423 protein-coding genes, 6 tRNA genes, 3 rRNA genes and 3 pseudogenes (2 of these 435 only partly in view) are annotated in these 458,183 nt (G+C 71.1%); 299 read left to right on the plus strand and 136 right to left on the minus strand.

Features of this window, described 5'->3' with window-relative positions; translation table 11 throughout:
- Both OIB37_RS20070 and OIB37_RS20075 read right to left on the minus strand, forming a co-directional pair.
- Positions 1-550, minus strand: the 5' portion of a protein-coding gene (locus OIB37_RS20070; RefSeq protein ID WP_330461904.1) for an ABC transporter permease. 992 nt of this gene lie to the left of the window's left edge; the window shows 550 of its 1,542 coding nt (coding positions 1-550); the start codon lies at positions 548-550; its stop codon lies beyond the left edge, outside the window.
- 167 nt (positions 551-717) lie between these two features.
- A pseudogene (locus OIB37_RS20075) lies at positions 718-1,685 on the minus strand (ABC transporter ATP-binding protein).
- Between the two features lie 74 nt (positions 1,686-1,759).
- Here OIB37_RS20075 and OIB37_RS20080 point away from each other — a divergent pair.
- On the plus strand, positions 1,760-2,278 hold the full coding sequence (locus OIB37_RS20080) for a GbsR/MarR family transcriptional regulator (protein WP_330458985.1): 519 nt from the start codon (positions 1,760-1,762) through the stop codon (positions 2,276-2,278).
- 101 nt (positions 2,279-2,379) lie between these two features.
- Here OIB37_RS20080 and OIB37_RS20085 read toward each other — a convergent pair whose 3' ends face one another.
- On the minus strand, positions 2,380-3,243 hold the full coding sequence (locus tag OIB37_RS20085; protein ID WP_330458986.1) for a diacylglycerol kinase: 864 nt from the start codon (positions 3,241-3,243) through the stop codon (positions 2,380-2,382).
- Positions 3,244-3,439: 196 nt separating this feature from the next.
- Here OIB37_RS20085 and OIB37_RS20090 point away from each other — a divergent pair, with 196 nt between their 5' ends.
- The 3 genes from OIB37_RS20090 (at position 3,440) to OIB37_RS20100 (ending at position 7,148) form a co-directional block, all read left to right on the plus strand.
- Positions 3,440-4,723 carry an adenylosuccinate synthase gene (locus tag OIB37_RS20090; protein WP_330458987.1) on the plus strand — a complete coding sequence of 428 codons (1,284 nt, stop codon included), beginning with the start codon at positions 3,440-3,442 and terminating at the stop codon, positions 4,721-4,723.
- Positions 4,724-4,929: 206 nt separating this feature from the next.
- Positions 4,930-5,142 (plus strand): hypothetical protein, encoded by a 213-nt coding sequence (locus tag OIB37_RS20095; protein WP_330458988.1) that lies wholly within the window; start codon positions 4,930-4,932, stop codon positions 5,140-5,142.
- A 188-nt stretch (positions 5,143-5,330) separates the two neighbouring features.
- Positions 5,331-7,148 (plus strand): bifunctional metallophosphatase/5'-nucleotidase, encoded by a 1,818-nt coding sequence (locus tag OIB37_RS20100; protein WP_330458989.1) that lies wholly within the window; start codon positions 5,331-5,333, stop codon positions 7,146-7,148.
- A 52-nt stretch (positions 7,149-7,200) separates the two neighbouring features.
- On the opposite strand, the gene OIB37_RS20105 is transcribed toward OIB37_RS20100, so the two are convergent.
- The 3 genes from OIB37_RS20105 to OIB37_RS20115 form a co-directional block, all read right to left on the minus strand.
- Positions 7,201-7,851, minus strand: coding sequence for a hypothetical protein (locus OIB37_RS20105; RefSeq protein ID WP_330458990.1), 651 nt, complete (start codon positions 7,849-7,851; stop codon positions 7,201-7,203).
- Positions 7,852-8,092: 241 nt separating this feature from the next.
- Positions 8,093-8,785 carry a GntR family transcriptional regulator gene (locus tag OIB37_RS20110; protein WP_330458991.1) on the minus strand — a complete coding sequence of 231 codons (693 nt, stop codon included), beginning with the start codon at positions 8,783-8,785 and terminating at the stop codon, positions 8,093-8,095.
- 112 nt (positions 8,786-8,897) lie between these two features.
- Entirely contained in the window at positions 8,898-10,253 is a 1,356-nt protein-coding gene (locus OIB37_RS20115) for an aspartate aminotransferase family protein (RefSeq protein ID WP_330458992.1), read from the minus strand.
- Between the two features lie 301 nt (positions 10,254-10,554).
- On the opposite strand from OIB37_RS20115, the gene OIB37_RS20120 reads away from it, so the two are divergent.
- Positions 10,555-12,582 carry a serine/threonine-protein kinase gene (locus tag OIB37_RS20120; RefSeq protein ID WP_330458993.1) on the plus strand — a complete coding sequence of 676 codons (2,028 nt, stop codon included), beginning with the start codon at positions 10,555-10,557 and terminating at the stop codon, positions 12,580-12,582.
- Between the two features lie 36 nt (positions 12,583-12,618).
- Here the strand turns inward: OIB37_RS20120 and OIB37_RS20125 are convergent, their stop codons facing one another.
- Positions 12,619-13,368 (minus strand): SLATT domain-containing protein, encoded by a 750-nt coding sequence (locus OIB37_RS20125; protein ID WP_330458994.1) that lies wholly within the window; start codon positions 13,366-13,368, stop codon positions 12,619-12,621.
- Positions 13,369-13,760: 392 nt separating this feature from the next.
- Here OIB37_RS20125 and OIB37_RS20130 point away from each other — a divergent pair, with 392 nt between their 5' ends.
- The 8 genes from OIB37_RS20130 to OIB37_RS20165 all read left to right on the plus strand — a co-directional run bounded on the left by OIB37_RS20130 (position 13,761) and on the right by OIB37_RS20165 (position 20,961).
- Entirely contained in the window at positions 13,761-14,102 is a 342-nt protein-coding gene (locus OIB37_RS20130; protein ID WP_330458995.1) for a YbaB/EbfC family nucleoid-associated protein, read from the plus strand.
- A gap of 102 nt (positions 14,103-14,204) precedes the next feature.
- Complete coding sequence (gene recR, locus OIB37_RS20135; RefSeq protein WP_330458996.1) at positions 14,205-14,804, plus strand: recombination mediator RecR; 600 nt, start codon at positions 14,205-14,207, stop codon at positions 14,802-14,804.
- Positions 14,797-15,459: a DUF5063 domain-containing protein gene (locus OIB37_RS20140; protein WP_330458997.1), complete on the plus strand. Its 663-nt coding sequence runs from the start codon at positions 14,797-14,799 to the stop codon at positions 15,457-15,459. The genes recR and OIB37_RS20140 overlap by 8 nt, the downstream gene beginning before the upstream one ends.
- A 135-nt stretch (positions 15,460-15,594) precedes the next feature.
- Positions 15,595-16,041: an SsgA family sporulation/cell division regulator gene (locus OIB37_RS20145; RefSeq protein ID WP_330458998.1), complete on the plus strand. Its 447-nt coding sequence runs from the start codon at positions 15,595-15,597 to the stop codon at positions 16,039-16,041.
- Between the two features lie 181 nt (positions 16,042-16,222).
- Positions 16,223-17,500: an aspartate kinase gene (locus OIB37_RS20150; RefSeq protein WP_330458999.1), complete on the plus strand. Its 1,278-nt coding sequence runs from the start codon at positions 16,223-16,225 to the stop codon at positions 17,498-17,500.
- A complete protein-coding gene (locus OIB37_RS20155; RefSeq protein ID WP_330459000.1) occupies positions 17,500-18,579 on the plus strand; it encodes an aspartate-semialdehyde dehydrogenase in 1,080 nt (359 codons plus the stop codon). The genes OIB37_RS20150 and OIB37_RS20155 overlap by 1 nt, the downstream gene beginning before the upstream one ends.
- A 430-nt stretch (positions 18,580-19,009) precedes the next feature.
- Positions 19,010-19,615, plus strand: coding sequence for a SigE family RNA polymerase sigma factor (locus OIB37_RS20160; RefSeq protein ID WP_330461905.1), 606 nt, complete (start codon positions 19,010-19,012; stop codon positions 19,613-19,615).
- A gap of 128 nt (positions 19,616-19,743) precedes the next feature.
- A complete protein-coding gene (locus OIB37_RS20165) occupies positions 19,744-20,961 on the plus strand; it encodes a hypothetical protein (RefSeq protein WP_330459001.1) in 1,218 nt (405 codons plus the stop codon).
- A 56-nt stretch (positions 20,962-21,017) separates the two neighbouring features.
- Here the strand turns inward: OIB37_RS20165 and OIB37_RS20170 are convergent, their stop codons facing one another.
- Positions 21,018-21,821 carry an SURF1 family protein gene (locus OIB37_RS20170; protein ID WP_330459002.1) on the minus strand — a complete coding sequence of 268 codons (804 nt, stop codon included), beginning with the start codon at positions 21,819-21,821 and terminating at the stop codon, positions 21,018-21,020.
- 226 nt (positions 21,822-22,047) lie between these two features.
- On the opposite strand from OIB37_RS20170, the gene OIB37_RS20175 reads away from it, so the two are divergent.
- Positions 22,048-23,907 carry a S9 family peptidase gene (locus OIB37_RS20175; RefSeq protein WP_330459003.1) on the plus strand — a complete coding sequence of 620 codons (1,860 nt, stop codon included), beginning with the start codon at positions 22,048-22,050 and terminating at the stop codon, positions 23,905-23,907.
- A 196-nt stretch (positions 23,908-24,103) separates the two neighbouring features.
- Here the strand turns inward: OIB37_RS20175 and OIB37_RS20180 are convergent, their stop codons facing one another.
- Complete coding sequence (locus OIB37_RS20180; RefSeq protein WP_330461906.1) at positions 24,104-25,954, minus strand: NAD-binding protein; 1,851 nt, start codon at positions 25,952-25,954, stop codon at positions 24,104-24,106.
- Between the two features lie 157 nt (positions 25,955-26,111).
- Between OIB37_RS20180 and OIB37_RS20185 the strand changes: the two genes are divergently transcribed.
- Both OIB37_RS20185 and OIB37_RS20190 read left to right on the plus strand, forming a co-directional pair.
- Positions 26,112-27,155, plus strand: a complete 1,044-nt coding sequence (locus OIB37_RS20185; protein WP_330459004.1) for a permease — start codon at positions 26,112-26,114, stop codon at positions 27,153-27,155.
- A complete protein-coding gene (locus tag OIB37_RS20190; RefSeq protein WP_330459005.1) occupies positions 27,152-27,895 on the plus strand; it encodes a TIGR03943 family putative permease subunit in 744 nt (247 codons plus the stop codon). Before OIB37_RS20185 ends, OIB37_RS20190 begins: the two co-directional genes overlap by 4 nt.
- A 68-nt stretch (positions 27,896-27,963) precedes the next feature.
- On the opposite strand, the gene OIB37_RS20195 is transcribed toward OIB37_RS20190, so the two are convergent.
- Positions 27,964-28,941: an SCO2400 family protein gene (locus OIB37_RS20195; RefSeq protein WP_443058178.1), complete on the minus strand. Its 978-nt coding sequence runs from the start codon at positions 28,939-28,941 to the stop codon at positions 27,964-27,966.
- Between the two features lie 272 nt (positions 28,942-29,213).
- Between OIB37_RS20195 and OIB37_RS20200 the strand changes: the two genes are divergently transcribed.
- From OIB37_RS20200 to OIB37_RS20210, 3 genes are all read left to right on the plus strand, one after another.
- Positions 29,214-29,687: a carboxymuconolactone decarboxylase family protein gene (locus OIB37_RS20200; RefSeq protein WP_330459007.1), complete on the plus strand. Its 474-nt coding sequence runs from the start codon at positions 29,214-29,216 to the stop codon at positions 29,685-29,687.
- Positions 29,688-29,819: 132 nt separating this feature from the next.
- A complete protein-coding gene (locus OIB37_RS20205) occupies positions 29,820-30,851 on the plus strand; it encodes a permease (RefSeq protein WP_330459008.1) in 1,032 nt (343 codons plus the stop codon).
- Positions 30,848-31,684, plus strand: a complete 837-nt coding sequence (locus tag OIB37_RS20210; RefSeq protein ID WP_330459009.1) for a TIGR03943 family putative permease subunit — start codon at positions 30,848-30,850, stop codon at positions 31,682-31,684. Before OIB37_RS20205 ends, OIB37_RS20210 begins: the two co-directional genes overlap by 4 nt.
- Before the next feature lie 99 nt (positions 31,685-31,783).
- Here OIB37_RS20210 and OIB37_RS20215 read toward each other — a convergent pair whose 3' ends face one another.
- Positions 31,784-33,136: a serine/threonine-protein kinase gene (locus OIB37_RS20215; protein WP_330459010.1), complete on the minus strand. Its 1,353-nt coding sequence runs from the start codon at positions 33,134-33,136 to the stop codon at positions 31,784-31,786.
- 541 nt (positions 33,137-33,677) lie between these two features.
- On the opposite strand from OIB37_RS20215, the gene OIB37_RS20220 reads away from it, so the two are divergent.
- Both OIB37_RS20220 and OIB37_RS20225 read left to right on the plus strand, forming a co-directional pair.
- Positions 33,678-34,238, plus strand: a complete 561-nt coding sequence (locus OIB37_RS20220; protein ID WP_330459011.1) for a DoxX family protein — start codon at positions 33,678-33,680, stop codon at positions 34,236-34,238.
- Between the two features lie 163 nt (positions 34,239-34,401).
- Complete coding sequence (locus OIB37_RS20225) at positions 34,402-36,054, plus strand: penicillin-binding transpeptidase domain-containing protein (protein ID WP_330459012.1); 1,653 nt, start codon at positions 34,402-34,404, stop codon at positions 36,052-36,054.
- A 164-nt stretch (positions 36,055-36,218) separates the two neighbouring features.
- Here the strand turns inward: OIB37_RS20225 and OIB37_RS20230 are convergent, their stop codons facing one another.
- On the minus strand, positions 36,219-37,301 hold the full coding sequence (locus OIB37_RS20230; protein WP_330459013.1) for an LAETG motif-containing sortase-dependent surface protein: 1,083 nt from the start codon (positions 37,299-37,301) through the stop codon (positions 36,219-36,221).
- Between the two features lie 327 nt (positions 37,302-37,628).
- On the opposite strand from OIB37_RS20230, the gene OIB37_RS20235 reads away from it, so the two are divergent.
- From OIB37_RS20235 to OIB37_RS20260, 6 genes are all read left to right on the plus strand, one after another.
- The gene (locus OIB37_RS20235) at positions 37,629-38,156 is read left to right on the plus strand and encodes an SMI1/KNR4 family protein (RefSeq protein WP_330459014.1); all 528 of its coding nucleotides are present in this window, start codon (positions 37,629-37,631) and stop codon (positions 38,154-38,156) included.
- 238 nt (positions 38,157-38,394) lie between these two features.
- Positions 38,395-39,126, plus strand: coding sequence for an SDR family oxidoreductase (locus OIB37_RS20240; RefSeq protein ID WP_330459015.1), 732 nt, complete (start codon positions 38,395-38,397; stop codon positions 39,124-39,126).
- 41 nt (positions 39,127-39,167) lie between these two features.
- The gene (locus tag OIB37_RS20245) at positions 39,168-39,614 is read left to right on the plus strand and encodes a cupin domain-containing protein (RefSeq protein WP_330459016.1); all 447 of its coding nucleotides are present in this window, start codon (positions 39,168-39,170) and stop codon (positions 39,612-39,614) included.
- 203 nt (positions 39,615-39,817) lie between these two features.
- Positions 39,818-40,654 carry a hypothetical protein gene (locus tag OIB37_RS20250; RefSeq protein ID WP_330459017.1) on the plus strand — a complete coding sequence of 279 codons (837 nt, stop codon included), beginning with the start codon at positions 39,818-39,820 and terminating at the stop codon, positions 40,652-40,654.
- Positions 40,654-41,013, plus strand: a complete 360-nt coding sequence (locus tag OIB37_RS20255) for a winged helix-turn-helix domain-containing protein (protein ID WP_330459018.1) — start codon at positions 40,654-40,656, stop codon at positions 41,011-41,013. Before OIB37_RS20250 ends, OIB37_RS20255 begins: the two co-directional genes overlap by 1 nt.
- A gap of 67 nt (positions 41,014-41,080) precedes the next feature.
- Positions 41,081-41,326 carry a hypothetical protein gene (locus tag OIB37_RS20260; protein WP_330459019.1) on the plus strand — a complete coding sequence of 82 codons (246 nt, stop codon included), beginning with the start codon at positions 41,081-41,083 and terminating at the stop codon, positions 41,324-41,326.
- A gap of 452 nt (positions 41,327-41,778) precedes the next feature.
- Here the strand turns inward: OIB37_RS20260 and OIB37_RS20265 are convergent, their stop codons facing one another.
- The 4 genes from OIB37_RS20265 to OIB37_RS20280 all read right to left on the minus strand — a co-directional run bounded on the left by OIB37_RS20265 (position 41,779) and on the right by OIB37_RS20280 (position 44,060).
- Positions 41,779-42,000, minus strand: coding sequence for a hypothetical protein (locus OIB37_RS20265; protein WP_330459020.1), 222 nt, complete (start codon positions 41,998-42,000; stop codon positions 41,779-41,781).
- A gap of 625 nt (positions 42,001-42,625) precedes the next feature.
- Positions 42,626-42,898 carry a hypothetical protein gene (locus OIB37_RS20270; protein WP_330459021.1) on the minus strand — a complete coding sequence of 91 codons (273 nt, stop codon included), beginning with the start codon at positions 42,896-42,898 and terminating at the stop codon, positions 42,626-42,628.
- Positions 42,899-42,979: 81 nt separating this feature from the next.
- Entirely contained in the window at positions 42,980-43,261 is a 282-nt protein-coding gene (locus OIB37_RS20275; RefSeq protein WP_330461907.1) for a hypothetical protein, read from the minus strand.
- Positions 43,262-43,499: 238 nt separating this feature from the next.
- Complete coding sequence (locus OIB37_RS20280; protein ID WP_330459022.1) at positions 43,500-44,060, minus strand: DUF5994 family protein; 561 nt, start codon at positions 44,058-44,060, stop codon at positions 43,500-43,502.
- A gap of 276 nt (positions 44,061-44,336) precedes the next feature.
- On the opposite strand from OIB37_RS20280, the gene OIB37_RS20285 reads away from it, so the two are divergent.
- Both OIB37_RS20285 and OIB37_RS20290 read left to right on the plus strand, forming a co-directional pair.
- Positions 44,337-44,867: a DUF5994 family protein gene (locus tag OIB37_RS20285; protein WP_330459023.1), complete on the plus strand. Its 531-nt coding sequence runs from the start codon at positions 44,337-44,339 to the stop codon at positions 44,865-44,867.
- Positions 44,868-45,009: 142 nt separating this feature from the next.
- Positions 45,010-45,984: a magnesium transporter CorA family protein gene (locus OIB37_RS20290; protein WP_330459024.1), complete on the plus strand. Its 975-nt coding sequence runs from the start codon at positions 45,010-45,012 to the stop codon at positions 45,982-45,984.
- A gap of 189 nt (positions 45,985-46,173) precedes the next feature.
- On the opposite strand, the gene OIB37_RS20295 is transcribed toward OIB37_RS20290, so the two are convergent.
- The 3 genes from OIB37_RS20295 to OIB37_RS20305 all read right to left on the minus strand — a co-directional run bounded on the left by OIB37_RS20295 (position 46,174) and on the right by OIB37_RS20305 (position 48,183).
- Positions 46,174-46,247 (minus strand) — tRNA-Pro (locus OIB37_RS20295).
- Between the two features lie 66 nt (positions 46,248-46,313).
- Positions 46,314-47,072, minus strand: coding sequence for a Pr6Pr family membrane protein (locus OIB37_RS20300; protein ID WP_330459025.1), 759 nt, complete (start codon positions 47,070-47,072; stop codon positions 46,314-46,316).
- A 184-nt stretch (positions 47,073-47,256) separates the two neighbouring features.
- Complete coding sequence (locus tag OIB37_RS20305; RefSeq protein WP_330459026.1) at positions 47,257-48,183, minus strand: metallophosphoesterase; 927 nt, start codon at positions 48,181-48,183, stop codon at positions 47,257-47,259.
- 94 nt (positions 48,184-48,277) lie between these two features.
- On the opposite strand from OIB37_RS20305, the gene OIB37_RS20310 reads away from it, so the two are divergent.
- Positions 48,278-48,745 (plus strand): GatB/YqeY domain-containing protein, encoded by a 468-nt coding sequence (locus tag OIB37_RS20310; protein ID WP_330459027.1) that lies wholly within the window; start codon positions 48,278-48,280, stop codon positions 48,743-48,745.
- Positions 48,746-48,847: 102 nt separating this feature from the next.
- Here OIB37_RS20310 and OIB37_RS20315 read toward each other — a convergent pair whose 3' ends face one another.
- Positions 48,848-51,199, minus strand: coding sequence for a transglycosylase domain-containing protein (locus tag OIB37_RS20315; RefSeq protein WP_330459028.1), 2,352 nt, complete (start codon positions 51,197-51,199; stop codon positions 48,848-48,850).
- Between the two features lie 606 nt (positions 51,200-51,805).
- Between OIB37_RS20315 and wblA the strand changes: the two genes are divergently transcribed.
- Entirely contained in the window at positions 51,806-52,144 is a 339-nt protein-coding gene (gene wblA, locus OIB37_RS20320) for a transcriptional regulator WblA (protein ID WP_018547931.1), read from the plus strand.
- A gap of 296 nt (positions 52,145-52,440) precedes the next feature.
- Here wblA and OIB37_RS20325 read toward each other — a convergent pair whose 3' ends face one another.
- Together OIB37_RS20325 and OIB37_RS20330 are read right to left on the minus strand one after the other, a co-directional pair.
- Positions 52,441-53,757 carry an ArsA family ATPase gene (locus tag OIB37_RS20325; RefSeq protein WP_330459029.1) on the minus strand — a complete coding sequence of 439 codons (1,317 nt, stop codon included), beginning with the start codon at positions 53,755-53,757 and terminating at the stop codon, positions 52,441-52,443.
- A complete protein-coding gene (locus tag OIB37_RS20330) occupies positions 53,754-54,731 on the minus strand; it encodes an ArsA family ATPase (protein ID WP_330459030.1) in 978 nt (325 codons plus the stop codon). The genes OIB37_RS20325 and OIB37_RS20330 overlap by 4 nt, the downstream gene beginning before the upstream one ends.
- A gap of 106 nt (positions 54,732-54,837) precedes the next feature.
- On the opposite strand from OIB37_RS20330, the gene OIB37_RS20335 reads away from it, so the two are divergent.
- The 4 genes from OIB37_RS20335 to OIB37_RS20350 all read left to right on the plus strand — a co-directional run bounded on the left by OIB37_RS20335 (position 54,838) and on the right by OIB37_RS20350 (position 57,400).
- Positions 54,838-54,999, plus strand: coding sequence for a DUF4177 domain-containing protein (locus tag OIB37_RS20335; protein WP_003975360.1), 162 nt, complete (start codon positions 54,838-54,840; stop codon positions 54,997-54,999).
- The gene (locus OIB37_RS20340) at positions 54,996-55,460 is read left to right on the plus strand and encodes a RidA family protein (RefSeq protein WP_330459031.1); all 465 of its coding nucleotides are present in this window, start codon (positions 54,996-54,998) and stop codon (positions 55,458-55,460) included. The genes OIB37_RS20335 and OIB37_RS20340 overlap by 4 nt, the downstream gene beginning before the upstream one ends.
- 207 nt (positions 55,461-55,667) lie before the next feature.
- Positions 55,668-56,573, plus strand: coding sequence for an NUDIX hydrolase (locus OIB37_RS20345; protein WP_330459032.1), 906 nt, complete (start codon positions 55,668-55,670; stop codon positions 56,571-56,573).
- Positions 56,570-57,400 (plus strand): MBL fold metallo-hydrolase, encoded by an 831-nt coding sequence (locus OIB37_RS20350; protein WP_330459033.1) that lies wholly within the window; start codon positions 56,570-56,572, stop codon positions 57,398-57,400. Before OIB37_RS20345 ends, OIB37_RS20350 begins: the two co-directional genes overlap by 4 nt.
- A gap of 46 nt (positions 57,401-57,446) precedes the next feature.
- Here the strand turns inward: OIB37_RS20350 and OIB37_RS20355 are convergent, their stop codons facing one another.
- Both OIB37_RS20355 and OIB37_RS20360 read right to left on the minus strand, forming a co-directional pair.
- Positions 57,447-58,202 (minus strand): nucleotidyltransferase domain-containing protein, encoded by a 756-nt coding sequence (locus OIB37_RS20355; protein ID WP_330461908.1) that lies wholly within the window; start codon positions 58,200-58,202, stop codon positions 57,447-57,449.
- A 341-nt stretch (positions 58,203-58,543) separates the two neighbouring features.
- The gene (locus OIB37_RS20360) at positions 58,544-59,218 is read right to left on the minus strand and encodes a Crp/Fnr family transcriptional regulator (RefSeq protein WP_030734182.1); all 675 of its coding nucleotides are present in this window, start codon (positions 59,216-59,218) and stop codon (positions 58,544-58,546) included.
- 359 nt (positions 59,219-59,577) lie between these two features.
- On the opposite strand from OIB37_RS20360, the gene nth reads away from it, so the two are divergent.
- The 3 genes from nth (at position 59,578) to OIB37_RS20375 (ending at position 62,626) form a co-directional block, all read left to right on the plus strand.
- Positions 59,578-60,561 (plus strand): endonuclease III, encoded by a 984-nt coding sequence (nth, locus tag OIB37_RS20365; RefSeq protein WP_330459034.1) that lies wholly within the window; start codon positions 59,578-59,580, stop codon positions 60,559-60,561.
- Between the two features lie 52 nt (positions 60,562-60,613).
- On the plus strand, positions 60,614-61,309 hold the full coding sequence (locus OIB37_RS20370; protein ID WP_330459035.1) for an NUDIX hydrolase: 696 nt from the start codon (positions 60,614-60,616) through the stop codon (positions 61,307-61,309).
- A 117-nt stretch (positions 61,310-61,426) separates the two neighbouring features.
- Entirely contained in the window at positions 61,427-62,626 is a 1,200-nt protein-coding gene (locus tag OIB37_RS20375) for a MarP family serine protease (protein WP_330459036.1), read from the plus strand.
- Positions 62,627-62,731: 105 nt separating this feature from the next.
- On the opposite strand, the gene OIB37_RS20380 is transcribed toward OIB37_RS20375, so the two are convergent.
- From OIB37_RS20380 to OIB37_RS20405, 6 genes are all read right to left on the minus strand, one after another.
- Positions 62,732-62,911 carry a hypothetical protein gene (locus OIB37_RS20380; protein ID WP_330459037.1) on the minus strand — a complete coding sequence of 60 codons (180 nt, stop codon included), beginning with the start codon at positions 62,909-62,911 and terminating at the stop codon, positions 62,732-62,734.
- 129 nt (positions 62,912-63,040) lie between these two features.
- Complete coding sequence (locus OIB37_RS20385) at positions 63,041-63,976, minus strand: alpha/beta fold hydrolase (protein WP_330459038.1); 936 nt, start codon at positions 63,974-63,976, stop codon at positions 63,041-63,043.
- Positions 63,973-64,455 carry a phage holin family protein gene (locus OIB37_RS20390; protein WP_330459039.1) on the minus strand — a complete coding sequence of 161 codons (483 nt, stop codon included), beginning with the start codon at positions 64,453-64,455 and terminating at the stop codon, positions 63,973-63,975. The genes OIB37_RS20385 and OIB37_RS20390 overlap by 4 nt, the downstream gene beginning before the upstream one ends.
- A 53-nt stretch (positions 64,456-64,508) precedes the next feature.
- Positions 64,509-65,951 carry a Na+/H+ antiporter NhaA gene (nhaA, locus tag OIB37_RS20395; RefSeq protein ID WP_330459040.1) on the minus strand — a complete coding sequence of 481 codons (1,443 nt, stop codon included), beginning with the start codon at positions 65,949-65,951 and terminating at the stop codon, positions 64,509-64,511.
- Between the two features lie 242 nt (positions 65,952-66,193).
- A complete protein-coding gene (acs, locus tag OIB37_RS20400) occupies positions 66,194-68,149 on the minus strand; it encodes an acetate--CoA ligase (RefSeq protein ID WP_330459041.1) in 1,956 nt (651 codons plus the stop codon).
- A 131-nt stretch (positions 68,150-68,280) separates the two neighbouring features.
- The gene (locus OIB37_RS20405; protein WP_330459042.1) at positions 68,281-70,917 is read right to left on the minus strand and encodes a SulP family inorganic anion transporter; all 2,637 of its coding nucleotides are present in this window, start codon (positions 70,915-70,917) and stop codon (positions 68,281-68,283) included.
- A gap of 352 nt (positions 70,918-71,269) precedes the next feature.
- Between OIB37_RS20405 and OIB37_RS20410 the strand changes: the two genes are divergently transcribed.
- Complete coding sequence (locus OIB37_RS20410; protein ID WP_330459043.1) at positions 71,270-72,535, plus strand: hypothetical protein; 1,266 nt, start codon at positions 71,270-71,272, stop codon at positions 72,533-72,535.
- A gap of 3 nt (positions 72,536-72,538) precedes the next feature.
- On the opposite strand, the gene OIB37_RS20415 is transcribed toward OIB37_RS20410, so the two are convergent.
- Positions 72,539-73,519, minus strand: a complete 981-nt coding sequence (locus tag OIB37_RS20415; RefSeq protein ID WP_330459044.1) for an ATP-binding protein — start codon at positions 73,517-73,519, stop codon at positions 72,539-72,541.
- A 100-nt stretch (positions 73,520-73,619) separates the two neighbouring features.
- On the opposite strand from OIB37_RS20415, the gene OIB37_RS20420 reads away from it, so the two are divergent.
- Positions 73,620-74,444 carry an oxidoreductase gene (locus tag OIB37_RS20420; RefSeq protein WP_330459045.1) on the plus strand — a complete coding sequence of 275 codons (825 nt, stop codon included), beginning with the start codon at positions 73,620-73,622 and terminating at the stop codon, positions 74,442-74,444.
- Positions 74,445-74,834: 390 nt separating this feature from the next.
- On the opposite strand, the gene OIB37_RS20425 is transcribed toward OIB37_RS20420, so the two are convergent.
- Entirely contained in the window at positions 74,835-75,668 is an 834-nt protein-coding gene (locus OIB37_RS20425; protein WP_330459046.1) for an HAD family hydrolase, read from the minus strand.
- A 579-nt stretch (positions 75,669-76,247) separates the two neighbouring features.
- Between OIB37_RS20425 and ssd the strand changes: the two genes are divergently transcribed.
- From ssd to OIB37_RS20460, 7 genes and pseudogenes are all read left to right on the plus strand, one after another.
- On the plus strand, positions 76,248-77,354 hold the full coding sequence (gene ssd, locus OIB37_RS20430) for a septum site-determining protein Ssd (RefSeq protein WP_330459047.1): 1,107 nt from the start codon (positions 76,248-76,250) through the stop codon (positions 77,352-77,354).
- On the plus strand, positions 77,351-78,580 hold the full coding sequence (locus tag OIB37_RS20435) for a TadA family conjugal transfer-associated ATPase (RefSeq protein ID WP_330459048.1): 1,230 nt from the start codon (positions 77,351-77,353) through the stop codon (positions 78,578-78,580). Before ssd ends, OIB37_RS20435 begins: the two co-directional genes overlap by 4 nt.
- A gap of 62 nt (positions 78,581-78,642) precedes the next feature.
- A complete protein-coding gene (locus OIB37_RS20440) occupies positions 78,643-79,458 on the plus strand; it encodes a type II secretion system F family protein (protein ID WP_330459049.1) in 816 nt (271 codons plus the stop codon).
- Positions 79,455-80,240 carry a type II secretion system F family protein gene (locus tag OIB37_RS20445; RefSeq protein ID WP_330459050.1) on the plus strand — a complete coding sequence of 262 codons (786 nt, stop codon included), beginning with the start codon at positions 79,455-79,457 and terminating at the stop codon, positions 80,238-80,240. Before OIB37_RS20440 ends, OIB37_RS20445 begins: the two co-directional genes overlap by 4 nt.
- 77 nt (positions 80,241-80,317) lie before the next feature.
- The gene (locus OIB37_RS20450; RefSeq protein WP_330459051.1) at positions 80,318-80,518 is read left to right on the plus strand and encodes a DUF4244 domain-containing protein; all 201 of its coding nucleotides are present in this window, start codon (positions 80,318-80,320) and stop codon (positions 80,516-80,518) included.
- A gap of 22 nt (positions 80,519-80,540) precedes the next feature.
- Entirely contained in the window at positions 80,541-80,900 is a 360-nt protein-coding gene (locus OIB37_RS20455; protein WP_330459052.1) for a TadE family type IV pilus minor pilin, read from the plus strand.
- Positions 80,897-81,307: pseudogene (locus OIB37_RS20460) on the plus strand (Rv3654c family TadE-like protein); the annotation flags it as partial. The gene OIB37_RS20455 and the pseudogene OIB37_RS20460, both read left to right, overlap by 4 nt.
- A 166-nt stretch (positions 81,308-81,473) precedes the next feature.
- Here OIB37_RS20460 and OIB37_RS20465 read toward each other — a convergent pair.
- Positions 81,474-84,056 (minus strand): DEAD/DEAH box helicase, encoded by a 2,583-nt coding sequence (locus OIB37_RS20465; RefSeq protein WP_330459053.1) that lies wholly within the window; start codon positions 84,054-84,056, stop codon positions 81,474-81,476.
- Between the two features lie 82 nt (positions 84,057-84,138).
- Here OIB37_RS20465 and bldG point away from each other — a divergent pair, with 82 nt between their 5' ends.
- The 13 genes from bldG (at position 84,139) to OIB37_RS20530 (ending at position 103,499) form a co-directional block, all read left to right on the plus strand.
- Entirely contained in the window at positions 84,139-84,480 is a 342-nt protein-coding gene (gene bldG / locus OIB37_RS20470; protein ID WP_010986038.1) for an anti-sigma factor antagonist BldG, read from the plus strand.
- A 157-nt stretch (positions 84,481-84,637) separates the two neighbouring features.
- Positions 84,638-85,075 carry an ATP-binding protein gene (locus OIB37_RS20475; RefSeq protein ID WP_330459054.1) on the plus strand — a complete coding sequence of 146 codons (438 nt, stop codon included), beginning with the start codon at positions 84,638-84,640 and terminating at the stop codon, positions 85,073-85,075.
- A 318-nt stretch (positions 85,076-85,393) separates the two neighbouring features.
- Complete coding sequence (locus OIB37_RS20480) at positions 85,394-87,799, plus strand: sodium-translocating pyrophosphatase (protein ID WP_330459055.1); 2,406 nt, start codon at positions 85,394-85,396, stop codon at positions 87,797-87,799.
- A gap of 214 nt (positions 87,800-88,013) precedes the next feature.
- On the plus strand, positions 88,014-88,622 hold the full coding sequence (locus OIB37_RS20485) for a small secreted protein (RefSeq protein ID WP_330459056.1): 609 nt from the start codon (positions 88,014-88,016) through the stop codon (positions 88,620-88,622).
- Between the two features lie 296 nt (positions 88,623-88,918).
- Positions 88,919-90,439, plus strand: coding sequence for a DUF7059 domain-containing protein (locus tag OIB37_RS20490; RefSeq protein ID WP_330459057.1), 1,521 nt, complete (start codon positions 88,919-88,921; stop codon positions 90,437-90,439).
- Between the two features lie 524 nt (positions 90,440-90,963).
- Positions 90,964-91,161 (plus strand): hypothetical protein, encoded by a 198-nt coding sequence (locus OIB37_RS20495; RefSeq protein ID WP_330459058.1) that lies wholly within the window; start codon positions 90,964-90,966, stop codon positions 91,159-91,161.
- A 268-nt stretch (positions 91,162-91,429) separates the two neighbouring features.
- Positions 91,430-94,255: a type I DNA topoisomerase gene (gene topA, locus OIB37_RS20500; protein ID WP_330459059.1), complete on the plus strand. Its 2,826-nt coding sequence runs from the start codon at positions 91,430-91,432 to the stop codon at positions 94,253-94,255.
- Between the two features lie 416 nt (positions 94,256-94,671).
- Positions 94,672-97,959 (plus strand): dTMP kinase, encoded by a 3,288-nt coding sequence (gene tmk, locus OIB37_RS20505; RefSeq protein ID WP_330459060.1) that lies wholly within the window; start codon positions 94,672-94,674, stop codon positions 97,957-97,959.
- A 236-nt stretch (positions 97,960-98,195) separates the two neighbouring features.
- Positions 98,196-99,401 (plus strand): DNA polymerase III subunit delta', encoded by a 1,206-nt coding sequence (locus OIB37_RS20510; protein ID WP_330459061.1) that lies wholly within the window; start codon positions 98,196-98,198, stop codon positions 99,399-99,401.
- Positions 99,402-99,498: 97 nt separating this feature from the next.
- The gene (locus OIB37_RS20515; protein WP_330459062.1) at positions 99,499-101,154 is read left to right on the plus strand and encodes an alpha/beta hydrolase; all 1,656 of its coding nucleotides are present in this window, start codon (positions 99,499-99,501) and stop codon (positions 101,152-101,154) included.
- Positions 101,155-101,261: 107 nt separating this feature from the next.
- A tRNA-Thr gene (locus OIB37_RS20520) sits at positions 101,262-101,335 on the plus strand.
- A gap of 284 nt (positions 101,336-101,619) precedes the next feature.
- Positions 101,620-102,972: a hypothetical protein gene (locus OIB37_RS20525; protein ID WP_330459063.1), complete on the plus strand. Its 1,353-nt coding sequence runs from the start codon at positions 101,620-101,622 to the stop codon at positions 102,970-102,972.
- Positions 102,969-103,499: a RipA family octameric membrane protein gene (locus tag OIB37_RS20530; RefSeq protein WP_330459064.1), complete on the plus strand. Its 531-nt coding sequence runs from the start codon at positions 102,969-102,971 to the stop codon at positions 103,497-103,499. The genes OIB37_RS20525 and OIB37_RS20530 overlap by 4 nt, the downstream gene beginning before the upstream one ends.
- Positions 103,500-103,564: 65 nt before the next feature.
- Here the strand turns inward: OIB37_RS20530 and OIB37_RS20535 are convergent, their stop codons facing one another.
- A complete protein-coding gene (locus OIB37_RS20535; RefSeq protein ID WP_330459065.1) occupies positions 103,565-104,041 on the minus strand; it encodes a hypothetical protein in 477 nt (158 codons plus the stop codon).
- A 556-nt stretch (positions 104,042-104,597) separates the two neighbouring features.
- Here OIB37_RS20535 and OIB37_RS20540 point away from each other — a divergent pair.
- Positions 104,598-108,239 carry an AfsR/SARP family transcriptional regulator gene (locus OIB37_RS20540; RefSeq protein ID WP_330459066.1) on the plus strand — a complete coding sequence of 1,214 codons (3,642 nt, stop codon included), beginning with the start codon at positions 104,598-104,600 and terminating at the stop codon, positions 108,237-108,239.
- An 18-nt stretch (positions 108,240-108,257) separates the two neighbouring features.
- On the opposite strand, the gene OIB37_RS20545 is transcribed toward OIB37_RS20540, so the two are convergent.
- Together OIB37_RS20545 and OIB37_RS20550 are read right to left on the minus strand one after the other, a co-directional pair.
- Entirely contained in the window at positions 108,258-109,955 is a 1,698-nt protein-coding gene (locus tag OIB37_RS20545; RefSeq protein WP_330459067.1) for a bifunctional 3'-5' exonuclease/DNA polymerase, read from the minus strand.
- Between the two features lie 75 nt (positions 109,956-110,030).
- A complete protein-coding gene (locus OIB37_RS20550; RefSeq protein WP_330459068.1) occupies positions 110,031-110,813 on the minus strand; it encodes a Clp protease N-terminal domain-containing protein in 783 nt (260 codons plus the stop codon).
- Positions 110,814-111,027: 214 nt separating this feature from the next.
- On the opposite strand from OIB37_RS20550, the gene OIB37_RS20555 reads away from it, so the two are divergent.
- Positions 111,028-112,185: a DUF2786 domain-containing protein gene (locus tag OIB37_RS20555; protein WP_330459069.1), complete on the plus strand. Its 1,158-nt coding sequence runs from the start codon at positions 111,028-111,030 to the stop codon at positions 112,183-112,185.
- Between the two features lie 78 nt (positions 112,186-112,263).
- Here the strand turns inward: OIB37_RS20555 and OIB37_RS20560 are convergent, their stop codons facing one another.
- Positions 112,264-112,785, minus strand: coding sequence for a DUF4232 domain-containing protein (locus tag OIB37_RS20560; RefSeq protein WP_330459070.1), 522 nt, complete (start codon positions 112,783-112,785; stop codon positions 112,264-112,266).
- A gap of 83 nt (positions 112,786-112,868) precedes the next feature.
- On the minus strand, positions 112,869-113,327 hold the full coding sequence (locus tag OIB37_RS20565) for a hypothetical protein (RefSeq protein WP_330461909.1): 459 nt from the start codon (positions 113,325-113,327) through the stop codon (positions 112,869-112,871).
- Positions 113,328-113,679: 352 nt separating this feature from the next.
- Here OIB37_RS20565 and OIB37_RS20570 point away from each other — a divergent pair, with 352 nt between their 5' ends.
- Entirely contained in the window at positions 113,680-113,886 is a 207-nt protein-coding gene (locus OIB37_RS20570) for a hypothetical protein (RefSeq protein ID WP_330459071.1), read from the plus strand.
- A 100-nt stretch (positions 113,887-113,986) separates the two neighbouring features.
- Complete coding sequence (locus OIB37_RS20575) at positions 113,987-114,205, plus strand: DUF397 domain-containing protein (protein WP_330459072.1); 219 nt, start codon at positions 113,987-113,989, stop codon at positions 114,203-114,205.
- A 104-nt stretch (positions 114,206-114,309) separates the two neighbouring features.
- On the opposite strand, the gene OIB37_RS20580 is transcribed toward OIB37_RS20575, so the two are convergent.
- Positions 114,310-114,786 (minus strand): ATP-binding protein, encoded by a 477-nt coding sequence (locus OIB37_RS20580; RefSeq protein ID WP_330459073.1) that lies wholly within the window; start codon positions 114,784-114,786, stop codon positions 114,310-114,312.
- A gap of 355 nt (positions 114,787-115,141) precedes the next feature.
- On the opposite strand from OIB37_RS20580, the gene OIB37_RS20585 reads away from it, so the two are divergent.
- The 3 genes from OIB37_RS20585 (at position 115,142) to OIB37_RS20595 (ending at position 118,215) form a co-directional block, all read left to right on the plus strand.
- Entirely contained in the window at positions 115,142-115,966 is an 825-nt protein-coding gene (locus OIB37_RS20585; RefSeq protein WP_330461910.1) for a helix-turn-helix domain-containing protein, read from the plus strand.
- Positions 115,967-116,036: 70 nt separating this feature from the next.
- Positions 116,037-117,497: an aldehyde dehydrogenase family protein gene (locus tag OIB37_RS20590; protein WP_330459074.1), complete on the plus strand. Its 1,461-nt coding sequence runs from the start codon at positions 116,037-116,039 to the stop codon at positions 117,495-117,497.
- A gap of 175 nt (positions 117,498-117,672) precedes the next feature.
- A complete protein-coding gene (locus OIB37_RS20595) occupies positions 117,673-118,215 on the plus strand; it encodes a DinB family protein (protein WP_330459075.1) in 543 nt (180 codons plus the stop codon).
- A gap of 120 nt (positions 118,216-118,335) precedes the next feature.
- Here the strand turns inward: OIB37_RS20595 and OIB37_RS20600 are convergent, their stop codons facing one another.
- Positions 118,336-119,742 carry a glutamate decarboxylase gene (locus OIB37_RS20600; protein ID WP_330459076.1) on the minus strand — a complete coding sequence of 469 codons (1,407 nt, stop codon included), beginning with the start codon at positions 119,740-119,742 and terminating at the stop codon, positions 118,336-118,338.
- Between the two features lie 38 nt (positions 119,743-119,780).
- Positions 119,781-121,067, minus strand: coding sequence for an ion channel protein (locus OIB37_RS20605; protein WP_330459077.1), 1,287 nt, complete (start codon positions 121,065-121,067; stop codon positions 119,781-119,783).
- 132 nt (positions 121,068-121,199) lie between these two features.
- Between OIB37_RS20605 and OIB37_RS20610 the strand changes: the two genes are divergently transcribed.
- Positions 121,200-121,964, plus strand: coding sequence for a MerR family transcriptional regulator (locus OIB37_RS20610; protein WP_330459078.1), 765 nt, complete (start codon positions 121,200-121,202; stop codon positions 121,962-121,964).
- A gap of 155 nt (positions 121,965-122,119) precedes the next feature.
- The gene (locus OIB37_RS20615) at positions 122,120-123,190 is read left to right on the plus strand and encodes a DedA family protein (protein WP_443058180.1); all 1,071 of its coding nucleotides are present in this window, start codon (positions 122,120-122,122) and stop codon (positions 123,188-123,190) included.
- A 72-nt stretch (positions 123,191-123,262) separates the two neighbouring features.
- Here OIB37_RS20615 and OIB37_RS20620 read toward each other — a convergent pair whose 3' ends face one another.
- Both OIB37_RS20620 and OIB37_RS20625 read right to left on the minus strand, forming a co-directional pair.
- Positions 123,263-124,927, minus strand: coding sequence for a threonine/serine ThrE exporter family protein (locus tag OIB37_RS20620; protein WP_330459080.1), 1,665 nt, complete (start codon positions 124,925-124,927; stop codon positions 123,263-123,265).
- Between the two features lie 129 nt (positions 124,928-125,056).
- On the minus strand, positions 125,057-125,548 hold the full coding sequence (locus OIB37_RS20625; RefSeq protein WP_184594751.1) for an inorganic diphosphatase: 492 nt from the start codon (positions 125,546-125,548) through the stop codon (positions 125,057-125,059).
- 124 nt (positions 125,549-125,672) lie between these two features.
- Between OIB37_RS20625 and dacB the strand changes: the two genes are divergently transcribed.
- The 6 genes from dacB (at position 125,673) to folE (ending at position 133,527) form a co-directional block, all read left to right on the plus strand.
- Positions 125,673-127,214: a D-alanyl-D-alanine carboxypeptidase/D-alanyl-D-alanine endopeptidase gene (gene dacB / locus OIB37_RS20630; protein ID WP_330459081.1), complete on the plus strand. Its 1,542-nt coding sequence runs from the start codon at positions 125,673-125,675 to the stop codon at positions 127,212-127,214.
- A gap of 256 nt (positions 127,215-127,470) precedes the next feature.
- Entirely contained in the window at positions 127,471-128,616 is a 1,146-nt protein-coding gene (locus tag OIB37_RS20635) for a zinc-dependent metalloprotease (RefSeq protein WP_330459082.1), read from the plus strand.
- A gap of 192 nt (positions 128,617-128,808) precedes the next feature.
- Positions 128,809-129,879, plus strand: a complete 1,071-nt coding sequence (tilS, locus tag OIB37_RS20640) for a tRNA lysidine(34) synthetase TilS (RefSeq protein WP_330459083.1) — start codon at positions 128,809-128,811, stop codon at positions 129,877-129,879.
- 80 nt (positions 129,880-129,959) lie between these two features.
- Entirely contained in the window at positions 129,960-130,520 is a 561-nt protein-coding gene (hpt, locus tag OIB37_RS20645) for a hypoxanthine phosphoribosyltransferase (RefSeq protein ID WP_330459084.1), read from the plus strand.
- A 230-nt stretch (positions 130,521-130,750) separates the two neighbouring features.
- Positions 130,751-132,790 carry an ATP-dependent zinc metalloprotease FtsH gene (gene ftsH, locus OIB37_RS20650; RefSeq protein ID WP_330459085.1) on the plus strand — a complete coding sequence of 680 codons (2,040 nt, stop codon included), beginning with the start codon at positions 130,751-130,753 and terminating at the stop codon, positions 132,788-132,790.
- A gap of 131 nt (positions 132,791-132,921) precedes the next feature.
- On the plus strand, positions 132,922-133,527 hold the full coding sequence (gene folE, locus OIB37_RS20655) for a GTP cyclohydrolase I FolE (RefSeq protein ID WP_330459086.1): 606 nt from the start codon (positions 132,922-132,924) through the stop codon (positions 133,525-133,527).
- 22 nt (positions 133,528-133,549) lie between these two features.
- On the opposite strand, the gene OIB37_RS20660 is transcribed toward folE, so the two are convergent.
- The 6 genes from OIB37_RS20660 to OIB37_RS20685 form a co-directional block, all read right to left on the minus strand.
- On the minus strand, positions 133,550-134,038 hold the full coding sequence (locus OIB37_RS20660) for a DUF3180 domain-containing protein (protein WP_330459087.1): 489 nt from the start codon (positions 134,036-134,038) through the stop codon (positions 133,550-133,552).
- 58 nt (positions 134,039-134,096) lie between these two features.
- The gene (gene folK / locus OIB37_RS20665) at positions 134,097-134,708 is read right to left on the minus strand and encodes a 2-amino-4-hydroxy-6-hydroxymethyldihydropteridine diphosphokinase (RefSeq protein WP_330459088.1); all 612 of its coding nucleotides are present in this window, start codon (positions 134,706-134,708) and stop codon (positions 134,097-134,099) included.
- Positions 134,705-135,064 (minus strand): dihydroneopterin aldolase, encoded by a 360-nt coding sequence (folB, locus tag OIB37_RS20670; RefSeq protein ID WP_330459089.1) that lies wholly within the window; start codon positions 135,062-135,064, stop codon positions 134,705-134,707. Before folB ends, folK begins: the two co-directional genes overlap by 4 nt.
- Before the next feature lie 268 nt (positions 135,065-135,332).
- Entirely contained in the window at positions 135,333-135,875 is a 543-nt protein-coding gene (locus tag OIB37_RS20675; RefSeq protein WP_330459090.1) for a nuclear transport factor 2 family protein, read from the minus strand.
- Entirely contained in the window at positions 135,872-136,762 is an 891-nt protein-coding gene (folP, locus tag OIB37_RS20680) for a dihydropteroate synthase (protein WP_330459091.1), read from the minus strand. Before folP ends, OIB37_RS20675 begins: the two co-directional genes overlap by 4 nt.
- Positions 136,763-136,935: 173 nt before the next feature.
- Complete coding sequence (locus tag OIB37_RS20685; RefSeq protein ID WP_330459092.1) at positions 136,936-138,750, minus strand: phosphatidylglycerol lysyltransferase domain-containing protein; 1,815 nt, start codon at positions 138,748-138,750, stop codon at positions 136,936-136,938.
- A 228-nt stretch (positions 138,751-138,978) separates the two neighbouring features.
- Here OIB37_RS20685 and OIB37_RS20690 point away from each other — a divergent pair, with 228 nt between their 5' ends.
- The gene (locus OIB37_RS20690) at positions 138,979-140,106 is read left to right on the plus strand and encodes an alpha/beta hydrolase (RefSeq protein WP_330459093.1); all 1,128 of its coding nucleotides are present in this window, start codon (positions 138,979-138,981) and stop codon (positions 140,104-140,106) included.
- A gap of 97 nt (positions 140,107-140,203) precedes the next feature.
- Positions 140,204-141,604 carry a hypothetical protein gene (locus OIB37_RS20695; protein ID WP_330459094.1) on the plus strand — a complete coding sequence of 467 codons (1,401 nt, stop codon included), beginning with the start codon at positions 140,204-140,206 and terminating at the stop codon, positions 141,602-141,604.
- A gap of 80 nt (positions 141,605-141,684) precedes the next feature.
- On the opposite strand, the gene OIB37_RS20700 is transcribed toward OIB37_RS20695, so the two are convergent.
- Together OIB37_RS20700 and OIB37_RS20705 are read right to left on the minus strand one after the other, a co-directional pair.
- Entirely contained in the window at positions 141,685-142,968 is a 1,284-nt protein-coding gene (locus tag OIB37_RS20700) for a PH domain-containing protein (RefSeq protein WP_330461911.1), read from the minus strand.
- A gap of 167 nt (positions 142,969-143,135) precedes the next feature.
- Positions 143,136-143,639, minus strand: coding sequence for a PH domain-containing protein (locus OIB37_RS20705; RefSeq protein WP_330459095.1), 504 nt, complete (start codon positions 143,637-143,639; stop codon positions 143,136-143,138).
- Between the two features lie 31 nt (positions 143,640-143,670).
- On the opposite strand from OIB37_RS20705, the gene OIB37_RS20710 reads away from it, so the two are divergent.
- Positions 143,671-144,819 (plus strand): NADH-quinone oxidoreductase subunit D, encoded by a 1,149-nt coding sequence (locus OIB37_RS20710; protein WP_330459096.1) that lies wholly within the window; start codon positions 143,671-143,673, stop codon positions 144,817-144,819.
- Between the two features lie 58 nt (positions 144,820-144,877).
- On the opposite strand, the gene OIB37_RS20715 is transcribed toward OIB37_RS20710, so the two are convergent.
- Positions 144,878-145,873, minus strand: coding sequence for an SAM-dependent methyltransferase (locus tag OIB37_RS20715; protein ID WP_330461912.1), 996 nt, complete (start codon positions 145,871-145,873; stop codon positions 144,878-144,880).
- Positions 145,874-146,210: 337 nt separating this feature from the next.
- Between OIB37_RS20715 and OIB37_RS20720 the strand changes: the two genes are divergently transcribed.
- The 3 genes from OIB37_RS20720 (at position 146,211) to OIB37_RS20730 (ending at position 148,870) form a co-directional block, all read left to right on the plus strand.
- Positions 146,211-147,416 carry a sensor histidine kinase gene (locus tag OIB37_RS20720; protein ID WP_330459097.1) on the plus strand — a complete coding sequence of 402 codons (1,206 nt, stop codon included), beginning with the start codon at positions 146,211-146,213 and terminating at the stop codon, positions 147,414-147,416.
- A 118-nt stretch (positions 147,417-147,534) separates the two neighbouring features.
- The gene (locus OIB37_RS20725) at positions 147,535-148,206 is read left to right on the plus strand and encodes a response regulator transcription factor (protein WP_330459098.1); all 672 of its coding nucleotides are present in this window, start codon (positions 147,535-147,537) and stop codon (positions 148,204-148,206) included.
- Between the two features lie 31 nt (positions 148,207-148,237).
- Positions 148,238-148,870, plus strand: a complete 633-nt coding sequence (locus OIB37_RS20730) for an AAA family ATPase (RefSeq protein WP_330459099.1) — start codon at positions 148,238-148,240, stop codon at positions 148,868-148,870.
- A 37-nt stretch (positions 148,871-148,907) separates the two neighbouring features.
- On the opposite strand, the gene OIB37_RS20735 is transcribed toward OIB37_RS20730, so the two are convergent.
- Positions 148,908-150,011: a DUF5937 family protein gene (locus OIB37_RS20735; protein ID WP_330459100.1), complete on the minus strand. Its 1,104-nt coding sequence runs from the start codon at positions 150,009-150,011 to the stop codon at positions 148,908-148,910.
- Positions 150,012-150,173: 162 nt separating this feature from the next.
- Here OIB37_RS20735 and OIB37_RS20740 point away from each other — a divergent pair, with 162 nt between their 5' ends.
- Complete coding sequence (locus OIB37_RS20740; protein WP_330459101.1) at positions 150,174-150,380, plus strand: hypothetical protein; 207 nt, start codon at positions 150,174-150,176, stop codon at positions 150,378-150,380.
- 11 nt (positions 150,381-150,391) lie between these two features.
- Here OIB37_RS20740 and OIB37_RS20745 read toward each other — a convergent pair whose 3' ends face one another.
- Complete coding sequence (locus OIB37_RS20745; RefSeq protein ID WP_443058181.1) at positions 150,392-151,651, minus strand: threonine aldolase family protein; 1,260 nt, start codon at positions 151,649-151,651, stop codon at positions 150,392-150,394.
- Between the two features lie 197 nt (positions 151,652-151,848).
- On the opposite strand from OIB37_RS20745, the gene OIB37_RS20750 reads away from it, so the two are divergent.
- The 10 genes from OIB37_RS20750 (at position 151,849) to OIB37_RS20795 (ending at position 160,280) form a co-directional block, all read left to right on the plus strand.
- Positions 151,849-152,796: a Rossmann-like and DUF2520 domain-containing protein gene (locus OIB37_RS20750; RefSeq protein ID WP_330459103.1), complete on the plus strand. Its 948-nt coding sequence runs from the start codon at positions 151,849-151,851 to the stop codon at positions 152,794-152,796.
- On the plus strand, positions 152,793-153,815 hold the full coding sequence (gene panC / locus OIB37_RS20755) for a pantoate--beta-alanine ligase (protein ID WP_330459104.1): 1,023 nt from the start codon (positions 152,793-152,795) through the stop codon (positions 153,813-153,815). Before OIB37_RS20750 ends, panC begins: the two co-directional genes overlap by 4 nt.
- The gene (locus tag OIB37_RS20760; protein WP_330459105.1) at positions 153,812-155,578 is read left to right on the plus strand and encodes an L-aspartate oxidase; all 1,767 of its coding nucleotides are present in this window, start codon (positions 153,812-153,814) and stop codon (positions 155,576-155,578) included. The genes panC and OIB37_RS20760 overlap by 4 nt, the downstream gene beginning before the upstream one ends.
- Positions 155,575-156,552 (plus strand): carboxylating nicotinate-nucleotide diphosphorylase, encoded by a 978-nt coding sequence (nadC, locus tag OIB37_RS20765; RefSeq protein ID WP_330459106.1) that lies wholly within the window; start codon positions 155,575-155,577, stop codon positions 156,550-156,552. The genes OIB37_RS20760 and nadC overlap by 4 nt, the downstream gene beginning before the upstream one ends.
- Before the next feature lie 6 nt (positions 156,553-156,558).
- Complete coding sequence (locus tag OIB37_RS20770; RefSeq protein ID WP_330459107.1) at positions 156,559-157,356, plus strand: type III pantothenate kinase; 798 nt, start codon at positions 156,559-156,561, stop codon at positions 157,354-157,356.
- 378 nt (positions 157,357-157,734) lie between these two features.
- Entirely contained in the window at positions 157,735-158,397 is a 663-nt protein-coding gene (locus tag OIB37_RS20775) for a hypothetical protein (RefSeq protein WP_330461913.1), read from the plus strand.
- Positions 158,398-158,455: 58 nt separating this feature from the next.
- The gene (locus OIB37_RS20780; protein WP_330459108.1) at positions 158,456-158,626 is read left to right on the plus strand and encodes a hypothetical protein; all 171 of its coding nucleotides are present in this window, start codon (positions 158,456-158,458) and stop codon (positions 158,624-158,626) included.
- Positions 158,627-158,803: 177 nt separating this feature from the next.
- A complete protein-coding gene (locus OIB37_RS20785; protein ID WP_443058182.1) occupies positions 158,804-159,199 on the plus strand; it encodes a BlaI/MecI/CopY family transcriptional regulator in 396 nt (131 codons plus the stop codon).
- 9 nt (positions 159,200-159,208) lie between these two features.
- On the plus strand, positions 159,209-159,742 hold the full coding sequence (locus OIB37_RS20790) for an amino-acid N-acetyltransferase (RefSeq protein WP_330459110.1): 534 nt from the start codon (positions 159,209-159,211) through the stop codon (positions 159,740-159,742).
- A gap of 202 nt (positions 159,743-159,944) precedes the next feature.
- The gene (locus OIB37_RS20795) at positions 159,945-160,280 is read left to right on the plus strand and encodes a histone-like nucleoid-structuring protein Lsr2 (protein WP_330459111.1); all 336 of its coding nucleotides are present in this window, start codon (positions 159,945-159,947) and stop codon (positions 160,278-160,280) included.
- Here the strand turns inward: OIB37_RS20795 and OIB37_RS20800 are convergent.
- Complete coding sequence (locus OIB37_RS20800; RefSeq protein WP_330459112.1) at positions 160,259-160,978, minus strand: SCO3374 family protein; 720 nt, start codon at positions 160,976-160,978, stop codon at positions 160,259-160,261. The two genes, OIB37_RS20795 and OIB37_RS20800, sit on opposite strands and share 22 nt — an antisense overlap.
- A 430-nt stretch (positions 160,979-161,408) precedes the next feature.
- Here OIB37_RS20800 and OIB37_RS20805 point away from each other — a divergent pair, with 430 nt between their 5' ends.
- Positions 161,409-163,934, plus strand: a complete 2,526-nt coding sequence (locus OIB37_RS20805) for an ATP-dependent Clp protease ATP-binding subunit (protein WP_330459113.1) — start codon at positions 161,409-161,411, stop codon at positions 163,932-163,934.
- Between the two features lie 77 nt (positions 163,935-164,011).
- On the opposite strand, the gene OIB37_RS20810 is transcribed toward OIB37_RS20805, so the two are convergent.
- Positions 164,012-164,635: an HAD family acid phosphatase gene (locus tag OIB37_RS20810; protein ID WP_330459114.1), complete on the minus strand. Its 624-nt coding sequence runs from the start codon at positions 164,633-164,635 to the stop codon at positions 164,012-164,014.
- Positions 164,636-165,097: 462 nt separating this feature from the next.
- Between OIB37_RS20810 and OIB37_RS20815 the strand changes: the two genes are divergently transcribed.
- Positions 165,098-165,649 (plus strand): M23 family metallopeptidase, encoded by a 552-nt coding sequence (locus OIB37_RS20815; protein WP_330459115.1) that lies wholly within the window; start codon positions 165,098-165,100, stop codon positions 165,647-165,649.
- A 1-nt stretch (position 165,650) separates the two neighbouring features.
- Here the strand turns inward: OIB37_RS20815 and OIB37_RS20820 are convergent, their stop codons facing one another.
- Positions 165,651-166,250: a TetR/AcrR family transcriptional regulator gene (locus tag OIB37_RS20820; protein ID WP_330459116.1), complete on the minus strand. Its 600-nt coding sequence runs from the start codon at positions 166,248-166,250 to the stop codon at positions 165,651-165,653.
- 124 nt (positions 166,251-166,374) lie between these two features.
- Here OIB37_RS20820 and OIB37_RS20825 point away from each other — a divergent pair, with 124 nt between their 5' ends.
- The 3 genes from OIB37_RS20825 (at position 166,375) to OIB37_RS20835 (ending at position 169,114) form a co-directional block, all read left to right on the plus strand.
- Positions 166,375-167,979 carry an MDR family MFS transporter gene (locus OIB37_RS20825; protein ID WP_330459117.1) on the plus strand — a complete coding sequence of 535 codons (1,605 nt, stop codon included), beginning with the start codon at positions 166,375-166,377 and terminating at the stop codon, positions 167,977-167,979.
- A 190-nt stretch (positions 167,980-168,169) separates the two neighbouring features.
- On the plus strand, positions 168,170-168,634 hold the full coding sequence (locus OIB37_RS20830; RefSeq protein ID WP_330459118.1) for a helix-turn-helix transcriptional regulator: 465 nt from the start codon (positions 168,170-168,172) through the stop codon (positions 168,632-168,634).
- 36 nt (positions 168,635-168,670) lie between these two features.
- Positions 168,671-169,114, plus strand: coding sequence for a VOC family protein (locus OIB37_RS20835; protein WP_330459119.1), 444 nt, complete (start codon positions 168,671-168,673; stop codon positions 169,112-169,114).
- A gap of 19 nt (positions 169,115-169,133) precedes the next feature.
- Here the strand turns inward: OIB37_RS20835 and cseC are convergent, their stop codons facing one another.
- From cseC to OIB37_RS20860, 5 genes are all read right to left on the minus strand, one after another.
- Positions 169,134-170,480 carry a two-component system sensor histidine kinase CseC gene (cseC, locus tag OIB37_RS20840; protein WP_330459120.1) on the minus strand — a complete coding sequence of 449 codons (1,347 nt, stop codon included), beginning with the start codon at positions 170,478-170,480 and terminating at the stop codon, positions 169,134-169,136.
- 10 nt (positions 170,481-170,490) lie between these two features.
- On the minus strand, positions 170,491-171,195 hold the full coding sequence (gene cseB, locus OIB37_RS20845) for a two-component system response regulator CseB (RefSeq protein WP_330459121.1): 705 nt from the start codon (positions 171,193-171,195) through the stop codon (positions 170,491-170,493).
- Between the two features lie 38 nt (positions 171,196-171,233).
- The gene (locus OIB37_RS20850; RefSeq protein ID WP_443058183.1) at positions 171,234-171,884 is read right to left on the minus strand and encodes a hypothetical protein; all 651 of its coding nucleotides are present in this window, start codon (positions 171,882-171,884) and stop codon (positions 171,234-171,236) included.
- Entirely contained in the window at positions 171,872-172,411 is a 540-nt protein-coding gene (locus OIB37_RS20855) for a SigE family RNA polymerase sigma factor (protein WP_330459122.1), read from the minus strand. Before OIB37_RS20855 ends, OIB37_RS20850 begins: the two co-directional genes overlap by 13 nt.
- 272 nt (positions 172,412-172,683) lie before the next feature.
- Entirely contained in the window at positions 172,684-173,559 is an 876-nt protein-coding gene (locus OIB37_RS20860) for an A/G-specific adenine glycosylase (protein WP_330459123.1), read from the minus strand.
- A gap of 183 nt (positions 173,560-173,742) precedes the next feature.
- Between OIB37_RS20860 and OIB37_RS20865 the strand changes: the two genes are divergently transcribed.
- Entirely contained in the window at positions 173,743-174,549 is an 807-nt protein-coding gene (locus tag OIB37_RS20865) for a hypothetical protein (RefSeq protein ID WP_330459124.1), read from the plus strand.
- 134 nt (positions 174,550-174,683) lie between these two features.
- Here the strand turns inward: OIB37_RS20865 and disA are convergent, their stop codons facing one another.
- Both disA and radA read right to left on the minus strand, forming a co-directional pair.
- Positions 174,684-175,808 (minus strand): DNA integrity scanning diadenylate cyclase DisA, encoded by a 1,125-nt coding sequence (gene disA / locus OIB37_RS20870; protein ID WP_330459125.1) that lies wholly within the window; start codon positions 175,806-175,808, stop codon positions 174,684-174,686.
- Positions 175,809-175,887: 79 nt separating this feature from the next.
- Positions 175,888-177,297 carry a DNA repair protein RadA gene (gene radA / locus OIB37_RS20875; RefSeq protein WP_330459126.1) on the minus strand — a complete coding sequence of 470 codons (1,410 nt, stop codon included), beginning with the start codon at positions 177,295-177,297 and terminating at the stop codon, positions 175,888-175,890.
- 263 nt (positions 177,298-177,560) lie between these two features.
- Here radA and OIB37_RS20880 point away from each other — a divergent pair, with 263 nt between their 5' ends.
- Entirely contained in the window at positions 177,561-179,405 is a 1,845-nt protein-coding gene (locus OIB37_RS20880) for a BACON domain-containing protein (RefSeq protein ID WP_330459127.1), read from the plus strand.
- 188 nt (positions 179,406-179,593) lie between these two features.
- Here OIB37_RS20880 and OIB37_RS20885 read toward each other — a convergent pair whose 3' ends face one another.
- A complete protein-coding gene (locus tag OIB37_RS20885; protein ID WP_443058280.1) occupies positions 179,594-180,385 on the minus strand; it encodes a hypothetical protein in 792 nt (263 codons plus the stop codon).
- A 161-nt stretch (positions 180,386-180,546) separates the two neighbouring features.
- Between OIB37_RS20885 and OIB37_RS20890 the strand changes: the two genes are divergently transcribed.
- The 4 genes from OIB37_RS20890 to ilvD all read left to right on the plus strand — a co-directional run bounded on the left by OIB37_RS20890 (position 180,547) and on the right by ilvD (position 185,147).
- Positions 180,547-181,479, plus strand: coding sequence for a Ppx/GppA phosphatase family protein (locus OIB37_RS20890; protein ID WP_330459129.1), 933 nt, complete (start codon positions 180,547-180,549; stop codon positions 181,477-181,479).
- A gap of 139 nt (positions 181,480-181,618) precedes the next feature.
- Positions 181,619-182,440, plus strand: coding sequence for a sugar phosphate isomerase/epimerase family protein (locus OIB37_RS20895; protein WP_330459130.1), 822 nt, complete (start codon positions 181,619-181,621; stop codon positions 182,438-182,440).
- Positions 182,437-183,042 (plus strand): TetR/AcrR family transcriptional regulator, encoded by a 606-nt coding sequence (locus tag OIB37_RS20900; protein ID WP_330459131.1) that lies wholly within the window; start codon positions 182,437-182,439, stop codon positions 183,040-183,042. Before OIB37_RS20895 ends, OIB37_RS20900 begins: the two co-directional genes overlap by 4 nt.
- Positions 183,043-183,293: 251 nt before the next feature.
- Positions 183,294-185,147 (plus strand): dihydroxy-acid dehydratase, encoded by a 1,854-nt coding sequence (gene ilvD, locus OIB37_RS20905; RefSeq protein ID WP_330459132.1) that lies wholly within the window; start codon positions 183,294-183,296, stop codon positions 185,145-185,147.
- A gap of 50 nt (positions 185,148-185,197) precedes the next feature.
- Here the strand turns inward: ilvD and OIB37_RS20910 are convergent, their stop codons facing one another.
- Positions 185,198-187,312 (minus strand): serine/threonine-protein kinase, encoded by a 2,115-nt coding sequence (locus OIB37_RS20910; protein WP_330459133.1) that lies wholly within the window; start codon positions 187,310-187,312, stop codon positions 185,198-185,200.
- Between the two features lie 179 nt (positions 187,313-187,491).
- Between OIB37_RS20910 and OIB37_RS20915 the strand changes: the two genes are divergently transcribed.
- The 7 genes from OIB37_RS20915 (at position 187,492) to proC (ending at position 192,426) form a co-directional block, all read left to right on the plus strand.
- Complete coding sequence (locus tag OIB37_RS20915) at positions 187,492-187,812, plus strand: SH3 domain-containing protein (RefSeq protein ID WP_330459134.1); 321 nt, start codon at positions 187,492-187,494, stop codon at positions 187,810-187,812.
- A 21-nt stretch (positions 187,813-187,833) separates the two neighbouring features.
- The gene (locus OIB37_RS20920) at positions 187,834-188,208 is read left to right on the plus strand and encodes a hypothetical protein (RefSeq protein ID WP_443058184.1); all 375 of its coding nucleotides are present in this window, start codon (positions 187,834-187,836) and stop codon (positions 188,206-188,208) included.
- A gap of 42 nt (positions 188,209-188,250) precedes the next feature.
- The gene (locus OIB37_RS20925) at positions 188,251-188,784 is read left to right on the plus strand and encodes an EamA/RhaT family transporter (protein ID WP_330459135.1); all 534 of its coding nucleotides are present in this window, start codon (positions 188,251-188,253) and stop codon (positions 188,782-188,784) included.
- A 133-nt stretch (positions 188,785-188,917) separates the two neighbouring features.
- Positions 188,918-189,709, plus strand: a complete 792-nt coding sequence (locus OIB37_RS20930) for a class I SAM-dependent methyltransferase (protein WP_330459136.1) — start codon at positions 188,918-188,920, stop codon at positions 189,707-189,709.
- Between the two features lie 158 nt (positions 189,710-189,867).
- Positions 189,868-190,698 carry an ABC transporter ATP-binding protein gene (locus OIB37_RS20935; RefSeq protein ID WP_330459137.1) on the plus strand — a complete coding sequence of 277 codons (831 nt, stop codon included), beginning with the start codon at positions 189,868-189,870 and terminating at the stop codon, positions 190,696-190,698.
- On the plus strand, positions 190,695-191,477 hold the full coding sequence (locus OIB37_RS20940; RefSeq protein WP_330459138.1) for an ABC transporter permease: 783 nt from the start codon (positions 190,695-190,697) through the stop codon (positions 191,475-191,477). Before OIB37_RS20935 ends, OIB37_RS20940 begins: the two co-directional genes overlap by 4 nt.
- Positions 191,478-191,613: 136 nt before the next feature.
- The gene (proC, locus tag OIB37_RS20945; protein WP_330459139.1) at positions 191,614-192,426 is read left to right on the plus strand and encodes a pyrroline-5-carboxylate reductase; all 813 of its coding nucleotides are present in this window, start codon (positions 191,614-191,616) and stop codon (positions 192,424-192,426) included.
- A 97-nt stretch (positions 192,427-192,523) separates the two neighbouring features.
- On the opposite strand, the gene trpS is transcribed toward proC, so the two are convergent.
- Both trpS and OIB37_RS20955 read right to left on the minus strand, forming a co-directional pair.
- Positions 192,524-193,552 (minus strand): tryptophan--tRNA ligase, encoded by a 1,029-nt coding sequence (gene trpS / locus OIB37_RS20950; protein WP_330459140.1) that lies wholly within the window; start codon positions 193,550-193,552, stop codon positions 192,524-192,526.
- Entirely contained in the window at positions 193,549-193,764 is a 216-nt protein-coding gene (locus OIB37_RS20955) for a hypothetical protein (protein ID WP_330459141.1), read from the minus strand. The genes trpS and OIB37_RS20955 overlap by 4 nt, the downstream gene beginning before the upstream one ends.
- Before the next feature lie 615 nt (positions 193,765-194,379).
- On the opposite strand from OIB37_RS20955, the gene OIB37_RS20960 reads away from it, so the two are divergent.
- The 12 genes from OIB37_RS20960 to OIB37_RS21015 all read left to right on the plus strand — a co-directional run bounded on the left by OIB37_RS20960 (position 194,380) and on the right by OIB37_RS21015 (position 207,518).
- Positions 194,380-195,905, plus strand: a 16S ribosomal RNA gene (locus tag OIB37_RS20960).
- A gap of 309 nt (positions 195,906-196,214) precedes the next feature.
- Positions 196,215-199,355, plus strand: a 23S ribosomal RNA gene (locus OIB37_RS20965).
- Positions 199,356-199,442: 87 nt separating this feature from the next.
- Positions 199,443-199,559 (plus strand): 5S ribosomal RNA (gene rrf / locus OIB37_RS20970).
- Together the 16S, 23S and 5S rRNA genes form the textbook arrangement of a ribosomal RNA operon.
- Before the next feature lie 71 nt (positions 199,560-199,630).
- Complete coding sequence (locus OIB37_RS20975) at positions 199,631-200,275, plus strand: HAD family hydrolase (RefSeq protein ID WP_330459142.1); 645 nt, start codon at positions 199,631-199,633, stop codon at positions 200,273-200,275.
- A gap of 93 nt (positions 200,276-200,368) precedes the next feature.
- Complete coding sequence (locus OIB37_RS20980; RefSeq protein ID WP_330459143.1) at positions 200,369-201,118, plus strand: VC0807 family protein; 750 nt, start codon at positions 200,369-200,371, stop codon at positions 201,116-201,118.
- A 93-nt stretch (positions 201,119-201,211) separates the two neighbouring features.
- Entirely contained in the window at positions 201,212-202,429 is a 1,218-nt protein-coding gene (locus tag OIB37_RS20985) for an MFS transporter (protein WP_330459144.1), read from the plus strand.
- A complete protein-coding gene (locus OIB37_RS20990; protein WP_330459145.1) occupies positions 202,380-203,552 on the plus strand; it encodes an acetoin utilization protein AcuC in 1,173 nt (390 codons plus the stop codon). Before OIB37_RS20985 ends, OIB37_RS20990 begins: the two co-directional genes overlap by 50 nt.
- A 162-nt stretch (positions 203,553-203,714) precedes the next feature.
- Complete coding sequence (locus tag OIB37_RS20995) at positions 203,715-204,530, plus strand: phosphatase (RefSeq protein ID WP_330459146.1); 816 nt, start codon at positions 203,715-203,717, stop codon at positions 204,528-204,530.
- Positions 204,531-204,659: 129 nt separating this feature from the next.
- On the plus strand, positions 204,660-204,872 hold the full coding sequence (locus OIB37_RS21000; RefSeq protein ID WP_004984898.1) for a helix-turn-helix domain-containing protein: 213 nt from the start codon (positions 204,660-204,662) through the stop codon (positions 204,870-204,872).
- Positions 204,873-205,004: 132 nt separating this feature from the next.
- Positions 205,005-205,103 (plus strand): 30S ribosomal protein bS22, encoded by a 99-nt coding sequence (locus OIB37_RS21005; RefSeq protein ID WP_003948845.1) that lies wholly within the window; start codon positions 205,005-205,007, stop codon positions 205,101-205,103.
- A 283-nt stretch (positions 205,104-205,386) separates the two neighbouring features.
- Entirely contained in the window at positions 205,387-206,448 is a 1,062-nt protein-coding gene (locus tag OIB37_RS21010; RefSeq protein ID WP_330459147.1) for an NAD-dependent epimerase/dehydratase family protein, read from the plus strand.
- 14 nt (positions 206,449-206,462) lie between these two features.
- Positions 206,463-207,518 carry a lysophospholipid acyltransferase family protein gene (locus OIB37_RS21015; protein ID WP_330459148.1) on the plus strand — a complete coding sequence of 352 codons (1,056 nt, stop codon included), beginning with the start codon at positions 206,463-206,465 and terminating at the stop codon, positions 207,516-207,518.
- A gap of 142 nt (positions 207,519-207,660) precedes the next feature.
- On the opposite strand, the gene OIB37_RS21020 is transcribed toward OIB37_RS21015, so the two are convergent.
- The 3 genes from OIB37_RS21020 to OIB37_RS21030 form a co-directional block, all read right to left on the minus strand.
- The gene (locus OIB37_RS21020; RefSeq protein ID WP_330459149.1) at positions 207,661-208,884 is read right to left on the minus strand and encodes a DUF5667 domain-containing protein; all 1,224 of its coding nucleotides are present in this window, start codon (positions 208,882-208,884) and stop codon (positions 207,661-207,663) included.
- A 235-nt stretch (positions 208,885-209,119) separates the two neighbouring features.
- Positions 209,120-209,923, minus strand: a complete 804-nt coding sequence (locus OIB37_RS21025) for an ECF subfamily RNA polymerase sigma factor, BldN family (protein ID WP_330459150.1) — start codon at positions 209,921-209,923, stop codon at positions 209,120-209,122.
- 525 nt (positions 209,924-210,448) lie between these two features.
- Positions 210,449-211,372: an HAD family hydrolase gene (locus OIB37_RS21030; RefSeq protein ID WP_330459151.1), complete on the minus strand. Its 924-nt coding sequence runs from the start codon at positions 211,370-211,372 to the stop codon at positions 210,449-210,451.
- A 94-nt stretch (positions 211,373-211,466) separates the two neighbouring features.
- Between OIB37_RS21030 and OIB37_RS21035 the strand changes: the two genes are divergently transcribed.
- From OIB37_RS21035 to OIB37_RS21065, 7 genes and pseudogenes are all read left to right on the plus strand, one after another.
- A complete protein-coding gene (locus OIB37_RS21035) occupies positions 211,467-211,748 on the plus strand; it encodes a glutaredoxin family protein (protein WP_330459152.1) in 282 nt (93 codons plus the stop codon).
- 248 nt (positions 211,749-211,996) lie between these two features.
- On the plus strand, positions 211,997-212,806 hold the full coding sequence (locus OIB37_RS21040; protein ID WP_330459153.1) for a redox-sensing transcriptional repressor Rex: 810 nt from the start codon (positions 211,997-211,999) through the stop codon (positions 212,804-212,806).
- Complete coding sequence (locus OIB37_RS21045; RefSeq protein WP_330459154.1) at positions 212,803-214,512, plus strand: glutamyl-tRNA reductase; 1,710 nt, start codon at positions 212,803-212,805, stop codon at positions 214,510-214,512. Before OIB37_RS21040 ends, OIB37_RS21045 begins: the two co-directional genes overlap by 4 nt.
- Positions 214,509-215,468, plus strand: a complete 960-nt coding sequence (gene hemC, locus OIB37_RS21050) for a hydroxymethylbilane synthase (protein WP_330459155.1) — start codon at positions 214,509-214,511, stop codon at positions 215,466-215,468. Before OIB37_RS21045 ends, hemC begins: the two co-directional genes overlap by 4 nt.
- Positions 215,465-217,174 carry a bifunctional uroporphyrinogen-III C-methyltransferase/uroporphyrinogen-III synthase gene (locus OIB37_RS21055; RefSeq protein ID WP_330459156.1) on the plus strand — a complete coding sequence of 570 codons (1,710 nt, stop codon included), beginning with the start codon at positions 215,465-215,467 and terminating at the stop codon, positions 217,172-217,174. Before hemC ends, OIB37_RS21055 begins: the two co-directional genes overlap by 4 nt.
- 186 nt (positions 217,175-217,360) lie before the next feature.
- A complete protein-coding gene (locus tag OIB37_RS21060; protein WP_330459157.1) occupies positions 217,361-218,017 on the plus strand; it encodes a hypothetical protein in 657 nt (218 codons plus the stop codon).
- Between the two features lie 107 nt (positions 218,018-218,124).
- Positions 218,125-219,196, plus strand: a pseudogene (locus OIB37_RS21065) (HsdM family class I SAM-dependent methyltransferase).
- A 60-nt stretch (positions 219,197-219,256) separates the two neighbouring features.
- Here the strand turns inward: OIB37_RS21065 and OIB37_RS21070 are convergent.
- Positions 219,257-219,460, minus strand: coding sequence for a DUF397 domain-containing protein (locus OIB37_RS21070; RefSeq protein ID WP_330459158.1), 204 nt, complete (start codon positions 219,458-219,460; stop codon positions 219,257-219,259).
- Positions 219,457-220,296: a helix-turn-helix domain-containing protein gene (locus OIB37_RS21075; RefSeq protein ID WP_330459159.1), complete on the minus strand. Its 840-nt coding sequence runs from the start codon at positions 220,294-220,296 to the stop codon at positions 219,457-219,459. Before OIB37_RS21075 ends, OIB37_RS21070 begins: the two co-directional genes overlap by 4 nt.
- A gap of 157 nt (positions 220,297-220,453) precedes the next feature.
- Here OIB37_RS21075 and OIB37_RS21080 point away from each other — a divergent pair, with 157 nt between their 5' ends.
- The 3 genes from OIB37_RS21080 (at position 220,454) to hemB (ending at position 223,432) form a co-directional block, all read left to right on the plus strand.
- On the plus strand, positions 220,454-220,912 hold the full coding sequence (locus tag OIB37_RS21080) for an ATP-binding protein (protein ID WP_443058185.1): 459 nt from the start codon (positions 220,454-220,456) through the stop codon (positions 220,910-220,912).
- A gap of 289 nt (positions 220,913-221,201) precedes the next feature.
- Positions 221,202-222,443: a helix-turn-helix domain-containing protein gene (locus OIB37_RS36320; RefSeq protein WP_443058186.1), complete on the plus strand. Its 1,242-nt coding sequence runs from the start codon at positions 221,202-221,204 to the stop codon at positions 222,441-222,443.
- The gene (hemB, locus tag OIB37_RS21090) at positions 222,440-223,432 is read left to right on the plus strand and encodes a porphobilinogen synthase (RefSeq protein WP_330459160.1); all 993 of its coding nucleotides are present in this window, start codon (positions 222,440-222,442) and stop codon (positions 223,430-223,432) included. The genes OIB37_RS36320 and hemB overlap by 4 nt, the downstream gene beginning before the upstream one ends.
- A gap of 36 nt (positions 223,433-223,468) precedes the next feature.
- Here the strand turns inward: hemB and OIB37_RS21095 are convergent, their stop codons facing one another.
- The 4 genes from OIB37_RS21095 to OIB37_RS21110 form a co-directional block, all read right to left on the minus strand.
- Positions 223,469-224,311 (minus strand): hypothetical protein, encoded by an 843-nt coding sequence (locus OIB37_RS21095; protein WP_330459161.1) that lies wholly within the window; start codon positions 224,309-224,311, stop codon positions 223,469-223,471.
- A gap of 3 nt (positions 224,312-224,314) precedes the next feature.
- Positions 224,315-224,704: a hypothetical protein gene (locus tag OIB37_RS21100; protein WP_330459162.1), complete on the minus strand. Its 390-nt coding sequence runs from the start codon at positions 224,702-224,704 to the stop codon at positions 224,315-224,317.
- 127 nt (positions 224,705-224,831) lie between these two features.
- Positions 224,832-225,641, minus strand: a complete 810-nt coding sequence (locus OIB37_RS21105; protein WP_330459163.1) for a DUF4253 domain-containing protein — start codon at positions 225,639-225,641, stop codon at positions 224,832-224,834.
- Between the two features lie 39 nt (positions 225,642-225,680).
- A complete protein-coding gene (locus OIB37_RS21110) occupies positions 225,681-226,067 on the minus strand; it encodes a VOC family protein (RefSeq protein WP_330459164.1) in 387 nt (128 codons plus the stop codon).
- Between the two features lie 72 nt (positions 226,068-226,139).
- Here OIB37_RS21110 and OIB37_RS21115 point away from each other — a divergent pair, with 72 nt between their 5' ends.
- Positions 226,140-227,090, plus strand: coding sequence for a helix-turn-helix transcriptional regulator (locus OIB37_RS21115; RefSeq protein ID WP_330459165.1), 951 nt, complete (start codon positions 226,140-226,142; stop codon positions 227,088-227,090).
- A 61-nt stretch (positions 227,091-227,151) separates the two neighbouring features.
- Here OIB37_RS21115 and OIB37_RS21120 read toward each other — a convergent pair whose 3' ends face one another.
- The 5 genes from OIB37_RS21120 to argS form a co-directional block, all read right to left on the minus strand.
- Positions 227,152-227,709 carry an SUKH-4 family immunity protein gene (locus tag OIB37_RS21120; RefSeq protein WP_330459166.1) on the minus strand — a complete coding sequence of 186 codons (558 nt, stop codon included), beginning with the start codon at positions 227,707-227,709 and terminating at the stop codon, positions 227,152-227,154.
- 38 nt (positions 227,710-227,747) lie between these two features.
- The gene (locus OIB37_RS21125) at positions 227,748-229,394 is read right to left on the minus strand and encodes a WXG100-like domain-containing protein (protein ID WP_330459167.1); all 1,647 of its coding nucleotides are present in this window, start codon (positions 229,392-229,394) and stop codon (positions 227,748-227,750) included.
- Positions 229,395-229,537: 143 nt separating this feature from the next.
- Positions 229,538-231,232, minus strand: coding sequence for a hypothetical protein (locus OIB37_RS21130; protein WP_330459168.1), 1,695 nt, complete (start codon positions 231,230-231,232; stop codon positions 229,538-229,540).
- A gap of 21 nt (positions 231,233-231,253) precedes the next feature.
- Positions 231,254-232,129: an SUKH-4 family immunity protein gene (locus OIB37_RS21135; RefSeq protein WP_330459169.1), complete on the minus strand. Its 876-nt coding sequence runs from the start codon at positions 232,127-232,129 to the stop codon at positions 231,254-231,256.
- Between the two features lie 60 nt (positions 232,130-232,189).
- On the minus strand, positions 232,190-233,968 hold the full coding sequence (argS, locus tag OIB37_RS21140; protein WP_330459170.1) for an arginine--tRNA ligase: 1,779 nt from the start codon (positions 233,966-233,968) through the stop codon (positions 232,190-232,192).
- A 153-nt stretch (positions 233,969-234,121) separates the two neighbouring features.
- On the opposite strand from argS, the gene lysS reads away from it, so the two are divergent.
- Positions 234,122-235,864, plus strand: coding sequence for a lysine--tRNA ligase (gene lysS, locus OIB37_RS21145; RefSeq protein ID WP_330459171.1), 1,743 nt, complete (start codon positions 234,122-234,124; stop codon positions 235,862-235,864).
- Positions 235,865-235,988: 124 nt separating this feature from the next.
- On the opposite strand, the gene OIB37_RS21150 is transcribed toward lysS, so the two are convergent.
- The 3 genes from OIB37_RS21150 to OIB37_RS21160 all read right to left on the minus strand — a co-directional run bounded on the left by OIB37_RS21150 (position 235,989) and on the right by OIB37_RS21160 (position 239,384).
- Positions 235,989-237,326: a DUF2637 domain-containing protein gene (locus tag OIB37_RS21150; RefSeq protein ID WP_330461917.1), complete on the minus strand. Its 1,338-nt coding sequence runs from the start codon at positions 237,324-237,326 to the stop codon at positions 235,989-235,991.
- Between the two features lie 96 nt (positions 237,327-237,422).
- Positions 237,423-238,346, minus strand: a complete 924-nt coding sequence (locus tag OIB37_RS21155; protein ID WP_330459172.1) for a DUF3558 domain-containing protein — start codon at positions 238,344-238,346, stop codon at positions 237,423-237,425.
- Between the two features lie 174 nt (positions 238,347-238,520).
- Complete coding sequence (locus OIB37_RS21160; RefSeq protein WP_330459173.1) at positions 238,521-239,384, minus strand: DUF3558 domain-containing protein; 864 nt, start codon at positions 239,382-239,384, stop codon at positions 238,521-238,523.
- Between the two features lie 243 nt (positions 239,385-239,627).
- On the opposite strand from OIB37_RS21160, the gene OIB37_RS21165 reads away from it, so the two are divergent.
- Positions 239,628-240,821 (plus strand): RtcB family protein, encoded by a 1,194-nt coding sequence (locus OIB37_RS21165; RefSeq protein WP_330459174.1) that lies wholly within the window; start codon positions 239,628-239,630, stop codon positions 240,819-240,821.
- 73 nt (positions 240,822-240,894) lie between these two features.
- On the opposite strand, the gene OIB37_RS21170 is transcribed toward OIB37_RS21165, so the two are convergent.
- The 3 genes from OIB37_RS21170 to OIB37_RS21180 all read right to left on the minus strand — a co-directional run bounded on the left by OIB37_RS21170 (position 240,895) and on the right by OIB37_RS21180 (position 242,228).
- A complete protein-coding gene (locus OIB37_RS21170; protein WP_330459175.1) occupies positions 240,895-241,044 on the minus strand; it encodes a hypothetical protein in 150 nt (49 codons plus the stop codon).
- Positions 241,044-241,820, minus strand: coding sequence for an SDR family NAD(P)-dependent oxidoreductase (locus OIB37_RS21175; protein WP_330459176.1), 777 nt, complete (start codon positions 241,818-241,820; stop codon positions 241,044-241,046). Before OIB37_RS21175 ends, OIB37_RS21170 begins: the two co-directional genes overlap by 1 nt.
- 66 nt (positions 241,821-241,886) lie before the next feature.
- On the minus strand, positions 241,887-242,228 hold the full coding sequence (locus tag OIB37_RS21180; RefSeq protein WP_330459177.1) for a YnfA family protein: 342 nt from the start codon (positions 242,226-242,228) through the stop codon (positions 241,887-241,889).
- Positions 242,229-242,391: 163 nt separating this feature from the next.
- On the opposite strand from OIB37_RS21180, the gene OIB37_RS21185 reads away from it, so the two are divergent.
- The 4 genes from OIB37_RS21185 (at position 242,392) to OIB37_RS21200 (ending at position 246,542) form a co-directional block, all read left to right on the plus strand.
- Positions 242,392-242,898, plus strand: coding sequence for a hypothetical protein (locus tag OIB37_RS21185; RefSeq protein ID WP_330459178.1), 507 nt, complete (start codon positions 242,392-242,394; stop codon positions 242,896-242,898).
- A 163-nt stretch (positions 242,899-243,061) separates the two neighbouring features.
- Complete coding sequence (locus OIB37_RS21190) at positions 243,062-244,147, plus strand: LLM class flavin-dependent oxidoreductase (RefSeq protein ID WP_330459179.1); 1,086 nt, start codon at positions 243,062-243,064, stop codon at positions 244,145-244,147.
- Between the two features lie 241 nt (positions 244,148-244,388).
- Entirely contained in the window at positions 244,389-245,120 is a 732-nt protein-coding gene (locus OIB37_RS21195; RefSeq protein WP_330459180.1) for a response regulator transcription factor, read from the plus strand.
- The gene (locus OIB37_RS21200) at positions 245,121-246,542 is read left to right on the plus strand and encodes a sensor histidine kinase (protein ID WP_330459181.1); all 1,422 of its coding nucleotides are present in this window, start codon (positions 245,121-245,123) and stop codon (positions 246,540-246,542) included.
- Positions 246,543-246,625: 83 nt separating this feature from the next.
- Here the strand turns inward: OIB37_RS21200 and OIB37_RS21205 are convergent, their stop codons facing one another.
- From OIB37_RS21205 to OIB37_RS21215, 3 genes are all read right to left on the minus strand, one after another.
- Positions 246,626-246,844, minus strand: coding sequence for a hypothetical protein (locus tag OIB37_RS21205; protein WP_330459182.1), 219 nt, complete (start codon positions 246,842-246,844; stop codon positions 246,626-246,628).
- Positions 246,841-248,688, minus strand: a complete 1,848-nt coding sequence (locus OIB37_RS21210) for a phosphatidylglycerol lysyltransferase domain-containing protein (protein ID WP_330459183.1) — start codon at positions 248,686-248,688, stop codon at positions 246,841-246,843. The genes OIB37_RS21205 and OIB37_RS21210 overlap by 4 nt, the downstream gene beginning before the upstream one ends.
- A 294-nt stretch (positions 248,689-248,982) precedes the next feature.
- Positions 248,983-249,255 (minus strand): hypothetical protein, encoded by a 273-nt coding sequence (locus OIB37_RS21215; RefSeq protein ID WP_330459184.1) that lies wholly within the window; start codon positions 249,253-249,255, stop codon positions 248,983-248,985.
- Between the two features lie 126 nt (positions 249,256-249,381).
- Here OIB37_RS21215 and OIB37_RS21220 point away from each other — a divergent pair, with 126 nt between their 5' ends.
- Complete coding sequence (locus tag OIB37_RS21220) at positions 249,382-250,212, plus strand: M55 family metallopeptidase (RefSeq protein WP_330459185.1); 831 nt, start codon at positions 249,382-249,384, stop codon at positions 250,210-250,212.
- A 34-nt stretch (positions 250,213-250,246) separates the two neighbouring features.
- On the opposite strand, the gene OIB37_RS21225 is transcribed toward OIB37_RS21220, so the two are convergent.
- Positions 250,247-250,756: a hypothetical protein gene (locus OIB37_RS21225; RefSeq protein WP_330459186.1), complete on the minus strand. Its 510-nt coding sequence runs from the start codon at positions 250,754-250,756 to the stop codon at positions 250,247-250,249.
- Positions 250,757-250,969: 213 nt separating this feature from the next.
- Between OIB37_RS21225 and OIB37_RS21230 the strand changes: the two genes are divergently transcribed.
- Complete coding sequence (locus tag OIB37_RS21230) at positions 250,970-252,343, plus strand: hypothetical protein (protein ID WP_330459187.1); 1,374 nt, start codon at positions 250,970-250,972, stop codon at positions 252,341-252,343.
- Positions 252,344-252,617: 274 nt separating this feature from the next.
- Here OIB37_RS21230 and OIB37_RS21235 read toward each other — a convergent pair whose 3' ends face one another.
- The gene (locus OIB37_RS21235; RefSeq protein WP_330459188.1) at positions 252,618-253,319 is read right to left on the minus strand and encodes a hypothetical protein; all 702 of its coding nucleotides are present in this window, start codon (positions 253,317-253,319) and stop codon (positions 252,618-252,620) included.
- Positions 253,320-253,852: 533 nt separating this feature from the next.
- Between OIB37_RS21235 and hemL the strand changes: the two genes are divergently transcribed.
- The 9 genes from hemL to OIB37_RS21280 all read left to right on the plus strand — a co-directional run bounded on the left by hemL (position 253,853) and on the right by OIB37_RS21280 (position 262,460).
- Positions 253,853-255,169, plus strand: a complete 1,317-nt coding sequence (hemL, locus tag OIB37_RS21240) for a glutamate-1-semialdehyde 2,1-aminomutase (RefSeq protein ID WP_330461918.1) — start codon at positions 253,853-253,855, stop codon at positions 255,167-255,169.
- 68 nt (positions 255,170-255,237) lie between these two features.
- Positions 255,238-255,885: a histidine phosphatase family protein gene (locus OIB37_RS21245; protein WP_330461919.1), complete on the plus strand. Its 648-nt coding sequence runs from the start codon at positions 255,238-255,240 to the stop codon at positions 255,883-255,885.
- 79 nt (positions 255,886-255,964) lie between these two features.
- Positions 255,965-257,311: a hypothetical protein gene (locus tag OIB37_RS21250; RefSeq protein ID WP_330459189.1), complete on the plus strand. Its 1,347-nt coding sequence runs from the start codon at positions 255,965-255,967 to the stop codon at positions 257,309-257,311.
- A 103-nt stretch (positions 257,312-257,414) separates the two neighbouring features.
- On the plus strand, positions 257,415-258,005 hold the full coding sequence (locus OIB37_RS21255; RefSeq protein WP_330459190.1) for a TlpA family protein disulfide reductase: 591 nt from the start codon (positions 257,415-257,417) through the stop codon (positions 258,003-258,005).
- Between the two features lies 1 nt (position 258,006).
- Entirely contained in the window at positions 258,007-258,771 is a 765-nt protein-coding gene (locus OIB37_RS21260) for a cytochrome c biogenesis CcdA family protein (protein ID WP_330459191.1), read from the plus strand.
- A 3-nt stretch (positions 258,772-258,774) separates the two neighbouring features.
- On the plus strand, positions 258,775-260,499 hold the full coding sequence (gene resB / locus OIB37_RS21265; RefSeq protein ID WP_330459192.1) for a cytochrome c biogenesis protein ResB: 1,725 nt from the start codon (positions 258,775-258,777) through the stop codon (positions 260,497-260,499).
- Positions 260,496-261,575, plus strand: a complete 1,080-nt coding sequence (gene ccsB / locus OIB37_RS21270) for a c-type cytochrome biogenesis protein CcsB (RefSeq protein ID WP_330459193.1) — start codon at positions 260,496-260,498, stop codon at positions 261,573-261,575. The genes resB and ccsB overlap by 4 nt, the downstream gene beginning before the upstream one ends.
- Positions 261,576-261,811: 236 nt before the next feature.
- A complete protein-coding gene (locus OIB37_RS21275) occupies positions 261,812-261,961 on the plus strand; it encodes a hypothetical protein (protein WP_330459194.1) in 150 nt (49 codons plus the stop codon).
- A gap of 91 nt (positions 261,962-262,052) precedes the next feature.
- Entirely contained in the window at positions 262,053-262,460 is a 408-nt protein-coding gene (locus OIB37_RS21280; protein WP_330459195.1) for a hypothetical protein, read from the plus strand.
- On the opposite strand, the gene OIB37_RS21285 is transcribed toward OIB37_RS21280, so the two are convergent.
- From OIB37_RS21285 to OIB37_RS21300, 4 genes are all read right to left on the minus strand, one after another.
- The gene (locus tag OIB37_RS21285) at positions 262,457-263,857 is read right to left on the minus strand and encodes a condensation domain-containing protein (RefSeq protein WP_330459196.1); all 1,401 of its coding nucleotides are present in this window, start codon (positions 263,855-263,857) and stop codon (positions 262,457-262,459) included. The genes OIB37_RS21280 and OIB37_RS21285 overlap by 4 nt on opposite strands.
- Before the next feature lie 153 nt (positions 263,858-264,010).
- Complete coding sequence (locus OIB37_RS21290; protein ID WP_330459197.1) at positions 264,011-264,976, minus strand: isopenicillin N synthase family dioxygenase; 966 nt, start codon at positions 264,974-264,976, stop codon at positions 264,011-264,013.
- Positions 264,969-265,418, minus strand: a complete 450-nt coding sequence (locus OIB37_RS21295; RefSeq protein ID WP_330459198.1) for a nucleoside deaminase — start codon at positions 265,416-265,418, stop codon at positions 264,969-264,971. Before OIB37_RS21295 ends, OIB37_RS21290 begins: the two co-directional genes overlap by 8 nt.
- Positions 265,419-265,493: 75 nt before the next feature.
- Positions 265,494-266,468 (minus strand): quinone oxidoreductase family protein, encoded by a 975-nt coding sequence (locus tag OIB37_RS21300; RefSeq protein WP_330459199.1) that lies wholly within the window; start codon positions 266,466-266,468, stop codon positions 265,494-265,496.
- Positions 266,469-266,627: 159 nt separating this feature from the next.
- On the opposite strand from OIB37_RS21300, the gene OIB37_RS21305 reads away from it, so the two are divergent.
- The 9 genes from OIB37_RS21305 to OIB37_RS21345 all read left to right on the plus strand — a co-directional run bounded on the left by OIB37_RS21305 (position 266,628) and on the right by OIB37_RS21345 (position 275,733).
- Positions 266,628-268,085, plus strand: coding sequence for a menaquinone biosynthesis decarboxylase (locus tag OIB37_RS21305; RefSeq protein WP_330459200.1), 1,458 nt, complete (start codon positions 266,628-266,630; stop codon positions 268,083-268,085).
- A complete protein-coding gene (gene mqnP, locus OIB37_RS21310; RefSeq protein ID WP_330459201.1) occupies positions 268,082-268,984 on the plus strand; it encodes a menaquinone biosynthesis prenyltransferase MqnP in 903 nt (300 codons plus the stop codon). Before OIB37_RS21305 ends, mqnP begins: the two co-directional genes overlap by 4 nt.
- A 239-nt stretch (positions 268,985-269,223) precedes the next feature.
- Complete coding sequence (locus OIB37_RS21315) at positions 269,224-269,898, plus strand: UbiX family flavin prenyltransferase (RefSeq protein ID WP_330459202.1); 675 nt, start codon at positions 269,224-269,226, stop codon at positions 269,896-269,898.
- Between the two features lie 59 nt (positions 269,899-269,957).
- Entirely contained in the window at positions 269,958-270,413 is a 456-nt protein-coding gene (locus OIB37_RS21320) for an Lrp/AsnC family transcriptional regulator (RefSeq protein WP_330461920.1), read from the plus strand.
- 82 nt (positions 270,414-270,495) lie between these two features.
- Positions 270,496-271,659: an aminofutalosine synthase MqnE gene (mqnE, locus tag OIB37_RS21325; protein ID WP_330459203.1), complete on the plus strand. Its 1,164-nt coding sequence runs from the start codon at positions 270,496-270,498 to the stop codon at positions 271,657-271,659.
- Between the two features lie 255 nt (positions 271,660-271,914).
- Complete coding sequence (locus tag OIB37_RS21330; RefSeq protein WP_330459204.1) at positions 271,915-272,439, plus strand: GNAT family N-acetyltransferase; 525 nt, start codon at positions 271,915-271,917, stop codon at positions 272,437-272,439.
- Between the two features lie 75 nt (positions 272,440-272,514).
- The gene (locus OIB37_RS21335; RefSeq protein ID WP_330459205.1) at positions 272,515-272,814 is read left to right on the plus strand and encodes a DUF4229 domain-containing protein; all 300 of its coding nucleotides are present in this window, start codon (positions 272,515-272,517) and stop codon (positions 272,812-272,814) included.
- 68 nt (positions 272,815-272,882) lie between these two features.
- A complete protein-coding gene (locus OIB37_RS21340) occupies positions 272,883-273,530 on the plus strand; it encodes a TetR/AcrR family transcriptional regulator (RefSeq protein WP_330459206.1) in 648 nt (215 codons plus the stop codon).
- Between the two features lie 250 nt (positions 273,531-273,780).
- Positions 273,781-275,733, plus strand: a complete 1,953-nt coding sequence (locus OIB37_RS21345) for an AMP-dependent synthetase/ligase (RefSeq protein WP_330459207.1) — start codon at positions 273,781-273,783, stop codon at positions 275,731-275,733.
- A gap of 98 nt (positions 275,734-275,831) precedes the next feature.
- Here OIB37_RS21345 and OIB37_RS21350 read toward each other — a convergent pair whose 3' ends face one another.
- Positions 275,832-276,485, minus strand: coding sequence for a class I SAM-dependent DNA methyltransferase (locus OIB37_RS21350; protein WP_330459208.1), 654 nt, complete (start codon positions 276,483-276,485; stop codon positions 275,832-275,834).
- A gap of 458 nt (positions 276,486-276,943) precedes the next feature.
- Positions 276,944-277,147, minus strand: coding sequence for a cold-shock protein (locus tag OIB37_RS21355; RefSeq protein ID WP_003998944.1), 204 nt, complete (start codon positions 277,145-277,147; stop codon positions 276,944-276,946).
- A 288-nt stretch (positions 277,148-277,435) separates the two neighbouring features.
- On the opposite strand from OIB37_RS21355, the gene OIB37_RS21360 reads away from it, so the two are divergent.
- From OIB37_RS21360 to OIB37_RS21380, 5 genes are all read left to right on the plus strand, one after another.
- Positions 277,436-278,284 (plus strand): menaquinone biosynthetic enzyme MqnA/MqnD family protein, encoded by an 849-nt coding sequence (locus OIB37_RS21360; protein WP_330459209.1) that lies wholly within the window; start codon positions 277,436-277,438, stop codon positions 278,282-278,284.
- A 309-nt stretch (positions 278,285-278,593) separates the two neighbouring features.
- A complete protein-coding gene (locus tag OIB37_RS21365; protein ID WP_330459210.1) occupies positions 278,594-280,465 on the plus strand; it encodes a serine/threonine-protein kinase in 1,872 nt (623 codons plus the stop codon).
- Between the two features lie 4 nt (positions 280,466-280,469).
- Positions 280,470-281,285: a prepilin peptidase gene (locus OIB37_RS21370; protein ID WP_330459211.1), complete on the plus strand. Its 816-nt coding sequence runs from the start codon at positions 280,470-280,472 to the stop codon at positions 281,283-281,285.
- A gap of 70 nt (positions 281,286-281,355) precedes the next feature.
- Complete coding sequence (mqnC, locus tag OIB37_RS21375; RefSeq protein ID WP_330459212.1) at positions 281,356-282,570, plus strand: cyclic dehypoxanthinyl futalosine synthase; 1,215 nt, start codon at positions 281,356-281,358, stop codon at positions 282,568-282,570.
- Between the two features lie 22 nt (positions 282,571-282,592).
- On the plus strand, positions 282,593-283,246 hold the full coding sequence (locus OIB37_RS21380) for an imidazolonepropionase-like domain-containing protein (RefSeq protein ID WP_330459213.1): 654 nt from the start codon (positions 282,593-282,595) through the stop codon (positions 283,244-283,246).
- Between the two features lie 243 nt (positions 283,247-283,489).
- Here OIB37_RS21380 and OIB37_RS21385 read toward each other — a convergent pair whose 3' ends face one another.
- Positions 283,490-283,870, minus strand: coding sequence for a peptidase inhibitor family I36 protein (locus tag OIB37_RS21385; protein WP_330459214.1), 381 nt, complete (start codon positions 283,868-283,870; stop codon positions 283,490-283,492).
- Between the two features lie 194 nt (positions 283,871-284,064).
- Between OIB37_RS21385 and OIB37_RS21390 the strand changes: the two genes are divergently transcribed.
- On the plus strand, positions 284,065-284,760 hold the full coding sequence (locus OIB37_RS21390; protein ID WP_330459215.1) for a demethylmenaquinone methyltransferase: 696 nt from the start codon (positions 284,065-284,067) through the stop codon (positions 284,758-284,760).
- A gap of 15 nt (positions 284,761-284,775) precedes the next feature.
- Here OIB37_RS21390 and OIB37_RS21395 read toward each other — a convergent pair whose 3' ends face one another.
- Together OIB37_RS21395 and OIB37_RS21400 are read right to left on the minus strand one after the other, a co-directional pair.
- Positions 284,776-285,111, minus strand: coding sequence for a PASTA domain-containing protein (locus OIB37_RS21395; protein ID WP_330459216.1), 336 nt, complete (start codon positions 285,109-285,111; stop codon positions 284,776-284,778).
- 92 nt (positions 285,112-285,203) lie between these two features.
- Positions 285,204-285,710 (minus strand): GNAT family N-acetyltransferase, encoded by a 507-nt coding sequence (locus OIB37_RS21400; RefSeq protein WP_330459217.1) that lies wholly within the window; start codon positions 285,708-285,710, stop codon positions 285,204-285,206.
- Between the two features lie 47 nt (positions 285,711-285,757).
- Here OIB37_RS21400 and OIB37_RS21405 point away from each other — a divergent pair, with 47 nt between their 5' ends.
- On the plus strand, positions 285,758-287,092 hold the full coding sequence (locus OIB37_RS21405) for a geranylgeranyl reductase family protein (protein WP_330459218.1): 1,335 nt from the start codon (positions 285,758-285,760) through the stop codon (positions 287,090-287,092).
- 47 nt (positions 287,093-287,139) lie between these two features.
- Here OIB37_RS21405 and def read toward each other — a convergent pair whose 3' ends face one another.
- Both def and OIB37_RS21415 read right to left on the minus strand, forming a co-directional pair.
- Positions 287,140-287,766, minus strand: a complete 627-nt coding sequence (def, locus tag OIB37_RS21410; protein ID WP_330459219.1) for a peptide deformylase — start codon at positions 287,764-287,766, stop codon at positions 287,140-287,142.
- 206 nt (positions 287,767-287,972) lie between these two features.
- Complete coding sequence (locus OIB37_RS21415; RefSeq protein ID WP_330459220.1) at positions 287,973-288,794, minus strand: C40 family peptidase; 822 nt, start codon at positions 288,792-288,794, stop codon at positions 287,973-287,975.
- 741 nt (positions 288,795-289,535) lie between these two features.
- On the opposite strand from OIB37_RS21415, the gene OIB37_RS21420 reads away from it, so the two are divergent.
- Genes OIB37_RS21420 through nuoN form a run of 14 tightly spaced genes read left to right on the plus strand, consistent with a single transcriptional unit; the run spans position 289,536 to position 305,438 of the window.
- Positions 289,536-289,895, plus strand: a complete 360-nt coding sequence (locus OIB37_RS21420) for an NADH-quinone oxidoreductase subunit A (protein ID WP_053654533.1) — start codon at positions 289,536-289,538, stop codon at positions 289,893-289,895.
- Between the two features lie 15 nt (positions 289,896-289,910).
- Positions 289,911-290,465, plus strand: a complete 555-nt coding sequence (locus tag OIB37_RS21425) for a NuoB/complex I 20 kDa subunit family protein (RefSeq protein WP_330459221.1) — start codon at positions 289,911-289,913, stop codon at positions 290,463-290,465.
- Entirely contained in the window at positions 290,462-291,205 is a 744-nt protein-coding gene (locus OIB37_RS21430; protein ID WP_330459222.1) for an NADH-quinone oxidoreductase subunit C, read from the plus strand. Before OIB37_RS21425 ends, OIB37_RS21430 begins: the two co-directional genes overlap by 4 nt.
- Entirely contained in the window at positions 291,202-292,524 is a 1,323-nt protein-coding gene (locus OIB37_RS21435) for an NADH-quinone oxidoreductase subunit D (RefSeq protein WP_330459223.1), read from the plus strand. Before OIB37_RS21430 ends, OIB37_RS21435 begins: the two co-directional genes overlap by 4 nt.
- Complete coding sequence (nuoE, locus tag OIB37_RS21440) at positions 292,521-293,303, plus strand: NADH-quinone oxidoreductase subunit NuoE (protein WP_330459224.1); 783 nt, start codon at positions 292,521-292,523, stop codon at positions 293,301-293,303. The genes OIB37_RS21435 and nuoE overlap by 4 nt, the downstream gene beginning before the upstream one ends.
- Positions 293,300-294,649, plus strand: coding sequence for an NADH-quinone oxidoreductase subunit NuoF (nuoF, locus tag OIB37_RS21445; RefSeq protein ID WP_330459225.1), 1,350 nt, complete (start codon positions 293,300-293,302; stop codon positions 294,647-294,649). The genes nuoE and nuoF overlap by 4 nt, the downstream gene beginning before the upstream one ends.
- Positions 294,646-297,150 carry an NADH-quinone oxidoreductase subunit G gene (locus tag OIB37_RS21450; protein WP_330459226.1) on the plus strand — a complete coding sequence of 835 codons (2,505 nt, stop codon included), beginning with the start codon at positions 294,646-294,648 and terminating at the stop codon, positions 297,148-297,150. Before nuoF ends, OIB37_RS21450 begins: the two co-directional genes overlap by 4 nt.
- The gene (gene nuoH / locus OIB37_RS21455) at positions 297,147-298,511 is read left to right on the plus strand and encodes an NADH-quinone oxidoreductase subunit NuoH (RefSeq protein WP_330459227.1); all 1,365 of its coding nucleotides are present in this window, start codon (positions 297,147-297,149) and stop codon (positions 298,509-298,511) included. Before OIB37_RS21450 ends, nuoH begins: the two co-directional genes overlap by 4 nt.
- Entirely contained in the window at positions 298,504-299,115 is a 612-nt protein-coding gene (nuoI, locus tag OIB37_RS21460; protein ID WP_330459228.1) for an NADH-quinone oxidoreductase subunit NuoI, read from the plus strand. The genes nuoH and nuoI overlap by 8 nt, the downstream gene beginning before the upstream one ends.
- The gene (locus OIB37_RS21465; RefSeq protein WP_330459229.1) at positions 299,112-299,969 is read left to right on the plus strand and encodes an NADH-quinone oxidoreductase subunit J; all 858 of its coding nucleotides are present in this window, start codon (positions 299,112-299,114) and stop codon (positions 299,967-299,969) included. The genes nuoI and OIB37_RS21465 overlap by 4 nt, the downstream gene beginning before the upstream one ends.
- Entirely contained in the window at positions 299,966-300,265 is a 300-nt protein-coding gene (nuoK, locus tag OIB37_RS21470) for an NADH-quinone oxidoreductase subunit NuoK (protein WP_073901863.1), read from the plus strand. The genes OIB37_RS21465 and nuoK (OIB37_RS21470) overlap by 4 nt, the downstream gene beginning before the upstream one ends.
- A gap of 15 nt (positions 300,266-300,280) precedes the next feature.
- Complete coding sequence (gene nuoL / locus OIB37_RS21475) at positions 300,281-302,176, plus strand: NADH-quinone oxidoreductase subunit L (protein ID WP_330459230.1); 1,896 nt, start codon at positions 300,281-300,283, stop codon at positions 302,174-302,176.
- A 5-nt stretch (positions 302,177-302,181) separates the two neighbouring features.
- Positions 302,182-303,792 carry an NADH-quinone oxidoreductase subunit M gene (locus OIB37_RS21480; RefSeq protein ID WP_330459231.1) on the plus strand — a complete coding sequence of 537 codons (1,611 nt, stop codon included), beginning with the start codon at positions 302,182-302,184 and terminating at the stop codon, positions 303,790-303,792.
- Positions 303,789-305,438, plus strand: coding sequence for an NADH-quinone oxidoreductase subunit NuoN (gene nuoN, locus OIB37_RS21485; RefSeq protein WP_330459232.1), 1,650 nt, complete (start codon positions 303,789-303,791; stop codon positions 305,436-305,438). Before OIB37_RS21480 ends, nuoN begins: the two co-directional genes overlap by 4 nt.
- Positions 305,439-305,506: 68 nt before the next feature.
- Here the strand turns inward: nuoN and OIB37_RS21490 are convergent, their stop codons facing one another.
- Positions 305,507-306,109, minus strand: coding sequence for a Uma2 family endonuclease (locus OIB37_RS21490; protein WP_330459233.1), 603 nt, complete (start codon positions 306,107-306,109; stop codon positions 305,507-305,509).
- Between the two features lie 201 nt (positions 306,110-306,310).
- Between OIB37_RS21490 and recQ the strand changes: the two genes are divergently transcribed.
- Entirely contained in the window at positions 306,311-308,308 is a 1,998-nt protein-coding gene (gene recQ / locus OIB37_RS21495) for a DNA helicase RecQ (RefSeq protein ID WP_330459234.1), read from the plus strand.
- A gap of 357 nt (positions 308,309-308,665) precedes the next feature.
- On the opposite strand, the gene OIB37_RS21500 is transcribed toward recQ, so the two are convergent.
- Entirely contained in the window at positions 308,666-309,604 is a 939-nt protein-coding gene (locus OIB37_RS21500) for a M56 family metallopeptidase (RefSeq protein WP_330459235.1), read from the minus strand.
- A 278-nt stretch (positions 309,605-309,882) separates the two neighbouring features.
- The gene (gene fahA, locus OIB37_RS21505; RefSeq protein ID WP_330459236.1) at positions 309,883-311,100 is read right to left on the minus strand and encodes a fumarylacetoacetase; all 1,218 of its coding nucleotides are present in this window, start codon (positions 311,098-311,100) and stop codon (positions 309,883-309,885) included.
- A 322-nt stretch (positions 311,101-311,422) separates the two neighbouring features.
- Between fahA and OIB37_RS21510 the strand changes: the two genes are divergently transcribed.
- The 3 genes from OIB37_RS21510 to OIB37_RS21520 all read left to right on the plus strand — a co-directional run bounded on the left by OIB37_RS21510 (position 311,423) and on the right by OIB37_RS21520 (position 314,931).
- Entirely contained in the window at positions 311,423-312,673 is a 1,251-nt protein-coding gene (locus tag OIB37_RS21510; RefSeq protein WP_330459237.1) for a carboxylate--amine ligase, read from the plus strand.
- A 45-nt stretch (positions 312,674-312,718) separates the two neighbouring features.
- On the plus strand, positions 312,719-313,921 hold the full coding sequence (locus tag OIB37_RS21515; RefSeq protein WP_330459238.1) for an FAD-dependent oxidoreductase: 1,203 nt from the start codon (positions 312,719-312,721) through the stop codon (positions 313,919-313,921).
- Positions 313,922-314,106: 185 nt separating this feature from the next.
- Positions 314,107-314,931 carry an HAD family hydrolase gene (locus OIB37_RS21520; protein ID WP_330459239.1) on the plus strand — a complete coding sequence of 275 codons (825 nt, stop codon included), beginning with the start codon at positions 314,107-314,109 and terminating at the stop codon, positions 314,929-314,931.
- A gap of 434 nt (positions 314,932-315,365) precedes the next feature.
- On the opposite strand, the gene OIB37_RS21525 is transcribed toward OIB37_RS21520, so the two are convergent.
- The gene (locus OIB37_RS21525; protein ID WP_330459240.1) at positions 315,366-315,857 is read right to left on the minus strand and encodes a transglycosylase SLT domain-containing protein; all 492 of its coding nucleotides are present in this window, start codon (positions 315,855-315,857) and stop codon (positions 315,366-315,368) included.
- A gap of 795 nt (positions 315,858-316,652) precedes the next feature.
- Between OIB37_RS21525 and OIB37_RS21530 the strand changes: the two genes are divergently transcribed.
- From OIB37_RS21530 to OIB37_RS21545, 4 genes are all read left to right on the plus strand, one after another.
- Positions 316,653-317,663 carry a polyprenyl synthetase family protein gene (locus OIB37_RS21530; RefSeq protein WP_330459241.1) on the plus strand — a complete coding sequence of 337 codons (1,011 nt, stop codon included), beginning with the start codon at positions 316,653-316,655 and terminating at the stop codon, positions 317,661-317,663.
- Between the two features lie 249 nt (positions 317,664-317,912).
- Positions 317,913-319,157, plus strand: coding sequence for a LolA family protein (locus tag OIB37_RS21535; RefSeq protein ID WP_330459242.1), 1,245 nt, complete (start codon positions 317,913-317,915; stop codon positions 319,155-319,157).
- A gap of 68 nt (positions 319,158-319,225) precedes the next feature.
- Positions 319,226-320,227 (plus strand): ABC transporter ATP-binding protein, encoded by a 1,002-nt coding sequence (locus tag OIB37_RS21540; RefSeq protein ID WP_330459243.1) that lies wholly within the window; start codon positions 319,226-319,228, stop codon positions 320,225-320,227.
- Positions 320,214-321,197 (plus strand): ABC transporter permease, encoded by a 984-nt coding sequence (locus OIB37_RS21545; protein ID WP_330459244.1) that lies wholly within the window; start codon positions 320,214-320,216, stop codon positions 321,195-321,197. Before OIB37_RS21540 ends, OIB37_RS21545 begins: the two co-directional genes overlap by 14 nt.
- A 109-nt stretch (positions 321,198-321,306) precedes the next feature.
- Here the strand turns inward: OIB37_RS21545 and OIB37_RS21550 are convergent, their stop codons facing one another.
- Entirely contained in the window at positions 321,307-321,894 is a 588-nt protein-coding gene (locus tag OIB37_RS21550) for a flavodoxin family protein (protein ID WP_330459245.1), read from the minus strand.
- A gap of 196 nt (positions 321,895-322,090) precedes the next feature.
- On the opposite strand from OIB37_RS21550, the gene OIB37_RS21555 reads away from it, so the two are divergent.
- On the plus strand, positions 322,091-323,191 hold the full coding sequence (locus OIB37_RS21555; RefSeq protein ID WP_330459246.1) for a tetratricopeptide repeat protein: 1,101 nt from the start codon (positions 322,091-322,093) through the stop codon (positions 323,189-323,191).
- Positions 323,192-323,231: 40 nt separating this feature from the next.
- Here OIB37_RS21555 and rarD read toward each other — a convergent pair whose 3' ends face one another.
- From rarD to OIB37_RS21585, 6 genes are all read right to left on the minus strand, one after another.
- Positions 323,232-324,278, minus strand: coding sequence for an EamA family transporter RarD (gene rarD / locus OIB37_RS21560; RefSeq protein ID WP_330459247.1), 1,047 nt, complete (start codon positions 324,276-324,278; stop codon positions 323,232-323,234).
- Positions 324,279-324,529: 251 nt separating this feature from the next.
- Positions 324,530-325,591, minus strand: coding sequence for a thiamine pyrophosphate-dependent enzyme (locus tag OIB37_RS21565; protein WP_330459248.1), 1,062 nt, complete (start codon positions 325,589-325,591; stop codon positions 324,530-324,532).
- Entirely contained in the window at positions 325,584-327,512 is a 1,929-nt protein-coding gene (locus OIB37_RS21570; protein WP_330459249.1) for a 2-oxoacid:acceptor oxidoreductase subunit alpha, read from the minus strand. Before OIB37_RS21570 ends, OIB37_RS21565 begins: the two co-directional genes overlap by 8 nt.
- A gap of 229 nt (positions 327,513-327,741) precedes the next feature.
- Complete coding sequence (locus tag OIB37_RS21575) at positions 327,742-328,452, minus strand: response regulator transcription factor (protein ID WP_330461921.1); 711 nt, start codon at positions 328,450-328,452, stop codon at positions 327,742-327,744.
- A 219-nt stretch (positions 328,453-328,671) separates the two neighbouring features.
- Complete coding sequence (locus tag OIB37_RS21580; protein ID WP_330459250.1) at positions 328,672-330,030, minus strand: sensor histidine kinase; 1,359 nt, start codon at positions 330,028-330,030, stop codon at positions 328,672-328,674.
- Between the two features lie 211 nt (positions 330,031-330,241).
- Positions 330,242-331,429: a sensor histidine kinase gene (locus tag OIB37_RS21585; RefSeq protein ID WP_330459251.1), complete on the minus strand. Its 1,188-nt coding sequence runs from the start codon at positions 331,427-331,429 to the stop codon at positions 330,242-330,244.
- A gap of 282 nt (positions 331,430-331,711) precedes the next feature.
- On the opposite strand from OIB37_RS21585, the gene OIB37_RS21590 reads away from it, so the two are divergent.
- The 11 genes from OIB37_RS21590 to htpX all read left to right on the plus strand — a co-directional run bounded on the left by OIB37_RS21590 (position 331,712) and on the right by htpX (position 343,224).
- Positions 331,712-332,128, plus strand: coding sequence for an NADH-quinone oxidoreductase subunit A (locus OIB37_RS21590; protein ID WP_330459252.1), 417 nt, complete (start codon positions 331,712-331,714; stop codon positions 332,126-332,128).
- Complete coding sequence (locus OIB37_RS21595) at positions 332,119-332,826, plus strand: NADH-quinone oxidoreductase subunit B (RefSeq protein ID WP_330459253.1); 708 nt, start codon at positions 332,119-332,121, stop codon at positions 332,824-332,826. The genes OIB37_RS21590 and OIB37_RS21595 overlap by 10 nt, the downstream gene beginning before the upstream one ends.
- Entirely contained in the window at positions 332,823-334,301 is a 1,479-nt protein-coding gene (locus OIB37_RS21600; RefSeq protein WP_330459254.1) for an NADH-quinone oxidoreductase subunit C, read from the plus strand. The genes OIB37_RS21595 and OIB37_RS21600 overlap by 4 nt, the downstream gene beginning before the upstream one ends.
- Positions 334,298-335,266 carry a complex I subunit 1/NuoH family protein gene (locus tag OIB37_RS21605; RefSeq protein ID WP_330459255.1) on the plus strand — a complete coding sequence of 323 codons (969 nt, stop codon included), beginning with the start codon at positions 334,298-334,300 and terminating at the stop codon, positions 335,264-335,266. Before OIB37_RS21600 ends, OIB37_RS21605 begins: the two co-directional genes overlap by 4 nt.
- 2 nt (positions 335,267-335,268) lie before the next feature.
- Complete coding sequence (locus OIB37_RS21610; protein WP_330459256.1) at positions 335,269-335,892, plus strand: NuoI/complex I 23 kDa subunit family protein; 624 nt, start codon at positions 335,269-335,271, stop codon at positions 335,890-335,892.
- On the plus strand, positions 335,889-336,536 hold the full coding sequence (locus tag OIB37_RS21615; RefSeq protein ID WP_330459257.1) for an NADH-quinone oxidoreductase subunit J family protein: 648 nt from the start codon (positions 335,889-335,891) through the stop codon (positions 336,534-336,536). Before OIB37_RS21610 ends, OIB37_RS21615 begins: the two co-directional genes overlap by 4 nt.
- A complete protein-coding gene (gene nuoK, locus OIB37_RS21620) occupies positions 336,536-336,913 on the plus strand; it encodes an NADH-quinone oxidoreductase subunit NuoK (protein ID WP_330459258.1) in 378 nt (125 codons plus the stop codon). Before OIB37_RS21615 ends, nuoK (OIB37_RS21620) begins: the two co-directional genes overlap by 1 nt.
- Complete coding sequence (locus OIB37_RS21625) at positions 336,910-338,931, plus strand: NADH-quinone oxidoreductase subunit 5 family protein (protein ID WP_330459259.1); 2,022 nt, start codon at positions 336,910-336,912, stop codon at positions 338,929-338,931. The genes nuoK (OIB37_RS21620) and OIB37_RS21625 overlap by 4 nt, the downstream gene beginning before the upstream one ends.
- 6 nt (positions 338,932-338,937) lie before the next feature.
- Positions 338,938-340,512 (plus strand): complex I subunit 4 family protein, encoded by a 1,575-nt coding sequence (locus OIB37_RS21630; protein ID WP_330459260.1) that lies wholly within the window; start codon positions 338,938-338,940, stop codon positions 340,510-340,512.
- An 80-nt stretch (positions 340,513-340,592) separates the two neighbouring features.
- On the plus strand, positions 340,593-342,128 hold the full coding sequence (locus OIB37_RS21635; RefSeq protein ID WP_330461922.1) for an NADH-quinone oxidoreductase subunit N: 1,536 nt from the start codon (positions 340,593-340,595) through the stop codon (positions 342,126-342,128).
- Between the two features lie 232 nt (positions 342,129-342,360).
- Positions 342,361-343,224, plus strand: a complete 864-nt coding sequence (gene htpX / locus OIB37_RS21640) for a zinc metalloprotease HtpX (protein WP_330459261.1) — start codon at positions 342,361-342,363, stop codon at positions 343,222-343,224.
- A 92-nt stretch (positions 343,225-343,316) separates the two neighbouring features.
- On the opposite strand, the gene OIB37_RS21645 is transcribed toward htpX, so the two are convergent.
- Entirely contained in the window at positions 343,317-343,718 is a 402-nt protein-coding gene (locus tag OIB37_RS21645) for a YccF domain-containing protein (protein WP_330459262.1), read from the minus strand.
- A 299-nt stretch (positions 343,719-344,017) separates the two neighbouring features.
- Here OIB37_RS21645 and OIB37_RS21650 point away from each other — a divergent pair, with 299 nt between their 5' ends.
- Positions 344,018-344,284, plus strand: a complete 267-nt coding sequence (locus tag OIB37_RS21650; protein ID WP_330459263.1) for a GlsB/YeaQ/YmgE family stress response membrane protein — start codon at positions 344,018-344,020, stop codon at positions 344,282-344,284.
- A gap of 114 nt (positions 344,285-344,398) precedes the next feature.
- Here OIB37_RS21650 and OIB37_RS21655 read toward each other — a convergent pair whose 3' ends face one another.
- Positions 344,399-344,887, minus strand: a complete 489-nt coding sequence (locus OIB37_RS21655; protein WP_330459264.1) for a YajQ family cyclic di-GMP-binding protein — start codon at positions 344,885-344,887, stop codon at positions 344,399-344,401.
- Positions 344,888-345,112: 225 nt separating this feature from the next.
- On the opposite strand from OIB37_RS21655, the gene OIB37_RS21660 reads away from it, so the two are divergent.
- Positions 345,113-345,194: transfer RNA gene (locus OIB37_RS21660), tRNA-Tyr, on the plus strand.
- Positions 345,195-345,665: 471 nt separating this feature from the next.
- Here OIB37_RS21660 and OIB37_RS21665 read toward each other — a convergent pair.
- Positions 345,666-346,160, minus strand: coding sequence for a lamin tail domain-containing protein (locus OIB37_RS21665; protein ID WP_330459265.1), 495 nt, complete (start codon positions 346,158-346,160; stop codon positions 345,666-345,668).
- A 303-nt stretch (positions 346,161-346,463) separates the two neighbouring features.
- On the opposite strand from OIB37_RS21665, the gene OIB37_RS21670 reads away from it, so the two are divergent.
- Positions 346,464-346,679, plus strand: a complete 216-nt coding sequence (locus OIB37_RS21670; protein ID WP_330459266.1) for a hypothetical protein — start codon at positions 346,464-346,466, stop codon at positions 346,677-346,679.
- A 122-nt stretch (positions 346,680-346,801) separates the two neighbouring features.
- Here the strand turns inward: OIB37_RS21670 and OIB37_RS21675 are convergent, their stop codons facing one another.
- Both OIB37_RS21675 and OIB37_RS21680 read right to left on the minus strand, forming a co-directional pair.
- The gene (locus tag OIB37_RS21675) at positions 346,802-347,458 is read right to left on the minus strand and encodes an NAD(P)H-binding protein (RefSeq protein ID WP_330459267.1); all 657 of its coding nucleotides are present in this window, start codon (positions 347,456-347,458) and stop codon (positions 346,802-346,804) included.
- 100 nt (positions 347,459-347,558) lie between these two features.
- On the minus strand, positions 347,559-348,827 hold the full coding sequence (locus OIB37_RS21680; protein ID WP_330459268.1) for a hydrolase: 1,269 nt from the start codon (positions 348,825-348,827) through the stop codon (positions 347,559-347,561).
- A 573-nt stretch (positions 348,828-349,400) separates the two neighbouring features.
- Here OIB37_RS21680 and OIB37_RS21685 point away from each other — a divergent pair.
- The 7 genes from OIB37_RS21685 to OIB37_RS21715 all read left to right on the plus strand — a co-directional run bounded on the left by OIB37_RS21685 (position 349,401) and on the right by OIB37_RS21715 (position 352,963).
- A tRNA-Thr gene (locus OIB37_RS21685) sits at positions 349,401-349,473 on the plus strand.
- A gap of 46 nt (positions 349,474-349,519) precedes the next feature.
- Positions 349,520-349,592: transfer RNA gene (locus tag OIB37_RS21690), tRNA-Met, on the plus strand.
- 86 nt (positions 349,593-349,678) lie between these two features.
- Complete coding sequence (gene rpmG, locus OIB37_RS21695; protein ID WP_003948671.1) at positions 349,679-349,843, plus strand: 50S ribosomal protein L33; 165 nt, start codon at positions 349,679-349,681, stop codon at positions 349,841-349,843.
- A 123-nt stretch (positions 349,844-349,966) separates the two neighbouring features.
- Positions 349,967-350,419 carry a MaoC family dehydratase N-terminal domain-containing protein gene (locus OIB37_RS21700; protein ID WP_330459269.1) on the plus strand — a complete coding sequence of 151 codons (453 nt, stop codon included), beginning with the start codon at positions 349,967-349,969 and terminating at the stop codon, positions 350,417-350,419.
- 5 nt (positions 350,420-350,424) lie between these two features.
- Positions 350,425-350,853: a MaoC family dehydratase gene (locus OIB37_RS21705; protein ID WP_330459270.1), complete on the plus strand. Its 429-nt coding sequence runs from the start codon at positions 350,425-350,427 to the stop codon at positions 350,851-350,853.
- A gap of 172 nt (positions 350,854-351,025) precedes the next feature.
- On the plus strand, positions 351,026-352,081 hold the full coding sequence (locus tag OIB37_RS21710) for a UDP-N-acetylmuramate dehydrogenase (protein ID WP_330459271.1): 1,056 nt from the start codon (positions 351,026-351,028) through the stop codon (positions 352,079-352,081).
- A 171-nt stretch (positions 352,082-352,252) separates the two neighbouring features.
- Positions 352,253-352,963: a hypothetical protein gene (locus OIB37_RS21715; protein WP_330461923.1), complete on the plus strand. Its 711-nt coding sequence runs from the start codon at positions 352,253-352,255 to the stop codon at positions 352,961-352,963.
- On the opposite strand, the gene OIB37_RS21720 is transcribed toward OIB37_RS21715, so the two are convergent.
- Positions 352,905-353,945: an adenosine deaminase gene (locus tag OIB37_RS21720; protein WP_330459272.1), complete on the minus strand. Its 1,041-nt coding sequence runs from the start codon at positions 353,943-353,945 to the stop codon at positions 352,905-352,907. The genes OIB37_RS21715 and OIB37_RS21720 overlap by 59 nt on opposite strands.
- A gap of 123 nt (positions 353,946-354,068) precedes the next feature.
- Complete coding sequence (locus OIB37_RS21725; protein WP_330459273.1) at positions 354,069-355,295, minus strand: pyridoxal phosphate-dependent aminotransferase; 1,227 nt, start codon at positions 355,293-355,295, stop codon at positions 354,069-354,071.
- A 260-nt stretch (positions 355,296-355,555) separates the two neighbouring features.
- Here OIB37_RS21725 and OIB37_RS21730 point away from each other — a divergent pair.
- The 18 genes from OIB37_RS21730 to OIB37_RS21815 all read left to right on the plus strand — a co-directional run bounded on the left by OIB37_RS21730 (position 355,556) and on the right by OIB37_RS21815 (position 378,624).
- Positions 355,556-355,628: transfer RNA gene (locus OIB37_RS21730), tRNA-Trp, on the plus strand.
- A 105-nt stretch (positions 355,629-355,733) separates the two neighbouring features.
- Positions 355,734-356,021 carry a preprotein translocase subunit SecE gene (gene secE / locus OIB37_RS21735; RefSeq protein ID WP_330459274.1) on the plus strand — a complete coding sequence of 96 codons (288 nt, stop codon included), beginning with the start codon at positions 355,734-355,736 and terminating at the stop codon, positions 356,019-356,021.
- Positions 356,022-356,101: 80 nt separating this feature from the next.
- Positions 356,102-356,968 carry a transcription termination/antitermination protein NusG gene (gene nusG / locus OIB37_RS21740; protein WP_330459275.1) on the plus strand — a complete coding sequence of 289 codons (867 nt, stop codon included), beginning with the start codon at positions 356,102-356,104 and terminating at the stop codon, positions 356,966-356,968.
- 202 nt (positions 356,969-357,170) lie between these two features.
- Positions 357,171-357,605 (plus strand): 50S ribosomal protein L11, encoded by a 435-nt coding sequence (rplK, locus tag OIB37_RS21745; protein ID WP_018543896.1) that lies wholly within the window; start codon positions 357,171-357,173, stop codon positions 357,603-357,605.
- Positions 357,606-357,701: 96 nt separating this feature from the next.
- Positions 357,702-358,427: a 50S ribosomal protein L1 gene (gene rplA, locus OIB37_RS21750; RefSeq protein WP_330459276.1), complete on the plus strand. Its 726-nt coding sequence runs from the start codon at positions 357,702-357,704 to the stop codon at positions 358,425-358,427.
- A gap of 165 nt (positions 358,428-358,592) precedes the next feature.
- The gene (locus OIB37_RS21755) at positions 358,593-359,519 is read left to right on the plus strand and encodes a hypothetical protein (protein ID WP_330459277.1); all 927 of its coding nucleotides are present in this window, start codon (positions 358,593-358,595) and stop codon (positions 359,517-359,519) included.
- Positions 359,520-360,086: 567 nt separating this feature from the next.
- Positions 360,087-360,617: a 50S ribosomal protein L10 gene (gene rplJ, locus OIB37_RS21760; RefSeq protein ID WP_330459278.1), complete on the plus strand. Its 531-nt coding sequence runs from the start codon at positions 360,087-360,089 to the stop codon at positions 360,615-360,617.
- 116 nt (positions 360,618-360,733) lie between these two features.
- Positions 360,734-361,120, plus strand: a complete 387-nt coding sequence (rplL, locus tag OIB37_RS21765; RefSeq protein WP_330459279.1) for a 50S ribosomal protein L7/L12 — start codon at positions 360,734-360,736, stop codon at positions 361,118-361,120.
- Between the two features lie 568 nt (positions 361,121-361,688).
- Positions 361,689-365,174, plus strand: a complete 3,486-nt coding sequence (rpoB, locus tag OIB37_RS21770; protein ID WP_330459280.1) for a DNA-directed RNA polymerase subunit beta — start codon at positions 361,689-361,691, stop codon at positions 365,172-365,174.
- 110 nt (positions 365,175-365,284) lie between these two features.
- Positions 365,285-369,184, plus strand: a complete 3,900-nt coding sequence (locus OIB37_RS21775; protein WP_330459281.1) for a DNA-directed RNA polymerase subunit beta' — start codon at positions 365,285-365,287, stop codon at positions 369,182-369,184.
- Positions 369,185-369,739: 555 nt separating this feature from the next.
- Complete coding sequence (locus OIB37_RS36325) at positions 369,740-370,762, plus strand: DUF1707 and DUF4190 domain-containing protein (RefSeq protein WP_443058187.1); 1,023 nt, start codon at positions 369,740-369,742, stop codon at positions 370,760-370,762.
- A 346-nt stretch (positions 370,763-371,108) separates the two neighbouring features.
- Complete coding sequence (gene rpsL / locus OIB37_RS21785; RefSeq protein WP_003948652.1) at positions 371,109-371,480, plus strand: 30S ribosomal protein S12; 372 nt, start codon at positions 371,109-371,111, stop codon at positions 371,478-371,480.
- 2 nt (positions 371,481-371,482) lie between these two features.
- Positions 371,483-371,953: a 30S ribosomal protein S7 gene (rpsG, locus tag OIB37_RS21790; protein WP_005481264.1), complete on the plus strand. Its 471-nt coding sequence runs from the start codon at positions 371,483-371,485 to the stop codon at positions 371,951-371,953.
- Positions 371,954-371,992: 39 nt separating this feature from the next.
- Positions 371,993-374,119: an elongation factor G gene (gene fusA / locus OIB37_RS21795; protein ID WP_330459282.1), complete on the plus strand. Its 2,127-nt coding sequence runs from the start codon at positions 371,993-371,995 to the stop codon at positions 374,117-374,119.
- A gap of 154 nt (positions 374,120-374,273) precedes the next feature.
- On the plus strand, positions 374,274-375,467 hold the full coding sequence (gene tuf, locus OIB37_RS21800) for an elongation factor Tu (protein ID WP_330459283.1): 1,194 nt from the start codon (positions 374,274-374,276) through the stop codon (positions 375,465-375,467).
- Between the two features lie 116 nt (positions 375,468-375,583).
- A complete protein-coding gene (locus tag OIB37_RS21805) occupies positions 375,584-376,018 on the plus strand; it encodes a hypothetical protein (RefSeq protein WP_330459284.1) in 435 nt (144 codons plus the stop codon).
- Between the two features lie 15 nt (positions 376,019-376,033).
- A complete protein-coding gene (locus OIB37_RS21810; protein WP_330459285.1) occupies positions 376,034-378,103 on the plus strand; it encodes a hypothetical protein in 2,070 nt (689 codons plus the stop codon).
- Between the two features lie 266 nt (positions 378,104-378,369).
- Entirely contained in the window at positions 378,370-378,624 is a 255-nt protein-coding gene (locus tag OIB37_RS21815; protein ID WP_330459286.1) for a hypothetical protein, read from the plus strand.
- A 9-nt stretch (positions 378,625-378,633) separates the two neighbouring features.
- On the opposite strand, the gene OIB37_RS21820 is transcribed toward OIB37_RS21815, so the two are convergent.
- From OIB37_RS21820 to OIB37_RS21835, 4 genes are read right to left on the minus strand one after another with little or no spacing between them, the layout of a single operon-like run.
- Positions 378,634-379,131 carry a hypothetical protein gene (locus OIB37_RS21820; RefSeq protein ID WP_330459287.1) on the minus strand — a complete coding sequence of 166 codons (498 nt, stop codon included), beginning with the start codon at positions 379,129-379,131 and terminating at the stop codon, positions 378,634-378,636.
- Positions 379,128-380,561, minus strand: coding sequence for a putative T7SS-secreted protein (locus OIB37_RS21825; RefSeq protein ID WP_330459288.1), 1,434 nt, complete (start codon positions 380,559-380,561; stop codon positions 379,128-379,130). The genes OIB37_RS21820 and OIB37_RS21825 overlap by 4 nt, the downstream gene beginning before the upstream one ends.
- A gap of 20 nt (positions 380,562-380,581) precedes the next feature.
- Positions 380,582-381,361 (minus strand): hypothetical protein, encoded by a 780-nt coding sequence (locus OIB37_RS21830; protein ID WP_330459289.1) that lies wholly within the window; start codon positions 381,359-381,361, stop codon positions 380,582-380,584.
- On the minus strand, positions 381,358-381,663 hold the full coding sequence (locus tag OIB37_RS21835; RefSeq protein WP_330459290.1) for a hypothetical protein: 306 nt from the start codon (positions 381,661-381,663) through the stop codon (positions 381,358-381,360). The genes OIB37_RS21830 and OIB37_RS21835 overlap by 4 nt, the downstream gene beginning before the upstream one ends.
- Positions 381,664-382,225: 562 nt before the next feature.
- Here OIB37_RS21835 and rpsJ point away from each other — a divergent pair.
- From rpsJ to OIB37_RS22020, 37 genes are all read left to right on the plus strand, one after another.
- Positions 382,226-382,534: a 30S ribosomal protein S10 gene (gene rpsJ, locus OIB37_RS21840; protein ID WP_003948644.1), complete on the plus strand. Its 309-nt coding sequence runs from the start codon at positions 382,226-382,228 to the stop codon at positions 382,532-382,534.
- A 17-nt stretch (positions 382,535-382,551) separates the two neighbouring features.
- Positions 382,552-383,196 carry a 50S ribosomal protein L3 gene (gene rplC, locus OIB37_RS21845; RefSeq protein ID WP_018543906.1) on the plus strand — a complete coding sequence of 215 codons (645 nt, stop codon included), beginning with the start codon at positions 382,552-382,554 and terminating at the stop codon, positions 383,194-383,196.
- A gap of 5 nt (positions 383,197-383,201) precedes the next feature.
- Positions 383,202-383,858 carry a 50S ribosomal protein L4 gene (rplD, locus tag OIB37_RS21850; RefSeq protein ID WP_330459291.1) on the plus strand — a complete coding sequence of 219 codons (657 nt, stop codon included), beginning with the start codon at positions 383,202-383,204 and terminating at the stop codon, positions 383,856-383,858.
- On the plus strand, positions 383,858-384,277 hold the full coding sequence (gene rplW, locus OIB37_RS21855) for a 50S ribosomal protein L23 (protein WP_330459292.1): 420 nt from the start codon (positions 383,858-383,860) through the stop codon (positions 384,275-384,277). The genes rplD and rplW overlap by 1 nt, the downstream gene beginning before the upstream one ends.
- 38 nt (positions 384,278-384,315) lie before the next feature.
- Positions 384,316-385,152 (plus strand): 50S ribosomal protein L2, encoded by an 837-nt coding sequence (gene rplB, locus OIB37_RS21860; RefSeq protein ID WP_330459293.1) that lies wholly within the window; start codon positions 384,316-384,318, stop codon positions 385,150-385,152.
- Positions 385,153-385,164: 12 nt separating this feature from the next.
- On the plus strand, positions 385,165-385,446 hold the full coding sequence (gene rpsS / locus OIB37_RS21865) for a 30S ribosomal protein S19 (protein ID WP_330459294.1): 282 nt from the start codon (positions 385,165-385,167) through the stop codon (positions 385,444-385,446).
- A gap of 43 nt (positions 385,447-385,489) precedes the next feature.
- Positions 385,490-385,837 (plus strand): 50S ribosomal protein L22, encoded by a 348-nt coding sequence (rplV, locus tag OIB37_RS21870; RefSeq protein ID WP_026252021.1) that lies wholly within the window; start codon positions 385,490-385,492, stop codon positions 385,835-385,837.
- Positions 385,837-386,667, plus strand: a complete 831-nt coding sequence (gene rpsC / locus OIB37_RS21875) for a 30S ribosomal protein S3 (protein WP_330459295.1) — start codon at positions 385,837-385,839, stop codon at positions 386,665-386,667. The genes rplV and rpsC overlap by 1 nt, the downstream gene beginning before the upstream one ends.
- A 5-nt stretch (positions 386,668-386,672) precedes the next feature.
- Positions 386,673-387,092, plus strand: a complete 420-nt coding sequence (gene rplP, locus OIB37_RS21880) for a 50S ribosomal protein L16 (RefSeq protein WP_330459296.1) — start codon at positions 386,673-386,675, stop codon at positions 387,090-387,092.
- Complete coding sequence (rpmC, locus tag OIB37_RS21885) at positions 387,092-387,316, plus strand: 50S ribosomal protein L29 (RefSeq protein WP_007494763.1); 225 nt, start codon at positions 387,092-387,094, stop codon at positions 387,314-387,316. Before rplP ends, rpmC begins: the two co-directional genes overlap by 1 nt.
- Entirely contained in the window at positions 387,316-387,600 is a 285-nt protein-coding gene (gene rpsQ, locus OIB37_RS21890; RefSeq protein WP_018543912.1) for a 30S ribosomal protein S17, read from the plus strand. The genes rpmC and rpsQ overlap by 1 nt, the downstream gene beginning before the upstream one ends.
- A 130-nt stretch (positions 387,601-387,730) precedes the next feature.
- On the plus strand, positions 387,731-388,099 hold the full coding sequence (rplN, locus tag OIB37_RS21895) for a 50S ribosomal protein L14 (protein WP_003992364.1): 369 nt from the start codon (positions 387,731-387,733) through the stop codon (positions 388,097-388,099).
- Positions 388,100-388,101: 2 nt separating this feature from the next.
- On the plus strand, positions 388,102-388,425 hold the full coding sequence (rplX, locus tag OIB37_RS21900; RefSeq protein ID WP_330459297.1) for a 50S ribosomal protein L24: 324 nt from the start codon (positions 388,102-388,104) through the stop codon (positions 388,423-388,425).
- Complete coding sequence (gene rplE, locus OIB37_RS21905; RefSeq protein WP_026248231.1) at positions 388,422-388,979, plus strand: 50S ribosomal protein L5; 558 nt, start codon at positions 388,422-388,424, stop codon at positions 388,977-388,979. Before rplX ends, rplE begins: the two co-directional genes overlap by 4 nt.
- A 5-nt stretch (positions 388,980-388,984) precedes the next feature.
- Positions 388,985-389,170, plus strand: coding sequence for a type Z 30S ribosomal protein S14 (locus OIB37_RS21910; RefSeq protein WP_003948630.1), 186 nt, complete (start codon positions 388,985-388,987; stop codon positions 389,168-389,170).
- A 211-nt stretch (positions 389,171-389,381) separates the two neighbouring features.
- A complete protein-coding gene (gene rpsH, locus OIB37_RS21915; protein ID WP_026248232.1) occupies positions 389,382-389,780 on the plus strand; it encodes a 30S ribosomal protein S8 in 399 nt (132 codons plus the stop codon).
- A gap of 24 nt (positions 389,781-389,804) precedes the next feature.
- A complete protein-coding gene (gene rplF, locus OIB37_RS21920) occupies positions 389,805-390,344 on the plus strand; it encodes a 50S ribosomal protein L6 (protein ID WP_330459298.1) in 540 nt (179 codons plus the stop codon).
- Positions 390,345-390,347: 3 nt separating this feature from the next.
- Entirely contained in the window at positions 390,348-390,731 is a 384-nt protein-coding gene (gene rplR / locus OIB37_RS21925; protein WP_330459299.1) for a 50S ribosomal protein L18, read from the plus strand.
- Positions 390,732-390,772: 41 nt separating this feature from the next.
- Complete coding sequence (gene rpsE / locus OIB37_RS21930) at positions 390,773-391,378, plus strand: 30S ribosomal protein S5 (protein ID WP_330459300.1); 606 nt, start codon at positions 390,773-390,775, stop codon at positions 391,376-391,378.
- Positions 391,378-391,557 carry a 50S ribosomal protein L30 gene (gene rpmD / locus OIB37_RS21935; protein WP_330459301.1) on the plus strand — a complete coding sequence of 60 codons (180 nt, stop codon included), beginning with the start codon at positions 391,378-391,380 and terminating at the stop codon, positions 391,555-391,557. The genes rpsE and rpmD overlap by 1 nt, the downstream gene beginning before the upstream one ends.
- A 2-nt stretch (positions 391,558-391,559) precedes the next feature.
- The gene (rplO, locus tag OIB37_RS21940) at positions 391,560-392,015 is read left to right on the plus strand and encodes a 50S ribosomal protein L15 (protein ID WP_330459302.1); all 456 of its coding nucleotides are present in this window, start codon (positions 391,560-391,562) and stop codon (positions 392,013-392,015) included.
- Positions 392,016-392,523: 508 nt separating this feature from the next.
- A complete protein-coding gene (gene secY, locus OIB37_RS21945; protein ID WP_330459303.1) occupies positions 392,524-393,837 on the plus strand; it encodes a preprotein translocase subunit SecY in 1,314 nt (437 codons plus the stop codon).
- On the plus strand, positions 393,837-394,502 hold the full coding sequence (locus OIB37_RS21950; protein ID WP_330459304.1) for an adenylate kinase: 666 nt from the start codon (positions 393,837-393,839) through the stop codon (positions 394,500-394,502). Before secY ends, OIB37_RS21950 begins: the two co-directional genes overlap by 1 nt.
- A gap of 127 nt (positions 394,503-394,629) precedes the next feature.
- Complete coding sequence (gene map / locus OIB37_RS21955) at positions 394,630-395,466, plus strand: type I methionyl aminopeptidase (protein ID WP_330459305.1); 837 nt, start codon at positions 394,630-394,632, stop codon at positions 395,464-395,466.
- 285 nt (positions 395,467-395,751) lie between these two features.
- Complete coding sequence (gene infA / locus OIB37_RS21960; protein WP_004927214.1) at positions 395,752-395,973, plus strand: translation initiation factor IF-1; 222 nt, start codon at positions 395,752-395,754, stop codon at positions 395,971-395,973.
- Positions 395,974-396,031: 58 nt separating this feature from the next.
- The gene (rpmJ, locus tag OIB37_RS21965) at positions 396,032-396,145 is read left to right on the plus strand and encodes a 50S ribosomal protein L36 (RefSeq protein ID WP_003998809.1); all 114 of its coding nucleotides are present in this window, start codon (positions 396,032-396,034) and stop codon (positions 396,143-396,145) included.
- A gap of 186 nt (positions 396,146-396,331) precedes the next feature.
- The gene (gene rpsM / locus OIB37_RS21970; protein WP_330459306.1) at positions 396,332-396,712 is read left to right on the plus strand and encodes a 30S ribosomal protein S13; all 381 of its coding nucleotides are present in this window, start codon (positions 396,332-396,334) and stop codon (positions 396,710-396,712) included.
- A 64-nt stretch (positions 396,713-396,776) separates the two neighbouring features.
- Positions 396,777-397,181 carry a 30S ribosomal protein S11 gene (rpsK, locus tag OIB37_RS21975; protein ID WP_003956432.1) on the plus strand — a complete coding sequence of 135 codons (405 nt, stop codon included), beginning with the start codon at positions 396,777-396,779 and terminating at the stop codon, positions 397,179-397,181.
- 177 nt (positions 397,182-397,358) lie between these two features.
- Complete coding sequence (locus OIB37_RS21980) at positions 397,359-398,381, plus strand: DNA-directed RNA polymerase subunit alpha (RefSeq protein ID WP_003966937.1); 1,023 nt, start codon at positions 397,359-397,361, stop codon at positions 398,379-398,381.
- A 191-nt stretch (positions 398,382-398,572) separates the two neighbouring features.
- Entirely contained in the window at positions 398,573-399,055 is a 483-nt protein-coding gene (gene rplQ, locus OIB37_RS21985) for a 50S ribosomal protein L17 (protein ID WP_330459307.1), read from the plus strand.
- Between the two features lie 106 nt (positions 399,056-399,161).
- Positions 399,162-400,028 carry a tRNA pseudouridine(38-40) synthase TruA gene (gene truA / locus OIB37_RS21990; RefSeq protein ID WP_330459308.1) on the plus strand — a complete coding sequence of 289 codons (867 nt, stop codon included), beginning with the start codon at positions 399,162-399,164 and terminating at the stop codon, positions 400,026-400,028.
- A 272-nt stretch (positions 400,029-400,300) separates the two neighbouring features.
- On the plus strand, positions 400,301-401,833 hold the full coding sequence (locus OIB37_RS21995; protein ID WP_330459309.1) for a glycosyltransferase family 2 protein: 1,533 nt from the start codon (positions 400,301-400,303) through the stop codon (positions 401,831-401,833).
- Positions 401,830-402,825, plus strand: coding sequence for a glycoside hydrolase family 26 protein (locus tag OIB37_RS22000; protein WP_330459310.1), 996 nt, complete (start codon positions 401,830-401,832; stop codon positions 402,823-402,825). The genes OIB37_RS21995 and OIB37_RS22000 overlap by 4 nt, the downstream gene beginning before the upstream one ends.
- The gene (locus tag OIB37_RS22005) at positions 402,822-404,408 is read left to right on the plus strand and encodes a hypothetical protein (protein ID WP_330459311.1); all 1,587 of its coding nucleotides are present in this window, start codon (positions 402,822-402,824) and stop codon (positions 404,406-404,408) included. The genes OIB37_RS22000 and OIB37_RS22005 overlap by 4 nt, the downstream gene beginning before the upstream one ends.
- Positions 404,405-405,931 carry a glycosyltransferase family 39 protein gene (locus OIB37_RS22010; RefSeq protein ID WP_330459312.1) on the plus strand — a complete coding sequence of 509 codons (1,527 nt, stop codon included), beginning with the start codon at positions 404,405-404,407 and terminating at the stop codon, positions 405,929-405,931. The genes OIB37_RS22005 and OIB37_RS22010 overlap by 4 nt, the downstream gene beginning before the upstream one ends.
- A 39-nt stretch (positions 405,932-405,970) precedes the next feature.
- Positions 405,971-407,272, plus strand: a complete 1,302-nt coding sequence (locus OIB37_RS22015) for a UDP-glucose dehydrogenase family protein (RefSeq protein WP_330459313.1) — start codon at positions 405,971-405,973, stop codon at positions 407,270-407,272.
- A 2-nt stretch (positions 407,273-407,274) separates the two neighbouring features.
- Entirely contained in the window at positions 407,275-408,024 is a 750-nt protein-coding gene (locus tag OIB37_RS22020) for a polyprenol monophosphomannose synthase (protein WP_330459314.1), read from the plus strand.
- Positions 408,025-408,027: 3 nt separating this feature from the next.
- On the opposite strand, the gene OIB37_RS22025 is transcribed toward OIB37_RS22020, so the two are convergent.
- Positions 408,028-408,903: a hypothetical protein gene (locus tag OIB37_RS22025; RefSeq protein WP_330459315.1), complete on the minus strand. Its 876-nt coding sequence runs from the start codon at positions 408,901-408,903 to the stop codon at positions 408,028-408,030.
- A 288-nt stretch (positions 408,904-409,191) separates the two neighbouring features.
- Between OIB37_RS22025 and rplM the strand changes: the two genes are divergently transcribed.
- The 3 genes from rplM to glmM all read left to right on the plus strand — a co-directional run bounded on the left by rplM (position 409,192) and on the right by glmM (position 411,740).
- Complete coding sequence (gene rplM / locus OIB37_RS22030) at positions 409,192-409,635, plus strand: 50S ribosomal protein L13 (protein ID WP_330459316.1); 444 nt, start codon at positions 409,192-409,194, stop codon at positions 409,633-409,635.
- 42 nt (positions 409,636-409,677) lie between these two features.
- Positions 409,678-410,202: a 30S ribosomal protein S9 gene (gene rpsI / locus OIB37_RS22035; protein WP_330459317.1), complete on the plus strand. Its 525-nt coding sequence runs from the start codon at positions 409,678-409,680 to the stop codon at positions 410,200-410,202.
- 179 nt (positions 410,203-410,381) lie between these two features.
- Entirely contained in the window at positions 410,382-411,740 is a 1,359-nt protein-coding gene (gene glmM / locus OIB37_RS22040; RefSeq protein ID WP_330459318.1) for a phosphoglucosamine mutase, read from the plus strand.
- 39 nt (positions 411,741-411,779) lie between these two features.
- On the opposite strand, the gene OIB37_RS22045 is transcribed toward glmM, so the two are convergent.
- Together OIB37_RS22045 and coaA are read right to left on the minus strand one after the other, a co-directional pair.
- A complete protein-coding gene (locus tag OIB37_RS22045; protein WP_330459319.1) occupies positions 411,780-412,718 on the minus strand; it encodes a DUF389 domain-containing protein in 939 nt (312 codons plus the stop codon).
- A gap of 16 nt (positions 412,719-412,734) precedes the next feature.
- Positions 412,735-413,724 carry a type I pantothenate kinase gene (gene coaA / locus OIB37_RS22050; RefSeq protein WP_330459320.1) on the minus strand — a complete coding sequence of 330 codons (990 nt, stop codon included), beginning with the start codon at positions 413,722-413,724 and terminating at the stop codon, positions 412,735-412,737.
- Between the two features lie 224 nt (positions 413,725-413,948).
- Here coaA and glmS point away from each other — a divergent pair, with 224 nt between their 5' ends.
- From glmS to OIB37_RS22095, 9 genes are all read left to right on the plus strand, one after another.
- Positions 413,949-415,796, plus strand: coding sequence for a glutamine--fructose-6-phosphate transaminase (isomerizing) (glmS, locus tag OIB37_RS22055; RefSeq protein WP_330459321.1), 1,848 nt, complete (start codon positions 413,949-413,951; stop codon positions 415,794-415,796).
- Positions 415,797-415,910: 114 nt separating this feature from the next.
- A complete protein-coding gene (locus OIB37_RS22060; protein WP_330459322.1) occupies positions 415,911-416,960 on the plus strand; it encodes an aldo/keto reductase in 1,050 nt (349 codons plus the stop codon).
- Positions 416,961-417,223: 263 nt separating this feature from the next.
- Entirely contained in the window at positions 417,224-417,595 is a 372-nt protein-coding gene (locus OIB37_RS22065; RefSeq protein WP_330459323.1) for a holo-ACP synthase, read from the plus strand.
- A gap of 222 nt (positions 417,596-417,817) precedes the next feature.
- On the plus strand, positions 417,818-419,254 hold the full coding sequence (locus tag OIB37_RS22070; protein WP_330459324.1) for an NAD(P)H-hydrate dehydratase: 1,437 nt from the start codon (positions 417,818-417,820) through the stop codon (positions 419,252-419,254).
- Between the two features lie 190 nt (positions 419,255-419,444).
- A complete protein-coding gene (locus OIB37_RS22075) occupies positions 419,445-419,888 on the plus strand; it encodes a hypothetical protein (protein ID WP_330459325.1) in 444 nt (147 codons plus the stop codon).
- 442 nt (positions 419,889-420,330) lie between these two features.
- Complete coding sequence (gene alr, locus OIB37_RS22080; protein ID WP_330459326.1) at positions 420,331-421,497, plus strand: alanine racemase; 1,167 nt, start codon at positions 420,331-420,333, stop codon at positions 421,495-421,497.
- A gap of 120 nt (positions 421,498-421,617) precedes the next feature.
- Complete coding sequence (locus OIB37_RS22085) at positions 421,618-422,883, plus strand: alpha/beta fold hydrolase (protein ID WP_330459327.1); 1,266 nt, start codon at positions 421,618-421,620, stop codon at positions 422,881-422,883.
- A complete protein-coding gene (gene tsaE / locus OIB37_RS22090) occupies positions 422,849-423,361 on the plus strand; it encodes a tRNA (adenosine(37)-N6)-threonylcarbamoyltransferase complex ATPase subunit type 1 TsaE (RefSeq protein WP_330459328.1) in 513 nt (170 codons plus the stop codon). The genes OIB37_RS22085 and tsaE overlap by 35 nt, the downstream gene beginning before the upstream one ends.
- A gap of 382 nt (positions 423,362-423,743) precedes the next feature.
- Positions 423,744-423,941, plus strand: a complete 198-nt coding sequence (locus OIB37_RS22095; protein ID WP_330459329.1) for a hypothetical protein — start codon at positions 423,744-423,746, stop codon at positions 423,939-423,941.
- A gap of 91 nt (positions 423,942-424,032) precedes the next feature.
- Here OIB37_RS22095 and OIB37_RS22100 read toward each other — a convergent pair whose 3' ends face one another.
- Entirely contained in the window at positions 424,033-424,587 is a 555-nt protein-coding gene (locus tag OIB37_RS22100; protein WP_330459330.1) for a hypothetical protein, read from the minus strand.
- Positions 424,588-424,700: 113 nt separating this feature from the next.
- Between OIB37_RS22100 and tsaB the strand changes: the two genes are divergently transcribed.
- From tsaB to OIB37_RS22120, 4 genes are read left to right on the plus strand one after another with little or no spacing between them, the layout of a single operon-like run.
- Positions 424,701-425,357 (plus strand): tRNA (adenosine(37)-N6)-threonylcarbamoyltransferase complex dimerization subunit type 1 TsaB, encoded by a 657-nt coding sequence (gene tsaB, locus OIB37_RS22105; RefSeq protein ID WP_330459331.1) that lies wholly within the window; start codon positions 424,701-424,703, stop codon positions 425,355-425,357.
- A gap of 17 nt (positions 425,358-425,374) precedes the next feature.
- A complete protein-coding gene (gene rimI / locus OIB37_RS22110; RefSeq protein WP_330461925.1) occupies positions 425,375-425,872 on the plus strand; it encodes a ribosomal protein S18-alanine N-acetyltransferase in 498 nt (165 codons plus the stop codon).
- Positions 425,865-426,968 (plus strand): tRNA (adenosine(37)-N6)-threonylcarbamoyltransferase complex transferase subunit TsaD, encoded by a 1,104-nt coding sequence (gene tsaD, locus OIB37_RS22115; RefSeq protein WP_330459332.1) that lies wholly within the window; start codon positions 425,865-425,867, stop codon positions 426,966-426,968. The genes rimI and tsaD overlap by 8 nt, the downstream gene beginning before the upstream one ends.
- On the plus strand, positions 426,965-427,231 hold the full coding sequence (locus OIB37_RS22120) for a hypothetical protein (protein ID WP_330459333.1): 267 nt from the start codon (positions 426,965-426,967) through the stop codon (positions 427,229-427,231). The genes tsaD and OIB37_RS22120 overlap by 4 nt, the downstream gene beginning before the upstream one ends.
- Before the next feature lie 148 nt (positions 427,232-427,379).
- Here OIB37_RS22120 and OIB37_RS22125 read toward each other — a convergent pair whose 3' ends face one another.
- Positions 427,380-429,752, minus strand: coding sequence for a glycoside hydrolase family 3 N-terminal domain-containing protein (locus OIB37_RS22125; protein WP_330459334.1), 2,373 nt, complete (start codon positions 429,750-429,752; stop codon positions 427,380-427,382).
- 143 nt (positions 429,753-429,895) lie between these two features.
- Between OIB37_RS22125 and OIB37_RS22130 the strand changes: the two genes are divergently transcribed.
- From OIB37_RS22130 to OIB37_RS22140, 3 genes are all read left to right on the plus strand, one after another.
- Positions 429,896-430,921 carry a LacI family DNA-binding transcriptional regulator gene (locus OIB37_RS22130; protein ID WP_330459335.1) on the plus strand — a complete coding sequence of 342 codons (1,026 nt, stop codon included), beginning with the start codon at positions 429,896-429,898 and terminating at the stop codon, positions 430,919-430,921.
- Positions 430,922-431,076: 155 nt separating this feature from the next.
- The gene (locus tag OIB37_RS22135) at positions 431,077-431,433 is read left to right on the plus strand and encodes a YciI family protein (RefSeq protein WP_330459336.1); all 357 of its coding nucleotides are present in this window, start codon (positions 431,077-431,079) and stop codon (positions 431,431-431,433) included.
- Positions 431,434-431,477: 44 nt separating this feature from the next.
- The gene (locus OIB37_RS22140) at positions 431,478-432,818 is read left to right on the plus strand and encodes an RNA polymerase sigma factor (protein WP_330459337.1); all 1,341 of its coding nucleotides are present in this window, start codon (positions 431,478-431,480) and stop codon (positions 432,816-432,818) included.
- Between the two features lie 135 nt (positions 432,819-432,953).
- Here OIB37_RS22140 and OIB37_RS22145 read toward each other — a convergent pair whose 3' ends face one another.
- Positions 432,954-434,129 carry a class I SAM-dependent methyltransferase gene (locus OIB37_RS22145; RefSeq protein ID WP_330459338.1) on the minus strand — a complete coding sequence of 392 codons (1,176 nt, stop codon included), beginning with the start codon at positions 434,127-434,129 and terminating at the stop codon, positions 432,954-432,956.
- A 195-nt stretch (positions 434,130-434,324) separates the two neighbouring features.
- On the opposite strand from OIB37_RS22145, the gene OIB37_RS22150 reads away from it, so the two are divergent.
- From OIB37_RS22150 to OIB37_RS22175, 6 genes are all read left to right on the plus strand, one after another.
- Positions 434,325-435,242 (plus strand): polysaccharide deacetylase family protein, encoded by a 918-nt coding sequence (locus OIB37_RS22150; RefSeq protein ID WP_330459339.1) that lies wholly within the window; start codon positions 434,325-434,327, stop codon positions 435,240-435,242.
- Positions 435,239-436,090: a polysaccharide deacetylase family protein gene (locus tag OIB37_RS22155; RefSeq protein WP_443058188.1), complete on the plus strand. Its 852-nt coding sequence runs from the start codon at positions 435,239-435,241 to the stop codon at positions 436,088-436,090. The genes OIB37_RS22150 and OIB37_RS22155 overlap by 4 nt, the downstream gene beginning before the upstream one ends.
- 418 nt (positions 436,091-436,508) lie before the next feature.
- Positions 436,509-436,817, plus strand: a complete 309-nt coding sequence (gene groES / locus OIB37_RS22160) for a co-chaperone GroES (RefSeq protein WP_330459340.1) — start codon at positions 436,509-436,511, stop codon at positions 436,815-436,817.
- A gap of 118 nt (positions 436,818-436,935) precedes the next feature.
- Positions 436,936-438,558, plus strand: coding sequence for a chaperonin GroEL (groL, locus tag OIB37_RS22165; RefSeq protein ID WP_330459341.1), 1,623 nt, complete (start codon positions 436,936-436,938; stop codon positions 438,556-438,558).
- Positions 438,559-438,702: 144 nt separating this feature from the next.
- Positions 438,703-439,413 carry a hypothetical protein gene (locus OIB37_RS22170; RefSeq protein WP_330459342.1) on the plus strand — a complete coding sequence of 237 codons (711 nt, stop codon included), beginning with the start codon at positions 438,703-438,705 and terminating at the stop codon, positions 439,411-439,413.
- A gap of 189 nt (positions 439,414-439,602) precedes the next feature.
- On the plus strand, positions 439,603-440,085 hold the full coding sequence (locus OIB37_RS22175) for a hypothetical protein (protein WP_330459343.1): 483 nt from the start codon (positions 439,603-439,605) through the stop codon (positions 440,083-440,085).
- A 56-nt stretch (positions 440,086-440,141) separates the two neighbouring features.
- On the opposite strand, the gene OIB37_RS22180 is transcribed toward OIB37_RS22175, so the two are convergent.
- The gene (locus OIB37_RS22180) at positions 440,142-440,915 is read right to left on the minus strand and encodes an SDR family NAD(P)-dependent oxidoreductase (RefSeq protein ID WP_330459344.1); all 774 of its coding nucleotides are present in this window, start codon (positions 440,913-440,915) and stop codon (positions 440,142-440,144) included.
- A 53-nt stretch (positions 440,916-440,968) separates the two neighbouring features.
- A complete protein-coding gene (locus tag OIB37_RS22185; protein ID WP_330459345.1) occupies positions 440,969-441,637 on the minus strand; it encodes an MOSC domain-containing protein in 669 nt (222 codons plus the stop codon).
- Between the two features lie 80 nt (positions 441,638-441,717).
- Between OIB37_RS22185 and OIB37_RS22190 the strand changes: the two genes are divergently transcribed.
- Positions 441,718-442,617 carry a LysR family transcriptional regulator gene (locus tag OIB37_RS22190; protein WP_330459346.1) on the plus strand — a complete coding sequence of 300 codons (900 nt, stop codon included), beginning with the start codon at positions 441,718-441,720 and terminating at the stop codon, positions 442,615-442,617.
- A 202-nt stretch (positions 442,618-442,819) separates the two neighbouring features.
- On the opposite strand, the gene OIB37_RS22195 is transcribed toward OIB37_RS22190, so the two are convergent.
- Positions 442,820-443,152 carry a WhiB family transcriptional regulator gene (locus OIB37_RS22195; protein ID WP_330459347.1) on the minus strand — a complete coding sequence of 111 codons (333 nt, stop codon included), beginning with the start codon at positions 443,150-443,152 and terminating at the stop codon, positions 442,820-442,822.
- Between the two features lie 381 nt (positions 443,153-443,533).
- Between OIB37_RS22195 and OIB37_RS22200 the strand changes: the two genes are divergently transcribed.
- The 4 genes from OIB37_RS22200 (at position 443,534) to OIB37_RS22215 (ending at position 448,087) form a co-directional block, all read left to right on the plus strand.
- Positions 443,534-444,145, plus strand: a complete 612-nt coding sequence (locus OIB37_RS22200; RefSeq protein WP_003948568.1) for a response regulator transcription factor — start codon at positions 443,534-443,536, stop codon at positions 444,143-444,145.
- 349 nt (positions 444,146-444,494) lie between these two features.
- Positions 444,495-445,079 (plus strand): sigma-70 family RNA polymerase sigma factor, encoded by a 585-nt coding sequence (locus tag OIB37_RS22205; protein ID WP_330459348.1) that lies wholly within the window; start codon positions 444,495-444,497, stop codon positions 445,077-445,079.
- A gap of 239 nt (positions 445,080-445,318) precedes the next feature.
- Positions 445,319-446,824, plus strand: coding sequence for an IMP dehydrogenase (gene guaB, locus OIB37_RS22210; RefSeq protein ID WP_330459349.1), 1,506 nt, complete (start codon positions 445,319-445,321; stop codon positions 446,822-446,824).
- 138 nt (positions 446,825-446,962) lie between these two features.
- Complete coding sequence (locus OIB37_RS22215) at positions 446,963-448,087, plus strand: GuaB3 family IMP dehydrogenase-related protein (RefSeq protein WP_330459350.1); 1,125 nt, start codon at positions 446,963-446,965, stop codon at positions 448,085-448,087.
- A gap of 92 nt (positions 448,088-448,179) precedes the next feature.
- Here the strand turns inward: OIB37_RS22215 and OIB37_RS22220 are convergent, their stop codons facing one another.
- A complete protein-coding gene (locus OIB37_RS22220; protein ID WP_330459351.1) occupies positions 448,180-449,388 on the minus strand; it encodes a nucleotide sugar dehydrogenase in 1,209 nt (402 codons plus the stop codon).
- Between the two features lie 290 nt (positions 449,389-449,678).
- Here OIB37_RS22220 and OIB37_RS22225 point away from each other — a divergent pair, with 290 nt between their 5' ends.
- From OIB37_RS22225 to OIB37_RS22240, 4 genes are all read left to right on the plus strand, one after another.
- Positions 449,679-451,385, plus strand: coding sequence for a glycerol-3-phosphate dehydrogenase/oxidase (locus tag OIB37_RS22225; protein WP_330459352.1), 1,707 nt, complete (start codon positions 449,679-449,681; stop codon positions 451,383-451,385).
- A gap of 479 nt (positions 451,386-451,864) precedes the next feature.
- A complete protein-coding gene (locus tag OIB37_RS22230; protein WP_330459353.1) occupies positions 451,865-453,907 on the plus strand; it encodes a serine/threonine-protein kinase in 2,043 nt (680 codons plus the stop codon).
- Between the two features lie 163 nt (positions 453,908-454,070).
- Positions 454,071-456,770, plus strand: coding sequence for a protein kinase (locus OIB37_RS22235; RefSeq protein ID WP_330459354.1), 2,700 nt, complete (start codon positions 454,071-454,073; stop codon positions 456,768-456,770).
- A 163-nt stretch (positions 456,771-456,933) separates the two neighbouring features.
- Positions 456,934-458,183 carry the 5' portion of a serine/threonine-protein kinase gene (locus tag OIB37_RS22240; RefSeq protein ID WP_330459355.1) on the plus strand. Its footprint extends 463 nt past the window's final position, so only the first 1,250 of its 1,713 coding nucleotides appear in the window; the start codon lies at positions 456,934-456,936; the stop codon falls past the right edge of the window.

Raw genomic sequence — 458,183 nt, forward strand, 5'->3', positions numbered from 1 at the left:
TGGCCGTCAGGCCACGGGCCAGGCGGGCGCTCTCCGTGAGCTGGGCCGCGATCGCCGCCGTCATGGCGAAGACGAGGCCCACGCCCCCGACCCCGAGTCCGAAGGTCACCGCGCCCGCGCCGCCCCGGCCCGCCAGGCCCGCCGCGATCAGCAGCGCGAGGACGCCGTTCGCGACGGCCGCCGCCAGCAGCGCGGCCGTCAGCGGGGCGCGCCGGCCGACCATCCCCGACGACACCAGTTCCTGGCGTCCGCTCTCCTCCTCGTCCCGGGTGTGCCGGACGACGACGAGCAGGCTCATCACCCCGGCGAGCGCACCCGCGTACACGCCGACGCGCCAGGCGGTCAGGGCGCCGACGGAGTCGGCGAAGACGGGGCCGACCATGGCGCGCAGGGAGGTGTTCGCCGCCATCTGGCGCATCAGGTCCGCGCGGGCGGCGGGGGTGCCGTACAGGCTCTCCAGCGTGTTCGGCATGGAGAGGACCATGAGCGCGATCACGGCGATCCACACCGGGATCAGCACGCGGTCGCGGCGCAGCGCGAAGCGCAGCAGGGTGCCGGTGCCGGCGTAGGGGCGCGCGCCTCCGGACCGTACGGAGAAGACGGAGAGGGCGGAGGGAGAGGAAGGGGAGGAGGGAGCGGAAGGGGCGGAGGGGGAGGAGGGAGCGGAAGGGGCGGAGGGGGAGGAGGGGGAGGAGGGGGAGGAGGGGGAGGTCGTGGTCACCGTGTCACCTCGGCCAGGTCGTCCGAGGCCCCGCCGTCCGCGGCCCCGTCGTCCCCGTCGTCCCCGTCGTCCCCGTCGGCCCCATCGTCCTCGTAGTGCCGCAGAAAGAGCTCCTCCAGCGTCGGCGGAGTCGACGTCAGCGAGCGCACGCCCGCCTCGCCGAGCGTGCGCAGCACGCCGTCCAGCTTGGCGGTGTCGACCTGGAGGCGGACCCGGTGGCCGTGCACGTCCAGGTCGTGCACCCCGGGCAGGTCCGCCAACGCGCCTGGAGGTCCCACGAGTTCGGCGGTCACGCTCGTACGGGTCAGATGGCGCAGCTCGGCCAGCGAGCCGCTCTCGACCGTGCGGCCGCGGCGGATGATGCTGACCCGGTCGCAGAGCTGCTCCACCTCGCTGAGGATGTGGGAGGAGAGCAGGACGGTGCGGCCCCGGTCCCGCTCCTCCTCCACGCACCGCTGGAAGACCTCCTCCATCAGCGGGTCCAGGCCCGAGGTCGGCTCGTCCAGGATCAGCAGGTCCACGTCCGAGGCGAAGGCGGCGACCAGGGCGACCTTCTGCCGGTTGCCCTTGAGTAGGTGCGGCCCTTCTTGGTGGGGTCCAGCTCGAAGCGCTCGGTCAGCTCGGCGCGCCGCCGGGTGTCCAGGCCCCCGCGCAGGCGGCCGTAGAGGTCGATGACCTCGCCGCCGGAGAGGTTGCGCCACAGGGTCACGTCGCCGGGGACGTAGGCGATGCGGCGGTGGGCCTCCACCGCGTCCCGCCACGGGTCGCGGCCCAGGACCTGCGCGGCGCCCGCGTCGGCGCGCAGCAGGCCGAGCAGGACCCGGATGGTGGTGGACTTGCCGGCGCCGTTGGGGCCGAGGAAGCCGTGCACCTCGCCGGCCTCCACGTCCAGGTCGAGGCCGTCCAGGGCTTGGGTGCGGCCGAAGGACTTGCGCAGTCCCGAGACGGTGATTGCCTTCGTCATGGTTCCGAACGTACGCGTTCTTCAGAAATTTGTGAAGTTAAGGAAGCGTTTGAATCTCGGCTAGGCTGAACGGTATGAGCGAATCGACCGGAGCGGGGGCCGGTACCGGGACCGGACAGCGGGACGCGGAGGCCGTGTCGAAGTTCGTCGAGTCCTTCGCCGCGCAGCTCGTCGAGGCCGGGATGCAGCGGATGCCCGCCCGCATCTTCGCCGCGCTGCTCTCCGCCGACGAGGGCGCGCTCACCTCCGCCGAACTGGGCGAACAGCTCCAGGTCAGCCCCGCCGCCGTCTCCGGCGCGGTGCGCTACCTGGCGCAGCAGCACATGGTCTCGCGCGAGCGCGAGCCCGGCTCACGCCGGGAGCGCTACCGGGTGCACAGCAACCAGTGGTACGAGGCCCTGACCAACCGCGAGGCCGTCCTCAAGCGGTGGGAGACCGCCCTGCGCGACGGCGTCACCAGCCTCGGCGCGGCCACGCCCGCCGGGCGCCGCATGGCCGAGACGCTCGCCTTCTTCGAGTTCGTCGACGGCGAGATCGCGGCCATGATGGAGCGCTGGCGGGTGCACCGGGACAAGACCTTCGGTCAGGCCTGACCCCGGGCCCGACTCGCCGGGCGTGACCCCGGGCAGGGCTCATCGGGCCTGACTCACCGGGCCTGGGCCGGGCTCACCGGGCCTGACTCACCCGGCCCGACTCACCGGCCCGAGGAGGGCACCACCAGTCCCCACGCCCCCTCCACCACCCGCCACGTGCGCCGTCGCACCGGACCCGACACCATTGCGTCGGCGCGGTAGCGGAAGTCGGCCCCGGTCACGGTCACCGTCCGGCCGGAGGCCCGCAGCGGGGTCGCCTCCGCGCCCACCGACAGGGGCCGCACCTCCACCTCCGCCAGGCCGGACGCGCCCGGAGTCACGGAGACCGCGGCCACCGGCTGGTCCAGGTCCACGACGGTCTCGCCGTCCACCTCGATCCGCAGCCGGGCGGGGCCGGGGACCGGTACGGCGGGCAGGCGGGTGGGGCGGGCGGCCAGGGTGCGTACCAGGGAACGGTACGAGCGGTACGTCGTACGCAGCCAGGGCCGGCCGGAGCCGGCGGTCACCGGTTCGGCGGCCGCCGCCCGCACCGGAGTGGGCGGAATGCCCAGCGCCCCCAGGACCACGCCGTCGCTGTCGTCGACCAGCAGGTCCAGGCGCCGCTCCGCCCCGTCCAGCACCGCCCGGGCCGCCGCCACCGTCCCGGCCGGCACCCCGAGGGACCGGGCCAGGGCCGCTTCCCCGACCGGCACCACCGACAGCGCGCAGCCGGACAGCTCGCGGTGGCGGTGCAGCAGGGTCACCGCGCGGACCAGGGCCCGGTCGTCACCGATCACCACCGGGCGCCGGGAGCCCCGCCGGCCGAGCGCCCGGGCGAATTCCTCGGGCCCCTCCGGAAGACACACCTTGGCCGCCGCACCCGCGCTGAGCACGTCTTTCGCGATGCGGACGGACTCCCCGTCCGTCTGCCGTGCCGCCGGATCGATGATCACCAGCAGATGGTCGGACGTCGCGGAAGTCGCCACCTCGGTCCTGCCTCGCTTCCTCGGGTAGCATCTTTGTGCAAGAGCCCCTTGCGCTATTGCGCCAGGGGCTTCGTCTATTCCGGGGCATCCGGTCCGACGGTGTGCGACCAACGGCGGTCGCGGTGGTATGCGGCGCTGAACCATACGCCCACGCCCCTGACCTTGGACATGCCCCGCCCGGAAGGGGTGTACGCGCGTGCCCGCACTTGTGCTGCTCGGTGCTCAGTGGGGTGACGAAGGCAAGGGAAAGGCGACGGACCTACTCGGTGGCTCCGTCGACTATGTGGTGCGTTACCAGGGTGGTAACAACGCCGGCCACACGGTGGTCGTCGGAGACCAGAAGTACGCACTTCACCTACTCCCTTCCGGAATCCTGTCACCCGGCTGTACGCCGGTCATCGGAAACGGTGTCGTCGTCGACCCGTCGGTCCTGCTCTCCGAGCTGAGCGGTCTGAACGAGCGTGGCGTCGACACGTCCAAGCTCCTGATCAGCGGTAACGCGCATATCATCACGCCGTACAACGTGACCGTCGACAAGGTGACGGAACGCTTCCTCGGCAAGCGCAAGATCGGTACGACGGGGCGCGGCATCGGCCCGACCTACGCGGACAAGATCAACCGCACCGGCATCCGCGTGCAGGACCTCTACGACGAGTCGATCCTCACGCAGAAGGTCGAGGCGGCGCTGGAGCAGAAGAACCAGCTGCTGACCAAGGTCTTCAACCGCCGCGTGATCGAGTCCGGCCAGGTCGTCGAGCAGCTCCTGGAGCACGGCGAGGCCATCAGGCGTTACGTCGCCGACACCACGCTGATCCTCAACAACGCCCTGGACGACGACAAGGTCGTCCTGTTCGAGGGCGGCCAGGGCACGCTCCTGGACGTGGACCACGGCACGTACCCCTTCGTCACCTCCTCCAACCCGACCGCGGGCGGCGCCTGCACGGGTACCGGTGTGGGTCCGACGAAGATCAGCCGGGTCATCGGCATCCTCAAGGCGTACACGACCCGCGTCGGCGCCGGCCCGTTCCCGACCGAGCTGTTCGACGAGGACGGCGAGGCGCTGCGCCGCATCGGCGGCGAGCGGGGCGTGACGACCGGCCGTGACCGCCGCTGCGGCTGGTTCGACGCCGTGATCGCCCGCTACGCGACCCGTGTGAACGGCCTGACCGACTTCTTCCTCACCAAGCTGGACGTGCTGACCGGCTGGGAGGAGATCCCGGTGTGCGTGGCGTACGAGATCGACGGCAAGCGTGTCGAGGAACTCCCGTACTCCCAGACCGACTTCCACCACGCGAAGCCGATCTACGAGACGCTGCCGGGCTGGTCGGAGGACATCACGAAGGCGAAGACCTTCGAGGACCTCCCCAAGAACGCCCAGAACTACGTCAAGGCGCTCGAGGAGATGTCCGGCGCCCCGATCTCCGCGATCGGTGTGGGACCGGGCCGCGACGAGACGATCGAGATCAACTCGTTCATCTGAGCCGCTCACCACCGGGCCGGTACCCGGGGCGACCACGCCCCGGGTACCGGCCCGGCCGCGTGTCCGGCTTCCCCGCGCCCCCGCCCCCGCGCTTCCTCGCGCATCCCGCGCTTCCTCGCGCATCCCGCGCGGCCCGCGCCCACGGTGTCTCCCGGCCCCGACCTGCCCGGCGGGCGGTCCCGGCCCGTGCGCGGTGCAATCGGAGTATGGGCATCCACCGGAACGACCGATGCCGGGGGCCGTACGGCGGGGAGGGCGACGCGGCGCACGGCACCGACTGCGCCGATCTCGCCGTCTTCGAGGTCGGGCGGCACGGCAGGCCGCCGCTGCGGGTGTGCCCGGTGCATCTGGGGCCCTCGCTGCTGCTGGCGAGCGGGGTGCTGTGGCCGCCGGTGATCAGGCTGGTGGGGCGGCTGTGAGGGGGCCGGGGGCCCCGCGGACCGGGGGACCTCCCCCGCGGCCCGGAGGTGTCTCGTGACCCATCCTTGACCTGGACATGGTCAAATTCTGGTTCTCGCGGCCGATGGGCGCGAGCACGATCTACGCGGGTAGCCCCCGCACGATGGCGACCTCTGCCCGCGTCCACTCCAGTCTCCCGGGAGCCCGTATGCCCACCTCGCCCCTCGACCGCCGCGCGTTCCTGCAGAAGTCGGCCGTCACCACGGCCGCCGTCGCCGCCGCAGGACAGCTCGGTACCGCCACCGCCGAGGCCGCCGGCCGTACCCCCGAAAAGGCGCCGCGCACCTGGTCGTTCTCCATCCTGGGCACCACCGACCTGCACAGCCACGTCTTCGACTGGGACTACTACAAGGACGCCGCCTACACCGACAAGGCGGGCAACTCCGTGGGCGTCGCCCGGGTGGCCACCCTCGTCAAGCAGCAGCGCGCGGCCAAGGGCGAGGACCGCGTCCTGCTCGTCGACGCCGGCGACATCATCCAGGGCACCTCGCTCGCCTACTACTTCGCCCGCGTCGACCCGATCACCGGCACCGACGGCAAGCGCGGCCCGCGCCACCCCATGGCCGCCGCCATGAACCACATGCGCTACGACGCCGCCGCCCTCGGCAACCACGAGTTCAACTACGGCATCGAGGTGCTGCGCAAGTTCGAGGAGCAGTGCCGCTTCCCGCTGCTCGCCGCGAACGCCCTGGACGCGAAGACGCTCCGGCCGGCCTTCGAGCCGTACACCGTGAAGCGCATCCGCGTCCCCGGCGCGCCCGACATCAAGGTGGGCATCCTCGGCCTGACCAACCCCGGCATCGCCCTCTGGGACAAGGACAACGTCAACGGGAAGATGGTCTTCCCCGGCCTGGTCGAGCAGGCGAGGAAGTACGTGCCCCGGATGCGCGCGCTCGGCTGCGACGTCGTCTTCCTGACCGACCACTCCGGCCTGGACGGCTCCTCCTCCTACGGCGACGCGCTCCCCTACGTCGAGAACGCCTCCAACCTCGTCGCCGAACAGGTCCCCGGCATCGACGCCATCCTCGTGGGCCACACCCACGTGGAGGTCCCGTCGTACACGGTGAAGAACGCGGAGAGCGGCGAGGAGGTCCTCCTCTCCGAGCCGTACTGCTGGGGCTACCGCCTCAGCGTCTTCGACTTCGAGCTCGAACTGCGCCACGGCCGCTGGCACGTCACGGACAAGAAGGCGCAGACCCTCAACCCCGCTTCCGCGGAAGAGGACCCGGAGATCAGGAAGCTCCTGGAGGCCGACCACGAACTGGTCGTGAAGTACGTCAACACGGCGGTCGGCACCTGCACCCAGGACCTCTCCGCGGCGGAGTCCTGCTGGAAGGACGTGCCCATCATGGACTTCATCCACAAGGTCCAGGCGGACACCGTGAAGGCGGGCCTGTCCACGGCCGACGCGGCCCTGCCGCTCATCTCGGTCGCCGCGCCCTTCAGCCGCACGGCCGACATCCCGCAGGGCAGCGTGACCATCAAGGACATCGCCGGCCTCTACATCTACGACAACACCCTCTACGGCAAGAAGCTCACGGGCGCCCAGCTGCGCGACTACCTCGAATACGCGGCGAAGTACTACCACCAGGTCCCGGCCGGCACGCGGGTCGACACCGCGACGCTCACAGGCGCCAACAACTTCTGGGACTACATGTACGACACGGCGGCGGGCGTCTCCTACGACATCGACATCGCCCGGCCCGAGGGCTCCCGCATCACGAACCTCACCTACGAGGGCGCCCCGGTCGCCGACGACCAGGTCTTCGTCGTCGCCGTCAACAACTACCGCGCCAACGGCGGTTCGGGCTATCCGCACATGGCCTCGGCGGACATCGCCTACAGCTCGACCAACGAGATCCGCCAGCTGATGATCGACTACGTGACCGCGAAGAAGTCCCTCGACCCGGCGGACTTCGCCGTGACGGACTGGCGGCTCACGCAGGACGGCACCCCGGTGTTCTGACCGCGGGAAGGCGCGCCCGGACGCTCCCCGAGCGGCCGGGCGCGTCCCGTCGTCAGCTGAACACGATCATCGAGCCCTGCGCCAGCGAGCGCGTCGCCGCCGCGTGCAGACCGAGCCACACGTGCCGTTCCCGGGCGAAGGGGCTGGGGTCGTACGGCGCCGGTACGGCCGGCTCCTCCAGCTCGGTGGGCGCGGCCGGCGGCGCGGGCGCGGCCGGGGGGTTCGCCGCGTCGATGCCGATCGACGCGGCGACGTACTCCAGTTCGCGCAGCAGGGCGTGGGACGAGCCCAAGGGGCCCCCGCCCGCCAGGAGTTCGTCGTTGGAGAGGGGCGCCGGGAAGTCGACGGGGACGTACGCGCCCGCGTGGTCGTAGTGCCAGACCAGGTGCGACTGCTGGGCCGTGGACTCGAACATCTCCAGCAACTGCTCGTAGTCGCCGCCGAGTTCGTCCACCGGGGTGACGGGCAGCCCGCAGACCTGGAGCAGGTAGGCCCGGCGCAGGAAGTGCAGCGCGTCGTAGTCGAAACCGGCCACCGGGGCGACCTCGCCGGACAGGCCCGGCATGTACTGGTACACCGGCACCGGCGGGAGGCCGGCCGAGGCCAGCGCGTTGTTGTAGTGCGCGAGTTCCTCGGCGAACGGGTTGTCCGGGGTGTGGCACAACACGTCGACGAGCGGTACCAGCCACAGGTCGCAGGCCAAAGAGGGCTCCTCGCATCGGTATGCGTGCCGTGCCTTCACGCACAGCGGTGGTCAGAAAGCGTAGTCGGTACGGGACCGGGTCAGCTCCCCTTGTGCACACCTTGTGCGCTTTTCGTGCGCCCTTCGCCCGCCGGGATCCGCGAGGCGGGACCTAGGGTCTTTTTTTCCGGATCAGGCCGGCTCCGGTCTGCGGCGCCTTCTCTGGCCGACCGCGACCCCGGCAAGATCCGGAAGAGAGGCCCTAACCCGCGGCCAGCCGCTCGATCAGCTCCAGGGAGTGGGCGTTGGCGGCGGCGACGATCCCCCGGGCGGCCTCGTACTCGCGGTGGGCCAGCGCGTCGACCAGCGCGGTGTGTTCGGCCCACAGCCGGCCGCGCACGTCGGGCAGCCGGCGCAGGTGCTGGACCGCGCACACCCAGGACCGCAGGCGCAGCCGGTGCAGGAAGTCGGCGAGGTAGGGGTTGCCGAACAGACAGCTCAACTCGCGCCAGAAGCGCAGGTCGTAGCCGACGAGCACGCCGAGGTCACCGGCCGCGGCGGCCCGCTGGGCCTCCTCGCCGCGCCGGCGGACGGTGGCGAGCGCGGCGGCCGTCCGCGGGTCCGCGCTGTCGGCGAAGGCCGGGTGGCCGGCGGTGAGCGACTGGAACATGCCGTCGGTGACCAGGCTGCGGGCCGCGATCATGCCCCGGTAGTCCGCGGGGGAGTACTCGGGGACGCTGAAGCCGCGGTGCTGATCGGCCTCCAGGATGCCCTGCGCGGACAGGTCGACCAGCGCCTCGCGGACCGGGGTCGCGGAGACGCCGTACTGGTCGGCGATCTCCTTGACGGTGAACGCCCGGCCCGGCCTGAGCCGCCCCGCCAGCACCTCGTCCCGCAGCGCGTCCGCGATCTGCTGACGCAGGGTGCTGCGCGTCACGGCGCCGTTGCCGGGCATGGTCCGGGGTCTCCTCATGCGTGGGGGTGACGTACTCGTACGTACGCGCACATCTTTACGAGCACGTCACCTTACGCGTTCATGCCTACCCGGCGGCAGCCGTGGTGCCGGTTTACGCCGTGTGCTCGTCGGCGGCGCTCAGGGCCGCGTCCAGAGCCGCGAGACCCTCCTTCAGCTCGGCCTCCGTCGCGTTGCACGGCGGCACCACGTGGGTGCGGTTCATGTTCACGAAGGGCCAGACGCCGTGCTTCTTGGCGGCCGCCGCGAACGCGGCCATCGGGGCGTTCGCCTCGCCGGCCGCGTTGTAGGGGACCAGCGGCTCGCGGGTCTCCCGGTTCCTCACCAGCTCCAGCGCCCAGAACATGCCGACTCCGCGGACCTCGCCGACGCTGGGGTGCCGCTCGGCCAGCGCGGCGAGGCCCGGTCCGAGGACCGTCTCGCCGAGCAGCTTGGCGTTCTCCACCACGCCCTCCTCGGCCATCACGTCGATCGTGGCGACCGCGGCGGCGCAGGCCAGCGGGTGACCGGAGTAGGTCAGGCCGCCGGGGTACGGCCGCTTGCCGAAGGTCTCCGCGATCCGCTGCGAGATCGCGACACCGCCGAGCGGCACGTAACCGGAGTTCACGCCCTTGGCGAAGGTCATCAGGTCGGGGACGACACCGGACAGGTCGGCCGCGAACCACTCACCGGTGCGCCCGAAGCCCGCCATGACCTCGTCCAGGACGAAGACGATCCCGTACTTGTCGCAGATCTCCCGGACGCCGGCCAGGTAGCCGGGCGGCGGGATCATGATCCCGGCGGTGCCCGGGATGGTCTCCAGGATGATCGCCGCGACCGTGCCGGGCCCCTCGAAGGCGATCGTCGTCTCCAGGTGCTCCAGCGCCCGCGCGGTCTCCTGCTCCTCGGTCTCGGCGTAGAAGCGGGAGCGGTAGAGGAAGGGCGCCCAGAAGTGGACGACGCCGGCGCTGCCGCTGTCGGAGGGCCAGCGGCGCGGGTCGCCGGTGATGTTCACCGCCTGCTGCGTACCGCCGTGGTACGAGCGGTAGGCCGACAGCACCTTCGGGCGGCCCGTGTGCAGCCGCGCCATGCGCACGGCGTGCTCCACGGCGTCCGCGCCGCCGTTGGTGAAGAAGATCTTGTCCAGGTCACCGGGCGTCCGCTCGGCGATCAGCCGGGCCGCCTCCGAGCGTGCCTCGACGGCGAACGCCGGCGCGAACGTCGTCATCTTCGCGGCCTGCTCCTGGATCGCCGCGACGACCTTCGGGTGCTGGTAGCCGATGTTGGTGAAGACGAGCCCGCTGGTGAAGTCCAGATACCGCTTGCCGTCGTAGTCCCAGAAGTACGACCCCTCCGCGCCGGCGACGGCGAGCGGGTCGATGAGGTCCTGCGCGGACCAGGAGTGGAAGACGTGGGCGCGGTCCGCGGCCTTCACCGCGGCACCGGCTTCGGGGTTGGGCTGAGGGGTCATGCGGCCGAGCGTAGATGTCCGGGAGACGGGTGCGACATCGGCGTCCTGTTCCCTGGGCGGCGGGAATGCGCGACAGACTGTCGAGCGTGGGACCGCGTGGCGCCGGGTGCGGCGGGCGTGGTGCGCGCGGTACGGCGGCTTCGGGCGTGGTGTGCGCGGCACGGCGGCGCCGGGCGCCGTTACGGAACCGTCGATCAGGGCGCGGGCCACGGCCCTCACCGCCGCACTATTCTCGATTCCGGTGCGTGCACAGGGTTTTGCGCGTGCGGGGGTGCGCGCTTGGGGGGAAGGCGGGGCGGCCATGGAGAAGCTGGAACCGGGAGATCCGCAGCGTATCGGCGGGTACCGGCTGCTGGCGCGGCTGGGCTCGGGCGGCATGGGGAACGTGTATCTGGCCCGCTCGGACCGGGGCCGTACCGTCGCCGTGAAACTGGTGCGGCGGGAACTCGCGCAGCAGGAGGAGTTCCGGGCGCGGTTCCGGCGGGAGGTGGGGGCCGCGCGACGTGTCGGCGGGTACTGGACCGCGCCCGTGCTCGACGCGGACACCGAGGCGCCGGTGCCCTGGGTGGCCACCGGGTACGTGGCCGGGCCGAGCCTCCAGCAGGTCGTCGGGCACGATCACGGGGCGCTGCCCGAGCGGTCGGTACGGATTCTCGCGGCCGGGCTCGCGCACGCGCTGAAGGACGTCCACGCGGCGGGGATCGTGCACCGGGATCTGAAGCCGTCCAACGTGCTGGTGACCATCGACGGGCCGCGGGTGATCGACTTCGGGATCGCGCGGGCGCTGGAGACGGTGGCGGGGGAGGGGCTGACCGTCACCGGATCGCTGGTGGGGTCGCCCGGGTTCATGGCGCCGGAGCAGGTGCGCGGGGATCGCGTCACGCCGGCGTGCGACGTGTTCTGTCTGGGGTCCGTGCTGGCTTACGCGGCCACCGGTGTGCTGCCCTTCGGGGACGTGAGCAGCGGGGTGCACGCGTTGATGTTCCGGATCGCGCAGGAGGAGCCGGATCTGACGGGGGTGCCGGAGGGGATCGCCGACCTCGTGCGGGAGTGCCTGCGCAAGGACCCCGCCGCCCGGCCCTCGTTGGATGTCCTGCTGGAGCGGGTGGGGGCGGAGCAGACCGTCTCCGACGGGCGGGCCCGGGACCCCTGGCTGCCGGGGGCGCTGGTCGCGCAGCTGGGGCGGCACGCGGTGGGGCTGCTGGAGGTGGAGGACCCGGAGGGCGGGGACTCCGCGGGTGCGGGTGCGGGTGCTGGGGCGGGTTCGGGTTCGGTTGTGGGGGCGGATTCGGTTGCGGTGGTGGGGGAGGGTGCGGGTTCTGGGGTGAGCACCGTGCCTTCGGCCGGGTTCCCGCCCGCACCGCTCGCACCGCCCGTACCGCCCGCGCCATCCGCGGCGGTTTCGTCGTCGGGTGCGGGTCGTCCCGGGCCGGTGGACGTGCCGTCGTCGGGTGCGGGTCGTCCTGGGTGGGGGGACGCGGCCGGTGCCGGTTCGGCGGGGGCCGAGCATGCCGCTGTCGCCGACGGAGGGGCCGGGCCCGCCACGCCGGGGGCGGACGCGTACGTACCGACGTGGGGGACGGGGCAGGCCACGCCGCCCGGGGCGCCCCCGGGGTACGGGTATCCGCAGCACCATCCCCAGACCTACCCCCAGGCTCAGGCCCAGGCTCCGGCCGGGTACGGGTATCCGCCGCAGTCGTACGTCCCTCCGTCCTACGGGCCGCCGCCGGCGGGAACGGGGGAACGGGGGAACGGGCGGTCCACCGTGCTGCTCGTCGTGATCGCGCTGGTCGTGGCGCTGGGGGCCGGGGGTTCCGTCTACGCGCTGCTGAGCCACGGGGGCAAGGACACGGGCACGCGTGGCGGCGCCCCCGCGACCGGCGGCGGGGCGAGCGCGTCGACGGCCTCCGGGGCGTCCGCTCCGGCCACCCCCGACGCCTCCGCGTCGGGCTCCGCGTCCCCGCCCGCCGGCGGGGTGATCCCGGCCGCCTATCTCGGCACCTGGGAGACCAGCATCGACAACGACGGCGGGGCCAACACGCGGAAGCTGACCATCGCCCAGGGCAAGGCCGGGGACACGGTGCTCACGCTCGTCGCCGACGGGCCCACCGACGGCGGCGGGTCCTACCACTGCGTGTTCGAGGCGAAGCTCGCCGAAGCGCCGGCCGGGAACGGGCCGCTGGAGATGGGGCCGTCGACCGTGGTCTCCGGCGCGCCGGCCTCCTCCTGCTCCCCGGGCGAGGCCACCGAGGTGACACTGCAGCCGGACGGCAGGCTCAAGCGGGCGAAGCGGAGCGGCGCGGAGAGCCTGACGTACAGCAGGCGGTGAGGCCCCGGACCGGGCCGCCGGCGCCGTCGGTACCGCCTACCGGGGCTCCGGTGGCCGTTGCCTGGGCATGTTCGGACGGGTGCCGTTCGCCGGGGGCAGCGGAAGGCGGCCCGCGGGACCGGAGGACTCCGCCCGCACCCCGGACGACACCGCCGCCTGGATCCCCAGCGGCGCGCACCCCGTGCGGAACTCCACCATCCAGTCGGCCGTCTCCATCCGCACCAGCTCGGTGACGTCCTCGGAGAAGCGCCGCAGCACCCCGAGGCACCGCTCGGTCGCCTCGCTCGCGGTGCCCTCGGCCGGCCCCAGCACCTCCCGCACGCACTCCGACGCCCAGTCGAACTGCAACGCCTGCAGCCGCCGCTGCACGGCCTGCGCGGTGGCCACGTCCCTTATCCAGCCGGAGGTGACGCCGAAGAAGCGGTCGACGCCCACGCACGCCACCGCGAGCATCAGGGCCAGATAGCCCCAGGGCGCGACCCCGCCGACGACCCCGGTGAGGTCCAGCAGCGGCAGCGAGGCCCCGCAGACCGCGCCGGCCGCCGCACCGGCCCGCAGCGCCCGCGCTCCGCGCCGCTTCCACACCCGGTCCGTCAGGTACCAGGCCGCCGTCCGCAGCGCCCCGTCCTCCACCCACCGGTACAGCTCGTCCAGCCGTTCGGCCGGCTCGCCCCAGTCGCCGAGCGGGAAGGCCCGCCCGGTCAGATCGCCCGGCCGCAGCCCGGCCGCGCCCTCGCCCCACCCGTCCTGAGGCGGACCCTCGGGCTGCATCTCCGGCTGACCCACCCGGCACTCCCTTGTGAACACGACACCGAACACATGAACACGACGCCGAACTCGACGCCGATCACGACACTGGACGGACACGGCACGGGACACGGCGCTGGACGCGAACCGGTCACCACGAGACGGTCACATAGCGTGACATTCCATGCCGACGTGCGGCACCCTTCCTACCGCCCAATGGGTGGCGAAGAGGTAGCTTTCCCGACTTTTCCGCCCGGAAGTAGGCCTTGATCAGGTATAGGGCTGCTGACGTTCTCACTCGAAAGAGTGGCGGGGCGATGGCCGCGCAGACCACGTAGGCTCATGCACAGCGGAGAAGCGACACCGGAGCGCCCGAGGGCGACCCGGCGCGATCCGGAGCGACAGAGCACACGAAGAACCAGGAGCTGATCGTGATTCCCGGTGGTGGCCAGCCCAACATGCAGCAGTTGCTCCAGCAGGCCCAGAAGATGCAGCAGGACCTTCAGCGGGCGCAGGAGGAACTGGCGAACACGGAGGTCGACGGTCAGGCGGGCGGCGGCCTGGTGCAGGCCACCGTGACCGGCGCCGGCGAGCTGCGCGCGCTGAAGATCGACCCGAAGGCGGTGGACCCCGAGGACACCGAGACCCTCGCCGACCTGATCGTCGCGGCCGTGCACGCGGCCAACGAGAACGCGCAGGCGCTCCAGCAGCAGAAGCTCGGCCCGCTGGCGCAGGGCCTGGGCGGCGGCGGCATCCCCGGCCTGCCGTTCTGACGTTCTGACGTTCGTCACCGGCGCGATCCCCGCACCGCCTTCCTAGGAAAGGCGGCAGCCGACTACCGTACGTACCGAAAGGTCTCCAGGAAGGGCAGTCCGTTGTACGAAGGCGTGGTCCAGGACCTCATCGACGAGCTGGGGCGGCTTCCCGGCGTCGGTCCCAAGAGCGCGCAGCGGATCGCCTTCCACATCCTGCAGGCGGAGCCGACGGACGTGAAGCGGCTCGCGCAGGCCCTCCTGGAGGTGAAGGCGAAGGTCCGCTTCTGCGCGACCTGCGGCAACGTGGCACAGGAAGAGCTGTGCACGATCTGCCGCGACCCGCGCCGCGACCCGACGGTCATCTGTGTGGTCGAGGAGCCGAAGGACGTCGTGGCGGTCGAGCGCACCCGGGAGTTCCGGGGGCGCTACCACGTGCTGGGCGGCGCGATCAGCCCGATCGAGGGTGTGGGCCCGGACGACCTGCGGATAAGGGAGCTGCTGGCCCGGCTGGCCGACGGCACGGTCACCGAGCTGATCCTGGCCACGGACCCCAATCTCGAGGGCGAGGCGACGGCGACGTACCTCGCTCGCATGATCAAGCCCATGGGCCTGAAGGTCACCCGCCTGGCCAGCGGCCTCCCGGTGGGTGGCGACCTGGAATACGCGGACGAGGTCACCCTCGGCCGCGCCTTCGAGGGGAGACGACTCCTAGATGTCTGACGCCACGCTGCACGCCACGACGCAGAACCCGGACGACTTCGCGGTCCAGATCGCGGACCAGATCGAGAGCTTCCTGGTGGCCGTCACGGAGGTGGCGAAGGGGGACGAGCCCGGCTCGACCGTTCCCTTCCTCCTCCTGGAGGTCTCCCAGCTGCTGCTGGCCGGCGGGCGTCTGGGCGCGCACGAGGACATCGTCCCCGACGAGCGCTACGAGCCCGATCCGGGGCCCGAGCCGGACGTCGACGAGCTGCGCGAGAACCTGGTCCGCCTGCTGGAGCCGGTCGACGTCTACTTCGAGGTCTTCGACCCCTACGCGCCCCGCACGGCGCCGGTGCCGGCCCGGATCTCCGACGACCTCGCGGACGTCAGCACCGACCTGCGTCACGGCATGGTCCACTACCGCGCGGGCCGCACCACGGAGGCCCTGTGGTGGTGGCAGTTCTCCTACTTCTCCAACTGGGGCCCCACCGCCTCCGCGGTCCTGCGTGCCCTGCAGTCGGTGCTCATCCACGTCCGCCTCAACCAGCCCCTGGAGGAGCTGGACGGCCTCGACACCGACCAGGCGGCGGGTGACGAGACCCTGGAGGTCGAGGCGGGCCGGGTCATGGCGGAGGAGATCTGCGGACCGCTGGGCATGCGCCCGGCGAAGCAGTAGCACCCCCGGCGAACAGGGTGACTCAGATCACATAAGCGAAGAGCGGGAACGGCGTAATGAGTGGGCAGGACCGCCCTCTCAACTGCTTGACGGCCACAGCCCCGGCCGGCGCCTCTCCTGATTCGGAGCTCGATCATGTTCGTCCCCAGCCTCCCCCACGTCACCCTGGAGCAGCCCGCCGGCGCCCGCCTGGTCACCGCCTCCGGACGGGGGCGGTCCATCCCCCTGACCCTGCGCTACGCGGCCGGCGACCCGCTCGCCGTGCACATCGACTTCCCGGCCCATGTCACGGCCGACGGCGAGGTCACGTCGTGGACGTTCGCCCGGGGGCTGCTCGCGGAGGGGCTGGTGGCGCCGGCCGGTCCCGGGGCCGTCCGGGTGCGGCCGTACGGCACGGACGGTACGGACGGCACGCTCGTCGAGCTGCGCACCGCGCACGGCACGGCCGCCCTCCGCTTCGACACGGCCGTCCTGCACCGCTTCCTGCTGCGCACGTACTCGGTGGTCGCCCCGGAGGAGGAGACGGTGGACGCGGTCCTCGACGACGGTGTGGCGGAGCTGTACGGCCGCCGGGCGAGCTGACCGGCCGGCGTTGTGAGCTGACGGGTCGGCGTTGTGAGCCAGGGCACTTTCCGCGTGGTGGGCGGTGCGCTGGGCAGGTTCGGGGGCGAGCGTCCGATGTCTCACCATGCGGGAGCAGGGCGGCGGATTTCGGACGCTCGATAGACTGAGCCGACATAAACGAACCGAGCGAGGAGCGCACGTGGGCCTTGTCGTGCAGAAGTACGGAGGCTCCTCCGTAGCCGATGCCGAGGGCATCAAGCGCGTCGCCAAGCGGATCGTGGAAGCCAAGAAGAACGGCAACCAGGTGGTTGTCGTGGTCTCCGCGATGGGCGACACGACGGACGAGCTGATCGATCTCGCCGAGCAGGTATCCCCGATGCCTGCGGGCCGGGAGTTCGACATGCTGCTGACCGCGGGAGAGCGTATCTCCATGGCCCTGCTGGCCATGGCGATCAAAAACCTGGGCCACGAGGCCCAGTCGTTCACCGGTAGCCAGGCAGGCGTCATCACCGACTCGGTCCACAACAAAGCCCGGATCATCGACGTCACGCCCGGCCGTATCCGGACCGCCCTCGACGAGGGCAACATCGCGATCGTCGCTGGCTTCCAGGGCGTCAGCGCCGACAAGAAGGACATCACCACGCTGGGGCGCGGCGGGTCCGACACCACGGCCGTGGCCCTCGCCGCCGCCCTCGACGCCGAGGTCTGCGAGATCTACACCGACGTCGACGGCGTGTTCACCGCCGACCCGCGCGTGGTGAAGAAGGCGAAGAAGATCGACTGGATCTCCTTCGAGGACATGCTGGAACTCGCGGCCTCCGGCTCCAAGGTGCTGCTCCACCGCTGTGTGGAGTACGCCCGGCGGTACAACATCCCGATCCACGTCCGCTCCTCCTTCAGCGGGCTGCAGGGCACGTGGGTCAGCAGCGAGCCCATTCAGCGAAGGGACAAGCAGGTGGAGCAGGCCATCATCTCCGGTGTCGCGCACGACACCTCCGAGGCCAAGATCACGGTCGTCGGCGTGCCGGACAAGCCGGGCGAGGCCGCCGCGATCTTCCGCGCCATCGCCGACGCCCAGATCAACATCGACATGGTCGTGCAGAACGTGTCGGCCGCGTCCACGGGCCTGACCGACATCTCCTTCACGCTGCCGAAGACCGAGGGCCGCAAGGCCATCGACGCGCTGGAGCGGAACCGGGGCGGCATCGGCTTCGACTCGCTGCGCTACGACGACCAGATCGGCAAGATCTCGCTGGTCGGCGCCGGCATGAAGACCAACCCCGGTGTCACCGCGGCCTTCTTCGAGGCGCTCAGCAACGCCGGTGTGAACATCGAGCTGATCTCGACCTCCGAGATCCGCATCTCGGTCGTCACCCGCGCCGACGACGTCCCCGAGGCCGTGCGCGCCGTGCACACCGCCTTCGGGCTCGACTCGGACACCGACGAGGCCGTGGTCTACGGAGGCACTGGCCGCTGATGGCACCGACCCGCAGGCCGACGCTCGCGGTCGTGGGAGCGACCGGAGCCGTCGGCGCGGTCATGCTCCAGATCCTGTCCCAACGGGCGGACGTCTGGGGCGAGATCCGTCTGATCGCCTCCCCGCGCTCGGCCGGCCGCAAGCTGGCCGTGCGCGGGGAGGAGGTCGAGGTGGTGGCGCTGACCGCGGAGGCCTTCGACGGCGTCGACGTCGCGATGTTCGACGTGCCCGACGAGGTCGCCGCGCAGTGGGCGCCGGTCGCCGTCTCCCGTGGCGCGGTCGTGGTCGACAACTCGGCCGCCTTCCGCATGGAAGCGGACGTCCCGCTCGTCGTCCCGGAGGTCAACGCGCATGCGGTGCGCGCCCGTCCGCGCGGGATCGTCGCCAACCCCAACTGCACGACCCTGTCGATGATCGTCGCCCTGGGCGCGCTGCACGCCGAGTTCGGGCTGCGCGAGCTGGTGGTGTCGTCGTACCAGGCCGTCAGCGGGGCCGGGCGGGCCGGCGTGGAGACGCTGCGCGCCCAGCTGTCCCTGGTGGCCGGCACCGAACTGGGGACCAGTCCCGGTGACGTACGGCGGGCCGTGGGGGAGAACACCGGGCCCTTCCCGGATCCGGTCGCGCTGAACGTCGTCCCCTGGGCCGGATCGCTGCGGGAGGACGGCTGGTCGTCGGAGGAGATGAAGGTGCGGGACGAGTCCCGCAAGATCCTCGGACTGCCGGCGCTGCCGATCGCCGTGACCTGCGTGCGGGTCCCGGTGGTCACCACGCACTCGCTGACCGTCCACGCGCGCTTCCAGGGCGAGGTCACCGTCGACGGTGCCCGCGAGATCCTCGCCACCGCGCCCGGGGTGGTCCTGTGCGACGACCCGGCGGCCGGTGAATTCCCCACCCCCGCCGATGTGGTGGGCACCGATCCGACCTGGGTCGGCCGGGTGCGCCGGGCGCTGGACGACCCGACCGCGCTCGAACTCTTCGTGTGCGGCGACAACCTGCGCAAGGGCGCGGCCCTCAACACCGCCCAGATCGCCGAGTTGGTCGCGACGGAGATCACAGCCGGTCAAACCCCCTCTGTGTAGGAAGTTTGTAGGATTCTTTTAAGAACCGTGGCCGGAAGCATGATCAAAAACACTTGTACCCGGCTCCACGGCAGCAGAGGATTTTCCTCCCCGCTCTCCGCAACCGCGTGCAGGGCGGGGAGCGTCTTTGCGGACACCCTGACGGGGTCCGGGGCGTGAGGTCCTGCCGCGAGACGCCGTGGCCGGGGGCGTGGGGGCGCCCGTTCACTTAGGGACATAGGGGAAGAGCGGGGCCCATGACGGCATTTGAGACATCGTCGGTTGTCGCATGTGTGATGCCCGGCACGTACAACCTTCACGGGGTCAGACGTGTCAAACAGGCGTGGCAGAGGTACTTGAGCTCTCCCCCAAGCTCTTCGAGCAGGGGATATCCCCAGCGCACCACGGCATGGTGGGCCTGCGGCCGCCCCGTGGCACGCGCCGGTCGCGCATGTCCGGGACGCCCGGCGGCATGCCGGTGATCGCGCCCGTGCCCGCAGCGCGGCCCGCCCGCATACCCAGTCAGCGCGACGGAGCCGAGGACACGGCGACCGCCGCGGTCGCCGGCACCACCGTCGACCATCTCACCGAGACCTACCGTGCGCACTACCGTTCGCTGCTCGGTCTCGCCGCCCTGCTCCTTGACGACACCGCCTCCTGCGAGGACGTCGTCCAGGAGGCCTTCATCCGCGTCCACTCGGCGCGCAAACGGGTCCGTGACCCGGAGAAGACCCTCGCCTACCTCCGGCAGACGGTGGTCAACCTCTCCCGCTCCGCCCTGCGTCGGCGCATCATCGGCCTGAAGCTGCTCTCCAAGCCGATGCCCGACATGGCGAGCGCGGAGGAGGGCGCGTACGACCAGCTGGAGCGCGACGCCCTCATCAAGGCGATGAAGGGACTGCAGCGCCGCCAGCGCGAGGTCCTCGTGCTGCGCTACTTCGCGGACATGACGGAGGCGCAGGTCGCCGAGACGCTCGGCATCTCGCTGGGCTCGGTGAAGGCGTACGGCTCGCGAGGCGTCGCCGCCCTGCGCGTGGCCATGGGGGCGCGCACATGAGCGACCACTCGGAAGGGGGCGATTCGCATGAACGCCTGTCCCACGAACGCCACGAGCCCTATGCCTGGCACGAGCCGACGAAGTCGCACGAGCAAGAGCACAAGCCACCGCACGCTGGGAACGGAACTGTGAACCACGGCCCCGACGAGAAGGGCCCCGAGGGGCTCGGCCCGGACCGCGACGGGCTCGACTCCGACCGCGAGATGTCCGACTCCGATCGTGACGTGCCCCGCTCCGACCGCGGCGAACCCGGGTCGGACCGCGACGGGCTTCCCTCGGATCCGGGCGGACTCTCCTTCGATCTCGGCGCGTTCGGCTCGGATCTCGGCGGGCTCGGCTCGGACGAGCCGGACCTGCGCCGGCTGCTGCACTCGGCGGTCGGCGACATCGAACCGCGCAACGGCACGCTGGACCATCTGCGCCGGGCGGTGCCCGCACGACGGGCGCGCAAGCGCCAGGCCCTGGTCGGCATGGCGGCGGCGGCCCTGTTCATCGGCACCGCGATCCCCGCGCTCATCCACGTCTCGAACTCCGGCGCCCTGGACCCCAACACCGCCATGGCCGGCCAGTCCTCCGAGGCCCACAACGGCACCGGCAAGGGCAAGAGCCATGGCGGCGACTCCGACACCGTCACCGGCTCCCACGGCAGGACCCCGTCGCACGGCAAGGGCGGCCACAAGGGTGACGAGCCGGGCAGGACCGGCGGCGGCGGTACCGGCTCGGCCAGTACCGCCGACCCGTCCGCCACCGCGTCGGTGAACGCCCCGCTGTGCACGTCGGCCCAGCTGTCCGTCACCGGCGGCACCGGCCCGAGCGCGGGGAACCAGTTCTACGGCAGCTTCCGCGTCTCCAACATCTCCGGCACCGCCTGCACGGTCGGCGGCACCGTCACGGTGACCCCCACCGCCCAGGGCGCGGCCGACCCGGGCAAACTCGTCGCGGTCCGGCATGTGGCCGGTGACGCGGCGACAGCCCTGCCCGACCCGTCGCTGGATGCCGCCACGCTGGTCCTGCAGCCCGGCGGCGCCTACCAGGAGCAGGTCGCCTTCGTGCCCTCCGAGACCTGCCCCACCACCAGTGGCGGCAGCACCGGCGGTTCGGACACCGGCGTCCCCTCGCCCGACCCGTCCACCAGCCAGGACGCGAGCGCGACCGGCACCACGGACACCAGCGGAGCGGCGGGCACGACCACCCAGCTCGTCGAGGCCGACGGGGTGGCCGACGGCAGCGTCCTGCTCACCTTCACCGGCGAGACGGGCTCACCGACGGCGTCGCTGACGGTGCCGAACGCGTGCGCGGGGACCGTGTACTACACGGGGATCGCGGCTTCGGGGGCCGGGGCGTAGAGCCCCGGCGGCGCTGTCCGGGGCGTGGACCCCGGGCAGCGCATGGCGCTCGGACCTCAGACGGCGGTCGGGGCGGAGGCGTCCTCCTGCTCCCGCTCCTCCTCCGGCAGCAGGCCGAGCTCCGCGTCCCGGGCGAACTCCACCTCGCGGCGCAGCAGCCGGAACCACATGAACACCGTGAAGCCCGCGAAGACGAACCACTCACCGGTGTAGCCGAGGTTCTGGAACGCCTTCAGGTCCAGACCGGTGCCGTCCGGCGCGGCCGCGGGCACCGCCTTCATGCCCGCGTCGGCGTGGTCGAGGGTGACCCAGGCGGCGTACAGCTTGTCGGGCACCAGGTTGACCAGCGAGGCCGTGCTGATCGCCGCCGTCTGCCCGGCGGGCAGACCGCCCTGGGCGCTGACCCCGTTGTCGCCCGGGGTCTCGGGCGCCTGGAGCGCGCCGGTGACGGTGACCTCGCCGCGCGGCGCGGCGGGCGCCTTCGCCGGGTCCGCGGTGCCCGGCAGCCAGCCGCGGACCACGGGCAGGGAACTGCCGGACGAGGTGCGCAGCAGCGTCAGCACGTAGAAGCCGCGCTTGTCGTCCAGCTGCCGGTCGGGCACCAGGAGCTGCTTGTCGTACCGGCCGGTGGCGGTGACCCGCCGTCCCGAGGTGAGTTTGTCGACGGGCAGCATCCGCGCCAGGGGCCGGGCGGTCTCGTGCCTGCCGGAGGCGGCCTGCTCGGTCGCGGCGTGCTGGTCGTGCACCCGCCCCTCGAACCGGCTCAGCTGCCACGACCCCATGAACACGCAGAACGGGATGGCCAGCAGCACGAAGACGTTGATGCCCCACCAGCGGGGTGTCAGCAGAAACCGGTACACGCCCTCAACGGTACGGCGCCCGCGCCACCGGCCGGGCCCGGGGGTGAGGTCGGCCGGCGGCGGACCGGACCGCGTCCGCCGCGGCCGCCGGTGATCCGGCCGCTCGCGGCGGACGCGGGAGGCGGGGTGGACGTGTGTGCGGAGAAGGTGTCCGGAGCCGGGAAGTTATCCACAGGCTGGGTATACCGGTCGGCGGATTGTGGGCGGGGCCAGGCACTATGGGCTCATGACTGGGGCCAAGAGTGAGAGCAGGACGCCGGGTACGCCGGGTACGCCGGGTACGGAGGGTAAGTCGGACACGCCGGATACGCCGGACTGGGAGAAGCGCTTCCGGGCGCCGCGGGTCTCCCTGCCCGACTGGGCGGAGGACGCGCCGGACCGTTCCCTGTTCGTGTCGAACGCGACGGGCACGTACGAGCTGTACGCCTGGGACCGCGCGAGCGGCGAGCAGCGGCAGGCGACGGACCGGGCCAACGGCACGACCGACGGCATGCTCGCCCCGGACGGGGCGTGGATCTGGTGGTTCGACGACAAGGACGGCGACGAGTTCGGCGTCTGGCGCCGCCAGCCCTTCGGCGGCGGGGCGGACGAGACGGCCGTGCCCGGCCTGGAGCCGTCCTACCCGGCCGGCGTGGCCCTCGGGCGGGACGGCCGCACGGCGGTGGTCGGCCGCTCCACGGACGAGGACGGTACGACGATCCACCTGGCGCGCGCCGGCGAGGACCCTGCGGAGATCTACCGGCACCGCGAGTCGGCGGGCGTCGGCGACCTCTCCCACGACGGTTCGCTGATCGCGATCGAGCACACCGAGCACGGCGACGCCATGCACGCGGCCCTGCGCGTACTGCGCCCGGACGGCACGACGGTCGTCGAGCTGGACGACACCAAGGGCGGCACCGAGGAGCTGGGCCTGGAGGTCCTGGGCTTCGCCCCCGTCGACGGCGACACCCGCCTGCTCATCGGCCACCAGCGCCGGGGCCGCTGGGAGCCGCTGGTGTGGGACGTGGCGACGGGCGAGGAGACCGACCTGGCCCTCGACCTGCCCGGCGACATCAGCGCCGAGTGGTTCCCGGACGCCGGCGCCCTGCTCATCGCCCACAGCCACGAGGCCCGCAGCGAGCTGTTCCGCTACGACCTCGCCGCCGCCGCGCTGACCCGTATCCCCACGCCGCCCGGCACGGTCTCCGGGGCGACCGCCCGCCCCGACGGCAGCGTCGAGTACCTGTGGTCGTCGGCCGCCGAGCCGCCGGTGGTCCGCTCGACCTCCGGCGCGGTCGTGCTGGACCCGCCCGGTATGAAGTGCCCGCCGTCGGTGGTCGTGGAGGACGTGTGGGTCGAGGGTCCCGGCGGCCGCATCCACGCCCTCGTCCAGAAGCCGGCCGGCGCCACCGGCCCCCTCCCCACCGTCTTCGACCTGCACGGCGGCCCGACCTGGCACGACAGTGACTCCTTCGCCGCGGGCCCGGCCGCCTGGGTGGACCACGGCTACGCGGTCGTGCGCGTCAACTACCGCGGCTCCACGGGGTACGGCCGCGCCTGGACCGACGCCCTGAAGCACCGGGTGGGCCTGATCGAGCTGGAGGACGTCGCCGCGGTGCGCGAGTGGGCGGTCTCCTCCGGTCTCGCCGACCCCGACCGGCTGGTCCTCACCGGCGGCTCCTGGGGCGGCTACCTCACCCTCCTCGGCGTCGGCACCCAGCCCGACGCGTGGGCCGTCGGCATCGCGGTCGTCCCCGTCGCGGACTACGTCACGGCGTACCACGACGAGATGGAGGCCCTGAAGGCCATGGACCGCACCCTCCTCGGCGGTACCCCCGAGGAGGTCCCCGAGCGCTTCGAGGCGTCCTCCCCGCTGACCTACGTCGACCAGGTCAAGGCCCCCGTCTACATCTCGGCGGGCGTCAACGACCCCCGCTGCCCCATCCGCCAGATCGACAACTACATCAAGCGCCTGGAGTCGCGCGGCGCGACCCACGAGGTGTACCGCTATGACGCGGGGCACGGCTCACTGGTGGTGGACGAGCGGATCAAGCAGGTGGGTCTGGAGATCGACTTCGCGCAGCGGCACCTGGGGGGCGGGGAGTAGCGCACTCACGGCGGTGCGGGCCCGGGTGACGGCTGGTCCAGGGCCGGCCCGGCTCGCGTCGCCCGCGTCGCCCGCATTGCTCGTACCGTCCGTACCGCTCGGCCCGTCTTCCCGCCCCCGGGCGGCGGGACGGTCCGGCTCGGCCCGCCTTCGGCCGGCGGGTCGGCCCGGCTCGGCGAGCCCTCGGCCGGGCGGGTCAGCCCAGCTCGGCCAGTCCTCGGCGGGTCGCGGCGAGGACGACCCGGTCCCCGCCGCGCAGCACGTGGTCGCCGGACACGTCGGCGCGCCCTTCCAGCGCCAGCACCCGGAACGCCCCCGCGCGGAACGCCTCGGCCACGGTCCGCCCCTCCAGCTCCGGGTGCCCGGCCACCTCGACCGAGGCGAACAGCAGCACCCGCCGCTCCACGGGGAAAGCCCCCAGGATCCGCCGCCCCAGCATCGCCCCGGCGAACGCGGGCGCGGACAGGTACGACACGCTCCGGCTGCGGGTGACGGCCCGCGGATGAGCGGCCCGCAGGGTCCGGTACACCGCGGTGGCGAAGTCGTCGTCGTACAGCCGCAGTACCACCCGCAGATCCGGCCGCACGGAACGGGCGTACAGCACGGTCTCGAGGTTCGTCGTGTCCGAGCTGGTCACGGCCAGCAGCGCGTGCGCCCGGTGGATCTTCGCGGCCTCCAGCACCCCCTCCTGCGTGACGTCCCCGAGCACCACCGGAACCCGCAGCCGCCGGGCGGTCGCCAGCCCGCGCGCCTCCGGGTCGGACTCCACGCACACCACCGGGATGTGCAGCTCCCGCAGCCGGGTCAGCACCCGCGTGCCGATCTTCCCCAGCCCCAGCAGCACCACGTGCCCGCCCAGCCCGCGCGGCGGCTTGCGCAGCGCGGAGGTGGTCCGGAACGTGCCCAGCGCTTCGAGCACCGCGGCCAGCAGCACGGGCAGCAGCAGCAACCCGACGAGCCCGGAGAGCAGTTGCAGGATCTGCCGCCCGAGGGGCTTGCCGAGCGCGGGGTCGTCGATCGCGAACATGTCCAGCAGCGTCAGATAGAAGGCCCCCAGCGGATGGATGCCGGTCACCAGGTACAGGGCGACGGCGAGCGCGCACACGCACCCCACGAGCCCGGCCAGCGACCACCGCAGCCGGCGCGAGAACAGCGAGGCGAGCGGCGGCACGCTGCCCACCCCGCGTCCGGCCGCGGCCGCCGACGTCCCCTCGACGGCGGACACCTGCTCCAGGACCACGCTGGCCCGCCCGCCGGCCCGCCGTACCTCCTCGTCGTCCGGCAGCAGCCGCGGCCCCTGCTCCCCGTTGCCCTCGGCCGGGGAGAGCAGGGCCAGCGTGCACAGTCCGGGATCGACGGGCGAGCCGTCCGGAGGCGGAATCCGCTCCACGGCCCGCAGCAGCAGTCCGTCGGTCTGTACGACCTTGCTGGTGCCGGTTACGGCCGTGGCGGCCAGCGCGGGCGCGGCGGTGTCGGCGTCGGACAGCACGGTCGTGGACGCGTCCGAGCCGCCGCCCTCGCCGTCCCCGGCCGCCAACGCCGCTGCCTGATCGAGGAGTTCCTCGATGTGCTGCCCCAACCTCCGGTTGTAGAGCCGCAGAACGAGCCGGAGGCGGGGGTTGAGGCGGCGGGCGGTCAGCGCGGCCCGGATGTTGGTCTCGTCGTCGTCGTACACGAGCGCCAGCGCGGCGGCCCGCTCCACCCCGGCCTCGGCGAGCACGGCCTCGGTGGCGGAAGCGGCCTCCAACACCACTTCCACCTCGCCGCGTTGCCCGCCGCCGACGGCGCTCGCGGCAGTGCCGCCGGGCCCGTTACCGCCGCTCCCGGCCGGGCCGGCGTGCGCGTTCCCGCTGCCCGCGCCCCGCCCGACGGCGGCGCTGACCACCCGGTCGAACAGCGTCGCCGAGGCGGACCGGGACCGCCCGACCACCGGAGGCCGGACCGTGCCCGCCTCCGGCGGCACCACGAGGACGACCCGCTCGCGGTAGACACTGCGCAACTCGGCCGCGAGCCGGTGCGCGAGACCGTCGTCCCCGCACACCACCATGTGCGCCGACGTGTCACCGGGGCCGCCTTGATACGGAACGCTCACCACGAGGGGAAAGACTGCCCCAAAGAGACGGCCGGTTCCAGCGGTTGGTTGAACGACCGGGCCCGGCGCCGCGTACGGGAGGGGAGGAGCACACAGCCGGAGGTACCCACCCGTGGCCATCACCGAAGACGCCCCGCCGGGCGCCCCGCCCGGCGGCACACCCCGGGAACCGGCACCGCCGTCCGGCGCGCGGGGAGGCCGTACGGGCCGGCGGCTCAGCTCCCCGCTCGTGCTGACGTCGACTCTGGTGCTCGCGGTCCTCGCCCAGTCGCCGATCCGCGGGGCGCTCGGGACGCCCGTGATGCAGAGCTGGATGACGGTGTTCGTGGCCGTGACGGTCCAGGCGCTGCCCTTCCTCGTCCTGGGCGTCCTGCTCTCGGCGGCGATCGCGGTGTTCGTGCCCCCGTCCTTCTTCGCCCGCGCCCTCCCGCGCCGCCCCGCCCTCGCCGTACCGGTGGCCGGGCTGGCGGGCGCGGTGCTGCCGGGCTGCGAGTGCGCGTCGGTCCCGGTGGCGGGCGCGCTGGTGCGCAGGGGGGTGACCCCGGCCGCCGCCCTGGCGTTCCTGCTGTCCGCGCCCGCGATCAACCCGGTCGTCCTGACCGCGACCGCTGTCGCCTTCCCGCGGAACCCGGAGATGGTCCTGGCCCGGTTCCTCGCGAGCCTCCTCGTGGCCTGCGCGATGGGCTGGCTCTGGCAGCGCCTGGGCCGCACCGACTGGCTGCGCCCGCCGGCGCACGGCGCGCACGAGGGCACCACCAAGGGCGAGTCGTTCTGGAACTCGGTCCGGCACGACACCATGCACGCGGGCGGCTTCCTGGTGCTGGGCGCGATGGCGGCGGCCACGCTGAAGGCGGTGGCCCCGGCGACCTGGCTGCGCACGGCGGCCGACAACCCCCTGCTCTCCGTCCTCGCCCTCGCCGTGCTGGCCGTCCTGCTGTCCATCTGCTCGGAGGCGGACGCGTTCGTCGCCGCGTCCCTGACGCAGTTCTCCCTGACGGCCAAGCTGGTGTTCCTGGTGGTGGGCCCGATGATCGACCTCAAGCTCTTCGCGATGCAGGCGGGTACCTTCGGCCGTACCTTCGCGCTCCGGTTCGCCCCCGCCACCTTCGCCCTGGCCGTCGCGGGCGCGGTCCTGACCGGGACGGTGCTGCTGTGAACCGGCAGGCCCAGGCGGCGGTCATGTTCCTGCTCGGCGCGGCCCTGCTGCACGCGGGCGTCACCGACCTCTACCTGCGCTACGTCAAAGCGGGCCTACGTCCCCTGCTGCTGGCCTCGGGTGCCGTCCTGATCGCGGCGTCCCTGGCGACGGCCTGGTATGAGCGCAGGCGAGCCAAATCCTCCGCCGGCACCAGCACCGGCGCCGACACCGACGCCCACGCTCACGCCCACCGCGAGCCCCGCATCGCGTGGCTTCTGCTGCTCCCGCTGCTCGCCCTCATCCTCATCGCCCCGCCGGCCCTCGGCTCCTACAGCGCCCTGCGCACGGGCACGGCGCTGCAACAGCCCTACGGCTACGGCACCTTGCCCGCGGGTGACCCGGTCCCGCTCAGCGTGGTCGACTACGCCTCGCGCGCGGCGTACGGCCACGGCCGCTCCCTGCACGGCCGCCCCGTCCGTGTCACCGGCTTCCTCGCCCTGGACCACGGCGGTGCGCCCTACCTGGTCCGCATGGCCCTCAACTGCTGTGCGGCGGACGCCCAGCCGGTCAAGATCGCCCTGACCGGCACGCTGCCCCCGGTCCTGCGGCCGGACGCCTGGCTGGAGGTCACGGGCAGCTACACCCCGCGACTGACCCACGACCCGGTCAACAACGGCCCGATCCCGTACCTGAAGGTCACCTCGGTGAGGCCGGTACCGACCCCCCGCGACCCCTACGACGAGACCTGGAACAACTGACAGCCAGCCGCTGCCAGTTGGCAACTGACAACTGGCAGCGGACGGAGGGCGGCCGCAGCCCTCCCCGGTCAGCTGAGGCAGACCAGGCCGAGCAGGCAGAGGTGGGCCGGTGAGGTCGCCGCCGGGGTGGAGGGCACCTGCGGGGTCGCCGAGTCCGTGGCACCGGGGCTCGACGCGGCCGGGGTGGACGCCGGCTGCTGGGACGCCGTACCGGAGGAGGAGGCGGAAGCGGAGGCGGAACCGGTGCCACTGGTGGCCGTGCCGCCGGAGGTGGCGGCCGCGGCGGGGGCGGACGTGTGCGGCACAGTGGCCGGAGTCCGTACGGGCAGAGTGGGGGCCGCGGAGTCCGTGTGCGCGTTCGACGGGTCGGTGCCTGCCGCCGTGGTCGCGGCCTGCGGAGCCTGCGCGGTGTGCGTGGCCCGCGCGGACTGCCCGTGCGAGGGACCGGCTCCCCGCGACGGGGCGTGAGCCGGGTTCGAGGTGTGCGGGGCTCCCTGCGTGCCGGGCGGGGTCGTCACCGGAAGGTCGTCGGCGGTGGTCTCCGCGCCCACGCCGCCCATGCCGCGGTTGTCCGGGGCCGCGGCCGCCTGGGTGCGGTCGGTGGACTGGCGCTCCATCGAGGCCAGGGTGAGTCCGCCGCCGACCAGCGCCACGGCGGTCGCCACGGCGGCCCGGCGCTTGTTCTTCTTCCAGCGGACCAGCTGCCGGCGCCGGGCGGCCCGGCCCTGTGCCGCGGCGGGCGCGTCCTTCACGTCACCGGACGGGTGGAACCGCGGGGCGCCGTCCAGCGCGCCGCCCGCGACCGGGCCGCCGACGGGATCGCCGTCGAGAGGGGCGCTGCCGCGGGGAGCGCCGTCGACGGGAGTGCCGTCGGAGGAAGCCGGCGTGCCGAAGAGGTCGAAGTCGCGCATCGCCGACTCGGGCGTGGCCGCCGTGTAGCCGCGGCTCGTGGTCACGACGGGAGCGATGTCCGGAGCGTAGGCGCCGCACCCGGGACACACGAGAGCGCCGTTCAGATGGCGACGGCACGAGGAGCAGTAGTCCATTTGCGGTCTTCCTGAGTCGACTGCGCCTGCGGCCTCGGCCGCGGCCTGGCCGCGTTCGCACGCGGGATCGAACGGCCGCCAACGCTAACGATCGTTTAGGAAGACCATGTGCGCCCCCTGTGGCACTCCTGCGCACATTCTCAGCGGATTCACGGGCGCAGTGGGTGTCGGCGTGCGCGGCTGCGGCGCGGGTCACATCCGGCGCTGTCACATTCCGGCGCGCGGCTCCGTCGTAACCGTGCAGGCCGACAGCAACGGTGAAGGAGCACATCATGGAAGCCCGTCTGAACCTTTTCGGCAGCGAGTCCGCGGCCAAGCTCATGCGGCACTTCAACGCGTCGGGCAGGGTGATCTCGGAGTCGACACTGCCCGCCGCGACGCAGGAACTCGTGAAGATCCGCGCCAGCCAGATCAACGGCTGCGGTTTCTGCACCGACATGCACACCAAGGAGGCCACCGCCGCGGGGGAGAGCGCGGTCCGCCTCCACCTGGTCGCGGCCTGGCGCGAGGCCAAGGTCTTCACCGACGCCGAGCGCGCCGCCCTGGAGCTGGCCGAGCAGGGCACCCGGATCGCCGACGCGTCCGGCGGCGTCACCGACGAGGCCTGGGCCGCCGCCGCCAAGCACTACGACGAGGAGCAGCTCACCGCGCTGGTCTCCCTCATCGCCCTCATCAACGCCTACAACCGGCTGAACGTCATCGTGCGGCAGCCGGCCGGCGACTACGAGCCCGGCATGTTCGGCTAGGGCCTGCCTTCCGGATCGCGGGCCAGTACGGGACCGCGCACGGCCGCGTCATCCATTCGCGACGGCGTGTGCGCACGGCCGCGACTGCCTCCCTCGCGTATCGTCGCCCAAACGCCAACATCCGGAGTGAAAATGGGAAAAACGGATGAAATGGTGGGAGTGGTCGAGAGGGTCGCGGTCGTGTCCACCGGCCTGCCGGTACGCCGCACCCCCGTACGGCCGCTGGTCGCCGTGTCCGCGGCGGCGGTCGTCGGGGTGGCGGTGCTGCTCCTCGCCGGTACCCGGTGGCTCGACCACCCCGCCGTCCAGGCCTGGCGCACCGTCTGCCTGGCCATCACCGTCCAGGCGCTGCCCTTCCTCCTGCTGGGCACCGTCCTGTCCGGCGCCATCAACGCCTTCGTCCCGGCCGATCTGTTCACCCGGGTGCTGCCGAAGCGCGCCGCCCTCGCCGTACCGGTGGCGGGGGTGGCGGGCGCGGTGCTGCCCGGCTGCGAGTGCGCCTCCGTGCCCGTCGCGAACAGCCTCATCCGCCGGGGTGTGACACCGGCCGCCGCCTTCGCCTTCCTCCTCTCCGCCCCCGCGATCAACCCGATCGTGCTCACCGCCACGGCGGTCGCCTTCCCCGGCAACCCGGCCATGGTCGCCGCCCGACTGCTCGCCTCCCTCGCCACCGCCGCGCTGATGGGCTGGCTGTGGCTCTGGCTCGGGAAGGAGGAGTGGCTGCGGCCGGCGGTCCGGCACACCGGCCACCACTCCGGACACAACCGTTGGACGGAGTTCCGCCACGGCTTCCAGCACGACTTCCTGCACGCCGGCGGCTTCCTGGTGCTCGGCGCCATGGCCGCCGCCACCTTCAACGTGGCCGTGCCGCGTTCCGTCCTCGACACCTTCTCCGGATCGCCCTGGCTGTCGGTGCTCTTCCTGGCCGGTCTCGCCGTTCTCCTGGCGGTGTGCTCGGAGGCCGACGCGTTCGTCGCGGCCTCCCTCACCGGTTTCTCCCCGACCGCGCGGCTCGCGTTCATGGTGGTCGGCCCCATGGTCGACCTGAAGCTGATCGCCCTTCAGGCGGGTACCTTCGGCCGCGCGTTCGCCGTCCGCTTCTCCACCGCGACCACGGTCGTGGCGGTCATCGCGAGCGTCCTGATCGGAGGGGCACTGCTGTGAGACGCCTCGCGCAGACGACCCTGCTGACCCTCACCGGCTTCGGCCTCCTGCACACGGCCCTCTTCACCGACCTCTATCTGCGCTACGTCAAGGAGGGGCTGCGGCCCCTGCTGATCGCGTCGGGGGCCGTCATGGTGCTGCTGGGCGTGGCGAACATCCTCCTGGACAGACGCCGAACACCGGACGGAACCCCCGCCCCCGACCGGCCCGACCACCTCGGACACCTCGGCTACCAGGGCGGGCACGACCACGGCCACGACCACGCTCATGACCACGGCCATGACGACGCTCACGCTCACGGCCACGGGCACGACCACTCCGCCGCCCCCCGCGTCGCCTGGCTGCTGGTCCTGCCCGCGCTCAGTCTCCTCCTCTACGCCCCGCCGGCCCTGGGCGCCTACACGGCGGCGCACTCGAACGACAAGGCGGTCGTGAAGCAGAGCAGGTTCGACCCGCTGCCCGCGACCTCCACGCTGCCCATGACCCTCACGGCCTTCACCACGCGCGTGCAGCAGGACCCCACCCGCGCGATCAGGGGCCGCACGGTTCAGCTGACCGGCTTCGTCACCCCGATCGCCCACGACGGCGGCTGGTACCTGACCCGGATCATCTTCACCTGCTGCGCGGCCGACTCGCAGTCCGTCAAGGTCCGCGTGTACGGCACCCCCGCCCCGCCCGCCGACACCTGGCTCGCGGTCTCCGGCACCTGGCACCCCAAGGGCGCCCTGGGGAGCAGAACGGCGGAAGCGGCTCTCGACGTCCGCGAGACCCACGGCATCCCCCAGCCGGTCAACGCCTTCACGGACGACCTGCCGTTGACCCCGTCCTCGTAGCCCTGGTAGCCCTGGTAGCCCTCGTAGTTCTCGTAGTTCTCGTAGTTCTCGTAGTTCTCGTAGTCCTTGTATTCACCGAGCCCGGCGCGCGCCGGCTCCTCAGTGCCGTCCGGCCTTCTCGTGGCCCCCGTGCTTGCTCCTGGACTTCTCCACGCCGTCCTCGTGCCGCTCGGGGGCGTGCTCCTGCGCCGCCGGCGGGGCGGGCGGCGTGGTCGGCGGCTGCGTGCTGTTCACGGGCATGCCGTTCGCGGGGGTTCCGCTCACGGACGCGGACCCGGCGGGGGAGGGGGAAGCGGGGGTTTCGTCCGAGGAGTTCAGTGAGGCGCCGAAGGCGGCGGCCGCCGCGAACAGCAGCAGGCCCGCACCGCCGAGGACGGCCTTCGTGGCGTTGCCGGTGCGCTTGCGGACACGGGGCGCGGCCCGCCTGCCGCTACCGGTGTCCCCACCGGTGCGGGTGGTGCTGCCGGTGCTGCCAGTGCCGCCGGAGCGGGTGGTGCTGACGGCACGGGTGCCCGTGCGGGTCCCGGCGCCGGCGCGAGTGCCGGCGCGGGTGCCGCTACGGCTGCCGGCGCGGCTGCCGGTGCGGGACGGAGTCGCCGGGGCGGGCTGGGCGGGCTGTGCCTGCGCAGTGGCCGGGGGCTGCTGCTCGTACCGGGGCGTCGCCAGCCACGCGGCCGCCTGTTCCGCGGTGGGGCGCTGGGCGGGGTCCTTGGCCAGCATGCCGAGGACGTAGTCGGCCAGCGGGCCCGGTATCCCGGGGCGCACGTGGGTGAGCGCGACCGGCGGGGCGTCCACGTGCTGCTGCACCACTGCCAGGCTGTTCGAGCCGCGGAACGGCGGCTGCCCGGTGAGCAGTTCGTAGAGCACGCAGCCGAGGGAGTAGATGTCGGAGGACGGCTGCGCGGAGCGCCCGAGGGCCCGCTCGGGGGCCAGGTAGTCGGCGGTGCCGAGGACCTTCCCGGTGGCGGTGAGCGTGGCCGCGGAGTCGTCGGCGAAGCGCGCGATACCGAAGTCCGTGATCTTCACGGTGCGGTCCGTCGCCAGCATCACGTTGGCCGGCTTGATGTCCCGGTGGACCACGCCCTGGGCGTGTGCGGCGGACAGCCCAAGAGCCATCTGCGCCCCGACGGTCGCCGCCTCGGCCGGGGACAGCGTGCCGCGCAGGGAGCGCTCCTGGGCCAGGGTCCAGCCGTCGATCAGCTCCATCACCAGATAGAACTGGCCATGGTGGGAACCGAAGTCGTACACGCCGACCACGTGGGGGTGGTTGAGGCGCCCCGCGGTCTGGGCCTCCAGCCGGAAGCGCTCGGTGTCCGTCGCCTCCTCGGTGTGCAGGAGCTTCACCGCCACCGGCCGGTCGAGGATCTGGTCCGTGGCCCGCCACACCTCGCCCATGGCGCCCCGCCCCAGCGGCTCGTCCAAGTGGTAGCGATCCGCTAGAAGCAAGCCCACCAGTGTTCCTTCGCTCTCGACGACAGCCTTTCGCCGCTCGTCCTCAAGTCCCCATGATTCGCACGCAATTATGAAGAGGAAATCGCAGCTTACCGAAGGGGGAGCGACGGTCCGTGGACTGGCCCGGGGCACGGTGACACCTCCGTCGCCACCGAGCGGCCGCGCGGTCCGGCACGGGTGCGCGTCCGCGGCCCGCAGACCCGCGAGTGGACCGCCGAGGCGGTCTCCCGCGCCGGTACGTCCGGGCAGGGGGCAGGGGTACGTCCACGTCCGGTCCGCGTCTACGTCCCCCACTCCACCGGAGCCCCTCGGACTCGCCTCCGCTCCCGCTTCCTCCCCCTCCCCGCAGGTGGCCCGCACGTACCGGAGGCCCTTCCGGTGGCGTCCGCCGGTGCCCGGATGCGCGATCACGACCGCCGCGAAAGGATGGGCGTGGGTGGCCTGCGCTCCGCGAGGCTGCGCGGGGCTTGCCGCCGACCGTGCCTCGGCGTCCGGCCGAGCTGGGGGTGACGCGTATTTCGGCGTTCTTCCGGAGCTTCACATGGGTGACAAGCGCATCTCGTACCGTCGTACCGCGAGTCCGAGGGAACCAGTGGCGCACGGCACCGGAGTGTCCCGGGCATCCGCCGCCGACTGCGGCCTTCTGCTGATCAGACTGACGATCGGGCTGCTGATGGCGGCGCACGGGGCTCAGAAACTGTTCGGGCTCTTCGGGGGCCCCGGCCTGACCGCGACCGGCAAAGGCTTCGAGGCCCTCGGTTTCCGGCCCGGGAAGGTCTTCGCGGTGATCGGTGGAGGCTCCGAGTTCCTGGGCGGCCTCGGCCTGGCCCTGGGCCTGCTCACGCCGCTGGCCGCCGCCGCCCTGATCGGCGTGATGATCAACGCCATGGCCACGGTCACCGGTGCCCACGGTCTGTGGGACCAGGACGGCGGTGTGGAGTACAGCGTCTGCATCACCGTGGTCGCCCTGGCCATCGCCGCCATCGGGCCGGGCCGGCTCGCCCTGGACCGGTTCTTCCCCTGGGGCCGGGGCGGCTGGCCCGAGGCCGTCTTCGCTCTCGGGCTGGGAGGCATCGGCGCCGCGATCACGCTGAGTCTTTGAGTCTCTGCGCCTCTCGGTACCCGACTTCCCGGGGCTCCGAGCGGCTGATCCGCCGCGCCCCCGAGGCACCGGCGGGCGGCCCTTCACCGCATCTTTGACGGTCCGGTAACGATCCACAGATTGTCGGCACGTGTGTCCATGGGACGTACATACGATCCGGCGCATGAACAGAGCTGTGAAGATCGGCCTCGCCGGTACGTGCACCGCGCTGCTCGTCCTCGGGGGGATCGGTACCTACAACATCGTGCACGGTCTGACATCCACCGGTGACGGCTCTTCGGACGCAGCCCGGACGTTCGGTGCCGCGGGTGTGTCGAGTACGCCGCCCTCGGACGCCGAAGCGCTCAGGATGACCCGCGCCTTCCTGGGCAGCTGGTCCCGGCGGCACCTCGACGGCGCGGCGAGCGACACCGACGTGCCCGACACCGCCGGGCCGGCGCTGCGGGCCTACGCGGGTGGCCTGAAGCTGAAGAAGGTGTCCTTCTCGAACGTCCTTCCCGCAGGGCACTCGACCGTGACGCAGGGCGCCACGAAGGTCACCTTCGATGTCACCGCCGAGGTCGCGGGGGGCACGTGGACGTACTCGAGCGCGGTCGCCGTGCTGAAGAGCGCGAACGGCACGCTCGCGGTCCACTGGAACAACTCCGTGCTCTACCCCGGCCTGGGCGACGACCAGTCGCTGAAGGCGGGGAGTATGCCGGCCGGCTCGACCCCGGCCAAGGTGGTCGCGAGCGACGGGAAGACGGACCTCTCCACCTTCCCCTCCCTGCGGGAGATCGCGACGACGATCGGCGAGCACGGGGAGCCCACGGGAGGCAGCACCGGCACGGGTGTCGCCGTACTCGACTTCGACGGCACGGCCGCCAAGACGCTGCAGGTCTTCTCCAAGGGGCGCCCGCCGGTCGTCAGGACGACCATCGACGCGCACCTCCAGAAGGTCGCCGAGAGCGCGGTGAAGGACCCCCGTCTCCAGGAGAAGCCCGCCGGGACCGTGGCGCTCGACTGGCGCAGCGGTCACATCCTGGCGATCGCGCACACGGGTGAGGACGGGGACATCGCCATCAACGGCATCAAGTCGCCGGGCTCGACGATGAAGATCATCACCTCTGCGGCCCTGTTCGACCGGGCGGGCCTGACCCCGAACAGCCCGGCGCCGTGCGACGACTCGGTGATGGCCAACACCCAGTCGTTCCACAACGACCCGGGAGTGCGGGCCGACCACGGCTCCACCCTCGCCCAGGCGTTCACCGTCTCGTGCAACACCTCCTTCATCAAGGACGGGTTCAACTCCCTGGTGCACGGCGGAAACGCCTCCGCCCTGCACGACGAGGCGGTCAACGTCTTCGGCATGGGCAGCTGGTCCATCGGCGGCGGGGTCGCCACCAGCGACCCGAGCATCCCGCCGGACGTCCAAGGCGGCGACCAGGCCGCGCAGTTCATCGGCCAGGGCAAGGTCACGGCCACCCCGCTGTTCATGGCGTCCGTCGCGGCGACCGTCCGCAACGCCGGCTTCAGGCAGCCGGTCATCCTCCCCGGACAGCACCAGGACGCCGCCCCCCGGGCCATCTCCGCCCGCACGGCCGGCTATCTCCAGTCGATGATGCGCAACGTGGCCACCAGCGGTACGGCGGCTCCGCGGCTGGGCGGCCTGGCCGGCGTCGGCGCCAAGACGGGCACCGCGGAGGAGGGGGACCACACCAACGGCTGGCTCACCGCCTACGACTCCCGCATCGCCGTCGCGGCCCTCGTCGAGGGTGGCAGCTCAGGAGTGGACTCCGCAGGTCACGTCGTACGAGGGCTGCTGACGGGCGACTGACCCCGGCGCCACATGCACGCGAGGTCCGCGCGACCGCTCGCCGGCGGTGGCGCGGACCTCGCGTCGAAGGAGGACCTCGCGCTCAAGGGCGTACCTTGCGTTCGCGCGGGTGCCTTGCGTCCGTGCGTGCCCTCTCGCGGTCGAGGGCGGGCGGGCAGGGGCCGTCAGACGGTGGCACCCGGGCCGGCGGTCTTGCGGCGGCGCACCACGAACACGGCGCCGGCGCCCACGGCCACGGCGGCACCGCCGGTGAGGGCGATCGTGGGCAGCGCGGAGCTGGAACCGGTCTGGGCGAGGTGGCCCTGGGGCTCGATCTGCGTGTTGCCGGACGGCTGCTTCGGCATCGGCATCGGCTTCTTGCCACCCTGCGGCTTGGCGTCACCCGGGGTGCCGGGGGTGGAGCCGTCCTTCAGGATGTCGAACTGGTAGTAGCTGTCGTCGCCGGAGAAGACGCAGTTGCCCTTGTCGTCGGCGTACATGCCGATGCTGATGGCGTAACCGAGGCCGGCCGGGGCGGACTTGTCCACGGCCACGCGCATGTCGATGGAGAAGGACTCGTGCGCCTTGACGTCGGTGTACCCCAGGTAGCCGGCGCCCTCGTCGTCCTCGTCCAGGGAGATGTCGACCCACTGGCCGGAGGACGGGTCCTGGTACTGCAGGCTGAGGTGGCTGGTGTCGACGAAGTAGTCGTCCTCGTCCGTCTGGGCCGCGAACACGCCGAGGTCGACCCGCTTGTAGGCGTGGTCGCCGGAGTTGTTCACGTTCAGCTTGAAGCTGTGGAAGCCGCTGCCCGCCACGATCTTCGAGGGCAGACCGGAGAGGCCGGTGTGCAGGTCCTTGTCGATCGAGGGGTCGTCGCTGTCGCACTCGAAGGGGCCGGCCGGGTCGGACGAGGACGGCGAGGGAGTGGCGGACACCGAGGCCGACGCGGACGCGTCGGTGGAGGCGGAGGTGGAAGCGGAGGCGGAGGACTGGCTGGTGGCGGTGCTGCCCGCCTCGGCCGCCGCCGTGGTGTCGTCGGCCGCGGGGGTCGTCGCGTCGGCACCCGGAGTCGTCTCGTCGGCCGCCGGGGTGGTGTCCTCGGCCGCGGACGTGGACTGCTCGCCGTTGGGAGCCGCCTCACCGGCGGTCGCCGTGGCGGTGGCGGTGGTGTCGTCCGACGCGGAGGCGGCCGGCGCCGTCAGCAGGACGGCCGGAGCTATGGCGGCCGTCGCGGCGGCGAGAGCCAGAGAGCGGCGAAGCTTCATGCGAACCTCAAGACAGGAGTGGCCGATGACGTACGCGAAGATGACCCACGAGGGCCGGAAAGGGTTGTCCGATATCGCTCTGTGTGACTTGAGTCACATGCCCGTGGCGTTTGGTGCGACCCGGGAGCGAGACGCCCGGCTGCCGGCTCGGAGGTCCGCTCGCGAGCGGCGGAGGTCCTGTCGGTGAGGGGCGGCGGAAGACCTGTCGGTGAGGGCGGCGGAGCACCCGTTCACGAGCGCCGGAGGTTCCTGTGGGCAGCCGTCGGCCGGTGAGACCGGCGGCATCCAGCGACACCCGGTGAGACTGGCGATCATTATCCTGGCCGAGTGACCGCTACCGATGAACAGCAGTTCCCGCCCGCCCTGGCCGCCGCGCTGGCGGTTCCGCTCGACTACCGCGACGGCGACGGGGTCGACTTCGAGCCCTTTTCCGCCTTTCTCTCCGCCGAGGACACCACGGACTGGTTCCAGGCCTGGACCGGCAACGCGGAGCTGAGCGGCGACGACTTCCGGGTGTTCGGACAGGACGGCGCCGGTGGCTACGCGGCGTTCTGGACGACCCGCCCGGACCGCCCGCTCACCGAACAGCCCGTGGTCTTCCTCGGTTCGGAGGGGGAGACGGGCGTCATAGCCCGTGACCTCGGCGCCTTCCTGTGGCTGCTGGCCGCCGGCTTCGGCCCCCGGGAAGCGGCCACCCCGGACGCGCCCGGCTGGACCCCGCGCCCCGACCACGGCCTGACGGCCGTCGCGGAACGCTTCGCGGCCGACCACCGGCAGCCGGCGGCCGACATCATCGGACAGGCCACCCGCGAGTTCCCCGACTTCGACGACATCATCATGGAGCTCTGCGCCTGACCTTCGCGGCGCACGGCGACGCGCACGACTCATCGCGCACGCGCACGAGCACCCGCACCCGAGCGCCCGCGCCCGCGTCCCCCGCGCACGCCGTCACCCCGGCGGCGGCGGGAGGCGGCCGGGTTCCGCCGCCGGGGTGACCGGGGCGGGCGGGGGCGTGGGCCCACATGCGCCGCGGACCGCACCGTCGCAGTCTGGACGCATGATCTGTCCAGCGGCACGCGACGAGGGGTGACCCATGAAGTTCGCAGTCATCGGCGGTACCGGCCTGATCGGGTCCCAGGTCGTGGAGAAGCTCAAGGCGGCGGGGCACGAGGTCCAGTCGTACTCGCTGTCCACAGGTGTGGACGTGATCACCGGCGAGGGCCTGGAGGAGGCGCTGGCCGGAGCCGACGTCGTCGTCAACCTGACGAACTCCCCGACTTTCGACGACGCCTCCCCGGAGTTCTTCCGGACCTCGATGGACAACATCCTGGCCGCCGGCCGCAAGGGCGGGGTCGGGCACGTCGTCATCCTGTCGATCGTCGGTGTGGACGAGGTGCCCGACCTGGTCTACTACCGGGCGAAGACCCTGCAGGAGGACATCCTCAAGGCCGGCCCGATCCCCTACTCGATCGTCCGCGCCACCCAGTTCATGGAGTTCATGGACGCGGTGATGTCCTGGACCGCCGAGGGCGACACCGTCCGCCTGCCCGCGACGCCGCTCCGGCCGATCGCCGCGCAGGACGTCTCCGACGCCGTCGTCGACGTCGCCACCGGCCCCCCGCTGGACGGCGTCCTCGAGATCGCGGGGCCCGACGTCATCCCCCTCGACGAGATCGGCCGGATCACCCTGAGAGCCCGGTCCGACGGCCGCACGGTCGTCACCGACGACACCGCCGGCATGTTCGCCGCCGTCCCCGGTGACGTCCTCGTCCCCAAGGGAGAGGCCCGCATCGCTCCCACCCACTACAGCGACTGGCTCTCCTGAGCTCCTCCCGCCACCCAGCCCACCACACCGGAGGCCTCACCATGTCGAACGACGACCCGGCAGCAGGCGGTACCGGAAGCGCACCGCGGTCGGACGCGTGGAAGACGGCGCTCACCGTGCTGCAGTCGGTGACACCGCCCTCCGTCCCCGAGGGGGCGGAGGCGATGACCGTCGTCGTCGAGTTCCCGCCCGGCGACCCCGGCACCCCTCCGCACCGGCACTCGGGACCCGCGTTCGGCTACGTGCTGGAGGGGGAGATGCTCTTCGAGCTGGAAGGCGAGCCCGAACGGGTGATCAAGGCCGGTGAGACGTTCTGGGAGCCGGGCGGCGACGTCATCCACTACCAGGACGGAAACAACCGGACGGACTCCCGGAGCCGCTTCCTCGTCACCATGCTGTGCGCGCCGGGCCGGCCCATGCTGACCCTGGTCGACGACGAGGAACTGGCCCGGCGCGCACACCTGCGAGCTCCTCGCCCGGGCGCCTGACCCCGCACCCAGGCGCGCTCGTGCCGGTGGGCGCCCCTCGCCCACCGGCGCCTCACCCTTCGCCCCTCACCCGTCCCCTCGCTCTCCCGGGCCATTCACTCTTGACCGCAGTGCACTTTGCATTACAAAGTAGATCGCGTGGCGTGCGGTCGACCGACGGCCCGCTGACAGCGCTGCCGAAGCGCGATCGCAGGGGAGGCATCATGGGGGGCGTCATGGGGGCACCGTCGGCGAGCGGCGCGGGCTCCGGACCGGAGGCGCGGGCGGCCGGCCTGCTGTCGGCGACGGACAGTCTGCGGGCCAGGACCCGCGCGCAGATGAACGGCTCCTGGATCCCCCTCCTCGTTTTCGGCCTGCTCGCGCTGCTGGCCGCCCCGATCGCCAGGTACGCCTTCAATTTCGGTGCCCACGGCCGCTCCATCGGGTCCTATCCGGCCTTCGCCTACGCCGAGTTGACCGGGCTGTGTGTCGTCCACGAACCGGGAACCCCTTGCCTGAAGGGTGAGTTCGACGGGGCCGTACTGCGCTTCGCGGCCTGGGGCGTGTGGTTCGCGCTCATCCCCCTGGCCTGGTTCGCCCTCGCCCGCTGGTACCGCCTGCGCGGCGAGGCCCGGGGCATCGTCCCGCGCCGCGTCATGTGGGTCACCGCGACCGCCCTGGCCGCCGCGGCGATCACGGCAGCGCTGATGGTCCTGCTGTTCGGCAGGAACCAGTCGTGGGAGGCCATGCTGCTGGAGAACAGCTACGCCTCCCCGTGGTACGCGGTCGGCATCGGGCTCGTCGTCCTCGGGGTGACCGAACGCCGCTGGACCGCCGCGGCCGCCGGCACCGCTCATGCCCTGCTGCTCACCGGCTACCTCGGCGCCTCCTGGGGCACCGGATGGCTCCCGTGGCAGCACCCCGCCCACCCCGGCTGGACCGACGGGCCGCAGACCAAGGCGCTGCTGCTCGCCGCGGTCCTGCTCCTCGCCGGCCTGGCCGAGTGGGCGGTGGCCCGGCACCGGGCGGCCCCCGGTGCCGCCGCCAGTACGGTTGCGTGATGAGCGCCGAGGATCCGCCCGCTGCCGGGGACGAACAGGAAGGGCCCCATCCGACCCAGTCGCTGGACGACACCGTCCACCAGCGCGTACGGCTCGGCATCCTCACCATCGCCCGGGAGGCCGACCGGGTCGAGTTCGGCTTCCTGAAGAAGCAGTTGGCCGTCACCGACGGAAACCTCTCCCGGCACCTGAAGGTGCTGGAGGACTCGGGCCTGATCGCCCTGGAGAAGGGCTACGCCGGCCGGCGCCCCCGCACCTGGATCTCCCTCACCCGCGAAGGCGCGCAGGCCCTGGACGCCGAACTGCGCGCTCTGCGCGCTCTCGTCCTCCGCCTCGAAACACCCCGCCCCACCCTCTGACGGGCGGACCGCCGAGCCGACCGGCCCCCCGGCCCCCGGTTTCCGGCCCCGTCCAAGGCATACAGAGATGGCTCCGAGAATTGCCGCAGCACGCCGGGCCGGTCCGGGAAAGCCCGCCGATTCCGCCGGACCCGGACAAAGCGCGGTCCAACAAGGACCCCTTCGAATCCAGGAATTCACCCCGCCGACCGGCCTGATCGCGTCGATTCCGGACAGCGGCACCGAATTCCCGGCGACGTACATCCACCACTGCCACATCCTCGAACACGAGGACGACGACCTGATGCGCCCCTGGACGATCGTGCAGGACTGAAGGCGACTGGCGGCGACTGGCGGCGACTGACGGCCGCCCCCCTCCGGGCAAGGGGCCCGGGAAACGAGTCAGGGGCCCGATCCGCTCTCACGGATCAGGCCCCTGGCCGGGTACTGCGCTGTCGGGGTGGCGGGACTCGCGCCTACGGCTGACGCTGGGCGGGGCCGGTTTCCGGCCGCCGGAACCACCGTCACCGGTGAGAGCTAAGCCGCCTCGGCTCGCGACGCACGAAGGTCCGAGCCGGGCTCCTCCGTGTCCTCGAACAGGAAGGCCTCGTCTTCCCCGAAGTCCGGGGTCTGGAAGGGATTGGTCGTCGGAGGCGGCGATGCCGCGGCGGACCGACGGGGTTGCCCTTCCAGGGCGGAGAACAGCGACGTCAGATCGATGAGAGGTCTCCCTTTCCTTGCAGGCCCCCGAAGGGGCCTGGTGCGCCCTGGGCGGGCACAGCGGTCCTACAGCTTGGTCATCTTGGAGTACGGGCTCAAGATCCGCATTTGCGCCGAGCCGAAATCCACGAGTGCCGCGATTCCGTCCTCGATGCCGATGACCCGGCCGAGGCCGTACATGTCGTGTGTGACCTGGTCGCCCACGGCGAAGTGCTTGGGCGCAGGTGTGACCGGAGCCTTGAAAGGGCTGGTGGGCAGATGACGCTTCGGTGCAGCAGGCTTTGTCATTGTCCTCAGTATGCGCCTATCTGCGCCCCGTTCGCTGTGTCCGTCGGCACAGATCCGTACGGCAACAACCACTCGGGGGCCGAGAAGCGCTGAGCACCGCCCTGACCTGCCCTCCGTCCACACGGGCGGACGAAGCGGCAGCCACCCGCCGACCACCGCCGTTCCGGGTGAATCCCGCCGGACCGGGCACCGGTGTGACAGGGGTGTGACACAGTGTGACACGGATGGGCGCGGAGAACGCACCACGCCATCCTCGAGCCGATGTCGACCGGCCATGTCGTCCACCGCCACGCGGCGCGGCTGCGCAAGATCCGCCGCGCAGAACTGCCGGCCGAACCCCGCGAGTACGTGTCCGACTTGGACGCGTGCGTCCGCCTGGCCGAGCTGCCGCGCCTGCGTGGCCCCCGATGCCCGATCGTTCGCTCCATCCGCCGAGGACGCCGTGGCGTGTGCCGATGACGCAACGGCCCCGGCGTATACACACCGGGGCCGCCCTTCCGGGTCGTTGCACGTGAGAGTGCACCGGCCCACTCACCAGGGTATGCCCGGGATGTCATTCAGGTCATATGGGGAGGAAGCGACTTCCGTGTGACCGGCTGGAGCTCTGAGGGCGACCTGCACCGTGTCAGTCACTGTCCTTCTCCTCGGTCTCCATGAACTGGATCCCCTTGTGCGTCAGTGTGACCATCGCGGGTGTGTTTCCGCGTGCCCAGTCGACCTGGATCAGTCCCTCGGCCGCCAGGTACGTGCAGGCGGCGGCCAGGTCCTCCTCGGGCACGGCGGGATCCTCGCGCAGCTGCGCCCCGGTGAGGCCGAGAAGGCGGTTGCCCTCGATGGCCTCGTACAGGGTCCTCATGACCGCCTCGCGGTAGTGCTTCCGCTCGTGCAGTGTCGCCATGGTCGCCTGCCTCTCGTGCCGGCACTGACGGAAACCCGTACGGCCGGGGCGGTGGCCTTCCTCGCTGAGGGCGCCGTCTCCTCAGATCTCGTCCGGCTGTGTGCGGTTGTCCCGGGAGGACTGGCTGGTCAGAAGCCAGGAGCGCACCGGCTCCGCCATGCGCGTGGTGTCCACGGTGAAGTGGAGGCGCGTTCCGCCGTCGGTGCCCGCGGGGTAGCTGCGCGCCTCGGTGGCGGCGAAACAACGGCGGAGAATCTCCGCGACACGGCGCGCCGCCTCCGGGTCGGCGGAGACGATACGAACCTCCGCGTGCGCGGCCGACGGCAGCTCCGGTGACCTCCCGGTGTCCCCTTGTTCGTTCAGGACGACGTGCGGCAACGGCTCCCCGCTCGATGCTCCTGGCGCGCTGTCGGCGGGTGGACCCTTCGGCGAGGTCGCATGTGGGCTCTTACGGGTCCGCCGGCCGATTCCCAGCAGGGCATCGCTGTAGCGGAACGCCCCGATCCTCTCGGCATGCTGCGCGTTGAGCCGGTGGATCAGGAACATTCCCGCGAGGATCGCGAAGGCGATCACGATGACGGTGACGGCTGCCTCCATGTCGTCACCCCATCGGGGTGGAACCCGGGATCCCGATCGAGGTTCCGGCGGCCGAAGCGGCTCCGCCGTCGGTCTCCCATTCCTCGTCCCGATTCCGGGCCTCTGTCGCGTCGTGGCTCATGGCCTCGTCGGCCATCAGACCACTGGCGGTGCGGATACCTCCCGGAACGGCTGCTGCTGCCATCAGCCGGGCGGCAGCGGCCGGCTCCGTCTCCGGAGGGATCACCAGAAGGTCCAGGCGCCCCACCGTGTAGGAGAGGAGCATCACCTTGTTCGAGTCCTGCTCTTCGGCGAACCAGCCGACATGCACCGTGTGCCCGGTGACGGGGACCTTGTGCGGGATGACGGGCCAGTGGGTGGGGTTCACGGTGACGTGGGTGATCCGGCCCCAGCACGCGTCCAGCGCGTCCGTCAGAGTGGGGATCTCCCGGAGGAGATCACGGGAGCGGGGCCACCAGGCACCGTCCAGAAGACCTGTGTCCGAGCCGGTCGGGGCCAGGGACAGCCGGGCCGGCGCCGAAGTCAGGCGCTCTTTGATGATCGTAGGTTCGATGGTCGCGGTCATGGCGCGGACCTGTCCCCGAGCCTCCTTCCGGAGGCCGGTGTTGCTGCTCGCCGGAAACGGCACCGGCATGGGGGCCGATGTGCGAAGTACTCCCGGTCCTTTCACTCTACGCCGTTCCCAGGCTCCGGAACGTGCACGCGAGCAGGCATTCTCCGGCCGGCATCGAGTCCGGAACCACCGGCGCGACAGCCTGTGCGCCGCGCGCGATTTACGGTGAAGAGGACGAGATCCCGCGTCCGGCGGCGACTCCGAATCCCGCAGACAGGCGGACACACCATGACCGAACCCGACGTCCCTCGCGCCTCCGGGCTTCTGCCGGACGCGATCCACCGGGCCGCGAAACCCGGGACCGTTCTCCTGCGGCTGGAGACGACACATTCCCGGGAAGGCAACCTCGACGGTGCGTGGTGGCCGCGTTCCCGCGACATCGGCGCCGAGCTGCCCGACCTCATCCACGTGCTGACCAGTCACCTCGGCCCCATCACGCGCGTCGGCCTGGACGCCACCGCATGGGACGGACTTCCCACGCGCCTGGTCGTCGACGACCAGGTCGTCCGTATCGACTCCTTCCCGGTCGGTGACGACACCGTCCTGATCACTCGGGGCGACCGGGACCACTTCTCCCTTCTCGTGGTCCCGCCGCACGCGACAGCCGACGCCGCCCGTGCCGCGATGGCCAGGGCCGTCCGGGCCGACAACGTCACCCATGCCGCACAGATCCTCATCGACACCAGCACCCGTCAGGCACACCCGATCCCCGCGGCGAGCCCTCAGGCCGACGAGGAACGCCACGAGCCCGAGGAGTGACGTCCGAAGGCCCGGGTGCCATCGGGTCCGTCTCCGCCGGACGGCGCCGGCTTCAAGGCGATCGAGGCGGTGCCGCCCGTCGGGGTGGATGTCCGGTAGTGGCGTCCGCTGATGTTCCGCCGACGCCGTTAGGGTGCGCGACATGGCCCGTACTCGGCTGTACCGCGACGGCTCCCTGGTCGAGGAGGACTTCCCGGTCCGGGACATCTCCCGTCATCTGGCGGACCGGTCCTCGACCGTCTGGCTGGACCTGTTCCGCCCGGACCGCGCCGAGTTCACGGCGGTCGGCGAGGAACTCGGCCTCCACGAGCTGGCTCTCGAGGGCGCGCTGCACGAGGGACAGCGGGCGAAACTCGACAACTACCGCACCCATCACTTCCTCAGTGTCTACGCGGTGGCCGTCGACCCGGACGGCGCGGGACTGACGATGAGCGAGCTCGCGGTCATCCTCACGCCGCAGGCGCTGATCACCGTCCGCAAGGACCCCGCGTTCGCCCTCGACGAGCTCGTCGCCCGCTGGGACCGTACCCCGGCTCTGGCGGCACACGGGGTCGCCTTTCTGCTCCACGGCCTGCTCGACTACGTCGTCGACGGGCACTTCGCCGCGGTGCGGCAACTCGACGAACGCATCGAGGAACTGGACGCTCTGCTCTTCACCGAAGGCGGCCGGCAGATCCAGACCGTACAGCGCCAGTCCTACGCCCTGCGGAAATCACTGGTCCGGCTCCGTCGCGTGGTCCTGCCCATACGGGAGGTCGTCAACGCCCTCATGCGCCCCGACCTCGGCGTCGTCGACGACTCCTTGCTGCCGTACTACCGCGATGTGTACGACCACGTGCTGCGGGCCGGCGAGTGGACGGAGTCGCTGCGCGACCTGGTGGCCTCGGTGATGGAGACCAACCTGTCGGTGCAGGCGAACCGGATGAACCTGATCATGAAGAAGGTGACGAGCTGGGCCGCGATCATCGCCGTGCCCACGGCGATCACCGGCTTCTACGGACAGAACCTTCCCTACCCCGGCTTCGGACACCAGTCGGGATTCATCGTTTCCAGCGCCACCATCGCCGTTGCCTCTCTGGCGCTGTACTTCGCCTTCAGGCACGGGGACTGGCTCTGACCGCGTTGGTCACCTCTATATGCATTCGATGAGCCGCGACGCGGTTCACCCGTGGTGATGGTCCGTGGACGTCCGCGCTTGTCCGCCGCTGTGCGCCTGTGGTGTCACGCAGTCAGACATGGACACGCAGGCAGAAACAGGTGAGGCACCTAGGAACGTTCCTAGGTGCCTCACCTGGTGTTTCGGCTGTCGGGGTGGCGGGATTTGAACCCACGACCTCTTCGTCCCGAACGAAGCGCGCTGCCAAGCTGCGCTACACCCCGATGTCGTTCGCTCTCGCGGCGACGTCGTTTACTTTAGCCCACTGGTGGCTGGAGACGAAATCCGATTCAGACACGACGGCGGGTCGGGGACGGACGGGTGTGGTCCAGGGCTGTCAGGAGGACCGCCAGGCCGTATATCGCGAGGCCCAGGAGGAGGGCGTTCGCGAGGGTGCTGCGGTAGCCGTGGGCGTCCGCGTCGAGGAAGGGATAGAGGTAGCGGGCCGGCGCGGAGGCGGGGAGGAAGGCCGCCCGGGCGAGGTAGAAGACCAGGTAGGCCAGGGGGTAGAGCAGCCAGGCCGCGGCCTGGCGCAGGCGCAGGCGGCCCGCGGGGGTCAGGAGGAGCCAGTCCAGGACGACCGCCGTGGGGATCAGCACGTGGAGAACCTGGAGTGCCGCCCACTGGGCGTGCCAGCGTGCCGGGGGCTCCGTCGCGCCCGTCATGGAGAACGGGGGCGTCGTGCCGGCCAGGAGCAGGTGGTAGACCAGCGCCGCGGTCACGGCGTAGAGGAGTGTGGCCCCTGTCACGGAGCCGGGCAGCGGGCGGCGGGTCCGCCAGGCTCTGGACGCCGAGAGGAGCATGACGACGGCCACGATGATGTTGGCCTGGACGCCGAAGTAGCTCAGGGTGCGTGCGGGTGTGCCCAGGAGGAGTTCCAGGGCGACGCCGGCCGCCGCCGCGGCGGCGATCAGGAGGCGGAACACCGCTGCCTGCGGGCGGCGGACGGGTCCCACCACCGCCGTCGCCGGGACGGGTGAGGGCTGCAGCACGGGCGGGCCCGGGATCGCGGGCAGGTCCGGGATGTCCCTGGGTATCGGGGCGGTCATGCCCTCACGCTAAGCAGGAGGGGCGAAAGGGGCCATGCGGGGCACTCCGGGCGGGTTAATGCCCCCAGGAGAGTGCCGGCGCGGCAGCGCGTCAGCGTGTGGTGGGGGTGGTGGTGGCGGGCGGCGCCCCGGCGTGTGCGTGCCGGGGCTGCCTGCGGGCCCGTCTCCGAATCCCCGCTCCCCTTTACTCCTGTCCCACCAGTGTCAGCAGCGTCGCCTCCGGCGGGCAGGCGAAGCGGACCGGGGTGTAGCGGTTGGTGCCGCAGCCCGCCGAGACGTGGAGGTAGGAGGTGCGGCCCTCCGAGGTGTGGGTGGAGAGGCCCTTCACGCGGTCCGTGTCGAGGTCGCAGTTGGTGACCAGGGCGCCGTAGAAGGGGATGCAGAGCTGGCCGCCGTGGGTGTGGCCGGCCAGGATCAGGGGATAGTCGTCCGCGGTGAAGGAGTCCAGGACGCGCAGGTAGGGCGCGTGGACGACGCCCATCGAGAAGTCGTACGTGCCGGACGGGCCGCCTGCCACGCGCGCGTAGCGGTCGCGCTTGATGTGGGGGTCGTCCAGGCCGGTCAGCTCGATCGACATGCCCTCCAGCTTCAGAACGCCCCGGGTGTTCGTCAGGTTCAGCCAGCCCGCGGTGTCGAAGCCGTCGCGCAGGTCTTCCCAGGGGTTGTGGATCGCCCCGGTCGCCGGCTTGTTGCCGTTCAGACCGTGGCGGCCGTTGGCCTTCTCCATCAAGTAGCGGGCGGGGTTGCGGAGTTTGGGGCCGTAGTAGTCGTTCGAGCCGAAGACGTACGCGCCCGGGAACTCCATCAGCGGGCCGAGGGCGTCCAGAACCTCCGGGACGCCTTCCGGGTCGGACAGGTTGTCGCCGGTGTTGATCACGAAGTCGGGGCGCAGGCCCGCCAGCGACTGCAGCCAGCGCCGCTTCTTGCTCTGCCCGCTCACCATGTGGATGTCGGAGACCTGGAGCACGCGCAGCGGGCGCATGCCCGGCGGGAGGACCGGGACCGTCACCCGTCGGAGGCGGAAGGAGCGGGCTTCGAACCCCGCCGCGTACGCCAGTCCGGCGGCGCCTGCCGCCATGATTCCCAGGGGTACTCCATATCGCGCGCGCATACGACCATCGTGTCAGACGCGCCCGGGGCCCTGATACCGGCCGCCCGGTAAATCAACGGGCGTTCGGACGCGCGTACCTGCGACAATCGGTCTCATGACCACCACGCTCAAGTCGAAGCTGCACGACGACCTCAACGCCGCGATCAAGGCGCGCGACGAGCTGCGCTCCTCGACGCTCCGGCTGACGCTCACCGCGATCACCAAGGAGGAGGTCTCGGGCAAGGAGAAGCGGGAGCTGTCCGACGACGAGGTCCTCAAGGTGATCACCAAGGAGGCCAAGAAGCGCCGTGAGGCGGCCGAGGCCTTCGCGCAGGGTGGCCGTACCGAGTCGGCCGAGCGGGAGAAGGCGGAGGGCGAGCTCCTCGCCGAGTACCTGCCCAAGCAGCTCTCCGACGACGAGCTGAACGCGATCGTCTCCCAGGCCGTCGAGGAGGCGAAGGCGGCCGGCGCCGAGGGGCCGCGGGCCATGGGCGCCGTGATGAAGATCGTGAACCCGAAGGTGGCCGGCCTGGCCGAGGGCGGCCGTGTCGCCGCCGTCGTGAAGAAGCTCCTCCAGGGCTGAGCCCGGGCCTCGGCGGCAGAGGTTCGCCGGCGGACTTCCGTACGACGACGGGGCCGCACCCCGATGAAGGGTGCGGCCCCGTCGTCGTACCTCGGGAGCGGATCAGCGGCGCGTGCCGCCGTTCCGGCCGCCGTTGCCCTGGCCCTGGGTGAGGTTCCCGGGCAAGGTGAACGTCGGTGCCGGGACGGTGCCACCGGTGGGGGTACCCGCAGTTCCGCCGGTCGTTCCGCCGAGCGTTCCACCGGGCGCTCCGCCGGTCGTCCCGCCGTCCGTCAGACCGCCGAACAGCCCGCCGATCAGACCGCCCGTACGGCCCCGGTTCCGCCCGTCGTTGCCGCCGTTGCCGTCGTCGCCCCGGCCGTGGTCGTCCCCGTTGCCCTCGTCGGGGATGTCGATCAGGTTGAAGTCCGGGGCGGCCTTGCCGGAGAGGGCGCCGGTCATGGCGTCCTTCCAGATCGGGCCCGGGACGTCGGCGCCGTAGACGACCGGGTGGTAGACCCCGCCGATGCTGATGCTGGTCATCTGCACGTCCTGGCGGGCGCTGCCGACCCAGACCGCGCCGGACATGTTGGGCGTGTAGCCGACGAACCAGGCGTTCTTGCGCTCGTCGGTGGTACCCGTCTTGCCCGCGTTGTCCCGGTCGCTCAGGCCGGCCTCCTGGCCGGTGCCGGAGTCGATCACGCCGCGCAGCAGGGTGTTGACCGTGTCGGCCGTCTTCTCGCTCATCGCGCGCGAGCAGGTGGACCTGGGCACCGGGAGCGACCGCTCCTCGTCGTCGATCTTCTGGGTGATCGACTCGATGGCGACCGGCGTGCAGTACATGCCCCGGGAGGCGAAGGTGGCGTACGCCTCGGCCATCGTCAGCGGGGACAGGCCGATCGCGCCGAGGGCGATGGAGGGGGTCTCGGGGAGCTTGGAGCCGTCGCCCTGCACCACGTGCATCGCGTCGGTCATCTTCACCACCGGGCACAGGCCGATGTCGGAGATCAGCTGCACGAAGTAGGTGTTGATGGACTTCGCCATCGCCTCCTTCATGCGGTACGGGCCCTTCTCGGACTCGTTCTCGTTCTCCACCGTCTCCGGCTTGGTCCTGCTGTTGCGATACGGGAGGCTGCCGCACCGCTGCACCGGGCTCGGGTACTGCATCTTGTACGGCGCCGAGTACTCCTGCGTCGCCGGCTTGCCGCCCTCGATCGCGGCCGCGGCCACGAACGGCTTGAAGGTCGAACCCGTCGGGAAGCCGTAGTTGGAGCCGCCCCAGGCGCGGTCGACCGAGAAGTTGTACTCGGTCTCGTTCTTGCCGTAGCCGAACGGCTTGGACTGGCCCATCGCCAGGACCTTGCCGGTGCCGGGCTCGACCAGGGTGGAGGCCGCGGCGACCGAGTCGGACTTGTTGACGTGCTCCTTCAGGGAGGCCTGTACGGAGTCCTGGGCCTGCGGGTCCAGGGTCGTACGGATGGTCAGGCCACCCTTGTTCCAGACCTTGGCGCGCTCCTCGGCGGTCTTGCCGAAGACCGGGTCGTTGAGGAAGACGTGCTCGACGTACTTGCAGAAGAACGCGGCGCCCCGGGAGGCGGTGATGCAGCCGTTCTTCGGCCGGCTGACGTGCAGCCCGAGCGGCGCCTCCTTGGCCCGGTCGGCCTCCGCCGGGGAGATGTCGCCGACCTCGGCCATGCGCTGGAGCACGATGTTGCGCCGCTTGGTGGCCTCGGCCTCGTCGTTGACGGGGTCGTAGCGGCTCGGGGACTGGACGATGCCGGCCAGCAGCGCCGATTCCTGGAGGTTCAGGTCCTTGGCGTGCTTGGAGAAGTACCGCTGGGAGGCCGCCTCGACGCCGTACGCCTGCTCGCCGAAGAAGGTGATGTTCAGGTAGTTCTCGAGGATCTTCTTCTTGCCGAGCTTCTCCTCGATCTGGATCGCGTACTTCAGCTCGCGCACCTTGCGGCCCAGCGTCTGCTGGGTGGCCTGGGCGACCTTCGTCGGGTCGTCGCCGGCCTCCTCGATGAAGTAGTTCTTCACCAGCTGCTGGGTGAGCGTGGAGGCTCCCTCGGCGACCCCGCCGCTCTGCGCGTTCTTGTTCACCGCGCGCAGGACGCCCTTGAGGTCGATGGCGCCGTGTTTGTAGAAGCGCGAGTCCTCGATCGCGACGATCGACTTCTGCATGTACGGCGAGATGTCCTTGAGGTCCACCACCGTGCGGTCGCGGGAGTAGACGGTCGCGATCTGGTTGCCCTGGCTGTCCAGTATGGTCGTGCGCTGGCTGAGCTGGGGGCTCTTGAGGTTGGCCGGGATCTCGTCGAAGCCCTTGACCGAGCCCTTGGCCGCGAGGCCCAGCGCCCCGGCCGCGGGCAGTGCGATGCCCGCCATCACGGCTCCCGCGAGCACACTGACACCGAGGAACTTGGCGGCCTGCTGCGTTGCCGAGAGGCCACCGCCCGAGCTCTTCTTTGGCATGGAGGCAGCCTAATCCGTAGGTGTCGGCGTTCCGATGGACCGGCCGCCCCTCGGGATGTTCAGGTGCGGGATCGTGACGTGCGCGGGGTTCGGGGCGGCCGGGCCAGCTTGGCTTCCTGGTGGTGAACGGCGCGTCGGCACAGGTCGCTCACAGGCCCCGCGCACGTCGCTCAAGGCCCCCGCATCACGGCGCGGCAAAGCGGGGCGCGCACCTTCTCATTCGCCGGACACGCGCGCAGGCCTTGGCCTAAGCTGCTCTCAACTGTCACGGCAGTGCGGCCACGTATCAATACGTCCGGCGACCCCGAATCGTTCCGGAAGTACCCCGACTTTCTGGTGGGGGCGTGTCCGAATTCGCCTTGTGTGTCACCTGACGCCCGCTGTGGCGCAGCACAGCTGTCCCGCTTTGCCGGGATGATCACGCATGTCGCCAGCTCACTCCCGCGGGTGATCTGCCGCTTACCCATAGTCCGTTCGGGCCATTCAAGATTGGGCCCGAAGGGGGTGTTGCGCTGCCCCCACCTTCCGTAACGTCCTCAACTGGCGGCGGTGAATATGCCGCTGCCGCCGTGGGGGAGCCTCGATTCGGGAGAGGACGGCGCCGGTATGGGCTGGGTAACCGACTGGAGTGCGCAGGCTGCCTGCCGCACTACCGATCCGGATGAACTGTTCGTTCAGGGAGCAGCGCAGAACAGGGCCAAGGCGGTGTGCACCGGGTGCCCGGTACGCACCGAGTGCCTGGCCGACGCGCTGGACAACCGCGTCGAATTCGGCGTGTGGGGAGGCATGACGGAGCGGGAGCGTCGCGCGCTGCTGCGCCGCCGGCCCACCGTGACCTCCTGGCGCAGACTGCTGGAGACCGCCCGCTCGGAGTACGAGCGCGGCGCCGGAATCGTGCCCCTCGACAACGACGAGGTGTACGAGAACTACGCGGCGGTGAGCTGAGGGCAACGCCCTCCGGCATAGGCCGAGGGCCGTACCGACCGGGCATGAACCGCGGGAACATCGGCCGGGCAGGTGCGCGCCGGCGGCGAGCCGCCCGTACGCGGGCCCTCGCCGGACGGCCGCGCGGCACGGCCAGTGCGACCGTTGTGACGTGACCGGGCGACTGTTGCGGCATGGCCGGCGCGACTGCTGTGGCGTGACCGGCGCGACTGTTGTGGCGCGGTCGGCAGGACCGTTGTGGCGTGACCGGTTCGCCCGTTGTGGCGTGGCTGTACGACCGCTGCCCCGGTTCGCCGTTACGACAGCTCGCTCTGCCCCGCCGCCAGCCGGCCGCCGATGTCGCGCAGGCCCGTGAGGTCGTGGACGTCACCGGGGAGCGCGGGTACTTCGACGACCGCCACCTCGGGGTGGCGGGAGACGAAACGGTCCCGCGTGCGCTGTTCGCGCGAGAGCAGCTGCATGCGCTCGGCGTGCAGCCTCAGCAGGCCTGCGGTGAACTGGTCGACGGACCGCTCCGTGTCCGTGGCGGGGGAGCCTTCGTCAGGAGCCGGTGTCCCGGAAGCGGGAGATTCTGAACTTCCGTACGTGTCGGGAGAGTTACGAAGTCCAGCTTTCCCGCCCCCCTGATCCACAATGCGGGCCTCCTCAAGATTTTCCGCGGCGGTGAGCGCCCGCTCGGCCGACAGCCGCTCGGCACCGCTGCCGTGGACACGGTTGAGGACCAGACCCACCAGCGGCATCTTCTCCGCGGCCAGCCGCTCCACGAAGTACGCGGCCTCGCGCAGCGCGTCCCGCTCGGGGGCCGCCACCACGAGGAACGCCGTACCGGGCGCCTGGAGCAGCTTGTACGTGGCGTCCGCGCGGGTGCGGAAACCGCCGAAGGTGGTGTCCATCGCGGACACGAACGTCTGGACGTCCTTCAGCAGCTGGCCGCCCAGCAGCTTGCCCAGGGTGCCGGTCATCATCGACATGCCCACGTTGAGGAAGGCCATCCCCGCGCGGCCGCCCAGCTTGGCGGGGGCGGTCAGCAGCCGGATCAGCCGGCCGTCCAGGAAGGAACCGAGCCGCTTGGGCGCGTCCAGGAAGTCCAGCGCCGAACGGGACGGCGGGGTGTCGACGACGATCAGGTCCCACTCGTCCCGGGCCCGCAGCTGCCCCAGCTTCTCCATCGCCATGTACTCCTGCGTGCCCGCGAAGCCCGCCGAGAGCGACTGGTAGAAGGGGTTGGCCAGGATCACGGCCGCCCGCTCGGGGTCCGCGTGCGCCTCCACGACCTCGTCGAAGGTGCGCTTCATGTCCAGCATCATGGCGTGCAGTTCGCCGTCGCCGTCGGTGCCCTTCACCCGGCGCGGCACGTTGTCGAGCGAGTCGATGCCCATCGACTGGGCCAGCCGCCTGGCCGGGTCGATGGTGAGCACGACCACCTTGCGGCCGCGCTCGGCCGCCCGCAGCCCGAGGGCCGCCGCGGTCGTCGTCTTGCCGACCCCGCCGGAGCCGCAGCACACCACGATCCGGGTCCCCGGATCGTCCAGCAGCGCGTCGACGTCGAGCACACGCGCGGGGGAGAGGTAAGGGCGGGCGGCGTCCTGCGCCTCGGCCTGGTCCGGACTCATGACAACCCCTGACTGCGCAGCTCGGTGGCGAGTTCGTACAGACCCGCCAGGTCCATTCCCTCGGCGAGCAGCGGAAGTTCGTGCAGCGGCAGGCCCAGCTCCTCCAGGGCCGCGCGCTGCTCCTGCTCCAGCGTGTGCCGCTCGGCGTACTCCGCGGCCTGCTCCAGCAGCGGGCCGACCAGCCGCTCGGCGTTCCCGCCCCGGCGCGCGCCGCCGAGTCCCGCGGCGGACAGTGCCTGCGCGACCGAGGAGCGGGCGACGGTCGGCACGAGTTCCAGGTCGGCCGCGTCGAGCACCGCCGGACGCACCATGTTCACGATGACCCGGCCCACGGGCAGCCCCGCCGCGCGCAGTTCGGCGATGCCGTCGGCGGTCTCCTGGACGGGCATCTCCTCCAGCAGCGTCACCAGGTGCACCGCCGTCTCCGGAGACTTCAGCACCCGCATCACGGCCTGCGCCTGATTGTGTATCGGGCCGATCTTCGCCAGGCCCGCCATCTCGTCGTTGACGTTCAGGAAGCGGGTGATGCGGCCCGTCGGCGGGGCGTCCATGACCACGTAGTCGTAGAGGAACGCGCCGCTCTTGTCCTTGCGGCGCACCGCCTCGCACGCCTTGCCGGTGAGGAGGACGTCCCTCAGTCCCGGCGCGACGGTGGTGGCGAAGTCTATGGCGCCGAGTTTCTTCAGGGCGCGGCCCGCGCCGCCGAGTTTGTAGAACATCTGGAGATAGTCCAGAAGGGCCAGTTCGGGATCGATGGCGAGGGAGTACACCTCTCCGCCCCCGGGAGCGACCGCGATCTTTCGCTCCTCGTAGGGCAGCGCCTCTGTCTCGAAGAGCTGTGCGATGCCCTGCCGACCCTCGACCTCCACGAGAAGCGTCCGCTTCCCCTCGGTCGCGAGGGCCAGCGCGAGTGCGGCGGCGACCGTCGTCTTGCCGGTCCCGCCCTTGCCGCTGACGACCTGGAGCCTGCTCACACCATCGAGACTAACCAGTCCGGCCGACACTCACGCGGGAGGCTGTGGATAACGACGCCCGCGGGCGTCCGCCGGTCCCCCCGGTCACAGCGGATACAGTCGGCCCATGACCAAGTGGGAATACGCAACCGTGCCGCTGCTCGTCCACGCCACGAAGCAGATCCTGGACACCTGGGGCGAGGACGGCTGGGAGCTCGTCCAGGTCGTGCCCGGGCCCAACAACCCCGAACAGCTCGTGGCCTACCTGAAGCGGGAGAAGCAGGCGTGAGCACCGTCGAGGCCAAGCTGGCCGAACTGGGCCTGACCCTGCCGGCGGTCGTACCGCCGCTGGCCTCGTACCAGCCGGCCGTCCGGTCCGGCATGTACGTCTACACCTCCGGCCAGCTGCCGATGGTGGAGGGGCAGCTGCCCGTCACCGGCAAGGTCGGCGCCGAGGTCACCGCGGAGGAGGCCAAGGACCTGGCCCGCACCTGTGCGCTGAACGCCCTGGCCGCCGTGAAGTCCGTCACCGGCGACCTGGACCGCATCGCGCGCGTGGTGAAGGTCGTCGGCTTCGTCGCCTCCGCGGCCGACTTCACCGGCCAGCCCGGTGTCATCAACGGCGCCAGCGAGCTGCTCGGCGAGGTCCTCGGTGAGCGCGGTGTGCACGCCCGCAGCGCCGTGGGCGTCGCGGTGCTCCCGCTGGACGCGCCGGTGGAGGTCGAGATCCAGGTCGAGCTGCTTCCGTAGCTCTGCCGCGGTGCTCAGCCGGCGTGGTCGCGCCGACGTGGTTCCGCTGGTGTGGTTCCAGTGACGCGGCCGTACCGCCGTGGTTCGACTGCCGTGGTTCGACCGACGCGGGCGCGCCTGAGCGGTTCCGCCGGAGCGGTCGCGTCGAAACCCCTCCGGCCTCGGGCACCTCTCGAACATTCGCCCTATACGGGATAGCCTCCGGCCATGGCGAACGGTCAGTGGTACCCCGCGGAATGGCCGGACCGCATCCGTGCCCTCGCGGACGGTTCTCTCACCCCGGTGTCCCCCAAGCGCGCGGCCACCGTGCTGCTCCTGAAGGACACTCCGGCCGGTCCGGTCGTCCACATGCTGCGCAGACGCGCCTCCATGGCCTTCGCCGGAGGCGCGTACGCGTATCCCGGCGGCGGGGTCGACCCGCGCGACGACGACCGCCAGGTCCGCTGGGCGGGCCCCACGCGCGCGTGGTGGGCGCGGCGGCTCGGCGTCGACGAGGCGGGCGCCCAGGCGATCGTCTGCGCGGCCGTCCGGGAGACGTACGAGGAGGCGGGCGTCCTGCTCGCGGGCCCCGGCCCCGACTCGGTCGTCGGCGACACCACCGGGGACGACTGGGAGGCGGACCGCGCCGCCCTGGTCGCGCGTGAACTGTCCTTCGCCGAGTTCCTGGACCGCCGCGGCCTGGTCCTGCGCTCCGACCTGCTCGGTGCGTGGACGCGCTGGATCACGCCCGAGTTCGAGGCCCGCCGCTACGACACCTGGTTCTTCGTGGCCGTCCTCCCCGAAGGCCAGCGCACCCGGAACGCCTCCACGGAGGCCGACCGCACGGTGTGGATCCGCCCGGAGGAGGCCGCCGCCGGGTACGACAAGGGCGAGCTGCTGATGATGCCGCCCACCATCAGCACCCTGCGCCGGCTGCTGCCCTACGCCACCGCCGCGGAGGCCCTCGCCGCGGCTCCCGCGGGCGACATGACCCCGGTACTGGCGAGCGCGCGCCTGGAGGACGGGGAGATCGTGCTGTCCTGGCCGGGACACGACGAGTTCACCAAGCACATCCCGGCATCGGGGACGGCAGCCGCGCCGGCCGCCCGGACGACCGCCGGAGGCCCCGCATGACCGACGCGGCAACTCTGCCCGGCCAGCCCCGGGGCGGTGTCCTCTCGGGTCCCGCGACCGAACGGGCCGTCAACGTACTTGCGCCCAACGCCTCCGTGATGACCCTGGACGGCACCAACACCTGGATCGTCGCCGAACCGGACTCCGAGCTGGCCGTGGTGATCGACCCGGGCCCGCTGGACGACGGCCACCTGCAAAACGTCGTCGACACCGCCGAGCGGGCCGGCAAGCGCGTCGCCCTCACCCTGCTCACCCACGGCCATCCCGACCACGCCGAGGGCGCCGGCCGCTTCGCCGAACTGACGGGCACGCGCGTGCGTGCCCTGGACCCGGCGCTGCGGCTGGGCGACGAGGGCCTGGCCGCCGGGGACGTGATCGCGCTCGGCGGCCTGGAGCTGAGGGTCGTACCGACCCCCGGGCACACCGCGGACTCCCTGAGCTTCCATCTTCCGGCCGACCGCGCCGTGCTGACCGGGGACACCGTCCTCGGACGCGGTACGACCGTCGTGGCCCATCCCGACGGCCGCCTGGGGGACTACCTGGACTCCCTGCGCCGCCTGCGGTCCCTGACCGTGGACGACGGCGTGCACACCGTCCTGCCGGGCCACGGGCCGGTCCTGGAGGACGCCCAGGGCGCCGTGGAGTTCTACCTCGCCCACCGCGCCCACCGCCTCGCCCAGGTCGAGTCGGCCGTGGAGAACGGCTACCTCAGCCCCGGCGAGGTCGTCGCCCACGTGTACGCCGACGTGGACCGCTCCCTGTGGCCCGCGGCCGAGCTGTCGGTGCGGGCGCAGATGGACTACCTCACCGACCACGGGCTGATCTGACCTGATCTGACCGGCGCCGGCTGTGTGTCTCGGTCCCCCGCCCCGGCTACCCGTCTTCCGGGCGCGGGGCCTTCACGCCGTGCACGCGCGCGTACTCCTCGGCGAGCCAGGGGCCCAGGTCGTCGGTGTACGTCCGCAGGGCGGCCGGGTCGCCGACGGGCTCGTAGCCGTACTTGGCGGCCATACGCATCGCCGCCGCCCGCCGTGGGTAGTACGCGCCGAACACCGCGGCCATCTCGCGCAGGTCGCTCGTCCAGCCCTTCCAGCGGGGCATGACGAGGGTGAAGCCGGTGCGGACCAGGTGCCGGGACATGAAGCGCACCAAGGGGCGTCGGGCCTCCTCGGTGTCCGCCGCGTCCGCGACGCGCTCGCGCCAGCGCGGGAGCCACAGCGCCAGGTCGCCGTTGGTCTCGCGGGCGAGCAGCGAGTCGGGGCGGTACCGGGGCAGGTGCGCGGCCAGGTCGTCCCCGAGCAGCGGGGTGCACAGGCAGGCCACGAACCAGGCCAGGTCGTGGCGCTCCAGGTCGCTCAGCAGCCGCGCCCGGCCGTACAGCAGCGTGCCCACGCCGTCGATCTGCGGGAACTCCCGGTCGAGCGCCTCGCCCAGGGCCCGTACGGCCTCCCGGGCGGCGTCGTCCGGCTCCTCGCGGAGGGCCACCAGCAGGTCCAGATCGCTGCGGCCCACGCGCGCGGTGCCGCGCGGGACGGAACCGTAGAGGTAGGCGCTGTGCAGCCGCGTCCCGAACGTCTCCGCCAGCCGGTCCCGCGCGGCCGCCACGACCGGGCGGAACGCGTCCGGCACGCGCGCGAGGGAGCCTTCACGGGCGATGAAGCCGTGAGCGTCGAGGCCATGGGGGAGGGGTCCGTGGGCGTCGACGTCGTGAGGGGCGGGTCCGTGGGCGTCGTGGTCGCGCGGGACGGGGCCGTGGACGTCGGGGCTCTGCGGGACCGGGCCGTGCGGGACCAGAGGGTTGGGCATGCGCTCACTGTGGCCCGAGCGGTCCTGTGGCGCGACGTGTTTTCGGCGCCGGCCGGCGGCAGCGGGCCCGGGCGGGGCGTGAGCCCCGGGAGGGCCGATCACGACAGCGGGGCCCGGCCTTGTGACAGGCGGGCCCCGACGTCGTGTCGTACAACCAGGAACGGTCAGCGCGAGCGCTTGGCCAGCCGCTCCACGTCCAGCAGGATGACCGCCCGCGCCTCCAGGCGGAGCCACCCGCGCTGGGCGAAATCGGCGAGCGCCTTGTTCACGGTCTCGCGGGAGGCGCCGACCAGCTGGGCCAGCTCTTCCTGGGTGAGGTCGTGAACGACGTGGATGCCCTCCTCGGACTGCACGCCGAAGCGGCGCGAGAGGTCCAGCAGGGCGCGCGCCACGCGACCCGGGACATCCGAGAAGACCAGGTCGGACATGGCGTCGTTGGTCTTGCGCAGCCGGCGGGCGACGGCGCGCAGCAGGGCGCCGGCCACCTCGGGGCGCACGTTCAGCCAGGGCTGGAGGTCGCCGTGGCCGAGACCCAGCAGCTTCACCTCGGTCAGCGCGGTGGCGGTGGCAGTGCGCGGGCCCGGGTCGAACAGCGACAGTTCGCCGATCAGTTCGCCGGGGCCGACGACAGCGAGCATGTTCTCGCGGCCGTCGGGCGAGGTGCGGTGAAGCTTCACCTTGCCCTCGGTGACGACGTACAGCCGGTCCCCGGGGTCGCCCTCGTGGAACAGCGAGTCGCCACGGGCGAGGGTCACCTCACTCATGGAGGCGCGAAGCTCCGCGGCCTGCTCGTCGTCGAGAGCCGCGAAGAGCGGGTTGCGCCGCAGAACGTCGTCCACGAGTTCTCTCCTTGTCGACCTGCTCAGGGGGATCTTGCTCCCCCGTGTGACAGGGGTCCGTGTTCCCCATTTTGCCGGACGGTCCAAACAGTGTGATCTGTCACAAGGATGCCGCACAGGTGTCCCAACGTATGCGGCAGGGGTCCAATCGGGGGCTGATCTTCCGGGTCCGGGGCGGATGTCGGTGCCGGGCTTTAGGCTGGCCGGGTGTCCAAATCGCGGTGAGAGCACAGGCCAAGGGGGCTGGGCGAGTGGTTGTACGTCGCGATTCCGCCGTGGGCGAACAGGATCCCGATGGAAGCAGGGAAAAGGTGAAACCGGCCGAAAAGGTACCGGCTGAAAAGGTACCCGCCGGGAACGTGCCGGCCGAGAACGCACCGGTCAGGAAGGTCGCTGCCGGAAAGGACGCGGCCGGAAAAGATGCTGCCGGAAAAGGCACGGCCGCGAAGAGGAAACCCGCCGCGAAGGCGCCTGCCTCGAAAGCCGCCGGCATGAAGGGCACCGCCGTGAAGGACGACTCCGCCGCGAAGGCGCCGGCCGCGGGGGCGGCGGCCAGGCGGGTTGCCGCCGGTGAGTCCCGTACCGCCCTCGTCCGCCGTGCCCGCCGCATCAACCGCGAACTCGCCGAGGTCTACCCCTACGCCCACCCCGAGCTGGACTTCGAGAACCCCTTCCAGCTCGTGGTCGCCACGGTGCTCTCCGCCCAGACCACCGACCTGCGCGTCAACCAGACGACCCCCGCGCTCTTCGCCAAGTACCCCACGCCCGAGGACCTCGCCGCCGCCGATCCGGAGGAGGTCGAGGAGATCCTGCGCCCCTGCGGCTTCTTCCGGGCCAAGACCCGGTCGGTCATAGGGCTCTCCAAGGCCCTCGTCGAGGACTTCGGCGGAGAGGTCCCCGGCCGGCTGGAGGACCTGGTGAAGCTCCCCGGCGTCGGCCGCAAGACCGCCTTCGTCGTCCTCGGCAACGCCTTCGGCCGCCCCGGCATCACCGTGGACACCCACTTCCAGCGCCTGGTGCGCCGCTGGAAGTGGACCGAGGAGACCGATCCCGGCAAGATCGAGACGGCCGTCGGCGAGCTGTTCCCGCAGAAGGACTGGACCGACCTGTCCCACCACGTGATCTGGCACGGCCGCCGCATCTGCCACGCCCGCAGGCCCGCCTGCGGCGCCTGCCCCATCGCCCCGCTCTGTCCGGCCTACGGCGAGGGCGAGACCGACCCGGAGAAGGCCCGAGGGCTCCTGAAGTACGAGAAGGGCGGCTTCCCCGGCCAGCGCCTGAACCCCCCGCAGTCCTATCTCGACGCGGGCGGCAAGGCGGCCCCGCCGCTGGGGGCCGGATGACGGAACGATCCGGGCGCCCCGGAGCGTGGGACACGGTAGGACGGGGGTGGCGATGACGTACACGCACGGCACGCACGAGGAGCCGGTGGCGCTGAGCAAGGAGGGGCTGCCGGGCTGGCTGGAGCCGGTGGCGCACGCGGCGGAGACGGTCGAGCCGACCCAGCTCAGCCGCTTCCTGCCGCCGGAGAACGGCTCGGGGCGCAAGTCGGCGGTGCTGATCCTCTTCGGCGAGGGCGAGCGCGGCCCCGAGCTGCTGCTCATGGAGCGCGCCGGTTCCCTGCGCTCGCACGCCGGCCAGCCCTCCTTCCCGGGCGGCGCCCTCGACCCCGTGGACGGCGACCCGCACGGCGACGGCCCGCTCAGGGCGGCGCTGCGCGAGGCGGAGGAGGAGACCGGCCTGGACCCGGCCGGCGTCCAGCTCTTCGGCGTGCTGCCCGCCCTCTACATCCCGGTCAGCGAGTTCGTCGTCACGCCCGTGCTCGGCTGGTGGCGCAAGCCCAGCCCGGTCGGTGTCGTCGACCCGAACGAGACCGCCCGCGTCTTCACCGTCCCCGTGGCGGATCTCACGGACCCCGCCCACCGGGCCACCACCGTCCACCCCAGCGGCCACCGAGGACCGGCATTCCTGGTCGAATCGGCCCTGGTCTGGGGCTTCACGGCCGGAGTGATCGACCGGTTGCTGCACTACGCGGGCTGGGAACGCCCCTGGAACAGAGACAAGCAGGTCCCGCTCGACTGGCGGTCGTGACAAGGTGTCGTCCGTGCTGTGTTCTCCCGGGGGCAGCGACATCGGCGGCTTCGCCGCCCGCCCCCGGACCCGGGGCCTGGCCGCTGGGACCGGAGTGGATAGGCGAGGCCTGAAGCGTTGAACGTGCTGGACATCCTGTTGCTGGTCGCGGCTGTGTGGTTCGCGGTCGTCGGCTACCGCCAGGGTTTCGTCGTCGGCATCCTGTCGGTGCTGGGATTCCTCGGCGGCGGTCTCGTGGCCGTGTACGCGCTTCCCGTCGTCTGGGACGCCGTGACCGGCAACGCGCAGGTCGGCACCGTCGCGGCCGTCGTCGCCGTGGTCGTCGTCATCGTCTGTGCCTCCGTCGGCCAGGCCCTGACCACCCACCTCGGCAACAAGCTGCGCCGCCACATCGTCTGGTCCCCCGCCCGCGCCCTCGACGCCACCGGCGGCGCCCTGGTCAACGTCGTCGCGATGCTCCTGGTCGCGTGGCTGATCGGCTCCGCCCTCGCGCAGACCACGCTGCCGACGCTGGGCAAGGAGGTCCGCAGCTCCAAGGTGCTGCTGGGCGTCTCCCAGACGCTGCCGCGGGAGGCCGACACCTGGTTCAAGGACTTCACCTCGGTCCTCGCGCAGAACGGCTTCCCGCAGGTCTTCAGCCCGTTCTCCAACGAGCCGATCAAGGAGGTCCAGCCGCCCGACCCGGCCCTCGCCCGCAGCCCGGTCGCCGCCCGCGCCCAGCGCTCCATCGTGAAGGTCACCGGTACGGCGCAGAGCTGCGGCAAGGTCCTGGAGGGCACCGGCTTCGTCTTCGGCGACGGCCGCGTGATGACCAACGCGCACGTCGTGGGCGGCGTGGACGCGCCCACCGTCCAGATAGGCGGCGTGGGCCGCAAGTACCCGGCCCGGGTCGTCCTCTACGACTGGCGGCGCGACATCGCCGTACTCGCCGTGCCCGACCTGGTCGCGCCCCCGCTGCGCTTCTCGTCGGGGGACGCGGTCAGCGGGGACGACGCGATCGTCGCCGGCTTCCCGGAGAACGGTTCGTACGACATCCGCGCCGCGCGCGTGCGCGGGCGCATCACGGCCCACGGCCCGGACATCTACCACCGCGGCACGGTCGGCCGCGACGTCTACTCGCTGTACGCGACCGTCCGTCAGGGCAACTCCGGCGGACCGCTGCTGACGCCCGGCGGCCGGGTCTACGGCGTGGTGTTCGCCAAGTCCCTCGACGACGCCGACACCGGCTACGCCCTCACCGCCGACGAGATCCAGCGCGACATCGACCAGGGGCGTACGGCCAACGAGCAGGTGGGCACGGACAGCTGTGCCCTGTGATGACCTGTGGTGCCCTGCGATTCCCCTGGTGCCCCCGGTGTGGCCCCGGCGTGATCCCGGCTGATTCCGGTGTGATCCCCGAAGTGCCCCCGGCGCGCCGCGGGTTCAGCCGCGCGTGTGACGCAGACGTATCGAGACCCAGCGGGCCCGGCGGCGCAGAATGTACGAAATTCCCACCTGCGGATCCGTCTCCGTCAACTGCGGCGATCCGCGCCGGGCAGAGCCCGGGGAGGCGGTCGAGCGGCGGTTGCGGGGTGCGTCACTGTAGTCGTGCGTCCAGCCCATACCCCGACGTGTGCCCCTGGCCCAAGGTCGATAACCGCCTCGGCTCCCCCCAATTGGCCTATGCGGCAGGCATGTGGCCGTTCGAGGGACAAGTGTTCAGGAACCGGATCACTCCACGCATCCGCGCGGTCACCGGTCCGGCTCGGGGTCCTTCAGCCAGTTGATCAGCTCGGTCGAGAAGGCCACCGGGTCCTCCTCGTGCGGGTAGTGGCCGAGGCCGTCGAAGAGGCGCCAGCGGTAGGGCGCCTCGACGTACTCGCCCGAACCGGCCGCGCTGCGCGTGCGGGTGACCGGGTCCAGGGAGCCGTGCAGGTGCAGCGTGGGCACCCGTACCGGCCGCTTCATCCTGCGGTTGAACTGGATGCCGTCCGGGCGGGCCAGCGAGCGCACCAGCCAGCGGTACGGCTCGATCGAACAATGCGCGGTGGACGGGATGCACATGGCCCGCCGGTACGCCTCCACGGCATCGTCCTCCGGCAGCCGCGGCCCGGACCACTCCCGGATCAGCCGGCCCACCAGCGCGCCGTCGTCGGCGGTCAGTTGCCGCTCGGGGATCCACGGCCGCTGGAAGCCCCAGATGTAGGAGTTCGCGGCCGTCTGCCGGGCGTCCCGCAGCATCGCCGCACGCCAGCGCCGCGGATGCGGCATCGACACCACCGCGAGCCGACGTACGAGCTTGGGCCGCATCGCCGCAGCCGTCCACGCCAGGTAGCCGCCCAGGTCGTGGCCGACCAGCGCCGCGTCCGGCTCGCCGAGCGAGCGGATCACGCCGGTGACGTCCAGGGCGAGGTTGGCGGGGTCGTAGCCGCGCGGGGTGCGGTCGCTGCCGCCGACGCCGCGCAGGTCCATGGCCACCGCCCGGTAGCCCGCGCCGGCGAGCGCGGACAACTGGTGCCGCCACGTCCACCAGAACTGCGGGAAGCCGTGGAGCAACAGCACCAGGGGGCCGTCGCCGAGTTCGGCGATGTGGAAGCGCGCGCCGTTGGCGGCGACGTCGCGGTGCGTCACCTTCTCCCCGGAGGGGAGGTCGATCCGTACGGCCGATGCCGCCGCGGGTTCTGTCATGACGACGAGCGTGCCACGGCCTTGCGCGCCCGGTCCTGCGGCAGCGCGGGACGGCGCGGGTGCGGCTTGGCGTTCTGCAGGACGCCCGCCGACTGCTTCACCGACGCGGCGACCTTCCGCGGGCCCTGGCTCTTCTTGGCCTTCTTCGCGAACACCAGACCGATGAGTCCGAGCAGGCCGGCGATCAGCACGTTGGCCGCGAAGGACAGCACGAAACAGATGGCCAGGTTCCAGTGGCTCCAGGTCCGGATGCCGTACGCCAGCGCGAAGTTGAGCATGGGCAGGGAGAACAGCAGTACCGCGCCCGCGACCGAGAACGCGCCGCCGCTGACCGCGCCGCGCTTCACGTCCTGCTTGAGCTGGGCCTTTGCCAGCGCGATCTCGTCGTGCACCAGCGCCGACAACTCGGTCGTCGCCGATGCGACCAGCTGGCCGACGCTGCGTTCGGCGCCGACCGGGCTGCCGTCGCGTGCGCTCATCGCGTTCTCCCTCAGAGGTTTGGTGCCGTCTTGTTTTGTACCGTCTCGTCAGATCATGCCGGACGACCGTCCTCATCGCCTGCCCCGCCCGGTACTTCCGCAAGCCCGTGGCGCGCCGCCGCGGCCTTCTCGACGGCGAGGCGCCGGTGCTCGGCGGCCTTGTGCTCGTGGATCCGGGCCATGCGCAGGTGGTACTCCGGGTCGTCCTGCTCGTAGATGTCGGGGATACCGTCCAGGTCCTCGTCGCGCTCCTCGTCCTCGCACAGACCGCGGTACTTGGCGTTGCGTACCTTCAGCAGCACGGTCGCACATACCGCCGCGATCAGCGATCCGGCGAGTACGGCCGCCTTCACCTCGTCGGTCAGTACGGCGTCGCCGGCGAAGGCCAGCTCCCCGATGAGCAGCGAGACGGTGAAGCCGATGCCGGCCAGGGACGCCACCGCGAACACGTCGGCCCAGGCGAGGTCGTCGCTGAGCGAGGCACGGGTGAAGCGGACGGCCAGCCGGGCACCCCCGAAGATGCCGATCGTCTTGCCGACGACCAGCCCGAGTACGACCCCGAGCGTCTCCGGCTTCGTGAACACGTCATGGAGCGCCCCGCCGGATACCGACACCCCGGCGCTGAACAGGGCGAACAGTGGCACGGCGAGCCCGGCCGACAGCGGGCGCACCAGGTGCTCGACGCGCTCGCCCGGCGCGTGCTCCTCACCCTCGCGGGTGGTGCAGCGCAGCATCAGGCCCATCGCCACGCCCGCGATGGTGGCGTGCACGCCACTGTTGTACATCAGCGCCCAGATCACGACCGCGAGCGGCACGTACACGTACCAGCCGCGCACGCCCCGGCGCAGCAGCAGCCAGAAGACCACCAGCCCCACCACGGCTCCGCCGAGGGTGGCGAAATTGATCCGTTCGGTGAAGAAGACGGCGATCACGAGGATCGCGAAGAGGTCGTCGACGACCGCCAGGGTCAGCAGGAAGGCGCGCAGGGAGCTGGGCAGCGAGGTGCCGATGACCGCGAGGACGGCGAGCGCGAAGGCGATGTCCGTGGCCATGGGCACCGCCCAGCCCCGCGCGGACCCGCCTCCGGCGAGCGCGGTGACCGTGCAGACCAGCGCGGGTACGACCATCCCGCACAGGGCGGCCACCACGGGCAGCGCCGCCGCCCTGGGGTCGCGCAGGTCCCCGGCGACCAGCTCGCGCTTGAGTTCGATGCCGGCGACGAAGAAGAAGACGGCGAGGAGGCCGTCGGCGGCCCAGTGGGCGACGGAGAGGTTCAGGCCGAGCACCTCGGGGCCGAAGTGGAAGTCGCTGACGGCCACGTAGCTGTGGTGCAGGGTGGGGATGTTGGCCCAGATCAGCGCGGCGACGGCGGCGAGGAGGAGCAGGACGCCGCCGACGGTCTCGGTGCGCAGCGCGTCCGTGATGACCGTCCGCTCGGGCAGGGACAGGCGTCCCAGGGCCTTGCGGGTGGCGGTCGGGGTACGGGGCGCTGACACGGTGGGGACCTCCGGTGGTGGGCAGGGGCGAGCGTCTGCCGACCAGACTTCCCGGCGCACCTTTTCGGACCTTGTCATGTTCTGCGGCTTGCTGTTTTCGCCCAGTCGAGGGCTTTGTTTAGTTTACCTAAGGTTGGAGCCGGGCGCATGTGTGGCGGCGTACGCGTGGAGAGCACGCGAGAGGGGCGCCCGGCGTTCGCACGCCGGGCGCCCCTCTGACGGCCGTACGGCCCCGCCCCGTCCTAGTCCTCGCTGGACGCGGCCGGGAGCTTGGTCTGGATGAGGTCCATGACCGTGGAGTCCGTGAGGGTCGTCACGTCTCCGAGCTGGCGGTTCTCGGCCACGTCCCGCAGCAGACGCCGCATGATCTTGCCCGAGCGGGTCTTCGGCAGCTCCGCCACCGGCAGGATCCGCTTCGGCTTGGCGATCGGGCCGAGCGTGGCGCCGACGTGGTCGCGCAGCTCGCCGACCAGCTTCTCGTCCTCCGACGCCGTACCGCGGAGGATGACGAAGGCGACGATGGCCTGGCCGGTCGTCTCGTCGGCGGCGCCGACCACCGCCGCCTCGGCGACCGCCGGGTGCGAGACGAGCGCCGACTCCACCTCGGTGGTGGAGATGTTGTGCCCGGACACGAGCATCACGTCGTCCACGCGCCCGAGGAGCCAGATGTCCCCGTCGTCGTCCCGCTTCGCGCCGTCACCCGCGAAGTACTTGCCTTCGAAGCGCGACCAGTAGGTGTCGAGGAACCGCTGGTCGTCGCCCCAGATCGTGCGCAGCATCGACGGCCACGGCTCGGTGAGGACGAGGTAGCCGCCACCGCCGTCGGGCACCTCGTTCGCCTCGTCGTCGACGACCGTCGCGCTGATGCCGGGCAGCGCACGCTGCGCGGAACCGGGCTTGGCCTCGGTGACGCCCGGCAGCGGCGAGATCATCATCGCGCCGGTCTCGGTCTGCCACCAGGTGTCCACGATCGGCGTCCGGTCGGCCCCGATGTGCTTGCGGTACCAGATCCACGCCTCGGGGTTGATGGGCTCGCCCACCGAGCCGAGCAGCCGCAGCGAGGTCAGGTCGAACTGCGCGGGGATGTCGTCGCCCCACTTCATGAACGTCCGGATCGCCGTCGGGGCCGTGTAGAGGATCGAGACCCGGTACTTCTCCACGATCTCCCAGAACCGGCCCTGGTGCGGGCTGTCCGGGGTGCCCTCGTACATCACCTGCGTCGCGCCGTTGGCCAGCGGCCCGTACACGATGTAGGAGTGTCCGGTGACCCAGCCGACGTCGGCCGTGCACCAGAACACGTCCGTCTCCGGCTTGAGGTCGAACACCGCCCAGTGCGTGTAGGCCACCTGGGTGAGGTAGCCGCCCGAGGTGTGCAGGATGCCCTTCGGCTTCCCCGTCGTCCCCGAGGTGTAGAGGATGAACAGCGGGTGCTCCGCCTCGAACGCCTCCGGGGTGTGCTCGGCGGACTGGCGGTCCACCAGCTCGTGCCACCAGACGTCCCGCTCGGCGTCGAAGGCCACGTCCTGTCCGGTACGGCGCACCACCAGCACGTGCTCCACGTTGCCGGCCTTCCGCACCGCCTCGTCCACGGCGGGCTTGAGGGCGGACGCCTTGCCGCGCCGGTAGCCGCCGTCGGAGGTGATGACGACCTTGGCGTCCGCGTCCTTGATGCGGGTGGCGAGCGCGTCGGCCGAGAAACCGCCGAAGACGACCGAGTGCGCGGCACCGATCCGGGCCGAGGCCAGCATCGCGATCGCCGTCTCCGGGATCATCGGCATGTAGATGGCGACCCGGTCGCCCTTGCGGACGCCCAGCTCCAGCAGGGCGTTCGCGGCCTTGGAGACCTCGTCCTTCAGTTCGGCGTAGGTGATCGAGCGGCTGTCACCGGGTTCGCCCTCGAAGTGGATGGCGACCCGGTCGCCGTGACCGGCCTCGACATGCCGGTCCACGCAGTTGTACGCGACGTTCAGCTCGCCGTCCTTGAACCACTTCGCGAACGGAGGGTTCGACCAGTCCAGCGTCTCCGTCGGTTCCTTGGCCCAGCTCAGGCGGCGGGCCTGCTCGGCCCAGAAGCCGAGCCGGTCAGCCTTGGCCTGCTCGTACGCCTCTGCCGTGACGTTGGCGTTCGCGGCCAGGTCGGCCGGTGGCGCGAATCGGCGATCCTCCCGCAAGAGGTTGGCCAGGCTTTCGTTGCTCACGACATCTCCCTTTCCCAGGGTGTCCGTTGTGTCCCGGGCCACACCTCATCAGACCCGGGGGTCCGGTGACAAGGGTCAGTCCCAAAATTGGTATAGACCTATGCGTGATGAGGCGGCCCTGAGCTGCACGGTCACACCGGACTGTGCACCTCCTCCCCCTCTCGCACGTCGTCGAACCTCACGTCCACGAACACGGCCTCGTCGCCGTTTTGATGGTTCCCCTCCGTGCCGCCGAGCAGATAGGCCTGCGCCTCGCCCACGTGGAAGTACATGCCGTGCAGCTCCAACGTGCCGGATGCCAGCGCCCGCGCGACCGAGTCGTGCGCCCGCAGATGCTCCAGCTGCTGGACCACGTTGGTCAGGCACAGCTGTTCCACCGCGTCGGCCGGTGCCCGCCCGGCCGGCCGGGGCCGGGCCCGGCGGTCGTCGGCCATCCGCTCCAGGCTGGGCAGCCCGTGCCGCAGCCACCGTCTCAGCGGGGTCATCGCACCCCCGGGCTCGGCGGTCAGCAGCGCCTGCATCGCTCCGCACCCGGAGTGCCCGCACACCGTGACGGACCGCACCCCGAGCACGTCCACCGCGTACTCGATGGCGGCCGCCACCGAGTCGTCGCCGTGCTCTTCGCCCGGCGGCGGCACCAGGTTGCCGACGTTGCGGACGACGAACAGGTCACCCGGACCACTGGAAGTGATCATCGACGTGACGAGGCGAGAGTCCGCACAGGTGAGGAAGAGCTGCGAGGGCTGCTGCCCCTCCCGTGCCAGCCGCGCCAGCTCGTCCCGTACCAGCGGGGCGGTGTTCCGCTGGAACGAGCTGATGCCACGGGCGAGTTCGTGAGGGACGGGGCGCGTGTGGCGGCTGGTGCTGATGGTGGGGGAGGTGGTGTTGGTGTTGGTGTTGGTGGTGGTGTTGATGGGGGCGGTCGGGTCGGTGTCGGTGCCGGAGCCGTGGCCCGTGTCGGCTCCGGTATTCGTGCCGGTGCCTTCGGCCGCGCCGGAGCCGGAGCCGGCCGGGGGTCCCGTCTCGCCGGCACCCGGACCTCGGCCCTTCCCGGCGCTGCCCGCACCCGCGAGCGCACCCGTACTCGTACCTGTACTCGTGCCCGTACTCGTACCTGTACTTGCACTCGTGCTCGCACCCGTACCGACCGCCGGACCGCCGGACGTCAACGCGCACTGGTGGTTCCGCCACGGTGTCCAGGGCAGGCACCGGCACACCGCCGACGGTGTCGGGGCGGTGGTGGTCCGGACTCCGCCGCGCCGGCCCGTCAGCCGGGCGGTGCCGCCTCGCGCGGTGTGCGCGCTCTGCCAGTCCTGCAGGGACTCGTACGCCGCGTGGTCCATGAACGACCCATCCAACTCCACGACGGCATGGGCTCCTTGGGGTACGAGATGCAGGGCTCTGCTGAGCCGGGGCACCGCGAGGAACGTCAGCTGGCCTCGTGCGTGTACGTGATGGACTCCTTCCTTCTCCTTGTGCGTGATGCGGGTGCGGGTGAGGCGGTGCAGGGCGACGGCGACGGCCATGGCGACCCCGAGGAACACGCCCTCCAGGATGCCGAGGAACACCACGCCGAGTGTGGTGGCGACATACGCCAGTACTTCGCGGTGGCGGGTCACCGTGCGGATGTGGTGCAGGGACACCATCTGGATGCCGACGGCCATCACCAGGGCGGCGAGCGAGGCGAGCGGGATCTGCTCCAGGAGCGGGACCATCAGCAGCGCGGCGACTACTACGAAAACGCCGTGCAGCATCGTGGAGTTCCGGCTCACGGCACCGGAATTCACATTCGCCGAACTTCGCACGGCCACGCCCGCGACCGGCAGTCCGCCGAGCGCTCCGGAGACGATGTTGGCCGTGCCCTGGCCGAGCAGTTCGCGGTCGAGGCGGGAGCGGGCGACATGTGCCTGGGGGCCGGGGCGCGAGGCGAGCAGCTTGTCCACGGCGACCGCGCCGAGCAGTGACTGCACGCTGCACACCAGCGTGGTGGTGAGTACGGCGGCGGCGATGCCGAGCACCGGCCCCTCGGGCAGTCCGGCCAGGGCGTGGCTGCGCCAGGACGGCAGGTCGACCCGGGGCAGGCTCAGTCCGGTGAGTGCCGCGGTGACGGTGGCCCCGGTGACCGCGACGAGGGCGGCCGGGACCTTGCGCAACAGGGCTCCCGGGCGCCCGGGGACGCGAGGCCAGGCCAGCAGGAGGGTGAGGGTCAGCGCGCTCATCGACACGGCGGCCGGATCCAGCCGGGCCAACTGGGCGGGCAGGGCGTGCAGGTTGGCGAGGACGGAGCTGTCGGGGCTGCCGCCGAGGACGATGTGCAGCTGTGCCACGGCGATGGTGACGCCGATGCCGGCGAGCATGCCGTGCACCACGGCCGGGCTGACGGCGAGCGCTCCCCGCGCCACCCGCAGGCAGCCGAGGCCGAGTTGGGCGAGACCGGCGAGGACGGTGATGCCGCAGGTCGCCTGCCAGCCGTAGCGGTGGATCAGGTCGGCGGTGACCACGGTCAGTCCGGCCGCGGGCCCGCTGACCTGCAGCGGGCAACCGCCGAGCCGTCCGGCGACGAGTCCGCCGACGGCGGCGGCGACCAGCCCGGCCTGGAGCGGGGCGCCGGTGGCGAGGGCGATGCCGAGGGAGAGCGGCAGGGCGATGAGGAAGACCGCGACGGACGCGGACAGGTCGGCGCCCTCGACGGGGAGGCGGCGGCGCCGGGTCGGTGGGGTGGTGTGCGGCGGGTGGGGCTGGGTGCGGGCAGGTGCGCAGGCTGGCATGTCCCGTCTCCTCCGGGGCGGCGCGGTCGCGGACTGGTGGGTTCCCGCTCGGGGCGGGGGTCGGTCGCGGCCGTGGGTCACGGCGTGCAGCGGCGGGATGGATCAACGCTCGGTAAACGAACAGTAATGCAGAGTAAAGGCTGGGCATAACTTTTCGGGGCAAATGGATCAGCGGATCACCTCCTCAGGTGAAGCAGTCATTTCATCGGCTTGTCGTACTAATTCCTTCTCGGCCTCGTGCGACCTTGGCGGCGCTGCCGGTGCAACCCCGGCAGATCGCCAGAAAACACCCTCGTCAGCGTCCGCCTGAGAGTCGGCGTTCGCCTGAGAGAAGGAAGAAGGTGGGCGGAACATGACCGCCACCCAGAGGATCGCCGTCGGTGTCGTGGTCGCCGTGGCCTGTGCCGCGCCGCTCGCCGGCTGCGCGACCGGCTCCAACGGTTCGAAGGAGGGGCAGTCCGGCCCGCAGAACGGGGCGCCGGCCCCGCAGAGCGTGGTCCGTCTGATCGGCGACGGGTCCACCGCGTACACCGGTGCGCAGCCGCACCTGCCCAGGGCCGAGAAGCTCGAGCCGGGTCAGAAGCCCCCGCAGTTCGTCGTGTTCTCCTGGGACGGCTCGGGCGAGGACAGTCAGAAGCTGTTCTCGCACTTCCGCAAGGTCGCCAAGGAGAACAAGGCGAACATGACCTTCTTCCTCAGCGGCGTGTACATGCTGCCCGAGGAGAAGCGTGACCTCTACAGACCCCCGCAGCACTCGCCGGGCCGGTCCGACATCGGCTTCAACGACCCGCAGGGCATCGCCGACACCGTGAAGCAGGTGCGGATGGCCTGGCTGGAGGGCAACGAGATCGGCACGCACTTCAACGGCCACTTCTGCGGTCCCGACGGCGGTGTCGGCGAGTGGTCGGTGGACGAGTGGAAGAGCGAGATCGACCAGGCCAAGCAGTTCGTGAAGAGCTGGAAGACCACCACCGGCATGACCAAGTCGGCGCCGCTGCCCTTCGACTACGACAAGGAACTCATCGGCGCCCGCACCCCCTGCCTGGAAGGGCAGAAGAACTTCATGAAGGCGGCGAGCCAGATGGGCTTCCGCTACGACTCCAGCGGCGTCAACGACCAGGTCTGGCCCAAGAAGAAGCAGGGCCTGTGGGACCTGTCGATGCAGTTGGTCCCCTTCCCCGGGCACACCTACGAGCAGCTGACCATGGACTACAACTTCATGGTCAACCAGTCCGGCACCCAGACCCAGGGCGACCCGGACATGTACGCCTCCTGGGGCGACCAGATGCGCGACGGCCTGGTCAAGGGCTTCTACCGGGCCTACGACGGCAACCGCGCGCCCCTGATCATCGGCAACCACTTCGAGTCCTGGAACGGCGGCACGTACATGCGCGCCCTCGACGAGGTGGTCAAGGAGGTGTGCAACAAGCCCGAGGTGCGCTGTGTCTCCTTCCATCAGCTCGCCGACTGGCTCGACGCGCAGGACCCGCAGACGCTGAAGAAGCTGCGCACCCTCGAGGTGGGTGAGGCGCCCCGGAAGGGCTGGGCGTCCCTCCTGTCCGGCCGCCCGGCACCGGCGCCGAAGGGTGTGCCCGGGGCGCCGGCGGCCAAGCAGTAGGCGTCAGACGGGGGTTGCCACACCCTCGCCGAGCACGAAGCCGGGGTCGACCTGCGCCGCCAGGTCGGCCCCTGTGCGCTCGTTTCCCCACGACTGGGCGTTCTTCAGATGGAAGTGCACCATCTGGCGCGTGTAGCGCTCCCAGTCGCGCAGCTCGTAGGTCGCGTCCGCGGCAGCCCGAAGGGCTTGCAGGGCGCGGACGTTGGGCTCCTCCAGGAGGTCGAACCGCGGCGGGTGACCCCTCTCCATGGCACGCACCCAGTCCGAGTGCCCGACCGTCACGAGCAGGTCGTCCCCGGCCTCCGCGCGCAGGAAGTCGATGTCCTCCTGCCCCTGGACCTTGTTGCCGACGACCTTCAGGGCGACGCCGAAGTCGCGGGCGTACTCCTTGTACTGGCGGTAGACGGAGACCCCCTTCCGGGTCGGCTCGGCGACGAGGAACGTCATGTCGAAACGGGTGAACATGCCGGAGGCGAAGGAGTCCGAACCGGCCGTCATGTCGACCACCACGTACTCGTCGGGGCCGTCGACGAGGTGGTTCAGGAACAGCTCCACCGCTCCCGTCTTGGAGTGGTAGCAGGCGACCCCCAGGTCGGCGTCCGTGAAGGGCCCGGTGACCATCAGACGGACGGCACCGCCGTCGAGTTCCACCGGCCGGGCGCAGGCGTCGTACACCGCGTTGGGCTCCCGCACCCGGACCAGCCGGGAGCCCTCGCCGGGCGGGGTCGTCTTGATCATCGTGGCGGAGGAGGCGATGCGCGGGTTGGAGCCCCGCAGGTGGTCCTTGATCAGGGGCAGCCGGTCGCCCATCGCGGGGAGTGCGGCGGCCTCCTTCTCGTCGAGACCGAGGGCCGGGCCGAGGTGCTGGTTGATGTCCGCGTCGATGGCCACCACGGGGGCGCCCGCGGCGGCGAGGTGACGGATGAAGAGGGAGGAGAGCGTGGTCTTGCCGCTGCCGCCCTTTCCGACGAAAGCAATTTTCATGTTCACCAAGCGTAGTCGCGCGATAGCTGTAAGTGGCTGGAAGGGTGAAGAAGACCACTCCTTCGTGGGGCGCGGCGGCGGGGTGCGTACTGTCGTACTCATGAGTACGACAGGCGCGAACGCCGATCCGCTCGCGGCCCTGGGCACGCTGCCCGGTGTGGCCGAGTCCGTGGAGTCCGTGCGCAAGGCCGTGGACCGGGTCTACGGGCACCGGGTCATGCGCCGCCGCAGCAACGCGATCACCTCCGAGGCCGCGCTGCGCGGCGCCCGCGGTTCGGCGGCGCTGTCCGGTGCAGACTGGGCCCTGGAGGAGGTGCGGCGGCGCACCGACTTCAGTGGCGACGCCGAGGCGCGTGTCGTGGGCGCTTCCCTCAGGCTGACCGCCGAGGCGGGCCAGCTGCTGTCCATCTGGCGGCAGTCGCCCCTCAGGGTGCTCGCCCGGCTGCACCTCGTCGCGGCCGCGAGCGACGCCGACGAGGTCGGCAGGCCCCGGCACGCGGGCGAGCGGGCCGAGGAGCCGCTGATCGAACTGCCGCTGCCGGACGCCGCGGAGATGTCCGGCCGGCTGGACGGGCTGGCGGACCTGATCATCGCGGGCACGTCCGCGCCGGCGCTGGTGACGGCCGCCGTCGTGCACGGCGAACTGCTCGCGCTGCGCCCCTTCACCTCGCACAACGGCTTGGTCGCGCGCGCGGCCGAGCGGCTCGTCCTGATCGGCAGCGGCCTGGACCCGAAGGCGGTCTGCCCGGCCGAGGTGGGTCACGCCGAACTCGGCCGCGCCTCCTACCTCGCCGCGCTGGACGGGTACGTCTCCGGTACTCCCGCGGGCATGGCGGCCTGGATCGCCCACTGCGGCAGGGCGGTCGAGCTGGGTGTGCGCGAGTCGACGGCGGTGTGCGAGGCGCTGCAGCGCGGAGCGGCCTGAACGGCCTCTGAGCGGCCTGAGTGGGTCCCGGGAAGCGGGCCCGAAGTCATGGAAAAGGCCCCGGAAGGGGCCTGAACAGGGTTGCGGCGGTACGAGTGCTCGTACCGCCGCTGGCATGCCACTCGGGTTACCAAGCGTCCTCGAGATATCGCCCATCAGGTCGGGTGCTTTGCCCGTCACCTGGTGCGGCAGGCCCGTAATCGACGGTCCGACGTCGCGTGGGTGCCCTGTGGTTCATGCTGGGTCCGTGGGGCCAAGTGCGTAGTGTCAGGGGATCCTCTCGGATGTCCTTTGGTCTCGCGGGCCTGATTCCTTTGTACTGCAAGCACGGAACAAGCGGAACCCCTGCCTACAGTTCTTTACTTTTGCCTTCAATCAGGGGCGAACCGGTCAGGCGGTCGCACCGCGGCGCCGGCTGGCGTACCAGACGAGCCCGGCCGTCGCGGCGGCCGCTCCTATGGCCGCGGCCGCGACGAGCGCGGGCCGGGGCGGCACCGAGAGCGCGGGCAGCCGCTGCTTGAGCCGGACCGGCCGGCGGAACTCCAGAACCGGCCACCCGCGTGCGACGGCCTCGCGGCGCAGCGCGCGGTCGGGGTTCACGGCGTGCGGGTGCCCGACGGTCTGGAGCATCGGCAGGTCGGTCGCCGAATCGCTGTAGGCGTAGCTGCGGTCGAGGTCGTAGCCCTCGGACGCGGCCAGCTCCCTGATCGCCTCGGCCTTGGTCGGCCCGTAGGCGTAGTACTCCACCTCCCCGGTGAAGCAGCCGTCCTCGCCGACGACCATGCGCGTGGCCACCACCCGGTCCGCGCCGAGCAGCTCGCCGACCGGCTCGACCACCTCGGCGCCCGAGGTGGACACGATCACCACGTCGCGGCCGGCGGCGTGGTGCTCCTCGATGAGGGAGGCGGCCTCGTCGTAGATGATCGGGTCGATCAGTTCGTGCAGGGTCTCGGCGACGATCTCCTTCACCTGCTGCACGTTCCACCCACGGCACATGGCGGACAGGTACTCGCGCATGCGCTCCATCTGGTCGTGGTCCATGCCGCCGACCAGGAACACGAACTGGGCGTATGCGGTACGCAGTGCGGCCCTGCGGTTGATCAGTCCGCCTTGGTAGAAGGACTTGCTGAAGGTGAGTGTGCTCGACTTCGCAATGACCGTCTTGTCCAGGTCGAAGAAGGCTGCTGCGCGGGGCAAGGAGTGGTTTTCCACGTCCCCGAGCATAGGCGCCCACCATTCGGCGTAAGGTGGGGCGCGTGGGTTTGCCTGAGAAGGCTCTCGGGTACACCATGGAAGTCACGGATCGTTCGCGACCGTGCTAACCCGGCCCGACTCCTCCCCCCCCGAGTCGGCCGTGGGGACGACCCCCGCTCTCCCCCCCGGCGGGGGTCGTCGCATGTCCAAATGGGTTTTCTTCCTCCTTCAACCGGTTCGAGACCGGCATCGGGCGGCCTGAGCCGCCCTTTCGTCATGCCCATGATTCGTAACCGAGGGTAATCGACGGACTGCTCTGTGGAAGTCGTACACCGACTGGACAGAGGTCACCGGTATGGGTGACGGAGATATTCACAACGGCTGAGTCGTCCACAGTTTTTGACCAAGATCCACACGATTTCCGGGATCGCTGCACCGTGATTCCAGCGCGCTCCGACCGCGGCGAGTTCATGGCCGGTTGCGATTGCCGGGCGCGCATGGCCGGTTCCCGCCGGCCGTTCATATGGAGGCCGGTTCCCGGTTCTCCGCATCTTTGGGAATCGCGTGGCACCGGGGGCTGCGCGGAAGAGGCAGCGAAGGGGAACACACGTGACCGGAACCGTCACCCATGACCCGTCACCAGCCGCCGGAGGGCGGCCCGGACGGCCGCTCATCGTCACCGAGGACGCCGCACTCCTCGACGATCTCCTGCGCCTGTGCGCGGCCGCGGGCGCCACACCCGAGGTCCATCACGGCCTACCGGAACGCGGCGGTGGCTGGGACACGGCCCCGCTCGTCCTGGTCGGCGACGACGCGGCCCGCCGGGTGCGCGGGGCCGCGCGCCGGCGCGGAGTGGTGCTCGTCGGCCGCGACCAGGACGACTCCGGGGTGTGGAAACGGGCCGTCCAGATCGGCGCCGACCACGTCCTGATGCTGCCGGACGGCGAGCAGTGGCTGGTCGACCGCATCGCCGACGTCGCCGAGGGCGTCGGCCGCCCGGCCCTCACCGTCGGGGTCATCGGCGGCCGGGGCGGGGCCGGCGCGTCCACGCTCGCCTGCGCGCTCGCCGTCACCTCCGCGCGTGAGGGACTGCGCACCCTGCTCGTGGACGCCGATCCGCTGGGCGGCGGACTCGATGTGCTGCTCGGCGGCGAGAGCGCCGAGGGACTGCGCTGGCCCGCCTTCGCCGCCTCGCGCGGCCGCGTCGGCGGCGGCGCGCTGGAGGAATCACTGCCCGAACTGCACGCGCTGCGGGTGCTCAGCTGGGACCGCGGTGACTGCGTCGCCATCCCACCGCAGGCCGTCCGCGCGGTGCTCGCCGCAGGCCGGCGTCGTGGCGGCACGGTCGTAGTCGACCTCCCGCGCCGCCTGGACGACGGAGTCGCCGAGGCCCTCGCCCAGCTCGACCTGGCCCTGCTCGTCGTGCCCGCCGAACTGCGCGCGGTGGCGGCGGCCGGCCGGGTGGCCTCCGCCGTCGGCATGGTCGTACGGGACCTGCGCGTGGCCGTACGGGGGCCGTACGCGCCGGGCTTCGACGAGCGTGAGGTGGCCCGGCTGCTCGCCCTGCCCCTGGCCGGCGAGGTACCCGTCGAACCCGCGCTGCTGCGGCCGCGCGGCACCGCGAAACCGCCCGGCGCGAGCGGACGCGGCCCCCTGGCCCGGTTCTGCGCCACTTTCTGGGAACAGGCGCTGGTCGAGGCGGGAGGTGTGCGATGACGCTCCCCGGATTCGACCCGGCGGACGGCGCGGCCCTGCTCGACGGCGTCCGCCGCCGGCTGGCCGAGAGCGGCGCCGAACCCACGCCCGCGCGCGTGGCGCAGGCGCTGCGCGAACAGGGCCGCGTGCTGGGCGACGCCGAAGTGCTCGGCGCGGCCGAGCGGCTGCGCTCCGAACTCGTCGGCACCGGCCCCCTGGAGCCGCTGATGGCCGACCCGGACGTCACCGACGTCCTGGTATCCGCCCCGGACCGGGTGTGGGTGGACCGCGGCGGCGGCCTGGAGCTGACACCGGTGACCTTCCCCGACGCCGCGGCCGTACGGCGCCTCGCGCAGCGCCTGGCCGCCGTGGCCGGACGCCGCCTGGACGACGCGCGGCCCTGGGCGGACGCCCGCCTGCCCGACGGGACCCGGCTGCACGCGGTGCTGCCCCCGGTGGCCGTCGGCTGCACGTGCCTGTCCCTGCGGGTGGTGCGGCCCCGGGCGTTCACCCTCTCCGAACTGGTCGAGGCGGGCACCGTGCCACCCGGCGGCGAGCGGATCCTGCGGGCGCTGGTGACCGCCCGGCTGTCCTTCCTCGTCAGCGGCGGCACCGGCAGCGGCAAGACGACCTTGCTGAGCGCCCTGCTCGGTCTGACCGGGCCCGGCGAACGGATCGTGCTCGCCGAGGACTCTGCGGAGCTGAGACCGGAACACCCGCACGTCGTACGGCTGGAGACCCGGCCCGCGAACCAGGAGGGCGCCGGCCTGGTCACCCTGGAGGACCTCGTCCGCCAGGCCCTGCGGATGCGGCCGGACCGGCTGGTCGTCGGGGAGGTGCGGGGCCCGGAGGTGGTGCATCTGCTGGCCGCGCTCAACACGGGCCATGAGGGCGGCTGCGGCACCGTGCACGCCAACACGGCCGCCCGCGTCCCGGCCCGCCTGGAGGCACTGGGGACGGCGGCCGGGCTCGACCGGGCCGCGCTGCACAGCCAGGTGGCGGCCGCGCTGTCGGTGGTGCTCCACCTCGTACGGGACCGGTCCGGGCGGCGGCGGATCGCCGAGGTGCACGTGCTGGAGCGGGACGGCTCGGGGCTGGTTCGAACGGTGCCGGCGCTGCGGTGGGGCGAGCGGGCCTTCACCCGCGAGCACGGCTGGGAGCTGCTGCGGGACCTGCTGGGCGGCGAGTTCAGGAGCGGCGCGAGCGACGAGAACGGCGAGAACGACGAGAGGGGGCGGGTGGGGTGAGGGGAGTGACCTACGGGGCGGGTGAGTTGGCGTGTTTCTGTGCCGCGGCGTGCCTCGGGGCCGTGATCTGGACGAGTGGCGGTCGGCACAGCGGAGTGCGCCGGGCGAGGCTGCTGCTCGCGGGCGCAGGCGTGGTGGCGGCCGGCCCGCCGTCCTGGGAGTGGGTTCTCGGTGAACTGCGCGGGCTGCGCGGGCGGTGGGGAGCCGAATGGTGGCTTCCTGTGGCCGGGCTGCTGATCGGGTTGCTGGGCGCCTCGGTGATTCCGGTCGTCGCGGGAGCGGCCGGGGTGCCGGTGCTGCGCCGGATCAGACTGGCCCGGCAGGCCAGGGACGCCAGGGAACGCAGGGTGGACGCGGTGATCGCCCTGTGCGGGGCGCTCGCCGGGGAGGTGCGCGCGGGACGGCAGCCCGGTGAGGCACTGCTGCGGGCCGCACGCGACTCCGACGGGCTGGGCGAGGTGCGGGCGGCCGTGGTCGCCGCGGCCCGGTTCGGCGGTGACGTGCCCGGAGCGCTCGCCGCCGCCGCTCGCCGGCCAGGGGCCGAGGGGCTGCTGGGGCTCGCCGCGTGCTGGCGGGTGGCCGTGGACCAGGGGGCCGGACTGGCCGCCGGCCTCGACCGGCTGGACGGCGCCCTGCGCGCGGAGCGGGACCAGCGCGCCGACCTGCGCGCCCAGTTGTCCGGAGCCCGGGCCACGGCACTGATGCTCGCCGCGCTACCGGTCCTCGGGCTGCTCCTCGGCGCGGCCATGGGCGCCGACCCGCTGCGGGTGCTGCTGCACACCGGTGCCGGACTGGGCTGCCTGGCGGCCGGAGCGGTGTTCGAGGGCGCCGGGGTGTGGTGGGCGGCACGGATCGTGCGCGGGGCGGAGGCGGCATGAACGGCGAGGTCGGCCACAGGCTGGGGATGGCCCTGGTCGCACTGTCGGCCGTGGGCTGGACGGCCTGGCGGCTGGCGGCGGCCCGGCGGCGGCGCCATACACGGCGCCGGGCGGCCGAGTTGTCGGCCCTGCGGGAGATCAAGTCCCGGCCGTCCTTCGAGGTCGCGGGCGCGGCCCGGCGATGGCTGCCGCCGGCCGGGGTGGTGTGCGGGGCGTGGGTGCTGATCGGCGGAGTCGCCGGTGTGCTGGTGGGGCTCGGTGCCGCCGCGGGGCTGTGGCGGTGGCGGCGCCGCCAGGCGGCGGCGAGCCCGGCCGAGGAGATCGACACCGCGGTCGCCTCCCGTCAACTCCCGCTCGCCGCCGAGCTGCTGGCCGCCTGCATCGCGGCCGGAGCCGGACCGGTCGTCGCCGCACAGGCCGTGGGGGAGGCGCTCGGCGGGCCCGTCGGGGACGCGCTGGCATGGGGCGCGGCAGAGGTACGGCTCGGCGGCGAACCGGCCGACGCCTGGCGGCGGTTGACCTTGCTGCCCGGCGCGTCCGCTCTGGCACGGCTGCTGGAACGGGCGGACCGGTCCGGGCTTCCCGCCGCCGGACCGGTCGCCCGGCTCGCCTCGGACGCGCGCGCGGAGCGCGCCCGGGCCGCCACGGTCCGGGCGCGCCGGGCGGCCGTGATGGTCTCCGCGCCGGTGGGCCTGTGCTTCCTGCCCGCGTTCATCGCGCTCGGCGTGCTGCCCGTGGTGATCGGGCTCGCGGGAGGCGTGGTCGGAGGGGGTGGGGGCTGACGGGGTCGAAGCGGGATGAAGAGATCTGAAGTTGTCCGAAGTGGGCTGAAGTGAGCCGAAGAAGAAGGGAACTTGAGATGCGTGAGGCGACGGTCAAGGCATGGGTGGCCCTACGGGAGCGATGCCGCAGGGACGCGGGGATGGTGACCTCCGAGTACGCGATGGGGATCATCGCGGCGGTCGGGTTCGCGTTGCTGCTCTACGAGGTCGTCACCAGCGGCCAGGTCAAGGCGGAGCTGCAGTCCATCGTGAAGCGGGCCCTCAGTGCGCGGATGTGAACGAGGGACGGACCGCGGGTTCGTGACCGCGGAGGCGGCCGTGGTGCTGTCCGTGCTAGTGGCGTTCACGATGGCGCTGGTCTGGGGGCTGCTCGCGATGGCGGCGCGGATCCAGTGCGTGGACGCCGCCCGCGTGGGCGCCCGGGCCGCCGCCCGGCAGGACCCGGCGGAGGCGGTCGTACAGGTGACCCGGGAGGCGGCGCCGCGTGGGGCACGGGTGACCGTCGGCCGTGACGGGGACCAGGTCCGGGTGACGGTGGTGGCCGAGCCACCGGGACTGACGGGGCTGCCGTTCGAGGTGAGGGAGGAGGCGGTTGCCGCGGCGGAGGAGGCCGTGGGGGCAGGAGAGGAGGACATGAGGTCGAGGGGGACGGGGCCATGAGGCACTGGTCCGGGACCGGTTGGCCGGTCCTCCGGCCGCTCGGCCGGCAGGTCCCCCGGTCACCGTCGCTCGGCCGGCACCACTCCGACAGGGGTTCCGCCACCGTCTGGAGTCTCGGGGCGATCGCGGTGCTCTGCGTGGTCTTCGGTGCCGTGCTGGCCCTCGGGCAGGCCGTCGCCGTACGGCACCGGGCGGCCGGCGCGGCGGATCTCGCGGCGCTCGCGGCGGCGGACCACTGGGCCGAGGGCGGCGCGGGGGCCTGCGGCCGGGCGGAGCGGGTGGCGGCCGCCCAGGGGGCACGGCTGGCGCGGTGCGCGATCGTAGGGGAGACCTCGGACGTGACCGCGGGGGCGGGACGGGGACTGTTCGCGGCGGAGGTCAGGGCCAGAGCGGGGCCGGCCGGGCCGGTGCGGCCCGTGCCACCGGTGCCGGTACCGGTCTCGCCCGCGTCGGCCGGGGGTCCGATCTCCGTCCCGAGCCCCGCCGACTGCTGCCGCGCCCCCGCCGGCTCCTGGCTCGGCTCCCGTCGGCACCAACTGCGGATGCGGTCGGCCCCGGGCACGGAAGTCGGTTTCAGACCCCCTCGTCCTCCGACTCGTCCTCCGACCCGTCCGCCGGCTCGTGCTCCTGCCCGTGCACCTGCCCGTCCTCCGGCCCGGCCTTCAGCCCGTTCCCCGGCTGCTCTTCCGGCTGTTCTTCCGGCTTCTCCTCCGGCGCCTCGCGCAACAGCACCGTGAGGAGCCGTACCGCCCCCCTCTTGTGCAGCGGGTCGTTGCCGTTGCCGCACTTGGGGGACTGGATGCAGGACGGGCAGCCGGCCTCGCACTCGCAGGACGCGATGGCCTCGCGGGTGGCGGCGAGCCAGGCGCGGGCGGTGTGGAAGGCGCGCTCGGCGAATCCCGCGCCGCCGGGGTGACCGTCGTAGACGAAGACCGTCGGCAACAGCGTGTCCGGGTGCAGCGGGACGGAGACGCCGCCGATGTCCCAGCGGTCGCAGGTCGCGAAGAGCGGCAGCATGCCGATCGAGGCGTGCTCGGCGGCGTGCAGGGAGCCGCCGAGGATCTCCGGACTGATCCGGGCCTCGTCGAGCTGGTCCTCGGTGACCGTCCACCACACCGCGCGCGTACGGAGCGTGCGAGGAGGGAGGTCGAGCTTCGTCTCGCCCAGCACTTCACCCGTGATCAGACGTCTGCGCAGGAAGGAGACCACCTGGTTGGTGACCTCGACCGAGCCGTAGCAGAGCCGGCCGGTGCCCCACGGGATCTCGACGTCCGTCTCCAGGACGGAGATCGACGTGGTGTCGCGGGCGTCCGTCGAGTACGGCGGATCGGCCTGTTCGACCAGCGCCACCGAGTCCTCCAGGTCGAGGGAGCGCACCAGATAGGTGCGGCCTTGGTGCAGGTGGACGGCGCCCTCGTGGACGGCGGAGTGCGCGGCGGCCTCGTCGACCGTGCCGAGCAGACGCCCGGTGGCCTTCTCCACGACCTGCACCGGACGCCCGCCCGCGCCGCGGATGTCGGTCAGGTCGGCGGCCCGCTCCCGGCGCGTCCAGTGCCAGGCCTTGGTGCGGCGGCGCAGCAGCTTCGCGGCCTCCAGCTGCGGCAGCAGCTCCGCGCTCGCGGGGCCGAAGAGGTCCAGGTCCTCCTCGGTCAGCGGGATCTCTGCGGCGGCGGCGCACAGGTGCGGGGCGAGGACGTAGGGGTTGTCGGGATCGAGGACGGTGGATTCCACCGGCTGGTCGAACAGGGCTTCGGGGTGGTGGACGAGGAAGGTGTCCAGCGGGTCGTCGCGGGCCACCAGCACCGCCAGGGCCCCCTGTCCGGCACGGCCGGCGCGGCCCGCCTGCTGCCACAGGGAGGCCCTGGTGCCCGGGTATCCGGCGATCACCACCGCGTCCAGGCCCGAGACGTCCACGCCCAGCTCCAGGGCCGTCGTGGCGGCGAGTCCGAGCAGTTCGCCGGAGTGCAGGGCGCGTTCCAGGGCGCGGCGCTCCTCGGGGAGGTAGCCGCCGCGGTAGGCCGCGACACGCCGGGCGAGGGAGCGGTCGACCTCGGCCAGCCGCTCCTGGGCGATGACCGAGATCAGCTCGGCGCCACGCCGGGAGCGGACGAAGGCGACCGAGCGGACGCCCTGCACGGTGAGGTCGGTGAGCAGGTCGGCCGTCTCGGCGGTGGCGGTACGCCGTACGGGTGCGCCCTTCTCGCCGTGCAGTTCGGTGAGCGGGGGCTCCCACAGGGCGAAGACGAGCTCCCCGCGCGGGGAGGCGTCGTCGGCGACCTCGACCACCGGCAGGCCGGTCAGCCGGCGGGCGGCGACGGCGGGCTCGGCGGCCGTCGCGGAGGCCAGCAGGAACACGGGCGACGCGCCGTAGCGGGCGCACAGGCGGCGCAGCCGGCGCAGCACCTGGGCGACGTGCGAGCCGAAGACGCCCCGGTAGGTGTGGCACTCGTCGATGACGACGTATTTGAGCGACTTCAGGAAGGAGGACCAGCGGGGGTGGGAGGGCAGTATGCCGCGGTGCAGCATGTCCGGGTTGGTCAGCACGTAGTTCGCGTACTGGCGTACCCACTCGCGTCCCTCGACCGGGGTGTCGCCGTCGTACACCGCGGGGCGTACGGCCCTGCCCAGCGGTTGTGAAAGTTCCTTCACCGCCCGGTACTGGTCCGCCGCCAGAGCCTTGGTGGGAGACAGGTACAGGGCGGTGGCCCCGCGGCCGTTCGGGGCCTCGGAGCCGTCCAGGAGGGCGGACAGGACCGGTACGAGGTAGGCGAGGGACTTGCCGGAGGCGGTGCCGGTGGCGACGACCACCGAGTCGCCGTCCAGGGCGTGCTCGGCCGCCAGTGCCTGGTGTTCCCACGGATGCTCGATGCCGCGGGCCTGTACGGCCGCGATCACCTCGGATCGAATCCGGTCGGGCCAGACGGCATGGCGGCCCGCGCGCGGGGGCAAGTGCTCCGTATGAGTGATGCGCGCGGACCGGCTCGGCCCGGAGGCGAGCCGGTCCAGGATCGTGCCCGGAGAGGGGCGCGATGCCGGGTCCGCCGGGGGTCGATCGGATCGGAGATTCTTGGCCATCGGTACCGAGTGTGTCACCGGAGTGACGGACAATGGAGCCAAGGCGTCGTGCACGCACGCCGGTAAGTGATTGAATGCCATCGCGGCTGGCGTTGCGTCCGTAGGGTTGCAAGCCGAGGTGTCCTGAGGGGCGACCGCTCGATAGCAAGGTGCTGGAGGATCCGTGGACCTGTCCCTGTCGACCCGTACCGTCGGCGATCGTACGGTCGTCGAAGTCGGTGGCGAAATCGATGTATACACCGCGCCCAAGCTGCGGGAGCAGCTGGTCGAGCTTGTGAACGACGGAAATTTCCACCTCGTCGTCGACATGGAGGGCGTGGACTTCCTCGACTCCACCGGGCTCGGCGTGCTGGTCGGCGGCCTGAAGCGGGTGCGCGCCCACGAGGGCTCGCTCCGCCTGGTCTGCAACCAGGAGCGCATTCTGAAGATCTTCCGTATCACCGGCCTCACCAAGGTGTTCCCGATCCACACCTCGGTCGAGGAAGCGGTGGCGGCCACCGACTGACCCCGGGTCGTGCGCGGGGTCCGGGCCGCATGTCGGTCCGGGCGCCGCTCGGCCCCGCCCCGGGCCGGTGGGCCCGGGGCACAGAAGTTCATCAGGGGTGCGGGCTATCGGTGGCCCCGCCTCCGGAACCGCACGCCCGTAGTCGCGAGGGGGATGCATGGCCACCGTCGAACTCCGCTTCAGCGCGCTGCCCGAGCACGTCCGGACCGCCCGCCTCGTGGCGGCCGCGGTGGCGCGCAGGGCCGGAGTGGACGAGGCCGTGCTGGACGAGGTCCGGCTCGCCGTGGGTGAGGCCTGCTCCCGCGCTGTCGGACTGCACCAGATCAACGACATCACGGCACCCGTGAAGGTGGCGCTGATCGAGGACGAGAAGCTGTTCTCCATCGAGGTCGGCGACGAGGCCCCGCATGCCGTCCCCGCCGCGCGGGTGGCCGGCGGCGCGGCCGCGGACGCGGATGTGGAGGCCGAGGAGGACGAGATGGGCCTCGCGGTCATCAGTGGTCTCGTGGACGACGTGGAGGTCACGACCGGCGAGAACGGCGGCCTGATCCGCATGTCCTGGCCGACCGCCCCGCCGGTGACCGAACTCGTCTGAAGCTCCGCCGCGGGCGTACGGCCCGCCGTGCACCCCACAGCGAAGGGCCCTGCTGAGCAGGGCCCTTCGTCGTGTTTCCGGCACCCTCCGGAATTCGTGAAGGAATTCACGATCAATACCCCGATAATTTGATCAAGCATCAATGTGGCCGTCAATGCCCCTGAGGCATTACCTCTTTCGGGTTCTCCGGCGTGACCTCGATCATTCGCTGAAGAGGACGTGAAGGGGAATTCCGTTTACCGCGGCCTGTTTAGATCACGATCGGGTACCTAGAATCCGTCCACATCTTGAGCTCAGCCCAAGCGTCAAGGAGGACGAATGGCGGGGCTTTCTACCCCTCATCAGTTTGGCCATCCCACAACCCTCGCGGCCGCGGTACTGACGGACGACAACCGGATCATGGTGGCGGTGATCGCGGCTGTCGCCGTGGCCGCGCTCTTGGTCGCGGGCGTCCTGGTGCGTCAGGTGCTCGCGGCCGGCGAGGGCACCGAGAGCATGAAACGGATCGCCGAGGCGGTCCAGGAAGGCGCCAAGGCCTATCTCGCACGGCAGTTGCGCACGCTCGGCGTATTCGCCGTCGTCGTCTTCTTCCTGCTCCTGCTGCTGCCCGCGGACGACTGGAATCAGCGCATCGGGCGATCCGTGTTCTTCCTGATCGGCGCGGTGTTCTCGGGTGCCACCGGCTATTTCGGCATGTGGCTCGCCGTGCGCAGCAATGTGCGGGTCGCCGCGGCGGCCCGCGAAGCCACTCCGGCCGAAGGTGAACCGGAAAAAGATCTCACCACCGTCTCGCACGCCGCGATGAAGATCGCATTTCGTACGGGCGGCGTCGTCGGCATGATCACGGTGGGGCTCGGCCTGCTGGGCGCCTCCTGCGTGGTGCTGGTGTACGCGGCCGACGCGCCGAAGGTGCTGGAGGGCTTCGGCCTCGGCGCCGCCCTGATCGCCATGTTCATGCGTGTGGGTGGCGGCATCTTCACCAAGGCCGCCGACGTCGGCGCCGACCTGGTCGGCAAGGTCGAACAGGGCATTCCGGAGGACGATCCGCGCAATGCCGCGACCATCGCCGACAACGTGGGCGACAACGTCGGCGACTGCGCGGGCATGGCGGCCGACCTGTTCGAGTCCTACGCCGTCACCCTGGTGGCCGCGCTGATCCTCGGCAAGGCCGCCTTCGGCGACTCCGGGCTCGCCTTCCCGCTGCTGGTGCCGGCCATCGGCGTCGTCACCGCCATGATCGGCATCTTCGCGGTCGCGCCCCGGCGCACCGACCGCAGCGGGATGACCGCGATCAACCGCGGCTTCTTCATCTCCGCGGTGATCTCGCTCGTCCTGGTCGCCGTCGCCGTCTACACCTACCTGCCGGCGAAGTACTCGGACCTCGCCGGGGTCTCCGACGCGGCCATCCGGGCCAAGAGCGGCGACCCGCGCATCCTGGCCCTGGTCGCGGTGGCCATCGGCATCCTGCTGGCCGCCGTCATCCAGCAGCTGACCGGCTACTTCACCGAGACCACCCGCCGTCCGGTCCGGGACATCGGCAAGACCTCCCTCACGGGCCCGGCCACGGTCGTCCTGGCTGGTATCTCGCTGGGCCTCGAATCGGCCGTCTACACCGCGCTGCTCATCGCTCTCAGCGTGTACGGCGCGTTCCTGCTCGGCGGTACGTCGATCATGCTGGCGCTGTTCGCGGTCGCCCTGGCCGGTACCGGTCTGCTCACCACGGTCGGCGTGATCGTCGCCATGGACACCTTCGGGCCGGTCTCCGACAACGCGCAGGGCATCGCCGAGATGTCCGGCGACGTCGAGGGCGCGGGCGCCCAGGTGCTCACCAACCTGGACGCGGTCGGCAACACCACCAAGGCCATCACGAAGGGCATCGCCATCGCCACGGCGGTCCTCGCGGCCGCGGCGCTCTTCGGGTCGTACCGGGACGCGATCACCACCAACGTGCAGGACGTCGGGGTGAAACTCACCGGGCCGGGCGCGCCGCTGAGCCTGTCGCTGGACATCTCGCAGCCCAACAACCTCGTCGGGCTCATCGCGGGCGCGGCGGTCGTCTTCCTCTTCTCCGGGCTCGCCATCAACGCCGTGTCGCGTTCGGCCGGTTCGGTGGTGTTCGAGGTGCGGCGGCAGTTCCGCGAGCACCCCGGGATCATGGACTACACCGAGAAGCCCGAGTACGGGCGTGTCGTCGACATCTGCACCAAGGACGCCCTGCGGGAGCTGGCCACACCGGGTCTGCTCGCCGTGATGGCGCCGATCTTCATCGGGTTCACGCTCGGCGTCGGCGCGCTCGGCTCCTACCTCGCGGGCGCGATCGGAGCGGGCACGCTGATGGCGGTGTTCCTCGCCAACTCCGGCGGCGCCTGGGACAACGCCAAGAAGCTGGTGGAGGACGGTCACCACGGCGGCAAGGGCAGCGACGCCCACGCGGCCACGGTGATCGGCGACACCATCGGTGACCCCTTCAAGGACACCGCGGGGCCGGCGATCAACCCGCTGCTGAAGGTCATGAACCTGGTCTCGCTGCTCATCGCGCCCGCGGTGATCAAGTTCTCCTACGGCAGTGACAAGAGCATCGGCGTACGGATCCTGATCTCCGTACTCGCGCTCCTGGTGATCGTCGTCGCGGTGTACGTGTCCAAGCGGCGCGGCATCGCCGTCGGCGACGACGAGAACGCCGAGCGGGTCGCCAACTCGACCGATCCCGCGGTGGTTTCGTAGACCGGATCGAGGAAGTCCGCACAACGGGCGGGCGGGTGGCGCGTACTGACGCGCCGCCCGCCCGTCCCGCGTGTGTGGGCTCGCCCACGCCGTGAGCCTTCTCTCCCGTGGCACAAAGAGTCGTAAAAGCCCATTAATAGGGCGTTCGGTGGCGGAGGGCGTCGGTGCGCCGTGTAGATTCCGTGGGCCGAAAGCCAGGGAAGGGACCGATCCGGTGAACAAGAAGCTCGCGGCCGCACTGTCCGGCGGTGCGGTCATGGTGGTGGCGCTTTCGGGCTGCACCAGCGCCACCAAGGAAAGCGGACCCGACCCCAAGCTGGTGGCCTGGGCCAAGTCGGTGTGCGACGCGGTCCCCGCGCAGGACGCGAAGATCAAGGCGGCCAACGCGCAGATCGCCAAGACGGCCACCGACGGCAACCTGCCGCCCAAGACCGTCCGGGACACCTACGCGCAGGCCTTCCAGGACATGTCCGACGGCTACAAGGCCATCGCCGCCGCCATCGGCGGTGCCGGGGCGCCTCCCGGCGTGGACGACGGTGCCAAGCGGCAGCAGGACGCCGTCAAGAACCTCAACGGCCTTTCGGCGTCCTACGCCGGCCTGAAGAAGCAGGTCGACGGGCTCGACACCAAGAACCAGGGCAAGTTCGCCAAGGGCCTGCACGACGTCGCCGACCAGACGAAGCAGATCGGCGAGCAGAACAACAGCGGCACCGAGGCGCTGAAGCGGCTGGAGCAGGGCGAGGTCCAGCAGGCGATCGCCCAGCAGGCCAGCTGCAAGGTCTCGGCGTCGGCGCCGCCGTCGGCACCCGCGACGGCCGGCTGACAACGGCACCGGCTGACTGACACCTCCGCGACGGCAGGGGGCGCGGCGATGCCTCGCCCCCCCGCCGCCGGTACACGGCCCGTGCCCCGCTGAAGCCGCCGTTCGGCCGTGCACTTGCCGACGCCGATGCTCGGCCGCACACTCGCCGAGCGCCGAGCGCCGAGCGCCGAGCGCCGAGCGCCGAGCGCCGAGCGCCGAGCGCCGAGCGCCGCCGCTCGGCCGCGCGCTCCGCCGACGTCGCTGCACCGCCCGTGCTGAGGCGCCCTCCGGGCCTCGCCACGGGCCACAATGGAGACGTGACAGACTCCGGCCTCGCCCCCCTGCCCGCCCCCGACCGGCCCGACGTCGCCGCCCGCCTGCGCGACGCCCTGCTCTCCGCCTCCTTCACCGCGGACGGCCTGCTCGACCTGCTCGGCGCCCCCGCGTACGCGGCGCTGGCGCGCAGCGAGACCGTGCCCGCACTCCGGGCGACCCGTGGCGACACGCCGCTGGAGACGCTCGTACGACTGTTCCTGCTCCAGCAACCGGTGCCCCACGCGCGCGTGGCGGCGATCCTGCCGGTCGAAGAGGCCCTGGACGCCGGATGGCTCACGCGCGTGGGCGGCGACGAGGTGGCCGCCACCGTGGACGTACGGCCCTACGGCGGCCCGGACGGCGAGGACTGGTTCATCGTGTCCGACCTCGGCTGCGCGGTCGGCGGCGCCGGCGGCATCGGACAGCACGCCGAGGAAGTCGTCCTGGGCGTCGGCGGTGCCTCCACGACGCTCGCCGGCATCACCGTGCGCACTCCCGTCGCCGCCGCGCTCGACCTCGGCACCGGCTCCGGCATCCAGGCACTGCACGCCGCCCAGCACGCCACGCGCGTGACGGCCACCGACCTCAACCCGCGCGCGCTGCACATCACCGCGCTCACCCTGGCGCTCTCGGGGGCGCCCGCCGCCGATCTGCGCGAGGGCTCGCTGTTCGAACCGGTCCGGGACGACGAGACGTTCGACCTGATCGTGTCCAACCCGCCCTTCGTGATCTCCCCGGGCGCCCGGCTGACGTACCGGGACGGCGGCATGAGCGGGGACGATCTCTGCCGCTCGCTCGTTCAGGAATCGGGGGAGCGGCTGAACGAGGGCGGGTTCGCGCAGTTCCTCGCCAACTGGCAGCACGTAGCGGGGGAGGACTGGCAGGACAGGCTCAGGTCGTGGGTGCCGCGCGGGTGCGATGCCTGGATCGTGCAGCGCGAGGTGCAGGACACCACGCAGTACGCCGAGCTGTGGCTCAGGGACGCCGGTGACCATCGCGGGGACCCGGCGGAGTACCAGGCGCGGTACGACGCGTGGCTGGACGAGTTCGAGGCGCGCAAGGTCAAGGGCATCGGCTTCGGCTGGATCACCCTGCGCAGGACCGGGGCGGCCGAGCCCTCGATCACGGTGGAGGAGTGGCCGCACCCGGTCGAACAGCCCCTCGGGGAGACGATCCGGGCGCACTTCGCCCGCCTCGACTACCTCCGGCGACACGACGACGCGGCCCTGCTCGAAGGCCACTACAGGCTGGCCGACGAGGTGGTCCAGGAGCAGGTCGGTCTGCCCGGCGCCGAGGACCCGGAGCACGTGGTGCTGCGTCAGCACCGCGGGATGCGCCGCGCCACGAAGGTGGACACGATCGGCGCGGGCTTCGCGGGCGTGTGCGACGGCACGCTGAGTGCCGGCCGCATCCTGGACGCCATCGCCCAACTTGTCGGCGAGGACCCGGTGTTGCTGCGTGACCGTTCGCCCGCGCAGATCCGGCTGCTGGTGGAACAGGGATTCCTGGAGCCGGTGGTCTGAGCCGGAGCCGGTGGTCCGGCGTGGGGTGCGCGCGGCCGCTCCGGCGGCCGGCACGCAGGTCGGGAGGCCGCGCAGGTCCGGGTGTTGCCCCGGACCGGGTGTCGTGTCGTCGTGCCGGTCCGGGTGTCGTGCCGGTCCGGGTGTCGTTCCGGACCTGATGTCGGGCGGCTGCCGTCCGTGCTGGTCCGGGTGTCGTATCCGGGGTACCCGAGCCGTCGTAGCGGCGCCGGGATCATCGTCGTATGCCGGTGGCACGGGCCGGAGCGTGCCGGTGCGGGTGGCCGGAGTGCGGCGGGGCGGGAACCGGGGCGGGCCGGTGCGGGGAAAACGGCCGGAAAAATACGGGCACCGGGGCCGGATGGCCCCGTCGGACTCGATCACCTGTTCGGTATCTTCGGCGTCATCGGCACTTCCGGGGTCCTGGCGGCCTTCCGTTCACGTGGATGTCGCCCGCTCGTCTCCCTCGCCTGCGAACCTTCCCGCACAGGGTCGGGCGGACGGCACGCGGAAGGGGTGGGCGGGACGTGGAGAACGTGTCGGCGATCTTCGCGGGAGCGGTGTTCGCCCTGTTCGGGAGCGCCCTGCTGGTGTGGACCGTCACCCGGGTCCGCCGCGCCGAACCCGTCGCCCGTGGTGTGAACCAGGTCGCATCCGCCACCCTCGCCGGCGCCGCCGGAACCGTCGCGCTGGCTCTCGGCGCGTACTGCCTCGCCCGCCTCTGACATCGGCGGCGAGAGGCCGCCGCGCGAAGCGCCCGGGTAAAGGGAGCGTCATGCTCCGGACAGGGGCGAGGAGTCGTCGGACACTCCGGGCGGCAGGAATGGCGGTAGTCGGGTTACCGTTCGAGTGGCCGTTGTGGGCTTTTCCCGTTTGACACGGGGGCGGGATGTAGCGTCACACTCCGCAGCGTCACATGAGCCAACAGCACGCCGCGACCCCCGGGACCAAGGCCTGGGGAGGCCACAGCGTCGACCGGAGAGAAGAGCGAAGTTGTCCCCGACCAGCGACACCGCACACGGCGGCCGCCGACTCGTCATCGTCGAGTCGCCTGCCAAGGCGAAGACGATCAAGGGCTACCTCGGCCCCGGCTACGTCGTCGAAGCGAGCGTCGGGCACATCCGCGACCTCCCCAACGGTGCCGCGGAGGTGCCGGAGAAGTACACCGGTGAGGTGCGCCGCCTCGGTGTGGACGTCGAACACGACTTCCAGCCGATCTATGTGGTCAACGCGGACAAGAAGGCGCAGGTCAAGAAGCTCAAGGACCTGCTGAAGGACTCCGACGAGCTCTTCCTCGCCACCGATGAGGACCGGGAGGGCGAGGCGATCGCCTGGCACCTCCAGGAGGTCCTCAAGCCGAAGATCCCCGTCAAGCGGATGGTCTTCCACGAGATCACCAAGGACGCGATCCGCGAGGCCGTCGCCAACCCGCGCGAGCTGAACAAGAAGCTCGTCGACGCCCAGGAGACCCGCCGCATCCTCGACCGTCTCTACGGCTACGAGGTCTCGCCGGTCCTGTGGAAGAAGGTCATGCCGCGCCTGTCGGCCGGCCGCGTCCAGTCCGTCGCCACCCGCCTGATCGTCGAGCGCGAGCGCGAGCGCATCGCCTTCCGCTCCGCCGAGTACTGGGACCTGACGGGCACCTTCGCGACCGGTCGCGCGGGAGACTCCTCGGACCCGTCCTCGCTGGTCGCCCGCCTGCAGAGCGTCGACGGCAGGCGCATCGCGCAGGGCCGCGACTTCGACTCCCTCGGCCGGCTCAAGAGCCAGAGCATCCACCAGCTCGACGAGGCGAACGCCCGCGCCCTCGCCGTCGCCCTGGAGAACACCCGCTTCTCCGTGCGCTCCGTCGAGTCCAAGCCGTACCGCCGCTCGCCGTACGCCCCGTTCCGTACGACGACGCTCCAGCAGGAGGCCAGCCGCAAGCTCGGCTTCGGTGCGAAGGCGACCATGCAGGTCGCCCAGAAGCTGTACGAGAACGGCTACATCACGTACATGCGTACGGACTCCACGACGCTGAGCGACACCGCGATCGCGGCCGCCCGCGCCCAGGTCACGCATCTGTACGGCGCCGAGTACCTGCCCTCCGCCCCGCGCACCTACGCCGCCAAGGTGAAGAACGCGCAGGAGGCCCACGAGGCGATCCGCCCCTCGGGCGACCGTTTCCGCACGCCCGCCGAGACCGGTCTGACCGGTGACCAGTTCAGGCTCTACGAGCTGATCTGGAAGCGGACCGTCGCCTCCCAGATGAAGGACGCGACCGGCAACAGCGTGACCGTGAAGATCGGTGGCGCCGCCGCCGACGGCCGGGACGTCGAGTTCAGCGCCTCCGGCAAGACGATCACCTTCCACGGCTTCATGAAGGCCTACGTCGAGGGCGCCGACGACCCGAACGCCGAGCTGGACGACCGCGAGCGCCGGCTGCCGCAGGTCGCCGAGGGCGACGCGCTGTCCGCCGAGGAGATCACGGCCGACGGCCACGCCACCAAGGCGCCGGCCCGCTACACCGAGGCATCCCTGGTCAAGGAGCTCGAAGAGCGCGAGATCGGGCGCCCGTCGACGTACGCGTCGATCATCGGCACGATCCTCGACCGCGGCTACGTGTTCAAGAAGGGCACGGCCCTGGTGCCGTCCTTCCTGTCCTTCGCCGTGGTCAACCTCCTGGAGAAGCACTTCGGGCGGCTCGTCGACTACGACTTCACCGCCAAGATGGAGGACGACCTCGACCGCATCGCGCGTGGCGAGGCCCAGTCCGTGCCGTGGCTGAAGCGCTTCTACTTCGGCGAGGGCACCGTGACCGGCGCCGCCGCCGCCGACGCCGGCAACGGCGACGGGGACCACCTCGGTGGCCTCAAGGAGCTGGTGACCGACCTGGGCGCGATCGACGCGCGCGAGGTGTCGTCGTTCCCGGTGGGCTCCGGCATCGTGCTGCGGGTGGGCCGCTACGGCCCCTACATCGAGCGCGGCGAGAAGGACACCGAGGAGCACCAGCGTGCCGACGTCTCGGCCGACCTGGCGCCGGACGAGCTGACCGTCGAGCTGGCCGAGCAGCTGCTGGCCGAGCCGAGCGGCGACTACGAGCTGGGCACCGACCCGAAGTCGGGCCACGAGATCGTCGCCAAGCGCGGCCGCTACGGCCCCTACGTCACGGAGATCCTCCCCGAGGGCACCCCGAAGACCGGGAAGAACGCCGTCAAGCCGCGTACCGCCTCGCTCTTCAAGACCATGTCGCCCGACACGGTGACCCTCGCGGAAGCGCTCCAGCTGATGTCGCTGCCGCGTGTGGTCGGCACCGACGCCGACGGCGTGGAGATCACCGCGCAGAACGGCCGCTACGGCCCGTACCTGAAGAAGGGCACGGACTCGCGCTCGCTGACGGCCGAGGACCAGCTGTTCACGATCACGCTGGAGGAGGCGCAGGCGATCTACGCCCAGCCCAAGCAGCGTGGCCGTGCGGCCGCCAAGCCGCCGCTGGCGGAGCTGGGCCAGGACCCGGTCTCCGGCAAGCCGGTCGTGGTCAAGGACGGCCGCTTCGGCCCGTACGTCACCGACGGCGAGACCAACGCGACCCTGCGCTCCGGCGACAGCGTCGAGACGATCACCCCCGAGCGCGGCTTCGAGCTGCTCGCGGAGAAGCGCGCGAAGGCTCCCGCCAAGAAGACCGCGAAGAAGGCTCCGGCCAAGAAGGCCGCCCCGGCGAAGAAGACCGCCGCCAAGAAGACGGCGGCCAAGAAGACGACGACGGCGGCGAAGAAGACCACGGCCAAGAAGACCACCGCGGCCGCGAAGAAGACGGCTGCCTCCCGCGCGGAGGACTGAGGTCCCGCCGCCGGCCCGCGGTCACCGACCACGGGCCGGCGGCGTCTGACCGCGCGCGGGCGTCCCCGACCGTGAGTCGAGGGGGGGGCTTCGGCTCGGCTTCGGCTTGTGCCGACGCCACGGCTTCCGGTTTCTGCTCGTGCGAAGGCATCGGGATCCGGCCGTCAGACCTGCCGGTGCCACGTCCGGCGGTACGGCCCGTCCGTGATTCGCGCCTCTTGTGTACGCCGGTTCCGGCACGGTGACCGCTCCGGACGCCGAGTCCCGTCCGGCGCGAGAGGCGTACGCCACCCGCTTCCCCGGCGGCCCGTCGCACCGTTTCACCGAGCGAACGCCCCGGCATCACTTTGATGTCGGGGCGTGCCCGCGTCCGGCGAGCGGGGCTCGCTGTCGGCGGCTGCCGATAGGCTGAACGCATGACGCGAGCCGAGCAGCCAACGGCGCCCCCCACACCACCGGACGACGCCCTGGTCGCGGATTCCCGCGAGCGCGCCGTCCGCTCACTGCTGCGCCGACCGGAGATGAGGCGCTTGTGGAGCGCCCATCTCGTGAGCGGCGTCGGCGACGCCCTGGCGCTGCTGGTGCTGGTGGTCCTCGTCCTCCAGGCAGCCATCGCCGAGGGCGCCTTCGGCGGCGGCTACCGAGGCGTGGCGTTCGCAGTGGCGACGGTTTTCGCCGCGCGGATCGTGGCCACCCTGCTCTTCGGTGCCGTCCTTCTCGGCCCGCTGACCTCCCTCACCTCGCAGGACGGTCCGCTCGACCGCCGCTGGACCATGGTCGGCGCCGACGGCCTCCGCGCCGCACTGATGATGATCGCGCCGCTGTGGATCGACTGGACCCCGGACAACGCGCTCGCGGTCCTGCTGGTCACCGCCTTCGTCATCGGCGTCGCCGAGCGGCTGTGGACGGTGTGCCGGGAGAGCGCGGCCCCCGCACTGCTGCCCGCGCCGCCGCCGGAGGGGGCGACGGTACGGCCGCTTCCGGACCACATGGACGCCCTGCGCCGGCTCGCCCTGCGCACCAGCTTCCTGGCCATCCCGCTGGCGGCCGCCACCCTGGTCGTCGCCTCCCTGTTCAACAATCTGCTCGGCACCGGCGTCGCCTGGTTCGACCAGCACCAGGCGGCCCTCGGGTCGTACGTGGCGGCCGGTCTGTTCGCCGCGTCCCTGTCCGTGCTGACCGCCCTGCGGCTGCCCGGCGCGCGTACCCCGCGCGCGCGGTCCCCGCTGGAGGGGCTGCGCCGTCCGCGCACCGGTGAGGGCATCGACAAGGGCCGTACAGGCGTCGTTCCGCTGCTCGTCACCGCCTGCGCGGCCGTCGCCGGCGCCATCGCCGCCGCCGTCGCGGTGTGCGTGCTGCACGCCACCGACCTGGGCGGCGGACCCGTCCTGTACGGCCTCCTGGTGCTCGGCCTCACCGGCGGTGTCGCCGTCGGCATCCGCACGGCGCCCGCGCTGCTGCCCTCGCTCTCGCGCCGCCGGCTCCTCGCCATCGCGATCGCGTTCACCGGCATCGCCCTGCTGGCCGCCGGCCTCGTCCCCGACGTCACCACCGTGCTGCTGATCGTCACGCTGGCCGGTGTCGCCGCGGGCGTGGCCGCCAACACCGGGCACGCGCTGCTCGACCAGGAGACCGAGGAGTACCGCAGGCCGCGCGTCACGGAGCACCTGCAGGCCGTGGTCCGTGTCTTCATAGCGCTCGGCGCGCTGATCGCCCCCGTGGTCGCCGGGCTCATCGGCCGGCACCGGCTGGAGAACGGCAGGTTCGTCTTCGCGCACGGCGGTGCCTCCTTCACGCTGATGCTCGTCGGCGCGCTGCTGCTCCCGGTGGCCGTCCTGGTGCTCGCCAAGGTCGACGACCGCTCCGGCATCCCGCTGCGCCAGGACCTCAAGGACGCGCTGCTCGGCGGCGACGACCCGGTCACCGCAACGGCGGCCAGCGGTTTCTTCATCGCCCTGGAGGGCGGCGACGGCGCCGGCAAGTCCACCCAGGCCGAGGCCCTCGCGGAGTGGATCCGCGCCAAGGGCCACGAGGTCGTGCTCACCCGCGAGCCCGGCGCCACCCCCGTGGGCAAGCGGCTGCGCTCGATCCTGCTGGACGTGTCCTCGGCGGGCCTGTCGCACCGCGCGGAGGCCCTGCTCTACGCGGCCGACCGGGCCGAGCACGTCGACACCGTCGTACGGCCCGCCCTGGAGCGCGGCGCGGTCGTCATCTCCGACCGCTACATCGACTCGTCCGTCGCCTACCAGGGCGCCGGCCGCGATCTCTCCCCGACCGAGATCGCCCGCATCAACCGCTGGGCGACCGACGGGCTCGTCCCGCACCTCACCGTCCTGCTGGACGTCGCCCCGGAGGCCGCGCGCGAGCGGTTCACGGAGGCACCGGACCGGCTGGAGTCCGAGCCGGCCGAGTTCCACGCGCGCGTGCGGGCCGGATTCCTCACCCTGGCCGCCTCCGACCCCGGCCGCTACCTGGTCGTGGACGCCGGGCAGGAGCCCGAGGCCGTCACCACCGTGATCCGGCACCGGCTCGACACCGTCCTGCCGCTGTCCGAGGCCGAGGTCAAGGCCCAGGAAGAGGCCCGGAAGAAGGCCGAGGAGGAAGCGCGTCGCAAGGCCGAGGAAGAGGCCGCGCGCAAGGCCGAGGAGGAGCGCCTGGAGCGTGAGCGCCAGGAGCAGCTGGCCCGGCTGCGCGCCGAGGAGGAGGAGCGCAAGCAGCGCGAGCTGGAGGAGGCCCAGCGTCGCGAGGCCGAACGCCAGGCCGAGGAGGCCCGCCGCCGCGCCGAGGAGGCGCACCGGCGTGCCGAGGAGGAGCGCGCGCGTCTCCTCGCGGAGGAGAAGGTCCGCGCCGAGGAGGAGGCCCGCCGCAAGGCCGACGAGGAGCGCCGGCGCAAGCAGGCCGAGGAGGAGGCCCGGCTGCGCGCCGAGGCCGAGACCCGGCGCCTGGAGAAGCAGCGCAAGGCCGAGGAGGCCCTGCTGCGCGCGGAGGAGGCCCGCCGCCAGGCGGCCGATGCCGCGGCGGCGGCGGACGCCGCGGCCCGCCGGAACGGCGCACCGCGACCCGCGGTACCGGGCGAGACCCCGGACGAGGTGACCGTGGCGACCCCCGTGGTGTCGCCGGACGCGGACCGGACGGCTCGGCGGCCGGAGGCCGCACGGGGCGTCGACGAGACGGTTCCGACGCCGGTCGTGTCCCCGCAGGCGTCTCCCCAGGCGTCTCCCCACAGGTCTCCCTACGGGACGGCCGGTGCCGGCAACGACTCCGAGGTGACGGCAGAGCTGCCGGTCGCCCCGGGTACGGCGGACGAGACGACGGTCCTGCCGCCGGTTCCTCAGGCTCCTCCGGCTCCGCCGCGTGCAGCCGACGAGACCGCCGTACTGCCGAAGGTGACCTTCGGGGCCGCCGACGAGACGGCCGTACTGCCTCCCGTACGGGGCGACGGCTCGGCGGACCGCGTACCGCCCGGCTTCTTCCGGGACGAGCGGCCCGCCGACGGTCCCGACAGCGCCGACGACCGCACCCGCGAGATGCCCAGGCTCGACGCCGGCGGCAAGCCCCGCCGGCGCCCGCGGCCCGACTGGGCCGAGGAGACCCCGCTGGACGACCTGCCGTCGCTGGCGGACGAGCTGCTGGGTTCGTACGACGAACGGGAGTACGGCGGCGACGAGGACCAGGGCCGCCGGGGCCGCGGCCGGCGCGACTGAGCCGGACCGGAGCTGCGGGCGGCGCCCGCCGGAGCATCTCGGTGCTCCGGCGGGCGCCGTTTCTCGTGGTCCGCTCTTGTGGTCCGCCGGGCCGGTGACCCTCGCCCGCCTGGGCCCCGGAGGCCCGGTCGGGGCCCCGATCCGAGGGCCCTGGACCCGTGAGTGGCCCAAGTTGTCAGTGCCCACCCGCACAATGGATCCAGAAAGCGGAGTGTGACGGAAGGGCGGCGTGACCCATGAGCGTGTGGGACGACCTCGTCGGGCAGGAGAAGGTGAGCGCGGCGCTGGAAGGCGCCGCGCGGGACGCCGACGCCCTCGTCACGGCCGCCGCGGCGGCCGAGCCGCCTCCTGAGGCGTCGCAGATGACCCACGCCTGGCTGTTCACCGGCCCGCCAGGAGCCGGCCGGAACCAGGCGGCGCGGGCCTTCGCGGCGGCCCTCCAGTGCGTGAGCCCGGACCGGGCCCTGGGCGGAACCCCGGGCTGCGGCTTCTGCGACGGCTGCCACACCGCACTGCTCGGCACGCACGCGGACGTCAGCACCGTCGCCGCCGTGGGCGCCGAGATCCTGGTGAAGGACATGCGGGACACGGTCCGCAAGTCGTACACCTCCCCGGCGACCGGCCGCTGGCAGATCATCCTGGTCGAGGACGCCGAGCGGCTGAACGAGAAGTCGGCCAACGCTGTCCTCAAGGCCGTGGAGGAGCCCGCACCGCGCACGGTCTGGCTGCTGTGCGCCCCCTCCATCGAGGACGTCCTGCCGACCATCCGCTCCCGCTGCCGCCACCTGAACCTGCGCACGCCCCCCGTCGAAGCCGTCGCCGACATGCTCGTACGCCGCGACGGCATCGATCCCGCCGTGGCAGCCGCCGCGGCCCGCGCCACCCAGGGGCATGTCGACAGGGCCCGCCGCCTCGCCACCGACCCGGCGGCCCGTGAGCGCCGCGCCGCCGTGCTGAAGCTGCCGCTGCGCCTCAGCGAGGTCGGCGCCTGTCTCAAGGCGGCCCAGGAGCTGGTCGACGCGGCCGCCGAGGACGCCAAGCAGCTCGCCGAGGAGACGGACGGCAAGGAGACCGAGGAGCTGAAGGCGGCGCTGGGCGCGGCCCAGGGCGGCCGGCTTCCGCGCGGCACGGCGGGCGTGATGAAGGACCTGGAGGACATGCAGAAGCGCCGCAGGACCCGTACGCAGCGCGACAGCCTCGACGTCGCCCTCGGTGACCTCACCGGCTTCTACCGGGACGTCCTCGCCCTCCAGCTCGGTTCACGGATAGCGATCGCGAACGAGGACGCCGAGGACGCCCTGAGCCGGATCGCCCGCGGCAGCACCCCGGAGTCCACCCTGCGCCGCATCGAGGCGATCGCCGCCTGCCACGGGGCCCTGGACCGCAATGTGGCCCCGCTGCTGGCGGTGGAGGCGATGACGATGGCCCTGCGGGCGGGGTGAGCCGGGCGTACGGTGGTTGACGGACGGCGTCCCTCGTACGAGGCCACCCGCCCTCACGCTCGGCATCCATTTCCTCGCGCAGGGTTACGCTCACCTGATGTACACCAGGTCATCCCCTCGCCGGACCTTCCGGGCGTCCTGGCTCTCCGGGACGTTCCGCCCGTCGACGCCCTGTCGGAGCCGGACCGGCACCCGTGCCGGGGCCCGCGCCACCACGACCCTGCTCGCGGCGGCGGCACTGCTGGTGTCCGCCTGCTCCGCCGGGAGTTCCTCCACCTCGGCCGGCGGCGTGGCGCAGGCGGCGCTGGCCGCGCTGCCGCGGGCGACGCCGGCGGCGCTGTCGCCGTACTACTCGCAGCCGCTGCATTGGCGCAGCTGCGGCGCCCCGGGCTTCCAGTGCGCGACGATGAAGGCGCCACTCGACTACGCCAGGCCCGGCGCGGGTGACATCAAGCTCGCCGTCTCCCTCAAGAAGGCCACCGGCAACGGCAAGCCGCTCGGCTCGCTGCTGGTGAACCCCGGCGGCCCGGGCGGCTCCGCGGTCGCCTACCTCCAGCAGTACGCGGGCGTCGGCTACCCGGCCGAGATCCGTGCCCACTACAACATCGTCGCGATGGACCCGCGGGGCGTCGCCCGCAGTGAGCCGGTCGAATGCATCGACGGCCGCCAGATGGACACGTACACCCAGACGGACCTCACCCCCGACGACCAGAAGGAGACGAACGCGCTGGTCGGCGCGGACAGGAAGTTCGCGGAGAGCTGCGGGGCCCACTCGGCGCGACTGCTGCGGCACGTCTCCACCGTCGAGGCGGCGCGGGACATGGACATGCTGCGCGCGCTGCTGGGTGACCAGAAGCTGAACTATGTCGGCGCCTCGTACGGCACCTTCCTCGGGGCGACGTACGCCGGTCTGTTCCCGAAGCGGGTGGGCCGCATGGTGCTGGACGGCGCGATGGACCCCTCGCTCGACGCCCGCCGGCTGAACCTGGGCCAGACCGCGGGCTTCGAGACGGCCTTCCAGGCGTTCGCGAAGGACTGTGTACGGCACCCCGACTGCCCGCTCGGCGGCAGGGGCACGACACCGGCACAGGTCGGCGACCACCTGAAGGCGTTCTTCGACAAGCTGGACGCCCACCCCGTCCCGGCGGGTGACGCGGACGGGCGCAAGGTCGGCGAGGCGCTGGCGACCATCGGGGTGATCGCGGCGATGTACGACCAGGGCAGCTGGGAGCAGTTGCGCGAGGCGCTGACGTCGGCGATGAAGGAGAACGACGGCGCCGGCCTGCTCACCCTCGCGGACAGCTACTACGAGCGGGACGCGAGCGGCCACTACAGCAACCTGATGATGGCCAACGCCGCCGTGAACTGCCTGGACCTGCCGCCCGCCTACACGGGCCCCGAGTCGGTACGGAAGGCGCTCCCCGCTTTCCGCAAGGCGTCCCCGGTGTTCGGCGACAGCCTGGCCTGGGCCACCCTGAACTGCACCTACTGGCCCGTGAAGGCCACCGGCGAACCCCACCGCATCGAGGCGAAGGGCGCGGCCCCCATCGTGGTGGTCGGCACCACCCGTGACCCGGCGACCCCCTACCCCTGGGCCCAGTCCCTGGCCCGCCAGCTCTCCTCCGGCCGCCTGCTCACCTACGTCGGCGACGGCCACACCGCCTACGGCCGCGGCAGCGCCTGCATCGACACCGCGATCAACGGCTACCTGCTCCACGGCACCCCGCCGGCCCCCGGAAAGCGCTGCTCCTAGCCCACCCCGCCGGCCCCGGATCTTGCGGCTCCGGGGCTGGTACGAAGCACTATCGGAAACTGTGTAGACTTACCGACGTTGCTGATCGCACCATGGTGCGACAGCGCGCCGCTTTAGCTCAGATGGCCAGAGCAACGCACTCGTAATGCGTAGGTCTCGGGTTCGAATCCCGAAAGCGGCTCAGGGCAAGGCCAGGTCACGTGCATCGTGACCTGGCCTTTTTCGTTCCCGGGATCGCCGTGAGAGCCGAGCCGGGTCGGGCCAAGCCGGGGCGGGTCGGGGTTCGGGGCGAAGGGGCCGGGTCCGGGCGGGGGAGTCCGGTCGGCTCGACTCATCTCGACCGGGTGGGCGGTCGGTCGGGGTGTGACCGTCGGATGCGCGGGTGGTGTCGGGCGCCGTCGTCGACGCTTCGTCGGGGCCGTGCGGAAGGCGCCATGAGAAATGGTGAAACATGACCCTCCGCCGATGACGGAGCGTTATTTTGGGAGGCCGCGCACTGCCAACAGGGGGGTACTCGCGTTCATGTCAGCTGTGCTGCGACCTACGCGCTCTTCTGAGCCGGTCGATGAATCCATGATCTTCTTTGCCATGCCGTACGGGTTGAAGGCGCTGCGCCGCGGCGAACCCAATGTGCTGCACAACTTCAATGATCTCTACGAGTACCAGATCAAGCGCCCCCTGGTGAAGGCGGGTTTGCGGCCCCATCGCGCGGACGAGACGCCGGGCGCGGAACTGGTGTCGACGGTCGCCTGGGAGGGGATCGACCGGGCCGGGATCGTCGTGGTCGACTTCTCCGCCGTGTCGGAGTCCGTCGCCCTCGAAGCCGGCTGGGCGATGTGCCTGCACAAGCGGATGATCGTCCTCGCGCAGGGCGAGCAGGACATCCCCACCAATCTCCGGGGGCTGCGGCCCATCGTGTACGACTTCAGCCCCAAGGGGACCGGAGAACTCGTCGAGAACCTGATGGCGGAGATCGAGCGGCTCCGGAAGCAGCCGCTGCGGGAAATGGATCTCAGGCCGCGCAATCCGCTGGTAGCCACCGTGGCGCAGGTGGAGGAGGTGTACGACGACCGCGTACGCGTCCGGGACATGAGCAAGCCGGACCGATCGGCCGAGCTTTTCCGGCCCGACGTGAGCTACACGGAAGTGCTGCCTCCGCAGGGCATGCCCAAGGGCAAGAGATTCCAGAAGCACGGACAGCTGAGAGGCGCTTTCCTGCTCCGGGACGACGTCTACGTCTTCTCTCAGAAAGAGATCGAGGACGACCCCTGGGATGCCTGGGAGCAGGCCTATCCGTTGCACAGCACCGTGTCGGCGCGCGTCCACAACGTGATGGGCAGTGACGCGTTCATCGACCTTCCGGGAGGCGGGAAGTCCCGGTTCTCCCTCCTGCAGGGCGAAGCGGTCCAACGGGACGACGAGGTCGACGTCGTGATCACGCGGGTGGACCGGACCCTGCACCGGATCGATGTGCGGCGGGTCGAGTCCCCCACGGCACTTCCCGACCCGAACGCCTACCCCGCGGAGCAGGAACGCCTGTACGCCACCGTGCGAGACGTCCGGCCCGACAAGGGGTTCCTGCTGGTGGACCTCGGCGACTATCCGCACATGCCGCGCCCGGCGATGCTGCACATCCGGAAGATGAGCCAGGACCTGAAAGAGCGGTTCGACTCCGGCCGGGTGTTCGCTGGTGACCAGTTGACGGTGCAAGTCGTCAGCGTGTCCTCGGACTTCAGGCGCCCCGGGCAGATGAAGGTGGATGTCCGCGACCTGCCGCCCGAGGAGTCCGCGGAGCCGGACGAGGAGCCCGCGGCGTGAGCGAGCCGCCGGCGGCGCTCCCGCAGCGGCTCTGGAACGCGGCGGTGACGTCGCACGACTACGCGACGCCGGGGGGTGAGAAGTACCAGGCGGCCGTCCTGGAGCAGTACAAGCTCTACGTCGAGATGGCCGACCGGGTCAGCGCGCGGCGGAACCTGACGAACACGTTCTTTCTGACGGTGAACACCGCGTTCCTCGCGGGGGCCGGGACCATCGGCCGTGACGTGTTGGCGGAGGTTCCCGACTGGGGGCTTTGCGTCGCCGTCCTGGCGGCGCTCTTCCAGTGCCTCGTCTGGCAGCTGATCATCCGCTCCTACAAGCAGCTCAACGCCGCGAAGTACCAGGTGATCGGAGAGCTGGAGCGGCGGCTGCCGGCCCTTCCCTACGGCGAGGCGGAGTGGCAGGAGCTGGGCGACGGCGGATCGTGGGGCAAGTACGTGCGGCTGACGAACGTCGAGCTCGCCGTTCCCGTGGTCTTCGCCGCGCTCTACCTGGTCGCTGTGAGCGTCGCTGTCGCCATGAGGTGACCACGATCGCCGTGAGGTGACCGTCATCGCGATGGGGTGACCGTCATCGCCATGGGGCGGGACGCCTACGTCCGGGCGGCGCCCTCGGGCCAGATGACACGCACGGGTACGCCGACGCGCCGCGCGTATGCCACGACGTCGGCGGTGCCGCCGTAGGCCCGGGAAGGCAGGCCGTCCCACACGGCGATCACCTCGTCGGCGAGATCCACCACGATCTCGCCGGCCGCCTGGTGCGCGTGCGACGTCGGCTCCCGCATTCCGGTGTGGTGGACGTCGGCTGCGCGGGCCACCAACTCGTCGTAGACCGGGTGGTGCCACGTGGGCAGCGCGTCGCGGTACCCGGCGGCGGGGATGACGGCCTCCAGGCGTCCGCCGTGCGCGAGGACGGCCTGGGCGAACCAGGCGTCGGGTCCGTCCGCGATGCAGCTGACGGCCACCAGGTCCGCGGGGTCACAGGCTTCGACGGCCTCGGCGAGGTCCGTGCGGACCCGGGCCCCGACCTCCGGTGGCAGACCTCGGTGTCCCGTGATGCCCAGACGCATGCGGGCTCTCCCCTGCGGGTGAATGGCGTGGAGTGGCATGGAGTGGCGCGGAGTGTCGAACGCGCGCACGATACCGGGCGGTTCAGGCGAGGGACAGGCACGGCGGCCGGCGTGGGCGTGTCCGGTGCCGCGCTCGGACCGGGGCCGGGGGCGGAGTCCGGCACTGGAGCGGCGGGACGGGGCCCCGGTCGTTCACCTCCGCCGACCGGGGCCACGCGCGTCCCCGGATCCGGTCGGCGGCGACACTCCCCCGAGCTGCGCGGAATTCGCGCGCGCCGTCGGATCGGATCCGATGGAGTGATCAGATCAGGGCGCGCCAACGGATCGCTAACATGTGGCCAACGGATCGTCACCCGGTGGCGGACCGTGTGGCCGGAACTCGCCCGGTGGCAACGGCGGTGGGCGGGAATCCCGACGGATTCCGTTCCCCGGCCGGCAGTCGGAACGTGGCGTGAATCCGTTGGAGAGGGGCGGAATTCCGCCAGAACAGCGGCGGGCACCCGTCCGCCGCGGGACACGGGCGGACAGAACCGCGCGGGGAGGCTGGAGCGGCGTGATGCGGCGGTACGAGCTGCGGTTCGGACTGCTGGGACCGCCCGCGCTGTACGACCGACAGCCGTACGAGATTTCGTACGACACCCCTGCCGGCATCTCTGCCGACATCCCTGTCGGCGCTCCCGAGGACGCCTCCGTCCGCCTCGTTCATTCCATCGGCAGCCCCAAGACGCGCGCGCTGCTCGCCGCCCTGCTGCTGGAGGCCGGCCGCGTGGTGTCGGTCGAGTCGCTGAAGGACGCCCTGTGGGGCGGGGCGCCGCCCGCCTCCGCGCGGGCCTCGCTGCACAATCACGTCGCCCGGCTGCGCCGCCTCCTCGACGACCCCGAGCGGCTGAGGGCCGTACCGCCCGGCTATCTCCTGCGCGTCGAGGACGGCGAGCTGGACGTACACGTGTTCGACACGTGGGCCGCCGAGGCGCGTGCCGCGCACGCCCGCCGGGACTGGACCGGGGTCGTACGCGCCGCCGACGCCGCGCTCGCCCTCTGGCGCGGCACCCCGCTCGGCGGACTGCCCGGGGACTTCGGCGGCTACGCCCTCGTGCAGCGGCTCGAGGAGGCGCGACTACTCGTGCTGGAGTGGCGCTACGACGCCGAACTGGCCGTAGGTGGACCCCGGTTGGCCGGTCTCGTGCCCGAGTTGGCGGCGCTCGTCGCCGCGCACCCGCTGCGCGAGGCCTGTCACCGCCAGCTGATGCTGGCCCTGCACCGCACCGGCCGTCAGGCGGAGGCCCTCGCCGTCCATCGCGACCTGCGCACCCACCTGATCGAGGAACTCGGCATCGAACCGGGCCCGGCGGTCCGCGAGGCCCACGTGGAGGTGCTGCGCGGCTTCGCGGTGGCGGGGGACGAGCACACGCCTGGCGGCGGAGACGAGCGCCCGCCGTCACCGTCACTGACTCCGGCTTCGGTTTCGGCTCCGGTTCCAGTTCCGGCTTCGGCATCCGCCGCGGTCGAGCGGAGCCGTCCCGGAGACCCCGAACCGGTTACCGCTCCTGGGCCGCCCCCTGCGCCCGACGCCTCTGCCGACGCCACCGTCACTCCCACGGTCACTCCCGCAGCACACGTGCCCGCATCCGCACTCGCCGACGGCGCCCGCGCCCCACGGGAGCCGCTCGCACCCGACGCCCGTACGACCGCGGGTGTTGTCGGCGGCCATCCGCCCGAACCGGCCGAAGACCCGGCCCCCGTCCACGCGGCCCACACGCCCGCACCCTCCCCTTCACCCGCACCCATCCCCTCACTCCCGCCCACCCAGCTCCCCCCACCCGCGCAACTCCCGCCACCCCCTGCCAACTTCACTGGCAGGACACCCGAACTCCGCGCCCTGCGGCAGACCCTCGCCGCCCGTAAGGGTCCCGTCGCCGTGATCAGCGGCATGGCCGGCGTCGGCAAGAGCGCCCTGGCCCTGCACGTCGCCCACGAACTGAGGCACCGCTTCCCCGACGGCCAGCTGTACGTCAAACTGCACGGCGCCACCCCGGGGATGACCCCGCTCACCCCGGCCCAGGCCCTGTCCGCCCTGCTCCGAGATCTCGGCGCGCAGCCCCGTACCGTCTCTGAACAGCCGGATGCCGCAGCCGCGTTGCTCCGTTCCCTGCTCGCTCCGGCCCGTGTCCTGCTGGTGCTGGACGACGCGGCGAGCGCGGCCCAGGTGCGGCCCCTGCTCCCGGCCGGACCCGGTTGCGCGGTGATCGTCACCAGCCGCTCCCCGCTGACCGCCCTGGACGGCGCCCGACGCTTCCCGCTGGGGCCCTTGACCGGGGAGGACAGCGCGGCACTCCTGCGCGCGGTGAGCGGACGCGAGGGGCTGGACGCCGACCACGCCCTGGTCGAGCTGACCGGTCGGCTCCCGCTCGCCCTGCGCGTCGTCGCCGCCCGGCTGGCCGCTCGCCGGGCCCTCACCCCCGACGTGCTGGCAGGCCAACTCGCCGCCACGGCGGGCCGATTGCGGCAACTGGAGTACGACGACCTGAGCGTCCGGCGATCCCTTGCCGTCGCCCACGACGCCCTCGCCGCCGCCGAGCACGAGGCCGACCGGGACGCGGCCCTCGCCCTGAGCCGCCTCGGCGCCCTCGACCTGCCGACCTATGGCGCCCCACTGGTCGCCCGCCTCACCGGTATCGACGAGCGCCGTGCCGAGGCCGCCCTGGACCGTCTGGTCGACGTGGCCCTCCTGGAGGAAACGGCGTACGGCCGCTACGCCCCCCACGACCTGGTCCGCGACTTCGCCCGCGAACTGGCCGGCCCCCTTCCGGACGCGCCCTCCGACGACGAGGGCTCCGGCATGCCCCCCGACGCGGGCTGCGGCGCGACCCCGCGCGCGGGTTCCGACGCGGGCTCCGGCGCGACGCCTGGCGCGGGCCCCGGCGCGGCCCCTGGTGCCGGCCCCGCGTCACCCCCGTACGCCGCCCCTGCCACGCCCCCCGTCCCTGTCCCCGCCGTCCCCGTCCCCGTCCCCGTCCCCGTCCCCGTCCCCGTCCCCGTCCCCGTCCCCGTCCCCGTCCCGGACCCGGACCCGGAACTCGCCGCCTTCCGCTGGTTCGCCGCGGTCGCCGAGCGTGCCCTCGTCGCCGTCGTGGAGCCCGGACTCGATCGGGACGACCGCCTGCTGCCCACCGCGGCTCAGCCGCCCGAGCACGCCGCGAGCGCGGCTCTTCTGCCGTACTTCGAGTCCGCGGAGGAGGCCTTCGCCTGGGGGGATGTGGAGCTGGAGAACATCGTCGCGCTGGTGGAGCGGAACGCGGACACGGACGACCCGCGACGGGCCGCACACCTTTCCGCGCTGGTTCGGCTGTTCTTCCCCTACGCGCGGCGCAGCGGCCGCATCGCGGAGATGGAGGTGCTGGGGCGGGCCGGGCTCGAAGCGGCGCGGCGGCTCGGGGACGTGGCGGCCGAGGCGTACGCGCTGGGCGATCTCGCCGGCCTGCGCTTCCTGACCGGCCGGCAGAACGACGCCCTCACCCTCACCGACCAGGCCCTGGAGATCTGGCGCCGGCTGGGCCACCTCTCCTGGATCCGGCGCGGCCTGAACAACCGGGGGCTGCTGCTGGAGGGGCTCGGACGCTTCGCGGAGTCCGAGGACGCGCTGCGGCAGAGCCTGGCGTACTCCCGGCAGCTGGACGACCCCTACGGCGAAGCCGTCACCCACAGCCATCTCGGCAACCTCTACGAGCACACCGACCCCAGGGCCGCCATCGAGCAGCACCGGCGCTCGCTGGCTATCGGGGACGAGATCGGCGCCGTCATCGTGCGGCACTCGGCGCACTGCAACATCGGCTACGCCCACCTCACCCTCGGCGAACCGGCAGCCGCCGCACGGCACTTCGGGGAGAGTCTGCGCATCCTCGGCGGCCATGGCGACTGGCACGGCGAGTCCCAGACCCGGCTCGGCCTGGTCCGCGCGCTGCGGCAGCTCGGCGACTTCGAACGGGCCGCCCGTGAGTGTGCCGAGCTGCTGTGCGGGGCCGACGCCCGCGCCGACCGCTACACGGGCGGTCTCGCCCGGCACCAGCACGGTCTTCTGCTGCGCGAGCAGGGCCGGACGACGGAGGCCTGCGACGCCTGGCGCGCGGCTCTCGTGGCGCTGGACGGCACGGACGAGCAGGCGCTGCTGGAGGAGCTGCGGGCCCTCCTGGACGGCTGAACTCCGCGCGCCAAGGTCCTACTTGGCGTCGGCATAGCACTCCACCACGGCCGTCGTGAACGGGAACCGCACCGGCGTCTCACCGAAGGTCAGCCGGCCGGCGAGGTCGGCGGCCTCCTGGATGGCCCGTACGACCGTGTCGGCCTCCTCGGCGGGGCAGTGCACGATCACCTCGTCGTGCTGGAAGAAGACCAGCTCGGCCGCGAGGCCCGCACAGGCCTGCCGCAGCGCGGCGAGCAGCAGCAGGGCCCAGTCCGCGGCGCTGCCCTGGACGACGAAGTTCCGGGCGAAGCGCCCCCGCGCACGGGAGTTGGTGGAGGCGTAGCCGGGGACCCAGCCCTGCCCGTCGCCCCGCCCGTCGGAGCCGTCGTCGCCGACGGGGATGCCCGCCTCCTCGGTCGCGGCGTCGCCCGTCCCCGCGGCCGGCGGGCAGGTCCGGCCGAGCCAGGTGCGCACCAGCCGGCCCTCCTCGCCGGCGCGGGCGGCCTCGTCGACGTAGGCCACCGCCCTGGGGAAGCGGCGGCGCAGTGCGGCGAGGTTCTTCAGGCCGTCGCCGGAGGTCTGGCCGTAGACCGCGCCGAGCACGGCGAGTTTGGCCTGGTCGCGGTCGCCGGAGAAGGCGCGGTCGGAGACGGACTGGTAGAGGTCGCTCGCGCGGCCGGCCACTTCCATCAGCCCGGGATCGCGGGAGATCGCCGCCAGCACGCGCGGTTCCATCTGGTCGGCGTCGGCCACGACCAGCCGCCAGCCGGGGTCGGCGACCACGGCCCGCCGTATCACCTTGGGGATCTGCAGTGCGCCCCCGCCGTTGGTCACCCACCGCCCGGTGACCGTGCCACCGGCGTGGAACTCGGGGCGGAAACGGCCGTCCCGCACCCAGTCCTGCAACCAGGACCAGCCGTGTGCCACCCAGATGCGGTACAGCTTCTTGTACTCCAGCAGGGGTTCGACCGCCGGATGCGTGAGGGACTGGATCTCCCAGCGGCGGGTGGACGTCACCTTGATCCCGGCCTGCGCGAAGGCCTTGATCACGTCGGCGGGCAGGTCGGGCCGCACGCGCCGCCCGAAGGCCGACGAGACCTCGTCCGCCAGTTCGGCGAGGCGGCGCGGCTCGCCACCGCCCGCGTACCGCTCGCCGAGCAGGTCGCGCAGGAGAGCGCGGTGGACCTCGGTGCTCCAGGGCAGGCCGGAGCGGTTCATCTCGGCGGCCACCAGCATCCCCGCCGACTCGGCGGCGGTCAGCAGCCGCATGCGGTCGGGGTGGGCGGTCTTCTCGTGCCGCCGCAGCTGGTCGGCGTAGACCGCGAGGAGGTCGTCGAGGGGGAGATGGACGCCGGCCGGTTCGAACAGCGGGGACTGCGCGCCCGGTTCGGCCTGGCGCTGCGGCGGGTCGGGCGGCACGGGGCCGCCCCGGAGGCGGGCCAGGGCGGCGGCGGCCGAGCGTGGCTCGCCGTACCGCCCCTCGTGGCCCAGCAGCAGTGTCTCGGCGTCCTCGATGTCGTAGCACCGCTCGACTCGCACCCCCGTGGCGAGCAGTCGCGGGTAGACCTCGGCGGTCGACCTCCACACCCAGCGCGTCACCTCCGGGCGGCTCCGCACCGCCCCGGCGAGATCGCTCTCGCGCCGCACCGGCCCGGCGGGCAGCCCGTCCGGACCGAGGGGGGCGACGTCCACGCCACCGTCCTCGGCCGGAGCGAGTGCCCACCGGTCGGCCATGAGTGTGAGTCTCGCAGGTGGCTCTGACAACGGGGGTCACCTGCGGTTTCGCCGGGCGGAGCGGCGCGGGCCGCCTCAGCCCTGTGTGGCGTCCGGCGTGGCCTCCTCCGCCGCGGAGGCCGCTGCCGAGGCCGCCTTCTTCTGGTCCAGCAGCATCGCCAGCACCCGGTCGACGTAGGCCTCGGTCGCGGCCTTGGTGATGCCGAGGCCGCTGAGGACGCCTTCGCCGTTCTCGTGTTCCAGGAGGGCGAGCAGGATGTGCTCGGTGCCGATGTAGTTGTGGCCGAGCCGGAGCGCCTCGCGGAAGGTGAGTTCGAGGACCTTCTTGGCCTCCGGGCCGTAGGGGACGAGGTCGGGGGCGTTCTCGGCGGCCGGCGGGAGGGCGTCGGACGCGGCCTGGCGCAGCGAGTCGAGCAGGACGCCCTGGGTGGTGATCGCCTTCGCGGCCAGGCCCTCCGGCTCCGCCAGCAGGCCGAGGACCAGGTGCTCGGGGCGGCCCTCGGCGTTGTGGGCCGCCACGGCCTCGTTGTGCGCGGACATGACCACGTTCCGCGCGCGCGGGGTGTAGCGGCTGAAGCCCTGGCTGAGGTCGAGGTCGGTCGACTCCTTCGTGACGAACCGCTTCTGTGCCGCCTGCCGGGTCACGCCCATGCTCTTGCCGATCTCGGTCCAGGACGCGCCCGAGCGGCGGGCCTGGTCGACGAAGTGGCCGATCAGGTGGTCGGCGACGTCACCGAGGTGATCGGCGGCGATCACCGCGTCCTGGAGCTGGTCCAGGGGTTCGGGGTGGACCTTCTTGATGGCATCGATGAGGTCGTCCAGGCGGACGGATGCCGGGATGTTCGAGTTGGTTGCCATGTGTCAACCGTAAGTTGACACCCGAGGCCTGTCAACCGATGGTTGACAGTCGATTTCGGTCGTTCGCCGCGCCCCTTCTCGAGGTGCCTCGTTGGGCAACCCGGTCGCCTCCTCCCGGAGTTGCGCGTCGCCGGGCAGCCGACCGCGAAATGTTGTCCACAGGCTGTGGACAGCCGAAGTCGGACTGTCGGTGCCGCATGGCACGATCGACAGCGTGACCAGCACTGCCAGTACCGTCGAGCGGGCTTTCCGGGCCGCCCTCTACGACGACACCGACGCCGGACTCGACACCGGCGCGTCCCTGCTCGCCGCCGACCCCGCTGTGGACCCCGAACTCGCCCTGCGAGGGGAGGAGTTCGTGGCGACCGCCTGGCAGCGCGGCTGGCAGCCGGCCGATGTCGTACGGCTGGTGCGGCGCGAACTGGACGAGACGCACGTGCGTCTCGCCGCGGGCCTGATCCGCGCGCAGGCGGGCCGGGACCGTCCGCGAGGGCACCGCTGGGCCGCGCAGCTCGACGCCCTGACCGAGCAGACGACGGACCCCGCGCGCGGAAGCGACCGGTTCTCGCACGCCACCGTCGTCCTGGAGCTGTACCGCCTGCTGCTGCGCCTGCCCGCCCTGGAGCCCCTGGAGGATTCCCCGCGCTCCCGGCCGCGCCCGGGCGGGGAGGTGTCCCCCGGCCGCGACGCCGGTTCCGGCGCCTCCCGCATGCTCACCCGCATCCGCGCGCTGCTCGCCAAGGCCGAGGCCACCGGCTACCCGGAGGAGGCGGAGGCCCTGACCGCCAAGGCGCAGGAGCTGATGGCACGGCACAGCGTGGACGAGGCGCTGCTCGCCGCGGCGGCGTCCGCGCCCGACGTGCCCGGGGCCTGCCGTGTCGGCGTCGAGCCGCCGTACGAGCAGGCCAAGGCCGTGCTGCTGGACGCGGTCGCCCGCGCCAACCACTGCCGCGCGGTGTGGAACGAACCGCTCGCCTTCTCCACGGTCGTCGGCTTCGAGGCGGACCTGGAGGCGGTCGAACTGCTCCACACCTCGCTGCTGGTGCAGGCCACGCACGCGATGGCCAGGGCCGAGGCCGCGCAGCGGGCCGGCGGCCGCAAGCGCACCAAGACCTTCCGGCAGTCGTTCCTCGCGGCGTACGCGCACCGCGTCGGCGACCGGCTGGCGGCCGCCGCCGCCGAGACCCAGGTCACCCAGGATCTGCTGCCGGTGCTGGCCACGCGCGCGGCAGCCGTCACCGACCGCACGGAGCGCATGTTCCCGGACACCACCACGAGCCGGCTGCGCGGGGTGAACGACGCGGCGGGCTGGACGGAGGGTGCCAGGGCCGCGGACGAGGCACAGGTCAGGGCCCGCCCCAGGCTGCCGTGACCGCCGGCGCCCGGTGCCCGGGTGCCCGTCCCGGCCGGTCCGGGCGGCGACCCGCGCCGGACCCGGACCGCCGTACCGTCAGTCCCCGGCCTGCTGGAACGCGCTGACCGAGGCGTCCACGTCGCTCCGGCCGCCCTTGCCGGCGACCGGGCCGTACTTCCAGGGGAAGCTCTGGGACGCGCCGCCGCCCGGCAGGGTGATGCTCATGGAGGTCGCGTTCAGCGCCTTGGCGTCGCCGTCCTTGCCCCGCACGTAGGCGACGGTGAAGCCGGCCGAGTCGCCCTTGGCGAGCTTCAGCTTCTGGGCCTGCGCGCCCTGCTGGACGGCCAGTTTGGCGGTACGGCCCTCCTGGCCGAGGGTGACCGAGGGGAAGTGGTCCAGGGTGCAGGGCGCACTCTGGTTGGTGATGCTGACGGGCACCTCGCCGCTGTCTCCGGCGGCGGGGGCCACGCTCGCCGAGCCGACCTCGACGGAGACCGAGCCGATCGCGCAGGCGGAGCCTGCCTTCGGCTTGCTGCTCCCGCTGCTTCCCCCGTCGTCGCAGGCGGTCAGGGCGAGGGCGGCGGCGAGAACGGTGACGGTGAGCGGAATGGCGCGCATGAACTGGTCCTCATCGAGGTCGTGGCGGGTCTCCCCGCATCATGGCGCCTGCGCCCGGGGCGCGTGCACGCGCCCCTCCCGATTCACCGGTTCAGGTCTGTCGGCAGCCCCGAGGGCAGCTTGCCGCCCTCGGCCTTGGTGTACGTCTCCTGGCCGAGCTTGCCCGACCAGGTCACCTTCAGGCCGTCCCCGCTCACCGAGTCGACCATTCCGGCGCCCCGGTCCTTGCTGCCGTCCGTACAGGTCAGGCGGATCATCTCCATGCCCCCCTCCTCGCCCGCGGTGCCGCTGCACACGGACCCGCCGGTGGCGAAGAGCCCGGCCTGCTTCCCGGTGATCACCAGGGCGACGACCTTGCCCCCGCTGGTGGTGATCCAGCTGCCCTGGAGCTTGCCGGAGGTGCCCGTCCCGGCACCGGTCGCGCCGCCCGAGCCGGCGGTGGACGTGGGGGTCGCGCTCGCGCCGGTCGAGCCGCCGTCCTCGGAGCCGCCGCCCCCGCCGCACGCGGTCAGCGTGAGCGTGCCCACCAGTACCGCGCCCATCAGCCCCGCGGCCGCTGCAGCGGTCCGCACCCTCGCAGTCGCCGTCGTCACGTCAAGCTCCCAAGCTGTAGCCGGTCGCCCGGCCCCGGGGCGGTCCGCCCGTTCCGGGGGACACCCCTGACCGGAGGGTCCGCAGCAAGTTACCAGCCGTTACAGGGAGACTTCCGGACACCGGCCGGGAACCGCCGTGCGAGCCGTCGCGGGTCCCGCCGTGCGAGCCCCCGCGGGGCCGCCGTGCGAGCCGCCGTGGGACCCGCCGCGCGGGGTCTGGAACAGGAACGGCGCGGAACGCGTCTCTATCTGGTGCACGAAAAAGTTCGACCCGGACGATCCGGCGCGGAGAATGGCGCGGATGATCATGGACGGGGCCGGAGCGGGCGCGTACCGCACGCTTCGGGGGGCAGACGCTGGAACGGCTTCGGTGAAGTGGCTTGCGGCAGCGGCCGGTACGACGGTCGGCAAAGCGGTCGTCAAAGCTGTAATCGCGGCAACACCCCCCGTGCACGTGCATCTGCTCATGCATCTGCACATGAACAAGGTTATGATCCGGGTCAGTTGACCACAGCATCCATGGCCACATCAGCCAGTGCACCATCGGGGAGCGACCTGTGGACCGCGACGTCGACAACGCTTACGGGGGGTATGACGTGTACAACGGCATGGCTGCGACGCAGCTTGACGGAGTGGCCTGGCAGAAGAGCCGGCACAGCAATTCGCAGGGTTCGTGCGTGGAGTTCGCGCGGCTGCCCGGCGGCGAGGTGGCCGTACGCAACTCGCGGTTCCCGGACGGGCCCGCGCTCGTCTACACGCGCGCGGAGATCGAGGCGATGCTCCTCGGCGTCAAGGACGGCGAGTTCGACCATCTCGTGGTCGGCTGACCCCCGTTCACCTGCCGGTACGGGCGATGGCAACGATGTCGAGGCGTGGCGCGAGCGGTCGTGTACGCGCGTAGACGCTGCGCGCCGGTCGGTGTCGCAAGCCGTCAGCCGGGCGGATGGAGCCGGAACAGCGCCCAGACCACCTTGCCGCTGAGGGTGCCCGCGAGCGGGTGCCATCCCCAGCTGTCGGCGAAGGAGTCGACCAGGAACAGGCCGCGCCCCGACTCGGCGGAGAAGTCGTCAGAGTCGCTCGGCACCGGGGTCTCGTGGCTGGGGTCGCGCACCGCGCACACCAGCCGGTCGGTCCAGCGCATCAGGTGCAGCCTGACGGACGGCGGCCGTTCGGTCCCGCCCGCCGTGCCGTCCGGAAGCGCGTGCCGCAGGGCGTTGGTGGCGAGTTCCGAGACGACCAGGCATATGTCGTCGAAGCGGTCGCCGACGTCCCACTGGTCGAGGGTGCCCCGGGTGAAGTGCCGGGCCTCGCGCACCGCTTCGTAGCGAGCGGGCAGGGCGCAGGAGGCGGCGCTGGCCACGGCCGAGGGGTCGAGTGGCGGAAGGCCCTGCCGTAACGGCTTGAGCATGGTCGATCCATTCGTTCCCATGCGAGGCACTCCCGGGAATTCGCGGTCGTTGCGATGCAGCGGTGGCGCGGGACCATGGTTTCGGATGGGGAGAGCAGATGCAAGGGCAGATGCACGTGCACGCGACCGAATTGAGCCTGCCCGTACCGCTTCTTGGCCATTTTTTCCGCCATCTTCGCCGTCGGATCGCGTCAGAGGTCCGGACCTCTCCCCCTGGAAACGGCCGAGGGCTTTCCGTTTCTGTAATCGTGCGAGTACTGCTCGAAGTGTTTTAGTGGCAGACTTCGGGCCCTGAAGACGGTTGGGGAGGCTGGCGAACGTGAGCGCGGGAGAGCCCGGATCGGTGGTGCGGCGTATGCTGCTCGGCTCGCAACTGAGGCGACTGCGTGAGGCGCGGGGGATCACGCGTGAGGCGGCGGGGTACGCGATCCGCGCGTCCGAGTCGAAGATCAGCCGGATGGAACTGGGCCGGGTGAGCTTCAAGACCAGAGACGTGGAAGACCTGCTGACGCTGTACGGCATCACCGACGGGGCGGAGCGCGAGTCGCTCCTCTCCCTGGCCCGTGAGGCCAACGTGGCGGGCTGGTGGCACAGTTACAACGACGTGCTCCCCAGCTGGTTCCCCACCTACGTCGGCCTGGAGGGCGCGGCGTCTTTGATCCGGGTCTACGAGGTGCAGTTCGTTCACGGCCTGCTGCAGACCGAGCAGTACGCGCGCGCGGTCGTCCGGCGCGGCATGAAGGGCGCGAGCGCGGCCGACGTCGAACGCCGCGTGGCGCTGCGCCTGGAGCGGCAGAAGCACCTGCTCGGCGACGGCGCCCCCGAGTTCCACATCGTCCTGGACGAGGCCGCCCTGCGCCGGCCGTACGGCGACCGCGAGGTGATGCGCGGCCAGCTCCAGCATCTGATCGACATCTCCGAACGCCCCAACGTGCGGCTGCAGATCATGCCGTTCGGGTTCGGCGGGCACTCCGGGGAGAGCGGCGCCTTCACCATCCTCAGCTTCCCCGAGTCGGACCTGTCCGACGTGGTCTACCTGGAGCAGCTGACCAGCGCGCTCTACCTGGACAAGCGCGAGGACGTCACCCAGTACGAGCAGGCGCTGAAGGAGCTCCAGCAGGACAGTCCGGGCCCGGACGAGAGCCGCGATCTTCTGCGCGGACTCCTCCAACTCTCTTGAAACACAAGTACGATGACGCGCGATCAGATCATGGCGTGGACCTGGCTTCCACTGGCGATTGAGGGATCACATGTCGTCCTACTTCAGCGACCTGGCCCAGCAGTACATCGGCGGTGAATGGCGTCCGGGCACCGGTTCCTGGGACGTCATCGACTTCAACCCCTACGACGACGAGAAGCTGGCCTCGATCACGGTGGCGACGGTCGAGGAGGTCGACGAGGCCTACCGGAGCGCCGCGCGCGCCCAGAAGCAGTGGGCCGCGGCCAACCCGTACGCCCGGCGCGGGGTGTTCGAGCGGGCGCTGCGCATCCTGGAGGAGCGCGAGGCGGAGATCTCCGACCTGATCGTCGCCGAAGTGGGCGGCACGCGCGTGAAGGCGGGCTTCGAGCTGCACCTCGCCAAGGAGTTCCTGCGCGAGTCGATCCACCTGGCGCTGCGCCCCGAGGGCAAGATCGTGCCCTCCCCGATCGACGGCAAGGAGAACCGCGTCTACCGCGTGCCGGTCGGCGTCGTGGGCGTGATCAGCCCCTTCAACTTCCCGTTCCTGCTGTCGATCAAGTCGGTGGCTCCGGCGCTCGCCCTCGGCAACGGCGTGGTCCTCAAGCCGCACCAGAACACCCCGATCGCCGGCGGCACCCTGGTCGCGAAGATCTTCGAGGACGCGGGCCTGCCCGCCGGCCTGTTCAACGTCGTCGTCACCGACATAGCCGAGATCGGCGACGCCTTCATCGAGCACCCCATCCCCAAGGTCATTTCCTTCACCGGCTCCGACAGGGTCGGCCGGCACGTCGCCACCGTCTGCGCCAAGCACTTCAAGCGCACGGTGCTCGAACTGGGCGGCAACAGCGCGCTGGTGGTGCTGGACGACGCCGACCTCGACTACGCCGTGGACGCGGCGGTCTTCAGCCGGTTCGTGCACCAGGGCCAGGCCTGCATGGCCGCCAACCGGGTGCTCGTGGACCGCTCGATAGCCGACGAGTTCACCGAGAAGTTCGTCGCCAAGGTCAGGACCCTCAAGGTCGGCGACCCGCGCGACCCGCAGACCGTCATCGGCCCGGTCATCAACACGACGCAGGCCAACGCTCTTTCGGGCACGGTCGAGCAGGCGCTCGCCGAGGGTGCCACGGCCCTGGTGCGCGGCACCGTCAGCGGCAACATGGTCGAGCCCAGCGTGCTCGCCGACGTGCCCGCCGACTCCGACCTGCTCCGCCAGGAGACCTTCGGCCCGGTCGTCTTCCTCATCCCGTTCGACGGCGAAGAGGAGGCGGTCGGGATCGTCAACGACTCTCCTTACGGCCTCAGCGGCGCCGTCCACACGGCCGACATCGAGCGCGGTGTGTCCTTCGCCCAGCAGATCGACACCGGCATGTTCCACGTCAACGACGGCACCGTGCACGACGAGCCGCTCGTCCCCTTCGGCGGTGAGAAGCACTCCGGCATCGGCCGCCTCAACGGCGAGACGACCCTGGAGGCGTTCACCACGATCAAGTGGATCTCGGTGCAGCACGGCCGGAGCGGCTTCCCGTTCTAGGCCCCGCGCCGGCCGCCCTCGCGCGGGTCTCTCCCACGCCGGATTCCGCGCGGCAGGATTTTTCCGTCCGCTGCCGGGCCCTTGAGGACAGGATCTGTCCTCAAGGGCCCGTAGCGTCGCCGGTGTCGAGTCAGGGAATGCCGGGGAGACCCGGCCCGATGAAAGGCGGCCGGTCATGGTCACTCACGTAGGCGCGGAGGACCGGGGCGACGAGCGTGGTGCGCTGCTGTCGTTCCTGGAGGCGGAGCGCGGCGGCATCCGCAGGGCGCTGCTGGGGCTGACGGAGGAGCAGGCCCGCTCCCGCCCCAGCGCGAGCGAGCTGTCCCTGGGCGGCCTGCTCAAGCATGTCGCCGAGGTGGAACAGAGCTGGCTGGCCCGGGCCAGGCAGGAGCCGCCGGCGGTCCACCGCGACCGGTCGAGCTGGCACGAGAGCTTCGAGCTGACCGGTGACGAGACGGTCGCCACGCAGCTCGCGTACTGGGCGGAGGTCGCCGCCGAGACGGAGAAGTACATCCGTTCCGCGCCCAGCCTGGACGACACCTTCCCGCTGCCGGACCAGCCCTGGTTCCCGCCGGAGGGCCGCGTCTCCCTGCGCTGGCTGTGCCTGCACCTGATCCGCGAGACCGCCCGGCACGCCGGTCACGCCGACATCGTCCGGGAGTCCCTGGACGGGAAGACCGCCTTCGAACTGGTGGCCCTGGAACAGGCCGGCAGTTAGCGGCGCGACCGTCGGCCGGGGCACCCTGCCGGCCAGGGCCTTTCTTCCGGATCAGGCCGGCTCCGGTCTGCGGTGCCTTCTGGCGACCCCGCGACCCCGGCAAGATCCGGAAGAGAGGCCCTAGTGATGGAAGCCGGTCGCGGCGCCCTTGTCCCGGGTGTGCGGATGGGTCTGCTCGCGCAGCTCCGGCAGCAGGCGGGCCAGTTCGTCGACGAAGAGGTCGGCCAGGTCGTGCGAGAAGCCGTTGCGGCAGACCACGCGCAGCACCGACAGGTCCTCCCGGTCCGCCGGGAAGGTGTACGCCGGCACCAGCCAGCCCGTCTCCCGCATCCGCCGGGAGACGTCGAAGACGTCGTACGACGTGACGTGGTCGGCGGTGGTGAAGGCGAACACGGGCAGCTGGTCGCCCCGGGTGAGCAGCCGGAAGTCGCCGAGCTCCTCGACCCGCGCGGCGAGTGACGTCGCCACGTTCCGGGTCGACTGCTGCACCGCCCGGTAGCCCTCGCGGCCCAGCCGCAGGAACGTGTAGTACTGGGCGGCCACCTGGGCGCCGGGCCGGGAGAAGTTCAGGGCGAAGGTCGGCATGTCGCCGCCCAGGTAGTTGACCCGGAAGACCAGTTCCTCGGGGAGCGCCTCCTTGTCCCGCCACAGCGCCCAGCCGACGCCCGGGTAGACCAGGCCGTACTTGTGCCCCGAGGTGTTGATCGACGCGACCCTCGGGAGCCGGAAGTCCCAGACCAGGTCAGCGTCCAGGAAGGGGGCCACCATCGCCCCGGAGGCGCCGTCGACGTGCACCGGGATGTCGAGGCCGGTGCGCTCTTGGAGGGCGTCCAGGGCCGCGCACAGGTCGGCGATGGGCTCGTAGGAGCCGTCGAAGGTGGAGCCGAGGACGCCGACGACGCCGATGGTGTTCTCGTCGCACAGCTCGACGGCCGTCTGCGGGTCGAGGTGGAACCGGTCGCCCTCCATGGGCACCAGCCGGGCCTCCACCTCCCAGAAGTTGCAGAACTTCTCCCAGCAGACCTGGACGTTGATGCCCATGACCAGGTTCGGGCGCGCTCCGGGATAGCGGTCGGCGTTGCGCCGGGACCAGCGGCGCTTCAGCGCCATGCCGGCGAGCATGCACGCCTCGCTGGACCCGGTCGTGGAGCAGCCGACGGCGGCCGACGGGTCGGGGGCGTTCCACAGGTCGGCGAGCATCGCCACACAGCGCCGCTCCAGTTCGGCGGTGCGCGGGTACTCGTCCTTGTCGATCATGTTCTTGTCCGCGCACTCCGACATCAGCACCCCGGCCTGCGGCTCCATCCAGGTGGTGACGAAGGTGGCCAGGTTCAGCCGGGCGTTGCCGTCCAGCATCAGCTCGTCGTGCACCAGCTGGTACGCCGTGTTCGGCGCCAGCGGGGTGTCGGGCAGCCGGTGCGTGGGCGGGGCCTCGGTCATCCCGGCGACCGGGTTCGCCTCCCCGAAGAAGGGGTTGACCGACATCTGCCGCTCTTCGTGTTTCTCCGGGCCTTTGTGCAGGGCCATCGACGTTCCTCCAGAGGGGGATTCGGCTGGGGGGGGGATCAGCGGACCGGGGTTCCGTCCGCGCGCAGTTGCATCTGCGGCCGCCCGGTCACCAGCAGCCAGGCCGGCAACGAGGCGACGCACAACAGGGCGAGGACGCCCGGCGAGGAGACCAGGACGGCGGCGGTGAACAGGCTCACCCAGCCCTGCCGGGTGACCGCCAGGAGCATGCCCAGGACGCCCGAGGCGACGCCCACGCCGGGCTGCACGCCCGGGACCAGCGCGTGCGCGCACAGCCCCAGCGCGGCGCCGATGAAGACGGCGGGGAAGATACGGCCGCCCCGGAAGCCGCACGAGGCGGCGACCAGCAGCGCGGCCAGCTTCACCACCGCCATCACGGCGAACTGGCCCGCCGACCAGCCGTCGGGGTCGCGCGCCAGCTCCCCGACCTCGGCCAGCCCCTTGAACAGCGTCAGATGGCCGCCCACGGCCGCCAGCGCCCCCAGGACGGCCCCGCCCGCCGGCAGCATCAGCATCGGGTGCCGCAGGCGCCGGAAGGCCGCGTGGACGTACGGGAAGGCGTAGACGGCGCACATGCCGAGCAGCGCGGCCGCCGGCGCGATCACGAGGGCCGCCAGCAGGTCGCCGCCCCTGGGGCGGCCGAAGGGCGGCAGCCCCAGGTCGAACGTCGGATGCGAGACCAGGGTGGTCGTCAGCGCACCGCACGCGGCGGCGGTCAGCGGGGCGAAGAGGTTGTCCCACAGCAGCCCCTTCAGCGGCCGTCCGGCCAGCGCCTCGGAGACGATCAGCGCCGCTGCCACCGGGGTGCCGAACAGCGCCCCGATCGTGGCCGCCTCGGCGAGCGCCGGCCACACGCTGCCGGGTGTCCGGGGCCGCAGCCGCCCGCCCAGCCAGGCCGCGAGACCGATGTTCACGGCGATGATCGGGTTCTCCGGGCCCAGGCTCGGCCCGCCGGCCAGCATCAGAGCGGTCGCCAGCACCAGTCCCGGCAGGACGACGGGCGGCAGGACCGGCGCGTCGAGTCCCATGGTGGCCGGGTCGGGACCGGCGTGCCCCGGGACCTTCCAGACCACCAGCCCGACGGCGACGCCGGTCGCGACCAGCATCACGAACATCCAGAGCACGGAGTACCGGCCGATTCCCAGCGCGTCCGGCAGGGGGCCCCACAGCACGTGCTGGAGCCTCTCCGCCGCCGCGCTCACCCCGATGAAGATCAGACTGGCCGCCACCCCGACGACGACAGCGGGCAGGATCAGCGGCAGCAGGGCCCGTGCGGGGGCCGTCGGAGCGGTCGGGATCGGCTGCCGCGCGGTGTCCTGGGCCACTGGCTCACCATAAGCGGACAAAAGGCGTGCAACATCCCGAACGGAATCCGGCTTGCACCTCACGTGGCGTGAGGCCTCAGTGTGAAGGCCGTTCCGACGACAGGGACGACGAAGACGACCAGGAGGGGAAAGTTGAGCTACTCCGTGGGACAGGTCGCGGGGTTCGCCGGCATCACGGTGCGTGCCCTGCACCACTACGACGAGATCGGCCTGCTCGCGCCGGGTGAGCGCACCCACGCGGGCCACCGGCGCTACACCGACGCCGATCTCGACCGGCTCCAGCGGATCCTGTTCTACCGGGAGCTCGGCTTTCCGCTCGACGAGGTCGCGGTCCTGCTCGACGACCCGGAGGCGGACCCGCGCGCGCACCTGCGCCGCCGGCACGAAGTGCTGACCGCCCGGATCGAGAAGCTGCAGGAGATGGCCGCGGCCGTGGAGCTCGCCATGGAGGCACGCAAGATGGGCATCGATCTGACCCCCGAGGAACGCTTCGAGGTCTTCGGGGACAAGGACCCCGGGCAGTACGCCGAGGAGGCGGAGCAGCGCTGGGGCGGTACCGAGTCGTACGCGGAGTCGCAGCGCCGCGCCGCCCGCTACACCAAGGAGGACTGGAAGCGTCTCCAGGCCGAGGTGGACGCCTGGACCGAGCGCTACGTCGCCCTGATGGCCGGGGGTGAGCCGGCGGTGGGCGAGGCGGCGATGGACATGGCCGAGGAGCACCGGCTGCACATCAGCAGGTGGTTCTACGCGTGCCCGCACGCCATGCACCGCTGCCTGGGTGACATGTACGTATCCGACGAGCGCTTCAAGGCGTTCTACGACTCCATGCGGCCCGGGCTCGCCGAGCACCTGCGCGAGGCGATCACCGCGAACGCCGACCGGCACGCCGCGTCCTGAGGGCGCATCCTGGAGTCACTGTGGGACATCGTGGGCCGCCGGTGGGCCGCCGGTGGAACCCGGGGCGGTCACCTCACGTTGATAGCTTTGTGCGGCAGCCCGTCGACATCCGCCCGCCGTAGCCGCCCTCATCCCCTCAGGAGCCCGGACCCGTGATGACACTCGCCCTCGGACCGAGCTGGCTGGATCCCAACTATCTACTCGGAACATACGGGATATGGGGTCTGCTGCTCGTCGTCTTCGCCGAGTCCGGCCTGCTCATCGGCTTCTTCCTGCCGGGTGACTCGCTGCTGTTCACGTGCGGTCTGCTGATCACCTCGGGCCAGCTCGACTTCCCCCTGTGGGGCGCGGTCGCGCTGATCTGCCTGGCCGCCGTCCTCGGCGACCAGGCGGGCTACATGTTCGGCAAGAAGGTCGGGCCGTCCCTCTTCAACCGCCCGGACTCGCGCCTGTTCAAGCAGGAGAACGTCACCAAGGCGCACGAGTTCTTCGAGAAGTACGGCCCCAAGTCCCTGATCCTGGCCCGCTTCGTGCCCGTCGTGCGCACGTTCACGCCGATCATCGCGGGCGTCAGCGGCATGAAGTACCGCTCGTTCCTGATCTTCAACGTGATCGGCGGCTGCCTGTGGGGCGCCGGCGTCACCCTGCTCGGGTCCTGGCTCGGCAACATCGCCTTCGTCAACAAGAACATCGAGGCGATCCTGATCCTGATCGTCCTCGTGTCGGTGGTCCCGATCGCGATCGAGTTCCTCAGGGCCCGCGGCAAGGAGAAGAAGGCCGCCCAGCAGCGGCAGGAGGCGGACCCGCAGCCGCCTCAGCAGCCCCTCCACCGGCAGGCCCCGTCCATGGACGACGCCACGACCCGCCTGCGCCGCGTCGAGCCGGAGCACCAGCAGTACGAGCAGCCGTACCAGCAGCAGCCGCAGTCGTACCAGCAGCCGCAGCAGCCGCAGACGCAGTCGTACCAGCAGCAGTCGTACCAGCCGCAGCAGTACGCGCAGCCGCAGCAGCCGTTCCAGCAGCAGCCGCAGCAGGACCAGCAGCACTGGAACCAGGGCCAGGGCTACGACGACCAGTACTACGGCGGGCAGCAGCAATCCCAGCAGCAGCACCCGCAGCACCCGCAGCAGCAGCACGCGCAGCAGCAGTACGAGCAGAACCAGTACGACCAGCAGCAGTACGACCAGAACCAGAACCAGTACCCCTACGACTACCGCGCCAACTGACGCCCCAAGGGGCGGCGCGGGGAACCGCGTGAACAGCCACGCCGCCCCGCGCCCGCCGGAACCCTCGCGCCGCTAGAACCCCCGCGTCCGCTTGGCGGCCTTCCGCTTGCTGGCGGAGCCGACCCGCAGGAACAGCCGGGAGATCTCCGATCCCAGGTTGACCCCGATGGCGATCGCCATGGCCAGGGAGACCGCCTTGGCCAGCGACACCAGCCCGCGGTCCACCTGGCTCTGGGCCATCGCCAGCAGTCCGAAGTACGTGGCGGAACCGGGCAGCAGCGGCCCGATCGCGGCCGTCGTGTACGGCAGGGCCGAGGCGAACTGGTACCGCGACAGCAGCTGCCCGAACAGGCCCACCAGCCCGGCCGCCACGGCCGTGGAGGCCACCGGCGAGATGCCGCCGACGTAGTGCATCGCGCCGTACACCGACCACGCGACACCTCCGTTGAGGGTCACCCACAGCACGGTGGACCGTTCCTGCTGGAGCAGGACGGCGAAGGTCAGCGACACCAGCATGGCGGCCGCGATCTGGATCAGAGGCCGCTCGGAGATGCTCAGCGCGGTGTCCGGATTCGCCTTGCCGCCGATCTTCACGCCGAAGTACAGGACGATCAGCACGCCGATGACGATGCCGACGAAGAAGTACATGACCTCCAGCAGCCGGGCCGCCGCGGTGATGTAGAACCCCGTCAGCCCGTCCTGCACGCCCGCCACCAGCGCCCGTCCGGGCAGCAGCGCGAACAGCCCACCGGTGATCACGGCGGCCGCCTTCACGTCGACGTGCGCCAGCGTGAGCGCCACACCGATCGCGGCGGGCGGCATCGCGGCGATCGTGAACTGGTAGAACTCCGGGAACCCTCGCCCGGCGCACAGCCAGGCCAGCCGGTCGCCGAGCATCGCGCCCACCGCCGCCGCGATGAACACGACCAGGTCACCGCCGACGAGGACGGACGCCGCGCCCGCCAGCAGCCCGGTCGCCGTGGTCAGGGCCCAGCCGGGGTACGGGTGCCGGTTGCGGCGTATCTCGGCGAGGCGGCCGTAGGCCTCCTCCAGCGAGACGTGCGTCTCCGGGTCGGTCAGGTCGTCCACCAGCTGGAAGACGGCCGCCAGCCGCGTGTAGTCGGTGCCCCGCCGCCGTACCGTCCGGGACGCCGTCACCGGGTCCTCCACCAGGGACGGCTGGTAGGAGATCGACAGCAGCGTGAAGGTGACGGTCGGCTCGCAGCGGTCCAGGCCGTAGGAGCGGCACACCGCGAACATCGCGGCCTCCACGTCCTCCGCGCCCTCGCCGCCCGCCAGCAGCAGCTCCCCGATACGCAGCGTCAGGTCGAGCACGCGCGGCACCGGGATGCCGCCCTCCTCCGGGCGCTGCACGAGCTCCAGCGCCGGCCGCTCGGCCACCGGCATGCGCAGCATCGTGCGCATCCGGTCCTGCCAGGGCGCGTCCTTGATCAGGCTGACCGTCGGCATGCCCGTTGCAGGGGTGAACGCCACCAGGGCGTCCTTGACGCTGTACGTGCGTGGCCGGCTGAACGCCGAGCCCTCCGGTTCACCGGACGGCGGCTGAGGCGTCTCCAGCCCTACCGGCACCGCGAACTCGGAGGTCGTCTCCGACGTCTCGCTCCCGCTCCTGGAGACCGCCAGGCCCTCCGGGATGGCGAACTCGGACGTGATCTCCGGGTCGTACGTGACCCGCGCCTCGTCCGACCTGGGCTTGCGATCCTCCGCGTCCGTCACCTATCACCGCTCCCTGAATGACGCATTCCGAATTCCCTCGGCAGTCCTCAGTATGCGCACCAGCACACAAACGGGCCGCGCCACCCCCAGGCAGGGATGGCGCGGCCCGCGTGAAAAACTGACGGCGGATCAGTGACCGCCCTGCTCCTTGAAGCGCTTGTACGACCGCTCGATCTCCACCTCGGCGTCCGTGCGGCCCACCCAGTCGGCGCCCTCGACCGACTTGCCCGGCTCCAGGTCCTTGTAGACCTCGAAGAAGTGCTGGATCTCCAGGCGGTCGAACTCGGACACGTGGTGGATGTCGCGCAGGTGCTCCACACGCGGGTCCGTGGCCGGAACGCAGAGCAGCTTGTCGTCGCCGCCCGCCTCGTCCGTCATACGGAACATGCCGATCGCGCGGCACTTGATCAGGCAGCCCGGGAAGGTCGGCTCGTCCAGGATGACGAGCGCGTCCAGCGGGTCGCCGTCTTCGCCGAGAGTGTTCTCGACGAAGCCGTAGTCGGTCGGGTATGCGGTCGAGGTGAAGAGGCGACGGTCCAAGCGGATCCGACCGGTCTCGTGGTCCACCTCGTACTTGTTCCGCGAACCCTTCGGGATCTCGATCGTGACGTCGAACTCCACCGGTGGCTCCTCCATGATCAGCACATAGTTCTGGTGGTTAAGTGTCCCTCACGCAGGTGGGTGATCGCGAAAGGGGCTGGTGGTAGTGCCAGAGCTGAGGCCGTGGCGAGTCGCGGGACCGCATGTGAAGCGGATCGCGAACGCCGTACGACCGCGTCTGGCGAGCGCCGCGACGGCCGCCGGACCGCGGGTCGCGCGGCTGGTGCGGGCGGTGCGCCTCCCCCGTCCGCGGACCGCCAGGACCTGGCAGTACACGGCGGGCGCCGCCACCGCCGGGCTGGCGCTGGCCGCCGGGGTGGTGACCGTCGCCGGTCCCTGGGACGCCGACGGCCAGCGTACGGCCGAGCGGGACCGGGCGGCCGCCCTGGAGCGGCCGGGTGGCGCAGATCACGGCGGCTCCGGCACGATCGCCGGGGCGTCCAGGCCCGCCCCGAGCGCCGCGCCCGTCCTGACCGGCCTGGGCGGCGCCGCGGGCACGGTGACCACCAGGAAGGCCCCGCCCGCCGGAAAGGCCCTCGAAGACGTCCTGGAGCCCCTCCTGAGCGCCCCCGCGCTCGCCCACGGCCACTCGGCGGCCGTCGTCGACATCGGCACCGGCAAGCTCCTCTACGGCGCCGACGGCGGCGAGGCCCTCACACCCGCCTCCACCACCAAGATCGCCACCGCCGTGGCCGCCCTGTCCGCCCTCGGCCCCGACCACCGCCTCACCACCCGCACCGCACTCGAACCGGACACCGGCGAACTGGTCCTCGTCGGCGGCGGCGACCCCACCCTCACCGCGCACCCGGAGTCCGGAGGCTGGGCGAGCCTGCGCGTCCTGGCCACCGCCACGGCCACCGCGCTCAAGAAGCGCGGCATCCACAAGATCACGCTCTCGTACGACACCACGCTCTACTCGGGTCCCGCCGTGCACCCCATCGGCGTCAACGAGAACCTCGCCCCCGTCAGCCCGCTCACCGCCGACGAGGGCCGTACCGACGGCTCCGACCACGGCCCGATCGCGCGGGTGGCCGACCCGGCGGCGACCACGGCCCGCACGTTCGCCGGCCTCCTCAAGGCCGCCGGCGTCACGACCACGTCCCCCGGCCCCTCCAAGGCCACCAGCCGCGCCCGGACCCTCGCCGCCGTCTCCTCGCCCCCGCTGTCCGCCCTGGTCGAACGCATGCTCACCAACAGCGACAACGACATCGCCGAGGCCCTCGCCCGCCAGACCGCCCTCGCGAGCGGCCGGCCGGCGAGCTTCGACGGGGGCGCCAAGGCCGTCGCCGCACAGCTCGGGAAGCTCGGCCTGCCCATGACCGGCGCCTCCTTCCACGACGGCAGCGGCCTCAACCACGACGACAGGCTGACCGCGAACCTGCTCACCGCTCTCCTCGTCAAGGCGGCCGACCCCGCCCGGCCCGGCCTGCGCCCCGTCCTCACCGGCCTCCCCGTCGCCGGCTTCACCGGCACCCTGGCCGCGCGCTACGCGGACGGCGCGGCAGGCGTCGTACGGGCGAAGACCGGCACCCTGACGGGCGTCAACACGCTGGCCGGCACCGTCGTCGACCGGGACGGCCGACTCGTCGCCTTCGCCTTCCTCGCCTCCGGCACCACCGACGCCCCAGCGGCCCAGGCCGCCCTGGACAGGACGGCGACGGCACTGGCGGGCTGCGGCTGCGGATGACGGCGGCCGCGCGGGGGAGCGGGCCGTAACCCCGGTCTCTCGCCCCCAGCTTCCCGGGCCCCCGGGCCCCCGCCCTCCCGACTTCCGTCGGTGCGGCGCCACTTCCCTCGGCGCGGCGCCTCCTGCCCCTCACCGGCACCCCGCGTCACACCTGTCCCCGGCAACCCCGTACCGCCTCCGTCCCCCTGCGGCAAACCCGGGCCCCGCACGGCCTCATGGCCTGCCCCCGGCGGGGACGAGCACGTACGGTTGACACATGACGAGCTTCGGTGGCACCGCATCTCCCGGGATGGTCGACTGGAACCTCGCGGTGGCGACCGCGACACGGCTCGTACGACCGGGCCCCGAGGTCAGCCGTGACGAGGCCCGGGCCGTCGTCGCGGAACTGCGCCGGCACGCCAAGGCCTCGGAGGAACACGTCCGGGGATTCACCCGTATGGGCGCAGGGGAGACGCACGACACCCCCGTCCTCATCGTCGACCGCCCCGGCTGGGTCCGCGCCAACGTCGCCGGATTCCGCGAGATCCTCAAACCCCTCCTGGAGAAGATGCGGGAACGCCGCGGCGACAGCCCCGGCAGCGCCGTCCTCGGCGCCGTCGGCGGCAAGGTCACCGGCGTCGAACTGGGCATGCTGCTGTCGTTCCTGTCCTCCCGGGTCCTCGGCCAGTACGAGACCTTCGCCCCCGCCTCCGACGGCCTCCAGGCCGGCGGCTCCGCCGACGCGCCGCGCGGCGGGCGCCTGCTGCTCGTCGCGCCCAACATCGTCCACGTGGAGCGCGAACTCGACGTCCAGCCCCACGACTTCCGCATGTGGGTGTGCCTGCACGAGGAGACCCACCGCACCCAGTTCACCGCGGTCCCCTGGCTCCGCGACCACCTGGAGGGCGAAATCCAGTCGTTCCTGGCGGAGACCGACGTCGACCCGATGACCTTCCTGGAACGCGCCAGGGAAGCGGCCCAGTCCCTCGCGGGCGGCCGCCCCGAGGGCGAGGAGGACGACGGCGGGCGTTCCTTCGTGGAGCTCGTGCAGACCCCCGCCCAGCGCGAGATCCTCGGCCGCCTCACCGCGGTCATGTCCCTGCTGGAGGGCCACGCCGACTACGTCATGGACGGCGTCGGCCCCGAGGTCGTGCCGACCGTCGCCGAGATCCGCGAGAAGTTCCAGCAGCGCCGCGCCAAGGGCGCCTCCCGCCTGGACCTCGCCCTGCGCAAGCTGCTCGGCCTGGACGCCAAACTCAAGCAGTACCGTGACGGTGAACGCTTCGTGCGCGCCGTCGTCGACCAGGTCGGCATGGACGGCTTCAACCGCGTGTGGACCTCGCCCAACACCCTGCCCACCAAGGCGGAGATCGCCAAACCGGCGGACTGGGTCGCGCGGGTGCACCGCAAGGCCGAGTCGTGAACGGCGGAGCGAAGTCGTGAAACGAATCCGGCCGACGGCAGGCGAACGCCCCTCCAATCACCCGTCCGAGGGACCGTGTGCCATGGGTAGGCGTGCAATGCTCGGGGAACGGCCCGCTTCTGTCACCATCTACACACTCTGAGTGACCGATCCCGGGCTCACCCCCCGAAAACTTCATGAAGGGAACCGGACATGGGTCCCCATCCTGCGGTCGCGGCGATACGCCTGGCGGTCCGCCGCGCCCTCCACGACATCATCACGCACCCCAGTCGCAGCCCCGAGACAGCCGCGACGGCCGTCGCGGCGTCCCACGGGACGATCCACGCGCAGAGCCGGAACACGCTCCCGCCGTCCCCGCTCGTGCTCGTCGCCTGCTCCGGCGGCGCCGACTCCATGGCGCTCGCCTCGGCCCTCGCCTTCGAGGCCCCCAAACTAGGCGTCCGCGCCGGCGGCATCACCGTCGACCACGGCCTCCAGCCCGGCTCCGACCTCCGCGCCGACGAGGTCGTCCTCAGGCTGCGCGGCCTCGGCCTCGACCCGGTCGAGTCCATCGCCGTCACCGTCGGCCGCGACGGCGGCCCCGAGGCGGCGGCCCGCGACGCGCGCTACGCCGCCCTCGACGACGCCGCCGAACGCCACGGCGCCACCGCGATCCTGCTCGGGCACACCCGCGACGACCAGGCGGAGACCGTCCTGCTCGGCCTCGCCCGCGGCTCCGGCATCCGCTCCCTGTCCGGCATGGCCGCGGTCTCGGGGGCCGACGGCCGTTACCGGCGCCCGTTCCTGCAGCTGGACCGGCAGACCGCCCGCAAGGCCTGCATGGCCCAGTCCCTGCCCGTCTGGGACGACCCGCACAACACCGATCCGGCCTACACCCGCTCCCGGCTGCGCCACGAGGGCCTGCCCGCCCTCGAGAAGGCCCTCGGCAAAGGCGTCGTGGAGGCCCTCGCCCGTACCGCCCAGCTCTCCCGCGACGACGCCGACGCCCTCGACTCCTGGGCCAGTCAGGCCGAGGCCTCCGTACGCGACGCCACGGGCCTGCTGGAGTGCGCCAAGCTCTACGCCCTGCCGCCCGCCGTCCGCCGCCGCATCCTGCGCCGCGCCGCCATCGACGCGGGCGCGCCGGCCGGTTCTCTCTTCGCCCGGCACATCGAGGAAGTCGACCGGTTGATCACCGGCTGGCGGGGCCAGGGGGCCATCAATCTCCCGGGCAAGGTCGTCGCCCAGCGACAGGGTGGCAGACTGGTGATTCGGCAAGGCTGAATCCCGACCCTCCCGGAGGGACTCCTCCGGCGGTGTGGGCAGTTCAGCGGGTGGCCGTAAGTGCGGGACGACCGAAAGTGATGCGGGTGGACGCGAAAGACATGGGTGCCGACCTGAAGTCGGTGCTCATCACCAAGGAAGAGATCGACGCGAAGCTGGCCGAGCTGGCCGCGAAGATCGACGCGGAATACGCGGGCAAGGACCTGCTCATCGTGGGTGTCCTCAAGGGCGCCGTGATGGTCATGGCGGACCTCGCCCGGGCGCTGTCCACCCCCGTCACCATGGACTGGATGGCGGTGTCCTCCTACGGCGCCGGCACCCAGTCCTCCGGCGTGGTGCGGATCCTCAAGGACCTCGACACCGACATCAAGGGCAGGCACGTCCTGATCGTCGAGGACATCATCGACTCCGGCCTGACCCTGTCCTGGCTGATCAACAACCTCGGCTCGCGCGAGCCCGCCTCGCTGAAGGTGTGCACGCTGCTGCGCAAGCCGGACGCCGCCAAGGTCGCCATCGACGTGGAGTGGGTCGGCTTCGACATCCCGAACGAGTTCGTCGTCGGCTACGGCCTCGACTACGCCGAGAAGTACCGCAACCTGCCGTTCGTCGGTACGCTCGCGCCCCACGTCTACGGCGGCTGAACCAGCGCTCGACCAGCGGCTCGACCAGCGGCTGAGCCATTGGGGCGAGCCTTCGTGGAACCGTCGGGAACCCCAGCGGGTCTCGCGCCGTTGGAGCAAGCAGAGACGGGAACGCCGGCCGTCCGGGCCGCTCCGTGCGGCTCCGGACAACAATGCTGGGGTACCGTCGGAAGAACTGTCTTATCAAACTCACTGTGGCAGGAGGGACGGAGCGACACCGCTCCGTATGGATGGACGTGAAGCGATACTTCCGTGGGCCGGTCATGTGGATCGTGCTGGCCGTCCTTGCCGTGGTCGTGTTGATGCAGGTCGTCGGCTCGGGCGGCGGCTACAAGACGGTGGACACCGGCCAGGTTCTGGCAGCGATCAGTGACAACAAGGTCGAGTCGGCCAAACTCACCACCGGTGACGAGCAGACCATCAAGGCCACGCTGAAGGACGGCGTGAAGGTCGAGGGCAGCTCGAAGATCCAGGCGAGCTACATCGGCGACCAGGGCGTCGGCATCGCCCAGACGCTGCAGACCAAGTACCAGGACAAGCAGATCAAGGGCGGCTACACAGTCTCGCCGTCCAAGCAGAACCCGTTCCTCGGCGTCCTGCTCTCCCTGCTGCCCTTCGTTCTGATCGTGGTCGTCTTCCTGTTCCTGATGAATCAGATGCAGGGCGGCGGCTCCCGGGTCATGAACTTCGGGAAGTCCAAGGCCAAGCTCATCACCAAGGACACGCCGAAGACCACCTTCGCCGACGTCGCCGGCTGCGACGAGGCCGTCGAGGAACTCCACGAGATCAAGGAGTTCCTCCAGGAGCCGGCCAAGTTCCAGGCCGTCGGCGCCAAGATCCCCAAGGGCGTGCTGCTGTACGGCCGCCCGGGTACCGGCAAGACCCTCCTCGCGCGCGCCGTCGCCGGCGAGGCCGGGGTGCCCTTCTACTCGATCTCCGGTTCCGACTTCGTCGAGATGTTCGTCGGTGTCGGTGCCTCCCGGGTCCGTGACCTGTTCGAGCAGGCCAAGGCGAACGCTCCGGCGATCGTCTTCGTCGACGAGATCGACGCGGTCGGCCGCCACCGCGGCGCCGGCCTCGGCGGTGGTCACGACGAGCGCGAGCAGACCCTGAACCAGCTGCTCGTCGAGATGGACGGCTTCGACGTGAAGGGCGGCGTCATCCTGATCGCCGCCACGAACCGGCCCGACATCCTCGACCCGGCCCTCCTGCGCCCCGGCCGCTTCGACCGGCAGATCGCCGTCGACCCGCCGGACCTGCAGGGCCGTCTGGAGATCCTCAAGGTCCACCAGAAGGGCAAGCCGGTCGCGCCCGACGTCGACCTGGCCGCCGTCGCCCGCCGTACCCCGGGCATGACCGGTGCCGACCTCGCCAACGTGCTGAACGAGGCCGCGCTGCTCACCGCTCGCAGCGACCAGAAGCTGGTCGACAACAAGGCGCTGGACGAGGCGATCGACCGTGTGGTCGCGGGCCCGCAGAAGCGGACCCGGATCATGTCGGACCGCGAGAAGAAGATCACCGCGTACCACGAGGGCGGTCACGCCCTGGTCGCGGCGGCCTCGCCGAACTCCGACCCCGTCCACAAGATCACCATCCTGTCCCGCGGCCGTGCCCTGGGCTACACGATGGTGCTGCCGGACGAGGACAAGTACTCGACCACGCGCAACGAGATGCTCGACCAGCTCGCCTACATGCTGGGCGGCCGGGCGGCCGAGGAACTGGTCTTCCACGACCCGACCACCGGCGCGGCCAACGACATCGAGAAGGCCACCAACGTGGCCCGGGCGATGGTGACCCAGTACGGCATGACCGAGCGGCTCGGCGCCATCAAGTTCGGCGGCGACAACAGCGAGCCCTTCCTCGGCCGCGAGATGGCTCACCAGCGCGACTACTCGGAAGAGGTCGCCGCTCTGGTGGACGAGGAGGTCAAGAAGCTCATCGAGACGGCGCACAACGAGGCCTGGGAGATCCTGGTCGAGAACCGCGACGTGCTCGACAACCTCGTCCTGGCCCTCCTGGAGAAGGAGACCCTGGGCAAGGAGGAGATCGCCGAGATCTTCACGACGATCCACAAGCGCCCGCCGCGGCCCGCGTGGACCGGCTCCTCCCGCCGTACCCCCTCCACCCGTCCGCCGGTGCTCTCTCCCAAGGAGCTGGCACTGACCAACGGCGCGAACGGCACGGCGGCCGCGATCAACACGATCAAGTCCGCGGCGACGGAGTCCGCCCCGATCACGGAGCAGACCCCCGAGGACCGTTCCGAGAGCTGACACCTTTCGGCCAACAGGGCTGGAATGAATGCCGCGCCCCCCAGGTTCTAGCCTGGGGGGCGCGGCAGTTCCATGTCCGCACCCGAATGGCGCGGCCGCCGCCACATGAAGGCACAGGAGCGAGGAACCACATGACCGACCCGGTGACGCTGGACGGCGAGGGAACCATCGGCGAGTTCGACGAGAAGCGCGCCGAGAACGCCGTACGCGAGCTCCTGATCGCTGTCGGGGAGGACCCGGACCGCGAGGGGCTCAGGGAGACGCCGGCGCGGGTGGCGCGGGCCTACAAGGAGATCTTCTCGGGGCTGTGGCAGACGCCCGAGGACGTCCTGACGACGACGTTCGACCTGGGTCACGACGAGATGGTCCTCGTGAAGGACATCGAGGTCTACAGCACCTGTGAGCACCACCTCGTGCCGTTCAGGGGTGTCGCGCACGTGGGCTACATCCCGTCCGTCTCCGGCAAGATCACCGGCCTGTCCAAGCTCGCTCGCCTGGTGGACGTCTTCGCGCGCCGCCCGCAGGTGCAGGAACGTCTCACCACGCAGATCGCGGACTCCCTGATGGAGATACTCGAACCGCGGGGCGTGATCGTGGTCGTCGAGTGCGAGCACATGTGCATGTCGATGCGAGGCATCCGTAAGCCGGGCGCCAAGACGATCACCTCGGCGGTGCGGGGTCAGCTGCGGGACGCGGCGACGCGGAACGAGGCGATGAGCCTCATCATGGCCCGCTGAACCACCCCTTCGGGGCCGGCGGTCAGGCCGCCGGCTCCGCGCCCGGGGGGTTGTTCTCGTCGTCCTCCGGGAGGCGGCAGACGCGTTCCAGGAACAGGGCGGCCGCTATGACGGCGATTCCGGCGACGGCCGAGAGGCCGGCGTAGATGGCCTGGTCGCGGCGGGCGGGGATGTCGAGGATCTCCAGGAGGAAGACGCCGACGCCGCCGTAGATGCCGGAGACGAGGGCGGCGACCAGGGCGCTGGCGTGGCCGAAGACGACCGCGCGGGCGGCCATGAGCGGGTCGACGCCCTTAGCGCCGGGACGGCGCTCGCGCTGGGCCTTGAAGCGGGCGCGCAGGGAGAGGGCCGTGGCGAGCAGGACCACGGCGATCAGGGCGAGGACGATGGGGGCGGCGAGCGGGACGCTGGGGAGCGTCCCGACGGAGTTCCAGAGGCGGGCGCCCGCCCAGGACAGGACTCCGGCCACGACGAACACGCCGGCCAGCACCCTGATGCGCAGCTGTTTCACGGTGTCCCTTCAGCTCCCCCGGACCGGTCCCGGAGTGTGGTCGTCCTGACCTTAACGACTACTCGGGCAGTCGGAGTTCCAGGTCCGCGCGAGCGGTGACGCCGTCGCGGGTCACGGCCGCCAGCAGATCGGCCACGGCGCCCCGTCCGGGCAACTGGGCTTCGGGGTCCACGTCGTACCAGGGGGCGAGCACGAAGGCGCGTTCGTGGGCGCGCGGGTGGGGGAGCGTCAGCTGCGGGTCGTCGGAGGTGACACCGGCGTAGGCGACGATGTCGACGTCCAGCGTGCGCGGGCCCCAGCGCTCGTCGCGGACCCGGTGGAAGGCCTCCTCGACCGCGTGCGCCCGCTCCAGCAGGGAGGACGGGGGCAGCGTCGTCTTCAGCAGCACGACCGCGTTGAAGTACGACGGCTGGCTGCCGGGATCGACGCCCCACGGCTCGGTCTCGTAGACCGGGGAGACGGCCTTGACGCGTACACCCGGGGTGTCCTCGAAGGCGTCGACGGCCCCCTGGAGGGTCTCCAGGCGGTTGCCGAGGTTCGAGCCGAGGGAGAGCACGGCCCACTGGGGGTTGTGCAGGGTGGTGTCGGCGTCGTCGACCTTCTGGACGACGGAGGCCGGCACCGGCTGCACGGTCGGGTCGGCCTGGCCCGGGTCGAACGGCCGGGTCATACCCGCCTCCGCGTGATGGTGACGGTCACGTCGTCGAAGGGGACGGTGATCGGCGCGTCCGGCTTGTGGACGCAGACCTCGACCTCCTCGACCTCCTCGTGTTTCAGGCAGGTCTGGGCGATCCGGTCGGCGAGCGTCTCGATGAGGTTCACCGGCTCGCCCCCGACCACGGCGACGACCTCTTCGGCCACGATGCCGTAGTGCACCGTCCGCGCCAGGTCGTCGTCGGCCGCGGCCGGCCGGGTGTCCAGGCCCAGGACGAGGTCGACGATGAAGGTCTGGCCCTCCTCGCGTTCCTTGGGGAACACACCGTGGTGCCCGCGGGCCTTCAGGCCGCGCAGCGCGACACGATCCACGCGAATCACTCCTGCAATCGTCGGGAACGGCCGGTCGGTGCCGCACATGTGCGGCACACCGGCCTCAGACGAATCTACCTGCGGGCACCGACACAGCCGGGCCACGGGGGCGTGGTCCGGTGCCGGGCCGGGTGACCGCACCGTCTGTTCCGCCTGGTGAATCCGGGCGCGCCATGCGCTGGTAGCCGTACCTACCCGGGGTTCGTGATTCCAACCACTTCTCACGCTCCCCGGTCCGCGCGACCCCCGGCGGGTGCGGAGGACGTCTCTAGTCGGGGTCCGTGCCGTCCACGCCGGGCCGCCCGGCCGTGCCGTCCCCGTCGGTCTCGACGGTCCCGTCCGTCTCGGCGATGACGGGGGAGGCGTGGTGGGACCAGAGCTTCCAGCCGGAGGGGGTGCGCCGGAACACGTTCGTGGCGACGACGACCTGTCCGACCAGGGGGCCGAGTTCCGCGCCCTCCGCAGGGGCGGGGCCGCCGCTGAGGATGTTCTCGGTGCAGGTCACGATGGCCGTGTCGCCGGTGACGGAGACATGGACGTCGGTGAGGAAGAACTGGATGTAGTCGGTGTTCGCCATGATCAGGGCGTACGACCTGAGGACCTCGCCGCGGCCGGTGAGTACCGGCCAGCCGGGGTGGACGCAGGAGATCACACCGGTGTCCGCCGGGTCGTGGTACTCCTCGTCGACGCCCAGGTCGGAGGGCGTGAGCCAGAGTGCGGCCAGTTCCTCGAAGTCGCCGCGTTCCATCGCCTCGTAGAAGGCGGTGTTCGCGGCCTCAACCTGCTCGACGTCGGTGTGGGGGGCGCTCACCGGGCTCCTTCCGCGCCGGTTCCCGCCGTACGCGCCTCTTCCACGGCCTGCGCGACCCGTACCGCGTCCGCCGTGGCCCGTACCTCGTGCACGCGTACGGCCCAGGCGCCGGCGTGTGCCGCGAGCGCGGAGACGGCGGCCGTGGCGGCGTCGCGCTCGCGGGCCGGCGGGGGCGCGCCCTCGGGGCCGGCCAGGACGTGGCCGAGGAACCGCTTGCGGGAGGCGGCGACGAGCACGGGGTGGCCGAGGGCGCGCAGGCGGTCGAGGTGGGCGAGCAGGGTGAGGTCGTGCCCGGCCTCCTTGGAGAAGCCGAGGCCGGGGTCGATCACGATGCGGTCGGCGGCGATGCCGCCCGCCAGAACGGCCTCCACGCGCGCGTGCAGTTCGTCGACGACTTCGGCGACGACGTCCTCGTAGACGCCCCTGACGTTGCCTCCTTCGAGGAAGCCGCGCCAGTGCATGACGACGAAGGGGGCGCCCGCGGCGGCGACCACGGGGATCATCGCGGGGTCGGCGAGGCCGCCGCTGACGTCGTTGACGAGGGCGGCACCGGCCGCGAGGGACTGCTCGGCGACGGAGGCGCGCATGGTGTCGACGGAGACGACCACGCCCTCGGCGGCGAGGCCGCGGACGACCGGGACGACCCGCCGCAGCTCCTCGGCCTCGTCGACGCGGGCGGCGCCCGGGCGGGTGGACTCGCCGCCGACGTCGACCAGGTCCGCGCCCTCGGCGACCAGGTCCAGGCCGTGCTTGACGGCGGCGGTCGTGTCGAACCAGCGGCCGCCGTCGGAGAAGGAATCGGGGGTCACGTTGACGACGCCCATGACCGCGCACCGGTCCCATGCCGGAAGTCCGGCCACCCGGCCGCGCCCGCTGAGGTTGTTCATACGTTCAGCGTAGGCCCCGGACGAAAGCCCCGAACGCGCGGCGGCCCGGGCGGACCGGACGAGCGTGCACGGGAGCGGGCGGGCGGCTTGTCCGGCCGCGCTCGGTCGGGGCCTTCCCGGCGCGGGGGCGGCGCGGGGGCGGCGCGGGCGCGGTGCGGGTGCGGCGTGGGCGTTCAGGCCGCTCTGACGTCGCGTTCCGCGACGGCGTGGGCGCAGGGGCGCTCGGGGGCCTTCCCGCGCCGGCGCAGGAATCGGGGCAGCGGGAGGGCGAGGTCGACGAAGCCCTCCGCCTGCATGGCGGCGAAGCCGATGCGGGGCAGGTCGGCCGAGGCGCGGTAGACGACGAAGCGCGGTTCCCAGCGGGGCTGGAACTTGGCGTTGAACTTGTACAGCGACTCGATCTGGAACCAGCGGGAGAGGAACACCAGCAGTCCGCGCCAGGCGCGCAGCACCGGACCCGCGCCGATCTTCTCCCCGCGCGCGAGGGCGGAACGGAACATCGCGAAGTTGAGCGAGACCCGGGTGACGCCGAACTTCGGGGCGGCCTGCAGGGCGGCGACGATGAGCAGTTCGTTCATGCCGGGGTCGGCGGCGCGGTCGCGGCGCATGAGGTCCAGCGAGACGCCGTCCTCGCCCCAGGGCACGAAGTGCAGCACCGCCTTCAGGTCGCCGTACTCGCCGGGCCGGTCGTCCCGCTTGTGGGCGGTGGCGATGAGGCAGTCGCCGTCGGTGGGGTCGCCGATGCGGCCGAGCGCCATCGAGAAGCCGCGCTCGGTGTCGGTGCCGCGCCAGTCCTCGGCGGCCCGGCGGACGCGCTCCAGTTCGGCCTCGCCCAGGTCACGGATGCGCCGCACCCGGGTTTCGTAGCCGGCCCGCTCGATGCGCTTGACCATCTGTCGTACGTTGCGCATCGCGCGTCCGGCGAGCGAGAAATCCGCCACGTCGACCACCGCCTCGTCGCCCAGTTCCAGCGCGTCCAGGCCGGTCTCGCGGGTCCAGACCTCGCCGCCCGTCTCCGAGCAGCCCATGACCGCCGGGGTCCAGGAGTGGGCCTTGGCCTCGTCCATGAAGCGCTCGATGGCGCCCGGCCACGCCTCGACGTCGCCGATGGGGTCGCCGCTGGCGAGCATGACGCCGCTGACCACGCGATAGGTGACGGCGGCCTTGCCGCTGGGCGAGAAGACGACCGCCTTGTCGCGGCGCAGCGCGAAGTGGCCGAGGGAGTCGCGGCGGCCGTGCCTGTCCAGCAGGGCACGCAGCCGGGACTCGTCCTCCTCGGTGAGGCGGGCGGCCGGGTGCTCGGGGCGGAAGGCCAGGTAGACGGTGGTGACCGCGGTCAGCCAGCCGAGCGCGCCGAGGGAGAAGGCGACCGTCCAGGAGGTGCTGCCCTGGTAGTCCACCGGGCCCTCGAAGCCGAACAGCCCGTACAGGACGTGGGTGAGCCGGTCGGCCAGACTCGGGTCGCCGATCGTCCGGTCCGGGTGGACGCTGACGATGACCAGTCCGAGGACGAGGGAACCGGCGCTCATGAGGACGAGGTTGGCGAGTGCCCGCCAGCGGCTGCGCGGGTCGGGCAGCGCCGCGAACTCGTCGCGGTGGCGCAGCAGCGGCGCCAGGAGCGCCGCCGAGATGAGCATGCCGATGAGCGAGTGCCGGTACACGAACTCCGCCGCGGCACCGGCCGGCAGCAGCGCGACCGCGGCGCGCCAGGCCCGGCGCTTGCGCCGCTTGAGTCCGTGCGCGAGCAGCAGCAACAGCACTCCGGCGCTGAGGGAGAGCGCGGCCGCGAAGGGCCCGAAGGACCCGGGCAGCACTTCGGCGATGGCGTGCATGCGGCTGTGACGGAAGCGCGGGAACACGCCCGCGGCGATGTCCAGGACGCCCACGAGGGCGCACGCCCTGGCGACGACGGCGGGGACGGCTTCGGGGCGCGGGCCGCGCAGCATGCGCCGCGCCCGGCTTGATCGGCCCGGAACCCCGCCCGACATTTCCGCATCTATCCTGACAGACATCGCATCCCGTAGTTCTGCGAGAGAGCTTGAAACCCGGTGCCGATCGGGCATCCGGCGACATTGCGCCCTCTAGGACGGTGTCTCGGGGAGAGAGGTTCACTCCCCTCCGGAAAGTCGGGTCAAAGGCCAAGGAAAGCCTCGGGCAAGTCCTCGCGAAGAAGTGTGGGCGGGTCACGGGCCAAGAGCGCGGACAGGAAACAGCCCATGGGTCTCACGAGCAACAAAGTGCTGGCGCTGGCGGTCGTCGTCGCCGTGGCGCTGTTCGTCGCCACGGTGTGGCTCTGGCCGCGGCTGGCCCGGCGGAGCTGGCGGGCCGTCGGCGGCCGCGTCGGGCTCCTGCTCGCCACCCAGCTGGCACTCTTCTGTTCCCTGGGGATCGCCGCGAACCAGGGTTTCGGCTTCTACGCGAGCTGGGCGGACCTGTTCGGCAGGGAGACCGGCCAGGGTGTCGTCGTCGACCACGCGGGGGACGGCGGCCGGGGCGGTCCGGTCGAGGTGCTGTCCAGCTCCCTGGTGCAGGGGGTGAACGGTTCCCGGGCGCGGACGGCCGGGCAGGTCCAGCAGGTCGACATCGTGGGCCGCAGGACCCGCATCGCCACTCCGGCGTACGTCTATCTGCCGCCGGAGTACTTCCAGCCGCAGTACCGCACGCGTACGTTCCCCGTGGCCGTCGTACTGACCGGCTATCCCGGTACCGCTCAGGCGCTGGTGACCAAGCTGCACTATCCGCGTACGGCGCAGACGCTGGCCAGGAGCGGCCGGATGCAGCCGATGATCCTGGTGATGCTGCGGCCGACCGTGGCGCCCCCGCGGGACACCGAGTGCGTGGACATCCCCCACGGCCCGCAGACGGAGACCTTCTTCGCCAAGGATCTGCCCGAGGCCGTCCTCGCGCACTACCGGGTGGGCAGGCGGGCCGGCAGCTGGGGCATCGTCGGCGACTCGACCGGCGGCTACTGCGCGCTGAAGCTCGCGATGCACCACCCGGACGTCTACGCGGCCGGTGCCGGTCTGTCGCCGTACTACAGAGCACCGATCGATCCCACGACCGGTGACCTCTTCCACGGTGACGCGAACCTGCGGAATCGAGCCGACCTGTGGTGGCTCCTGCGCAACGAGCCTGCGCCGGACACGTCGCTGCTCGTCACCAGCAGCAGGGTCGGCGAGCACAACTACAAGGACACGCTCGGATTCATACAGCGCGTGCAGGCCACGCACCGGACCAGGATCTCCTCGATCATCCTCGACAGCGGCGGGCACAACTTCAACACCTGGAGGCGCGAGATCCCGCCGACACTGCAGTGGCTCAGCGGGCGGTTGGTCGACCGGTGAACCGAGGGGCATCCGATGCTCCGTGAACCTCGTGGTGTGGCTGTCTTTTTACGGTGCGGGGGCCCACGGTTCGCCTACGCGCGGTAAGTTTCTGGCCATGCCACGTGGACGCCACCGCCATTCCCCGCCTTTGCACCGGCTGTTGCCCTCCTCGGTGATCGCTGGTGTCTCCGTCGTCTGCGCGCTGGGTCCTTGGGTGTTCTCCGAGGTCACGTTGGTGCGCGTGACGGCCGCGATCGCCGCGCTGACGGCGGTCGCCGGCGCGGTCGTGATGCGCCGCTGGGACGCGGAGGCGGGCAGGCAGGTCGCCGACCTCACGCGCGCGCGTGCCGGCGACGAGTGGCGCTTCGAGGAGCGGGTCGCCGAACTGGAGGCCGACCTGGAGGAGTCGCGCGAGCTGCGCACCAAGCTGGAACAGCGGCTGCGCGCCAAGCACACGGAGCTGGCCCGGCTGCGCAACGAGCACGCGTCCCTGCTGCGCCGCTACGCCACCGCGGAGACCGAGCGCGCGAGCGCCCTGGAGGGGCGCCGACTGCTGGAGATCGAGTCCACGGAGCCGTCCGGCACGCTCGCACTGCCTCCGGCGCCGACCGCGGAATCGGAGCTTTCGGAGGAAGAGCTGACGGAGTCTTCGGAGACGGAGACGGCAGTCGCTGGTACGGCGGTTGACTCCGACTCAGACTCCGACGCCGAGTCCGAGTCCCGCGCGGTGTTCTCGTCCGAGGGCGCGCGGCTCTACCTGCGTGCGGCCGGAGCGCTGGCCCGCTTCGGCCGGAACGCGTCCGCCGAGGCGGAAGCGGAGCCTGTGGAGTCCGCGGAGTTCGTGGAGTCCGAGGCGGCGGAACCGGTGTCGGTCACGTCCGAGTCCGCTGAGACGGTTCCCGCCGAGACCGCTCTCGCCGAGACTCCGGCTGCCGAGACCCCGGCCGCCGAGGCTGTGCCCGCGGAGCCCGAGGCCGTTGCCAAAGGGGTTGAGGGCGACCGCGTTCCGGAAGCCGTGACAGACGGTCCCGTCGCTTCCCCGGCCGAGGATGCTGCGCAGTCCGCGCAGTCCGCGCACTTTGCGCAGGAGAGCGAGGGGCCTGAGGCGGCCGGTATGGCCGAAGTGGCTGAAGTGACTGAAATAGCCGAAGAAGTGGCCGTTGTGGCGCCGCCCGCCGCGCCCGCCAGGTCCCAGGGCCGGCAGCCCGCCGGGCACTTCACGGTCCCGACCGCGGTGGCCGTCGTACCCGCGGCGCCCGCCCGGCGCCCGTTCGTCGAGGGCGGGTTCGACTTCTTCGGCACGCAGAAGGAGTCCGCCCCGGGGGATGCCGTGCGCAACGAGGACCTCGCGGGCGGCGTCGGCCAGGAGGCGCTGGCGCTGCACAAGGCCGGGAACGAGGCCGGGTTCAAGCCCGTCCGCGCCGGGGCGCTGGGCGTCGGCCAGGTCATCGACCTGACCGCGCACGACGAGACGGAGCAGATCGACGTGCAGCGGCTGCGTGGCGCGGCCTCCTGACCCGCAGGGACAGACCCGAGAGCCCGGCCCTCCCGCAAGGGTGAGCCGGGCTCTCGGGCGTTCCGGGGGTTTGTTCCCGCTCAGGTCATCCAGCGGTCCGGGCGGGCTTCCCTGCGGCCGATGCGGGAGCGGTCCGCCTGGGCGTACAGCAGCAGCGCGGCCTCCTCGGCGTCCCGGATGCGGGCCGTGACGGTCTGGTCGGCCCCGTTGTCCACGTGGACGCCGGCGAGCCGCCACAGGCGCTCCCAGGGGCCCTGGGTGAGCCGTACGCTCTGCACCTTCGCGTGCGGGACGAGGGACAGACTGCGGCGCAGCAGGCCGTGCCGGGCCGCGAACACCGTTTCGGTGACCGCGAGTCCGTGGCCGCGCCACCACACCGGCACACACCACCCGGCCCGCCTCGGTGGCCGGGACAGCGACGCGGGCACGGTCACGCCGGGCAGCACGCGCGCGATGACCGACTCGGCCACCGCGCGCGGGGCGACCGGCACCAGTACCGAGCCCGCGGAGCCGGCGACGTCCAGCTCCACCCGTACCCAGCCGAGCCTGCGCCACAGCAGCGGCTCCACGATCCGCACGGTCTGCACCCGCCCCGGCGGCACCGTCTCGTGCGAGCGGTCGAGCAGCCCGTGGTCGATGTGCAGGCCGTCCGGGGACTCGGCCACCGTCCAGTCGTACTCGGTGACGTACCGTCCCACGCTGCTCGCGCCCGCCGCGCCGAGCAGCGGCAGGCCGGTCGCGAGGACGGTCCACACACTGTGGGTGGCGAGCCACAGCACCGGCGGTACGACGAGGGCGGCGGCCAGGGAGATCCAGGTGGCGCCCGTCAGCACCAGGGAGATCGCCAGCTTGCCCGGGGGCACGTGCAGCAGCTCGCGTGCCGGAGCCTCGCCGACCTCCTGTGCCGCCTCGGGCGTGAAACCCGCCGCGCGCGCGAGCAGCTCCGCGCGCAGGGCACGTGCCTCCCGCTCGCCCAGGAAGGCGAGTTCGTCCTTCTTCTCGGCCCCGACGACGTCTATCCGCAGCTTGGCGACGCCCGCCACGCGCGCGAGGAGCGGGCGGGTGACGTCGATCGCCTGGATGCGCTCCAGCCGGATGTGCGCGGTGCGCCGGAACAGCAGGCCGGTGCGGATGCGCAGTTCGGTACCGGTGACCGCGAAGTGCGTGAACCACCAGGACAGGAAGCCGTACAGGCCGGCCGCCGGGACCAGCACGCTGAGCCCGACGAGGAGCATGGTGCCGGTCAGGCGTGTCAGCTGTTCCGTCGCGGCGTTCGGGTCGTGCACGGCCCATCCCGCGAGCACGGCGACCGGAGCCCATGCCCGCCGGAAGGGTGTGACGGGGTGCAGCCGGTGCTCGCGCACCTCTACGGCGGCCGGGCCCTCGGCGTGCGCGCTCGCGGCCTGTGCGTCCTGCGTGTCCTGTGCGTCCTGCGTATCCGCGTTCCCGTCCGTGCCTGGGCCCGTGTCCGCGTTGACGTCCGCGTTCACGTCCGCGTCCTTGCCGGTGCCCGGCGCCGGCACGGGCCCGGTCACAGGCCGGCCGATCGGGCCTCGCCCAGCTCGGTGAGCCGGTCGCGCAGCCGTTCCGCCTCGGCCGGCTCCAGGCCCGGGATGGTCGCGTCGGTCGCGGCGGCCGCGGTGTGAAGCTGCACTCCGGCCAGCCCGAAGTACCGCTCGACCGGCCCGGAGGTGACCTCCACCAGCTGCATCCGGCCGTACGGCACCACGGTCTCCTCACGCCACAGCACGCCCCGGCTGATCAGCAGGTCGTCGGCGCGTTCGGCGTACCGCCAGGAGCGCCAGTTGCGGCCGAGCAGCCACCAGCACCACACGGCCAGGGCGACGGGCAGCAGCGCGAAGGCCGCCCAGCCGGGCCCGGCGAGCAGGCCGAGCGGCAGCCCCACCGCGAGGGCGATCAGTACCGTCCACACCATCAGCAGCAGCCGGCGCATCCGCAGCAGACCGGGCGGCAGTCTCCGCCACGCCGGTGTGTCCGCGGTCGGCACGGTCGGTTCCGGGCTCCCCGTATCCATGGGGCCAGCGTACGTAGGGGAGACTGGATCCATGACTGCGACGGAGACCACGGTCGGCATCGGCGGTGCCGCCGAGAGCACCGACATGGTGCTCAACATCGGGCCCCAGCATCCGTCCACGCACGGTGTGCTGCGCCTTCGGCTCGTGCTGGACGGCGAGCGCATCCTGCGCGCGGAGCCGGTGATCGGCTACATGCACCGGGGCGCCGAGAAGCTCTTCGAGGCGCGCGACTACCGGCAGATCATCGTGCTCGCCAACCGCCACGACTGGCTGTCGGCGTTCTCCAACGAGCTGGGCGTCGTCCTCGCCGTGGAGCGGATGCTCGGCATGGAGGTGCCCGAGCGGGCGGTGTGGACGCGCACGCTGCTCGCCGAGCTGAACCGGGTGCTGAACCACCTGATGTTCCTCGGCTCCTACCCGCTGGAGCTGGGCGGGATCACGCCCATCTTCTACGCGTTCAACGAGCGCGAGGGGCTCCAGAACGTCATGGAGGAGGTCTCCGGCGGGCGCATGCACTACATGTTCAACCGGGTCGGCGGCCTCAAGGAGGACCTGCCGGACGGGTGGACCACACGCGCGCGCGGCGCTGTCGACGCCGTGCGCTCCCGCATGGGCGTCTTCGACGACCTGGTGCTCGGCAACGAGATCTTCCGCGGGCGTACCCGGGGAGTGGGCGTGCTCGCGTCCTCGGCCGTGCACGCCTACGGCGTGAGCGGGCCCGTCGCGCGCGCCTCGGGCGTCGACTTCGACCTGCGCCGTGACGAGCCGTACCTGGCGTACGGCGAGCTCCAGGACACGCTGAAGGTCGTCACCCGTGAGGAGGGCGACTGCCTCGCCCGCTTCGAGTGCCTGCTGGAGCAGACCCACAACGCCCTGGACCTCGCGAGCGCCTGTCTGGACCGGATCGCCGAACTGCCGCCCGGCCCGATCAACCAGCGTCTGCCCAAGGTGCTGAAGGCGCCCGAGGGGCACACCTACGCCTGGACCGAGAACCCGCTCGGGATCAACGGCTACTACCTGGTCAGCAAGGGTGAGAAGACGCCGTACCGGATGAAGCTGCGCTCGGCGTCGTACAACAACATCCAGGTGCTGAACGAGCTGCTGCCGGGGACGCTGGTGGCGGACATGGTGGCGATCCTGGGGTCGATGTTCTTCGTGGTCGGAGACATCGACAAGTAGGGCCGCCCCCGGCCCCTCGAACGCGTCGGGGCCCGGCCCTTCCGGGGCCCGGCCTCGCTCAGAGCAGCGGGTCGGGGATTCCCACCGGCTGGAGCAGCCAGCCGAAGTCGCCGAGGCCGCCCGGTGCGGTGAGCTCGGCGGCCTCGCCGGCGCTCGCGAGGGCGCGGACGTAGGCGGCGGGGTCGGTGGAGGCCAGCGCGAGCGGGGGGCGTGCGCCCGTGAGGTCCAGGGCGCGCAGGGCGTCGCGTTGCGTGAGCAGCCGGGCGGCGGGGAGCGTGCGCGCCGCCCCCTCGGGCTCGTCGGCATGTGCGCGCGCCGTACCTGCTGCTACCGCCGCCGCGCACGCGTCCAGCGCGACATGCGCCGTGATGTCGCACGACCCGTCCGGCACGGGCGCCGTCTCGCGCCCTTCCCGGAAGCCGGTGAGCGTGCCGAACGGAGGGCGCGCGTCCGCGCTGTGCGCGTAGTCCACGGCCACCGCGAGCCCCCGCGCCACCCGGTCCACGGCGTCGGCCCACGCCAGGTCCCTGGGCAGTCCGATCTCCGCGCGCAGCCCCTCCTCGGCCGGCAGCGGCCACCACCGCGCCAGCCAGTCGGCCGCGGGGCCCGTCACGGGCTCCCCGAGCCGCTCGCCGCCGTCCGTCCCGGTCAGCACCAGCCGGGCCGCCCCCGAGGCGTCCACCTCGGCGACGTCCACGGGGACGTTGTCCAGCCACTCGTTGGCGAAGAGCAGCCCGGTCACCGCCCGCGGGGGTGTGCTCAGCCAGGTGATCCGCTCGTCCAGGCCGGCCGGACGGGCGGCGATCTCCACGGCGTACCCGCGCACGCGGGCGGCCACGTCGGCCGGGAGGGCGGCGAGGACGCCGGCGACCAGCTCGCCCCGCCCGGCCCCCATGTCGACGAAGTCCAGCGTGTCCGGGTGCCCCAGCGCCTCGTCGACCCGGCACAGCAGCCTGGCCACGGCGGCGGCGAACAGCGGGGAGGCGTGCACGGACGTGCGGAAGTGCCCGGCCGGGCCCTCGGGGCGCCGGTAGAAGCCACCGGGCCCGTACAGCGCGGCCTCGGTCGCGGCCCGCCAGCCGCGCGCGCCTTCCGGTACGGCCTCGACGTCTCCCGCGGCCTCGACGCCCCCCGCGGTCCCGCGCGTCTCCGCCGTCCCGCCCTGCCCCGCCGTCCCGCCCTGCCCCACCGTCCTGGTCTCCCGCGCCGTGCCGGTCTCCCGTGCCGCGCCGGTGTTCCCCGTCCCCGTGTCCCTCGCCGTCTCATCCGTCACTGGGACAGACTAGGCACACAGGTGATCACGGCCTCCACCTTGCGGAGTACGCGGGCGAGACACGGATCGGTCCTCCGGTTGACCCCTGCACACATCCGGTTTCCCTACCCTGGGTTACGTGCAGCGCGTCTATGACTTCCTCCGCCGCCACCCGACGTGGGTCGACTGCTCCTGGGCCGTCGTCCTGCTCGGGCTCTCCGGCGTGAGCGTCGTGAACGTGGACGGCACCCCGCACCACCACGGCTCCTTCGCCGCGGCCTGGACCGTCTCCGCCGTCCTGTGCCTGGTCGTCGCCCTGCGCCGCCGCTTCCCGGAGCCGATGCTGCTGCTGGCGCTCACGACCGGACTGGCCCAGCTGATCGTGGACGTCGAGCCGATCGTCGCCGACTTCGCGATATTGGTGATCATGTACACGGTCGCCGCGGTCGGCGCCCGCTGGGCCTCCCGGCTGTCGCTCGCCGTCAGCCTGGTCGCGGCGACGCTGGCGCAGCTGCGCTGGCCGGCCGAACACACCAGCGGCCTCGGCCAGGTCGCGATCGCCGTGTTCCAGACCGTGCCGTTCGCGCTCGCCTGGGTCCTCGGCGACTCCATGCGCACCCGGCGCGCCTACTTCGCCGAGCTGGAGGAACGCGCCGCCCGCCTGGAGAAGGAGCGCGAGGCACAGGCCAAGGTCGCCGTCGCCGCCGAGCGCGCCCGGATCGCGCGCGAGCTGCACGACGTCGTCGCGCACAACGTTTCGGTCATGGTGGTCCAGGCCGACGGCGCCGCCTACGTCCTCGACGCCGCCCCCGACCAGGCGAAGAAGGCCCTGGAGACGATCTCCTCCACCGGCCGCCAGGCGCTCGCCGAGATGCGCCGCCTGCTGGGCGTGCTGCGCACCGGCGAGCACCAGGAGAGCGGGGAGTACGTCCCCCAGCCCGACGTCGAGCAGATCGACGACCTCATCGAGCAGTGCCGCACCTCCGGCCTGCCGGTCGACTTCAAGGTCGAGGGCACTCCGCGCCCGCTGCCCAGCGGGGTCGAGCTGACCGCGTACCGCATCGTGCAGGAGGCGCTCACCAACACGCGCAAGCACGGCGGCCCGAACGCGGGCGCCAGCGTGCGGCTGGTGTACTTCGACGACGGGCTCGGCCTGCTGGTCGAGGACGACGGCACGGGCGCCCCGCACGAGCTGTACGAGGAGGGCGGCGCCGACGGCCGGGGGCACGGCCTGATCGGCATGCGCGAGCGGGTCGGCATGGTCGGCGGCACCCTGGACGCGGGTCCGCGCCCGGGCGGAGGATTCCGCATCAGCGCGCTCCTGCCGCTCAAACCAGCGCACTGACGCCGCCGCACGCCCCCGGTTGACACCTGTAACACCCCCGCTGCCAGCTGTAACGCCCTGCCGAAGGCAACCGAAGCCGCCGACGGCGACCGAAGACACGGAAACGGAAGAGGACCCGATGGCGATCCGCGTGATGCTCGTCGACGACCAGGTGCTGCTGCGCACCGGGTTCCGGATGGTGCTCGCCGCCCAGCCGGACATGGAGGTCGTCGCGGAGGCGGGCGACGGCGTCGAGGCCCTCCAGGTACTGCGGGACACCTCCGTCGACGTCGTCCTGATGGACGTCCGCATGCCGAAGCTGGACGGCGTCGAGGCCACCCGGCGGATCTGCGCGGAGCCCGAACCGCCGAAGGTCCTCATCCTGACCACCTTCGACCTGGACGAGTACGCCTTCTCCGGGCTGAAGGCGGGCGCCTCCGGCTTCATGCTCAAGGACGTGCCGCCCGGCGAGCTGCTGACCGCGATCCGAGCCGTGCACAGCGGCGACGCGGTCGTGGCCCCCTCCACCACCCGGCGCCTGCTGGACCGGTTCGCGCCGATGCTGCCCGCCGCCGGCAAGGAGCCCCAGTACAAGGAACTGGAACGGCTCACCGACCGCGAGCGCGAGGTCATGGTGCTGGTCGCGCAGGGCCTGTCGAACGGCGAGATCGCCGCCCGCCTGGTCCTGTCCGAGGCGACCGTGAAGACCCACGTGGGCCGCATCCTGACCAAGCTCGGCCTGCGGGACCGGGTGCAGGTGGTGGTCCTGGCGTACGAGACCGGTCTGGTGCGGGCCGGCGGACACGGCTGACGCGCCGCGCGGCCGTCGGTAGGGTGCGCGCATGCTCCTGTGGATCAACGGCCCCTTCGGGGGCGGCAAGACACAGACCGCACACGAGATCCAGCGACGGCTGCCGGGCAGCGTGATCTGCGACCCCGAGCATCCAGGTTTCGGTCTCCATCGCATGCTGCCGCCCGAACTGCGCGGAGACTTCCAGGACCTGGCGTCCTGGCGGCAGGGCGTCGTCGAGGTCCTCGACCTCGCCCTGACCCGGCACGAGGGCGTGGTGATCGCCCCCATGACGGTCACCGACTCCGCCCACTTCGCCGACACCGTGGGCAGGCTGGGCGAACTCGGTCACGACGTACGGCACTTCACGCTCCTCGCCGAGCGGGAGACGGTGCTGCGGCGGCTGCGCGAGCGCGGCCTCGGGCGTCTGCTCCGGCGCAGCGCCGGAAAGAGTGCCGCTCCGGCCCGGGAGAGCTGGGCGGTACGGCGGCTCGACCACTGCCTGGAGCGGTTGCGTGAACCGGAGTTCGCCGAGCATCTGTGGACCGACCGGTCCACCGTGCCGAAGACCGCGGACCGCATCGCCGTCCTGGCCGGGCTGACGCTGCGGCCCAACAACGAGGGCGCGCTGCGGACGCGGCTGAGGCAGGTGCGGGTGGGGCTGCGGCACATCCGGTTCGACTGAGGCCGGAGGGCGGCCGGGATAGGTCGTGTCCGCAAAGTCAGCGCAGGACGCCCTCGATGAAGTCGCTGCCCAGTCGCGCCACCGCCGACAGGTCCAGCTGGTGCTGGACGTAGCGGCCGCGCCGGCTGCTGGTGATCAGGCCCGCCTTCTTCAGCACCGACAGGTGCCGGGATATCTCCGGGGCCGACAGGCCGTGCGCGTCGGCCAGTTCGCTCGTGCTGTGCGGCCCGCGCGCCAGGTGGCGGCACAGTCGCAGCCGTGCCGGATGGGCGAGCGCCTCCAGGCGGCGGGTGAGCTGCTCGACGGTCGGCGCTTGCGGCCGTGAGGCCTGGGCGGGGTAGGTGATCGAGGCCTGCCAGCCGTACCGGTGCAGGACCATCACGTGCGGCCAGCCGACACTGGTCGGCACCAGGACCAGGCCGCCGTCGCCGGTGGCCGTGCGACCGTTCAGGAGCTTGTCGACCGTGACGAGGCCGGTCTCCTCGTCCAGCGACACGGCACCGGAGAGCGAGGAGAGGGCCTCGGCGAGGCCCTTGCGGCGCAGCAGCTCGGTCTTGTGCCGGGCGTCCGCGGCGAGCTGGGGCTGGATCCGCGCCCACAGGTCGGCGAAGAACGCCTCGTCGCAGTCGAGCATCAGCTGCCGGAACCAGGTGCGGACGGACGCCGGGTCCTCCAGCAGCCGACGGGTGAACCGCTCCTGTACGGTGCCCCGCGCCGCGGCCAGCTCCAGGGCGCGGCGGCGCAGGTCGGGGTCCTCCAGGGGGCCGTCCTCCTGGAGGTGGTAGCGGTTCTGGCAGGTGAACTCCAGTGCCGCGAAGACGAACTGGCTGTCCGTCAGGGTGTCCAGCAGGTCCAGCTCCTCGGCGAGCGTGCCGCCCGGAAGCGCGCGCCGGCCGGGGATGCCGGCGAACGGGGCGAAGACATCGGAGAACGTCGTACGCCACAGGAAGTCCGCCTCGCACAGCCGGTCGGCCAGGCACGGGTCCAGCCGGGAGGAGACGGCGGTCGCCCAGCCCTGCAGCTCCGGGTGATGGCCGGGCTCGCTGAGCGCGTGCAGGGCCATCCCCAGCTCCGCCAGCGGAGAGGGCACGACGGAGACCCGCTCCAGCGGCAGCCCGGTGACGTCGATGATCACGCTCATGTCCCCATGGTGCACCCGGCCACCGACAGTGCCCGCGCCGATTGACGCCAGCTGTCAATCCACGGGACATCCACCCCGGTCAGGAGCAATCTGAAGATCACCGGGGCGCCGCGGAGCCCGATCGGTCAGCGATCAGTTCACGTCCCGAGGGAGCGATTCACCATGAGCATCACGCAGCAGCACCTCCTCGACACCTACCGCGCCCGTCTGCACGGCGAGCCCGAGCCGCCCGCGCCGGGCCGCCACGATCTCGACCTGGTGCGTGAACTGCGCGACCACCGCCGCTTTCGCGCGGTCGTCGCCGGACGCCCGGCCCGGGGGCGGCTCCGGCACGCGCTGGACCGCTGGCTGCGACCCCGCGTGCTGTAGCCGCGCGCCGCTCACGAACGGGGCCGCGCCTCGTCCCGCAGACGTTCGGCGAAGGCGGCGACCGCGTCGCGTACGTCGTCCGCCGTCCACTCCAGGCCCGCCGCGCGGACCGTGACCTCGGTCCAGGCCAGGCCCGGGCCGCCGGACTGCCAGCCGTTGGCGAACAGCAGCGTGCCGGTCTCCTCGCCCTGGCGCAACGCCGCCTCGGCCACCACGTCGACGTCGTACGGCAGCCAGACCTGGAACTCGTAGGTGTGCGGCACCTCGGGGTGCACCCGCGCCCACGGCAGCCCGGCCGCGGCGAACCCCTCGCGCAGCGCGGCGGCGACCACGCGCGCGTGCCGCACGTAGTCGGGCAGGCGCGGCAACTCCCGGTCGAGGCCGACGAGCGCCGACAGCGCGGTCGGGAACTGCTGGAAGACCATGCCGCCGTACCGGTGCCGCCAGGTCTTGGCCTCGTCGATCAGGCTCGCGGGGCCGGCCAGGGCGGCGCCGCCGAAGCCGTCGAGGGACTTGTAGAACGACACGTAGACGCTGTCGGCCAGACCCGCGATCTCGTCCAGGGGGCGGCCGAAGTGGGTGATGCTCTCCCACAGGCGCGCGCCGTCGAAGTGCACCACCGCGTCGCGCTCCCGGGCCGCCTCGACGGCCTCCGTCAGCTCCTCCCACGTCGGCAGCACGAAACCGGCGTCCCTGAGGGGCAGTTCCAGCATGAGCGCCCCGAAGGGCTCGGGGAACTCGCGTATCTCCTCGGCCGTGGGCAGCCGGGGCTCGCTCGTCACATGGACCGGCCGCAGGCCGCTGACCTGGCTGAAGGCGTGCCGTTCGTGCACCTCGGGGTGGGAGAGCGGGTGCAGGGCCACCGTGGGGTCGCCGGTGCGGGCGGCCCAGCAGCGCAGGGCCACCTGCTGGGCCATCGTGCCGGTCGGGAAGAACGCTGCGGACTCCGTGCCCAGCAGCGCGGCGACCCGTTCCTCCAGGGCGGCCACGATCCGGTTGCCGTAGATGTCCGCGCGCTCGTCCAGGTCGTACACCTCGGGCCCCGCCTCCTGGAGCCAGGCGAGCCGTTCGCGGATCGTGTCCCGCGCGCCCGCGCGGGACAGGACACGCCGAGCGGCGCGGTGGGCGGCCGCGCGCCGCTCCAGCACCGACTGCTCCTCGTCCTGCCCGCCCAGGGGCTCGGTCGTGTCGCTCACGTCCCGCTCGGCGGCGCCGCCGTCTTCCCGCTCAGCCGTATCGGCGCTGATGTCCCGTTCAGCCGTATCGCTCATGCGCGCGATCATGCCGTGCCGACGTCCACGCGGGCACCGGAATTTCCGTGCCGCGAACGGCTGTGTCAAGCATCCGTCCGCCCCGTGGCGAAACCCACAGCCTGTGGACAACCGGCTGCCTCCCCACCCGATAGCGTTAACATGACGAGAAATCGTCCGGTACCCAGAGCGGACTGGAACGGGAAGGCCTCCGTCGCGTGAGTACAGTCCACCAGTCAGACATCAAGGACCGCCCCGCGCGGCTCACCGTGGGCGTCGTCGGCGCCGGACGCGTGGGCCCCGCCCTGGCCGCGTCCCTCCAGCTCGCCGGACACCACCCGGTGGCCGTGTCCGGAGTCTCCGACGCCTCCCGCAGGCGCGCGGAGGCGATGCTCCCCGGCGTCCCGCTGGTGACGCCCGCCGAGGTCCTCCAGCGCGCCGACCTGGTCCTGCTGACCGTGCCCGACGACACCCTGCCCGGCCTGGTCGCCGGTCTAGCCGAGACCGGCGCGGTACGGCCGGGCCAGCTGCTGGTGCACACCTCCGGCCGCTACGGCACCGCGGTGCTCGACCCCGCCCTGCGCGCCGGCGCGCTGCCGCTCGCGCTGCACCCTGCGATGACCTTCACCGGCACCCCCGTGGACGTCCAGCGCCTGGCCGGCTGTTCCTTCGGCGTGACCGCGCCCGAGCAGCTGCGGCTGGCCGCCGAGGCCCTGGTCGTCGAGATGGGCGGCGAGCCGGAGTGGATCAGCGAGGAGAACCGCCCGCTGTACCACGCGGCCCTCGCCCTCGGCTCCAACCACCTGATCACCCTGGTCGCCCAGTCCATGGAGCTGCTGCGCGCGGCCGGTGTCGACGCCCCCGACCGCATGCTCGGCCCGCTGCTCGGCGCCGCCCTGGACAACGCCCTGCGCTCCGGCGACGCGGCGCTCACCGGGCCCGTCGCGCGCGGAGACGCCGGCACGGTCTCCGCGCACATCACCGAGCTGCGCAAGCACGCCCCGGGGACCGTCGAGGGCTACCTGGCGATGGCCCGCGCGACGGCCGACCGCGCGCTCGCGGGCGGCCTGCTCAAGCCGGAACTGGCCGAGGACCTGCTGGGGGTACTCGCCAGGGGCACGAACCCGACGGGCCCGAACCCGACCGACAACGAGGAAGACCGATGAGCCGCCGCCCCTTCGAACTCGCACCCACGGTCGAGGACCTGAAGTACGTGTACGACCACAGCGCGGTGCCGGGGCGCACCGCCGTCGTCATGACCATGGGCGCCCTGCACGAGGGCCACGCGGCCCTGATCAGGGCGGCGCGCGAGCGCGTCGGCGACCAGGGCTTCGTGATCGTCACCGTCTTCGTCAACCCGCTCCAGTTCGGCGCCGGCGAGGACCTCGACCGCTACCCGCGCACCCTGGACGCCGACCTGAAGACCGCCGAGCAGGCGGGCGCGGACGTGGTGTTCGCCCCTTCGGCGGACGAGGTCTACCCCGGCGGCGAACCCCAGGTGCGCCTCTCCGCGGGCCCCATGGGCGAGCGCCTGGAAGGGACCTCGCGCCCCGGCCACTTCGACGGGATGCTCACCGTCGTCGCCAAACTGCTGCACCTCACCCGGCCCGACGTGGCCCTGTTCGGGCAGAAGGACGCCCAGCAGCTGGCGCTGATCCGGCGCATGGCGCGCGACCTGAACTTCGGGGTCGAGATCGTCGGCGTGCCGACCGTGCGCGAGGAGGACGGACTGGCCCTGTCCAGCCGCAACCGCTACCTCTCGCCCGAGGAGCGCCACACCGCCCTCGCCCTGTCCCGCGCCCTGTTCGCCGGCCGCGACCGGCACGCCGCGCAGGAGGCGCTGCGCGCGCGGGCCCGTGAAGTGCCCTCCACGCACGCGCGTGCCGAGGCGCTGAGCGCCATAGGGGAGTCCCGCGCGGCGGCCGACGCGCACGCCGTGGCCACGGCAGTGCCCGGCGGCCCGGCGACCGTCCGCGCGGCCGCCCGTCAGGTCCTGGACGAGGCCGCCCGCATCGACCCGCCGCTGCGCCTGGACTACCTCGCCCTGGTCGACCCGTCCGACTTCACCGAGATCGGCGACGCCTTCGACGGTGAGGCCGTCCTCGTCGTCGCCGCCCGGGTCGGCGCGACCCGGCTGATCGACAACATCCCCCTCACCTTCGGATCACTCGGAGCCGCCTCATGACCGGCACCGGCATACGACTGCACGCGCCCGCCCCCGGCTGGGCCCTCTCCGCCGACGTGGTCGTCGTCGGCTCGGGAGTGGCCGGTCTGACCGCCGCCCTGCGCTGCGAGGCGGCCGGCCTGAGGACGGTCGTCGTCACCAAGGCCCGCCTCGACGACGGCTCCACCCGCTGGGCCCAGGGCGGCATCGCCGCCGCCATCGGCGAGGGCGACACCCCCGAACAGCACCTCACGGACACCCTGGTGGCGGGCGCGGGACTGTGCGACGAGGAGGCCGTGCGCATCCTCGTCACCGAGGGACCGGACGCCCTACGGCGGCTGATCTCCACCGGCGCCCACTTCGACACCGACGACGACGGCGGCATCCAGCTCACCCGCGAGGGCGGCCACCACCGGCGCCGGATCGCCCACGCGGGCGGCGACGCGACCGGTGCGGAGATCTCCCGGGCGCTCGTGGAGGCCGTACGCGCGCGCGGGCTGCGCACCATCGAGAACGCGCTCGTGCTGGACCTGCTGACCGACGCCGACGGCCGTACGGCCGGCGTCACCCTGCACGTGATGGGCGAGGGCCAGCACGACGGCGTGGGCGCCGTGCACGCCCCCGCGGTCGTCCTCGCCACCGGCGGCATGGGCCAGGTGTACTCCGCGACCACCAACCCGTCCGTCTCCACGGGCGACGGCGTGGCGCTGGCGCTGCGCGCGGGCGCGGAGCTGAGCGACCTGGAGTTCGTGCAGTTCCACCCGACCGTGCTGTTCCTCGGCACGGACGCGGAGGGCCAGCAGCCGCTGGTCTCCGAGGCGGTACGCGGCGAGGGCGCCCACCTGGTCGACGCCGACGGCGTGCGCTTCATGGTGGGCCAGCACGAACTGGCCGAGCTGGCGCCCCGGGACATCGTCGCCAAGGGCATCACGCGGCGCATGCAGGAGCAGGGCGCCGAGCACATGTACCTCGACGCCCGGCACTTCGGCGCCGACATGTGGGAGCACCGCTTCCCGACCATCCTGGCCGCCTGCCGCGCCCACGGCATCGACCCGGTCACCGAGCCGATCCCGGTCGCCCCGGCCGCCCACTACGCCTCCGGCGGCGTCCGCACCGACGCGCGGGGGCGTACGACCGTCCCCGGCCTGTACGCGTGCGGCGAGGTCGCCTGCACCGGTGTGCACGGAGCCAACCGGCTGGCCTCCAACTCCCTGCTCGAAGGTCTGGTCTACGCCGAGCGCATCGCCGCCGACATCATCGCGGTGCACGCCGGGAACGGCCTGCACGCGCGCGTGCCCCAGCCGGTCCCGCACCCCGAGACGCCCGAGCACCCGCTGCTCGGCGCCGAGGCCCGCTTCGCCATCCAGCGGATCATGACCAGGGGCGCGGGCGTGCTGCGCTCGGCGGACTCCCTGAACGGGGCCGCCGAGCGGCTGCGGAGCCTGCACGACGAGGCCCGTGAGGCGCTGGAGGACAACGGCAAGACCGCCGAGCCCGGCGTCGACACCTGGGAGGCCACCAACCTCCTGTGCGTGGCCCGCGTCCTGGTCGCCGCGGCCCGGCTGCGCGAGGAGACCCGCGGCTGTCACTGGCGCGAGGACCGCGCCGAGCGCGACGACACCCACTGGCGGCGTCATATCGTCGTACGGCTCGAACCGGACCGGTCGCCGGCCGTACGCACCACGGACACCGCGGACTTCCCCGCGACCCTCCCCGTGCCCCCGGCACCGGCCGGTCAGGGAGGCACCCCCATCAGCCCCGTCCCCAGGAGCAGTGAACAGTGAGCACCGACGACCTTCCCCTCGTCCCCACCGGCGGCTGCGGTGACGGCTGCGCCTGCGGAGCCGAAGGCGACGAGGAGTACCTGGAGTGCGGGCTCGACCCCGCGCTCGTCGAACTGCTGGCCGAAGCGGGCCTCGACCCCATCGAGGTCGAGGACATCGCCAACGTCTCCGTCCAGGAGGACCTGGCCGGCGGCCTGGACGTGACGACCGTCGCGACCATCCCCGAGGACGCCGTCGCCACCGGCGACTTCACCGCGCGCGAGGCCGGTGTGGTCGCGGGTCTGCGGGTCGCCGAGGCCGTGCTCTCCGTGGTCTGCACGGACGAGTTCGAGGTCGAGCGGCACGTCGAGGACGGCGACCGCGTGGAGGCCGGGCAGAAGCTGCTGTCGGTCACCACGCGCACCCGTGACCTGCTCACCGCCGAGCGCAGCGCGCTGAACATCCTGTGCCGCCTGTCCGGCATCGCGACCGCCACGCGCGCGTGGGCGGACGCCCTGGAGGGGAGCCGGTCCCGGGTGCGCGACACCCGCAAGACCACCCCGGGTCTCAGGTCGCTGGAGAAGTACGCCGTGCGCTGCGGCGGCGGCGTCAACCACCGCATGTCGCTGTCCGACGCCGCCCTGGTCAAGGACAACCACGTGGTCGCCGCCGGCGGTGTCGCGCAGGCCTTCAAGGCCGTACGGGAGGCCTTCCCGGAGCTTGCGGTCGAGGTCGAGGTCGACACCCTGCACCAGCTGCGCGAGGCGGTCGACGCGGGCGCCGACCTGATCCTGCTGGACAACTTCACGCCCGGCGAGTGCGAGGAGGCTGTCGGCATCGTGGGCGGACGGGCCGAGCTGGAGGCCTCCGGCCGGCTCACGCTGGACAACGCCCGCGCCTACGCCGAGACCGGCGTGGACTTCCTGGCCGTCGGCGCCCTCACCCACTCCTCGCCGATCCTGGACATCGGCCTGGACCTGCGCGAGGCGGAGTAAAGGCCCATGCTGCTCACGATCGACGTCGGCAACACGCACACCGTTCTCGGCCTGTTCGACGGCGAGGACATCGTCGAGCACTGGCGCATCTCCACGGACGCGCGCCGCACGGCGGACGAGCTGGCGGTGCTGCTGCAGGGCCTGATGGGCATGCACCCGCTGCTCGGCGACGAGCTGGGCGACGGCATCGACGGCATCGCCATCTGCGCGACCGTGCCGTCGGTGCTGCACGAGCTGCGCGAGGTCACCCGGCGCTACTACGGCGACGTGCCCGCGATGCTGGTCGAGCCGGGGGTGAAGACGGGCGTGCCGATCCTCACCGACAACCCCAAGGAGGTCGGCGCCGACCGGATCATCAACACGGTCGCGGCCGTCGAGCTGTACGGCGGCCCGGCGATCGTCGTCGACTTCGGTACGGCCACGACGTTCGACGCGGTCTCCGCGCGCGGGGAGTACGTCGGCGGGGTCATCGCGCCCGGCATCGAGATCTCCGTGGAGGCGCTCGGCGTCAAGGGCGCCCAGCTGCGCAAGATCGAGGTGGCCAGGCCGCGCAGCGTGATCGGCAAGAACACGGTGGAGGCCATGCAGGCGGGCATCGTGTACGGGTTCGCCGGGCAGGTCGACGGAGTGGTGAGCCGGATGGCCAGGGAGCTGGCCGACGACCCGGACGACGTCACGGTGATCGCCACGGGCGGGCTCGCGCCGATGGTGCTGGGCGAGGCCTCGGTGATCGACGAGCACCAGCCCTGGCTGACCCTGATCGGCCTGCGGCTGGTGTACGAGCGGAACGTGTCCCGTATGTAGCGGAACGTGTCCCGCACGCGAAGGAAATCCGGCGCCCCTCGTGAGCGCCGGATTTCTCTTTCACGTCCCGGGCTCTTTTCACCCGCGCTTTCACAGCGTCACGCGCGCTTTCGCACGGGTGACGGTCGCGGTACGCGCTTTCCCCGCGTTCCGCCCGCCTTCCCGCCCGCACCCGCCCTTCCCCGCACCGCACTCGCTTTCCTGTCGCGCCCACCCGCCTCCCGCGTTCACCCGTGCGAGGGTGAGCCCGGTGGTGGACGACCCCGGTCGGGCGAACCTCGGCGACGACACGCGCCGACACAACGCGCCGATCTGTCACTTTTGTCCGATTAGCGGTAGCGTCGCCGCATGCCCACGCCATACGGATCCCGCGGCGGCATGGCGTTCGGCGCGGAGGAGCTGCGCGTGCTCCGCCGCGCCCTCGCCCTCGCCCTTCACCCCGGCCAAGTCCGCGCCGAAGACGTCCAGGACTGCTTCCGCCTCGCCGACTCGCTCGACGAGGCGCTGCGTGAGGCGGCCAGGCTGCGCGCCTTCCTGATCGCCGACCTCGGCCGGTACCGCGCCGCCCTGCCGGGCACCGCCGCCGGGTACCTCGCCCTTCTGGAGGAGGCGCTGGGCGCCGGTCACCGGCCGACGCCGGACGACCTCGCCGCACTCCGCGCGCTGCGCGGGAACCCCGCGGCCGCGGCCCTGCTGGACCGCTGCCGGTCGCTGACCGAGCGGGACGTGCGGGCCCGCTTCGCCCACGGCGCGCGTACCGTCCCGGCCCCCGCCGTCCCGGCCTCCCGGACCCGCCTGCTGGCCCTCCCGGGGGGCGCGGGCGAGGCCCGGGCCACCGGTGCCGAGGGCACGGAGAAACCCGCTCAGAAGCCCGTCCAGAAGCCCGGCCGGACCCCCTCGGGCACCCCCGGAGGGCGCCCGGACGCCGATCCGGAGGCCCCGAAGCGGCCCATCCCGACCCCGGGCGAGGTCTTCCCGCGCCGCAAGCCGCCGGCGTCGTCGGCGGACCCGGCGCCGGACCGGCAGCTCGCCGCCGGCTGAAACGCCGGTTCGCCCACCCCGCCCCTTTCGCCCCCTCCCGCGTGGCTACTCTGGAGCCATGGACTACGTCTCCGCGCTCGTGCCCCCGGTCGTCATGGCCGTGTTCTTCATCGGTGTGGTCAGGGTGATCGTGAAGACCCAGGGCGGGGCCGCCAAGGCCAAGGAGGACGCGGCCGTCGACGCCGCCCTCGCGCGCACCGACAGCGCGGCCTCCGCGGGCGACGCCTGACCCTCCCGGCCCGCCGTCACGGCGTACGACTCGCCGCACCTCTGGTGCCACCCCGAGTCGTACGCCCTTTTTGTTCGCTTTAGCGGCCAAAGTGCACGTCAGGCACGCCATCGGGGGTATCTCCCAGTATTGTTCTGAGTTGTGCCTCGCCCATTGGGAGAACTCGAAGACGCCGTCATGACGCGGGTATGGAAGTGGAACCGGCCCGTGACGGTTCGGGAAGTCCTGGAAGACCTCCAGCAGGAACGCTCCATCGCGTACACCACCGTGATGACCGTTCTGGACAATCTTCATCAGAAGGGCTGGGTACGGCGCGAGGCCGAAGGGCGCGCCTATCGATATGAGGCCGTCTCGACCCGGGCCGCGTACGCCGCCGCCCTGATGAACGAGGCCTGGTCGCAGAGCGACAACCCGGCCGCCGCTCTCGTCGCCTTCTTCGGGATGATGAGCGACGAACAGCGCCAGTCCCTGAGGGACGCCGTACGCATCGTCCAGGGACCGGAAACGCGGGAAGCGCCGGAACCCCCGCAAGAGGAGAACCCCGGCTCGGCGGGGGACAGCGGCGGGCGATAGCGTCCGCCCATGTCAGCAGAGCGCTCCGAAGCGACCGCAAAAGCCATCACCGTCCGGCGGGCCCGGACCAGCGATGTCCCTGCCGTGCGCCGGCTCCTCGACGACTACACGCGCGAACGCATCCTGCTCGACAAAGCCACGGTCACGCTTTACGAGGACATCCAGGAGTTCTGGGTCGCGGAACGCGACGACAACGCCGAGGTGGTCGGCTGCGGTGCCCTGCACGTCATGTGGGAAGACCTCGCGGAAGTCCGCACTCTCGCGGTGAAGACCGGCCTCAGGGGCGCCGGCGTCGGGCACCGACTGCTGGAGAAGTTGCTGCACACCGCGCGCTGGCTCGGCGTCCGCCGGGTTTTCTGCCTGACCTTCGAAGTCGACTTCTTCGCGAAGCACGGCTTCGTGGAGATCGGTGAGACACCGGTCGACACCGATGTGTACGCGGAGCTCTTGCGTTCCTATGACGAGGGCGTCGCGGAGTTCCTCGGTCTCGAACGAGTGAAACCGAACACCTTGGGCAACAGTCGGATGCTTCTGCATCTGTGATCGCCAATGCCCCGGTTCCCTATGTCCGAAACGCGCATGTTTCCGGACGGTGTCGGCTCCTGAGTCTCTCCCAGGGGTTTGTGTTTTTCCGGCAAAAGCGGTTTGCTTTCCGACGTACTGCAGTACTGCATATAACAGGGGCGGCGAAACGGCGGGCGCCGCACACCCTCTGACACTCACGTTATCGATGAAAGGAAATCCGGTGGCACAGAAGGTTCAGGTCCTTCTTGTCGATGACCTCGACGGCGGCGAGGCGGACGAGACCGTCACGTTCGCGCTGGACGGCAAGTCGTACGAGATCGATCTCACGACTGCCAATGCGGACAAGCTGCGCGGCCTTCTCGAGCCCTATCTGAAGGGTGGTCGTCGCACCGGGGGCCGTGCCTCCGGTGGGCGTGGAAAGGCTCGTGTCGCTTCCGGCGGCAACCAGGACACCGCGGCGATCCGCGCCTGGGCGAAGGAGAACAACCTCGAGGTCAACGACCGCGGTCGCGTTCCCGCGTCCATCCGCGAGGCCTACGAGAAGGCCAACGGCTGATTCCGCCCACAGGCGGTCTGTCCGGCGCCCGGGCGCCGCAGCCGGACCCGGTGGCAGTGGGTTGCCACCGTGTCCACCAGTCGTACGAGATCGGGGGCGTGCCCGACGCCGCCCATGGCCGGCAGCGCCGGCAGCGCAGCCTCCACCTCGCACCCCGGCTCGGGGGGCCGCAGCCATACGGCGGCCCCCTGCACGGAACCGGCACGGCCCCCGGCGACGGAACCGCTCCGGGACGGAGCCGGAGCCCCGGCGCCGGACGGTTCGGGCGAGTGCGGGGCACCCCCGGAGAACGGCGAGCGCGGCGGGGCCGGTGGGCGCGGCGGGAGCGGCGCCTCCATCAGGCCGCCGGTGCCCAGGGCCCGCAGATCCAGCTCCAGCGCCCCCCACTCCAGCCAGTCGAGCAGCTCCGGCAGCTCCTCCGCGCTGCCCGCGGCCACCAGCAGCCGCATCCGCCCGCCCCACAGGGCCACCGGAGAACCCGGCACGAGATGTCTGAGCGCCTCCGCGCCCGCCTCGGCCGGCACGTCCAGGACGTCGAACCGCACCCCCGTCACCAGCCGCAACGGCCTGCCGGGCACTGTCGTCCAGCCCAGATCGTTCTCGTACCAGTGCCGGGCCCCGGAATCGGGGTCGGGCCCGGAATCGAGCGGACGACGGGGAAGGGGGACCGTGGAGGTCACGGGGACCGAGCCAGCCATGCCACATGCAACCGCCGAAGCGTGCCGAGAGTTACGCTGGGTTCTCATTTGATTGCACAGAGTGCCCACATGGGGGGCGTGCGGGGAGCGGCGGAGGCGCAAGGTTGTTCGCCCGTAGCGGAGGGAACCGGTGCGCACGGCATGGAGTGTCAGTCCCTGCGGGTAAGACATGCCTAGTGGGAGGGGGCGACACGCAGATCGGGCCGCCTCACGTTCGCCCTCGGCGTACTGGCGAGTGGGGTAACTGCCTGGCCTGCGGGAACATCGTCTCGCACCATCGGGTTGGAGCAGATGTCGGCGTTCGGGGTCAGGAGGCCATCGACGGTGTCGGCAGTTGGAATGAGCGGTCCCCGCTTGCGGGACTAAGCTGCGGAAGGACAGGGAGGGGAAGTTCCCCCCACTGCCTGACCGCTCTGAGGAGCGATTAACGATGTTCGAGAGGTTCACCGACCGCGCGCGGCGGGTTGTCGTCCTGGCTCAGGAAGAAGCCCGGATGCTCAACCACAACTACATCGGCACCGAGCACATCCTCCTGGGTCTCATCCACGAGGGTGAAGGTGTCGCCGCTAAGGCCCTGGAGAGCCTCGGCATTTCGCTTGAGGCGGTCCGTCAGCAGGTGGAGGAGATCATCGGTCAGGGCCAGCAGGCCCCGTCCGGGCACATCCCCTTCACCCCCCGTGCCAAGAAGGTCCTGGAGCTGTCGCTCCGCGAGGCCCTTCAGCTGGGCCACAACTACATCGGCACGGAGCACATCCTGCTCGGCCTGATCCGTGAGGGCGAGGGCGTCGCCGCCCAGGTCCTGGTCAAGCTGGGCGCAGACCTCAACCGGGTGCGGCAGCAGGTCATCCAGCTGCTCTCCGGTTACCAGGGCAAGGAGACGGCCACCGCGGGCGGGCCGGCCGAGGGCACTCCCTCGACCTCCCTCGTCCTCGACCAGTTCGGCCGGAACCTCACCCAGGCCGCTCGTGAGTCCAAGCTCGACCCGGTCATCGGGCGCGAGAAGGAGATCGAGCGGGTCATGCAGGTGCTGTCCCGCCGTACCAAGAACAACCCGGTGCTGATCGGTGAGCCCGGCGTCGGCAAGACCGCCGTCGTCGAGGGCCTCGCCCAGGCCATCGTCAAGGGCGAGGTGCCCGAGACCCTCAAGGACAAGCACCTCTACACCCTGGACCTCGGTGCCCTGGTGGCCGGCTCCCGCTACCGCGGTGACTTCGAGGAGCGCCTGAAGAAGGTGCTCAAGGAGATCCGCACCCGCGGCGACATCATCCTGTTCATCGACGAGCTGCACACGCTCGTCGGCGCGGGTGCCGCCGAGGGCGCGATCGACGCCGCCTCCATCCTCAAGCCGATGCTGGCCCGCGGTGAGCTCCAGACCATCGGTGCCACCACGCTGGACGAGTACCGCAAGCACCTGGAGAAGGACGCGGCCCTCGAGCGCCGCTTCCAGCCCATCCAGGTCGCCGAGCCGTCCCTGCCGCACACGATCGAGATCCTCAAGGGTCTGCGTGACCGGTACGAGGCGCACCACCGCGTCTCCATCACGGACGAGGCCCTGGTCCAGGCCGCCACCCTGGCCGACCGCTACATCTCGGACCGCTTCCTGCCGGACAAGGCGATCGACCTGATCGACGAGGCCGGTTCCCGGATGCGCATCCGCCGGATGACCGCGCCGCCGGACCTCCGCGAGTTCGACGAGAAGATCGCCGGCGTCCGCCGCGACAAGGAGTCCGCGATCGACTCGCAGGACTTCGAGAAGGCCGCCTCCCTGCGCGACAAGGAGAAGCAGCTCCTGGCCGGCAAGGCCAAGCGCGAGAAGGAGTGGAAGGCCGGCGACATGGACGTCGTCGCCGAGGTCGACGGCGAGCTGATCGCCGAGGTCCTCGCGACGGCCACCGGCATCCCGGTCTTCAAGCTGACCGAGGAGGAGTCCAGCCGCCTGCTCCGCATGGAGGACGAGCTCCACAAGCGGGTCATCGGCCAGATCGACGCCGTCAAGGCGCTGTCGAAGGCGATCCGCCGTACGCGTGCCGGTCTGAAGGACCCGAAGCGCCCCGGTGGCTCGTTCATCTTCGCCGGCCCCTCCGGTGTCGGTAAGACCGAGCTGTCCAAGGCGCTCGCCGAGTTCCTCTTCGGCGACGAGGACGCGCTGATCTCCCTCGACATGTCGGAGTTCAGCGAGAAGCACACGGTCTCGCGTCTGTTCGGTTCCCCGCCCGGATACGTGGGTTACGAAGAGGGCGGCCAGCTGACCGAGAAGGTCCGCCGCAAGCCGTTCTCCGTGGTCCTCTTCGACGAGGTCGAGAAGGCGCACCCGGACATCTTCAACTCGCTGCTGCAGATCCTGGAGGACGGTCGCCTGACCGACTCCCAGGGCCGGGTCGTGGACTTCAAGAACACGGTCATCATCATGACGACCAACCTCGGCACGCGGGACATCTCAAAGGGCTTCAACCTCGGCTTCGCCGCCGCGGGTGACACGAAGACCAACTACGAGCGCATGAAGAACAAGGTCTCGGACGAGCTCAAGCAGCACTTCCGCCCCGAGTTCCTCAACCGCGTCGACGACGTGGTCGTCTTCCCGCAGCTGACGCAGGAGGACATCCTGCGGATCGTCGACCTGATGATCGGCAAGGTGGACGAGCGCCTGAAGGACCGGGACATGGGCATCGAGCTCTCCCAGTCCGCCAAGGAGCTGCTGTCCAAGAAGGGTTACGACCCGGTGCTGGGCGCGCGTCCGCTGCGTCGCACGATCCAGCGCGAGATCGAGGACACGCTCTCGGAGAAGATCCTCTTCGGCGAGCTGCGCCCCGGTCACATCGTGGTCGTGGACACCGAGGGCGAGGGCGACGCCATCACCTTCACCTTCCGGGGTGAGGAGAAGTCGGCGCTGCCCGACGTCCCGCCGATCGAGCAGGCGGCCGGCGGTGCCGGACCGAACCTGAGCAAGGACGCGTGACCTCTCTCCTGAGGGGTTGAGCCGAACGAGAAGGGGCCGGTGCTCACTGAGCACCGGCCCCTTCTCGTGTGCGCCGGTTACGACAACTGGCCGTCGTAGTCCGGCAGCTTGAAGGTCTGCTCGGCGTGGCCGCCCGTGAGGTCGGTGGCGCTGTTGCCGATGTTGGCGATGATCGTGTAGCCCTGGCTCTCGATGTCGGCGCGCTGGGCGGTCTTGTAGGCGGCGACGTCCTTGAAGAGGTCGAACAGACCGCGGACGTAGAGGCCGGAGACGTCGTAGCCGTCGTGTTCGAGGTTGTACTCGGTGGGCCAGGCGATGATGCCCGGGCGGGCCGTGACGAAGAAGAGCCTGACGCCGTGCTCCTGGGCGTAGCGGGCGACGTCCAGGACGGGCTTGTTGGCGGGCTGCGGGTAGCTGAAGCCGAAGTCGGTCTCCAGCGTGGTGTTGTCGATGTCGAAGACGATCGCCTGCTTCTCGCCCGGCCCGGCGGCGGCGACGCGGTTCTGGACGTAGGGCAGCGCCTGATCCATGACCGTCCGGCAGTCCCGCTGCCAGGTGGCGTAGTCGACCTGGGCGGTGCTGGTGGCGCCGGCGGCGGCCGGGGCGGCCTCGGCGGCCTGGGCCGGGGTGGCGAACGCGGCGAGCGCGGCCAGGCTGACGGCGGCCACGGGTATCCGGCGCGCCCAGGGGCTTGTGGTCATCGGTGGGGGGTCCTCTCACGTCCGTAAGCTGCACGGCCCGACGGGGTGGACTGTCAGGGGCATGATCTGTGGTGAGGGTGGCGCGAGAGGAACCGTAGGGTTACCGGACGGTAGGTGCCTAGAGGTGCGCGTCACATTTCCGCGAATTCCGGCGGGGGTGACCGGTGACAAGCCGCACAGGCGAAATATCCGTTACTAACCCTGATAGTGGGATGTGCTATTCGGGCAAAAAGGACACTTCGCCCGGAAACTCTGAGTGAAACAGCGACGTTGTCGCCGCTGGTCGTTCAGGGGTGGGTGCTCTGTCAAGAGGTGGGTGGATTTGGGGGCATCTACTGCCTTGGGTCGTAGATCGGTGAATTGTGGGCGGATGGGACGGCGGGGTACGAATGTCCGGCCACCCGGTGCGCGGAGACATTCGTGCGACGGGTGGCTTTCTGTCCCCGACTTCACGAGGTCTCGATGTTCCAGCGCTTCACGTCCCGTTCCTCCCGTGTGTCCTCGTTCCGTACCCGTGCGGCCGTCATGGCTGCCGGAGTGGGCGCCATGGCTGTGCTGGGCAGTGGGATCGCGAGCGCCGCCACTCCCGCCGCCGCCTCCTGGGTCGACCCGGTGAAGTCGTACACGCTCTCCGCGGGCTTCAACCAGGCCGGCAGCCACTGGATGCACAAGCACAGCGGCCAGGACTTCGCCGTCCCGACCGGCACCGAGGTCATCGCCGCGCACGGCGGCACCGTCGTCAAGGCCGGCCCCAACGGCGCCGGTGACGGCCCGGCGTACGGCAACGCCATCGTGATCAAGCACGGCAACGGCCTGTACTCGCAGTACGCGCACCTGTCCCGGATCGACGTCCACGTCGGCCAGATCGTGCGGACCGGCCAGCACATCGCCCTCTCCGGCAGCACCGGCAACTCCACCGGCCCGCACCTGCACTTCGAGATCCGCAAGACGCCGAACTACGGCTCCGCGGTCAACCCCGTCGTGTTCCTGCGCGCCGAGGGCGTCACCGTCTGACCTACTCCCTGCCGTGGGCGCCGCGGTGCGCCTGCGTGACCAGGTCCACGGCGACCTCGAGAACGGCCTCGCGCTTCTTCTCGGGGTCGCCTTCCAGGTCCTGCATCACGAACATCCCGGCGTGCAGCGTGAAGAGCGCGCTGAGCGAGCGGACCTGGTCGACCAGGTCGGCGTCGGGGTCGATGACGATGTCCCTGAGGCCGCGCATCCGGTCCTTGAAGGTGTCGCCGATGCGCAGTTCCCGTACCGTCGCCTGGTTCTCCTGCATGAACCGGAAGAGCGGTTCCGCGCCGGACAGGGCCCGGCTGTAGCGCCGTACGATCTCCTGCTTGGTCTCCAGGGTGTGCGGCTGCCCCTTGCCCCACTCGATCAAGTCCTCGATCGGCTGCGTCAGGTCCTTGAAGAGGCTGACGATGATCTCTTCCTTGGTCTTGAAGTGGTAGTACAGGGCTGCCTTCGTGACGTCGAGATGCTCGGCGATCTCGCGCAGGGAGGTCTTCTCGTACCCCTGATCCGCGAAAAGCTCGAGCGCCACGTCCTGGATGCGCTGGCGGGTGTTGCCGCGGCGCTGATGCTTGGTGCCGTCCATGGTGACGCCCATCCTCGTACTCCTCGCGCTTCCGCGGAAACTTACTTGACGCCCGGCTAGTAACCAAGCTACTTTCCCAGTGTAGTGAACTAGCCGGGCGGCAAGTAAGTAGTTGCCGCCAGGGGGAGTGGGAGACATGGCGGACACACAGGCAGTGACGGGCGACACGAAGCCCGCGGACAAGCCGGAGAAACAGCCGAAGAGCGTGCGGGTGGTCCTGCTCGCGCTCATGATCGCGATGATGCTCGCGATGCTCGACAACATGATCGTGGGCACCGCGATGCCGACGATCGTGGGTGACCTGGGCGGCCTGGAGCACCTGTCCTGGGTGGTGACCGGGTACACGCTCGCGACCGCGGCCTCGACCCCGATCTGGGGCAAGATCGGCGACATGTACGGGCGCAAGAGCGCCTTCCTCAGCTCGATCGTGATCTTCCTGATCGGTTCGGCCCTCAGCGGCATGGCCCAGGACATGGGGCAGCTGATCGGGTTCCGGGCGATCCAGGGACTCGGCGCCGGCGGTCTGATGGTCGGCGTCATGGCGATCATCGGCGACCTCATCCCGCCGCGTGAGCGCGGCAAGTACCAGGGCATGATGGCCGGTGTCATGGCGCTGGCGATGATCGGCGGCCCGCTGGTCGGCGGCACCATCACCGACAACTGGGGATGGCGCTGGGCCTTCTACATCAACCTGCCGCTCGGCGCCGTCGCGCTGGCGCTGGTCACCGCGGTGCTGCACCTGCCGAAGAAGCGCTCCAAGGCGGGCATCGACTACCTCGGCGTCATCCTGCTCACCGTCGGCATCACCTCGATCGTGCTGGTCACCACCTGGGGCGGCAGCGAGTACCCCTGGACCTCCGCGCGGATCATGGAGCTGATCGGCCTCGGCGTCGCCTCGCTGATCGGGTTCGTGTTCTGGCAGACCAAGGCCGCCGAGCCGGTGCTGCCGCTGCACATCTTCAAGAGCCGCAACTTCACCCTGATGTCCCTCATCGGCTTCATCACCGGCTTCGTGATGTTCGGCGCCACCCTCTTCCTGCCGCTGTACCAGCAGGCGGTGCAGGGCGCGTCCGCGACCAACTCGGGTCTGCTGCTCCTGCCGATGCTCGGCGCGATGCTCGTGACCTCCCTGATCGCCGGACGGGTCACCACCAGCAGCGGCCGCTACAAGGTCTTCCCGATCGTGGGCGGCGCGCTGATGATCGTCGGCCTGTACCTGCTGTCGACGATGGACACGGGCACGACCCGCTTCGTCTCCGGCGTCTTCATGGCCGTGGTCGGCGCCGGCATGGGCTGCCTGATGCAGATCACCATGCTGGTCGCGCAGAACAGCGTGGAGATGAAGGACATGGGCGTGGCCTCCTCGTCCACCACCCTGTTCCGCACCCTCGGCTCCTCCTTCGGCGTCGCCATCATGGGCGCCCTGTTCAACCACCGGGTGCAGGACGTCATGGCCGAGCGGGCCGGCGCACTGGGCAAGGGCATCACCGAGAAGTCGGCGCAGCTGGACGCGGCGAGCCTCGCCAAGCTGCCCGTCCCGGCGCGGGAGGCGTACCAGCACGCGGTGTCGTCCGGTACGCACTCCGCCTTCCTGCTGGGCGCGGTGATCGCGGTGGTCGTGCTGATCGCGGCCCTCTTCGTCAAGGAGGTGCCGCTGCGCAGCGCGCCGCAGAAGCCGGCCTCCGGCGAGGGCGCCGAGGACGCGGTGCCCGCACCGGCACCCGTGATCGAAGCGGTCTGACCCTCTCCTGAACCGAAGGCCCCCGGCTGGTGTCCGCCCCGGGGGCCTTCGCCTTTTCCCGCGCCAACCGGCGCCGCTCCCGCGGACGTGACCGATCGCCGTCGTGGCTTCTCGGCCGGCTTCTCAATTGACGGTCGCGGCCGTCCTGGGCTTCGGACGGTTGTCAGTGGCCCGTGCAAGCATCGGCTCCATGGACAAAGTGCGCCGCCTGCGTCTGGCCAAGGACGCCATGGACCGGGACTGGGCCGACCCCGGGCTCGACCTCGACGCGGTGGCCGCGCACGCCGGGTACTCGCGCTATCACTTCCTGCGCGCCTTCAAGGACGTGTACGGCGAGACGCCCGGGCAGTACCTCACACACCGGCGGATCGAGCGGGCGGAGGACCTGCTGCGGACCGCCAACCTGTCGGTGACCGAGATCTGCCTCCTGGTCGGCTTCAGCAGTCTGGGCACCTTCTCCACCCGGTTCAAGGCGTGGACCGGGCTCACACCCACCGAGTACCGGGCCCGGCACGTGGGACGCGGGGCCGCCCTCATACCGGGGTGCTACGCCATGCTCTGGGCCGGCGGGTTCCGGGACGGCCCCGGCGGCGGCCGGGCGGAGAGCGCAATTCCGGAGAAGCGCGCCGAGGACCCTGCTGCCTACGGTGACTGAGCAAGAGCCGATCACCGTGAACAGCAGGAGCACACCATGATCCAGGGACTCAAGATCGCGACCGTCTGGGTACTCGACCAGGACCGGGCCAAGGAGTTCTACACCGAGAAGCTGGGCCTCGAAGTCCGTACGGACCTGACGATGGGCGACGGCGGCATGCGCTGGCTGACCGTGGGCGCCCAGGGCCAGCCCGACGTCGAGCTCACCCTGATGGTGCCGGGCCCGCCCGCGATGGACCCCGAGTCCGCCGAGATGGTCAAGAAGCTCGTGGCCAAGGGGGTGCTCGGCGCCGGTGTGCTGACCACCGACGACATCCACGGCGACTACAAGCGGCTCAAGGACCGCGGTGTGGAGTTCCTCCAGGAGCCGCAGGAGCGCCCGTACGGCACGGAGGCGCTGTTCCGCGACGACTCCGGAAACTGGTTCTCGTTCACCCAGCCCCGCGAGGGCGACCTCGACACGTCGAAGGACTGGGCCTGACCAGGAGCCGGGCGGCGGCTCAGGAGCCCGGCAGCACCGGATAGCTGCCCGTGGCGGTCGGGGCGTGCTCCGGGAGCCAGAGGACGGCCACGGCGCCCTCGGAGGGGATGTGGTCGGGGGTTCCCGCGGGGCGTACGTTCCGGAAGGTCAGGCGGGCGCCCAGAACGCGCGCCTGACCGGCGGCGATGGTCAGGCCGAGTCCGTGTCCCTGGCCGGCGCGGTCCGTGCTGCCGGTGCGGAAGCGGCTCGGGCCCTCGGCGAGCAGTTCCTCGGGGAAGCCGGGGCCGTGGTCGCGGATGCGGATCACGCGGCCCTCGACGGTCACCTCGACCGGCGGCCTGCCGTGCCGGGCGGCGTTGGCGAGCAGGTTGAACAGCACCCGCTCCAGCCGGCGCGGATCGGTGGTGACCTCCGACTCGTGCACCACCCGTACGACGATGTCCGGGTCCTTGGCGGCCACGCGCCGGGCGACGAACTCGCCGAGCATGATGTCCTGCAGCTCGGCCCGCTCGGAGGCGCCGTCCAGCCGGGCCACCTCCAGGACGTCCTCGACGAGGGTGCGCATCGCCTTCGCCCGGTCCAGGACCAGCTCCGTGGGCCGGCCCGGGGGCAGCAGCTCGGCGGCGGTGAGCAGGCCCGTCACGGGGGTGCGCAGCTCGTGCGCGATGTCGGCGGTGACCCGCCGCTCGGCCTCGAGACGCTGCCGCAGCGCGTCCGCCATGGCGTCCACCGCGCGCGCGAGATCGTCGGTCTCGTCCCGTACGACCCCGCCGATCGCCTCCCGCACCCGTACGTCGGTCTCGCCGTTGGCGACCTGGCCCGCCGCGGCCGCCGCCTTGCGCAGCCGCCGGGACAGCTGCCCGCCGATCAGCACACCGAGCGCGCTGCCGCCGAGCACCACCGCGATGGAGCCGATGACCAGCGCCTGGTCGAGGTCCTTCATCACGTCCGTGGAGCGGTCCGGGAAGTGACCGTGCAGGGACAGCACGTGCCCGTCCTTGACCGGGACCGCCGCCCAGATGTCCGGCATGCTGCCAGGCCGGTCGCTGACGAAGCTGGCCCGGCGCCCCTCCCGGACCTTCTCCCGCAGCTCGGGCGGCAGCTCCGGATCGTCGATCCTGATGCTGGGGAAGTTGGGCCGCCCCGACAGCTCGTAGTTGCGCTGGGCGATCTGGACGCGCTGGTTGGCCAGGTCGCGGGCGTTGTCCAGCATGGAGACGCGGGCCGCGTTGTGCACGACCAGGCTCAGCGCGATCGCCACCAGACCGGCGACCATGGCGATCGCCGCGCTCAGTTTCCACCTGAGGCCGGTCCGCAGCCCCACACGCTCCACGCGCCGTACCGGGCGCCCGATGATCCCCCGCATGCCGCCTCGCTCAGGCCTTCAACTTGTAGCCGAAACCGCGGACCGTCTCGATCCGGTCCTGGCCGATCTTCTGCCGCAGCCGCTGCACATGGACGTCGACGACCCGGGTGTCACCGCCCCAGCCGTAGTCCCACACCCGCTCCAGCAGCTTGTCCCGGGACAGCACCGTGCCCGGCGCGGCGGAGAACTCCAGCAGCAGCCGCATCTCGGTCGGGGTGAGCGCCACCGGCTGCCCGGCCCGGCGCACCTCCATGCCCTCGGTGTCGATCTCCAGCTCGCCGAAGGTCAGCATCCCGCCGGTCGCCTCGTCGGCGCCGGCCGCCTCCCGCGCGGCCTGCCCGGCGTGCCCGAAGCGGCGCAGCACCGCGCGGATCCGGGCGACGAGGACGGCGCCGTCGAACGGCTTGGTCACGTAGTCGTCGGCGCCCGCCTCCAGCCCGAGGACCACGTCGATGGAGTCGGCGCGCGCCGACAGCATGATCACCGGCACGGTCGACTCGTCCCGGATACGCCGGCACAGGCTGACCCCGTCCAGACCCGGGACCATGACGTCCAGCAGCGCGATGTCGGGACGGTCGCCCCGGAACGCCGCCAGGCCCGACAGCCCGTCGGGCATGGCGGTGACCGCGAAGCCGTCCCGCTCCAGGGCGAGCTGGGTGGCCTCGCGGATGACGTCGTCGTCCTCGACGAAAAGGACGTGGGTCTGCTCTGCCATCCCGCTGCTCTCAGTCCTCGTGGTCCGCTGTGTGGTCGTCAGCCGGCCGGCACGGGGGAGGGGTCCCCGCCGACGGCGCTGCTGTAGTCGGTGTGCACGGGCTTGCCGGCGGCGAACCGTCCCGCCCTCCACCGGTACGGGATCACGTCCTCGCCCGAAGGGCTGGAGATCGGGTCGCCCCTCTTGTAGACCTGCTTGGTCACGCTCAGGACGCCGTCCTCGATCTCCGCGTAGACCGGGGACTCCTCGCTCCGGAAGACATTCTTGTACGCGCCGTTCTCCTCCCGGTACACGTACGAACCGATTCCGACCGCGTCGGCGCAGGTCAGCACGTTGATGACGACGTCGTCCGCGGTGCTGCCGGTCAGGTCGCCGTAGGAGACGTCCAGCGGGTCCTCGCCGCCGCACGGCTTCAGCTCCCGCTTGACCGCCGCCGAGACCGCGGGATCCTGCTTCAGCAGGGCGAGCGCGTCCACCCGCCGGCGACCGGTGGCCGGGCCGGGCGACGGGGAGGTGACGGCGCCCGCCACCGCGGAGGCATGCGCCGGCCCCTCGTCCCGGGCGCCGGTGCCCCCGGTGCCGCACGCGGCGACGGAAAGGCCGACGGCGGTGAGCACGGCCGCCGCCGCGATCACCGCCTGTGGACGTTCACGGGCCCGGCTGGGCCCGGCACCGGTCAGGCCGCGCAACGCTCCCGCTCCTCACGCTCCAGCGCCCGTGCGTCCAGATCGCGCGCCTCCAGCTCCTCGCGGAGCCGGGCGAGCGCCCGGTGCAGCGTGCTCTTGACCGTACCCGCCGACATGCCGAGGGCCGCGGCCGTCTCTTCCGTGGACATCTGCTCCCAGTGTCGCAGGACGACGACACTGCGCTGCTTGGGTGCGAGCACCTTCAGGATGTCCATCAGCAGGGCCCGGTCGGCGTGCTGCTCGGTGGCGTCCTCGATGGAGGCGTCCGGCAGCTGCTCGGTCGGGACCTCCTCCAGCCGGCGCGCCCGCCACCACTCGGTCCGCGTGTTGATCATGACGCGGCGCAGGTAGGCGTCGGCGAGCCGCTTGTCGGCGATGCCCTCCCAGCGGCCGTACGTCCGCACGAGCGCGGTCTGCAGCAGGTCCTGGGCGTCGACGGGGTCCGGGACCAGCCGGCGGGCGCTGCGCAGCAGCGCGTCCTGCCGGGTGCGGACGTACTCCTCGAACTCGAGCACCTCGCCCTGCGCCATGATCGACCGCCTCCGTCTCCCCGTTGCTCCGGTCGATGCCCGGAGTCCTGCGTTCCGCTGTCCCGGTGGTCCGCCGGGTACGGGAAAGACGCTACGGAGCTGTTGTCACGAGGCTGTGCGGAGCAGCCTGCGGCTGGCAATCGGCTGTCCGTCGGTTGTGTAACGGAAGTAGGCGCGGGGTAAGGAAGACTTCCCTTACGTGCCTTTATGGGATGGTTTGTCGGGCGGGGTGCGCCGTAACACGTCTCCCCGCCCTGTGACTTGGCTGTACGTCAGGTCAGCGGCAGCCGATAAAGGCCGCCCGGCATCGGCTCCACCAGGCCGTCCGAGACCAGCCCGTCGAGCGCGCGGGCGCGCTGCACCGGCTCGTGCCACACCCGGTCCAGCGCCTGCTGCGGCACCGGCACGTGCGCGTCCCGCAGCACCGCGAGCAGTTTGCCGCGGACCTGCCGGTCGGTACCGGCGTACGTCTGCCCGCGCCGCGGCGGCCCCTCGTGCTCCGGCTTGCCGGCCAGCCGCCAGGCGCACTGCGCGGCGATCGGGCAGCGCCCGCAGTCCTCGCTCTTCGCCGTGCACACCAGCGCGCCCAGCTCCATGGACGCGGCGGCCCAGCGGGCCGCCGTCTTCTCGTCCTCCGGCAGCAGCTCGCGCGCCAGCCGGCGCTCGGCGGCCGTGGTGGCGTTCGGCGGGTACCGCACCCCGGTCACCGCCCGCGCGAAGACCCGGCGCACGTTCGTGTCCAGCACCGGGTGTCGCTGCCCGTAGGCGAAGGAGGCCACCGCGGCCGCCGTGTACTCGCCGATGCCGGGCAGTGCCAGCAGCTGGGCGTGGTCGGTCGGCACGTCCCCGCCGTGCCGCTCCGTTATGGCCACGGCCGCTCCGTGCAGGCGCAGGGCGCGGCGCGGGTAGCCGAGCCGGCCCCAGGCGCGCACGGCCTCGCCCGGGGGCTCCTTCGCCAGATCGGCGGGGCGCGGCCAGCGGTCCAGCCACTGCTCGTAGACGGGCAGCACCCGGTTCACCGGGGTCTGCTGGAGCATGAACTCGCTGACCATCACGCCCCACGGACCCGCCTCCGGGCGACGCCAGGGCAGATCGCGGGCGTTGATGTCGAACCAGGCGAGCACGGGGGAGTGGAGCATCTCAGTCATGGTCCTTACGATCCTGCCACGCCTGGACCGGACATGGCCGGTGACCGCGCGGTCACGGAGCGTTGTGCCAGTTGAAGCCGCCTGCTCGTGGCGGAAGTTGCCCGGGATGATGATCCGGAAAAGTTGGTGACGGGGCGGCGGGTGACGCAGGCAAGCGGCGCGATCTCTCGTACAGTTTGCGCCGTGGGATCTTTGCGCAATCCGGTCGGGCCGCTTCCCTCCTCCATCTACTGGCGACGGAGGGTCGTCATCGTGTCCGTGGTGACCCTGTTGGCACTGCTGGGCACCTGGATCGTCGTGTCCGGCCGCGGGGGCGGCAAGAAGGACGCCGACGGGTCCAACGGCAAGAATCCCGCGTCCACGATCACACCGGGCCCCTCTTCCTCCGGTCCCGCGATCAGTCAACACCCGGGCGGGCGCGACGAGTCGGGCGGCGCGGGCTCCGACGGGGGCGGCTCCGGCGGCGGTTCGGGTTCCTCCGGCTCGGGCTCGTCCGGCTCCGGTGACGGCTCGGGCGGTGGCCGGGGCTCCGGCTCGGGCGCCGGTGACGTCGCCGCGGGCGACGCGCTGCCCGCCTCCGCCTCGCTGCCCAACTGTCCTTCCGGCGCACTGTCGTTGAGCCTGCACAGCACGCACAACTCCTACTCTCCGGACCAGACGCCCACCTTCGAACTCAGCGTGAAGAACTCCTCGTCCACCGACTGCAAGGCCGACCTCGGCCCCAAGAAGGCGGTGTTGACGATCACGCCGGCCGACGGGGACGACACGCTCTGGTCCTCGGCCGACTGCCCCAAGGACCCGGCCGCTCTCGAGTTCCGGGTGTCCGCCGGCCAGGTCATCACCTACACGGTGAAGTGGGACCGCAAGGCGAGCGCTCCGCGGTGCGCGAGGCCGACGCCGGGCTCGGCGAAGCCGGGGACGTATCTGCTGGAGGCGAAGGCGCCGGGCGTCGCGAAGACGCAGACGTCCTTCGTGCTGTCGGCCGACTAGGTCCTGTCGTTCGACGACAGGACCTGTGCCTGTCGGGCGGACCATGCCACAGACGGCGGACGGCGGACGGCGGACGGCGGACGGCGGACGGCAGACGGCAGACGGCACACGGCCGCGCCGAAAGCCGGACGAAGCTAGACGTACCGTTCCAGGATCGACGACTCGGCCAGGCGCGACAGTCCTTCGCGCACGCTTCGGGCCCGGGCCTCGCCCACACCGTCCACCGCCTGAAGGTCGTCGACACTCGCCGCGAGCAGCTTCTGCAGGCCGCCGAAGTGCTCCACCAGGCGGTCGATGATCGCGCCGGGCAGCCGCGGCACCTTCGCCAGCAGCCGGAAGCCCCGCGGGGACACCGAGGAGTCGAGGGTCTCGGGGGAACCGGTGTAGCCCAGAGCCCGCGCCACCGTGCCCATCTCCAGCAGCTCGGCGTGGGTCAGCGCGTCCAGCTCGGACAGCGCCTCCTCGACCGTGCGGGACCGCTTCGCCGTCGGCTCGGGGACGTAGTCCCGGACGACCAGCTCACGGTCGGGCTCGACGCCCGCGATCAACTCCTCCAGCTGGAGCGCGAGGAGACGGCCGTCCGTACCCAGCTCGACCACGTACTCGGCGATCTCCGTGGCGATGCGCCGGACCATCTCCAGACGCTGCGCGACGGCCGACACGTCCCGGACCGTGACCAGGTCCTCGATCTCCAGCGCCGACAGCGTGCCCGCGACCTCGTCCAGACGCAGCTTGTACCGCTCCAGGGTGGCCAGCGCCTGGTTCGCGCGGGACAGGATCGCCGCCGAGTCCTCCAGCACGCGCCGCTGCCCGTCGACGTACAGGGCGATCAGCCGCATGGACTGGGAGACCGAGACGACCGGGAAACCGACCTGCTTGGAGACCCGGTCGGCGGTGCGGTGACGGGTGCCCGTCTCCTCGGTGGGGATCGTCGGGTCCGGCACCAGCTGCACGCCGGCCCGCAGGATCTTCGACAGGTCGGAGGAGATGACGATGCCGCCGTCCAGTTTGCACAGCTCCCGCAGCCGCGTCGCCGTGAACTCCACGTCCAGGACGAACCCGCCGGTGGACATCGTCTCCACCGTCTTGTCGCAGCCGAGGACGATCAGACCGCCGGTGTTGCCGCGCAGGACACGCTCGAGGCCGTCGCGCAGGGCCGTACCGGGAGCCACGGCGCTCAGCGAGGCGCGCATCAGGCCATCGGTACCGGCACTGCCACCGGACTTTCCGGGAGCTGCTGCCCGGTCGTTGGCTGCCACTGCACTCCTCCGGTCGCAGGTTCTGACGCGCTCCCGTCCCGCACTCGGTTCGTACGGACGGGCGAGACCTGCGCAAAGTCTACCGGCGGTCCTCCGCCTCCCGGGGGGCCTCTCGGCGAGGGGAGCGCGGCAGGACCCTGAGCGCGTCGCCCATGTCGGCGACCTCCAGAACCTTCATCCCGGCGGGCACCTTGCCAGGATCGCCCGGCACCAGCGCGTGCGTGAAACCGAGCCGGTGCGCCTCGGCGAGCCTGCGCTGCACACCTGTGACGCGTCTGACCTCACCCGCCAGACCCACCTCGCCGATGGCGACGAGGTTCTTCGGCAGCGGGGTGTCGCTGGCGGCCGAGGCCAGCGCGAGCGCGATCGCGAGGTCCGCGGCCGGCTCGGACAGCTTCACGCCGCCGACGGTCGCGGAGTAGATGTCCCGCTTGCCCAGCGCACTGATCCGCCCGCGCTGCTCCAGCACCGCCAGCATCATCGACACCCGGGAGGTCTCCAGGCCCGAGGTGGTGCGGCGCGGAGAGGGGATCTGGGAGTCGACGGTCAGCGCCTGCACCTCGGCGACCAGCGGGCGGCGGCCTTCGAGGGTGACGGTCAGGCAGGTGCCGGGGACCGGCTCGTCGCGCCGGGTCAGGAAGAGCCCGCTGGGGTCGGCGAGCCCCGTGATGCCCTCGTCGTGCAGCTCGAAGCAGCCGACCTCGTCCGTGGTGCCGTAGCGGTTCTTCACGCCGCGCACCAGGCGCAGGCGCGCGTGCCGGTCGCCCTCGAAGTGCAGGACGACGTCCACCAGGTGCTCCAGCAGCCGGGGGCCGGCGATCGTGCCGTCCTTGGTGACATGGCCCACCAGCAGCGTGGACATCCCGCGCTCCTTGGAAGCGCGGATCAGGGCGCCGGCCACCTCGCGGACCTGGGCCATGCCGCCGGGCGCGCCGTCGATCTCCGGGGAGGCCACCGTCTGTACCGAGTCGAGGATCAGCAGGGACGGCTTGACCGCGTCCAAGTGGCCGAGGACGGCGGACAGATCGGTCTCGGCGGCCAGGTAGAGGTGGTCGTCGAGGGCGTTGATGCGGTCCGCGCGCAGTCGCACCTGGCTCGCCGACTCCTCACCGGTCACATAGAGGGTGCGGTGCTCCTCGCTCGCCGCCTTGGCCGCCACGTCCAGCAGCAGGGTGGACTTGCCGACGCCGGGTTCGCCCGCGATCAGCACCACCGCGCCGGGTACGAGACCGCCGCCGAGCACCCGGTCCAGCTCGGGCACGCCGGTCGTGCGGGCCGTGGCCTGGCGGCCGTCGACCTGGCTGATGGGCACCGCGGAGCTGGTGACGCGGCCCGGGGCCGTCGTACGCACCGCGGGCGCGCCGTACTCCTCGACCGTGCCCCAGGCCTGGCACTCCGGGCAGCGGCCGAGCCACTTGGCCGTCTGCCAGCCGCACTCGGTGCAGCGGTAGGACGGTCGGTCCTTGGTGGTCTTGGTACGGGCAGCCATGCGGAAACCGTAGCCCGCCGCACTGACAACGCCCTCCCGCTCCCGGCGCATGCGGGGAGCGACGAGCGCGCGAGGCGGGGCGTGGGGCGCACGAAGGGGGCTCTGAGGCACGTGTGAGTGGCCCGGTATCGGCCACGGCCCATCGGTTTCGAGCCGCCTGGTGAAAGGCCCCTGTCCCCTTATGAGGGATCGTTTCACCCGTACGGATTAAAAGTGCTCAAGGCGTCGGAAGGGCCACTGCGGCGCCGCCTACGGTCGCACAGGTGATGAGCAGCAGCCCGGAGACCACGACCCGCACCCCCGGCGCGCATCGGGCGCACCGGGAAGCGCGCGACCGCGTCGCCGCGCGCACCGTCGCCCAGCGGCCGCCCGCGCGCTACGAGCCGTACCTCGACGGCCTGTTCACCTACTGCCTGTCGGTGCTGTGCGACCACGACGCGGCCACCGCCGCCCTCGGGGACGTCCTCGCGCTCGCCGAGCGGCGCGGGCAGCGCGTCCCGGAGGCCTCCGCCGACCGCAGGGCCTGGCTGTACGCCCTGGCCCGCTGGGCGTGCCTGCGAGGGCTGGCCCAGGCCAAGCAGAAACGTCAGGGCACCCACGCGGCGGGCCGTCCCGCGGGTACGTCGACCGGCACGACGACCGGCACGACGACCGGCACGACGACCGGTACGTCGACCAGCACGAGGACGGGTGCGAAGGCGGACGCGAAGACGGGTGCGAAGGCAGACGCGAAGGCGGGCGCGAGGACTGGCGCGAAGGGCGGCGGCGCGCAGGTTCCCGACCCGGCCGTTCCCCCGGAGGTGAAGGAGCGGCGGTGCCGCGAACTCGCCCTGCTCGCCTGGCCGGAGGCGGCCGGCACCACACCCGAGCAGCGCGAGGCCCTGGAACTGGCCGTCCGCCACCACCTCGCGGCGGACGAGGTCGCCGCCGTGCTCGGCATGGAGCCCGCCGCCGCGCGCGAGCTGCTGTCCTCCGCCGCGTGCGAGGTCGAGCGCACGCGTGCCGCCCTCGCCGTGGTCGAGACCGGCGGCTGCCCGAGCGTGGCCCACCTCACCGGCGACAGCCGGCTGGTGCTCAGCGCCGCCCTGCGCCGCGAACTGGTCCGGCACGTCGACGACTGCCCGCGCTGCCGCCGGACCGCCGAGCGCGCGGTTCCCGGCCGCTGGCCCGGCGACGCGGTCACCCCCGCCGAACTGCCCGTGCTGGAGGCGCCCCGCGCGGCCCTGCACGTCGCCCTGGCCCACCACCCGCGCACGCGGGGCGCCGCCGTGCCGCGCTTCGACCGGCGCGGCTTCCCGATGGACCCCAAGGACCGCGCGGCCCGCCGCGACCGGCTCCGCGCGCGTGCCGTCACCACGACGGTCGTCGCCACCGTCGTCGCCGCTCCCGTACTCGCCCTGTGGGCCGCCTACCGGGGCGGGCCCACCGCCGACGCGGACGGCAGGTCCGCCACCGCGCGCGAGGCGGGGGGACCCGGAGCGCTGGGCAGCGACGCGGGCGGCGGTTACGAGAACGCGGGCAACGCGCGCGTGAAGCCCGGCGCCCGGCTCATCCATGACGGCAAGGCGGACGTGTCCGTGGCGGTCGTCAGCGTCGCCGGAGCCGGCAAGAAGGGCGCCGGACACCTCGCGGTCGCCGCGGGGAACGACGGCGACACCACGCTGATCACCCTCACCGCGTCGGGCTCCGCACCGGTGCGCTGGTCCGCCTCCACCTCGGCGCCCTGGCTCTACCTGAGCAGGTCCTCGGGAACCCTCGACCCCGGCGACACACTGACCATCAAGGTGTACGTGGACCACCTCCGCGAGCCGGCCGGTCACTGGCACGCGCAGGTGGCGGTCTCCCCGGCGGGCGCCGTGGTCACCATCGACGGCTACGGCACGGCCCCCACCGGCCCCTCGACCCGGCCTAGTCCGTCGGCCTCTCCCCCCGACCCGACGCCTCCGACCACACCCCCCACGGACCCGCCCACCAGCGAGTCGCCGTCCCCGGCGGACCCCACGCCCACCCCGACGGACCCGGACCCGGACCCGACCCCGACGGACCCGCCCGACTCCTCCTCCCCGCCCCCGCCCGACGACGGCAGCTCCACCCCTGCGGGCGGCTAGCCACAGGGGGAGGGCGCGGGGGAGAGGGAAGGGCAGGCCCATGCCCCGGCTCGGACAACGGGCGGACGCCCGTCGAAGACAACGGGCGGACGCCGGTCAAAGACAACGGGCGGCGACGACCGGGGAAACCCCGGCCGCCGCCGCCCGCGAACCGTCCGCCTCAGGCGGTCCGTTCCGCCCGTTCCGCCTCAGCCGGCCCGTTCCGGGTCGGCCGGGTGCGGGGCCACCATCGGCAGCCGCGATGCCAGCCGCTGCTCGCACAGCTCGACCAGGCGGTCGTAACCGGCCTTGCCCATCAGTTCGGTCAGTTCGGCACGGTAGGACACGTACACCGGATCACCCGCGCCGTGTGCCGAGGTGGCCGAGGTGCACCACCAGTGCAGGTCATGGCCGCCCGGGCCCCAGCCGCGGCGGTCGTACTCGCCGATGGACACCTGGAGGACCCGCGTGTCGTCCGGGCGGTCGATCCAGTCGTACGTCCGCCGGATCGGGAGCTGCCAGCAGACGTCCGGCTTGGTCTCCAGGGGCTCGCGGCCCTCCTTCAGCGCGAGGATGTGCAGCGAGCAGCCCGCGCCGCCGGCGAAGCCCGGCCGGTTCTGGAAGATGCAGGAGCCCTGGAAGGGGCGGGTCTGCCGGTCGCCGTCCTCGTCCTCCGAGGTCCAGCCGTTGCTCGTGCCCTCGGCATGGTGCTGCCAGATGTCCGGGGTGAGCCGGGCCACGCTCTGCGCCACCCGCTTCTCGTCGTCCTCGTCCGAGAAGTGCGCGCCCAGTGAGCAGCACCCGTCGTCCGCGCGGCCCGCCTGGATGCCCTGGCAGCCGCTGCCGAAGATGCAGTTCCAGCGAGAGGTCAGCCATGTCAGATCGCAGCGGAAGATCTGCTCGTCGTCCGCCGGATCAGGGAACTCCACCCACGCCCGCGCGAAGTCGAGCCCCTTCTCGTCGCTCACCTTCGAGGCCTTTTTGGACGTGGACGCCTTCACCCGCGAGGAATCCTTCGAGCCCTTGGAGGATTTGGACGTCTTGTCGGCCTTGGGAGCCTTTTCGTCCTTCGCCTTTTTCGTCTTTGGCACCCGTCCAGGGTAAGTCGCCCGAAGCCGCTCCCGGGACCGAGGCCGGAGCTTGTGGCAGTAGCGTTCCGTACATGAGACTCGGTGTCCTGGACGTGGGTTCGAACACGGTGCATCTGCTGGTGGTGGACGCCCACCCCGGTGCCCGCCCGCTGCCCGCGCATTCGTACAAGGCCGAGCTGCGGCTCGCCCAGCTGCTCGACGACGGCGGTGCCATCGGCGACGAGGGCATCGAGAAGCTCGTCGCCGTCGTACGGGACGCCCTCCAGGCCGCCGAGGACAAGGGAGTGGAGGACCTGCTGCCGTTCGCGACCTCCGCCGTCCGGGAGGCCGGCAACGCCGACGAGGTCCTCACGCGCGTGGAAGAGGAGACCGGCGTACGGCTCCAGGTTCTCTCCGGCGCCGAGGAGGCCCGGCTCACCTTCCTCGCCGTACGCCGCTGGTTCGGCTGGTCCGCCGGAAAGCTGCTGGTCCTGGACATCGGCGGCGGTTCCCTGGAGATCGCCTACGGCATCGACGAGGAACCGGACGCGGCCGCCTCCCTGCCACTCGGCGCCGGCCGCCTCACCGCCGGCTGGCTGCCCGGTGACCCGCCCGGATCCGAGGAGGTCCGCACCCTGCGCCGGCACGTCCGCACGGAGATCGCCCGCACGGTCGGCGAGTTCAGCCGCTTCGGCGCCCCCGACCACGTGGTCGCCACCTCCAAGACCTTCAAGCAGCTGGCCCGCATCGCCGGCGCCGCCCGCACCGCCGACGGCCTCTACGTCCAGCGCGAGCTCAAGCGTGAGTCCCTGGAGGCCTGGGTCCCGCGCCTGTCCGCCATGACCGCGCGGCAGCGCGCCGAACTCCCCGGTGTCTCCGACGGCCGCGCCGGCCAGATACTCGCCGGCGCCCTGGTGGCCGAGGCCACGATGGACCTGTTCGGCGTGGAGAGCCTGGAGATCTGCCCCTGGGCCCTGCGCGAGGGCGTGATCCTGCGACGCCTGGACCACATGGGAACCGCGTGATCCACGCCTGACTCACGCGTGACGCACGCGAGGGGCGCCCGCCGCCGCGCGGCTCGCCGCGCGGTGCCCGCACCCGCGAAATGACCCATCTCACAACGGCGAAGAGGTACCCGGCGCCTGCCCCGCCCCACCCCGTAAGGTGACGCACGTGGCTGAACCAACAGACGTGCGCGTCGCGCTGTCGACCGCCTCCGTGTACCCGGAGTCGACGGCGACGGCCTTCGAGATCGCCGCGCGCCTCGGCTACGACGGCGTCGAGGTCATGGTGTGGACCGACCCGGTCAGCCAGGACGTCGACGCCCTGCGCCGCCTCTCCGACCACCACGGCGTCCCGATCCTGGCCGTCCACGCGCCCTGCCTGCTGATCACGCAGCGCGTCTGGTCCACCGACCCCTGGACCAAGCTCCAGCGGGCCCGGGCGGCCGCCGAGAAGCTGGGCGCCTCGACCGTCGTCGTCCACCCGCCGTTCCGCTGGCAGCGGCAGTACGCCCGCGACTTCGTCAGCGGGATCTGGCGGATGGCGGACGAGACCGACGTACGGTTCGCCGTCGAGAACATGTACCCCTGGCGCTACCGCGACCGCGAGATGCTCGCCTACGCGCCCGAGTGGGACGTCACCAAGGACGACTACCGGCACTTCACGATCGACCTCAGCCACACGGCGACCGCCCGCACGGACGCCCTGGCCATGATCGACCGCATGGGCGAGCGCCTCGGCCACGTCCATCTCGCCGACGGCCGGGGCTCGGCCAAGGACGAGCACCTGGTGCCCGGCCGCGGCACCCAGCCCTGCGCCGAGCTGCTGGAGCGGCTCGCGCTCACCGGGTTCGACGGCCACGTCGTCATCGAGGTCAACACCCGGCGGGCGATGTCAGGCGCCGAGCGCGAGGCCGATCTCGCCGAGGCCCTGGCCTTCACCCGCAAGCACCTGGCCTCCGCGGTGAAGGTGCCCCGGCGATGACCGGGCCCACGGCCCGGCGGCGAGGGCGGCCCCCGCGTGCCGAATCCACCGACACCCGCGACCGCATCCTCACCGCCGCCCGCGAGGAGTTCTCCGAGCGCGGGTACGAGAAGACGTCCGTACGCGGCATCGCCAAGGCCGCCGGTGTCGACTCGGCCCTGGTCCACCACTACTTCGGCACCAAGGAACAGGTCTTCGAGGCCGCCGTCGAGGTCGCCTTCGCACCCGCGCTCAACGCGCCGGACGCGCTCGCCGACGCCCCCGTGGACGCGGTCGGCGAGCGGCTCACCCGCTTCGTCTTCGGCATCTGGGAGAACCCCACCACCCGTGCCCCGCTCCTGGCGATCGTGCGCTCGGCCGTGAACAACGACACCGCCGCCGCCGTCTTCCGCCGCCTCGTCGCCTCCCAGCTGCTGCGCCGCATCGCCTCCCAGCTGGACCTGCCGGACGCGGAACTGCGCGCCGAACTGGCGGCCGCGCAGCTGGTGGGTACGGCGATGCTGCGTTACGTGATCAAGGTCGAGCCGCTGGCCTCGGCCGACCTGGAGCAGATCATCGCGCGGGTGGCGCCGGTGGTGCAGGGGCATCTGACGAACGCGTGAGGTCTTGCTCTGCGGCCGGGCTGGGCGGGCTGGCCGGGCGGCACCGGCGGGGTGAACCGAGGCGCCGGGCCGGGTCCGAGGCCCCCGCGCCGAGCCCCGGGCTCCCCTCCCCGTCGAGACACGCGTCCCGCATTCCGGACAGCGTGTCCCGCCCCCTGGATGACCGGCGTACGCTCGGCACCAGTCGGAAGTCTCTCTGATCAGCCTCTCTGATCAGCCTCTCTGATCGGTCCCTGAAGGAGCGAGCGACCATGCCCGAGCTGAGGTCCCGCACAGTCACCCACGGCCGCAACATGGCGGGCGCCCGCGCCCTCATGCGTGCTTCCGGTGTACCCGGTGCGGACATCGGCCGGAAGCCGATCATCGCCGTCGCCAACTCCTTCACGGAGTTCGTGCCGGGCCACACCCACCTCCAGCCGGTCGGCCGGATCGTCAGCGAGGCGATCCGCGAGGCGGGCGGCATCCCGCGCGAGTTCAACACGATCGCGGTCGACGACGGCATCGCGATGGGCCATGGGGGCATGCTGTACTCCCTGCCCTCCCGCGACCTGATCGCCGACTCCGTCGAGTACATGGTCGAGGCCCACTGCGCCGACGCCATGATCTGCATCTCCAACTGCGACAAGATCACCCCGGGCATGCTGCTGGCGGCCCTGCGTCTGAACATCCCGACGGTGTTCGTCTCCGGCGGCCCCATGGAGTCCGGCCGCGCCACGCTGGTCGACGGCACGGTCCGCACCCTCGACCTGGTCGACGCGATCTCCGACGCCGTCAACGACAAGATCTCCGACGAGGACATCCTCCGCATCGAGGAGAACGCCTGCCCCACCTGCGGCAGCTGTTCCGGCATGTTCACCGCCAACTCGATGAACTGCCTGGCCGAGGCCATCGGCCTCGCCCTCCCCGGCAACGGCTCGGTCCTCGCCACGCACACGGCCCGTAAGGCCCTCTACGAGGACGCGGCCCGCACGGTCATGGACATCACCCGCCGCTACTACGAGCAGGACGACGAGTCGGTCCTGCCCCGCAACGTCGCCACCTTCCAGGCCTTCGAGAACGCCATGGCCCTGGACATCGCGATGGGCGGCTCCACCAACACGATCCTGCACCTGCTGGCCGCCGCCCAGGAGGCCGGCGTCCCCTTCGGCCTGGAGCAGATCGACGCCGTCTCGCGCCGGGTGCCCTGCCTGGCGAAGGTGGCCCCCAACGTCGCGAAGAACCGCACGTACTACATGGAGGACGTGCACCGCGCCGGCGGCATCCCCGCCCTGCTCGGCGAACTGCACCGCGCGGGCCTGCTCAACGAGGACGTCCACGCCGTGCACAGCCCCTCGCTGGGCGACTGGCTGAAGACCTGGGACGTGCGCGGCGGCTCGCCCTCGCCGGAGGCCGTCGAAATGTGGCACGCGGCGCCGGGCTGCGTGCGCTCCGCCGAGGCCTTCTCCCAGTCCGAGCGATGGGAGTCCCTGGACGACGACGCCGAGAACGGCTGCATCCGCTCCGCCGAGCACGCCTACTCCAAGGACGGCGGCCTCGCGGTCCTCAGGGGCAACCTGGCCGTCGACGGCTGCGTGGTCAAGACCGCCGGTGTCGACGAGTCGATCTGGACCTTCGAGGGCCCGGCCGTGGTCTGCGAGTCCCAGGAGGAGGCCGTCCAGCGCATCCTCACCCAGGAGGTCAAGGACGGCGACGTCGTCGTCATCCGCTACGAGGGCCCCAAGGGCGGCCCCGGCATGCAGGAGATGCTCTACCCGACCTCGTACCTGAAGGGCCGCGGCCTCGGCAAGAGCTGCGCCCTGATCACCGACGGCCGCTTCTCGGGCGGCACCTCCGGCCTCTCCATCGGCCACGCCTCCCCCGAGGCGGCCTCCGGCGGCACCATCGCCCTCGTCCGGGACGGCGACCGCATCCGCATCGACATCCCGAACCGCACGATCGAGCTGCTCGTCGACGACGCCGAACTGGCGCGGCGCGATCAGGCGTTGGGCGGCGTGTACGCCCCGAAGGACCGCGACCGCAAGGTCTCGGCGGCTCTGCGGGCCTACGCGGCGATGGCGACCAGCGCGGACAAGGGCGCGGTGCGTGACGTCACCAAGCTCGGCTGAACGACCGTGACCGACAGGGGCCGCCTCCGACGAGGCGGCCCCTTCGCACGTCACCAGGCCGAGGGATCACGTCCGTCGACGGTGAAGACGGTGCCGTCGGGGGCGGTGGCGTAGAGGTGGCCGTCGGCGAGCAGGGGTGCGGGCAGATCGGCGGTGAGCTCGTCCGAGTGCGCGCCCAGCCGTGGCGGAGTCTGACCCAGGAGGCGTCCGTCGCCGGCGTCGACGGCGAGCAGACGGCCGTCGGCGGCCGAGAAGTACACGTGGTCACCCGAGGCCACCGGGGCCGAGCCGCGGCTCACGGACGTCTGCAGACTCCACAGCCGTTTGCCGGTGGCGACGTCGAAGGCTTCCAGCGCCCCGTCGGTGGCCAGGAGGTAGACGACTCCGCCGTGCACACCGGCCTGGGGTGCCAGGCGCGGGACGGGAAGTGCGACCCGGCGCAGTGACTTCGAGGCCGGCGTGTAGCGAAGCACCCCCGTCGTGTCCCCGGTGGTGCTGTCGACGGACAGCAGGTACAGGGTGCCGTCCTGACTGCCGACAGGTCTCAGCGTCCCGTCCAGGCGCGCTCCCCAGCGTGCGGCACCGGTGGCCGGGTCCACGGCGGTGACGTCCGAGTGCGTTCCGTCTTCGGACGTGGTGACCGCGTACGCCAGCGGGTCGCCGGCGAACATGGCCAGGGAGGGCGTCCCCGTGCCGGAGATCCGCCGGTGCCACCTCTCGTCGCCGGACCCGCCGTCGAGACCGGTCACCGATCCGTCGGGGTCGGCGAGGAGGAGCGTGCCGCCGGCGAGGAGCGTGCCCCCGTGCGCGGGTATGTCCCGCGACCAGCGGGTCCGGCCCGACACGGGATCGAGCGTCTCCACACGGCGGTCCCCGTCCACCGGCAGCCGAAGCAGACCGTCGGCCAGGACCGGCGTGCCGCTGGTGCGTTCCCCGGCGACGGACCGCCGCCACAGGGGAGTCCCGTCCGTCGCGTCGAGGGCGAAGGCCAGCCCGGAGCGGAAGCAGAACAACTTCCCGGAGCCGTAGGAGCATCGGGGCATCCCCGAGCCTTCACCGGCCGGGTTCGCCCGCCAGGGTGCGAACCCGGCCGGGGCGCTCCGCACGCCGGCCCTCGGCACCGGAGCGTCGCTGTCGCCGAGCCACTGCACCATGGCCGTCGCACCGCTCACGACAAGGGCGAATACCCCGGCGCCGAGCGCCACGTTTCTGCGGAGACGGCGGCCCGGCCGTCGTGGGGGCGCCGCACCAGGTGACTCCTGCGCCGGCGCGTCCTTCCTCTCCGGCGCGCCCTTCCTCGTCCGCTGCTCCGGTATGAACGCCTGTGTGTCGTACAACGCCGCCACCGACCGGAGTTCCCGCATCAGCTCGTCCGGGGTCGGCCGGTCCTCCGGCTCCTTGGCGAGGCAGCGCAGCACCAGGGGCGCGAGGCTCTCGGGCATTCCGGTCAGGTCGGGCTCGTCATGGACGACCTGGTACGCGACGACGTACGGACTGTCGGAGTCGAACGGCCCCCGCCCGGTCGCCGCGTGCACCATCAGCGACCCGAGCGCGAAGATGTCGGCGGCGGGCCCGACCTCCCTCGGCCGCCGGAACTGCTCGGGTGCCATGAAGGGGGGCGTGCCGATCAGCTTGCCGGTCTCGGTGCGCAGTTCGCTGTTCTTGGGCCGGGAGATGCCGAAGTCGATGACCTTCGGTCCGTCCTCGGCGAGCAGCACGTTGCCCGGCTTCAGATCGCGGTGGACGACTCCGACGCGATGGATGTCGCGCAGCGCCTCCGCGAGCCCGGCCATCAGCCGGCGCAACCGGGCAGGCTCCATGGGGCCGTTGTCCTTGATCTGGTCGGACAGCGTCGGCCCCGGAATGAACAGTGTGGCCATCCAGGGCCGCCCGGCCTCCGGGTCGGCGTCGACGACGGGCGCGGTGAACGCGCCGCTCACCGTCCTGGCGGCGGCGACTTCCTGCCGGAACCGGCTTCTGAACTCGGGGTCCTTGGCGTACCCGGCATGGACGACCTTCACCGCGAGCTTCATCCCCGAGGCGCTGCGGGCCAGATGGACGACGCCCATGCCCCCGGAGCCCAGACGCGACTCCAGGCGGTAGTGACCGGCGTACTCCGGAAGTTCCGCTTCCGCGCTCGCTCCGGTGTTGCGCTGTGGCGCCATGAACCACCCCCGTGCTGTTCGTTCGCGCGCGCGACCCACGGAGCCTATTCGATGACCCGAGCGAGGCAGAGGAGGCTTGTCGGAGTGCCTGTGCGAGTTGTAAACACGTGTTTCACAGATCGTTTCGGGGGAATCAACGGGGCCCATGGCCGTCATGGGGATCAACGGGGAGGTCCGTCATGTCAGTTGAGCGTGCGGAGGAAGTGGTGGGTGCCGGGGAACCGGACGCGGCCGTACGGGGGGCGTCCGTGCGTACGTACCCGGTCGCCCCGGGGCTCCGCCTGAACGTCCGCAGCGGCCCGGGCACCAACTACGGCGTCGTCCGCCAGCTGCCGGAGGGGACCCGCGTCCCGGTCTTCTGCCAGACGCCGGGCACGACGGTGGCGGGGTACTACGGCACGTCGAACATCTGGGACAACATCGACAACGGCGAGTTCGTCTCGGACACCTACGTACAGACCGGCAGCGACGGCTATGTGGCCGACCGCTGCGCCCGATGATGCGCGAGTGGCAGGAGTGAGATGACTTTCCGGAAGAACAGGCCCGCTTTGCTCGCGGGTGCCGCAGGCGCCCTTCTCCTGGTGATGGGCTCGGCGACCGCCGCCGACGCGGCCACCACGACCCCGGCCACGGCGGGTGCGCCCACGGTCCGGTACTACCCGATCGCCCCGGGCGTCAGCGTGAACGTCCGCAGTGGCCCCGGCACCGGCTACAACATCACCCGCGTACTGCTCGAAGGCGCCATGGTCCCGGTGTACTGCCAGACGCCGGGCACGACGGTGTCGGGGTACTACGGCACGTCGAACATCTGGGACAACATCAGCAACGGCGAGTTCGTCTCGGACACCTACGTGCACACCGGCAGCGACGGCTACATCGCCGACCCCTGCGCCTGACCCCGCCCGGGGCTCGCGCCCGGCCGGAGCCATAATCGTCCCGTGAGCGACGAAACCGGCACCCCGGCCACCCCCGCGAGCCCCACGGTCGGCGGTGCGGCACAGGGCGCCGGCCCCCGCCCCGAGCCCCTGCGCTTCTTCGGTACGTCCTGGATGAACCACGACGACGGGTATGCGGCCCGCCGCGCCGGCGTGGCCGTCGGCTCCCTCGCCGCGGCGGCCGCCGCCTGCCTCGTCCTGGGCTTCGCCTACCAGGGACTCCAGATCGCCGACAGCGGCTCCTTCGTGACCGTCCTGGTCGTCGCCATGTTCGCGATCTGCAGCGCGCTCGCCTTCCGCAACACCTGGGAGGGCTTCGGCAAGCGCCACGACCCCCGGCGCCAGGCCTCCCTACGCGGCCTGCTCGCCATCGGCTTCGTCGGCTCCCTCCTCGCCTACTTCTTCCGCTCCCTCACCGAGGCGCCGGGCGAAAGGCTCCACCGCACGGAACACGAAAAGGCCCGCGAGGAATTCGAGCGCCGCTCCTCCCGCCGGACCGGCAATCCGTCGAAGCGGAAGCAGCAGCGAAAGCAGTAGGCAAGGCAGCGGCTGCGGAAGCAGCCAAAACGGTGGGGCGGAGAGAAAGCGGCGGGTAAAAGGGGAGACAAGGAGGGGCGGGCCTTCTGACAACCCGCTGCCCCTCCAGCCCCACCTCGCGCACCATGACGACATGACTGCGTTCGCCACCGCCTCCCCCGAGCCGCCGCGCGCCCTCCGCGCCCGTTCCTTCGACGCCGCCGCGGCCCAGTACGCCGCGAGCCGCCCCTCCTACCCGCCCGCCCTCTTCGACGCCGTCGAGGAACTGGCCGGGCGCCCCCTGGCCGGAGCGCGGGCCGTGGACGTCGGCGCCGGTACCGGTATCGCGACCGCACTGCTGGACGCGCGTGGCGCGGAGGTCCTCGCGGTCGAGCCCGGGGACGGCATGGCCGCCGAGTTCCGCCGCACGCTGCCCCACATCCCGATCGTCCGGGGCAACGGCAACGCCCTGCCCGTGGCCGACGCCCGCGCGGACTTCCTCACCTACGCCCAGGCCTGGCACTGGACCGAGCCGGCCCGCGCGGTGCCGGAGGCGCTGCGCGTCCTGCGGCCGGGCGGCGCGCTGGCCCTGTGGTGGAACACCCATGCCCTCGACGTCGAGTGGATCGCCGAGGCCACCGACCGCGCCGGCCGCTTCTTCGGCGTCGAGCTCGCCGCCGAGAAGAGCAAGGTCGCCCACCGCGTCGAGCACGCCGACCCCAGCGGCCGGCTCCGCTTCAGCCGCCGCACGGTCCGCTGGAGTCGGCGCGTCCCGATCGACACCCACCTCGCCAACGTCGGCAGCCACTCCCTCCTGCTCGTCACCCCCGAGGAACGCAGGGCCGCCTTCCTGGAAGCGGAGCGCGGCCATCTGCTGAAGGCCTTCCCGGACGGCGTCGTCGAGGAGACGTACGACGTCTTCCTGCTCGTGGCCACCAAGCCCTGACAAGCCCTGACAAGCCCTGACCCAGCCCCCCGACCCCCAGACCCCGTCACGCTCCCTCCAGCGGCGGCCCGGTTCCTGAACCCGGCCGCCGCCTTCGTGTACGGCGCACCGGGCCGACCCCCTTGACGGCGCCCACCCACCGGAACATTATTCATCGCATGATGAATTATATGCTCGGCCAACCCCACCCCCCGGCACCCGACGCCGTCCACGCCGACGGACTCACCGTCGTCCGCGGCCCCCGAACCGTCCTGCACGACCTCCACTTCACCGTCCCCCGCGGCCAGATCACCGGCCTGCTCGGCCCCTCCGGCTGCGGCAAGTCGACCCTGATGCGCTCCATCGTCGGCACCCAGGCGAAGGCCACCGGCACCCTCGACGTACTCGGCCGCCCCGCCGGCCACCCCACCCTGCGCAGCCGCATCGGCTACGTCACCCAGGCCCCCTCCGTCTACGACGACCTCACCGTCCGACAGAACCTCGACTACTTCGCCGCGATCCTCGACCCCGGCCGGGCCGCCGCCGAACGCCGGCACGATGTCGACCGGGTCCTCACCGACGTCGACCTCACCAGCCACGCCGACGCCCTCGCCGGCAACCTCTCCGGCGGTCAGCGAGGCCGCGTCTCCCTCGCCGTCGCCCTCCTCGGCAGCCCCGAACTCCTCGTCCTCGACGAGCCGACCGTCGGCCTCGATCCGGTCCTGCGCCGCGACCTGTGGGCCCTCTTCGACGACATCGCCGCCACCCGCGGCGCCACCCTCCTCGTCTCCTCGCACGTCATGGACGAGGCCGAGCGCTGCCACCGCCTCCTCCTCATGCGCGACGGCCGGATCCTCGCCGACGACACTCCCGAGGCCCTGCGCGCCCGCACCGGCACCGACACCGTCGAGGCCGCATTCCTGCACCTGGTCGACGAAGCGGCGGCCATGGAGGCAGGCGCCACGGAAACCGGCGCCACGGACCGCACCAAGGAGACGACGACCCGATGAGCACGACGACCCCCGCCACTCGCGCCGTGCCGACCGGCGCGTTCAACGCCTCGCGCACCACCGCCACCGCGGCCCGCGTCCTGCGCCAGCTCCGCCACGACCCGCGGACCATCGCGCTGATGATCCTCATCCCCTGTCTGATGCTGATCCTGCTGCGTTACGTCTTCGACGCCAGCCCGCGCACCTTCGACAACATCGGCGCCTCACTGCTCGGCGTCTTCCCGCTGATCACGATGTTCCTGGTCACCTCCATCGCCACCCTGCGCGAACGCACCTCGGGCACGCTCGAACGACTCCTCGCCATGCCCCTGGGCAAGGCCGACCTCATCGCCGGTTACGCCCTCGCCTTCGGCGCGGTCGCCGTCGTCCAGTCCGCCCTGGCCACAGGACTCGCGGTCTGGGTCCTCGGTCTCGACGTCACCGGCTCACCCTGGCTGCTGCTGCTCGTCGCCCTCCTCGACGCCCTGCTCGGCACGGCCCTCGGCCTCTTCGTCTCGGCCTTCGCCGCCTCCGAGTTCCAGGCGGTCCAGTTCATGCCGGCGGTGATCTTCCCCCAGCTCCTCCTCTGCGGACTCTTCACTCCCCGTTCCGCCATGCACCCGGCCCTGGAGGCGATCTCCGACGTCCTGCCGATGTCGTACGCCGTCGACGGCATGAACCAGGTCCTCCACCACACCGACGTGACCACGACCTTCGTCCGCGATGTCCTGATCGTGGCCGGCTGCGCGGTACTGGTGCTGGCCCTGGGCGCGGCCACCTTGCGCCGCCGCACGGTCTGACACCCGGGGGGTCCAGGGGGCACAGCCCCTGACGCCCTCACCGCCACCGGTCACCTGCCGACCGGCACGGTCAGTCGCCGTCCGTCCAGCGGACAATTCCTCCGCACCCCGTACCCCCGGTGCGAGGATGAGCCGCATGAGCCAGAAAGTCGCAGTCCTCGGCACAGGCAAGATCGGCGAAGCCCTGCTCAGCGGGATGATCCGGGGCGGCTGGGCCCCCGCGGACCTCCTGGTCACCGCCCGCCGCCCGGAACGCGCCGAAGAACTCCGCACCCGCTACGGAGTCACCCCGGCCACCAACGCCGAGGCCGCCAAGACCGCCGACACCCTGATCCTCACGGTCAAGCCCCAGGACATGGGCGCCCTCCTGGACGAGCTCGCCCCGCACGTCCCCGCCGACCGCCTGGTCATCAGCGGAGCCGCCGGCATCCCCACCTCCTTCGTCGAGGAGCGCCTCGCCGCGGGCACCCCGGTGGTCCGTGTCATGACCAACACGCCCGCTCTCGTGGACGAGGCCATGTCCGTCATCTCGGCCGGCAGCCACGCCACCACCGACCACGTCGCCACCGCCGAGGAGATCTTCGGCGCCGTCGGCAAGACCCTCCGCGTCCCCGAGACCCAGCAGGACGCGTGCACCGCGCTGTCCGGCTCCGGCCCGGCCTACTTCTTCTACCTGGTCGAAGCCATGACGGACGCCGGCATCCTGCTCGGCCTGCCCCGCGACAAGGCCCACGACCTCATCGTCCAGTCCGCCATCGGCGCCGCGGTGATGCTCCGCGACAGCGGCGAGCACCCCGTCAAGCTCCGCGAGAACGTCACCTCCCCGGCCGGTACGACCATCAACGCCATCCGCGAACTCGAGAACCACGGCGTCCGCGCCGCCCTCATCGCCGCCCTCGAAGCCGCCCGCGACCGCAGCCGCGAGCTGGCCTCGGGCAAGAAGGACTGACCCACCCGCACGCACCGCCCCGCGGGTGGGACGAGCCCGACCGGACGACCTCCGCACGCGCGGGCGCGTGCGCGTGCGCGTGCGGAGGTAAAGGCACCTACGAGACGGCGTTCAACGCCGCGGGCTCCGGGACGGGCGGCAGCAGCCCGATGGCCCGGTAGGCCGTATCGACGGTCGGCCGGGCCATCGCCCGAGCCTTCTCCGCACCATCCCGGAGCACCCCCTCCACATAAGCGGGATCCGCGCACAACTCCCTGTGCCTCGCCTGCACGGGCCGCAGCACCTCCACCACGGCGTCCGCGGTGTCCTTCTTCAAAGCGCCGTACGACTCGTAAACGGACGCCAGTGACTCAGGGTTCCCGTTCGTGCACGCTGCGAGAATCTCCAGCAGATTCGCGATGCCCGGGCGCCCCTCCGGGTCGTACTCCACCTCCCGGCCGCTGTCGGTCACGGCCCGCATCACCTTTCTGCGCACCGCGTCCGGCTCGTCGAGCAGATAGACGATCCCCGGCCCCGAGTCGTCGGACTTCCCCATCTTCGACGCCGGGTCCTGGAGGTTCATCACGCGCGCGGCCACCTGCGGAGGAGTCGCCCTCGGCACCACGAACGTGTGCCCGTACCGCTGGTTGAACCGCACCGCCAGATCCCGCGCCAGCTCCACGTGCTGCGCCTGGTCGTCCCCCACCGGTACCTCGTCGGCGTTGTAGGCGAGGATGTCCGCCGCCATCAGCACCGGATACGTCAGCAGGGACAGGCGCAGACTCCCGCCACGCTCGCGCTCCCGCGCGGCCTTCTCCTTGTACTGGATCATCCGCCGCATCTCGCCGTCGGTCGCCACGCACTCCAGCAGGTACGACAGCCGCGCGTGCTCGTCGACATGGCTCTGCACGAAGACGGTGCACAGCCGCGGATCCACCCCAGCCGCCAGCAGCAGCGTCGCCGCCTGCCGGCTGAGCCTGCGCACCCGCGCCGGATCGTGGGCCACGGTCAGCGCGTGCAGATCGACGACGCAGAACAACGCCTCCGACCGGTGCTGGTCCACCTCGGCCCAGCGCCGCATGGCTCCCAGGTAGTTCCCCAGCGTCAGGTGCCCGGTCGGCTTGACCCCGCTGAAGACTCGCGTCATCTCCACTCCACCTCCTGGTCGAGACCGCCGCCCCTGCGGCCGGCTCCCGACTCCTGGAGGGAGATACGAGTACGGCCGCCGAAGCGGCGGCCGTTGAGTGCATACGTGCGTACGGCCGCCGTCAGGCGGCCCACCACAGCTGGGTGCACGTACGCGTAGTCACGGCCCCACAGTACGCCGCCGAGGTGCTCCGAGGAGGGGGGTTGACACACCTCCCCCGGACCCGTAGTGTTCTCCGAGTTGTCCGACGTGAGCACCGACTCCGGTCGGCCCCGGACAGCCATTCCGCAGGACCACCCACTGAGCGACACTCCGGTGTCACACGCTTTGGTGTGCGAATTTGCGAAATGAGGAATCCGCGTTCGAAAGGACGCAGCACCCGATTAGCTCGGGGGCCGGGAATCCGCTAAAGTCTCACTCGTCGGAACGGCCCACGGGCCGGGAAGACAACTCCCGCTGACTGGGAATCAGACGCCGAAAGGATCTGATAGAGTCGGAACCGCCGGAAAGGGAAACGCGAGAGCGAGAACCTGGAAAGCACCGAGGAAATCGGATCGGAAAACGATCTGATAGAGTCGGAAACGCAAGACCGAAGGGAAGCGCCCGGAGGAAAGCCCGAGAGGGTGAGTACAAAGGAAGCGTCCGTTCCTTGAGAACTCAACAGCGTGCCAAAAATCAACGCCAGATTAGTTGATACCCCGTCTCCGGTCATCACGATCGGGACGAGGTTCCTTTGAAACAAACACAGCGAGGACGCTGTGAACGGTCGGGCCTATTCCGCCTGACTGTTCCGCTCTCGTGGTGTTCATCCCGATTACGGGAAAACATTCACGGAGAGTTTGATCCTGGCTCAGGACGAACGCTGGCGGCGTGCTTAACACATGCAAGTCGAACGATGAACCACTTCGGTGGGGATTAGTGGCGAACGGGTGAGTAACACGTGGGCAATCTGCCCTTCACTCTGGGACAAGCCCTGGAAACGGGGTCTAATACCGGATAACACTACGGATCTCATGGTCTGTGGTTAAAAGCTCCGGCGGTGAAGGATGAGCCCGCGGCCTATCAGCTTGTTGGTGAGGTAATGGCTCACCAAGGCGACGACGGGTAGCCGGCCTGAGAGGGCGACCGGCCACACTGGGACTGAGACACGGCCCAGACTCCTACGGGAGGCAGCAGTGGGGAATATTGCACAATGGGCGAAAGCCTGATGCAGCGACGCCGCGTGAGGGATGACGGCCTTCGGGTTGTAAACCTCTTTCAGCAGGGAAGAAGCGAAAGTGACGGTACCTGCAGAAGAAGCGCCGGCTAACTACGTGCCAGCAGCCGCGGTAATACGTAGGGCGCAAGCGTTGTCCGGAATTATTGGGCGTAAAGAGCTCGTAGGCGGCTTGTCACGTCGATTGTGAAAGCTCGGGGCTTAACCCCGAGTCTGCAGTCGATACGGGCTAGCTAGAGTGTGGTAGGGGAGATCGGAATTCCTGGTGTAGCGGTGAAATGCGCAGATATCAGGAGGAACACCGGTGGCGAAGGCGGATCTCTGGGCCATTACTGACGCTGAGGAGCGAAAGCGTGGGGAGCGAACAGGATTAGATACCCTGGTAGTCCACGCCGTAAACGGTGGGAACTAGGTGTTGGCGACATTCCACGTCGTCGGTGCCGCAGCTAACGCATTAAGTTCCCCGCCTGGGGAGTACGGCCGCAAGGCTAAAACTCAAAGGAATTGACGGGGGCCCGCACAAGCAGCGGAGCATGTGGCTTAATTCGACGCAACGCGAAGAACCTTACCAAGGCTTGACATATACCGGAAAGCATCAGAGATGGTGCCCCCCTTGTGGTCGGTATACAGGTGGTGCATGGCTGTCGTCAGCTCGTGTCGTGAGATGTTGGGTTAAGTCCCGCAACGAGCGCAACCCTTGTTCTGTGTTGCCAGCATGCCCTTCGGGGTGATGGGGACTCACAGGAGACTGCCGGGGTCAACTCGGAGGAAGGTGGGGACGACGTCAAGTCATCATGCCCCTTATGTCTTGGGCTGCACACGTGCTACAATGGCAGGTACAATGAGCTGCGAAACCGTGAGGTGGAGCGAATCTCAAAAAGCCTGTCTCAGTTCGGATTGGGGTCTGCAACTCGACCCCATGAAGTCGGAGTTGCTAGTAATCGCAGATCAGCATTGCTGCGGTGAATACGTTCCCGGGCCTTGTACACACCGCCCGTCACGTCACGAAAGTCGGTAACACCCGAAGCCGGTGGCCCAACCCCTTGTGGGAGGGAGCTGTCGAAGGTGGGACTGGCGATTGGGACGAAGTCGTAACAAGGTAGCCGTACCGGAAGGTGCGGCTGGATCACCTCCTTTCTAAGGAGCATTTCTAGGCCGCCTAGCGGTCCAGAGGCCAGTACATCGGCGAATGTTCGATGCTGGTTGCTCATGGGTGGAACGTTGATTATTCGGCCGGTACCTCGGGTCGGAGGCTGCTAGTACTGCTCTTAGGAGCGTGGAACGCATGATCTCCGGACGGGAGTCTGGTCGGGCACGCTGTTGGGTATCTGAAGGTACGGCCGAAAGGCTGCCTTCAGTGCCGGCCCCGGTAAAAGTCTGCTTCGGCGGGCTGTGACGGGTGGCTGGTCGTTGTTTGAGAACTGCACAGTGAACGCGAGCATCTGTGGCCAAGTTTTTAAGGGCGCACGGTGGATGCCTTGGCACCAGGAACCGATGAAGGACGTGGGAGGCCACGATAGTCCCCGGGGAGCCGTCAACCAGGCTTTGATCCGGGGGTTTCCGAATGGGGAAACCCGGCAGTCGTCATGGGCTGTCACCCACTGCTGAACACATAGGCAGTGTGGAGGGAACGAGGGGAAGTGAAACATCTCAGTACCCTCAGGAAGAGAAAACAACCGTGATTCCGGGAGTAGTGGCGAGCGAAACCGGATGAGGCCAAACCGTATGCGTGTGATACCCGGCAGGGGTTGCGCATGCGGGGTTGTGGGATCTCTCTTCTGTCGTCTGCCGGCGACAGGACGAGTCAGAAACCGTTGATGTAGACGAAGGACATGCGAAAGGTCCGGCGTAGAGGGTAAGACCCCCGTAGTCGAAACATCAGCGGCTCGTTTGAGAGACACCCAAGTAGCACGGGGCCCGAGAAATCCCGTGTGAATCTGGCGGGACCACCCGCTAAGCCTAAATATTCCCTGGTGACCGATAGCGGATAGTACCGTGAGGGAATGGTGAAAAGTACCGCGGGAGCGGAGTGAAATAGTACCTGAAACCGTGTGCCTACAAGCCGTGGGAGCGTCGCGCATTGAGTTTACTCAATGCGTCGTGACTGCGTGCCTTTTGAAGAATGAGCCTGCGAGTTTGCGGTGTGTTGCGAGGTTAACCCGTGTGGGGAAGCCGTAGCGAAAGCGAGTCCGAATAGGGCGCTGTGTCTAATTTAGATACGTAGTAGCACGCTCAAGACCCGAAGCGGAGTGATCTAGCCATGGGCAGGTTGAAGCGGAGGTAAGACTTCGTGGAGGACCGAACCCACCAGGGTTGAAAACCTGGGGGATGACCTGTGGTTAGGGGTGAAAGGCCAATCAAACTCCGTGATAGCTGGTTCTCCCCGAAATGCATTTAGGTGCAGCGTCGTGTGTTTCTTGCCGGAGGTAGAGCACTGGATAGGCGATGGGCCCTACCGGGTTACTGACCTTAGCCAAACTCCGAATGCCGGTAAGTGAGAGCACGGCAGTGAGACTGTGGGGGATAAGCTCCATGGTCGAGAGGGAAACAGCCCAGAGCATCGACTAAGGCCCCTAAGCGTACGCTAAGTGGGAAAGGATGTGGAGTCGCAGAGACAACCAGGAGGTTGGCTTAGAAGCAGCCACCCTTGAAAGAGTGCGTAATAGCTCACTGGTCTAGTGATTCCGCGCCGACAATGTAGCGGGGCTCAAGCGTACCGCCGAAGTCGTGTCATTGCAGCGTATAGCCCCAACGGGTGCTGTGATGGGTAGGGGAGCGTCGTGTGCCGGGTGAAGCAGCCGCGGAAGCGAGTTGTGGACGGTTCACGAGTGAGAATGCAGGCATGAGTAGCGATACAAACGTGAGAAACGTTTGCGCCGATTGACTAAGGGTTCCTGGGTCAAGCTGATCTGCCCAGGGTAAGTCGGGACCTAAGGCGAGGCCGACAGGCGTAGTCGATGGATAACCGGTTGATATTCCGGTACCCGCTGTGAAGCGTCAAACATCGAACCAGACGATGCTAAGGCCGTGAAGCCGTTCCGGACCCTTCGGGGAAAGGAAAGTGGTGGAGCCGCTGAACCAGATCTGCAGTAGGTGAGTGATGGGGTGACGCAGGAAGGTAGTCCATCCCGGGCGATGGTAGTCCCGGGGTAAGGGTGTAGGACGTGCGATAGGTAAATCCGTCGCACACATAGTCTGAGACCTGATGCCGAGCCGATTGTGGCGAAGTGGATGATCCTATGCTGTCGAGAAAAGCCTCTAGCGAGTTTCATGGCGGCCCGTACCCTAAACCGACTCAGGTAGTCAGGTAGAGAATACCGAGGCGTTCGGGTGAACTATGGTTAAGGAACTCGGCAAAATGCCCCCGTAACTTCGGGAGAAGGGGGGCCATCACCGGTGATTGGATTTACTCCATGAGCTGGGGGTGGCCGCAGAGACCAGCGAGAAGCGACTGTTTACTAAAAACACAGGTCCGTGCGAAGCCGTAAGGCGATGTATACGGACTGACGCCTGCCCGGTGCTGGAACGTTAAGGGGACCGGTTAGTGCGCTTTCGGGCGTGCGAAGCTGAGAACTTAAGCGCCAGTAAACGGCGGTGGTAACTATAACCATCCTAAGGTAGCGAAATTCCTTGTCGGGTAAGTTCCGACCTGCACGAATGGCGTAACGACTTCTCGACTGTCTCAACCATAGGCCCGGTGAAATTGCACTACGAGTAAAGATGCTCGTTTCGCGCAGCAGGACGGAAAGACCCCGGGACCTTTACTACAGTTTGATATTGGTGTTCGGTTCGGCTTGTGTAGGATAGCTGGGAGACTTTGAAGCATGCACGCCAGTGTGTGTGGAGTCGTCGTTGAAATACCAGTCTGGTCGTGCTGGATGTCTAACCTAGGTCCGTGATCCGGATCAGGGACAGTGTCTGATGGGTAGTTTAACTGGGGCGGTTGCCTCCTAAAGAGTAACGGAGGCGCCCAAAGGTTCCCTCAGCCTGGTTGGTAATCAGGTGTTGAGTGTAAGTGCACAAGGGAGCTTGACTGTGAGACCGACGGGTCGAGCAGGGACGAAAGTCGGGACTAGTGATCCGGCGGTGGCTTGTGGAAGCGCCGTCGCTCAACGGATAAAAGGTACCCCGGGGATAACAGGCTGATCTTCCCCAAGAGTCCATATCGACGGGATGGTTTGGCACCTCGATGTCGGCTCGTCGCATCCTGGGGCTGGAGTCGGTCCCAAGGGTTGGGCTGTTCGCCCATTAAAGCGGTACGCGAGCTGGGTTTAGAACGTCGTGAGACAGTTCGGTCCCTATCCGCTGTGCGCGTAGGAATATTGAGAAGGGCTGTCCCTAGTACGAGAGGACCGGGACGGACGAACCTCTGGTGTGCCAGTTGTCCTGCCAAGGGCATGGCTGGTTGGCTACGTTCGGGAGGGATAACCGCTGAAAGCATCTAAGCGGGAAGCCTGCTTCGAGATGAGTATTCCCACCTCCTTGAGAGGGTAAGGCTCCCAGTAGACGACTGGGTTGATAGGCCAGATCTGGAAGCCCGGTAACGGGTGGAGGTGACTGGTACTAATAGGCCGAGGGCTTGTCCTCAGTTGCTCGCGTTCACTGTGTTGGTTCTGAAACCACGAACAGCCCCGCTGTAAAAGGCGGTGCGGCAGTTCAACAGTTTCATAGTGTTTCGGTGGTCATAGCATGAGGGAAACGCCCGGTTACATTCCGAACCCGGAAGCTAAGCCTCATAGCGCCGATGGTACTGCAGGGGGGACCCTGTGGGAGAGTAGGACGCCGCCGAACAATTTTTGAGAAAACCCCCGCATCGAAAGATGCGGGGGTTTTCTGCGTTCCGGGTCCTTTAGGGTCGGGGCATGCGCTATGACCTCATCATCTTCGACAACGACGGTGTCCTCGTCGACAGCGAGCCGATCTCCAACCGGCTGCTGGCCGCCTATCTGACCGAGCTCGGGCACCCGACGTCGTACGAGGACTCCATCCGCGACTACATGGGGTCGGCGATGCACCGGATTCACGACCTGGTGCTGGAACGGACGGGGGAGCGGCTGCCGGACGACTTCGACGACGTCTTCCACGCGCGCGTGTTCGCCGCGTTCGAGCGGGATCTGCGGCCCGTGGCCGGCGTCGACACCGTGCTGGGGAAGCTCGCCGCGGACGGGGTGCCGTACTGCGTGGCGTCCTCCGGGAGTCACGACCGGATCCGGGTGGGACATCGGGCGGCCGGGATCGACCGGTGGTTCGAGGAGAGCCGGATCTTCAGCGCCCAGGACGTCGGGCGGGGCAAGCCGGCCCCCGATCTCTTCCTGTACGCGGCCGAGCGGATGGGCGTCGCCCCGGAGCGGTGTCTCGTCGTCGAGGACTCCCCGCTGGGCGTGCAGGCCGCCGTGGCGGCCTGCATGGACGTCTACGGGTTCACCGCGATGACACCGGCGGACCGGCTGACCGGGGCCGGGCAACTCTTCGCCGACATGGGGGAGTTGGCTGACCTGCTGGTGTGACCGCAGCCACCGTCGGGTGCCTGACATTTGTCATGCGGACCTCCGGACGATCGTTTCTACCGGCGGACCCCCTCCGGCGGCGAAGCTGAGGGCATGACGAAGAACACGGGGAACCAGAAGCGGATCAGCAAGAGCCCGAGGCCGCTGGACAGCTTCAAGCCGCTGCTCGTGGACATCGCGGTGCCGCTCGGCTCGTACTACCTCTTCAAGGACGCCTTCGGCATGAGCACCTTCGCGGCGCTCGCCTGGAGCAGCGTGGTGCCGGCGGCGCGGACGGTCTGGGGCCTGGTGAAGGAGCGCAGGGCGAACGGGCTGGCGGGGCTCATCCTGGCCGTCAACGTCGTCTCCCTGCTGCTCAGTCTCGTCTCCGGCGACCCGCGGCTGATGCTCGCCAAGGACGGCGTGGTCAGCAGCACGGTCGGCATCGGCATCCTGGTCTCCGTGGCGCTCGGCCGCCCCATGATGACCGCCGGCCTGAAGCCCTTCCTGGTGAAGGGTCAGGCGGTCAGGGAGGCCGCCTGGCAGCGGCTGGCCTCGGGTGCGGCGGCCGGTTCGGCCGACTTCCTGCGCAAGGAGCGGACGTTCTCCGTGGTGTGGGGCGTGGTCCTGCTCACCGAGTGCGTGGCGCGGGTCGTGGGCGCGTACACGATCCCCGTCGACACCATGGTCTGGCTCGGCGGAGTCATGGCGGCCGTCGTGATGGGGATGACCTTCGTGGTCAGCGGCGCGGTCGCCGCCGGACCGATGGAGCGGATGCTCGCCGCCGAGGTGGAGGCCGAGGTGGAGGCCGAGGTGGAGGCCGGGGAGCGGGCCGCGCGGACCGAGGTCGCGGTCGCCGCCTGACCCGCCACCACAGCCGAAGGCGGCGGAAGGTGAGGGAAATTCATCTTCGGCCGGATCTACCCACCGGTATCCCGGGGCCCTACGCTCGCCGCCATGACTGATGTGCTGCGGCGCGGCAGGGCCTCGCTGGCGTTCGGTTTCTTCGCCCAGGGCGTGACCTTCGCTCTCCTCGTGACGCGCATCCCGGCCATCCAGAGCCGGTACGGCGTCTCGGACGCGCTGCTGCCGGCATTCCTGGCGGCCGTGCCCGTCCTCGCCGGCGTCGGCAGCGTGACCACCGAGCAGCTGGTGAAGCGAGTCCCGCCCAGTCGGGTGCTGCGCTGGTCCCAGCCGGTGGTGCTGCTGGCGCTGCTCGGCGTCGGGGCGGGTGACCGGGTCGCCGGACTGGCCCTCGCGCTGGGTGGGTTCGGGCTGGCCGTCGGCGCGCTGGACGCCTCGATGAACATGCTCGGGGTGAGCCTTCAGCGGTCGTACGGGCGCAGCATCATGCTCAGCTTCCATGCCGCCTTCAGTCTGGGCGGGATCCTCGGGGCCTCGCTGGCCTGGCTGGGGGCGCACTGGCAGCTCGCGCTGTGGGTGTCGTATCTGCCGGTGGTGGCCCTGTTGCTGCCGGCCGTGCTGGTGGGCAGCCGGTGGTACGTCGACGGTGAGCCGGAAGCCGTGACGGCCGAGCCGGGGCCGGGCGGCGGCGGGGGTGTGGTGTTCCGGCTGCTGCTGCCGCTGTGTCTGGTGATGACCTTCGCCTACATCGGGGACTCGACCGTCTCCAACTGGAGCGCGAAGTACCTGAAGGACGTGCTGGGCGGTTCGGAGCAGCTGGCGACCGTGCCGTACAACGTGTACATGGTGACCACGCTGGTGGGGCGGGCCATCGGGGACCTGGGGGTGCGGCGGTTCGGGGCCGTGGCGGTCGTGCGGCTGGGGACGCTGGTGGCGGCCGGCGGGTTCGCGGTGGTGGCCTCGGCGCCGGGGGCCTGGGTGGGGATGCTCGGGTTCACCCTGCTGGGGCTGGGGCTGTGTGTGCTGGTGCCGCAGACGTTCGCCGCGGCGGGGAGGCTCTTTCCCGGTGCCTCGGACGCGGCGGTGGCCCGGCTCAACATCTTCAACTATGTCGGATTCCTGGTGGGTTCGCCTTTGGTGGGGGCGTTCGGGGACGCGTGGAGCTACCGGGGGGCCATGCTCGTGCCGATGGTGTTGGTGCTGGTCACGCTGGTGTATGCCAGGTCGTTCGCGGCTCAACCGGACCGATACGGTGGCGGGCATGAGCGGCCGCGCACAGCTGATGTGGGACGAGGCAGTAACGGGCTATGACTTCGGCCCGAACCATCCGATGGATCCGGTCCGGCTGGAGCTGACCCGCAGACTCGTGGGGGCCTTCGGGCTCGACCGGGAGATGGACGTCGTCGCGGCGAGGCCGGCCGGGGAGTCGACGCTGCGGCTGGTCCACCGGGAGGACTACATCGACGCGGTGAAGGCCGCGTCGGCGGATCCGCGGTCGGCGGACGGGTCGTACGGGCTCGGCACGGTCGACGATCCCGCGTTCGCCGGGATGCACGAGGTGTCCGCGCTGATCGCGGGGCAGTCGGTGGCGGCCGCGGAGGCGGTGTGGCGGGGGGACGTCCAGCACGCCGTGAACTTCGCCGGCGGACTGCATCACGCGATGCCGGGGGGTGCCTCGGGGTTCTGTGTCTACAACGACGCCGCGCTGGCGATCGCGCGGCTGCTGGAGCTGGGGGCCGAGCGGGTCGCCTATGTGGATGTCGACGTGCACCACGGGGACGGGGTGCAGGCGGCGTTCTGGGAGGATCCGCGGGTTCTGACGATCTCGCTGCACGAGCATCCCCGTACCTTGTTCCCGCAGACCGGGTGGCCGCAGGAGACGGGGGCGGGGCCGGGCGAGGGTGCGGCGGTGAATCTGGCGCTGCCCGCCGGGACCGGTGACGCGGGATGGGTGCGGGCGTTCCACGCGGTGGTGCCGGAGCTGCTCGCGGAGTTCCGGCCGCAGGTGGTGGTCTCGCAGCACGGGGCCGACACCCATTTCGAGGATCCGCTGGCGCATCTCGCGGTGTCGCTGGACGCGCAACGGGCCGTGCAGGTGGCCTGCCACGAGCTCGCGCACGAGTACGCCGACGGGAAGTGGGTCGCGCTCGGCGGCGGGGGATACGCGGTGGTGGACGTGGTGCCGCGGTCGTGGACGCACCTGGTGGGGATCGCCGCGGGGCGGCCGGTGGCTCCGGAGACGGTGATTCCCGAGGGGTGGCGGCAGGAAGTGTACGCCCGGACACGGCAGTTGGGGCCGATGCGGATGACCGACGGGCGTTGGCCGGTGGCCTGGGCCTCGTGGGAGGAGGGGTACGACCCCGCCGACCGCCTGGACCAGGCCGTACTGGCCACCCGGCGGGCGGCGTTCCCGTTGCGGGGGCTGCTGCCGTGAACCCGCCCGGGGGGCGGTGTCCCCCCGGAGGGTGACGGTCTGCCGGGCCCGCCCGGACGTCCTCGCCCGCAACGCGCCCGCGGGAAGGCGTCGTTACGCCAACCGTGCGTTCTTTCGGCGTTCCGGCTTCGGCGCGCGGCCGCGTGGGCGACCATCGCACCCGTGTGGGACACCGGTGGTCTGCGTGCGCACCTGCTTGCTGCCGGGCTTGCCGGGGTGGTGGGTACCTCCCGGGAGGTCAGTCTTCGGAGCTACCGGCTGTTCGCGGCCCGGGATCCTCGGGTGTTGATCGGGATCGACCCCGAAGGAACCTGGGGAATGCGGGAATTGCTCACTTTGATGGCCGAGCGGTGTGGGGTTTCGGCTGATCCGGGGCACACTTCCGGTCGGGATGTGATCGACCCGGAGCGTACGCTGGCGGCGCTGGACGCCTTCGCGGAGCGGATCCGGGGTGCCGCCAGGCAGGGTGTGCCCGTGCTGTTCGGCACCGGACACCCGCAGCGGCTGCTCGGCTTCTACGCCGGCTTGGCGGACGCCCTGTCGGCGGCGGGGTGTGAGGTCCTCACCCCCGCGCAGGGTCACTGTGTCGACATATTGACCCGGTTCGGTCTACGTACGTTCCGCCTGGACTACGTGCGGGGCGTCGCGCTGATGCGGGAACCCGGGGCCGGGCGCCCCGGTCGTGAGCCGGGCGTGCACAGCCATTCCCCGCTCCCGGTTCGGCTCGCTCTGGCCGCGGCCGCCGAGTCCGGCGGCCCCTTGCCCGGGCTGGTGATCGGTGACCACGGGTGGGTCTGCGGCGCAGGTCAGCTGGGGTTCGAGGCGATCGGGCTGGCGGACACGGATGATCCCGCGCCGTTCGTCGGGGAGGCCGAGGGGGCAGTGTCCGTCGTCGTTCCACTTGATGACGGGGTGCGGTCGGTTTCCTACCGTCCGCTCACCCGCTACGTACTCAAACGAGCGTGTCTGTCACAGTAGGCCTGCGATGGGTGCACCTCTTCCCCACTCGCATCACACGCCCCTACATTGGGGAGTGAGCACGCAACGACGAAGAGTCACCGGAAGGGGAAGCCGGTGGCCGTCGAGTGCGGAAGGTTCAGGTGTGTCATGGCTGCAGCTGGCGAGAGGCCTCTGAACGAGGTTCAGTTCCTTACCGTGGCGGAGGTCGCCTCGGTGATGCGAGTGTCGAAGATGACCGTGTACCGGTTGGTGCACAGCGGTCATCTGCCCGCGATCCGGGTGGGGCGGTCCTTCCGCGTCCCGGAGCAAGCGGTTCACGAGTACCTTCGCGAGAGTTATGTGGGGGTGGAGACTGCCTGACGGCGCTTCCGGGAGACCCTGCGATCACCTCGATTACACCCTCAGCGCTCGGGCGGGTAGGCTAGCCCCTCGTAGGTCGTATGGGCCCATGGCGCCCAACGCCGAGTGATGAGAAGTGAGCGAGGGTAAGTCGTGGGCTCTGTTATCAAGAAGCGGCGCAAGCGGATGGCCAAGAAGAAGCACCGCAAGCTGCTCAAGCGCACGCGCGTTCAGCGTCGCAACAAGAAGTAAGCGACGCCGCGAGAGCGTTCCTGTGGCCTCCCACCCGTGTGGTGGGGGGCCACAGGCATGTCCGGGGGCTGTCTCGCACGACCGTCGCGCACCACCGTCGGGCACGGTCCCGGTCCGGCCGTGCCTTTCGGTTCCGGCGGCCCGACTGGTGCGGACCGGGGAAATTCCGTCACCTCGCGCATCGGGTGGCCATCACAGCGCAACATCCACCCGCTAAGTTGGCGCACACGGGGAACGCGGCAGGAGCAGGTTTCGCACGGGATCGGGAAGGAAGGCGCTGATCTTGGGGAAGGTCGTGCTCGTCACCGGAGTGGCCCGGCAGCTGGGCGGCCGGTTCGTGCGGCGGATCCAGCGGGACCCCGAGGTGGACCGGGTGATCGCCGTGGACGCGGTGCCGCCGGCGCACCACCTCGGCGGTGCCGAGTTCATCCAGGCCGACATCCGGCAGTCGGCGATCGCCCGGGTGCTCGCGGAGACCGGTGTCGACACGGTCGTCCACCTGGACGTGACCGGCACCGCGCTCGGCGGCGGCAGCCGGGCCACGGTCAAGGAGACCAACGTCATCGGCACCATGCAACTGCTCGGTGCGTGCCAGAAGTCGCCGGCCGTGCGGCGGCTGGTGGTGAAGTCGAGCACGAACGTGTACGGGTCGGCGCCGCGTGATCCCGCCGTGTTCACCGAGACGACCCCGCCCAAGTCGCTGCCCAGCGGCGGCTTCGCCAAGGACGCCGTGGAGGTCGAGGGGTACGTGCGCGGGTTCGCGCGGCGGCGGCCCGACGTCGCCGTGTGCGTGCTGCGGTTCGCCAACATCCTCGGGCCGACCACGGACACCCCGCTCGCCGGGTTCTTCTCGCTGCCCGTCCTGCCGACCGTGTTCGGCTACGACCCGCGGCTGCAGTTCGTGCACGAGGACGACGTCGTCGAGGTGCTGCGGATCGCCTCGCACGAGCCGCGCCGCGGGACGCTCAACAGCGGGACCTTCAACATCGCCGGGGACGGCGTGCTGCTGCTGTCGCAGTGCTCACGGCGGCTCGGGCGGCCCACCGTGCCGCTGCTGCTGCCCGCGGTCACCTGGGCCGGTTCCCTGGTGCGTACGCTCGGTATGACGGACTTCTCGCCGGAGCAGATCCGGCTGCTCACCCATGGCCGGGTGGTGGCCACCGACCAGATGCGCGAGACGCTCGGGTTCGAACCCAGGTACACGACGGCGGAGACGTTCGCGGACTTCGCGCGCGGCCAGGGCCCCGGGCTGCTGCCGCCGGAGGCCCTCGCGGGGGCCGTCGACCGGATCGCCGCGCTGGCCGTACAGGGCGGCGGCCGGCCCCCGAAGCCCAGCGCCAACTGAGGAGCGCAGCAACGATGGCGGATGCCAAGGTCATTCCGTTCGACGACGACCGGTCCCGCGGGAGCGCCGTGCCACGGCCGTCGCGGCGCCGGAGCGCGGGCGGCAGGCGCGGCGCGGCCGGGGAGGCCGCGCAGGTCGGCGCGGTCCAGCCGCTGCCCGCCAGGGCCGTTCCGCAGGATGATGAGACGGTGACCCGGGAGGAACAGCCGGCCGCGGAGCCGGGCGACGGCGGCGGCCTGGAGCGGCGCGTCGCGAGTGGCCTCGCCTTTCTGCGCCGCCGGCTGACCGGGGACTACGACGTCGACGACTTCGGTTACGACGAGGAGCTGACCGACCAGGTCCTGATGTCGCTGCTGCGGCCGGTGTACGAGAAGTACTTCCGGGTCGAGGTGAAGGGCATCGAGAACATCCCGGCCAAGGGCGGCGCGCTCATCGTCGCCAACCACTCCGGGACGCTGCCGCTGGACGGCCTGATGATGCAGGTCGCCGTGCACGACCACCATCCCGCGGACCGGCACCTGCGACTCCTCGCCGCCGACCTGGTCTTCGTCCTCCCCGTGGTCAACGAACTCGCCCGCAAGCTGGGCCACACCCTCGCCTGCACCGAGGACGCCGAACGGCTGCTGGGGCAGGGCGAGCTGGTCGGGGTGATGCCGGAGGGCTTCAAGGGCATCGGCAAGCCCTTCAGCGAGCGGTACAAGCTCCAGCGGTTCGGCCGGGGCGGGTTCGTCTCCACCGCGCTGCGGCAGGGTGTGCCGATCATCCCGTGCTCGATCGTCGGGGCCGAGGAGATCTATCCGATGATCGGCAACGCCAAGACGCTGGCGCGGCTGCTGGGTTTCCCGTACTTCCCGATGACGCCGACCTTCCCGTGGCTGGGTCCGCTCGGCGCGATCCCGCTGCCGACCAAGTGGACGATCCAGTTCGGCGAGCCGATCCCGACGGACGGCTACCCGCCGGAGGCGGCCGAAGACCCGATGCTGATGTTCAACCTGACCGACCAGGTCCGTGAACAGATCCAGCACACGCTGTACAAGCTGCTGGTGCAGCGGCGGTCGGTCTTCTTCTGACGACCGGTCCCCGCAGGACCGTGCACGCGTACGGCTGGGCGCACGGGCCGGCTGGGTGCACGCGTACGGGCCGGGGGTGCGTACGACGGTGGGGGCGCCCCTGCTCGGAAAGGGGCGCCCCCACTGTCGTGGCCGAAGGCGGTTAGTGCGCGTCCTCGCTGTCGATGCCCAGGCCGGGCAGCAGGCCCGGCAGGAGCGGTGGCAGCGTGACGTCCGGCTTGCTCGTCGGAGACTTGGGAGCCGACGGGGAACTGCCCTCGGCGCCGGTCTTCGGCGGGTCGAGCAGACCGCCCGTGCTGCCCCCGAGCAGGCCTTCGCCGGTGTCGCCGGTGGCCGAACCACTGGGACTGCCGGGGCTGGCGTGCTTGCCGGAGGACGGGGTGCTGCCGGTGCCGGACGGGGCCGACCGGTGGGTGCCGGAGGAGCCCGTGGGCGGCGTGCCGGAACTTCGCCGCCCGTCGTCGCCGGTCGCGGCGGGCGCCTGCGGGAGCAGGGACTGCAGCGGGGCGACCTCTTCGTCTATGGCGTCGAAGACCGACGACACCTTGTCCTTGACGTCCCCGAGCTGCAGGGGCAGCTTGTCGCTCAGCGCGCTCCAGGCCTCGCGGTGGGACCGGGAGAACGCGGAGAGGGCCTGGATGGGGCCCAGGGACTGCGGGTCGGCCTCGTAGGCGGCGTGCAGCAGACGGTGGCCCTCGGTCACGTCGCGCTGCATGCCGGACAGGGTGCGACGGACCTCGCCGAGGGACTCGTGGTCGAGCTGGGTGCCGCGACCGCGTTCCATCAGCCGCCGGGCCTCGCTCAGCCGGTTGGAGGCCTGGTCGAGGTAGGTCTGGCCGCGCTCGTCGTCACCGTCGCTCAGGTAGTTGAGCCTGAAGTCCTCGATGCCGCGTTTGAGGCCGTACAGCGAGTCGCCGGGCAGTGCGTCGGAGCTGGCGGAGGCGACCCCGCCGAAGGCTCCGGCGGCCACGCCGACGCTGAGCCCGCCCGCGGTGAGCCCCTTCGCCAGCCGGGACCGCGGTCGCAGCTTGCCCAGTGGGCTCGCCCGGTGGGCACCCCTGCCTCTGGCTCTTTGTCCGGGTACCGGCGCGTCCGCCCCGGATCCCTCTTGGAGCATGGCCTCCATCGCGGCCACCAGCTGGGCGCGCTGGACCACCTTGACCTCGGGGTCGAGCTGCGGCCTGGGCAGTGCGCAGAGGCCCGTCGCGAGGGCCAACATCTCGCCCTGCCCGGTCTGTTCCTCGGTGGTCGGCGGTGATCCCGCCGGCGCTGCGGACTGCTCGGCCGCCGTGTCCCGGTCGGACTGCTCCTCCAGGGCCTGGGCGAAGGCGTTCGCCCGCCGGTGGGCCGATACGTTCGCGATCACTGGCGGCACCTCCTCTCGTCATGACGGTCGACTCCCCAGGGGGTCCTGAGGGTTGCACGTCCACGACCAATCCCACTCGATCGAGCGATCAGGGTCGGCCAGGACGTGACCACAGGGAGCCTGTATCCCGCACAACGAGTGGCTCGGCACTTGGGTTACGGACGGCGGATGATCCGATCAGAAAGACAACGCGCCAGCACGGAACGTGAGTTGGACATGGCACTCCGTGGCGGGGTCAGCGGGCGTCGTCCGGCAGGAGCCGGGCGAGGGTGCGCACGGCCCGGTACTGAAGGGTCTTGATCGCGCCCTCGTTCTTTCCCATCACGCGCGCGGTCTCGGCGACCGAGAGGCCCTGGAGAAAGCGGAGGGTCACGCATTCCTGCTGCTGCGGGTTGAGCCGGCGTACGGCGTCGAGCAGGGCGGCGTTGGAGAGGGACTCCAGGACGGAGTCCTCCGGCGAGCGCTCGACCTCGTTGGCGTCGAGCATCTCACCGGTGGTGACCTCCAGGCGGAACCGGCTGGACTTGAAGTGGTCGGCGACCAGGTTGCGGGCGATCGTCACCAGCCAGGCGCCGAAGTCGCGGCCCTGCCAGGTGAACGTGCCGATCCTGCGCAGTGCGCGCAGGAAGGTCTCGCTGGTCAGGTCCTCGGCGGTGGCCTTGCCGCCGACGCGGTAGTAGATGTACCGGTACACGGTGTCGCTGTACTGGTCGTACAGCCGTCCGAAGGCTTCGGCCTCTCCTGCCTGGGCACGCTCGACCAGGTCCATCATCCGGGCGCTGTCACTGTCGGCGGCCGGACGGCGGGCGGTGGGCGTGCCGGTGGAACGGCCACGTCTGCCGACCGCGGCGCCACCTTCGGCCAGTGCGTAGCACGGACCTACGGGCGCGGCGGCGACGGTGGCGAATACGGGGACGGCGGACACGGTGGACACGGTTGACGCGGTGGGGACGAGGCCGCGCAGCGTCTCTTTGACCGTTGCGATTGTTGCGCGCAGCGTAGCCAGGCCCGAGGCGTCAACCCCGACGTGTGGGTACACGGGACTCCCAGAGGCAGAGCTTCCATCACGTGCAGTGCGGGACCTTTCACCCGTCGTAGCGACGGAGGGGTACCGGTTTGCGTCTGAGGAGAATAACGCTTCGTGCAGGCCCTGCTACACCCAGTTGCTCAAATCATCGATTGCGTCGGTTTTGTGGCCGATTGACGGCTCATCAAGACGCCTGATGTGATCGATTGCTGATCGGAAAGGCGCTGGTTTCTGCGAAGGCCGGGGCGGGTCGGACCGGGGGCGCCATAATCCGGGCACCCGCGCGGGACCCTGTGCGAGCCCGCGGCGAGGGGGTTCCGTGGCTGACGCGGGAGTCCCGCGGCTGGCGGGACGACGGAAACGGGCCGGACGCCCGGAAACGGACGCCCGGCCTCCGTGTGATCGCACCCGGTGACGGCCGGGCGGCGGCTCGGTCGCGGTTCAGCGGCGTGCCGACGGTGTGTCAGCGACGCGTGAGCGGCGTACCGGTGGCGGTTCGCCGGCTGTAGCGACTATCAGCGGCGTATCAGTGGCGGTTCACCGGCGGCGCCGGCTCAGCGCGATGGCCGCCACCGTGCCGCCGGCGACCGCGCCGACTCCGGCCGCCGCCGGGATGCCGACCTTCGCCGCCTTGCGGCCCGTGCGGTAGTCGCGCAGGCGCCAGTCCTTCTCGCGGGCGTGCCTGCGGAGTTTGGCGTCGGGGTTGATGGCGTACGGGTGGCCGACGAGCGACAGCATCGGGATGTCGTTGTGGCTGTCGCTGTAGGCGGCGCAGCGGGAGAGGTCGAGGCCCTCGGCGGCGGCCAGCGCGCGTACCGCCTCCGCCTTGGCCGGGCCGTGCAGCGGCTCGCCGACCAGCTTGCCCGTGTAGACGCCGCCGACCGACTCGGCCACCGTGCCGAGCGCGCCGGTCAACCCGAGGCGGCGGGCGATGACCTGGGCGATCTCGACCGGGGCGGCCGTGACCAGCCACACCTTCTGTCCGGCGTCCAGGTGGGCCTGGGCGAGGGCGCGGGTGCCCGGCCAGATGCGGTCGGCCATGTACTCGTCGTAGATCTCCTCGCCGATCGTCTCCAGCTCGGCCACGCGGTGGCCCTTGACGATGGACAGGGCGGAGTCCCGGACGTCCTGCATGTGCTCGGGGTCCTCGACGCCGGCCAGCCGGAACCACGCCTGCTGCCAGGCGAACTTGGCGAGGTCGCGGGTCTCGAAGAACTTCCGCTTGTACAGGCCGCGCCCGAAGTGGAATATCGCGGCGCCCTGCATGACGGTGTTGTCGAGGTCGAAGAACGCGGCGGCCTTGTCGTCGCCGAGGACCGGGAACTGCGGTTCCTGGTCCGGGGAGGTCTGTGACGCCTCCTGGGAGGACTTGCGGGCGGCCTCCGCCGAGGCCTCGCCTGCCAACACGCTCCGCGCCGTGGCGGAGCGCCTACGGGGAGTGAGCCATCCGAGAGCGGCCATGCGGTGAGCATAGCCAGTTTGTTCGGTGGTGCCGGAGCCGAGAGGTTCGAAGGGCGTGAACTCTGCGCGACCGCACCGTTGAGCAGGCGCGAGAATGTCCGCCATGAGCCCCCTTTTCCGGCGGAAGCCCGCCCCTCAGGAGCGATTGGTCACTCTCGTCCGCAAGCCCGGCTGTCACCTGTGCGACGACGCGCAGGCCGTGATCGAGAAGGTCTGCGGCGAACTCGGCGTGCCCTGGGAGCAGAAGGACATCACCCAGGACGCCGAACTCCACGCCGCGTACTGGGAACAGATCCCCGTCGTCCTCGTCGACGGCAGGCAGCACACCTTCTGGCGGGTGGACGCGGGGCGTCTTCGCAAAGAACTGACCGAGTAGTACAAGACTGCGCCGGACGTCGCTTAGGATCGTCGGCGGTTTTGGTCTCGGGGGCGGGATTTCACTAGGAGTGAGTCGCTTTGCCCGCAGGTAGGAGCCCGGTACGGGCGTGCGTGACCCCGGTCACGTTGGCCGGGCAAAACGGACACCATCTTTGTGCACACGTTCACAAAGACATAGCCTGCTGTCGACGGGGCGGTCTGGGGACGTATGGCCGCCTGCAGCCCCGCTCTACCCGCAGGAGCATCGTGGCAACTGGCCGAACTCACCGACCGGCGACCCGCAGCCGAGGGATTCCCGAGGCCACCGTCGCCCGGCTTCCGCTGTACCTCCGGGCGCTGAACGCACTGTCGGAGCGCTCGGTGCCCACGGTCTCCTCCGAGGAGCTGGCCGCGGCCGCGGGGGTCAATTCCGCCAAGCTGCGCAAGGACTTCTCGTACCTGGGTTCCTACGGAACGCGCGGTGTCGGTTACGACGTGGAGTACCTCGTCTACCAGATCTCCCGCGAGCTCGGCCTGACCCAGGACTGGCCGGTCGTCATCATCGGCATCGGCAACCTCGGCGCCGCCCTGGCCAACTACGGCGGCTTCGCCTCCCGTGGCTTCCGGGTCGCCGCGCTGATAGACGCCGACCCGGCGATGGCCGGCAAGCCGGTGGCGGGCATCCCCGTCCAGCACACCGACGACCTCGAGAAGATCATCAAGGACAACGGGGTCTCCATCGGCGTGATCGCCACCCCCGCCGGTGCCGCCCAGCAGGTCTGCGACCGGCTCGTGGCCGCCGGGGTCACCTCCATCCTGAACTTCGCGCCGACCGTGCTGTCCGTCCCGGACGGCGTCGACGTGCGCAAGGTCGACCTCTCCATCGAGCTGCAGATCCTCGCCTTCCACGAGCAGCGCAAGGCCGGCGAGGAGAGCGCCGCCGGTGACGGCGCGCTGCCCGCGGCCGCCGCCCGCGCGGACCGTGAGAACCGCGAGAGCGGTGAGAACCGTGAGCCCCGCGGGGGCGCGGCCGGCCAGGGACCCGACGGGGACGTACCCGCCGTGATGCCGGCATGAGCCTCCTCGTCGTAGGGCTGAGCCACCGCAGCGCCCCCGTGAGCGTGCTGGAGCGGGCCGCGCTGAGCGCGGACGCCCAGGTCAAGCTGCTCCAGGACACGGTCGCCGCCGAACCGGCCACCGAGGCCGCGGTGCTCGCCACCTGCAACCGCATCGAGCTGTACGCCGACGTCGACAAGTTCCACGCCGGTGTCGCCGAGCTGTCCACGCTGCTCGCCCAGCACAGCGGGGTCGGCCTGGAAGAGCTGACGCCGTACCTCTACGTGCACTACGAGGACCGGGCGGTCCACCACCTGTTCTCGGTCGCCTGCGGCCTGGACTCCATGGTCGTCGGCGAGGGCCAGATCCTCGGCCAGATGAAGGACTCGCTCGCCCGCGCCCAGGAGCTGCACACCGCCGGACGGCTGCTGAACGACCTGTTCCAGCAGGCCCTGCGGGTCGGCAAGCGCGCCCACTCCGAGACCGGCATCGACCGGGCCGGGCAGTCCCTGGTCACCTTCGGCCTGGAGCAGCTCGCCGCCGGCGGGGACGTACGGGACTGGGCCGCGGGCCGCAACGCGCTGGTCATCGGCGCCGGCTCGATGTCCTCGCTGGCCGCCGCGACCCTCGCGCGGGCCGGGGTCGGCGAGATCGTGGTCGCCAACCGCACCTTCGACCGTGCCGAGCGGCTCGCGCAGATCCTCACCGAGGCCGACGACAACGCGGTGACCGCCCGCGCGGTACGGATGAACGCCGTGCCGGACGAGCTGACACGTGCCGACGTCGTCGTCTCCTGCACCGGCGCGACCGGGCTGGTCCTGACGGCCGACGCCGTCGCGCAGGCCCTCGAGGGCCGCACCGGACAGCCTGTGACGGGCATGGACGCCACGGCCGTGACGCCCGCGGCCCCGCTGCCGCCCACCAGCGTCGGCACCGAGGAGAACTGCCCGCTGGACCTGGCCGCCGTCCAGGGCTCGACCGGCTTCTCCGTGCACGGCGAGGCCGCCGTGGCCGGCATGGACGCGGCCACCCTGGAGCAGCACGCCGCCTGGGTCACCGGAGCCGGCGTCGACCGGCGCGAGGCCGGCCGGCGCGGTCCGGGGGCCGACGCGGACGCGGACGCGGAGCTGATCACCGCGCTCGCCGCGGCCGTCGCCACCGTCGGCCGCGTACCCGAGCACCGCAAGCCCGAGCCGGTCGCCGAGATCCCGCGCCCGGCCCCGGCCGTGTTCCTCCTCGACCTCGCCATGCCCCGCGACATCGACGCGGCCGTGCACCGGCTGGCCGGGGTGCGCCTGGTGGACATCGAGTCCCTCGCCGACGCCTCGGCCGACGCGCCGATGGCCGCCGACGTGGACCTGGTCCGGCGTATCGTCTCCGACGAGGTCGCGGCCTTCGGCGCGGCACAGCGGGCGGCGCACATCACGCCGACCGTGGTCGCACTGCGCACCATGGCCGCCGACGTCGTAGCCGCCGAGATCACGCGCCTCGACGGCCGGCTGCCCGACCTGGACGACCGCCAGCGCGGCGAGATCCGCCAGGCCGTGCACCGGGTCGTCGACAAGCTGCTGCACGCGCCGACCGTACGGGTCAAGCAGCTCGCGGCCGAGCCCGGCGGCGCCGGGTACGCGGACGCGCTGCGCACCCTCTTCGACCTCGACCCCGAGACGGTTGCCGCCGTCTCCCGGGCCGAGGACAGCACGGACAAGAAGGACCGACCCGCATGACACAGAAGGCACTGCGACTGGGGACGAGGCGAAGCAAACTCGCCATGGCCCAGTCCGGGCAGGTGGCTGAGGCCGTGAGCCGGGTGACCGGCCGGCCCGTCGAGCTGGTCGAGATCACCACGTACGGCGACGTCTCCCGGGAGGCGCTGGCGCAGATCGGCGGCACCGGCGTGTTCGTCACCGCACTGCGTGACGCGCTGCTGAAGGGCGAGGTGGACTTCGCGGTTCATTCGCTCAAGGACCTGCCGACCGCACAGCCCGAGGAACTGGTCCTGGCCGCCGTACCGGTGCGCGAGGACCCGCGGGACGTGATCGTCGCCCACGACGCCCTGAAGTTCACCGACCTGCCCCGCGGGGCGCGCATCGGTACGGGTTCGCCTCGCCGCATGGCGCAGCTGAACGCGTACGCGCGCTCCCACGGGCTGGACATCGAGACGGTCCCGATCCGCGGGAACGTCGACACCCGCATCGGGTACGTCCACGACGGTGAGCTGGACGCCGTCGTCCTGGCCGCCGCCGGACTGAACCGGATCGGCCGGATCGACGAGGTCACCGACTTCCTGTCGGTCGACACGGTTCTGCCCGCCCCCGGCCAGGGGGCCCTGGCGATCGAGTGCGCCGCGGATAACGCAGCGCTCGTCGCCGCGCTCGGCGCGCTCGACGACCCCTTCACGCGGGTCGCCGTCACCGCCGAGCGGTCCCTGCTCGCCGCCCTGGAAGCCGGCTGCAGCGCCCCTGTGGGCGCGCTGGCCGACTTGCTGGCCGACGGGCAGATTGTCAAGGAAATGCGCCTGCGCGGCGTCGTCGGTACGACCGACGGCACCCGCATGGTGCAGCTGTCCACCACCGGTCCCGTGCCCCAGACGCACGAGCAGGCGATGGCACTCGGTCGCGAACTCGCCACCGAGATGCTCGCCCAGGGCGCGGCCGGTCTGATGGGGGAGCGAGAACATTGAGCCCCGCCAACCTTTCCACCGGCCTGGAACACGGGCACGTCACCTTCCTGGGTGCCGGACCCGGGGATCCGGGGCTGCTGACCCTGCGCGCCGTGGAGGCGCTGTCGAACGCGGACGTCCTGGTCGCCGAGCACGAGGTGCTCGACGTGATCCGGACGCACGCCCGGCAGGGCGTCACCGTCGTACCGACGGACGCGGTCGCTTCCTCGGATCCGCTTCCGGGCACGGGCACGCCTCAGCTCACGGTTGTTGACGGCACGTCAACATCCGTTGCGCTCCCGGCTGCTGCTCGGGATGCCGCTCATCTTGTCATGGAGGCCGCGCGTACCGGCAGGCGGGTCGTGCGTGCCGTTTCCGGGGATCCCGGGCTCGACACGAACGCGGCCGAGGAGATGCTCGCCTGTGCCGCAGCCGGCGTGCCCTTCGAGGTCGTACCGGGTGTCGCGGCCGCGGTCGGCGTGCCCGCGTACGCCGGTGTGCCGCTGCGCGACGCGCACGGCATGGACGTCCGGTTCGTGGACGCCCGTACCGCCACCAGCCGCTGCTGGACGGAGGTGGGCGCCTCGGACGGCACGGTCGTCGTCTCCACGACGCTGGACTCGGTCGCGGCGACCGCGTCCGAGCTGGTGTCGGCCGGCCGCAAGCCGGACACCCCGATGACGGTCACCGTCGCCGGTACGACGACCCGCCAGCGCACCTGGTCGGCGACGCTCGGCACGATCGCGCAGACGCTGAAGCAGGCGAAGGTCCTGCCGTCCCCGGACGGCGGGCGGCCGGTCATAGTCGTGGTCGGTGAGCGTTCCGCCGCCGCCCAGCGCGACCGGCTGTCGTGGTTCGAGTCCAAGCCGCTGTTCGGCTGGCGGGTGCTCGTGCCGCGCACCAAGGAGCAGGCGGCGTCGCTCTCCGACCAGCTGCGGTCCTACGGCGCGGTGCCGCACGAGGTCCCGACGATCGCCGTCGAGCCGCCGCGCACGCCCCAGCAGATGGAGCGCGCGGTCAAGGGCCTGGTGACCGGCCGCTACGAGTGGATCGCGTTCACCTCGGTCAACGCGGTCAAGGCGGTCCGCGAGAAGTTCGAGGAGTACGGCCTCGACGCGCGTGCATTCGCGGGCATCAAGGTCGCCGCGGTGGGCGAGCAGACGGCCAAGGCGCTGATCGACTTCGGTGTGAAGCCGGACCTGGTGCCGAGCGGCGAGCAGTCGGCCGCCGGTCTCCTGGAGGACTGGCCGCCGTACGACCCGGTCTTCGACCCGATCGACCGTGTCTTCCTGCCCCGCGCCGACATCGCCACCGAGACCCTGGTGGCCGGTCTGATCGAGCTGGGCTGGGAGGTCGACGACGTCACGGCGTACCGCACCGTGCGCGCCTCGCCGCCGCCGGCGGACACGCGCGAGGCGATCAAGGGCGGCGGCTTCGACGCCGTGCTGTTCACGTCGTCCTCGACCGTGCGGAACCTCGTCGGCATCGCCGGCAAGCCGCACAACGTGACCGTGATCGCCTGCATCGGTCCCGCCACGGCCAAGACGGCCGAGGAGCACGGGCTGCGCGTCGACGTCATGGCCCCGGAACCGTCGGTGCTCAAGCTGGCGGAGGCGCTGGCCGACTTCGGTCTCAAGCGCCGTGCCGCCGCGCAGGAGGCGGGGGACCCCGTCACCCGGCCCAGCGAGCGCAGGCCGGGGGCGCGGAGGCGTCGTACGACCACGTGAGTCGTGCCGTGATGTGAGGTGTGGCGGAGTGTTCCCTGCCGGGGGCACTCCGCCTCGCTCGTTCGTGCCTCCTGCTCCGACGCGGTCACACCACCAGCGGTCACACCACTACCTGGGGACATGACCGGGACGCGTCTGAGTACGCGTGCTCATGTGTGGCGTCCGGCCTGGTCGAAGACTGGGGCCATGACGAGAACACACGCTGAAATCAAAGAAGTTGGCCGCTCCACCCGCCGGCCGCGCCGCGCCCTCGCGGTCGCGGCCCTCGCCGCCGTGTCACTTGCCGTCGGCGCCGCCGGCACCGCGAGTGCCGCCGGCCTGCCGGGCAGGCCCGCCGCCGGCGGCGGAGCCTGGACCGCCGCCGTGGTCCCCGCCCAGCGTCAGCAGGCGGCTTTCCTGGACATGCTGAACACGGTCAGACAGATGTGCGTCCCGACCCCGCTGCCCGAGCATGAGCAGCCGACTCCGCGGGAGCGGCCGCAGCCCCCGCTGAGCACGGCGCTGACGGCCGGCCAGGCCCCGCCCTCCCGCACCCTTCCGATGCCCGAGCTGGGGCCCGTCGAGGAGTGCGAGGGGGTCGTTCACGTCCAGCGCGTCACCCAGGCGCTCCGGGGCCTGGACCGGCCCAGCCCCGCCCGGGTCAGGAAGGCCCTGAACCGTGTCGGCTACATCGACGCGCACATCCACGGCCTCGAGCAGTTCCGCGGGACCACGCACTTCTACCTCGACCTGCGCTTCAAGGGCAGCGCCCTCTGGGTGGCGGGCTCCGTGTCCAGCAAGAAGGTCACCGTCGAGGCGTTCGCGGCGCCCGGTTCGTTCATGCCGGGAGCGCTGAAGCGCTGACGGCCGCAGGAGTGCGCCACGGGCGACGCCGGAGACGGCGTTGCCCGTGGCTGGTGGCCGGGTGCGCCCGACTGAAGCGACGTGAGGTGTGGCGGCGTGCCCATCAAGTGGGCGCCCCGCCTTGTCTGTTCAACCCCATCGGTTATCCGAAATCTCTTGCCCCGACTCCGGACGACACGATCACCGACCCCGCCTGTGGAACCGGCGGCTTCCTGCTCGCCGCTGCCGAGTACCTCCTCCACGAATACGGCCACCAGCTCACCCCTGAGCAGCGCAAGCACCTCAGCAGCGGTGGTATCTGGGGCACCGAGCTGGTCAGGAACACCGCGCGTCTCGCCGCGATGAACCTCTTCCTTCACGGCATCGGGCAGCCGCTCGGAAACGCGCTGGTGCACACCACCGACGCCCTGGCCGCCCCGCCCACGAAGCGCGCGAGCCTGGTCCTGGCCAACCCGCCCTTCGGCAAGAAGTCGTCCATCACCGTCTACGGCGACGACGGTTCCGCCGCCCGTGACGCGATCGCCTACGAGCGGCGCGACTTCTGGGTCACCACGACGAACAAGCAGCTCAACTTCGTCCAGCACATCGCCTCGCTGCTGGAGATCCACGGCCGGGCTGCGGTCGTCGTCCCCGACAACGTGCTCTTCGAGGGTGGCGCGGGCGATCCGCCGACGCCTGCTCAAGGAGTACGACGTCCACACGATGCTGCGCCTGCCCACCGGCATCTTCTACGCGGGCGGCGTCAAGGCCAACGTGCTGTTCTTCGAGCGCAAGCCGGCCCGGCCCAACGAGCCGTGGACCGAGAAGCTGTGGGTCTACGACTTCCGTACGGCCCAGCACTTCACCCTCAAGCAGAACCCGCTCACCCGGGCCTCTCTTGAGGACTTCGTCCAGTGCTACCGCCCTGACGAGGACCGTTCCAAGCGCGTGGAGACGGAGCGCTTCAAGGCGTTCACGTATGAGGAGCTGATCGCCCGCGACAAGGCGAACCTCGACATCACCTGGCTCCGTGACCCGAGCCTCGACGACGCGGACAACCTGCCCGCGCCCGAGGTGCTGGCCGCCGAGATCGTAGAGGACCTCCAGGCAGCTCTGGAGGAGTTCGCTGCGATCGCCGAGACGCTTCAGCAGGCCCGGGAGCAGGGCCCCGAAGCGGAGGAAGCCGCTGACGAGGACTGACCGGTGTCGCCCTGGGCCCGCTTCCGTGAAATCGGTCGCGGGCCCCAGGCATTGAGAGGGTCAGTGCGCAGACGCGTACGGCAGGAAGCCGGTCCAGACCTTGGGGGTGAGGGTGAGGCGGGGGCCATGCGGGTTCTTCGAGTCACGGACGTGGACGCGCGCGGGGGTGGCCGCGACCTCTATGCAGTCAGGGCCGTCGGCCGTGCTGTGGCTGCTCTTTATCCACTCCAGCTCGGCTTGGGCTCCGGAAACCTTGAGCGTCATGTCTTGGTCTCTCCCAGTACTTTCTCGATGAAGGTCATCGACTCGTGCGGGCTGAGGGCCTGCGCGCGGATGGCGCCGTAGCGGATGTCGAGGACCGTCGTTTCCTTCGGGTCGGTGATCACCCGGCTGCTGAGGGGCGCTTCGCTGAACCCGACGGTGGCTCCGTCCCTGAGCTTGAGAAGCCTGAACGAGCCATCGATTCCCGGGTTCTCCTCGTGGCCGAGGGGCAGGATCTGGAGGTCCACGTTGCGCCTCCGCCCCATCTCCAACAACCGTTCGAGCTGTTGTCGCATCACCATCTTGCCCCCGATGGGCCTGCGCAGCGTCGACTCGCACTGGACGAAGCTGAAGAGGGGCGGTTCCGTCGCAGCGTCGATGATCTCCTGACGTGACAGTCGGGCGGCCATCCGCTGTTCCAACTGGTCCGCGGTGAAGGGTGGCCGGCGCACGCCGAACACGGCTCGCGCGTACGCCTCCGTCTGCAACAGCCCATGGATCACCGAGTTGTTGTAGGCGCCCAGTTCGACGGCCTCCGCCTCCAGCCGCTTCAGGTCGCGGACCTTCTTCGGGTACCGCGCTTCCGCCACGTCCTTCCTCATGGCCGAGACGCGTCCGCCCGCCGTCAGCACCTGGTCCGCCCTGTCCAGGTACTCTGGGCGGGGAATGCGCCGCCCCCGCTCCACGGAGGAGACCAGTTCCTCCCCGTACCCGATGGCCGTCCCGAACTCGGCCTGGGTGAGGCCCGCCGCCTCGCGCCACAGCTTCAGCTGACGACCGACGGTCCGCATCACCGCCCCGGCCTCGTCGTCCTCCGGCCCCGCATCCCAGTCGCTCACGCTCGTCGTCCTTCCGCGTGCCGTTCGTGTCCAACCCCGGATGTCCGCGCCGGTCACCCCGGACGCCCCGGACAGAACCGGGCACGGCCCGGACAGTCCCCGTCCGCACGGGCTCCCGGCCTTCACAGAGTAGGGCCGTGTGAACACGCTGAGTGATGTGAATCAGCGAATCACCGCCTCGCGCGGAAGCGCGTCCGGTCCTCTGGCGCCCCTCGCGCGGGCGCAGTTCTCCGTGCCGCTCTCCGCCACCCGTCGGGGTGCCCGCCTCGCCCGGCTGCTCACCACCGAACAACTGAGGTCCTGGGGGCTTCCGTTGGACTCGGCCCGGCTCGTCGTGGCCGAACTCGCCGCGAACGCCGTGCTGCACGGCCGTGTCCCCGGCCGGAGCTTCCGTCTCACGCTCCGTCTCGACCCGGCCTCGGTGCTGCGGATCGAGGTCACGGACACCCGGGGTGACCTGCTGCCCGTCCATGCCCCGAGCTCCGCGGACGCGGTCGGCGAGTCCGGCTACGGGCTGTTGCTGGTCCAGGAGGTGGCGGACCGCTGGGGGGTGCGGGTCGGTCCGGTGCCGTGCAAGTCGGTGTGGGCGGAGATCGATGTCGTCGACCGTCCGTGAACCGCGTAACCGGCGCCCGGAAAGCGGGGTGCCGGGGGTCCGTTCGTCGGGGCTGCGGGACGTAAAAGACCAAAGCACCTGGGGAAAATACCGACCAACCAACCAAACCCCGCGTGGATCACTCGGCCGGGTGAAACGGGCCGGAGTGGCTGGCGCGCCGAGGGTTCGGCCGTGCAGTCTCGCCCCGAGGGGACGTCACAACTCCCCATCCCCACACATGCATCGGCCCTCGCCGGGACTGGCATCCCAGTGCGAGGGCCTGACCAACGAGGAAGAGACAAGCTTCCCTATGGCTGAGAAGAAGCCTAACGCTGTCCCGCGCCCGGATCAGGATGTTCGGCGGACCACCACCCACTCCGGTGTCATCCACGTACGCACGTACCCACCGGGGCGGTTCACCGTCGTTGGCAACCACCTCCTCCAGCACCGCGAGCTGTCGCTGATCGCCATCGGCCTGGCCACTCACATCCTGTCGCTGCCGGACGGTGCCGCCGTCGACATCCGCAGCCTCGTCGAGCGTTTCCCCGAAGGCCGGGACCGGATCGCCTTCGCGCTGCGGGAGCTGGAGGCGCACGGCTACCTGGAGCGGGTACGGGAACATGCGGAGACCGGGCGGATCGCCACCCGTACCTACGCCCACCACACCCCTCTCAGCCTGCGCGGAAACATCATGTGCGACCGTGGCGCGGCGCCCCGCGCCCGCACTCGCGGTGGGGTGCCCCGCCCCTCGGTGGGCGCTCGCGACACGCCGCAGGGGGACGACCGAGGTGATGGCGGATCGGCGGTCCCGCCCGCGTCGCCCGCGGCGCCCGAGCCGGTGGAGCCGGTGGAGCCGCCTGCGTCCTCCGGGCAGACGGAACCGGAACCGGAACCGGTCGCGTCCGCAGCCGCGTCGGCGGAGTCGCCCGCACCCCGGTCATCGGCCGGGCGGATCAACGAGACGAACGAGACGGACGTGTCGGGAGCGGGGACTGGCAGGCCGTACACGCCGGGCGAGGAGGGCGTACTCGACCGGCGCCACGACAAAGCCGTCGCCCTGCTGGCCGGTCTGCGTCGCACGGACGACCGGCTCACCCTCTCGCGCAGGGATGTGCACCGGCTCGCGCCCGCCGTCACCGCCTGGTTCGACGTCGGCGCCACGGCCGCCACGGTCCACCGGACCCTCACCGCCGACCTTCCGCCGGGTATGAGGAGCCCGGCCGGAGTCCTCGCCTACCGCCTCCGCGAGCAGCTCCCGCCGCCTCTTCCCCCGCGGGAGGCGCCGCTATGGCCGCTGCCACCGGCGAGGCCCCGGTCCGCTCCCACCCCCTGCAGAACTGCGACGGCTGCGAACGCGCCTTCCGGGCCCCGCACCCCGGTCGTTGCCGCGACTGCCGGTCCGTTCAGCCGTCCGTGGCCGGAGCCGCTCACGCGGCATGAGTCCGGGCACCGGGGCGCGGGCGAGGCCCTGGCAGGACGCGGAAACGCCTTTCCCGGGCCGACATCGCGTCGGCAAAGGCCGGGGGTGTGCGGGCGTAGCGTAGAAGCATGACGAAGTACGGATCATTCCCCGGTACCCGTCCCCGGCGACTGCGCACCTCGCCCGTCATGCGGCGGATGGTCGCCGAGACGCGACTGCATCCCGCCGACTTCATCCTCCCGGCGTTCGTCCGGGAAGGCGTGAGCGAGCCCGTGCCGATCGCGGCGATGCCCGGTGTCGTCCAGCACACCCGGGACAGCCTGAAGAAGGCCGCGCTGGAGGCCGTGGAGGCCGGGGTCTCCGGGATCATGCTCTTCGGCGTGCCGGAGGAGTCGAAGAAGGACGCCCTGGGCACCACCGGCACCGACCCGGACGGCATCCTCCAGGTCGCCCTGCGCGACGTGCGCGCCGAGGTCGGCGACGACCTGCTCGTCATGTCCGACCTGTGCCTGGACGAGTTCACCGACCACGGGCACTGCGGTGTGCTGGACGCCGAGGGCCGCGTCGACAACGACGCCACCCTGGAGCGCTACGCCGAGATGGCCCAGGTGCAGGCCGACGCCGGCGCCCACGTGGTCGGCCCGAGCGGCATGATGGACGGTCAGATCGGCGTCGTCCGCGACGCGCTCGACCAGATCGGCCGCGAGGACGTGGCGATCCTCGCCTACACCGCGAAGTACTCCTCCGCGTTCTACGGCCCCTTCCGCGAGGCCGTCGGCTCCTCCCTCCAGGGCGACCGCAAGACCTACCAGCAGGACCCCGCCAACCTCCGCGAGTCCCTGCGGGAGCTTGAGCTGGACCTGGCCGAGGGTGCCGACATGGTGATGGTCAAGCCGGCCGGACCGTACCTCGACATCCTCGCGCGGGTCTCGGACGCGGTGGACGTGCCCGTCGCCGCCTACCAGATCTCCGGCGAGTACTCGATGATCGAGGCCGCCGCCGAGAAGGGCTGGATCGACCGCGACCGCGCGATCTTCGAGACCCTGACCGGCATCAAGCGGGCCGGGGCGCGGAACATCCTGACGTACTGGGCGACCGAGGCGGCGCAGAAGCTGCGCTGACGCTCCGCTGGGTGCGAGGGCCGGCTCTCCGGGGGCTCAGCTCACCGGGGGGTACGGCCACAGCGTGTCGCAGGAACCCCAGACACTGCTGTCCTTCTCGCGGCACTTGAGTACGCCCGCAGTGGTGAAGGTGGCGGTGGGGGAGTGCTGGGCACCTCCGAGGCTCAGGGAGGCGTGCTCGTCGGAGGTCTCCAGCGCCTCGCCGAGAGCCTGGAAGTTGATCTGGTCCTTCAGGCTTCCCACGGAGCACAGCCCGAGGTTGCTGTACCAGGTCGTCCCGGGATCGATCCTGATGTCGTGTGCCGGGTATCCCCCGCCGGGGCAGTCCAGTGTCTGGCCGTGCACGTATTTGAGCGTCATGCCGACGGTGATCTGGCTCTTGCCGACGTTCCTCAGCATGACGCCGAACGCCACGTCGGATCCGGTGACTTGAGTGCAGGCGCTGGCCATGAGGTTCGAGCCCGACGGGGAGCCCCTCCACCCTCCGCAGTAGAGGTTCTTCCCCGAGTACGGGGTGCTGCCTGTCGCCGCCTTCACGATGGCCTTCGCCCTCTCGGGAGAGGGGGCCGGCTCCGCGGCCTTCGCCTTGCCGTCGGCGGGCGGGGTCGTCGTCGCCGTGGCGGACTTCGAGGGCGACGGGCTCGGAGCGGTGCTCGCGGCCGTGGGGCTCTGTGAGGCGGGGGCGGCGGCCTGACCCGTGCCCGCCCCCGCGTTCACGGCGACGTAGGCCAACGCGCCGACCGCGGCCAGACCCACGACCGTGAGGCCGATCGAGCGGCCGCCGAAGTGCATGTGCTTGGCCTGGTACGCGTTGCCGCCGACCTGGGAGCCGCCGGAGATCTCGTTGCTGGTGCGGTCGGACGTGGAGGGCGCTTCCATGGGTCAGTCGCCCCTGCCCAGCAGGCCGCGCAGACCGAAGCGGCCCTTGACGTTCTGCCCCTGGATGACGGACCCGTGGACCGTGCTGCCGACCACCTGGTTGCTGTGCACGAGCTGGGTCACCGGCCCGGTGCCCCGCTTCGCCTCCGCCTCCTTCAGCCAGTCCCGCAGATCCTCGGCGAAGGCGGAGTCGCTCTGGATGTACCGGTCCAGCGAGGCGATCAGCGGCGCGGGGTCCGTGGCCGCGCCGTCGAGCGCGGCCAGCGCCTGCTCGTCGCGGCGGAACCGGTGCCGGAGCATGCCGAGCAGCGCCTCCAGCGCCCTCGCCCCCACGGCGTCCAGTGCGCCCTGTCCGACGGCCGCGGCCACCGACTGCGCGAGCGCCCCATTCATAAGACCCTCCAACTGCACTGTCACACACGCCCCTTGGCGTGTGCTTGAACGCGCGAGAACGCGCCCTTGACCGGACGCGGAGTCAGATCATGGCAGAGCGGGTGGCTCCCCCGCGACCGGCTGTGGATCAGTCCCACCAGAAGGACCAGCTCGCTACGCCGATCAACTGCTCGGCGTAGCCACGCAGGTTGTCCGGGCCGTTCTGGAGGATGTTGTCCGGACAGAACGCGAAGTGCTCCGCCGCCACCGCCTCCGCCTCGGCGAGGGTGGCCGGCGGGGCCGCGACCGACACCACCAGGATGTCGAAGCCGAGCCCGACCACGCGTATGCCGAAGCGGTCCTCCCAGGAGCGCAGGATCGCGCAGAGCCGGGCCACGTCGTTGTCGTAGTTCAGCGGGCCGGTCCAGCCGATCGCCGCCGGGATGTCGGCGGAGCGGCGGGCCGGGACGAGGGCGAGGTGCGGCTCCTTGAACGCCGACCCGGCGGCCAGGCCGTCCGCGATCCGCTCCGCGCGGGTGTCCGGGTCGGCGGTCCGGGAACCCGCGGGTGCGAGCCCCGGCCACTGTGCCCCGAACGGCTCGACCTCCTCGGCCAGTTCGTCCTCCGCGTTGCCCTCCCAGTACTCCGCCAGCAGCTCCTCGGCGTCGTGGTCCCCCGGGTAGGACATCAGCTCGGGCATCAACTCCCAGTGTTCCGGCCCGCCTTGGTGCTCGCCCGTGTCCACCAGGACCGGAAGCAGCCCGGCGCGCGCGGCGGGCGCGCCGAGCGCCTTCCACGTGCCCGGCGCGGCCGTCTTGTCCGCGTGCCACAGCAGGGGCTCGTGCCAGGCCCCGTCGTGCGTGAGGTCGATCAGCCTGCCGGGCGGCAGTTGGAGCCCGAGCGAACGGCCGCTGGGGTCGGTTGCCAGCTTCGGCAGGGGGTTGGGGAGAGTCGCCATGCCGGTGACTGTAGGAGCAGCCACTGACAGTGGGAGGTCTCAGGCGAGTGTGGTGATGCAGAACGGGTGACCCGCGGGGTCGAGCAGGACCCGCCAGCGGTCGGGGTCGGGCTGGGACTCGGGCTTGACGGCGCCCAGGGCGAGCGCCCGCTTCTCGGCGATGTCGAGGTCGTCCACGCCCACCTCCATGTGCGCCTGCTTCCCCTGGGCGGGGTCCGGCCAGGTCGGCGGGCGGTAGTCGGCCGTGCGGTTGAAGCCGAGGCCGGGGGCGCCCTTCTCGCCGATCAGGATGAAGTCGTCGGTGGAGAAGAGAACCGGGAGGCCGAGCAACTCTTCGTAGAAGCGGGCGAGTTCGGCGGGGTCCGTGCAGTCGAAGGTGACGGCGACGAAGCGGAAAGCGGGTGCGGAAGTGGTGTCTGTGCTCATGGGGACGACGTTAGGACGCGACCAGGACAGTTCCGGTCCTGGTCGTGGGCCGCGTGTGGAAAACTTCGCGGCGTGATCAGCGCGTCCGCCCGCCTGCTGCGACTGCTGTCCCTGCTGTCCGCCCGGCCGTCCTGGACCTGCGCCGAACTGGCCGAGCGCATGGAGGTCACCGACCGCACGGTGCGCCGGGACGTCGCCAAGCTGCGGGACCTCGGCTACTTCGTGGACTCCGAGCCCGGACCGTGGGGCGGGTACCGCATGCGTGCCGGCTCCCGGGTGCCGCCGCTGGTCCTCGACGACGAGGAGGCGCTCGCCGTGGCCGTCGGGCTGCGGACGGCGGCACTGAGCGGTGCGCTCGGCGGTGACCAGGCCGCACTGTCCGCGCTGCTGAAGCTGCGGCAGGTGCTGCCGCAGCGGATCGTGGAGCACCTGGGGGAATGGGACGCGGTCTTCGTGCGGCTGCCCGGAGCCGCGGGGCCCCGGATCAGACCCGGCCTGCTGCTGGAGCTGGCCGCCGCCTGCCGGCGCGGCGAGCGCGCCCGGCTGTCGTACACCGACGGGCAGGGGCGGGCCTCCGCCCGGGAGGTCGACCCCTACCGTCTCGTGCACACCGGACGGAACTGGTACTTCGTGGCGCGGGACGTGGAGCGGGGACAGTGGCGGACGTTCCGCGCCGACCGGGTCGACCGGCTGCGGCCCACGGGACGTGCGGTGGAGATCACCGACCCGCCCGACCCGGCGCTCCTCGTCTCCCGGAACATCGCGAACGGCCCGTATCCCCTGTGCGCGACCGTCCGTCTGCCCGTGCCGATGCACGAAGCGCTGCGCCTCGTCCCGTCCACCGTCGGCACGCACAGCCCCGACGGCCCGGACGCGACGATCGTCGACATAGGCGGCTCCGACGCGGACGGTCTGGCCCGCTACCTCCTCGGCCTGGGCACCCCGCTACGGGTCCTCGCCCCGGACGCCGTACGCCAGGCCGTGGCGCGCCGCGCCCGGGAGCTTGCGGAGGAGAACGCGTGAGACGCGGCCGTGCCCCACGTGTAGCTGCCGACGTACTGCACAGGCTTCCGGGTCCGCGGAATCACCAGATCCCGTTCTCCAGCTCCTCCAGAGCCAGGTTCCACTGGGATTCCTCGTCGGCGAACGGGGTCGGGTCGAAGGCGCCCACCACGCGCCTGAAGCGCTCGGAGAGTTCCTCGGGGTCCACGTCGTTGTCGTGATCGACCTCGAGCTTCCGGAACTCGACGAGGCTGAAGAGCAGTGATTCGAGATCGCGGTGCAGCGGAATGTAGTGCTCTTCGCTCTCCGGGAACGCGTAGACCTTTCCGGAGGTCGGGTCGAGGGCGATCAGTGAGGTGAAGAAGATTCCCAGCAGCCACCAGTCGCGGCTCTCCTCGGGGCAGGAGAATCCATAGTGGTCGAAATGCCCCCCGATGACGGTCGGGTCGAATCCGGGCTCGTACGGGCTCTCCGGATCCTCCTTCACCGTGAAGACCTCGGAATCCGGAAGGCCCACCGAGCCGAGCAGGTCCAGCAGGCGCGGGTCGGCGCCCTCGCCGGCCGAGGAGCGGGGGTAATAGACCACGTTGGCAAGGCCGTAGGCCGCGATCATGTCGGCGGGAGTCACTGCGAAATTCACGGGTGCATCCTAGCGTGGCAATCCGGTACACACGTCGGTCACGAGAGGCTGAGCTTCTTCTTCAAGCCGTTGAGGTACTGGGTGTGTTCCTTGTTGGTGGTCTTCCCGGTGGCGTCGTAATAATCCGCCGCATGTGTCACCTTGAGGTCCGATCCGAAATGGTAATCGAGCCAGCGTGAGCAGACCGGATTCTTTCGGCAGGGTTCCCGTTCGGTGAATATCTCCTGGAGTCTTTCCTTGTTTCCCGAGTGCAGGATGGGGAAACCTATCATCCGCTCGGAATGGCCGCGCTTGTTGCTGTAGCCGACGAGGATCGACTCCCGGCCGTCCGCGTCGAGGTAGCGGCCGGCCGCGTAGTTCGTTCCCCCGCCGTCCTTGCGGGCCACCCGGGCCGCCTGGGTCGCCTGGGCGAGGTCGTTGCCGGAAGGGTCCTTCAGCTTCTGGGAGTTCGCCCTTCCCGGATGCTTGCTCTCGGCGTGGAACTCCTTCTTCTCCTGCGCCGTGCTGGGCAGGTAGAAGCGGCCGTCGTCGCCGACGATCCCGGTCAGGCGCTTCTTGTCGTGGTCGTCGAGGGTCGCGGTGCCGCCGTCGGAGTGGAGCTTTTGCACCGAGCCGTCCGCGTGCAGGAGATAGGTGCGCGTCTCGGCGTCCTCGCCGTCCTTCCCCGTCTTGACCCGCTTGGCCGCCCGCCCGACCTCGTCGTCCGTGTCCCGGTGCAGGCGGGAGACCGCCTTCGTGCGGTCCGGGACCGTCTTCGCCAGGTGGTGGCCGATCTTGTCGACGGCCTTCGCGCAGCCGTGCAGTCCGCCTTCCAGGATCGAGTCGAAGGTCTGGGTGAAGGGGTCCTTGCCGTGGGTGCGGCCGAAGGCGCCCTTGGCCCGGCCGAGCGCGGCGGAGCTGTTCAGGTGGAGTTCGCCGCCGTGGAAGGAGAGCTTGCCCGCGCCGCTCTCGAACTCCTCGTGGTCGATGTGGAGGTCTCCCATGCCCGGGCTCCCGGAGGCGGAGGCCAGTTCCATGGCGCCCGCGCCGCCCGCCGAGGCCAGCTGCATGCCGCCGTGGCCGCCCCCGTGGCCGCCCCCGCCGGGAGCGCCGCCGGGGCCGGGCGGCAGGGAGAAGGCGCCCTCCGCCAGGTTGAGGACCATGTCCTCGACCATCGCCTCCAGCTTGGCGTTGACCGGCTCGGTGACCCGGGCGATCAGCTCGTCCACGATCCGGTCCACGGCCTCGTCGATGAGCCGCTTCACGACCTGGCGTAACGCGGTGACCTCGGCCGCCCCGACGAGGGCGGAGAGGCCGCCGGTGAAGACCGCGAGAGCGGCTGATGCGCCGACCGTCCCCGCCATCACGGCGAGTTCGGCTTCGGCCTTGGTCTTCATGCCGAAGATGATGTCCGCGATGATGTCGCACGCGTCGGCGAACAGCCGGGCCAGCTCGGGGACCTTGTCCAGATGCCCGGCCTTGACCTGGGACCAGTGCTTCTCCATCGAGTCGACGGCCCACCCGTGCGAGGTGGTGAGGATGCGCTCCACGGCCTTGTGGGCGTCGGCACCATGGCCCTCGAACTTGTCGGCGAAGTCCCGCATGGCGGTGGCCATTTCGCGGTAGTCGTCCTCGTCGACGTTCGGGAAGTTGATACCGATGAAGTCCAGTACGTCGTCCAGCCAGCCCGGCAGCGTGTAGCCCATACCCGCGACGCCCCCATCTCCTGATCGTCGTACGAGTACGAAAACCCTAACCGGAGAACGGGCTTCAGACGCAAGGGCGTTCGAGCTCCAGTGCATGGTTGTGACAACCCGCACAGCACAACGACAGCATGGAGAAGGTGAGTTCAGCGTGGGTCGAGTGCCACGAGCGCCTCGTCCATGCCGACCAGCAGCACCCCGGAGTCCGTCAGGGCCAGCGAGCGCACCGGCGGCCCGGGGGCGAAGGTCCGGGCCGGCTCCTCGCCGTCCGGGGCGTGGAGTTCCACGGTCCCGTCGGCCCAGGCCACGGCCAGCGACAGTCCCCGCTCCGTCGTCGTGGCGGCGAGGGCCGTCACCGGACACGGCCGGGTGAGGACCGGGGTCTCCAGCGGCTGGGCCGAGGGACCCCAGGACCGCACGCTGCCGTCCAGGCCGCCGCTGTAGAGCAGCGGCACGCCCGGACCGCCCACGGACACCGGCAGATCCAGCGCCGCCAGCGCGGTCACCGGACCCTCGTGCAGGGCGGCGGTCCTCGGGCCGCTGTCGCCGGGGAGGAAGGCGTGGGCCCGGCCCGACGCGTCGGCCACCGCGAGGAAAGTCCCGCTCGCCGCCAGCGCCGTGCCGGGATGTTCCTTCAGGTGGGCGTTCACGTCGTCCACCAGGCGTTCCAGCGGCGTCGGGCCGTCGTCGAGCAGGGCCGCGATACCCGTGGCCGGGGCTGCGCCGGGCCGCAGGTGCAGCGCGCCGTCGCCGTCCAGCCCGAGCACCGCGCCGTCCGCCCCGACGGCGAGCCCGCGCGGCCGGTGGAGCGTCTGCGCCAGGCGGCCCACCGGCACGGCGTCCGCCTCGGCGGCGACACGGATCGTTCCCTGGTGGTCGGCGACCAGCAGTTTCCCGGCCAGTTCGCCGCGCCCGGCCGCCAGCGCGCGGGCCGGTCCCGGCCACGGCGGGCGCACGTCGCCGCGCACCCGGCGCCACACCACCCGCCACGCGGCGGCCCCGGCCAGGTCCGCCAGGGTCCGCGGATGACGCGGATCGGTGTCGTCGCCCAGGGCCGCGTGAAGGGCGACGGCACGCTCGGCGGGCTCCTCGGTGTGCGTCAGCGCCGGACCGGCCCGCAGCCAGGCCGCCCGCAGGCCGCCGTGGTCCCCGTCGGACCGCTCGAAGAGCCGGGTCACCTGCCACGGATCGGCGGCGCACAGGGCGGCCGGGTCGTCCAGGTCCGGCGCGGGCGGGGCGGGCGCGGGCGGGCCGGGTGCCGCCATGCCGCCGGGCACGCCCTGGGGCCGGGAGGCCGCCCACGCCGCGTACCGCTCGGGGTCCGTCCACCGCGGGTCGTCCAGGTCCATCACGGCCGGGCCCGCCTCCCGCAGCGCCGGGCCCACGTCGGACCGCGCCTCCACCACCAGCCGTACGTGCTCCAACTCCAGCAGCGCGAAGGCGAGTTCGGTGACGGTGTCCGGGTCGTCGGCGGCGTGCAGGTCGGGCAGGACGAGGACCGTGCGCCGGCCGTCCGCCGCCAGACGCGCCACCAGCTCGCCCGGTGTGCGCGCCGTCACCAGCAGCTGCCGCGCGAGGGTCCAGCTCGCCGTCAGCGCGCTCTCCCCGGAGAGCGGGACGAAGCCGTGCACCCGGCGTTCCCCGCGCGTCGTGGGACGCGTCCCGTGTCCCACCAGCCAGGCCAGCAGGGTCGACTTGCCGCTGCCCGCGCTTCCGGTCACCAGGCAGAGCCTCGGCGCGCGCGGGTCGGCGAGCCACGCCAGCAGCGCCGCGGCGGCCGGCTCGCGGCCCGCCGCGGGGCGCCCCCAGTTCTCGGCGTTCTCGGCGTCACCCTCGGTCACGGACGAATCCCCCCTGCCGCGTCAGCCGCGCCCGGCCTGTTCCGCCGCGTACGTGATCAGCTCCCTGAGTCCCTCCTCGCGGGACTCCGCGGTAGCACCGTAGTCGAAGCTGTGCGTGAACTCCGCGTGGGGGAAGGTGGCTTGGAGCCACACGGCGCAGTAGTGGCCCGGCATCACGCAGGGCTCCAGCTCGCAGTACACGCGCCGCACCTGTTCCGGCGTGACGCCCTCGGCGTGCAGGCGGCGCCACACCAGTTCCTCGGGGTGGGGCAGGCCCGGTCCCGTGGAGTCGGTGACGACCTGCTTGGCGCCGGAGGAGTCGACGTACTCGAACGCCGAGGAGAACGGGAAGTTGAGGGTGTGCCGTACGTCGTCCAGCACCTTCGGCCACCAGTTCTCGCGCTCCGCGAAGGCGGCCGGGTCGATCTGCCGCAGCTCGGCGTTGAGTTCACGGAACGCGGCCGCGGCCACCGGCAGACCGGTGGAGGCGGCGATCACCGGGAGCCTGCGGTCCAGCGCCGCGAGCGAGGCGTTGAACTCCGGGATGCCGGAGCTGACGAACATGTCGTCCTCGTCGATCCCGAGGAACACCGCCAGTACGGCCCCGTCCGGCCGCACGCACAGCGCCGCCAGCGGGTCGGTGCCGATGCGCGGCCAGTCCCTGCGGTCCTCGGGCACCGCCAGCCCGCGGTGTCCGGCGTCCATGCCGAGGGTGAGTCCGTCGGTGTCGCCCGCGGCCGTGAAGTAGGGCGCCACGCGCAGCGGAACCCCGGTGCCGGCGAGCGTCTCGCGTACGGCGTCCGGCAGCCGTACCCCGTACGAGCCGGGGATCTGGAACCGGCGCATGCCCTGCGGGCCGAAGTGGTCCGCGGACGGATCGGGAGCGCGCTCGGACATCGGGGTTCCTCTCGGTCGGTGGAGAGAAGGATCTCCCCACCGACCTTAAGGGGTTGGCCGTCAGAGCTTGTCGGGCGTCCTGATGCCCAGCAGGGCCATGCCCTGGTGCAGGGTGAGGGCCGTCAGGCCGACCAGGAACAGGCGGTTCTCCACCTGCTCCGGCGTCTCGGCCTTGAGCACCGGGCACTGGTCGTAGAAGGTCGTCAGGTGCGAGGCCAGCTGGTACAGGTACGAGGCCAGCTTGTGCGGCTCGTGCGCCGTGGCCGCCTCCAGGACCGTCTCCGCGAACTGGTCCAGGTGCAGGCCCAGCGCCCGCTCCGCAGGGGCCAGCGCCAGCTCCGGGTGGGCGGCGGGGCGGGCCTCGCCGGCCTTGCGCAGGATGGACTGGATACGGGCGTACGCGTACTGGAGGTAGACGGACGTGTCGCCGTTGAGCGAGACCATCTGGTCCAGGTCGAACTTGTAGTCCCGGACGGCGGAGGTCGACAGGTCCGCGTACTTCACCGCGCCGATACCGACGTAGCGGCCGTTCTCGGTGATCTCCTGCTCCGTCAGGCCCACCTTCTCGGCCTTCTCGCGGACCACGGACGTGGCACGCTCGACCGCCTCGTCCAGCAGGTCCACCAGCCGTACGGTCTCGCCCTCACGTGTCTTGAACGGCTTGCCGTCCTTGCCGAGGACCGTACCGAAGGCCAGCTGGTGCGCCTTGACGTCGTCGTTCAGCCAGCCGGCCCGGCGCGCGGTCTCGAAGACCATCTTGAAGTGCAGGGCCTGACGGGCGTCCACCACGTAGAGCAGGCTGGTCGCCTTCAGGTTGAAGACACGGTCGCGGATCGCGGACAGGTCGGTCGCCGCGTAGCCGAAGCCGCCGTCCGACTTCTGCACGATCAGCGGGACCGGGTTGCCGTCCGGGCCCTTGACGTCGTCGAAGAAGACGCACAAGGCGCCCTCGGAACGGACCGCGACACCGGACTCCTCCAGCAGGCGGCAGGTCTCCTGGAGCATGTCGTTGTAGCCGGACTCACCGACCACGTCCGGGTCCCGGATGTCCATGTCCAGCTTGTCGAAGACCGAGTAGAAGTAGATCTTCGACTCGTCCACGAACTTCTGCCACATGGCCAGCGTCTCGGGGTCGCCCGCCTGGAGGTCGACCACCCGGCGCCGTGCCCGCGTCTTGAACTCCTCGTCGGAGTCGAAGACCGCGCGCGAGGCCTTGTACAGCCGGTTCAGGTTCGACATGGCCTCCTCACCGGAGACCTGGATGTCGTCGCCCGCCTTGTGGTCCAGCTCGTGCGGGTGCTCGATCAGGTACTGGATGAGCATGCCGAACTGGGTGCCCCAGTCGCCGATGTGGTGCCGGCGGACCACGTTCTCGCCGGTGAACTCCAGGAGCTGGACGGCCGCGTCGCCGATGACCGCCGAGCGCAGGTGGCCGACGTGCATCTCCTTCGCCACGTTCGGCTGGGCGTAGTCGATCACCGTGGTGCCGGGGTGCGCGGCGAGGGGCACGCCGAGGCGGCCCGACTCGTCCGTGTACCGCGCGGCCAGGTTCTCGGTGATCGCCTTGTCCGAGACGGTGATGTTGAGGAAGCCGGGGCCGGAGACCTCGATGTCCTCGATCAGGTCACCCGTCACCACCTGGGAGACGACCTGGGTCGCCAGCTCCCGGGGGTTCGCCTTCGCCTTCTTGGCGAGCGCCAGGATTCCGTTGGCCTGGTAGTCGGCCCGGTCGCTTCGTCGCAGCAGCGGGTCCGCGCCGGCGGCCTCCGGCAGGGTGGCCGAGAGGGCGGACGCGAGGTGCTGCTGGACGGAATCGCTGAGGGACGTGACCGAGGCCATAGGAAGGGGTGCCGTTCTCCTCGTGGGGATGGATAGACACGCTCAGTATTCCACGGGCGGTAAAGCCGTTTTTTCGCGTGCGCGGGTGTCTGGGAGTATGGAGAGGCCAAGTACTCGTATCCAGGATTCCTGGGTTCAGACATCGCAGAGGACGTGCCGAACGTGGCTCCGAGCACCGAGACCACCGACTGGGTCTCCCGTTTCGCGGATGAGGTCATCGAAGAGTCGGAGCGCCGGGCCCCGGGCAAACCGGTCGTCGTCGCCTCCGGACTGTCTCCGTCCGGCCCGATCCACCTGGGCAACCTCCGCGAGGTCATGACCCCGCACCTGGTCGCCGACGAGATCCGCCGCCGCGGCCACCAGGTCCGGCACCTGATCTCCTGGGACGACTACGACCGCTACCGCAAGGTCCCGGCCGGCATCGCGGGCGTCGACGAGTCCTGGGCCGAGCACATCGGCAAGCCGCTCACCTCGGTGCCGGCGCCGAAGGGCTCGGCGTACCCGAACTGGGCCGAGCACTTCAAGGCCGCGATGGTCGCGTCGCTGGCCGACCTGGGCGTGGAGTTCGACGGGATCAGCCAGACCGCGCAGTACACCTCCGGTGTCTACCGCGAGCAGATCCTGCACGCGATGAAGCACCGCGGCGACATCGACGCGATCCTCGACCAGTACCGGACCAAGCAGAAGCCGGGCAAGAAGCAGCAGCAGAAGGCCGTGGACGAGGCCGAGCTGGAGGCCGAGGAGGGCTCGGGCGCGGCGAGCGAGGACGACGGCTCGTCCGGCTCCGCCGGCTACTTCCCGTACAAGCCGTTCTGCGGCAACTGCGCGAAGGACCTGACGACCGTCACCTCCTACGACGACGACTCCACCGAGCTGTCGTACACGTGCAACGAGTGCGGCTTCGCCGAGACCGTCCTGCTCAGCGAGTTCAACCGCGGCAAGCTGGTCTGGAAGGTCGACTGGCCGATGCGCTGGGCCTACGAGGGCGTGATCTTCGAGCCGAGCGGCGTCGACCACTCCTCGCCGGGCTCGTCGTTCCAGGTCGGCGGCCAGATCGTCGGCATCTTCGACGGCAAGCGGCCCATCGGCCCCATGTACGCGTTCGTCGGCATCTCCGGCATGGCGAAGATGTCGTCCTCGCGCGGCGGCGTGCCGACCCCTGCCGACGCGCTGAAGATCATGGAGCCGCAGATCCTGCGCTGGCTCTACGCCCGCCGCAGGCCCAACCAGTCCTTCAAGATCGCCTTCGACCAGGAGATCCAGCGGCTGTACGACGAGTGGGACAAGCTCGCGGGCAAGGTCGCCGACGGTTCGGCTCTGCCGGGTGACGTCGCCGCCTACACGCGTGCCGTCGGCACCGCCGCCGGTGAGCTGCCGAAGACCTCGCGTCCGCTGCCGTACCGCACCCTCGCCTCCGTCGCCGACATCACCGCCGGCCACGAGGACCAGGCGCTGCGCATCCTCAGCGAGCTCGACCCGGAGCAGCCCCTGTCCTCCCTGGACGAGGCGCGGCCCCGGTACGACAAGGCCGAGGCGTGGATCAACACCCACGTCCCTGCCGACCAGCGCACCATCGTCCGTGACGAGCCCGACGCCGAGCTGCTGAAGTCGCTCGACGAGGCGTCCCGGCAGTCCCTGGCGCTGCTGCTCGACGGGCTCGCCGAGCACTGGTCGCTCGACGGGCTCACCCACCTCGTGTACGGCGTGCCCAAGGTCCAGGCCGGCTTCTCCGCCGACGCCACGCCGAAGGAACTGCCGGCCGAGATCAAGACGGCCCAGCGGACCTTCTTCGCCCTGCTGTACCACCTGCTCGTCGGGCGGGACACCGGGCCGCGGCTGCCCACGCTGCTGCTGGCCGTGGGCCAGGAGCGGGTGCGGGCCCTGCTCGGGGCGTAAGCGCTAACGGGAACGGAAACGGGAAAGGGGCCCTCGGTGTCGAGGGCCCCTTTCCCGTACCTGCCGGATGTTCTCGCGCCCGCAGGCCGTTCCTCCGCCTGCCTGGCTGCCTGCCCGCCGGCTGTCAGGCGATGTGGTCTTCTTCCATTTCCATCAGGTGGCGCTGCTGGAAGCGGTCCACCAGGGTCTTCAGCGCGCTCGGGCTCAGTGTCGTGCCGTACGTCGCCTCGATGTTGTCACCGAGTACCCGCGGCGTGGGGTAGCTGCCGTCTATCGACTGGCGGAAGATCTGGTAGAGGCTGTCCTCGTCGGCCTCCGTGCCGCCCCCCTCGCCCAGCTCGCGGGTGCGGTTGCCGGTGACCGGGATGGGGAAGCTGCCGGTCTCCTCCGGGGACGGCTGCTGGAACTGCTCCGCGGGCTGCTCCTCGTACCACTCCCCGTACTGCTCCTCGGGGACGTACTGGGGGTCCTGCGGCGGTGTGAAGGCCGGGTCGTACCCGCCGTTGTAGTCGACCTCGCGCGGCGGCGTCTTGAACCAGGGGTTCGTCTCGCTGCCCTCGGCGCCCTCGGCGTTCTCCGGCTGCCCGGTGTTCTGGCCGGGCACCTGGGGGCTGTGGGGGCGCTGCTCGCCGGGAGGCGCCGCCGCGGGCCGGGCGCCCTGCTGGGCGACGGGCGCGGGCCGGGTTCCGGTGTCGTCCGGGAGCTGGGCGTTGCCCGTGCCCCGGGCGTCGGCCGTGACCAGTTGGGGCTGCGGCTGCGGCTGCGGCTGGGGCTGGGGCGCCGGGGGCAGGAGGGCCGGCTCGATGCCCGCCGCCGCCAGGCCGGCCGGCGCGGTGTCCGCCAGAGGGACGCCGTAGCGGGCCAGGCGCAGCGGCATCAGCGACTCCACCGGGGCCTTGCGGCGCCAGGAGCGGCCGAAGCGGGCCTGCAGCCGCGCCTGGTAGACCAGGCGTTCCTGCTCCAGCTTGATGACCTGGTCGTAGGAGCGCAGCTCCCACAGCTTCATGCGGCGCCAGAGCAGGAACGTGGGCACCGGGGAGAGCAGCCAGCGGGTGAGGCGGACGCCCTCCATGTGCTTGTCGGCGGTGATGTCCGCCATCCGGCCGACGGCGTGCCGGGCCGCCTCGACCGCGACCACGAAGAGCACCGGGATGACCGCGTGCATGCCCACGCCCAGCGGGTCCGGCCAGGCGGCGGCGCCGTTGAAGGCGATCGTCGCCGCCGTCAGGAGCCATGCCGTCTGACGCAGGAGCGGGAAGGGGATCCGGATCCAGGTCAGCAGCAGGTCCAGGGCCAGCAGTACGCAGATGCCCGCGTCGATGCCGACCGGGAACACGTACGAGAAGTTCCCGAAGCCCTTCTTGAGGGCCAGTGCGCGGACGGCCGCGTACGAACCGGCGAAGCCGATACCGGCGATGATCATGGCGCCGGACACGACCACGCCGATGAGAACGCGGTGCATCCGAGTCAGCTGTGGCACAGCCACTCGTACTCCCCTCCCCTTGCGTGTTGTTGCGCGCAACAGGGTGGCACACGTGTGCGGCGAACGTTGCGCCGGTCAGCTCTTCTTGCCGGCCGACGCGGACGGAGAGGCCTTGCCGGAAGGGGACTTGGGCGACGAATCGGACGACGGCTTCGACGACGGCTCGGCCGACTGCTTCGACGCCGCCTTGGACGGGGAAGCCGAGGGCGCCGTGGGCGAACTCGCCCCGGAACCCTTGCCGTTGGCGGCCGAGACGGAGGCGACCGTCTCCCTCGCGGCCTTCTCCGCGGCCTTGGCCAGGTCGTCGGCGTCCGGGGTCTTCTCGCCCGCGAGACCCGCGCCGTTGTAGTCGAGCGTGACGACGACGTTCTCGACCCGGGCGACGACCGTCTGCTGCTTGAAGGCGCCTTCCTTCTTCTTCAGGTCGTACCGCACCATCGTCGCCTCGTCGCCCGTCCCGGAGAACGGCTGCGCCTTGGTGTTCTTCGCGCCGTCCACGCCCTGCGCGTCCGAGACCTGCTGCGCGTAGTACGCGTGCGCCTGCTTCTCGCCGCTGCCCCGGGCCACGTCCGAGTCGAAGCGCAGCAGGGAGACGTTCAGCCAGCGGAACTGCGAGCCCTTGACGCCGTTGTTGTCCAGGCTGCTCCAGGAGCAGGAGGAGCGGTTCGCGGTGTCGTCGCTGCCGCCCTTCTTGCCGGACTTGGCACCCTTGGGCACCAGGTCGGTCAGGGTGCTCTTCGACAGCGCGGCGCACGACTCGGGAAGCTTGCCGTACGCGGCCGGCTCCACGGTCGGGGAGGCGCTCGCGGACGGCTGCCGCGCGTCGCTACCGGCGCTCTGCCGGGCGGCGGAAGCGCCCGTGTCCTTGGAGTCCCCGGAGTCGGAGGAGCAGGCGGCGGTGATCAGTACCGCGGGAACGGCTGCCGCGCACACCAGCGCACGGCGCAGGCGCTTGGCTCGCTGGTCGCCCCGGTCACTCCCCGACTGCCTGAACGGCATGGGAGGGACTCCCAGGGCACGGTCGTCTCGCTGGGCTGCTCGCTGCATGGTTCCTTCACTCGTGACGCTCGGTGTTCGTGCGGGTTCCTGCGGGGCCACCGTACGCGGTGAAGGAGGCGTGTGCTTTCTGTTCGAACGCATCGCGGACCGCGCCGGAGGGGACCCGCGGGGCCGTCATCCGTTGAGCGCGTCGGCCAGTTGAGAGGCCAGATTCTGGGCCCTGTCCTGCATTTCCGCGCTGTCGGGAACCGTTCCGGTGGCCATCGGCTGCTCCACGTACTCCAGCGTCACGACGACGTTCGACGTGCGGAACACCACAGTCACCGTCCGCTGTTCGGCCGTCGAACCGGAGGTGCTGAGCTCGTCGTCGAGGTACGCCTGGTCGCCGAAGCCGGCGAGGGTGCGGGGCTGGAGGTCGGTCGTGGCGGCGGCGGAGGTGTCCGAGGGAGAGCCCGAGGAGGGGCCGGTGCCGCTGCCGGTGCCGGGGTTCGTGGCGTCGGCGGATCCGGTCGGGGAGGCCTCGCCGCCGGCCGCGCCCGGCTGGGAGGGCGTGGCGTCCGCGGTGACCGACGCGGAGGCGGAACTGGGCGCGGGCAGATCGGCCGCCGTCTGCATCTGCGTGAACAGCTTCTGCGCCTGGGCGTCGTCGCTGACCGCGTTGTCGTACGACACCACGCGCTCGAAGTCGACCGAGAGGCGGTCGGTGGCGGCGGTGGACTCGACCTTCCAATGGCAGCCCACCTTGCGGTCGGTGTCGTAGGTCAGCGCGGCCGCGCCCCGGTACGCCCGGTCCCGCTGCACCGGGTCGGTGATCTGCCTGATGCCCGGGAGCAGGGAGTTCAGGGTGCTGTGCCCGACCGCGCCGCACGGCTCGGGGAGGGTGCGGTACTTGCCGGGCTGGGCCGCGACCGTCGTCGTACCGGTGTCGCCCGGGTTGGCGTCGTCCGTCGGACTGTCGCTCCCGGAACCGCTCGTGCAGCCGGCCAACAGCGCCACGAGGAGGGCGGCGGTGCCGGTTACAAAGGCCTTCCGGTGCACGGTCGGGCTCCTCTCGACGGTGTGCGATCCGGCGGTGGGCGACCGACGGTGGTGATCGCGTGATGCTCCAGTGTCCCCGCTGGTTAATCGCTTGCCGCAGCGGGGCGCCCCCTGGAGACAATGTGTATCGCACGCACTGCCGTGGCCGCCGGTCCCCTGTCCTTTTTCACTGACCTTGGCGCCGCTTTTGCGTTTTGTTGCTTCTCAGCCTTTTGTCGCTGTCCATGGGGGAATGAGGAAGACATGTCGTACGTCGAGATGCCCGGTGCGAAGGTGCCGATCCGACTGTGGGCGGACCCGGCCGCGGTCGAGGACGTCGCGCTGCGCCAGCTCCAGAACGTCGCCACCCTGCCCTGGATCAAGGGCCTCGCCGTCATGCCGGACGTGCACTACGGCAAGGGCGCGACGGTCGGCTCGGTCATCGCCATGCAGGGTGCCGTGTGCCCGGCCGCGGTGGGCGTGGACATCGGCTGCGGCATGTCGGCCGTGAAGACCTCGCTGACCGCGAACGACCTCCCGGGCGACCTGTCCCGGCTGCGCTCGAAGGTCGAGCAGGCGATTCCGGTGGGCCGGGGGATGCACGACGATCCCGTCGAGCCGGGCCAGTTCCACGCGCTGGCCACGGCGGGGTGGGACGACTTCTGGGGGCGGTTCGCCGGGGTCGCGGAGGCGGTGAGGTTCCGGGAGGAGCGGGCCCACAAGCAGATGGGAACGCTCGGAAGCGGCAATCACATGATCGAGATCTGTCTTGACCAGGCAGGTTCGGTCTGGCTCATGCTGCACTCCGGCTCCCGCAACATCGGCAAGGAACTGGCCGAGCACCACATCGGCGTCGCCCAGAAGCTCCCGCACAACCAGGGCCTCGTCGACCGCGATCTCGCGGTGTTCGTCTCGGACACACCTCAGATGGCGGCGTACAGGAGCGATCTGTACTGGGCGCAGGAGTACGCCAAGTACAACCGCGCGCTCATGATGGCGCTCCTGAAGGACGTCATCCGCAAGGAGTTCAAGAAGGCGAAGCCGACCTTCGAGCCCGAGATCTCCTGTCACCACAACTACGTGGCCGAGGAGCGGTACGAGGGCATGGACCTGCTCGTGACCCGCAAGGGGGCCATCCGGGCCGGCTCCGGTGAGCTCGGGATCATCCCGGGTTCGATGGGCACCAGTTCGTACATCGTGAAGGGGCTCGGGAACGAGAAGGCCTTCAACTCGGCGTCGCACGGGGCCGGTCGGCGTATGAGCCGCGGCGCGGCCAAGCGCCGCTTCACGACCAAGGACCTGGAGGAGCAGACGCGGGGTGTGGAGTGCCGCAAGGACTCCGGGGTGCTGGACGAGATTCCGGGCGCCTACAAGAACATCGACCAGGTGATGGAGCGGCAGCGCGACCTCGTCGAGGTCGTGGCGAAGCTGAAGCAGTTCGTCTGCGTGAAGGGCTGAGCGGCCGGGCCCCGGGATCGGGGCCCGGCCCTCGTTCACCTCTCGCCGTGCGTTCGTGCTCGGCCGCCTCCGCTCACTTCGCGTGGCGGACCGCGTAGATCATGACGAACGCGATGAAGTGGATGCCGAAGAGGAAGTAGGCGAGGAAGTACCAGACCTTGCGCTCGTCCTTCGTCTCCTGTTCCAGGCGGCGCTTCTCCAGGGACGGGTCCGGGTCGGGCACTACAGCTCCCGGTGGACCTTGGTGTTGGAGGCCTGGGCGCGGGGGCGCAGGACGAGGAGGTCGACGTTGACGTGGCTGGGGCGGGTGACCGCCCAGGCGATGGTCTCGGCGACGTCGTCCGCGGTGAGCGGTTCGGCCACGCCGGCGTAGACCTTCTCCGCCCTCTCCGCGTCGCCGCCGAAGCGGGTCAGCGCGAACTCGTCGGTCTTGACCATGCCGGGCGCGATCTCGATGACGCGGACCGGACGGCCGACGATCTCCAGGCGCAGCGTCTCGGCGAGGACGTGGGCGCCGTGCTTGGCGGCGACGTAGCCCGCGCCGCCCTCGTAGGTGCCGTGACCGGCGGTCGAGGAGACGACCACGACCGTGCCGTCGCCGCTCGCGTCCAGCTTGGGGAGCAGGGCCTGGGTGAGGTTCAGGGTGCCGATGACGTTCGTCTCGTACATCGTGCGCCAGTCGGCCGGGTCGCCGGTGGCCACCGTGTCGGCACCGAGCGCTCCGCCGGCGTTGTTGACCAGGACGCCGATCGTGGCGAAGGCGCCGGCGAACTCGTCCACTGCCGCGCGGTCCGTCACGTCCAGCTGGTACGCCATGGCCGAGTGTCCGGCCGCGTTGATCTCCTCCGCCAGCGCCTCGATACGGTCCTTTCGGCGGGCGGTGAGGACCACGCGGTAGCCGGCCGCGGCGAGCTGCCGGGCCGTGGCAGCACCGATGCCGCTGCTCGCGCCGGTGATGACGGCGATACGGGAGGCGGCGGACGGGGCGGCGGTGGCCATGGGCTGCTCCAGGGGAAGACGGGCCGGCGGTGTGGGTGCGGCGCTCCGGTCCAGCGTAGGCGAGCGTCAGCCGCCGTTCCTCGGGGCCCACATGATCACGGCCATCCCGGCGAGGCAGATCAGCGCTCCCGCGATGTCCCAGCGGTCGGGGCGGTAGCCGTCGGCGACCACGCCCCACAGGATCGAGCCGGCCACGAAGATCCCGCCGTAGGCGGCCAGGATGCGGCCGAAGTGGGCGTCCGGCTGGAAGGTGGCGACGAAGCCGTAGGCGCCGAGGGCGAGGACCCCGCCGGTGATCCACAGCCAGCCGCGGTGTTCCCGCACGCCCTGCCAGACCAGCCACGCGCCGCCGATCTCGAAGAGGGCGGCGACGACGAAGAGGGTGGCGGAGCGGAGGACCATCGGCATGGGGGCAGCTTCGCACGCGGGGTCCGGGGTACTGGGGTGTCACCTGTTGGAGGGCGCCTGAGGGGCGGCTCGCGTGGCATACACCGGTCGCGTGGCATACATCGGTACGGACTCGGGATTGGAAGCGGCGGCGGACGCGGCCGCGGAAGCGAGGAGTGGTGCGGTGACTGGTGTGCGGATCGGGCGGAGCGAGCGGGTCGGGCGGCTGAGGGCCTGGGTGCTGGTGGGCGGGTGGTGCGGGGTGGCCGCGCTGGGGGCGGGCGGCCCGGCGTGGGCCGACGCGGGACCCCAGGCCGACCTGGCCTTTCACGGGTCGGCGACGATGAGCGGGGATCACGTGGAGGTCCGGCTCACCCCGCGCAACAACGGGCCCTCCACCGTGCCGGACGCGAGTGTGCTGCTGCGCTGGTCGGTGCCGCTGGCCGAGCGGCAGGAGCTGCCGCAGGGCTGTGCGCGGACGGACGAGCGGACCGTGGTGTGCGGGACCGGGGCGCTGGCCGTCGGCGGGGTGGGGGAGCAGATCCGGGTGGCGGTGGCGCTGAGGGATCGGCCGTCGGAGGTGACGCTGGAGGTGGACACCGCCTGGAACGGCGGGGTGGTGGACCCGGACCGGGCGAACGACACGATGCGGGTGCTGGTCCTGGACACGGGGGACGCGTACTCCTTCTGACGCCGTATCCGCTCTGACCTGCGTTTTTCTTCAGGTCTTCCTACTCCTTGCCACTCCTCGCGGGCCGGGGCTCCCGGCCCGCGAGGAGTGGGGGAATAGTCCCGGCCGGGTGACCGTTGCAACGCTATAGTTGAACGGTCAACAACCTGGAGGGTGAGTGTCCATGCAGTTCGGGATCTTCACGGTCGGCGATGTGACGCCGGACCCCACCACGGGGCGCGCGCCGAGCGAGCACGAGCGGATCAAGGCCATGGTCGCCATCGCGCTGAAGGCCGAGGAGGCCGGGCTCGACGTGTTCGCCACCGGCGAGCACCACAACCCGCCGTTCGTGCCGTCCTCGCCGACCACGATGCTCGGTCACATAGCCGCCCGGACGGAGCGGCTGATCCTTTCCACCTCCACCACGCTGATCACCACCAACGACCCGGTGAAGATCGCCGAGGACTTCGCGATGCTCCAGCATCTGGCCGACGGCCGGATGGACCTGATGATGGGCCGGGGCAACACCGGTCCGGTCTATCCCTGGTTCGGGCAGGACATCCGCCAGGGCATCAACCTCGCCGTGGAGAACTACGCCCTGCTGCGCCGGCTGTGGCGCGAGGACGTCGTCGACTGGGAGGGGAGGTTCCGCACGCCGCTGCAGGGCTTCACCTCGACGCCCCGGCCGCTGGACGGCGTACCGCCGTTCGTCTGGCACGGCTCGATCCGCTCGCCCGAGATCGCCGAGCAGGCGGCGTACTACGGCGACGGGTTCTTCCACAACAACATCTTCTGGCCCGCGAGCCACACCAGGCGGATGGTCGAGCTGTACCGGACCCGGTACGCCCACCACGGCCACGGCACGCCCGAGCAGGCCATCGTGGGGCTGGGCGGCCAGGTGTTCATGCGGCGGAACTCGCAGGACGCGGTGCGGGAGTTCCGGCCGTACTTCGACAACGCCCCCGTGTACGGCCACGGGCCCTCGCTGGAGGAGTTCACCGAGCAGACCCCGCTGACGGTCGGCTCGCCGGAGCAGGTGATCGAGAAGACGCTGTCCTTCCGGGAGTACGCCGGCGACTACCAGCGCCAGCTGTTCCTCGTGGACCACGCGGGACTGCCGCTGAAGACGGTGCTGGAGCAGATCGACCTGCTCGGCGAGGAGGTCGTACCGGTGCTGCGCAAGGAGTTCGCGAACCTGCGCCCGGCCGGGGTGCCTGACGCGCCCACCCACGCGTCGCTGAAGGCGGCCCGGGAAGCGGCCGCCGGCTGAAGCCCGGCCCCCCGCACGGCTGCCGTGCGGGAACGGTGAGCGGGCGCCGGACGGGAACGGTGAGCGGGCGCCGGACGGGAACGGTGAGCGGGCGCCGTGCGGGGACCCCGCCCGGCCGCCGTGCGGAGACGGCGGCCGGCCGGGCGGGGTTGCCGCTGTGACGGTGAGAGGCCGGTAAAAAGGGTGATCGTAGGCCCATCGGTCCCGGCCGAACCGCCGCGCGCCTTGGCAGACTGGGGATGTGCCCCAGACTGTGCTGCTCGCCGAAGACGACCGTGCCATCCGTCATGCCCTGGAGCGTGCCCTGACGCTGGAGGGCTACGCGGTGACGGCGGTCGCCGACGGCGTCGAGGCGCTCGCGCAGGCCCACCGGACCCCGCCGGACGTCCTGGTGCTCGACGTGATGATGCCGGGCATCGACGGGCTCCAGGTCTGCCGGGTGCTGCGCGCCGAGGGTGACAGCACCCCGATCCTCATGCTCACCGCGCTGGTGGGGACCGCCGACCGCATCGCCGGCCTGGACGCGGGCGCCGACGACTACGTGGTCAAGCCGTTCGACGTGGAAGAGGTCTTCGCCCGGCTGCGGGCCCTGCTGCGCCGTACGACGCCCGCGCCGGCCGGCGCCGCGGCCCCGGCGGACGGCGGCGGCCGGGGGGCGCCGGTCCTCTCCGACCGGCAGATCGGCGCCGCCGGGATCCGCATGGACCTCCAGGCCCGCCGGGCCTGGCGCGGCCGGCGGGAGCTGGAGCTGACCCGCACCGAGTTCGAGCTGCTGGAGCTGCTGGTGCGCAACGCGGGGATCGTGCTCGACCACTCCACGATCTACGACCGCATCTGGGGCTACGACTTCGGCCCCGGTTCCAAGAACCTCGCCGTCTACGTCGGCTATCTGCGCCGCAAGCTGGACGAGCCCGGCGCACCGCAGCTGATCCACACGGTGCGGGGCGTGGGTTACGTGCTGCGGGAGGGCTGAGTGGGCCGCCGCTGGCGGCGGCCGGCCGGGTCCCGGCCCATCCGGCCCAGGCTGGTCTCCCTGCGCACCACCTTCGCGGTGTCCTTCGCGGCGGTCACGGCCGCCGTCACCATTCTCGTCGGCATCCTGTCCTACGGCTCGGCGGCGCGGCTGGTCCGCGTCGACCAGCAGTCGGTGTTCACGCAGGTCGTGCAGGACGTGCGGGACGAGGTGCGGCAGCACGAGATGTCGCCGGACGACTTCTCCTCCTCCCGGCCCGGCCACGATCTGGTCCGGCCCGCGCGTACCGATGTGCAGGTGCTCGGCGCGCGGGGGGAGGTCGTCGACGACGGCAGCCCCGTGCTGCCCGTGACCGCCCGCGACCGGACGGCGGCCGTCGCGCGCGAGGCCGGCCGGGTGGTCGAACACAGGGACGTCCGGGTCGGAGAGGACCTGTTCCGCATCGCCACCGTCTCGCTCGGCTCCGGCAGGGGCGCGGTGCAGGTGGCGCAGGAGTTCAGCGACACCGAGGACCTGCTGCGGACCCTGCAGCAGCGGACGCTGATCCTGATGGCGGCAGTCGTGGTCGGCGCGGGGCTGTTCGGCTGGTGGCTGGCCCGCCGGATCACCCGGCGCCTGGTGATCCTCACCTCCGCCGCGGAGAACGTCGCCCGCACCCGCCAGCTCGGCATCCAGGTGCCCGTCGCCGGGCTGGACGAGGTCGGACGCCTCGGCCGCGCCTTCGACCGCATGCTGGGCCGGCTCGCGCAGTCCGAGGAGGACCAGCGGCGGCTGGTGCAGGACGCGGGGCACGAGCTGCGGACGCCGCTGACCTCCCTGCGCACGAACATCTCCCTGCTGCGGCGCATCGACGAACTCCCGCCCGGCACCCGCGAGGAACTCGTCGCCGACCTCGGCCAGGAGGCCCGGGAGCTGACCGACCTCGTCAACGAGCTGGTCGACCTGGCGGCCGGGCAGTCCGACGCCGAGCCGCCGCAGCGGGTGGACCTGGCCGACCTCGCCGAGGATGTGGTGGGGCTCGCCAGGCGGCGTACCGGGCGGGAGATCGTGCTGCGCGTGAGCGGCGACACCAGTACCGACGGGCGGCCCGGGATGCTCCAGCGGGCCGTCTCCAACCTCGTCGAGAACGCGGCGAAGTTCGACCGCGGGGAGCACGGGCCCATCGAGGTCAACATCACCGGGCAGGCACGTGCGGGGACCGTCCGCGTCGAGGTGCTCGACCGGGGGCCGGGCATCGCCGAGGGCGACCTCATCCGGATCTTCGACCGCTTCTACCGGGCCGCCGACGCGCGGTCCCTGCCGGGGTCGGGGCTCGGGCTGTCCATCGTGCGCGAGGTCGCCATGGCGCACGGAGGAGCGCCGTTCGCCTACCGGCGGGAGGGTGGCGGGGCGGTCATCGGGTTCACGGTGGACGGGGGCTGAGGGGCGTACCGCCGCCGCTGTCAGCTGTCAGCTGTCAGCTGTCAGCTGTCAGCCGCCCGCCCGTGCGTCGGCGCCGTGGTGGCTCAGTCGAGCCACTCGATCTCCCACGACTGCGCGAACGACTCCAGTTCCGCCAGGTTCTCGACCCAGTAGTCGCCTCCGTCCGTCGGGGCGGCCGGGTCGTCCACGAGGAGGATGAGGTATCCGCCGGTGACGGCGGTGTCGTCGTGGATCCTCACCACGTAGCCCTCGTAGAACCCGGACACGATGCGGCCCGGTCGCCCCAGCCGGAGTCGCGTCACCCGCTCTCTCCGGCCGGGTGGGTCCGGCCGGCGGACGGGAGCGCCGGGCGCCGGCGGCGGGGAAAGGCGGGCAGGGCGGGCGGGGTGAGGAACCCCTCCGCCCGCGCGCTCGCCAGGCCGATGCGGGGGATGTCGCTGCTCTTGGCGAAGAGGAGGAAGCGGGGTTCCCAGACCGGGCGGTACTTGGCGTTGGCGCGGTAGAGGGACTCGATCTGCCACCAGCGGGAGAAGAAGGTGAGGACCGAGCGCCACAGGCGCAGGACCGGTCCGGCGCCGAGGCGGGATCCGCGTTCGAAGACCGAGCGGAACATCGCGAAGTTCAGGGAGACCCGGCGTACCTTCACGTCCGCGGCGTGCAGGAGGAGTTCGACGACCATGTACTCCATCAGGCCGTTCTCGCAGGCGCGGTCCCGGCGCATCAGGTCCAGGGAGAGGCCGTGCTCGCCCCAGGGGACGAAGCTGAGCAGTGCGCGGGGCACGCCGTCGGCGTCCCGGCACTCCAGCATCACGCAGCGGCCGTCGGCCGGGTCGCCGAGGCGGCCCAGGGCCATGGAGAAGCCGCGCTCGGTGGCACCGTCGCGCCAGCGGTCGGCGCGGTCGATGAGGAGGGCCATCTCGTCGTCGGGGATGTCCTCGTGGCGGCGGATGCGGACGGTGTAGCCGGCCCGGCGGACGCGGTTGTGGGCCTGGCGGACCACGCGCATCGCCCGGCCGTCCAGGGTGAAGTCGGCGAGGTCGACGATCGCCTCGTCGCCGATTTCGAGGGCGTCCAGGCCGTGCCGGGCGTAGACCGTGCCGGCCTCCTCGCTCGCGCCCATCACTGCGGGCGTCCAGGCGTGCCGGCGGGCCTCGGCGAGCCAGGCGTCGATGGCGCCGGGCCAGGCCTCGGGGTCGCCGATCGGGTCACCGGAGGCCAGGCTGACGCCGTTGACGACGCGGTAGGTCAGGGCCGACTTGCCGCTGGGGGAGAAGATGACGGCCTTGTCGCGGCGCAGGGCGAAGTAGCCGAGGGAGTCGCGTTCGCCGTGCTTGTCGAGGAGCGCGCGCAGCCGGTGCTCGTCCTCCTCCGAGAGCAGGGACTCGCCGCGCGGGGCGCGGAAGCAGGCGTACAGGACCAGCAGGAACGTGGCGGCGATCAGGACGTTGACGATCACGTCCGTCCAGCGGGGGGCGTGCACGGCGGACACCCGGTCGGCGAGCGGGCCGACGCTGATGCCCCGCAGGAGGGTGTAGGCGATCTCGTCCTTGACGGTGGCGCCGGACAGCTTGTTCGTCGTGTGCACGAGCAGCGTGCCGAGGGCGCCGCTGACCAGCGCGCCGCCCGCGCCGACGGCGAGCGCGAGGCGGGGGTTGGAGCGGTCGCCGATGGCGTCGAACTCACGCCGGCCGAGCAGCAGGGCGGCCACGAACAGGCCGGTGAGGGCGGCGGAGACCCAGTTGAAGGGGTGCTCGCGGTAGGGCTCGCGGGTGAGCGCGACGACGTAGAGGCAGAACAGCGGGCCGGCGAGGAGCATGTTGAAGACCCAGGCGGCGCGCTTGCGGCGGCGCATCACCACGGCCAGGAACAGCGCGAGTGCCGCCGTGATCAGACCGGCGGTGGCCAGGTAGGGCGTGAAGAACTCGCCCGCGTTGTGCTCGTGGACCTCCTCGCGGAACGGCAGTGACAGGACCGCGACGATGTTGAGCACGACCAGCAGCCGCAGATACCAGACGGTGGCCCGGGCCGCCCGCTGCCGCAGCCGGCCGGCGTCGACGGGGCAGGACCAGGGGGAGCGGAGGCGGAAGCGGGGCTTGTGTGGGGCGCGATCCTGTGGGGAGATCAGGGTCGACTGTCGAGCGGACATGGTGACATGCACCTTGGGGGAGGGGGACGGGGCACCGCAGACCCTACAGCTCGTAGGGTAACTCCGGTACGGGTGCGCGGCCATCCCTCGTACGGCGCCTCACCCGGAGCCGGCCCGGCGCCCGCTCGTCCGTGGTGCGCTCTCCCGGTCCCTGCTCGCCCGTGGTGCGCTCGTCCATGGTGCGTTCGTCCGCGGTGCGCTCGCCAGTGACCCGCTCGTCCGTGGTGCGCCGGGTGCCCTCGCAGTCCGGGGGCGGCGCTCGCCTCCTCGTCCGCGGTCAGCCGCGCGTCCCCGTCATCCGGAGGGCTCAGTGCCCGCGCGGCGCCGGTCCGCCGCCAGGGTCCACGCCAGGTTGCCCACCGCCGCACCCGCCGCCACCGCCGCGACGATCACCCCGCCGGTGGCCAGGCCGTCGCTGAACAGGTGCGGGCGCCGGTCGAGGCTGTGCAGCCCGAACCCGCACAGCTCGTACACCCCGACGGCCGCGACGGCGAGGCTGACGACCAGCAGGGTCAGGGTGGGGGCGAGGCCGGGTGCGTCGTCCTCGGCCGCCGTGCTCGGCTCCACCGGTTTCCCTTTCGCCGGCCCGCCTGTGTGCGATTCGGTGTCCTGCATCTGTTCCTCGATGAACTGGCTTGTGGCCGTGGGTTGTTGGGACACTACAGTACGTAGGGTCGGGCTAGGCTCGGTGCCATGCGAATCTTCCTCAGCGTCGACATGGAGGGTGTCACCGGTCTGGTGGACGCCGAAGACGTCCAGCCGGGCGGGCGGGACTACGAGCGCGGCCGTTCCATGATGGCCGAGGATGTGAACGCCGCCGTGCGGGGCGCGCTGGCGGCCGGTGCGACCGACATCCTCGTCAACGACGCCCACGGCCCCATGCGCAACCTGATACCCGAGGACCTGCACCCGGCGGCCCGCCTGGTGCGCGGCCGGCCCAAGCGGATGGGCATGCTGGAGGGGCTCACCGGTGACCACGACGCCGTCGTGTGCGTCGGTTACCACTCCCGGGCCGGTGTCCTGGGCGTGCTCAGCCACAGCTTCATGGGGCACGAGATCGAGGACATCTGGCTGGACGGCCGCCCCGTCGGAGAGACCGGCCTCGCCCACGCCACCGCGGCGGCCCTCGGTGTTCCCGTGGTGGCCCTCACGGGTGACGACACGGCGTGCGCCGAGATGACGGACTGGGACCCTGCGGTCGTCACGGTTCCCGTCAAGTACGCCCACGACCGCTTCGCGGCGCGGCTGCGCCCCGTGGGCGAGGCGCGTGAGGCGATCGAGGAGGGGGTCCGCCGGGCCCTGACCCCGGCTCCCGCCCGCCCGGCCCCCACCGCCGCCGAGGCCACCCTCGCCGTCCGCTGGCAGTCCGCCTCGGTCGCCGCGATCCTGCTGGGCATCCCGGGCGTCACCGCCGACGACAGCAGGACGGTACGGGCGACGGGCCCGCTCCCGGAGCTGTACCGGCAGTTCGGGGTGTGGATGCGGGTGGCGTCCTCGCTGACCGGTCAGGCGCCGTACTGCTGAGCGCCGCCGGGCCCGCACGACCGCACCGCCCCGGTCAGTGGCGCAGGGCAGTGCTCACGCTCGCGCGCACGTCGCCGTCCAGCTTGCGGTGGCTGCGGGCGGTGGCCTCCCCGGAGGCGCCGGCCGCCACGTCCTTGACCGTCACCACGACCACGTCCAGCAGATGGCCGTTCCCGTCCCGGTAATTGACCTGTACGACGAAGGACTTGGCGGAGTCGGTGGTGTTCCTCGCGAGCACCCCGACGGCGGACCGGCCGGCGTCGTCGGTACCGACGGCACCGAGGCTCACGTCGTCCTTGGCGTTCACCCCGTTCTTGACCTCGTCGAGCCTGCGCCCGGCCTCCGCCGTGGCCGAGGCCAGCGCGTCGGACGCCCTGGAGGCGAGGGACGAGGCGGCGGAGGCGGCCGCCGAGGCCGCCCTGCTCGCGGTGCCGGAGGAGCTCCCGGCGCCGTCGGAGCACCCGGCCGCCGCGACCCCGACGGCCACCGTCACCAGGGCCGCGCCCATCGCGCTCCGCGCACTCCGTATCCAGTGCCGTGTCATCCTGCGCCTCCGCTGTCGTGCCGGATCACCGTCCTGTCCTCAGTGAAGGGGCTCACGGCGTGACCCGCATGCCGGGCGAGGTGCCCGGGTCGGCCGCGCGCCCGAACGGCCGACTGCCGCTCGCGGGGACGACCGGCGCGGGATCTGCTGCTGCCAGAGACCCGACCGCGCGGGCACGGGCGCAGGACACGGCGGAGGCGGAGGAACACGGCCATGGCGCAGCAGGAGCCGACCGGGCAGGACGGGGACGGGGCCGCCGGCAGGGACCGGGCGGAACTGGCCCGGCTGCGCGCACGGGTCGCCACGCTGGAGGCCGGGCAGCGGGAGGGCGGACCCCGGCGGCACCGGGTCCGGTCCGCGCTGGCCGCCGTACTGATCGTCCTCGGCTGCGTCCTCGCGCCGCTCGCCGTGGTCGCGGCCTGGTCCGCCGACCTGGTGGGCGACACCGACCGCTACGTCGCCACCGTCGCCCCGCTGTCCGCCGACCCCGCCGTCCAGAACGCCGTCGCCGACCGGGCCACCGACGCCGTCATGGACCACCTGGACCTCTCCACCCTGCTGCGGGACATCGGCCCGAACGACCGGCCCCTGGCCGAGAAGGCGCTCGGCGCGCTGGGCGGCTCGCTCCAGGCGGCGGTGCGCAGCTTCGTGCACGACAAGGCGCGGGAGGTCGTCGCCTCCGACGCCTTCGCCGCGATCTGGCGCGACGCCAACCGCCGCGTCCACGCCGCCGTGGACAAGGCGCTGACCGGGAGCGGCGGCGGAGCGGTCAAGCTCGAGAACGACGCGGTCACCATCGACCTCGCCCCGGTGATCGAGCAGGTCAAGACCCGCCTGGTCGACTCCGGGCTGACCGTCGCCAAGAGGATCCCGCAGGTGCACGCCCAGTTCACCGTCCTGCGGTCCGACGAGATCGGCCGGCTGCAGACGTACTTCCGGCTGCTGCAACTGGCGGGCACCTGGCTGCCGGTCCTCGCCGCCCTGCTGCTCGCCGCCGGTGTCCTGGCGGCCACCCGGCGCCGCCGCGCACTGGCCGCCGCCGCGCTGGGAGTCGCGTTCGCCGTCCTCGTCCTCGGCATCGGCCTGACCGTCTTCCGGGCCGTCTACCTGGACAAGCTGCCGAGCGGGGTGTCCCGCCCGGCCGCCGCGGCCGTCTACGACACCCTCACCCGGTTCCTGCGTACGGCGGTCCGGGCACTGGTGGCCCTCGGCGTGACCGTCGCCGTCGCCGCCTGGCTGACCGGACCCGGGCGCCACGCCCGGGCCGTCCGGCAGGTGTGGCACGCGGGCCTCGCCGCGGCACGCGCGCAGACGGACCGGTTCGGCCTGCGCACCGGCCCCGTCGGGCCCTTCCTGCGGCGGTACCGCGCCTGGATCACCTGGCTCCTGGTCGCGGCGGCCGTCGTCGCGTACGTGCTGTGGAGCCATCCGACCGGCTGGGTCGTGGTCGGCCTCGCCCTGGCCCTGCTGTTCGCCCTCACGCTTCTCGACTTCCTCGCTGTGGAGGAGACCGGACCGCCGGTGGAGGAGAGCGCCGGACCGTCGGCCGGGGGGCCGGGGCCGGCGCCCCGGAGCCGGGCCCGGTGACGAAGCCGCAGTCGTCGCAGTCGCAGTCGCAGTCGAAGCCGAAGTCGGCGCCGAAGCCGCAGCACTGTGGTCCGGCACCTCGGCGGCCCGGTCCGCGACCGTAAACAACTACCGGAATGGTTATCCGGTTTCCGGCTTTCCGGTATTCGCGCCGGAATTCACCCTTCGCCAAGGGTGACAAGCAGACAAAGAGGGGTTTTCGGCGGAGTGCCGGACGCCCTTTTGGGATAAACCCCCGCCCGAAAGTTCCGCCGGAACCCGGGAAGGACTCGGCTCAGGGCCACACCAGGCAGTACGGCTGGTGCCCCGCCTCGTGCAGGCGGTGGCTGAAGTCCTGCCACTCGTGCAGCAGTTGGTAGACGTTGAAGGCGTCACGGGGGCCGCCCCGGTCCGGGACCGTGGACCAGATGAACGCGGCCGCGCCCACCGCTTCCTCGCCGATGTCGCGGAGCGGGTCGACGACGGTCATGGGCAGCTTGACGACGGCGTAGTCGGGGTGGAGGACGACCAGTTCCAGGGGCGGGACCTTGTGCAGGGGGACGCCCTCGATGCCGGTGAGGACCATCGCGGCCATCGTCTCCGGCTTGATCTTGGTGAACATGCCGTTCATGCCCAGCTCGTCACCGCCGAGTTCCTCGGGGCGCATGGAGATCGGGACGCGGGACGCGGTCGCGCCGTCCGGCGCGCCGAAGTATTTGTAGGTCACCCCCACCCGACCACCATTCCTGCTCTCCGCCCGGAGGCGGTCGGCCCCGTGGTCGAGCCGGCGGTCGGCCGGTTGGTCCAGTTGCTGGTCCAGATGCCGGTCGGCCTGCCGGTCGTACCGCTCGGGCTCGCTCGGTACACCCTGTGCCTGACGTGCGTCGGCGTGACGTGCTTCGGCCGACTCCTCCGCTTCGCGCCGGTGCCTTCCCCGCCGGGCACGTCGAGGACCCAGGTCGTCAGTCCCCTCGCCCAGTCCGCCACCGCGATGCATATCTCCACCCGACTGCTTTTCTAGGACGCGTGGCCCCCGCCGCGCAACCCGATCATCGTGTCAGTGACCTCCCCCACGGCCGCCCGCCGAAACGTGCGGTGAAAACATCCGGTCCGCGGGATCCTCCCTCTCCCCGATCATTACGTGCCGCAGGAGCTGTGCGTATCAGGTGTCAGTCTCGCAGATGGCGGAAGACCGGCCGGGAGACCGAGCCAGGGCGGCGGGAACGAGGGGGCCGGCCGGTACGGGAGGGGCGGGAGAGACGGTTGAGGCACCTCACGGCAGGGGGTCCGGCACGTGGCCGGACGCCTGCCCTGATGCCTGCCCCGACGCCCGCTCGGTGACCTGTCCGTGGCCGGCCCGGGGACCTGTCCGGGGCCGGTTCGGGGCTTCTCCCGGGGCCTGCCCGGGCCCTGTCCGGGTACCCGCCGGGGCACGCGGTTGTCCGGGTGGTGACCCGCTCCGCCTACCCTGAGGAGGTCACCACGCAACCGGATTCCGAGATGCCGGAGAAGTCGCACGCCATGAGCGCCCTGAGCGAAACGCCCTATCCCTACGAAGCGCCGGTCTCCCAGGCGCTCTTCGACCGCGCCTCCGTCGTCACGCCGGGCGGGGTGAACTCCCCGGTGCGCGCCTTCCGCGCGGTCGGCGGCACGCCCCGCTTCATGGTCTCCGGCAGCGGGCCGTACCTGACCGACGCCGACGGACGCGAGTACGTCGACCTGGTCTGCTCCTGGGGTCCGATGATCCTGGGGCACTCGCGGCCCGAGGTCATCGCCGCCGTGCAGGACGCCGTGTCCCGCGGTACGTCGTTCGGTACGCCCGGTGAGGGAGAGGTCGCCCTCGCCGAGGAGATCGTCGCCCGGATCGAGCCCGTGGAGCAGGTGCGGCTCGTCAGCAGCGGCACCGAGGCGACCATGTCGGCCATCCGGCTCGCCCGCGGCTTCACCCGCCGGTCCAAGGTGATCAAGTTCGCCGGCTGCTACCACGGCCATGTCGACAGCCTCCTTGCCGCCGCCGGGTCCGGCGTCGCGACCTTCGCGCTGCCCGACACCCCGGGTGTCACCGGCGCCCAGGCCGCGGACACGATCGTGCTGCCGTACAACGACCTGGAGGCCGTGCACGAGGCCTTCCACCGGCACCCGGGCGAGATCGCCTGTGTCATCACCGAGGCCGCGCCCGGCAACATGGGCGTCGTGCCGCCGGACCCCGGGTTCAACGAGGGGCTCAAGGACACCTGCCGCCGCAACGGCGCGCTGTTCATCTCCGACGAGGTCATGACCGGCTTCCGTACCAGCCGGTCCGGCTGGTACGGCGTCGACGGGGTCAAGCCCGACCTCATGACCTTCGGCAAGGTCATGGGCGGTGGCTTCCCCGCCGCCGCGTTCGGCGGCCGGGCCGACGTCATGGCGCACCTCGCGCCCGCCGGCCCCGTCTACCAGGCCGGCACCCTGTCCGGTAACCCGGTCGCCACCGCCGCGGGCCTCGCCCAGCTGCGCCTCCTCGACGACGCCGCGTACGACAAGGTCGACGCGGTCTCCGCGCAGATCCAGGGCCTCGTCACCGAGGCGCTGAACCAGGAGGGCGTGGCGCACCGGCTGCAGACCGCCTCCAACATGTTCTCGGTGTTCTTCACCGACCGTCAGGTGCGTACCTACGAGGACGCCAAGCGGCAGGAAGCCTTCCGCTTCAACGCCTTCTTCCACTCGCTGCTGTCGAACGGCGTCTACCTGCCGCCGTCGGCCTTCGAGTCCTGGTTCGTGTCCACGGCCCACGACGAGCGGGCCCTCCAGATCATCGCCGACGCCCTTCCGGCGGCGGCCCGGGCCGCTGCGGAGGCGACCGCGTGAGCAACAACGGTGACAACAAGGCGGGCGGCACCGAGGCCCGCGACCAGGACATCACCGTCGTTCACCTCATGCGGCACGGCGAGGTCCACAACCCGGAGGGTGTCCTCTACGGCCGCCTGCCCGGCTACCACCTCTCCGAGCTGGGCCGGAAGATGGCCGAGCGGGTCGCCGAGCACCTCGCCCCGCGTGACATCACCCACGTCGTCGCCTCGCCGCTGGAGCGCGCGCAGGAGACCGCCACCCCGATCGCCAAGGCGCACGGGCTCGACCTCGCCACCGACGGGCGGCTGATCGAGGCCGACAACGTCTTCCAGGGCAAGACCTTCGGTGTCGGGGACGGCGCGCTGCGTAACCCGGACAACTGGAAGCACCTGGTCAACCCGTTCAAGCCGTCCTGGGGCGAGCCGTACATCGACCAGGTGGTCCGGATGATGGGCGCGCTCGACGCGGCCAAGGACCAGGCGCGCGGGCACGAGGCGGTGCTGGTCAGCCATCAGCTGCCGATCTGGATCGTGCGGTCGTACGTCGAGAAGCGGCGGCTGTGGCACGACCCGCGCAAGCGGCAGTGCACGCTGGCCTCGCTGACCTCGTTCACCTACCGGGGCGACCGGATCGTCGCGGTCGGGTACAGCGAGCCCGCCATCGACCTGGTCCCGGCGCACCTGCGCGCCGGCGCCAGACCCCAGCCGGGCAAGGGGAAGGCCTTCGGGGCCTGAGCAGGCCCGTTGGAACCTTACGATCCGTCATGTCATCTGACTGGGTGAACCAGTAGTAGCCGTGACGGATCGGGGAACCATGCACACCTTCTCCCGGCGGGGAATACTCGGCCTCGGCGCGGGCGCGGCGGCCGCCGCCGGACTCGCCGGGTGCGGGGACCAGAAGCCGGCCGGCGGCCATGTGGACGGTGCCGGTCCGGGTTCCGCCCGGGGGAGGGCGAAGGCCGGGCGGGGCGCCACGGCCGGCCCGAGCCCCAGCCCGAGTCCGCGGTCCATCGGCGACGGCTCGACCTCGTTCACCGGCCGTCAGCCCCACCAGCCCGCCAGGCCCGAGCCGCTGGAGCCGGGACAGACCCCGCCGCAGTTCGTGATCTTCTCCTGGGACGGGGCCGGCGAGGTCGGCAACGGACTCTTCCCGCGCTTCCTGGACCTCGCCAGGGAGCACGGCGCGAGCATGACCTTCTTCCTCTCGGGGCTGTATCTGCTGCCGGAGTCGAAGAAGCGGCTCTACCGCCCCCCGAACAACCCGCGCGGTGCCTCCGACATCGGCTACCTCACCGACGCCCACGTCCGGGCGACCCTCACCAACGTGCGCCGGGCGTGGCTGGAGGGGCACGAGATCGGCACCCACTTCAACGGCCACTTCTGCGGCGGCTACGGCACGGTCGCCAACTGGACCCCGCGGCAGTGGAGGAGCGAGATCGAGCAGGCCAAGGGGTTCGTGAAGGAGTGGCGGACCAACACCGGCTGGACCGAGCTGCCCCCGCTGCCGTTCGACTACGACAAGGAACTGACCGGCGGCCGTACGCCCTGTCTGCTGGGCCAGGACAACCTGCTGCCCACCGCCCGCGAGCTGGGCTGGCGCTACGACGCCTCCTCGCCCGGCGGCCGGCAGGTGTGGCCCGGCAAGCGGCACGGCGTCTGGGACCTGCCCCTGCAGCAGATTCCTTTCCCCGGACACTCCTTCGAGGTCCTGTCGATGGACTACAACATGCTCGCCAACCAGTCCGTCAACTCCACCAAGGCGCCCGCCTACAACTACCCGCACTGGCGCAGGCAGTCCGCACAGGCCTACATATCCGGATTCCAGCGGGCATACGAGACAAACAGGGCGCCGTTCTTCATAGGCAACCACTTCGAGCAGTGGAACGGCGGCATCTACATGGACGCCGTAGAGCAGGCCTTCAGGCACATGGCCCGGGAGAAGGAGAGGGGCGGGGACGTACGGCTGGTCTCCTTCCGGCAGTTCGTGGACTGGATGGACGTGCAGAAGCCCGAGGTGCTGGCCCGGCTGCGCGGGCTGGACGTCGGGCAGCGGCCGGACGGGGGCTGGAACGCTTTCCTGCGGGACGCGGGGGACGCCGGGGATGCCGGGGACGCGAAGCGGGCGGGGAAGGCCAAGTCGGCCACCTCCGGCGGGGCGTGAGGGATATCCCGGAATGTCCCGTGTAAATACGGGCTGAAATGCGGTTTTCCGCCCGACAGGGGGGCGCGCGAGAGCGCCGGAACCGACATGCGAAACTTTTCACATGAGTACCCGTAGCCGCGCCGTCCTGCTCGGTGCCGTGGCCGCTGTCGCGGCCCTGACCCTGTCCGCGTGCGGCCATGGCGGTACCTCCGGCGGCGGCGGCAACACGAACTTCGTGACCGGCGACAACGGCATCGACACGGCCCCGAAGGGCAAGCGCGCCGCGGCCCCCGACCTCTCGGGGAAGAGCATCGACGGCAAGAGCCTGGACGTCGCCCGGTACAAGGGCAAGGTCGTCGTCGTCAACGTCTGGGGTTCGTGGTGCAGCCCGTGCCGCGAGGAGGCCCCGTACTTCTCCAAGGTCGCCAAGGCCTACCAGGGCAAGGGCGTGCAGTTCGTCGGCATCAACACCCGCGACACCAGCACCACCCCCGCGCTCGCCTTCGAGAAGGAGCACGGGATCTCCTATCCGAGCCTGTACGACCCGACGGGCAAGCTCATGCTCCGCTTCAAGAAGGGCACGCTCAACCCGCAGCTGATCCCGTCCACGCTGATCATCGACAAGGACGGGAAGGTCGCGGCGCGGGCCCTGGAGGCACTCGACGACACGGGGCTCAAGAAGATGCTCGACCCGGTCGTCGCGGAGAAGTGACGTGAGCGCACTCGTGACCCTGGCCGCGCAGAACGACACGGTGCGCAACGGCGCCCTGCTGGTCGCCCTGCCCGTCGCCCTGCTCGGCGGGCTCGTCTCCTTCTTCTCGCCCTGCGTGCTCCCGCTGGTCCCCGGGTACCTCTCCTACGTCACCGGGGTCGCCGGCACCGACCTGGCCGAGGCGCGGCGCGGGCGGATGGTCGCCGGCGCCTCCCTGTTCGTCCTCGGCTTCAGCGCCGTGTTCGTCTCCGGCGGGGCGCTGTTCGGCTACTTCGGCTACACGCTCCAGGAGCACAAGGACCTCCTGTCCAAGGTGCTCGGCGTCGTCATGGTGCTCATGGGCGTGTTCTTCATGGGACTCATGCCCTGGTTCACCCAGCGCGAGTTCCGCTTCCACCGGCGGCCTACGGCCGGGATGGTCGGCGCCCCGCTGCTCGGCGCCCTGTTCGGCATCGGCTGGACCCCGTGCATCGGTCCGACGCTCGCGTCGGTGAACTTCCTGTCCATGCAGCAGTCGAGTGCCGGGCGCGGCTCGCTGCTGATGGTCGCCTACTGCGTGGGCCTCGGCGTGCCCTTCGTCCTCGCGGCCGTGGCCTTCCGCAAGGCCCTCGGCGCCTTCGGCTGGGTCAAGCGCCACTATGTCTGGGTGATGCGCATCGGCGGCACGATGATGATCGTGACCGGTGTGCTGCTGCTGACCGGGGCCTGGGACCGCCTGGTGCAGGAGATGCAGACCTGGTCCGACGGCTTCACTGTGGGGATCTGACCGATGAGCAAGACCACTACCGACACCTCCCCCAGCGGCGAGGGCCCGGAGACGGAGGGGCTGGCAGCGGCCGGCTCGCAGCTCTCCACCGCCCCGCAGGAAGACACGGTGAACCTGCCCTCGCTCGGCGTGATCGGCTGGGTCCGCTGGTTCTGGCGGCAGCTGACCTCGATGCGGGTGGCGCTGCTGCTGCTCCTGCTGCTCTCCCTCGGCGCGATCCCGGGCTCGCTGATCCCGCAGACCGGCGCCGACATCAACAAGGTCGACGAGTTCCGCAAGGCGCACACCACCCTCGCGCCGGTCTACGACAAGCTCGGCCTGTTCCACGTCTACAGCTCGGTGTGGTTCTCCGCGATCTACATCCTGCTGTTCGTCTCCCTCATCGGCTGCATCGTCCCGCGCACCTGGCAGTTCGTCGGCCAGCTGCGCGGCCGGCCGCCGGGCGCGCCAAGGCGGCTGACCCGGCTGCCCGCGTACACGACGTGGCGCACCGAGGCCGACCCCGAGCAGGTCCGCGAGGCCGCCCTCGCGCTGCTGAAGAAGCGCCGCTTCCGCGCCCACCTCGCCGGTGACGCCGTCGCCGCGGAGAAGGGCTACCTGCGCGAGCTGGGCAACCTGGCCTTCCACATCGCGCTGATCGTGCTGCTGATCGCCTTCGCCTGCGGCCAGATGTTCAAGTCGGACGGCACCAAGCTGGTCGTCGAGGGCGACGGGTTCTCCAACTCGACGCTCCAGTACGACGACATCAAGTCCGGCAGCCTCTTCCGCAACGACGACCTGGTGCCCTTCAGCTTCGACCTGAAGGACTTCAAGGGCACCTACGAGGTCAGCGGCCCCAACAAGGGCACCCCGCGCACCTTCGAGGCGAAGATCCGCTACAGCCGGGGCGCGTACGGCAAGGAGCGGCCGACGACCGTCGAGGTCAACCAGCCGCTGAAGATCGACGACGCCAAGGTCTACCTCGTCAGCCACGGCTACGCGCCCGTCGTCACCGTCCGCGACGGCAAGGGCAAGGTCGTCTACCGCGACGCCGTGCCGCTGCTGCCGCTCGACGGCAACGAGACCTCCAACGGCGTGGTCAAGGTGATGGACGGCTACCGCAGCCCGCGGGGCGTGAAGGAGCAGCTGGGCTTCCAGGCCTTCTTCGTGCCGACGTTCAACCCTCGCGCGGGCACGATGCTCTCCCAGTTCCCGGCCCTGGTGAACCCGCTCCTCGCGGTGAACGCCTACCACGGCGACCTGGGCGTCAACTCGGGCATCCCGCAGAGCGTGTACCAGCTCGACACCACCCATATGAAGGCCTACAAGGACGCCAAGGGCCAGCTGTTCAAGCAGTTGCTGAAGCCGGGCGACACCATGAAGCTGCCGAACGGCGCGGGCTCCCTCACCTTCGAGAAGAACATCAAGGAGTGGGCCGGCTTCGAGGTCGTCCAGGAGCCGGGCAGCGGCTGGGCGCTCGGCGGCGCCATCACCGCGATCTTCGGCCTGGCCGGTTCCCTGTTCATCCAGCGCCGCCGCGTCTGGGTGCGGGCGGTGCGCGGTGCCGACGGCGTCACGGTGGTCGAGATGGCCGGGCTCGGCCGCAGCGAGTCCGCCAAGGTGCCCGAGGAGCTCGGCGACCTCGCCGGAATCCTGTACGACCAGGCGCCGGGGGCGGCCGACCCCGACGACGACCCCTCCCCCACCCCCGACACCGACGTCGTACCTGCCGAAGGGGCTGAGAAGTGACTCTCGCCGCCGCGACCAACGAACACCTCGCGAGCATCAGCAACACGCTGATCTACTCGTCGATGGCCGTCTACACCCTGGCCTTCTTCGCCTACATCGCCGAATGGCTCTTCGGCAGCCGCAGCAAGGTGGCCCGTACGGCCGCCGCGCTGACGGCGGACGCCGGTGCCGCGAAGGCGCCCGCGGTCACCGTGCGGGGTGCCGGTGGCACCGCCGTGCTGGAGCGGCCGAAGGTCGTGGTCCGGTCGGCCGCCGGAGCCCGTGACGTGCCGGACGGTCCCGGCGCGCACGGCGGCGACGCGCAGGGCGACATGTACGGCCGGATCGCCGTGTCCCTCACCGTGCTGGCGTTCCTGGTGGAGCTGGTCGGTGTGGTCGCCCGCGCGGCCTCCGTGCAGCGGGCGCCGTGGGGCAACATGTACGAGTTCAACATCACCTTCTCCACGGTCGCCGTCGGCGTGTACCTCGGGCTGCTGGCGCTGAGGAAGAACGTGCGCTGGCTCGGGCTGTTCCTGATCACCACGGTCCTGCTGGACCTCGGTCTCGCGGTCACCGTGCTCTACACGGCCAGCGACCAGCTGGTCCCGGCCCTGCACTCGTACTGGCTGTACATCCACGTCTCCACCGCGATCTTCTGCGGCGCGGTGTTCTACGTCGGCGCGGTCGCCACGATCCTGTACCTGTTCAAGGACTCGTACGAGAACAAGCTGCAGAGCGGCGGCAAGCCCGGCACCTTCGCGACCTCGGTGCTGGAGCGGCTGCCCGCCTCCGCCTCGCTGGACAAGTTCGCCTACCGGGTCAACGCGGCGGTCTTCCCGCTGTGGACGTTCACGATCATCGCGGGCGCGATCTGGGCGGGCGACGCCTGGGGCCGCTACTGGAACTGGGACCCGAAGGAGACCTGGTCGTTCATCACCTGGGTCGCCTACGCCTGCTACCTGCACGCCCGTGCCACGGCCGGCTGGAAGGGCCGCAAGGCCGCCTACCTGGCGATGATCGCCTTCGGCTGCTGGCTGTTCAACTACTACGGCGTGAACATCTTCGTCACCGGCAAGCACTCCTACGCGGGCGTGTAAGGCCCGCCGGGCGAAGGCCGGTTCTCTGTGGCACAGGCCATGGGGTACCGGCCGGCGCTGTGCGCGGCCTGTCGCGGCTTCGCGACTGTGGCGGGCCGGGCACCGACGCATGTCTGGCCGCACTTCCGATGATCGGCCGGTCGAGTACACGGACAGGAGTACCGCGCGTGTTCAGAGATCCCCGGACACACACCCGCCGGTGGGCGGCCCGATACCCGTTCGCCGTCGGATGCGTCATGGCCGCGGTCCTGTATCTGGTCGAGCTGGTGGCCACCGGCGATCCGATCGGCACGCTCCCGTTCGCGGCAGCCATCGGAGCCGTCTTCTGGCTCACCGCCCTGAGCGAGCGACGCCGAAGGAGAAAGCGGAACCTGCCGCTCCGATAGATGCCTGCACCGTGTGGGGGCCGGCCCCGGCCTCACGCCGTGCTCATCCCTCCGACGTGAGATCGCCTGGTCGTTCGGAGACACTGGTGGTATGAGCGGTTCCATCGAACAGGGCACCAGTCAGACCCACGGGAGCACGCACATCCTCCACTTCCTGGTGCGGCTTCCGAGGTCCATGGGGGACGTCTGGCCGGCGGTGGCCACCCCCGAAGGGCTCGGGGAGTGGTGCACCGCCGTCGACGTTCTCGAACCCCGGCTCGACGGCGAGGTCGTCCTGCGCGACCTGGGGCCGGGGCGGATCACCGCGTGGGACGTGGACCGGGTAGCCGAGTACACCGTGGAGGGCGGCGGCCGGGTCAGGTTCCATCTGGAGCGGGACGGGGAGCAGGGGAGCGTGCTGCGCTTCACGCACGAGTTCCAGGGCGAGGGGGAGACCGAGTCCGGCTGGCGCGCCAGATTCGAACGTCTGATCGACGCCCTGGCGCCCGCGCAGGCCTAGGACGAGGAACCGGTCGCCGTCATCAGATCGCGCAGCCGCTCGACGTACAGCCGCATGTTCTTCGCCGCCACGTCCGTGTCCGGGTAGCGGCAGGCCAGCCACAGACCGTCGTGCACCCGGTTGACCCACACGCACACCTGGTCGCCGTATGACACCCGCAGCAGTCCGTACGCCCGCTGCTCCGCCCACCGGGCCGCGCCCGGGATGCCGCGGGCGTCGACGAACGACACGATCGAGTACAGGTCGGGCGAGGTCGGCCGGAAGTCCGCGCCGAGCAGGCGGAGCACCCGGGCCAGCGGCATCCGGGAGAGCGGCCGCGCGGCCTGCAGCTCGGCGCGCACGGCCCGCAGGGTGGCCGGCAGGTCGGGGGTGTCCGCCACCGGCACCTCGATGGGGGCGCCCCCCACGTACCAGCCCACGGAGTCGGACCAGCGGGACTTCACCCGGGTGTGGAACGGCACCACCGTCCGGTACACCGACTGCCCGCCCAGCTCGTGCACGATCAGCCCGGTGGCCGCCAGCAGCCCGACCAGGCTGCCGCCGTACGGCCGGCAGTACGTCTCGAACGCGGCGGCCGTGTCCGCGTCCGCCAGCGGCTCGCAGAGCATCCGCTGCCGGGGCAGCGGGCCGCCGGGCTCCAGGCCGAGGTCGACGGGGAACCCCGGCAGCGTCCCGTCGCAGCGCCGGATGAACTCCCGCCAGCGGGCGACGGTCTCGTGGCCGTCGTCGATCCGGTCGGCGTCCGCCCGCTCGATCTCGCAGAAGTCGACGTAACTGGCCGCCGGGGTCCGCACCACCGGCCCGCGCCCCTCACGGCCCGCCGTGTACAGCTCCTCGATCTCGGCGGCGATGCCGTGCAGGGAGTAGGCGTCCACGTTGCTGTGGTCGAAGGCCATGTAGACGCTGGTGGAGTCGTCCCGCACGACGGCCGTGTAGATGAGGTTGGGCCAGCGCAGCGCGTCCGCGACGGTGTCGAAACGGTCCTGGAGGTGCCGGGCCAGCGCGTCGGCGTCGGAGAAGTCGCCGACCGTCTCCCGGTGCAGGGACACGTCCGCGGCGTCCAGCGTGAACCGGCGCAGCTCGTCGCCCGACGCGCCCGCCCAGCGGAAGCCGCTGCGCAGCGTCTCGTGCCGGACCGTCCAGGCGCGCAGGCACTCCTGGAGCAGGTCCAGGTCGACCGGGCCGGGCAGATCGAAGGCCGTGCCGAGCCAGGTCGGCACGAACAGCCCGTCCTCCCGTACGGACCGCGCCGTCCTGATGTGCGACTCCTGGATGTAGGCCGGCGGCCGGGTGTCGTCCGGCAGTCCCGCCGCCGCCGCGACGGTCGCCGGGCTCAGCGTCCACTCGACGAGCCGTCCCGGCCGGACCTCGCAGCGCTGGATGTCAGTGATACGCACGCGTCTCCGATCGCAGAAGGGACCCCTTGGATGTGGGCCCCCGTCAAGGGAATGCCGTCGGAGGCGGCACGGACATGCCCGCCCGGGGCATTTCAGCGGAACGGATGGCGGGCCGAACGCGCAGGTGAATAACCGACGGTGACCGGTGTGCGGTCAGCCGACGGTGATCGAGTTCAGCTTCTCGCGCAGATACACGTGCGAGTCGACGGGCGGGTAGGCGACCCGGCCCACCGGCGCGGGGACGGACTCCACGCGCGTGCCCGGGGTGCACTCGCCGAAGTAGACGAGGGACATCAGCTCCTCGGTGGGCTCGTCGGCGGGCGGCGGCAGCACGCGGTGCCGTCCCGAGCGCCACCGGTCGCCGGTCCAACGGGCCATCAGATCGCCGATGTTGACGGTGAGGGCCGCCGGGTCGTAGGGCGCGTCCGCCCAGCCGCCCGCGTCGGTGTGGACCTGCAGGCCGCCCTTGCCCGCCTGCCGGTCGAGGATGGTGACGGTCCCGAAGTCGGTGTGCGGTCCGATCCGGAACTGCCCCGGCCGCGGCTCGCCGACGACCTCGGTCCCCGGGTACCAGTTGATGTTGAAGCCGTACGTCGGACGCTCCATGTGCCGGGAGAAGAAGCCGGGCCCGAGCCCGAGCGCGTACCCCAGCAGGGACAGCAGCTCCTTCTCCAGCGCTGCCATCTTCCCGAGGTACTCCTCGCACAGCGCCCGCAGCCGCGGGACCTCGGCCGGCCACACGTTGGGCGCGTACCACTCGGCGTTGACGACCGGGTCCGGGAAGGGCTCGTCCGTGGCGAAGGTCAGCGACTCCTTCAGGTCGGGCGGCGTCCGCGTCCCCTCCGCGTACCCGTTGGCCTCGGCGCCGGGGCCGAGCCAGCCACGCCCGCCGACCCTGGCCTCGTAGGCCCGCTTCACCTCGGCCGGCAGCACGAAGAACTCCCGCGCGGCCTCCCGTACGGCGGCGCGCAGCCCGGCGTCCACGCCGTGCCCCGTGACGAGCAGGAACCCGGCGCCGCACAGGGCCCGGTCGACCGTGCGCGCCAGGGCCGTACGGGCCTCGGCGTCGCCGGTGAGCCAGGGTGCGAGGTCGATGGTGGGGACGCGGGGCTCAGACACCGATGTCCTCGTTCCAGAGGGCGGCGTTGGCGTCGATGAAGCCGCGCATCAGCGCGACGCACTCGGGGTCGTCCAGGAGCACGATCTCCACACCGTGTCCGGCGAGCCAGTCGTGCCCGCCGTGGAAGGTGGCGGCCTCGCCGATCACCACGCGCGAGATGCCGAACTGCCGGACCAGGCCGCTGCAGTACCAGCAGGGGGACAGCGTGGTGACCATGGTGGTGCCGCGGTACGAGCGCTGCCGTCCCGCGGCGCGGAACGCGGCCGTCTCCGCGTGCACGGAGGGGTCGTCGTCCTGGACGCGGCGGTTGCGTCCGCGGCCGAGGAGAGTGCCGTCGGGGCCGTAGAGGGCGGCCCCGACCGGGATGCCGCCCTCGGCGAGCCCCGCGCGGGCCTCGGCGACGGCGGTGGCGAGCCAGGCGCGGGCCTGTTCCGGTTCCATGCCCTCACTGTTTCCCCGCGGGCGCGCCCGGGCAACGCGGCGGCGGGGCCGACCGTGGCCGGCCTCCTGGTCCGGCTACCGGCCCACCCGCAGCAGCAGCTTCCCGGTGCTCGTCCGTCCCCCCATCAGACGGTGTGCCTCGGCCGCCTCCTCCAGCCCGAACTCGGCGGTCACCGGAAGGTCGACCGTGCCGTCGGCCACCTCGGCGAACGCCCGCTCCGCGAGCTCGCGCAGGGCCTCGGGGGCCGTCCGGGCGAGCATGAGGACGGAGAAACCCGAGACCGAGTGGGCGAGCGGGTACAGCTCGGGCTGGCCCACGCTCCACGGCTCGGCCGAACTGGCGTTGCCGAAGGAGACGAGGCGGCCGAAGGGCGCCAGGCAGGCCAGGCCCGCGCGCAGGGTGTCTCCGCCCACGGGGTCCAGGACCAGGTCGACGCCCCGGCCGCCGGTCGCCTGCCGCACCGGCTCCTCGAAGGCGCCGGTGAACACCTCGTCGTAGCCGTGCTCCTTGGCGTACGCCGCCTTCGCCGCCGAGGAGACCACGCCGTACACCGCCCCGGCGCCCGCCGCCCGCGCCAACTGGCCCAGCACCGTGCCGACTCCGCCGGCCGCGCCCTGGACCAGTACCGACTCGCCCGGCTGGAGCCGGCCCACGGTGTGCAGGAGGGCGTACGCGGTGGGCAGGACGGTCGGCAGGGTGGCCGCCGTGCGCAGGTCCAGGCCGGCCGGGACCGGGAAGACGGTCGCGGCGTCGGCCACGGCCACCTCCGCGTACGCCCCGCCCCCGGTGAGCGCCGTCACCTCCTGGCCGACGGTGAGACCCGTGACGCCCGCGCCGAGCGCGCGGACCCGTCCGGAGACCTCGAGGCCGGGGACGAACGGCAGCTGTGGCACCCGGTAACCCTCCGAACGCGCCTTCAGGTCCGCGAAGTTCACCCCCGCGTACGCCACGTCGACGCTGACCTGGCCGGGGCCGGGCTCCGGCACCGCGGCCGTCACCACCCGCAGCACCTCGGGACCGCCGAACTCCCTCAACTCGACCGCGCGCATGCCGAACCCCCGACTCGATAAGAGTGTTCAATGAGAGACGAACACCCGGGAGTGTACGAGTGTCGTCGAACACTCGGCAAGGGGGCGGCCCGACCGGGTTCTCCCGCCCCGGCAGGGGCGTGCGCGGGACAAAGCGGTCCGTCGGCGATACTGGGACGCATGGCTTATGACGATCTTCGCTCCCTGCTGAGGGCGCTGGAGCGCGAGGGCGACCTCAAGCGCATCAAGGCTGAGGTCGACCCGTTTCTGGAGGTCGGGGAGATCGTCGACCGGGTGCAGAAATCCGGCGGTCCGGCGCTGCTCTTCGAGAACGTGAAGGGTTCGGCGATGCCGCTGGCGATGAACGTCTTCGGCACCGACCGACGGCTGCTGAAGGCGCTCGGCCTGAAGTCGTACGACGAGATCACCGAGAAGATCGGCGGACTGCTTCGGCCCGAGCTGCCGCACGGGTTCGTCGGCGTGCGCGAGGCGTTCGGCAAGCTCGGCACCATGGCGCACGTACCGCCGAAGAAGGTGAAGTCCGACAACGCGCCCGTGCAGGAGGTCGTCCTGCACGGCGACGACGTCGACCTCGACGCGCTGCCCGCCCTGTTCACCTGGCCGAAGGACGGCGGCTCCTTCTTCAACCTCGGGCTCACCCACACCAAGGACCCCGAGACCGGCATCCGCAACCTGGGCCTGTATCGCCTCCAGCGCCACGACAAGCGCACCATCGGCATGCACTGGCAGATCCACAAGGACAGCCGCAACCACTACCAGGTGGCCGCGCGGCGCGGCGAGCGGCTGCCGGTCGCCATCGCCTTCGGCTGCCCGCCCGCCGTGACGTACGCCTCGACGGCCCCGCTGCCCGGCGACATCGACGAGTACCTCTTCGCCGGGCTCGTCGCCGGCAAGCGGATCGAGATGGTCGACTGCAAGACCGTTCCGCTCCAGGTCCCGGCGAACGCCGAGGTCGTCGTCGAGGGCTGGCTGGAGCCGGGCGAGATGCTCCCGGAGGGCCCCTTCGGCGACCACACCGGCTTCTACACCCCGCAGGAACCGTTCCCCGCACTGAAGATCGACTGCGTGACGATGCGGAAGCGTCCGCTGCTCCAGTCGATCGTCGTGGGCCGCCCGCCCACCGAGGACGGCCCCCTGGGCCGGGCAACGGAACGGTTCTTCCTGCCCCTGCTCAAGATCATCGTCCCGGACATCGTGGACTACCACCTCCCCGAGGCCGGCGGCTTCCACAACTGCGCGATCGTCTCGATCGACAAGAAGTACCCCAAGCACGCCCAGAAGGTCATGCACGCGATCTGGGGCGCGCACATGATGTCCCTGACCAAGCTGATCGTGGTCGTCGACTCCGACTGCGACGTGCACGACCTGCACGAGGTCGCCTGGCGGGCCCTCGGCAACACGGACTACGCCCGCGACCTCACGGTCGTCGAAGGACCGGTCGACCACCTCGACCACTCCTCCTACCAGCAGTTCTGGGGCGGCAAGGCGGGCATCGACGCCACGAAGAAGTGGCCGGAGGAGGGCTACACGCGCGACGGCGGGTGGCCGGACATGGTCCTGTCGGACCCGGATACGGCGGCCCTCGTGGACCGCCGCTGGAAGGAGTACGGGCTGTGAGCTCGGCATCCGCAACCCTCCCCGGCCCGGGACGCACCAGGGCGTTCCTGCGCCTGGTGATGATCGAGCACTCGGTCTTCGCACTGCCCTTCGCCTACATCGCCGCGCTCACCGCGATGTACGAGTGGGACAGGAACATCCACTGGGCCCGGCTGCTGCTGGTCACGATCTGCATGGTGGGCCTGCGCACGTTCGCGATGGCCGTCAACCGGATCATCGACCGCGAGATCGACGCCCGGAACCCGCGCACCGCGCACCGCGAACTGGTGACCGGCGCGATGTCGGTGAAGCACGCCTGGACCGGCGCTTTGATCGCCGTGGTGGTCTTCCTGGGCGCGGCGGCGCTGCTGAACCCGCTGTGCCTGGCCCTGGCCCCCGTCGCGGTGATCCCGATGGTGGTCTACCCCTACGGCAAGCGGTTCACGAACTTCCCGCAGGCCATCCTGGGCCTGGCCCAGGCGATGGGCCCGGTCGGCGGCTGGCTCGCGATCTCCGGCACGTGGTCCTGGGACGCGGTGATCCTCGGCCTCGCCGTCGGCATCTGGATCGGCGGCTTCGACCTCATCTACGCCTGCCAGGACGTCGAGTCCGACCGCGAGGGCGGTGTCCTGTCGGTCCCGGCGCGCTTCGGCATCCCGGCGGCGATCTGGGGCGCCCGCGCCTGCCACGCGCTCACCACGGCCCTGCTGGTCTGGTACGCCCTGGCCACCCACGCCGGCCCGTTCTTCTGGCTGGGCCTGGCCATCGTCGCGGGCGCGTTCGTCTACGAGCACCGCATCGTGCGCCCGCACGACCTGTCCCGGCTGAACAGGGCGTTCTTCTCGACAAATGGATTCATCGGGATCTCGCTGTTTGTCTGCGCACTGCTGGACCTGCTGGTGCGGGGCCTTACGGTATGACTCGATCGAGTGATCGAGTAGCGAACGTGTGAGATCGGGCTGATAGAGGGATTGACTTCGTGCATGTCCCCGCCCGGGCGGGGGTTGTCCGCCGTTCACGCTGAAGAACGCCCTCTTCAGCCGGTTGTCCCCGCCAATGCGGGGTTTCTGTCCGGCGGTCCGCCACATCGGCGGGCCGCCGGACGCGTATGCGCACCACCCGGCCTGAGCGTGCCGCTACGCGCCGGTACGCTCAAGGTGTGAACGCAGGAGAATCGCAGCGCGCGCCTTGGATCGTGGGGGTGTCCGGAGCTTCCGGGACGCCGTATGCGGCTGCCGTGCTGCGGGCGTTGCTGGACGCCGGCGAGGCGGTCGACCTGGTGGTCAGCCGGGCCTCGCGGCTGACTCTGCTGGACGAGACCGGGATCTCCTTCCGGGACGCGCACTGGCAGGACGACCTGCGGGAATGGCTGGCCAGGGGGGCCGACGGCAAGCCCTCGACCTTCGACGTGGACGTCAGCGGGGTGCGGTACTGGAGCGCGGGGGATCTCGCGGCGGGGCCGTCCTCGGGGTCGTACCCGGCCAAGGGGATGCTCATCGTGCCGGCCTCCACGGCCTGTGTGGCCGGAGTCGCCCTCGGGCTGTCCAAGGACCTGCTCCAGCGCGCGGCGAGCGTCACGCTCAAGGAGCGCCGGCCGCTGGTCGTGGCCGTGCGGGAGACCCCGCTGAACGGCCAGACCCTGCGGCAACTGGTCGCGCTGGACGACGCCGGCGCGAGCGTGGTGCCGGCCTCGCCCGCCTTCTACGCGGGCGCGACGCACATTCAGGACCTGGTGGACTTCGTCGCGGGACGAGTGCTGGACGCGGCGGGCGTCGGGCACGGCCTGTACCGGCGGTGGAAGGGCGAACTGGGCGGCGGTACGCCGGGCCGGTAGCCGAGCAAGGCGCAGTACCTCTCATCACTTCGGGAACTTCAGTGGAAGGCTTCGATCGCATGGACGCGGTGGACAGGCAGCTCATCCAGGCCCTGAGAGAGAACGGCCGGGCCTCCTACGCGGAGCTGGGGCGCCTCGTCGGCCTGTCGGGCCCGAGCGTCACCGACCGCATCAACCGGCTGGAGGCGGCCGGTGTCATCACCGGCTATCGCGCCACGGTGAACTCGGCCGCCCTCGGCCTCGGCGTGACCGCGCTGATCGGCATCTCGCTCTCGGACGCCGCCGACCACGAGGACGTGGCCCGCCGGCTCAAGGACCTGCAGGAGATCGAGGACTGCTGGTTCATCGCCGGCGACGACTCCTACATGCTCAAGGCGCGGGCGGCCGACGTGGACGGCCTGGAGCGCATCATCCGGCGGCTGTCCGGGACCAAGGGCGTCTCGCGCACCCGTACCACGATCGTGCTCTCCACGAAGTGGGAGAACCGGGTCGGGGAACTGCCCGAGGAGATGTAGCGGCGCCGTGCGCCGTGCGGGCGCCGTGCGTCCGCGCGGCGGGGGAGTACGGTTGGTCAAGTTGTCGTGGAAAGGTGAGGAAATGGACGTCGGGCTCAAGCGCGAGCTGGAGGAGAAGGTCCGCTCCGGTGAGCGGCTGACTCGCGAGGACGGCATCGCGCTGTACGAGTCGGACGACCTGGCATGGCTGGGCGGCCTCGCGCACGAGGTGCGGACGCGCAAGAACGGCGACGTCGTGCACTTCAACGTCAACCGGCACCTCAACATGACGAACGTGTGCACCGCTTCGTGCGCCTACTGCTCGTTCCAGCGCAAGCCGGGCGAGAAGGACGCGTACACGATGCGCATCGAGGAGGCCGTCAAGCTCGCCAAGGCGATGGAGTCGGAGAGCCTCACCGAGCTGCACATCGTCAACGGCCTGCACCCGAGCCTGCCGTGGCGTTACTACCCGCGCTCGCTGCGGGAGTTGAAGGCGGCGCTGCCGAACGTCTCGCTGAAGGCGTTCACGGCGACGGAGATCCACCACTTCGAGACCATCTCCGGGCTGTCCGCCTCCGAGATCCTCGACGAGCTGATCGACGCGGGTCTGGAGTCCCTCACCGGCGGCGGTGCGGAGATCTTCGACTGGGAGGTCCGTCAGCACATCGTGGACCACCGCACCCACTGGGAGGACTGGTCCCGCATCCACCGGCTGGCGCACGAGAAGGGTCTGAAGACCCCGTGCACCATGCTCTACGGGCACATCGAGGAGCCCCGCCACCGCGTGGACCACGTGCTGCGGCTGCGTGAGCTGCAGGACGAGACCAACGGCTTCCAGGTCTTCATCCCGCTGCGCTACCAGCACGACTTCGTCGACATGCAGGACGGCAAGGTCCGCAACAAGCTGCAGGCCCGCACCCAGATGGCGACCGGCGCCGAGGCGCTGAAGACGTTCGCCGTCTCCCGGCTGCTCTTCGACAACGTCCCGCACGTGAAGGTGTTCTGGGTCATGCACGGCGTGCAGACCGCCCAGCTCGCCCTCCAGCACGGCGCGGACGACATGGACGGCTCGGTCGTCGAGTACAAGATCACGCACGACGCGGACAACTACGGCACGCCGAACAAGCTGACCCGCGACGACCTGCTCGACCTGATCCGCGACGCCGGCTTCCGCCCGGTGGAGCGCAACACGCGCTACGAGATCATCCGCGAGTACGACGGCGCGGACCCGCTGCGCCGCGAGTCGCCGCAGGCGATGCGGGTGTGACGCGAGGGACGTAGGGCCTCTCTTCCGGATCTTGCCGGGGTCGCGGGGTCTGGCACGCACATCTGCGGCGTTGTCGTCACTCGCCGACGCGCCGCGTCGACTCCCTCCTCCGCCTTGCAGCTGCACGCACCAGACCCCGCTCGGGTCGGCCAGAAGGCACCGCAGACCGGAGCCGGCCTGATCCGGAAGAAAGGCCCTGGGCAGGGGACGGGAAAGGGGCTGTGCGCGCACCGGTGTAATGGATAGCCTGCGCGCATGCCCCTTACGTTCACGCTGGACCCCTCCGTCACCCCGGCCCTCCACGAAGGCTTCCTCGACCTGTGGACCGACGTCTCCGACGCCGGGGGCGCCGTGGGGTTCGTGCCGCCGGTGACACGGGAGGACGTCCGGCCCGAGGTGGTCCGCTACCTCGCGCAGCTGGCCGAGGGGCGCAGCAGGCTGCTGGTCGGCCACGACGAGACGGGCCGGGTCGCCGCGGCGGCGGTCTTCGGCTTCAACACCCACCGTCTGATGAAGCACTGGGTGTGGCTGTACACGGTGATGGTCCACCCGGAGCACCAGGGCAAGGGCTACGGCCGCGACCTGCTCGCGGCCGCCGCCGACCGGGCCCGCGGCTTCGACGGCATAGAGGCGATACGGCTCACCTGCCGCGGTGGCCTCGGCCTGGAGCGCTTCTACGGCTCCTGCGGTTACAAGGAGGTCGGACGGGTGCCCGGCGCGATCCGGGTCGCCCCCGACGACGACCGGGACGACATTTTCATGCTGCTCCCGCTCGCCTGACCCCCCTGCAAGATCGGGCACATACCGTGCTTCACTGGGCGGTGGCCCTTTTTGGAATCGGAAGAGTGGATTGAGATGCTCCGCTACACGCTGATGCGCCTCGGCGTCTTCGCCGGCTGCCTCGTCGTCGTCTGGGGAGCCGTCTACTCCGGCCTCTTCCCACGCGGCTTCGGCGACTCCAACCTGCTGTGGGTCCTGCTGCTCTCGCTGGTCCTGTCGGCGCCGATCAGCTGGGTGGTGCTGCGCAAGGAGCGCGAGCGGGCCTCCGTGCAGGTCTCCGGCAAGGTGGACCGGATCAAGGCCAACCTGGACGCCAACCGCAGCCAGGAGGACACCCTCGACGACACCGCCCCGGTGCGGGGCCAGACCTCCTGACCGGCTCCCCGGGCCTCCCGGGGCACGTGCGCGGCCGAGGGCCCGCCGGCCCCAACTAGGCTGGTGCCATGGGTGCGGTGAGGACCAGGCGGCTGCCGCGTGCGGAGCGGGAACGGGAGATGCTCGACGCCGCCGTGCGGGTGTTCGGCCGGCGTGGGTACGCGGCCGCGTCGATGGACGAGATCGCCGAAGTGGCGGGCGTCTCCAAGCCGTTGGTGTATCTGTACCTGAACTCCAAGGAAGACCTCTTCACCGCCTGCATCCGGCGGGAGGCCCGTGCGCTGACCGAGGCGGTCCGCACCGGGGTCCGCCGCGACCTGCCGGCCGACCGTCAGCTGTGGGACGGCCTGAACGCGTTCTTCGCGTACGCGGCGAAGCACCCCGACGGCTGGTCCGTACTGCACCTCCAGGCCCGCACCCACGGCGAGGCCTTCGCCGCCGAGGTCACCGCGATGCGCGAGGAGATCGTCGCCTTCGTGACCCACCTGATCGCGGCCGCCGCCCGTGACGCCCACCCCCATGCCCCCGGCCTCTCCGGTGCCGAGGCGGCGGGCCTCGCCCAGGCCCTCGTGGGCGCCGCCGAGTCCCTCGCCGCCTGGGCCAACGCCAACCCCGGCAGCACCGCTCACCAGACGGCCACCACCCTGATGAACTTCGCCTGGGCGGGCCTGGGCAACCTGATGGACGGACACCCCTGGGTGCCTGTGCGTACCTAGGCGTTACCGGCGGTAATTCGTTGTCGGAGCAGCGAACGTGAACGGTCCTCACGAAACCTCCGAGACTGCACACCCCCGGCTCCGGACCCCCTCGTATCCCGCACGAGGCCGCCACAGCCGCCTCGTACGATCGCCTGGCTGACCGGCGGTAACTCTTCCCCCACGGCCCGTTGCCGGTGAACGCCTCGGTGTGCGAGGCGCGTACGTCATGCAGCAAGCAGTTCTCCGCTGCACGCCCCAGGAGCCGCCCGTGTCCACACCCGCCCCGTTTCCGAGCGCCGACGTCTTTGCCGGTGCCCATGTCTCGGCCACCGACTACGACGGCCGCCCGGTCCTGGTGGAACCCGTGATCCAGCGACTGAGCGGGACGGTGCGGGAGGCGTACGTCCCGCCGTTCGCACCGCAGACGACGCACGGTTCGCTCGCGGACCTGCCGTTCGACAACGCCGAGGCGGACCCCGGCGCGATCGTGCTCAGCCGCAGGACCGACGACGACGGCAACTGGGAGGACGTGACGGCCGCCCTGTTCGCCCGGCAGGTGCTGGCCGTGGCGAAGGGGCTGATCGCCGAGGGCCTGGTGCCGGGCGACCGGATCGCGGTCATGGCCCGTACGACGTACGAGTGGACGCTGCTGGACTTCGCCGCCTGGGCGGCCGGCCTGGTCACCGTGCCGGTCTACCCCACCTCCTCCGTCTTCCAGACCCGGTGGATCCTGCACGACTCCGGCGCGGTCGCGCTGATCACGGAGACCGCGGCCGAGGCCGCCGCGATCCACCCCGAGCTCCAGCACCTGCCGGACCTCAGGCACCTGTGGGTCATCGACGACGCGCACGTGGAGGGGCTCGCCGAGCGGGGCGCGCAGGTGCCGGACGGCGAAGTGGGCGTGCGGCGGGGCATGCTGAGCCCCGACACCCTCGCCACGCTCATCTACACCTCGGGCACCACCGGCCGTCCCAAGGGCTGCGCCCTCTCCCACGGCAACTTCTTCACCGAGGTCGACAACGCCATCGAACTCCTCCACCCCGTCTTCAAGGCGGGCCGCGGGGCGGACGCGTCGGTGCTGCTCTTCCTGCCGATGTCCCACGTCTTCGGCCGGATGGTGGCGATAACGTGCGTACGGGCACGGGTGCGGCTCGGCCACGCGCCGAGCCTGAAGGCGGACGACCTGCTCGCGGACCTGGCCGCCTTCCGCCCCACCTGTCTGCTGACCATCCCCTACCTGCTGGAGAAGCTCTACAACGCCGCGCGGGCGAGCGCGGAGGCGGGCGGCCGGCTCACCACCTTCGACCGCGCGGCGGCGACGGCCGTACGGTACGGCGAGGCGCTGGAGGCCCGGCAGAACGGCACCGGGAGCGGTCCGGGCGCGGCCCTGAAGGCGAGCCGTTCCCTCTACGACCCCCTCGTCTACCGGCGCATCCGGGCCGCCATGGGCGGCAAGGTCCGCTGCGCCATCTCCGGCGGCTCACCGCTCGGCCGGCGCCTGGCCGCCTTCTACTCCGGGGCCGGCATCGACATCTTCGAGGGGTACGGCCTGACGGAGACCACCGCCGCCACGACGGTGACCCCGCCCCTCAAGCCCCGCCTCGGCACGGTCGGCTGGCCGCTGCCCGGCACGCGGGTCCGGATCGCGGCGGACGGCGAGATCCTGGTCGCCGGGGACCATGTTCTGCGCGGCTACTGGGATCCGCAGGCGGGCGGTGTCGTCCCCGCGACCCAGGAGGGCTGGCTGGCGACCGGCGACATCGGCGAGCTGGACGACGCGGGCTACCTGACCATCACCGGCCGCAAGAAGGAGCTTCTGATCACGGCCACGGGGAAATCGGTGGCCCCCACGCTGCTGGAGAACTGGCTGCGCCAGCACCCGCTGATCTCCCAGTGCATGCTCGTCGGCGACGGCCGCCCCTACATCAGCGCCCTGCTCACCCTCGACGCCGTGGGCATCAACCACTGGCGCCAGATGAACGGCAAGCACCCGGTACCGCCGGAACTCCTCCTCGGTGAGCCCGAGTTGGAGGACATCCTCCAGAACGCGGTCGACGAGGCCAACATCCTCGTCTCCCGCCCCGAGTCCATCCGCCGCTTCGCCGTCCTCCCCGTCGACTTCACGGAGCAGGCGGGCCATCTGACGCCGTCGATGAAGCTGCGGAGGGAGAAGATCCTCGCGGACTTCGCCGACGAGGTGGACGGGCTGTACGGGGGGTGAGGGACTGAGGGGAGCGAGGGGGCGAGGGGAGTGACGGCGGCTCCGGCCCCCGGTCTCCCTCCTCCCTCCTTTCTCCCTCCCTCCCCGGCCAGGGCCGCTCACGCGTCTGTCGCGGCGGCCTTCCGTGCGATCAGGAAGGCCTGCGGGGCCGATTCGTCTGCCTGCTCGTCGCGTTCGCGCACGGTGCGGGAGACGAGCGTGAAGCCGGCGTCCGTCAGCAGCTCCGCCATCCGCTCGGGGCTGCGGCGGTGGAAGTCGAGGGCCACCGGGTGACCCCACGGGCGGTCGAGGTGACGGGGCTCCTCGCCGGTCTGGAAGGCGAGGAGCAGATGCCCGCCGGGGGCCGTCACGCGGTGGAGCTCGGCGAACAGCGCGGGGAGCCGGTCGTCGGGGGTGTGGATGGTGGAGTACCAGGCGACGACGCCGGCCAGCTTCCCGTCCGGCAGGTCGAGTTCCAGCATGGAGCCCTGCTCGAAGCGCAGTTCCGGATGCTCGCGACGGGCTATGGCCAGCATGGACGCGGAGAGGTCGAGCCCGAAGACGTCGAGACCGAGGGAGGCGAAGAGCGTGGTGGTCCATCCGGCCCCGCAGCCCAGGTCGGCGACCGTCCCGCCGCGGCCCACCAGTTCGGCGTACGCGGCGAGCAGGCCGCGTTCGAGGGGCCTGTTCGCGAGGTAGCCGCGGAAGTGGTCGGCGTAGTCGTCGGCGACGGTGTCGTAGAAGGCGCGGGTGGCGGCGAGGAAGTCGGTCATGGGGAGGGACCGTAGCGGGCCGGACTGACAGCACCGGCCGAGGACCGGCCGAGCACCGGCCGAGCACCGGCCGAGCACCGGCCTAGGGTCGACCGTCGGCGGGTGTCGCCCGTGGTGCGGTGGCCCGGTGTGGCGGGTGTCGGCGTGTGGCGCGTATCGGCCGGGCCGGAGTCCCGCATTCCGGAGTCGGCGGCGCGGGATTCGCGCGACCGCCTTAGCGATCTTCATACGCCACGCGTAGAGATCGTGTGGAGGTGATGTAGAGGCGGGGGATGGGCCGGGCGAGGGAACGCGAGCGGGTGAGCGGAGGGGCGGTTCCGGGGAGAGGGCGGCCCTGCGCGTCGCGGAGAATTCCCCGGGAATTCATCCGGGGGGTCGCGGGAAAAGGCAGGAGCCCCGTTGCCGGAAGGCTCGGGGCTCCTTGGGTACTGCTCTCAGGTTCTGCGATCAGGTAGTGATCAGACGGGGGTGACGTTCTCCGCCTGCGGACCCTTCGGGCCCTGCGTCACGTCGAAGCTCACGGCCTGGTTCTCCTCGAGGGAGCGGAAGCCGCTGGCGTTGATCGCGGAGTAGTGAACGAAGACGTCGGGGCCGCCGCCCTCCTGGGCGATGAAGCCAAAGCCCTTTTCGGCGTTGAACCACTTCACGGTTCCGGTAGCCATAAGCCCTCCTTGGGCTCAAAAGGGTTTGCCCTGCTCCAGAACCTGCACGTGCGAAACGGTGCTGCACAATTGCATTCGTCTGAAAACGACGAGAGCCCGCGGTCACATGCTCCGCAGGCTCTGTACTGCAAGGGAAACCAAACTGCAACTTGCGGCGAGCCTAGCATGCAGGCACCGGAAAGCAATAGAGGTCAAGATCACTTCACCCGTATGTTTGAAGCGCCGGACGGGTGTGTTGACGGCGGGGTCGGCCCACGTGCCGTACTGCAAGGGGTCTAGTCTCGCGATGTGGACAATTCTCGCACCCGGCCGCGCGTCGGCCACATCCAGTTCCTGAACTGCCTGCCCCTGTACTGGGGGCTCGCGAGAACCGGCACGCTCCTCGACTTCGAGCTGACCAAGGACACTCCGGAGAAGCTCAGCGAGAAGCTCGTGCGCGGCGACCTCGACATCGGGCCCATCACCCTCGTCGAGTTCCTGCGCAACGCCGACGACCTCGTCGCCTTCCCGGACATCGCCGTCGGCTGCGACGGCCCCGTGATGTCCTGCGTGATCGTCTCCCAGGTCCCCCTCGACCAGCTGGACGGCGCCCGCGTCGCCCTCGGTTCGACCTCGCGCACCTCGGTCCGCCTCGCCCAACTTCTGCTGGCCGAGCGCTACGGCGTACGGCCCGACTACTACAGCTGCCCGCCCGACCTGAGCCTGATGATGCAGGAGGCGGACGCCGCCGTACTCATCGGAGACGCGGCCCTGCGCGCCAACCTCATCGACGGACCCCGCTACGGCCTCGAGGTGCACGATCTCGGCGCGCTGTGGAAGGAGTGGACCGGGCTGCCGTTCGTCTTCGCGGTCTGGGCGGCGCGGCGCGACTACCTGGAGCGCGAGCCGGAGATCACCCGCCAGGTCCACGAGGCCTTCCTCGCCTCCCGCAACCTCTCCCTGGAGGAGGTCACCAAGGTCGCCGAACAGGCCGCCCGCTGGGAGGCCTTCGACGAGACGATCCTGGAGCAGTACTTCACCACCCTCGACTTCAGCTTCGGCGCCCCCCAACTGGCGGCGGTCACGGAGTTCGCGAAGCGCGTGGGGCCGACGACCGGCTTCCCGGCCGACGTGAAGGTGGATCTGCTCCGGCCGTAATCACTAGGGCCTGTCTTCCGGATCTTGCCGGGGTCGCGGGGTCTGGCACGCACTCCCCCAAGCTCTGCGAGCAGGGGGTACCCCCAGCGGCGTTGTCGTCACTCTCCCCCAAGCTCTCGGCTTCGCTCGAGCAGGGAGGGACCCCCATCGCGCCGCGTCGACTCCCTCCTCCGCCTTGCAGCTGCACGCACCAGACCCCGCTCGGGTCGGCCAGAAGGCGCCGCAGACCGGAGCCGGCCTGATCCGGAAGAAAGGCCCTAGGCTGCGGTCGGTGAGGCGTACCGGGGGACCGGGGGAGAGGTGGACGCCATGCAGCCGCTCGGAGCCGATGAACCGGCCACCGTCGGGCCCTACCGGCTGCTCGGCCGGCTCGGCTCCGGCGGCATGGGCCGGGTCTACCTGGGCCGCAGCGCCGGCGGCCGTACGGTCGCCGTGAAGATCGTGCACCCGCACTTCGCGCCGGACGAGCAGTTCCGTGCCCGATTCCGGCGCGAGGTGGAGGCCGCGCGCCGGGTCGGCGGTGCCTGGACCGCGCCGGTCCTGGACGCGGACCCGGAGGCCGCCGTGCCCTGGGTCGCCACCGGCTACGCGGCCGGTCCCTCCCTCGCCGCGGCCGTCGCGGACGGCGGCCCGCTGCCCGCGCACACGGTACGGGCCCTGGGCGCGGGCCTCGCCGAGGCGCTGACGACGGTCCACGAACTGGGCCTCGTCCACCGGGACGTGAAGCCCTCCAACATCCTGCTGACCCTCGACGGCCCGCTGCTGATCGACTTCGGCATCGCGCGCGCCACGGACGGCACCGCGTCCCTGACCTCGACCGGCGTCTCCGTCGGCTCGCCCGGCTACATGTCCCCCGAGCAGATCCTCGGCCAGGCGGCCACCGGCGCGGCCGACGTCTTCTCCCTCGGCGCCGTCCTGGCGTACGCGGCGATGGGGCAACCGCCCTTCCCCGGTGACTCCTCGGCCGCGCTGCTCTACAAGGTGGTGCACGAGGAGCCGGAACTCGGTTCCCTCGGCGGCGAGTTGCGCGAGGTGGCTGCCGCCTGCCTGGCCAAGGACCCCGCCGAACGGCCGGCCCCCGCCGACCTCGCCCGACGGCTCGCCCCCGAGGGCGCCGCCCGCCTGATCACGGCCGGCTGGCTCCCGGGCCCGCTGGTCGAACAGGTCAGCCGCGGCGCCGTACAGCTCCTCAACCTGGAGGTTCAGGGGGAGGCGCCGTCGGGGCCGGTGGGATTCAGCAGCCCTTCGGTGTCCGCGCCTTGGGCACCGGCTCCTGCGCCTGGCCCTGCCCCGGCCCCTGCTCCGGCGCCTTCGCCGTCGCCGGACACCGGGCGGTTCGGGCCCGCTCCGCGGATGACCGCCACGGGGGCGGCGGGGCAGGCCCCGGCGGGGGACACCGCGGGGGCGACCACCGCGGGGATCGCGGCTGGGGCCGCGACGGATGCGGCCGGTGTCCCGCCCGGGGCGTCCACCGTCGTGCCCGGGCAGCGGGCCGCGGTGCCGGCTCCCGGCAAGGTCACCGTCAGCGTCGCGGCGGCCTCCGGGCCGGGGGAGAGCGGGCGCGGACGGCGGGTGAGCTGCACCGTGGCGCTGGCCGTCGCGGGAGTGCTGGCCGGTGTGGCGGTGGGGGGCGGGACTCTGTTGCGGCTCTGGACCGGTGGCGGCGGCGCCGACACGGCGGGCGGCGCGCCGACCACGCCCCACTCGGCCGGATCGGCCGCACCCTCCGCCTCGACCGACCCCTCCTACCCCTCCGACTCCTCCGCGTCCGGCTCCGGTTCCTCCTCCCCGAGCGCCTCGGTGCCCAGCCCTCCCGGCGGCGCGGCCGACGCCGTCCCGTCCCGTTACCTCGGCACCTGGGAAGGCCGGGCCACCGGACTCGGCGGCACCCTGCCCATGGGCACCTTCCGGCTCACCGTTCATCAGGCGGCCGTGGGGGAGGAGTTGGGGCGGCTGCGGCAGACCGACCAGATCGGCGCGGTCTGCACCGACGTACTCACGCTGAAGAAGGTCACGAAGACACGGATCGTCGCCACGTCCACCGGGGCCGAGGGCAACCACGCGGGCTGCGACCCCGCTCCGCACCCGGTGGAACTGACCCCGGCCGGCGACGATCTGACGTACACGGCGGACAGCGCGGCCGAGGGGAACCCGGTGGCGCGCCTGTCCAGGGAGCGGTAGCGCGATGGCCGACCTCGTGGACCTGTCACTGGTCACCGGCGCCGCGTTGTGGGGCGCGGCCGCGGGCGCGCTGCTGCCCCGCGCCGCCCACCGCTTCGCCGTCCCGGACGAGGAGCCGTGGCGTTCGCACTGCCCCGGGGGCCACCGGCTGCGGGGGTGGCTCGGCCGGGTGCCGTGCCGCTCCTGCGCGTCGGGCGAGCCAGGCGCGTCAGGCGTGGCGGACGCCGGGGAGGCTGGGGAGGCCGGGACGTCGTACGCCGGGGAGGCCGTAGCGTCGTACGCCCCCTCCGCCCTCCTGCTCGCCGCCGCGACCGCGCTCACCTGTGCCGTCCTCGCCCTCGCCACCGGTGTCCGGCCCGAGTTGGCCGTCTGGCTGGTGCTCGCGCCGGCCGGGGTGCTGCTGGGGGTCGTGGACGTGCGGGTGCGGCGGCTGCCGGACCCGTTGACCCTGCCGCTCGCGTCCGCCGCGCTCGGGCTGCTCGCTCTGGCCGCCGTGCTCCCGGAACACGCCGGACACTGGCTCACCGCGCTGTACGGCGCCCTGGCGCTCGGCGGCGGCTACCTGACGCTGTTCCTCATCAACCCGGCCGGCATGGGATTCGGCGATGTGAAGCTGGCGCTCGGCATGGGCGCCGTCCTCGGCTGGTACGGCTGGCCGACGGTGCTGCTCGGGACGTTCGCCGGGTTCCTGTCCGGGGCGCTCTACGGCGGCGCGCTGGTCGTCACCCGGCGGGCCGACCGCAAGTCGGCGATCCCGTTCGGGCCGTTCCTCCTCGCGGGTGCCTTCGCGGGGCTGCTGGTCGGGGCGTTCACGGCCTGAGGTCGGTTGACCGCGAGGGCTGGCGTAGGCTGGCCGAGTCCGTCCACAACCTTGACGAAAGGGACGCCCGGTGACCGAGAAGGCCGACCTCGCTTCCGTTGATGTCACAGCCGCGCTCGACCGGGCCGCCGCGGGCGGACGCATCACGCCCGAAGAGGCGCTCGTCCTCTACCGCGACGCTCCGCTGCACGCGCTGGGCGCCGCCGCCGACGCCGTACGCCGCCGCAAGTACGCGGGCATCGAGCACATCGCGACGTACATCATCGAGCGCAACATCAACTACACGAACGTGTGTGTCACGGCGTGCAAGTTCTGTGCGTTCTACGCGGCCCCCAAGGACACGAAGAAGGGCTGGACCCGGGACCTCGACGACATCCTGCGCCGCTGCGCGGAGACCGTCGAGCTGGGCGGCACCCAGATCATGTTCCAGGGCGGCCACCACCCGGACTACGGCGTCGAGTACTACGAGACGCACTTCAAGGCCATCAAGGACGCCTTCCCGCAGCTGGTGATCCACTCGCTGGGCGCGTCCGAGGTCGAGCACATGGCCCGGATCTCCGGTGTGTCGGTCGAGGAGGCCATCACCCGGATCCACGAGGCCGGTCTCGACTCCTTCGCCGGAGCCGGCGCCGAGCTGCTGCCCGAGCGGCCGCGCAAGGCCATCGCCCCGCTCAAGGAGAGCGGCGAGCGCTGGCTGGAGATCATGGAGACCGCGCACAAGCTGGGCGTGGAGTCCACCTCGACCATGCTGATGGGCACCGGCGAGACCAACGCCGAGCGCATCGAGCACCTGCGCATGATCCGTGACGTGCAGGACCGTACGGGCGGCTTCCGCGCCTTCATCCCGTACACCTACCAGCCCGAGAACAACCACCTGAAGGGCCGCACCCACGCGACCCTGTTCGAGTACCTGCGGATGATCGCCATCGCCCGCCTGTTCCTCGACAACGTCCAGCACATCCAGGGCTCCTGGCTGACCACGGGCAAGGAGGTCGGCCAGCTGTCGCTGCACTACGGCGCGGACGACCTCGGCTCGATCATGCTGGAGGAGAACGTGGTCTCCTCGGCCGGTGCCAAGCACCGCTCCAACCGCCTGGAGATCATCGACCTGATCCGCAAGGCGGGCCGTACCCCGGCGCAGCGCGCCACGACGTACGAGCACCTGGTCGTGCACGACGACCCGGCGAACGACCCGGTCGACGACCGCGTGGTCTCCCACATCTCCTCCACGGCCATCGAGGGTGGCACCGCCCACCCCGAGCTGAAGCTCCTGACGTCCAACTGATCGCCGTCCGGCCGAGTTCGCCGTGCTGACGATTCACACCGCCGACCTGCTCGTCACCGGTGACCCGCGCAGGTCGCCGGTGCCCGGGGGCGCGATCCTCGTCAGCGGGCGCGAGATCGCGTCCGCCGGCCCGTACGAGGAGCTGGCGGCCGCTTACCCGTCCGCACGGGTCCGCCGCTGGCCGGGGCTCATCGGGCCCGGCCTGCTCAACGCGTACGGCCCCGAACTGCTGGAGCGGGCCTACCATCCCGACCCGCGCGAGGCCGGGGAACTGGGCGGCGAGCCGATCACCGGCGAGGCCGCCCTCGCCTCTCTCGGCATGACCGACACACGGTGGGGCGCGAGCGCCCGGCGCGGGGTGCAGCGGATGCTGGCGCACGGGACCGTCGCGGTCGCCGGCGACCTGTGGCGGGCCGCCGTGGTGGACGCCGTGCGCCGGGCCGGGCTGTCGATGGAGGAACGGTTCGCAGAGCCTTCGGGTCCGCCGGACCTCGACCCGCTGGCCGGGTGCTCCTCCCTCGCCGAGGCGATCCTCATGCCGCTGGTGCCGCACGAGGGCACGGCCGCGACCTTCGCCGTGTTCGACGTGCCGGACGAGGCCGCCCTCCTGGCGCGCGGGGGCGGCACGTGCGTCGCGACCGTCGTCGACGGCCGGCTGGTGCACCGCCGGCGCTAGGGGGTGTCGTTTGGATCAGCTCGGGTCCGCGACGCCCGGCACGGCACCTCGCCGCGTTGTCGGATCAGCCGAGTACGTCCAGTACGCGGCAGATCCTCCGCCTTGCGAGGCACCGCACCGGACGCCGCGGCCTGAACCGACCTGATCCAAACGACACCCCCTAGACCGACAGGACCTAGCGGCCGTCCCGGGACGCCCGCGTGGTGCGGCGGCGCCTGCCCCACCACGTGCGACGGGTCCGCCTCAGCAGCGGAGCGCGCTCGACGGCAGGGCGGAGCGGAAGGCGCCGCCGAGGTTCTTGAGCCCGTCGTTGGGCTGGACGATCACCTTGGTGCCCATGTACTCGTCCCCGCTCCACACGCACCAGTACTCGTTCGTGCGGTTCCGGGCCGAACGCACGGCGGGGATGTTCTGCCGCTTCACATCGTCCGTCCCCTGCGTGTAACTGCCGTGGAGGCCGCTGCCGTCGGCGTTCTCGTAGAGACAGAAGTGGTCGATCGCGCAGCCCGCCACGGCCGACGACGAGGCCGACGACGGGGCCGAGGGCGAGGCCACCGCGTCGCCGGGCAGGAGGACGGCGGCGGTGGCCGCGGCGGCAGCCGCGACGGACAGGAACTTGCTCATGGAATCCCTTCCTGAGATGTTTCGTGCAAGAAAGGATCACAATCAAACAGAGCATCGCCAATTACCCGAAAGTGTGGCGTTTTCCGGGGTTTTGGCCGTTTGGGCGGGCGGAGACGTGGGAAGCGCCGGAGCTCCCCGGACACGACGCCCGGGGGCACCCGCCGCCGGATCGTGGCGGCTGCAAGAATGGGCGGGTGACCCGCGCCTCCCTGAACAAGCAGCCGCACGAAGTCGCCTCGATGTTCGACGACGTGGCGGAACGGTACGACCTGACGAACGACGTGCTGTCGCTCGGCCAGGACCGGCGCTGGCGCAGAGAGGTGGCGAAGGCGGTCGACGCGCGCCCCGCGCAGAAGGTCCTGGACCTCGCGGCCGGCACGGCGACCTCCTCGCTGCCGTTCGCGCAGACGGGCGCGTACGTCGTCCCGTGCGACTTCTCCCTCGGGATGCTCCAGGTCGGCAAGAAGAAGCACCCCTGGCTGCCGATCACGGCCGGCGACGCGACGAAGCTGCCGTTCAAGGACGACACCTTCGACGCTGTCACGATCTCCTTCGGCCTGCGCAACGTGCAGGACACCGACGCCGCCCTGCGCGAGCTGTACCGGGTGACCCGGCCCGGCGGACGCGTGGTGATCTGCGAGTTCTCGCACCCGACCTGGGCGCCCTTCCGGACCGTCTACACCGAGTACCTGATGCGCGCCCTGCCGCCGGTCGCGCGCGCGGTGTCCTCCAACCCGGACGCCTACGTCTACCTCGCCGAGTCCATCCGCGCCTGGCCCGACCAGCCCGCGCTCGCCGATCGGCTGCGCAAGGCGGGCTGGTCGAAGGTGGCGTGGCGCAACCTCTCCGGTGGGATCGTCGCGCTGCACCGGGGCTTCAAGGACAGCTGAGCGCCCGCCGCGGGCTCAGCGGCCGGTCATCTCGAAGGCGTCCCCGGGCGCGCCCAGTTCGCGCTGGAGTCCGCCTGTCGGCGGCCTCGGGACGCGCGGCTCGCGCACGCCCCCGCCGCCCTCGCCCTCACCGAAGTCGAACCACACGTACACCATGGAGTCCGGCGGCACCTCGGCACCGGCCTGCGGGAACTGGCGTACGACGTAGTCGACGACCGTGTGCGGGAAGTCCGGGCGGTCCGGCGCGTTGAGGAACAGGCCTCGCGCCCGGGCCGTTTCGCGCGCGTCCACGGCCATCAGGCCGACGAAACGGGGAACGCGAGCTTCGGGTGTTTTGGGTGGTATGCGCACAGATGTCACCCCCAGCGGTACTGGAAGGGTAACTCCGCCACGTGCCACCCGGAAGTGTCATATGGCTTTCTGTAACAGTTGGTTACTCCGAGTCACAGATCGAGTCGGTAGCAGTGCCCCTGCCGCGCCGAGGCGGGCGTCACGAACGTCTCCGCCAGCCGCATGCCCAGGCGCCGGGTGACCGCGATGGAGCGCTCGTTGCGCGCGTCCACCATCGCCACCACGTGCGACACGCCCGCCTCCCGCAGCCGTTCGAGGGTCTCCCCGGCGGCGGCCGACGCGTACCCGCGGCCCCAGTGCGCCCGGCCGAGCCGCCAGCCGATCTCGATCTCGCCCGCCGGACCCCACGCGTGCGGCCACGGCTGGGCGCCGGTGAAGCCGACGACGTCACCGTCGTCGTCCAGGACCGACCACAGGCAGAAACCTCGCTCGGCGTCGTGCCGGCGCTGGCGCGCGGTGAGTTCCTCGTAGACGGAGAGCTCGGCGGCCCTGCCTCCGTGGAACTTCATCACCTCGGGATCGGCGAAGACCCGGTGCCAGGTGAACGCGTCCTCGTCGGTGGGCACACGAAGCCGTACTGCGGGGTGAGTTCGGTTCACGGGGCAGCCCTTCAGCCGGGTGATCAATTCTGCTGAATAGACTGCCCATGTCCAGTGCCCGTCGGCACGCAGATTTTGAACCTTGGGGAGAACCCGCCGTGACCGAGCCCCTCTCCGACAACACCGCCGATGTGATCGTCGTGGGCGCGGGGCCGGCCGGCTCCGCCACCGCGTACCACCTCGCCAAGGCCGGACTCGACGTCCTCCTGCTGGAGAAGACCGAGTTCCCTCGGGAGAAGGTCTGCGGCGACGGCCTCACCCCGCGCGCGGTCAAGCAGCTCGTGGCCATGGGCATCGACATCTCCGAAGAGGCCGGCTGGCTGCGCAACAAGGGCCTGCGCATCATCGCCGGCGGCACCCGCCTCCAGCTCGACTGGCCCGAACTCGCCTCCTTCCCGGACTACGGCCTCGTCCGGAGGCGCGACGACTTCGACGAGCAGCTCGCCCGCAACGCCCAGAAGGCGGGAGCGCGGCTGCACGAGCTGTGCAACGTCACCGGCCCCGTCGTCGACGACCGCACCGGCCGCATCACCGGCGTGACGGCCAAGCTCGGCGAGGAAAAGCGCGAGGTCACCTTCCACGCGCCGCTCGTCGTCGCCGCCGACGGCAACTCCACCCGCCTGTCCCTCGCGATGGGCCTGCACCGCCGCGAGGACCGCCCGATGGGCGTCGCGGTGCGCACGTACTTCACCTCGCCCCGCCACGAGGACGACTACCTGGAGTCCTGGCTGGAGCTGTGGGACCGCCGCGGCGCCCAGGACCGGCTGCTGCCCGGCTACGGCTGGATCTTCGGCATGGGCGACGGCACCTCCAACGTGGGCCTGGGCATCCTCAACTCCTCGTCCGCGTTCCGGGAGCTGGACTGGCGCGAGGTCCTCAAGGCCTGGTGCGCCTCCATGCCGGAGGACTGGGGCTACACCCCGGAGAACATGACCGGACCGATCCGCGGCGCCGCCCTGCCCATGGCCTTCAACCGCCAGCCGCACTACACCAAGGGCCTGATGCTGGTCGGCGACGCCGGCGGCCTGGTGAACCCCTTCAACGGCGAGGGCATCGCCTACGCGATGGAGTCCGGCCAGATCGCCGCCGACGTCATCGTCCAGGCCCACGCGCGGGCCACGCCCGCCCAGCGCGAGATCGCCCTCCAGCGCTACCCGCGCGTCCTGAAGGACACCTACGGCGGCTACTACACCCTCGGCCGCGCCTTCGTGAAGCTCATCGGCAACCCGAAGATCATGCAGATCGGCGCCCAGCGCGGTCTCAGCCACCCGGTGCTGATGAAGTTCATCCTCAAGCTCCTCGCGAACCTCACCGACCCGACGGGCGGCGACGCGATGGACCGCATCATCAACGGCCTGACCAAGGTGGCGCCCAAGGCGTGAATGCCGGCCCGCCGGGGACGTCTCCCCGGCGGGCCGCGGCCGGTTCGCTAGGGCCGGCCCAGTTCGACGGCCCTGGCGGCGCGGCGGGCGAACACCTCGTCCCGCCGGTCCGTCATCTGCCGCAGGGCGTCCTTCCTGTCCCGGCGGGAGAGCCGGTCCAGGTAGACGTGCCCGTGGGTGTGGTCGGTCTCGTGGGCCAGGCAGCGGGCGAAGTACCCGGTGCCCTCGATGACGAGAGGGTCGCCGTTCCTGTCCTGCCCGCGTACGACGGCACGCTCGGGGCGGGGGACGGCCATCACGGCACCGGGCACCGACAGGCACCCCTCGTCCTCGTCGAGCAGACGGCGCCCGCGCACCGGCGCATCGAGCACCGGGTTGACGATGTGCCCGACATGCCGGACCCCGTCGTCGTCGGGGCAGTCGTACACGAACAGCCTCAGGCCGATCCCGACCTGATTCGCCGCCAGTCCCGCTCCCTCGGCGACGTACATGGTGAGGAACATGTCGTCGATGAGCGCGGCGAGGTCGGGCCCGAACTCCGTGACGTCCCGGCAGGACTTGTGCAGGACCTCCTCGCCGGTCTCGGTGATCCGGCGCACCGTGCCCCGTCCGGCTTCGGGGGCGTGGCGGGGATAGTGGCCGACGGGGCTTCCCTGGACGAACACGCGTGGCATCGCGCGGTCTCCTTCGCTCGTGGGCGGACCGCCGGGCGACGGCCCGTGCCGAGCATGTCAGCAGAGCCCGCGGGGCACGCCGGGAACGTCGCAGACGCCGGGAGCGCCACAGACGCGGGCAACGCCGCAGACGCCGGGAACGCCGCAAGGGCCGCTGCCCCGAAGGAGCTGCGGCCCTGTGCGCGCGTGTGCGGCGTGCTGAGCGCTCAGAGCACCCGCACGGCCCCGGTGGGCGGGTCGTACGACAGCGGCTTCTCCACGACGCCCGTGGAGGGGTTCTGGGCGCCGACGAACATGCCGTCACCGACGTACACCGCCACGTGGTACGCGCTGCCCGCGCTGCCCCAGTAGAGGATGTCGCCCGGCTGCAGGTTGCTCAGCGACACCTGGGTGCCGGCCGTCGACTGGTCCTGGGAGACGCGCGGCAGGGTGACACCCACCTGCTTGAAGGCCGTCTGCACCAGGCCGGAACAGTCGTAGGCGGAGGGGCCGGTGGCGCCGGAGACGTAGGCCTTGCCGACCTGCGCCTTCACGAACGAGATGACGGCGGCGGCCGAACCGGTGGCCGTGGACGAGCCGGTGGAGACCGAGCCGCCGATGCCGGTGCCCGCCGAGGCGGAGAGCGTCGTGCGCTCCGCGCTGCGCGAGGCGCGCGCGGCGGCCTCCCTGCGGGCGTCCTCCTGGGCCTTCTTCTTGGCCTCCGCGGCCTTCTGCTTCGCCTCCGCGAGGTCTGCCTTGGCCTGCTTGGCGGCGTTCGCGGCGGCCGCGTCACGCTCGGCCTGCAGCTCGTAGTTCGCGGCGGCCAGCTGCGTGGCGTCCGCGGACTGGGCGACCTGAGTGGCCACGTCGGCCGTCAGGGTGGGCAGTTCGAGGGTCTGCGTCACCGGCTCGGCGGCGTTCGCCGACCCGGCTGCACCGGCGACTGCCAGGGTGCTGAGGACGCCACCGGCAACTCCGGCCCGCATCGCGATGGTCGACGCGCTGCGGCGGGGCTTCCGGTGGCTGCGTATGTGAGCGGTGTGGGACATGGGAACAACCGGTATCAGGGGCTCCTTCATATCTACAAGAAACGTGTGCTGCGCCACAATTGTTCAACGGGCCCCTGGAATCCCGGGCGTGTCGCTCTTTATTGACGCCGTAACGGACATAGCGGGCGGGCCTCAATGGGCCCTTGATCACGGTCTTTGATCATTAAGTCCGAATTGCCCCGCGCCTACCATCCGTTGAAGTGGATGGCCAAGTCCGGCTTTCCGGCGACCCTCGGCGGTGTGGCGGAGGTCACGGAACGGCCACCGGGAGGGCGGCGTCCCGCGCGGGCCGACTTCGTGAACGCGTGCACGTTCCCCCCGCGCGTCCACATCCCGCCCCGGACCTCCCTCCGATGTGTGAACGCGGATCACTATCAAGGCACCGCCCCCGACGCCAATTTGCATGCGGCGGAACCCTCTTGATATTGAGACGACCCCTCCGGCCTGCGACGACGAGCGAAAATGTCACTTCTGGTGATCAGCTGAACGCTTCGCGTACGAAGATCACCCATCATCCGACTTCATGATCCTTCGTCAGGTGGTGGAGATCACAAAGCTTGTGGAATACCCCGTGTCGCAGATCACAGAGCGGCGGGCATAGGATGCGAGGCAGTTGGGCTTGTGACCTGCTTCACATGTTCTCGATCTTCGTCGGTACCAGCGGGGCTCGTGGGACGTGTGAGGCGGAAGTGAGCCTGCTGTCCGCCACCAGTCAGTGCCGACTGAGAGGAGCGAGGAGCGGTGAACGCTTATGCGCCCATCCTCGTACTGGGAGCCCTCGGGGCAGGCTTTGCGATCTTCTCCGTGGTCATGGCCACGCTGATCGGTCCGAAGCGGTACAACCGCGCCAAGCTCGATGCCTATGAGTGCGGCATCGAGCCGACCCCCACGCCGGCCGGCGGCGGGCGCTTCCCCATCAAGTACTACCTGACGGCGATGCTCTTCATCGTCTTCGACATCGAGATCGTCTTCCTCTACCCCTGGGCCGTCACCTTCGACGCCCTGGGGATCTTCGGGCTCGTGGAGATGCTGCTCTTCGTGCTCACCGTCTTCGTCGCGTACGCGTACGTATGGCGGCGCGGCGGCCTGGAATGGGACTGAGGGGCCTTTAAAGACATGGGACTCGAAGAAAAGCTGCCGAGCGGCTTCCTGCTGACCACCGTCGAGCAGGCCGCGGGCTGGGTGCGCAAGGCGTCCGTCTTCCCGGCCACCTTCGGCCTGGCCTGCTGCGCCATCGAGATGATGACCACCGGCGCCGGGCGCTACGACCTCGCCCGCTTCGGCATGGAGGTCTTCCGCGGTTCCCCGCGCCAGGCCGACCTGATGATCGTCGCCGGCCGGGTCAGCCAGAAGATGGCGCCGGTGCTCCGCCAGGTCTACGACCAGATGCCCGACCCCAAGTGGGTCATCTCCATGGGTGTCTGCGCCTCGTCGGGCGGCATGTTCAACAACTACGCGATCGTCCAGGGCGTCGACCACATCGTCCCGGTCGACATCTATCTCCCCGGCTGTCCGCCCCGGCCCGAGATGCTGCTGGACGCGATCCTCAAGCTCCACCAGAAGATCCAGTCCTCCAAGCTCGGCGTCAACGCCGAGGAGGCCGCCCGCGAGGCGGAGGAGGCGGCGCTCAAGGCCCTGCCCACGATCGAGATGAAGGGGCTGCTGCGGTGAGCGACGGAAACGGCACCAACGGCGTGAACCCCGAGAAGGACCTCTCCGCCTCCAACCTCCCCGGCCAGCGCGGCCAGGGCGGCGAGGAGATCCGCGTCCAGCACGGCATGTTCGGCGCGAACAACGGCGGAGACACCTCCGGCTACGGCGGACTGGTCCGCTCGGTCCGGCTCCCGGGGCCGTCGAACCGGCCCTACGGCGGCTGGTTCGACGAGGTCGCCGACGAGCTGGAGGGCGCCTTGGAGGAACAGGGGCTCCTGCCCGCCAACGCCATCGAGAAGACGGTCGTCGACCGCGGCGAGCTCACCTTCCACATCGAACGCGAGCACCTGGCCCGCGTCGCCCGCACCCTGCGCGACGACCCCGCCCTGCGGTTCGAGCTGTGCACCGGCGTCAGCGGCGTCCACTACCCGCACGACAAGGGCCGCGAGCTGCACGCCGTCTACCACCTGCGCTCGATCACCCACAACCGGCTGATCCGCCTGGAGGTCAGCGCCCCCGACGCCGACCCGCGCATCCCGTCCCTGGTCCCGGTCTATCCGACCAACGACTGGCACGAGCGCGAGACGTACGACTTCTTCGGGATCGTCTTCGACGGTCACCCGGCCCTGACGCGGATCATGATGCCCGACGACTGGCAGGGCCACCCGCAGCGCAAGGACTACCCCCTCGGCGGCATCCCCGTCGAGTACAAGGGCGCCCAGATCCCGGCTCCGGACCAGCGGAGGTCGTACTCGTGAGCACGCAGTCAGCATCCTCCCGCGAGACCACCGAGGGCACCGTCTACACGGTCACCGGCGGCGACTGGGACGAGGTCGCGCAGGCCGCGGCCCGCGCCGACGACGAGCGCATCGTCGTCAACATGGGTCCTCAGCACCCGTCCACCCATGGAGTGCTCCGCCTGATCCTGGAGATCGACGGCGAGACGGTCACCGAGGCCCGCTGCGGCATCGGCTACCTGCACACCGGCATCGAGAAGAACCTCGAGTTCCGCACGTGGACGCAGGGCACCACCTTCGTCACGCGCATGGACTACCTGACGTCCTTCTTCAACGAGACCGCCTACTGTCTCGCCGTCGAGAAACTCCTCGGCGTCGAGGAGCAGATCACCGACCGTGCCAAGATCATCCGGGTGCTCCTGATGGAGCTGAACCGGCTCTCCTCCCACCTGGTGTGCATCGCCACCGGCGGCATGGAACTGGGCTCCACCACGATCATGATCTACGGATTCCGTGATCGCGAGATGATCCTCGACATCTACGAGGTGATCACGGGCCTGCGCATGAACCACGCGTACATCCGGCCCGGCGGACTCGCCCAGGACCTGCCGCCCGGCGCGGTCGACCGGATCCGCGAGTTCGTCAAGAAGATGAGGAAGAACCTCCCGGAGTACGACAAGCTCGCCACCGGGAACCCCATCTTCAAGGCCCGCATGCAGGACGTCGGCTACCTCGACCTGGCCGGCTGCATGGCCCTCGGCGCGACCGGCCCGATCCTGCGCTCCACCGGCCTCCCGCACGACCTGCGCAAGGCCCAGCCGTACTGCGACTACGAGACCTACGACTTCGACGTCCCGACCGCCGACACCTGCGACTCCTACGGCCGCTTCCTGATCCGCCTGGAGGAGATGCGCCAGTCGCTCAGGATCGTCGAGCAGTGCCTGGACCGGCTCCAGCCCGGACCGGTCATGGTCGCCGACAAGAAGATCGCCTGGCCCGCCCAGCTCGCCCTGGGGCCGGACGGACTGGGCAACTCCCTCGACCACATCAAGAAGATCATGGGCACCTCCATGGAGGCCCTGATCCACCACTTCAAGCTGGTCACCGAGGGCTTCCGAGTCCCGCCGGGACAGGCGTACGTGGCCGTCGAGTCACCCAAGGGCGAACTCGGGGCGCACGTCGTCTCCGACGGCGGCACCCGCCCCTACCGGGTCCACTTCCGCGACCCGTCCTTCACCAACCTGCAGGCCGTGGCGGCCATGTGCGAAGGCGGCCAGGTCGCCGACGTCATCGTCGCCGTGGCGTCCATCGACCCCGTGATGGGAGGCGTCGACCGGTGACCACCTCTTCTTCGGAGCGGGGCGTCAGCCTGGGCATGCCCGAACTGCCCGCACCCGCGTACCCGGACGACGTCCGGGCCAGGCTGGAGGCGGACGCGCGCGACGTGATCGCCCGCTACCCGGACTCCCGCTCCGCCCTGCTCCCCCTGCTCCACCTCGTGCAGTCCGAGGAGGGCCATGTCACGCGTACCGGAATGAAGTTCTGCGCGGACGTGCTCGGCCTGACCACCGCCGAGGTCAACGCCGTCGCCACCTTCTACACCATGTACCGGCGCAAGCCGTCCGGTGACTACCAGGTGGGGGTGTGCACCAACACGCTGTGCGCGGTGATGGGCGGCGACGCGATCTTCGAGACCCTGCAGGAGCACCTCGGCGTCGCCAACGGCGGGACCACCGAGGACGGCTCGGTCACCCTGGAGCACATCGAGTGCAACGCGGCCTGCGACTTCGCGCCGGTCGTGATGGTCAACTGGGAGTTCTTCGACAACCAGACCCCCGCCAGCGCCACCCACCTGGTCGACGACCTCCGTGCGGGACGCCCTGTCGAACCCACCCGCGGGGCGCGCCTGTGCACCTTCAAGGAGACCGCCCGGATCCTGGCGGGCTTCCCCGACGAGCGGCCGGGGGCCGTCGAGGAGAGCGTCAGCGCGGGCCCCGCCTCGCTGGTGGGCCTTCGCCTGGCAAGGGGAGAGGCCGCACCCGCGCGCGTGGTCCATCCGCGAGCCCAGCAACCGCAGGACGCGCCGTCCGCCACCCAGGCAGAAGAGGAGGGGGAGTGATGACGGTGGCAGCCGAACTCAAGGACACGAGCCCCGAGAAGCTGCTCGCACCCGTGCTGTCGGCCTTCTGGGACGAGGACCGGTCCTGGACTCTGGACGTCTACCGGAGGCACGAGGGGTACGAGGGGCTGCGCAAGGCGCTCGCCATGTCGCCGGACGACCTGATCGCGTACGTCAAGGACTCCGGTCTGCGCGGGCGCGGCGGCGCGGGGTTCCCGACGGGGATGAAGTGGCAGTTCATTCCCCAGGGTGATGGAAAACCGCACTATCTGGTTGTCAACGCCGACGAGTCGGAGCCCGGGACCTGCAAGGACATCCCGCTCCTCTTCGCGAACCCGCACAGCCTCATCGAGGGCATGATCATCGCGTGTTACGCCATCAGGTCGTCGCACGCCTTCATCTATCTGCGGGGTGAAGTCGTCCCCGTTCTGCGGCGGTTGCACGAGGCCGTGCGCGAGGCCCGCGAAGCCGGCTTCCTCGGCGAGAACATCCTGGGCAGCGGACTCGACCTCGACATCACCGTGCACGCCGGCGCCGGCGCGTACATCTGCGGTGAGGAGACCGCGCTGCTCGACTCGCTCGAAGGCCGCCGCGGCCAACCGCGGCTGCGTCCTCCTTTCCCTGCGGTGGAAGGCCTCTACGCCTGTCCCACTGTGGTGAACAACGTCGAGTCGATCGCGTCGGTTCCCGCCATCCTGAACAACGGCAAGGAATGGTTCAGGTCGATGGGAAGCGAGAAGTCGCCCGGCTTCACGCTCTACTCCCTCAGCGGCCACGTCGTGAGCCCCGGCCAGTACGAGGCCCCGCTCGGCATCACGCTCCGCCAGCTCCTCGACATGAGCGGCGGCATGCGCCCCGGGCACCGGCTCAAGTTCTGGACGCCGGGCGGCTCCTCGACGCCGATGTTCACCGACGAGCACCTCGACGTCCCCCTGGACTACGAGGGCGTGGGCGCCGCGGGCTCCATGCTCGGCACCAAGGCCCTGCAGTGCTTCGACGAGACGACCTGCGTGGTGCGGGCGGTGACCCGCTGGACCGAGTTCTACGCCCACGAGTCCTGCGGCAAGTGCACGCCCTGCCGCGAAGGCACCTACTGGCTGGTGCAGCTGCTGCGGGACATCGAGGCCGGCAAGGGCGCCATGTCCGACCTGGACAAGCTGAACGACATCGCCGACAACATCAACGGCAAGTCCTTCTGCGCCCTCGGTGACGGCGCGGCCTCACCGATCTTCTCCTCGCTGAAGTACTTCCGCGAGGAGTACGAGCAGCACATCACGGGCCGGGGCTGTCCCTTCGACCCGGCCAAGTCGACGGCCTGGGCGGACCGCCCGGAGGTGAACGCATGACCGTGACCACCAGTGCTCCCTCCGGAGGGGGAGAGGCGGCGGTCCCGCCGGAGGACCTCGTCACACTGACGATCGACGGCGCCGAACTCAGTGTGCCCAAGGGCACCCTGGTCATCCGGGCCGCCGAACAGCTCGGCATCGAGATCCCGCGCTTCTGCGACCACCCCCTTCTCGCCCCGGCCGGTGCCTGCCGCCAGTGCATCGTCGAGGTCGAGGGCCAGCGCAAGCCGATGGCGTCCTGCACCATCACGTGCACGGACGGCATGGTGGTGAAGACCCAGCTCACCTCGCCGGTCGCCGAGAAGGCCCAGCGCGGGGTGATGGAGCTGCTGCTCATCAACCACCCGCTGGACTGCCCGGTCTGCGACAAGGGCGGTGAGTGCCCGCTGCAGAACCAGGCCATGTCGCACGGCAACGCGGAATCCCGCTTCGAGGGCCGCAAGCGGACGTACGAGAAGCCCGTCGCGATCTCCACACAGGTGCTGCTCGACCGCGAGCGGTGCGTGCTGTGCGCCCGCTGCACCCGCTTCTCCAACCAGATCGCGGGCGACCCGATGATCGAACTGGTCGAGCGGGGCGCGCTGCAGCAGGTCGGAACCGGCGACGGCGACCCCTTCGAGTCGTACTTCTCCGGCAACACCATCCAGATCTGCCCGGTCGGCGCGCTCACCTCCGCGGCCTATCGTTTCCGCTCCCGCCCCTTCGACCTGATCTCCTCGCCGTCGGTGTGCGAGCACTGCTCGGGCGGCTGCGCCACGCGCACCGACCACCGCCGCGGCAAGGTCATGCGGCGGCTCGCCGAGAACGACCCCGAGGTCAACGAGGAGTGGATCTGCGACAAGGGGCGCTTCGCGTTCCGGTACGCGCAGCTCAGGGACCGTCTCGACACCCCTCTGGTGCGCAACGCCGAGGGCGTCCTGGAGCCCGCCTCCTGGCCCGAGGCGCTGGAGGCGGCGGCGCGCGGACTGAGCGCCGCCCGCTCCCGCGCCGGTGTCCTCACCGGCGGCCGGCTGACCGTCGAGGACGCCTACGCGTACAGCAAGTTCGCGCGCGTGGCCCTCGACACCAACGACATCGACTTCCGCGCGCGCGTGCACAGCGTCGAGGAGGCCGACTTCCTGGCGTCCCGGGTCGCGGGCCGCGGCCTGGACCTGGACGGCACGGGCGTCACGTACACCCTGCTGGAGAAGGCGCCCGCCGTCCTGCTGGCCGGTTTCGAGTCGGAGGAGGAGGCGCCCGGCGTCTTCCTGCGACTGCGCAAGGCCTGGCGGGCACACCGGCAGACGGTGTTCGCGCTGGCCACCCACACCACCCGGGGCCTGGAGAAGACGGGCGGCACCCTGCTGCCGGCCGCTCCCGGCACCGAGACCGAGTGGCTGGACGCCCTCGCGAGCGGCGTCGGCCTGGAGGAGCCCGGCGCCCGGGCCGCCGAGGCACTGCGCGCCGAGGGCGCGGTGATCGTCGTGGGCGAACGGCTCGCCGCCGTCGCCGGCGCCCTCACCGCCGCCGTGCGCGCGGCCGCCGCGACCGGCGCCCAGCTGGTGTGGATCCCGCGGCGGGCGGGTGAGCGCGGCGCCGTCGAGGTGGGCGCGCTGCCGTCGCTGCTGCCGGGCGGCCGCCCCGCGACCGACCCGCGCGCGCGGGAGGAGGTCGCCGCCGCCTGGGGGCTCGCCGAACTGCCCCTGCGCCACGGCCGCGACACCCACCACATCCTCGAGGCGGCCGCCACCGGTGAACTGTCCGCGCTCGTCGTCGCCGGTGTGGAGGTCGCCGACCTGCCCGACCCGGCACGCGCGCGCGAGGCGCTCGACTCCGTCGGCTTCCTGGTGTCGCTGGAACAGCGGCCCAGCGAGGTCACCGCACACGCCGACGTCGTCCTGCCGGTCGCCGCCGTCGCCGAGAAGGCCGGCACCTTCCTGAACTGGGAAGGCAGGGTCCGCTTCTTCGAGGCCGCCCTCAAGCCCGACCAGATGACCCGCCGCCTCGCCCCGGCCGACGCGCGCGTGCTCCAGATGCTGGCCGACGCCATGGACGTGCACCTGGGCCTGCCGGACCTGCGCACCGCGCGCGCGGAGATCGACCGGCTCGGCTCCTGGGACGGCCCGAAGGCCACCGATCCCATGGAGAGTGCCGGCGCACTGCCCCGCCCCGCAGCGGGCGAGGCCGTACTCGCCGGGCACCGGCTGCTGCTCGACCAGGGCGCCCTGCAACAGGGCGACGAGGCGCTCGCCGGCACCCGGCACGCCGCACGCGCGCGGGTGTCGGCCGCGACGGCCGCCGAGGCGGGCGTCAAGGACGGCGACCTGCTCGCCGTCACCGGTCCGGCCGGCACGACCGCGCTCCCGCTCCAGGTCACCGAGATGCCGGACCGGGTGGTCTGGCTCCCGCTGAACTCCGCCGGCACGGGCGTCGCCTCCGACACCGGCGCGCAGCCCGGTTCCCTCGTCCGCATCGGCCCGGCGGCACTCGCCGACCCGGCCCCCAAGGAGGTGGAGGCATGAGCCCGTACCTCGCCGCTGAAGACCTCTCGATGTTCGGCCGCGACCCGTGGTGGCTGGTCGTCATCAAGGCGGTGTTCTGCTTCGCCTTCCTGATGCTCACCGTGCTGCTCTCCATCGTGTGGGAGCGCAAGGTCGTCGCCTGGATGCAGCTGCGCATCGGCCCCAACCGGCACGGCCCCTGGGGCATGCTCCAGTCGCTCGCCGACGGCGTGAAGCTGATGCTCAAGGAAGACGTCGTCGTCAAACGCGCGGACAAGGTGGTCTACGTCCTCGCGCCGATCGTCGCGGCCATCCCGGCCTGCATGGCGATCGCGGTGATCCCCTTCGGCCCCGCCGACAACGAGATCTCGATCTTCGGTCACCGCACCGCGATGCAGCTCACCGACCTGCCGATCGCGATGCTCTACATCCTCGCGGTCGCCTCCGTCGGCATCTACGGCATCGTCCTCGCGGGCTGGAGCTCCGGCTCTACCTACCCGCTGCTGGGCGGCCTGCGCTCCTGCGCCCAGATGATCTCCTACGAGATCGCCATGGGCGCCGCGTTCGCCTCGGTGTTCCTCTACTCGGGCTCGATGTCGACGTCGACGATCGTCGAGCAGCAGCACGACCGCTGGTACATCCTGCTGCTGCCGGTCTCCTTCATCCTCTACATCATCACGATGGTCGGCGAGACCAACCGCGCGCCCTTCGACATGCCGGAGTCCGAGGGCGACCTGGTCGGCGGCTTCAACACCGAGTACTCCTCGATCAAGTTCGCGCTGTTCATGCTCGCCGAGTACATGAACATGGTGACGGTCTCGGCCGTGTCGGCCACCCTCTTCCTCGGCGGCTGGCGCGCCCCCTGGCCGATCAGCACCTTCTGGGAGGGCGCCAACCACGGCTGGTGGCCGATGCTGTGGTTCGTCATCAAGGTGCAGCTGCTGCTCTTCTTCTTCATCTGGCTGCGCGGCACGCTGCCCCGCGTCCGCTACGACCAGCTGATGAAGCTCGGCTGGAAGGTCCTCATCCCGGTCTCCGTGACCTGGCTGATGCTCGTCGCGACCGTACGGGCCCTGCGCAACGAGAACTACGACTTCGCCGACATCGCCCTCTACGTCGGCGGCGGCGTCCTCGCCCTGCTGCTGATCTCCTTCGTCGCCGACATGTTCCGCGACAACGCGAAGCGGGACACGCAACCCGCCGCACAGGAGCCCGGATTCGACCCGATGGCGGGCGGATTCCCCGTGCCGCCACTGCCCGGGCAGGAGCTCCCGGCCGTTCCCAGGCGCCGTCCGCGCCAGGAGCGGGAGCTGATTGTCAGTGGTGGACCGGACACTGTCAGTGACGGATCTTCGGATGGAAAGGAGGCGTCCGATGGCTGAGGAGCCCACGGAGGCCGGGCAGACGAAGCCCGGTTTCCAGAACCCCGTGGCCGGCTTCGGCGTGACCTTCAAGGCCATGTTCAAGAAGCGGCTGACCGAGCAGTACCCGGAGCAGAAGAAGACCACGGCTCCGCGGTTCCACGGACGGCACCAGCTCAACCGCCATCCGGACGGCCTGGAGAAGTGCGTCGGCTGCGAGCTGTGCGCCTGGGCCTGCCCCGCCGACGCCATCTACGTGGAGGGCGCCGACAACACCGACGAGGAACGCTACTCGCCGGGCGAGCGGTACGGCCGCGTCTACCAGATCAACTACGCCCGCTGCATTCTGTGCGGCCTGTGCATCGAGGCGTGCCCCACGCGCGCGCTGACGATGACCAACGAGTTCGAACTGGCCGACTCCAGCCGCGCGAACCTCATCTACACCAAGGAGCAGCTGCTCGCCGGTCTGGAGGAGGGCATGGTCGACACGCCCCACTCGATCTTCCCGGGCACCGACGAACAGGACTACTACCGGGGCCTCGTGACGGAGGCCGCGCCGGGGACCGTGCAGCAAGTGGCCGTCTCCAAGGGCGAGAAGCCGGAAGACCAGGGGGTGGACGCATGAGCGCGCAGCTAGCCGCCGCAGCCACCCTTTCCGCCGGCACCTCCACGGGTGAGGCCGTCCAGTTCTGGATCCTCGGCACGGTCGCGGTGCTCGGCGCCCTGTGCACCGTCTTCATGAGGAAGTCCGTGCACAGCGCGCTCTGCCTCGCCGGGACCATGATCGTGCTGGCGGTGTTCTACCTCGCCAACGGCGCCTACTTCCTGGGCGTCGTGCAGGTCGTCGTCTACACGGGCGCGATCATGATGCTGTTCCTGTTCGTGGTGATGCTCGTCGGCGTGACGGCCGCGGACTCGCTGAAGGAGACCATCAAGGGCCAGCGCTGGCTGGCCCTTCTGTGCGGGCTCGGCTTCGGCGTCCTGCTCTTCGCCGGTATCGGGAACGCCTCCCTGAAGGAGTTCGCCGGCGCCGGCCAGGCGAACGCCGGCGGCAACGTGGAGGGCCTCGCGGCGCTCATCTTCACCAAGTACGTCTTCGCCTTCGAGATCACCGGCGCCCTGCTGATCACGGCGGCCGTCGGCGCCATGGTGCTCACCCACCGCGAGCGCACCGAGCGGCCCAGGACCCAGCGCGAGCTGTCCGAGCAGCGCGTCCGCGAGGGCAAGCACGTCCCGCCGCTGCCCGCCCCCGGTGTCTACGCCCGGCACAACGCCGTGGACATCGCGGGCCTGCTGCCCGACGGCACCCCGTCCGAGCTGACCGTCAGCCGGACGCTGCGCGAGCGCGGCCAGATCCGGGACGTGTCCGCGCAGGCGCTCGGCGACCTGCGCGCCCTGGAACAGCGCTCCGAGGAGCGCCTGGAGCGGACCGCGACCGAGCCGACGACGTTCAAGCGGTCCGAGGAGGCGTCGAAGTGAATCCCGTCAACTACCTCTACCTCGCCGCCTTGCTGTTCACCATCGGCGCGACCGGGGTGCTGATCCGGCGCAACGCGATCGTCGTGTTCATGTGCATCGAGCTGATGCTCAACGCCTGCAACCTCGCGTTCGTCGTCTTCTCCCGGATGCACGGCAACCTCGACGGCCAGATCATCGCCTTCTTCACGATGGTCGTCGCCGCCGCGGAGGTCGTGGTGGGTCTCGCGATCATCGTGTCGCTGTTCCGTACCCGCCACTCGGCCTCGGTCGACGACGCCAGCCTGATGAAGCTGTAAGGGGTCGGAAGAATCGTGGAGAACCTGATCGCGCTGCTCATCGCGGCGCCCCTGCTCGGAGCGGCCGTCCTCCTGGTCGGCGGCCGGCGGTTCGACGCCGTCGGCCACTGGATCGGCACGCTGTTGTCGGCCACCTCCTTCGTGCTCGGCGTGATCCTCTTCGCCGACCTGCTCGGCAAGGACGCCGAACACCGCACCCTGACGCAGCACCTGTGGACGTGGATCTCGGTCGGCAGCTTCCAGGCGGACGTCACCTTCCGCCTCGACCAGCTGTCGATGACGTTCGTGCTGCTGATCACCGGCGTCGGCTCGCTGATCCACCTGTACTCGATCGGGTACATGGAGCACGACGAGCGGCGCCGCCGTTTCTTCGGCTACCTGAACCTGTTCCTCGCGGCGATGCTGCTGCTCGTCCTCGCCGACAACTACCTGCTGCTGTACGTGGGCTGGGAGGGCGTCGGTCTCGCCTCGTACCTGCTGATCGGCTTCTGGCAGCACAAGCCCAGCGCGGCCACGGCCGCGAAGAAGGCCTTCCTGGTCAACCGCGTCGGCGACATGGGCCTGTCGATCGCGATCATGCTGATGTTCACCACCTTCGGCACCTTCGCCTTCGGCCCGGTCCTCAGCCACGCCGGTGACGCCTCCGAGGGCAGGCTGACCGCGATCGGCCTGATGCTGCTGCTCGCCGCGTGCGGCAAGTCGGCCCAGGTCCCGCTTCAGTCCTGGCTAGGGGACGCGATGGAGGGCCCGACCCCGGTCTCGGCCCTGATCCACGCCGCGACCATGGTGACCGCGGGCGTCTACCTGATCGTCCGCTCCGCCGCGATCTTCAACGGCGCGCCGGACGCGCAGCTCGTGGTCACCGTGGTCGGTGGCGTCACGCTGCTGTTCGGTGCGATCGTCGGTTGCGCGAAGGACGACATCAAGAAGGCGCTGGCCGGCTCGACCATGTCGCAGATCGGCTACATGGTGCTCGCGGCGGGCCTGGGCCCGATCGGCTACGCCTTCGCGATCATGCACCTGGTGACGCACGGCTTCTTCAAGGCCGGGCTGTTCCTCGGCGCCGGCTCGGTCATGCACGGCATGAACGACGAGGTCGACATGCGGCACTACGGCGGCCTGCGCAAGTACATGCCGGTCACCTTCGTCACCTTCGGCCTCGGCTACCTGGCCATCATCGGCTTCCCGTTCCTGTCCGGGTTCTACTCCAAGGACGCGATCATCGAGGCCGCCTTCGCCAAGGGCGGCACCCAGGGCTGGATCCTCGGCGGCGTGACCCTGCTGGGCGCGGCCATCACCGCGTTCTACATGACGCGCGTGATGCTGATGACGTTCTTCGGAGAGAAGCGCTGGCAGGCCGACGCGGAGGGCCACGAGCCGCACCCGCACGAGTCCCCGAAGGTCATGACGATCCCGATGATCGTGCTGGCGATCGGCTCGGTCGGCGCCGGCTTCTTCTTCCACCTCGGCGACCGCTTCGTCCACTGGCTGGAGCCCATCACCGGCCACAGCGAGGGGAACTCCCCGGTCAGCGCCATGACGGTGACCGCCGCGACCCTGGTCTGCCTGGTCGTCGGCGTCGGCATCGCCTACGTGATGTACGGCCGCAAGCCGGTTCCGGCCGTCGCCCCGCGTGGCTCGCTGCTCACCCGCGCCGCCCGGCGCGACCTGCTCCAGGACGACTTCAACCACGTCGTCCTGGTGCGCGGCGGCGAGCACCTCACGCGCTCCCTGGTGTACCTCGACCACACCCTGGTCGACGGTGTCGTCAACGGCACGGCGGCCGCCTTCGGCGGACTGTCCGGACGGCTGCGCCGGGTCCAGAACGGCTTCGCCCGCTCCTACGCGGTCTCGATGTTCGGCGGTGCGGCACTCCTGGTCGCCGCGACCCTGCTGATGAGGGCGGTCTGATACCGATGTCCTTTCCCCTGCTGACAGCGACGGCGGCGCTCCCGGCCCTCGGGGCCCTCGCCACGGCCGCCGTACCGGCCAGGCAGCGCACCGCGGCCAAATGGCTCGCGCTGCTCGTCTCGCTGGCCACACTCGCCCTGGCGATCGTCGTCCTGGTCCGCTTCGACCCGGACGGCGCGCGTTACCAGCTCACCGAATCCCACGCCTGGATCAAGGACTTCGGGGTCCGCTACGAGCTGGGTGTCGACGGCATCGCCGCGGTGCTCGTCGGGCTGACCGCCCTGCTGATGCCGTTCATCATCCTCGCGGGCTGGAACGACGCCGACCCTTCCCCAAGCTCTCAACTCAGTTCGAGCAGGGGAGGCCCCAAGGAGACCGGCCCCTATCACTGGCGGCCGACGCAGGGCTTCTTCGCCCTGATCCTCGCCGTCGAGGCCATGGTGGTCATCTCCTTCGAGGCCACCGACGTCTTCCTCTTCTACATCTTCTTCGAAGCCATGCTGATCCCGATGTACTTCCTGATCGGCGGCTTCGGGGACCGCGCCCACGCGCAGGGCGAGGCGGCGGCCGCCACGCAACGGTCGTACGCCGCCGTGAAGTTCCTGCTCTACAACCTGGCCGGCGGTCTGGTCATGCTGGCCGCGGTCATCGGCCTGTACGTGGTCGCCGGGAACTTCAGCCTCCAGGAGATCGCGCAGGCCCGCGCGGGCGGCTCGCTGCACATGGCGACGGACACCGAACGCTGGCTGTTCCTCGGCTTCTTCTTCGCCTTCGCGGTGAAGGCGCCGCTGTGGCCGCTGCACACCTGGCTGCCCAACGCGATGCAGGAGTCGACCGCCCCGGTCGCCGTCCTCATCACCGCGGTCGTCGACAAGGTGGGCACCTTCGCGATGCTCCGCTTCTGCCTCCAGCTCTTCCCGGAGGCCAGCAAGTGGGCGACGCCGGTCATCCTCGTCCTGGCGCTCGTGAGCATCGTCTACGGTGCCCTGCTCGCCGTCGGCCAGCGGGACATCAAGCGGCTGGTGGCCTACGCGTCCATCTCGCACTTCGGCTTCATCGTCATGGGCATCTTCGCGATGACCAGCCAGGGCCAGTCCGGCGCCACGCTCTACATGGTCAACCACGGGATCTCCACGGCCGCGCTGATGCTGGTCGCCGGCTTCCTGATCTCCCGGCGCGGCTCGCGGCTCATCGCCGACTACGGCGGTGTGCAGAAGGTCGCCCCGGTGCTCGCCGGCACGTTCCTGATCGGCGGTCTCGCCACCCTCTCACTGCCAGGACTCGCGCCGTTCGTGAGCGAGTTCCTGGTCCTGGTCGGCACGTTCGCGCGCTACCCGGTGATCGGCATCATCGCCACCTTCGGCATCGTCCTCGCCGCGCTGTACACGCTCGTGCTCTACCAGCGGACGATGACCGGCCCGGTGAAGCCGGAGGTCTCGAAGATGCCCGACCTGCGCCCGCGTGAACTGCTGGTCGTCGCACCGCTGATCGTTCTGCTGATCTTCCTGGGCGTCTACCCGAAGCCCCTCACGGGCATCGTCGACCCGGCGGTCAAGCAGACCCTGTCCGACGTACACAAGAAGGACCCCAAGCCCGCGGTGGAGGCGGCCAAGTGAGCACAGCAGCCGTCCACAGCCTGTGGACAACGGCGGCCGATCCGATCTCGAAGATCGACGCGCCGAAGATCGAATACGGACAATTGTCGCCGACGCTCATTGTCGCCGGTGCCGCGCTGGTCGGCGTCCTCGTCGAGGCGTTCGTCCCTCGCAGGTCCCGCTACTACGCGCAGGTGTTCGTGTCCGTCGTGGCGCTGTGCGCCGCGTTCGCCGCGATCGTCGCGCTCGCGGCCGACGGGTACGGCACCACGAAGGCGCATGTCGCGGCCATGGGCGCGATCGCGGTCGACGGACCGTCCCTGTTCCTGCAGGGCATCATCGTGCTGGCCGGTCTGGTCGGCCTCTTCACCTTCGCCGAGCGTCGCCTGGACCCGGCCGCGCACGGCAGCCGGGTCGACTCCTTCGCCGCGCAGGCCGCGTCCGTGCCGGGCAGCGACGGCGAGAAGGCCGCGGTGAAGGCCGGGTTCACCACCACCGAGGTCTTCCCGCTGCTGCTCTTCGCCATCGCGGGCATGCTGGTGTTCCCCTCGGCCAACGACCTGCTGACGCTGTTCGTGGCCCTGGAGGTCTTCTCCCTCCCGCTGTACCTGCTGTGCGCGCTGGCCCGCCGCAAGCGGCTGATGTCGCAGGAGGCCGCGGTCAAGTACTTCCTGCTCGGAGCGTTCGCCTCCGCGTTCACGCTGTTCGGTATCGCCCTGCTGTACGGCTACGCGGGCTCGGTGTCGTACGCGCGCATCGCGCAGGTCGTCGACGGCACCGTCACCAACGTCGACCCGGCGCTGGCCGGCACGATGGGCAACGACGCGCTGCTGCTGATGGGCAGCGCCCTGATCGTGATGGGCCTGCTGTTCAAGGTGGGCGCGGTGCCGTTCCACATGTGGACGCCCGACGTGTACCAGGGCGCGCCCACCCCGGTGACCGGCTTCATGGCGGCGGCGACGAAGGTGGCGGCGTTCGGCGCGCTGCTGCGCCTGCTGTACGTCGTCCTGCCCGGCATGCGCTGGGACTGGCGGCCGGTCATGTGGGCGGTGGCGATCATCACCATGCTGGGCGGTGCGATCATCGCGATCACCCAGACCGACATCAAGCGGCTGCTGGCGTACTCGTCCGTCGCGCACGCGGGCTTCATCCTCGCGGGTGTCATCGCGACCTCGAAGGACGGCGTCTCGGCCGTGCTGTTCTACCTGGCCGGGTACTCGTTCGTGACGATCGGCGCGTTCGCGGTGGTCACGCTGGTGCGCGACGCGGGCGGCGAGGCGACCCACCTGTCCAAGTGGGCCGGGCTCGGCCGGCGCTCCCCGCTGGTCGCGGCGGTCTTCGCGGTGTTCCTGCTGGCCTTCGCCGGCATCCCGCTGACCTCGGGCTTCGCGGGGAAGTTCGCCGTGTTCAAGGCGGCGGCGGACGGCGGCGCGGCCCCACTGGTCGTGGTCGGTGTGATCTCCTCGGCGATCGCCGCGTTCTTCTACATCCGCGTGATCGTGCTGATGTTCTTCAGCGAGCCCAAGCCCGACGGGCCGACCGTGGCCGTGCCCTCACCGCTGACCATGGCGGCGATCGGCGTGGGCCTGGCGGTGACGCTGGTCCTGGGTGTGGCACCGCAGTACTTCCTGGACCTGGCGAACCAGGCGAGCGTGTTCGTGCGCTGAGACGACCGCATACACAGCGGCCCGGCACCTGCTCCTGGGTGCCGGGCCGCTGTGATCGGTGGGTGGTGTCACTCGCTCTTCTCGCGCCGCACCCTGATTCCGGTGAGGTCGAGGTCTGCGGGGAACGGAGCGTCCACTTTCATCCGCTCACGGAAGATCCCGACGCTGGTGTACCTGCCTGTGGTCGGCTCCAGCTCGAACGCGTGAACCGCCGCACGGCCCCTTTCGTTCTCGACCCGCCAGTAGTAGGGGATCTTCGCGCGGGCGTACTTCATCGGTTTGGTCTCCCGGTCACGGGAGACCGAGTCCTCGGAGACGACTTCGATGGCCAGGACGACGGACTCCGCGGGAAAGCGCGTCTGGTACGGATCTTCCACCACGTCCGCCCGCACGACGACCACATCCGGTTCGGGCCTGTTCTGGCGGTCGATGTCGATGGTGAACTCGCGGATGACCTCGAATTCCTCAGGTGCCAGCGACTGGAGCTGCCAATTGAAGAAGTCGACAGCGCGGGCGTGAAACAGAGTCTGCGGACTCACGAAGACCAGGCTCCCGTCGATCAGCTCCGTATGCGGAGGCAGGTTCGGAAGCCGGTCGAGGTCGTCGGCGGTCCAGCCGCCCTCCGGCGGGATCGGCCAGCTGGACTGGGACGCCTTCGGTGTGACGCTCATCAGTGCTCCCATGCGACGGAGTCTCGCCTGTGCATTCAGGCTATCGGCGGGAAGCGGGCAGGTCTCCCGCGAACGTGTGAACGACGGTCGTGTCCTTGACGGGAATCACAGCGGACTGCCCTGTGGATAACTCCGGGGCTGTCAGTGGAGACCCCTATCGTGGAGGAAGTGGTCGAAGGGCGACGTACGGGGGACACGACAATGCGCGGAACGGGCGTGATCGAGGAGATGCCAGAGGCGACCGAGAGCGAGGCACTTGCCACGCTGCACCGGGTCTTCGGGTACGAAGCCTTCCGCGGTGAGCAGGGAGAGGTCATCGAGCATGTGGTGGCGGGCGGTGACGCCGTCGTCCTCATGCCGACCGGTGGCGGCAAGTCGCTGTGCTACCAGATCCCGTCCCTGGTCAGGCCCGGTACGGGCATCGTGGTCTCCCCGCTGATCGCGTTGATGCAGGACCAGGTGGACGCGCTGCGCGCCCTGGGCGTGCGGGCCGGCTTCATCAACTCCACGCAGGGCTTCGACGAGCGGCGCACGGTCGAGGCCGAGTTCCTCGCCGGTGAGCTGGACCTGCTGTACCTGGCCCCGGAGCGGCTGCGCGTGGAGGCCACGCTCGACCTGCTCTCGCGCGGCAAGATCTCCGTCTTCGCGATCGACGAGGCCCACTGTGTGTCCCAGTGGGGCCACGACTTCCGCCCCGACTACCTGTCGCTCTCCCTGCTCGGCGAGCGCTGGCCGGACGTGCCGCGGATCGCGCTCACGGCGACGGCGACGCACGCCACCCACCAGGAGATCACCCAGCGGCTGAACATGCCGACGGCCCGGCACTTCGTGGCCAGCTTCGACCGTCCCAACATCCAGTACCGGATCGTGCCCAAGGCCGACCCGAAGAAGCAGCTCCTCGCCTTCCTGCGGGAGGAGCACGCGGGCGACGCGGGCATCGTGTACTGCCTCTCGCGCAACTCGGTGGAGCGGACGGCCGAGTTCCTGAGCGGCAACGGCGTCGAGGCGGTGCCGTACCACGCCGGTCTGGACGCGGGCACACGCGCGCGGCACCAGGCCCGGTTCCTGCGCGAGGAGGGCCTGGTCGTCGTCGCGACCATCGCCTTCGGCATGGGCATCGACAAGCCGGACGTGCGTTTCGTCGCCCACCTGGACCTGCCCAAGTCGATCGAGGGCTACTACCAGGAGACGGGGCGCGCGGGCCGCGACGGCGCCCCTTCCACCGCGTGGATGGCCTACGGCCTGAACGACGTCGTCCAGCAGCGCAAGCTGATCCAGTCCGGCGAGGGCGACGAGGCGTTCCGCCGCCGGGCCGGCGCCCACCTCGACGCCATGCTCGCGTTGTGCGAGACGGTCCAGTGCCGGCGCGGCCAGCTGCTCGCCTATTTCGGCCAGGACCCCGAAGCGGCGGCCTGCGGCAACTGCGACACCTGCGTCGCCCCGCCGGAGACCTGGGACGGCACGGTCGCCGCGCAGAAGGTTCTGTCCACGGTGGTCAGGCTCCAGCGCGAGCGCGGGCAGAAGTTCGGCGCGGTGCAGATCGCCGACATCCTGCTCGGCAAGCGCACGGCCAAGGTGATCCAGTTCGACCACGACCAGCTGTCCGTCTTCGGTATCGGCCAGGACCTCGGCGAGGCCGAGTGGCGCGGGGTCATCCGCCAGCTGCTGGCCCAGGGGATGCTCGCGGTCGAGGGGGAGTACGGCACGCTGGCACTGACCGAGGCGAGCGGTTCGGTGCTGCGGCGCGAGCGTGAGGTGCCGCTGCGCAAGGAGCCGAAGAAGCCGGCCACGTCCCGGTCGGGCGCGGCCTCGGGACGGGGCGACCGCAAGGCCAAGGCCGCCGCGCCCGAGCTGCCCGAGGAGCTGCTCCCCGCCTTCGAGGCCCTGCGTGCCTGGCGTGCCGAGCAGGCCCGGGAGCAGGGCGTCCCGCCCTACGTCATCTTCCACGACGCCACCCTGCGGGAGATCGTCGCCCGCGGGCCCGCCTCGGTGCGTGACCTGGGCACGGTCGGCGGCGTCGGCGAGAAGAAGCTGGCGAAGTACGGGGAGGGCGTGCTCGCCGTGCTGTCCGCCCTGGGCGAGCCGGGCCGGCCCCAGGCGGCCCCGGCAACGGCCGCGGCCGTGGACGAGGAGCCCGATCCCGGTTACTGGCCCGAGACGGAGGACGAGCCGGGACCGGAGCCGGAGGACTGGATGTAGCCCCGAGGACGGACCGGGGCTCGGGCCGCGGGCGGCATGGGCCCAGGCAGGACTCCGCCCGGGCTCTGGCCGGGGGATGCTCGGGAGCCGGTCGCAGACGTGTGGACCCGGCCGAGGCCCGGCCGGGGTGTCCGGGACCCGATCGAGGATGCGTGGGGCGCCGTTCGAGGGCTGTCCGGGCCGGGCTGGGCCGGGGACTGGCGGTCCGGGCCGGGGGCGTCCCGGTCGCGGTCAGGCTCCGGCCGGCGGGCACCCGGGACCGGGTCAGGACCCGGCCGGGGTGACTCGGAGAGCCGACGCGGTGTGGCGTGTGGGGAACATGGGTGCCCGGCAGGGCGGGTGCGGGTAGGGGCGCCGTCAGGAGAGGGCCGTCAGGCCGGGCGCGAAGGTGATCAACAGGGGCAGCAGCGGCACCAGTGAGGCCAGCGTGGTCGTCAGCGCCCGGTGCCGGGGGAGCAGGCGCGGCGGGGGCTCCAGGAGGCGGTCCACGCGTTCGCCGAGGAGACGGCGGCTGGAGGCGCAGGACAGCACACCGCGGTGCTGGTTCAGCTCGATCAGGGCGAGGGCGGTGGTGAGGTGTCCGCAGCGGCGGGAGGCCGTGTCGTCGGCGGCCAGTTCGACCAGCCGGTGCGTCTGGTCGCAGAAGTGGGCGAAGAGCGGGACGCGCGGGAAGCCCGTGGCCAGCGCGGAGGACAGGTGCAGCAGCCAGTCGTGATGGGCGCGGGCGTGGCCGCGCTCGTGGGTGAGGACCGCGTCCAGCTGGTGGTCGGTGAGCCGCTGCAACGCCCCGGTGGTCACGATGAGTTGGGGCGGGTGACCGGGCATCCACCAGGCGTCGGGGTACTCCTCCTCCAGCACCAGCAGGGGGCCGCGTGCGGCGGGCAGTCCCGCGGGCAGGTCCGGGGCACGTTCGCGCAGGTGCGCGCGGGTCTGGCCGCGGCGCCGGCGGGCCTCGGCGAGTTCCCGGGCGAGCATGGCCGTGGTCCAGGCGGCCCCGCCGGCCAGCAGCAGGGTCAGGACGTCGGCCCAGACCGGCGCGGAGGACAGGTCGTAGGCGGCGGTGACAGCGGGCGGCGCGGGGGCGAAGACGTGATCGCGGACGGTGTGGAAGACGGCGGCCGCGCCCAGGACGAGCGCGGTCAGGCAGCTCAGCAGGACCGTGGCGACCAGGCACTGCCACACCCACAGGGCGAGGACGGGTTCCCGTTCGGGCCACGCGGCCCTGGTCAGCGCGCGGGGCGCCGGTACGGCGGCCGTCAGGCCGATGACGCTCAGCAGGAGCAGGCAAGCGATCATGCCGGGGCTCCGGTTCCTGGTCGGGCGGGCGTGCGGGAGTCGGGTGGTGCGTGGCCGTGCGGGTGCGGTGCAGGTGCGGTGCGGGGGCGAACGCCGGGGGAGCGCGTGGTGTGCGACACGCGCGCCGTCCCGGTGCGGAACTCAGCCCCGTGCCCGCCAGTATGACGGGGACGCGGGCTCCGGGGCAGGTGCCGGCGGCGATCCGGTCCGGCCCGGAGAAACCGTCGGCCCACCCACTGCGGTGGTCCGAACTCCGTTAACAGTACGGCGAGTTCGGATCACCTGGTCACAACGCGCCCGCTGACCTCCCCCAGCCCGATCCGCCCACCGTCCTCGCCGGGCGCCCACGCGGACATGGTCACCACGTCCCCGTCCTCCAGGAACGCCCGCTTTCCGTCGGTGAGTTCGAGGGGGTCGCGGCCGTTCCAGGTCAGCTCCAGCAGGGAGCCGCGCTGGTTCTCGGCGGGGCCGCTGACCGTGCCGGAGCCGTACAGGTCGCCGGTGCGCAGCGAGGCTCCGTTGACCGTCATGTGGGCGAGCTGCTGGGCGGCGGTCCAGTACATGGTGGAGAAGGGGGGCTCGGAGACCACCTGACCGTTGATGGCGACGGAGATGCGCAGGTCGTATCCGCCGGGCTCGGTCCCCGGTGCCGAGTCGTCCAGGTAGGGCAGCAGCGGGTGAGTGCGCTCCGGGGGCGCCACGCGCGCGTGGTCGAGGGCTTCCAGGGGGGTGATCCACGCCGACACCGAGGTCGCGAAGGACTTGCCGAGGAACGGGCCGAGGGGGACGTACTCCCAGGCCTGGATGTCCCGCGCGGACCAGTCGTTCAGGAGGCAGAGGCCGAAGACGTGCTCCCGGAAGTCGCCGAGCGCGACCGGACGGCCCGGCTCGGAGGGCGCGCCCACGACGAAGCCGACCTCCGCCTCGATGTCCAGCCGGACCGAGGGGCCGAAGACGGGCGCCGGGTCCGCGGGTCCCTTGCGCTGCCCGGAGGGTCGTACGACGTCCGTGCCGGAGACCACCACCGTGCCGGAGCGGCCGTGGTAACCGATCGGCAGGTGCTTCCAGTTGGGGGTCAGGGAGTCCTCGGCGTCCGGGCGGAAGATCCGGCCGACGTTACGGGCGTGGTTCTCGGAGGCGTAGAAGTCGACGTAGTCGGCCACCTCGAACGGCAGGTGCAGGCTGACCTGCGACAGCGGGTGGAAGAGGGGCTCGATCGTGGCGCGGTGCGCCGGCACCGTGACCCATGCCGTCAGCGCGCGCCGCACGTCCGACCAGGCGGTGCGGCCGGCGGCGAGCAGCGGGGCGAGAGTGGGCCCGGCGAGCAGGGAGACGTAGGGCGAGCCGAGCGCGGCGGCCGCGGCGCCCGCGTCGAGGACATGGTCGCCGAGCCGGACGCCGACCCTCCGCTCGGTGCTGCCGGAGGGCGAGAACACGCCATAGGGAAGGTTGTGCGGACCGAAGGGGTCGCCCTCGGGGACGTCGAAGGGGGGCATGGGGTGCTGCCTCAATTCTCATCCGGGCCATGCATGGCGCTGTGTTCCATGTGGTCGCGCCACACGTTACGGCCGAGTCGTATGTCTTGGGCAGTGCCGCAAGGGGTGTTCGGCCAGTGCGTCGAGGGGGTCGGGGCGCCCTCGCGGGGTGGGCGCGGTGCCGTACGGGTTGCCCGGGCGGTGTCTAAAGAGTTCGCAATGTCCGAATAGGTCTTGTCGGAGGGGCCAATTCCGGCTTAGCGTCCTTTGGGGACACGGACGGGGTGGGTCCGTTCCGTAGGGGGGACGCGTGGGGGGACCCGTGGCCAAAGACGCCGTCAGTGTGCCTTTCGAGGCGGACCGCGACGTGCCGGGACTGATCGTCAAGTTCGGCGGCTACCCGCTGCACCACGGCGGGGTCGGCGCGATCCGCAGCCTCGGCCGGCTGGGCGTGCCCATGTACGCGATCACCGAGGATCCCTACACGCCCGCGGCCTCCTCCCGTTACCTCAAACGGGCGTTCGTGTGGCCGACGACCGGCGCCGAGGAACCGGCGCACCTGGTCGAGGGCCTGCTGCGGATCGGCCGCCGGATCGGCCGCCCGACCGTCCTGATCCCGACGGACGAGGAAGCCGCCGTCCTGATCGCCGAGCACCAGGACGACCTGGCCGGGCCCTTCCTCTTCCCGCGCGTGGACCCCGCGCTGCCCCGCCGGCTGGCCAGCAAGCAGGGCCTGCACGAACTGTGCGTGGAACACGGCATCGCGAGCCCCGAGGCGGCCTTCCCGCAGTCGTACGAGGAGATCGCCGCCTTCGCCGACAAGGCCCGCTTCCCGGTGGTGGCCAAGAACCGCGAGGCGTTCGTGCGGCGCAAACAGCCCGCCGTCAACGGCACGACCAGGATCGCCACCCGTGAGGGTCTGCTCTCCCTCGCCCGCGACTGGGGCGAGCAGCCCGGCGTGATCCTCCAGGAGTACCTGCCCCGGGAGGAGGCCGAGGACTGGATCGTGCACGCCTGCTTCGACGCGGACTCCGGTCCGCTCGCCCTCTTCACCGGCGTCAAGGTCCGCTCCTGGCCGCCGCACGCCGGAATGACGGCGAACGCGTACGTCGTCGACAACCCGGAACTCGCGGACCTCGCCGCACGTTTCATCAAGCAGATCGGCTTCAGCGGCATCGTCGACCTCGACCTGCGCTTCGACCGGCGCGACGGACAGTACAAGCTCCTCGACTTCAACCCGCGCATGGGCGCCCAGTTCCGGCTCTTCGAGAGCGAGTCGGGCGTGGACGTCGTACGCGCCATGCACCTGAATCTCACCGGCCGCCCGGTTCCGGAGGGGGAACAGCGGGCCGGCCACCGCTACATCGTGGAGAACATCGACCTGCCCGCCCTCCTCGCCTACCGCCGCAGCGGCTACACGACGCCGCACGCGCCGGCCCGGGCGAGCGGGACGGAGCTGGCCTGGCTCGCGGGTGACGACCCGATGCCGTTCCTCACGATGCTCGCCCGCTTCGTGCGCCCGGGCGCGAAGCACCTTTATGAGCTGTGGCGCACCAACCGCCGCGGCAGCAGCACCACTCCCACCACGAAGTAGGCAAGGCCACCGAAGGTGGCGCACCGCGTCCTGGGGAGGGACTTCGTGATCCGACCGGTTGCAGTCATCGGGGCCGGGCCGTTCGGCCTGTCCACCGCCGCGCATCTGCGGGCGCGCGGCATTCCCGTCCGCGTCTTCGGCGACCCCATGGTCAGCTGGCGCGACCACATGCCCGAGGGCATGCTCCTGAAGTCGACGCCCGCCGCCTCCAGCCTCGACTGCCCGCAGCCCGGCCACACCCTCGCCGACTACTGCGACGCGGCCGGCATCCGCCGGCTGGTCACCGACGAGGACATCATCCCGGTGGAGACCTTCATCGCCTACGGCGAGTGGTTCCAGCACAAGCTGGTCCCCGAGCTGGAGCGGGTCCGCGTCGTCTCCGTCGACCGCGACAAGAGCGGTGGTTTCGAACTCAAGCTGGACTCGGGGGAGTTGTTCACCGCACGCGCGGTCGTGGTCGCCACCGGCCTGTCGGGGCTCGCCCACCTCCCCGCCGAACTCGCGGGAGCGGCCGCCGACGGACCCGCGCCCACGGCCCCGGTCTCCCACAGCTCCCAGCACCACGACCTCGGCCGCTTCGCCGGAAAGGAGCTGATCGTCGTCGGCGCCGGCCAGTCGGCGCTGGAGACGGCGGCCCTCGCGGCCGAGGCCGGTGCCCAGGTGCGCGTGGTCTCCCGGGGCCGCGGCCGGGTCGCCTTCGGCGCCCCGCCCTGGCAGCAGCCCAGGTTCCGCCCCGAGTCGCCCTTCGGCCGGGCCTGGTCCCTGTGGGCGCTCAGCTATCGCCCCCAGCCGTACCGCTTCCTGCCCGCCCGCACCCGGCACTACCTGGTCCGCCGGGTCCTCGGCCCGCTCGGCGCCTGGTGGCTGCGCGACCGCTTCGAGGGCAGGGTGCGGGTCCGGGAGGTCGAGCGCGTGGTGGGCGCCGAGGCCATGGACGGCAGCCCCGTCCTCACCGTCCGCACCCACGGCGGACGCACCGAACGGTTCGGTGCCGACCACGTCATCGCGGCCACCGGATACCGGGTGGACATCGCCGCGATGGACTTCCTCGGCCATGGACTGCGCACCCGCCTCGCGGTGAGCCGGGGCGCCCCCAGGCTCGGCCAGGGCTATGTCTCCTCGGTTCCCGGCCTGTACTTCACCGGTCTGCCGGCCGCGTCCTCGTACGGACCGGTGATGCGCTTCGTCTGCGGCACGGAGTTCGCCTCCCCACGCCTGGCCGGGCACCTGGCGGCCGCGCACGGCTGACGCGGCGCGGCCGGGACACGGGAGAGGCACGGGCGGGGGTGCGTGCGGGTCCGTGCTCCGTCCCGCCTCGCCGCCGCGTCCGCGTCCCAGCACGGGTCCGGCGGAGCCCACTTGAGGCCGGGCAGTACACAAGTCCACGCGCAGCGCGGTGAGTCGGGGAGGCGCGCGGTCCGTATTCTCTGATCATGGCCGCACCCCCCGCATATTCACTGATCGCCACCGATTTGGACGGGACGCTGCTGCGCGGCGACGACACCGTCTCCGACCGGTCGCTCGACGCGCTCGCGCGGGCGGCGCGGGCCGGTGCCCGCCACCTCGTGGTGACCGGCCGCCCGGCCCCGCGGGTACGGCCGCTGCTGGACCTCCTCGGCTGCACGGGGCTCGCCGTGTGCGGGCAGGGCGCGCAGGTGTACGACGCCGGTGCCGACCGCCTGCTGTGGTCGGTGCGGCTGGACCGGGAGCTGGCCGAGACGGCGCTCGGCAAGATCGAGGCCGAGGTGGGACAGGTCCACGCGGCCGTCGACCAGGACGGCGTGGACGGGCTCACGCTGATCGAGCCCGGGTACCGGATGCCGCACCCGACCCTGCCCGCCGTACGGGTCGGCCGGCGCGACGACCTCTGGTGCGAGCCCATCAGCAAGGTGCTGCTGCGCCATCCCTCGCTGTCCGACGACGAGTTGGCGGCGACGGCCCGCTCGGTCGTCGGCTCGCTGGCGACGGTCACCATGTCGGGCCCCGGCACCGTCGAGCTCCAGCCGTGCGGCATCACCAAGGCGACCGGCCTGGCCATGGCCGCCGAACACCTCGGCCTGAGCCGCGCCGACACCCTGGCCTTCGGCGACATGCCCAACGACATCCCGATGTTCGACTGGGCGGCCCGCGGTGTCGCCATGGCCAACGCCCACCCCCAACTGAAGGCGGTGGCGGACGAGGTCACCCTCTCGAACGAGGACGACGGCATCGCGGTGGTGCTGGAGCGCGTCTTCGGCTTCCGCGCCACCGTCCTGTGAGCAGAACCCGGGAGTCATGAGGCGAGGGCGGCGGGCCGCACGTCCAGGGGCGCCCCGCGGACCGTACGCCGCCAGGGGCGCCCCCGCCGGCGGACCGTACGCCGCGAGGGGCGCCCCGCGGATCCAGCCGGTGGATCCGCGGGACACCCCTCGGGAAGGCTCGGCACGGCGCCCGCGGGCGGGCGCGGCGCATGCCGCCGGACGGCTCAGTACACGCCGGAGGGCTCAGTACACGCCGGAGGGCTCAGTACACGCCGGAGGGCTCAGTACACGCCGGAGGGCTCAGTACACGCCGGAGGGCTCAGTACACGCCGGAGGGCTCAGTACACGCCGGAGGGCTCAGTGCGCGCCGGTCGGCTCAGTGCGCGCCGGACGGTTCAACACGCGCCGGTCGGCTCAGTGCGCGCCGGACGGTTCAACACGCGCCGGACCGCTCAGTACGCGCCGAACACGTTGTCGATCGAGCCGTAGCGCGCGGCGGCGTAGTTGCAGGCGGCGGTGATGTTCGCGACCGGGTCGTAGGGGTCGAACGAGGTGCCGGCCACGTGGTAGGCGCGGAACGTCGGGTCGATGACCTGGAGCAGGCCCTTGGACGGGGTGCCCTTGACCGCGTTGGAGTCCCAGAGGTTGATGGCGAGGGGGTTGCCCGAGGACTCGCGCATGATGTTGCGGTGGATGCCGTTGTAGGTGCCCGGGATGCCCTTCTGGGCCATGATCGCGAGCGACTCGCGGATCCAGCCGTCGAGGTTGTTCGGGTACCCGGCCGGGGTGGTGGCGGGCGCGGCGGCGGCCGTCGGGGTGGCGGCGGAGGCGCCGGTGGCGCCCAGGAGGGTCAGCGCGAGGGTGGCGGCGCCGGTGCCGGCGACGACGAGCGTACGGGCGAGGCGGTTCGTGCGGGCACGGCGGAGCTGAGCGGCAGCAGACATGGCGGACTTCCTCTCCGTCGCCTGCGAGGTGAGCTGTCGGGTTCGGGCGGGGAGGTGCCCGGCCGCGCCTGGTGGTACCCCCCAGGCCCGTCGGGCGCTGGGAGAGGCGTGGCTTCACCCCTAGCCGTTCCGGTGCGGCATGTGCCGTCCGGTCCGGCGGACTTACCTGGTTCCCCCGCTCCTGCCGCACGAATGTGTTCATCGGTGGGTGGCGTCGGACGCGGCAGGATTCGGCGTTCGCCCGACGGCCCGGAACGTATGCGAGAGCACATGTCCGGAACAAGTGCCAGAGTCACACAACGTGCTAGTTGACCTTGATCTGTACGAATTGGGGTACTTGATCCTTTGCAGTTGCCAACCCTCAACTTCCCGACGGGGCAAGGTGGAGCCGGTGGTGCGGGTCGATCTCGCGGGTGGAGTCGCAGGGGTGGTCGCGTGACCCAATTCACGAAGCGTCAAAATGCGCAAAACCGGGCAAGGGGGATTAGGTGGATTCGCTCTCTTTAGGGCCATTCGGGGGTGTAGGTCCACCTGTGGGCGGAACCTCTGGGGTGGCGCCCTTCGTTGGCATGCGTGGAGATGCGACGGTGGGTGCATCTTCCCGTTAAGGCGATAAATGTCCGTTCTTATTACCCGATCACGAACATGCCGGTTGTGATCCGATACCTCCCGGGCTGGACCGGTGGGTGCTATCGGTGATCGAAAGAGGACCGGATACGCTGGCGCGAGTGGTGGCAGCGACCTATCGACAAACCGCGTAAGCGCCAGCAGACACCAGCAGACAGGAGACTCCTCGTGACCGTCACCGGGCCGTTCGGGCTGAGCGTGCGGGACCAGGCTCTGGAAGCCGATGTCCAGGTCGGACTGGCGGCTGTCGAAGAGGGCTTGCTCGAGGCCACCAAGAGCGAGGTCCCGTTCATCACCGGGGCCTCCCAGCATCTGGTGCGAGCCGGCGGGAAGCGGTTCCGGCCCCTGCTCGTACTGCTCGCGGCGCAGTTCGGCGACCGGCACGCGCCGCGCATCGTGCCGTCGGCCGTCGTCGTGGAGCTGACCCACCTGGCCACGCTGTACCACGACGACGTCATGGACGAGGCGGCCGTGCGCCGCGGCGTCGACAGCGCCAACTCGCGCTGGGGCAACTCCGTCGCGGTCCTCACCGGCGACTTCCTCTTCGCCCGCGCCACGCAGATACTGGCCGACCTCGGCCCCGAGGCCGTGCGCGTGCAGTCCCTCGCCTTCGAGCGGCTGGTGACCGGTCAGATACTGGAGACCGCGGGTCCGATGGACGGCCGCGACCCGGTCGAGCACTACCTGGACGTGCTCGCCGGCAAGACAGGCTCGCTGGTGGCCGTGTCGTGCCGGTTCGGCGCGATGATGTCCGGCGCCGACGAGACGGTCGTCGACGTGCTCACGCAGTACGGCGAACGGCTCGGGGTCGCCTTCCAGCTCGCCGACGACGTCCTGGACATCGCCTCCGACTCGCACGAGTCCGGCAAGACCCCGGGGACCGACCTGCGCGAGGGCATCCCGACGCTGCCCGTGCTCCGGCTGCGCGAGCGGGCCGCCCGCCTGGGCCTGCCCGAGGACGTCGCGCTGTGCGAGCTGCTGGACTCCGACCTCAGCGACGACGCCCGGCACGCCGAGGCGCTGGCCGCGCTGCGCGCGCACCCCGCGCTGGAGCAGGCCCGCCGGGACACCATCCGGTACGCGGAGGAGGCCCGCGCCGCGCTGGCCCCGCTGCGCGAGTGCGGCGCCAAGGCGGCGCTCCTGGAGCTGTGCGACGCGGTGGTCCACCGGGCCGGCTAGCCCCCTTCGCAGGACACCTCCGAGGGCGGTGTCTCCCCCTGACCCCTACGGGTCGGGCGGAGACACCGCCCTCGGACGTCATACCGCAGGTGTACGCACAGTTGCCTCCGAGGTCTGACGATTCCGCGCGGCCGATTTGGTGAGATGGGAACCACGGAAATCACCACTCCTCACCGATTCGGGTGAGAATGGCGGCCAGGTGGATTCATCGCGAGGGCAGCCGCCGCCGACGACGGAGGTAAGGCAGACATGGCACCGTACGAATCCGACGACGCGAGGGGCACCGCACCGGACGAGGAGCCGCGTTCCGGACGCCGCAAGGCCGCCCGGTACGCCGTCCCGGTGGCGGTGGTAGGAGTGGCGGCGGCCACGATCGGGCTGGTCCCGGCGCTCGCCGACTCCGGCGACCCCGACCTGCCGAAGATCAGCGCCCAGCAGCTCATAGAGAAGATCGCCAAGTCGGACACGCAGCAGCTGTCCGGCACGGTGAAGGTCGACACCGACCTCGGCCTGCCCGACCTCGGCGGCCTTCAGGAAGGCCTGCTGTCCGGCGCGGCCGGGGACGGCGACCACTCCTCCGCCGCCCCGAAGGGCAAGCTCCTGGAGCTGCTCTCCGGCACCCACACCCTGCGGGTCGCCGCCGACGGCCCGGACCGGCAGAAGCTGTCGCTCCTGGAGCGGGGCGCGGAGTACAGCCTCATCCACAACGGCAAGGACGTGTGGGGCTACGACAGCAAGAGCAACGAGGTCTACCACGGCACCGCCGACGACGCCGGCGAGGACCGGCACGCGGAGCGGGAGGCACTGCCCAAGGACTTCGCCGACGACCTCCTGAAGTCGGTCGACGACACCACCGCCGTGACCGTCGACGGCACCGCGCACGTCGCCGGCCGCGACGCCTACAAGCTGCAGATCAAGCCGAAGCAGCCGGACACCACGGTCGGCGCGATCAACATCGCGGTGGACGCGAAGACGGGCGTGCCGCTGAAGTACACGCTGACCCCGAAGAGCGGCGGCGCCGCCGTGTTCGACGTGGGCTTCACCCAGGTCTCCTTCGCCAAGCCGGCCGCCTCCACCTTCGACTTCGCCCCGCCCAAGGGCGCGAAGGTCACCGAGGAGACCGAGGGGCGGAAGGACAGGGGCGGTGACATGGGCGAGCACGAGTCCGGGTCGCCGCAGCACACCCCGAGGCCCGGCGACGGCCCCGGCGGCATGTTCACCGACGGCGCGAAGGGGGTCCACGTCCTGGGCAAGGGCTGGGACTCCATCGCCGTCTTCGACACCGGCGCCAAGGGCGGCATGCCCTCCGGCGACCAGGGCGGAGACATCGGCGGCTTCCTCGGCTCGCTCGGCGACCCGGTCTCCGGCGACTTCGGCAAGGGCACCGTCTTCTCCACCCGCCTGGTCAACGCCCTGATCACCGACGACGGCAAGGTGTACGCCGGCGCGGTGACCAAGCAGGCGCTGGTGAAGGCGGCGGACGAAGGGAAGTAGTTCTCCGGGCCTCAGGTCCGGGTCCAGGGTCTCGCGGCCCTGCGGCCACGACGAATCGAGGGGAGCCGATGGACGCACCGTCCGCCACGGAGCGCGACCCGGGAGATCCGGGAGATCCGGCGGATGCCGGGGACGCGCCGGGGGCCGTGATCGCCACGCATGGCCTGACCAAGCGCTATCGCGGCGGACAGCTCGCTGTCGACGGTCTCGACCTGACCGTCCCGGCGGGCAGCGTCTTCGGCTTCCTCGGCCCGAACGGCTCGGGCAAGACCACCACCATCCGCATGCTGATGGGGCTGATCACCCCGACCGCGGGCACGGCCCACGTCCTGGGCCGCCCGATGCCCCGGTCGGTGCGCACCGTCCTCCCCGAGGTCGGCGCGCTCATCGAGGGCCCCGCCCTGTACGGCTTCCTCTCCGGCCGGGACAACCTGCTGCGCTACGACTCCGCCGACCCGACCGCCGACCCCCGCACCCGGCGCGCCCGGGTCGCCGCCGCGCTGGAGCGGGTGGGTCTCGCGGCCGCGGCGGGCAAGAAGGCGAGGGCGTACTCCCTCGGCATGAAGCAGCGCCTCGGCCTCGCCGCCGCGCTGCTCCAGCCGCGCAGGCTGCTCGTCCTGGACGAGCCGACCAACGGCCTCGACCCGCAGGGCATGCGCGAGATCCGTACCCTCGTACGCGAGTTGGCCTCCGACGGCACCACCGTCTTCCTCTCCTCGCACCTCCTCGACGAGATCGAGCAGGTGTGCACCGACGTGGCGGTGATGACCCAGGGCCGGCTCGTCGCCCAGGGCCCGGTGGCCGGCCTGGCGGCCGGGGCCCGCGGCCGGCTCGTGGTGACCACCCCCGACCCGGGCGACGCGGCCCGGGTGCTGAAGGAACAGGGCATCGGCGACGTCACCGTGGACGGGGACCGGGTCTTCGGCGAACCGCCCGCGCGGGACCTCGCCGAGGTGAACGCGGCGCTGGTCACGGCCGGCGTCCGGGTCCGGGGCTTCGCGCTCGAAAGGGCCTCGCTGGAGGACGCGTTCGTGGCACTGACCGGGGAGGGCTTCGATGTCGCGGGCTGAGCGGCCGTACGCACTGGACGGCCCTGGTCCCGGCCGCGGCCCCGGGCCCGGCCGCGGACCGTCCTCCGCGTCCGGCACCGGCCTCGGACCGGGACCCGGATCCGGTCCCGACCGCTCTCCCGGACGCCGGAGCCCGCTGTGGACCTTCGGGCTGCTGCGCAGCGAGCTGACCACCACCCTCCGCCGCTGGCGCACGCTCGCGCTGCTCGGCGTGCTGGCCGCGGTGCCGGTGCTGGTCGGGATCGCGGTGCGGATCGAGACGCGGGACGGCTCGACGGCGGGCCGGGGCGGCGGTGAGGGCCCGGCCTTCATCGCGCAGATCACCAACAACGGGCTGTTCCTGGTGTTCACGGCGCTGGCCGCGACCCTTCCGTTCTTCCTGCCGATGGCGGTCGGCGTGGTCGCCGGCGACGCGATCGCGGGCGAGGCGGGCACCGGGACCCTGCGCTATCTGCTGGTCGCCCCGGCCGGCCGGACCCGGCTGCTGCTCGCCAAGTACACGACCGTCGTGGCCTTCTGCGTGCTGGCCACCCTGGTCGTCGCCGGCTCCGCGCTGGCCGTAGGCGCGCTGCTGTTCCCGCTCGGCGACCTGACCACCATCTCCGGCACCCGGATCAGCTTCGCCGAGGGGCTGGGCCGGGCGCTGCTGATCGCCCTGGTCGTGGCCGCCTCACTGATCGGCGTGGCGGCCCTCGGCCTGTTCGTGTCCACCCTGACCAACAGCGGCATCGCGGCGATGGCGACCACGGTGGGCCTGGTCATCACCGTCCAGATCCTCGACCAGATACCGCAACTGCACGCGCTCCAGCCGTACTTCTTCTCCCACTACTGGCTGTCCTTCGCCGACCTGATGCGCGATCCGGTCTACTGGGACGACCTGACGAAGAACCTCGGTCTCCAGGCGCTGTACGCCGCGGTGTTCGGCTCGGCGGCCTGGGCGAGATTCACGACGAAGGACATCAACGCGTAGGGGTTCCGCACGGGCCGGGACGGGAGCGGGTCGTGCCGCCGACGGCCCCGACGCGTCCCGACGCGTCCCGACGCGCCGTGTCGCGCCGCGCCCCGCCGGGGCGGGAGCCTCAGCCGGCCTGGTACGGGAAGCGCGCGAGCGGCGCGTCCTGCGCGAAGAACGTCTTCGCCCGCGTCAGCGCCTCGGTGTCCTTCAGTACGTCTCCGGGCGCGCTGCCGTTGCCGAGCAGCACCCCGCCGAAGCGCATCCCCAGGTAGGCGGCCGAGTTGTTGAGGGTGCCGACGAGCGGGTCGGAGACCGACGGTTCCCGGTCCGCCATGGCCGACACGCCCCACAGCGTCCGCCCCGCCATGGCCGCCTTGAAGTCCACGCCCGGGGTGCGCAGCCAGGCGGACCAGTGGTCCAGGTAGTGCTTGGTGAGGCCCGACACCGAGTACCAGTACAGGGGTGAGGCGATCACGATGTCCGTGGCCGCGAGGGTGGCGTCCAGCAGCACGCCGGCCGGTGTGTCCGCCTCCGGCCGCACGTGATCGCTGTCGTGCCGCAGATCCGTGAAGTCCGGAAGCGCGAGCTCGGCCAGCCGGATCCACTGCTGCTCCACGTCACCAGGCAGCTGCTCGGCGGCGGCGCGGGCCAGGATCTCGGTGTTTCCTTCGCTGCGGGCGCTGCCCAGGACGAAGAGGAAACGGCGGCTCATGGGTCCCCCGGAGTGAGCGATGTCGTACCGCGATTAAAGGTGTCTGCATTTTATGCACATGCAAGCACTTGCTTTCAAGGGTGCGGCTGGTGCGAGGCTGTGACGTCGCGGTGACGCTGGAGCCGGTTCCGGTGGACAGACTGGTCGGTAGGACGGGTACGACCGGATCGTGACGCCGGGGGAGTGAGGAATACCGATGTCTCGACTCAGCTTCGAGAAGAAGCGGGCACAGGGGCCCGTGGCACGCAGGGCGGCGGTGCGCGTCCGGGTGTCCGGCACGGGCGGTGCGTCGATGGACGGGACGGCGGTCGCGGCGGCGCCGGGCGAGGACATCCAGCAGACCGTGCTGAACCACCTCCACCGCCTCGCCATCAGCCTCGGGGCACCTGTGAGCGCCACGATCCACGACGACCGCACCGGCTGTGTGGTTCCGCTGGAGGTCGCGACCGACGGCTCCAGCCGCGTGACGGGGGCCCCGGTGCGGCTGACTCCGCCGGCGGCGCCGCGCGGTCCGGCGGTGCCGCGTACCCCTGCGGTGCCGCGCGCTTCCGTGGAGCCGAGTACTCCGGTGGCGCCGAGCGCCCTGGCTGTGTCGAGCGTTCCGGTCGCACCGGGTACGGTGCAGGCGCCGACCGGGGTGTTCGGGCCTGCCCCCGTCATGGATTCCGTACGCGACTCCGGGGCCGTCCGGCAGACCGGGATCACGCCGATCGCCTTCCCGGAGCCCGAGGCCGCCCCCGTCCCGAACCCCGCCCCCACCCCGCCCCGCGGGTTCGACGCCATCGCCGAAGAGGTGCTCGGGGACGAGCCGGTGACCGAGACGGTGGAGGGGGCCGAGCTGCTGGCCGGGCCGATGGCGCGGATCAACGAGGCGGTCCGGGAGGGCCGTATCGAGGTGGCGGCGGAACTCGCCGAGCGTGCGGTCGCCGAGGCGTCCGCAGTGCTGGGGGATCGGCACCGCGAGGTGCTGCACCTGCGGGAACTGACCGCCTACATCGCCTACCTGGCCGGGGATCCGGCCCGTGCGTTCCGGCTCTCCCTGGACACGGCCCGCGGGCGCCGCGAGGTGCGGGACGCGGAGGCCGCCTACGGCAATGTGCGCAGCGCGGCCACCGCCTGGCGTGCGGTACGGGACCCCGAGGAGGGGTTGCGGATGGGGCGCGAGCTGATCGGCCTGTGGACCGAGCTGACGGCGGAGCCCGGACCCGCGGCCGACGACCCGCGCCCGCTGGAGTCGGCGCGCACCCGCATGGTCCGCCTCACCGACCGCGCGGGCCGGGCCGCCGCCCAGGCGTGACCGGCCCGGCACGAGACCGGGCCGGCGCCGGGAAGTGCCGTCAGGCGTCCACCGGAGCTGACGCCTGAGGCGTCCCAGGCGTCCCAGGCGTCGCAGACATCTCAGGCGCCCCAGGAGCCCCAGACATCTCAGGCGTGTCGAGCGTCTTCGTGGGCGCCCCGGGCGTCTTCACGCGCGGCCCCGCCGCGACCACCCGCGCCCGCCGCACGGAGCGCATCGCGTTCCAGGTGAGCAGCACCAGTGCCAGCCACACCAGGCCGAAGCCCGCCCAGCGCTCCGGCGGCATGGACTCGTGGAAGTAGATGATGCCGAGCACGAACTGGAAGACCGGCGCCAGGTACTGCAGCAGCCCCAGCGTGGAGAGCGGGACCCGGATGGCCGCGGCGCCGAAGCAGACCAGCGGCAGCGCGGTGACGACGCCGGTCGAGGCGAGCAGGGCGGAGTGTCCGGCGCCGTGGCCGGTGAAGGTGGACCCGCCGTGCGTGCCGAGCCACAGCAGATAGCCGAGCGCGGGCAGGAACTGGATCGCCGTCTCGGCGGCCAGCGACTCGACCCCGCCCAGGGCGACCTTCTTCTTCACCAGCCCGTAGACGGCGAAGGAGAGGGCGAGGCAGAGGGAGATCCACGGCGGCCGGCCGTAGCCGACGGTCAGCACGACCACGGCGGCGACGCCGACCCCGACCGCCACCCACTGCAGTCGCGTGAGCCGCTCCTTCAGGATCAGCACGCCCATCGCGATGGTCACCAGCGGGTTGATGAAGTACCCGAGGGAGGCCTCGACCACATGGCCGGCGTTCACGGCCCAGATGTAGACGCCCCAGTTCACGGTGATGACGGCGGCCGCCAGCACGACCAGCGCGAGGCGGCGCGGCTGCCGCAGCAGCTCCCCGGCCCAGGCCCAGCGCCGTACGACGAGCAGGGCGACGACGACGAAGAGCAGGGACCACACCATCCGGTGGGCCAGGATCTCCGCGGCCGCCGAAGGTTTCAGCTGGGGCCAGAACAGGGGGACCAGCCCCCACATCCCGTAGGCGGCGAAACCGTTCAGCAGACCTATCCGGTGTTCACCCTTGGACGATCCGGCCACGGGCCCCTCCTTTTCACTCGCAGGCACGCGAGGAGGAAGGTAGCGCCGAGCGACCCCCTCTGTCATGTCCGTACCGCTATACGGTCATGACAAGCGACGGCGGACGGACGCCGGACGCCGGGCAGCGGGCAGCGGGCAGCGGGCAGAGGCGCCAGGCCCGGGACACGGCGAGGCCCGGGACGCCAAGTCACGTCCCGGGCCTCGCCGTCACAACCGTCACAGCGGCCGCAGCCGCCGCAGCGGTCTCCGTCTCAGCCGATGACCGTCCAGGTGTCCCCGCCCGCCAGCAGCGTGCCCAGGTCGCCCTTGCCCTGCTGCTCGACGGCGCTGTCGAGCTGGTCGGCCATCTGCGTGTCGTAGACCGGCCGCTCGACGGAGCGGAACACACCGATCGGCGTGTGGTGCAGGGTGTCCGGGTCCGCCAGCCGGGAGAGCGCGAAGGCGGTGGTCGGGGACGTCGAGTGCGCGTCGTGGACCAGGACGTCGGCCTCGTTCTCCGGCGTCACGGTCACCACCGTCAGCTCCCCGGTGCGCCGGTCCCGTACGACACCGCGCGAGCCGTCGGCGCCGAAGCGGATCGGCCGGCCGTGCTCCAGCCGGATCAGCGCCTCCTCGGCCCGCTGGTTGTCCTTGAGGGCGTCGAAGGCGCCGTCGTTGAAGATGTTGCAGTTCTGGTAGATCTCGATCAGCGCCGTGCCCGGGTGGTCGGCGGCCGCGCGGAGCACGTCGGTGAGGTGCCTGCGGTCGGAGTCGATCGTGCGGGCGACGAAGGACGCCTCCGAGCCGATCGCCAGTGACACCGGGTTGAAGGGCGCGTCCAGCGAGCCCATCGGCGTCGACTTGGTGATCTTGCCGACCTCGGAGGTCGGGGAGTACTGCCCCTTGGTCAGGCCGTAGATCCGGTTGTTGAACAGCAGGATCTTGAGGTTCACGTTCCGGCGCAGGGCGTGGATCAGGTGGTTGCCGCCGATCGAGAGGGCGTCACCGTCACCGGTGACGACCCAGACGCTCAGGTCCCGCCGGGAGGACGCGAGTCCGGTGGCGATGGCGGGGGCGCGGCCGTGGATGGAGTGCATCCCGTAGGTGTTCATGTAGTACGGGAAGCGGGAGGAGCAGCCGATGCCCGAGACGAAGACGATGTTCTCCTTCGCCAGCCCCAGCTCCGGCATGAAGCCCTGGACGGCCGCCAGGATCGCGTAGTCACCGCAGCCCGGGCACCAGCGCACCTCCTGGTCGGACTTGAAGTCCTTCATCGACTGCTTGGCCTCGGCCTTGGGGACCAGCTGCAGCAGCCCGTTGGTGGCGTCAGTCATCGATGGCCTCCTTGAGCGCGGTGGCGAGCTGTTCCGCCTTGAACGGCATGCCGTTGACCTGGTTGTACGAGCGGGCGTCGACCAGGTACCTCGCCCGGACCAGAGTGGCGAGCTGCCCGAGGTTCATCTCGGGGACGATCACCCTGTCGTAGCCCTTCAGGACCTCGCCGAGGTTGGCCGGGAAGGGGTTGAGGTGGCGCAGATGGGCCTGCGCGATGGACTCGCCGGCCGTGCGCAGCCGTCGTACCGCCGCCGTGATCGGTCCGTAGGTCGAGCCCCAGCCGAGGACCAGCGTCCTCGCGCCGTGCGGGTCGTCGACCTCCAGGTCCGGGACCTCGATGCCGTCGATCTTGGCCTGGCGGGTGCGGACCATGAAGTCGTGGTTGGCCGGATCGTAGGAGATGTTCCCCGAGCCGTCCTGCTTCTCGATGCCGCCGATGCGGTGCTCCAGGCCCGGTGTGCCCGGGACCGCCCACGGGCGGGCCAGCGTGTGCGGGTCCCGCTTGTACGGCCAGAAGACCTCGGTGCCGTCCTCCAGCGTGTGGTTCGGGCCCTGCGCGAACCGCACGCGCAGGTCGGGCAGGTCCTCCAGGTCCGGGATGCGCCACGGCTCGGAGCCGTTGGCCAGATAGCCGTCGGAGAGCAGGAAGACGGGCGTGCGGTAGGTCAGCGCGATCCGCGCGGCCTCCAGGGCGGCGTCGAAGCAGTCCCCCGGGGTCTTCGGCGCGACCACCGGAACCGGCGCCTCGCCGTTGCGGCCGTACATCGCCTGGAGCAGGTCCGCCTGCTCGGTCTTGGTCGGCAGACCCGTCGACGGGCCACCGCGCTGGATATCGATGACCAGCAGCGGAAGCTCCAGGGAGACCGCGAGGCCGATGGTCTCCGACTTCAGCGCCACACCCGGACCGGACGTGGTCGTGACCGCGAGGGAGCCGCCGAACGCCGCGCCCAGGGCCGCGCCGACGCCCGCGATCTCGTCCTCCGCCTGGAAGGTCCGCACGCCGAAGTTCTTGTGCTTGCTCAGCTCGTGCAGGATGTCCGAGGCCGGGGTGATCGGGTACGAGCCCAGGAACAGCGGCAGATCCGCCTGCCGGGAGGCGGCCACCAGGCCGTAGGACAGGGCCAGGTTCCCGGAGATGTTGCGGTAGACGCCCGGCGGGAACGCCTTCGCGGCGGGCGCGATCTCGTAGGAGACCGCGAAGTCCTCCGTGGTCTCGCCGAAGTTCCAGCCCGCGCGGAAGGCGGCGATGTTGGCCGCCGCGATGTCCGGCTTCTTGGCGAACTTGCCGGCCAGGAACTTCTCGGTGCCCTCGGTCGGCCGGTGGTACATCCAGCTCAGCAGGCCCAGGGCGAACATGTTCTTGCTGCGCTCGGCCTCCTTGCGGGAGAGGTCGAACTCCTTCAGCGCCTGCACGGTCAGGGTGGTCAGCGGCACCGGGTGGAGGTTGTAGCCGTCCAGTGAGCCGTCCTCCAGCGGGGACTTCTCGTACCCCACCTTCTGCAGGGCGCGCTTGGTGAACTCGTCCGTGTTGACGATGATCTCGGCGCCGCGCGGCAGGTCGCCGACGTTGGCCTTCAGGGCGGCCGGGTTCATCGCGACCAGTACGTTCGGCGCGTCGCCCGGGGTGAGGATGTCGTGGTCGGCGAAATGGAGCTGGAACGAGGAGACGCCCGGCAGGGTGCCGGCGGGGGCGCGGATCTCGGCGGGGAAGTTCGGCAGCGTGGAGAGGTCGTTGCCGAAGGTCGCGGTCTCCGAGGTGAACCGGTCACCGGTGAGCTGCATGCCGTCGCCCGAGTCCCCCGCGAACCGGATGATCACCCGGTTCAGGCGCCGCACGTCCTTGGCTCCGCCCGGTTTGCGCTGCTCTGCCACGACGGTTCCGTCGGTGTGCTCCGCTGTCCTGCTGACCTGGCTGGTCACTGAACTGGACCTCCTTCGAGGCGGCTGTCCCGGCATGTCCGTACCACGGACCATCCCAAAATCAACCCTACGTCGGTTAGGGTCGCCTTCCCGTGGCCATCCGTATGGTGGACGGCTTTCTGAGACGGCATCTCGCGCTGACAACTCATGATTTCCCGTCCCCCCGGACATTGCAGGGGTTGTGGCCCGAGCGTTGCCCGAAGAAGCTCCATGACACAGTGTCAGACCGTTACGAGTTCAGATAGGTCAGCACGGCCAGAACACGCCGATGGCCGCCGTCGCCGGGGGACAGCCCGAGCTTCAGGAAGATGTTGCTGACGTGCTTCTCCACGGCCCCGTCGCTGACCACCAGCTGCCCGGCGATGGCCGAGTTCGTCCGGCCCTCCGCCATCAGCCCCAGCACCTCGCGCTCACGCGGGGTGAGCCCCGTCAGCACGTCCTGCTTGCGGCTGCGGCCGAGCAGCTGCGCGACGACCTCCGGGTCCAGCGCCGTACCGCCCCGGGCCACCCGCACCACCGCGTCGACGAACTCCCGCACCTCGGCCACCCGGTCCTTGAGCAGATAGCCCACGCCCCGGCTGGAACCGGCCAGGAGTTCGGTGGCGTAGCGCTCCTCCACGTACTGCGACAGCACCAGCACCCCGAGCCCGGGGTGTGCCTTGCGGAGCTTCACGGCGGCCCGCACGCCCTCGTCCGTATGGGTCGGCGGCATCCGTACGTCCGCCACCACCACGTCGGGCAGCTCGCCCTGCGCGTCCAGCTCCGTGATCGTCTTGACCAGCGCCTCCGCGTCTCCGACGCCGGCCACGACGTCGTGACCGCGGTCGGTCAGCAACCGGGTCAGGCCCTCTCTGAGCAGCACCGAGTCCTCGGCGATGACCACCCGCACCCTGTCCTCCACGATCTCCCGGCCCCCCACAGCCCGCCCTTCCGGTGACATCCGTCCGTAACGGAAGTCCAGCATTCCAGTATTCGTGGCGGGCCGTCGCCGTGCTGCGGGAATCGTGGAATTCGGCATTCATCTCTGGACGGGCGCGGGATTCCGGTTCGGGGCCGGGTACGGGTACGGGATTCCGCTTCGGGGGGCGGGTACGGGTGCGGGATTCCGGTTCGGGGATCCGGGCGCGATTTCCCCGGTCTCGCGGGTACGCGGCCTTTCTCAGCCCCGCCAGGGCAGTTCCGCGATGACACGCGTGGGGCCGCCGGGCGGGGAGTCCACCACCAGGACCCCGTCCACCGCGTCCAGCCGACCGGACAGACCCGCGAGGCCCGAGCCGTGGGAGGCGTCCGCGCCGCCGGCGCCGTCGTCCATGACCTGGAGCATCAGCCGGTCCTCCGCGCGCCACACGTCGACCGAGGCGGCGCGTGCCCCGCTGTGCTTGCTGATGTTCTGCAGCAGCTCACAGACGGTGAAGTAGGCGATGCCCTCGATGGCCGGTGCCGGCCGGGCGGAGAGGTCGACCTCCACCCGCACGGGGACCGTGCAGCGGGAGGCGACGGAGGACAGTGCCGCGTCGAGGCCGCGGTCGGTGAGGACGGCCGGGTGGATGCCCCGGGCGAGGTCGCGCAGCTCCTGGAGCGCCGTCTTCACCTCGCCGTGCGCCTCCTCCACCATCCGCGCGGCCGCCCGCGGATCCTCCCGCAGCTTCTCCTTGGCCAGGCCCAGTCCCATGGCCAGGTTGACCAGCCGGGCCTGGGCCCCGTCGTGCAGGTCCCGCTCGATGCGGCGCAGGTCGGCGGCGGCGGTGTCGACCACGACCCCCCGGTCCGACTCCAGTTCCACCACCCGCGCCGACAGTCGCGAGGGCCCGAGCAGCCCGCGCACCAGCAGCCCGTCCACGGTCGTCAGCGCCCGGATGATCCACGGCGTGACCAGCGTGAACAGCAGTCCGGTCAGCGCGGTCACCGTGATCTCGAACGGATTGTCCAGGTAGACGCTGTGGTGCGCGTCGCCGTACAGCTGGATGCCGCCCTGGCCGGCGTACATCGGGAGCACCCAGAACCACAGCGGATACGTCAGCAGGGACCAGCCCACCGACCAGAAGGTGACCGCCACCACGAACGAGAACACCGCCCAGGGGAACTGGAGCAGCGCGTACAGCAGATGCCGCCACGACGTGCCGCTCTTCAGCACCGCGCCCATCCACGCGAACACCCCGGGCTTGCGGGTCCGCAGGGGCTCCGGGTCGGCCACGTCCACGTGGAGCAGCCCGCGCGCCCGGGTCCGCTCCAGCACCCCGAAGCCCCGGCAGCCGGCGAGGGCCACCGCGAGCACCGGGATGCCGACGAAGGTGACCAGCAGGCCCGCACCGAGCGAGACCATGGTCACCGTCCAGGTGAACAGCGTGATCGAGACCGGCAGGCTCAGCAGGATGTAGCCGAGCTCGCGCCAGGCGCGCGACTCCACCGGCGCCCGCAGCCCGGCCGGCAGGAGGTGCGCCCGCTCGCCGTACTCCCGTCCGCCGTACCCCGGTCCGTGCCCCTGTCCGCCGTACCCCTGTCCGTACTCCGTGGCCATCGGTGTCGTCCCGTTTCTGCTCGTCCTGGCGGCGGCGATGCCGTGACTTCAGCCTCGTGTGCGGCGTGGCCGCGGGCCATGGAGGTCGTCGGCGTCTTGGTCGGGGGGTTTTCCCCACCATCCGGGAGTACCTCTCACCCCCTGCTCTCTGCTTCCTGCTCCCCGCGGGGGTCCCGTCAGGCTGCTCCCCGCGGGGTCCCGTCAGGGCGGCTCACTCCTTGCGGTCCCGCCAGGGCAGCTCCGCCGTGACGACCGTGGGGCCGCCGGTCGGGGAATCGACCACGAACAGGCCGTCCACCGCGCCCAGCCGTTCGGCGAGGCCCCGCATCCCGCTGCCGCCCTCCAGCGTGGCGCCGCCGCGGCCGTCGTCCCGGACCTGGATGAGGAGCCGTTCCTCCGCGCGCCAGACCTCGACGGAGGCGGCGCGGGCCCCGCTGTGCTTGCTGATGTTCTGGAGCAGCTCGGAGACGGTGAAGTAGGCGATGCCCTCGATGGCCGGTGCCGGCCGGGCGGGCAGATCGGCGGTCACCCGCACCGGGACCGTGCAGCGGGAGGCGACGGAGGACAGTGCCGCGTCGAGGCCGCGGTCGGTGAGGACGGCCGGGTGGATGCCCCGGGCGAGGTCGCGCAGCTCCTGGAGCGCGAGCTTCACCTCGCCGTGCGCCTCCTCCACCATCGCCGCCACATGCTCGTCGGCCTGCCCCTCCAGCAGCTTCTCCTTGGCCAGGCCCAGCCCCATCGCCAGGTTGACCAGCCGGGCCTGGGCCCCGTCGTGCAGGTCCCGCTCGATGCGGCGCAGGTCGGCGGCGGCGGCGTCGACCACGACACCGCGGTCGGACTCCAGTTCGGCGATACGCCGCTCCAGCTCGTCCGACGGCGACAACAGGCCGCGCACCATCGCCCGGTCCACGTTCGCGAGCCCGCGCGCGATGAACGGCAGTACCGGCCACAGCACGAACAGCGAGACCAGCACCGCGCAGAAGGTGAGGATGCCCCAGGGCAGCCGGATGAAGTCGTACAGCAGCGTCCGCCACGCCACCGGGTCCTTCAGCGCCATCCACAGCCGCTGCGTCGCCCCGCCGCCCCTGGCGAGCGGCAGCGGCGTCGGCTCGTCCACCCGCACCCCGAGCAGCGCCCGGCTCCGGCCCCGCTCCAGCTTGCCCAGCTGCCGGGCGCCCAGCAGACAGGCGGCCAGCAGGGGCAGCCCGACCACCGTGAGGGTGAGGACGCCGCTGACCAGCACCACGGAGAACACGTACGTGAAGCCGAGCACCGCCACCGGCAGGTTCAGCAGGAGATGCGCGATCTCCTTCCAGGTGTACGCGTCGTAGGCGAACCGGGCGGGCGGCAGCCGGTCGGCGTCGGCGGCGCGGCCGGCGGCGGAGGTGGGAGCGGTCATGGCGGTCAGCCTGCCGTGTCCGGCACGCGTCGCGCCATGAGGTGCGCCGCCTTCCCGCCCTGGGGAAAACCCCACCGTCGGCTCCCGTCCCCCGAGCGGTCCCGGACCCCGCCCGGCACGCACTCCCAACCCCCGCTCCCCGCAGGGCCCTTGCGTCTCACGCAGTGACGGCCTGCTTACCGTGCTCTTATCAGGGCCTAGACTCCCGTGCGTACACAACCTCGAATCGCGTGGCACCACGTGGTTCGTCAGGGTCACGGGGTCAGGGAGCGAGGGACGACGGTGCGGGAGACGTTGGGGGACTCGACGATCGCCGCTGAGAGCGTCGCGGCCGGTTACTTCGCGTCCTATTCGGTCGTGGGGCTGATCGCCCTGGTCGGCGTGCTCTTCGTCGCGGTCGCCTTCGGCGCCGGCCGCCTGCTGCGGCCCGTCGTGCCGACGCCCGAGAAACTCCTGACCTACGAGTGCGGCGTCGACCCCGTCGGCGAGGGCTGGGCCCACACCCAGGTCCGCTACTACGTCTACGCCTTCCTGTACGTGATCTTCGCGGTCGACTCGATCTTCCTGTTCCCCTGGGCGACGGTCTTCGCCGCCCCCGGCTACGGCGCGACGACCCTGGTGGAGATGTTCATCTTCCTGGGCTTCCTCGCCGTGGGCCTGCTGTACGCCTACAAGAAGGGCGTCCTGACATGGACGTGAACCCGGCCGTCTCGGAGCCCGTGGCCGCGCAGCCCGTGCCGGCGGAGCCGGTGATGCTTCCCGAGCCGAAGCGCCTGGGCACCCTCGCCCGGCTCGCCCCCGAGCCGATGAAGGTGATCCTGAACTGGGGCCGCCGCTACTCGCTCTGGGTCTTCAACTTCGGCCTCGCCTGCTGCGCGATCGAGTTCATCGCCGCGTCGATGGCCCGCCACGACTTCATCCGCCTCGGCGTCATCCCCTTCGCGCCGGGCCCCCGCCAGGCCGACCTGATGATCGTCTCCGGCACGGTCACGGACAAGATGGCCCCGGCGGTCAAGCGCCTGTACGAGCAGATGCCGGAACCCAAGTACGTCATCTCCTTCGGCGCCTGCTCCAACTGCGGCGGCCCTTACTGGGACTCGTACTCCGTCACCAAGGGCGTCGACCAGATCATCCCGGTCGACGTGTACGTCCCCGGCTGCCCGCCCCGCCCCGAGGCGCTGCTCCAGGGCATCCTCAAGCTCCAGGAGAAGATCGCCCACGAGTCGCTGGCGGAGCGGTACGGGCCGTCCGGGTCCCCGAGGACGTCCGCGGCCGCCCTGCAGAGCGGTCTGGTGAAGCCTCCGGTTCCGGCGGCGCCCGCGACCCCCGCCGCTGGCTCCGCCTCCGACTCCGCCTCCGACTCCGCCTCCGCGTCCGGTGAGGGGGACGCGCGATGACCACGGTCGGCTGGCTGCCCGCCCCCGCCGAGGAGCTCTTCGGCGCGGAGGCCACGGCCGAGGAGTCGTACGACGTCCTGACCGTGGACGTCCCGCCGTCTGCCTGGCTCACCGCCCTGGAGACGGCCCGTACGACACTGTCGTGCACCTACTTCGACTGGCTGAGCGCGGTCGACGAGCCGGGCACCGGTTTCCGCGTGTCCGCCCACGTCGTGGCCCTGCATCCGGTCCGCCGCCTGCTGGTGCGCACCACGGTCCCGCACGGGGCACCGGCCCTGCCGTCGGCCGTCGGCGTGTACGCGGGCGCGGCCTGGCACGAGCGCGAGACCCACGAGATGTTCGGGGTCGACTTCCAGGGCCACCCGGGGCTGGACCACCTCCTCCTCCCGGAGAACTTCGAGGGCCACCCCCTGCGCAAGGACTTCGTCCTCGCCGCCCGCGTCGCCAAGGCCTGGCCCGGCGCCAAGGAACCCGGCGAGTCCGAGCACGGCGGCCCCAAGCGCCGCCAGATGCTGCCTCCCGGCGTTCCCGACCCGAACGAGTGGGGCCCCCTCAAGGGCACCCTGCCCGCCGCCCCGGCCCGCCCGGCCCGGGGCGCGGGCCGCGCTGCCGGGGAACGCCCCGCACGCGCGGCGGCCGGCGAACGCCCGGTACGACGTGCCCGCACGACGGCGGAGGGCTCCGCGAGCCAGGCGGCCGACACCGCGGCCGAGGCTGCTGCTGGAGCTGCTGGAGCTGCTGGAGCTGCTGGAGCTGCTGGAGCTGCTGGGACGCCTGGGGCGCCCGGGGATGCGGCGGCACCGGCCGGGACCGGAGCCGCCGCCCGGCCGCGCCGGACGCGAAGCGCGAGCGAGGGCTCGGCGAGCCAGACCGCCGGGCCGCCGCAGGGCGCGGAGGAGCGGAAGCCGGACGCGGCCGGGGGCGACGCCCCGCAGGCACCGGCGCCCGCGCCGGCACGCCCCCGACGGGCGCGCGGTGCCTCCGATGGCTCGGCCTCGCAGCGGGACCACGAGCCCGCGTCGGCCGAGCCCGCGTCGGCCGAGTCCGAGCCTGCGGCAACTGAGCCTGCGGTGAACGAGTCAGCGGTGACCGAGCCGAAGTCGGCCGAATCCGGGCCGACGGTGACGGAACCCGCGAAGGCCGAGCCGTCCGCCCCCGCCACTCCCGCCCGCCGGAGCACGGCTCCGCGCAGCTCGGACGCCCCGTGGCATCACGCGCGCCCGGCGTTCGAGCAACCGGAATCGACCCCGGAACCGGAAGCCGTACGTTCCGACGAACCTGTCACGGACGCCACGGGTGCCACGGACGCCACGGGTGCCACGGGTGCCACGGAGCCCACGGAGCCCACGGAGCCCACGGACGCTCCCGGTACCCCCAAGCCCGTCGACAACCCCGGCCGCTCGGACCATCCCGAACCCCCCGAACAGCCCGAAAACCCCGACCACCCCGAACCCCCCACAGGAGGCCCGCAGTGAACGACGTGCTGGACGTCGCCCTGCGACTCCTGGTCGTGTTCGGCGTCTTCCTCACCTTCCCGCTGATCATCGGCCAGACCGAGCACAAGGTGATGGCCCACATGCAGGGCCGCCTCGGCCCGATGTACGCGGGCGGCTTCCACGGCTGGGCGCAGCTCGTCGCCGACGGCGTGAAGTTCGCGCAGAAGGAGGACGTGGTCCCGGCCAACGCCGACCGCCGCGTCTTCCAGCTGGCCCCCGCCGTGGCCCTGCTGCCGTACCTGCTCGTGCTGCTCGCCATCCCGATCGGCCCGGGCGCGGGCGCGGTCGGCCAGGTCCTGGACGCGGGCATCTTCTTCGTGCTCGCGGTGATGGGCGTCGGCGTGCTCGGCTCGCTGATGGCCGGCTGGGCCAGCGCGAACAAGTTCTCCCTGCTCGGCGGCCTGCGCACGGCCGCCCAGCTGCTCGCCTACGAGCTTCCGATGCTGCTCGCCGCGGCCTCCGTCGCCATGGCGGCCGGGACGGTCTCCCTCCCCGGCATCCTGCACGCCTTCCACTGGTGGTGGGTGCCCTGGCAGATCGTCGGCGCGCTGGTGTTCTTCGTGGCCGGTCTCGCGGAGCTGCAACGCCCGCCCTTCGACATGCCCGTCGCCGACTCGGAGATCATCTTCGGCGCGTACACCGAGTACACCGGCCTCAGGTTCGCCCTGTTCCTGCTCGCCGAGTACGCCGGCATCGTCGTCCTGTGCGGTCTGACCACCGTCCTCTTCCTGGGCGGCTGGCACGGTCCGTGGGGTGCCGACGGCCTGGGCTGGGTGTGGACCCTGCTGAAGACCGCGGTCCTCGCCTTCATCGTCATCTGGCTCCGCGTGACCTACCCCCGGCTGCGCGAGGACCAGCTCCAGAAGCTCTCCTGGACCCTCCTCGTCCCCCTCTCCCTCGCCCAGATCGCCCTCACCGGCATCGTCAAGGTGGTGATCTCCTAACCATGGCTCCCATCCCCGGCTCCGGCCTCGCCAAGGGCCTGGCCGTCACCCTGCGCACGATGACGAAGAAGACGGTCACCGAGCAGTACCCGGACGTCCAGCCCGAACTGCCGCCCCGCACCCGCGGTGTGATCGGCCTGTTCGAGGAGAACTGCACGGTCTGCATGCTGTGCGCCCGTGAGTGCCCCGACTGGTGCATCTACATCGACTCCCACAAGGAGACGGTCCCGGCGGCCACCCCCGGCGGTCGCGAGCGCAGCCGCAACGTCCTCGACCGGTTCGCCATCGACTTCTCCCTGTGCATGTACTGCGGTATCTGCATCGAGGTCTGTCCCTTCGACGCCCTGTTCTGGTCCCCGGAGTTCGAGTACGCCGAGACCGACATCCTCGAACTCACCCACGAGCGCGACAAGCTCCGCGAGTGGATGTGGACCGTCCCGGCCCCGCCCGCCCTGGACCCCGGCGCGGAGGAGCCCAAGGAGATCGCCGCCGCCCGCAAGGCCGCCGAGAAGCTGGCCGCCGCGCAGGAAGCAGCCGCGCAGGAAGCCACCGCACAGACCGAGCCGCAGGAATCGCAGGAACCGCAGGAACCGCGGGAACCCAAGGAACAGGAGGGGGACTCGTGAGCCTCGCCGCAGCACAGCACGGCTTCCTGTCCCCGACCGGTGTCGAGATCGCCTTCCTGCTCGTCGGCCTCGTCACCTTCGGCGCCGCGCTCATCACCGTCACCACCCGGCAGCTGGTCCACGCCGCCCTGTGGCTGGTGGTCACGCTCGGCGGCCTGGCCGTCGAGTACCTCCTGCTCACCGCCGAGTTCATCGCCTGGGTGCAGGTACTCATCTACGTCGGCTCCGTCGTCGTCCTCCTCCTGTTCGGCCTGATGCTCACCAGGGCCCCGATCGGCCGCTCCCCGGACGCCGACTCCGGCAACCGCTGGGTCGCCCTCGGCGTCGCGGTCGTCGCCGCGGGCTGCCTGGTCTGGGTGGTCGTCGACGCCTTCCGCGCGACCTGGATCGACCTGAGCGGCCCGGCCGCCGGCTCCACCCGGGTCACCGGTCAGAGCCTGTTCCAGTACTGGGTGCTGCCCTTCGAGGCGCTCTCCGTCCTCCTCCTCGCGGCCCTGGTCGGCGCGATCGTCCTGTCCCGCAAGGCGAAGGCGGAAGCGGCCTCCGGCACCGCCGCGCCGACGGCGACCCCGGCCTCGCCGGCAACCCCGGTCGCCCCGGCCGGCCCCGTACCCACCCCCGGCGAGACGGAAGGCGCCCGCTGATGCACCTCGCCTACCCCGCCGTCCTCTCCGCCCTCCTCTTCTGCACCGGCCTGTACGGCGTCCTCGCCCGCCGCAACGCGATCCTGGTCCTGATGTCGGTCGAGCTGATGCTCAACGCCGTCAACCTCAACCTGGTCGCCTTCGACGTCTGGCTCAGCCACGCCGCCCAGGACACCCTGCACTCCGGCCAGGCGCTGACCCTGTTCACCATCACCATCGCCGCCGCCGAGATCGGCATCGGCCTCGCGATCGTGCTCGCCGTGTACCGCAACCGCGGCACCTCCGACATCGACAAGCTCCGCGACACCGCCGAGGGCCCCGCGGCCGGCCCCGACACCGACGCCCCCGGGGCCGAGAAGGCTGAGGCCACCGCGTGACCACGACCACCCTCGCCGTCCTCGTCCCCGTCCTGCCCTTCCTGGGCGCCGCGGCCGGCCTGCTCCTGGGCCGAACCGCGCCCGGACTCGTCCGCCCGCTCGCCGTACTCCCGGCCCTGGCCTCCCTGGTGCTGGCCGCACTGGTCGCCGTACGCCAGGGCGGCGGCCGGGCCATCGACGCCCACACGCTGCTGACGCCCACCGGCTCGGTCCCGGTCGACCTGGCCCTGCACATCGACGGCTTCGCCGCGCTCGTCGCCGTCCTGGTCGCCTTCGTCGCGACCTGCGTGCAGGTCTACTCGACGGGCTACCTGCGCGACGACCCGCGCTACCCCTCCTACGCGGCCCTCGTCTCCCTGTTCACCTCCGCGATGCTCCTCGTCGTCTACTCGGGCGACCTGATGGTGCTGCTGGTCGGCTGGGAGGTCATGGGCATCTGCTCCTACTTCCTGGTCGGCCACTACTGGGAGACCCCGGAGGCCCGCGCCGCCTCCATCAAGGCCTTCCTGGTCACCAAGCTCGGCGACGTGCCGTTCCTCATCGGCCTGTTCGCCCTCGGCACCGACGCCGGGTCCTTCCGCATCACCCGGATCCTCGGCGCCGTGGCGAGCGGCGGACTGCACCACCCGACCCTCATCGCCCTGCTGCTCCTCGCGGGTGTGGCCGGCAAGTCGGCCCAGTTCCCGCTGCACACCTGGCTCCCGGACGCCATGGCGGGCCCGACGCCCGTCTCGGCGCTGATCCACGCGGCGACCATGGTCGCCGCCGGTGTCTACTTCGTCGCGCGCCTCCTCCCGGTCTTCGAGGCCTCCCAGGCCGCGATGGTCGTCCTCGCCGTGATGGCCGCCGTCACGATGATCGGCTCCGGCCTCGCCGCCCTCGCCCAGGACGACATCAAGCGCGTCCTCGCCTACTCGACGATCGGCCAGCTCGGCTACATGACGGGCGCCCTCGCCGTCGGCGACCGCGGCGCCGCCGTCTTCCACCTCCTGTCGCACGGCGCCTTCAAGGCGCTGCTGTTCCTCGCCGCCGGCGTGGTCATCCACGCCTCCGGCACCAACTCGCTGGCCGCCATGTCCCGGATGAGTCACCTGCGCGACCGCATCCCGGACGCCTACTGGACGATGACCGTGGCGCTGCTCGCGCTCGCCGCGATCCCGCCCTTCAGCGGCTTCTTCTCCAAGGAGTCCGTCCTCGGCGCCGCCGAACACGTCGCCGACGGCCACACCGACCACGCGCCCGGCGCGGCGGGCTGGATCGTCCTGGTCGCGGGGCTGCTCACCGCCCTGCTCACCGCCGCGTACGCCACCCGGCTGTGGCTGCTGGCCTTCCGCGGCCGGGGCGCCGAAGCCCCCGATCACGGTCGTCAGCCCCTGTCCATGACCGTGGTGCTGTGGGTGCTCGCCGTGCCGTCCCTGGCCTTCGGCGGCCTCGCCTACCGCTCGCTGCCCGGCTGGTTCGACGGCGTGGCCCTGGCCCCGACACTCCTCACCTCCATCCTCGGCACCGGCCTCGCCCTGGTCGGAGGCCTGCTCACCTACGGCACCTGGCAGCGCACCCGGGCGCTCGCCGCCCGCGTCGCGGCGGCCCCCGCGCCCTCCTTCGAGTGGGAGCACCTCCAGGGCGAGGCGGCCGCGCACCCTGAGGGCGACGCGAGCCTGGTCGAGGCGCACGCCCTCGCCGAGCGGGAGCCGACCTACCCCGGCCTCGCTCACGCGCCCGACCCCGGCCGGCTGCTGCTCGGCCCGCTGTACCGGCCCGCGGCCGCCGGCTTCCACCTGGACGCCGTGTACGCCGCGCTGTTCGTCCGCCCGGTCCTCGCCGGCGCGAGCCTCGTCCGGTTCCTCGACCGCGAGGTCGTCGACACCTACGTACGCGGCGCGGCCGCGCTGCCCCGGGTGCTCGGAGCCGCCGTACGGCGGGCCCAGACCGGCAATGTCCAGACCTATGTGAGCGCGCTGCTCGCCGGCACCGTCGTCCTGACGGTCGCCGTCCTCCTCTTCGCCTCAGGAGCGTGAGCAGGCGTGATCGATATCAACGAGTCAGTGATGCAGTTCCTTCTGGCATTCGTCGTCGTCGGCCCGCTCCTCGGTGCCGCCGCCGCTCTCCTGCCCGCCCCGCCCGGACTGAAGGGGAAGTCGCCCGAGCAGGCCGTCCTGCGGCACGGCGTGACCGTGACCGGCGTGATCCTCATCGCCGCGATCGTCCTCGCGCTCGGCTTCGACCACGACCATCCGTCGAGGATGCAGGCCCAGACCGACATCAGCTGGATCCCCGCACTCGACGTGCGCATCCACCTCGGCGTCGACGGCATCTCCCTCCCCCTTCTGGTCCTGACCGCGCTGCTGACCTTCCTCTGCGCGCTCTACTCGTACTTCAAGCCGCCCACGGGCCCGTCCCCGAAGGCCTTCGTCGCGCTGGTGCTCCTGCTCGAGTGCGGCACCCTCGCGACCTTCGCCGTCCTCGACCTGCTGCTGTTCTTCCTCGCGTTCGAGACGGTGCTCATCCCGATGTACTTCCTCATCGCCCGCTGGGGCGGCGCGAGACGGACCCGGGCCGCCTGGAAGTTCATCCTCTTCACCCTGCTCGGCTCCGTCGTCATGCTGCTCGGCCTGCTCCTGATCGGGATCAAGGCGGGCACGTTCGACATGGTGGCACTCGCCACTGACAACGGCCGGTCACTGACCGCGTCCGTGCAGGTCATCGCAGTTCTGGCGATCGGGATCGGGCTCGCCGTCAAGACCCCGATGTGGCCGCTGCACAGCTGGCTGCCCGAGGCCCACACCGCCGCCCCGACCGTCGGCTCCGTGCTGCTGGCCGGCGTGCTGCTGAAGATGGGCACGTACGGGTTCGTCCGGATCCTGCTGCCGATCGCGCCGCACGGCTTCCACACCTTCGCGCCGTACCTCGCCGCGTTCGCCGTCGTCGGGATCATCTACGGATCGCTGGCCTGCCTGGCGCTCGTCAGGCGCGGCGCGAACGGCGACCTGAAGCGGCTCATCGCCTACTCCTCCGTCGGCCACATGGGCTTCGTCCTGCTGGGCATCGCCACCATGACCCCGACCGGCGTGAACGGCGCCCTGTTCGCCAACATCGCCCACGGCCTCATCACCGGCCTCCTGTTCTTCCTGGTCGGAGCCCTGAAGGACCGCACCGGCAGCACCGACCTGGACACGCTCGCGCAGGAGACCGGAGCCGCCCTGTACGGCAGGGCCCCCCGCTTCGGCGGCCTCCTCGCCTTCGCCGCCGTGGCCTCGCTCGGCCTGCCCGGCCTCGCCGGGTTCTGGGGCGAGATGCTGGCCCTGTTCGGCGCGTTCAAGCCCGCTCCCGACCTCAGCCGCCCGGCCTTCCTCACCTTCATGGCCATCGGCGCCTTCGGCACCCTGCTGACCGCCGCCTACATGCTCGCCGTGGTCCGCCGCGTCTGCATGGGCGCCGTACCCGAGGACACGCCGGAACTCGCCGACGTACGCGGCTACGAGCTCGCGGCCTGGACCCCGCTCGCCGTCCTCACCGTCGTCGCCGGACTGTGGCCGAGGGCGCTGCTCGGCCTGACCGACCCGGCCGTGCACCAGCTCCTCGCAGGAGGCTCCCGATGAGCGCCCTGGGCCACTCCATGACCCAGCACCTGTTCTCGTACCTGGCCCAGTCGACGCTCGAGTCGGGAGCCCACCACGTGATCCACTCCGTGGCCCAGTCGCCGGCCCAGTCGCTGGTCCAGTCCGTCGACTGGCTCGCCGTCGCCCCGCCCGTCATCGCCGCGGTCGTCGGACTCGCGGTACTGGTCGCCGACCTGTTCCTGCCCGAGGCGCGCAAGCCCGTCCTCGGCTGGATCTCCGTGGCAGGGCTGGCCGCCGCCGCGCTGATGCTGCTGCCCCTCCTGGACGGGAACCGCAGCACCTTCTGCGTGACCGGCACCGGCACCGGCACCACGCGCGCGTGCAGCTACACCGCCGACCACTTCACCCTGGTCATCCAGTTCCTCGTCCTCGGCGGCGCCCTCCTCGCCGCCCTGCTGTCGGTGACGAACCTCAAGGACGAGCACCGCCGCGTCCCGACGGGGGAGTTCTGGTTCCTGCTGCTCCAGTCCGCGGCCGGCGCCGCCCTGCTGCCCGCCTCCCGCGACCTGGCCACCCTGATCGTCGCCCTGGAGGTCACCACCCTCCCCGCCTTCGCCCTCGTCGGCATCCGGCACGGCGACAAGCGGTCCTCCGAGGCGGCCCTGAAGTTCTTCCTGTCCTCGGTCACCGCCACCGCGGTGAGCCTGCTGGGCATCAGCTTCGTCTACGCCACCACCGGCACCCTCTACCTCACCCAGGTCGCCCAGCGCGTCCAGCACGTCGACGGCCAGTTCCACACCCTGGCCCAGACCGGCGTCGTCCTCACCCTCGTCGGCTTCGCCTTCAAGGTGGCCGCCGTCCCCTTCCACTTCTGGGTCCCCGACACCTACGTGGGCGCCCCGCTGCCCGTCGCCGCCTACCTGTCGGTCGTCGGCAAGGCGGCCGGCTTCTCCGGCCTGATCCTCGTCACCGTCGTCGCCTTCCCGTCGTACGCCGACGTGTGGGGGCCCGCGCTCGCCGTGCTGGCCGCGCTGACCATGACCGTCGGCAACGTCGGCGCCCTGCGCCAGCAGTCCACGCGCGCGTACAGCGCCGTACGGCTGCTCGCCTGGTCCTCCGTCGGCCAGGCCGGCTACCTGCTGGTACCGATCGCCGCCGCCGGCTACACCAAGGACGCCGACAAGGCGATCGGCTCCACCGTCGCGTACGCCCTCATGTACGCCGTCGTGAACCTCGGCGCCTTCGCGGTGGCCGCCCTGGTGGGCCGTACGAAGTCCCTGAACCGGGTCAGCGACTACCGGGGCCTGTACGCCACGAACCCCGTGACCGCCGTCCTCATGGCCTTCTTCCTGCTGTGCCTGGCCGGGCTGCCCCCGGGCGTCATCGGACTGTTCGCCAAGGTCACCGTGTTCTCGGCCGCCGTCGACGCGGGCCTCGGCTGGCTCGCCGTCGTCATGGCCGTCAACGTCGTCATCGCCCTGTACTACTACCTCCAGTGGACGGCCCTGCTCTTCCGCGCCCCCGAGGGCGAACCCGCCCGGCACCGGGTCCCGGCGCCCCTCACCGCCGCGCTCGCCCTGACCGGCGTCCTCGGCGTGGCGCTCTCCGTCGCGCCCCAGCTGGTCCTGGGCTTCGCCGCCACCGGCCTGTTCTGAGGCCGGCACGGCCGCGGCCGTACGGCTCTGGCGGTGCACCCGTGCGGCTCTGACAGCGACCCGTACCGCCCCGACGGCCGTGTCCGCACGGTCGTAAGCGCACGTCACCCGCACGGCGGCCCCGTGCCGCCGCGGGCAGCGGGGAACTCGCGGCCGCCGCCTGGCGTTGACCAGAGCGGGAGGTTCCACTGGACCAAAGGGTCCCCTGCCGCACGACTTGGAGGGCGCAACAGTGCACCGCCGGCACAACGGGCTCAGGACCGCCGTACTCCTCGGGGGACTGTCCGCACTCATCATCGTCATCGGCAGCTTCTTCGGCCGTACCGGGCTGATCGTCGCCGTAGTGATCGCGCTCGGCACGAACGCGTACGCGTACTGGAACAGCGACAAGCTGGCGCTACGCGCGATGCGCGCCCGCCCGGTCAGCGAGTTCGAGGCCCCGGAGCTGTACCGCATGGTCCGCGAGCTGTCCACGCAGGCCCGCCAGCCCATGCCGCGCCTGTACATCTCCCCGACGGAGGCGCCCAACGCCTTCGCCACGGGCCGCAACCCGCGCAACGCCGCCGTGTGCTGCACGGAGGGCATCCTGCGCCTGCTCGACGAGCGTGAGCTGCGCGGAGTCATCGGCCATGAGCTGAGCCATGTCTACAACCGCGACATCCTCATCTCGTCCGTCGCCGGCGCCCTCGCCTCGGTGATCATGTTCCTGGTCAACTTCGCCTGGCTGATCCCGGTCGGCCGCTCGGACGACGACGACGGCCCCGGCCTGCTCGGCATGCTCCTGATCATGATCCTCGGTCCGCTCGCCGCCACCCTGATCCAGCTGGCCATCAGCCGCTCCAGGGAGTACGAGGCGGACGCCTCGGGCGCCCAGCTCACCGGCGATCCGCTCGCTCTCGCCGGCGCCCTGCGCAAGCTGGAGATCGGCACCAAGCAGCTTCCGCTGCCCCCCGAGCCCCGCATCGAGACCGCGAGCCACATGATGATCGCGAACCCGTTCCGTCCCGGCCAGGGCCTGACCAAGATGTTCTCCACCCATCCGCCCATGGCGGAACGTATCGCCCGCCTGGAGAAGATGGCAGGCCGGAACCGGTGAAGACCGCCCTGAACCCGCTCTGAACCCGTCCTGAAGGCCGTCCGACTCGCTCCGGGCGGCCTTCGGCCGTTCCGTGCCCGTCATCGCCTGGTTCAGCGTCCGCCGAACCCCTCGTCGCTCGGCACGACCTCACGTCCCAGGGGCATGAGGGAGATCGGAATCAGTTTGAGGTTCGCCCAGCCGAAGGGGATCCCGATGACCGACAGGAACAGCGGGATGCTGGTGACGAGGTGGCCGATGGCGAGCCACCACCCCGCGACGATGATCCAGATCACGTTGCCGATCAACGAACCCGCTCCGGCGTCCGGCTTCGGGACCGTCGTACGCCCGAAGGGCCAGAGCACGTAGCCGGCGATCCGCAGCGAGGCGATGCCGAACGGGATCGTGATGATCAGGACGAAGCAGATCAGCGCGGCCAACGTGTAGGCGAGCGCCATCCAGATCCCGCAGAAGACCAACCACAGGATGTTGAGGATCAGGCTGACGATTTTCATGATCGCTTCCCCTTCGCGGGTGACGCCCATGCGCGGCTTCACCGGCCAGTATCCGGTGCCCGGGTGCGAAGCGGAACCGCAGAGGGTCCACGGGAGGGCCGTGAGCGCGGGGAAGTGATCCCGCGGCGGCTGCGGGACGGGCGCCGCAACCACGTGGCGGCCCCCGGGCGTCCTCTTCGGCAGTACGGCCTCAGCCGTACGGCACGAACGGGCACGCGACGGACAGCCGGTCTCCGGTCTTCACGGAATTCTCAGCGACCGGCCCGTGCGGGCCCAGCACGGGAGGGCAGGTTCACGGCATGAGCATCATCGGTTGGATCATCCTCGGCCTGCTGGCCGGAGCCATCGCCAAGGTCCTGCTGCCGGGCCGCGACCCCGGCGGCTTCATCGGTACGACCCTCATCGGCATCGCGGGCGCGTTCATCGGCGGCTGGATCTCGGCCCGCTGGCTGGACCATCCGGTCTCCAAGCAGTTCTTCGACGGAGCCACCTGGACCGCCGCCATCGGCGGTTCCCTCGTCCTGCTGATCCTCTACCGCCTGCTGTTCGGGAACTCCCGTGACTGAGTGACGCTCGCGACGACCGGACCAGGCGTGTCCGGACCGGACGACGAAAGGGTGGGTGCCCGGACGGGCACCCACCCTTTCGCGTTCACACCCGGGGACGCGGCCCCTCAGGTGCTACCGGTAGTTCACGAACTGCAGCGCGAAGTCGAGGTCCTTGCCCTTCAGCAGCGCGATGATGGCCTGAAGGTCGTCGCGGCTCTTGGAGGTGACCCGCAGCTCCTCACCCTGGACCTGGGCCTTCACGCCCTTGGGGCCCTCGTCGCGGATGATCTTCGCCACCTTCTTCGCGTTCTCCTGGGAGATGCCCTCCTGGATCGTCGCGAAGATCTTGTACTCCTTGCCGGAGAGCTGGGGCTCGCCCGCCTCCAGCGCCTTCAGCGAGATGCCGCGCTTGATCAGCTTGGACTGGAAGACGTCGAGGACGGCGTTGACCCGGTCCTCGGAGTTCGCCTCCATGAGGATCTTGTCACCGGACCACGAGATCGAGGCGCCGACGCCCTTGAAGTCGTAGCGCTGCGAGATCTCCTTGCCGGTCTGGTTGAGGGCGTTGTCGACCTCCTGCCGCTCGACCTTCGAGACGATGTCGAAACTGGAGTCGGCCATGTCCTGTGGCTCCTTGTATCGGGGGTGCGTAACGGGTGCGTCCGGCGTGCGAGCGGCGGCCGCCGGGCCCGGCATCACGCCGGGCCGCATCCGCACCAGCCTAGCCACCCCGCGCTCCGAGGGGCGGAGATCAATCGGGTGGCGAAGCACCCCTCCACATCAGGTATTGTTTACGTCGTTGCCAGGGAGCACCGCCGAAAAGCGGTTCGAAACGGCAGCAACCCAGGCGGTGTGCCCGAGCGGCCAAAGGGAGCAGACTGTAAATCTGCCGGCTCAGCCTTCCCAGGTTCGAATCCTGGCGCCGCCACACTGGGGAAGACCCCCTCCGATCTGCGGAAACGCAGATCGGAGGGGGTCTCTTCGTTGTCCGGGGCCGAGGATCCGAGGGGCAGGGGCAGGGGCAGGGGCGGAGGGGCCCGCGGGTCCGGCGAGAGCGCCGTGATGCCGTGGCGGCTCTCCGGACTCCGGACCCACTCCGCCGAACCCTCGCTCCATGGCGCTGACGCCGCTTTCCGGCGCGGCCCGGCCTGTCCGTGAGGACCCCTGCCCGTCGGGCCGGCACCGCGCTCGCCACGGCGTTCTCGCGTGCCGGGCAAGAACGCCCTCATGTCACGCAGTTGACGTCATGACAGCGTCATGGGCGATGACGGCCCGCCACACCGCCACAAGGGCCCCGTGACCTGCGGGAGCAGGTCACGGGGCCCTTGTCGGAAGGCGGGCGCGGCCGCGATCAGCGGCTGTCAGCGCGCGGTGGCCGCGTCAGCGGCGCGCTGTCGCGTCAGTGACGGCCGTCGCGCCGGTGGTCGCCGCCGTCACGGCGGCCGTTGCCCCAGGAGGTGATGTCGACCACGCGGCGGTGGTCGTCCCGCAGGGTGGCGGTGTCACGCTGGTCCCAGACGGAGTTGCGGCGGTCCTGGTACAGGTCGTGGCGGGAGTCGTGGCCGATTCCCGTGTGGACACGGACGGTGGAGCGGCCGCCCAGGCGGTAATGGTCGAACGTGTAGGTGTGGCCGGCGCGGTCGGAGAGCGTCCAGCCGTCCAGGTTCACCGAGCGGCGGAAGTTGTTGCTGATCTCGACCCACTCGCTGTTCAGCGCCCGGTTGGAGTGCGGGCCGCGGAAGCCCGACTCGTGCTGCACGTCGCTGATCCGCACGATCGGCTGGTGCGAGCGGCCGTGGTCGGCGGCCGAGGCCGGCACGGCGATCGCCGCGGTGATGGCCGCGGTGGTCAGTGCGGCGGCTGTCAGACGGCGAGCGGTCGTGGATACGGTCACAGGTTTCTCCCTGCGTGGTGTGAGCGAGGGCGACCGGTCGGCCGCCGTGTTCACACCGTGCCCACATTTCGTCGTGAATGAGGATGCGACGTGGGGATCGTTACCGGTCATCCATATTTCAGTGACTCTTTCCTGCATGGTCCATTTATGTGCTGAATGCACAAAGTTGACGCCTGCTCAGCGGCGCGGCCCATGTGGGGCTTGACCTGCTGGTCAGGTGCGCCAGGGCACGCCACCCCAGTGGCGGACGGACCGTCACCCGAAAGTGAGTAACGGCCGAAAAGGGCAGGGCACACTGACGGCATGTCCTCACGTCGTAGAACCTGTCCTGTGTGCCGCCGTGGCATCGCCGTCGTCGCGGGGCGCTTCGCGCGGCACGATCCACCGGGGGAGGCGCGGGGGAGCGGCGAGCTCGTCTCGTGCTCGGGCTCGCGGCAGCATGCGCAACTCGGGGCGGTCCAGCCGTCGTTGGACGGGCACGTCGTGCCGGACTTCCCCGGGCAGCTGCCTCTCTTCTGATCGACTGATCGACTGCTCGACTGTTTCGACTGCCCGTCCGGTCGGCCGGTCGCCGGTCGGCCGTTGTCGGATTACCGGTGCTTCTCCGGGTTCCGCGTAAGCCCGGAGGCCGGCCGCCGCCCTCAGTTCCCGGCGACCGACTTCACCGCCACCGACACCGGCGTCGACCCGCTGATCAGCTCCAGCGTCAGGCCGGCCGTCGCCGAGGTCTCCACCAGCTCCGCCAGTACGGCCGCCACGTCGTCCCGGGAGACCGAGCCGCGCCCGGTGTGCGCCTCCAGGCGGACCAGCCCGGTGCCCGGGGCGTCCGTCAACGCACCGGGACGCAGAATCGTCCAGTCGAGTGCGTCCTGTCGGGTGACGTACGCGTCGGCCTCGCCCTTGGCCCGCAGGTACACGTCGAAGACGTCGTCCCCCTGGTGCGCGGGGTCGGCGCCCATCGAGGAGACCACCAGGAAGCGCCGTACGCGCGCGCGTACGGCCGCCTTCGCGAACAACACCGCCGCGTTCTTGTCCACCGTCTCCTTGCGGGCCGCCCCGCTGCCCGGACCCGCACCGGCCGCGAACACCGCCGCGCCCGCGCCCTGCAGATGCGCCGCGACCTCCTCCACCGACGCGGACTCCAGGTCGAGCAGCACCGGTTCGGCGCCGGCCGCCCGCAGATCGTCGCCCTGCTCGGCCCTGCGGATGATCCCCGCGACCTCGTCCCCACGCCCGGCGAGCAGCCGCTCCAGCCGCAGCGCGATCTGACCATGACCACCAGCGATGACAATGCGCATGAATCCGACCGTACGCCCGAAGAGCCGCCTCCGCCGCACGCGTTAAGGACTCTCGGGGGCCGTTCAGGGCCCCCGCTCCGACGCCCCTACGGCAACGCCCCTACGACACCTCCCCGCGCCCCTGACGCGGCAGCCCGGGCTCCGCTTCCACCGCCGAGTTGCAGTACTCGCGGACCGCGCTCGTACGGGCGACCACCCGGCCGCGGTGGACGACGATCCGGCTGTAGGCGAGGGAGAGGGCGCCGGACAGGTGGTCGCCGCGCACGGCGAGGAGTTCGGCCGGGAAACCGGCCTCGACACGCACCTCGGGGAGGCCCAGGACGGCGCGGGCGGAGGCGCTCACGGCGTCGTAGGCGGCCTGCGGGCGCAGGCCGTGGCCCGAGGCCAGGAGATAGGCCGCTTCCAGGGGATCGGCGCGGCCGACGGGGTTGGCGACATCGCGGAGGGCGCCGCCGCCGGCCGCCACGCGCACCCCCGCCGCGCGCAGGAGCCGTACCGGCGCCGTACCCCGGCGGTCGGAGCCGGCGCAGCCGCCCTGCGGCAGGCAGACGACCGTGACGCCGGCCGCCGCGAGCTGGTCGGCGACGCGGCCTGCGGCCTCGGCGGGCAGGCGGGCGAGGCCGGAGCACGGGCCGATCGTCACCCCGGGCCGCAGCCCGCCCGCCATGGCCGCGAGCCGTGACAGCCGGGCCGGGTCGGCGGCGTCGGTGTGCAGGTCCACCGGGCAGCCGTGCTCCGAGGCCACCTCCAGGACGGCCTCCACATAGCCCGTCGGGTCGGGGTCCAGATCCGGGCAGCCGCCCACCACGGAGGCGCCCATCTTCACCGCGTCCCGCAGCATGGCGAGCCCGTCGGCGCCGGCCGCCCCGGTCAGCAGCCGCGGCATCGCCACCGTGGTCAGCTCCGCGAGCCCGCGCAGCGAGCGCCGGGCCTGCAGGACGGCTCCCAGCGCGCCCAGACCCTGGACGTCGCCGACGCGCACGTGGGCGCGCACCGCCGTCGCGCCGTGCCCGAGTTGGAGCAGGGCCGCCTCCGTGGCGCGGCGCTGGACGTCCTCGGGGGTGTGCGACACCGGTCCGGGGTGCTCGGCGGACAGCGCGGTGTCGCCGTGGGCGTGCGGTTCGGCCGGAGCCGGCAGAAGCAGGTAACCGCTGAGGTCCACACGCGCGGTACCGGTCCGGCAGGGTCCTGGCGACAGGCTTCCGGCCGTGCCGACGGCCTCGATGCGTCCGCCGCCCAGCCGCACGTCCACTTTGCGGCCGTCGGTGAGCCGCGCGCCGCACAGCAGGAGGGTGGCCGGGTCGGGCTGCCCCGGTGACCCCGACGAGTTCGACGACCACGGATGCGGCTGCGGCTGGCTGTCGGTCATCGGACTCCATGGGCCGGGGCCCGGGCCAGGGGTCGGGGCCGGGGCCGGTGGGCTCGGACGTGCCGCGTGGGGCGTCGAGACCGCGGTGGACTCAAGATCACGCAGAGTGGGTCGAGCCTAGGGTCGCCGACCGCCCGGGACGCGGAGGAGCGCAATAGTCGTACCGGCGTGGTCCACCCATGGCAGTACGCCCGTCGCCCGCGTGTGTGGCGCACGTCGCGTTCCTTGCCGGGGCGTCGTTCGTCACATGTGCGCGCCGCGCGCCCGGAGCGGGGGCTCCGGCGCATGCGGAGCGTCACCAAAATGCCCTGGACCGCGCCACACACGTGTGAGGTGCGTCGGTACGTCGGCCCTGTCCACGCCACCCGCGCGTGCGGCCCGCCGGCGCCCGCTCGGTCCCCGTCCCCGCCGACCGCCTCGCGCCCGTCTCCGCCCATCGCGCCGCACGCCGTGACCGCCGCTCGTCAGTGGGGCTCACGAGGCTGCGGGGAGGCCTGGGACAAGGGCCTCGGCGGGCGCCTGGACAAGGGATTTGGGCGAACGGCTGCGAACCGTGTAATGTCTTCCTCGCTCGCCCCAATAGCTCAGTCGGCAGAGCGTCTCCATGGTAAGGAGAAGGTCAACGGTTCGATTCCGTTTTGGGGCTCTGGTGTGAGAAGTTCCCGTCGCAAGACGGGAACTGATCTCATCAAAGCGGTGTAGCTCAGTCGGTAGAGCAAGCGGCTCATAATCGCTGTGTCACCGGTTCAAGTCCGGTCACCGCTACTCACGGTAGCCGATTGCAGGGTCGGTCCTTCGATCGGCTACTCTTTGTTGCGTTAGACCCATCCGTTCGTCCTAGGAGCACTCACGTGGCTGCCACCGACGTCCGCCCGAAGATCACGCTGGCCTGCGTGGAGTGCAAGGAGCGGAACTACATCACCAAGAAGAACCGGCGTAACAACCCGGATCGCCTTGAGATGAAGAAGCACTGCCCGCGTTGCAATGCGCACACCGCGCACCGCGAAACGCGATAAATCAGGCTCGTACGTGAGGCCGTCCCCGCATGTCGGGGGCGGCCTCACGTCGTTTCACATGCTGGTGAAGCCAGTCCAGCTGGCGACACCTGTCACGCTGCTGAGACCAGGAGGTACCGGGCCATGGCGCTCGACCAGTCCTTCGTGGGGCGGACCTACCCGCCCACCGCGGCCTACGAGGTGGGCCGGGAGAAGATCCGTGAGTTCGCCGAGGCGGTCGGGGAGACCAACCCCGTCTACACGGACCCGGAGGCCGCCAAGGCGTTCGGTCACTCCGATGTGATCGCCCCGCCGACCTTCGTGTTCTCCATCACCTTCCGGGCCGCCGGACAGGTCGTCCAGGACCCGCAGCTCGGCCTGGACTACAGCCGCGTGGTGCACGGGGACCAGAAGTTCGCCTACAGCCGCCCGGTGCGCGCCGGCGACCGGCTCACGGTCACCTCCACCATCGAGGGCATCAAGTCCATGGCGGGCAACGACATCCTGGACATCCGCGGTGAGGTGCACGACGAGGCCGGCGAGCACGTGGTGACCGCCTGGACCAAGCTCGTGGCCCGCGCGGCCGAGGAGGCCTGAGAGTGATGACGGCGAAGATCGCGTACGACGACGTCGAGGTGGGCACCGAACTCCCGGCGCAGACCTTCCCCGTGACCCGCGCCACGCTGGTGCGCTACGCGGGTGCCTCCGGGGACTTCAACCCCATCCACTGGAACGAGAAGTTCGCCAAGGAGGTGGGCCTGCCGGACGTCATCGCGCACGGCATGTTCACCATGGCCGAGGCGATCCGCGTGGTCACCGACTGGACCGGTGACCCGGGCGCGGTCGTGGAGTACGGCGTCCGCTTCACCAAGCCGGTCGTCGTGCCCAACGACGACCAGGGCGCCGTCGTCGAGGTCAGCGGCAAGGTCGCCGCCAAGCTCGACGACAACACCGTGCGCGTGGACCTGACCGCGACGAGCGGCGGCCAGAAGGTGCTGGGCATGTCCCGCGCGGTCGTACGACTGGCCTGAGCCGCCCGCTGGAAGACGCGCGTACGGCCCGCCCTCACCGGCGGGCCGTACGCGCGCGTGCGTCGCACCCGGCCCCGGCCTCCGTCCCTGCCCCCGCCTCCGTCCCGGCCCCGGCCTCCGTCCCTGCCCCGGCGCCGAGGGGCCGTCGGTGCCGTCTCGTAGTCTTGGGCCCGTGCTGGTACTCCACGACGCCCCCCTCGCCCCGCTGACCACCTTCCGGCTGGGCGGTCCCGCGACCCGGCTGGTCACCGCCGTCACCGACGCCGAGGTGATCGACGCCGTCCGCGAGGCCGACGACACCGGGACCCCGCTGCTGGTCATCGGCGGCGGCTCCAACCTGGTCATCGGCGACAAGGGCTTCGACGGCACCGCCCTGCGCATCGCCACCCGCGGGATCGAGCTGCGGGGCACCACCCTGGAACTGGCCGCCGGCGAGGTGTGGACGGACGCCGTCGCCCGCACCGTCGAGGCCGGACTGGCCGGGATCGAGTGCCTGGCCGGAATCCCGGGCTCCGCGGGCGCGACCCCGATCCAGAACGTGGGCGCCTACGGCCAGGAGGTCTCCGCCACGATCAGCGAGGTGATCGCCTACGACCGCCACGCCGGCCGGACGGTCACGCTGACGAACGAGGAGTGCGGCTTCTCCTACCGCCACAGCCGCTTCAAGGCAGACCCCGAGCGCTACGTAGTCCTGCGCGTCCGCTTCGAGCTGGAGGACGCGGACGGCCTTTCGGCGCCGATCAGGTACGCCGAGACGGCCCGCGCGCTCGGCGTGGAGGCCGGCGACCGGGTGCCGCTGGCCGAGGCCCGCACGACCGTGCTGAAGCTGCGCGCCGGCAAGGGGATGGTCCTCGACCCCGAGGACCACGACACCTGGTCCGCCGGGTCCTTCTTCACCAATCCGATCCTCACCGAAGCGCAGTTCGCGGCCTTCCACGCGCGCGTGCGTGAGCACCTCGGCGAGGGCGCCGAGCCGCCCGCGTACCCGGCCGGGGAGGGCCGCACCAAGACCTCCGCGGCCTGGCTGATCGACAAGGCGGGCTTCACCAAGGGGTACGGCACCGGGCCCGCCCGCATCTCCACCAAGCACACCCTCGCCCTCACCAACCGTGGCGAGGCCACCACCGAGGACCTGCTCGCCCTGGCCCGCGAGGTCGTCGCCGGAGTCCGCGAGACGTTCGGGGTCACGCTGGTCAACGAGCCGGTGACCGTCGGCGTGAGCCTGTAGGCACGACCGGCACCGGGACCCACCGGGACCGGGACCCACCGGGACCGGGACCCACCGGGACCGGGACCGGGAACCGGTGCAGGCCGCGCCGTCCGCACGGCGTCGCCGCGGGAATTCCCGTTGCGCGGGGCGGCCGCGGACCCCGACGCTGATGCCATGAGGCGACCCCCCATGCGGCTGAGGCTGCGCGAGTTCAGGCCCCGCACCGGTCCGCACGCCTACCGGGTCGTCCAGCCGCGGCAGCCACTGCGCCACACCTCGCTGAGCGCCCCCGAGCCCATCGGCCTGCTGCTGGGCGACCACGACGGACTGAGCCGGCTCGCGGGCCTGTTCTCCTTCGCCGCCTGCTCACGGCACACGATCGTCCACGTCCCGCTGCGCGACGGCGTCCCGCCCGACGAGGGCTGGGGCGAGCCGGTCGACCTCGTCCTGGCCCACCACACGCTCGGCCTGCGCGCCTCCCGGTGGCCCGAGCTGCGCCGCCGACTGGGGCCGGGCACACCGCTGACGGTGCGCACCGACGAGGCGCGCACCGCGCGGGACGCCGCGTCCTGGCGCGAGCGGTGGGAACGCCCGGGCTTCCGGGACGAGCTGCGGCACGTCACGCACGCCCGCACGTTCTTCCTGTTCGGCAGCCGGGACGTGTTCGCCGAGACCGCCCGCCTGTTCGCCCGGGCCGCGTCCCAGGGGCCGTACCAGCGGGGCGTCACGAAGGGGCGCAGCGCGCTGATGGCGGAGCTGCCGTCCCTGGTCCAGCCGCCCGGCGGCGGGCACCCCCTCGACGTCCTGGTCTGCTTCAAGGCCTATCCGCCCTACGCCCACTTCAGACGGCCGGGCGTGCCAGCCAGTCGTCGACGCCCGCCAGCAGACCTGTCTTCGTAGCCTGGGGGGCCGCCGAGGCGCGGATCGACTGGCGGGCCAGTTCCGCGAGCTCCGGGTCGCTGAAGGCGTGGTGCCGGCGGGCGATGTCGTACTGGGCGGCCAGGCGGGAGCCGAAGAGGAGGGGGTCGTCGGCGCCGAGGGCCAGGGGGACACCCGCGTCGAAGAGGGTGCGCAGGGGGACGTCCTCGGGCTTCTCGTAGACGCCGAGGGCCACGTTCGAGGCCGGGCAGACCTCGCAGGTCACGCCCCGCTCGGCCAGTTCCTTCAGCATCCGGGGGTCCTCGGCCGCGCGCACGCCGTGACCGATCCGGGTGGCGTGCAGGTCGTCCAGGCAGTCGCGGACCGACGCGGGGCCGGTCAGCTCACCGCCGTGCGGGGCCGACAGCAGGCCGCCCTCGCGGGCGATGTGGAAGGCCCGGTCGAAGTCCCGGGCCATGCCCCGCCGCTCGTCGTTGGAGAGCCCGAAGCCCACCACGCCGCGATCCGCGTACCGCACCGCCAGGCGGGCCAGCGTCCGCGCGTCCAGGGGGTGCTTCATACGGTTGGCGGCCACCAGGACGCGCATGCCGAGCCCGGTCTCCCTGGACGTCGTCTCCACCGCGTCCAGGATGATCTCCAGGGCCGGGATCAGTCCGCCCAGCCGGGGCGCGTACGACGTCGGGTCCACCTGGATCTCCAGCCAGCCCGAGCCGTCCCGCAGGTCCTCCTCGGCGGCCTCCCTGACCAGGCGCTGGATGTCCTCGGGCTCCCGCAGGCAGGAGCGCGCCGCGTCGTACAGCCGCTGGAAGCGGAACCAGCCCCGCTCGTCGGTGGCCCGGAGCCTGGGTGGCTCGCCACTGGTCAGGGCCTCCGTCAGCGTCTCGGGCAGGCGTACGCCGTGTTTGTCGGCCAGCTCCAGGACGGTCCCCGGCCGCATCGAGCCGGTGAAGTGCAGGTGCAGATGGGCTTTCGGCAGGTCAGAGAGATCACGTACACGCTCCATCCAAGGATCCTGCCGTACGAGGGTGACTTCCGGGTAGCCGTTTCTCCCTTCGTGGTCTTGCTCGCACAAACGAATGAGGGTCACCTCCAGAAATCCGGAGGTGACCCTCGGGCCGGGAGGACGTCAGTCCCGCGCCTCCGCCAGCAGCTTCTGCATCCGGCTCACGCCCTCGGCGAGGTCCTCGTCACCGAGCGCGTACGACAGCCGCAGGTAGCCCGGCGTGCCGAAGGCCTCGCCCGGTACGACCGCGACCTCGGCCTCCTCCAGGATCAGCGCGGCCAGCTCCACGGTGTTCTTCGGGCGCTTGCCGCGGATCTCCTTGCCGAGCAGGCCCTTGACCGACGGGTAGGCGTAGAAGGCGCCCTCGGGCTCCGGGCAGAGCACGCCGTCGATGTCGTTCAGCATCCGCACGATCGTCTTGCGGCGCCGATCGAAGGCCTCGCGCATCTCCGCGACGGCGTCGAGGTCGCCGGAGACGGCGGCCAGGGCGGCCACCTGGGCCACGTTGGAGACGTTGGAGGTGGCGTGCGACTGGAGGTTGGTCGCCGCCTTGATCACGTCCTTCGGGCCGATGACCCAGCCCACGCGCCAGCCGGTCATGGCGTACGTCTTCGCCACACCGTTGACCACGATGCACTTGTCGCGCAGCTCGGGCAGGATCGCCGGCAGCGAGGTGAAGGAGGCGTCGCCGTAGACGAGGTGCTCGTAGATCTCGTCGGTCAGCACCCACAGGCCGTGCTCGACGGCCCAGCGGCCGATCGCCTCGGCCTCGGCCTCGCTGTAGACCGCGCCGGTGGGGTTGGACGGCGAGACGAAGAGCACGACCTTCGTCCGCTCCGTGCGCGCCGCCTCCAGCTGCTCGACCGAGACGCGGTAGCCGGTCGTCTCGTCGGCCACGACCTCCACCGGGACGCCGCCGGCCAGGCGGATCGACTCGGGGTAGGTCGTCCAGTACGGCGCCGGGACGATGACCTCGTCGCCCGGGTCGAGGATCGCGGCGAACGCCTCGTAGATGGCCTGCTTGCCGCCGTTGGTCACCAGGATCTGGGAGGCGTCGACCTCGTAGCCCGAGTCGCGCAGCGTCTTCGCGGCGATCGCGGTCTTCAGCTCGGGCAGGCCGCCGGCCGGTGTGTAGCGGTGGTACTTGGGGTTCTTGCAGGCCTCGATCGCGGCTTCGACGATGTAGTCCGGGGTCGGGAAGTCGGGTTCACCGGCGCCGAAGCCGATCACCGGACGTCCGGCGGCCTTGAGGGCCTTGGCCTTGGCGTCCACGGCGAGGGTGGCGGACTCGGAGATCGCGCCGACTCGGGCGGAGACCCGGCGCTCGGTGGGAGGGGTTGCAGGGCTCATGGGACTCATCGTTCCAGAACGGAAATGCCCTCGGCACACGGGTTTCACGGACTGAACAGCATGGGGTCGATGCGTGAACAGGAGTCCGAATCCGGCCCGCGGCCAGGACGATCTTCGGTCGGGCCCCCGCGGGCAGCCATTTTCTGTTCGACGCCGGGCCCCGGAACACGTACACTCTCACCTCGTTGGCCTTCAGCAGCCGCACACAACCGGTGCACACCGAGCACTCGGTCGGATGCGGTACGTTGGGGGACAGACAAAGGGTCGTAGCTCAATTGGTAGAGCACCGGTCTCCAAAACCGGCGGTTGGGGGTTCAAGTCCCTCCGGCCCTGCTACACACACCGCCAGGATGTGTGCCCATGTACGTACAGCAATGCACCGCCGTGCGGCTCAAACCGGGCGCGGCACGGCCACGACCCGGGATCAGGTGAGGACGCATGACGGACGCCGTGGGCTCCATCGACACGCCTGATGCTCAGGACGAGCTGCACGAGTCCGAGAAGAAGGCCCGCAAGGGCGGCAAGCGCGCCAAGAAGGGCCCGCTGAAGCGTCTCGCCATCTTCTACCGCCAGATCATCGCGGAACTCCGCAAGGTCGTCTGGCCGACGCGTAACCAGCTGACGTCGTACACCACCGTGGTGATCTTCTTCGTCGCCATCATGATCGCGCTGGTGACCGTGATTGACTATGGGCTCAACCACGCGGCCAAGTACGTTTTCGGCTGAGCCAAGAGCGAAGGGCGCCGTGGTACCGGCGCCCCTTTTCGCGTGTTCCACCCCCATGTATCCAGGAAGAAGCAGCCATCGTGTCTGACCCGAACCTGAACGACGCCACCGAGCCTCGCGAGAATGCCGCCGAGACGGTGGGCGACGAGCTCGACATCGTCGAGGGCGCGGACGAGCAGGACGAGTTCGAGGCTGCCGAGGCCGAGGCGGGCGAGCCCGCCGAAGAGGCCGCGCTGCACGTCGAGGACGAAGACGAGGCCGACGAGGCTGACGACGACGAGACCGACGAGACCCTCGTCGAGGACGTCGTGGAAGAGCCGGCCGCGCCCGTCGACCCGATCGCGGCCCTGCGCGAGGAACTGCGCACCCTCCCCGGCGAGTGGTACGTCATCCACACCTACGCCGGTTACGAGAACCGCGTGAAGACCAACCTGGAGCAGCGCGCCGTCTCGCTGAACGTCGAGGACTACATCTTCCAGGCCGAGGTGCCGCAGGAAGAGGTCGTCCAGATCAAGAGCGGCGAGCGCAAGACGATCAAGCAGAACAAGCTGCCTGGTTACGTCCTCGTCCGCATGGACCTGACCAACGAGTCCTGGGGTGTCGTCCGTAACACCCCCGGCGTCACCGGCTTCGTCGGCAACGCCTACGACCCGTACCCGCTGACCCTGGACGAGATCGTCAAGATGCTCGCCCCGGAGGCCGAGGAGAAGGCCGCCCGCGAGGCCGCCGAGGCCGAGGGCCGCCCCGCCCCGCAGCGCAAGGTCGAGGTCCAGGTGCTGGACTTCGAGGTCGGCGACTCGGTCACCGTCACCGACGGCCCGTTCGCCACGCTCCAGGCGACCATCAACGAGATCAACCCCGACTCGAAGAAGGTCAAGGGCCTCGTGGAGATCTTCGGCCGCGAGACCCCGGTCGAGCTGAGCTTCGACCAGATCCAGAAGAACTAAGTTCTTCCGGGAACCCGGTCCTCACGGAACCGGTTCCCTCTGGAGACACCGCTTCCGAACCAGGTCAGGCCGGCTGCCACAGCCCGTCTGACCTGCTCGGTTTTTGGCCGCGCATCTATACCCGTTATCGTTGTGCGGTATGCCTGTGTCCGGGTGGTCCCCGGATGCGGGCAGGACCCGAATCGAAAGGACCCGGAGAGCTATGCCTCCCAAGAAGAAGAAGGTCACGGGGCTTATCAAGCTCCAGATCAACGCCGGTGCGGCGAACCCGGCCCCGCCGGTCGGCCCCGCGCTCGGTCAGCACGGCGTCAACATCATGGAGTTCTGCAAGGCCTACAACGCCGCGACCGAGTCGCAGCGTGGCTGGGTGATCCCGGTGGAGATCACGGTCTACGAAGACCGCTCCTTCACCTTCGTCACCAAGACTCCGCCGGCCGCGAAGATGATCCTCAAGGCCGCTGGTGTCGAGAAGGGCTCTGGCGAGCCGCACAAGACCAAGGTCGCCAAGATCACCGAGGCGCAGGTCCGCGAGATCGCCACGACCAAGATGCCCGACCTGAACGCCAACGACCTGGACGCCGCGTCGAAGATCATCGCCGGCACCGCCCGTTCCATGGGCATCACGGTCGAGGGCTGATCACCCACCTCGTAGTCATGCGGCCGTAGCCGGTCGCACGTGGCAGGGCCCGCTCGGCCCGTACCACGACTCCTTTCAGAACACACAGGAGCAGTTGTGAGCAAGCGCAGCAAGGCTCTCCGCGCTGCGGACGCCAAGATCGACCGGGAGAAGCTGTACGCCCCGCTCGAGGCCGTCCGTCTCGCCAAGGAGACCTCCACGTCCAAGTTCGACGGCACCGTCGAGGTCGCCTTCCGTCTGGGTGTCGACCCGCGCAAGGCCGACCAGATGGTCCGTGGCACCGTGAACCTCCCGCACGGCACCGGCAAGACCGCCCGGGTCCTGGTCTTCGCGACCGGTGACCGTGCTGAGGCCGCGCTCGCCGCGGGCGCCGACATCGTCGGCTCCGACGAGCTCATCGACGAGGTCGCGAAGGGCCGTCTGGACTTCGACGCCGTCGTCGCCACCCCGGACCTCATGGGCAAGGTCGGCCGCCTCGGCCGCGTCCTCGGCCCGCGTGGTCTGATGCCGAACCCGAAGACCGGCACCGTGACCCCGGACGTGGTCAAGGCCGTGACCGAGATCAAGGGCGGCAAGATCGAGTTCCGCGTCGACAAGCACTCGAACCTGCACTTCATCATCGGCAAGACGTCGTTCGACGACACCCAGCTGGTGGAGAACTACGGTGCGGCCCTGGAGGAGATCCTCCGTCTGAAGCCGTCCGCCGCCAAGGGTCGCTACATCAAGAAGGCCGCCATCAGCACCACGATGGGCCCCGGCATTCCGCTCGACTCGAACCGCACCCGCAACCTCCTCGTCGAGGAGGACCCGGCCGCCGTCTGAGCCCTCCAGCTCACTGGTAGCCGCGTCTGGGACGCGTAAGTGACAGGACGGACCCCGCAACCGTTGAGGTGCGGGGTCCGTCCTTTCTTTGTACGAGCTTTCTTACGACTGTCAGTGGCCTGAGCTACGGTGCAGGCACAGGACGCTCAACAGGGGTGGGACCACATGAAGAGCACGACCGTTCGCCGGCTGACCCTCTCTACGGCCCTGGTGGCCGCGCTGGCCGGGGTGGCCGCCTGTGGCACCCCGGACACCGGCAAGGGCGACAAGGCGGCCGGCAAGAGCGCGATACACATGAGCCCCGTCGCCGCCCTGCGCTCCGTGGAGAAGTCCACGGACAAGGCGGAGTCGGCCCGGGTCCGTTCCACCATGACCATGGGCACCCTCGCGACGATGTCGGCCGACGGCGTCATGTCCTGGGGCGACGGCCTCAAGGGCGACCTCACCATCAACTACACCGGCGGCAAGCTGGGCGAGGCGATGCGCAAGGCCGGCACGTCGTCCATGGAGGCCCGGTACCTGCCGGACGCCTACTACGCCAAGATGAGCGACGCCTTCGCGAAGCAGTCCGGCGGCAAGCACTGGGTCCGGTACGCGTACGCCGACCTCGCCAAGCTCACCGGCGGCTCGGGTGCCTACGTGCAGGACCAGGCCCGGAACAACACGCCGAACCAGTCGGTGAAGATGCTGCTGGCCTCCGGCGACGTGAAGAAGGTCGGCGAGGAGAAGGTCTCCGGCGCCACCGCCACGCACTACTCGGGCACGGTCGACGTCGCCGACCTCGTCGGCAAGAACAGCTCCCTCGGCGCGGACCAGCTGGCCGATCTGAAGAAGCAGCTCGACAAGGCGGGCATCACCACGGAGACCGTCGACATCTGGATCGACGGCCGGGACCTGCTGGTCAAGAAGACCGAGACGGCGGACACGGCGAACGGCCGCCTGGTCACCACCGCCACCTACAGCGACTACGGCGTCAAGGCCGACGCCGAGGTGCCCCCGGCCGGCGACACCAAGGACTTCAAGGACCTGCTGCGCTCCAGCGGCCTGCCGGGCGGCGGCAAGACGTCGAGCGGGGCCTCGGCCGCCTCCTGAGCCGGCCGCGCGGGGCCTCCCGGGATTCCTCGGCCTTTCCGGGCTCCGCAGGCTCCGAGGCCTCCGCAGGCTCAGCCGCCTCCGGGGCTCTGTGGCAGGGCCTTCCCGGCCCGGGCCGGCGCGACTCCTGGACCGTTTGGCCCCGGGGGCTTCCACAAGCCCCCGGGGCCACGGTTTTCCCGCCCTCCGGGTCAGGGCTTTCCCGCCCTCGATTCAGGGCTTTCGCGGCCCGGGGGAAGGGGTTTTCACGGCCCGGGGGAGGGCCGGCCGGCGACCGCTTACGACCCGATTTGCTCGATGGCGCCCCGGTCCCGTACTCTCCTCGAGAAGCCAAAGACCGCTGGTCGTTGCCGCGCCTTCATCTGAGGGTGTGGTGGCCGAAGGATCCGCTGAAAAGTGGGACGACCCGCGTAGGTGACATAGGAAGAGCTCCTGGGGCATATGCGCTCACGCATGTGCGGCCCGGTCGAGTGAGCCCCGTGCGCCTGCGCCCGGGGCGTTTTGTTTTTCGCAGTTCTCCTTCGGGGTCCGCGCGGTCAGAATCACCCGGAAGGAGGCCGAGGCTCTATGGCGAGGCCCGACAAGGCTGCCGCAGTGGCCGAGTTGACGGAGCAGTTCCGCAACTCCAACGCTGCCGTGCTGACCGAGTACCGCGGTCTCACCGTGGCGCAGATCAAGACCCTGCGCCGGTCGCTCGGTGAGAACGCCAAGTACGCCGTGGTGAAGAACACGCTGACCAAGATTGCGGCCAACGAGGCCGGGATCACGACGCTGGACGACCTGTTCAACGGTCCGACGGCTGTCGCCTTCGTCACCGGTGACCCGGTCACGTCGGCGAAGGGTCTCCGTGACTTCGCCAAGGACAACCCGAATCTCGTCATCAAGGGCGGTGTCCTTGATGGCAAGGCGATGACCGCCGACGAGATCAAGAAGCTCGCGGACCTCGAGTCCCGCGAGGTTCTGCTCAGCAAGCTGGCCGGTGCCTTCAAGGGGAAGCAGTCTCAGGCTGCCTCCGTCTTCCAGGCGCTGCCGTCGAAGCTCGTCCGCACCGTGGACGCTCTTCGCGCCAAGCAGGCCGAGCAGGGCGGTGCCGAGTAATTCGGCTCGCTTTCTGATCCTCGCCGCCTGATGCGGTGAGGGTCGCAGCGGGCCGAAGTACGCCCGCCACACCCAGTACATCCGGCACCCGCCGATTGAGTGGAAGGACCGCCATCATGGCGAAGCTCACCCAGGACGAGCTGCTTGCCCAGTTCGAGGAGATGACCCTCATCGAGCTCTCTGAGTTCGTGAAGGCCTTCGAGGAGAAGTTCGACGTCACCGCCGCCGCCGCCGCGCCGGTCATGATCGCCGGTGCCGCCGGTGGCGCTGCCGCCGAGGCCGCTGAGGAGCAGGACGAGTTCGACGTCATCCTCACGGGCGCCGGCGAGAAGAAGATCCAGGTCATCAAGGTCGTGCGCGAGCTGACCTCCCTGGGCCTGAAGGAGGCCAAGGACCTCGTCGACGGCACCCCGAAGCCGGTCCTCGAGAAGGTCACCAAGGAGGCCGCCGAGAAGGCTGCCGAGTCCCTCAAGGCCGCCGGTGCGGCTGTCGAGGTCAAGTAAGGCCTCTCGGGTTCCCCGAACCCGAACGCGTACTGATTACGGCCCCGTAGGGCTGTAACGCGAACGCACCGAAGAGCGATCATCCATCCGGGTGGTCGCTCTTCGGCGTATCCGAGGGGCGGACCGCGGTTGCCTTGCACTCGTCGCGGCGAGGGGTATGGTGATCTTCGTCGTGTCTCCGGAGGGCCCAGTTCCGGCATGGGGGCCTTGACGAACCGCACGCAGCGCGCAATTCTCAGGACGCGTCGTCACAAGGATCCGTATCCGAGGCATGGATCGGCGACGAAGAGGGCAGTATCACCGTGCGTTGAGGGCAGGAATGCCGAGGGCGTTGACGAGGGCGGCGAGAAAAACGAGGGTCTCGCAAAACCCGCACTGGACATCAGTGTGCCAAGTGGCTACACTGACCCTTTGCGCTGCCTGTTAGCTGTCCCCTGCCCGTCACCAGGGGTCTGCCCTCACTCCAGCATCGATGACCAAATCCCATCTGACCTGGGGTTTCCGTCTCTGTGCAGAGGGAGGGACCGGTACGCGCGTAGTGAGTCCGAGCCCTCGGAAGGACCCCCTCTTGGCCGCCTCGCGCACTGCCTCGACCGCGAATACGAACAACGGCGCCAGCACCGCCCCGCTGCGCATCTCCTTTGCAAAGATCAAGGAGCCCCTCGAGGTTCCGAACCTCCTCGCGCTGCAAACCGAGAGCTTTGACTGGCTGCTCGGCAACGACGCGTGGAAGGCTCGCGTCGAGCAGGCTCTGGAGAACGGTCAGGACGTCCCCACCAAGTCCGGTCTGGAGGAGATCTTCGAGGAGATCTCCCCGATCGAGGACTTCTCCGGGTCGATGTCCCTGACGTTCCGGGACCACCGCTTCGAGCCGCCGAAGAACTCCATCGACGAGTGCAAGGACCGCGACTTCACGTACGCGGCCCCGCTCTTCGTCACCGCCGAGTTCACCAACAACGAGACCGGCGAGATCAAGTCCCAGACTGTCTTCATGGGCGACTTCCCGCTCATGACGAACAAGGGCACCTTCGTCATCAACGGCACCGAGCGTGTCGTGGTGTCCCAGCTGGTCCGTTCCCCCGGTGTCTACTTCGACTCCTCCATCGACAAGACGTCCGACAAGGACATCTTCTCCGCCAAGATCATCCCGTCCCGGGGTGCCTGGCTGGAGATGGAGATCGACAAGCGCGACATGGTCGGTGTCCGCATCGACCGCAAGCGCAAGCAGTCGGTCACCGTCCTGCTCAAGGCGCTCGGCTGGACCACCGAGCAGATCCTCGAGGAGTTCGGCGAGTACGAGTCGATGCGCGCCACCCTGGAGAAGGACCACACCCAGGGCCAGGACGACGCGCTGCTCGACATCTACCGCAAGCTGCGTCCGGGCGAGCCGCCCACGCGTGAGGCCGCTCAGACGCTCCTTGAGAACCTCTACTTCAACCCCAAGCGCTACGACCTCGCCAAGGTCGGCCGTTACAAGGTCAACAAGAAGCTCGGCGCGGACGCTCCGCTCGACGCCGGCATCCTGACCGTCGAGGACATCATCTCGACGATCAAGTACCTGGTGAAGCTGCACGCCGGTGAGACCGAGACGGTCGGCGACAGTGGTCAGGAGATCGTCGTCGAGACCGACGACATCGACCACTTCGGCAACCGTCGTCTGCGCAGCGTCGGCGAGCTCATCCAGAACCAGGTCCGCACGGGTCTGGCTCGTATGGAGCGCGTCGTCCGCGAGCGCATGACCACGCAGGACGTCGAGGCGATCACGCCGCAGACCCTGATCAACATCCGGCCGGTCGTCGCCTCCATCAAGGAGTTCTTCGGCACCAGCCAGCTGTCGCAGTTCATGGACCAGAACAACCCGCTGTCGGGTCTCACCCACAAGCGCCGTCTGTCGGCTCTTGGTCCGGGTGGTCTCTCCCGTGAGCGGGCCGGCTTCGAGGTCCGTGACGTGCACCCCTCGCACTACGGCCGCATGTGCCCGATCGAGACCCCCGAAGGCCCGAACATCGGTCTGATCGGCTCGCTCGCCTCCTACGGCCGGGTCAACGCGTTCGGTTTCGTCGAGACGCCGTACCGCAAGGTCGTCGACGGTCAGGTCACCGACGAGGTGGACTACCTGACGGCCGACGAAGAGGACCGATTCGTCATCGCGCAGGCCAACGCCACGCTCAATGACGACATGCGGTTCGAGGAGTCCCGCGTCCTGGTCCGCCGTCGTGGCGGCGAGGTCGACTACGTCCCCGGCGACGAGGTCGACTACATGGACGTCTCGCCGCGCCAGATGGTGTCGGTCGCGACCGCCATGATCCCGTTCCTCGAGCACGACGACGCCAACCGTGCCCTCATGGGCGCGAACATGATGCGTCAGGCGGTGCCGCTGATCAAGTCCGAGGCCCCGCTCGTCGGCACCGGCATGGAGTACCGCTCCGCCGTCGACGCCGGCGACGTGGTCAAGGCCACGAAGGCGGGTGTGGTCCAGGAGGTCTCCGCGGACTACATCACCACCGCGAACGACGACGGCACGTACATCACGTACCGCCTGCACAAGTTCTCGCGCTCCAACCAGGGCACCTCGGTCAACCAGAAGGTCATCGTCAACGAGGGTGACCGGATCATCGAGGGCCAGGTCCTCGCCGACGGTCCGGCCACCGAGAACGGTGAGATGGCCCTCGGCAAGAACCTGCTCGTGGCGTTCATGCCGTGGGAGGGTCACAACTACGAGGACGCGATCATCCTGTCGCAGCGCCTCGTGCAGGACGACGTCCTCTCCTCGATCCACATCGAGGAGCACGAGGTCGACGCCCGTGACACCAAGCTCGGCCCCGAGGAGATCACCCGGGACATCCCGAACGTCTCCGAGGAGGTCCTCGCCGACCTCGACGAGCGCGGCATCATCCGCATCGGCGCCGAGGTCACCGCGGGCGACATCCTCGTCGGCAAGGTCACCCCGAAGGGTGAGACCGAGCTGACGCCGGAGGAGCGCCTGCTGCGCGCGATCTTCGGTGAGAAGGCCCGTGAGGTCCGTGACACCTCGCTGAAGGTGCCGCACGGTGAGACCGGCAAGGTCATCGGCGTGCGCGTCTTCGACCGCGAGGAGGGCGACGAGCTGCCGCCGGGCGTGAACCAGCTGGTTCGCGTCTACGTCGCGCAGAAGCGCAAGATCACCGATGGTGACAAGCTCGCCGGCCGTCACGGCAACAAGGGTGTCATCTCCAAGATCCTGCCGATCGAGGACATGCCGTTCCTGGAGGACGGCACCCCGGTCGACATCATCCTCAACCCGCTGGGTGTCCCGTCCCGAATGAACCCGGGACAGGTCCTGGAGATCCACCTCGGCTGGCTCGCCAGCCGCGGCTGGGACGTCTCCGGCCTCGCGGAGGACTGGGCGCAGCGCCTGCAGGCCATTGGTGCCGACCAGGTCGCCCCCCGGACCAACGTCGCGACCCCGGTCTTCGACGGTGCCCGTGAGGACGAGCTGGCGGGTCTGCTGCAGCACACCATCCCGAACCGCGACGGCGAGCGCATGGTGCTCCCGACCGGCAAGGCGCGGATGTTCGACGGCCGTAGCGGTGAGCCGTTCCCCGACCCGATCTCGGTCGGTTACATGTACATCCTGAAGCTGCACCACCTGGTCGACGACAAGCTGCACGCTCGTTCGACCGGTCCTTACTCGATGATCACCCAGCAGCCGCTGGGTGGTAAGGCCCAGTTCGGTGGCCAGCGCTTCGGTGAGATGGAGGTGTGGGCGCTGGAGGCTTATGGCGCCGCTTACGCTCTCCAGGAGCTGCTGACCATCAAGTCCGACGACGTCACCGGCCGCGTGAAGGTCTACGAGGCCATCGTCAAGGGCGAGAACATCCCCGAGCCCGGCATCCCCGAGTCCTTCAAGGTGCTCATCAAGGAGATGCAGTCTCTCTGCCTCAACGTGGAGGTGCTGTCCAGCGACGGTATGTCCATCGAAATGCGTGACACCGACGAGGACGTCTTCCGCGCGGCGGAGGAGCTCGGCATCGACCTGTCCCGGCGCGAGCCGAGCAGCGTCGAAGAGGTCTGACGGGAGTCCGGTACGGGGGCTCAGCCCGAAAGGTGACTGAGCCCCCGGCCGGCCCCAGGACCCCCGTATCAGACCCCAAGACTTACAACCCTGAGAGGGATTGACGCATAGTGCTCGACGTCAACTTCTTCGACGAGCTCCGGATCGGTCTGGCCACCGCTGACGACATCCGTCAGTGGAGCCACGGCGAGGTCAAGAAGCCGGAGACCATCAACTACCGCACGCTCAAGCCCGAGAAGGACGGACTCTTCTGCGAGAAGATCTTCGGTCCGACCCGGGACTGGGAGTGCTACTGCGGCAAGTACAAGCGTGTCCGCTTCAAGGGCATCATCTGTGAGCGTTGTGGCGTCGAGGTCACGCGCGCCAAGGTGCGCCGTGAGCGGATGGGCCACATCGAGCTTGCCGCTCCCGTCACCCACATCTGGTACTTCAAGGGCGTTCCGTCGCGGCTGGGCTACCTGCTCGACCTCGCCCCGAAGGACCTCGAGAAGGTCATCTACTTCGCGGCGTACATGATCACGTACGTCGACGAGGAGCGCCGTCAGCGCGACCTGCCCTCGCTGGAGGCCCACGTCTCCGTCGAGCGTCAGCAGATCGAGAACCGCCGCGACGCCGACCTCGAGGCCCGTGCCAAGAAGCTCGAGACCGACCTGGCCGAGCTCGAGGCCGAGGGTGCCAAGGCCGACGTGCGCCGCAAGGTGCGCGAGGGTGCCGAGCGTGAGATGAAGCAGCTGCGCGACCGCGCGCAGCGCGAGATCGACCGTCTCGACGAGGTGTGGAACCGCTTCAAGAACCTCAAGGTCCAGGACCTCGAGGGCGACGAGCTGCTCTACCGCGAGCTGCGTGACCGCTTCGGCACGTACTTCGACGGCTCGATGGGTGCCGCGGCGCTGCAGAAGCGCCTGGAGTCCTTCGACCTCGAGGAAGAGGCCGAGAAGCTCCGCGAGATCATCCGTACCGGCAAGGGCCAGAAGAAGACCCGTGCGCTCAAGCGCCTCAAGGTCGTCTCCGCGTTCCTGCAGACCAGCAACAGCCCCAAGGGCATGGTGCTCGACTGCGTGCCGGTCATCCCGCCGGACCTGCGTCCGATGGTGCAGCTGGACGGTGGCCGCTTCGCGACCTCCGACCTGAACGACCTGTACCGCCGTGTCATCAACCGCAACAACCGCCTGAAGCGGCTTCTCGACCTCGGCGCGCCCGAGATCATCGTGAACAACGAGAAGCGCATGCTCCAGGAGGCGGTCGACGCCCTCTTCGACAACGGCCGTCGTGGTCGCCCGGTCACGGGCCCCGGCAACCGTCCGCTGAAGTCCCTCAGCGACATGCTGAAGGGTAAGCAGGGTCGTTTCCGTCAGAACCTGCTCGGTAAGCGAGTCGACTACTCGGCGCGTTCCGTCATCGTCGTCGGCCCGCAGCTGAAGCTGCACCAGTGTGGTCTGCCCAAGGCCATGGCGCTGGAGCTCTTCAAGCCGTTCGTGATGAAGCGCCTGGTCGACCTGAACCACGCGCAGAACATCAAGAGCGCCAAGCGCATGGTGGAGCGCGGCCGCACGGTCGTGTACGACGTCCTCGAAGAGGTCATCGCCGAGCACCCGGTTCTGCTGAACCGTGCTCCCACCCTGCACCGCCTCGGCATCCAGGCCTTCGAGCCGCAGCTGGTCGAGGGCAAGGCCATCCAGATCCACCCGCTCGTCTGCACCGCGTTCAACGCGGACTTCGACGGTGACCAGATGGCCGTGCACCTGCCGCTCTCCGCGGAGGCGCAGGCCGAGGCCCGCATCCTGATGCTGTCCTCGAACAACATCCTCAAGCCGGCCGACGGCCGCCCGGTGACGATGCCGACCCAGGACATGGTCCTCGGTCTGTTCTTCCTCACCACCGACGGCGAGCTGCGTGACACCAAGGGCGAGGGCCGCGCGTTCGGCTCCACGGCCGAGGCGATCATGGCGTTCGACGCCGGCGAGCTGGCCCTGCAGTCGCCGATCGACATCCGCTTCCCGGTGGGCACCATCCCGCCGCGTGGCTGGACGCCGCCGGCGCGCGAGGAGGGTGAGCCCGAGTGGCAGCAGGGTGACTCGTTCCGCCTGCGCACCACCCTGGGCCGCGCGCTCTTCAACGAGCTGCTGCCCGAGGACTACCCGTTCGTCGACTACTCGGTGGGCAAGAAGCAGCTCTCCGAGATCGTCAACGACCTGGCCGAGCGCTACCCCAAGGTCATCGTGGCGGCGACGCTCGACAACCTGAAGGCGTCCGGCTTCTACTGGGCGACCCGTTCCGGTGTCACCGTGGCCATCTCCGACGTCGTCGTTCCCGAGGCGAAGAAGGAGATCGTCAAGGGCTACGAGGCGCAGGACGAGAAGGTCCAGAAGCAGTACGAGCGCGGTCTGATCACCAAGGAAGAGCGCACTCAGGAGCTCATCGCGATCTGGACCAAGGCGACCAACGAGGTTGCCGAGGCGATGAACGCGAACTTCCCCAAGACGAACCCCATCTTCATGATGGTTGACTCGGGTGCCCGAGGAAACATGATGCAGATGCGGCAGATCGCCGGTATGCGTGGTCTGGTGTCGAACGCCAAGAACGAGACCATCCCGCGTCCGATCAAGGCGTCCTTCCGTGAGGGCCTGTCCGTGCTGGAGTACTTCATCTCCACCCACGGTGCCCGTAAGGGTCTGGCGGACACCGCCCTGCGTACCGCCGACTCGGGTTACCTCACCCGTCGTCTGGTGGACGTCTCGCAGGACGTCATCATCCGCGAGGAGGACTGCGGCACCGAGCGCGGTCTCAAGCTGTCGATCGCCGAGCGTGGCGCCGACGGTGTGCTGCGCAAGGCCGACAACGTCGAGACCAGCGTGTACGCCCGTGCGCTGGCCGAGGACATCACCGTCGACGGCAAGGTGCTGGCCCCGGCCAACACCGACCTCGGCGACGTCCTCATCGACGAGCTGGTCAAGCACGGCGTCGAGGAGGTCAAGACCCGCTCGGTCCTGACCTGCGAGTCCGCCGTCGGCACCTGCGCGATGTGCTACGGCCGTTCGCTGGCCACCGGCAAGCTGGTCGACATCGGTGAGGCGGTCGGCATCATCGCCGCCCAGTCCATCGGTGAGCCCGGTACCCAGCTGACGATGCGTACCTTCCACACCGGTGGTGTGGCCGGTGACGACATCACCCAGGGTCTGCCCCGTGTCGTCGAGCTCTTCGAGGCTCGTACGCCGAAGGGTGTCGCCCCGATCTCCGAGGCTTCCGGCCGCGTGCGGATCGAGGAGACCGAGAAGACCAAGAAGCTCGTCGTCACCCCGGACGACGGCAGCGACGAGACGGCGTTCCCGATCTCGAAGCGTGCCAAGGTCCTGGTCCGCGACGGCGACCACGTCGAGGTGGGCCAGCAGCTCACCGTGGGTGCCACCAACCCGCACGACGTGCTGCGCATTCTGGGTCAGCGTGCCGTCCAGGTCCACCTGGTCGGCGAGGTCCAGAAGGTCTACAACTCGCAGGGTGTGTCGATCCACGACAAGCACATCGAGATCATCATCCGGCAGATGCTCCGCCGCGTGACGATCATCGAGTCCGGCGACGCGGAGCTGCTGCCGGGCGAGCTCGTCGAGCGCTCGAAGTTCGAGACCGAGAACCGTCGCGTCGTGACGGAAGGCGGCCACCCGGCCTCCGGCCGTCCGCAGCTGATGGGTATCACCAAGGCCTCGCTGGCGACGGAGTCGTGGCTGTCCGCGGCTTCCTTCCAGGAGACGACCAGGGTCCTGACGGACGCGGCGATCAACGCCAAGTCCGACTCCCTGATCGGCCTCAAGGAGAACGTCATCATCGGTAAGCTCATCCCGGCCGGTACGGGTCTCGCCCGCTACCGCAACATCCGGGTCGAGCCGACCGAGGAGGCCAAGGCCGCGATGTACTCGGCCGTCGGTTACGACGACATCGACTACTCGCCGTTCGGCACCGGCTCCGGCCAGGCCGTTCCGCTGGAGGACTACGACTACGGTCCGTACAACCAGTAAGCGAGCAGTCTGAAGGGCGGCATCCCACTCGGGGTGCCGCCCTTCGGCGTACCCGCGCACCTTGGCGCTGACGTGGTGTTCGATCGGGGGACGGGAGCTTCGGGCGCTGAACTCCGCGTGCGGCCGCGCGTCGTGATGCCGCGTCCGCCGCCGGTCCCGCTCCATGGCGCTCCATGGCGTCGCCCGGCCGGCCGTGTGACCAGGTGTCAACGCCCGTCCCGGAGCCGGCCGTGGTTCGACGGGCGTACGACGTCCGCCCGGGCGGACGGGGTTGGCGGGTGCCGTGGGCGCGGGCGGTGCGGGGTGCCCGCGCCGGCCGGTGGCCGACGGATGGTCAGGTCGCCGCGGCGGCGTCGCCCGCGGTGGCGATCGGCGTCGCGCGCGCCCGACGTGGCCGTGCTCGTTCCGGCGTGGTTGATATGGCCATGCAGGTCAGGGCGGCCCCTCGCCCGTCGTGGTCCGGCGCGTGTGATCCGAGGAGGCGAATTCCGCCCATCAGGGGCCGTTCAGGGCGCATCATGGAGGGACCTCGGGGGCTTAGGGAGGTGCTCCGACGTGTCGTACGCGTGGCAGCCCTGGCAGGGCAAGGACGAGGAGCCTCACGGCTCCGCCGGTGCCGCCGACGGTGGTGCCCACGGTGGCGCCGACGGAGCGGGCACCGGCGCCCAGGTGGTTGACGGCCGGCCGCCGCTGGACGGCACGGACGCGGCCGAGATGTGGCCCTGGCAGGAGAAGCCCGTGTACGGGGCGCAGGGGCGACAGTCGCAGCGAGGGCACACCGTGCAGCCTCCCGGCGCCGCGCGGCCGCCTGCGGCGCACCAGGGGCCCGCTGGGCACCCTTCGACGCCGGACCTGCCTCCCGGCGGCTACTCCTCCGCGCCGCACCCGTCTCCCGGCGGCTACTCCTCCGCGCCGCACCTGCCTCCCGCCGGGTACACCTCCTCGCCGCACCCGCCTCCCGGCGGGTGTCCCGCGCCGCCGTACCTTCCTCCCGCGGGTTACTCCGCACCGTCCGGGCGGCCTCCCGTGTACCCCTTGCCGCCGCGGCAGGCCCCTGTCGTGCCTCCGTGGCGCCCTGCGGCTCCCTGGCAGGGCCCGGGGGCTCCCGCCTTCATGCTCGCCTCGGACGCCGAGCGGGAGCGGGCCGTGGACGTGCTCAGGGCCGGGTTCGGGGAGGGGCGGCTGGCGAAGGAGGAGTTCGACCGGCGGGTGGAGCGCGTGTACACGGCCCGTACGGTCGGTGAGCTGGCACTGCTGGTCGCGGACCTGCCCCAGGGGCCCGTGCCGGCGTCCGTGGCCGGCGCGGCCGTACTGCCCGCGTTCGTGCCTGTGCCGCCGTCGCAGATGAACGCGAAGGCCGTCGGAGCCGTCGTCTGCGGGGTGCTGTGCCTGCTGACCGCGGGGCTCACCGGCATTCCGGCGGTGGTGCTGGGGTACTCGGCGCGCGCGGAGATCCGGCGTACCGGTGAGGCGGGCAACGGTCTGGCGACGACCGGACTGGTGCTGGGCTGGCTGTCCACCGCCGGCTGGGCGCTGATCCTGACGCTGTCGCTCGCGCTGGGCATCGCGGGCGTCTAGGACGGGCGCCGGCAGCTCCCGTCCTAGACGGTTCTCGCCGGTTCTCACCCGTTCTCCGAAGATCATCGAGTGCACACGGACTTGACATGACCCGCCAGATGATGCGGGCGCGGTGCATTTGTTTTGACCGAAGTCGTTGAGGTAGGTACGCTCAGACCTTGTGCCTGGGGTGTGCCCTGGCTCTCGTGCGTGCCTTCGACCGCATGGCGAGCCGTCACCGGCCACCGTGATCTGCGCCCTTCTCGCCCTGCGGCGAGAGTCTGCATGATTCGACACACCCGACCGCGTGGGTCGGAGAAGTTCCAGGTTAGCTGTACCTATTCGGCACACAGAAACCGGAGAAGTAGTGCCTACGATCCAGCAGCTGGTCCGAAAGGGCCGGCAGGACAAGGTCGAGAAGAACAAGACGCCCGCACTCGAGGGTTCCCCTCAGCGTCGCGGCGTCTGCACGCGCGTGTTCACGACCACCCCGAAGAAGCCGAACTCGGCCCTGCGTAAGGTCGCGCGTGTGCGTCTGACCAGTGGCATCGAGGTCACCGCTTACATTCCGGGTGAGGGACACAACCTGCAGGAGCACTCCATCGTGCTCGTGCGCGGCGGCCGTGTGAAGGACCTGCCGGGTGTTCGCTACAAGATCATCCGCGGTTCCCTCGACACCCAGGGTGTCAAGAACCGCAAGCAGGCCCGCAGCCGCTACGGCGCCAAGAAGGAGAAGTAAGAATGCCTCGTAAGGGCCCCGCCCCGAAGCGCCCGGTCATCATCGACCCGGTCTACGGTTCTCCTCTGGTGACCTCCCTCATCAACAAGGTGCTGCTGAACGGCAAGCGCTCCACCGCCGAGCGCATCGTGTACGGCGCCATGGAGGGCCTGCGCGAGAAGACCAGCAACGACCCGGTCATCACGCTGAAGCGCGCGCTTGAGAACATCAAGCCGACCCTCGAGGTCAAGTCCCGCCGTGTCGGTGGTGCGACGTACCAGGTTCCGATCGAGGTCAAGCCCGGTCGCGCCAACACCCTCGCGCTGCGCTGGCTCGTCGGTTACTCCCGCGCCCGTCGCGAGAAGACCATGACCGAGCGTCTGCTCAACGAGCTTCTCGACGCTTCGAACGGCCTCGGTGCGGCCGTCAAGAAGCGCGAGGACACCCACAAGATGGCCGAGTCCAACAAGGCCTTCGCGCACTACCGCTGGTAGTCGCTACCCCCATCGAGACCGAGAGAAGACTGAAGCCTTATGGCTACCACTTCACTTGACCTGGCCAAGGTCCGCAACATCGGGATCATGGCCCACATCGACGCGGGCAAGACGACCACCACCGAGCGGATCCTCTTCTACACCGGCGTCAGCTACAAGATCGGTGAGGTCCACGACGGCGCTGCCACCATGGACTGGATGGAGCAGGAGCAGGAGCGTGGCATCACGATCACCTCTGCTGCCACCACCTGTCACTGGCCGCTTGAGGACAACGACTACACGATCAACATCATCGACACCCCGGGGCACGTCGACTTCACGGTCGAGGTGGAGCGTTCGCTCCGCGTCCTCGACGGTGCCGTCACGGTGTTCGACGGTGTCGCCGGTGTCGAGCCGCAGTCCGAGACGGTGTGGCGTCAGGCCGACCGTTACGGCGTGCCGCGCATCTGCTTCGTGAACAAGCTGGACCGTACCGGCGCCGAGTTCCACCGCTGCGTGGACATGATCAAGGACCGCCTCGGCGCTGTCCCGATCATCATGCAGCTCCCGATCGGTGCCGAGATGGACTTCCAGGGCGTTGTGGACCTCGTCCGCATGAAGGCGCTCGTGTGGTCCGCCGAGGCGGCCAAGGGCGAGATGTACGACGTCGTCGACATCCCGGCCACGCACGTCGAGGCTGCCGAGGAGTACCGCGGCAAGCTGGTCGAGACCGTCGCGGAGCACGACGACGAGATCATGGAGCTGTTCCTGGAGGGCCAGGAGCCCACCGAGGAGCAGCTGTACGCCGCGATCCGTCGCATCACCATCGCGTCCGGCAAGTCCGAGGGCGTCACGGTCACCCCGGTGTTCTGTGGCACCGCGTTCAAGAACAAGGGCGTTCAGCCCCTGCTCGACGCGGTCGTGCGCTACCTGCCGACCCCGCTCGACGTCGAGGCCATCGAGGGCCACGACGTGAAGGACCCCGAGCTGGTCGTCAAGCGCAAGCCGTCCGACGAGGAGCCGCTGTCGGCGCTCGCGTTCAAGATCATGAGCGACCCGCACCTCGGCAAGCTCACCTTCGTCCGGGTTTACTCGGGCCGCCTGGAGTCCGGCACCTCGGTGCTGAACTCCGTCAAGGGCAAGAAGGAGCGCATCGGCAAGATCTACCGCATGCACGCGAACAAGCGTGAGGAGATCGAGTCGGTGGGCGCCGGTGACATCGTCGCCGTCATGGGCCTGAAGCAGACCACCACCGGTGAGACGCTGGCCGACGACAAGAACCCGGTCATCCTGGAGTCCATGGACTTCCCGGCGCCGGTCATCCAGGTCGCCATCGAGCCCAAGTCGAAGGGTGACCAGGAGAAGCTGGGCGTCGCGATCCAGCGCCTGGCCGAGGAGGACCCGTCCTTCCAGGTCCACTCGGACGAGGAGACCGGCCAGACCATCATCGGTGGTATGGGCGAGCTGCACCTCGAGGTGCTGGTCGACCGTATGCGCCGTGAGTTCAAGGTCGAGGCCAACGTCGGCAAGCCGCAGGTCGCGTACCGCGAGACGATCCGCAAGGGCGTCGAGCGTCTCGACTACACGCACAAGAAGCAGACCGGTGGTACCGGTCAGTTCGCCAAGGTGCAGATTGCGATCGAGCCGATCGAGGGTGGAGACACCTCGTACGAGTTCGTGAACAAGGTCACCGGTGGCCGCATCCCGAAGGAGTACATCCCTTCGGTCGACGCGGGTGCGCAGGAGGCCATGCAGTTCGGCATCCTGGCCGGCTACGAGATGACGGGCGTTCGCGTCATTCTTCTCGACGGTGGCTACCACGAGGTCGACTCCTCCGAGCTCGCCTTCAAGATCGCCGGCTCGCAGGCCTTCAAGGAGGCCGCGCGCAAGGCTTCGCCCGTGCTCCTCGAGCCGATGATGGCCGTTGAGGTCACCACGCCCGAGGACTACATGGGTGAGGTCATCGGCGACATCAACTCCCGCCGTGGCCAGATCCAGGCCATGGAGGAGCGGGCTGGTGCCCGCGTCGTGAAGGGCCTCGTGCCCCTCTCGGAGATGTTCGGCTACGTCGGAGACCTCCGCAGCAAGACGTCGGGTCGCGCAAGCTACTCGATGCAGTTCGACTCCTACGCCGAGGTTCCGCGGAACGTCGCCGAGGAGATCATCGCGAAGGCCAAGGGCGAGTAACGCACCGCGTTTCCACGCTTTAGGCTTGACTCCGGAGCCTCAAGGGGCAAACAACCGCATTCCTGGATGTTTGCCCCGGGCTCCGGGCTTTCCAGCAAAGATCACCTGGCGCCGATGAAGCAAGGCGTACAGAACCACTCCACAGGAGGACCCAGTGGCGAAGGCGAAGTTCGAGCGGACTAAGCCGCACGTCAACATCGGCACCATCGGTCACATCGACCACGGTAAGACGACCCTCACGGCCGCCATTACCAAGGTGCTGCACGACGCGTACCCGGACCTGAACGAGGCCACCGCGTTCGACAACATCGACAAGGCGCCCGAGGAGCGCCAGCGCGGTATCACCATCTCCATCGCGCACGTCGAGTACCAGACCGATGCGCGTCACTACGCCCACGTCGACTGCCCGGGTCACGCGGACTACATCAAGAACATGATCACCGGTGCCGCGCAGATGGACGGCGCGATCCTCGTGGTCGCCGCCACCGACGGCCCGATGCCGCAGACCAAGGAGCACGTGCTCCTGGCCCGCCAGGTCGGCGTTCCGTACATCGTCGTCGCCCTGAACAAGGCCGACATGGTGGACGACGAGGAGATCCTGGAGCTCGTCGAGCTCGAGGTCCGTGAGCTCCTCTCCGAGTACGAGTTCCCGGGCGACGACCTGCCGGTCGTCAAGGTCTCGGCGCTCAAGGCCCTCGAGGGTGACCCCGAGTGGACCAAGACCGTCCTCGAGCTGATGAAGGCCGTCGACGAGTCGATCCCGCAGCCGGAGCGCGAGGTCGACAAGCCGTTCCTGATGCCGATCGAGGACGTCTTCACGATCACCGGTCGTGGCACGGTCGTCACCGGTCGTATCGAGCGTGGTGTCCTGAAGGTCAACGAGACCGTCGACATCATCGGCATCAAGACCGAGAAGACCACCACCACGGTCACCGGCATCGAGATGTTCCGCAAGCTGCTCGACGAGGGCCAGGCCGGTGAGAACGTCGGTCTGCTGCTCCGCGGCATCAAGCGCGAGGACGTCGAGCGCGGCCAGGTCATCATCAAGCCGGGTTCGGTCACGCCGCACACCGACTTCGAGGCCCAGGCCTACATCCTGTCCAAGGACGAGGGTGGCCGCCACACGCCGTTCTTCAACAACTACCGTCCGCAGTTCTACTTCCGTACGACTGACGTGACCGGTGTTGTGACCCTTCCCGAGGGCACCGAGATGGTCATGCCGGGTGACAACACCGAGATGTCGGTGCAGCTCATCCAGCCCATCGCCATGGAAGAGGGCCTGAAGTTCGCCATCCGTGAGGGTGGCCGCACGGTGGGCGCCGGCCAGGTCACCAAGATCGTCAAGTAAGTTCACGCTTGCTTGAAGGTCACTGACTGACCTGAAGAGGGTTCGTACGACTTCGTGTCGTACGGGCCCTCTTCGCGTTGTGCGGCGGCGTCAACCCGGCGGCCGGAAAACCCACCGTGACGAAGATCGGCGCCCGGCGGTTGATGTGGGCAGTACGGCGGCGACACGTCGAGAGGTGGACGGTGGGCGATCTGAGCGGCGGCCCCGGGCCGGGGGGACACAGGACGCTGGCGTCGTCGCCGGCGCAGAAGCGGGCGGCGGCGAAGGCCGTACAGGACCACATCGAGCCGGACACCCGCAGGGCCGGGGACTGGGCGGACGACGAGTCCGGCGCCGCCGTGAAGGCCTTCGGCGCGCGGGACGGTGACGGCTGGCTGACCTCCGCGGCGTTACGCGAGGCCCACGGGGCCTGGAGCGCCCAGGTGAGGAACCTGATGGACCGGCTCGGCTCCGAGAAGGACGCGCTGCGCAGCACGAACGTGGTGCTGACCGGCGCGGACGCGGGTGTGGGGTCGTCGCTGCGGCAGGTGTCCGCGCTGGACCGGTACTGACGGGGGCGACCGGGGATGCCGACCTACCACGAGATCATGAGCGCCGACCTCTCCGCGCTCACCACCGCGGCCGACCGCTGGGACGGCATGGCGGGGGAGTTCGAGAAGCAGGAGACGGCCTACCGCCGGCACGTGTACGGCATCTCCCTGGGCGCCGGCTGGGCGGGCATGAGCGCGGAGGCGGCGCACGGGCGCTTCGGCGTCACGCTGAGGGAGTTCCAGTACGCGCAGACGGAGGCCAAGGCGATCGCCTCACTGCTGCGGGACGCGCATGCCCAGTTCGTGGAGCTGAAGGGCCGGCTGAAGAGCGCCCGCCAGGAGGCGGAGGCGGCCGGGATGCGGGTCACGGACCGGGGGCGGGTCGGCCTGGACCCCAGGGACGCGAAGGCGGGGGAGCGGCACGCTTCCGCGGCGCACGCCGAGTCGGCCGTACGGTCCTGGCAGGACCGCGTCGACCGTGCGGTACAGGCGGTGGCGGACGCGGACGCGGGTGTCCGGCTGGCCCTGACCGCAGCCGTCGTCGACTCCGATCCGCTGGTCGGGGGGCGGGGCTTCAACGGCAGGGCGTTGGGGGACGTCGAGAGGTACGAGGCGCTCTCGGCGGAGGGGCCGCTGGAGCGGCTGGGCCGGGGAGGCCGCCTGTCGCCGCGCGAACTCACCGAACTGGACCGCCTGTTCCGCGACAACTCCGGCGACGCGGCGTTCTCCCGGACCCTGCTGGACGACCTGGGCGCGCGGGGCACGATCCGGCTGACCAACGCCCTGAACGACGTGATCCACGGAGGTTCGTCCCACGGGGGAGCGGGGCGGCCCGGCGCGTACACCGCGATCGAGTCGGGCCTCGCGAACTCGCTCGCCACGGCGACGCGGGACACGGACTCGTCCTGGTACAGGCACTGGCGCACCGCGATGAGGCACGCCGGCCCCCGGCACTACGCGTCGGACGTCCAGGGGGAGCGCCTGGACAAGGCGGTCGGCTACCAGTCCCTGGTCACCCTGATGCGGCAGGGGCACGGGTACGCGCCGCGGATGCTGGAGGACCTGACGGACGACATGGTCGCGGCGGAGAAGCGGGAGCCGGGGATCTGGCGGCTGAAGGGGCAGTACAGCGGCCGGCGCGACGGCTGGTTCGCCAACGATCCGGTGGACGGCGCGCTGGGCATCATGAGCCGGGACCCCTCGACGGCGGCGCACTATCTGTCCTCGGACGCGCACATGAAGTACCTGATGCGGGAGCGGGACTGGAACGTCACGCTGCACGGCCACGACGGCCCCAAGGCGACCACGTACGAGGCGGTACCCGACGGGGACGACCGCACGGGCTTCGGAGCGGCGCTCAAGGCGGCGACGACGGGCATCGACCCCTCGGACACCCACGCCCACTACGCCGCCCACACCAGCCGGAACGAGGCCGTCCTCAAGTCCACCCTCGGCTACCTCTCCGACCGCGGCGACGACTTCCCCCCGTCCCTGCGCCGCCCGGTCGCCGACATCCTCGTCAACCACGGCAGCACGGTCCACGCCTCCATGAGCGAGATCGACATCTCCCGGTCCCCCTTGCAGCAGCGAGAACTGTTCGAGGTCGCCAAGCAGGTGTCCAAGGACGAGGGGGCGTACGGGACGTTGAACGGGGGGCTGAATCAGGCGATGGTGGCGGGTATTCATTCGGATCGCTCGGAGTCAGCGGATTCTCTTCGCCGAGCTGGCCGGACCATCGGGTTTTTGGAGGAGGCTCGTGTGCAAGCACAGGGAGATCCCGAAACTGCCGAGTTCGAAGCCAAGCCGGCATTCGACAAGGCGATTAGCTATATTCCTGTGGCCAGTGATGATGTTCAGGCAGGCTTTGACTATGTGACGGAAAAGTGGCTGGAGGATGAGCAGAAGAAGCTTGACGAAAAGCAGACGGCCGAGAATGTGAAGGCATACTCCGATAGGAATCAGCAGTTGATGGCTCTCTCAGGCGAGTGGTCCAAGGCGCATCAGACGGCGAACGATCCTCGCTTTGACCCTCAGGCCGAGATTCACAGATCCAGCGGAGAAGGAATCGATCACGCCATCGGAGTCTCCGGGGCGGCGGTCCGGTGAGGGGACGTGTGTGCATCATCCCTCTGTTTCTTGCCGCGACAGTGGCCTCGTGTGCTCCTCCGGCACACAATAAAGTCCCGGATGCAATCTGCGGAACACGCATTGACCCCGCAGTCACTCGCCTGCTTGTTGCGCCGACCGATAACTTGCATGAGTACGACCAAGTTAATCGAGTGCAAGCAGTCACAGCGCCCTGTTCGGTTCTATCAGGAAATGACGTGCTCCTCGGTCTCCGCTTCTCTTGGCGACCCGTCGCAACAGATCTCATGTATCTGGCGAACGACACCGGTAAGGTCTCCGGCATCACCAAACCGCGCGGTATCAGCTTCAGATACAAGACCATCGTCGGCACCGACGGAGCCATCTCTCAAGCCCCCTGTAAGACCAAGGGTGGCAACTACTTCACCCTCACCCTCCAGCTCCCCCAGATCAAGCTCACGGATCAGACCCACCGCAAGAACATCGAGAAGTTCATGCGGGCCTACTTCCCGGCCACGCTCAAGACGCTCGGCTGCGCCTGAACGACCAGCTCACGGGCAGCGCAGCTGCAGCCAGGCCGGCAGGTGTTTCTCGGCGTTTTCGGCCAGGAGCCAGCTGTACTCGGTGTGGGCGATCTCGTAGGCGCGCCGTGCGCCCAGCAGCCGGTAGTAACCGGCTTCGACGGCGAGGTGATGCCTGCCGCCCGAGCAGGGGATGGGGGCGCCCGCGCCGGGGTGCACGGGAACACAGTTGAGGCGGTGGTCGTCCAGCAGCTGCCGGAGTTCCCGCTCCTGCGCGTGCGGATCGGTGATGCGCTCCAGCAGCAGCCGCTCACGGTCGATCCACATACGTGCCCACCAGCGTGGCTTCCCCAAGCGGGACACGTCCGAAGACGTGATCTCCACATCGAGCAGGGCCAGCAGGATCAGCGGGAGACGGACGAGCAGCCAGAGCGGCGGCCCCCATACCCACTGCAGGCAGTAGCGCGTCCAGATACGCAGAGCCGACTTGGGCGGGCGAGGATCCCAGGCCCGGTTCGACGAGGTCATCCCTGCACCCCCAGCCCGCGGTCGACGAAGTCCTTGTACTTCTCGAACTTGCCGTGCACCTCGTCGGAGAGGGCCGTCTCGGCGGACTCGTACAGCTTGTATCCGCGATACGCGGCCTCGGGTCCGCGCGACACCCATGAGGTGGGGTCGATGAACGTCTTGCCGTTGTCGCCGAGGATCACCGACTCGGCCAGGGCCGGGATCTTCCCGAGCGGGGTGTTGTCGATGACCTTCGGGAACACCACGTTGTCCAGGAACTTCACCGGGCTGGTCAGTGACCGTTCGTGCCGTACCGCGTCGCTGAAGACGCGTTCCGTGGCCATGGCGAAGCGGCCCTTGAGGGAGTCCGCGGTGGCCCGGTACACGGCCGTCTCCTTGCCGAAGCCGAGGAGCTTCTTCGACTCCAGCACGATGTCGGCTCCCGGTGCCTTTGCGGCGATCTCCGCGATGCGGTCGGCCGCCTTGAAGGAATCGGCCGCTATCTCCACACCCTTGAAGGTCTGAGCGACCACCTTGCCTCCCTTGAGAAGGTCACCGAACGGCACGAAGCCGGCGATGTCGAGGCCGATGTCGGCCCACGAACCCTTCTTGGAGCCGGCGGCCCAGCCGACGCCGTGGAAGACCAGGGCGCCGGTGTTCAGAAGTCTGGCGAGGACCTCGAAGACGGCGGCGCCGATGACCGTCTCGGAGAAGACGATGGCCAGGGCGTCGCACGCGGCGGCCGCCAGACCGAGCCAGTCGCCGATCTTGTAGATCTCGTCCGCGTGTTTCTGGATCCAGTGCCAGAGGTCGCCGGCGAGGTCCTGGATTCTGTCGCCGATGCTCGACAGGAGGTCGCCGAGGGTGTCGAGGAGGGACTCGTCGGGGGCGAGCTCGGCGGCCTTGCGGAGCAGCGAGGCGGCCGCGCGGGCCGCCTCGTCGTGGTCGGACAGCAGGTGCCGCGCCTTCTTGATGACGGCGTCCAGCTCGCCCTGGGCGTCGTTCACCCGCTTCGTCGCGTGGTCCAGGCGCTGCTGTGCCTCGTGCAGCGCCGCGTCCGTGTCGAAGGACCGGCCGGCAAGCCCCAGATCCGGGTTGCTCTGTGCCGATCGCAACGCCTTCCTGGCCGCGGCGGCTTCGCCCTCGTAGCGGTGTGCGAGGGACTGGAACTCGCGCAGGCGTGTGTCCCAGCCGTGCAGCGCGTGCGTGGCGTCGGTCAGTGAACTGTGCCCGTCTGCAAGGTACTTCGGCAGTGTGCCGACCTTCTTCGCGAAGGCCGATGCCGCCTCGCCCGCCCAGGCTCCGTCCGTCCTGCCCAGCCGGGTCAGCGTCGCGTGGGCGTCGTGGAGCTGCTTGCCCACCTTGGTGAGGGTGGCGACCAGGTGCTGCATCGAGGCGGGCACGCCGGGCGCGGGGTCGAAGCCGAGCGCCTCGTACGTCTGTGTGCTCAAGGGTGGTCTCCTCGGCGCCGTCAGTAGGCGGTGAAGGGGGAGGCGGCCGCGCCGGCGGGCGTGGGGTCGGCGACCGCGGCTTCGGCGACAGCGGCTTCGGCGGCCTCGCCGAAGGTGATCGTGTCGGCGATGTCCGCGAGGACCGCCTGGTAGTGGAAGAGGTCCTGCACGTCGGCCGTGCTCAGGCAGAGCAGCAGCAGCCGGTCGTCGTCGGGGAAGGGCAGCCAGACCTCGATTCGGACGAAGAACCGTTCCTGCTCCTGGCCCGGATCCGGCTCCTGCCCGGGATCCCGCTCCTGCCCCGGTTGATCGCCCTCGGGCAGCTCCCACACCGCGCGTGACCCGGCGATATGGACGACCGCCGGGCCGGCGGGCAGGGTGACCGGCTGGACCTCGCCCCCCTCGCCGCCGTCCGCGGCCTTGTCCAGGAGCTCGGCGATGCCCGCGGCGGTGAGGTAGGGGTCGGGATTGTCCAGCTCCCGCACGCTGACGGTGAGCGTGGCGCGGCTGATCCGCTCGGGCGGTTCCGTGCCGTCCGCGCTGCCGCCGACGGGGAAGATGCCGAGCGCGTTGTAGACGGCGCCGCCCGCGACGAGGTTCTCCGCGTTCGCTGTGTACATGGCCGCGGTGAGCCGGCGCAGGGGCTCCAGCTCCTCGCCGTCGCCCCAGTAATCGCGAGCGAAGGCCCGCATGTGTTCGTCGAAGGCGTCCTCGTCGTCACCGATGCCCAGGGGGACGGCGTGGAACTCCGGCCCGACCCGGAAGCGGAACGCGGGCGGGGAGACGGCTGCGGACGTCATCGGTCACCGGCCTTCACCGACCGTACGGTCGCGGCGACTTGGTCCTCCAGGTGCTGGAACAGCCGGCCCGACTGGGCGACCTTCTCGGCGATGCCGCCCGTGGCCTCGGCGATCAGCTTGATGCCGTGGCCCCAGTCGTCCTGGAAGTCGTCGCACGCCTCTTCCAGCTCGGCCGAGCCCGCTCCCTTGGGCCCGATGTCCTTCAGCTGCCGCATCGCGGACCGCATACCGTCCGCGCACTCGCCGAGATCCCTGACGAGTCGGGCCAGCGCCTCGAACTCGGCCCTGCAGTGACCAGCCATCTCCGTCGCGCTCCCCGTGAAGTGTGCCGGTTGCGATCTTCGCATAAGCGCACGCCGCGGAGGCGGGACAGGGGGCGGTCGACGGGGCCCGGCGCGCCCCCGCTCGATTCTCCCGGAGGGTCGCGGTGTTTGACCTGCGTCACTCTCGGGGTAATCTCTTCGGCTCGATTGGCCAGGGGCCTGCCCCATATGGCAGACTGTCCGAGTTGCTCGGTCGAGTACCGATGCTGCGCGCCTCCCGCCGGGAGGACCGGAAGCGAGTCCCACAGTACTCGTCGCCCTATCTGTCGTAAGGCAGCACTGGGGCGGACGTACGGGAATCTTCCGGGAAGTGTCAGCGGGGTGCAGGCCAGGTGCCCGGTGGTCGCGCATTCGTGGTGATGCGAATGCAGTCAGCCCCCGGTCCAGCGGTTGCCTCATGGGCTTGGCCGCGTCCCTCGGTAGGGAAATCCCTGGTGGAGATCTTTGCTGGCAGGAGCGCGACACGCCCGACCGCGTGGGTCGGAGGAGGAGACCGTTGGACGCCAGAGCGTTTTACGAGACAAAGGACTACTGAGTAGCCATGGCGGGACAGAAGATCCGCATCCGGCTCAAGGCCTACGACCACGAGGTCATCGACTCCTCGGCGAAGAAGATCGTCGAGACGGTGACGCGCACTGGTGCGTCGGTCGCAGGCCCGGTGCCGCTGCCCACTGAGAAGAACGTGTACTGCGTCATCAAGTCGCCGCACAAGTACAAGGACTCGCGCGAGCACTTCGAGATGCGCACGCACAAGCGCCTGATCGACATCCTCGACCCGACGCCGAAGACCGTTGACTCCCTGATGCGACTCGACCTCCCGGCCGGTGTCGACATCGAGATCAAGCTCTAAGGGTCGGTGATCTGAGAATGGCTAAGCAGATCAAGGGCATCCTGGGCGAGAAGCTCGGCATGACGCAGGTGTGGGACGAGAACAACCGTGTTGTTCCCGTCACCGTCGTCAAGGCCGGCCCCAACGTCGTCACCCAGGTCCGCACGAACGACGTCGACGGCTACGAGTCGGTCCAGATCGCCTTCGGCGAGATCGACCCGCGCAAGGTGAACAAGCCCCTCAAGGGCCACTTCGCCAAGGCCGACGTCACCCCGCGCCGCCACCTGGTGGAGCTCCGTACCTCCGACGCCAGCGAGTACACGCTGGGTCAGGAGATCACTGCCGAGGTCTTCGAGTCGGGCGTCAAGGTTGACGTCACCGCGAAGAGCAAGGGCAAGGGCTTCGCCGGTGTCATGAAGCGCCACAACTTCAAGGGTGGCAAGGCGTCCCACGGTGCCCACCGTGTGCACCGCATGCCCGGTTCCATCGGTGGCTGTGCCACCCCCGGTCGTGTCTTCAAGGGCATGCGCATGGCGGGTCGCATGGGCAACGAGCGGGTCACCACCCAGAACCTGACCGTTCACGCCGTTGACGCGGAGAAGGGCCTGCTCCTCATCAAGGGCGCGGTTCCTGGTCCGAACGGCGGCCTCGTCCTGGTCCGCACCGCGGCCAAGGGGGCCTGAGGACTATGAGCACCATTGACATTCTGTCGCCCTCCGGCGACAACGCCGGGACCGTCGAGCTCCCGGCCGAGATCTTCGGCGTAGAGAAGATCAGCGTTCCGCTGCTTCACCAGGTCGTCGTCGCGCAGCTGGCTGCCGCCCGTCAGGGCACGCACAAGGTCAAGCGTCGTGGCGAGGTCCGCGGTGGCGGTCGCAAGCCTTACCGCCAGAAGGGCACCGGCCGCGCGCGCCAGGGTTCGACCCGTGCGCCGCAGTTCGCCGGCGGTGGCGTCGTCCACGGCCCCACGCCGCGTGACTACTCGCAGCGGACCCCGAAGAAGATGAAGGCCGCGGCCCTGCGCCACGCCCTCACCGACCGGGCCCGTAACTCTCGCATCCACGTCATCACCGGCGTGATCGAGGGCGCGACCCCCTCCACCAAGGCCGCCAAGAGCTTCCTCGGCAAGGTCAGCGAGCGCAAGAACGTGCTCCTGGTCATCGAGCGCTCCGACGAGGCCGCGCTGCTTTCCGCGCGCAACCTGCCCCAGGTCCACATCCTGGAGCCGGGCCAGCTGAACACGTACGACGTTCTCGTCTCGGACGACGTGGTCTTCACCCAGGCCGCTTTCGAGTCCTTCGTGTCCGGCCCGAAGGCCAATGACACCGAAGGGAGCGAGGCCTGATGGCTATCCGTCACCCCGCTATCGCCTCGAAGGCCGCCAAGGCCGCCAAGGCCGCGCGCGTCGCCAAGGCGAAGCGCCACGCCACCGAGGGCAAGAACACTGTCGAGACCCCTCTGAGCAAGTCCTTCACGGACCCCCGTGACGTGCTGCTCAAGCCGGTCGTCTCGGAGAAGAGCTACGCGCTCCTCGACGAGGGCAAGTACACGTTCATCGTCGCCCCGGGCGCCAACAAGACCCAGATCAAGCAGGCCGTCCAGGCGGTCTTCTCGGTCAAGGTCACCGGGGTCAACACGATCAACCGCCAGGGCAAGCGCAAGCGCACGAAGACCGGTTTCGGTCAGCGTGCCGGCAGCAAGCGCGCGATCGTGACCCTCGCCGAGGGCGACCGTATCGACATCTTCGGCGGTCCGACCGCGTAAGCGGGTCGGATCGTCCGATATCGGACGAGGACTGAGAAATGGGAATCCGCAAGTACAAGCCGACTACGCCGGGCCGTCGTGGCGCCAGCGTCGCCGACTTCGTCGAGGTCACGCGGTCCACGCCGGAGAAGTCGCTGGTTCGCCCGCTGCACAGCAAGGGCGGCCGTAACAACGCCGGTCGTGTGACCGTTCGCCACCAGGGTGGCGGACACAAGCGCGCCTTCCGAGTGATCGACTTCCGTCGTCACGACAAGGACGGCGTGCCGGCGAAGGTCGCGCACATCGAGTACGACCCCAACCGCACCGCGCGCATCGCGCTGCTGCACTACGCGGACGGCGAGAAGCGCTACATCCTCGCCCCGCGCAACCTGCAGCAGGGTGACCGCGTCGAGAACGGTCCCGGGGCCGACATCAAGCCGGGCAACAACCTGGCGCTCCGCAACATCCCGGTCGGTACCACGATCCACGCGATCGAGCTCCGTCCCGGTGGCGGTGCCAAGTTCGCCCGCTCCGCCGGTGCCTCCGTGCAGCTGCTTGCGAAGGAGGGCTCGATGGCCCACCTGCGCATGCCGTCCGGTGAGATCCGCCTGGTCGACGTCCGCTGCCGCGCCACCATCGGCGAGGTCGGCAACGCCGAGCAGAGCAACATCAACTGGGGTAAGGCCGGCCGTAAGCGGTGGCTGGGCGTTCGCCCGACCGTCCGTGGTGTCGTCATGAACCCGGTTGACCACCCGCACGGTGGTGGTGAGGGCCGGACTTCCGGTGGTCGCCACCCTGTGTCCCCGTGGGGCAAGAAGGAAGGCCGTACTCGTTCGCCCAAGAAGGCGTCGAACAAGTACATCGTCCGCCGCCGCAAGACGAACAAGAAGCGCTAAGGACGGGTTGAGATGCCTCGTAGCTTGAAGAAGGGACCCTTCGTCGACGACCACCTGATCAAGAAGGTGGATGTCCAGAACGAAGCCGGTTCCAAGAACGTCATCAAGACCTGGTCCCGTCGCTCGATGATCGTCCCGGCCATGCTCGGTCACACGATCGCGGTGCACAACGGCAAGACCCACATCCCGGTGTTCGTCACCGAGGCGATGGTCGGCCACAAGCTCGGCGAGTTCTCGCCGACGCGCACCTTCCGGGGCCACGTCAAGGATGACCGGAAGTCGAAGCGCCGCTAGTAGCGGATCGCATTCAGACACGTAAGTAACTGAAGGGACAACCATGGAAGCCAGGGCCCAGGCGCGGTACATCCGCGTCACGCCCATGAAGGCCCGCCGCGTGGTGGACCTCATCCGTGGCATGGACGCCACGGAGGCCCAGGCCGTCCTGCGATTCGCTCCGCAGGCCGCCTCCGTGCCGGTCGGCAAGGTGCTCGACAGCGCCATTGCCAACGCCGCGCACAACTACGACCACACCGATGTCGACAGCCTTGTCATCTCTGAGGCCTACGTCGACGAGGGCCCGACCCTGAAGCGGTTCCGTCCGCGTGCCCAGGGCCGTGCCTACCGGATCCGCAAGCGGACCAGCCACATCACCGTGGTCGTCAGCAGCAAGGAAGGAACCCGGTAATGGGCCAGAAGGTTAACCCGCATGGGTTCCGGCTCGGCATCACCACGGACTTCAAGTCCCGTTGGTACGCCGACAAGCTGTACAAGGACTACGTCAAGGAAGACGTCGCCATCCGTCGGATGCTGACGTCCGGCATGGAGCGCGCCGGCATCTCGAAGGTTGAGATCGAGCGCACCCGTGACCGCGTCCGTGTCGACATCCACACCGCTCGCCCGGGCATCGTCATCGGCCGCCGCGGTGCGGAGGCCGACAAGATCCGTGGCCAGCTGGAGAAGCTGACCGGCAAGCAGGTCCAGCTGAACATCCTCGAGGTCAAGAACCCCGAGGTCGACGCTCAGCTGGTTGCCCAGGCCGTCGCCGAGCAGCTCTCCTCCCGCGTCTCCTTCCGTCGGGCCATGCGTAAGAGCATGCAGTCCGCCATGAAGGCCGGCGCCAAGGGCATCAAGATCCAGTGCGGCGGTCGCCTCGGCGGCGCCGAGATGTCCCGCTCGGAGTTCTACCGCGAGGGCCGCGTGCCCCTGCACACGCTCCGCGCGAACGTGGACTACGGCTTCTTCGAGGCCAAGACGACCTTCGGCCGCATCGGTGTGAAGGTCTGGATCTACAAGGGCGACGTCAAGAACATCGCCGAGGTCCGCGCCGAGAACGCTGCGGCCCGTGCGGGTAACCGCCCGGCCCGTGGTGGCGCCGACCGCCCGGCCCGTGGTGGCCGCGGTGGCGAGCGTGGCGGGCGCGGTCGTAAGCCGCAGCAGGCTGCCGGCGCCGAGGCCCCCAAGGCCGAGGCTCCTGCCGCCGCCGCTCCGGCCGAGAGCACCGGAACGGAGGCCTGACCGAAATGCTGATCCCCCGTAGGGTCAAGCACCGCAAGCAGCACCACCCGAAGCGCAGTGGAATGTCCAAGGGTGGAACGCAGGTTGCGTTCGGCGAGTACGGCATCCAGGCGCTGACCCCGGCCTACGTCACGAACCGCCAGATCGAGGCGGCTCGTATCGCGATGACCCGCCACATCAAGCGTGGCGGCAAGGTCTGGATCAACATCTACCCGGACCGTCCCCTCACCAAGAAGCCTGCCGAGACCCGCATGGGTTCCGGTAAGGGTTCGCCGGAGTGGTGGATCGCCAACGTCAAGCCCGGACGCGTCATGTTCGAGCTGTCGTACCCCAACGAGAAGACTGCGCGTGAGGCTCTCACTCGTGCGGCTCACAAGCTGCCGATGAAGTGCCGGATCGTCAAGCGCGAGGCAGGTGAAGCGTGATGTCGGCCGGTACCAAGGCGTCCGAGCTGCGCGAGCTGGGCAACGAGGAGCTTCTTGCGAAGCTCCGCGAGGCCAAGGAAGAGCTGTTCAATCTCCGCTTCCAGGCGGCGACTGGTCAGCTCGAGAACCACGGCCGTCTGAAGGCGGTCCGCAAGGACATCGCGCGGATCTACACCCTGATGCGCGAGCGTGAGCTGGGCATCGAGACGGTGGAGAACGCCTGATGAGCGAGAAGAACGTGACTGAGAACGCAGAGGCCCGCGGCTTCCGCAAGACCCGCGAGGGTCTCGTCGTCAGCGACAAGATGGACAAGACCGTCGTCGTCGCTGTCGAGGACCGCGTGAAGCACGCGCTGTACGGCAAGGTCATCCGCCGTACGAACAAGCTCAAGGCGCACGACGAGCAGAACGCTGCGGGCGTCGGCGACCGTGTCCTCCTCATGGAGACCCGGCCGCTGTCCGCGACGAAGCGCTGGCGCGTCGTCGAGATCCTTGAGAAGGCCAAGTAAGTAATTCCCGTAAGGGGATTCCTTAAGCAAGGTTCCTGCGGGGCACCCCTCGCAGGACAGTTCCGCCAGGCTCCGGGGGCCGCTTTTCCGAGCGGCCCCCGGGGAACCGGCAGACAAACAGGAGATAGACGTGATCCAGCAGGAGTCGCGGCTGCGTGTCGCCGACAACACTGGTGCGAAGGAGATCCTTTGCATCCGTGTGCTCGGTGGCTCCGGTCGCCGCTACGCGGGCATCGGTGACGTCATCGTCGCCACCGTCAAGGACGCGATCCCGGGCGGCAACGTGAAGAAGGGTGACGTCATCAAGGCGGTCATCGTTCGGACCGTCAAGGAGCGTCGCCGTCCGGATGGCTCGTACATCCGCTTCGACGAGAACGCCGCCGTCATTCTGAAGAACGACGGCGACCCTCGCGGCACCCGTATCTTCGGCCCCGTCGGCCGTGAGCTGCGCGAGAAGAAGTTCATGAAGATCATCTCGCTCGCGCCGGAGGTGCTGTAAGCATGAAGATCAAGAAGGGCGACCTGGTCCAGGTCATCACCGGTAAGGACAAGGGCAAGCAGGGCAAGGTCATTGCCGCTTTCCCGCGCGAAGAGCGTGTCCTGGTCGAGGGTGTCAACCGGGTCAAGAAGCACACCAAGGCCGGCCCCACCGCTGGTGGTTCGCAGGCCGGTGGCATCGTCACGACCGAGGCGCCTGTCCACGTCTCCAACGTCCAGCTGGTCGTTGAGAAGGACGGCAACAAGGTCGTCACGCGTGTCGGTTACCGCTTCGACGACGAGGGCAACAAGATCCGCGTTGCCAAGCGGACGGGTGAGGACATCTGATGACTACCACCACTCCGCGTCTGAAGCAGAAGTACCGCGAGGAGATCGCGGGCAAGCTGCGTGACGAGTTCAAGTACGAGAACGTCATGCAGATCCCCGGTCTCGTCAAGATCGTGGTCAACATGGGTGTCGGCGACGCCGCCCGTGACTCGAAGCTCATGGACGGTGCCGTCCGTGACCTGACCACCATCACCGGTCAGAAGCCGGCCATCACCAAGGCCCGCAAGTCCATCGCGCAGTTCAAGCTGCGCGAGGGTCAGCCGATCGGTGCCCACGTCACGCTCCGTGGCGACCGCATGTGGGAGTTCCTGGACCGCACCCTGTCGCTCGCGCTTCCGCGCATCCGCGACTTCCGCGGTCTGTCCCCGAAGCAGTTCGACGGCCGTGGCAACTACACCTTCGGTCTCACGGAGCAGGTCATGTTCCACGAGATCGACCAGGACAAGATCGACCGTGTCCGGGGTATGGACATCACCGTGGTCACCACGGCGACCAACGACGCTGAAGGCCGTGCCCTTCTCCGTCACCTCGGCTTCCCGTTCAAGGAGGCGTAAGCGAGATGGCGAAGAAGGCTCTGATTGCCAAGGCTGCTCGTAAGCCCAAGTTCGGTGTGCGTGGCTACACCCGCTGCCAGCGCTGCGGCCGCCCGCACTCCGTGTACCGCAAGTTCGGCCTCTGCCGCGTGTGCCTTCGTGAGATGGCTCACCGTGGCGAGCTGCCGGGCGTGACCAAGAGCTCCTGGTAATCCCCCTCATCAGGGATTCCGGAAGCTCTCGGTAAGCATCTGGGTCGACAGGGCCCTTCTCCCCATGCCGTAGGCTGGTGGAGTTGGGCACCTGTCGTGCCCGTACGACTTACTACGCCGTAGGTCCACCGCACCGCACCCGCCTCGTCTCGGATCGAGGAGAGGGATGGCGCACCAGGAAACCCCGGCGAGAGAGGCCGAAGGCCAATTCATGACCATGACTGATCCGATCGCAGACATGCTTACGCGTCTGCGTAACGCGAACTCGGCATACCACGACTCCGTGACGATGCCGGCGTCGAAGATCAAGTCTCACATCGCGGAGATCCTCCAGCAGGAGGGCTTCATCACGGGCTGGAAGACCGAGGACGCCGAGGTCGGCAAGAACCTCGTTCTCGAGCTGAAGTTCGGCCCGAACCGTGAGCGCTCCATCGCGGGCATCAAGCGGATCTCCAAGCCCGGTCTCCGGGTTTACGCGAAGTCCACCAACCTGCCCAAGGTGCTGGGTGGCCTCGGCGTGGCGATCATCTCCACGTCCCACGGGCTCCTCACTGACAAGCAGGCCGGCAAGAAGGGCGTAGGCGGAGAAGTTCTCGCCTACGTCTGGTAACGGAAGGGAACGGAGGAAACAGCTATGTCGCGTATTGGCAAGCTCCCCATCACGGTTCCCGCCGGCGTGGACGTCACCATCGACGGCCGTACGGTCGCGGTCAAGGGCCCCAAGGGCACGCTGACCCACACCGTCGTTGCGCCGATCGACATCGTCAAGGGTGAGGACGGCGTTCTGAACGTCACCCGCCCGAACGACGAGCGTCAGAACAAGGCCCTGCACGGCCTGTCCCGCACGCTGGTGGCGAACATGATCACCGGCGTGACCCAGGGTTACGTGAAGAAGCTCGAGATCAGCGGTGTCGGTTACCGCGTTACGGCCAAGGGCTCGAACCTCGAGTTCGCGCTCGGCTACAGCCACCCGATCATCGTCGAGGCGCCCGAGGGAATCACCTTCAAGGTGGAGACCCCGACCCGCTTCCAGGTCGAGGGCATCGACAAGCAGAAGGTCGGCGAGGTTGCGGCCAACATCCGCAAGCTGCGCAAGCCTGACCCGTACAAGGCCAAGGGCGTCAAGTACGAGGGCGAAGTCATCCGCCGCAAGGTCGGAAAGGCGGGTAAGTAAGCCATGGCATACGGACAGAAGATCCTCAAGGGCGACGCCTACAAGCGCGCCGCGATCAAGCGCCGTCACATCCGGATCCGGAAGCACATTTCCGGTACGGCGGAGCGTCCCCGTCTGGTCGTTACCCGCTCGAACCGCCACATCGTCGCCCAGGTGATCGACGACATCAAGGGTCACACCCTTGCGTCGGCGTCCACCCTGGACACGTCGATCCGTGGTGGCGAGGGCGACAAGTCCACGCACGCCAAGCAGGTCGGCGCCCTGGTCGCCGAGCGCGCCAAGGCCGCCGGTGTCGAGGCTGTCGTATTCGACCGTGGTGGCAACCAGTACGCCGGGCGCATTGCTGCCCTGGCGGACGCCGCCCGCGAAGCCGGACTCAAGTTCTGAGTCGGTTCCGTAGCTAGCGGAAAAAGAGAGAGGTAATTCCAATGGCTGGACCCCAGCGCCGCGGTGGCGGTGCCGGTGGCGGCGAGCGGCGGGACCGGAAGGGCCGTGACGGCGGCGCTGCTGCCGCCGAGAAGACCGCGTACGTTGAGCGCGTTGTCGCGATCAACCGCGTCGCCAAGGTTGTGAAGGGTGGTCGTCGCTTCAGCTTCACCGCGCTGGTCGTGGTGGGCGATGGTGACGGCACCGTCGGTGTCGGTTACGGCAAGGCCAAGGAGGTGCCGGCCGCGATCGCCAAGGGTGTTGAAGAGGCCAAGAAGCACTTCTTCAAGGTCCCCCGTATCCAGGGCACCATCCCGCACCCGATCACGGGTGAGAAGGCTGCCGGCGTCGTGCTGCTCAAGCCCGCGTCCCCGGGTACCGGCGTTATCGCCGGTGGTCCGGTGCGTGCCGTGCTCGAGTGCGCCGGTATCCACGACATCCTGTCGAAGTCGCTCGGCTCGTCCAACGCGATCAACATCGTGCACGCGACCGTGACGGCCCTCAAGGGCCTGCAGCGTCCCGAGGAGGTCGCGGCCCGCCGTGGCCTGCCGCTCGAGGACGTCGCCCCCGCGGCTCTTCTCCGTGCGCGTGCCGGGGCTGGTGCGTAATGGCGCAGCTCAAGATCACGCAGGTGAAGTCGTACATCGGTAGCAAGCAGAACCACCGTGACACTCTGCGGTCGCTTGGTCTCAAGGGGATCAACACCGTGGTCGTCAAGGAGGACCGCCCCGAGTTCCGCGGAATGGTGCACACCGTCCGCCACCTCGTGACGGTTGAGGAGGTCTGATCATGGCGGAGAACAACCCGCTCAAGATCCACAACCTCCGTCCCGCCCCGGGCGCCAAGACCGCCAAGACCCGTGTGGGTCGTGGTGAGGCGTCGAAGGGTAAGACGGCTGGACGTGGTACCAAGGGCACCAAGGCCCGTTACCAGGTTCCGCAGCGCTTCGAGGGTGGCCAGATGCCCCTCCACATGCGTCTGCCGAAGCTCAAGGGCTTCAAGAACCCGTTCAAGACCGAGTACCAGGTCGTGAACCTCGACAAGCTGGCCGAGCTCTACCCGCAGGGTGGCGAGGTCACGGTCGAGGGTCTGGTTGCCAAGGGTGCCGTTCGCAAGAACAGCCTCGTCAAGGTCCTGGGCCAGGGCGAGATCTCCGTGGCGCTGCAGGTGACGGTTGACGCCGTCTCCGACTCCGCCAAGGAGAAGATCACCGCCGCCGGCGGTACGGTCACCGAGCTCGTCTGAAGCTCGGCCGTACGCGGCTGATGTGACATCAGCGGCCGGGAGTCTCCCTCAGGGGAGATTCCCGGCCGTTCTGTTTTTCCCGCTCCGGCGCACCGGGTGCCGCGGCGCCCTTCCTTGCGTGGTCCACGTGAAAGGGGCCCCGGGGTGCCTGGAGGGCGTTCAGGCGGGGCTCCAGGTCTCCGCGGTGACCGGTGCCGGCGACGCGTGAGCGCGCGGGCCCGAACCCGTCCCGCGCGACCCCGATCCGGACGCCGGTCAGGGTCCCGGTCAGGGTCCGGTCAAGGTCCGGTCAGGGTCCCTGTGAAGATCGCAACGGGATGTACGGGGATTTTCCTGCCCATGTGTTCGTATGACGAGTGAGGCACGCTATCCCGGAAGTCCCCCCGATGTGGGTAGGCTGGGTCGCTGGCGCCCAGCGTCGGCTTGGCATGCCGTAATCTCGTCCCTCAGGCCATCAACTCTTTTCGTCTACCTCACGCGCGCACACGCGGGGGTCGCAGGAGGCACCGTGCTCACCGCGTTCGCCCGGGCGTTCAGGACGCCCGACCTGCGCAAGAAGCTGTTCTTCACGCTGGGCATCATCGTGGTCTACCGGGTCGGTACCCACGTCCCGATCCCCGGCGTCAACTACAAGGCCGTCCAGACCTGCGTGAACGAGGCGTCCGGTAATCAGGGCCTCTTCGGTCTCGTCAACATGTTCAGTGGCGGCGCGCTGCTCCAGATCACGATCTTCGCGCTCGGCATCATGCCGTACATCACGGCCAGCATCATTCTTCAGCTGCTGACCGTGGTCATCCCGCGACTGGAGGCCCTCAAGAAGGAGGGTCAGTCCGGTACGACGAAGATCACGCAGTACACGCGTTACCTGACCGTGGCACTCGCCATCCTGCAGGGCACCGGCCTGGTGGCCACCGCCCGCAGCGGTGCCCTCTTCAGCGGGTGCTCGGTCGCTTCGAACATCGTCCCGGACCAGGCGATCTTCACCACGATCACCATGGTCATCTGCATGACTGCGGGTACCTGCGTCGTGATGTGGCTCGGTGAGCTGATCACCGACCGCGGCATCGGCAACGGTATGTCGATCCTGATGTTCATCTCGATCGCCGCGACGTTCCCGTCCGCGCTGTGGGCCATCAAGAAGACGGGCACGCTGGCCGGCGGCTGGATCGAGTTCGGCACCGTCATCCTGGTCGGTCTGGTGATGGTGGCGCTCGTCGTCTTCGTCGAGCAGGCCCAGCGCCGTATCCCGGTGCAGTACGCGAAGCGCATGATCGGGCGCCGTTCCTACGGTGGTACGTCCACGTACATCCCGCTCAAGGTGAACCAGGCCGGCGTCATCCCGGTGATCTTCGCCTCGTCGCTGCTCTACATCCCGGCGCTGGTGGCCCAGTTCGCCGGGGGCAACTCGGGCTGGAAGACCTGGGTCACCCAGAACCTCACCAAGGGCGACCACCCGGTCTACATCACCGCGTACTTCTTGCTCATCGTGTTCTTCGCGTTCTTCTACGTGGCGATCTCCTTCAACCCCGAGGAAGTCGCCGACAACATGAAGAAGTATGGTGGCTTCATCCCGGGCATCCGGGCTGGCCGACCGACCGCTGAGTACCTCAGCTACGTACTCAACCGGATCACCTGGCCGGGTTCGCTGTACCTGGGTCTGATCGCTCTCGTGCCGACAATGGCGTTGGTCGGCTTCGGGGCAAGCCAGAACTTCCCGTTCGGCGGCACCAGCATCCTGATCATCGTGGGTGTGGGTCTTGAGACGGTGAAGCAGATCGAGAGCCAGCTCCAGCAGCGCAATTACGAAGGGTTCCTCCGCTGATGCGTATCGTCCTCGTCGGACCGCCCGGTGCCGGTAAGGGAACGCAAGCCGTCCGCCTTGCCGAGCAGCTGGCTATTCCGCACATCTCCACGGGTGACCTGTTCCGCGCCAACATCAGCCAGCAGACCGAGCTGGGCAAGCTCGCGAAGTCCTACATGGACGCCGGCAACCTCGTCCCCGACGAGGTCACCATCGCCATGGCCAAGGACCGCATGGAGCAGGCTGACGCGGAGAACGGCTTCCTGCTGGACGGCTTCCCGCGCAACGTCTCTCAGGCCGAGGCCCTGGACGCGCTGCTGGAGGACGAGGGCATCACGCTGGACGCGGTGCTGGACCTGGAGGTCCCGGAGGACGAGGTCGTCAAGCGGATCGCCGGCCGGCGCATCTGCCGCAACGACTCCTCGCACGTCTTCCACGTGACGTACAGCCCGCCGAAGCAGGAAGGCGTCTGCGACGTCTGCGGCGGCGAGCTGTACCAGCGCGACGACGACTCCGAGGAGACGGTCCGTACGCGGCTGGAGGTCTACCACACGCAGACCGAGCCGATCATCGACTACTACAAGACGCAGGGACTGGTCGTGACGATCTCCGCCCTGGGCCCGGTGGACGAGATCACCCAGCGGGCGATGGAAGCCCTCAAGGGCGAGAGCGCCCAGACCAAGTAGATCGCGGTCACTACGGCCGCGGTGCCCTCCCTCGGACCTGGTCCGGGGGACTCCCAGGGCGCCGCGGCCGTAGTGTTGTGCAGGTAACCCAGTCGACGTGACGAGTGACGGAGAGCGCAGGCCCCCCATGGTGCAGATCAAGAGCCCCGAGCAGATCGCCAAGATGCGTGCGGCTGGGCTGGTCGTCGCCGCGATCCACGCGGCCACCCGTGAGGCCGCGGTGCCCGGGGCCAGCACCAGGGACCTGGACGAGGTCGCCCGCAAGGTGCTCGCCGAGCACGGCGCCAAGTCGAACTTCCTCGGTTACGGCGGCTTCCCCGCGACGATCTGCACCTCCGTCAACGAGGTCGTCGTCCACGGCATCCCCTCGCAGGACGTCGTCCTCAAGGACGGGGACGTCATCTCCATCGACTGCGGCGCCGTCGTCGACGGCTGGCACGGTGACGCGGCCTACACGGCCTTCGTCGGCTCCGGTCACGCCCCCGAGCTGGTCGAGCTCTCCCGGGTGACCGAGGAGTCGATGTGGGCCGGCATCGCGGCGATGAAGCAGGGCAACCGCCTGGTGGACATCTCCCGGGCGATCGAGACGTACATCCGCCGCCAGCCGAAGCCGGGCGGCGGCAAGTACGGGATCATCGAGGACTACGGCGGCCACGGCATCGGCACCGAGATGCACATGGACCCGCACCTGCTGAACTACGTGGAGCGCCGGCGGGGCAAGGGCCCCAAGCTGGTCCCCGGCTTCTGCCTCGCGATCGAGCCGATGGTGTCCCTCGGCACACCGCGCACCGAGGTCCTGGAAGACGACTGGACCGTCATCACCACCGACGGCACCTGGTCCTCCCACTGGGAGCACTCGGTCGCCCTCACCGAACAGGGCCCCCTGGTCCTCACCGCCCCCGACGGCGGCAAGGCGAAGCTGGCCGAGTACGGCGTGACGGCCGCGCCGGACCCGCTCGCCTGACAGCGGTCCGACCAGGGACTTCCTTCCCGCCACCGCGCGCCCGGCCCCGTTCGGCGGCCGGGCGGAGCCGGCGGAGTACCGCGGCACCGCCGCGTTCTACACCCTTGCGCGGGTTTCCGACCCTGTTGCATAGGGATCACCCGCATGGGGCAGACTTTCTCGATTCGTGTTTCCGGGTGCGCTGACGTAGACTGACTCGTCGGCTCTCGTGCACCCGCATGTCCGCATGCGCCCGTAAGGGAAAGCGTGAGAGTCGATCAAGGTAGTCGATTCGAAGGGCGAAGCGTGGCCAAGAAGCAAGGTGCCATCGAGATCGAGGGCACTGTCGTCGAGTCTCTTCCGAACGCCATGTTCAGGGTCGAGCTCCAGAACGGCCACCAGGTTCTGGCACACATCAGCGGCAAGATGCGTATGCACTACATCCGCATCCTCCCTGACGACCGGGTCGTGGTGGAGCTGTCTCCGTACGACCTGACGCGTGGCCGGATCGTCTACCGGTACAAGTAGATCTTGCCCCTTGCCCCGTCTTCTCGGGGCGGTGGCACTGACCCGGAGAACCTCACTAATGAAGGTCAAGCCGAGCGTCAAGAAGATCTGCGACAAGTGCAGGGTGATCCGCCGTCACGGTCGGGTCATGGTCATCTGCGAGAACCCGCGCCACAAGCAGCGCCAGGGCTGACGCACGACCGAACCCTCTGCACCCGCAGAGATTCGCGCGACGCAAGCTGAATATGTTCATACGCAGAGCCCGAGCCATCCAGCTCGACACCCCCGGTTCGGAGGCCGGGGACCCGGTTCGTACCTAGTACGGCGGCCGGGAACCGGTTCTGCGGAAGACCTCCGAAGATTCACCAGGAGCCATTGAATGGCACGCGTTTCCGGTGTTGACATCCCGCGCGAAAAGCGCGTGGAGGTCGCCCTCACCTACGTGTTCGGCATCGGCCGGACCCTCTCGCAGGAGACGCTGGCTGCGACCGGCGTCGACCCGAACACCCGTGTTCGTGACCTGACCGAAGAGCAGCTGGTCGCGATCCGCGAGTTCGTGGACGCCAACATCAAGACCGAGGGTGACCTCCGTCGCGAGATCCAGGCCGACATCCGCCGCAAGGTCGAGATCGGTTGCTACCAGGGTCTCCGTCACCGTCGTGGCCTGCCCGTCCGCGGTCAGCGCACCAGCACCAACGCCCGCACCCGCAAGGGCCCGCGTCGCGCCATCGCCGGTAAGAAGAAGCCGGGCAAGAAGTAGTCCTCAGCGGACGCTTATCAGCGGTCTTCGCTGTAGGACCGACCACCTCCCGTAGGAGTAATAGATGCCCCCCAAGGGTCGTCAGGGCGCTGCCAAGAAGGTGCGCCGCAAGGAAAAGAAGAACGTCGCTCACGGCCACGCGCACATCAAGAGCACGTTCAACAACACGATCGTCTCGATCACGGACCCGTCCGGCAACGTGATCTCCTGGGCCTCCGCCGGCCACGTCGGCTTCAAGGGTTCCCGGAAGTCCACGCCGTTCGCCGCGCAGATGGCCGCCGAGTCGGCTGCCCGCCGCGCCCAGGAGCACGGCATGCGCAAGGTCGACGTGTTCGTCAAGGGCCCGGGCTCCGGTCGTGAGACCGCGATCCGCTCCCTGCAGGCCACGGGCCTCGAGGTCGGCTCCATCCAGGACGTCACCCCGACCCCGCACAACGGCTGCCGCCCGCCGAAGCGCCGCCGCGTCTGACCCTGTACGGCGCGTTCCCCGCGTAAGCGGGGATGATCCGCGCCGACGCGTCTGACGCACGCCGCTTCACAGGCTGTGGTTCCGGGCGGTACGGCTCTCAAAGGCCGTGCCGCCCGTACCCTTGCAGTACAGAGTCGGGCGTCAAATAGCGGGCGCCCCTGACTGAAGGATCTCAACATGCTGATCGCTCAGCGTCCCTCGCTGACCGAAGAGGTCGTCGACGAGTTCCGCTCCCGGTTCGTGATCGAGCCGCTGGAGCCGGGCTTCGGCTACACCCTCGGCAACTCCCTCCGCCGTACCCTCCTGTCGTCGATCCCCGGCGCTGCTGTCACCAGCATCCGCATCGACGGTGTCCTGCACGAGTTCACCACCGTGCCGGGCGTCAAGGAGGACGTGACCGACCTGATCCTCAACATCAAGCAGCTGGTCGTCTCCTCGGAGCACGACGAGCCGGTCGTGATGTACCTGCGCAAGCAGGGCCCGGGTCTGGTCACCGCCGCCGACATCGCGCCCCCGGCCGGTGTCGAGGTGCACAACCCCGACCTGGTCCTCGCCACGCTCAACGGCAAGGGCAAGCTGGAGATGGAGCTGACCGTCGAGCGCGGTCGCGGCTACGTCTCCGCCGTGCAGAACAAGCAGGTGGGCCAGGAGATCGGCCGTATCCCGGTCGACTCCATCTACAGCCCCGTGCTGAAGGTCACGTACAAGGTCGAGGCCACGCGTGTCGAGCAGCGCACCGACTTCGACAAGCTGATCGTCGACGTCGAGACGAAGCAGGCCATGCGCCCGCGTGACGCCATGGCGTCCGCCGGCAAGACCCTGGTCGAGCTGTTCGGTCTCGCCCGCGAGCTGAACATCGACGCCGAGGGCATCGACATGGGCCCGTCCCCCACGGACGCCGCCCTGGCCGCCGACCTCGCGCTGCCGATCGAGGAGCTGGAGCTCACGGTCCGCTCCTACAACTGCCTCAAGCGTGAGGGCATCCACTCCGTGGGTGAGCTCGTCGCGCGTTCCGAGGCCGACCTGCTGGACATCCGCAACTTCGGTGCGAAGTCCATCGACGAGGTCAAGGCGAAGCTGGCCGGCATGGGCCTGGCCCTCAAGGACAGCCCGCCCGGATTCGACCCGACCGCCGCCGCCGACGCCTTCGGCGCCGACGACGACGCGGACGCCGGTTTCGTCGAGACCGAGCAGTACTGAGCGCTCCGCGAGGAGGCCGGTTCTGCGACTGCGGGCCCGCTGTGGCTGGTCGCGCAGTTCCCCGCGCCCCTTGGGGCGCGGGACCTCCGGGTGCCTTGAAAAAGGCGCCCGGATCTCCGACGGGCAACCGCCCGCTCGGATACTGACTTCGGTACCTGATACGGCCGGGGCAGACACACAGGAGAAGAACCATGCCGAAGCCCGCCAAGGGTGCCCGTATGGGCGGCAGCGCCGCGCACGAGAAGCTGCTCCTCGCGAACCTCGCGAAGTCGCTGTTCGAGCACGGCCGCATCACCACCACCGAGGCGAAGGCTCGCCGCCTGCGCCCGTACGCCGAGCGTCTGGTCACCAAGGCGAAGAAGGGTGACCTTCACAACCGCCGCCAGGTGCTCCAGGTGATCACGGACAAGGGCATCGTCCACACGCTCTTCACCGAGATCGGCCCGCGTTACGAGAACCGCCCCGGTGGTTACACCCGCATCACCAAGATCGGTAACCGCCGTGGCGACAACGCGCCCATGGCTGTCATCGAGCTGGTCGAGGCGCTGACGGTCGCGCAGCAGGCCACCGGTGAGGCCGAGGCCGCCACCAAGCGCGCGGTCAAGGAGTCCGAGGAGGCGAAGGTCGAGCAGACCGAGGCCACCGAGGCTCCCGCCGAGGAAGCGGCTGAGTAAAGCGTCAATGACGCCTTAGGCTCTGCCTGAGTGAAGCGGGTCCGCCCTTCGGGGTGGGCCCGCTTTCGCGTTTTTTCAGAGGGCGCCGCCCTGAGAGGATCTGTCTGTGAGTGACGAAGCACAGCCCGGTTACGTCCGTGTCCGTCTCGACCTGTCCTACGACGGGACCGCCTTCCACGGGTGGGCCAAGCAGGCCGGCGGCAAGCGGACCGTGCAGGGCGAGATCGAGGACGCCCTGCGCACGGTGACGCGCTCGGGCGGGACGACGTACGAGCTGACCGTGGCCGGGCGGACGGACGCCGGCGTGCACGCGCGCGGTCAGGTCGCCCATGTCGACCTGCCCGTCGAGCTGTGGGCCGAGCACCGGGAGAAGCTGCTGAAGCGGCTTGCCGGGCGGCTGTCCAAGGATGTGCGGGTGTGGAGCCTGACCGAGGCGCCGCCCGGATTCAACGCGCGCTTCTCGGCGATCTGGCGGCGCTACGCCTATCGCGTCACCGACAACCCCGGGGGCGTCGACCCCCTGCTGCGCAACCACGTCCTCTGGCACGACTGGCCGCTGGACGTGGACGCGATGAACGAGGCCGCGCGGGCGCTGCTGGGCGAGCACGACTTCGCCGCGTACTGCAAGCGGCGTGAGGGGGCGACCACGATCCGCACGCTCCAGGAGCTGAGCCTGGTGCGCGGCGAGGACGGCGTCATCACGGCCACCGTGCGCGCGGACGCGTTCTGCCACAACATGGTGCGGTCGCTGATCGGCGCGCTGCTGTTCGTGGGGGACGGTCACCGGGGCCCGGAGTGGCCGGGCAAGGTGCTGGCCGCAGGTGTCCGGGACTCCGCGGTGCACGTCGTGCGACCGCACGGGCTGACGCTGGAAGAGGTGGGCTATCCCGCCGACGAGTTGCTGGCGGCGCGCAGCAAGGAGGCGCGGAACAAGCGGTCGTTGCCCGGCGCTGCCGGGTGCGAAACCTGCTAGTCAGCCCCTCTTTGCCTGAATATTGCGTTCAAATGCGGACTTACCGTCCGTAGGTGTCCAGGTGCTACTTACGGCACGCTTATCCCTCGGATAACCTTTCACCATTCGGCCACATGTTCCACACAGGGCCGTGTGGGTGGGGGTATTACGGGCCATCGGCCCGGGGGGTGGGAATGTCGTCAGTTGACTCTGCCCGCATGTTCGAGGGCGCCGACGCCGGGGGGCGGCGGGCGTCCCGGCGGGGTGGACGGCGAGGTGCCGAGCAGGCGCCGATGGGGCTGTTGCCCGCGCCGCCCTCGCATGCGGAGAAGTACTCGTACGTCAGGCGCCGGTTGTGGGTGCTCACGCTCGCGTCGCTGGTGAGCTTCGGCTGCCTGACGGTCAGCCAGGTCGCGCTCGCCAAGGCGAGCCCGCTGACCTGGATGTTCGCGCCGCCGCTGGTGTTCACGGTGGTCTATTACCTGGTGTCGCTGCGGGTGAACGGGTTCACGCGCGACTTCGACTTCGCGTACCACCAGAGGCTGGTGCGCGAGTGGCGGCCCGCGGTGTACCCGAGCGTGGACGTGTTCCTGCCGGTGTGCGGTGAGCCCATCGAGGTGCTGCACAACACCTGGACCCATGTACGGCGGCTGGCGGACCGTTATCCGGGCACCTGCGTGCCGTTCGTACTGGACGACGGCGCGAGCCCGGAACTGGAGGCGATGGCCCGGGACTTCGGGTTCCGCTACGGCGTCCGGGAGAACCGCGGCTGGTTCAAGAAGGCCGGCAACCTGCACTTCGGGTTCGGGCAGTCGGACGGCAAGTACGTCCTGATCCTCGACGCCGACTTCACGCCCCGCTCCGACCTGTTGGAGGAGCTGCTGCCGTACATGGAGACGGACGAGCGCATCGGGATCGTGCAGTCGCCGCAGTACTTCCGGGTCCTGGACTCGCAGAACTGGATCGAGCGGGGCGCCGGTGCGGTGCAGGAGCTGTTCTACCGGTCGGTCCAGGTCTCGCGGCAGAACAGTGACGGCGCCATCTGCGTGGGGTCCTGCGCCGTCTACCGGCGGGCGGCCCTGGAGACCAACGGCGGTACGACGCTCATCGAGCATTCCGAGGACGTGCACACCGGGTTCGACCTGCGCGGGCTCGGCTGGGACCTGAAGTACGTACCGGTGGCGCTGTCCACCGGGGTCTGCCCGGACACCGCGGGCGCGTTCTTCAACCAGCAGTACCGCTGGTGTTCGGGCTCGATGTCGCTGCTCGCCAGCAAGAAGTTCTGGGACGCGAAGATACGTTTCTCCAGCCGGCTCTGCTACCTGTCCGGGTTCTTCTACTACATCCACACCGCGCTGTTCACCGTCGTCGCGCCCCTCGTGCCGATCATGCTCCTGCTGACCAGCCCCGAGATGCTCCAGGTCAAGCACCTGGTGTGGGTGCTGCCGAGCATCGTCTACACCACCCTCGTCTTCCCGATGTGGCACAAGGCGCCGTACCGGCTGGAGGCCTGGTCGGCACGGATGATGTACGGCTGGGCGCACGTCTTCGCCATCTGGGACATCCTGCGCAAGCAGCGCATGGGCTGGCAGCCGACCGGGTCCAAGGGCGCCAAGAAGAACAAGACCCGCCGGTTCTGGCTGGGCCTGTGGGTCTGGGGCGGCGGCACCGCGCTCGTCTGGGTGGGCGCGGCCGTCTACCGGCTCTTCACCGGCTACCCGCCGGACTTCGCCCTCGTCCTGTCCTCCGGGCTGTTCTACGCGCTGGTCGTCGCCCGCGCCCTGATCCAGCCGAAGGAACACCACCCCGCCGGGGGTGCCGCGTGACGCGCAAGGCTCTGCTGCCGCTCCTCGTGGCACTGCTGACCCTGGCCGGCGCCGCCGGCTGCGGACTGTTCGACGACGACCCGGCCGCCAAGGCCGCGCGGCGGCCCGCCGCCGAGGCGTCCCCCGCCGAGCGGCCGCCGTACGACGTGACGCCGCTCCTGCACCCGGCCAGGAAGTACTTCGGCGTCGCCGTGGACGGCGCGCCCAGCTCCATGAAGCCGGTGGACGACTTCGCGCGAGCCGTGGGGAAGCGGCCGGACATGGTCGGCTCCTACTCCTCCTGGGGCGACGGCTTCAACGCCGAGGGCGCGAAGAACGTCTTCGGCGCGGGCGGGATCCTCTACGTGTCGTGGGAGCCCTTCAAGCCCGCGCTCGGCGAGATCGCGGACGGCTCGCAGGACGCCTACATCAAGCGGTTCGCGGAGAGCGTCCGCAAGACCGACGTGCCGGTCGCGATCAGCCTCGGGCACGAGATGAACGGCAACTGGTACCCGTGGGGCACCGAGAAGACCCCCGCCGCGACCTTCGTACAGGCCTGGCGGCACGTCCACGAGGTGTTCCAGGAGGTCGGCGCCACCAACGTCATCTGGGTCTGGAGCCCCAACGTCGTCAACCCGGTGCCGGCGGTGAAGCTGCGGCCGTACTGGCCCGGCGACGCCTACGTCGACTGGGTCGGCGTGGTCGGCTACTGGTCCTCGACGGGCGCCCACACCTTCGACACCCTCTACGGGCCCACCCGGCGTCAGGTGGCCGCCTTCACCCACAAGCCGGTGCTGATCAGCGAGACCGCCGCGGAACCCGGGGAGCGGCGGCGCGCGGATGTGCGCGGGCTGCTCCAGGGCGTCGAGCAGGACGAGAACGTCATCGGCTTCCTGTGGTTCAACATCCCCAAGCGGGCCGACTGGCGTATCCAGTCCAGCCCGCTCGCCCTGGCCGAGTTCAAGCGCCTGATCGCGGACGACGCCTTCGGATTCGAGGTACCGCGGTCATGAACGACCCCTCTCGCTTCGGGCAGGTCCCGGGCGCGCCCCACCCGACCACCCACGGCCACGACGGCTCCGACGCCTTCGGCGGCCCCGACGGCTTCGCGGGGCACGACCCGGCAGGCGCGCGGCAGACGTACGCCCCGCGCGTGCAGCACGTCGAGCCGGCCGGGGACCCCGACGCCGACTACTACGTGCCGCACTACACCGTCCTGGCCCCCGAGCCGGAGCCCGGGCCGGGCTATGTGCTGCCCGAGGTCCCGGTGTCGGCCTGGTCGGTCGACACCGCCCGCTCGGTGTGGATCAGCCGCGGCGTACTGGCGTTGATCCTGCTGGTGCAGGCCGGGCTGTCCTTCCGGCTGGGCGGCAGCGTCTTCCCGCAGGAGGCGAAGCTGCTGATGTCCGACGGGCCGGTCTCCGGCCTGCTCGCCGGTGCCGGACCGGCCGGCGCCCGCGCCCTCGCCCTGGTCTGGGCGCTGGGCGCGACGGCGCTGCTGTACGGCACGACCCGGCTGCTGTTCAACGCGCGGGCCGGCCTCGCGGCCGCCGCCCTGTACTCCGCGCTGGAGTCGACCGCGTTCACCGGCCGCTACGCCTGCCTGCACTCCTTGTCGCTCTTCCTGCTGGCCGCGTCCCTGTGGCTGCTGGCCCGGACCCGGCAGGCGGGACCCGCGGCCGTGCTGCTCGCGGCGCCCTTCGCGGCGCTCGCGCCGTTCGCGGCGTACGCGGCGGCGCTGTACCTGCCGACGCTGACCGTGCTCGCGGTGCTCACCGCCTACCGCTTCCGCGGTGCCGGGGCGTTCGTCCGGGGCGCGCTGTTCGCGGTGGCCACCGGCGTCCTGTGCGCCGTCGGACAGGCCCTGCACGGCAGCCCGCACGGCTGGAACGCGCGCGGCACCGACAGCGCGGCGCACCTGCTCCGGGAGAGCGCCGAGTGGGGCGGGATCGTCCTGCTCGTCGCCGTGGTCGGTGCCGTCGGCTACGCCCGGCGGGCCCGCATGGGAGAGATGCCCTGGGCCGTCGGCGACGCGCCGGGCACCGTCCGCCGCACCGCGCTGGGCCTGACCCTGTGCGCCACCGCCCTGCTCGCCCCGCTCTACCAGGCCTGGCTCGGCAACGGCAGCTCGCTGCACCTGCACCTCGGGTTCGGGCTGCTCTTCGCGGTGCCGATGGCGGGCCTGGGCATCTCCCGGATGATGGGCGCCCACTTCAGGTACCCCCAGATCGGGATCATGATCTACGTCGCCGCGCTCGTCATCGGCATGGCGCAGACCCGCGAGCTGTACCGGCCACCGGACTCCGCGGCGATGGTCCGCGTCCTGCGGCCGCTGGCCGACGGCGAGGGCAGCTACCTCACCGACGAGCCCGAGATCTCCGCCTACTACCTGCGCGCGCAGACCGAGCCCGCCCAGTGGCACCGCGCGCCGCACGGCACGGCCCTGGCCGCCGCCGTGCGCGAGGGGACGTACGACGTGATCGTCCTGCGTTCCGCCACTGTTCCCCCGCAGCTGCACGGGTCGCGGCACTACCGGCTGCTGGCCGTCCTGCGCCCCGCGGGCCGGCCGACCTACCGGATCTGGGTGAAGCGATGAGTACGCGGACACACGCACCGGCCGCCGAGGACACGGCGCCCGACGGCCGGGCTGCCCGGCGCCGTGCCGCGTCCGGCGGGGGCGGTGCCGTACTGGCCTTCGTCCTGCCCACGCTGACCGCCCTGGCCTGTGTGCTGCCCGGACTCGGCCGCCGCCAGCCGTGGCGCGACGAGCAGGCCACCTGGTGGGCGGCCACGCTGTCCTGGCACGACCTGGGGCTGCTGATCGACCACATCGACGTCGTCTTCACGCCCTACTACGCGGCCATGCACCTGTGGATCGCGGTCGCCGGCGACTCCCCGGCCGCGCTGCGGCTGCCCGGGGCACTGGCCATGGCCGGGTCGGCCGGACTGGTCGCACTGCTCGGGCGGCGGATCTTCGCGCCGCGCACCGGGCTGCTGGCAGGCCTGCTGTTCGCGGTGGTCCCCGCGATCACCCGGTACGGCCAGGAAGCCCGGCCGTACGCCTTCGCGACGCTGTTCGCGCTGCTCGCGACGTTGCTGCTGCTGCGGGTGCTGGACCGGCCCAGCCTGAAGGGCTGGACCTGGTACGCCCTGGCCGTCGCCGCCACCGGCTACGGCCATCTGGTCGCGCTGACGGTGCTCGCCGGGCACCTCGGCCTGGTGGTCCAGGCCAGGCGGCGCGGTGACCGCATCGCGCACTACGCTTTCGCCGCGGCCGCCCTGCTGGGGCTGTCGGCCGTCTTCCCCGTGCTGGCCCAGGGCAGCGGTCAGAGCGGGCAGATCGCCTGGAACAACACCACGGCCTCGGACCTGACCGGCTACCCGCAGGAGCTGTTCGGCTCGTGGGTGACCGGCGGGGCGGTGCTGTGCCTCGGCGTGCTGGGCCTGGCCGTGGCCGGACGCCACGCGGCCCTGCTCGGCCCGTGGGCGGTGCTGCCGCCGCTGCTCACCCTCGCCACAGCCGACCAGCTGCACCTGTTCCTGCCGCGCTACCTGCTCTTCACGATCCCGGCCTGGACGCTCCTGGCGGCCGCCGCGGTCACCCGGCTCGCCGGCCGGCTGGAACCGGCCGCCCGGCGCGGCGGCGGAGCGCGGGCCCTCGGCGCACTGCTGGTGACGGCGGTCGCGGCGGCCTACGCCTTCGCGGCCTGGCCCGCGATCGGCGACGCCAAGAAGGACCTGCCGCAGGAACCGGACTACCGGGCCGCCGCGCACGTCGTCGCGGCGGGACAGCGGAGCGGCGACGGGATCGTCTTCAACGGCGGGCTCTCCGAGCGCCGGGCCATGGCCTACGAGCTGCGGGACCGCCGGGCGCCCAAGGACGTGCTCATGGAGTGGACCCCCCAGCAGAACGGCTCCTACGGCGCCACCGAGTGCGGCCGCCCGGCCCGCTGTCTGAAGGAGGTCGACCGGCTCTGGCTGGTCTCCACCATCAGCGACGGCCGGCCGCCGCTCGCCGGCATGAACGCCCGTACGGCCGCCCTGCTCGGCACGGACTTCAAGGCCGTGCGGACGGTGAAGCTGCACCGCGTCACGGTCCAGGTGCTCGCGCGCGACTGACGCGCCCGTCCCGGAAACACTGGTTAAGGAGGCCGTGAGATGCGGCTCACTGTCATCGGCACCGGCTATCTCGGTGCCACCCACGCCGCCTGCATGGCGGAACTCGGCCACGAGGTGCTCGGCGTCGACGTCGACGCGGACAAGGTCGCCGCGCTGCGCGCCGGACGGGTGCCGTTCCACGAGCCGGGGCTCGCGGAGCTGATCGAGCGGCACACGGCGAGCGGCCGGCTGCGCTTCACCACCGACTACGCGGAGGCCGGGGCCTTCGGCGACGTGCACTTCGTGTGCGTCGGCACCCCCCAGCGCGCCGACTGCGCGGGCGCCGACCTCACGTACGTCGACGCGGCCTTCGCCGCGATCGCCGCGCACACCCGGCCGGGCGCGCTGCTCGTGGGCAAGTCGACCGTGCCGGTCGGCACGGCCGGGCGGCTGGCGCGGTCGCATGAGGCCGAGGTCGCCTGGAACCCGGAGTTCCTGCGGGAGGGCTTCGCCGTGGCGGACACGCTGCGGCCGGACCGGCTGGTGTTCGGGGTGGAGTCGGAGCGCGCGGAGACGGTCCTGCGGGCGGTGTACGCCCCCGTCCTCGCGGCCGGCACCCCGCTCGTCACCGCCGGTTTCGCGACCGCCGAGCTGGTCAAGACGGCCGCGAACGCCTTCCTGGCCACCAAGATCTCCTTCATCAACGCGATGGCCGAGGTCTGCGAGGCGGCCGGCGGCGACGTGGGCACGCTCGCCGAGGCACTCGGCCACGACGACCGGATCGGACCGAAGTTCCTGCGCTCCGGAGTCGGCTTCGGCGGTGGCTGTCTGCCCAAGGACATCCGCGCCTTCGCGCACCGCGCCGGGGAACTCGGTGTCTCGCTGGAGTTCCTCCGCGAGGTCGACGCGATCAACATGCGACGCCGCGACCGGGTGGTCGAGCTGGCCCGCGAGCTGTGCGGGGGGTCCCTGGCGGGCACCCGTGTCACCGTGCTCGGCGCGGCCTTCAAGCCCGACTCCGACGACATCCGCGACTCGCCCGCGCTCGACGTGGCCGACAGGCTGCGGCTGGCCGGCGCCGACGTCACGGTCTACGACCCGGCGGCGATGGACAACGCCCGCAAGGCGTTCCCGCGGCTCGGGTACGCGGTCTGCGTGGAGGAGGCGCTGCGCGGGGCCGGGCTGGTCCTGCATCTGACGGAGTGGCCGCAGTTCCGGGAGATAGACCCGGAACAGGCAGCGGCATGGGTGGACCGTCCACGGATCGTGGACGGCCGGGGGGTGCTCGACGCGGACCGCTGGACCGCGGCGGGCTGGCAGTTGCGGGCGCCGGGCCGGCCGGCGCCCCGAGAGGAGGGATGAGCATGACTCACGCGGACATTCCCGTCACCGTGGTGATGCCGACGTACAACGAGGCGGCCAACGTGGCGCGCATGGCCGAGGCGGTGCTCGCGCTGCCGCTGGACGCGCTGCACCTGAAGATCGTCGACGATTCCAGCCCGGACGGCACCGGGCGGATCGCCGAGGAGCTGGCCGAGAAGTACAACGCCGACGGCAGGCGGCGGATGAGCGTCCTGCACCGTACGGCGAAGGACGGACTGGGCCGGGCCTACACCGCCGGCATGACCGCCGCGCTGGAGGAGGGTGCCGCGTACGTCGTCCAGATGGACGCCGACGGCAGCCACCCCGTGGACGCCGTACCGCGGATGCTGGAGGCGGCGGTGGCCTCCGGCGCGGGGCTGGTCGTCGGCAGCCGGTACGTCGAGGGCGGCTCGCTGGACGAGGACTGGGGCGCCCACCGCGTCCTGCTGTCCCGCTTCGCCAACCGGTACGCGCGGGTCATCCTCGGCACCGCGATCAACGACATCACGGCCGGTTTCAACCTGTGGTCGGCGGCGACGCTGCGGGACGTGGACCTCGCCTCCCTCGACAGCGCCGGCTACAGCTTCCAGGTGGAGCTGAAGTACAAGGCCGTACGGACCGGCCACACCGCCGTGGAGATCCCCATCCGGTTCGCCGAGCGCACCGAGGGTGTGTCCAAGATGACGCTGCGCACCCAGCTGGAGTCCGCGGTGCTGCCGATCCGGCTGCGGCTTCGGCTGCGGAAGCGGTAGCCGCTACCGGTTCGCCGCGGCCGAGGCCTGGGCCTCCCCGCGGCGCCTGATCTGGCGGAACGCGAACTCCGCCAGGTCGTCGCCGGCCTTGAAGACCGCCGTGTCCTTGGTGGTGACGTCCTTGCCGCCGGTGAAGCCGGCGATCGTGAAGTAGGCGTAGCGGCCGTAGGTGTTCGTGGTCGAGCGGCAGATCGCGGAGTCGCAGAAGGACTTGACGCCCTTGCCGGGCAGCGCCTGGACGATGCTCTTCTTGTCGGCCTGGCCCTTGGCCTTGGTGGCCTGCGCCTCGGTGTCGAAGACGGCGACGCCGACCGTGACGGCCACGCCGTCCTTGACGTAGCTCACCCGCATCAGGCGGGTGCAGCCGTTGCCGGTGAGCACCTTGGCCAGGGTGCCTCCGGCGCCGGTCGAGCAGTTCGCCGCGTCCGCGGTGGCGCCCTTCTTGTACACCGTGTCGCCCATGGTCAGCTGAGTGCCCGGGAACAGCGTCTCGGGGCTCAGCGGAGCGGTGTCCTTCTTGGCGCTGGATATGAAGTCCTTCGGGTCCAGCGGGGGAGGCGCGCTGGTGGAGGCGAAGGACGGTGCCGTGGCCGTGCCGCCCGGGATGGTGGCGGTGGCGGGGAGGTCACTGAGGCCGGGCGTGGGGTCGCCGTCGGCCGACACCACGGCCATCGCGACGGCACTGCCGATCGCGACGGTGGCGACCGCGCCACCGACGACGAACAGCAGCTTGCGCCGCTTGTTCCGCGTCTCCGAGGCTTCCGCCAGCGCTGCCCAGTCGGGGCTCTGGTCGTCGCCGTCGGCGCCGCCCCAGGGCTGCTGGGAATTCGGTTTCCAGGGATCCCATTGCGACTGGGGTCCCCCCTGCCCGTAAGTCATGGGGCGCATCTTAGACGGGCGCCCGGGGGCGGCGGACCGCGTCAGGCGGCATGCCACGTTTGTCCGTCGGCATGCCTCGTTTTGACCCGTACGGGGGCGGGCAGGTAACCTGCTTCTTCGTTGTGTATTGGCTTGCTCATTCTCACGGGACGGGCCCTTACACCGGTCCACCGGGCCGATGACCAGCAACCCCACGTACGCGGTATGCGTCACCGCAGTGGATCAGGCTGTCGTGATCGTTTCGGTGACCTGTTCAGGACCATTCACTCGAAGCGAAGGCTACGAACCGTGCGTACGTACAGCCCCAAGCCCGGCGATGTGACGCGCCAGTGGCACGTCATTGACGCTCAGGACGTCGTCCTGGGTCGTCTCGCCACCACCGCCGCGTCCCTCCTCCGGGGCAAGCACAAGCCGATCTACGCTCCTCACGTCGACACCGGTGACTTCGTCATCATCGTCAACGCCGACAAGGTGCACCTGTCCGGCAACAAGCGGACCCAGAAGATGGCGTACCGTCACTCCGGTTACCCGGGTGGTCTGCGTTCCGTCCGCTACGACGAGCTGATGGACAAGAACCCCGAGAAGGCCGTCGAGAAGGCCATCAAGGGCATGCTCCCCAAGAACACCCTGGGCCGTCAGATGCTCTCCAAGCTGAAGGTCTACTCGGGCGACCAGCACCCCCACGCTGCCCAGCAGCCGGTGCCGTTCGAGATCACCCAGGTCGCGCAGTAGTTCCGGCCACCCCCTAAGACTGAAGAGAATCTGAGGAGCATCGTGGCCGAGACCACTGCCGAGCAGCCGCTCGACGAGAACGTCGAGAACATCGACATCGACAGCTACACCACCGAGTCCGAGGTCGTCGTGGAGGGTGAGTACACCTCCGAGTCCCTCGCCTCGCACTTCGGTGAGCCCCAGCCGGCCGCCGGCCTGGGCCGTCGCAAGAACGCCATTGCCCGCGTCCGGATCGTTCCGGGCACCGGCAAGTGGAAGATCAACGGTCGCACCCTCGAGGACTACTTCCCGAACAAGGTGCACCAGCAGGAAGTCAACGAGCCCTTCAAGGTGCTCGAGCTCGAGGGTCGTTACGACGTCATCGCCCGCATCGCGGGTGGCGGTGTCTCCGGTCAGGCCGGTGCGCTCCGTCTCGGTGTCGCCCGTGCGCTGAACGAGGCCGACGTCGACAACAACCGCGGCGCCCTGAAGAAGGCCGGCTTCCTCAAGCGCGACGACCGTGCGGTCGAGCGCAAGAAGGCCGGTCTGAAGAAGGCCCGCAAGGCTCCGCAGTACAGCAAGCGCTAACCAAGAGCTGCTTGCTCGTACTCCGAACGCCCCGGCGGCACGCCACATGTGCCGCCGGGGCGTTCGTTTATCCCGGCCAGGGGCGTATAACGACACAAGACGCTCAAAGGCTTGTGTGATCGAATGTCGTGGCGTCTGGCAGCATTACCGGCAGCAAAGACGCTTCCTCAGGAGGACAAGTGGGACGACACTTCGGCACCGACGGCGTGCGTGGCGTCGCCAACGCGGACCTGACGGCCGAGATGGCGCTCGGCCTGTCCGTCGCGGCGGCCCACGTACTGGCCGAAGCGGGCACGTTCGAGGGTCACAGGCCGAAGGCGGTCGTCGGACGGGACCCGCGCGCGTCCGGGGAGTTCCTGGAGGCGGCCGTCGTCGCCGGCCTCGCCAGCGCGGGCGTGGACGTCCTGTGCGTCGGCGTGCTGCCGACGCCGGCCGTGGCACACCTGACCGGCGCGCTCGGCGCGGACCTCGGCGTGATGCTCTCCGCCAGCCACAACGCCATGCCGGACAACGGCATCAAGTTCTTCGCCCGCGGCGGCCACAAGCTCGCCGACGAGCTGGAGGACAAGATCGAGGCCGTGTACGAGTCCCACCGCCACGGCGAGCCCTGGGAGCGGCCCACCGGTGCCGGGGTCGGGCGCGTGCGCTCGTACGACGAGGGCTTCGAGACCTACGTCGGCCACCTGCTGTCGGTGCTGCCGAACCGGCTCGACGGGCTGAAGATCGTCCTGGACGAGGCGCACGGCGCGGCCTCGGGGGTCTCGCCGGAGGCGTTCTCGCGGGCCGGCGCGGAGATCGTCACGATCGGCGCCGAGCCGGACGGCCTCAACATCAACGACGGCTGCGGCTCCACCCACCTCGGCCTGCTGAAGGCCGCCGTCCTCGAACACGGCGCGGACCTCGGCATCGCGCACGACGGCGACGCCGACCGCTGCCTGGCCGTGGACCACACCGGCGCGGAGGTGGACGGCGACCAGATCCTCGCCGTGCTCGCCCTGGCCATGCGGGAGCGCTCCGAGCTGCGGGCCGACACGGTGGTCGCCACCGTGATGTCCAACCTCGGCTTCAAGCTGGCCATGGAGAAGGCCGGCATCCACCTCGTGCAGACCGCCGTCGGCGACCGCTACGTGCTGGAGGAGATGAAGCGGCACGGGTACGCGCTCGGCGGTGAGCAGTCCGGGCACGTCATCATCCTCGACCACGCGACCACCGGCGACGGCACGCTGACCGGGCTGCTGCTGGCGGCACGCGTCGCCGAGAGCGGGCGCTCGCTGCGGGACCTGGCGTCCGTGATGGAGCGGCTGCCGCAGGTGCTGATCAACGTGCCCGACGTGGACAGGTCGCGGGTGAAGACGTCCGGCGACCTGGCCGCGGCCGTCGCCGAGGCCGAGCGGGAGCTGGGGGCCACCGGGCGGGTGCTGCTGCGGCCGTCCGGGACCGAGCCGCTGGTGCGGGTGATGGTCGAGGCCGCCGACATCGATCAGGCGCGCTCCGTCGCCGGTCTGCTGGCCGACGCGGTGAAGTCGGCGCTGGGCTAGGCCCCGACAAGGCCCCGCGCCCCCCGGGGGCCGCTTCCGTCAGTCTGAGCTGCGGCCCTGCCGTTGCCTGGCCCAGAAGTACTTCTGGGCCAGCAGCGTGAGTGTTCCCGCCAGGACGATGCCCAGCAGGTTCAGCAGGAGCTGTTCCGTCGAGCCCCAGGCCTGGCGGTACTCGGTGTAGGTGAAGGCCACGGCCGCGTTCGCCGCCGCCGGGACCGTGGTGACCGAGATCGCCACGCCTACCAGCGCGCTCGACTTCGCCGATGTCAGCGACAGGGTGCCGGCGGCGCCCGCGAGCACCGCGACCACGAAGGAGAAGGCGTCCGGCTGGTAGATGAAGTTGGTGTTGGGCCGCTTTGCATCCAGCTGGAGCCTGGAGAACAGGCCGACGCCGTCCATGAACCAGGCGAAGCCGGCCGTCACCACCAGGGCCACCGCGAAACCGACCAGCAGCGCGGTCAGCGAGCGCAGGGCGAGGCGCGGGGTGCGCTGCACGAGGCCTGTGCAGAAGCCGGCCAGCGGCCCGAACTCCGGTCCCACCGCCATCGCGCCCACGATCAGGATCGCGTTGTCGAGCACCACGCCGCAGGCCGCGATCATCGTGGCGATGGTGAGGAAGACGAGGTAGGTGACCGACAGCGTCGACTCCTCGTGCGTCACGTCGGTGAGGTGCTCCCACAGCACCGCGTCCGCGCCCTCGCCCGGGGCCTCCTCCTCCGCCTTGTCGGCGTGCCGGGACAGCGACAGGTCGATGTTCTCGACGGCGATCGAGCCGGTCTCGTCCAGCCCCAGCTCCCGCAGCTCGCTCAGCAGCTGGTCGCCCGCCTCCCGGGCGACGTCGCACAGGACGACGTCGCCGGCCGGGCTGTGCGCGGCGCCGGGAAGCACCACGAGGTGTGTGGCGCCGGTGGTCCGCTCGACGAGCCGGACCACGGCGTCGGTCAGGCCTGCCGGGGTGATCAGACGCAGATGCAGCATCCCGGCAGCGTAGTGCTCACAGCTTGCGCAGCCTCAGCCGCTGGACCTTGTGGTCCTGGCCCTTGCGCAGGATGAGGGTGGCGCGGCCCCGGGTGGGGGCGATGTTCTCGACCAGGTTGGGCTTGTTGATCGTGCGCCACAGGGTGCGGGCGTAGTCGAGGGCCTCCTCCTCGGAGACCTGGGTGTACTTGCGGAAGTACGAGTCCTGTTTCTGGAAGGCGGTCCGGCGCAGCTTCCGGAAGCGGCTGAGGTACCAGTTCTCGATGTCCTCGGTGCTCGCGTCGACGTACACGCTGAAGTCGAAGAAGTCGGCGAGACCGACCCGGGTGCGGCCGTCCTTGCCGGGCAGCGCGGGCTGGAGGACGTTCAGGCCCTCGACGATCAGGATGTCCGGGCGGCGCACGGTGAGCTTCTCGCCGGGGACGATGTCGTAGATCAGGTGGGAGTAGACGGGGGCCGTCACCTCGTCCTTGCCGGCCTTGATGTCGGCGACGAAGCGGGTCAGGGCCCGGCGGTCGTACGACTCCGGGAAGCCCTTGCGCGACATCAGGCCGCGGGCCTCCAGTTCCCTGGTGGGCAGCAGGAAGCCGTCCGTCGTCACCAGCTCGACGCGCGGATGCTCGGGCCAGCGGGACAGCAGCGCCTGGAGGAGACGGGCGACGGTGGACTTGCCGACGGCGACCGAGCCCGCCACCCCTATGACGAAGGGCGTGCCGGACTGGGAGCCCTTTTCACCGAGGAAGGTGTTGAGCGCGCCGCGCAGCCCGTCGGTGGCGCCGACGTAGAGGTTGAGCAGGCGGGAGAGCGGGAGGTAGATGTCCCGCACCTCGTCGAGGTCGATGACATCGCCCAGGCCGCGCAGCTTCTCCACCTCCTCGGCGGTCAGCGGCAGCGGCGTCTTGTCGCGCAGCGCGCTCCACTCGGCACGGGTGAGGTCGACGTAGGGAGTCGCCTCCGGCCTGGGCCGGTGGGCGCTCCGGGGTATCGAGGAGACCGGTGAGATCACAGTCCATTGTTAACGGAGTTTGAACGGGGCGGTGGGGTGGGGTGCGTCACGCCGCGGCGGACGTACGGTCTCGAACCGCCCGGATCGGACGGGAACGGGGCAGGGCCGGTGGAGGTGTTTTCGGAGCGCCGGATCGCCGGAGGCCTGCGTACCCCCGTGGGAATTTCCGAATTCGGGCACGCGGCGGCTCTTTTGGTGGCCGATCTGATCGTAGGCTGCCGCTCATGTGCGGAATCGTAGGATACGTGGGAGCGCAGTCGGCGCTCGATGTCGTGATGGCCGGGCTGAAGCGGCTGGAGTACCGGGGCTACGACTCGGCGGGCGTCGCCGTGCCGGCGGACGGGGGGCTGGCCGCGGCGAAGAAGGCCGGGAAACTGGTCAACCTGGAGAAGGAGTTGGTCGAACGGCCCCTGCCGGCCGGTACGACGGGCATCGGGCACACCCGCTGGGCCACGCACGGCGGCCCCACGGACGACAACGCCCACCCGCACCTGGACAACGCCGGCCGGGTGGCCGTCGTCCACAACGGCATCATCGAGAACTTCGCCGTGCTGCGTGCCGAGCTGGCCGAGCGGGGACACGAGCTGGTCTCCGAGACGGACACCGAGGTCGTGGCCCACCTGCTGGCCGAGGAGTTCTCGGTGACCGCGGACCTGGCGGAGGCGATGCGGCTGGTGTGCCGGCGTCTGGAGGGCGCGTTCACGCTGGTCGCGGTGCACGCGGACGTGCCGGACGTGGTGGTGGGCGCGCGCCGCAACTCACCCCTGGTGGTGGGTGTCGGGGACGGCGAGGCGTTCCTGGCCTCCGACGTCGCCGCGTTCATCGCGCACACCCGCTCGGCCATCGAGCTGGGCCAGGACCAGGTGGTGGAGCTGCGCCGCGACGGTGTCACGGTGACCGGCTTCGACGGCAGCGCCGCGGACGTCCGGTCCTTCCACGTGGACTGGGACGCGTCCGCCGCCGAGAAGGGCGGCTACGACTACTTCATGCTGAAGGAGATCGCCGAGCAGCCCAAGGCGGTCGCCGACACCCTGCTGGGCCGCATCGACCCGTCCGGCTCGCTGACCCTGGACGAGGTCCGCATCAGCGCCTCCGAGCTGCGCGAGGTCGACAAGGTCGTCATCGTCGCCTGCGGTACGGCCTTCCACGCCGGGATGATCGCCAAGTACGCCATCGAGCACTGGACGCGTATCCCGTGCGAGGTGGAGCTGGCCAGCGAGTTCCGCTACCGGGACCCCATCCTGGACGGGCGGTCGCTGATCATCGCCATCTCCCAGTCGGGCGAGACCATGGACACCCTGATGGCACTGCGGCACGCCCGCGAGCAGGGCTCCAAGGTGCTGGCCATCTGCAACACCAACGGCTCGACGATCCCGCGCGAGTCGGACGCGGTGCTGTACACGCACGCCGGCCCCGAGGTCGCCGTGGCCTCCACCAAGGCCTTCCTGACGCAGCTGGTCGCGTGCTACCTGGTCGCCCTGTACCTGGGCCAGGTGCGCGGCACCAAGTGGGGCGACGAGATCCGCGCCGTCATCCGGGACCTGTCCCGGATCTCGGGCGCGGTCGATCGCGTCCTGGAGACGATGGAACCGGTACGGGCCCTCGCGCGCTCCCTGGCCGACAAGAAGACGGTGCTGTTCCTGGGCCGGCACGTGGGCTATCCGGTGGCGCTGGAGGGCGCGCTCAAGCTCAAGGAGCTCGCGTACATGCACGCGGAGGGATTCGCGGCGGGCGAGCTGAAGCACGGGCCGATCGCGCTGATCGAGGAGGACATGCCGGTGGTCGTGGTCGTGCCGTCGCCCCGCGGGCGGTCCGTCCTCCACGACAAGATCGTCTCCAACATCCAGGAGATCCGGGCCCGGGGAGCGCGGACCGTCGTCATCGCGGAGGAGGGTGACGAGGCGGTCGTCCCGTACGCGGACCACCTGATCCGCATCCCGGCGACGCCGACCCTGCTGCAGCCGATGGTGGCGACGGTGCCGCTGCAGGTGTTCGCGTGCGAGCTGGCCACCGCCCGGGGCAACGAAGTGGACCAGCCCCGGAACCTGGCGAAGTCGGTGACGGTGGAGTAGCGCGCGCGGGACGGGCGGAGTCCGCGGTGCCGCGCTCGCGCTGCTTGCGTTGGAGCGGACTCCAGCTCGTAAGGTCGCGCTGTTCTCAACCGGGCCAACACCGAGGAGAGTTGCATGCGCCACCGCGTTCTGGGCGGGACCGGTATCGAGGTCAGTCCCTACTGCCTCGGCACGATGATGTTCGGCTTCGTCGGCAACCCCGACCATGACGAGTGCGCGCGGATCGTCCACGCCGCGCTCGACGAGGGGATCAACTTCGTCGACACCGCCGACATGTACTCGGCCGGGGAGTCGGAGACGATCGTCGGCAAGGCGCTGAAGGGCCGCCGTGACGACGTGGTCCTCTCGACCAAGGTCCACTTCCCGATGGGCGAGGGTCCCAACCGGGGCGGCAACTCGCGGCGTTGGATCGTGCGGGCGGTGGAGGACAGCCTGCGGCGGCTGGGTACCGACTGGATCGACCTCTACCAGGTGCACCGCCCGGACCACACGACCGACATCGAGGAGACCCTCTCCGTCCTGACCGACCTCGTGCGCCAGGGCAAGATCAGGGCGTTCGGCTGCTCCACGTTCCCCGCGGACGAGATCGTGGAGGCCTACCACGTGGCCGACCGCCGCGGCCTCCAGCGTTTCCGCACCGAGCAGCCGCCCTACTCGCTGCTGGCCCGCGGTGCCGAGAGGCAGGTGCTGCCGGTGGCGCAGCGCCTGGGCATGGGCGTGCTGACCTGGAGCCCGCTGGCCTCGGGGTTCCTGACGGGCCGCTACCGCAAGGGCCAGACCCTCGACCTGAGCAGCGGCCGCCCCACCCTCAACCCCGACCGCTTCGACCCGTCGGCGCCGCGCACGGCCGTGAAGCTGGACGCGGTCGAGCAACTGGTCGCGGTGGCCGAGGAGGTGGGCTGCTCGCTGCCGGAGCTGGCCGTGGCCTTCCCGCTCGCGCACCCGGCGGTCACCTCGGTGATCATCGGCCCGCGCACGATGGAGCAGCTGCGGAACACGCTCAAGGGGGCGTCCGTGTCGCTGGACGACGCCGCCCTCGACCGCATCGACGCGATCGTCCCGCCCGGCACCGACGTCTACCCGCCCGACGGCGCCTGGACCCCGCCGTCCCTCACGACGCCGGCACTGCGGAGGCGGCCGGCGGGCACGAGGTCGGCTGGGTGAAGTACGGGTGGGTGAAGCGCGGGCGGAGCGGAACGGGAGCGCCCTACGTTCACACGGGCCGGACCCGGCTGCCCCGCGCAGCCCACCGGCACCAGGACGTGACGACGATGAGCACACCCACCACACGGCACATGCCGCGAGGGGCAGCACTGGGCACAGGCTTCCACCCGCACACCCACGCCACCCCACCCAGGTGGGCCATACCCATGCCAGACACCACCTCTTGCACAGGATCCCTGAGCTGATCTGAGACGCTGCCCCGCATGAGCATCATCGGCGTAGGGATCGACGTGGCCGAGATCGAGCGGTTCGAGGCGGCGCTGGAGCGTACGCCGGGGCTGGCCGACCGGCTCTTCGTGGAGCGGGAGTTGCTGCTGCCGAGCGGGGAGCGGCGCGGTATCGCCTCGCTCGCGGCGCGGTTCGCGGCGAAGGAGGCACTCGCCAAGGCGCTGGGCGCACCGCCCGGGCTGCTCTGGGTCGATGCCGAGGTGTGCGTCGAGGACAGCGGGCAGCCCCGGCTGCAGGTGCGGGGGACCGTGGCCGCGCGGGCCGCGGAACTCGGGGTGCGGTCGTGGCACGTGTCGCTCAGTCACGACGCGGGAGTCGCCTCGGCCGTGGTCATCGCGGAGGGCTGAGCGGGGCGGGTCCCGGGCGGGCCGGGAGACCGGCGGGCCGCGAGCCCCGGCGGGCGGGGTCTCAGCGGGCGGGGGCTCGGCGGGCCGAGGAGCTGCGCGGCCCGGAGAGTTCGGCGGGCCGAGGAGCTGCGCCGCTCGGAGAGTTCGGCGGGTCGGGTGGGTCCCGTGGGGTGAGCGAGGCGGTCGTGCCGTCCGTGCGGGTTCCGGGGCAGACTCGGTGGCATGCGTACTGCGTACAGCGTGGAGACGATCAGGGCGGCCGAGCGGGCGCTGATGGCACGGCTTCCGGAAGGGGCGCTCATGCAACGGGCCGCCGCCGGGCTGGCGGCCGCCTGCGCGGACTTCCTCGGACGGGTGTACGGCAGCCGGGTGGTGCTGCTCGTCGGGAGCGGCGACAACGGCGGGGACGCGCTGTACGCGGGAGCCCGGCTGGCGCGACGCGGGGCCGGGGTCACGGCCGTGCTGCTCGCGCCCGAACGCACGCACGCCGCAGGGCTGGCCGCCCTGCGCGGGGCGGGTGGCGCCGTCGCGCACGCCGGGTCCGCCGAGGAGCTGATCGCGCGCGCCGACCTCGTCGTCGACGGCATCGTCGGGATCGGGGGGAAGGGCGGGCTGCGGCCGGACGCGGCACGGACGGCCGGCCTCCTGGAGCGGGCCCGGGCCGGCGTCGTCGCCGTGGACCTGCCCAGCGGTGTCGAGGCGGACACCGGCGAGGTGCGGGGGGTGGCGGTCCGCGCCGACCTCACCGTCACCTTCGGCGCGTACAAGCCGGCGCTCCTCATCGACCCCGGGCGGGAGTACGCCGGGTCGGTCAGGCTCGTCGACATCGGGCTCGAACTGCCGCCGCCCGAACCCGACGTGGAGGCTCTGCAGCATGCCGACGTGGCGCGGCGGCTGCCGGTGCCGGCGGCGGAGAGCGACAAGTACCGGCGTGGTGTGGTGGGCGTCGCCGCCGGGTCGGCGCGGTATCCCGGCGCGGCCGTGCTCGCCGTCGCCGGGGCGCTGCGGGGCGGGGCGGGCGCCGTGCGCTACGTCGGCTTCGCCGCCGACGCCGTCGTCACCCGGTTCCCGGAGACGCTCGTGTCCGAGCACGGGCCGGCCAGGGCGGGGCGCGTGCAGGCGTGGGTCGCCGGTCCCGGCGCCGGGGACGACGCGCTGAGCGTGGCGCAGGTGCTGCGCACGGACGTACCGGTGCTGCTCGACGCCGACGGGCTGCGGCTGGCGGAGCGGGACGCGGTGCGGGGACGTACGGCGCCGACGCTGATGACCCCGCACGCCGGAGAGGCCGCGGCCCTGCTCGGGGTGTCCCGGGAGGAGGTCGAGGCGGGACGGCTGGCCGCCGTACGGGAGTTGGCGGCCGTGTACCGGGCGACCGTGCTGCTGAAGGGGTCGACCACTTTGGTGGCCGACCCCGGGGGCGGCCCGGTCCGGGTGAACGCCACCGGAACCGGCTGGCTCGCCACGGCCGGCAGCGGGGACGTGCTGTCGGGGCTCGCGGGTTCGCTGCTGGCGTCGGGTCTGTCCGCGCTGGACGCGGGGAGCGTGGCGGCCTATCTGCACGGGCTCGCCGGACGCTTCGCGGCGGACGGGGCGCCGACGACGTCTCTGGACGTCGCCGAGCGGATCCCGCAGGCTTGGCGGGACGTCGTACGGGACTGAGCCCTTTCCCGGCCGTTCATGAGCCGCAAATCCAGCTCAACTGCCTTGGCTGGACTGGGTGGTTCGTGGGACGCGGGCGAGGTGAGTCCGGAGGGGCGTGCGATCATCCTCTGGCGCGGTTGCCGTGAGCCGAGGCGGACCCGGTGCAGGCGCAGGCGCGACCGGACGGCGTCGTGGGGGAGCGTGTCGCATGGTGGAGGACCTTCTCGTCGCCGTGATCGACGTCGTCCTGAGCCGTGGATGGAAACGGTGGCGCCGCCTGCGCATGTCGCGGAAGGTCGAGGCCCTGAACCGAGGGGAGACCGTCCGTGTCCGATGCGCGGCGCGCTTCCGCAGGTCGGGCGGACGTCGGCTCGGCGCGTACCTGATGGTGACGCCAAAAGGCGTCTTCGTCTCCACCACCGACGGCACCGTCTCGAACCTGTGCCTCGGAACTCCGGGCAGCGGCGTCGAGATCGTCGCCGAACAGTCGGTGATCGTGTACGACGTCGACGGGCGGCAGCTCGAGGTCCTGCTGCCGGCCGGGGAGGAAGCGCTCCTCACGGCCGTGGCGGCCAGACTTCCCGGCATCGACTACGGATGGCCCAGAGCCCAGGGCATCCCGCCGGTCCCGCCGGGACCCACTCCAGGCTGACCGTCACCCGCCACGGACGTCGGGCCGGCGCGACGGCGTACGGGTCCACCCCTCGGGTGACCCGCCCGCGCGGCACCCCGGATCCACGCGGGCCGCGCGTTTGGCTGATCACATGATCAGCGTCCGAAGGTCTGCCGGCGGCACACGAACCACGTGTCGCCCCTGTTGTGCGGCCGGCCCATGCCGCACAACCAGCCCATGCCGTAAGCCCGGTTCGTCGACGGCGGCCGGGCCTACCGCGCCGGGTACGGCGGTATTCACACGACCGCCGGTTCCTGCGGCTGCGTCGTCGATCTGAAGCTTCGCCGACGCGCGCAGGCCGTGGAGCGTGCCGAAGAAGGGGGACCATGTGTACCTGTGGGGGCGGCGGCCGGGTTCGTGACGGGCCCGACCCGGAGTGCGGCCGGGGGCTGTGGGAGCCCTCTGAGAGACTGGGGGCGCCATGAGTGAGACTTCAGCTGTGTCGACCGCGCCTCTGCGCGCACGCGCCGAGATCGATCTGGGCGCCCTGCGCGCCAATGTGCGGACCCTGCGCGCCCGCGCACGGGGTGCGGCCCTGATGGCCGTCGTCAAGTCCGACGCCTACGGCCACGGGGCGGTGCCCTGCGCCCGAGCGGCCCTCGCGGCGGGCGCGGACTGGCTGGGCACGGCCACGCCCGAGGAGGCGCTGGCGCTGCGCGCGGCCGGTCTGCCGGGACGGATCATGTGCTGGCTGTGGGTCCCGGGCGGGCCGTGGCGGCAGGCGGTCGAGGCGGACATCGACGTGTCCGTCAGCGGCATGTGGGCGCTGCGCGAGGTGACGGAGGCCGCGCGGGCCGCGGGGCTGACCGCGCGCGTGCAGCTGAAGGCCGACACCGGGCTCGGCCGCAACGGCTGCCAGCCCGCCGACTGGCCCGAACTGGTCGCCGAGTCCCTGCGCGCCGAGTCCGAGGGGCTGATCCGGGTCACCGGCCTGTGGTCGCACTTCGCCTGTGCCGACGAGCCCGGACACCCCTCCATCGCCGCCCAGCTCGACCGGTTCCGGGAGATGGTGGCGTATGCCGAGGAGCAGGGCGTGCGCCCCGAGGTGCGGCACATCGCCAACTCCCCGGCCACGCTGACCCTTCCGGAGACCCACTTCGACCTCGTCCGCACCGGCATCGCCCTGTACGGCATCTCGCCCAGCCCGGAGCTGGGCACCCCGGCCGACTTCGGGCTGCGCCCGGTGATGACGCTGAGCGCCTCGCTGGCGCTGGTCAAGCACGTGCCGGGCGGCCATGGCGTCAGCTACGGCCACCACTACGTCACCGCCGGCGACACCACCCTCGGCCTGGTGCCGGTGGGCTACGCCGACGGCATCCCGCGGCACGCGTCCGGCACCGGTCCGGTGCTGGTCGACGGCAAGTGGCGGACCGTCGCGGGACGGGTCGCGATGGACCAGTTCGTGGTCGACCTGGGCGGCGACGAGCCCGAGGTGGGCGCGGAGGCGGTGCTGTTCGGGCCCGGCGACCGGGGCGAGCCCACCGCCGAGGACTGGGCGCAGGCCTGCGGCACCATCGCGTACGAGGTCGTCACGCGGATCGGGGCGCGTGTTCCGCGCGTCTACGTGAACGGGGAAGAAGAGGGGTAAACCCCAAGGGGCCGCGCACCCCCGCCGGGGCACTTCTGCTCCGGCACGCACCACAGGCCACACCAGCACCACCCGTTTCACCCACCCAGCGAACTGCAGCACGGCGAAGAGGAGCGGTACGTGAGCGAGAGCAGTGCGGAGGCCGTGGCGGACGTCGTCGCCTCGGCGGCCGCCACGGCCTCCGCCGCAGGCGCGGCCGCCGGGAGCTGGCGCAGGGTGACCGGCATCGCCGGAACCGCGATAGGCGTGCTCGCCGCGGGCGCGGCCGCCGGTGTCGCCATCGAGCGCATGACGGTGGGGCGCGGAATGCGCCGCAGGGCCCGGCTGGCCCTGGACTCGACGGGCCCGTACGGCACCCTGCGCGGCACCCCCGGCAAGGCGTACGCCGACGACGGCACCGAGCTGTACTACGAGGTCGACGACGTCGACCCGGACCCCGGCCCGAACCTCTCCCCGCGCCGTCGCAGGCTCTTCGGCCGCAAGGCGCCCGGTCCGGTGACCGTCGTCTTCTGCCACGGCTACTGCCTCAGCCAGGACTCCTGGCACTTCCAGCGGGCGGCCCTGCGCGGGGTCGTCCGGACCGTGCACTGGGACCAGCGCAGCCACGGCCGCTCCGGGCGGGGCTCGGCCCAGACCCGGGACGGCGATCCCGTCACCATCGACCAGCTCGGCCGGGACCTGAAGGCGGTCCTGGACGCGGCCGTGCCGCAGGGGCCGGTCGTGCTGGTCGGCCACTCCATGGGCGGGATGACGATGATGGCGCTCGCGGCCCAGTACCCGGAGCTGATCCGGGACCGGGTGGTCGCCACGGCCTTCGTCGGCACGTCGTCCGGGCGGCTCGGGGAGGTCAACTTCGGCCTCCCGGTGGCCGGTGTCAACGCGGTGCGCCGGATCCTCCCCGGGGTGCTGAAGGCGCTCGGGCAGCAGGCGGAGCTGGTGGAGAAGGGGCGCAGGGCGACGGCCGACCTGTTCGCCGGGATCATCAAGCGGTACTCGTTCGCGGGGCGGGACGTCGATCCGTCGGTCGCCCGGTTCGCCGAACGGATGATCGAGTCCACGCCCATCGACGTGGTCGCCGAGTTCTACCCGGCCTTCTCCGACCACGACAAGACCGGCGCGCTGGCCTGCTTCCAGGACATCCCGGTGCTGGTGCTGGCCGGGGTGCAGGACCTGGTCACGCCCAGCGAGCACAGCGAGGTCATCGGCGACCTGCTGCCGGAGGCCGAACTGGTGCTGGTGCCGGACGCCGGGCACCTGGTCATGCTGGAGCATCCGGAGGTCGTCACCGACCGCCTCGCCGACCTGCTGACCCGCGCGGGTGCGGTGCCGGCAGGGGCTACCGTAATCGGTTATGGAAGCACCAGCAGCAGCACACCACCCCGCTGAGACCCGGCTGACCGTCACCTCGCCCGAGCAGATGCGGGAGCTGGGCCGCCGCCTCGCCAAGCTGCTGCGCGCGGGCGACCTGGTGATGCTCACCGGGGAGCTCGGCGCGGGCAAGACGACGCTGACCCGCGGCCTCGGCGAGGGGCTCGGGGTGCGGGGCGCCGTCACCTCGCCGACCTTCGTGATCGCCCGGGTGCACCCCTCGCTGGGTGACGGGCCGCCGCTCGTCCACGTCGACGCCTACCGGCTCGGCGGCGGTCTCGACGAGATGGAGGACCTCGACCTCGACGTCTCGCTGACCGACTCCGTGATCGTCGTGGAGTGGGGCGAGGGCAAGGTCGAGGAGCTGACCGAGGACCGGCTGGAGGTCGTCATCCACCGGGCGGTCGGGGACACCACCGACGAGGTCCGGCACGTCACGGTGACCGGTCTCGGGCAGCGGTGGACCGGTGCGGACCTGGCGGCGCTCGCGGCCTGACCGTACCGAGGGCCGTCCGACCGCACGCACCGCACCGACGGCTGCCTTCGCTTCTTCCGACGCCCGGCCGACGCCCGGCCGACGCCCGGCCGACGTCCGTCCGACGTCCGCTCGACGGTCCGTCCGACGTCCGCTCGACGGTCCGTCCGCGCGCCTGTCCGGCGCTGCTCCGACGTCCGCCCGACGGTCGTTCGACGCCTGTCCGGCGCTGCTCCGACGCCTGCCCGACGGTCGTTCGACGCCTGTCCGGCTGCGTGCGCCGGTCTTTCCGACAAGCTGTCGGGAACATATTGCGCGGGACGTCCCGGGCGTGGTCACATGGAAGTCAGCCCGCGGTTAGGTGTACCTAACCGCATCCGCCCCCGCAGCTCAGGAGGCGCCCATGCCCGCTTCTCGCCCCACGGAAAAGCCCGCGCCCGCGCGGTCCGTGTTCAGCGGAGGGTCCATGCGCGACCTGCTGGCCTCGTGCGCGGCCGCGGACGCCGTCTCCAGACCCCCGGCCGCTCCGGAGCCCGGGACACCCGCACCGGCGGCCCGGCTGACGGAGGAACCCGCGCAGGAGCACCGCGACGCGGCCTAGCCGGCCCCACTGCCCTGGCGGCGACCCCGGCCCCACGGCCCTGGCGGCGACCCCGGGCGCCGTACCCGCGGCGCCGTACGGGACCGCACCGCTAGCGGATCACCACGACCCGCACCCCGATCGTCGCGAACTTCCACATGGCCTCGCCGTCCGCGCGCGTCTCCCGGATGCCGCCCGTCTTCGGCTCGGCCGTATCCCCGGACCCGGCGTCGCCCACGGCCGCGCTGAAGCCGACCGCCACACCGTCCACGCTGGTGAAGCGCACGACGTGCTCGACGGGCGTGCCGTCGGTGCCGGTGACCGCGTGCGAGCGGGAGGTGACCCCGTAGGAGCCCGGCCGCGGGTCGATGCTGCCGGGGTGCACGGAGAAGGTGCGCTGCACCCGGTTCCGCTCGTCGACCAGCCAGACGCGGTCGTCGTCCACCGAGTACACGACCCGTTCACCCTTGCCGGAGTCGCCCGGCAGGGCGGCGGGGTGCCGCCGGTCGCGCGGGGCCTTGCTGACGGCCGCCGGTGACGAGTTCGCGGAGGCGTTGCGGCCCAGGCCCGCCGGAACGGTCGCCTGCGCCTGGTAGGCGAGGATGCCGACGGTCCCGACGGCCGCCGCGACGAGGCCGGCCACGATTCCCGAGCTGGTCCCTGCCACGTGCGTCCACCTCTGCTTCGCGCCATATGTCGTACTTCGTACAGACCGTAGCAGTCGGTCACGGGACCACCGGGGCGGCCGTGCGCGAGGCGCGGGCGCCGTAGGCTGTTCGCGTGCTCTTGCTCGCTCTGGATACCGCCACCCCCGCCGTCACCGTCGCCCTGCACGACGGCACGGACGTCATCGTCTCGTCGAGCCAGGTGGACGCGCGCCGGCACGGCGAGCTGCTGCTGCCGGCCGTCGACCGGGTGCTCGCCGAGGCCGGGCTCAGGCTGGACGCCGTCACCGGGATCGTCGTCGGCACCGGCCCCGGCCCCTACACCGGCCTGCGCGTCGGCCTGATGACCGCCGACACCTTCGGCCTCGCGCTCGGCGTCCCCGTGTACGGCCTGTGCACGCTGGACGGCCTCGCCTACGCCTCCGACATCGAGAAGGGCCCCTTCGTCGTGGCGACCGACGCCCGGCGCAAGGAGGTCTACTGGGCGACCTACGCCGACTCCCGCACCCGGCTGACCGGACCGGCCGTCGACCGCCCGGCCGACATCGCCGAGCAGGTCGCCGGGCTCCCCGCGGTCGGCGCGGGCGCGCTGCTGTACCCGGACACGTTCCCCAGCGCGCACGAACCGGAGTACGTCTCCGCCGCCGCGCTCGCCTCGCTGGCCGCCGAGAAGCTGGCCGCCGGGGAGGAGCTGCCCGAGCCCAGGCCGATGTACCTGCGCAGGCCGGACGCGCAGGTCCCCAAGAACTACAAGGTGGTCACCCCCAAGTGACCGCGACTCTGCGCGAGATGCGCTGGTGGGACATCGACCCGGTCCTGGAGCTGGAGAAGGACCTCTTCCCCGAGGACGCCTGGTCCCGGGGCATGTTCTGGTCCGAGCTGGCGCACGCCCGGGGCCCCGGGGCGACCCGGCGCTACGTCGTCGCCGAGACGGGCGACCGGATCGTCGGCTACGCCGGCCTCGCCTCCTCCGGCGACCTGGGCGACATCCAGACCATCGCCGTGGCCCGCGACCAGCAGGGCACCGGTCTCGGCGCCCGGCTGCTGACCGAGCTGCTGCGCGCGGCGACCTCCTTCGAGTGCGCCGAGGTCATGCTGGAGTGCCGGGTCGACAACGTCCGCGCCCAGAAGCTCTACGAGCGCTTCGGCTTCGCCCCCATCGGCTTCAGACGCGGCTACTACCAGCCGGGCAACGTCGACGCCCTGGTGATGCGACTGTCCACGGAATCCGACAGCGGCTCCGCCGCGGGTTCTTCCTCTGTACAAGGAACCGAGACCAATGGCTGACGAACCTCTCGTCCTCGGCATCGAGACCTCCTGCGACGAGACCGGCGTCGGCATCGTCCGCGGCACCACCCTGCTGGCCGACGCCATCGCCTCCAGCGTCGACGAGCACGCCCGCTTCGGCGGTGTCGTGCCGGAGGTGGCGTCCCGCGCGCACCTGGAGGCGATGGTCCCGACCATCGACCGCGCGCTGAAGGAGGCGGGCGTCTCGGCGAAGGACCTCGACGGCATCGCGGTCACCGCGGGCCCCGGCCTCGCGGGCGCCCTGCTCGTCGGCGTCTCGGCGGCGAAGGCGTACGCCTACGCGCTCGGCAAGCCCCTGTACGGCGTCAACCACCTCGCCTCGCACATCTGCGTGGACCAGCTGGAGCACGGCCCGCTGCCCGAGCCGACGATGGCGCTGCTGGTCTCCGGCGGCCACTCCTCGCTGCTCCTGTCCTCGGATATCACCTCCGACGTGCGGCCGATGGGCGCGACCATCGACGACGCGGCCGGCGAGGCCTTCGACAAGATCGCCCGCGTGCTGAACCTCGGCTTCCCCGGCGGTCCGGTCATCGACCGCTACGCCCGCGAGGGCGACCCGAAGGCGATCGCCTTCCCGCGCGGCCTGACCGGCCCGCGCGACCCCGCCTACGACTTCTCCTTCTCCGGCCTGAAGACGGCCGTGGCCCGCTGGATCGAGGCCAAGCGCGCGGCCGGCGAGGAGGTCCCGGTCCGTGACGTGGCCGCCTCCTTCCAGGAGGCCGTGGTGGACGTGCTGACCCGCAAGGCCGTGCGCGCCTGCAAGGACGAGGGCGTCGACCACCTGATGATCGGCGGCGGCGTGGCCGCCAACTCCCGGCTGCGCGCGCTCGCCCAGGAGCGCTGCGAGGCCGCCGGCATCCGGCTGCGCGTCCCGCGCCCCAAGCTGTGCACGGACAACGGCGCGATGGTCGCGGCTCTCGGCGCCGAGATGGTCGCCCGCAACCGGACCGCCTCCGACTGGGACCTGTCCGCCGACTCCTCGCTGCCGGTCACCGATACCCATGTCCCCGGTCACGACCACAGCCACGACCACGACCATGTGCACGAGGTCAGCAAGGACAACCTCTACTCATGACCGTCGCTCTGATGTGGGAGGCGCGGGCGGTGGCCGGCCGGGGTGAGGAACTCCTGGCCTGGGCCCGCGCGCAGGACCTCGCCGGGCACCCGGTCCGCCGGGAGACCTTCCGGGCACCCCAGGACCGGGTCCTGGTCATCACCTGGTGGGACGCGCCGTACGACGCCGACCTCCCGGAACTTCCCGAGCCGGACGGCGACTTGGTCACCCGGGCGGTGCACCGCTGGCGGTTCGAGCCGGTGGACGGGGAACCGGCCGGCTGAGGTGGCGCGCAGGCCCGTCCGTTCGCTATGATCATCACACAGCGAACGGCCGGAACTCCGGTACGGACGCAGTGCGTTGGTGGTCCAAGGAAAGACGCCCCGCTTCCTGCGGGGAAATGCAGGTGCAAGGCCTGCCCGGCGCTCCGCTTCACCCCGTCCCGGTTCTCCGGGGCGGGGTGTTCTCGTTGTCGGGAGACCGGGACGGACGGCCTCGGTCCGCCGGCGCCACCGTCGTCCCGCACCGCAGCCTCCGGTCCGGCCCGAGCACCCGCACCGGCCCCGTCAGCGTCAGCCGCGCCCGGTGCCGTACCTCCGTGCTGGAGGCGGCCAGCCGCAGCTCCAGGGCGCCCGGCTCCACCACCCGGGCGCCGGTGCGGTCGGTGAAGGACGACAGGTCGGCGTGGAAGTGGAAGGTCACCCGGCGGCCCTCGCCCGGGTCCAGTTCCACCCGCTGGTAGCCGACCAGCCGGACGTCGGGGCGGGTCACCGAGGCCACGGGATCGTGCAGATAGAGCTGGACGACCTCGGCGCCCGCGCGGTCGCCGGTGTTGCGGACGGTCAGCGAGAGGTCGTACGAGCCGTCCGTGCCGGTCTCCGTCACCCCGGCGCCGGTGAAGTCCGTCCAGGTGAACGCCGTGTACGAGCGGCCGTGCCCGAAGGGGTACAGCGGGGTCGGGTCCAGGCTGCTGACCTCGCCGGCCAGGCCCAGGGGCGGCTGGAGGTAGGTCCAGGGCTGGCCGCCGGGCTCGCGCGGGACGCTCACCGGGAGCCGGCCGGAGGGGTTCACGCGGCCCGAGAGGACCCCGGCCACCGCCGGACCGCCCTCCTCGCCGGGGAAGAAGGCCTGCACCACCGCGCCCAGCCGGCCGTGCCGGCGGCCCAGCGCGTAGGGGCGGCCGGTGAGCAGGACCAGGACGACCGGCACACCCGTGGCCACCAGCGCGTCCAGCAGCTCGCCCTGCACGCCCGGCAGCCGCAGGTCGGCCGCGTCGCAGCCCTCGCCGGACGTGCCCCGGCCGAACAGCCCCGCCCGGTCCCCGAGGACCGCCACGCACACGTCCGCCTCCGCGGCCCGCGCCACCGCCTCCCCGAACCCGTCGGTGTCCGCGTCCGAGACCCCGCACCCCTTGGCGAACGTCAGCTCGGCGTCCGGGAGTTCGGCGCCCAGGGCGTCCAGGAGCGTCGGGATCGCGATGCCCGGCGGGAGGCCGGGGTGGTCGGGCAGGACGTGCGCGGGGAAGGAGTAGCAGCCGAGCATCGCGAGCGGGTCCGCCGCGCGCGGGCCCACGACCGCGACGCGGGCCCGCGGGGGCAGGGGGAGCAGCCCGCCGGGGTTGTCCAGCAGGACCACCGACGCCTGCGCCAGGCGGCGGGCCAGGGCGCGGTTGCCCGTCGAGTCCAGGTCCACGGGCCCGTCCGGCTCCGGCCGCCAGTCCGCGTCCAGCAGGCCCAGCGCGCACTTCTGGAGCAGGACCCGGCGGGCCGCGCGGTCCACCAGCGACGCGGCCACCCGGCCGTCCCGCACGGCGGCCACGAGCGGGGCGCCGTAGCAGTCCAGGGTGGGCAGTTCGACGTCGACGCCCGCCGCGAGCGCCAGGCGCGCCGCGCCCGCCTCGTCCTCGGCGACCCGGTGCTGGGTCCGCAGGAAGCCGATGCCGAAATAGTCGGCGACCACCGTGCCCGTGAAGCCCCACTCGTCGCGCAGCAGAGCGGTCAGCAGAGCTGGGTCGGCGGAGGCCGGCACGCCGTCGGTCTCGGTGTAGGCCGCCATCACCGAGCGCGCCCCGCCCTCGCGCAGCGCCATCTCGAACGGCGGCAGCACCACGTCCGCGAACTCCCGTGCGCCCGCCCGCACCGGCGCCAGGTTCCGCGCCCCCACCGAGGACGCGTACCCCGCGAAGTGCTTGAGCGTGGCGACGATCCCGGCCGACTCCAGGCCCCGCACGTAGGCGGTGCCGATCGTGCCCACCAGGTACGGGTCCTCGCCGATCGTCTCCTCCACCCGCCCCCAGCGCGGGTCCCGGACCACGTCCAGGACCGGCGCCAGGCCCTGGTGGACGCCGACCGAGCGCAGGTCGTGGCCGATGCGCCGGCCCAGCTCGGCCACCAGCTCCGGGTCGAAGGACGCGCCCCAGGCGAGCGGCACCGGATACGCCGTCGCGCCCCAGGCCGTGAACCCCGCCAGACACTCCTCGTGGGCCACGGCCGGTATCCCGAAGCGGTTCGCGGCGGCGATCCGGCGCTGGGCGCGGGCCAGCGCCCGCGCGCCGGACACCGGGTCCACGGGGGCGGTGCCGAAGGAGCGGGTCAGCTGGCCGAGGCCGTGGGCGATCAGCTCGTCCCAGTCCCGGTCGGCGGCCATCTCCCGCTGCAGCGGGGCGACTCCGTCGCCGTCCGTCCCGGCGCCCACCCACACGCCGTACAGCTGGGCCGTCTTCTCCTCCAGGGTCATCCGGGAGAGCAGGTCGTCGACGCGGGCGGCGGCGGGCAGTGCGGGGTCGCGCCAAGGAGCGGTGGTCATGGAACTCCCGTCGGACGGACGGACGGACTGACTGCGACTGGCGGCGAAGGCTGCGAATGTTTCGGAATGAGTTCCGAATGTTCCGGAACCTATGGCGCGTGACCGCCTTCGTCAAGAGGCCCTGCGGGGATACGATCCCGGGCATGGAACCTGCCAAGTCAGCCGGGACGCGGACGGCGACCCTCGCCGAGATCGCCCGCGAAGCCGGGGTGTCCGCTCCGACTGTTTCGAAGGTGCTCAACGGCCGCGCCGACGTGGCCCCGGCGACCCGCACCCGGGTCGAGGACCTGCTGCGCGCCCACGGCTACCGGCGCCGGCGCGCCGAGGCCGCCCGCTCGCCGCTGATCGACCTGGTCTTCCACGAGCTGGAGAGCGCCTGGGCGCTGGAGGTCATCCGGGGCGTGGAGAACGTGGCCCGGCAGGCCGGGCTGAGTGTCGTGCTGTCCGAGTCGGCCGGACGGCTCACCCCGGGCCGGACCTGGGCCGACCAGGTCGTGGCCCGCCGCCCGCACGGGGTGGTGCTGGTGCTGTCCGGCCTGGACGAGGCCCAGCGGGCGCTGCTGACCAGCCGCTCCATCCCGTTCGTGGTGATGGACCCGGCGGGCGACCCGGGACCCGACGTGCCCTCGGTCGGTGCCACCAACTGGCAGGGCGGCCTCGCCGCCACCCGCCATCTGATCGACCTCGGCCACACCCGGATCGGCGCGATCAGCGGACCCTCCCGGATGATGTGCAGCCGCGCCCGCGTCGACGGCTACCGGGCCGCGCTGGAGACCGCCGGGCTGCCCGCCGACCCGGCTCTGATCAAGGCCGGCGACTTCCACCACGACGCCGGTTACCGCCTGGGTCTGGAGCTGCTGCGCGGCCCCGGCCGGCCCACCGCCGTCTTCGCGGGCAACGACCTTCAGGCGCTCGGCCTGTACGAGGCCGCGCGCGAACTCGGGCTGCGCGTCCCGCAGGACCTGAGCGTGGTCGGCTTCGACGACCTTCCGGTGGCCCGCTGGGTGGGCCCGCCGCTGACGACCGTACGGCAGCCGCTGACGGAGATGGCCGAGGCGGCGGCGCGGCTGGTGCTGGAGCTGGGGCGCGCGGACGGCGAGCGGGCGGCGACCCGGGTGGAGCTGGCGACCAGCCTGGTGGTGCGGTCGAGCACGGGGGCGCCCGCGTGAACGGGATGTCCGCGTCACCTTCCGGCGGCCGCCGGAAGGTGACGCGGAGAAATTCTCCGGAGAATTCCGGTGAGGGTGTCGATCCAGGCGTCTCCCGTTCGACGCACAGGTGAGTGGCGGGGACGGACCCCGCCGCCGCTACCGAAGGAGTCACCATGCCCCGCTACCTGTCGCTCGTGCGCATCGACGAGGCCGACGCCCCCGCCGAGGGCCCCAGCGAGGAGCTGATGCGGCGGATGGGCGAGCTGATCGAGGAGATCACCAAGGCCGGCGTCATGCTCGACACCGCCGGGCTGACCCCCACCGCCCAGGGCACCCGGGTGCGCTGGGAGGGCGGGAAGATCTCCGTCACCGACGGGCCGTTCACCGAGACCAAGGAGGTCGTCGGCGGCTACGCGCTCATGCAGTGCAAGGACATGGCCGAGGCCGTGGAGTGGACCAAGCGCTTCCTGAAGGTCCACGAGGACTTCTGGACCGTGACCTGCGAGGTGCGGGAGATCGCCGAGGGCTGAGCCCTGCTGGCCGTGGCGCCGCCGGGGGTGTTGCATGGTGGGCTGTGGAACCACAGCCCACCGCGGCACACGCGATCGAGACCGTCTTCCGCCTGGAGTCCCCGCGGGTCGTGGCCGGCGTCGCCCGGATCGTCCGGGACCTCGGCATCGCCGAGGAGCTGGCGCAGGACGCCCTGGTCGCCGCGCTGGAGCGGTGGCCCCGGGACGGGGTGCCGGACAACCCCGGCGCTTGGCTCATGGCCACCGCCCGGCACCGCGCCGTCGACCTGATCCGGCGCCGCGAGACCTACGCCCGCAAGCTCGCCGAGGTCGGCCGGGACCTGGAGACCACGGTCCTGCCGCAGGAGCCCGCCGACCCCGACGACATCGACGACGACCTGCTCCGCCTGGTCTTCACCACCTGCCATCCGGTGCTGTCGGGGGAGGCCCGCACCGCGCTCACCCTACGGCTGCTCGGCGGTCTGAGCACGGCCGAGATCGCCCGTGCCCAGCTGGTCCCGGAGCCGACGATCGCCCAGCGGATCGTCCGGGCGAAGCGGACGCTCGCCACCCGGAACGTCGCCTTCGAGGTGCCGTACGGTCCCGACCGCGAGGCCCGCCTCGGCTCGGTCCTGGACGTCATCTACCTGATCTTCAACGAGGGCTACGCCGCCACCGCGGGCGACGACCTGCTGCGCCCGGGCCTGTGCGAGGACGCCCTGCGCCTGGCCCGCGTGCTGTCCTCGCTGATGCCGAAGGAGCCCGAGGTGCACGCCCTGACCGCGCTCCTGGAGTTCCAGGCCTCCCGGACCGCCGCCCGCACCGCCCCGGACGGCACCCCGGTACTGCTGCGGGACCAGAACCGGCGCCGCTGGAACCGCATGCTCGTAGCGCGCGGCGTCCGGGCCCTGGACCGCGCCGACGCCGCGGCCACGGGCGCCCCGGGCCGTTACGCCCTCCAGGCGGCCATCGCCGCCTGCCACGCCCACGCGTACACCTGGGAGGAGACCGACTGGCGCACCATCGCCACCCTGTACGCCCTGCTCGCGACCCGCGCGCCGTCGCCCGTGGTGGAGCTGAACCGCGCCGTGGCCGTGTCGATGGCCCAGGGCCCCGCCGAGGCCCTTCGGATCGTGGACGCCGTGGCCGCCGAACCCGCCCTGCGCGCCTACCACCTGCTCCCCAGCGTCCGCGGCGACCTCCTGTCCCGCCTGGGCCGCAGGGCCGAGGCGCGAGCCGAGTTCGAACGGGCGGCGGCGCTGGCGCGCAACGAGCGGGAGCGGGAGATGCTGCTGCGGAGGGCGGGGGAGTGCGGAACGGCCGACGGGGTCGTCCCCCGGGACGGCCTCGGGGACGGCCTCGGGGACGATCCTGGGGACCCTGGGGACGACCACCCGGTGGGGTGACCGTCCGGCTGACCGGTCGGCTGACGGGCGGGGGGTGGCCGTCCGGCCGGCCGACTGGTGGGGCGACCGGACGGCCGGCTTACCGGGCGCGGGTCACGGCGCGTCGGGCTCGCGCCTGCCGAACCGGTGCGGCGATCACCGCGCGGGCCGGCCGATCAGCATCGTCGGTGCCCCCGCCACCCGGGTCAGGAAGACGGTCGCCGCGTTCGGGCCCTGCGGCTTGACCTTCCTGCGCAGTTCCTCCGGCTCGACCGCCGACCCGCGCTTCTTCACGGTCAGGTTGCCGACCTGGCGCTCCCGCAGCAGGGCCTTCAGCTTCTTGAGGTTGAAGGGCATCTGGTCGGTGATCTCGTAGGCGGTGGCGTACGGCGTCGGGTGCAGGGCGTCGGCCGTGACGTAGGCGATGGTCGCGTCGAGCAGGCCGCCGCCGACCTCCTCGGCCACCTCGGCGACCAGGTGGGCGCGGATGACGGCGCCGTCGGGCTCGTAAAGGTACCGGCCCACCGGGCGCACGGCGGGATCGGGCAGCCCCCGCCCGAGCAGGGTGCGCGGACCGGGCAGCAGGGTGGCCCGGACCAGGCCCGGCTCGGTGCCGAACCACAGCACCGCCTCCTTCACGTCGCCGCCGTCCGAGATCCACTCGGCCTCGGCCTCGGCGGGGATCGCCTCGTGCGGGATGCCGGGTGCGATCTTCAGGGCCGCCCGGGGGGCACCGAGGGCCTTGGCGACCGCCCAGGACAGGGGCGGCGAGTACGCCTCGGGGTCGAAGACGCGGCCCCGCCCGCCGCGTCGCGCGGGGTCCACGAAGACGGCGTCGTAACCGGTGGTGTCGACCTCGGTGACGTCGGTCTCCCGCACCTCGATCAGCCCGTCGAGCCCGAGGGCCTCGGCGTTCGCCCGGGCCACGGCCGCCGTGAGCGGGTCCCGGTCCACCGCCAGGACCCGGATCCCGGCCCGTGCCAGCGCGATCGCGTCGCCGCCGATCCCGCAGCACAGGTCGGCCACCGAGGTCACGCCCATGTCCCGCATCCGCGCGGCCCGGTGGGCCGCCACGACGGCCCGGGTCGACTGCTCGACCCCGTTGGACGTGAAGAACATCCGTTCCGCGTCCTCGGCGGGGAACTTGGCCGCCGCCCGCTGCCGCAGCCGGGCCTGGCCGATGGCCGCCGAGACCAGCTCCGGCGGATGCGTGCGGCGCAGCCGGGTGGCGACGGCGAGTTCGTCCGCGGGGGCCGTACCGCGCACCTCGTCGAGGAGGGCCCGGCCCTCGGGGGTGAGCAGCGCCTGGAAGGAGGGAAGCAGGTCGTTCACCGGGACATTGTGGGCCAGTCGGTGGACCGTGCGCCTCCGGCGGCGGTGTCGGACCGGGTTCGGGGCCGCGGCCTGCGAGGATCCGGCACCATGCGACCTGTAGTACAAAATGACAAAATTCAGTCACAGCTCGCGAAGCGGATGTCCCTTCCTGGACGGGTCTCGCTCCCGAAGCGGATGTCCCTTCCCGAGCGCATGCCGCTCCCGAAGTGGCCGCGGCTGCCGAAGGCGGCGGTCCGCTGCGGGGCCGCCGCGCTGGCCGCCACCGCCGTCCTCTCCGCCTGCTCCGTCCCCGGCACGGACTCCGGTGCCCGGTCCGGCCCCGGCGGAGAGTCCGGACACGGCGGCCCCGCCCAGTCCCTGGACCCGGCCGCCCGGCTCGCCGCCGAGCACACCCGCCTGGTCGCCGCCGCCCAGCGCTGGAACCTCGACCAGGTGCCCCTGACGCCCCCGGCCCCGCCGGCCCACAAGCCGAAGATCACCGCACGCGACGGCTTCGAGGTGGACGGCCAGGAGGAGGACCACCTCCCGCCGGTCTTCACCACCGTCCCCACCAAGAAGAAGATCGTCTTCCTCACCATCGACGACGGCGCCGAGAAGGACCCGGCGTTCCTGCGCATGATGAGCGACCTGAAGATCCCGTACAGCGCGTTCCTCAGCAACTACCTGGTCGAGGACGACTACGGCTACTTCCGCAAGATGCAGGCCGAGGGTCACACCCTCAACAACCACACCCTGACCCACCCCTACCTGCCCGGCCTGAACTACGACGAGCAGCGGGCCGAGATCTGCGGCATGCAGGCCATCATGAAGAAGGAGTTCGGCAAGGCGCCCACCGTCTTCCGGCCGCCCTACGGCAACTACAACGGCGACACCCTGCGCGCCGCCAAGTCCTGCGGCATCAAGTACGCGCCGATCTGGGACGAGGAGGTCTACGTCGACCACTGGGAGTACCGGGAGGACGACGAGGACCTGCACCCCGGCGACATCGTCCTCACCCACTTCCGTGGCCAGGACGACTGGGACGGCACGATGGTCGACGACATGCGCCGGTTCCTGAACAGGGTCACGCGCGAGGGCTACGCCGTCGCCCGCCTGGAGGACTACCTGTGAGGCACCCGGGGCGGCAGCGGCGCGGCCAAAGGCATCCAGGACGCCGGGCCGCGGCCGTCGTACTCGCCGCCTCGGTCCTTCTCCTCACCGGCTGCGCCCAGTCCGTCGACCCCATCGAACGCCTCGGCAAGAAGGCCGCCGCGGGCGTACGGCCGTCGAGCCCGCGACGGGACGAGGCGTACCGCCACTGGGGTCTGACGACCCCGCTCGCCGCCCCGCCCAGCAGGCCGGTCCGCCCGCTGGCCGCGCACACCGGCGACGCCGCCGGCCCCCGGGTCGTGGACCGCGTCGCCACCACCGACCGGGTCGTCTTCCTCACCTACGACGACGGCGCCGAACGCGACCCGCGCTTCGCCGACATGGTCCGCGAACTGCGGCTCCCGGTCAGCCTCTTCCTCGCCGGCAGCGTCACCGGTCCCGCCTACGGCCGCGCCGCCCGCCTCCGCTCCGCCGGAGCCGACGTCGAGAACCGCACCCTCGACCACCCCGCGCTGCGCGGGCTGTCCTACGCCGGACAGCGTGCCGAGATCTGCGGTCAGCAGGACCGGCTCGGCTCCCGCTTCGGCCGGCGCCCCCGCCTCCTGCGCCCGCCACAGGGCCGGTACGACCGCACCACCCTGCGCGCCGCCGCCGACTGCGGCATCTCGGCGATCGTCCTGTGGCGCGCCACCGTGACCTCCGGCGGCCTGGCCTACGCCCGGGGCGACAAGCACCTCCACGCGGGCGACATCGTCCTGGTCGGCCCAGACGAAACCCCGGGCCGAACCCTCGGGGAACGCACGACGCACCTGCTGCGCCGGGCCCAGGAACGCGGCCTGACGGTGGCGCACCTCGAGGACTACCTCTAGCGCGGAGTCCGCCTGGAGGTTCGGGGGTCCGTCCGGTTGTCGATCGGGCCCACCGGTGACTCGACAGCCTGGTCGCGCATTTCTCAGCCCGTCCGGCGTTTGAGGACGAGGCCCGTTCAGGGCCGACAGCGGGGGGCGGGGCCGACAGCGGGGGGCCGGGGGCGGCAGCCCCCGATGACGGCGGCCCCGACACCACGAGCGGGCCAACTCCACCAGCCCGACCCGGCCGACGCGCCGCACGGCAATTGGCACTCCGCTTGACCGAGTGCTAATCGCGGTCATAGTCTCGGCTCTGGCACTCGGCAGACGAGAGTGCCAACTACGCGACGGGCAGGTCCGGCACCCGCGACGACGGATCCACCTGGTCGCCACCTCAGACAGATAACCCCGTGAGATCTCCGAAGGGGGAGGTCGGATCGTGACGACCACCAGCTCCAAGGTTGCCATCAAGCCGCTCGAGGACCGCATTGTGGTCCAGCCGCTCGACGCCGAGCAGACCACGGCCTCTGGCCTGGTCATTCCGGACACCGCGAAGGAGAAGCCCCAGGAGGGCGCCGTCCTCGCCGTGGGTCCGGGCCGCTTCGAGAACGGCGAGCGCCTGCCGCTCGACGTCAAGGTCGGCGACATCGTGCTGTACAGCAAGTACGGCGGCACCGAGGTGAAGTACAACGGCGACGAGTACCTCGTCCTCTCGGCTCGCGACGTGCTCGCGATCATCGAGAAGTAGTTCACCCCGGGCATTTCTGCTCCTGACTGCGCCCCTGGCCCCCAGCGACCCATAAGTAGCCGGGCGTCCGGGGCGCAGTGTCATATCACCCAGATTTTCCGAGAGGGCTCCCGCTGTCATGGCGAAGGTTCTGAAGTTCGACGAGGACGCCCGTCGCGCCCTTGAGCGCGGCGTCAACAAGCTGGCCGACACGGTGAAGGTGACGATCGGTCCGCGTGGCCGCAACGTCGTCATCGACAAGAAGTTCGGCGCTCCCACCATCACCAACGACGGTGTCACGATCGCCCGTGAGGTCGAGATCGAGGACCCGTTCGAGAACCTCGGCGCGCAGCTGGTGAAGGAGGTGGCGACCAAGACCAACGACATCGCGGGTGACGGCACCACCACCGCCACCGTGCTCGCCCAGGCTCTGGTCCGCGAGGGCCTGCGCAACGTCGCCGCCGGCGCCTCCCCGGCCGCCCTGAAGAAGGGCATCGACGCCGCGGTCAAGGCCGTCTCCGACGAGCTGCACGCCTCGGCCCGCCCGATCGAGGAGAAGTCCGACATCGCGGCCGTCGCCGCGCTGTCCGCCCAGGACCAGCAGGTCGGCGAGCTGATCGCCGAGGCGATGGACAAGGTCGGCAAGGACGGTGTCATCACCGTCGAGGAGTCCAACACCTTCGGTCTGGAGCTGGACTTCACCGAGGGCATGGCCTTCGACAAGGGCTACCTGTCCCCGTACTTCGTCACCGACCAGGAGCGTATGGAGGCCGTCCTCGACGACCCGTACATCCTGATCAACCAGGGCAAGATCACGTCCATCCAGGACCTGCTGCCGCTCCTCGAGAAGGTCATCCAGGCCGGCGCCTCCCGCCCGCTGCTGATCATCGCCGAGGACGTCGAGGGCGAGGCCCTGTCGACCCTGGTCGTCAACAAGATCCGCGGCACCTTCAACGCCGTCGCGGTGAAGGCCCCCGGCTTCGGTGACCGCCGCAAGGCGATGCTGCAGGACATGGCCGTCCTCACCGGCGCCACGGTCATCTCCGAGGAGGTCGGCCTCAAGCTCGACCAGGCCGGTCTGGACGTGCTGGGCTCCGCCCGCCGCGTGACCGTCACCAAGGACGACACGACCATCGTCGACGGCGGCGGCAACGCTGCCGACATCGCGGGCCGCGTCAACCAGATCAAGGCCGAGATCGAGAACACGGACTCCGACTGGGACCGCGAGAAGCTCCAGGAGCGCCTCGCGAAGCTGGCCGGCGGCGTGTGCGTGATCAAGGTCGGCGCCGCCACCGAGGTGGAGCTGAAGGAGAAGAAGCACCGTCTGGAGGACGCCATCTCCGCGACCCGCGCCGCGGTCGAGGAGGGCATCGTCTCCGGTGGTGGCTCCGCGCTCGTCCACGCCGTGAAGGTCCTGGACGACAACCTCGGCAAGACCGGCGACGAGGCCACCGGTGTCGCGGTCGTCCGCCGCGCCGCCGTCGAGCCGCTGCGCTGGATCGCGGAGAACGCCGGCCTGGAGGGTTACGTCATCACCTCCAAGGTCGCCGAGCTCGGCAAGAACGAGGGCTTCAACGCCGCCACCGGCGAGTACGGCGACCTGGTCAAGGCCGGCGTCATCGACCCGGTCAAGGTCACCCGTTCCGCCCTGGAGAACGCCGCCTCCATCGCCTCCCTGCTCCTCACGACCGAGACCCTGGTCGTCGAGAAGAAGGAAGAGGAAGAGGCCGCCGCGGGCCACGGCCACGGCCACTCGCACTGACACTGACACCAGCGCACCTCAGCACTGAGGCTGCGCCCAGTCAGCACTGAGGCCCGGCACCCCGCAAGGGTGCCGGGCCTTCGCCGTGCGTCTGCGCCTGTACTTGTGCCCCCCTCGCGACCCTGAGCCTGGAAGGGGTGCCCCGTGCCCGACGCCACATCTCGCTGGGAGCCGGACCCCGTGCTGAGGGGACTCCTGTTCACGGACTTCGACGGCCTGCCCGCCGATCCGGACGATGTCATCGCCGATGCCCTTGACGGCGGTTACAGGGAACGCACCGAGGGCCTGGCCGCCCTCTTGCACGACGAGAACGCCGATCCGGCCGCGCGCTTCCTGGCCTGCTGCGCGCTCGTCTCCTGGGCGGATCCGATCGGCTGCGCGAAGGTCGTCGAGTCGGCCGCCACACCCGACGACCTGGCGTGGAGGGGGCAGAGCCACGACCGCTTCAACAGCCAGGACGACACGTTCGCGCACCTGGCCGAGGCCGTGGGCCGCAGTCGCGACATGGTCGAGGAACGCGGCACCGAGGCCGAGCGCATCGAGGCCGCCCGTGCGCTGATCCGGATCTCCGACCGGGTGCAACTGGACCGCAGGGCGAACGACCTGCTGTACCCGGAGATCGTCGCTGCGTGCCGGGACGACCTTTCCGCCGTCGTAGAGCGAGGCATCGCCCGCCTCGCGGCAGGCGACCAACCCAAGTTCGACCTCGGCCTGCAACTCGCTCTGTTCATCAACGCTCTCGCCGAATCCGAGCCGGTCTGGGCCGCCGATGCCGGGCACCGACTTGTTGCCGCACATCCCGGCGACCGGGCACTGCGCGAACTGACCGAGGCGGGGAGCAGTTCCCTCTGCTGATGCAGCGGTGCGCGCGTCCTGTGGGACGTGCGCGGAGAACCGTGGCGAGGTGGGCTGTACGGGAGCGGGCCTGCCAACTCTGCTCACAGGAAGTTCCAGGCAATGCCGGCGAAGAAGAACTGGACGATGGACTGCGATCTCCTCAGGTGATCTTGTCCCGCCGTCCGGGCACGAGGTGAGGAGTGATCCGTGGACCTGGTACTCGACCCGCCGCGCGGAGTGGCCCCGCTGCGGCTGGGCATGACGCTGGATGAGGCGGTCGCCGCCGCCCCGCCGGAGTGGGGCGAGGCCGACGTGGTGCGTCGCGCCGACGACGACGCCCTGGCCGAGTGGGCGCTGGACCGCATCGCCGTCCACGCCCTGGCCGAGGAGGACGGGACCACCGTGACCGCGATCGAGCTGTGGTGGCCCGGTGAGGGCCGCTCCTCGACCACGCGTGTCCTCTTCGACGGCGACGAGGTGTTCACCACGCCCGCCCGGGACCTGTTCGCCCGCGCCGCCGAGCGCGGGCTGCGCGTCGACACGTCGCAGCCCGAGTATCCGGTGATCCCCGGCCTGTCCCTCGGCTTCACCCGGCAGACCTCGCAGAAGGTCGCGCGGGACGCCGACGGTCTCCCCTGCTGTGTCACTTCGGTCCTGGTCGGCGGCGAGGACTACTACGACTACCGCTAGGCGTAGGCACGCGGCCGGGACCGCGCCCGCACGGCGACGGTCCCGCCGGCATCCGCCTACTGCGGCCCGTACTTGCGCCCCGTCCGGGCGCTGATGCCGCCCAGCAGACCCCGGGGCGCCACCTTGGCCAGGCCCATCAGGGTCTTGTAACGCGGGTCGGGGATCGACAGGGTCTTGTTCCGGGAGAGGTCGGCCAGCGCCTCGGCCACCACCTTGTCAGCGTCCAGCCACATCCATCCCGGGATGTTGTCCGTGCCCATTCCGGCCCGCTCGTGGAACTCCGTGCGCACGAAGCCCGGGCACAGGGCCATCAGGCGGACCCCGCTGCCCGCGAGGTCCTTCGCCGCGCCCTGGGTGAACTGCACGACCCATGCCTTCGAGGCGCCGTACGTGCCCCGGGGCACGAAGGCCGCCACCGAGGCCACGTTGATCACGCCGCCCCGGCCGCGCTCGCGCATCGCCTCGGTCGCCGCCGACGTCAGACGCAGTACCGCCTCGCAGTGCACCTTGAGCATCTTCAGCTCGTCGGCCATGGAGACGTCGAGATAGCGGCCCTTGTTGCCGAAACCGGCGTTGTTGACCAGCAGGTCGACCGGGTTCTTCCGGTCTCCCAGCCGCGCGGCCACCGCCTCGATGCCCTTGTCCTCGGCCAGGTCCGCGGTCAGCACCTCCGCCTCGATGCCGTGCCGGTCGTGCAGCTCGGTCGCCTGTTCGTGCAGTCGCTTGGTGTCCCGCGCCACCAGGACGAGGTCGTGCCCCTCGGCCGCCAGCCGCCGCGCGAACGCGGCACCGATTCCCGCGGTCGATCCCGTAATCAGAGCCGTTGTCATGGCCCAAGGGTAGTGACCCGGAGCGAGAGCGTCCGCTCAGCGGTGACGGCCCCTCAGTGCGCTTGGTCGGCCACGTACTTGCGGGCCTTGGCCAGCGCCTCGGGGTGCAGCGCGTCGCCCGCGGCGAGCAACCGGGGCAGCAGCTCCCGCTCGGTGGTGACCGCGCGGAACTGCAGCGCCGCCGTCACCCCGTGGTCCGGCCGGTGCGCGATCTCGATCGCGTCGCCCGCCCGGATCTCCCCCGGCTCGATCACCCGCAGGTAGGCACCCGTCGCGGCCTTCCGGGTGAACCTCTTCACCCAGCCCCGCTCGTCCAGATGGCCCTGGAACGTACGGCACGGGATCCGCCCCGACGTCACCTCCAGAACCACTCCCGAACCGATCCTCCAGCGCTCGCCGATCAGCGCCCCGGACACGTCCAGGCCGTCCGTCGTCAGGTTCTCGCCGAAGACGCCGTTGGTCAGCGGCCTGCCGAGTTCGCGTTCCCAGTCGTCGAGATCCTCGCGCGCGAAGGCGTACACCGCCTGGTCGTCGCCGCCGTGGTGGCGCAGGTCGCACACGGCGTCCCCGGCCAGCCCGCTGCCGACGGACCCCTTGGGGCCCGGGGCCGCCACCCGTACCGGTCCGTCGAACGGCCGCTTGTCGATGCCGGTCACGCCCTGCGCCTGGTCCGTGTACGGCACCGGCCGCGGGCGGCCCAGGTTGACCGAGAGAAGCTTCATGGCCGCACGCTACGGCAGCACATCCCAAAGCGTCGACTCATTATCGGGTGCCACACCCAAGGCTGACTTATGCTTGTCGGGTGATCGAGGCCCGTCATCTCCGTGTCCTGCGCGCCGTCGCCGCCACCGGCTCCTTCTCCGCGGCGGGCCGTGCGCTGGGCTGCACCCAGCCCGCCGTCAGTCAGCAGATGAAGGCCCTGGAAGCCTCGGTCGGCACCCCGCTGCTGGTCCGCGGCGGCCGCGAGATGCGCCTCACCCAGGCCGGCGAGGCCCTCGTCCGGCACGCCTCCGGGATCCTCGCCGGGCTCACCGCGGCCGAGGAGGAGGTCGCCGCCATCGCCGGTCTCAGGGCCGGCCGGGTCCGGCTGGTCTCCTTCCCCAGCGGCAGCTCCACCCTGGTCCCCACCGCCCTGGCCGCCCTGCGCGCCGCCCACCCCGGCACCCGCGTCTCCCTGGAGGAGGCCGAGCCGCCGAAGTCCGTCGAGCTGCTGCGCGAAGGCGACTGCGACCTGGCACTGGCCTTTTGTTACGAGGGCGCGTCGGTCGCGGAGGAGTGGGAGGACCTGGTCGTACGACCCCTGCTGACGGACCGTCTGGTCGCGCTGGTGCCCGAGCGGCACCGGCTCGCGGGCGCGGAGTCCGTGAGCATAGGCGAGCTGGCCGAGGAGTCCTGGATCGCCGGCTGCCCGCGCTGCCGCGGCCAGCTCGTGCAGGCGTGCGAGAGCGCCGGCTTCACGCCCCGTATCGACTTCGCCACCGACGACTATCCGGCGGTGGCCGGCCTGGTCGGCGCGGGCCTCGGGGTGGCCGTACTGCCGCAGCTCGCGGTCGATTCGGTGCGGCCGAGGGGGGTCCGGGTGGTCCGGCTGGAGCCGGCCGTGCGGCGCCAGGTCGTCGCCCTCACCCTGCCCGACCTGGCACAGGTGCCGGCCGTGGCGGCGACGCTGGAACAGCTGACCCGGGCGGCCGGCCGCCCGTAGGGCCGACCGCGGGAGTGCCGCGGGAGTGCCGCAGCCAGGGCTACGCAGGGCTGTGCGGAGCCGCGTGGAGCCGCGCTCGCGGCGCGCTCGTGGCGGGGCAGAGGGGGAAGGGGCGTAGAGGCACGCCCCAGGCGGCGGGCGGACAGGGGCGACGGGCACGCACGTGCGTGCCCGCTGGGGGAGTGATTGCAGAAACGTTCCTTCAGACGTCCGAGGCGGAGCCCCCGCCGGGGGTGGAGGAGGCCGTCACCAGGCGGTTGCGCGCTCGCCCCATCAGCTCTTCGCGCTCGTCCTCGGTCAGGCCGCCCCACACGCCGTACGGCTCGCGCACCGCCAGTGCGTGCGCCGCGCACTGGGCGCGGACCGGGCACCTCATGCAGACCTCCTTGGCCGAGTTCTCGCGAGCGCTCCGAGCCGCCCCGCGCTCGCCCTCCGGGTGGAAGAAGAGCGAGCTGTCCACCCCGCGGCAGGCAGCCAGCAGCTGCCAGTCCCACAGGTCCGCGTTCGGTCCGGGAAGGCGGGAGAAATCTGCCATTACGTGACCCCTTGTAGCCGTTCTGGGCGGATACGGTGCCATCGACCGTACATGTCCGGTCTAAGGAGATGAAAATATGACTCATTGCGAATCTAGCTCCAGACACTGAGAAACGGGAGCAAAAGCGTCTAAATGGGGCATAGGTTGTGATGAAAACTTGAGAGTCCGTTGGGCATGTCTGCACCGTGTCGAGACCCTCACGTAGAGTGCCGAAGATGGCACGCGGCCCCGTAACTCTTTCGAGTGACCGTCGTTGAGAGTGCGGAGGCGGTTGAAAACACAAGTGCTCGGGCAGGCGTCCGAGACGGTCGACCGCACAGGTGACGATTCCGTACCAGCCTGGAGGCTCAAGGTGACGCGCATCAGCTGCGGAGGGCGGTCATGACATCCGTCCTCGTCTGCGACGACTCCCCGCTTGCCCGAGAGGCGCTCCGCCGCGCGGTAGCGACCGTGCCCGGCGTCGAGCGCGTGACGACGGCGGCCAACGGCGAGGAAGTCCTCCGCCGCTGGGGCGCCGACCGCTCCGACCTCATTCTGATGGATGTACGCATGCCCGGCCTGGGCGGCGTCGAGACCGTGCGCCGGCTGCTGTCCGCGGACCCGGGCGCGCGCATCATCATGCTCACCGTCGCCGAGGACCTCGACGGTGTGGCCCTCGCGGTCGCCGCCGGCGCCCGCGGCTACCTGCACAAGGACGCCTCGCGCGCGGAGCTGCGGGCCACGGTGACGCAGGCCCTCGCCGATCCGACCTGGCGGCTGGCCCCGCGCCGGCTGCGCTCGGCGGAGATGGGCGCGGCGCCCACCCTCACCGCGCGTGAGATCCAGGTGCTGGAGGGCATGAGCCACGGCCGCTCCAACGCCGAGATCGGTCGCGAGCTGTTCCTCTCCGAGGACACGGTCAAGACCCACGCCCGGCGTCTGTTCAAGAAGCTCGGTGCCTCCGACCGCGCCCACGCGGTGGCACTCGGCTTCCGCTGGGGACTGGTCCGGTAGGACGTGCGCCGCGGCGGTACGACACGCCGCCACCCGCGGCTCCCTGCCCGCCATCGGGCGGGCGGGGGCGCCGGGCGTGCGACGGCGGGCTGCGGGGCACTTCCGGAACCGCGTGCGCGCGCCCGCCGGACGGGCCGGCAGGGGGCTCGCGAGGCGCCCCGCCGGACGCGCGCTGCTTGTTTCGCCGCGGATGCCGCATCCTTGAGGTGTGGAGTCTCTCGGGGACAAGTCGGTCGAGCGGAAGGGGAGGGCGCAAGGGATGAGTGCCGGCGCACCTACTCATAACGCTTCGGTGCACAACCACGAGCGCGATGCGACGGACCGCAGGGCCGCAAGGCACCATGGACCGATGCGCGACGACGATGCGGGCACGGCCCACGGGATTGGTGCGCTCGTGCATCGTGCCGTCGACGGGGACGAGCAGGCCACGCACGACCTGCTCGCGCACGTCCACCCCCTCGCGCTGCGCTACTGCCGGACCCGCCTGTCGCGGCTGCCCGGCGACGCGCGTCACTTCGTCGAGGACCTGGCCCAGGAGGTCTGCGTCGCGGTCCTCCTCGCCCTGCCGCGCTACCGCGACACCGGGCGCCCGTTCGAGGCCTTCGTCTTCGCCATCGCCTCGCACAAGGTCGCCGACCTCCAGCGGGCCGCGATGCGTCACCCGGGTTCCACCGCCGTCCCCTCGGACGAGATGCCGGAGCGGCCCGACGACTCGCTGGGCCCCGAGGAGCGCGCCCTGCTCAGCAGCGACGCCGAGTGGGCCAAGAAGCTGCTGGCCAACCTCCCCGAGAACCAGCGCGAGCTGCTCCTGCTGCGCATCGCCGTGGGCTTGACCGCGGAGGAGACAGGGCAGATGTTGGGAATGTCACCCGGCGCGGTTCGGGTGGCTCAGCACCGTGCGCTGAGCCGGCTGCGCGCTCTCGCCGAGCAGTGACCGGAACCTCTGCGCCGGACCGGCGTAGCGCCATGTCGGCGCTGGCAGGCGGCCCCCGGCCCGTTTCCGGCCGTGACGCCGCCCGCCCGCAGGGCCGTGTCCGGTCGGCCATCTGAACAAGCAGACCCCCGGTTTCGTGCGAACGCACGAAGCCCGGTGGCCCCCGTACCGTGGAAGTTGCTGGCGAGGTTCCCGTTAGCATGGACATCCGCACCGATCAAGGCTTTGGGGAAGGTGTCATGACTGCCAACGTCGACGGAGTGCCCGGTAAATTCGCGACACTCGGGCTGACCTACGACGACGTGCTGCTGCTGCCGGGTGCATCCGAGGTGCTCCCCAACGCGGTCGACACCTCGTCCCGCATCTCCCGCAACGTCCGGGTCAACATCCCGCTGCTCTCGGCGGCGATGGACAAGGTGACCGAGTCCCGCATGGCGATCGCGATGGCGCGGCTCGGCGGCGTGGGCGTACTGCACCGCAACCTGTCCGTCGAGGACCAGGTCAACCAGGTCGACCTGGTGAAGCGGTCCGAGTCCGGCATGGTCACCGACCCGATCACGGTGCACCCGGAAGCCACGCTCGCCGAGGCGGACGCCCTGTGCGCCAAGTTCCGCATCAGCGGTGTCCCGGTCACCGACCCGGCCGGCAAGCTGCTCGGCATCGTCACCAACCGTGACATGGCCTTCGAGAGCGACCGCACGCGCCAGGTGCACGAGGTCATGACCCCGATGCCGCTGGTCACCGGCCGTGTCGGCACCTCCGGGCCCGAGGCCATGGAGCTGCTGCGCAAGCACAAGATCGAGAAGCTTCCGCTGGTCGACGAGTCGGGCGTCCTCAAGGGCCTGATCACGGTCAAGGACTTCGTCAAGGCGGAGCAGTACCCGAACGCCGCCAAGGACGCCGAGGGCCGCCTGCTCGTCGGTGCCGCCGTCGGTGCCAGCCCCGAGGCGCTGGAGCGCGCCCAGGCGCTCGCCGAGGCCGGCGTGGACTTCCTGGTCGTCGACACCTCGCACGGCCACAACAGCAACGCCCTCAGCTGGATGGCGAAGATCAAGTCCAGCGTCGGCGTCGACGTCATCGGCGGCAACGTCGCCACCCGCGACGGCGCCCAGGCGCTCATCGACGCCGGTGTCGACGGCATCAAGGTGGGCGTCGGCCCGGGCTCGATCTGCACCACCCGTGTGGTCGCCGGCATCGGTGTCCCGCAGGTCACGGCCATCTACGAGGCCTCCCTCGCCGCCCGTCGGGCGGGCGTCCCGCTGATCGGTGACGGCGGCCTGCAGTACTCCGGCGACATCGGCAAGGCCCTCGCCGCCGGCGCCGACACCGTGATGCTGGGCAGCCTCCTCGCCGGCTGCGAGGAGTCGCCGGGCGAGCTGATGTTCATCAACGGCAAGCAGTTCAAGTCGTACCGCGGCATGGGCTCGCTGGGCGCCATGCAGTCCCGCGGCCAGGGCCGGTCGTACTCGAAGGACCGCTACTTCCAGGCCGAGGTGGCGTCCGACGACAAGCTCGTGCCCGAGGGCGTCGAGGGCCAGGTGCCCTACCGCGGCCCGCTGTCCAACGTGCTGCACCAGCTCGTCGGCGGCCTGCGCCAGACCATGGGCTACGTGGGCGCCGCCACCATCGAGGAGATGGAGTCCAAGGGCCGGTTCGTGCGGATCACCTCGGCGGGTCTGAAGGAGAGCCACCCGCACGACATCCAGATGACGGTCGAGGCGCCGAACTACAGCAACAAGAAGTGACGCACGTACGCGCGTGCCGGCTGTGACAGGGCGGTCCCGGGAGAACCCGGGGCCGCCCCTCGTCGTCCCGGGAGGGGCGCCGCCGCACCGGTCGGCGATACTGGAAGACGCTGAAACGCATCAGGGAAAGGCCAAGACGTGACTGAGATCGAGATCGGGCGCGGCAAGCGCGGCCGGCGGGCTTACGCCTTCGACGACATCGCCGTCGTCCCCAGCCGCCGTACGCGGGACCCGAAGGAGGTCTCGATCGCCTGGCAGATCGACGCCTACCGCTTCGAGCTGCCGTTCCTGGCCGCTCCCATGGACTCGGTCGTCTCCCCGGCCACCGCGATCCGCATCGGGGAGCTGGGCGGTCTGGGCGTCCTCAACCTCGAGGGTCTGTGGACGCGCTACGAGGACCCGCAGCCGCTGCTGGACGAGATCGCCGAGCTGCCCGTCGAGCGGGCCACCCGCCGTCTGCAGGAGATCTACTCGGCTCCCATCAAGGAGGAGCTGATCGGCGCCCGCATCAAGGAGGTGCGCGACGCCGGCGTGGTCACGGCCGCCGCGCTCTCCCCGCAGCGCACCGCGCAGTTCTCCAAGGCCGTCGTGGACGCGGGCGTGGACATCTTCGTCATCCGCGGTACGACGGTCTCGGCGGAGCACGTCTCCTCCGCGCACGAGCCGCTGAACCTGAAGCAGTTCATCTACGAGCTGGACGTCCCGGTGATCGTCGGCGGCTGCGCCACGTACACCGCCGCCCTGCACCTGATGCGCACCGGCGCGGCCGGCGTCCTGGTCGGCTTCGGCGGCGGCGCCGCGCACACCACGCGCAACGTGCTGGGCATCCAGGTCCCGATGGCCACGGCGGTGGCCGACGTGGCGGCGGCCCGCCGTGACTACATGGACGAGTCCGGCGGCCGGTACGTGCACGTGATCGCCGACGGCGGTGTCGGCTGGTCCGGCGACCTCGCGAAGGCGGTCGCCTGCGGCGCCGACGCGGTGATGATGGGCTCCCCGCTGGCCCGCGGCACGGACGTGCCGGGTCAGGGCAACCACTGGGGCATGGAGGCGGTCAACGAGGAGCTGCCCCGCGGCAAGAAGGTCGACCTCGGCACGGTCGGCACCCTGGAGGAGATCCTCACCGGCCCGTCCCACACCCCGGACGGCTCGATGAACTTCTTCGGCGCCCTGCGCCGCGCCATGGCCACCACCGGCTACAGCGAGCTCAAGGAGTTCCAGCGCGTCGAGGTGACGGTGGCGGACAGCCAGCACAGCCGCTGATCCCATAGGCGTGCGAAGGGCCCGGACACCGGTTGCGGTGTCCGGGCCCTTCGCGTGCGCCCCTTGCCGGCCCCGCTCCCGCGAGAGCCCCCTCAGAGCCGGTGTGCGGCTCCCGTGGGGGTCACTCCGCGGGTGTCCAGCAGCAGCTGGGCCTTCACGGACAGGCCCTGGAGGTCGTACGTGCGGTGCGGCTGGAGCAGGATCGTGAGGTCGGCGTCGGCGGCGGCCTCGTAGAGGGAGTCCGCGCGCGGCACCGGGCGGTCCAGGACGTTCCAGGAGGCCACCAGCGGGTCGTGGTAGCTGACCGAGGCGCCCAGCTCCATCAGCCGGAGCGCGATCTCCCGCGCGGGTGTGCCCTGCTGGTCGGCGAGGTCGGCCTTGTAGGTGACGCCCAGGAGCAGCACGCGCGCGCCCCGGGCGGACTTGCCGTGCTCGTTGAGCAGGGCGGCGGCGCGCTGGACGACGTACCCGGGCATGCGGTGGTTGACCTGCTGGGCCAGTTCCACCATGCGCAGGCCGCGGCTCGCGTGGCCGGTCAGGTCGTGCGGGACGCCGTGCCCGCCGACGCCGGGCCCCGGCCGGAACGCCTGGAAGCCGAACGGCTTGGTCTCCGCGCAGCGGATGACGTCCCACAGGTCGACGCCCAGGTCGTGGCAGAGGACGGCCATCTCGTTGACCAGGGCGATGTTCACGTGCCGGTAGTTGGTCTCCAGCAGGTGCACGGTCTCCGCCTCGCGCAGCCCGCGCGCGCGGACCACCTTGTCGGTGAGCCGTCCGTAGAAGGCGGCCGCCGACTCCGTGCAGGCGGGGGTGAGGCCGCCGATGACCTTCGGCGTGCCCGCGGGGCTGTGGCCGCGGTTGCCGGGGTCGACCCGGCTGGGTGAGTAGGCCAGGTGGAAGTCGCGGCCGGCGCGCAGTCCGGAGCCCTCCTCCAGCAGGGGCCGCAGGAAGTCCTCGGTGGTCCCGGGGAGCACGGGCGACTCGAGGATGACCGTGATGTGCGGGCGCAGCCGCGCGGCCAGGGCGCGGGCGGCCGCCTCGACCTGGGTGAGATCGACCCCGCCGTCGGCGTCGCGCGGGGTGGGCGCGCAGATCACCGCGGTGCGCACCCGGCCCAGCTGGGCCGGGTCGGTGCCCGGGCGGAAGCCCTCGGCGTGCATCCGGCGCAGCTCGGCGGCGCTGAGCGGGCCCGCCTCCGGGCCGGTGGCGTATCCGATGGTCGGGATGCCGGCGGCGACGGCTGCCTGGGCGAGCGGCAGGCCGTAAGGCCCGAGTCCGATGATGGCGAGGTCTGCGGGCATGGCGTGGGCAGTCCTTCCCAGTAGCCGAAGCGGGACAGGTGCGCAAGCCCTGTGGACTGGACGAGCGAGCGCACAGTCAGACTAGGTACAAATATGACCGTTATGTGTGATTGTGTTCGTGTGTCTTCCGTGGGTTGTGTGCCAGTTGTCCACAGGCTGGGAGCCCGTGGTGGCTGAAGTCGGGCAACGCGGTCAGAATTTGGGCATGAGAAGGGGGCGCGGGGATGAACCGGGCTTCGCCCACCGGGTGCGGCTGACGCGAGCGGGTTGTGCGAGAGCGGGAGGCAGCGGTGAGGACAGCGACTCTGGATCCGGCGCAGCGCGCCGAGGACCTGGCGGCGATGGCGGAGCACGAACTGGACGTGCTGGTGGTCGGCGCCGGGATCGTGGGCGCCGGCACCGCGCTGGACGCGGCCACCCGCGGCCTGTCCACCGGCCTCGTCGAGGCCAGGGACTGGGCGTCCGGCACCTCCAGCAGGTCCAGCAAGCTCATCCACGGCGGCCTGCGCTATCTGGAGATGCTCGACTTCGCGCTCGTCCGTGAGGCGCTCAAGGAACGCGGCCTGCTGCTGGAGCGGCTCGCCCCGCACCTGGTCAAGCCGGTGCCCTTCCTCTACCCGCTCCAGCACCGGGGCTGGGAGCGGCTCTACGCCGGCTCCGGCGTCGCGCTCTACGACGCCATGTCCATGGCCCGCGGACACGGCCGGGGCCTGCCGATGCACCGCCACCTGAGCCGCCGTCACGCCCTGCGCGTCGCCCCCGCCCTGAAGAAGGACGCCCTGGTCGGCGCCCTCCAGTACTACGACGCCGAGGTGGACGACGCCCGCTTCGTGGCGACCCTGGTGCGCACGGCGGCGTCGTACGGCGCGAAGGTCGCCAACCGCGCGCGCGTGACCGGGTTCCTGCGCGAGGGCGAGCGGGTCGTCGGCGTCCGCGTGCAGGACGTGGAGGGCGGCGGGGAGTACGAGATCCGGGCCCGGCAGGTCGTCAACGCCACCGGCGTGTGGACCGACGACACCCAGGCCATGGTGGGGGAGCGGGGCCAGTTCCACGTCCGCGCCTCCAAGGGCATCCACCTGGTCGTACCCAAGGACCGCATCCACTCCAGCACCGGCCTGATCCTGCGTACCGAGAAGTCCGTCCTGTTCGTCATCCCCTGGGGCCGGCACTGGATCATCGGCACCACCGACACCGACTGGGACCTCGACAAGGCCCATCCGGCCGCGTCCAGCGCCGACATCGACTACCTGCTGGAACACGTCAACTCCGTACTCGCGGTACCGCTGACCCGCGACGACGTCGAGGGCGTGTACGCGGGCCTGCGGCCGCTGCTGGCCGGCGAGTCCGACGCCACCAGCAAGCTGTCGCGCGAGCACACCGTCGCCCACCCGGTGCCGGGACTCGTGGTCGTCGCGGGCGGCAAGTACACGACCTACCGGGTGATGGCGAAGGACGCCGTCGACGAGGCGGTGCACGGGCTCGACCGGCGCGTCGCCGAATCCGTGACGGAGGAGATCCCGCTGCTCGGCGCGGAGGGCTACCCGGCGATGTGGAACGCGCGCGCCCGCATCGCCGAACGCTACGGACTGCACGTGGTCCGCGTGGAACACCTCCTCAACCGCTACGGCTCGGCGGCCGAGCAGGTCCTGGAGCTGATCGCCGCCGACCCCACCCTGGGCGAACCCCTGCGGCACGCCGACGACTACCTGCGCGCCGAGATCGTCTACGCCGCCTCGCACGAGGGCGCCCGCCATCTGGACGACGCGCTCACCCGGCGCACCCGCATCTCCATCGAGACCTTCGACCGGGGAACCCGCAGTGCCCGCGAGGCCGCCGAACTGATGGCGCCGGTGCTCGGCTGGGACGCGGACCAGATCGAGCGCGAGGTCGAGCACTACGAGAAGCGGGTGGAGGCCGAGCGGGAGTCCCAGCTCCAGCCCGACGACCTGACGGCGGACGCGGCACGGCTGGGGGCACCGGACATCGTGCCGTTGTAGGCCGTGGACGTGGCCGTGACCCCTGCGCCGGGCGCGCGTCACGGGCCCGCGGTCGTCTGTTCGTCGGGCGCGCGATGCAGACCCCGTGCCCGCCCGTCGGGTGCGCGTGGCAGGCCGCCGGCCGTACGGCGGATGCGAAGGCGCCCGTTTCATCGGGCGTGAGTGTGGAACTCGGGTGAGGACAAAGCCGGTTCGGACCGGGACCCGCCCCCGGGCGCGTGCTCGGGTGGCGGGCGCTCGCCGGAGGCAGGGCCGGTGGCGCCGGTATGGACGCCGGTATGGGCGGCGGTGTCCGAAGGGTCGGCATCGGGGGATCCCTCCGCGTCGGCGGCCCTCGTCCCGGTAAGCGGAAAACGTCGGTCCGAGCGTGTCCCGGCACCCGGGCGGGCGGGGTACGGACAGGGGCACCCTGGGCGTCGGCCGCTTGTCGGGTGAGAGACAATGGAGGCTCTGTCAGGGCGGGTTGCATGAGGGGACGCATGTCGGAGACGGAGCGGGCGGGGACATCCCGTCAGGAGACTCGTCGGGACAAGAGCGAGCGTCGTCTTCTCGCCGGGCGGTACCGGCTGGGAGACGTGCTGGGTCGCGGCGGCATGGGCACGGTCTGGCGCGCCGAGGACGAGACCCTGGGCCGGACGGTCGCCGTCAAGGAACTGCGGTTCCCGACGAACATCGACGACGAGGAGAAGCGGCGCCTGATCACGCGCACCCTGCGCGAGGCCAAGGCGATCGCCCGGATCCGCAACAACAGCGCGGTGACGGTCTTCGACGTGGTCGACGAGGACGACCGCCCGTGGATCGTCATGGAGTTGGTCGAGGGCAAGTCCCTGGCCGAGGCCATCCGCGAGGACGGCCTGCTGAAGCCCAGGCGCGCCGCCGAGGTCGGTCTGGCCATCCTCGACGTGCTGCGCTCCGCGCACCGCGAGGGCATCCTGCACCGGGACGTGAAGCCGTCCAACGTCCTCATCGCCGAGGACGGCCGGGTCGTGCTCACCGACTTCGGCATCGCGCAGGTCGAGGGCGACCCGTCCATCACCTCCACCGGCATGCTCGTCGGCGCCCCCTCCTACATCTCCCCGGAGCGCGCCCGAGGGCACAAGCCGGGCCCCGCGGCCGACCTCTGGTCACTGGGCGGCCTGCTGTACGCGGCGGTCGAGGGCGTCCCGCCGTACGACAAGGGCTCGGCGATCGCCACCCTCACCGCGGTGATGACCGAGTCCCTGGAGGAGCCCAAGAACGCGGGGCCGCTCCGGGACGTCATCTACGGCCTGCTCACCAAGGACCCCGCCCAGCGGCTCGACGACGCCGGCGCCCGGGCCATGTTCAACGCCGTACTCCAGGCGCCCGAGCCGGAGCCGATGGACGCCACACGGGTCGTCCCGCTGCCGGCGCAGCCCGACGCCCCCGAGGGCAAGCGCGGGGAGAAGGGCGAGGAGAAGCTGCGCGGCGCGCTGCGCTCGGTCCGCAAGGCGGCCGGGGCGGCCGGCGCGGCCGCGACCGCGCGGTCGAAGAACGGCGCGGACTCGCAAGACGCGTCCGCCGGAGCCGCGGCCGGAGCCGCCGCCGGTACCTCCGGTGCGGCGAGCGCGCCCGGGCAGGGCGCCGCGGGAGCGTCGGGCCGTCCGGGGACACCCGGTTCCGCCACGCCGAACTCCAGCGCGAACAAGTCGAGTTCGGGCTGGCCCGTGATGCCGCCGCCGGATCTCGACCTCACGCCGCGTCCGGTACCGAGGGCGTCGATCACCGACGTGGTGCCCAAGCGCACGCTGGTGATCATCGCTGTGGTGGTCGTCCTCGCGGTGCTCGGCACCGTCCTGGCCGTCACCCTCGGCGGCGACGACAAGGGCGGCGAGAACGCGGGCGGCGCCAAGACGGCCGCGAGCGCCGGTGCCTCCACCGGGCAGGACAAGGGCAAGGGCGGCGCGCCGGGCTCCGACGACGGCGCGCGGACGGACGGCAGCGCCACGGCGAGCGCCAAGGCCGGCTCCGCCACGTCCGGTACCTCCGGCACGGCCGACTCCGCGTCCGCGTCCGCGTCCGGCAGCGACGGCGACTCCGGCTCGTCCGGTTCGAAGGACGCCGGGAGCGCCCCCGCGGTGTCGACGCGCAAGAGCGGACAGGGGTACTCCATCGGGCTGCCCAAGGGCTGGAAGTACAAGTCCAGCGATGGCGCCGGCGACCGCTACACCGGTCCCGAGGGACAGCGGTTGCTGGTCGGCTGGACCAGCACGCCCAAGAGCGATCCCGTGGCGGACTGGACCAACCAGGAACGCGGCATGGTGCGCCACCAGTACAAGAGGATCCACATCGAGAAGGTGGACTACCGCGGCTGGAACACCGCCGACTGGGAGTTCACCTACGTCGACGACGGCACCAAGTGGCGCTCCATCGACCGGGGTTTCGTCGTCAACGGCCACCTCGGGTACGGCCTGATGTACACCGCCAAGGCCGCCCGCTGGGACAGCGCGCTGCGCGAGGGCACCTGGAAGACGCTGACGGAGTCCTTCGAACCCAAGTCGTGACCTGAACGAGCCCGGGTTGGGAGCGGGAGAATCGCCCATCCCTCATTGCGCGTTGCCTCCGGCACGTATCGTGAATGGTTGAGGACCGTACGCATCCGCGTGTGGACGCGTACGGCCCGCATGGCGAACGAACGTGAACGACCGGGCGGCCGGGGGAGGCAACGTGGACGAGTATGCGGGCCGAGTCCTCGCCGATCGCTACCGCCTGCCGCTGCCCCCCGCCGACGAGTACGAACTGACCGAGACCCTGGCGTTCGACACCTACAGCGGACAGGAAGTGCTGGTCCGTCAGGTGCCGTTGCCCGAGGTCGTCGAGGCCGAGGTGCTCGACGCGGAGGGGCTGCCCGAGGGTTTCACCGCGCGCGAGCGCGGAGCGCGCCGCAACCCGGCGGCCCGGACCGCCACCCGCCGGCCCACGGACCCGGCGGTGCGCCACGCGGTCGAGGCGGCGCAGGCCGCCGCCCGCATACCCGACCACCCGCGCCTGGACCAGGTCTTCGACGTGTTCGCCGAGGGCGGTTCGCTGTGGATCGTCAGCGAGTCCGTCTCCGCGCGCCCGCTGTCCGCGCTCCTCACCGAGCAGCCCCTGACGCCGTATCGCGCTGCCGAGGTCGCCTCCGACGTCCTCATGGCCCTGCGCGTCCTGCACGCCCACGGCTGGGTGCACCGCAATGTCACCGCCCGCACGGTCCTCGTCTGCGACGACGGCCGCGTGATGCTGACCGGCCTCGCGGTCGGCGCCGCGGAGGAGGCGCTGTGCGGGTACGACCCGGTGCCGGCCCAGGACGAGCCGGCTGTGGGACCGGTCGGTACCGGGCCCCTTGGTGCCGGACCGGTCGGTGCCGGGCCGGTCGGCGGGGCCGAGGGTCCGGGGCGCGCGGGTGGGACGTTCTCCGGCACCGGTTCTGCTTCTGGCTCCGGCTCTGGTTCCGGCTCCGGCTCTGGTTCCGGCTTCCGCTCCGGTGCGGCAGGTGCTCTGCCGGCGGCCGGGACCGTTCCCCCCGCTGACGTCGACCCCGAGGCCGCGCGCCGGGCCGCGATACAGGCGCGGGCCGCCGGTGGACTGCCGGCGCCGGGCACGAACGAGGCCAACGGCGGTGGTGCCGGTGGTGCCGGTGGTGCCGGGGCCGCGGGGCGGCCGGCGGTGGAGAGCGGGGACGACATCCGCGCCGCTCGGGCCGGGGCCATCGCCGCGTACCGCGCGGGCGCCCGGGCCGCGGCCCGCGTGCAGGAGTCCCAGCAGGACGGCCGCGCCGCCCTGCCCGCCGCCCGCCCTCCCGCCGAGGGCGACAGCGCCGTAGCGCCCCGGCCGCCGTACCCCGCCGTGCCGGGCGGCACGGCCCCCGGCCGGACCGCCGACCCGTACGGGGTGCGGGGCCGGCCCTGGCACGGCGCCTCGCCCCGCACCGGCCCCGACGCCGCACCGGCCCCGGCGGGCGGTGCCCCCCAGCGGCCCGGGCCGCCGGCGAACGAGCAGGGAACCGGTACGGCGCCCGCTCCCGGCCACCCCCACGCGCCCGCCCGCACCCCGGCCGGCGCCCCCGCCCTCCCCGCCCAGAGCACCGGGCCCTCCCGCTGGGACGACCCCGGCGCGGGCGGTGCCCCTTCGCGTGGCCCCGGGACCGCCATCGCGGCCGAGCGGGCGCGGCAGGTGCGGATGACCGTGGTGGGGCCCGTGACGGAGCGGTGGGCGCCGGAACAGGCCGGGCCGGTGCACGAGAACTGGCAGCTTGCGGCGCCGATCGGCCCCGCCACCGACCTGTGGGCGCTCGGCGCGCTGCTCTTCCGGGCCGTGCAGGGGCACGCGCCCTACCCGGAGGAGTCGACGGCCGAACTGGTGCAGCTGGTGTGCGCGGAGCCGCCGGCCTTCGCCGAGGAATGCGGTCCGCTGCGGCCCGTCGTGGAGTCGTTACTCCGTCAGGACCCGACCGACCGGCCGGACTTCGAGGAGCTGAGCGGCTGGCTGCGCTCGCTGGTGCGGTCCGCGCCCGAGCCCGACGCGGGGATCAACGTCGTACCGGTCCCGCCCGCCGATCCGCGCCGCCTGCCGATCGTGCGGCGGCGCGGCGAGCTGGTACGGCGGCGGCGCCGATCCCGGTTGCCCGCGACGCATCCGCACGCCCGGCACAAGCGGGCCCGCGAGGAGGAGCGTTCACCGCGCCGCCTCGGCCGACTGCTGCTCGTACTCATCCTGCTCCTGCTCGCCGGTGCGGTCGCCTACGCGATGATGTTCCTGCCGAAGCGGGGGGAGGGCGACGCCGCGGGCGGTCAGCGCACCGGGGCCGCCGGGCAGGTGAGCCCCGCGCCCTCCCAGGAGAACCGGCCGTCCTCGGGGCAGAGCGCGCCGGACGACCGCTCCTCCGCGTCCGCGCCCTCCACCGGGGCCCAGACCGACGGCGGCGCCTCCGCCGGTGACGGCTTCACCCTGCGCGACGACCCGGACGGATTCCGGATCGCCGTCGCCAAGGGCTGGGGGCGGACGCCCCGCAACAGCAGCGGCCAAGTCACGTACACGCACGGCAACTTCACGCTGGTAGTCGTACCGGGTCGGGACTCCACCGCGGCCTACGGCACCGACCCGATGGTCTACCAGCGGGACAAGGAGCGGGAGCTCCAGCCGTACCGGGACTCCAGCTGGGCCACGGCGTCCGGGCTGAGGACCATCGAGGTGGGCGGACGGACCATGGCCGAGGGGCAGTTCACCTGGACCGACGCCCAGGGACGTGACCTGTACGTGCGCAACATGGCGATGCTGATCGCCGGCCGCTATCACCTCGTGCAGGTCAGGGGTCCTGAGGCGGAGCGGGACGAGGTCACTCGGCTGTACGAACAGGCCACCACCACCTACCGCTACACCGGTTGAGCGTTTCGCGTCCCGGCCGGGTGGACCACGTTTCGGTTCCCGTCCGAGCGAAGAAGCGACAACCGTCACAGTGCGGATACCGTGCCGCCCCGCCGGTTCCCTGAGGGCAGGACGGTCCCTAGTCTGGCTCCTGACAAGAGCATTGCGGGGCAACGTGAATCAGATGCAGGGGCTGCTCATAGCGGGCCGCTACCGGCTCGTCGAAGCCATCGGCAGCGGCGGTATGGGCCGGGTGTGGCGTGCCCACGACGAGGTGCTGCACCGGAAGGTCGCCGTCAAGGAGCTGACCGCCGCGCTCTACGTGTCCGAGGCCGACCAGGCGGTGCTGCTCGCCCGCACCCGGGCCGAGGCACGCGCCGCCGCGCGCATCAACCACTCCGCGGTCGTCACCGTGCACGACGTCCTCGAACACGACGGCCGCCCGTGGATCGTGATGGAGCTGGTCGAGGGCAACTCGCTGGCCGACGAGATCAAGGAGCGCGTCCGCATCGAGCCGCGCGAGGCCGCGCGTATCGGTCTGTGGGTGCTGCGCGCGCTGCGTGCCGCGCACAAGGCGGGTGTGCTGCACCGGGACATCAAGCCGGGCAACGTGCTGCTCGGCCGCGACAGCAGGGTGCTGCTCACCGACTTCGGCATCGCCCAGATCGAGGGCGACTCCACCATCACCCGCACCGGCGAGGTCGTCGGCTCGGTCGACTACCTCGCGCCCGAGCGGGTGCGCGGCCACGACCCCGGCCCCTCCTCCGACCTGTGGGCGCTCGGCGCCACGCTGTACACGGCCGTCGAGGGCCGCTCGCCGTTCCGCCGCACCTCGCCGCTGAGCACCATGCAGGCGGTCGTCGAGGAGGAGGCGGAGGAACTCCGCCACGCCGGCCCGCTCGCCCCCGTCATCACCGCCCTCCTGCGCAAGGAGCCGTCCCAGCGACCCGGCGCCGAGGAGGCCGAGCAGATGCTCGCCGAGGTGGCGGAGGGACGCCGGCCGCGCGAGGCCGAGGCGTTCGTGCCGACGCAGGGCGCGGGCGTGGACAACCGTGGGAACTACGGGGAGAGGGAGGGGACTTCGAGGTACGGCTCCGGGGCCGCGACTTCGGCTTACGCGCCGGGGGCCGGGCCCGACGGCAGGGACCGTTCCGTCACCGTCCTCTCGGAGGTGGGACCGGCCACCGCAGGGCCCGCAGCCGGGTCGTACTCGGCACCGGCCCGCCCCCGGCGCCGACTGCGGATGCTCGTGCTGGTCGTCGCGGTCGCGGCGATGATCGGCGGCGGCGCGGCGGTCGGGTACCAGCAGTGGGAAGCGAAGCGGCTGGCCTCCGGCCCGGGAGGCACTGTCCCCGACAGGACGACCCCCGGCTCGGGAGGCACTGTCCCCGACAGGCCGACCCCCGGCTCGGGCGGCACCGTCCTCAGTGGCTG

The sequence above is a fragment of the Streptomyces sp. NBC_00820 genome (assembly GCF_036347055.1).
Lineage (GTDB): Bacteria > Actinomycetota > Actinomycetes > Streptomycetales > Streptomycetaceae > Streptomyces.

Bases quoted from the DNA above. Each gene is read 5' to 3' on its own strand.
- OIB37_RS20315 (WP_330459028.1), bottom strand. From the start codon at position 51,199: ATGCCAAAGAAGAGCTCGGGCGGTGGCCTCTCGGCAACGCAGCAGGCC.
- rplC (WP_018543906.1), top strand. From the start codon at position 382,552: ATGGCTAAGCAGATCAAGGGCATCCTGGGCGAGAAGCTCGGCATGACG.
- OIB37_RS20920 (WP_443058184.1), top strand. From the start codon at position 187,834: ATGACTTTCCGGAAGAACAGGCCCGCTTTGCTCGCGGGTGCCGCAGGC.
- OIB37_RS21830 (WP_330459289.1), bottom strand. From the start codon at position 381,361: ATGACGTCCGCAGCCGTCTCCCCGCCCGCGTTCCGCTTCCGGGTCGGG.
- OIB37_RS22015 (WP_330459313.1), top strand. From the start codon at position 405,971: ATGCGGCTCACTGTCATCGGCACCGGCTATCTCGGTGCCACCCACGCC.
- OIB37_RS20280 (WP_330459022.1), bottom strand. From the start codon at position 44,060: ATGACCGCGACCATCGAACCTACGATCATCAAAGAGCGCCTGACTTCG.
- cseB (WP_330459121.1), bottom strand. From the start codon at position 171,195: ATGGCAGAGCAGACCCACGTCCTTTTCGTCGAGGACGACGACGTCATC.
- OIB37_RS20550 (WP_330459068.1), bottom strand. From the start codon at position 110,813: ATGGCAACCAACTCGAACATCCCGGCATCCGTCCGCCTGGACGACCTC.
- folE (WP_330459086.1), top strand. From the start codon at position 132,922: ATGACCGACCCGGTGACGCTGGACGGCGAGGGAACCATCGGCGAGTTC.
- OIB37_RS20270 (WP_330459021.1), bottom strand. From the start codon at position 42,898: ATGGCGACACTGCACGAGCGGAAGCACTACCGCGAGGCGGTCATGAGG.
- OIB37_RS20450 (WP_330459051.1), top strand. From the start codon at position 80,318: ATGCGTGAGGCGACGGTCAAGGCATGGGTGGCCCTACGGGAGCGATGC.
- OIB37_RS21425 (WP_330459221.1), top strand. From the start codon at position 289,911: ATGGGACTCGAAGAAAAGCTGCCGAGCGGCTTCCTGCTGACCACCGTC.
- OIB37_RS21705 (WP_330459270.1), top strand. From the start codon at position 350,425: ATGACGGCGAAGATCGCGTACGACGACGTCGAGGTGGGCACCGAACTC.
- rplJ (WP_330459278.1), top strand. From the start codon at position 360,087: ATGGCGAGGCCCGACAAGGCTGCCGCAGTGGCCGAGTTGACGGAGCAG.
- OIB37_RS20390 (WP_330459039.1), bottom strand. From the start codon at position 64,455: ATGAGCGCACGCGACGGCAGCCCGGTCGGCGCCGAACGCAGCGTCGGC.
- OIB37_RS20225 (WP_330459012.1), top strand. From the start codon at position 34,402: ATGAACAGAGCTGTGAAGATCGGCCTCGCCGGTACGTGCACCGCGCTG.
- argS (WP_330459170.1), bottom strand. From the start codon at position 233,968: ATGGCCTCGGTCACGTCCCTCAGCGATTCCGTCCAGCAGCACCTCGCG.
- OIB37_RS21595 (WP_330459253.1), top strand. From the start codon at position 332,119: ATGGACGTGAACCCGGCCGTCTCGGAGCCCGTGGCCGCGCAGCCCGTG.
- rpsG (WP_005481264.1), top strand. From the start codon at position 371,483: ATGCCTCGTAAGGGCCCCGCCCCGAAGCGCCCGGTCATCATCGACCCG.
- OIB37_RS36320 (WP_443058186.1), top strand. From the start codon at position 221,202: ATGGCTGAGAAGAAGCCTAACGCTGTCCCGCGCCCGGATCAGGATGTT.
- OIB37_RS20475 (WP_330459054.1), top strand. From the start codon at position 84,638: ATGGCCACCGTCGAACTCCGCTTCAGCGCGCTGCCCGAGCACGTCCGG.
- OIB37_RS22025 (WP_330459315.1), bottom strand. From the start codon at position 408,903: ATGACTTACGGGCAGGGGGGACCCCAGTCGCAATGGGATCCCTGGAAA.
- rpsH (WP_026248232.1), top strand. From the start codon at position 389,382: ATGACCATGACTGATCCGATCGCAGACATGCTTACGCGTCTGCGTAAC.
- OIB37_RS21035 (WP_330459152.1), top strand. From the start codon at position 211,467: ATGTCCGCCATGAGCCCCCTTTTCCGGCGGAAGCCCGCCCCTCAGGAG.
- OIB37_RS20690 (WP_330459093.1), top strand. From the start codon at position 138,979: ATGGGTCTCACGAGCAACAAAGTGCTGGCGCTGGCGGTCGTCGTCGCC.
- OIB37_RS22010 (WP_330459312.1), top strand. From the start codon at position 404,405: ATGAGTACGCGGACACACGCACCGGCCGCCGAGGACACGGCGCCCGAC.
- groL (WP_330459341.1), top strand. From the start codon at position 436,936: ATGGCGAAGGTTCTGAAGTTCGACGAGGACGCCCGTCGCGCCCTTGAG.
- panC (WP_330459104.1), top strand. From the start codon at position 152,793: ATGAGCCGCCGCCCCTTCGAACTCGCACCCACGGTCGAGGACCTGAAG.
- ftsH (WP_330459085.1), top strand. From the start codon at position 130,751: ATGGACGTGAAGCGATACTTCCGTGGGCCGGTCATGTGGATCGTGCTG.
- OIB37_RS21670 (WP_330459266.1), top strand. From the start codon at position 346,464: ATGTCCTCACGTCGTAGAACCTGTCCTGTGTGCCGCCGTGGCATCGCC.
- OIB37_RS21060 (WP_330459157.1), top strand. From the start codon at position 217,361: ATGACGAGAACACACGCTGAAATCAAAGAAGTTGGCCGCTCCACCCGC.
- OIB37_RS22135 (WP_330459336.1), top strand. From the start codon at position 431,077: ATGCCCCGCTACCTGTCGCTCGTGCGCATCGACGAGGCCGACGCCCCC.
- OIB37_RS22005 (WP_330459311.1), top strand. From the start codon at position 402,822: ATGAACGACCCCTCTCGCTTCGGGCAGGTCCCGGGCGCGCCCCACCCG.
- OIB37_RS20825 (WP_330459117.1), top strand. From the start codon at position 166,375: ATGGCGGACACACAGGCAGTGACGGGCGACACGAAGCCCGCGGACAAG.
- OIB37_RS21815 (WP_330459286.1), top strand. From the start codon at position 378,370: ATGTATCTGGCGAACGACACCGGTAAGGTCTCCGGCATCACCAAACCG.
- OIB37_RS20805 (WP_330459113.1), top strand. From the start codon at position 161,409: ATGTTCGAGAGGTTCACCGACCGCGCGCGGCGGGTTGTCGTCCTGGCT.
- OIB37_RS20465 (WP_330459053.1), bottom strand. From the start codon at position 84,056: ATGGCATTCAATCACTTACCGGCGTGCGTGCACGACGCCTTGGCTCCA.
- OIB37_RS20575 (WP_330459072.1), top strand. From the start codon at position 113,987: ATGGCTGCGACGCAGCTTGACGGAGTGGCCTGGCAGAAGAGCCGGCAC.
- OIB37_RS20300 (WP_330459025.1), bottom strand. From the start codon at position 47,072: ATGACCGCCCCGATACCCAGGGACATCCCGGACCTGCCCGCGATCCCG.
- rpmJ (WP_003998809.1), top strand. From the start codon at position 396,032: ATGAAGGTCAAGCCGAGCGTCAAGAAGATCTGCGACAAGTGCAGGGTG.
- OIB37_RS21230 (WP_330459187.1), top strand. From the start codon at position 250,970: ATGGCGCAGCAGGAGCCGACCGGGCAGGACGGGGACGGGGCCGCCGGC.
- OIB37_RS20095 (WP_330458988.1), top strand. From the start codon at position 4,930: ATGGGCATCCACCGGAACGACCGATGCCGGGGGCCGTACGGCGGGGAG.
- OIB37_RS21330 (WP_330459204.1), top strand. From the start codon at position 271,915: ATGCCCCTTACGTTCACGCTGGACCCCTCCGTCACCCCGGCCCTCCAC.
- OIB37_RS20615 (WP_443058180.1), top strand. From the start codon at position 122,120: ATGACACTCGCCCTCGGACCGAGCTGGCTGGATCCCAACTATCTACTC.
- OIB37_RS21490 (WP_330459233.1), bottom strand. From the start codon at position 306,109: ATGAGCGTCACACCGAAGGCGTCCCAGTCCAGCTGGCCGATCCCGCCG.
- OIB37_RS20160 (WP_330461905.1), top strand. From the start codon at position 19,010: ATGTCCGGGACGCCCGGCGGCATGCCGGTGATCGCGCCCGTGCCCGCA.
- OIB37_RS21600 (WP_330459254.1), top strand. From the start codon at position 332,823: ATGACCACGGTCGGCTGGCTGCCCGCCCCCGCCGAGGAGCTCTTCGGC.
- rplW (WP_330459292.1), top strand. From the start codon at position 383,858: ATGGCTATCCGTCACCCCGCTATCGCCTCGAAGGCCGCCAAGGCCGCC.
- OIB37_RS21385 (WP_330459214.1), bottom strand. From the start codon at position 283,870: ATGAGCAAGTTCCTGTCCGTCGCGGCTGCCGCCGCGGCCACCGCCGCC.
- OIB37_RS22075 (WP_330459325.1), top strand. From the start codon at position 419,445: ATGGTGGAGGACCTTCTCGTCGCCGTGATCGACGTCGTCCTGAGCCGT.
- OIB37_RS20830 (WP_330459118.1), top strand. From the start codon at position 168,170: ATGGACAAAGTGCGCCGCCTGCGTCTGGCCAAGGACGCCATGGACCGG.
- OIB37_RS21610 (WP_330459256.1), top strand. From the start codon at position 335,269: ATGGCTCCCATCCCCGGCTCCGGCCTCGCCAAGGGCCTGGCCGTCACC.
- OIB37_RS21525 (WP_330459240.1), bottom strand. From the start codon at position 315,857: ATGTCTGCTGCCGCTCAGCTCCGCCGTGCCCGCACGAACCGCCTCGCC.
- OIB37_RS21210 (WP_330459183.1), bottom strand. From the start codon at position 248,688: ATGTCCGCTCGACAGTCGACCCTGATCTCCCCACAGGATCGCGCCCCA.
- rplD (WP_330459291.1), top strand. From the start codon at position 383,202: ATGAGCACCATTGACATTCTGTCGCCCTCCGGCGACAACGCCGGGACC.
- rplK (WP_018543896.1), top strand. From the start codon at position 357,171: ATGCCTCCCAAGAAGAAGAAGGTCACGGGGCTTATCAAGCTCCAGATC.
- OIB37_RS21995 (WP_330459309.1), top strand. From the start codon at position 400,301: ATGGGGCTGTTGCCCGCGCCGCCCTCGCATGCGGAGAAGTACTCGTAC.
- OIB37_RS20250 (WP_330459017.1), top strand. From the start codon at position 39,818: ATGGGGGGCGTCATGGGGGCACCGTCGGCGAGCGGCGCGGGCTCCGGA.
- OIB37_RS22200 (WP_003948568.1), top strand. From the start codon at position 443,534: ATGACATCCGTCCTCGTCTGCGACGACTCCCCGCTTGCCCGAGAGGCG.
- OIB37_RS20425 (WP_330459046.1), bottom strand. From the start codon at position 75,668: ATGCTCGGGGACGTGGAAAACCACTCCTTGCCCCGCGCAGCAGCCTTC.
- OIB37_RS21255 (WP_330459190.1), top strand. From the start codon at position 257,415: ATGAGTACCCGTAGCCGCGCCGTCCTGCTCGGTGCCGTGGCCGCTGTC.
- OIB37_RS20735 (WP_330459100.1), bottom strand. From the start codon at position 150,011: ATGAGCGTGATCATCGACGTCACCGGGCTGCCGCTGGAGCGGGTCTCC.
- tsaD (WP_330459332.1), top strand. From the start codon at position 425,865: ATGGCTGACGAACCTCTCGTCCTCGGCATCGAGACCTCCTGCGACGAG.
- OIB37_RS20510 (WP_330459061.1), top strand. From the start codon at position 98,196: ATGAGCGTGTGGGACGACCTCGTCGGGCAGGAGAAGGTGAGCGCGGCG.
- OIB37_RS20855 (WP_330459122.1), bottom strand. From the start codon at position 172,411: ATGGCGCAGGGCGAGGTGCTCGAGTTCGAGGAGTACGTCCGCACCCGG.
- OIB37_RS21250 (WP_330459189.1), top strand. From the start codon at position 255,965: ATGCACACCTTCTCCCGGCGGGGAATACTCGGCCTCGGCGCGGGCGCG.
- OIB37_RS20990 (WP_330459145.1), top strand. From the start codon at position 202,380: ATGAGCGGCCGCGCACAGCTGATGTGGGACGAGGCAGTAACGGGCTAT.
- proC (WP_330459139.1), top strand. From the start codon at position 191,614: ATGAGCCAGAAAGTCGCAGTCCTCGGCACAGGCAAGATCGGCGAAGCC.
- OIB37_RS20175 (WP_330459003.1), top strand. From the start codon at position 22,048: ATGACTGGGGCCAAGAGTGAGAGCAGGACGCCGGGTACGCCGGGTACG.
- rpsK (WP_003956432.1), top strand. From the start codon at position 396,777: ATGCCCCCCAAGGGTCGTCAGGGCGCTGCCAAGAAGGTGCGCCGCAAG.
- nuoK (WP_330459258.1), top strand. From the start codon at position 336,536: ATGCACCTCGCCTACCCCGCCGTCCTCTCCGCCCTCCTCTTCTGCACC.
- OIB37_RS21655 (WP_330459264.1), bottom strand. From the start codon at position 344,887: ATGGCCGACTCCAGTTTCGACATCGTCTCGAAGGTCGAGCGGCAGGAG.
- OIB37_RS21465 (WP_330459229.1), top strand. From the start codon at position 299,112: ATGAGCGCGCAGCTAGCCGCCGCAGCCACCCTTTCCGCCGGCACCTCC.
- OIB37_RS22185 (WP_330459345.1), bottom strand. From the start codon at position 441,637: ATGAAGCTTCTCTCGGTCAACCTGGGCCGCCCGCGGCCGGTGCCGTAC.
- rpsE (WP_330459300.1), top strand. From the start codon at position 390,773: ATGGCTGGACCCCAGCGCCGCGGTGGCGGTGCCGGTGGCGGCGAGCGG.
- OIB37_RS21340 (WP_330459206.1), top strand. From the start codon at position 272,883: ATGGGTGCGGTGAGGACCAGGCGGCTGCCGCGTGCGGAGCGGGAACGG.
- OIB37_RS20380 (WP_330459037.1), bottom strand. From the start codon at position 62,911: ATGGGCTGGACGCACGACTACAGTGACGCACCCCGCAACCGCCGCTCG.
- OIB37_RS20915 (WP_330459134.1), top strand. From the start codon at position 187,492: ATGTCAGTTGAGCGTGCGGAGGAAGTGGTGGGTGCCGGGGAACCGGAC.
- rpsC (WP_330459295.1), top strand. From the start codon at position 385,837: ATGGGCCAGAAGGTTAACCCGCATGGGTTCCGGCTCGGCATCACCACG.
- OIB37_RS20685 (WP_330459092.1), bottom strand. From the start codon at position 138,750: ATGTCGGGCGGGGTTCCGGGCCGATCAAGCCGGGCGCGGCGCATGCTG.
- OIB37_RS21295 (WP_330459198.1), bottom strand. From the start codon at position 265,418: ATGGAACCGGAACAGGCCCGCGCCTGGCTCGCCACCGCCGTCGCCGAG.
- OIB37_RS21565 (WP_330459248.1), bottom strand. From the start codon at position 325,591: ATGACTGACGCCACCAACGGGCTGCTGCAGCTGGTCCCCAAGGCCGAG.
- OIB37_RS22070 (WP_330459324.1), top strand. From the start codon at position 417,818: ATGCGTACTGCGTACAGCGTGGAGACGATCAGGGCGGCCGAGCGGGCG.
- OIB37_RS21680 (WP_330459268.1), bottom strand. From the start codon at position 348,827: ATGACCGACAGCCAGCCGCAGCCGCATCCGTGGTCGTCGAACTCGTCG.
- OIB37_RS22230 (WP_330459353.1), top strand. From the start codon at position 451,865: ATGTCGGAGACGGAGCGGGCGGGGACATCCCGTCAGGAGACTCGTCGG.
- cseC (WP_330459120.1), bottom strand. From the start codon at position 170,480: ATGCGGGGGATCATCGGGCGCCCGGTACGGCGCGTGGAGCGTGTGGGG.
- OIB37_RS21125 (WP_330459167.1), bottom strand. From the start codon at position 229,394: ATGGGCTACACGCTGCCGGGCTGGCTGGACGACGTACTGGACTTCATC.
- rpsJ (WP_003948644.1), top strand. From the start codon at position 382,226: ATGGCGGGACAGAAGATCCGCATCCGGCTCAAGGCCTACGACCACGAG.
- nuoH (WP_330459227.1), top strand. From the start codon at position 297,147: ATGAGCCCGTACCTCGCCGCTGAAGACCTCTCGATGTTCGGCCGCGAC.
- OIB37_RS21355 (WP_003998944.1), bottom strand. From the start codon at position 277,147: ATGGCTACCGGAACCGTGAAGTGGTTCAACGCCGAAAAGGGCTTTGGC.
- glmS (WP_330459321.1), top strand. From the start codon at position 413,949: ATGTGCGGAATCGTAGGATACGTGGGAGCGCAGTCGGCGCTCGATGTC.
- OIB37_RS20310 (WP_330459027.1), top strand. From the start codon at position 48,278: ATGACCACCACGCTCAAGTCGAAGCTGCACGACGACCTCAACGCCGCG.
- OIB37_RS21520 (WP_330459239.1), top strand. From the start codon at position 314,107: ATGGCCGCACCCCCCGCATATTCACTGATCGCCACCGATTTGGACGGG.
- OIB37_RS20100 (WP_330458989.1), top strand. From the start codon at position 5,331: ATGCCCACCTCGCCCCTCGACCGCCGCGCGTTCCTGCAGAAGTCGGCC.
- rplO (WP_330459302.1), top strand. From the start codon at position 391,560: ATGGCGGAGAACAACCCGCTCAAGATCCACAACCTCCGTCCCGCCCCG.
- OIB37_RS20110 (WP_330458991.1), bottom strand. From the start codon at position 8,785: ATGCCCGGCAACGGCGCCGTGACGCGCAGCACCCTGCGTCAGCAGATC.
- OIB37_RS22095 (WP_330459329.1), top strand. From the start codon at position 423,744: ATGCCCGCTTCTCGCCCCACGGAAAAGCCCGCGCCCGCGCGGTCCGTG.
- OIB37_RS20200 (WP_330459007.1), top strand. From the start codon at position 29,214: ATGGAAGCCCGTCTGAACCTTTTCGGCAGCGAGTCCGCGGCCAAGCTC.
- OIB37_RS20540 (WP_330459066.1), top strand. From the start codon at position 104,598: ATGCGGCGGTACGAGCTGCGGTTCGGACTGCTGGGACCGCCCGCGCTG.
- OIB37_RS20325 (WP_330459029.1), bottom strand. From the start codon at position 53,757: ATGAGTCCGGACCAGGCCGAGGCGCAGGACGCCGCCCGCCCTTACCTC.
- OIB37_RS20560 (WP_330459070.1), bottom strand. From the start codon at position 112,785: ATGCGCGCCATTCCGCTCACCGTCACCGTTCTCGCCGCCGCCCTCGCC.
- OIB37_RS22065 (WP_330459323.1), top strand. From the start codon at position 417,224: ATGAGCATCATCGGCGTAGGGATCGACGTGGCCGAGATCGAGCGGTTC.
- OIB37_RS21070 (WP_330459158.1), bottom strand. From the start codon at position 219,460: ATGACGCTCAAGGTTTCCGGAGCCCAAGCCGAGCTGGAGTGGATAAAG.
- OIB37_RS21720 (WP_330459272.1), bottom strand. From the start codon at position 353,945: ATGGAGCGTGTACGTGATCTCTCTGACCTGCCGAAAGCCCATCTGCAC.
- OIB37_RS21700 (WP_330459269.1), top strand. From the start codon at position 349,967: ATGGCGCTCGACCAGTCCTTCGTGGGGCGGACCTACCCGCCCACCGCG.
- OIB37_RS21365 (WP_330459210.1), top strand. From the start codon at position 278,594: ATGCAGCCGCTCGGAGCCGATGAACCGGCCACCGTCGGGCCCTACCGG.
- OIB37_RS21280 (WP_330459195.1), top strand. From the start codon at position 262,053: ATGAGCGGTTCCATCGAACAGGGCACCAGTCAGACCCACGGGAGCACG.
- OIB37_RS20570 (WP_330459071.1), top strand. From the start codon at position 113,680: ATGATCATGGACGGGGCCGGAGCGGGCGCGTACCGCACGCTTCGGGGG.
- OIB37_RS20240 (WP_330459015.1), top strand. From the start codon at position 38,395: ATGAAGTTCGCAGTCATCGGCGGTACCGGCCTGATCGGGTCCCAGGTC.
- OIB37_RS21155 (WP_330459172.1), bottom strand. From the start codon at position 238,346: ATGCCGTTCAGGCAGTCGGGGAGTGACCGGGGCGACCAGCGAGCCAAG.
- rplX (WP_330459297.1), top strand. From the start codon at position 388,102: ATGAAGATCAAGAAGGGCGACCTGGTCCAGGTCATCACCGGTAAGGAC.
- OIB37_RS20480 (WP_330459055.1), top strand. From the start codon at position 85,394: ATGGCGGGGCTTTCTACCCCTCATCAGTTTGGCCATCCCACAACCCTC.
- OIB37_RS20635 (WP_330459082.1), top strand. From the start codon at position 127,471: ATGACGAGCTTCGGTGGCACCGCATCTCCCGGGATGGTCGACTGGAAC.
- OIB37_RS20705 (WP_330459095.1), bottom strand. From the start codon at position 143,639: ATGGATACGGGGAGCCCGGAACCGACCGTGCCGACCGCGGACACACCG.
- OIB37_RS21220 (WP_330459185.1), top strand. From the start codon at position 249,382: ATGCGAATCTTCCTCAGCGTCGACATGGAGGGTGTCACCGGTCTGGTG.
- OIB37_RS20930 (WP_330459136.1), top strand. From the start codon at position 188,918: ATGACTGCGTTCGCCACCGCCTCCCCCGAGCCGCCGCGCGCCCTCCGC.
- ilvD (WP_330459132.1), top strand. From the start codon at position 183,294: ATGCCCGAGCTGAGGTCCCGCACAGTCACCCACGGCCGCAACATGGCG.
- OIB37_RS21675 (WP_330459267.1), bottom strand. From the start codon at position 347,458: ATGCGCATTGTCATCGCTGGTGGTCATGGTCAGATCGCGCTGCGGCTG.
- OIB37_RS21500 (WP_330459235.1), bottom strand. From the start codon at position 309,604: ATGATCGCTTGCCTGCTCCTGCTGAGCGTCATCGGCCTGACGGCCGCC.
- OIB37_RS21535 (WP_330459242.1), top strand. From the start codon at position 317,913: ATGGCACCGTACGAATCCGACGACGCGAGGGGCACCGCACCGGACGAG.
- OIB37_RS20900 (WP_330459131.1), top strand. From the start codon at position 182,437: ATGACCGGGCCCACGGCCCGGCGGCGAGGGCGGCCCCCGCGTGCCGAA.
- OIB37_RS20345 (WP_330459032.1), top strand. From the start codon at position 55,668: ATGGCGAACGGTCAGTGGTACCCCGCGGAATGGCCGGACCGCATCCGT.
- tmk (WP_330459060.1), top strand. From the start codon at position 94,672: ATGACGCGAGCCGAGCAGCCAACGGCGCCCCCCACACCACCGGACGAC.
- tsaE (WP_330459328.1), top strand. From the start codon at position 422,849: ATGGAAGCACCAGCAGCAGCACACCACCCCGCTGAGACCCGGCTGACC.
- OIB37_RS21645 (WP_330459262.1), bottom strand. From the start codon at position 343,718: ATGAAAATCGTCAGCCTGATCCTCAACATCCTGTGGTTGGTCTTCTGC.
- OIB37_RS20265 (WP_330459020.1), bottom strand. From the start codon at position 42,000: ATGACAAAGCCTGCTGCACCGAAGCGTCATCTGCCCACCAGCCCTTTC.
- OIB37_RS21755 (WP_330459277.1), top strand. From the start codon at position 358,593: ATGAAGAGCACGACCGTTCGCCGGCTGACCCTCTCTACGGCCCTGGTG.
- OIB37_RS20940 (WP_330459138.1), top strand. From the start codon at position 190,695: ATGAGCACGACGACCCCCGCCACTCGCGCCGTGCCGACCGGCGCGTTC.
- OIB37_RS20595 (WP_330459075.1), top strand. From the start codon at position 117,673: ATGGTCACTCACGTAGGCGCGGAGGACCGGGGCGACGAGCGTGGTGCG.
- rpsQ (WP_018543912.1), top strand. From the start codon at position 387,316: ATGAGCGAGAAGAACGTGACTGAGAACGCAGAGGCCCGCGGCTTCCGC.
- OIB37_RS21095 (WP_330459161.1), bottom strand. From the start codon at position 224,311: ATGGAAGCGCCCTCCACGTCCGACCGCACCAGCAACGAGATCTCCGGC.
- OIB37_RS20580 (WP_330459073.1), bottom strand. From the start codon at position 114,786: ATGCTCAAGCCGTTACGGCAGGGCCTTCCGCCACTCGACCCCTCGGCC.
- OIB37_RS20350 (WP_330459033.1), top strand. From the start codon at position 56,570: ATGACCGACGCGGCAACTCTGCCCGGCCAGCCCCGGGGCGGTGTCCTC.
- OIB37_RS20140 (WP_330458997.1), top strand. From the start codon at position 14,797: ATGTCTGACGCCACGCTGCACGCCACGACGCAGAACCCGGACGACTTC.
- OIB37_RS20820 (WP_330459116.1), bottom strand. From the start codon at position 166,250: ATGGGCGTCACCATGGACGGCACCAAGCATCAGCGCCGCGGCAACACC.
- OIB37_RS20590 (WP_330459074.1), top strand. From the start codon at position 116,037: ATGTCGTCCTACTTCAGCGACCTGGCCCAGCAGTACATCGGCGGTGAA.
- OIB37_RS20115 (WP_330458992.1), bottom strand. From the start codon at position 10,253: ATGACCCCTCAGCCCAACCCCGAAGCCGGTGCCGCGGTGAAGGCCGCG.
- OIB37_RS21585 (WP_330459251.1), bottom strand. From the start codon at position 331,429: ATGACCGCTCCCACCTCCGCCGCCGGCCGCGCCGCCGACGCCGACCGG.
- OIB37_RS20545 (WP_330459067.1), bottom strand. From the start codon at position 109,955: ATGGCCGACCGGTGGGCACTCGCTCCGGCCGAGGACGGTGGCGTGGAC.
- OIB37_RS21135 (WP_330459169.1), bottom strand. From the start codon at position 232,129: ATGTCCGAGCGCGCTCCCGATCCGTCCGCGGACCACTTCGGCCCGCAG.
- OIB37_RS20230 (WP_330459013.1), bottom strand. From the start codon at position 37,301: ATGAAGCTTCGCCGCTCTCTGGCTCTCGCCGCCGCGACGGCCGCCATA.
- OIB37_RS20800 (WP_330459112.1), bottom strand. From the start codon at position 160,978: ATGGCTGGCTCGGTCCCCGTGACCTCCACGGTCCCCCTTCCCCGTCGT.
- OIB37_RS20255 (WP_330459018.1), top strand. From the start codon at position 40,654: ATGAGCGCCGAGGATCCGCCCGCTGCCGGGGACGAACAGGAAGGGCCC.
- OIB37_RS21575 (WP_330461921.1), bottom strand. From the start codon at position 328,452: ATGTCACCGGAAGGGCGGGCTGTGGGGGGCCGGGAGATCGTGGAGGAC.
- OIB37_RS20985 (WP_330459144.1), top strand. From the start codon at position 201,212: ATGACTGATGTGCTGCGGCGCGGCAGGGCCTCGCTGGCGTTCGGTTTC.
- nuoI (WP_330459228.1), top strand. From the start codon at position 298,504: ATGGCTGAGGAGCCCACGGAGGCCGGGCAGACGAAGCCCGGTTTCCAG.
- alr (WP_330459326.1), top strand. From the start codon at position 420,331: ATGAGTGAGACTTCAGCTGTGTCGACCGCGCCTCTGCGCGCACGCGCC.
- rpsM (WP_330459306.1), top strand. From the start codon at position 396,332: ATGGCACGCGTTTCCGGTGTTGACATCCCGCGCGAAAAGCGCGTGGAG.
- OIB37_RS21300 (WP_330459199.1), bottom strand. From the start codon at position 266,468: ATGCGCGCGGTCGAGTTGAGGGAGTTCGGCGGTCCCGAGGTGCTGCGG.
- OIB37_RS21275 (WP_330459194.1), top strand. From the start codon at position 261,812: ATGGCCGCGGTCCTGTATCTGGTCGAGCTGGTGGCCACCGGCGATCCG.
- OIB37_RS20815 (WP_330459115.1), top strand. From the start codon at position 165,098: ATGTTCCAGCGCTTCACGTCCCGTTCCTCCCGTGTGTCCTCGTTCCGT.
- rplR (WP_330459299.1), top strand. From the start codon at position 390,348: ATGGCATACGGACAGAAGATCCTCAAGGGCGACGCCTACAAGCGCGCC.
- OIB37_RS20145 (WP_330458998.1), top strand. From the start codon at position 15,595: ATGTTCGTCCCCAGCCTCCCCCACGTCACCCTGGAGCAGCCCGCCGGC.
- OIB37_RS20775 (WP_330461913.1), top strand. From the start codon at position 157,735: ATGGCGTTCGGCGCGGAGGAGCTGCGCGTGCTCCGCCGCGCCCTCGCC.
- OIB37_RS21650 (WP_330459263.1), top strand. From the start codon at position 344,018: ATGAGCATCATCGGTTGGATCATCCTCGGCCTGCTGGCCGGAGCCATC.
- OIB37_RS20565 (WP_330461909.1), bottom strand. From the start codon at position 113,327: ATGGGCGCGGTACTGGTGGGCACGCTCACGCTGACCGCGTGCGGCGGG.
- rimI (WP_330461925.1), top strand. From the start codon at position 425,375: ATGCGCTGGTGGGACATCGACCCGGTCCTGGAGCTGGAGAAGGACCTC.
- OIB37_RS21545 (WP_330459244.1), top strand. From the start codon at position 320,214: ATGTCGCGGGCTGAGCGGCCGTACGCACTGGACGGCCCTGGTCCCGGC.
- OIB37_RS21910 (WP_003948630.1), top strand. From the start codon at position 388,985: ATGGCGAAGAAGGCTCTGATTGCCAAGGCTGCTCGTAAGCCCAAGTTC.
- rplV (WP_026252021.1), top strand. From the start codon at position 385,490: ATGGAAGCCAGGGCCCAGGCGCGGTACATCCGCGTCACGCCCATGAAG.
- OIB37_RS20445 (WP_330459050.1), top strand. From the start codon at position 79,455: ATGAACGGCGAGGTCGGCCACAGGCTGGGGATGGCCCTGGTCGCACTG.
- OIB37_RS21810 (WP_330459285.1), top strand. From the start codon at position 376,034: ATGCCGACCTACCACGAGATCATGAGCGCCGACCTCTCCGCGCTCACC.
- OIB37_RS21045 (WP_330459154.1), top strand. From the start codon at position 212,803: ATGAGCCTCCTCGTCGTAGGGCTGAGCCACCGCAGCGCCCCCGTGAGC.
- OIB37_RS21555 (WP_330459246.1), top strand. From the start codon at position 322,091: ATGTCTCGACTCAGCTTCGAGAAGAAGCGGGCACAGGGGCCCGTGGCA.
- resB (WP_330459192.1), top strand. From the start codon at position 258,775: ATGAGCAAGACCACTACCGACACCTCCCCCAGCGGCGAGGGCCCGGAG.
- radA (WP_330459126.1), bottom strand. From the start codon at position 177,297: ATGGCTGCCCGTACCAAGACCACCAAGGACCGACCGTCCTACCGCTGC.
- OIB37_RS21175 (WP_330459176.1), bottom strand. From the start codon at position 241,820: ATGGCCACCGCCGCCCCGTCCGCCGCCTCCCGTATCGCCGTCATCACC.
- map (WP_330459305.1), top strand. From the start codon at position 394,630: ATGGTGCAGATCAAGAGCCCCGAGCAGATCGCCAAGATGCGTGCGGCT.
- OIB37_RS20290 (WP_330459024.1), top strand. From the start codon at position 45,010: ATGGCCCGTACTCGGCTGTACCGCGACGGCTCCCTGGTCGAGGAGGAC.
- OIB37_RS22205 (WP_330459348.1), top strand. From the start codon at position 444,495: ATGCGCGACGACGATGCGGGCACGGCCCACGGGATTGGTGCGCTCGTG.
- OIB37_RS20220 (WP_330459011.1), top strand. From the start codon at position 33,678: ATGGGTGACAAGCGCATCTCGTACCGTCGTACCGCGAGTCCGAGGGAA.
- trpS (WP_330459140.1), bottom strand. From the start codon at position 193,552: ATGACGCGAGTCTTCAGCGGGGTCAAGCCGACCGGGCACCTGACGCTG.
- OIB37_RS22150 (WP_330459339.1), top strand. From the start codon at position 434,325: ATGCCGCTCCCGAAGTGGCCGCGGCTGCCGAAGGCGGCGGTCCGCTGC.
- OIB37_RS20535 (WP_330459065.1), bottom strand. From the start codon at position 104,041: ATGCGTCTGGGCATCACGGGACACCGAGGTCTGCCACCGGAGGTCGGG.
- rplB (WP_330459293.1), top strand. From the start codon at position 384,316: ATGGGAATCCGCAAGTACAAGCCGACTACGCCGGGCCGTCGTGGCGCC.
- OIB37_RS20760 (WP_330459105.1), top strand. From the start codon at position 153,812: ATGACCGGCACCGGCATACGACTGCACGCGCCCGCCCCCGGCTGGGCC.
- OIB37_RS21450 (WP_330459226.1), top strand. From the start codon at position 294,646: ATGACCGTGACCACCAGTGCTCCCTCCGGAGGGGGAGAGGCGGCGGTC.
- OIB37_RS20835 (WP_330459119.1), top strand. From the start codon at position 168,671: ATGATCCAGGGACTCAAGATCGCGACCGTCTGGGTACTCGACCAGGAC.
- OIB37_RS20975 (WP_330459142.1), top strand. From the start codon at position 199,631: ATGCGCTATGACCTCATCATCTTCGACAACGACGGTGTCCTCGTCGAC.
- OIB37_RS20585 (WP_330461910.1), top strand. From the start codon at position 115,142: ATGCTGCTCGGCTCGCAACTGAGGCGACTGCGTGAGGCGCGGGGGATC.
- tilS (WP_330459083.1), top strand. From the start codon at position 128,809: ATGGGTCCCCATCCTGCGGTCGCGGCGATACGCCTGGCGGTCCGCCGC.
- OIB37_RS21225 (WP_330459186.1), bottom strand. From the start codon at position 250,756: ATGACACGGCACTGGATACGGAGTGCGCGGAGCGCGATGGGCGCGGCC.
- OIB37_RS20515 (WP_330459062.1), top strand. From the start codon at position 99,499: ATGTACACCAGGTCATCCCCTCGCCGGACCTTCCGGGCGTCCTGGCTC.
- OIB37_RS22130 (WP_330459335.1), top strand. From the start codon at position 429,896: ATGGAACCTGCCAAGTCAGCCGGGACGCGGACGGCGACCCTCGCCGAG.
- wblA (WP_018547931.1), top strand. From the start codon at position 51,806: ATGGGCTGGGTAACCGACTGGAGTGCGCAGGCTGCCTGCCGCACTACC.
- def (WP_330459219.1), bottom strand. From the start codon at position 287,766: ATGCCACGCGTGTTCGTCCAGGGAAGCCCCGTCGGCCACTATCCCCGC.
- OIB37_RS21110 (WP_330459164.1), bottom strand. From the start codon at position 226,067: ATGAGCACAGACACCACTTCCGCACCCGCTTTCCGCTTCGTCGCCGTC.
- OIB37_RS20600 (WP_330459076.1), bottom strand. From the start codon at position 119,742: ATGGCCCTGCACAAAGGCCCGGAGAAACACGAAGAGCGGCAGATGTCG.
- secE (WP_330459274.1), top strand. From the start codon at position 355,734: ATGACGGACGCCGTGGGCTCCATCGACACGCCTGATGCTCAGGACGAG.
- OIB37_RS20080 (WP_330458985.1), top strand. From the start codon at position 1,760: ATGAGCGAATCGACCGGAGCGGGGGCCGGTACCGGGACCGGACAGCGG.
- OIB37_RS20435 (WP_330459048.1), top strand. From the start codon at position 77,351: ATGACGCTCCCCGGATTCGACCCGGCGGACGGCGCGGCCCTGCTCGAC.
- OIB37_RS20260 (WP_330459019.1), top strand. From the start codon at position 41,081: ATGGCTCCGAGAATTGCCGCAGCACGCCGGGCCGGTCCGGGAAAGCCC.
- OIB37_RS20420 (WP_330459045.1), top strand. From the start codon at position 73,620: ATGAGTACGACAGGCGCGAACGCCGATCCGCTCGCGGCCCTGGGCACG.
- OIB37_RS20810 (WP_330459114.1), bottom strand. From the start codon at position 164,635: ATGACCACAAGCCCCTGGGCGCGCCGGATACCCGTGGCCGCCGTCAGC.
- OIB37_RS20785 (WP_443058182.1), top strand. From the start codon at position 158,804: ATGACGCGGGTATGGAAGTGGAACCGGCCCGTGACGGTTCGGGAAGTC.
- OIB37_RS20245 (WP_330459016.1), top strand. From the start codon at position 39,168: ATGTCGAACGACGACCCGGCAGCAGGCGGTACCGGAAGCGCACCGCGG.
- OIB37_RS21180 (WP_330459177.1), bottom strand. From the start codon at position 242,228: ATGCCGATGGTCCTCCGCTCCGCCACCCTCTTCGTCGTCGCCGCCCTC.
- OIB37_RS21415 (WP_330459220.1), bottom strand. From the start codon at position 288,794: ATGTCCCACACCGCTCACATACGCAGCCACCGGAAGCCCCGCCGCAGC.
- OIB37_RS20740 (WP_330459101.1), top strand. From the start codon at position 150,174: ATGAGCATCACGCAGCAGCACCTCCTCGACACCTACCGCGCCCGTCTG.
- rplQ (WP_330459307.1), top strand. From the start codon at position 398,573: ATGCCGAAGCCCGCCAAGGGTGCCCGTATGGGCGGCAGCGCCGCGCAC.
- OIB37_RS20725 (WP_330459098.1), top strand. From the start codon at position 147,535: ATGGCGATCCGCGTGATGCTCGTCGACGACCAGGTGCTGCTGCGCACC.
- OIB37_RS20980 (WP_330459143.1), top strand. From the start codon at position 200,369: ATGACGAAGAACACGGGGAACCAGAAGCGGATCAGCAAGAGCCCGAGG.
- OIB37_RS21820 (WP_330459287.1), bottom strand. From the start codon at position 379,131: ATGACCTCGTCGAACCGGGCCTGGGATCCTCGCCCGCCCAAGTCGGCT.
- OIB37_RS21335 (WP_330459205.1), top strand. From the start codon at position 272,515: ATGCTCCGCTACACGCTGATGCGCCTCGGCGTCTTCGCCGGCTGCCTC.
- fahA (WP_330459236.1), bottom strand. From the start codon at position 311,100: ATGCCCCCCTTCGACGTCCCCGAGGGCGACCCCTTCGGTCCGCACAAC.
- OIB37_RS21980 (WP_003966937.1), top strand. From the start codon at position 397,359: ATGCTGATCGCTCAGCGTCCCTCGCTGACCGAAGAGGTCGTCGACGAG.
- OIB37_RS21550 (WP_330459245.1), bottom strand. From the start codon at position 321,894: ATGAGCCGCCGTTTCCTCTTCGTCCTGGGCAGCGCCCGCAGCGAAGGA.
- OIB37_RS20710 (WP_330459096.1), top strand. From the start codon at position 143,671: ATGACTGCGACGGAGACCACGGTCGGCATCGGCGGTGCCGCCGAGAGC.
- OIB37_RS20695 (WP_330459094.1), top strand. From the start codon at position 140,204: ATGCCACGTGGACGCCACCGCCATTCCCCGCCTTTGCACCGGCTGTTG.
- OIB37_RS20155 (WP_330459000.1), top strand. From the start codon at position 17,500: ATGGCACCGACCCGCAGGCCGACGCTCGCGGTCGTGGGAGCGACCGGA.
- OIB37_RS21015 (WP_330459148.1), top strand. From the start codon at position 206,463: ATGGCGGATGCCAAGGTCATTCCGTTCGACGACGACCGGTCCCGCGGG.
- OIB37_RS20910 (WP_330459133.1), bottom strand. From the start codon at position 187,312: ATGGCGCCACAGCGCAACACCGGAGCGAGCGCGGAAGCGGAACTTCCG.
- OIB37_RS22180 (WP_330459344.1), bottom strand. From the start codon at position 440,915: ATGACAACGGCTCTGATTACGGGATCGACCGCGGGAATCGGTGCCGCG.
- OIB37_RS21835 (WP_330459290.1), bottom strand. From the start codon at position 381,663: ATGGCTGGTCACTGCAGGGCCGAGTTCGAGGCGCTGGCCCGACTCGTC.
- OIB37_RS21150 (WP_330461917.1), bottom strand. From the start codon at position 237,326: ATGCACCGCGTTCTCATCGGCGTGGTCGTGTCCGGCGCCATGATCATC.
- OIB37_RS21580 (WP_330459250.1), bottom strand. From the start codon at position 330,030: ATGGCCACGGAGTACGGACAGGGGTACGGCGGACAGGGGCACGGACCG.
- rpsS (WP_330459294.1), top strand. From the start codon at position 385,165: ATGCCTCGTAGCTTGAAGAAGGGACCCTTCGTCGACGACCACCTGATC.
- hemB (WP_330459160.1), top strand. From the start codon at position 222,440: ATGACGAAGTACGGATCATTCCCCGGTACCCGTCCCCGGCGACTGCGC.
- OIB37_RS20180 (WP_330461906.1), bottom strand. From the start codon at position 25,954: ATGGTGGTGTGCGGGGACGACGGTCTCGCGCACCGGCTCGCGGCCGAG.
- OIB37_RS21165 (WP_330459174.1), top strand. From the start codon at position 239,628: ATGTCGTACGTCGAGATGCCCGGTGCGAAGGTGCCGATCCGACTGTGG.
- OIB37_RS21540 (WP_330459243.1), top strand. From the start codon at position 319,226: ATGGACGCACCGTCCGCCACGGAGCGCGACCCGGGAGATCCGGGAGAT.
- OIB37_RS21370 (WP_330459211.1), top strand. From the start codon at position 280,470: ATGGCCGACCTCGTGGACCTGTCACTGGTCACCGGCGCCGCGTTGTGG.
- OIB37_RS20335 (WP_003975360.1), top strand. From the start codon at position 54,838: ATGACCAAGTGGGAATACGCAACCGTGCCGCTGCTCGTCCACGCCACG.
- OIB37_RS21235 (WP_330459188.1), bottom strand. From the start codon at position 253,319: ATGCATCGCGGTGGCGGACTGGGCGAGGGGACTGACGACCTGGGTCCT.
- OIB37_RS20790 (WP_330459110.1), top strand. From the start codon at position 159,209: ATGTCAGCAGAGCGCTCCGAAGCGACCGCAAAAGCCATCACCGTCCGG.
- OIB37_RS21190 (WP_330459179.1), top strand. From the start codon at position 243,062: ATGCAGTTCGGGATCTTCACGGTCGGCGATGTGACGCCGGACCCCACC.
- OIB37_RS20525 (WP_330459063.1), top strand. From the start codon at position 101,620: ATGACGGAGCGTTATTTTGGGAGGCCGCGCACTGCCAACAGGGGGGTA.
- OIB37_RS22045 (WP_330459319.1), bottom strand. From the start codon at position 412,718: ATGCTGCATCTGCGTCTGATCACCCCGGCAGGCCTGACCGACGCCGTG.
- OIB37_RS20770 (WP_330459107.1), top strand. From the start codon at position 156,559: ATGCTGCTCACGATCGACGTCGGCAACACGCACACCGTTCTCGGCCTG.
- rplF (WP_330459298.1), top strand. From the start codon at position 389,805: ATGTCGCGTATTGGCAAGCTCCCCATCACGGTTCCCGCCGGCGTGGAC.
- OIB37_RS20195 (WP_443058178.1), bottom strand. From the start codon at position 28,941: ATGGACTACTGCTCCTCGTGCCGTCGCCATCTGAACGGCGCTCTCGTG.
- recQ (WP_330459234.1), top strand. From the start codon at position 306,311: ATGCGCGGAACGGGCGTGATCGAGGAGATGCCAGAGGCGACCGAGAGC.
- OIB37_RS21725 (WP_330459273.1), bottom strand. From the start codon at position 355,295: ATGAGCCCTGCAACCCCTCCCACCGAGCGCCGGGTCTCCGCCCGAGTC.
- rpmC (WP_007494763.1), top strand. From the start codon at position 387,092: ATGTCGGCCGGTACCAAGGCGTCCGAGCTGCGCGAGCTGGGCAACGAG.
- OIB37_RS20205 (WP_330459008.1), top strand. From the start codon at position 29,820: ATGGGAAAAACGGATGAAATGGTGGGAGTGGTCGAGAGGGTCGCGGTC.
- OIB37_RS21305 (WP_330459200.1), top strand. From the start codon at position 266,628: ATGGCTTATGACGATCTTCGCTCCCTGCTGAGGGCGCTGGAGCGCGAG.
- OIB37_RS20405 (WP_330459042.1), bottom strand. From the start codon at position 70,917: ATGCCAGCCTGCGCACCTGCCCGCACCCAGCCCCACCCGCCGCACACC.
- OIB37_RS22120 (WP_330459333.1), top strand. From the start codon at position 426,965: ATGACCGTCGCTCTGATGTGGGAGGCGCGGGCGGTGGCCGGCCGGGGT.
- OIB37_RS22060 (WP_330459322.1), top strand. From the start codon at position 415,911: ATGCGCCACCGCGTTCTGGGCGGGACCGGTATCGAGGTCAGTCCCTAC.
- OIB37_RS20780 (WP_330459108.1), top strand. From the start codon at position 158,456: ATGGACTACGTCTCCGCGCTCGTGCCCCCGGTCGTCATGGCCGTGTTC.
- rpmD (WP_330459301.1), top strand. From the start codon at position 391,378: ATGGCGCAGCTCAAGATCACGCAGGTGAAGTCGTACATCGGTAGCAAG.
- OIB37_RS20745 (WP_443058181.1), bottom strand. From the start codon at position 151,651: ATGAGCGATACGGCTGAACGGGACATCAGCGCCGATACGGCTGAGCGG.
- OIB37_RS21100 (WP_330459162.1), bottom strand. From the start codon at position 224,704: ATGAATGGGGCGCTCGCGCAGTCGGTGGCCGCGGCCGTCGGACAGGGC.
- OIB37_RS20890 (WP_330459129.1), top strand. From the start codon at position 180,547: ATGAGACTCGGTGTCCTGGACGTGGGTTCGAACACGGTGCATCTGCTG.
- fusA (WP_330459282.1), top strand. From the start codon at position 371,993: ATGGCTACCACTTCACTTGACCTGGCCAAGGTCCGCAACATCGGGATC.
- OIB37_RS21480 (WP_330459231.1), top strand. From the start codon at position 302,182: ATGTCCTTTCCCCTGCTGACAGCGACGGCGGCGCTCCCGGCCCTCGGG.
- OIB37_RS21715 (WP_330461923.1), top strand. From the start codon at position 352,253: ATGCGGCTGAGGCTGCGCGAGTTCAGGCCCCGCACCGGTCCGCACGCC.
- OIB37_RS21245 (WP_330461919.1), top strand. From the start codon at position 255,238: ATGCGGCACGGCGAGGTCCACAACCCGGAGGGTGTCCTCTACGGCCGC.
- OIB37_RS20305 (WP_330459026.1), bottom strand. From the start codon at position 48,183: ATGCGCGCGCGATATGGAGTACCCCTGGGAATCATGGCGGCAGGCGCC.
- OIB37_RS20860 (WP_330459123.1), bottom strand. From the start codon at position 173,559: ATGACTGAGATGCTCCACTCCCCCGTGCTCGCCTGGTTCGACATCAAC.
- OIB37_RS20120 (WP_330458993.1), top strand. From the start codon at position 10,555: ATGGAGAAGCTGGAACCGGGAGATCCGCAGCGTATCGGCGGGTACCGG.
- OIB37_RS20410 (WP_330459043.1), top strand. From the start codon at position 71,270: ATGACCGCCACCCAGAGGATCGCCGTCGGTGTCGTGGTCGCCGTGGCC.
- OIB37_RS20385 (WP_330459038.1), bottom strand. From the start codon at position 63,976: ATGACAGAACCCGCGGCGGCATCGGCCGTACGGATCGACCTCCCCTCC.
- OIB37_RS21405 (WP_330459218.1), top strand. From the start codon at position 285,758: ATGTCCAGTGCCCGTCGGCACGCAGATTTTGAACCTTGGGGAGAACCC.
- rplP (WP_330459296.1), top strand. From the start codon at position 386,673: ATGCTGATCCCCCGTAGGGTCAAGCACCGCAAGCAGCACCACCCGAAG.
- OIB37_RS21950 (WP_330459304.1), top strand. From the start codon at position 393,837: ATGCGTATCGTCCTCGTCGGACCGCCCGGTGCCGGTAAGGGAACGCAA.
- OIB37_RS21350 (WP_330459208.1), bottom strand. From the start codon at position 276,485: ATGACCGACTTCCTCGCCGCCACCCGCGCCTTCTACGACACCGTCGCC.
- OIB37_RS21105 (WP_330459163.1), bottom strand. From the start codon at position 225,641: ATGGCGACTCTCCCCAACCCCCTGCCGAAGCTGGCAACCGACCCCAGC.
- OIB37_RS21320 (WP_330461920.1), top strand. From the start codon at position 269,958: ATGGACGCGGTGGACAGGCAGCTCATCCAGGCCCTGAGAGAGAACGGC.
- OIB37_RS20730 (WP_330459099.1), top strand. From the start codon at position 148,238: ATGCTCCTGTGGATCAACGGCCCCTTCGGGGGCGGCAAGACACAGACC.
- OIB37_RS22020 (WP_330459314.1), top strand. From the start codon at position 407,275: ATGACTCACGCGGACATTCCCGTCACCGTGGTGATGCCGACGTACAAC.
- OIB37_RS20285 (WP_330459023.1), top strand. From the start codon at position 44,337: ATGACCGAACCCGACGTCCCTCGCGCCTCCGGGCTTCTGCCGGACGCG.
- rplL (WP_330459279.1), top strand. From the start codon at position 360,734: ATGGCGAAGCTCACCCAGGACGAGCTGCTTGCCCAGTTCGAGGAGATG.
- OIB37_RS21030 (WP_330459151.1), bottom strand. From the start codon at position 211,372: ATGGCCGCTCTCGGATGGCTCACTCCCCGTAGGCGCTCCGCCACGGCG.
- OIB37_RS20370 (WP_330459035.1), top strand. From the start codon at position 60,614: ATGACGTACACGCACGGCACGCACGAGGAGCCGGTGGCGCTGAGCAAG.
- OIB37_RS22125 (WP_330459334.1), bottom strand. From the start codon at position 429,752: ATGACCACCGCTCCTTGGCGCGACCCCGCACTGCCCGCCGCCGCCCGC.
- folK (WP_330459088.1), bottom strand. From the start codon at position 134,708: ATGACCCGGCCGTTCGACCCGGGCCAGGCCGACCCGACCGTGCAGCCG.
- OIB37_RS20415 (WP_330459044.1), bottom strand. From the start codon at position 73,519: ATGAAAATTGCTTTCGTCGGAAAGGGCGGCAGCGGCAAGACCACGCTC.
- folP (WP_330459091.1), bottom strand. From the start codon at position 136,762: ATGAACAACCTCAGCGGGCGCGGCCGGGTGGCCGGACTTCCGGCATGG.
- hemC (WP_330459155.1), top strand. From the start codon at position 214,509: ATGACACAGAAGGCACTGCGACTGGGGACGAGGCGAAGCAAACTCGCC.
- mqnE (WP_330459203.1), top strand. From the start codon at position 270,496: ATGGACGTCGGGCTCAAGCGCGAGCTGGAGGAGAAGGTCCGCTCCGGT.
- OIB37_RS21000 (WP_004984898.1), top strand. From the start codon at position 204,660: ATGGCTGCAGCTGGCGAGAGGCCTCTGAACGAGGTTCAGTTCCTTACC.
- OIB37_RS22220 (WP_330459351.1), bottom strand. From the start codon at position 449,388: ATGCCCGCAGACCTCGCCATCATCGGACTCGGGCCTTACGGCCTGCCG.
- OIB37_RS22195 (WP_330459347.1), bottom strand. From the start codon at position 443,152: ATGGCAGATTTCTCCCGCCTTCCCGGACCGAACGCGGACCTGTGGGAC.
- hpt (WP_330459084.1), top strand. From the start codon at position 129,960: ATGCGGGTGGACGCGAAAGACATGGGTGCCGACCTGAAGTCGGTGCTC.
- OIB37_RS20935 (WP_330459137.1), top strand. From the start codon at position 189,868: ATGATGAATTATATGCTCGGCCAACCCCACCCCCCGGCACCCGACGCC.
- guaB (WP_330459349.1), top strand. From the start codon at position 445,319: ATGACTGCCAACGTCGACGGAGTGCCCGGTAAATTCGCGACACTCGGG.